Annotated in this window: 404 protein-coding genes and 7 pseudogenes (1 of these 411 only partly in view); 235 read left to right on the plus strand and 176 right to left on the minus strand. The window is 59.0% G+C overall.

The features are described 5' to 3' along the window. The 8 genes from SJQ66_RS02450 to sctU all read right to left on the minus strand — a co-directional run. Positions 1-438 carry the 5' portion of a hypothetical protein gene (locus SJQ66_RS02450; protein WP_320533565.1) on the minus strand. 813 nt of this gene lie to the left of the window's left edge, so 438 of the gene's 1251 nt are visible here — the first part of the coding sequence; the start codon lies at positions 436-438; its stop codon lies beyond the left edge, outside the window. A 140-nt stretch (positions 439-578) separates the two neighbouring features. Continuing rightward, a complete protein-coding gene (locus SJQ66_RS02455; RefSeq protein WP_046153314.1) occupies positions 579-1793 on the minus strand; it encodes a hypothetical protein in 1215 nt (404 codons plus the stop codon). After that, positions 1790-2053 (minus strand): type III secretion system export apparatus subunit SctS, encoded by a 264-nt coding sequence (sctS, locus tag SJQ66_RS02460; protein WP_024905060.1) that lies wholly within the window; start codon positions 2051-2053, stop codon positions 1790-1792. Before sctS ends, SJQ66_RS02455 begins: the two co-directional genes overlap by 4 nt. Positions 2054-2090: 37 nt before the next feature. Next, positions 2091-2744 (minus strand): type III secretion system export apparatus subunit SctR, encoded by a 654-nt coding sequence (sctR, locus tag SJQ66_RS02465; RefSeq protein ID WP_024905061.1) that lies wholly within the window; start codon positions 2742-2744, stop codon positions 2091-2093. Further along, the gene (gene sctQ, locus SJQ66_RS02470) at positions 2728-4443 is read right to left on the minus strand and encodes a type III secretion system cytoplasmic ring protein SctQ (RefSeq protein ID WP_320533566.1); all 1716 of its coding nucleotides are present in this window, start codon (positions 4441-4443) and stop codon (positions 2728-2730) included. Before sctQ ends, sctR begins: the two co-directional genes overlap by 17 nt. Positions 4444-4533: 90 nt before the next feature. Further along, the gene (sctP, locus tag SJQ66_RS02475) at positions 4534-5391 is read right to left on the minus strand and encodes a type III secretion system protein SctP (protein WP_253464835.1); all 858 of its coding nucleotides are present in this window, start codon (positions 5389-5391) and stop codon (positions 4534-4536) included. A 72-nt stretch (positions 5392-5463) separates the two neighbouring features. Further along, positions 5464-7515, minus strand: coding sequence for a type III secretion system export apparatus subunit SctV (sctV, locus tag SJQ66_RS02480; RefSeq protein ID WP_320533567.1), 2052 nt, complete (start codon positions 7513-7515; stop codon positions 5464-5466). A gap of 21 nt (positions 7516-7536) precedes the next feature. Continuing rightward, positions 7537-8646 carry a type III secretion system export apparatus subunit SctU gene (gene sctU, locus SJQ66_RS02485; protein WP_320533568.1) on the minus strand — a complete coding sequence of 370 codons (1110 nt, stop codon included), beginning with the start codon at positions 8644-8646 and terminating at the stop codon, positions 7537-7539. Between the two features lie 359 nt (positions 8647-9005). Between sctU and SJQ66_RS02490 the strand changes: the two genes are divergently transcribed. The 10 genes from SJQ66_RS02490 (at position 9006) to SJQ66_RS02535 (ending at position 18416) form a co-directional block, all read left to right on the plus strand. Continuing rightward, positions 9006-9641, plus strand: a complete 636-nt coding sequence (locus SJQ66_RS02490) for an HrpB1 family type III secretion system apparatus protein (protein ID WP_024905066.1) — start codon at positions 9006-9008, stop codon at positions 9639-9641. Positions 9642-9677: 36 nt separating this feature from the next. After that, positions 9678-10121 (plus strand): hypothetical protein, encoded by a 444-nt coding sequence (locus tag SJQ66_RS02495; RefSeq protein ID WP_024905067.1) that lies wholly within the window; start codon positions 9678-9680, stop codon positions 10119-10121. Positions 10122-10257: 136 nt separating this feature from the next. Beyond that, complete coding sequence (sctJ, locus tag SJQ66_RS02500; RefSeq protein ID WP_244141715.1) at positions 10258-11193, plus strand: type III secretion system inner membrane ring lipoprotein SctJ; 936 nt, start codon at positions 10258-10260, stop codon at positions 11191-11193. A 46-nt stretch (positions 11194-11239) separates the two neighbouring features. Beyond that, the gene (locus SJQ66_RS02505; protein WP_024905069.1) at positions 11240-12187 is read left to right on the plus strand and encodes a type III secretion protein HrpB4; all 948 of its coding nucleotides are present in this window, start codon (positions 11240-11242) and stop codon (positions 12185-12187) included. Further along, positions 12172-13017, plus strand: coding sequence for a type III secretion system stator protein SctL (sctL, locus tag SJQ66_RS02510; RefSeq protein WP_024905070.1), 846 nt, complete (start codon positions 12172-12174; stop codon positions 13015-13017). The genes SJQ66_RS02505 and sctL overlap by 16 nt, the downstream gene beginning before the upstream one ends. A 137-nt stretch (positions 13018-13154) precedes the next feature. Next, entirely contained in the window at positions 13155-14486 is a 1332-nt protein-coding gene (gene sctN, locus SJQ66_RS02515) for a type III secretion system ATPase SctN (RefSeq protein ID WP_024905071.1), read from the plus strand. A gap of 17 nt (positions 14487-14503) precedes the next feature. Next, positions 14504-15079, plus strand: a complete 576-nt coding sequence (locus tag SJQ66_RS02520; RefSeq protein ID WP_024905072.1) for a hypothetical protein — start codon at positions 14504-14506, stop codon at positions 15077-15079. Continuing rightward, positions 15076-15996 carry a type III secretion system export apparatus subunit SctT gene (gene sctT, locus SJQ66_RS02525; RefSeq protein WP_320533569.1) on the plus strand — a complete coding sequence of 307 codons (921 nt, stop codon included), beginning with the start codon at positions 15076-15078 and terminating at the stop codon, positions 15994-15996. The genes SJQ66_RS02520 and sctT overlap by 4 nt, the downstream gene beginning before the upstream one ends. Positions 15997-16015: 19 nt before the next feature. Further along, on the plus strand, positions 16016-17083 hold the full coding sequence (locus tag SJQ66_RS02530) for a TylF/MycF/NovP-related O-methyltransferase (RefSeq protein WP_320533570.1): 1068 nt from the start codon (positions 16016-16018) through the stop codon (positions 17081-17083). A 4-nt stretch (positions 17084-17087) separates the two neighbouring features. After that, entirely contained in the window at positions 17088-18416 is a 1329-nt protein-coding gene (locus tag SJQ66_RS02535) for a cupin-like domain-containing protein (RefSeq protein ID WP_051504645.1), read from the plus strand. 182 nt (positions 18417-18598) lie between these two features. Here the strand turns inward: SJQ66_RS02535 and SJQ66_RS02540 are convergent, their stop codons facing one another. From SJQ66_RS02540 to osmF, 6 genes are all read right to left on the minus strand, one after another. Beyond that, positions 18599-19276 carry a hypothetical protein gene (locus SJQ66_RS02540; RefSeq protein ID WP_051504646.1) on the minus strand — a complete coding sequence of 226 codons (678 nt, stop codon included), beginning with the start codon at positions 19274-19276 and terminating at the stop codon, positions 18599-18601. A 216-nt stretch (positions 19277-19492) separates the two neighbouring features. Next, positions 19493-19927 carry a hypothetical protein gene (locus tag SJQ66_RS02545; RefSeq protein WP_320533571.1) on the minus strand — a complete coding sequence of 145 codons (435 nt, stop codon included), beginning with the start codon at positions 19925-19927 and terminating at the stop codon, positions 19493-19495. A gap of 187 nt (positions 19928-20114) precedes the next feature. Then, complete coding sequence (locus SJQ66_RS02550; protein WP_320533572.1) at positions 20115-21914, minus strand: phospholipase D-like domain-containing protein; 1800 nt, start codon at positions 21912-21914, stop codon at positions 20115-20117. A 255-nt stretch (positions 21915-22169) separates the two neighbouring features. Continuing rightward, complete coding sequence (locus tag SJQ66_RS02555; RefSeq protein WP_236693549.1) at positions 22170-22871, minus strand: ABC transporter permease; 702 nt, start codon at positions 22869-22871, stop codon at positions 22170-22172. Positions 22872-23030: 159 nt separating this feature from the next. Then, positions 23031-24461 (minus strand): ABC transporter permease, encoded by a 1431-nt coding sequence (locus SJQ66_RS02560; protein WP_407691449.1) that lies wholly within the window; start codon positions 24459-24461, stop codon positions 23031-23033. Continuing rightward, positions 24458-25405 carry a glycine betaine ABC transporter substrate-binding protein OsmF gene (gene osmF / locus SJQ66_RS02565; protein WP_320533574.1) on the minus strand — a complete coding sequence of 316 codons (948 nt, stop codon included), beginning with the start codon at positions 25403-25405 and terminating at the stop codon, positions 24458-24460. Before osmF ends, SJQ66_RS02560 begins: the two co-directional genes overlap by 4 nt. A 194-nt stretch (positions 25406-25599) precedes the next feature. On the opposite strand from osmF, the gene SJQ66_RS02570 reads away from it, so the two are divergent. Beyond that, complete coding sequence (locus SJQ66_RS02570) at positions 25600-26556, plus strand: ketopantoate reductase family protein (protein ID WP_046153317.1); 957 nt, start codon at positions 25600-25602, stop codon at positions 26554-26556. Positions 26557-26595: 39 nt separating this feature from the next. Here SJQ66_RS02570 and SJQ66_RS02575 read toward each other — a convergent pair whose 3' ends face one another. Next, entirely contained in the window at positions 26596-28764 is a 2169-nt protein-coding gene (locus SJQ66_RS02575) for a TonB-dependent receptor (RefSeq protein WP_390174025.1), read from the minus strand. A 312-nt stretch (positions 28765-29076) separates the two neighbouring features. Next, positions 29077-31152 (minus strand): TonB-dependent receptor, encoded by a 2076-nt coding sequence (locus SJQ66_RS02580; protein ID WP_176026111.1) that lies wholly within the window; start codon positions 31150-31152, stop codon positions 29077-29079. 430 nt (positions 31153-31582) lie between these two features. On the opposite strand from SJQ66_RS02580, the gene zigA reads away from it, so the two are divergent. After that, positions 31583-32851 carry a zinc metallochaperone GTPase ZigA gene (zigA, locus tag SJQ66_RS02585; protein ID WP_036012233.1) on the plus strand — a complete coding sequence of 423 codons (1269 nt, stop codon included), beginning with the start codon at positions 31583-31585 and terminating at the stop codon, positions 32849-32851. A gap of 190 nt (positions 32852-33041) precedes the next feature. Continuing rightward, positions 33042-34301, plus strand: a complete 1260-nt coding sequence (locus SJQ66_RS02590; protein WP_320533575.1) for an MFS transporter — start codon at positions 33042-33044, stop codon at positions 34299-34301. A 29-nt stretch (positions 34302-34330) separates the two neighbouring features. On the opposite strand, the gene SJQ66_RS02595 is transcribed toward SJQ66_RS02590, so the two are convergent. Further along, positions 34331-35038: a lysozyme inhibitor LprI family protein gene (locus SJQ66_RS02595; RefSeq protein ID WP_320533576.1), complete on the minus strand. Its 708-nt coding sequence runs from the start codon at positions 35036-35038 to the stop codon at positions 34331-34333. A 413-nt stretch (positions 35039-35451) separates the two neighbouring features. On the opposite strand from SJQ66_RS02595, the gene SJQ66_RS02600 reads away from it, so the two are divergent. Both SJQ66_RS02600 and SJQ66_RS02605 read left to right on the plus strand, forming a co-directional pair. Continuing rightward, positions 35452-36426: a glycosyltransferase family 9 protein gene (locus SJQ66_RS02600; RefSeq protein WP_024905087.1), complete on the plus strand. Its 975-nt coding sequence runs from the start codon at positions 35452-35454 to the stop codon at positions 36424-36426. 192 nt (positions 36427-36618) lie between these two features. Continuing rightward, entirely contained in the window at positions 36619-37026 is a 408-nt protein-coding gene (locus SJQ66_RS02605; protein ID WP_051504651.1) for a YunG family protein, read from the plus strand. A gap of 339 nt (positions 37027-37365) precedes the next feature. Here the strand turns inward: SJQ66_RS02605 and norR are convergent, their stop codons facing one another. Further along, positions 37366-38970: a nitric oxide reductase transcriptional regulator NorR gene (gene norR, locus SJQ66_RS02610; RefSeq protein ID WP_320533577.1), complete on the minus strand. Its 1605-nt coding sequence runs from the start codon at positions 38968-38970 to the stop codon at positions 37366-37368. A gap of 169 nt (positions 38971-39139) precedes the next feature. Between norR and hmpA the strand changes: the two genes are divergently transcribed. After that, entirely contained in the window at positions 39140-40315 is a 1176-nt protein-coding gene (hmpA, locus tag SJQ66_RS02615; RefSeq protein WP_046153358.1) for an NO-inducible flavohemoprotein, read from the plus strand. 107 nt (positions 40316-40422) lie between these two features. On the opposite strand, the gene SJQ66_RS02620 is transcribed toward hmpA, so the two are convergent. The 6 genes and pseudogenes from SJQ66_RS02620 to SJQ66_RS02645 form a co-directional block, all read right to left on the minus strand. Then, the gene (locus SJQ66_RS02620) at positions 40423-41742 is read right to left on the minus strand and encodes an MFS transporter (RefSeq protein ID WP_046153319.1); all 1320 of its coding nucleotides are present in this window, start codon (positions 41740-41742) and stop codon (positions 40423-40425) included. A gap of 102 nt (positions 41743-41844) precedes the next feature. Then, the gene (locus tag SJQ66_RS02625; protein ID WP_024905092.1) at positions 41845-42576 is read right to left on the minus strand and encodes a ribonuclease activity regulator RraA; all 732 of its coding nucleotides are present in this window, start codon (positions 42574-42576) and stop codon (positions 41845-41847) included. Between the two features lie 45 nt (positions 42577-42621). Next, positions 42622-44394 (minus strand): annotated as a pseudogene (gene araD / locus SJQ66_RS02630) (L-arabinonate dehydratase). A gap of 235 nt (positions 44395-44629) precedes the next feature. Beyond that, positions 44630-45886, minus strand: a complete 1257-nt coding sequence (locus SJQ66_RS02635) for a lactonase family protein (RefSeq protein WP_081765123.1) — start codon at positions 45884-45886, stop codon at positions 44630-44632. 94 nt (positions 45887-45980) lie between these two features. After that, the gene (locus tag SJQ66_RS02640; protein WP_024905095.1) at positions 45981-46244 is read right to left on the minus strand and encodes a hypothetical protein; all 264 of its coding nucleotides are present in this window, start codon (positions 46242-46244) and stop codon (positions 45981-45983) included. A gap of 284 nt (positions 46245-46528) precedes the next feature. After that, positions 46529-47404: a GntR family transcriptional regulator gene (locus tag SJQ66_RS02645; RefSeq protein WP_157685157.1), complete on the minus strand. Its 876-nt coding sequence runs from the start codon at positions 47402-47404 to the stop codon at positions 46529-46531. 451 nt (positions 47405-47855) lie between these two features. On the opposite strand from SJQ66_RS02645, the gene SJQ66_RS02650 reads away from it, so the two are divergent. The 5 genes from SJQ66_RS02650 to SJQ66_RS02670 are packed head-to-tail and all read left to right on the plus strand — an operon-like array spanning position 47856 to position 52936. Further along, a complete protein-coding gene (locus tag SJQ66_RS02650; protein WP_024905097.1) occupies positions 47856-48758 on the plus strand; it encodes an ABC transporter permease in 903 nt (300 codons plus the stop codon). After that, a complete protein-coding gene (locus SJQ66_RS02655) occupies positions 48731-49528 on the plus strand; it encodes an ABC transporter permease (protein WP_036012238.1) in 798 nt (265 codons plus the stop codon). The genes SJQ66_RS02650 and SJQ66_RS02655 overlap by 28 nt, the downstream gene beginning before the upstream one ends. Before the next feature lie 44 nt (positions 49529-49572). Continuing rightward, positions 49573-50646: an ABC transporter substrate-binding protein gene (locus SJQ66_RS02660; protein WP_320533578.1), complete on the plus strand. Its 1074-nt coding sequence runs from the start codon at positions 49573-49575 to the stop codon at positions 50644-50646. 1 nt (position 50647) lies between these two features. Next, positions 50648-51448, plus strand: a complete 801-nt coding sequence (locus SJQ66_RS02665) for an ABC transporter ATP-binding protein (protein WP_024905100.1) — start codon at positions 50648-50650, stop codon at positions 51446-51448. 42 nt (positions 51449-51490) lie between these two features. Next, positions 51491-52936, plus strand: a complete 1446-nt coding sequence (locus SJQ66_RS02670; protein WP_081765124.1) for an MmgE/PrpD family protein — start codon at positions 51491-51493, stop codon at positions 52934-52936. Positions 52937-53136: 200 nt separating this feature from the next. On the opposite strand, the gene SJQ66_RS02675 is transcribed toward SJQ66_RS02670, so the two are convergent. Continuing rightward, positions 53137-54051 carry a LysR family transcriptional regulator gene (locus tag SJQ66_RS02675; RefSeq protein WP_024905102.1) on the minus strand — a complete coding sequence of 305 codons (915 nt, stop codon included), beginning with the start codon at positions 54049-54051 and terminating at the stop codon, positions 53137-53139. Between the two features lie 116 nt (positions 54052-54167). Between SJQ66_RS02675 and gltP the strand changes: the two genes are divergently transcribed. Both gltP and SJQ66_RS02685 read left to right on the plus strand, forming a co-directional pair. After that, on the plus strand, positions 54168-55493 hold the full coding sequence (gene gltP, locus SJQ66_RS02680) for a glutamate/aspartate:proton symporter GltP (RefSeq protein WP_320533579.1): 1326 nt from the start codon (positions 54168-54170) through the stop codon (positions 55491-55493). A gap of 55 nt (positions 55494-55548) precedes the next feature. Continuing rightward, complete coding sequence (locus SJQ66_RS02685) at positions 55549-56823, plus strand: aminotransferase class V-fold PLP-dependent enzyme (protein ID WP_024905104.1); 1275 nt, start codon at positions 55549-55551, stop codon at positions 56821-56823. A 112-nt stretch (positions 56824-56935) separates the two neighbouring features. On the opposite strand, the gene SJQ66_RS02690 is transcribed toward SJQ66_RS02685, so the two are convergent. Continuing rightward, positions 56936-57691, minus strand: a complete 756-nt coding sequence (locus SJQ66_RS02690) for a hypothetical protein (RefSeq protein ID WP_162199083.1) — start codon at positions 57689-57691, stop codon at positions 56936-56938. Between the two features lie 323 nt (positions 57692-58014). After that, positions 58015-58832, minus strand: a protein-coding gene (locus tag SJQ66_RS02695) for an IS5 family transposase (RefSeq protein WP_320533580.1) whose coding sequence is annotated in 2 segments (ribosomal slippage) — positions 58015-58484 and positions 58484-58832 — 819 coding nt in all. Because the reading frame shifts where the segments join, the coding sequence is not laid out codon by codon here. Positions 58833-59572: 740 nt separating this feature from the next. Between SJQ66_RS02695 and SJQ66_RS02700 the strand changes: the two genes are divergently transcribed. The 9 genes and pseudogenes from SJQ66_RS02700 to SJQ66_RS02740 all read left to right on the plus strand — a co-directional run bounded on the left by SJQ66_RS02700 (position 59573) and on the right by SJQ66_RS02740 (position 68876). After that, positions 59573-60601, plus strand: coding sequence for an F-box protein (locus SJQ66_RS02700; protein ID WP_157685820.1), 1029 nt, complete (start codon positions 59573-59575; stop codon positions 60599-60601). Between the two features lie 261 nt (positions 60602-60862). Beyond that, entirely contained in the window at positions 60863-61891 is a 1029-nt protein-coding gene (locus tag SJQ66_RS02705; RefSeq protein WP_176026104.1) for an F-box protein, read from the plus strand. A 235-nt stretch (positions 61892-62126) separates the two neighbouring features. Next, entirely contained in the window at positions 62127-63155 is a 1029-nt protein-coding gene (locus SJQ66_RS02710) for an F-box protein (protein ID WP_253464823.1), read from the plus strand. Positions 63156-63504: 349 nt separating this feature from the next. Continuing rightward, positions 63505-64452: pseudogene (locus SJQ66_RS02715) on the plus strand (ABC transporter substrate-binding protein); the annotation flags it as partial. Positions 64453-64586: 134 nt separating this feature from the next. Next, positions 64587-65384 (plus strand): ABC transporter ATP-binding protein, encoded by a 798-nt coding sequence (locus SJQ66_RS02720; protein WP_320533581.1) that lies wholly within the window; start codon positions 64587-64589, stop codon positions 65382-65384. A 74-nt stretch (positions 65385-65458) separates the two neighbouring features. Further along, complete coding sequence (locus SJQ66_RS02725; RefSeq protein WP_320533582.1) at positions 65459-66319, plus strand: ABC transporter permease; 861 nt, start codon at positions 65459-65461, stop codon at positions 66317-66319. Between the two features lie 43 nt (positions 66320-66362). Further along, positions 66363-66848, plus strand: a complete 486-nt coding sequence (locus SJQ66_RS02730) for a sensor histidine kinase N-terminal domain-containing protein (RefSeq protein ID WP_320533583.1) — start codon at positions 66363-66365, stop codon at positions 66846-66848. A gap of 46 nt (positions 66849-66894) precedes the next feature. Continuing rightward, a pseudogene (locus SJQ66_RS02735) lies at positions 66895-68199 on the plus strand (ATP-binding protein); the annotation flags it as partial. Further along, positions 68196-68876 carry a response regulator gene (locus SJQ66_RS02740; RefSeq protein ID WP_024905115.1) on the plus strand — a complete coding sequence of 227 codons (681 nt, stop codon included), beginning with the start codon at positions 68196-68198 and terminating at the stop codon, positions 68874-68876. The pseudogene SJQ66_RS02735 and the gene SJQ66_RS02740, both read left to right, overlap by 4 nt. A gap of 85 nt (positions 68877-68961) precedes the next feature. On the opposite strand, the gene SJQ66_RS02745 is transcribed toward SJQ66_RS02740, so the two are convergent. Beyond that, positions 68962-69711 (minus strand): SDR family NAD(P)-dependent oxidoreductase, encoded by a 750-nt coding sequence (locus SJQ66_RS02745; protein WP_024905116.1) that lies wholly within the window; start codon positions 69709-69711, stop codon positions 68962-68964. 275 nt (positions 69712-69986) lie between these two features. Between SJQ66_RS02745 and SJQ66_RS02750 the strand changes: the two genes are divergently transcribed. From SJQ66_RS02750 to SJQ66_RS02770, 5 genes are all read left to right on the plus strand, one after another. Next, positions 69987-72326 (plus strand): FdhF/YdeP family oxidoreductase, encoded by a 2340-nt coding sequence (locus SJQ66_RS02750; RefSeq protein WP_024905117.1) that lies wholly within the window; start codon positions 69987-69989, stop codon positions 72324-72326. Then, entirely contained in the window at positions 72326-72625 is a 300-nt protein-coding gene (locus tag SJQ66_RS02755) for a helix-turn-helix domain-containing protein (RefSeq protein ID WP_024905118.1), read from the plus strand. The genes SJQ66_RS02750 and SJQ66_RS02755 overlap by 1 nt, the downstream gene beginning before the upstream one ends. A gap of 483 nt (positions 72626-73108) precedes the next feature. Continuing rightward, positions 73109-73822, plus strand: a complete 714-nt coding sequence (locus tag SJQ66_RS02760; protein ID WP_024905119.1) for a gluconate 2-dehydrogenase subunit 3 family protein — start codon at positions 73109-73111, stop codon at positions 73820-73822. Between the two features lie 90 nt (positions 73823-73912). Next, positions 73913-75685, plus strand: a complete 1773-nt coding sequence (locus tag SJQ66_RS02765; protein ID WP_024905120.1) for a GMC family oxidoreductase — start codon at positions 73913-73915, stop codon at positions 75683-75685. Between the two features lie 3 nt (positions 75686-75688). Further along, on the plus strand, positions 75689-77056 hold the full coding sequence (locus SJQ66_RS02770; protein ID WP_046152487.1) for a cytochrome c: 1368 nt from the start codon (positions 75689-75691) through the stop codon (positions 77054-77056). Positions 77057-77340: 284 nt separating this feature from the next. Here SJQ66_RS02770 and SJQ66_RS02775 read toward each other — a convergent pair whose 3' ends face one another. Further along, a complete protein-coding gene (locus SJQ66_RS02775; protein WP_186303551.1) occupies positions 77341-77670 on the minus strand; it encodes a hypothetical protein in 330 nt (109 codons plus the stop codon). On the opposite strand from SJQ66_RS02775, the gene SJQ66_RS02780 reads away from it, so the two are divergent. The 3 genes from SJQ66_RS02780 (at position 77654) to SJQ66_RS02790 (ending at position 81201) form a co-directional block, all read left to right on the plus strand. After that, positions 77654-78742, plus strand: a complete 1089-nt coding sequence (locus SJQ66_RS02780) for an FUSC family protein (RefSeq protein WP_157685161.1) — start codon at positions 77654-77656, stop codon at positions 78740-78742. The two genes, SJQ66_RS02775 and SJQ66_RS02780, sit on opposite strands and share 17 nt — an antisense overlap. Before the next feature lie 331 nt (positions 78743-79073). Next, positions 79074-80543: an F-box protein gene (locus tag SJQ66_RS02785; protein WP_320533585.1), complete on the plus strand. Its 1470-nt coding sequence runs from the start codon at positions 79074-79076 to the stop codon at positions 80541-80543. Further along, positions 80524-81201, plus strand: a complete 678-nt coding sequence (locus SJQ66_RS02790) for a hypothetical protein (protein WP_320533586.1) — start codon at positions 80524-80526, stop codon at positions 81199-81201. The genes SJQ66_RS02785 and SJQ66_RS02790 overlap by 20 nt, the downstream gene beginning before the upstream one ends. 382 nt (positions 81202-81583) lie before the next feature. On the opposite strand, the gene SJQ66_RS02795 is transcribed toward SJQ66_RS02790, so the two are convergent. Beyond that, positions 81584-81922 (minus strand): hypothetical protein, encoded by a 339-nt coding sequence (locus tag SJQ66_RS02795; RefSeq protein WP_320533587.1) that lies wholly within the window; start codon positions 81920-81922, stop codon positions 81584-81586. 14 nt (positions 81923-81936) lie between these two features. On the opposite strand from SJQ66_RS02795, the gene SJQ66_RS02800 reads away from it, so the two are divergent. After that, a complete protein-coding gene (locus SJQ66_RS02800) occupies positions 81937-83043 on the plus strand; it encodes a serine hydrolase (RefSeq protein WP_157685075.1) in 1107 nt (368 codons plus the stop codon). Between the two features lie 191 nt (positions 83044-83234). Here the strand turns inward: SJQ66_RS02800 and SJQ66_RS02805 are convergent, their stop codons facing one another. The 12 genes from SJQ66_RS02805 to SJQ66_RS02860 all read right to left on the minus strand — a co-directional run bounded on the left by SJQ66_RS02805 (position 83235) and on the right by SJQ66_RS02860 (position 96897). Further along, positions 83235-83570, minus strand: a complete 336-nt coding sequence (locus SJQ66_RS02805) for a hypothetical protein (RefSeq protein ID WP_046152493.1) — start codon at positions 83568-83570, stop codon at positions 83235-83237. Next, a complete protein-coding gene (locus tag SJQ66_RS02810; protein WP_320533588.1) occupies positions 83567-84475 on the minus strand; it encodes a dihydrodipicolinate synthase family protein in 909 nt (302 codons plus the stop codon). Before SJQ66_RS02810 ends, SJQ66_RS02805 begins: the two co-directional genes overlap by 4 nt. An 11-nt stretch (positions 84476-84486) precedes the next feature. Next, entirely contained in the window at positions 84487-84813 is a 327-nt protein-coding gene (locus SJQ66_RS02815; protein WP_024903992.1) for a hypothetical protein, read from the minus strand. A gap of 541 nt (positions 84814-85354) precedes the next feature. Further along, positions 85355-86740 carry an MFS transporter gene (locus SJQ66_RS02820; RefSeq protein ID WP_157685739.1) on the minus strand — a complete coding sequence of 462 codons (1386 nt, stop codon included), beginning with the start codon at positions 86738-86740 and terminating at the stop codon, positions 85355-85357. A gap of 242 nt (positions 86741-86982) precedes the next feature. Next, a complete protein-coding gene (locus SJQ66_RS02825) occupies positions 86983-87792 on the minus strand; it encodes a TetR/AcrR family transcriptional regulator (protein ID WP_081764981.1) in 810 nt (269 codons plus the stop codon). A 103-nt stretch (positions 87793-87895) separates the two neighbouring features. Beyond that, entirely contained in the window at positions 87896-89398 is a 1503-nt protein-coding gene (locus SJQ66_RS02830; protein WP_046152496.1) for an MFS transporter, read from the minus strand. Positions 89399-89513: 115 nt separating this feature from the next. Next, entirely contained in the window at positions 89514-89858 is a 345-nt protein-coding gene (locus tag SJQ66_RS02835; protein ID WP_024903996.1) for a DUF3325 domain-containing protein, read from the minus strand. Next, positions 89855-91579, minus strand: a complete 1725-nt coding sequence (locus tag SJQ66_RS02840; protein WP_320533589.1) for a PepSY-associated TM helix domain-containing protein — start codon at positions 91577-91579, stop codon at positions 89855-89857. The genes SJQ66_RS02835 and SJQ66_RS02840 overlap by 4 nt, the downstream gene beginning before the upstream one ends. A gap of 29 nt (positions 91580-91608) precedes the next feature. Beyond that, entirely contained in the window at positions 91609-91935 is a 327-nt protein-coding gene (locus tag SJQ66_RS02845) for a DUF3649 domain-containing protein (RefSeq protein WP_024903998.1), read from the minus strand. Positions 91936-92142: 207 nt separating this feature from the next. Beyond that, positions 92143-93483, minus strand: a complete 1341-nt coding sequence (locus tag SJQ66_RS02850) for a sigma-54-dependent transcriptional regulator (RefSeq protein ID WP_046152548.1) — start codon at positions 93481-93483, stop codon at positions 92143-92145. A gap of 4 nt (positions 93484-93487) precedes the next feature. Next, on the minus strand, positions 93488-95698 hold the full coding sequence (locus tag SJQ66_RS02855; protein ID WP_236693416.1) for a sensor histidine kinase: 2211 nt from the start codon (positions 95696-95698) through the stop codon (positions 93488-93490). Beyond that, complete coding sequence (locus tag SJQ66_RS02860; RefSeq protein WP_024904001.1) at positions 95626-96897, minus strand: dicarboxylate/amino acid:cation symporter; 1272 nt, start codon at positions 96895-96897, stop codon at positions 95626-95628. Before SJQ66_RS02860 ends, SJQ66_RS02855 begins: the two co-directional genes overlap by 73 nt. Positions 96898-97351: 454 nt before the next feature. Between SJQ66_RS02860 and SJQ66_RS02865 the strand changes: the two genes are divergently transcribed. From SJQ66_RS02865 to SJQ66_RS02880, 4 genes are all read left to right on the plus strand, one after another. Further along, a complete protein-coding gene (locus SJQ66_RS02865) occupies positions 97352-101110 on the plus strand; it encodes a DNA translocase FtsK (protein ID WP_024904002.1) in 3759 nt (1252 codons plus the stop codon). Between the two features lie 100 nt (positions 101111-101210). Next, a complete protein-coding gene (locus tag SJQ66_RS02870) occupies positions 101211-101657 on the plus strand; it encodes an Lrp/AsnC family transcriptional regulator (RefSeq protein WP_024904003.1) in 447 nt (148 codons plus the stop codon). A gap of 49 nt (positions 101658-101706) precedes the next feature. After that, on the plus strand, positions 101707-101964 hold the full coding sequence (locus SJQ66_RS02875; protein WP_036010568.1) for a hypothetical protein: 258 nt from the start codon (positions 101707-101709) through the stop codon (positions 101962-101964). 392 nt (positions 101965-102356) lie between these two features. Beyond that, complete coding sequence (locus SJQ66_RS02880; protein ID WP_024904005.1) at positions 102357-103601, plus strand: saccharopine dehydrogenase family protein; 1245 nt, start codon at positions 102357-102359, stop codon at positions 103599-103601. A gap of 62 nt (positions 103602-103663) precedes the next feature. Here the strand turns inward: SJQ66_RS02880 and hutG are convergent, their stop codons facing one another. Further along, entirely contained in the window at positions 103664-104488 is an 825-nt protein-coding gene (gene hutG, locus SJQ66_RS02885) for an N-formylglutamate deformylase (RefSeq protein ID WP_024904006.1), read from the minus strand. A gap of 392 nt (positions 104489-104880) precedes the next feature. Here hutG and SJQ66_RS02890 point away from each other — a divergent pair, with 392 nt between their 5' ends. From SJQ66_RS02890 to SJQ66_RS02900, 3 genes are all read left to right on the plus strand, one after another. Continuing rightward, complete coding sequence (locus tag SJQ66_RS02890) at positions 104881-105945, plus strand: hydroxyacid dehydrogenase (RefSeq protein ID WP_024904007.1); 1065 nt, start codon at positions 104881-104883, stop codon at positions 105943-105945. Positions 105946-106077: 132 nt separating this feature from the next. After that, on the plus strand, positions 106078-108225 hold the full coding sequence (locus SJQ66_RS02895) for a hydantoinase/oxoprolinase family protein (RefSeq protein ID WP_024904008.1): 2148 nt from the start codon (positions 106078-106080) through the stop codon (positions 108223-108225). A 160-nt stretch (positions 108226-108385) separates the two neighbouring features. Then, positions 108386-110128 carry a hydantoinase B/oxoprolinase family protein gene (locus SJQ66_RS02900; protein ID WP_024904009.1) on the plus strand — a complete coding sequence of 581 codons (1743 nt, stop codon included), beginning with the start codon at positions 108386-108388 and terminating at the stop codon, positions 110126-110128. A 5-nt stretch (positions 110129-110133) separates the two neighbouring features. Here SJQ66_RS02900 and SJQ66_RS02905 read toward each other — a convergent pair whose 3' ends face one another. Both SJQ66_RS02905 and SJQ66_RS02910 read right to left on the minus strand, forming a co-directional pair. Then, entirely contained in the window at positions 110134-111072 is a 939-nt protein-coding gene (locus SJQ66_RS02905) for a LysR substrate-binding domain-containing protein (RefSeq protein ID WP_320533590.1), read from the minus strand. A 4-nt stretch (positions 111073-111076) separates the two neighbouring features. Next, entirely contained in the window at positions 111077-112117 is a 1041-nt protein-coding gene (locus tag SJQ66_RS02910) for a LysR family transcriptional regulator (RefSeq protein WP_024904011.1), read from the minus strand. A gap of 127 nt (positions 112118-112244) precedes the next feature. Here SJQ66_RS02910 and SJQ66_RS02915 point away from each other — a divergent pair, with 127 nt between their 5' ends. From SJQ66_RS02915 to SJQ66_RS02925, 3 genes are all read left to right on the plus strand, one after another. Continuing rightward, positions 112245-113258, plus strand: coding sequence for a zinc-binding alcohol dehydrogenase family protein (locus tag SJQ66_RS02915; RefSeq protein WP_253464039.1), 1014 nt, complete (start codon positions 112245-112247; stop codon positions 113256-113258). Positions 113259-113535: 277 nt separating this feature from the next. Then, the gene (locus SJQ66_RS02920; RefSeq protein ID WP_320533591.1) at positions 113536-115284 is read left to right on the plus strand and encodes a hypothetical protein; all 1749 of its coding nucleotides are present in this window, start codon (positions 113536-113538) and stop codon (positions 115282-115284) included. Between the two features lie 75 nt (positions 115285-115359). Further along, the gene (locus SJQ66_RS02925) at positions 115360-115632 is read left to right on the plus strand and encodes a hypothetical protein (RefSeq protein WP_320533592.1); all 273 of its coding nucleotides are present in this window, start codon (positions 115360-115362) and stop codon (positions 115630-115632) included. 105 nt (positions 115633-115737) lie between these two features. Here SJQ66_RS02925 and SJQ66_RS02930 read toward each other — a convergent pair whose 3' ends face one another. After that, a complete protein-coding gene (locus tag SJQ66_RS02930) occupies positions 115738-116160 on the minus strand; it encodes a hypothetical protein (RefSeq protein WP_036010572.1) in 423 nt (140 codons plus the stop codon). A gap of 61 nt (positions 116161-116221) precedes the next feature. Here SJQ66_RS02930 and SJQ66_RS02935 point away from each other — a divergent pair, with 61 nt between their 5' ends. Both SJQ66_RS02935 and SJQ66_RS02940 read left to right on the plus strand, forming a co-directional pair. Beyond that, entirely contained in the window at positions 116222-118153 is a 1932-nt protein-coding gene (locus SJQ66_RS02935) for a hypothetical protein (protein ID WP_157685079.1), read from the plus strand. 167 nt (positions 118154-118320) lie between these two features. Further along, positions 118321-118725, plus strand: a complete 405-nt coding sequence (locus SJQ66_RS02940) for a hypothetical protein (RefSeq protein WP_046152501.1) — start codon at positions 118321-118323, stop codon at positions 118723-118725. Positions 118726-118830: 105 nt separating this feature from the next. Here SJQ66_RS02940 and SJQ66_RS02945 read toward each other — a convergent pair whose 3' ends face one another. Genes SJQ66_RS02945 through SJQ66_RS02955 form a run of 3 tightly spaced genes read right to left on the minus strand, consistent with a single transcriptional unit; the run spans position 118831 to position 125269 of the window. Further along, entirely contained in the window at positions 118831-120576 is a 1746-nt protein-coding gene (locus tag SJQ66_RS02945; protein ID WP_320533593.1) for a TolC family protein, read from the minus strand. Next, complete coding sequence (locus SJQ66_RS02950) at positions 120573-123938, minus strand: efflux RND transporter permease subunit (RefSeq protein WP_320533594.1); 3366 nt, start codon at positions 123936-123938, stop codon at positions 120573-120575. Before SJQ66_RS02950 ends, SJQ66_RS02945 begins: the two co-directional genes overlap by 4 nt. Then, positions 123935-125269: an efflux RND transporter periplasmic adaptor subunit gene (locus SJQ66_RS02955; RefSeq protein ID WP_253464044.1), complete on the minus strand. Its 1335-nt coding sequence runs from the start codon at positions 125267-125269 to the stop codon at positions 123935-123937. Before SJQ66_RS02955 ends, SJQ66_RS02950 begins: the two co-directional genes overlap by 4 nt. 113 nt (positions 125270-125382) lie before the next feature. Here SJQ66_RS02955 and SJQ66_RS02960 point away from each other — a divergent pair, with 113 nt between their 5' ends. Beyond that, a complete protein-coding gene (locus SJQ66_RS02960; RefSeq protein WP_046152502.1) occupies positions 125383-126063 on the plus strand; it encodes a TetR/AcrR family transcriptional regulator in 681 nt (226 codons plus the stop codon). Here SJQ66_RS02960 and SJQ66_RS02965 read toward each other — a convergent pair. Beyond that, on the minus strand, positions 126022-126759 hold the full coding sequence (locus tag SJQ66_RS02965; protein ID WP_320533595.1) for an N-acetylmuramidase family protein: 738 nt from the start codon (positions 126757-126759) through the stop codon (positions 126022-126024). The two genes, SJQ66_RS02960 and SJQ66_RS02965, sit on opposite strands and share 42 nt — an antisense overlap. Before the next feature lie 141 nt (positions 126760-126900). On the opposite strand from SJQ66_RS02965, the gene SJQ66_RS02970 reads away from it, so the two are divergent. Next, positions 126901-128220, plus strand: a complete 1320-nt coding sequence (locus SJQ66_RS02970) for an Nramp family divalent metal transporter (protein WP_320533830.1) — start codon at positions 126901-126903, stop codon at positions 128218-128220. A 3-nt stretch (positions 128221-128223) separates the two neighbouring features. On the opposite strand, the gene SJQ66_RS02975 is transcribed toward SJQ66_RS02970, so the two are convergent. Beyond that, entirely contained in the window at positions 128224-128724 is a 501-nt protein-coding gene (locus tag SJQ66_RS02975; protein ID WP_024904023.1) for an Lrp/AsnC family transcriptional regulator, read from the minus strand. Between the two features lie 199 nt (positions 128725-128923). Between SJQ66_RS02975 and SJQ66_RS02980 the strand changes: the two genes are divergently transcribed. Then, positions 128924-129940 (plus strand): 1-aminocyclopropane-1-carboxylate deaminase, encoded by a 1017-nt coding sequence (locus tag SJQ66_RS02980; protein ID WP_024904024.1) that lies wholly within the window; start codon positions 128924-128926, stop codon positions 129938-129940. 69 nt (positions 129941-130009) lie between these two features. On the opposite strand, the gene SJQ66_RS02985 is transcribed toward SJQ66_RS02980, so the two are convergent. Next, positions 130010-131278, minus strand: a complete 1269-nt coding sequence (locus tag SJQ66_RS02985) for an EAL and HDOD domain-containing protein (protein WP_024904025.1) — start codon at positions 131276-131278, stop codon at positions 130010-130012. Positions 131279-131635: 357 nt separating this feature from the next. Here SJQ66_RS02985 and SJQ66_RS02990 point away from each other — a divergent pair, with 357 nt between their 5' ends. The 19 genes and pseudogenes from SJQ66_RS02990 to SJQ66_RS03080 all read left to right on the plus strand — a co-directional run bounded on the left by SJQ66_RS02990 (position 131636) and on the right by SJQ66_RS03080 (position 155101). Beyond that, positions 131636-132157 carry a hypothetical protein gene (locus SJQ66_RS02990; protein WP_157685082.1) on the plus strand — a complete coding sequence of 174 codons (522 nt, stop codon included), beginning with the start codon at positions 131636-131638 and terminating at the stop codon, positions 132155-132157. 150 nt (positions 132158-132307) lie between these two features. Continuing rightward, positions 132308-132628, plus strand: coding sequence for a flagellar transcriptional regulator FlhD (gene flhD, locus SJQ66_RS02995; RefSeq protein ID WP_024904026.1), 321 nt, complete (start codon positions 132308-132310; stop codon positions 132626-132628). 22 nt (positions 132629-132650) lie between these two features. Next, a pseudogene (flhC, locus tag SJQ66_RS03000) lies at positions 132651-133187 on the plus strand (flagellar transcriptional regulator FlhC); the annotation flags it as partial. 589 nt (positions 133188-133776) lie between these two features. After that, complete coding sequence (gene motA / locus SJQ66_RS03005) at positions 133777-134649, plus strand: flagellar motor stator protein MotA (protein ID WP_024904028.1); 873 nt, start codon at positions 133777-133779, stop codon at positions 134647-134649. Further along, a complete protein-coding gene (gene motB / locus SJQ66_RS03010; RefSeq protein WP_024904029.1) occupies positions 134649-135656 on the plus strand; it encodes a flagellar motor protein MotB in 1008 nt (335 codons plus the stop codon). Before motA ends, motB begins: the two co-directional genes overlap by 1 nt. 30 nt (positions 135657-135686) lie before the next feature. Next, positions 135687-136100 carry a response regulator gene (locus tag SJQ66_RS03015; RefSeq protein ID WP_024904030.1) on the plus strand — a complete coding sequence of 138 codons (414 nt, stop codon included), beginning with the start codon at positions 135687-135689 and terminating at the stop codon, positions 136098-136100. Between the two features lie 205 nt (positions 136101-136305). Continuing rightward, on the plus strand, positions 136306-138645 hold the full coding sequence (gene cheA / locus SJQ66_RS03020) for a chemotaxis protein CheA (RefSeq protein ID WP_176025997.1): 2340 nt from the start codon (positions 136306-136308) through the stop codon (positions 138643-138645). Between the two features lie 207 nt (positions 138646-138852). Then, positions 138853-139386 (plus strand): chemotaxis protein CheW, encoded by a 534-nt coding sequence (locus SJQ66_RS03025; protein ID WP_081764984.1) that lies wholly within the window; start codon positions 138853-138855, stop codon positions 139384-139386. Positions 139387-139551: 165 nt separating this feature from the next. Further along, the gene (locus tag SJQ66_RS03030; protein ID WP_024904034.1) at positions 139552-141180 is read left to right on the plus strand and encodes a methyl-accepting chemotaxis protein; all 1629 of its coding nucleotides are present in this window, start codon (positions 139552-139554) and stop codon (positions 141178-141180) included. A gap of 259 nt (positions 141181-141439) precedes the next feature. Next, complete coding sequence (locus SJQ66_RS03035) at positions 141440-142465, plus strand: CheR family methyltransferase (protein WP_024904035.1); 1026 nt, start codon at positions 141440-141442, stop codon at positions 142463-142465. After that, positions 142462-143340 (plus strand): chemoreceptor glutamine deamidase CheD, encoded by an 879-nt coding sequence (cheD, locus tag SJQ66_RS03040; protein ID WP_046152504.1) that lies wholly within the window; start codon positions 142462-142464, stop codon positions 143338-143340. Before SJQ66_RS03035 ends, cheD begins: the two co-directional genes overlap by 4 nt. Next, positions 143340-144443: a protein-glutamate methylesterase/protein-glutamine glutaminase gene (locus SJQ66_RS03045; protein WP_320533596.1), complete on the plus strand. Its 1104-nt coding sequence runs from the start codon at positions 143340-143342 to the stop codon at positions 144441-144443. The genes cheD and SJQ66_RS03045 overlap by 1 nt, the downstream gene beginning before the upstream one ends. A gap of 181 nt (positions 144444-144624) precedes the next feature. Further along, a complete protein-coding gene (gene cheY / locus SJQ66_RS03050) occupies positions 144625-145020 on the plus strand; it encodes a chemotaxis response regulator CheY (protein WP_024904038.1) in 396 nt (131 codons plus the stop codon). Positions 145021-145105: 85 nt separating this feature from the next. Beyond that, a complete protein-coding gene (cheZ, locus tag SJQ66_RS03055; protein WP_081764985.1) occupies positions 145106-145858 on the plus strand; it encodes a protein phosphatase CheZ in 753 nt (250 codons plus the stop codon). A gap of 347 nt (positions 145859-146205) precedes the next feature. Beyond that, positions 146206-147567: a flagellar biosynthesis protein FlhB gene (gene flhB / locus SJQ66_RS03060; RefSeq protein ID WP_320533597.1), complete on the plus strand. Its 1362-nt coding sequence runs from the start codon at positions 146206-146208 to the stop codon at positions 147565-147567. Between the two features lie 263 nt (positions 147568-147830). Further along, on the plus strand, positions 147831-149930 hold the full coding sequence (flhA, locus tag SJQ66_RS03065; protein WP_024904041.1) for a flagellar biosynthesis protein FlhA: 2100 nt from the start codon (positions 147831-147833) through the stop codon (positions 149928-149930). Next, positions 149927-153316 carry a flagellar biosynthesis GTPase FlhF gene (flhF, locus tag SJQ66_RS29570; protein ID WP_407691450.1) on the plus strand — a complete coding sequence of 1130 codons (3390 nt, stop codon included), beginning with the start codon at positions 149927-149929 and terminating at the stop codon, positions 153314-153316. The genes flhA and flhF overlap by 4 nt, the downstream gene beginning before the upstream one ends. After that, complete coding sequence (locus SJQ66_RS03075) at positions 153309-154346, plus strand: MinD/ParA family ATP-binding protein (protein WP_320533598.1); 1038 nt, start codon at positions 153309-153311, stop codon at positions 154344-154346. The genes flhF and SJQ66_RS03075 overlap by 8 nt, the downstream gene beginning before the upstream one ends. A gap of 14 nt (positions 154347-154360) precedes the next feature. Beyond that, a complete protein-coding gene (locus SJQ66_RS03080) occupies positions 154361-155101 on the plus strand; it encodes an RNA polymerase sigma factor FliA (protein WP_036010668.1) in 741 nt (246 codons plus the stop codon). Between the two features lie 48 nt (positions 155102-155149). On the opposite strand, the gene SJQ66_RS03085 is transcribed toward SJQ66_RS03080, so the two are convergent. The 5 genes from SJQ66_RS03085 to flgA all read right to left on the minus strand — a co-directional run bounded on the left by SJQ66_RS03085 (position 155150) and on the right by flgA (position 159089). Next, the gene (locus SJQ66_RS03085; protein WP_036010671.1) at positions 155150-156169 is read right to left on the minus strand and encodes a DUF2891 domain-containing protein; all 1020 of its coding nucleotides are present in this window, start codon (positions 156167-156169) and stop codon (positions 155150-155152) included. A gap of 154 nt (positions 156170-156323) precedes the next feature. Next, positions 156324-156647, minus strand: coding sequence for a flagellar biosynthesis anti-sigma factor FlgM (gene flgM, locus SJQ66_RS03090; RefSeq protein ID WP_253464046.1), 324 nt, complete (start codon positions 156645-156647; stop codon positions 156324-156326). Positions 156648-156861: 214 nt separating this feature from the next. Continuing rightward, the gene (locus SJQ66_RS03095; protein ID WP_024904045.1) at positions 156862-157329 is read right to left on the minus strand and encodes a flagella synthesis protein FlgN; all 468 of its coding nucleotides are present in this window, start codon (positions 157327-157329) and stop codon (positions 156862-156864) included. Positions 157330-157468: 139 nt separating this feature from the next. Next, complete coding sequence (gene flgM, locus SJQ66_RS03100) at positions 157469-157849, minus strand: flagellar biosynthesis anti-sigma factor FlgM (protein WP_253464049.1); 381 nt, start codon at positions 157847-157849, stop codon at positions 157469-157471. 319 nt (positions 157850-158168) lie between these two features. After that, complete coding sequence (flgA, locus tag SJQ66_RS03105) at positions 158169-159089, minus strand: flagellar basal body P-ring formation chaperone FlgA (RefSeq protein WP_024904047.1); 921 nt, start codon at positions 159087-159089, stop codon at positions 158169-158171. Between the two features lie 121 nt (positions 159090-159210). On the opposite strand from flgA, the gene SJQ66_RS03110 reads away from it, so the two are divergent. The 10 genes from SJQ66_RS03110 (at position 159211) to flgL (ending at position 170375) form a co-directional block, all read left to right on the plus strand. Further along, positions 159211-159780: a flagellar basal body protein gene (locus SJQ66_RS03110; RefSeq protein WP_046152505.1), complete on the plus strand. Its 570-nt coding sequence runs from the start codon at positions 159211-159213 to the stop codon at positions 159778-159780. An 89-nt stretch (positions 159781-159869) separates the two neighbouring features. Then, entirely contained in the window at positions 159870-160304 is a 435-nt protein-coding gene (gene flgC / locus SJQ66_RS03115) for a flagellar basal body rod protein FlgC (RefSeq protein WP_024904049.1), read from the plus strand. Between the two features lie 11 nt (positions 160305-160315). Beyond that, complete coding sequence (locus SJQ66_RS03120; protein WP_051504510.1) at positions 160316-161092, plus strand: flagellar hook assembly protein FlgD; 777 nt, start codon at positions 160316-160318, stop codon at positions 161090-161092. A gap of 154 nt (positions 161093-161246) precedes the next feature. After that, positions 161247-162485, plus strand: a complete 1239-nt coding sequence (gene flgE / locus SJQ66_RS03125; RefSeq protein ID WP_024904051.1) for a flagellar hook protein FlgE — start codon at positions 161247-161249, stop codon at positions 162483-162485. Between the two features lie 71 nt (positions 162486-162556). Then, the gene (gene flgF, locus SJQ66_RS03130) at positions 162557-163312 is read left to right on the plus strand and encodes a flagellar basal-body rod protein FlgF (RefSeq protein ID WP_024904052.1); all 756 of its coding nucleotides are present in this window, start codon (positions 162557-162559) and stop codon (positions 163310-163312) included. A 110-nt stretch (positions 163313-163422) separates the two neighbouring features. Continuing rightward, positions 163423-164211 (plus strand): flagellar basal-body rod protein FlgG, encoded by a 789-nt coding sequence (flgG, locus tag SJQ66_RS03135; protein ID WP_024904053.1) that lies wholly within the window; start codon positions 163423-163425, stop codon positions 164209-164211. Positions 164212-164226: 15 nt separating this feature from the next. Then, entirely contained in the window at positions 164227-165387 is a 1161-nt protein-coding gene (locus tag SJQ66_RS03140; RefSeq protein ID WP_024904054.1) for a flagellar basal body P-ring protein FlgI, read from the plus strand. After that, positions 165387-166898 (plus strand): flagellar assembly peptidoglycan hydrolase FlgJ, encoded by a 1512-nt coding sequence (flgJ, locus tag SJQ66_RS29575; RefSeq protein ID WP_407691451.1) that lies wholly within the window; start codon positions 165387-165389, stop codon positions 166896-166898. The genes SJQ66_RS03140 and flgJ overlap by 1 nt, the downstream gene beginning before the upstream one ends. 146 nt (positions 166899-167044) lie before the next feature. After that, on the plus strand, positions 167045-169033 hold the full coding sequence (gene flgK / locus SJQ66_RS03155) for a flagellar hook-associated protein FlgK (RefSeq protein WP_320533599.1): 1989 nt from the start codon (positions 167045-167047) through the stop codon (positions 169031-169033). 118 nt (positions 169034-169151) lie between these two features. After that, positions 169152-170375: a flagellar hook-associated protein FlgL gene (gene flgL, locus SJQ66_RS03160; RefSeq protein WP_320533600.1), complete on the plus strand. Its 1224-nt coding sequence runs from the start codon at positions 169152-169154 to the stop codon at positions 170373-170375. Between the two features lie 154 nt (positions 170376-170529). On the opposite strand, the gene fliR is transcribed toward flgL, so the two are convergent. From fliR to fliF, 13 genes are all read right to left on the minus strand, one after another. Continuing rightward, the gene (gene fliR, locus SJQ66_RS03165) at positions 170530-171327 is read right to left on the minus strand and encodes a flagellar biosynthetic protein FliR (RefSeq protein ID WP_320533601.1); all 798 of its coding nucleotides are present in this window, start codon (positions 171325-171327) and stop codon (positions 170530-170532) included. Beyond that, entirely contained in the window at positions 171327-171596 is a 270-nt protein-coding gene (gene fliQ, locus SJQ66_RS03170) for a flagellar biosynthesis protein FliQ (protein WP_024904058.1), read from the minus strand. The genes fliR and fliQ overlap by 1 nt, the downstream gene beginning before the upstream one ends. Positions 171597-171612: 16 nt before the next feature. Then, positions 171613-172566: a flagellar type III secretion system pore protein FliP gene (fliP, locus tag SJQ66_RS03175; RefSeq protein WP_024904059.1), complete on the minus strand. Its 954-nt coding sequence runs from the start codon at positions 172564-172566 to the stop codon at positions 171613-171615. Between the two features lie 2 nt (positions 172567-172568). Beyond that, the gene (gene fliO / locus SJQ66_RS03180) at positions 172569-173291 is read right to left on the minus strand and encodes a flagellar biosynthetic protein FliO (protein WP_320533602.1); all 723 of its coding nucleotides are present in this window, start codon (positions 173289-173291) and stop codon (positions 172569-172571) included. After that, on the minus strand, positions 173288-173698 hold the full coding sequence (fliN, locus tag SJQ66_RS03185) for a flagellar motor switch protein FliN (RefSeq protein WP_024904061.1): 411 nt from the start codon (positions 173696-173698) through the stop codon (positions 173288-173290). The genes fliO and fliN overlap by 4 nt, the downstream gene beginning before the upstream one ends. A gap of 1 nt (position 173699) precedes the next feature. Next, positions 173700-174713, minus strand: a complete 1014-nt coding sequence (gene fliM / locus SJQ66_RS03190; RefSeq protein WP_320533603.1) for a flagellar motor switch protein FliM — start codon at positions 174711-174713, stop codon at positions 173700-173702. A 10-nt stretch (positions 174714-174723) separates the two neighbouring features. Then, positions 174724-175212 (minus strand): flagellar basal body-associated protein FliL, encoded by a 489-nt coding sequence (fliL, locus tag SJQ66_RS03195; protein WP_036010690.1) that lies wholly within the window; start codon positions 175210-175212, stop codon positions 174724-174726. 308 nt (positions 175213-175520) lie between these two features. Next, positions 175521-177173, minus strand: a complete 1653-nt coding sequence (locus tag SJQ66_RS03200; RefSeq protein ID WP_320533604.1) for a flagellar hook-length control protein FliK — start codon at positions 177171-177173, stop codon at positions 175521-175523. A 133-nt stretch (positions 177174-177306) separates the two neighbouring features. Beyond that, on the minus strand, positions 177307-177756 hold the full coding sequence (gene fliJ, locus SJQ66_RS03205) for a flagellar export protein FliJ (RefSeq protein ID WP_024904065.1): 450 nt from the start codon (positions 177754-177756) through the stop codon (positions 177307-177309). After that, a complete protein-coding gene (gene fliI, locus SJQ66_RS03210) occupies positions 177753-179207 on the minus strand; it encodes a flagellar protein export ATPase FliI (RefSeq protein WP_279612247.1) in 1455 nt (484 codons plus the stop codon). The genes fliJ and fliI overlap by 4 nt, the downstream gene beginning before the upstream one ends. Then, complete coding sequence (fliH, locus tag SJQ66_RS03215) at positions 179204-179851, minus strand: flagellar assembly protein FliH (protein ID WP_024904068.1); 648 nt, start codon at positions 179849-179851, stop codon at positions 179204-179206. Before fliH ends, fliI begins: the two co-directional genes overlap by 4 nt. Further along, positions 179844-180839: a flagellar motor switch protein FliG gene (gene fliG, locus SJQ66_RS03220; protein ID WP_024904069.1), complete on the minus strand. Its 996-nt coding sequence runs from the start codon at positions 180837-180839 to the stop codon at positions 179844-179846. The genes fliH and fliG overlap by 8 nt, the downstream gene beginning before the upstream one ends. After that, entirely contained in the window at positions 180829-182613 is a 1785-nt protein-coding gene (fliF, locus tag SJQ66_RS03225) for a flagellar basal-body MS-ring/collar protein FliF (RefSeq protein ID WP_046152510.1), read from the minus strand. The genes fliG and fliF overlap by 11 nt, the downstream gene beginning before the upstream one ends. A gap of 518 nt (positions 182614-183131) precedes the next feature. Between fliF and fliE the strand changes: the two genes are divergently transcribed. Continuing rightward, positions 183132-183461, plus strand: coding sequence for a flagellar hook-basal body complex protein FliE (gene fliE / locus SJQ66_RS03230; RefSeq protein ID WP_036010727.1), 330 nt, complete (start codon positions 183132-183134; stop codon positions 183459-183461). A 4-nt stretch (positions 183462-183465) separates the two neighbouring features. Here fliE and SJQ66_RS03235 read toward each other — a convergent pair whose 3' ends face one another. The 5 genes from SJQ66_RS03235 to fliD all read right to left on the minus strand — a co-directional run bounded on the left by SJQ66_RS03235 (position 183466) and on the right by fliD (position 188635). Continuing rightward, positions 183466-183834, minus strand: a complete 369-nt coding sequence (locus SJQ66_RS03235) for an EscU/YscU/HrcU family type III secretion system export apparatus switch protein (RefSeq protein WP_046152565.1) — start codon at positions 183832-183834, stop codon at positions 183466-183468. Between the two features lie 176 nt (positions 183835-184010). Beyond that, on the minus strand, positions 184011-185402 hold the full coding sequence (fliK, locus tag SJQ66_RS03240) for a flagellar hook-length control protein FliK (RefSeq protein ID WP_162199045.1): 1392 nt from the start codon (positions 185400-185402) through the stop codon (positions 184011-184013). A 92-nt stretch (positions 185403-185494) separates the two neighbouring features. Continuing rightward, positions 185495-185830 carry a flagellar protein FliT gene (locus SJQ66_RS03245; RefSeq protein WP_024904076.1) on the minus strand — a complete coding sequence of 112 codons (336 nt, stop codon included), beginning with the start codon at positions 185828-185830 and terminating at the stop codon, positions 185495-185497. 1 nt (position 185831) lies between these two features. Further along, on the minus strand, positions 185832-186278 hold the full coding sequence (fliS, locus tag SJQ66_RS03250; RefSeq protein ID WP_024904077.1) for a flagellar export chaperone FliS: 447 nt from the start codon (positions 186276-186278) through the stop codon (positions 185832-185834). 299 nt (positions 186279-186577) lie between these two features. Further along, positions 186578-188635, minus strand: coding sequence for a flagellar filament capping protein FliD (fliD, locus tag SJQ66_RS03255; RefSeq protein ID WP_320533831.1), 2058 nt, complete (start codon positions 188633-188635; stop codon positions 186578-186580). Between fliD and SJQ66_RS03260 the strand changes: the two genes are divergently transcribed. Then, entirely contained in the window at positions 188634-189008 is a 375-nt protein-coding gene (locus SJQ66_RS03260) for a hypothetical protein (protein ID WP_052738207.1), read from the plus strand. The genes fliD and SJQ66_RS03260 overlap by 2 nt on opposite strands. On the opposite strand, the gene SJQ66_RS03265 is transcribed toward SJQ66_RS03260, so the two are convergent. The 3 genes from SJQ66_RS03265 to SJQ66_RS03275 form a co-directional block, all read right to left on the minus strand. After that, the gene (locus tag SJQ66_RS03265) at positions 188998-190461 is read right to left on the minus strand and encodes a flagellin N-terminal helical domain-containing protein (protein WP_024904079.1); all 1464 of its coding nucleotides are present in this window, start codon (positions 190459-190461) and stop codon (positions 188998-189000) included. The two genes, SJQ66_RS03260 and SJQ66_RS03265, sit on opposite strands and share 11 nt — an antisense overlap. Positions 190462-191030: 569 nt before the next feature. Next, positions 191031-191690 carry a response regulator gene (locus SJQ66_RS03270; protein WP_024904080.1) on the minus strand — a complete coding sequence of 220 codons (660 nt, stop codon included), beginning with the start codon at positions 191688-191690 and terminating at the stop codon, positions 191031-191033. Between the two features lie 280 nt (positions 191691-191970). Beyond that, entirely contained in the window at positions 191971-192861 is an 891-nt protein-coding gene (locus SJQ66_RS03275) for a sensor histidine kinase (RefSeq protein ID WP_157685083.1), read from the minus strand. A gap of 768 nt (positions 192862-193629) precedes the next feature. Between SJQ66_RS03275 and SJQ66_RS03280 the strand changes: the two genes are divergently transcribed. After that, positions 193630-195687, plus strand: coding sequence for a tetratricopeptide repeat-containing glycosyltransferase family protein (locus SJQ66_RS03280; RefSeq protein WP_024904082.1), 2058 nt, complete (start codon positions 193630-193632; stop codon positions 195685-195687). Positions 195688-195794: 107 nt separating this feature from the next. On the opposite strand, the gene SJQ66_RS03285 is transcribed toward SJQ66_RS03280, so the two are convergent. The 6 genes from SJQ66_RS03285 to SJQ66_RS03310 form a co-directional block, all read right to left on the minus strand. Further along, positions 195795-198470, minus strand: coding sequence for a hypothetical protein (locus SJQ66_RS03285; RefSeq protein ID WP_320533605.1), 2676 nt, complete (start codon positions 198468-198470; stop codon positions 195795-195797). 10 nt (positions 198471-198480) lie between these two features. Beyond that, on the minus strand, positions 198481-198909 hold the full coding sequence (locus SJQ66_RS03290) for a type III secretion system chaperone (RefSeq protein ID WP_024904084.1): 429 nt from the start codon (positions 198907-198909) through the stop codon (positions 198481-198483). Next, positions 198906-199367, minus strand: a complete 462-nt coding sequence (locus SJQ66_RS03295) for a type III secretion system chaperone (protein ID WP_024904085.1) — start codon at positions 199365-199367, stop codon at positions 198906-198908. The genes SJQ66_RS03290 and SJQ66_RS03295 overlap by 4 nt, the downstream gene beginning before the upstream one ends. A gap of 10 nt (positions 199368-199377) precedes the next feature. Then, a complete protein-coding gene (locus tag SJQ66_RS03300) occupies positions 199378-199818 on the minus strand; it encodes a type III secretion system chaperone (protein WP_046152515.1) in 441 nt (146 codons plus the stop codon). Positions 199819-199913: 95 nt separating this feature from the next. Next, positions 199914-202598 carry an MGH1-like glycoside hydrolase domain-containing protein gene (locus SJQ66_RS03305; RefSeq protein ID WP_024904087.1) on the minus strand — a complete coding sequence of 895 codons (2685 nt, stop codon included), beginning with the start codon at positions 202596-202598 and terminating at the stop codon, positions 199914-199916. A 33-nt stretch (positions 202599-202631) separates the two neighbouring features. Next, complete coding sequence (locus SJQ66_RS03310) at positions 202632-205196, minus strand: amylo-alpha-1,6-glucosidase (RefSeq protein WP_024904088.1); 2565 nt, start codon at positions 205194-205196, stop codon at positions 202632-202634. 502 nt (positions 205197-205698) lie between these two features. Here SJQ66_RS03310 and SJQ66_RS03315 point away from each other — a divergent pair. Next, entirely contained in the window at positions 205699-208179 is a 2481-nt protein-coding gene (locus SJQ66_RS03315) for a sensor domain-containing phosphodiesterase (RefSeq protein WP_024904089.1), read from the plus strand. A 16-nt stretch (positions 208180-208195) separates the two neighbouring features. Here the strand turns inward: SJQ66_RS03315 and SJQ66_RS03320 are convergent, their stop codons facing one another. From SJQ66_RS03320 to SJQ66_RS03330, 3 genes are read right to left on the minus strand one after another with little or no spacing between them, the layout of a single operon-like run. Continuing rightward, complete coding sequence (locus tag SJQ66_RS03320) at positions 208196-209608, minus strand: SAM-dependent methyltransferase (RefSeq protein WP_253464062.1); 1413 nt, start codon at positions 209606-209608, stop codon at positions 208196-208198. A gap of 16 nt (positions 209609-209624) precedes the next feature. After that, the gene (locus SJQ66_RS03325; RefSeq protein WP_024904091.1) at positions 209625-210473 is read right to left on the minus strand and encodes a DUF1365 domain-containing protein; all 849 of its coding nucleotides are present in this window, start codon (positions 210471-210473) and stop codon (positions 209625-209627) included. Then, positions 210470-211966, minus strand: coding sequence for an NAD(P)/FAD-dependent oxidoreductase (locus SJQ66_RS03330; RefSeq protein ID WP_320533606.1), 1497 nt, complete (start codon positions 211964-211966; stop codon positions 210470-210472). The genes SJQ66_RS03325 and SJQ66_RS03330 overlap by 4 nt, the downstream gene beginning before the upstream one ends. Before the next feature lie 364 nt (positions 211967-212330). On the opposite strand from SJQ66_RS03330, the gene SJQ66_RS03335 reads away from it, so the two are divergent. From SJQ66_RS03335 to SJQ66_RS03355, 5 genes are all read left to right on the plus strand, one after another. Then, a complete protein-coding gene (locus SJQ66_RS03335; RefSeq protein WP_046152516.1) occupies positions 212331-212519 on the plus strand; it encodes a hypothetical protein in 189 nt (62 codons plus the stop codon). Next, positions 212516-213124 (plus strand): sigma-70 family RNA polymerase sigma factor, encoded by a 609-nt coding sequence (locus SJQ66_RS03340; RefSeq protein WP_024904094.1) that lies wholly within the window; start codon positions 212516-212518, stop codon positions 213122-213124. The genes SJQ66_RS03335 and SJQ66_RS03340 overlap by 4 nt, the downstream gene beginning before the upstream one ends. Positions 213125-213260: 136 nt before the next feature. Next, a complete protein-coding gene (locus SJQ66_RS03345; protein WP_157685085.1) occupies positions 213261-214019 on the plus strand; it encodes a ChrR family anti-sigma-E factor in 759 nt (252 codons plus the stop codon). A gap of 62 nt (positions 214020-214081) precedes the next feature. Beyond that, entirely contained in the window at positions 214082-214915 is an 834-nt protein-coding gene (locus tag SJQ66_RS03350) for a DUF1295 domain-containing protein (protein ID WP_320533607.1), read from the plus strand. Between the two features lie 133 nt (positions 214916-215048). Further along, a complete protein-coding gene (locus SJQ66_RS03355; RefSeq protein WP_024904097.1) occupies positions 215049-216233 on the plus strand; it encodes a cyclopropane-fatty-acyl-phospholipid synthase family protein in 1185 nt (394 codons plus the stop codon). On the opposite strand, the gene SJQ66_RS03360 is transcribed toward SJQ66_RS03355, so the two are convergent. Further along, complete coding sequence (locus SJQ66_RS03360) at positions 216217-217116, minus strand: NAD-dependent protein deacetylase (RefSeq protein WP_082102484.1); 900 nt, start codon at positions 217114-217116, stop codon at positions 216217-216219. The two genes, SJQ66_RS03355 and SJQ66_RS03360, sit on opposite strands and share 17 nt — an antisense overlap. Then, positions 217109-218116, minus strand: a complete 1008-nt coding sequence (gene epsC, locus SJQ66_RS03365; RefSeq protein WP_320533608.1) for a serine O-acetyltransferase EpsC — start codon at positions 218114-218116, stop codon at positions 217109-217111. The genes SJQ66_RS03360 and epsC overlap by 8 nt, the downstream gene beginning before the upstream one ends. A gap of 653 nt (positions 218117-218769) precedes the next feature. Between epsC and SJQ66_RS03370 the strand changes: the two genes are divergently transcribed. From SJQ66_RS03370 to SJQ66_RS03380, 3 genes are all read left to right on the plus strand, one after another. Beyond that, the gene (locus SJQ66_RS03370) at positions 218770-220200 is read left to right on the plus strand and encodes a cytochrome ubiquinol oxidase subunit I (RefSeq protein WP_320533609.1); all 1431 of its coding nucleotides are present in this window, start codon (positions 218770-218772) and stop codon (positions 220198-220200) included. A gap of 30 nt (positions 220201-220230) precedes the next feature. Continuing rightward, positions 220231-221232 (plus strand): cytochrome d ubiquinol oxidase subunit II, encoded by a 1002-nt coding sequence (cydB, locus tag SJQ66_RS03375; protein ID WP_024904101.1) that lies wholly within the window; start codon positions 220231-220233, stop codon positions 221230-221232. Positions 221233-221336: 104 nt separating this feature from the next. Continuing rightward, the gene (locus tag SJQ66_RS03380) at positions 221337-221540 is read left to right on the plus strand and encodes a hypothetical protein (protein WP_024904102.1); all 204 of its coding nucleotides are present in this window, start codon (positions 221337-221339) and stop codon (positions 221538-221540) included. Between the two features lie 106 nt (positions 221541-221646). On the opposite strand, the gene SJQ66_RS03385 is transcribed toward SJQ66_RS03380, so the two are convergent. Further along, complete coding sequence (locus tag SJQ66_RS03385) at positions 221647-222324, minus strand: TetR/AcrR family transcriptional regulator (protein WP_024904103.1); 678 nt, start codon at positions 222322-222324, stop codon at positions 221647-221649. Positions 222325-222613: 289 nt separating this feature from the next. Between SJQ66_RS03385 and SJQ66_RS03390 the strand changes: the two genes are divergently transcribed. The 6 genes from SJQ66_RS03390 (at position 222614) to SJQ66_RS03415 (ending at position 227792) form a co-directional block, all read left to right on the plus strand. Beyond that, entirely contained in the window at positions 222614-223243 is a 630-nt protein-coding gene (locus SJQ66_RS03390; protein ID WP_320533610.1) for a paraquat-inducible protein A, read from the plus strand. Then, complete coding sequence (locus tag SJQ66_RS03395; protein ID WP_024904105.1) at positions 223243-223869, plus strand: paraquat-inducible protein A; 627 nt, start codon at positions 223243-223245, stop codon at positions 223867-223869. Before SJQ66_RS03390 ends, SJQ66_RS03395 begins: the two co-directional genes overlap by 1 nt. Then, on the plus strand, positions 223862-225514 hold the full coding sequence (locus SJQ66_RS03400) for a PqiB family protein (RefSeq protein WP_253464073.1): 1653 nt from the start codon (positions 223862-223864) through the stop codon (positions 225512-225514). The genes SJQ66_RS03395 and SJQ66_RS03400 overlap by 8 nt, the downstream gene beginning before the upstream one ends. Beyond that, positions 225511-226092, plus strand: coding sequence for a PqiC family protein (locus tag SJQ66_RS03405; RefSeq protein WP_036010747.1), 582 nt, complete (start codon positions 225511-225513; stop codon positions 226090-226092). Before SJQ66_RS03400 ends, SJQ66_RS03405 begins: the two co-directional genes overlap by 4 nt. A 246-nt stretch (positions 226093-226338) precedes the next feature. Beyond that, positions 226339-226554, plus strand: coding sequence for a hypothetical protein (locus SJQ66_RS03410; protein ID WP_024904107.1), 216 nt, complete (start codon positions 226339-226341; stop codon positions 226552-226554). Positions 226555-226937: 383 nt separating this feature from the next. After that, entirely contained in the window at positions 226938-227792 is an 855-nt protein-coding gene (locus SJQ66_RS03415; RefSeq protein ID WP_024904108.1) for a PA4780 family RIO1-like protein kinase, read from the plus strand. Positions 227793-227961: 169 nt separating this feature from the next. Here SJQ66_RS03415 and SJQ66_RS03420 read toward each other — a convergent pair whose 3' ends face one another. The 3 genes from SJQ66_RS03420 to SJQ66_RS03430 all read right to left on the minus strand — a co-directional run bounded on the left by SJQ66_RS03420 (position 227962) and on the right by SJQ66_RS03430 (position 230967). Then, positions 227962-228237 carry a hypothetical protein gene (locus SJQ66_RS03420; RefSeq protein WP_024904109.1) on the minus strand — a complete coding sequence of 92 codons (276 nt, stop codon included), beginning with the start codon at positions 228235-228237 and terminating at the stop codon, positions 227962-227964. Further along, complete coding sequence (locus tag SJQ66_RS03425; RefSeq protein ID WP_320533611.1) at positions 228234-229931, minus strand: sodium:solute symporter family protein; 1698 nt, start codon at positions 229929-229931, stop codon at positions 228234-228236. Before SJQ66_RS03425 ends, SJQ66_RS03420 begins: the two co-directional genes overlap by 4 nt. 163 nt (positions 229932-230094) lie before the next feature. Then, positions 230095-230967, minus strand: coding sequence for a sugar phosphate isomerase/epimerase family protein (locus tag SJQ66_RS03430; RefSeq protein ID WP_024904111.1), 873 nt, complete (start codon positions 230965-230967; stop codon positions 230095-230097). A gap of 133 nt (positions 230968-231100) precedes the next feature. Between SJQ66_RS03430 and SJQ66_RS03435 the strand changes: the two genes are divergently transcribed. From SJQ66_RS03435 to SJQ66_RS03455, 5 genes are all read left to right on the plus strand, one after another. After that, positions 231101-232336: an ROK family protein gene (locus SJQ66_RS03435; RefSeq protein ID WP_320533612.1), complete on the plus strand. Its 1236-nt coding sequence runs from the start codon at positions 231101-231103 to the stop codon at positions 232334-232336. 277 nt (positions 232337-232613) lie between these two features. After that, positions 232614-234236 (plus strand): methyl-accepting chemotaxis protein, encoded by a 1623-nt coding sequence (locus SJQ66_RS03440; protein WP_024904114.1) that lies wholly within the window; start codon positions 232614-232616, stop codon positions 234234-234236. Between the two features lie 257 nt (positions 234237-234493). Further along, positions 234494-235783 (plus strand): flavin-containing monooxygenase, encoded by a 1290-nt coding sequence (locus SJQ66_RS03445; protein ID WP_320533613.1) that lies wholly within the window; start codon positions 234494-234496, stop codon positions 235781-235783. Positions 235784-235894: 111 nt separating this feature from the next. Continuing rightward, entirely contained in the window at positions 235895-236332 is a 438-nt protein-coding gene (locus SJQ66_RS03450; protein ID WP_024904115.1) for a RidA family protein, read from the plus strand. A 9-nt stretch (positions 236333-236341) separates the two neighbouring features. After that, positions 236342-237019, plus strand: coding sequence for a DUF1028 domain-containing protein (locus tag SJQ66_RS03455; RefSeq protein ID WP_024904116.1), 678 nt, complete (start codon positions 236342-236344; stop codon positions 237017-237019). Between the two features lie 122 nt (positions 237020-237141). Here the strand turns inward: SJQ66_RS03455 and SJQ66_RS03460 are convergent, their stop codons facing one another. Continuing rightward, the gene (locus tag SJQ66_RS03460; protein WP_024904117.1) at positions 237142-238068 is read right to left on the minus strand and encodes a LysR family transcriptional regulator; all 927 of its coding nucleotides are present in this window, start codon (positions 238066-238068) and stop codon (positions 237142-237144) included. Between the two features lie 56 nt (positions 238069-238124). Then, positions 238125-238850, minus strand: a complete 726-nt coding sequence (locus tag SJQ66_RS03465; RefSeq protein ID WP_024904118.1) for a class II aldolase/adducin family protein — start codon at positions 238848-238850, stop codon at positions 238125-238127. A gap of 493 nt (positions 238851-239343) precedes the next feature. Here SJQ66_RS03465 and SJQ66_RS03470 point away from each other — a divergent pair, with 493 nt between their 5' ends. After that, on the plus strand, positions 239344-239793 hold the full coding sequence (locus SJQ66_RS03470) for a hypothetical protein (RefSeq protein ID WP_036010756.1): 450 nt from the start codon (positions 239344-239346) through the stop codon (positions 239791-239793). A 655-nt stretch (positions 239794-240448) separates the two neighbouring features. Beyond that, positions 240449-242944 (plus strand): polysaccharide biosynthesis/export family protein, encoded by a 2496-nt coding sequence (locus SJQ66_RS03475; RefSeq protein ID WP_253464077.1) that lies wholly within the window; start codon positions 240449-240451, stop codon positions 242942-242944. An 86-nt stretch (positions 242945-243030) separates the two neighbouring features. On the opposite strand, the gene SJQ66_RS03480 is transcribed toward SJQ66_RS03475, so the two are convergent. Continuing rightward, positions 243031-243210: a hypothetical protein gene (locus tag SJQ66_RS03480; protein WP_024904122.1), complete on the minus strand. Its 180-nt coding sequence runs from the start codon at positions 243208-243210 to the stop codon at positions 243031-243033. Here SJQ66_RS03480 and SJQ66_RS03485 point away from each other — a divergent pair. Beyond that, complete coding sequence (locus SJQ66_RS03485; protein WP_024904123.1) at positions 243209-244378, plus strand: GAF domain-containing protein; 1170 nt, start codon at positions 243209-243211, stop codon at positions 244376-244378. The genes SJQ66_RS03480 and SJQ66_RS03485 overlap by 2 nt on opposite strands. 45 nt (positions 244379-244423) lie before the next feature. Here the strand turns inward: SJQ66_RS03485 and SJQ66_RS03490 are convergent, their stop codons facing one another. Then, complete coding sequence (locus tag SJQ66_RS03490) at positions 244424-245632, minus strand: DUF2252 family protein (protein ID WP_024904124.1); 1209 nt, start codon at positions 245630-245632, stop codon at positions 244424-244426. Positions 245633-246263: 631 nt separating this feature from the next. On the opposite strand from SJQ66_RS03490, the gene SJQ66_RS03495 reads away from it, so the two are divergent. The 3 genes from SJQ66_RS03495 (at position 246264) to SJQ66_RS03505 (ending at position 249407) form a co-directional block, all read left to right on the plus strand. Continuing rightward, on the plus strand, positions 246264-247493 hold the full coding sequence (locus SJQ66_RS03495; RefSeq protein WP_024904125.1) for a GGDEF domain-containing protein: 1230 nt from the start codon (positions 246264-246266) through the stop codon (positions 247491-247493). 139 nt (positions 247494-247632) lie between these two features. Then, the gene (locus SJQ66_RS03500) at positions 247633-248199 is read left to right on the plus strand and encodes a DsbA family protein (RefSeq protein ID WP_320533614.1); all 567 of its coding nucleotides are present in this window, start codon (positions 247633-247635) and stop codon (positions 248197-248199) included. A gap of 140 nt (positions 248200-248339) precedes the next feature. After that, positions 248340-249407: an SDR family oxidoreductase gene (locus SJQ66_RS03505; RefSeq protein ID WP_024904127.1), complete on the plus strand. Its 1068-nt coding sequence runs from the start codon at positions 248340-248342 to the stop codon at positions 249405-249407. A gap of 5 nt (positions 249408-249412) precedes the next feature. Here SJQ66_RS03505 and SJQ66_RS03510 read toward each other — a convergent pair whose 3' ends face one another. The 4 genes from SJQ66_RS03510 to SJQ66_RS03525 are packed head-to-tail and all read right to left on the minus strand — an operon-like array spanning position 249413 to position 252781. Continuing rightward, positions 249413-250216 carry a PIG-L deacetylase family protein gene (locus SJQ66_RS03510; protein ID WP_024904128.1) on the minus strand — a complete coding sequence of 268 codons (804 nt, stop codon included), beginning with the start codon at positions 250214-250216 and terminating at the stop codon, positions 249413-249415. Beyond that, the gene (locus SJQ66_RS03515; protein WP_244141687.1) at positions 250216-251001 is read right to left on the minus strand and encodes a glycosyltransferase family 2 protein; all 786 of its coding nucleotides are present in this window, start codon (positions 250999-251001) and stop codon (positions 250216-250218) included. Before SJQ66_RS03515 ends, SJQ66_RS03510 begins: the two co-directional genes overlap by 1 nt. Beyond that, positions 250998-251639 carry a class I SAM-dependent DNA methyltransferase gene (locus tag SJQ66_RS03520; protein WP_024904130.1) on the minus strand — a complete coding sequence of 214 codons (642 nt, stop codon included), beginning with the start codon at positions 251637-251639 and terminating at the stop codon, positions 250998-251000. Before SJQ66_RS03520 ends, SJQ66_RS03515 begins: the two co-directional genes overlap by 4 nt. Beyond that, positions 251627-252781, minus strand: a complete 1155-nt coding sequence (locus tag SJQ66_RS03525) for an acyl-CoA dehydrogenase family protein (protein WP_024904131.1) — start codon at positions 252779-252781, stop codon at positions 251627-251629. Before SJQ66_RS03525 ends, SJQ66_RS03520 begins: the two co-directional genes overlap by 13 nt. A 198-nt stretch (positions 252782-252979) precedes the next feature. Here SJQ66_RS03525 and SJQ66_RS03530 point away from each other — a divergent pair, with 198 nt between their 5' ends. The 7 genes from SJQ66_RS03530 (at position 252980) to SJQ66_RS03560 (ending at position 261198) form a co-directional block, all read left to right on the plus strand. Further along, complete coding sequence (locus tag SJQ66_RS03530) at positions 252980-253699, plus strand: RBBP9/YdeN family alpha/beta hydrolase (protein WP_320533615.1); 720 nt, start codon at positions 252980-252982, stop codon at positions 253697-253699. Positions 253700-253967: 268 nt separating this feature from the next. Further along, on the plus strand, positions 253968-254807 hold the full coding sequence (locus SJQ66_RS03535; RefSeq protein WP_024904133.1) for an ABC transporter permease subunit: 840 nt from the start codon (positions 253968-253970) through the stop codon (positions 254805-254807). A 56-nt stretch (positions 254808-254863) separates the two neighbouring features. Further along, positions 254864-255631 carry an ABC transporter ATP-binding protein gene (locus tag SJQ66_RS03540; RefSeq protein ID WP_320533832.1) on the plus strand — a complete coding sequence of 256 codons (768 nt, stop codon included), beginning with the start codon at positions 254864-254866 and terminating at the stop codon, positions 255629-255631. A gap of 52 nt (positions 255632-255683) precedes the next feature. Further along, on the plus strand, positions 255684-256709 hold the full coding sequence (locus SJQ66_RS03545; RefSeq protein ID WP_024904135.1) for an NrtA/SsuA/CpmA family ABC transporter substrate-binding protein: 1026 nt from the start codon (positions 255684-255686) through the stop codon (positions 256707-256709). Positions 256710-256764: 55 nt separating this feature from the next. Beyond that, complete coding sequence (locus tag SJQ66_RS03550; RefSeq protein ID WP_320533616.1) at positions 256765-258144, plus strand: NtaA/DmoA family FMN-dependent monooxygenase; 1380 nt, start codon at positions 256765-256767, stop codon at positions 258142-258144. 51 nt (positions 258145-258195) lie between these two features. Continuing rightward, positions 258196-259440: an acyl-CoA dehydrogenase family protein gene (locus tag SJQ66_RS03555; protein WP_024904137.1), complete on the plus strand. Its 1245-nt coding sequence runs from the start codon at positions 258196-258198 to the stop codon at positions 259438-259440. Positions 259441-259530: 90 nt separating this feature from the next. Beyond that, complete coding sequence (locus SJQ66_RS03560; RefSeq protein ID WP_046152526.1) at positions 259531-261198, plus strand: rhodanese-related sulfurtransferase; 1668 nt, start codon at positions 259531-259533, stop codon at positions 261196-261198. Here SJQ66_RS03560 and SJQ66_RS03565 read toward each other — a convergent pair. Together SJQ66_RS03565 and SJQ66_RS03570 are read right to left on the minus strand one after the other, a co-directional pair. Continuing rightward, on the minus strand, positions 261195-262751 hold the full coding sequence (locus SJQ66_RS03565; RefSeq protein ID WP_320533617.1) for a UdgX family uracil-DNA binding protein: 1557 nt from the start codon (positions 262749-262751) through the stop codon (positions 261195-261197). The genes SJQ66_RS03560 and SJQ66_RS03565 overlap by 4 nt on opposite strands. A gap of 7 nt (positions 262752-262758) precedes the next feature. Then, positions 262759-264105: a putative DNA modification/repair radical SAM protein gene (locus tag SJQ66_RS03570; protein ID WP_046152528.1), complete on the minus strand. Its 1347-nt coding sequence runs from the start codon at positions 264103-264105 to the stop codon at positions 262759-262761. A gap of 240 nt (positions 264106-264345) precedes the next feature. On the opposite strand from SJQ66_RS03570, the gene SJQ66_RS03575 reads away from it, so the two are divergent. Next, positions 264346-264612: a catalase family protein gene (locus SJQ66_RS03575; protein WP_024904141.1), complete on the plus strand. Its 267-nt coding sequence runs from the start codon at positions 264346-264348 to the stop codon at positions 264610-264612. Between the two features lie 112 nt (positions 264613-264724). After that, positions 264725-267046 carry an FdhF/YdeP family oxidoreductase gene (locus SJQ66_RS03580; RefSeq protein WP_046152580.1) on the plus strand — a complete coding sequence of 774 codons (2322 nt, stop codon included), beginning with the start codon at positions 264725-264727 and terminating at the stop codon, positions 267044-267046. 29 nt (positions 267047-267075) lie between these two features. Here SJQ66_RS03580 and SJQ66_RS03585 read toward each other — a convergent pair whose 3' ends face one another. Then, positions 267076-267798 carry a GntR family transcriptional regulator gene (locus tag SJQ66_RS03585; RefSeq protein ID WP_253464090.1) on the minus strand — a complete coding sequence of 241 codons (723 nt, stop codon included), beginning with the start codon at positions 267796-267798 and terminating at the stop codon, positions 267076-267078. Between the two features lie 282 nt (positions 267799-268080). On the opposite strand from SJQ66_RS03585, the gene SJQ66_RS03590 reads away from it, so the two are divergent. The 6 genes from SJQ66_RS03590 to SJQ66_RS03615 all read left to right on the plus strand — a co-directional run bounded on the left by SJQ66_RS03590 (position 268081) and on the right by SJQ66_RS03615 (position 274287). Then, complete coding sequence (locus tag SJQ66_RS03590; protein WP_253464092.1) at positions 268081-269100, plus strand: ABC transporter substrate-binding protein; 1020 nt, start codon at positions 268081-268083, stop codon at positions 269098-269100. Positions 269101-269222: 122 nt separating this feature from the next. Further along, positions 269223-270023 (plus strand): ABC transporter permease, encoded by an 801-nt coding sequence (locus SJQ66_RS03595; protein WP_253464157.1) that lies wholly within the window; start codon positions 269223-269225, stop codon positions 270021-270023. A gap of 169 nt (positions 270024-270192) precedes the next feature. After that, the gene (locus SJQ66_RS03600; RefSeq protein WP_253464094.1) at positions 270193-271038 is read left to right on the plus strand and encodes an ABC transporter ATP-binding protein; all 846 of its coding nucleotides are present in this window, start codon (positions 270193-270195) and stop codon (positions 271036-271038) included. An 18-nt stretch (positions 271039-271056) separates the two neighbouring features. Beyond that, the gene (locus SJQ66_RS03605; RefSeq protein ID WP_253464096.1) at positions 271057-271785 is read left to right on the plus strand and encodes a maleate cis-trans isomerase family protein; all 729 of its coding nucleotides are present in this window, start codon (positions 271057-271059) and stop codon (positions 271783-271785) included. Further along, positions 271782-273284, plus strand: a complete 1503-nt coding sequence (gene hydA / locus SJQ66_RS03610; protein ID WP_024904148.1) for a dihydropyrimidinase — start codon at positions 271782-271784, stop codon at positions 273282-273284. The genes SJQ66_RS03605 and hydA overlap by 4 nt, the downstream gene beginning before the upstream one ends. A 172-nt stretch (positions 273285-273456) precedes the next feature. Further along, positions 273457-274287 (plus strand): SDR family oxidoreductase, encoded by an 831-nt coding sequence (locus SJQ66_RS03615; RefSeq protein WP_024904149.1) that lies wholly within the window; start codon positions 273457-273459, stop codon positions 274285-274287. 115 nt (positions 274288-274402) lie between these two features. Here SJQ66_RS03615 and yghU read toward each other — a convergent pair whose 3' ends face one another. The 3 genes from yghU to SJQ66_RS03630 all read right to left on the minus strand — a co-directional run bounded on the left by yghU (position 274403) and on the right by SJQ66_RS03630 (position 277734). After that, positions 274403-275242, minus strand: a complete 840-nt coding sequence (yghU, locus tag SJQ66_RS03620; RefSeq protein ID WP_024904150.1) for a glutathione-dependent disulfide-bond oxidoreductase — start codon at positions 275240-275242, stop codon at positions 274403-274405. Positions 275243-275521: 279 nt separating this feature from the next. After that, a complete protein-coding gene (locus tag SJQ66_RS03625) occupies positions 275522-276622 on the minus strand; it encodes a porin (protein WP_024904151.1) in 1101 nt (366 codons plus the stop codon). Positions 276623-277161: 539 nt separating this feature from the next. After that, entirely contained in the window at positions 277162-277734 is a 573-nt protein-coding gene (locus tag SJQ66_RS03630) for a phosphatase PAP2 family protein (protein WP_157685744.1), read from the minus strand. Between the two features lie 423 nt (positions 277735-278157). On the opposite strand from SJQ66_RS03630, the gene SJQ66_RS03635 reads away from it, so the two are divergent. After that, positions 278158-278640: a contractile injection system spike tip protein gene (locus SJQ66_RS03635; RefSeq protein ID WP_024904153.1), complete on the plus strand. Its 483-nt coding sequence runs from the start codon at positions 278158-278160 to the stop codon at positions 278638-278640. Between the two features lie 80 nt (positions 278641-278720). Here the strand turns inward: SJQ66_RS03635 and SJQ66_RS03640 are convergent, their stop codons facing one another. The 3 genes from SJQ66_RS03640 to imuA form a co-directional block, all read right to left on the minus strand. Beyond that, entirely contained in the window at positions 278721-281972 is a 3252-nt protein-coding gene (locus tag SJQ66_RS03640; protein ID WP_036010839.1) for an error-prone DNA polymerase, read from the minus strand. A 69-nt stretch (positions 281973-282041) separates the two neighbouring features. Further along, positions 282042-284045, minus strand: coding sequence for a Y-family DNA polymerase (locus SJQ66_RS03645; protein WP_320533618.1), 2004 nt, complete (start codon positions 284043-284045; stop codon positions 282042-282044). After that, complete coding sequence (gene imuA / locus SJQ66_RS03650) at positions 283975-284685, minus strand: translesion DNA synthesis-associated protein ImuA (RefSeq protein WP_024904156.1); 711 nt, start codon at positions 284683-284685, stop codon at positions 283975-283977. Before imuA ends, SJQ66_RS03645 begins: the two co-directional genes overlap by 71 nt. Before the next feature lie 259 nt (positions 284686-284944). Between imuA and ugpB the strand changes: the two genes are divergently transcribed. The 5 genes from ugpB (at position 284945) to ugpQ (ending at position 290193) form a co-directional block, all read left to right on the plus strand. After that, positions 284945-286285 (plus strand): sn-glycerol-3-phosphate ABC transporter substrate-binding protein UgpB, encoded by a 1341-nt coding sequence (gene ugpB / locus SJQ66_RS03655; RefSeq protein WP_024904157.1) that lies wholly within the window; start codon positions 284945-284947, stop codon positions 286283-286285. Positions 286286-286391: 106 nt separating this feature from the next. Further along, positions 286392-287279, plus strand: a complete 888-nt coding sequence (ugpA, locus tag SJQ66_RS03660; RefSeq protein WP_036010844.1) for a sn-glycerol-3-phosphate ABC transporter permease UgpA — start codon at positions 286392-286394, stop codon at positions 287277-287279. Next, a complete protein-coding gene (gene ugpE / locus SJQ66_RS03665) occupies positions 287276-288121 on the plus strand; it encodes a sn-glycerol-3-phosphate ABC transporter permease UgpE (protein ID WP_024904159.1) in 846 nt (281 codons plus the stop codon). Before ugpA ends, ugpE begins: the two co-directional genes overlap by 4 nt. A gap of 30 nt (positions 288122-288151) precedes the next feature. Further along, entirely contained in the window at positions 288152-289327 is a 1176-nt protein-coding gene (locus tag SJQ66_RS03670; RefSeq protein WP_024904160.1) for a sn-glycerol-3-phosphate import ATP-binding protein UgpC, read from the plus strand. A gap of 65 nt (positions 289328-289392) precedes the next feature. After that, on the plus strand, positions 289393-290193 hold the full coding sequence (gene ugpQ / locus SJQ66_RS03675; RefSeq protein ID WP_081764994.1) for a glycerophosphodiester phosphodiesterase: 801 nt from the start codon (positions 289393-289395) through the stop codon (positions 290191-290193). Between the two features lie 20 nt (positions 290194-290213). On the opposite strand, the gene SJQ66_RS03680 is transcribed toward ugpQ, so the two are convergent. The 22 genes from SJQ66_RS03680 to SJQ66_RS03785 form a co-directional block, all read right to left on the minus strand. Continuing rightward, on the minus strand, positions 290214-290780 hold the full coding sequence (locus tag SJQ66_RS03680) for a hypothetical protein (RefSeq protein WP_320533619.1): 567 nt from the start codon (positions 290778-290780) through the stop codon (positions 290214-290216). 356 nt (positions 290781-291136) lie between these two features. Further along, positions 291137-291772: a LuxR C-terminal-related transcriptional regulator gene (locus tag SJQ66_RS03685; RefSeq protein ID WP_320533620.1), complete on the minus strand. Its 636-nt coding sequence runs from the start codon at positions 291770-291772 to the stop codon at positions 291137-291139. Between the two features lie 41 nt (positions 291773-291813). Next, positions 291814-292923: a tyrosine-type recombinase/integrase gene (locus SJQ66_RS03690; protein ID WP_320533621.1), complete on the minus strand. Its 1110-nt coding sequence runs from the start codon at positions 292921-292923 to the stop codon at positions 291814-291816. Then, entirely contained in the window at positions 292913-293140 is a 228-nt protein-coding gene (locus tag SJQ66_RS03695; RefSeq protein ID WP_320533622.1) for an excisionase, read from the minus strand. The genes SJQ66_RS03690 and SJQ66_RS03695 overlap by 11 nt, the downstream gene beginning before the upstream one ends. A gap of 431 nt (positions 293141-293571) precedes the next feature. Further along, complete coding sequence (locus tag SJQ66_RS03700; protein ID WP_320533623.1) at positions 293572-293949, minus strand: hypothetical protein; 378 nt, start codon at positions 293947-293949, stop codon at positions 293572-293574. Between the two features lie 154 nt (positions 293950-294103). Next, a complete protein-coding gene (locus SJQ66_RS03705) occupies positions 294104-294355 on the minus strand; it encodes a hypothetical protein (protein WP_320533624.1) in 252 nt (83 codons plus the stop codon). Beyond that, positions 294352-294867, minus strand: a complete 516-nt coding sequence (locus SJQ66_RS03710; RefSeq protein ID WP_320533625.1) for a hypothetical protein — start codon at positions 294865-294867, stop codon at positions 294352-294354. Before SJQ66_RS03710 ends, SJQ66_RS03705 begins: the two co-directional genes overlap by 4 nt. A gap of 141 nt (positions 294868-295008) precedes the next feature. Continuing rightward, positions 295009-296055, minus strand: coding sequence for a hypothetical protein (locus SJQ66_RS03715; protein ID WP_320533626.1), 1047 nt, complete (start codon positions 296053-296055; stop codon positions 295009-295011). A 479-nt stretch (positions 296056-296534) separates the two neighbouring features. After that, positions 296535-297140 carry a hypothetical protein gene (locus SJQ66_RS03720; RefSeq protein ID WP_320533627.1) on the minus strand — a complete coding sequence of 202 codons (606 nt, stop codon included), beginning with the start codon at positions 297138-297140 and terminating at the stop codon, positions 296535-296537. 2 nt (positions 297141-297142) lie between these two features. After that, positions 297143-297655 (minus strand): HNH endonuclease, encoded by a 513-nt coding sequence (locus SJQ66_RS03725; protein ID WP_320533628.1) that lies wholly within the window; start codon positions 297653-297655, stop codon positions 297143-297145. Between the two features lie 183 nt (positions 297656-297838). Beyond that, on the minus strand, positions 297839-298420 hold the full coding sequence (locus tag SJQ66_RS03730) for a hypothetical protein (RefSeq protein ID WP_320533629.1): 582 nt from the start codon (positions 298418-298420) through the stop codon (positions 297839-297841). Between the two features lie 10 nt (positions 298421-298430). Continuing rightward, positions 298431-299198, minus strand: coding sequence for a lambda exonuclease family protein (locus tag SJQ66_RS03735; RefSeq protein ID WP_320533630.1), 768 nt, complete (start codon positions 299196-299198; stop codon positions 298431-298433). 2 nt (positions 299199-299200) lie between these two features. Further along, positions 299201-300301, minus strand: coding sequence for a RecT family recombinase (locus SJQ66_RS03740; protein ID WP_320533631.1), 1101 nt, complete (start codon positions 300299-300301; stop codon positions 299201-299203). A 15-nt stretch (positions 300302-300316) separates the two neighbouring features. Then, on the minus strand, positions 300317-301456 hold the full coding sequence (locus SJQ66_RS03745) for a hypothetical protein (RefSeq protein ID WP_320533632.1): 1140 nt from the start codon (positions 301454-301456) through the stop codon (positions 300317-300319). A 298-nt stretch (positions 301457-301754) separates the two neighbouring features. Continuing rightward, complete coding sequence (locus tag SJQ66_RS03750; protein WP_320533633.1) at positions 301755-302003, minus strand: hypothetical protein; 249 nt, start codon at positions 302001-302003, stop codon at positions 301755-301757. Positions 302004-302185: 182 nt separating this feature from the next. Continuing rightward, positions 302186-302362 carry a hypothetical protein gene (locus SJQ66_RS03755; RefSeq protein WP_320533634.1) on the minus strand — a complete coding sequence of 59 codons (177 nt, stop codon included), beginning with the start codon at positions 302360-302362 and terminating at the stop codon, positions 302186-302188. Beyond that, positions 302359-302580, minus strand: coding sequence for a hypothetical protein (locus tag SJQ66_RS03760; protein ID WP_320533635.1), 222 nt, complete (start codon positions 302578-302580; stop codon positions 302359-302361). Before SJQ66_RS03760 ends, SJQ66_RS03755 begins: the two co-directional genes overlap by 4 nt. An 825-nt stretch (positions 302581-303405) precedes the next feature. Beyond that, complete coding sequence (locus SJQ66_RS03765; protein ID WP_320533636.1) at positions 303406-303573, minus strand: hypothetical protein; 168 nt, start codon at positions 303571-303573, stop codon at positions 303406-303408. 5 nt (positions 303574-303578) lie between these two features. Beyond that, positions 303579-303737, minus strand: a complete 159-nt coding sequence (locus SJQ66_RS03770; RefSeq protein WP_320533637.1) for a hypothetical protein — start codon at positions 303735-303737, stop codon at positions 303579-303581. Positions 303738-304462: 725 nt separating this feature from the next. Continuing rightward, positions 304463-304870, minus strand: coding sequence for a hypothetical protein (locus SJQ66_RS03775; protein WP_320533638.1), 408 nt, complete (start codon positions 304868-304870; stop codon positions 304463-304465). Then, on the minus strand, positions 304867-305631 hold the full coding sequence (locus SJQ66_RS03780; RefSeq protein ID WP_320533639.1) for a hypothetical protein: 765 nt from the start codon (positions 305629-305631) through the stop codon (positions 304867-304869). The genes SJQ66_RS03775 and SJQ66_RS03780 overlap by 4 nt, the downstream gene beginning before the upstream one ends. A 435-nt stretch (positions 305632-306066) precedes the next feature. Continuing rightward, positions 306067-306804, minus strand: coding sequence for an XRE family transcriptional regulator (locus SJQ66_RS03785; RefSeq protein ID WP_320533640.1), 738 nt, complete (start codon positions 306802-306804; stop codon positions 306067-306069). 43 nt (positions 306805-306847) lie between these two features. Here SJQ66_RS03785 and SJQ66_RS03790 point away from each other — a divergent pair, with 43 nt between their 5' ends. The 44 genes from SJQ66_RS03790 to SJQ66_RS04005 all read left to right on the plus strand — a co-directional run bounded on the left by SJQ66_RS03790 (position 306848) and on the right by SJQ66_RS04005 (position 336300). Continuing rightward, positions 306848-307057, plus strand: a complete 210-nt coding sequence (locus SJQ66_RS03790; protein WP_320533641.1) for a helix-turn-helix domain-containing protein — start codon at positions 306848-306850, stop codon at positions 307055-307057. Next, positions 307054-307365 (plus strand): hypothetical protein, encoded by a 312-nt coding sequence (locus tag SJQ66_RS03795; RefSeq protein ID WP_320533642.1) that lies wholly within the window; start codon positions 307054-307056, stop codon positions 307363-307365. The genes SJQ66_RS03790 and SJQ66_RS03795 overlap by 4 nt, the downstream gene beginning before the upstream one ends. A 6-nt stretch (positions 307366-307371) precedes the next feature. After that, positions 307372-307908: a YdaU family protein gene (locus SJQ66_RS03800; RefSeq protein ID WP_320533643.1), complete on the plus strand. Its 537-nt coding sequence runs from the start codon at positions 307372-307374 to the stop codon at positions 307906-307908. After that, entirely contained in the window at positions 307905-308147 is a 243-nt protein-coding gene (locus tag SJQ66_RS03805) for a hypothetical protein (protein ID WP_320533644.1), read from the plus strand. Before SJQ66_RS03800 ends, SJQ66_RS03805 begins: the two co-directional genes overlap by 4 nt. Continuing rightward, the gene (locus tag SJQ66_RS03810) at positions 308134-308790 is read left to right on the plus strand and encodes a DUF6475 domain-containing protein (protein WP_320533645.1); all 657 of its coding nucleotides are present in this window, start codon (positions 308134-308136) and stop codon (positions 308788-308790) included. The genes SJQ66_RS03805 and SJQ66_RS03810 overlap by 14 nt, the downstream gene beginning before the upstream one ends. A 92-nt stretch (positions 308791-308882) precedes the next feature. Then, positions 308883-309158: a putative endonuclease domain-containing protein gene (locus SJQ66_RS03815; protein WP_320533646.1), complete on the plus strand. Its 276-nt coding sequence runs from the start codon at positions 308883-308885 to the stop codon at positions 309156-309158. Positions 309159-309268: 110 nt separating this feature from the next. Further along, entirely contained in the window at positions 309269-309634 is a 366-nt protein-coding gene (locus tag SJQ66_RS03820) for a hypothetical protein (RefSeq protein WP_320533647.1), read from the plus strand. Next, the gene (locus SJQ66_RS03825) at positions 309631-310044 is read left to right on the plus strand and encodes a recombination protein NinB (RefSeq protein ID WP_320533648.1); all 414 of its coding nucleotides are present in this window, start codon (positions 309631-309633) and stop codon (positions 310042-310044) included. The genes SJQ66_RS03820 and SJQ66_RS03825 overlap by 4 nt, the downstream gene beginning before the upstream one ends. Next, the gene (locus tag SJQ66_RS03830; RefSeq protein ID WP_320533649.1) at positions 310044-310397 is read left to right on the plus strand and encodes a Ref family recombination enhancement nuclease; all 354 of its coding nucleotides are present in this window, start codon (positions 310044-310046) and stop codon (positions 310395-310397) included. The genes SJQ66_RS03825 and SJQ66_RS03830 overlap by 1 nt, the downstream gene beginning before the upstream one ends. 161 nt (positions 310398-310558) lie before the next feature. Beyond that, entirely contained in the window at positions 310559-310984 is a 426-nt protein-coding gene (locus SJQ66_RS03835) for a hypothetical protein (protein WP_320533650.1), read from the plus strand. 553 nt (positions 310985-311537) lie between these two features. Next, positions 311538-311885: a hypothetical protein gene (locus tag SJQ66_RS03840; protein ID WP_320533651.1), complete on the plus strand. Its 348-nt coding sequence runs from the start codon at positions 311538-311540 to the stop codon at positions 311883-311885. 31 nt (positions 311886-311916) lie between these two features. Next, positions 311917-312249 carry a hypothetical protein gene (locus SJQ66_RS03845; protein ID WP_320533652.1) on the plus strand — a complete coding sequence of 111 codons (333 nt, stop codon included), beginning with the start codon at positions 311917-311919 and terminating at the stop codon, positions 312247-312249. Then, positions 312246-312431, plus strand: coding sequence for a hypothetical protein (locus SJQ66_RS03850; protein WP_320533653.1), 186 nt, complete (start codon positions 312246-312248; stop codon positions 312429-312431). The genes SJQ66_RS03845 and SJQ66_RS03850 overlap by 4 nt, the downstream gene beginning before the upstream one ends. A gap of 123 nt (positions 312432-312554) precedes the next feature. Next, positions 312555-313028: a helix-turn-helix domain-containing protein gene (locus SJQ66_RS03855; protein WP_320533654.1), complete on the plus strand. Its 474-nt coding sequence runs from the start codon at positions 312555-312557 to the stop codon at positions 313026-313028. A 100-nt stretch (positions 313029-313128) separates the two neighbouring features. Then, positions 313129-314286 (plus strand): hypothetical protein, encoded by a 1158-nt coding sequence (locus SJQ66_RS03860; protein WP_320533655.1) that lies wholly within the window; start codon positions 313129-313131, stop codon positions 314284-314286. Between the two features lie 177 nt (positions 314287-314463). After that, positions 314464-315747, plus strand: a complete 1284-nt coding sequence (locus tag SJQ66_RS03865) for an anti-CBASS protein Acb1 family protein (RefSeq protein WP_407691452.1) — start codon at positions 314464-314466, stop codon at positions 315745-315747. Further along, entirely contained in the window at positions 315744-316562 is an 819-nt protein-coding gene (locus SJQ66_RS03870) for a hypothetical protein (protein ID WP_320533656.1), read from the plus strand. Before SJQ66_RS03865 ends, SJQ66_RS03870 begins: the two co-directional genes overlap by 4 nt. Position 316563: 1 nt before the next feature. After that, positions 316564-317886, plus strand: coding sequence for an NUDIX hydrolase (locus tag SJQ66_RS03875; RefSeq protein ID WP_320533657.1), 1323 nt, complete (start codon positions 316564-316566; stop codon positions 317884-317886). Between the two features lie 3 nt (positions 317887-317889). After that, positions 317890-318489, plus strand: a complete 600-nt coding sequence (locus tag SJQ66_RS03880) for a hypothetical protein (protein WP_320533658.1) — start codon at positions 317890-317892, stop codon at positions 318487-318489. Between the two features lie 12 nt (positions 318490-318501). Further along, positions 318502-319533 (plus strand): DUF2184 domain-containing protein, encoded by a 1032-nt coding sequence (locus SJQ66_RS03885; RefSeq protein WP_320533659.1) that lies wholly within the window; start codon positions 318502-318504, stop codon positions 319531-319533. A gap of 45 nt (positions 319534-319578) precedes the next feature. Then, complete coding sequence (locus tag SJQ66_RS03890; RefSeq protein ID WP_320533660.1) at positions 319579-320085, plus strand: hypothetical protein; 507 nt, start codon at positions 319579-319581, stop codon at positions 320083-320085. A 1-nt stretch (position 320086) separates the two neighbouring features. Beyond that, on the plus strand, positions 320087-320545 hold the full coding sequence (locus SJQ66_RS03895) for a hypothetical protein (protein ID WP_320533661.1): 459 nt from the start codon (positions 320087-320089) through the stop codon (positions 320543-320545). Continuing rightward, positions 320546-320971 (plus strand): hypothetical protein, encoded by a 426-nt coding sequence (locus tag SJQ66_RS03900; protein WP_320533662.1) that lies wholly within the window; start codon positions 320546-320548, stop codon positions 320969-320971. It abuts the gene before it with no gap. After that, positions 320968-321927, plus strand: coding sequence for a hypothetical protein (locus SJQ66_RS03905; RefSeq protein ID WP_320533663.1), 960 nt, complete (start codon positions 320968-320970; stop codon positions 321925-321927). The genes SJQ66_RS03900 and SJQ66_RS03905 overlap by 4 nt, the downstream gene beginning before the upstream one ends. 3 nt (positions 321928-321930) lie before the next feature. Next, positions 321931-322224 carry a hypothetical protein gene (locus tag SJQ66_RS03910; RefSeq protein ID WP_320533664.1) on the plus strand — a complete coding sequence of 98 codons (294 nt, stop codon included), beginning with the start codon at positions 321931-321933 and terminating at the stop codon, positions 322222-322224. An 18-nt stretch (positions 322225-322242) separates the two neighbouring features. After that, entirely contained in the window at positions 322243-323571 is a 1329-nt protein-coding gene (locus SJQ66_RS03915) for a hypothetical protein (protein ID WP_320533665.1), read from the plus strand. A 10-nt stretch (positions 323572-323581) separates the two neighbouring features. Further along, the gene (locus tag SJQ66_RS03920; protein ID WP_320533666.1) at positions 323582-324025 is read left to right on the plus strand and encodes a hypothetical protein; all 444 of its coding nucleotides are present in this window, start codon (positions 323582-323584) and stop codon (positions 324023-324025) included. Next, positions 324025-324624, plus strand: a complete 600-nt coding sequence (locus tag SJQ66_RS03925; RefSeq protein WP_320533667.1) for a hypothetical protein — start codon at positions 324025-324027, stop codon at positions 324622-324624. The genes SJQ66_RS03920 and SJQ66_RS03925 overlap by 1 nt, the downstream gene beginning before the upstream one ends. Positions 324625-324735: 111 nt before the next feature. Next, positions 324736-326547 carry a lytic transglycosylase domain-containing protein gene (locus SJQ66_RS03930; RefSeq protein ID WP_320533668.1) on the plus strand — a complete coding sequence of 604 codons (1812 nt, stop codon included), beginning with the start codon at positions 324736-324738 and terminating at the stop codon, positions 326545-326547. Continuing rightward, positions 326544-327263, plus strand: a complete 720-nt coding sequence (locus SJQ66_RS03935; RefSeq protein WP_320533669.1) for a hypothetical protein — start codon at positions 326544-326546, stop codon at positions 327261-327263. The genes SJQ66_RS03930 and SJQ66_RS03935 overlap by 4 nt, the downstream gene beginning before the upstream one ends. Continuing rightward, the gene (locus SJQ66_RS03940) at positions 327260-327622 is read left to right on the plus strand and encodes a hypothetical protein (RefSeq protein WP_320533670.1); all 363 of its coding nucleotides are present in this window, start codon (positions 327260-327262) and stop codon (positions 327620-327622) included. The genes SJQ66_RS03935 and SJQ66_RS03940 overlap by 4 nt, the downstream gene beginning before the upstream one ends. After that, on the plus strand, positions 327622-328590 hold the full coding sequence (locus tag SJQ66_RS03945) for a hypothetical protein (protein ID WP_320533671.1): 969 nt from the start codon (positions 327622-327624) through the stop codon (positions 328588-328590). Before SJQ66_RS03940 ends, SJQ66_RS03945 begins: the two co-directional genes overlap by 1 nt. Then, on the plus strand, positions 328583-329290 hold the full coding sequence (locus SJQ66_RS03950) for a hypothetical protein (RefSeq protein ID WP_320533672.1): 708 nt from the start codon (positions 328583-328585) through the stop codon (positions 329288-329290). The genes SJQ66_RS03945 and SJQ66_RS03950 overlap by 8 nt, the downstream gene beginning before the upstream one ends. Before the next feature lie 411 nt (positions 329291-329701). Next, the gene (locus SJQ66_RS03955; protein ID WP_320533673.1) at positions 329702-330037 is read left to right on the plus strand and encodes a hypothetical protein; all 336 of its coding nucleotides are present in this window, start codon (positions 329702-329704) and stop codon (positions 330035-330037) included. Further along, on the plus strand, positions 330034-331230 hold the full coding sequence (locus SJQ66_RS03960) for a baseplate J/gp47 family protein (protein WP_320533674.1): 1197 nt from the start codon (positions 330034-330036) through the stop codon (positions 331228-331230). Before SJQ66_RS03955 ends, SJQ66_RS03960 begins: the two co-directional genes overlap by 4 nt. Positions 331231-331233: 3 nt before the next feature. Then, positions 331234-331950 carry a hypothetical protein gene (locus tag SJQ66_RS03965; protein ID WP_320533675.1) on the plus strand — a complete coding sequence of 239 codons (717 nt, stop codon included), beginning with the start codon at positions 331234-331236 and terminating at the stop codon, positions 331948-331950. After that, complete coding sequence (locus SJQ66_RS03970) at positions 331947-333413, plus strand: hypothetical protein (RefSeq protein WP_320533676.1); 1467 nt, start codon at positions 331947-331949, stop codon at positions 333411-333413. The genes SJQ66_RS03965 and SJQ66_RS03970 overlap by 4 nt, the downstream gene beginning before the upstream one ends. A gap of 3 nt (positions 333414-333416) precedes the next feature. Next, entirely contained in the window at positions 333417-333866 is a 450-nt protein-coding gene (locus tag SJQ66_RS03975) for a hypothetical protein (RefSeq protein WP_320533677.1), read from the plus strand. 78 nt (positions 333867-333944) lie between these two features. Then, a complete protein-coding gene (locus SJQ66_RS03980) occupies positions 333945-334328 on the plus strand; it encodes a hypothetical protein (protein WP_320533678.1) in 384 nt (127 codons plus the stop codon). Then, entirely contained in the window at positions 334321-334809 is a 489-nt protein-coding gene (locus SJQ66_RS03985; protein ID WP_320533679.1) for a hypothetical protein, read from the plus strand. Before SJQ66_RS03980 ends, SJQ66_RS03985 begins: the two co-directional genes overlap by 8 nt. 30 nt (positions 334810-334839) lie before the next feature. Continuing rightward, positions 334840-335103 carry a DUF7940 domain-containing protein gene (locus SJQ66_RS03990; protein ID WP_253465268.1) on the plus strand — a complete coding sequence of 88 codons (264 nt, stop codon included), beginning with the start codon at positions 334840-334842 and terminating at the stop codon, positions 335101-335103. After that, positions 335100-335750: a glycoside hydrolase family 19 protein gene (locus tag SJQ66_RS03995; protein WP_320533680.1), complete on the plus strand. Its 651-nt coding sequence runs from the start codon at positions 335100-335102 to the stop codon at positions 335748-335750. The genes SJQ66_RS03990 and SJQ66_RS03995 overlap by 4 nt, the downstream gene beginning before the upstream one ends. Then, complete coding sequence (locus SJQ66_RS04000; RefSeq protein ID WP_320533681.1) at positions 335747-336070, plus strand: hypothetical protein; 324 nt, start codon at positions 335747-335749, stop codon at positions 336068-336070. The genes SJQ66_RS03995 and SJQ66_RS04000 overlap by 4 nt, the downstream gene beginning before the upstream one ends. Next, a complete protein-coding gene (locus SJQ66_RS04005; protein ID WP_320533682.1) occupies positions 336067-336300 on the plus strand; it encodes a hypothetical protein in 234 nt (77 codons plus the stop codon). Before SJQ66_RS04000 ends, SJQ66_RS04005 begins: the two co-directional genes overlap by 4 nt. A 170-nt stretch (positions 336301-336470) precedes the next feature. On the opposite strand, the gene SJQ66_RS04010 is transcribed toward SJQ66_RS04005, so the two are convergent. Next, complete coding sequence (locus SJQ66_RS04010) at positions 336471-336752, minus strand: response regulator (protein WP_320533683.1); 282 nt, start codon at positions 336750-336752, stop codon at positions 336471-336473. Between the two features lie 458 nt (positions 336753-337210). Between SJQ66_RS04010 and SJQ66_RS04015 the strand changes: the two genes are divergently transcribed. The 3 genes and pseudogenes from SJQ66_RS04015 (at position 337211) to SJQ66_RS04025 (ending at position 339790) form a co-directional block, all read left to right on the plus strand. Further along, entirely contained in the window at positions 337211-337924 is a 714-nt protein-coding gene (locus tag SJQ66_RS04015; RefSeq protein ID WP_024904440.1) for a DUF1345 domain-containing protein, read from the plus strand. Between the two features lie 352 nt (positions 337925-338276). Continuing rightward, a pseudogene (locus tag SJQ66_RS04020) lies at positions 338277-338690 on the plus strand (PGDYG domain-containing protein); the annotation flags it as partial. An 89-nt stretch (positions 338691-338779) separates the two neighbouring features. Next, complete coding sequence (locus SJQ66_RS04025; RefSeq protein ID WP_024904438.1) at positions 338780-339790, plus strand: LysO family transporter; 1011 nt, start codon at positions 338780-338782, stop codon at positions 339788-339790. A 77-nt stretch (positions 339791-339867) separates the two neighbouring features. Here SJQ66_RS04025 and sugE read toward each other — a convergent pair whose 3' ends face one another. Beyond that, the gene (gene sugE / locus SJQ66_RS04030; RefSeq protein WP_320533684.1) at positions 339868-340182 is read right to left on the minus strand and encodes a quaternary ammonium compound efflux SMR transporter SugE; all 315 of its coding nucleotides are present in this window, start codon (positions 340180-340182) and stop codon (positions 339868-339870) included. A gap of 224 nt (positions 340183-340406) precedes the next feature. Between sugE and SJQ66_RS04035 the strand changes: the two genes are divergently transcribed. Together SJQ66_RS04035 and SJQ66_RS04040 are read left to right on the plus strand one after the other, a co-directional pair. Continuing rightward, positions 340407-342548, plus strand: coding sequence for a phosphocholine-specific phospholipase C (locus tag SJQ66_RS04035; protein WP_253464159.1), 2142 nt, complete (start codon positions 340407-340409; stop codon positions 342546-342548). 356 nt (positions 342549-342904) lie between these two features. Then, positions 342905-344476 (plus strand): hypothetical protein, encoded by a 1572-nt coding sequence (locus tag SJQ66_RS04040; protein WP_320533685.1) that lies wholly within the window; start codon positions 342905-342907, stop codon positions 344474-344476. Between the two features lie 35 nt (positions 344477-344511). Here the strand turns inward: SJQ66_RS04040 and SJQ66_RS04045 are convergent, their stop codons facing one another. The 5 genes from SJQ66_RS04045 to SJQ66_RS04065 all read right to left on the minus strand — a co-directional run bounded on the left by SJQ66_RS04045 (position 344512) and on the right by SJQ66_RS04065 (position 350260). Beyond that, positions 344512-346077: an efflux transporter outer membrane subunit gene (locus tag SJQ66_RS04045; RefSeq protein WP_253464161.1), complete on the minus strand. Its 1566-nt coding sequence runs from the start codon at positions 346075-346077 to the stop codon at positions 344512-344514. A gap of 83 nt (positions 346078-346160) precedes the next feature. Beyond that, positions 346161-347345, minus strand: a complete 1185-nt coding sequence (locus SJQ66_RS04050) for an efflux RND transporter periplasmic adaptor subunit (protein ID WP_407691453.1) — start codon at positions 347343-347345, stop codon at positions 346161-346163. Positions 347346-347349: 4 nt separating this feature from the next. Further along, positions 347350-347562, minus strand: coding sequence for a DUF1656 domain-containing protein (locus tag SJQ66_RS04055; protein WP_024904431.1), 213 nt, complete (start codon positions 347560-347562; stop codon positions 347350-347352). Continuing rightward, positions 347559-349778 carry an FUSC family protein gene (locus tag SJQ66_RS04060; protein ID WP_320533834.1) on the minus strand — a complete coding sequence of 740 codons (2220 nt, stop codon included), beginning with the start codon at positions 349776-349778 and terminating at the stop codon, positions 347559-347561. Before SJQ66_RS04060 ends, SJQ66_RS04055 begins: the two co-directional genes overlap by 4 nt. A 5-nt stretch (positions 349779-349783) precedes the next feature. After that, positions 349784-350260, minus strand: a complete 477-nt coding sequence (locus SJQ66_RS04065) for a MarR family winged helix-turn-helix transcriptional regulator (protein WP_046152535.1) — start codon at positions 350258-350260, stop codon at positions 349784-349786. A gap of 315 nt (positions 350261-350575) precedes the next feature. Between SJQ66_RS04065 and SJQ66_RS04070 the strand changes: the two genes are divergently transcribed. Next, positions 350576-351055, plus strand: a complete 480-nt coding sequence (locus SJQ66_RS04070; protein WP_051504585.1) for a hypothetical protein — start codon at positions 350576-350578, stop codon at positions 351053-351055. A gap of 222 nt (positions 351056-351277) precedes the next feature. Here SJQ66_RS04070 and gndA read toward each other — a convergent pair whose 3' ends face one another. Beyond that, a complete protein-coding gene (gene gndA / locus SJQ66_RS04075) occupies positions 351278-352687 on the minus strand; it encodes an NADP-dependent phosphogluconate dehydrogenase (RefSeq protein ID WP_024904427.1) in 1410 nt (469 codons plus the stop codon). Positions 352688-353121: 434 nt separating this feature from the next. On the opposite strand from gndA, the gene SJQ66_RS04080 reads away from it, so the two are divergent. The 3 genes from SJQ66_RS04080 to SJQ66_RS04090 are packed head-to-tail and all read left to right on the plus strand — an operon-like array spanning position 353122 to position 358097. After that, positions 353122-354306, plus strand: coding sequence for an efflux RND transporter periplasmic adaptor subunit (locus SJQ66_RS04080; RefSeq protein ID WP_052738217.1), 1185 nt, complete (start codon positions 353122-353124; stop codon positions 354304-354306). 26 nt (positions 354307-354332) lie between these two features. After that, positions 354333-356465 (plus strand): ABC transporter permease, encoded by a 2133-nt coding sequence (locus SJQ66_RS04085; RefSeq protein WP_320533686.1) that lies wholly within the window; start codon positions 354333-354335, stop codon positions 356463-356465. Positions 356466-356495: 30 nt separating this feature from the next. Next, positions 356496-358097, plus strand: a complete 1602-nt coding sequence (locus tag SJQ66_RS04090; protein WP_036011157.1) for a TolC family protein — start codon at positions 356496-356498, stop codon at positions 358095-358097. On the opposite strand, the gene SJQ66_RS04095 is transcribed toward SJQ66_RS04090, so the two are convergent. After that, the gene (locus SJQ66_RS04095; protein WP_157685101.1) at positions 358094-359644 is read right to left on the minus strand and encodes an MFS transporter; all 1551 of its coding nucleotides are present in this window, start codon (positions 359642-359644) and stop codon (positions 358094-358096) included. The two genes, SJQ66_RS04090 and SJQ66_RS04095, sit on opposite strands and share 4 nt — an antisense overlap. A gap of 194 nt (positions 359645-359838) precedes the next feature. Between SJQ66_RS04095 and nadB the strand changes: the two genes are divergently transcribed. Next, entirely contained in the window at positions 359839-361716 is a 1878-nt protein-coding gene (gene nadB / locus SJQ66_RS04100) for an L-aspartate oxidase (protein WP_320533687.1), read from the plus strand. A gap of 5 nt (positions 361717-361721) precedes the next feature. On the opposite strand, the gene nadA is transcribed toward nadB, so the two are convergent. The 8 genes and pseudogenes from nadA to SJQ66_RS04140 form a co-directional block, all read right to left on the minus strand. Further along, positions 361722-362927 (minus strand): quinolinate synthase NadA, encoded by a 1206-nt coding sequence (gene nadA, locus SJQ66_RS04105; RefSeq protein WP_081765036.1) that lies wholly within the window; start codon positions 362925-362927, stop codon positions 361722-361724. A 195-nt stretch (positions 362928-363122) separates the two neighbouring features. Then, the gene (locus SJQ66_RS04110; protein ID WP_024904420.1) at positions 363123-363788 is read right to left on the minus strand and encodes a PepSY-associated TM helix domain-containing protein; all 666 of its coding nucleotides are present in this window, start codon (positions 363786-363788) and stop codon (positions 363123-363125) included. Positions 363789-364041: 253 nt separating this feature from the next. Further along, positions 364042-365295, minus strand: a complete 1254-nt coding sequence (locus SJQ66_RS04115; RefSeq protein WP_024904419.1) for a DUF3443 family protein — start codon at positions 365293-365295, stop codon at positions 364042-364044. Between the two features lie 37 nt (positions 365296-365332). Further along, on the minus strand, positions 365333-365890 hold the full coding sequence (locus SJQ66_RS04120; protein WP_253464658.1) for a DUF2844 domain-containing protein: 558 nt from the start codon (positions 365888-365890) through the stop codon (positions 365333-365335). Between the two features lie 633 nt (positions 365891-366523). Further along, positions 366524-366730: pseudogene (locus SJQ66_RS04125) on the minus strand (DUF1289 domain-containing protein); the annotation flags it as partial. Then, positions 366694-368199 (minus strand): cobyrinic acid a,c-diamide synthase CobB, encoded by a 1506-nt coding sequence (locus SJQ66_RS04130; protein ID WP_253464655.1) that lies wholly within the window; start codon positions 368197-368199, stop codon positions 366694-366696. The pseudogene SJQ66_RS04125 and the gene SJQ66_RS04130, both read right to left, overlap by 37 nt. Continuing rightward, positions 368199-368903 carry a cob(I)yrinic acid a,c-diamide adenosyltransferase gene (gene cobO / locus SJQ66_RS04135; RefSeq protein ID WP_024904416.1) on the minus strand — a complete coding sequence of 235 codons (705 nt, stop codon included), beginning with the start codon at positions 368901-368903 and terminating at the stop codon, positions 368199-368201. Before cobO ends, SJQ66_RS04130 begins: the two co-directional genes overlap by 1 nt. A 177-nt stretch (positions 368904-369080) precedes the next feature. After that, a complete protein-coding gene (locus SJQ66_RS04140) occupies positions 369081-369635 on the minus strand; it encodes a cobalamin biosynthesis protein (RefSeq protein WP_096335591.1) in 555 nt (184 codons plus the stop codon). Between the two features lie 330 nt (positions 369636-369965). Here SJQ66_RS04140 and SJQ66_RS04145 point away from each other — a divergent pair, with 330 nt between their 5' ends. Next, on the plus strand, positions 369966-370316 hold the full coding sequence (locus tag SJQ66_RS04145; protein ID WP_024904414.1) for a hypothetical protein: 351 nt from the start codon (positions 369966-369968) through the stop codon (positions 370314-370316). A gap of 20 nt (positions 370317-370336) precedes the next feature. Here the strand turns inward: SJQ66_RS04145 and SJQ66_RS04150 are convergent, their stop codons facing one another. Beyond that, positions 370337-371005, minus strand: coding sequence for a winged helix-turn-helix domain-containing protein (locus SJQ66_RS04150; protein WP_024904413.1), 669 nt, complete (start codon positions 371003-371005; stop codon positions 370337-370339). A gap of 227 nt (positions 371006-371232) precedes the next feature. Between SJQ66_RS04150 and SJQ66_RS04155 the strand changes: the two genes are divergently transcribed. The 6 genes and pseudogenes from SJQ66_RS04155 (at position 371233) to SJQ66_RS04180 (ending at position 380544) form a co-directional block, all read left to right on the plus strand. After that, entirely contained in the window at positions 371233-372222 is a 990-nt protein-coding gene (locus SJQ66_RS04155; protein WP_024904412.1) for a TlpA disulfide reductase family protein, read from the plus strand. Positions 372223-372392: 170 nt separating this feature from the next. Beyond that, the gene (gene cobW / locus SJQ66_RS04160; RefSeq protein WP_024904411.1) at positions 372393-373547 is read left to right on the plus strand and encodes a cobalamin biosynthesis protein CobW; all 1155 of its coding nucleotides are present in this window, start codon (positions 372393-372395) and stop codon (positions 373545-373547) included. 33 nt (positions 373548-373580) lie between these two features. Continuing rightward, positions 373581-377678: pseudogene (cobN, locus tag SJQ66_RS04165) on the plus strand (cobaltochelatase subunit CobN); the annotation flags it as partial. A gap of 69 nt (positions 377679-377747) precedes the next feature. After that, on the plus strand, positions 377748-379016 hold the full coding sequence (locus SJQ66_RS04170; RefSeq protein ID WP_051504578.1) for an AAA family ATPase: 1269 nt from the start codon (positions 377748-377750) through the stop codon (positions 379014-379016). 44 nt (positions 379017-379060) lie between these two features. Next, complete coding sequence (locus SJQ66_RS04175; RefSeq protein WP_157685100.1) at positions 379061-379756, plus strand: vWA domain-containing protein; 696 nt, start codon at positions 379061-379063, stop codon at positions 379754-379756. A 38-nt stretch (positions 379757-379794) separates the two neighbouring features. Next, on the plus strand, positions 379795-380544 hold the full coding sequence (locus tag SJQ66_RS04180) for an SDR family oxidoreductase (RefSeq protein WP_320533688.1): 750 nt from the start codon (positions 379795-379797) through the stop codon (positions 380542-380544). A 96-nt stretch (positions 380545-380640) separates the two neighbouring features. Here SJQ66_RS04180 and SJQ66_RS04185 read toward each other — a convergent pair whose 3' ends face one another. Next, on the minus strand, positions 380641-381561 hold the full coding sequence (locus tag SJQ66_RS04185) for a LysR family transcriptional regulator (protein ID WP_024904406.1): 921 nt from the start codon (positions 381559-381561) through the stop codon (positions 380641-380643). 185 nt (positions 381562-381746) lie between these two features. Between SJQ66_RS04185 and SJQ66_RS04190 the strand changes: the two genes are divergently transcribed. The 3 genes from SJQ66_RS04190 to SJQ66_RS04200 all read left to right on the plus strand — a co-directional run bounded on the left by SJQ66_RS04190 (position 381747) and on the right by SJQ66_RS04200 (position 385649). Then, entirely contained in the window at positions 381747-382616 is an 870-nt protein-coding gene (locus tag SJQ66_RS04190) for an NAD(P)-dependent oxidoreductase (RefSeq protein WP_024904405.1), read from the plus strand. 159 nt (positions 382617-382775) lie between these two features. Next, entirely contained in the window at positions 382776-384287 is a 1512-nt protein-coding gene (locus SJQ66_RS04195) for an aldehyde dehydrogenase family protein (RefSeq protein ID WP_046152541.1), read from the plus strand. Between the two features lie 174 nt (positions 384288-384461). Then, positions 384462-385649, plus strand: coding sequence for a M20 aminoacylase family protein (locus SJQ66_RS04200; protein ID WP_024904403.1), 1188 nt, complete (start codon positions 384462-384464; stop codon positions 385647-385649). A 95-nt stretch (positions 385650-385744) separates the two neighbouring features. On the opposite strand, the gene SJQ66_RS04205 is transcribed toward SJQ66_RS04200, so the two are convergent. From SJQ66_RS04205 to SJQ66_RS04250, 10 genes are all read right to left on the minus strand, one after another. Next, the gene (locus tag SJQ66_RS04205; RefSeq protein WP_024904402.1) at positions 385745-387106 is read right to left on the minus strand and encodes a DUF3100 domain-containing protein; all 1362 of its coding nucleotides are present in this window, start codon (positions 387104-387106) and stop codon (positions 385745-385747) included. Positions 387107-387483: 377 nt separating this feature from the next. Further along, entirely contained in the window at positions 387484-388749 is a 1266-nt protein-coding gene (locus SJQ66_RS04210; protein WP_024904401.1) for a hypothetical protein, read from the minus strand. A gap of 91 nt (positions 388750-388840) precedes the next feature. After that, positions 388841-390460, minus strand: coding sequence for an ATP-binding cassette domain-containing protein (locus SJQ66_RS04215; protein ID WP_301291063.1), 1620 nt, complete (start codon positions 390458-390460; stop codon positions 388841-388843). Next, positions 390457-391341, minus strand: a complete 885-nt coding sequence (locus tag SJQ66_RS04220; RefSeq protein ID WP_320533689.1) for an ABC transporter permease — start codon at positions 391339-391341, stop codon at positions 390457-390459. The genes SJQ66_RS04215 and SJQ66_RS04220 overlap by 4 nt, the downstream gene beginning before the upstream one ends. Further along, positions 391338-392354, minus strand: coding sequence for an ABC transporter permease (locus SJQ66_RS04225; RefSeq protein ID WP_320533690.1), 1017 nt, complete (start codon positions 392352-392354; stop codon positions 391338-391340). Before SJQ66_RS04225 ends, SJQ66_RS04220 begins: the two co-directional genes overlap by 4 nt. After that, the gene (locus SJQ66_RS04230; protein ID WP_320533691.1) at positions 392354-394051 is read right to left on the minus strand and encodes an ABC transporter substrate-binding protein; all 1698 of its coding nucleotides are present in this window, start codon (positions 394049-394051) and stop codon (positions 392354-392356) included. Before SJQ66_RS04230 ends, SJQ66_RS04225 begins: the two co-directional genes overlap by 1 nt. Further along, positions 394048-395865: a precorrin-3B C(17)-methyltransferase gene (gene cobJ, locus SJQ66_RS04235; protein ID WP_320533692.1), complete on the minus strand. Its 1818-nt coding sequence runs from the start codon at positions 395863-395865 to the stop codon at positions 394048-394050. Before cobJ ends, SJQ66_RS04230 begins: the two co-directional genes overlap by 4 nt. Continuing rightward, positions 395862-396620 (minus strand): precorrin-2 C(20)-methyltransferase, encoded by a 759-nt coding sequence (locus SJQ66_RS04240; protein ID WP_024904395.1) that lies wholly within the window; start codon positions 396618-396620, stop codon positions 395862-395864. The genes cobJ and SJQ66_RS04240 overlap by 4 nt, the downstream gene beginning before the upstream one ends. Then, positions 396621-397247: a precorrin-8X methylmutase gene (locus SJQ66_RS04245; RefSeq protein WP_024904394.1), complete on the minus strand. Its 627-nt coding sequence runs from the start codon at positions 397245-397247 to the stop codon at positions 396621-396623. A gap of 2 nt (positions 397248-397249) precedes the next feature. Further along, entirely contained in the window at positions 397250-398959 is a 1710-nt protein-coding gene (locus SJQ66_RS04250) for a ferredoxin-like domain-containing protein (RefSeq protein WP_024904393.1), read from the minus strand. 236 nt (positions 398960-399195) lie between these two features. Here SJQ66_RS04250 and cbiE point away from each other — a divergent pair, with 236 nt between their 5' ends. The 5 genes from cbiE to alaC all read left to right on the plus strand — a co-directional run bounded on the left by cbiE (position 399196) and on the right by alaC (position 404974). Then, a complete protein-coding gene (cbiE, locus tag SJQ66_RS04255) occupies positions 399196-400647 on the plus strand; it encodes a precorrin-6y C5,15-methyltransferase (decarboxylating) subunit CbiE (RefSeq protein ID WP_320533693.1) in 1452 nt (483 codons plus the stop codon). Next, on the plus strand, positions 400637-401905 hold the full coding sequence (locus SJQ66_RS04260; RefSeq protein WP_024904390.1) for a cobalt-precorrin-5B (C(1))-methyltransferase: 1269 nt from the start codon (positions 400637-400639) through the stop codon (positions 401903-401905). The genes cbiE and SJQ66_RS04260 overlap by 11 nt, the downstream gene beginning before the upstream one ends. Beyond that, positions 401892-402806: a precorrin-6A/cobalt-precorrin-6A reductase gene (locus SJQ66_RS04265; protein WP_236693598.1), complete on the plus strand. Its 915-nt coding sequence runs from the start codon at positions 401892-401894 to the stop codon at positions 402804-402806. Before SJQ66_RS04260 ends, SJQ66_RS04265 begins: the two co-directional genes overlap by 14 nt. A gap of 10 nt (positions 402807-402816) precedes the next feature. Continuing rightward, positions 402817-403551 carry a precorrin-4 C(11)-methyltransferase gene (gene cobM / locus SJQ66_RS04270; RefSeq protein ID WP_253464635.1) on the plus strand — a complete coding sequence of 245 codons (735 nt, stop codon included), beginning with the start codon at positions 402817-402819 and terminating at the stop codon, positions 403549-403551. Between the two features lie 211 nt (positions 403552-403762). Next, entirely contained in the window at positions 403763-404974 is a 1212-nt protein-coding gene (alaC, locus tag SJQ66_RS04275; RefSeq protein ID WP_024904387.1) for an alanine transaminase, read from the plus strand. A gap of 258 nt (positions 404975-405232) precedes the next feature. On the opposite strand, the gene SJQ66_RS04280 is transcribed toward alaC, so the two are convergent. Further along, entirely contained in the window at positions 405233-405802 is a 570-nt protein-coding gene (locus SJQ66_RS04280; RefSeq protein ID WP_036011230.1) for a TetR/AcrR family transcriptional regulator, read from the minus strand. Between the two features lie 817 nt (positions 405803-406619). Between SJQ66_RS04280 and SJQ66_RS04285 the strand changes: the two genes are divergently transcribed. From SJQ66_RS04285 to SJQ66_RS04300, 4 genes are all read left to right on the plus strand, one after another. After that, positions 406620-408290 (plus strand): glycosyltransferase family 39 protein, encoded by a 1671-nt coding sequence (locus SJQ66_RS04285; protein ID WP_036011151.1) that lies wholly within the window; start codon positions 406620-406622, stop codon positions 408288-408290. Between the two features lie 291 nt (positions 408291-408581). Beyond that, the gene (locus SJQ66_RS04290) at positions 408582-409301 is read left to right on the plus strand and encodes an SH3 domain-containing protein (RefSeq protein ID WP_320533694.1); all 720 of its coding nucleotides are present in this window, start codon (positions 408582-408584) and stop codon (positions 409299-409301) included. A 424-nt stretch (positions 409302-409725) separates the two neighbouring features. Beyond that, positions 409726-410220, plus strand: a complete 495-nt coding sequence (locus SJQ66_RS04295) for a group III truncated hemoglobin (protein ID WP_024904383.1) — start codon at positions 409726-409728, stop codon at positions 410218-410220. After that, positions 410210-412657 (plus strand): sensor domain-containing protein, encoded by a 2448-nt coding sequence (locus SJQ66_RS04300; protein WP_024904382.1) that lies wholly within the window; start codon positions 410210-410212, stop codon positions 412655-412657. Before SJQ66_RS04295 ends, SJQ66_RS04300 begins: the two co-directional genes overlap by 11 nt. Positions 412658-412747: 90 nt before the next feature. Here SJQ66_RS04300 and SJQ66_RS04305 read toward each other — a convergent pair whose 3' ends face one another. Beyond that, positions 412748-414148: an MFS transporter gene (locus SJQ66_RS04305; RefSeq protein ID WP_024904381.1), complete on the minus strand. Its 1401-nt coding sequence runs from the start codon at positions 414146-414148 to the stop codon at positions 412748-412750. Positions 414149-414334: 186 nt separating this feature from the next. Then, positions 414335-414952 carry a TetR/AcrR family transcriptional regulator gene (locus tag SJQ66_RS04310; RefSeq protein ID WP_024904380.1) on the minus strand — a complete coding sequence of 206 codons (618 nt, stop codon included), beginning with the start codon at positions 414950-414952 and terminating at the stop codon, positions 414335-414337. A gap of 381 nt (positions 414953-415333) precedes the next feature. Here SJQ66_RS04310 and SJQ66_RS04315 point away from each other — a divergent pair, with 381 nt between their 5' ends. Both SJQ66_RS04315 and SJQ66_RS04320 read left to right on the plus strand, forming a co-directional pair. After that, positions 415334-416779 carry an NAD-dependent succinate-semialdehyde dehydrogenase gene (locus tag SJQ66_RS04315; protein WP_046153665.1) on the plus strand — a complete coding sequence of 482 codons (1446 nt, stop codon included), beginning with the start codon at positions 415334-415336 and terminating at the stop codon, positions 416777-416779. 352 nt (positions 416780-417131) lie between these two features. Beyond that, positions 417132-418466 (plus strand): methyl-accepting chemotaxis protein, encoded by a 1335-nt coding sequence (locus SJQ66_RS04320; RefSeq protein ID WP_046153664.1) that lies wholly within the window; start codon positions 417132-417134, stop codon positions 418464-418466. A gap of 5 nt (positions 418467-418471) precedes the next feature. On the opposite strand, the gene SJQ66_RS04325 is transcribed toward SJQ66_RS04320, so the two are convergent. After that, positions 418472-419713 carry a multidrug effflux MFS transporter gene (locus SJQ66_RS04325; RefSeq protein ID WP_320533695.1) on the minus strand — a complete coding sequence of 414 codons (1242 nt, stop codon included), beginning with the start codon at positions 419711-419713 and terminating at the stop codon, positions 418472-418474. 692 nt (positions 419714-420405) lie between these two features. Between SJQ66_RS04325 and SJQ66_RS04330 the strand changes: the two genes are divergently transcribed. The 5 genes from SJQ66_RS04330 (at position 420406) to SJQ66_RS04350 (ending at position 426801) form a co-directional block, all read left to right on the plus strand. Continuing rightward, the gene (locus SJQ66_RS04330; protein ID WP_024904376.1) at positions 420406-421152 is read left to right on the plus strand and encodes a gluconate 2-dehydrogenase subunit 3 family protein; all 747 of its coding nucleotides are present in this window, start codon (positions 420406-420408) and stop codon (positions 421150-421152) included. A 1-nt stretch (position 421153) separates the two neighbouring features. After that, positions 421154-422935, plus strand: coding sequence for a GMC family oxidoreductase (locus tag SJQ66_RS04335; RefSeq protein ID WP_320533696.1), 1782 nt, complete (start codon positions 421154-421156; stop codon positions 422933-422935). Positions 422936-422942: 7 nt separating this feature from the next. Next, on the plus strand, positions 422943-424340 hold the full coding sequence (locus SJQ66_RS04340; RefSeq protein ID WP_390174016.1) for a c-type cytochrome: 1398 nt from the start codon (positions 422943-422945) through the stop codon (positions 424338-424340). Positions 424341-424624: 284 nt separating this feature from the next. Further along, the gene (locus SJQ66_RS04345; RefSeq protein WP_024904373.1) at positions 424625-426088 is read left to right on the plus strand and encodes an RAD55 family ATPase; all 1464 of its coding nucleotides are present in this window, start codon (positions 424625-424627) and stop codon (positions 426086-426088) included. Continuing rightward, positions 426088-426801, plus strand: coding sequence for a response regulator (locus tag SJQ66_RS04350; protein ID WP_024904372.1), 714 nt, complete (start codon positions 426088-426090; stop codon positions 426799-426801). The genes SJQ66_RS04345 and SJQ66_RS04350 overlap by 1 nt, the downstream gene beginning before the upstream one ends. A 107-nt stretch (positions 426802-426908) precedes the next feature. On the opposite strand, the gene SJQ66_RS04355 is transcribed toward SJQ66_RS04350, so the two are convergent. Then, positions 426909-427919, minus strand: a complete 1011-nt coding sequence (locus tag SJQ66_RS04355) for a LysR family transcriptional regulator (RefSeq protein WP_320533697.1) — start codon at positions 427917-427919, stop codon at positions 426909-426911. A 107-nt stretch (positions 427920-428026) separates the two neighbouring features. Between SJQ66_RS04355 and SJQ66_RS04360 the strand changes: the two genes are divergently transcribed. Beyond that, positions 428027-429235, plus strand: a complete 1209-nt coding sequence (locus SJQ66_RS04360; RefSeq protein WP_036011147.1) for an MFS transporter — start codon at positions 428027-428029, stop codon at positions 429233-429235. Positions 429236-429336: 101 nt separating this feature from the next. On the opposite strand, the gene SJQ66_RS04365 is transcribed toward SJQ66_RS04360, so the two are convergent. The 3 genes from SJQ66_RS04365 to SJQ66_RS04375 form a co-directional block, all read right to left on the minus strand. Next, positions 429337-430074 (minus strand): DUF2848 family protein, encoded by a 738-nt coding sequence (locus tag SJQ66_RS04365; protein ID WP_320533698.1) that lies wholly within the window; start codon positions 430072-430074, stop codon positions 429337-429339. 9 nt (positions 430075-430083) lie between these two features. Then, positions 430084-431412: an MFS transporter gene (locus SJQ66_RS04370; protein WP_024904368.1), complete on the minus strand. Its 1329-nt coding sequence runs from the start codon at positions 431410-431412 to the stop codon at positions 430084-430086. A 156-nt stretch (positions 431413-431568) separates the two neighbouring features. Beyond that, entirely contained in the window at positions 431569-432453 is an 885-nt protein-coding gene (locus SJQ66_RS04375) for a LysR family transcriptional regulator (protein ID WP_320533699.1), read from the minus strand. Positions 432454-433047: 594 nt separating this feature from the next. Here SJQ66_RS04375 and dapA point away from each other — a divergent pair. The 8 genes from dapA (at position 433048) to SJQ66_RS04410 (ending at position 442396) form a co-directional block, all read left to right on the plus strand. Beyond that, positions 433048-433965, plus strand: coding sequence for a 4-hydroxy-tetrahydrodipicolinate synthase (dapA, locus tag SJQ66_RS04380; protein WP_051504592.1), 918 nt, complete (start codon positions 433048-433050; stop codon positions 433963-433965). Next, positions 433962-435176, plus strand: a complete 1215-nt coding sequence (locus SJQ66_RS04385) for an iron-containing alcohol dehydrogenase (protein WP_390174015.1) — start codon at positions 433962-433964, stop codon at positions 435174-435176. The genes dapA and SJQ66_RS04385 overlap by 4 nt, the downstream gene beginning before the upstream one ends. Next, on the plus strand, positions 435173-436648 hold the full coding sequence (locus tag SJQ66_RS29580; protein ID WP_407691454.1) for a four-carbon acid sugar kinase family protein: 1476 nt from the start codon (positions 435173-435175) through the stop codon (positions 436646-436648). Before SJQ66_RS04385 ends, SJQ66_RS29580 begins: the two co-directional genes overlap by 4 nt. A gap of 112 nt (positions 436649-436760) precedes the next feature. Beyond that, positions 436761-437810: a 4-hydroxythreonine-4-phosphate dehydrogenase PdxA gene (gene pdxA / locus SJQ66_RS29585; RefSeq protein WP_253464622.1), complete on the plus strand. Its 1050-nt coding sequence runs from the start codon at positions 436761-436763 to the stop codon at positions 437808-437810. Positions 437811-437925: 115 nt separating this feature from the next. Further along, on the plus strand, positions 437926-439371 hold the full coding sequence (locus tag SJQ66_RS04395; RefSeq protein ID WP_024904361.1) for a sodium:solute symporter family protein: 1446 nt from the start codon (positions 437926-437928) through the stop codon (positions 439369-439371). Beyond that, positions 439358-440629: a sialidase family protein gene (locus SJQ66_RS04400; RefSeq protein WP_236693596.1), complete on the plus strand. Its 1272-nt coding sequence runs from the start codon at positions 439358-439360 to the stop codon at positions 440627-440629. Before SJQ66_RS04395 ends, SJQ66_RS04400 begins: the two co-directional genes overlap by 14 nt. 110 nt (positions 440630-440739) lie before the next feature. Further along, entirely contained in the window at positions 440740-441540 is an 801-nt protein-coding gene (locus tag SJQ66_RS04405; protein WP_024904359.1) for a DeoR/GlpR family DNA-binding transcription regulator, read from the plus strand. 175 nt (positions 441541-441715) lie between these two features. Next, on the plus strand, positions 441716-442396 hold the full coding sequence (locus tag SJQ66_RS04410; protein WP_036011201.1) for an SDR family NAD(P)-dependent oxidoreductase: 681 nt from the start codon (positions 441716-441718) through the stop codon (positions 442394-442396). Here SJQ66_RS04410 and SJQ66_RS04415 read toward each other — a convergent pair. From SJQ66_RS04415 to SJQ66_RS04425, 3 genes are read right to left on the minus strand one after another with little or no spacing between them, the layout of a single operon-like run. Then, positions 442371-442991, minus strand: coding sequence for a flavin reductase family protein (locus tag SJQ66_RS04415; protein ID WP_320533700.1), 621 nt, complete (start codon positions 442989-442991; stop codon positions 442371-442373). The genes SJQ66_RS04410 and SJQ66_RS04415 overlap by 26 nt on opposite strands. 29 nt (positions 442992-443020) lie before the next feature. Then, the gene (locus tag SJQ66_RS04420) at positions 443021-443848 is read right to left on the minus strand and encodes a GntR family transcriptional regulator (protein ID WP_082102966.1); all 828 of its coding nucleotides are present in this window, start codon (positions 443846-443848) and stop codon (positions 443021-443023) included. Further along, on the minus strand, positions 443845-444876 hold the full coding sequence (locus SJQ66_RS04425; protein WP_081765017.1) for a polysaccharide deacetylase family protein: 1032 nt from the start codon (positions 444874-444876) through the stop codon (positions 443845-443847). The genes SJQ66_RS04420 and SJQ66_RS04425 overlap by 4 nt, the downstream gene beginning before the upstream one ends. 332 nt (positions 444877-445208) lie before the next feature. On the opposite strand from SJQ66_RS04425, the gene SJQ66_RS04430 reads away from it, so the two are divergent. From SJQ66_RS04430 to SJQ66_RS04450, 5 genes are all read left to right on the plus strand, one after another. Continuing rightward, on the plus strand, positions 445209-446276 hold the full coding sequence (locus SJQ66_RS04430) for an ABC transporter ATP-binding protein (protein ID WP_407691455.1): 1068 nt from the start codon (positions 445209-445211) through the stop codon (positions 446274-446276). A 91-nt stretch (positions 446277-446367) separates the two neighbouring features. Continuing rightward, the gene (locus tag SJQ66_RS04435; protein ID WP_024904354.1) at positions 446368-447732 is read left to right on the plus strand and encodes an ABC transporter substrate-binding protein; all 1365 of its coding nucleotides are present in this window, start codon (positions 446368-446370) and stop codon (positions 447730-447732) included. Positions 447733-447800: 68 nt separating this feature from the next. Then, positions 447801-448688 carry an ABC transporter permease gene (locus SJQ66_RS04440; protein WP_024904353.1) on the plus strand — a complete coding sequence of 296 codons (888 nt, stop codon included), beginning with the start codon at positions 447801-447803 and terminating at the stop codon, positions 448686-448688. A gap of 1 nt (position 448689) precedes the next feature. Continuing rightward, complete coding sequence (locus tag SJQ66_RS04445) at positions 448690-449589, plus strand: ABC transporter permease (protein WP_024904352.1); 900 nt, start codon at positions 448690-448692, stop codon at positions 449587-449589. A gap of 161 nt (positions 449590-449750) precedes the next feature. Continuing rightward, a complete protein-coding gene (locus SJQ66_RS04450; protein ID WP_024904351.1) occupies positions 449751-450731 on the plus strand; it encodes an AEC family transporter in 981 nt (326 codons plus the stop codon). A gap of 68 nt (positions 450732-450799) precedes the next feature. On the opposite strand, the gene SJQ66_RS04455 is transcribed toward SJQ66_RS04450, so the two are convergent. Then, positions 450800-451378 carry a DNA-3-methyladenine glycosylase I gene (locus SJQ66_RS04455; RefSeq protein WP_024904350.1) on the minus strand — a complete coding sequence of 193 codons (579 nt, stop codon included), beginning with the start codon at positions 451376-451378 and terminating at the stop codon, positions 450800-450802. Between the two features lie 286 nt (positions 451379-451664). Further along, a complete protein-coding gene (locus tag SJQ66_RS04460) occupies positions 451665-451856 on the minus strand; it encodes a YqaE/Pmp3 family membrane protein (protein WP_024904348.1) in 192 nt (63 codons plus the stop codon). 234 nt (positions 451857-452090) lie between these two features. Here SJQ66_RS04460 and SJQ66_RS04465 point away from each other — a divergent pair, with 234 nt between their 5' ends. After that, entirely contained in the window at positions 452091-452774 is a 684-nt protein-coding gene (locus SJQ66_RS04465; protein ID WP_046153655.1) for an HAD-IA family hydrolase, read from the plus strand. Between the two features lie 120 nt (positions 452775-452894). Here the strand turns inward: SJQ66_RS04465 and SJQ66_RS04470 are convergent, their stop codons facing one another. After that, a complete protein-coding gene (locus SJQ66_RS04470; RefSeq protein ID WP_320533701.1) occupies positions 452895-453833 on the minus strand; it encodes a LysR family transcriptional regulator in 939 nt (312 codons plus the stop codon). Positions 453834-454029: 196 nt separating this feature from the next. Between SJQ66_RS04470 and SJQ66_RS04475 the strand changes: the two genes are divergently transcribed. After that, the gene (locus SJQ66_RS04475) at positions 454030-454467 is read left to right on the plus strand and encodes a dihydrodipicolinate synthase family protein (RefSeq protein WP_320533702.1); all 438 of its coding nucleotides are present in this window, start codon (positions 454030-454032) and stop codon (positions 454465-454467) included. 58 nt (positions 454468-454525) lie between these two features. Here SJQ66_RS04475 and SJQ66_RS04480 read toward each other — a convergent pair whose 3' ends face one another. Further along, positions 454526-456205: a site-specific integrase gene (locus SJQ66_RS04480; RefSeq protein ID WP_320533703.1), complete on the minus strand. Its 1680-nt coding sequence runs from the start codon at positions 456203-456205 to the stop codon at positions 454526-454528. Between the two features lie 225 nt (positions 456206-456430). Here SJQ66_RS04480 and SJQ66_RS04485 point away from each other — a divergent pair, with 225 nt between their 5' ends. Genes SJQ66_RS04485 through SJQ66_RS04500 form a run of 4 tightly spaced genes read left to right on the plus strand, consistent with a single transcriptional unit; the run spans position 456431 to position 461300 of the window. Beyond that, positions 456431-456673 (plus strand): hypothetical protein, encoded by a 243-nt coding sequence (locus SJQ66_RS04485; RefSeq protein ID WP_320533704.1) that lies wholly within the window; start codon positions 456431-456433, stop codon positions 456671-456673. After that, the gene (locus SJQ66_RS04490) at positions 456645-457541 is read left to right on the plus strand and encodes a J domain-containing protein (protein WP_320533705.1); all 897 of its coding nucleotides are present in this window, start codon (positions 456645-456647) and stop codon (positions 457539-457541) included. The genes SJQ66_RS04485 and SJQ66_RS04490 overlap by 29 nt, the downstream gene beginning before the upstream one ends. A gap of 17 nt (positions 457542-457558) precedes the next feature. After that, positions 457559-458200, plus strand: coding sequence for a DUF6904 family protein (locus tag SJQ66_RS04495; protein WP_320533706.1), 642 nt, complete (start codon positions 457559-457561; stop codon positions 458198-458200). Between the two features lie 13 nt (positions 458201-458213). Continuing rightward, positions 458214-461300, plus strand: coding sequence for a Tn3 family transposase (locus SJQ66_RS04500; protein ID WP_320533707.1), 3087 nt, complete (start codon positions 458214-458216; stop codon positions 461298-461300). The last annotated feature ends 73 nt before the right edge of the window (positions 461301-461373 follow it).

Below are 461373 nucleotides of genomic sequence, written 5' to 3' on the forward strand. Positions count from 1 at the left end.
GGGTGGCCAGGGTTGATCTTCGTCACCGAAACACAAGGCGGTGTTTCCGAATGGGAAAGGGACAAAGTCCGGGATCAAAATGACGGACGGATCGAACGCATCGGCGTCATTGGCAACGGTGTCTTCATGAATTGCATTGTCGGAATATTCGTCTTCGCCATATCCCCTGCCGTGCCTGCGCGCGTTGGCCAACGCGCCGTACGTGTCATCGGCGTGCGGTGCCGCGGCTTCGTGATGTGCATCGAGCGCAGCAGGGCGGTTGTCAATCCGCTTGGCGCTGATGACACCATCGTCGCGCAACGAAATCAGCACTTCGTCGTCGTCCCAATCCGTGATGCAGATATCGGTATCGTCCGATCTGCCGACGCGATATGATCCTGGCGTCAGTCGCGCCTGGATGCCCGCGTGGGTGCCGGTCAGAATGCGAAGGATCTTCATGCCGATCTTCCAATTTGGTTAAGACTACGAATTTAAAATGACTGTGCTTTGACGAAGGCAGTGTACGGCGTCGATATCGTGTTCCAAGACCTTGATGCGAAGCAATTACATTGTTCACGAAGTAGCCTTTGACCGTCTCGTCATTCCCGCTGCTTTTCATCTCCATGCAAGCGAGCGGAGACCCGTTCGGGCGTTTGCCGCGATGCCACGCCGCTCATCGTGTTGCTGACCTGGCGCAACGACCGTTGCAGCAATGACGGTGGCAATGCGCGGCCGCCACTGAATAAAAGCAACGGTAACAGCGCATGGTATGTTGCACATCCGGGCGCCGCGGCAGCACTGGCCCCTTCAAGCGGAGAGGGCGCATTGACGGTGAATGTTGCAGCAGCCGGTCGCGTGTCGCCAGGCTGTCCGTGCCACGTCGATGGTGATACTGGCCTGGTGATTGGCTTGCTTGCCGATCTTTGTTGCAAGTCGCGATAGACATCGGCAATTCCGTTTTCGTAAAACGCACCCTGGCTGCCCAGCCGCAGCCGCGCTTGCAATGCGTCCCGGGTCAGCGCCAACGCCGGTAGGGTAGTCCGTGCGGCTGCATTGCCTCGTGCTTGCTCGCCGAGTAGGCGATGTTGATCGACCCACGCGGCGCGCATTCGGCCTTTCAGTTCGAGCGGACGATCGGACCATTGCGCGGCAACCGACTGCATGATTGAACTGGACGGCAATATGGGTGCGGCGGAGGAGCCCTGCCTGAATACGGCTGTCCCGCTATGCGGCAGCCGGTTATCGGCGGACGAAAGCGGGGAAGGCCTAGAAAACGGTAAAACGCGACTGTTGTCGTCCTGCTTGCGCCCGCCTTGACGATCATCTCCGGCGTTGGAGCCTTGGTGTGATCCCTTGCCCGACTGTTGTCCGCGACCTTGGCCTTGACGGTCGTCGTGCGCACCGTTTCTGGATTGTTTTCCACCTTGCCGATTGCCGTGAGATGGCGATCCGTTTCGCGACTGCCCGCCATAGCCGGAGATCGGACGGACACGACCGCGGCGGGGGCCCTGGCGGACGCCGTGGCCGTCGTCGTCGGGTCCGTTCCCGTGTCCACCGCCCTTGCCTTGCCCTTGATTGCCATTGACACGTCGGGGTACGACGCCGGCTGCCGCCATTCGTTGCATGATTTCACCATGCCGCGCGGCACGCGGCTCCGGGTCATGGTCGACATGGGAAAATACGACATGCCGGTAACTTCGGGCTTTCGTGCGATGTGCGCGTCGGCGACGTGCCTGGTGCGCTGATTCTTCGGTGAGCCCTGCCACCCGCTCCACAGGCTGATGGGTCGGGTGTCCGGTGCGATCGATACTCATGATGGGATGGCCACGGTAACCAGTTGCTGCGCGAAGCGCAAAATCGATGCACCGCCCCACGCCGCCGTCATGGCTACGGTGGCACATACTGCGATCAGCTTCACGCTATGCGAGATCGTCTGGTCCTGCAGCGATGTGATTGCTTGCAGGAATGACACCAGTAAGCCGGACACCGCCGATACGATGATGACGGGAAGCGTCACGTAGAGGCAGAGCAACATACCCTGCATCGTCAGGCTAATCAAAGCATCGGTATTCATCTCGTATTCCGGTAAGAGGCCGTGTCGGATAGCATTGCTATACGCGATACGTCATGATGAGTCCGTGTATCAACTCGGACCAGCCGCTCATTGCCACGAAGAGCAGTAATTTGAACGGGATCGCGACGTTGGTCGGCTGTATCTGGTTCAGGCCCATCGCCAGCAGAACGTTCGCGACGATCAGGTCGACGACGATGAAGGCGATGTACAAAAGAAAGCCAATCTTGAACGCATCGGTCATCTCTGTCAGCGTAAAGGCCGGGGCCAGCACGATCAAGTCGTCTTCGCGTAGCTGCGACGCCATGGCGGCAGGCCAGACCACTTTGGCTGAACGCAGAAAGAAGCGTTTCTCGCGTTCCTTGGCATGCTTTTGCAGAAATGTACGAAAGGGCTCGCGCGCGGCGCCGAACGCCTGGATCATCATCTGCGAAGGCTCGTTGGATACCTGCTCGTGCTGCAGCGTATCGAATGCGCTCATGCCGACGGGTGCCATGATGTAGATGGATACCAGAATGGCAATGCCGTTGAGCACCATGTTCGGGGGCACTTGCTGCACGCCCATCGCGTTGCGAAGCAGTCCGAGCACGACGACGATTTTGGCGTACGACGTGACGACCATGGCGATGAAGGGGATCATGCTGATCGCGAGAACCGCGATCAGCATCCCGGTAAAGTCACTGAACTGGATCATGGCCGTTTGCGATATCGAGAACGCGTACGCCGAGATGTTCGCCAATGGTCACCAGTTCGCCGGTGCCGATCACCTGGCCATATGACACCATTCGGACGCGGGCATCGGCCAAGGTCGTGGGTAACTCCAGCACGTAACCGCTGCGCAACGCCGACAGTTGGACCAGCGGCAACGTGACGGTCTCGATTTCGAAGCGGATTGGAAGATCGAGGTCGTCGAGAGACTTCGTGGCATGCTCTTGCCGGACCGCATCTTGCTCCTGTGCGCCGTCCTCGCATGTCGGCTCGTCTGTCATATCGCGGTCTTCTAATGGGTCTTTCCAGTCGCCGTCGCCCGCTTCGTCGAGATTGTTCAGACGAGCCAGGTCATCGGCGCGGCTGGCCTGGTAAGCATTGGAACCCTTGTGGCCAAGGGTTTCGTCACGTTCCGTTACGTCGCGGGAGGAAGGATGCGAAGGCATGAAGGGGTCCTGGTTGAGTGTGATACGGGTGCCGGACAGCAAGATGGGGGTTACCCACTGGCGCGCGCCAGGGACGCCCCATTCGATACGTGCGGCAATATCGCGATGCGGGGTTGCGTGTTTCGCGTCGACAGCGGTGTCGTCATTCCGCCATTGCGTCGATTGCGCGCGAAACCATGGTGTCAGCGATTGCTGTACCGCACGAAGAACAATGTCGCCGGGACGCAGGGCATTCAGCTGGCGCACGGATAGGGTGCGCGCACCCAGTACGAGATAGCCGGGAATGCGCAGCGCACTGATCACACCGCCAAACGGGATGCGCTGTTGCGAGAACCGGTGTTCGAGGCGTTCGAGCCAGCGCGACGGGATATGATCGATCACGCCTTTGTGATGATGATCGTCGAGCGTGAAATGAAGGTGTAGACGCGCAAGGTTTTGTCGGTCCACGGTGGTGGCGCTGGTGCCGTGCCGGATATCGTTGACAATGAGGTCCTCGAGTCCCAATTGTCCGAATGCATCAAGCAGCGGGGCCAGTATCATAGCCGTTACCGTATGGCGTAGCGCGTCCGGCATACCGATAAAGGACGCCGTGGACGTGCCTGTCTGCCAATGTTGCTCCGGTGTCACGTCATGCCTGGATGCAGGCGGCATGGTCGGCTGAGCGATGGTGGCTGCGCTGGCCAATGCTGGATAAAGATGCGGATCAACGCCGATGCGGGCCGTCCCGCGCTCGTGTTGCAGCGCTATCCACACCCACGATGGCGCTTGCGTCCCTGAGCGCGGTGATCCCGCTGTGCCGTTCGTGTCCGCTGCGTTGGCATTGCTGCCATTCAAGACGAGGCGCCATTGCGAGATGCCGAAGTCCTGTGCCAACGTAGCCGGAACACGCGCGTCACAAAGCAGGCGGCTTAGTCGCGCGCTGTTGGGCGTGAAGCGCGGTAATTGATGGGCGCTGTCACGTAACGGACGCCATGTGCAGACCGTACCGCTGGCGATATCGATCGTGCGACCTTGTCCGGGGCCTTCTGCATCGGGCCGATGCACGCCTGTCAGCCATTGGCCTTCGGTACACGATTCGGTCGCTGCGTTGCCACGATGCTTGGCGAGGGTATTCGTGGGACGGTTCGCGGTGCGGTTGGCCAGTCCGATTGAGCTTGTCAACGGTGCGGGGAGAGTCGCGCCGCCGGAGAGGGCGAGCGGCAAGCCCTTAGGCTTGACGTAGCGTGGCATCGAAGTCATCGCTTTGGTGTGTCCCAACGTTAATGTGGTTGGCTTTGGCGTGCTTGCCATGATTAGCAATTGCCGCGAGATCGCAAACTGGAAGACGCGTCAGGTGATATCGATCTGGACGTCACGTGGCGTGGCGAGTTGGTTCAGCAAAGCAACCAATCGGTTTCGCAGCAAGTGTTTGTGCAGCAAGAGTATCTTTTGGGTCATCTGATCCGATACCTTGAAGCGAAGCATCAAATCAAAATGCGAAAGCGTCAGACGCAAGGCGCAATCCGGCAGCAACGTGGCGGCAAGCTGGATATCGATGGTCCAGTTACCATTGGCGATGATCGCTTCGTCACAGCAGAAGTCGGCGAGCCGGTCTGCAAGGAAGTGCATCAGTCGCGCAACTTGCGCTTGCTGTCGCGCCAGTTGCGCGAGGAACGGCGCGGACAAGCCAGAAAGCCTCTGCTCACGCGCCAATGTAGCCAACCGCAGTGTTTCCGGGCCACCTGCGTGAACCAGGGTATCGAAGTCTCCGGCGTAAGCATAATCGGGATCGCTTGCAAGCTTATTTTCGAGATGACATACGCTATCTGGCACATGATCTTCCGCTGGATTCGCTGCTGTGTCTTGCTGCCTCGATGCGTCGTGCTGCATGTCTCGAGGATCGGCCTTTGTCCCCGACGCGTTGACGTCTGCCAGCCCGCCGGACGATGCATCGCATTTTCCCAGTAGGCGCGCGGCCCGTTCATTGCGTTCACGTGCGACACGAAGCAACCTTTCATAATCGATGCCTGCGCGGCGCAGTTGGGGCGATACGCTATTCGCGGGCGCGTCGCGCCGACCCCGCCCCAATGCGACGTCGACAGCACCGTCACGCGCAATGGACAATGCATCCGCGCCATAAACTGAAGGACCACTGTTGGTGGCCACGTCTGACGGCGGCACGATGCGTGGACGAATGGGTTGGCTCACGCCTGCCTTCCAAGGTGGAGATATGCGCTGCGTCGCATCACGAACGTATGCGACGGTCTAAAAAAAGGCGAATCAAAGGGTGACGCGCCCCAGTGGACGCAATTCAACATGTTCGCCCAGCTCTTGATAAGAGAAGACCGGTAGCCACGCGATCCGGCTTTCAATCATCCGGCGCACATACCGGCGTATATCCATCGATGTCACCAATGCGATGTCATCGCGCGGCATGCTGCCCGCATAGGCGGTGATGCGCTCACATAAGGACTGGATTTGATCCGGTTGCAAGGCGAGGAAGTTGCCCGTCGGCGTTTGCTTGATCGACTGCCGGATATGCTGTTCGACATCGTTTCCGAACAGGACCGCGTCGAGCGTCGCGTTACCCCGGGCCGCCCGGTAGGCGACGTAACGGGACAGGTCGCCTCGCACGTATTCCGCAAGCATCAGCATATCTTTTTCTTTCGGACCCCATATAACAAGGCTTTCCATGATGCTGCGCGCGTTGCGGATAGACATCGACTCTTCGAGCAAGCGGCGCAGCACATCGGCGATCCTCTGAAGCGGCAAGGCTTTCTGCACTTCAGCCACCAACCCGGGGTAATCCGCCCCGAGTTGATCCAGGACCCACTGCGTTTCCTGAATGCCGACAAACAGGTGTGCACGAGCACGCAGTTGTGCGATTGTCTCGTTGGCAATGATTTCTTCGGACCGCCATACGGTGATTGTTGATGGCAATTGCCGTTCTTCGGCCCAATAGCCTTGCGACAATCCGCCCGCAGCCGGTCCCGGTTCGCAGGCGGCGGCTAATTGCGGGTCTGTCGCGGCGCCGGGGACCAACACCTTGCCGGCCGGGAGGGTTACCCGTGATGCTGGTACGTCGTGAATCAGGATTTCGTACGTATCGGCGGGCAAGTCTGCACCGGGCCACATCAGGATGCCGGGAAAGGGCAAGCCCAATAATTCCTGTAACTGCTGGCGTTGCGCATCGAATGCGTCGTTCAACAAGCTGGGCGACAGTCTGCCGATCAGGTCAGGAGACAATCGCACACCTAGCGCACTCGTGAATTGCGGCGCCTGTTTGAGAATGGATGGCGTATCCGCTTTTGCACCTGCTCGTTGCAACGCCGTGACCGACTCGCCGCGGGCGGGCTGCTTCCCGCCCTCTTTGTTCTTTAACTTATAGCCGCTAAACGCCAATACACTAGCCAGCAACAGGAACAAGGGCCAGGGGAAGCCCGGGACTGCGGCAAAGCCGCATAGCATGACCGCGGAGAAATAGAGCGCACGGGCATTGCCGGCGACTTGCATCAAGATTTCGTTGCCGAGGGAGCTGCCGCCATCCTGGCTTTCATCGGAGACACGGGTGATCATCACGCCCGCCGCGACGGAAATAAGCAAGGACGGAATTTGCGACACCATCGCGTCACCGATGGACAGGATGGAGAAGCGGTTTGCCGCCTCCCCCGCCGTCATGGCGTGATAGGCGACCCCAACGGCGATCCCGGCGACCATGTTGACGAGTGTAATGATCAGGCCTGCGATTGCATCACCCTTGACGAACTTCATGGCGCCGTCCATGCCGCCATAGAGCTGGCTCTCCACGGCAAGGCGCGCGCGTTTGCGGCGTGCTTCGTCCGCGGTCAGGATATTCGCGCGTAGATCGGCATCGATGCTCATTTGCTTTCCTGGCAGCGCGTCCAATGTGAAGCGGGCGCCTACCTCGGCAACCCGTTCCGACCCCTTAGCGATGACGATGAACTGCACCGTGGTGATGATCAGGAATACCACCAGTCCCACTACCAGATTGCCGCCGACGACGAGTTCCCCAAAGCTTTCGATGATCGTGCCCGCATCGGCATGCAGCAGGATCGATTTCGTTGAGGCGATGTTTAGCGAAAGCCGATAAAGCGTGGTGAATAACAGTATCGAAGGAAACGACGACAGCAGGGTGATCTGCGGGATATACAGTGTCACCATTAATAGCGTGACGCTGACGCATATATTGATCGACAGCAAGACGTCGATGGCGTCAGGCGGCAGCGGCAGAATCATTAAACAGATGATCGCGATCAACAGAAGCGCTACGCCTATTTCACCGCCACCCGGCAGTTTCAATGTCTTGAACATGCAAAGACTCCAACGAAGACGTTATAAGGAGATGTTAGAAATCGGCGCGGTGGGGATGGTTTCACCGGCGGCGTGCCGTGCCGTGCAATGAGGCGCGACGCTGTCAACCCATCGCAGGATGGCCGCCACCACTTCGAACATCGGTTCCGGTATGGCCGTGTTGGTATCAACGGCATGCAGCGCTCGGGCGACCGGCGGATTGGCGACGATCGGGATGTCATGCCGAGTGGCCAGGCGTCGTAGAAATGCCGCCTCGGCGTCGATGCCTTTCGCGAGCACGACCGGTAGTGGATATTCTTCAGGTGCGTAGCGGATTGCCACGGCATAGTGCGTGGGATTCACCACCAGGACATTCGCGCGCGCCACTGCCGCGGGTCGGGGATCACCGCGCATCAACTCCTTCGCGAGCTTCTTTCGTTCGCCTTTTATTTTTGGGTCACCGTCCGTATTTTTCCGTTCACGCTTGACCTCGTCCTTCGTCATTTTCTGCGAGTGCATGAATATCAAATGCTGCAATTTCCAATCCGTGGCGCCGATCACCAGGTAAATTAGGAAGGCGACGCCGATCAATTTGAGAAAAGCACTCCACAGCATCGCGGATAGTTGCGGCAAAGGTTGGTATAACGCATGCGTGACAATCGGAAAAAGATCGGTAATCGTTTTCCACAGGACGATGCCGAGAATAATGGCCTTGATCGTCATCTTTGCGATGTCGAGCAGGGATTTCCATGAGAAAAGGCGCTTGATGCCGCTGGCCGGGTTGACCGAACTGAGTTTGGGCATCACCGGCTCCATTGAAAACCGGACACCCACCTGCGTCATCGTTCCCGACACGGCTGCCAGCATGCCGATGACGGCAATAACGATACTGATAACCGCACAGACACCCAGAATATGAAATAGCGCGGACATCATCGCCTGCGTGGATCGGTCTGTTGACATGAAACCCAGCGCAATGTCCAGTATCTGGCGCAGTACATCCAGTACATCGTTTCCCCCCAGTTGCAAGGCGACCAACGCCGCTAGCAGCAATGCGGCGGAGACCAGATCCGGACTCTTCGCGTTCGACCCCTTTTTGCGCGCGTCATCGAGTTTCTTCTGGGTGGGGGCTTCAGTTTTTTCGTCAGCCATCGTCGCTTTTCAATGCTGTCCTTGGGATAGTGGGCACGTTACCGAACTGCCTTGCCCATGCCGCTGCGTCGGGCGAAGCCGTGCGGGAATTCGCGAAGCCCGATCGGCGCGACGTCCTGCGTTTGCGTGACGCCGCGTTAGTGCAGGGCTCTGAGGGTATTGCGAATGGCCGATAGATTTCTGATCGCGTGGTATCGGTCGTGCGAAGCCGGGAAACGGCGCAAATGGATAATCGATGCCGGCTTCGCAAACGAGCGGGTCGCTTCGGATGCATGCATCTTGAAAAAACTCCCGCTTGCTACCTTTCGCTCGTCCGATCCACACCCCTCACGACCCTCGTCATTTTTAAGAGACTGGATATGAACGCGAAAACGGAATACAAGCAGTGCAGCCATGAACTGATCGGTGGCTTGATCGAAATTGTCCGAATGGCGGTGATTGATCAATTTCCGTCGCCACGACTAGACGTTGCCGATGTGTCGGCATTGCTGGACGCAATGCATGTGCTGCGGCCGACGCTGACGGAACTCAACCTGTTCGATGGGTTTGTACACGTGGTACGTGGCGAATGGCACGACGCTATCGCATTGTTCTCGACACTGGTGTCGCAGGACCGTTGCATGCCAGGCAGCCGTGCGATGCTTGTCTACTGCCTGAGTGCTAGCGGCAATTCGGATTGGAAGATCGAAGCCGAACAATTACTGCATCAAGATAAGCTGACCCCGGAAGCGCGTTCACTCGTCTATGCGGTCATCGCACGCAATGATATGGAGAAGGCCCGCGAAGATGCATACGCCACTGGCGAATTCAACGAGCCCGAATCGCTGAAGCGGTTACGTGACGACTACGCCAGTTATCCGATACACCAGCGCGAGTCGAGGACGAGGCACGATGTGCTTGGGCCACATAGCGCGAGTGGTGCGCCACAGGAGACCGGCATGCAACCGATGGAGACGATCACCAACAGCGACTACAGCCAATATCTGCGCCTGTGATCGGATGTATTCCATTTTATAGATAGGAGATTGATAATGGATGCCGCTCTTGGTGTGTCCCATTTGCACTCGGCACTGATGACGAAGGAGCCGGCCCTCGCCCCGGATGCCCATGGCACGCAATCGGTCCATGAGCAAATGCAGATCAAGGGCGAGCCGGAAATCGCGTCTCTCGCGCATCAGGGAAACAATTTCGCAGAGATGATGCGCACGTCGCGCGTAGGACCGTCCGCACCGACAGGTGACGCGGGAACGGTTATATCTAAACTCGTCGAGGGTGAGGATGAAGCCTTCACCTATGTGTCGAACGATATGCTGTACATGTTGAACAACGCGAACAGCATGTCGATGGGGGAACTGACCACCGCAATGACACAGGTGCAGGTAGAGGCCGCAAGCATGCAGGTCGATTTGCAGATGAAAATGAGCGTGGTCAACTCGTCCAAGGACGCGATCGAAACCTTGATGAAGAATCAATGATATGAGCGCTCCATTAAAGGCTTTCTCACATACGTTCGCCGATGACGTCGATGTGTCTTGCGACGTGGAGGCGATCGATTCTTTGGCATCCCGCCATGCTGCGCGCATGGTGATCAAGTCGCGTCGTGACGGCCCCATGGTTCGTGGCGTCGTTTTCGGCGCGGCGTTGGCGATGGCGTTGACGTTGAGCGGCTGCAAAAAGGAACTGTACGGCAACCTCGGCGAACGTGATTGCAACCAGATGGTTGCAGCGTTGCTCGAGGCAGGTATCGACGCGGAAAAGGTATCGCCGGACGGTGGCAAGACATGGAGCGCGAAGGTCGAGGAAGGTCAGATGGTCAAGGCGATGGATGTACTGCGCCAGGACGGTCTGCCGGCGAATCGCTACGACGATCTAGGCAAGCTTTTCAAGAAAGATGGCCTGGTCTCCACGCCCACCGAGGAACGGGTGCGCTTTATCTACGGCGTTTCCCAGGAGTTGTCGGACACATTGTCTAAGATCGATGGTGTGGTGGTGGCACGTGTTCACATCGTATTGCCGGATAACGATCCGCTTGCCAATGCCGTCAAGCCGTCGTCCGCCTCCGTATTCATCAAGTATCAGCCGGATGCCAATCTGGCGACGTTGACGCCTCAGATCAAGAATCTCGTGGTCCATAGTGTCGAGGGCCTGTCGTATGACCAAGTCAGTGTGACATCGGTGCCGGCCGACCCGATGGATGTCATTTCCGCCACGCACGCCGCCGATACGTGGTCACCGATGCGCATCGCCGTTGGCGTATTTCTGCTCGCCGGTATCGTTCTTTTGCTGACCATGCGCCGCAAGCCGAAGGACGGAACGACCCCCAGGGTGGGGAAAGGCCAGGGTAACGGCACGTCCTCGATGCCCGCGGGTCAACGGATGTCAGACGCGGCGGCGGGCGGTGAAACTGGCGGGGGGCAGGCGTCCCAACCGGGGGGCGCCGCGCCGCGTGGGGTGGCGGGACTGGTGCCGAAACTGGATGCGGGCAGGCTTGCGGCGGCCTTGCCCGGCAATCTTTTCAAACGGGACGACGCGGCCGATTCACGCTAGCCGCGCGCGATATGGACTAAACGGTTGCGAATGGTGGCGGTGAACAATGGCGACGACAGTAGAGGAGTGGCGGGAATCGCAGCCCGCCTGGGCGGATCGCGACGACGCGCCCTGTCGCGATGCCGATGGTGGCCATGACGAGTGGGCGCGAGACGCGGCGGGCCCGAATGACCAGCACGTCGCCGACAGATCGGATCGGGGCGATATGCCGCTTGACGACGCACACTTGTCAGGTGGCAACGCGGACACGACGGTATCGGCAAACGATCAACCGCCATGCCAGGCGAGACGATTGCTTTCCTGCATGCGTCACTACCATGCGAATCGTGAGGCGCTGTTCGATTGGATCGATCCGAGCTGGCTGATGCCGGAAGGCGCTGCGAATACGTCGATGCATTGGCTGCTGGCATGGCCCGAAGCATTGCAACGGTCACGCAGCGCGTTGCGGGAACGGGCTTGCGCGGTGGAGCAGTGGTTAGGCGCCAGTGGTTTCCCGCCGCCAGGGATCGATCGCTTCACCACGTCGGTGTCACGTATCGCGGCGCTACATCTGGACGATGCATTGCGCGCCCTGCGACTGAGGGCATTGCATTTTCGGCGTGCCGAGCTGCGCTACTGGGTTGACCGGGAGAGTCGCGTCACGCTGGGGCAATGGCTTGGCGGCGATACCTCGACGACCGTTCGCTGGTTGTTGCAACAGGCGCATGCGCCGGCAGTGGCGCCACTGATGCGGGAGCATGGCATGCCGCCTCTCGACGAGATAAACGATGTCGCGCTGGCGTGGGAAGGCTTCGCGCTCTTTGCCGCAGGTGGGTTTTGCGAGCGATTCGAACCGATGGCGTTGCTGCGGTTCATGTGGTCGCGAGATGTGCCGACGCTGCCGTGGGTGCATGCGTACGCGGTCGATAATCCGAACGCGCATCGGCATGACGGCTTCCGTGTCATCGATCAATTGCAGCCTTTCTTTGGGGAGCAGACATGGTTATTTGGCTAAGGCGTGCCGGCCTGGAAGGGTGCGGCGGCGACGTACCGCAGGGTATTGGCATCGACGACGATATCGTACCGCGCGACGCGGTATCGCGTGTTGTCGCATTGGACGAGGGCTATCTGGCCCTGGAGCGATCGTATCGGGTGGTGCTGGCCGACGCGCATGGAAAGGCTAATGCGGTGCGCGAAGCGGCGGCCAGGGATGCCTGCGACATGCATGCGGAGGCACAGCAAGCATTCGATGCGGCGCGCGAGCGCGGCTTCGAAGCCGGGCGGCATGAGGCATTAGCGCAATGGTATGAACATACCTCGAAGATGCTGGCCTCACGCCGTGAGGTCCAGATGGCGGTGCATCAACGCGTTGCGGATCTGGTCGTCGCGGCGGTGGAGCGGATCGTGGCGGACCAGCCGCCCGCCGTGCTTTTCGGACAGGCACGACAAGCCGTGGAACGCATCATAGACGACAACAGCACATTGCGTATTCGCGTGCATCCGGAGGAATACGACGCGGCTGCCAATGCTTTCAACGATGCTGCCGTTGCATGGCGCGCGCGTGGCCGTTCCGTCAGCGTCGACGTGACGGCAGACCGTTCGTTGATGCCGGGCAGTTGTATCTGCGACAGTGACCTTGGCTTCCTCGATGCGAGCCTGTCAGTACAACTAGAAGCGGTGCGGGCGGCGGTGACACGTGCGGTTGACCAGCACCCGCCCCATGATGACGACGGCGGCACGGATGAACCATGGCAAGTAGGAACATGGGGACACATGCCATCGCCGTCGACGCTATGTCCGGCGCCGCCTCTCTCCAAGGAGCAGATGCAAGGAGCCTTCGCATGACGATGCGGGACCGCGATGAAATCGATCGTGTCGACGATGCTGGCACGGAACCTGATACGACGCAACGCGCCAATCCGCGCGCCGGCATCCACGCGCAGCCGGGCGGCCGACGCCACGCGTCGTCGGGCGCCGGCGATATCAAGGTCCAAGCGCAACTCGCCCGCTTGACGGACGCGATTGCCTGGGAGTTGGACGCACGGCCTGGTTTGACCACCAAGGGCAAGGTGTTGGAGGTGATTGGCACGCTGATTCGAATCGTTGGCGTCGACGTCCGCATGGGTGAGTTGTGTGAACTTCGGGCGCCTGACGGGCAACTGCTGCAACAGGCGGAGGTGGTTGGTTTCTCGCGCGATACGGCGTTGTTGTCACCATTCGGTCGTGTCTCCGACGTCTCCCGTGATACGCAGGTCGTGCCGCTGCGCCGACCGTTGACTATTCCGGTGGGCAATCCTTTGTTCGGGCGTGTGGTGGACAGTTTGGGGCGGCCGATTGACGGCAAGGGCCCAATCGATGCCACGGAGACGCGGCCCATCCACGCGGACCCGCCAAATGCGATGAGTCGTCCTTTGTTGAAGTCCCCCTTGTTCACGGGCGTGCGCGCGGTGGATGCGATGTTGACACTCGGGAAAGGGCAACGGATGGGGATCTTTGCGCCGGCCGGGGTGGGCAAGAGCACGCTGATGGGCATGTTCGCACGCGGCACGAAGTGTGATTTGAACGTCATTGCACTGATTGGGGAACGGGGGCGGGAAGTGCGCGAATTCGTCGAGGACATCCTGGGGCCGGAGGGCATGGCGCGATCGATCGTTGTCTGCGCGACGTCTGATCGCTCCTCGATCGAACGCGTCAAGGCGGCGTATGCGGCGACCGCCATCGCGGAATACTTTCGTGATCAGGGAAAGAGTGTATTGCTGATGATGGATTCATTGACGCGGTTTGCCCGGGCACAACGCGAGATCGGCCTGGCCGCGGGTGAGCCTCCGGCACGGCGAGGATTCCCGCCATCGATCTTCGCGGAGCTGCCGCGATTATTGGAGCGCGCGGGGTTATCCGAACACGGTGCCATTACCGCGTTGTACACGGTCCTTGCGGAAGACGAGACCGGTGGTGATCCGATCGCGGAAGAAGTCCGGGGCATTCTCGATGGCCATATGATCCTATCCCGTGATATCGCCGCACGGAATCAGTATCCCGCGATCGATGTTGGCGCGAGTTTGTCACGTGTCATGCCGCAAGTGGCTGGTCGGCGGCAATGCGACGCCGCTGGTCATGTGCGGCGTCTGATGGCGAAACACCGCGATATCGAAACATTGATTCAGTTAGGTGAATATCGCGAGGGCGCGGACCCGGTGGCCGACGAAGCGGTCCGGAAGCAAGAGCCGATCCGTCAATTTCTCAGTCAGCGCACCGACGAATCGAGTGTGCCTGAACAGACGTTTGATTGGTTGGACAGGTTGCACCAGGTTTGACGAACAGGGAGCGTGCAATGGCAGTGCAGCAAGAAGAACGCCGCAGCCGACGGGTGCCACCGAAGGGTGACCGGGGCCGCGAAGTCAAGGGTTTTCACGTCGTGATGCAACGCCTGGAGAGGTTGGCACGGACACTGCGCGAGACACTGGCCACCGAGCGCGCCGCACTGGTTGATGCACGAACATGTGAAAGCGAGCAGCGTGCGCGTATAGAGGACGCGGAGGGCGAACTCGCGGGCGTGGACGCGCGCATCGACATGCTGCTGAGCGGCGCTCAGGCGGTGCGGATCGACGATGTATTGGCTTGGCAGGATCAACGCATGACCCAGGCGAAGAAGAAGGATGCGTTGGTCGCTGATCTGCCTCGCCTCGAAGCGGTAGTGCAGGCGTGCGAGGCCGATGTCGCGCGGACACAGCGTGCGATCTTGCAAAACGAGGCACGACTGGACGTGTGTCGCAAACGCATCGACGCCTTGCATCTGGCGGCCCAACGGGTCGAGGATGACGTCGCGGATGACGAGGCCGAAGAGGGGGCCGTGGTGCGCTATATCGCGCGGCAGCACGCCGCACGGATCGCGGAGGCGATGGGATGAACGCCTTGAACGCGGGCATTCCGCAATGGGGCGGGACGTTCATGCAGTTTTTCACAATGGTGGCACTGTGCGGCCTGCGCTTGATGTTGATCATGATCATCTTCCCGCCTACCGGCGACAAGGTCCTGCAGGGCACGATCCGCAACGGCTTGGTCGTGTTATGGAGCGCTTTCATCGCACTCGGTCAGCAAGCCATGCTGCCTGAGCTGCATGGCTGGCATCTTGTGTTTCTCTGCATCAAGGAGGCGGTGATCGGATTGTTGATGGCGTTCGTCGTGTCGCCGGTGTTCTGGGTGGCTGAGGCGGTAGGTACCTACGTCGATGACTTGACCGGTTATAACAACGTCCAGATGAGCAACCCCAGCCAAGGGCAGCAAACGACGATTACGTCCACCTTGATGAGTCAATGCGCAATTGTGGCGTTCTGGACATTGGGTGGCATGACGTTTTTGCTCGGCGCGTTGTACCAATCATACGGATGGTGGCCCCTGGAAAGCGCGACACCGGTGCCGTCCGCGGTTCTTGCGACGTTTGCAATACATGCCACCGATTCACTGATGGTTACCGTTGCGAAGCTCGCGGCGCCGTGCGTGATGCTGCTGCTGTTGGTCGACTTCGGCCTCGGGCTTGTCGGAAAGACTGCGCAGAAGCTTGAATTGAATGCATTGGCGCATCCGATCAAGGGTGCGTTGGCCGTGCTGATGCTGGCGCTGATGATCGGTATCTTCATTGCACAGGTCCGTGATCAAGTGTCGTTGGTCCATGTCGCGGCGCAGTTGCATGGCGCACCTGGGTTGAATGGCGCTGACGCCCATGACGCCCATGACGCCCATGACGGCGGTGATGGTGACGTGCAACCCATCGATCGCGGCGCGCGGCCCCGTTCCGGGATGGTGGGGAATGCAAATGGTTGGTAGCAGGCTAACGGAGAACGGGATGAATATCGAATCGCCCCAGGCTGTTCCGGCAAATGCGTCCTGGCCGTTGGCGGAGTCGCCTCTGACGGTATCCGCGCAAGGCGCATCGACGTCCTTGCGCGCGGTGGGGTCGGAGTGTGGCGTCCATTCGGTCGCGCATGCTTATCTGGATATCGTCAAACGCTATGTAAGCGGTGCATTAGACGCGCGGACATCGGGCATTTCGCCTTGTGCGGCATTGCCGTCTGGCGTGTGCTTCCACGGTCCGATCACCGAGAGCGATTGCATCGCACGACTCGCTGATGCTGATCGGGTCTTTGCACCGTGGCTGAGCGCCGCCGGCAAGACCGCGGCGGAAGTGGCGGGTTTTCCTCCGGCAAAGATCGCCGTGTCGTTGAATCATATGCATCACGAATCACGATGTCTGACGATGTCGGAAGGGGCGCTGCTCGACAATGTGATCGAACTCGCCGAGGACGTGATCGCGCGGCGAATCCCTGGCGATTTCATCGAGACGGGTGTCTGGCGCGGTGGCATGACGATCTTGATGCGCGCGGCGTTGGCGGCGTTTCGCGATCCTGCCCGGCGCGTCTGGGTGGCGGATTCCTTTGCTGGATTGCCGTCGCCAGACCCGGCCGTACATCTTCGTGATGCCGTCTGGAACCATGTGATGGGCCTGGCGAAATGTCTGGAATCCGACATTGATGCGGTCCGTGCGGCATTTGCTCGAGCAGGGCTGCTGGATGACCGTGTTTGCTTTCTGAAGGGCTGGTTCAACGAGACGTTGCCGAATGCACCCACCGGGCCTCTTGCGCTGATGCGTCTCGATGGTGATTGGCATGACTCGACACGCGATGCGCTGGAGGCATTGTATCCGCGCCTGTCGCCGGGTGGTGCCGTGATCATCGACGACTACGGCCTGCCCACTGGCTGTGCACAGGCTGTCGATCTATTCCGTCGCCAACATCGGATCACCGCGCCATTGATTCGTGTCAATCGTCAAGCCGTCTACTGGCGTAAGCCGTTGCCGATCGCGGACGCGTCATCGCAAACAGGCGCATGTCCATTGCGTCCGGAAAAGGGGTAAAAAGATGACAGCCTTGCTCGCCGGTCGTCCGTGGGGGCCTGACATGCGTACGTCACGTACAATGCGCTTTCCCGTTGGCGCGGAGCGGGCGATTACTTCGCAAGAAACGCCAACGCTGTCCGCTCGGCTTGACGACATGTGCGCGCGATTGAACGCCTGCTACGTGCCACCGGTGTCGCCGGCGATTGTTGAATTATGCATCCTGTCCGGCAGGGCGCGACAGACCGTTTGCTTTGTGTTCGGGGACCGGATTTCTATCAAGTGGAATATTGAAAACGCGTCCATCACGGACGAGGTGCCGTCCGGGGCAGCGCGATCGACGATTACGCTTGTAGAGCCCGTATTCGCGATCCTGCTCGATGCGCCGGATCGATTCGACCCCCGCCACCCGGACTGTGTCGCGCTGGGAGGCATCCGCATTGACCAGACGCCTTGGCCGGCAGCGTATTTCTTGCAATTGCTGAAGCGACCGAGCGTCACGCAGCGTGACGCCTTGCAACGCGCCGTGTCTCGCGCGCCGTTTTCACTTTCTGCCGTGGATCAAAGAGGGTGTGGGTCCGCGACTAGGACCGAGGTGGAATACGCGGTGCATGATGCAATCGCTGCTAGTCGCCCGCTCGTCCTGCGCAATCTGCTGCGCTGGCCGGAAACACGCTGGACAGTGAACGATTGGCGTGACCGTGAGGCGCAGACAGCGCTAGGAATCAGCGTTGGTGGTCACGTCTGTCGTACCGTGAAAGCGTTCATCGATGCCTGCTTTCCGGATAGTCGCGAAGGCTTGCGCGACAACGATATCGCCCGCGACCCTGCCGCCACGGCCGGATGGGCCGATAGTGCCTTGTCTCCGGGCGCCGCGGCGACGCGCGTTCGACAGCCGCTTTATACCGGAGGCTGCGCGCTTCCGCCGCAATGGGAGGAACGCTTCGCGATGCCGCTGTTTTCTCCCAAGGTGTTCGGGCCCGCGCAGTGGTGGTTCGGCGCATGGCACGGCGACGCGTTGGCAACACGCTTGCATTGTGATACCGAGAATTCGTTTCTTGCCCAGCTCATGGGCCGCAAACGCATCCGACTTTATGGTCCGGCACAGGCCGCGTTGCTCTATGCGATGGACGCTTTCAATGCGTTTCGCCCGTGCCGCGTCGATGTACAGCATCCTGATCTTGTGCGTTTTCCGGAATTCACCAAGGCGCGAGGGGTGGATGTCCTGATCGAACCCGGCGATCTTCTGGTCATACCAACCGGATGGTTTCATTGTGTATGGGCGATTGACGACACGATGTCGATCAGCCGATTCCTTTCGGATCTGAATGTTCCCGGGCGTGACACGGTTTAAGGCGTTGCCGTACCTGCTTCGTAGCATCGATCGGTGAAAGCAGAAGCAGGGGGGACGTGCGCTACCTATCGCGCGCCGTATTTTATTTCGGTACGCCACGTACACAACCTGTCTGTCAAAGGCTGAATAACGGCATGACGCGGACCCGCTTGTCTCCGCCCGACGTCGTCGGGCGATCAGCCTTAAAGACCGAACATCCCAAGAAGACCCCCTAATACATTGCCGACCTGATTCATGCCCCACTCGAAGTTATCTTGGTTTGTGCCGTCCTTGTTCACATGTGAATCATTGGTGGTCTGGAGCATATGTCCATCTTGCTGAAACTGCGAATAGCCGTTTTTCTCGAAATCTTGCAGTTCCCCCGCCTCGGTACCGTGACGCGCTTCATTATCGGATGTGAAGCCTTCGATGTCGTGGTCACCAGCGGCACTGCCACGGTCGGTACCATCATAGGCTTTGTCCGTATCGATAAAATCGACGACTTCCGAGGCCCGATATGCGGCGTCGGGATCGTGTTGCCAATCGCCAACCTGTTTGTCCAGGTTGTCACGCACCCCACTCTGATTGCCAAGATTCTTTAGCGTCGGGTCATCGTCGATGATCTGCTGCGCGGAGCGGGTGTCCCCGTCGGGACGCTTGTCATCGGCTTTTGGTACAGGCGTGCCGTCGCCACCGCCCAGGATGGAAGACCAGTCGACGCTTTGCATCTGGGTTGACGCATTGTTGTAAACCCCCTGGACCGACGAAATAATCGAATTGGTTATGTCGTCCGAGCCGCTCATGTCCGCCGCGAATACACTGCTGTAATCGAAGCCGGGGGTGCCAAAAGTTGAATAATCCGGTGTGACCATATCACCCATTCATACACCTCATGAGAGAAATGAAGAACGTTCCAACGCAAGATTGAAACGGCTAGCCGTCGTGCCGTCCGATCACGTTCTGTCAGCGGCCATGCAGGAACAGCACCAGGCTCATGAAAGGTAAAGAAAGGGGAAGTGAAGATGGTACGCGTGCACGAAGGGGCTGCGCGGCACGCGAAGATTGGACGGTGGTGCGGTGAAAAGATCGCTACGTCATCAGAGCGTGCATCGCGCCACTGCGAAGCGCACGTCAGGCTCGCTGCGTTCCGCCTGCCGTTTGGTATTGTCGCGATAGTCGCCGGCAACGAGCGTCGCGCCGTTGTCCTGTTGCTTGATCACGATGTCCCAGCCGTTCGATCGAATCAATTGCGCCGGGCCGCGTGGCGTGTCGACATTTTGCGCGCGCGCAAACAATCGTTGCCCCATGCATCGGGCCACGTCGTCGGCCTGACGCGAGGACTGCAGGTAGATCGGTGGTAATTCGGTCAGTGGCGCGCTGCTCATCACCGGGTTACCCGACGTCGCGGCGGGCGGCGTACTGCCACATGCCGAAAGCAGCGTGGCCATGATGACCAGGATGCCGGACGCAAACGAAGTGGTGGCGGCCCGGTGCGTGGCATGGCCGCGTACGGTTGGGAAATGACAGGTCATGGCGTGGTCTAGGCAATGGCAATACGGCTTGCGGGCCGCTGGACACGTTCTGAATGACGTGGTGCCAATATTCTACGTGACGATATGACGTTTGGGGCGGCGCTTTATGCCTCGACATTGCCTGTGCCCGCGGTAAGACCTTGCCGGCAGCGAATGCTGCGCCGCGATAATGTCTACGTTACCTGATTTATGAATGGTTATCGCCTGCCAATTCAATCCGCGATTTCTGTTCCGGACTGCCTTTGACATAGTATTTCCTGGCCCATGCGCCATCGGTTGCCAAGTACAGTCGTGATGATGTCGACGGCGTGCCATTGTTGCGCTCGGTCAGCGCGATGGCACGCGCGCGGTAATGCTCGTAGAGTCGCAGGAATTCAGCAAGGTAGATTGCCGCAACGCGCTTATCCCGAATTTCCAGCAGGTTCTCATCGTTGTAGCGCTCGGAATTCTTGCTCATATTTGCCGAACCAGTATAAACAACGGGGTCGTTGCCATCGGCGTCCACGATGACGAACTTGTGATGAATGATCACCGGCGTATAAGGCGGCGCCTTCGCGCCGGGGAAGCGTTGCCACTCGGGTAGAAAGCCGTCGGGGGCCGTGTCCTGGGTAAAGTGCGCCGCATCAATGACATCGCGCTGCCGCTGGCTGCGATGGTAGAGCGCCATGTTTGCAAGCGCCGAAGCGTTCAACGGTGCCGATTGCCCGCTGGCCTTGTCGTTTCCGCCCGCCTTCACCGGGCTAATGTGATTGACAAGGCCGAACATGGTCAGGCCTTTGTCACCGGCATCGAAACACGCCTGCCGCAGCGTGGCGTCGGTGGGCATGAACAGGCAGAACATGACAGAATGTTTCGCTTTGCCGATTGCCGTCACGATGGTGTCGATCTGATTGCGCGCATCGCCGGGCTCTGGCGAAAAGCAGGCGCGTATTCGGGCCGATCCCACGGTGACCGGATCTGACCAACCCGGTTCGGCATTGGCGGTTGCGGCAATGACGGGATTGCTCGCCAGCAATCGTGCTCGTTCGTTATAGAGCGCAGCGAGCGGTGGTGCCTCGAAGACATGCAGGACGTTTGCCTGCTCCGTAAGGCCTTCCGTCGTGAAGTTTGCCGAACCGGCAAGCAGGCGCATCGGTTTCCCTGCGGCGTGCGGACCATCGGAGACGATGAACTTGTCGTGCATGATATGGGTTTTGTCTCGCGGCAATAGCGTGACGTTGCCTTCTAGCGTATCAATCGCCATCTGATTTGGCGATGTTGTCGCGGTCTGGCCTTTTTGTTTTCCCTGGTGTGCGTCGTAGACGATGGCAACCGCGTCTTTTCCATGGGTCTTGCCAAATGTCGATAGCGCGGGCAGTGCCCAGAGCGGATCAGTCAAGTGATAGACCGCCCCGACGGCGCGGCTTGCGCCTGACAGAATGGTATCGAATACGTGTTCCATGCCATTCGCGAGCCAGCCGCGCAATGCCAGCGTATCCTGCGCGTTGGGGGCCGTGCCCGGAGGAAGATGTAATGCCGCGATTTTCCGGGAAAATGCTTGCGAACTGACCACGGCACGGTTGAACCAGGTGCCGATACCGTCCACCGTATGAGAGGGCAGTGTCACACTGCATGTCGCCCTGTCCGATGTGCGGACGGTCAATGTGTCGGGCGTGCCGGTTACCGGGTACACGTCATAGCGGAACGTATGTTCGCGATCGGCGTCGTCGAAGCGCGCATCCCACCAACTGAATTTCTGGATGGGGGCGATGTTGCTCGGGGTGTCCGTGTTGACGGATCGGGTCTGCGCCACGTGCGTCGCGGCACCGAACGACAGACGATTTGGTAACCAACTGCTGCCGGCTCGGAGGCCATTCCGATCGTCTCGAAATCCGGGAGTGCGCTTGATGGCAAAACCGAGAAAATCCGGGTGCTGTGGCGCGTCAGGCCAGTCCAACGCAAGTAGAACAAGGGTCGGCGATAGATAGCTGCGGATTTTCACGCTCATGCCGGTACTCCTTCATTGCAGATTCATCAGTCTCGCGATGGGATATGACAAAAGTGCGACAAGCTGCGTCATGGGACAAGGGCCGAGTGCGGTGCCTCGCACATGTTGCCTGCGAAAGTGCTGCAGGGAAGATCGCATGCGGCATGCTTCACGGAACGCAGGGCCGCCGGTACACCCGGAAAAAGGCGGCCATCCTGCGACAACAGCACGCTCCAGGCGACGGATCAGGGGAAAAACGACTGTCCGGACGACGGATCAGCGTACGGGCCAGCGCCAGCGTGCGAAAACACCGAGCACTTCATAGATAAGCACCGCCAGGGCCGCGATGACAATGGCACCTTGTACGATGAAGGCGGTATTGGATGTTTGCAATCCGGCAATGATCACATCCCCCAGACTGGAAGCCGCGACGGTCGAACCAATTGTCGCCGTGCCAAGGTTGATGACGACCGCCAGCCGGACGCCGTGAAAAATCACAGGCCCCGCCAGCGGTAGCTCCACCTGCCAGAGCCTTTGCCATGCATTCATACCCATGCCAAAGGCGGCTTCGCGCGTCGCCTCCGGAATGCGTTGCAGCCCGGCCAGCGTACTTTCGAAGACAGGCAGCAGCCCATACAACGTCAGCGAGAATAATACCGGCTTGGCGCCGAAACCAAGCGCCGGCACGGCCAACGCCAGCACGGCGACCGGCGGAAAGGTCTGCGCGATGTTGGCGATACTTCGCGCAATCGGCAGGAAGTCCGCGGCAGGGGCGCGCGTCACGATAATTGCCGCGGTGATCGCGGTGCATCCACCGATGGCACTGGCCTCCACGACCAGCAGCAGATGGGCCATCGTCAGGTTCCAAAGGCTGTCGCGGTTGTAAATCGAGGGGGCGCCGTAGTCGGTGAGGGGCGCGAACCATGCCGCGAACCACTGCGGTTTTGTCAGGAATATCGCCAGCGCTGCAGCCAGCATCCCCAAGGCAGTCACGCGCAGGACCAGGACGGCCGTCGGCCTCACGCTCACGCGGGACGAACGGGCATGGGCCACATCGTCGGTATCGGTCTGACCGGAAAGGGTACGGGGGCCAGGGGGAGGCGTGCGGCGCGCGGTCATGGGCGACGATGGACGAGGTCAGTAAGGCGTTGCGGCGGCATCGTCTTGCGATGAGGAAGCCGCCGCGGCACGGTCGATGCGGTTATCGCTACTGCGACGCGAACCAGTGGTTAGATCACCATCGATGCGACTCATGTCCGCAAAAGCACTGAATAGGATTGATGCAAGCAACGCCAAGGCCAACGTTGGCATGGCGCCGAGCAAGACGAGGTCCGTGGCGGATTGCCCCAAGCCCTGGAAGATAAACGTGCCAAACCCGCCGCCGCCGATCAGGGCGCCCACAGCCGCCAGTCCGATGTTTTGCACCAGCACGATGCGAATGCCGCTGAGCAGCACAGGCAGGGCAAACGGAAATTCGATCATGCGGAGCCGTTGCAGCCGGGTCATACCCATCCCATTGGCAGCTTCAATCAATGTCTCCGGCACTTCGCCGATGCCGGTGACCACGCTCGCGGTCAGCGGCAGCAAGGAGTACAGGAAAAGGGCCAGAATGGCTGGGGCCATGCCGATACCGCGAACGCCGAGCGCAGCCATCGCCGGGCTATGCAGTGCGAGCCATCCAAGCGGCGCCATCAATAATCCGAAAAGCGCCATGCTTGGTATTGTCTGAACGATGTTCAACAGCGGCAGCATGAGGATGCGTAGCGCGGTGATGCGTGTGCAGGCAATCCCGAGTGGCATACCCACCACCAGCGCGGCGCCAACGGCGCCACCCACGATGCTCAGGTGGTGACGCGCTTCATGCCAGAAGGTGGTTGCCCGCGCGGCATATTCCTGCATCACGGAAAGGCGAGCCCAGGTACCAGCATGGAAAAGGAACGCGAGGACGGTGAGCACGCCGGCCAAAACAGCGAGCCGTTGCCAGGGAAGCAAGCTGTGTTTGGCCAGTGCATCGGTCACGAGGATCGAAAACGCGAACACCAAGGTCCACGCACCGGATCCCGGCGACACACGCGCAAACGTCTGGGTCGGGCTTACGAGCAATGCCGGCGCTTCACCAAGGGCGACGAGCACAGCCAGCAGCAACAACCCACCAAAGGCGGCCCGTAGCCATGCCCCGCTGCGCAGGCATACGAATAGCAGGCACACGGCAAGGAGTACTGCTGTCAGGATCGTCGCGCCATGCCATGTGATGACGGGTAGGGGAGGCGGGGCCTGCGGCACCTGAAACAGGTTGCCGCCAGGGTCGGCCGAGATCGCGGCGGCTGCGTGATCGGAAAACGCTGGCGGCCAGGCGGAGGTCAAGGCCAGCAACGAGACCTCCTTGCCGGCGGTGATACGGTTTGCACGGAATAGCACGAAGGGCTGGCAAAATGCGGCGTAAGCGATAAGCAGTGTCAACAGCATGCCGACGCGGTCAAGCCGATCACGTGCGAATCTCGCCACCGCGGTTTGCGTGCGCGACCCGGACGCGTCGCGCCGCGTATTCCCAGGAACCGAAACGGTCACTTCAGCAGGCCCTTGGACTTCAGGTACGCGGCGGCGACGACTTCCGCCGGCTCGCCGTTGAGCTGTATGCGAGCGTTCAAGGCTTGTAGTGTCTTCAAATCAAGACCGGCAAATACCGGTTTCAGCCAGTCTGCGATCTGCGGATGTGCCTTGAGCACAGACTCCCGAATTACCGGCGCGGGTGCATACACCGGCTGCACGTGCTTGTTGTCGAGCAGGACGACGAGGCCGGCGGCAGCAATCCCACCATCGGTGCCATACACCATGGCCGCATTGACGCCATTGGTCTGTTCCGCAGCCGCTTTGATCGTGGCCGCGGTATCGCCCCCCGACAAAACAATCAATTGCGATGGCTTCAACGCGAACTGGTAGGCCTTCTCGAACGAAGGCAACGCAGAGGCACTATTGACGAATTCGGCTGACGCCGCCAACTTGGCATCGCTATCCTTGGCCCCGACCCACCGCGCAAAATCGTCGAGTGTCTTCAATTTGTGCGCACTGGCTGCCGCGCTGGTCACCGCAATACCCCAGGTATTATCAGCGGGAGCGGGCGTCAGCCAGATAAGATGCTGGGGTGCATCGAGTGCTTTGGCGGTGGCATAGGACTTCGCGGGATCCTTCCACGCTGGGTCTGATGCCTTGTTATAAAAGAACGCGGCGTTACCGGTGTATTCCGGATACACATCGATTTCACCGGAGACCAGCGCTTTGCGCACGATCGGCGTGGCACCCAGACCGATCTTGTCGTTGACGGGCACACCATGCGCCTGCAGTGTCAACTTGATCATGTTGCCTAGCAAGCTACCCTCGGTATCGATCTTTGACGCCACCGTTACCGGCGTGTCATCCGCCGCCACGGCCGACAGGGGAAATGCGCCAATGCCAGATGCGAGCGACAGGCTTAATAAGACAGCAGACAGGGTAAGACGTGGCCGTGAGGTCATACGCGCTCCTTCGATTTCGCCGATATATCCACCTATCTTATCCGACTTGGACGTCAAACCGCCGAGGGTACGCTCCTGTTCCCGCGGGCACGGCTTTGGCACCGCGGCGGGCGGGCAAGAAAAAATCATGCGATGATCGCGCAGGCATCGGGTTTCCGTCAGGGAAACCGCATTATCAGGATAATGGAGTCGACATGCGTTTCTTGATCATTGGGGCGGGCGGTCTGGGTGGATATTTTGGTGCGAGGCTGGTGCAAAACGGGGCGGATGTCACGTTCCTGTTGCGCGAGCGTCGCGCCGGTCAGATTGCCGCGAATGGGCTGTCGGTACGGAGTGCACTGGGTGACGTGACGCTGCGCGATGTGCGGACGGTCAGTCGGGCACAACTTGCCGAGCGCGGTGCGGATGCGTCGCCGTACGACGTAATATTGGTGGGCTGCAAGGCCTACGATCTCGACGACACGATGGCGTCGTTCGCGCCCGCGGTCGGCCCGGATACGATGATCCTGCCGATACTGAACGGGATGTCCCATGTCCAGGCATTGCAGCAGCGTTTCGGTCCGGTGAATGTGCTGGGTGGGTATTGCAAGATTTCCGTCGCGCTGGACGCCGATGGCACTGTTGTGCATTACAACACGGGCCATCAATTGGCGTTTGGCGAATGGAATGGTGACGTGACGCCGCGTGTACAGGCGTTGGCGGATGCCATGGCGGGCGCGAATTTTAACAGCACGCTGTCGTCGCGCATCCAGGGCGAGATGTGGGAGAAGTGGGTGCAGATCGCCACGCTGGCCGGCATGACCTGTCTGATGCGCGGCCCGGTAGGCACGATCATCGAGAGTGGCGGCGAGGCATTCGCATCGGCGCTATGCGACGAATGCCTGTCTATTGCCGTGGCAAATGGTCAGCAGCCGTCCGATGAGGTGGTCAGGCGTATCCGCCGTACCGCAACGGACCCTACATCGACCGTGACGGCGTCGATGTGCAAGGATCTGGAGCGAGGCGCGCAGGTGGAAGCGCAGCATCTGATAGGCGATTTGATCGCGCGTCGCCCGGCGCATGCGACCTCGCTGACTGTGGCGACGCCCACGCTGCTGGATGTGGTTTTCCTGCATTTGAAAACTTACGAACGACGGCGTTTGGCCGTCTGACGTCGCGTGGTGTGCCACCCACACTGGTCAAGGAGGCGGTCAGAACGTTGTGCGTAAGCCGACGGTTGCGCTGCGGCTCATTTGGGGCGCGATACTCCGTACGACCGAGCTGGCGTAGCGAACCGTCTGGTTTGTCAGGTTGTCGCCGCGTAAATAGGCCAACCATTGCGTGCCGCTAACCTGGAAGCGATAGGTCAACGACAGGCCCACCGTCGTATAACCGCCGGTAATCGTGTCGTTTTTCGGCACCCGTGATTGCCCCCGCGCATGTATCACCGTTGCACGCGCACCGAATCGACCGTAGCCATAGGCAGCGCTCATCGTGATTCTCAGTGGTGAAATGCGCGGCAGGGGCTCACCAGTGGCAGCATTGCGCGCGCGCGTGTAGTCTGCGCCAAAGTCGAGATCCACATGATGTGGCCCTCGCGTGAAAACCCGTTTGGTGACACCGGCTTCCACCCCGTAGAATTCCGCCCGGACGCCCCGATACACCGCTTCGGCGAGTGATTGCGTGGCGTGATCGCATTCATGGTGATGGTGATCATGCGCGGCGTGGACATGCGCATGACCGTGCCCATGTCCATCGGCTATCTGTCTGCCCGTGGTGTATTCGGCCAAGTAATTTGAAAAGCGGCTGTAGAACACGCCAATGCTGGCTTTGTCCTGGCCGCTCGCGAAACGGAGGGCAAGATCGGTGGAGACCGATTTTTCTTTTTTCAGGTTGGCATTCCCGCGCAGATACTGGCCGGTTGCGTCGTGGGGACCATTCGCGTATAGCTCATAGAATGTGGGTGCGCGCTCGGAATACGCAAGGGATGAGGCGATCGACCACGTCGGCGCCAGATGATATAACGCGCCGAGCGAAACGCTGCCGTTGGTAAATGCGCGCTTCGATGCCCGGGAAAAACGCCTGTCGGTGGATGCGGCTGGTGACAACGTCACCCGTTCTATTCGACCACCCACGCTGAGTTTTAGTCGATCCGTCGCCTGCCATTCCTCGATACCGAATAGCGCTACGTGCGCGGTGCGGGTGGTTGGCACCATTGCGTGCGCGCCTGTCGTTGCGAACGTATATTGTCCAAACTGCATTCCTACCGCGCCATTGACCGGCCCGATAGGACGATGTCGCGCTTCCAGGCGTGCCTCGTATCCTCGGTTTCTAAACACGCCGTGTTCACGGTTGTTATCAAGCTCCCGATGCAAGTAGTCGGTTGCGGCAATGTCGATTTTCAAGCGCGTGAAAGGGCCGGAGAGATTGCGGAACTCGGATGCCCACGCGACGCGATCCTGTCGCATTCTCAGGCGTACGGTTGGTGCGGCAACCGATCCGTAGTGCGACTGATAGCCGTTGTAAGCCAAGCCCGCATAGCCATCGGCCCAGGTAACCGAGCCGCCGACACTGCCGCCTGACCATTGACCGTCGCTGTTCGGCAGCGTGCCGTTGGGCTGTGGCAGCGTCCTGGCATCGTCGGCGCGCTGTGCCGCGCTACGCGCAAAGCCCGGAATGCGCTGATCAGCCGACTTGCGGGTAAAGACATCCGCATGGAAATTCAGGCGACCATTGCCCGCTTCGATTTGCGCGGCACCGGCACGGGCGCGGTTACCCGACGTATAGTTGACATCGGTGATGCCGGTCACGCCGTCGATGGGTGCGCGTGGAATGCGATTGTCGATCGTATTGACCACGCCCCCCATGGCATTGCCACCGTAAAGAAGCGCGGCCGGTCCACGGACGATCTCGATCCGTTCCACCGAAAGCGGGTCCTGTGGCACCGCGTGATCGAAGGAAAGTGACGATGCGTCGAGGGCGGCAACGCCATTTTGCAGGATACGGATACGGTCCCCATCCATTCCGCGGATGATAGGGCGCCCCACCATTGGACCATAGCTGGTCGTAGAAATGCCGGGCAGACCGTTCAAGGTTTCACCCAGGGAGTGCGTTGCGCGTACCAGCAGAGTATCGCCGACGATGGCGGTAGCCGGTGAAATCAGTGCATTGTCACCCAAAGGATTCGCCGTCACGAAAATGGGCGACATATCCGGTTGGAGGGCCGTGCCCGCTGCCATGGTCGTCGCGTATCCCGGCGTTTTCTCTTCGCGCTCCTCCTGACCCGCGGTCGTCTCGGTTGCAGCGACGGCCCCCATGGGTCCCGACAACAGCAGGGCAACGGCAACACCCATGGCGGGAGAGGCGGTGGTTGACGGCATGAGACGCATTCCTTTCTTCGATCGATTCGGATAAACAATACGCAACCGATGAAGGATATGCATCCTGGCCGAACGTTATAAGATAACGTTCGGACTGCATAGGAAAACATCCGATAGAAAATCGGAGGTCACATCTCACCTGTTGCCCGCGAGGGGCATCTTATAGCAAGGCGTGCGGTGAAGGTCCAACGTCAGGGCGATTCAGACTATCCTTCGTCTCTGTTGATTCGCACCAGGAAATAGCGTTTCGCATCTTCGACTTCTCGATATTCCGCGTTGGCCGGGCACGTGTGGTGCCCGGCCATTGGATGATCAGAATGTGGTGCGCAAACCCACGGTGACGCTGCGCCCCATCTGCGGCGCGATTTCGCGAACGACCGAGCTAGCGTAGCGCACATCCTGGTTCGTCAGGTTATCGCCGCGTAGATAAGCCAGCCACTGCGTGCTGCCAACATGGAAACGATAAGTCAGTGACACGCCAATGGTTGTGTATCCATCGGTAGGCGTGTCATTGGCAGGCACGCGCGCTTGACGCCAGGCATGGACCACGGTTGCCCGGGCACCGAATGGACCATAGCCATACGCGGTGCTGAACGTGACGCGCAATGGGGCGATACGTGGCAAAGGTTCACCATCATCCGCGTTTCGTGCGTGCGTGTAGTCGGCGTCGATGTCGATGTCCACATGGTGTGGGCCGTTTGCGAAGACGCGCTTGGTCATGCTCGCTTCCACCCCGTAGAACTCGGCACGCACGCCACGATACACCGCTTGGTTCAGGGCGTCGGCGGTACCGTTGGCCACGATCGCGCCGTCGTCGTCGACTTGATTGCCGGTGTTGTATTCGGTCAGGTAGTTCATGAAGCGGCTGTAAAACACACCGACGCTGCCTTTGTCCGGCCCGTTTGCGTAGCGCAGCGCCAGATCTGTCGACACCGATTTTTCTTTTTGCGCATTGCCGTTGCCGATCAGGTACTGGCCGGTGGCGTCGTGCGGCCCGTTGGCATACAGCTCATAGAACGTGGGCGCGCGTTCCGTGTAGGCGATATCGGCGGCAACCGCCCACGCCGGCGTCAATCGATACAGTCCCCCAAGCGAGACGCTGCCGGTCGTGAAGTTACGGTCCTCCGCGCTGGCAAACCGCTCATTTCCGGCCGCTGTGGGTGACAGCATGGTGCGCTCGACGCGACCGCCCAGGCTGACCTTCAAGCGTTGCGTGGCTTGCCATTCTTCGAGTCCGAACAGGGCGACGTTCGTCGTGCGCGTGGTGGGCACCAGTGCTTCGTCGCCGAGCGCCGAGAATGTGTTCTGGCTGAATTGCACCCCTATCGCGCCATCGAAGGGCCCGATCTTTTTATGTCGCGCCTCGATCCGGCCTTCATAACCGTGATTACGGAAAGTCGTGCCTGTAACGCCATCATCGATCTCTCGATGTTCGTAGTCGGTATAGCCGAAGTCGAATTTCACGCGCTCGATCGGGCCCTGCAGGTTCCTGACCTCGGACGCAAACGCAACGTGGTCCTGATGCATGCGCAAGCGCACCGTGTCCTCGGCCACGGAGCCGTAGTCTGATTGGAAGCCGTTATAGGAAAGACCGGCATAGCCATTCGCCCAGGTATAGGAGCCGCCTACCGCGCCGCCGGACCACCGTCCGTCACTATTGGGTAATTTGCCGTACGCTTGCGCTGTGTCAGGATCGTCCTGCGCACGTTGCGCGGCACTGTGGGCGTACCCCGGAATGCGTTCGTCGCTGGTCTTTCGCGCGAAGACATCGGCGTGGAAGTTAAACTGCCCGTTGCCACCTTCGATCTGTGCGGCACCGGCTCGCGCCTGGTTGCCGGATGTGTAGTTGACGTCGGTGGTGCCCGTGACGCCCTTGATCGGCTCGCGTGGAATACGATTGTCGATGGTATTGACGACGCCGCCAATGGCGTTGCCGCCGTACAGCAGCGCCGCGGGACCGCGAATGATTTCTACGCGCTCGACGGAGAGCGGGTCCTGCGGTACCGCGTGGTCGTAAGAGAGCGACGATGCATCGTATGCCGCCACGCCGTTTTGCAGCACGCGGATACGATCGCCGTCCATGCCGCGGATGATCGGTCGCCCCACCATCGGGCCATACGTCGTGGTCGATACACCTGGCAGACCATTCAACGTTTCACCCAGGGAACTGCTGTTGGCGCTGCGCAGCGTCAGTGCATCGCCGGAGACCGCGGTGGCCGGCGAGATCAATTCGCTGTCGCCGAGCGGATTGGCCGTCACGAAGACCTGCGATTGTGCTGTGTCGCCAACCGTGCCGGATGCGTCCCGTGCCGTGGCGGTGGTCGTGCCGGTCGTGCTTGTATCGGCCGCGTGAACGCTGGCGGCGTGTCCGGAAACCAACAGTGAAATAGCAATGCCGACGGCAGCGTGAAGGGGCGTGGGACGCGGAAAGAACGGGGTGGTCACGATGGGCTCAGTTTTCGATGGTTACAAAAATGCCGATGCGCCGACGACGCCGATGCAACAAATCCAGACCGAGTTGTGAATGTTATATCATTTCAATTCGTGGGCCAGTTTTTTGCCCGGGGGCACACGCATGTGGCGCCCACGAGAATCAAGGTTGCCTATGGCATCTTAAAAATTCGTAAGGCAGACCAGCGCGTGATTGTTTCTCGACGCACGTCAAGCGAATGTAATAATATAACATTTCATTACGCTGACAATTATTTTCTTGGCCACCACGCGCGCGCATGGTGGCGGTGCTGCCACAAACCGTTCTCTCCTTACTAAGACCATGTCTTCTACACAGCATCCCCGCCGGTCATCCGGTGCCGCGACAATGCCAACACCGCTTACGGCTGATATGGCGGCAGCAGACCTGCGTCTGCCGGTAACTGTTTTATCCGGATTCCTCGGTGCGGGGAAAACTACCTTGCTGAATCACATCCTGCATAACCGCGAAGGGCGTCGTGTCGCGGTTATCGTCAACGATATGTCCGAAGTCAATATAGATGCGGCTGTCGTGCGCGGCGATGTGGTGGCTGCCCGGTCGACCGAGGCAGCGGAAGCACTTGCAGACGGCACCATGCCTGCGGTGAGCCGGACGAGCGAAAAGCTGGTGGAAATGAGCAACGGGTGCATCTGTTGCACACTGCGCGAAGATTTGTTGGTCGAAGTGGGGCGCCTTGCGCGTGAGGGACGTTTCGATCAACTGGTAATCGAGTCAACCGGGATCTCCGAGCCGTTGCCGGTTGCGGAGACTTTCACATTCGCCGACGAGCAAGGTGTGAGCTTGTCCGACATCGCGCGGCTTGACACCATGGTCACGGTTGTCGATGCGTGCAATTTCCTGCGCGACTATGCGTCGATGGACAGCTTGCGTGCACGCGGGGAGTCGATGGGAGAGGATGACGAGCGGACCGTCGTGGATTTGATGATCGAACAGATCGAGTTCTGTGACGTACTGGTGGTCAACAAGCTGGATCTGGTGGATGACGCGCAGCAGTTGCAATTGATCGGCATCTTGAAAGCATTGAACCCGCGCGCCCGAATTGAGGCGGCCCAGTTCGGACGCGTGGCGCTGGAGAAGGTGCTGGACACGGGGTTATTCGATTTTGAGGAGGCGAGCCGCGCGCCGGGATGGTTGCAGCAGTTGCGCGGTGAACACGTGCCGGAAAGCGAGACGTACGGCATAGGCAGTTTTGTTTACCGCGCGCGGCGGCCGTTTCATCCAGAACGTTTCTACAACACACTACAACGCGAATGGCCGGGCGTGGTGCGTTCAAAAGGGTGGTTCTGGCTGGCCAGTCGGCCCACGCTGTGTATGTCGTGGTCCCAGGCCGGTGCGGTCTGCCGTCACGGCGAAGCGGGATTGTGGTGGGCAGCCGTGCCGCGCGAGCAGTGGCCCGACGATGCCGAATCACGCGCGTCGATCGATGCCGATTGGGAGGCCGACGTCGGTGATGCCCGACAAGAGATCGTTCTGATTGGCACCCATCTCGATCAGGCCGGACTGCGCGCGATGTTGGATCGCTGTCTGCTCGACGATCGCGAGATGGCGAGCGGCCCGCAAGCGTGGCTGACCTATCCCGACCGATTCACCGGATAGTCGGCGGGACTTTGCTGTAGTGGCCTGACGTTGCTGAACGTCACGGATATCACATCCGCATCGATCCTGGCTCGCATGAAAGTAGCCGCCGCCGTGACGCGGCGCCGCAGTACAATCATGGAAGGTTTTTTTGATATATACGCATCGCGTTTAGCGAGGGCGTGATCTTTCACTTCCAAACGGTTGTTTCATGCGAGAGCAGTTGGATGGCGGCACCCGTGCGATGGCATTGCTTCGTCACCCCGCATTCCGTCGATTCTGGTGCGCTCGTGCACTGACGTCGCTATCGTTTCAGATGCTGTCTGTCGCCATTGGTTGGCAGATGTATGCGTTGACGCATAGCGCGTTCGCATTAGGCATGGTCGGCTTCTGTCAATTTCTGCCGATGTTTCTACTGACCTTCGTCGTTGGGCATGTGGCGGATCGCTACGACCGGCGACGCATCGCTGCAATCTGCCAGGCGCTCCAAGGCGTTGGCGCGGGTGTGGTCGGCCTTGCGAGTGTTGCCGGGTGGCTCACGCCAATCGGTCTTTTCATGCTTGCCGGGTTCGTTGGCGGCGTTCGCGCTTTCGAGTCACCTTCGCTATCAGCGCTTCTGCCGCGTCTGATCGAACGGGCGCAACTCGCTAGTGCCACGGCGTTTTCCGCATCGGCGAATCAGGCGGCGCAAATTCTGGGACCGGCATTTGGCGGCTTGCTGTATCTGGCCGGTGCTCCCACCGTATACGCGGTCTGTTGCATGTGCTTTTTCGGGGGGGCAATCTGTGTCGGCGGCATTCGCACCTATCAGGGATCGGCGGTGGCGGCAAAGCCGAAGTTCACGCTGGCGTCGCTGTTCGGTGGGCTGTCGTTCATCCGCCGCGAGAAGGTGATTCTGGGGGCATTGTCATTGGACTTGTTTGCCGTCCTGTTCGGCGGTGCGACTGCGTTATTGCCCGTTTATGCGCATGATGTTCTGCACGCCGGCCCGATCGGTCTGGGCGCGTTGCGCTCGGCGCCCGCGGTAGGGGCGCTGCTGGGTACGATATGGCTTGCGCGGTCTCCCTTGCGCGACAGGCCCGGGAGGACGATGGTGATCGGCGTAGGCGTTTTTGGCGTGGCGACGGTCTTATTCGGCATATCGCATGACTTTGTGCTGTCGCTAGCGGCGCTATTCGTGTTGGGACTGGCCGATACGATCAGCGTCGTTGTGCGTACGGCGCTGGTGCAACTGCGGACACCCGATGACATGCTGGGTCGCGTCAGCGCAGTGAACTCACTGTTTATCGGCACATCGAATCAATTGGGCGAATTCGAATCAGGCGTTGCTGCCGCATGGCTGGGCACGAAGGCGGCGGTGATATCCGGCGGCATTGCCACCCTGGTCGTGGCGGTGCTGTGGCCGAAATTGTTTCCGGCATTGTATCGGACGGGATCGCTCTATGATCGACCGAAGAATGATGCTATCTGATTGATGCGATTCTGCAGGGTGTTACTGTATTAGAACCCGACGAAAATGCCTACCGTGCGTGCGGTAGTCCGTCCACCCTTGTTGATAAGACGAAGACCCGGCGAATCGTCGGTCGTCGATGTCGGAGACGGGAGCGCGGGTACCGAAGCCCAATTGGTTGGCGGCAAAGGCAAGATGTCATTGCCTGTCACGGTATCGATGAATCTTCCCGTCACGCCGATCGGCATCACGCCTTTAGGCCGGCCCTGGAAATTCGGGGGCAGAGGCCCCACTGGTGCCTGCGTAAGGTTCACCTTTTCTACCTTTATCTCGGATTCTCCCACTGCCGTCCCGGCCGAATGCGAAAGAGACGCTGCATTGCTCCCGGACACGCTAGTCGTCATTCCGAGCGTTCGTTTTGTCTTCACCATACCATTTTCGCTTTTTATGATCGGCGAGGACGCAACGGTGGCATTCGCTCCTGCGCTGCTGACGATGTCCGCTTCCAGTTCCGCGATTCGGCGCTGGTACCAGTCTTGAACACATCCATTATCTCGGCAATGCGTTTGTCGCCACCGCCACTCATGATCACGAACCGCCGCGATCGCACGTTTATCCACGGCTGTGGCATAGGCCGTCGCGTAGCGCGACGCCAAGGTATCGTCCAATGCAGATAGGTGCGAGTCGCGACAAACGGCCTTCTCGGAAAAGGACGCGGCGTTATTGCAGTTGAAACTGGCAGCGTGCACCGACGTCATGAGGAGCACGCCAAGGAGCGCGCCGATGCATCGTACTGGAACAGCAATTGGTGAGCCGTGTGTCATGGTGATCGACCTTGCCGGTTGCGCGTGGTGTGTATCTATGTGTCGCTGTAAAAGCGATTTTTTAGTGCGCCGTTCACTGGCCTCGCTTTTCGCGTTGTCTCGGGCGATTGCCAGTCGCCCGCCGAGTCAAGTTTTTAGTAGACGCTAGTGTCTATTATTTTATATTTAGACAATATTGTCTAGTCCGTGCGCGACGCATCGGACCCGGTCACTTGCTGCCGTGTGCCGTTGCTTGTTGCTAAGTTGCGACGACATTAAATGTCTGACCCGGAAAGGCGACAAATTGGTCTAATATATTTCTAGACAATTTTGTCGCATTGAAGCGTGCGGACGGGGGAAAAATGTCAATGACACGTGCTTTGGATCGATCGCTCGATAAACCGTTCGAGATGGGGGCGAAGTATGTGTTCGTGATGTCGCCGCGTCTCGGCGATTCGCTGATTTCGATGGTGATCGTAGAAAATTTTCTGCGACGCGGCCACTTCATAAAAGTCATCAGTGATCAAATTCATGCGTTGCGACAGTGGTTTCCAACGGTCGATGTAATGCCCGTCCCGGATGAAAAGGACATGCCTGACGCTTTTCGAGATTGCGATGTCATTCTCCATGCCTATGACGCGGACAGATTAGCTGGCACGCCGGAGGGGCCGGCACGGGTCGTGGTGATGGACGAGTGGCCCGTATATCGACAAGTAAAGAACATGGTCGATATCCAGATTGATATTTGCAGGGAACGCTTTGGTATTTCAGATGCGATTCGTTCGAACGGCATGAAAGTGCCTGATCAGCGACGATCGTATCGCGACTCGAATCTTGTATTGATCCACCCCGTTGCGAGCGATCAGCACAAGAGTTGGCGGCCGCAGCGTTTCGTCAATGTGGCGCTTCAACTGCAGCGCCGCGGTTTTTCCCCTGAGTTCCTTGTGCCGCTCTCAGCGTTGTCGGATTGGCAATGGGTGATCAGCTATGGCATTCCGCTGCGCGCTTATCCATCGTTGCATGAGGTAGCTGAACGCGTTGCGATGTCGGCATGGGTGATAGGTAACGATTCAGGCATCGGGCATCTGGCCTCCAGTCTGGGCATTCCAGCCGTTTCCCTGGCCATGCGTCGGAGTATTGCAAAACGATGGCAACCGGGCTGGGCGCCCTCGACGGTCATCGTGCCGCCGCAACTGATGCCTGGACGGTTTTTAAAAGAGAAAACGTGGAAATACCTTCTCATGCCGTCGCAGGTACTTACCGCTTTTGATCGACTTCGGGAGGAATGTGCGGCTAGGGCGTCGGCGATGCGGCTGAATTCCGCAGGCACGCTTGCAGAGTAGCGCCGTGCCGCGTGAACAGAGGGATGCGATAGGGCCGTGTCGTCATTGCATTCCGCCGGTGTTATATGATGACGTGCTTTGCATTATTGCTTGGCACCATGCATTTGCCGATGGAAAGTGGGATATGGGCATACGGTGATACGCCTGGTTTTTATTGGCAACGTTCTTACTACCTATCAGGAGCGCGCCGCGATGCAACACGACGGTACAAGAATAGACGCGGGATCGACGGCCGAAGCGTCTAAGCGGGTCTTTGCAACGCCGCTTGCGCTATATCGTGTTTTAAGGCGGCTATGGGCGGCTGATACGGCAAGCCCGTCAGGTGCGTGGGCGTTGGCAAATCCCGCTCGGAATCATTGCAGTGTCACCTCGCTGCTCGTACAGGATCATTTCGGTGGTGCGTTGCTGAAAACGCGGACTAGCGGTGGTACCCATTTCTACAACGTGATTGATGGAACCAAATGGGACCTGACTGTCTCGCAATTCGCTGAACCGATTCCCTATGAGGACTTGCCTGCCACGCGGGACGAGGCACTCGGCGATTGTTCCGTTGCCAAATACGAGTTGCTCGCCGGGCGCTTGACAGCGGCGATGGGATAAGCGTTGCGCGGAAAACTGGAAGCCAGCCTGCATATTATGAGATAAGTCCGTGCGCCGCACGGCGTTTTCGCGGCGTGATGTAAGCGTGGCACTTGAGCGATCTTGCTGTACATTCGGCGGCGAAGACGCTTTTTCTAAAATTGTCGGGGTGACGGCCTAGTGCGTCGATCAGTAAATCTCAGGTGACATTCGCTGCAGCAACTTTTCCACAGGTGCAGTGGATAACTCGGACGTTCAACAGTAAAAAATGCCGAAAAATCAATGGGCCTACCGGTCGCGTTAATTTTTAGTCATCGCTTCGTAACAGAACATTTCACAAAATGTCTTGCGTGGAAGAATTTATTTGAGCTGTAGCCGTTTTGCCAATCGATTCAAGTTTGCGCGGTCGATGCCAAGCGTGCGGGCCGCATCCGCCCACTGCTGATCGTGGCGAGCCAAAGCCGCGAGTACCGCGCGTTTTTGAAATGCGTCGGTCGCCTCGCGTAGTGACATGCCAGCCGCTATTTGATTGTTGGTAAAGGCGTCGACGCAATCGTCGGGAAGTGCTTGCTGAGGCGACCGGTTATCTTCACTGGCGACGTCACCTGCCCGCCCATCGATATCCAGTTCACTTACGTCAATGACAAGCATCGACGGACGCGCTACGGCATGGCGTGTTGCACGGGACAGCGACTTCAGTGCCGCCCGGCCAATCATATGCTCAAGTTCACGCACGTTGCCGGGCCAGTCATGGCGGAGAATGATTTGTTGCGCCGCCCGGCTCAGCCTGATGCTTCGTAGACCTAACCGACTGCGGTTATCTTCGAGGAAATAGCCGGCCAACAGCAACGCATCATGACCCCGCTCGCGCAGTGCCGGTACATGCAAAGCGTACACGGCAAGCCGATGAAACAAATCTGCACGAAATCGTCCCGCCCTTACTTCGATGGCCAAATTACGATTTGTCGCCGCAAGCACTCGGACGTCTACCCGATGCTCTCGATCGGAGCCAAGGCGTTGTAACTGACCTCCTTGCAATACCCGCAACAGTTTGCCTTGGATCGAGAGCGGCAGTTCACCCACTTCGTCGAGGAACAAGGTTCCCCCGTCCGCCAAGTCGAATTTTCCGCGACGGTCGTGTTGGGCACCAGAGAACGCGCCGCGGACATGTCCGAATAATTCACTTTCGACCAACGACTCCGGTAGCGCGGCGCAATTCAGGCTTACCAACGGTTTGCCTTGACGCAGCGACCGCCCATGTAGCATCTCGGCGACACGCTCCTTGCCCGTACCCGTCTCGCCGGTAATCAATACAGTCAAGTCACTCGGCGCAACGGTGTCAATCTCTTCCAAGAGAGCGTGAAACGCGCGGCTCTGACCAAGCATGCCAGGCCGACGTTGCGCGAGCGCGGCTTGACGATAAAGCTGTGCGGCCTGCTGCTCATCCACGACACGCTGTGCCAACGTGGCAATACGTTCGTTGACGAGGACCGTTGCAGCGGCCAATGCGGCGAATGCGGCCAATGTTTCCAGGTCCGCGGCATCGAATCGACCCGCGTTCAGTGCATCGAGCGTCAATACGCCCCACACCGTGCCGCCGCCATCGATCGACAGACGGCAGCCGACGCAGTCGTGTACAGCCAGTCCCACACCGCTATCGATCAATCCGTCATAAGGATCGGGTAACGCACTGTCAGGCGCAAACCGATAAGGGCCCTCAAAGTCGATCAATGTTCGGAGGCGGGGATGCTGGTCGAGCGGGAAATGGCGTCCCATCGTGTCCGGACTCAACCCGCGAGTTGCCACCGGTGTGAGCGTTTCGCCCTCGCGTCTTAACAGTGCAATCGCATCGCATGGAAGCAGTGCGTACAGTGCGTCGAGCAGACGCGAGAAACGATCGTGTTCGCTCAGTTCCTTCGTCAAATCTGTTATCAAGGGCAATAAAGTTTTGAATAGGAGCGTCATTGCGAGGTGTAGTCAAAAAGACTGCATAAATGCATTCTTGGTCATAAAGACCACGTTACATGGTTGGGTCAATATGACTATATTACATACAAGTTGCTGAAATATATGAATTTATATTGTGGCACGGTCTGTGTTTATGACATGCATACAACCATTCAGGAGAATGACAATGCTGACTCCAGACCAACGCGACATCGTCAAGGCGACTGTGCCTCTACTGGAAACCGGGGGCGAGACGCTTACGCGGCATTTTTACGAAATGTTGCTACGTGAACATCCGGACGTTCGTCCGTTCTTCAATCAGGCGAACCAAGTGGATGGTGCTCAGCAACGTGCACTGGCGCGGGGCGTTTTGATGTACGCCCGGCACATCGACAACCTTGAAGCGCTCGGGCCGCTGGTGTCGCAGGTCATCAACAAGCATGTATCGCTGCAGATACTGCCGGCACATTACCCTATCGTCGGTGCCTGCTTGCTACGCTCGATACGGGAGGTGTTGGGTGCGGAAGTCGCGACCGACGCGGTTTTGGATGCATGGCGCGTCGCGTACGGACAATTAGCGGATGTCCTGATACAGGCTGAGGAAGCGCGCTACCATGCGAATGACACGGCGCCTGGAGGATGGCGCGGCGCGCGCCGCTTCGTGATCTCGAAGAAAGTGCCGGAGAGTAGCGAAATTACATCGTTCCATCTCACGCCCGACGACGGGCTGCCGGTATTAGTGCACGCGCCTGGGCAGTACATTGGTTTGGTGCTTGATATAGAAGGTCAATCGCACCGTCGTAACTATTCGCTTTCCGCCGCGGCGGATGGACGGCAACTACGCATCAGTGTCAAGCGTCAAGCCGGGGGTATCGTATCGACGCATCTGCACGAGCACATGCAGGTAGGCGATGTGCTGAACGTGTTTCCGCCATCGGGCGAATTCGTTTTGCGAGATGCGGCTCGACCATTGGTGCTGTTGACCGCGGGAGTAGGGATCACCCCGGCTATTGCGATGCTTCAGGCGGCCCCAGCCGATCGTGAGGTTATCTTCATTCACTGCGCGAGGAATGGCGCGGTACAGGCATTTGATGCATGGATTCGGGAGCATGGCGCCGGGCGCAGCAACTTCCGCTATCATGTTTGTCTGAGCGACCCCGCCGACTGTGACAAAGCTGATGCGCGAGGCATGCTCGATCTCGATAAACTGGCTGGATGGTTGCCCGCGTCCCGCGATATCGACGTCTACTTTCTTGGTCCTGTCCCCTTCATGGCAATGGTGAAGCGCCATCTCACCGTTCTCGGTGTACCGGAATCACAGGCATTTTTTGAATTCTTCGGTCCTGCGGCACAGCTCGCATAAGGCCACGTGCGTTGCCAAGGGGCGCCTTGAAAAGCGAAGCGCGATGCGTCGCGACGAAACGTGCCGTGCCATTGGTTCCACAGTGCAAAGCGGCGGCGTCAATAGCGCTAACTGGTGGGCAGGACGCCGCGCCCGCGGCGGATCAGCAAGATCGCCGTGACGATCGCGAAAATCATCAGGCATGTGGCAGGCACTAGCATAGGCGCCTTCGCGCTGCCGCTGACTTGGCGCACCCACGGCACGATATTTTGCGCGATGAAGCCGCCGATATTGCCAAGCGAATTGATTGCTGCAATTCCCGCTGCCGCACGCGCACCCGTCAGAAACCGCGGCGGCATCGTCCAAAACAATGGCAACAGCAAATAGAGGCATGGTGCGCCAAGGCATAACGCGACGAAGCGTGAGGTATTGGTAGGAAGGAACACGCTACCCAGAAAGCAGATCATGCCGAGAATTGCCGAAATCAGCATGGCCGGCCCGATGCGATCTCGGCCATCGGTCTTCGCCCGCAGCCTTGAAGGAACGGTGGCCAGAATGATCGTCGCGAGCAACCAGGGAGCGACGTTCAACATGCCGTTGGTGGTATTGCTGACACCAAAGCCCTTGACGAGTGTCGGTAGCCAGTAGGCCACACCGTACACAGAGATGGATAGCATCATGTAATAAAAGGCCATGCCGATCACCCGTGCCTCGGTCAGCACTTGCCAGACATGCACGTCCGTTGTCTCGGCTTGCCGAACCTGCGCGCGCTCGGCTTCCAGAGTTGTTTCAAGCCAGCGTTTTTCTCCCTCACTGAGAAAGCGTGCCCTTGCCGGCGATTCAGGCAGGCAGTACAGCACCACGACGGTCAGCAGAACCGATGGCAGGCCGGTCACCACGAATACCAACTGCCAGCCCTCCAGGCCCAGGAAGCCGCCCTTATCCAGCAGCCAACCGCAGATTGGCGCGCCAATCATATTGCCCATGCTGCTACCCAGCGTGAAGTAGCCAAGCATGCGCGCACGGGATTGCGACGGGAACCACAGGGTCAGGTAATAAATAACGCCCGGATACAGTCCGGCTTCCGACGCGCCCAGCAGGAAGCGCAACACATAAAAGGTGGTGGCGCTTTTGGTGAAAGCGAGCAGGATCGTCACCACTCCCCATGTGAACATGATGCGCGCAATCCAGCGCGCCGCGCCGTATTTGTGCAGCATCACATTGCTGGGTACCTCGAACAGTAGATAGCCGATGAAGAACAGCGACGCGCCCAGTCCATAGGCGGTCTCGCTCAACCCCAGGCTGCCAAGCATTTGCAGTTTGGCAAAGCCGATATTCGACCGATCAAGGTAGGCCACCAAGTAAAGCAGCCCCAGCAGCGGCATTAGCCGCAATGCCAAGCGATTGATCAAACGTCGGGCGTCAATCTGCGGAGTGGCGGTGTTCACAAAATCTCCTGCACGATGAGGGGCGCGACTCCCTCGCTTATGGACCACGACGATTACCGTCAAAGCCGGGGCGTATCTGCGCCAGCGGTGCTGCCGCGTGGATCAGCGCTGGGTCTTCCAGACTTGGTAGGCTGCCAGTGTTTCGTCGTTAGGCGGATAGTTGCCCCGCAAGGGCCGACCTTCGGCGATCCGCGACGTAATGAACGCCTCCATTAGTTCCTGCTCGCCGGCATCTCGTGCGACCTCTTCCGCCATTTCACGCGGGACGATCACGACGCCGTCGACATCGCATACGACAATGTCGCCCGGATACACTGCCACGCCTCCGCACGCAATCGGCACGTTCTGGTCGACCGCGTGATGCCTGGCCAGATTCAATGGCGCACTGGCGCCGGCGCACCAGAGCGGTAGACCCAATTCAGCGATCGTGCCGCTATCGCGCACGGGGCCATCGGACACCATGCCTGCCACACCGCGTTTTGCCAGGCGCAATGCCAGAATGGACCCGACCGAGGCGACCGATGTTTCACCACGGCAATCCTGTACCAGAATGCTTCCTGGCGGTGCGCTTTCCACTGCTTTGCGTTGCGGATGATCCGGGTCCTGGAAAATACCGACGTGATCGATGTCTTCGCGCGCGGGGATATTGCGCAGCGTAAACGCGGGTCCGACGACATTGGGTGTGCCCGGCGATGGCGGCACCAAGGGGCGTACCCCTTGCAGGAAGACATTGCGCAAGCCACGCTTGAACAACTGCGTGGTCAGCGTTGCGGTGGAGACATGACGCAGCTGTTCTAGCGCGGCGTCGCTGACGGGGATATCGGATGAAGTCATGGTGTTGTTCGGTTGAATGAGCAGGTCGCCAATCGGGCGGTAGTCTTAATGGATTTCTGGCTCATCGCGTGCGCCGTGTTGCAGCATCTCGTCGGTCGGGATGGCCGTTACTTTCACGGGTTCCTCCAGGAAATCGAAGTCGCATCCCTTGTTCGCTTGGGTGACATGGATTTGATGCATCACGCCAAAGCCGCGCTCGAACGGGCGCTTTGGCGCGACCCAGGCTGCACGGCGAGTAGCCAATTCGGCGTCGCTGATGTCCAGATGCAGACGCCGCTTCTCTACATCCAATTCGATAATGTCGCCATCCCTGACGAGCGCCAGCGGACCACCGACGAATGATTCCGGTGCCACATGGAGCACGCAGGCACCATAGCTGGTGCCGCTCATCCGCGCGTCGGAGATCCGCACCATATCGCGCACGCCTTGCTTCAGCAGCTTTTGCGGGATGGGTAACTGGCCCCACTCCGGCATGCCTGGTGCGCCAACGGGTCCGGCATGCTGCAGCACGATGACCGAATGTGGGGATACGTCGAGGTCATCGTTGTCGATGCGTGCGGCCATGTCGTTGTAGTCCTTGAAGACCACGGCAGGTCCACGTGCCTTCAATAGATGCGGTTCAGCCGCCGCCGGTTTGATGACCGCACCGTCGGGCGCCAGGTTGCCGGTCAATACGGCAAGGCCATCGCGTTCGAGGACGGCATTGTCACGTTTGCGTATCACGTCGTCATCATGGATGTCGGCGCCGGCGATGTTGTCGGCAAGTGTCTTGCCATTGACGGTCATCTGCGTACCATCGATCAGATCGCCCAATTCCACCAGTAGTGCCCTCAGGCCGCCGGCGTAGTAAAAGTCCTCCATCAAATATTTGCCGGCTGGGCGCAGGTTAGCCAGCACTGGCGTGATGCGGGACAATTCATCGAATCGCGATAGCGTCAGTGGAATGCCGGCGCGCCGCGCGACGGCGACCAAATGGACGATCGCGTTCGTCGATCCGGACATCGCCAATACCGTGGTGATCGCGTTGTCAAATGACTTCGCCGTCAAGATGTCGGATGGCTTCTGATCAGTCCAGACCATTTCGACGATGCGCTGACCCGTCAACGACGCCATCTGTGCATGGCGCGAGTCCGGCGCCGGAATCGAGGAGTAGCCCGGCAGGATCATGCCTAATGCTTCGGTCGCGCTGGTCATGGTCGAAGCGGTACCCATCGTCATGCAATGACCGGGGGAACGCGCGATACCGCTTTCGATGCCTTTCCATTCATCCTCGGTGATATTACCGGCGCGCAGGTCAGCCCAGTATTTCCACGTATCGGAGCCGCTCCCCAATGTCCGGCCGTTCTAGTTGCCACGCAGCATCGGTCCCGCAGGCAGATAGATGGTCGGGAGATCCATGCTGATCGCGCCCATCAGCAGCCCCGGCGTGGTCTTGTCGCAGCCGCCCATCAACACACAGCCATCGAACTGATAAGAACGCAGTACTTCTTCCGCTTCCATTGCCAGGAAGTTGCGATACAGCATCGTCGTTGGTTTCTGGAATGGCTCGGCGAGCGTCATCACCGGCATTTCCACCGGGAAGCCGCCGGCCTGCCAGATGCCACGCTTGACTTCTTCAACGCGCTGTTTGAAGTGGGTGTGGCAGGAATTGACTTCGCTCCACGTGTTCAGGATCGCGATCACCGGCTTACCCATGTAATCGGTGGCGTGATAGCCCATCTGCGCCGTTCGCGACCGATGACCAAATGATCGCAGGTCATTGACGCCGTACCAGCGATAGCTGCGGAGGTCCTCAGGCTTCTTTCTATTGGTGGTCATAACATGTCTGTCTGGCGAGGAAGAGAAGCGATGGTAGCGTTACCATTCCATATTGATAAAGGTGGCATATGTCTTCACCGATGGTCGATGGTATCGCTACCATCTCGAAATGTCGTTGGGGGCTTTCCCTGATCGGGCGCGGTTCACGGAAGAATCGGCGTGGTCGTGAGGGCGTTCAAATTACGTCGTAGCGGGCGATCGGTGCCGGTGCCCGCATTGCCACACGCCCAGCCTGTTACCGCGGCGCGAGGATCTCGATCCAGTTTGCGCCGCGTCCGCCTGGCACTTGCGCCACGCGCTGCAATGCGCCGTCTTCCACGTTGATACGGTAAACACTCACCAATTGTGAGCGTTCTCCGCAGGCCACGAGGAAACGACCTTGCGGATCGATACGAAATCCACGGGGCTGCGTCTCGGTATGCGCGGAATGGAAGTAATCAATGGCCGGTTCGGCCGTATCGTTCCCCATCGCATGCGCATCGGCGCGGTGACGATAGCCAATCAATTGGCTTGTCGTGCGTTCCGATGTGTACACGAAGCGTCCATCCGGCGACACGTGGATATCGGCGGCCCATACGTCGCCTTCGCGGGAGGTATCGGGCACCGGTGCGAATGTATGCGCCCGCGTCTGTTCGACATGGTGATCCTCTGGCGGCAGGCACGTTGCCGGACGCGCCGGCCCCTTACTCGCATATTTGGCAGGTCCACGCGCCGCCCCAGGATGAAGGTGTGAAATCGCGTCGGGTATCGGCGCAACCTGAACGTCGCCGAGCGCACCGCTATCGGGGTTACGCGAAACAGTCGCCAGTGTGCCTTGCAGTTCGCTCAATACCAAGAGACGTGTTTCAGACGCACTTAATCGCAGATGCCGTGGGCCGAAGCCTGCCGGTAGGGTGACAGTAGGGCCCGCTTCCAGGGTTAGCGTGGGATAGGTCTGCAATGCGAATGCATGAATGGCGTCATCACCTAGCGCGGCGATATAGAGGTCTCGACCATTCGCGGAAAACACGGCCGAATGCGCGTGGCCGATGTCGCCGACGACCTGTACCGGATCACCATGACCATTGACGATATCGGTCACCCGATAAAGCACGATGGCATGTTGATGATAGGAGGCGCCGACCAGATAGTGTCCCGACGGGTCCACGGTAAGGTAGGCAAGCGGATGCGCGATGGGCGTATGGTGCAGCAATGAGAAGGGTTCGGCCGCGTCGACGCCCGCAAAGACTGCAATGCCCGCGCCACCGGCCTTTGGCCCCTTTGTGACCGCGAACACGTAGCGTCCGTCGGGACTGGGTGCCAATGCCGAGACGGCATCGCCCGTTTCCAGGCTGGCCCTCGCCGTCAACGCACCCGTCTCACGATCCATCCGATAGACTCCGATCGCACCATCGAGTGCGTTCGAGACCAGCACATAATAAGGCTGGCCGCCCATAGGAGACGCAATGTCGATGGCGGCTGTAGCGGGGGAATCAGGGGCGGAATGGATCATTGCGTAATGGGTCGTTGAGGCCAAAATAGACGCGGTATGACCCTAATCTACACCCAAACCTCGCCCCTGTCCCTCCCGCGCCTATGTGCGGCAATTACCAGCCGCGGTGGTAATCGCGCCATTCTTCGCGACGCCATTGCTCATGGCGCCAAGCGCGTTCTTCATGCCAGCGGCGTGCCCGCCAATCGTCATTGTAGTAGCCGTAGCGGACCGGTACGGGAGCGGCATACACAGGCGCCGGCGCTGCGTACACGGGAACGCCCACGCCAATCGCCACATCCACGTGTGCCGACGCGGCGGTGGATGCTGCCAGCACGCCGAGACCCAGCACCGTGCCGATGATTGCCTTCTTGTTCATGCTTTTTCTCCTGTGATTCCGTGCCGCGCTGTCGGCAGTATTCACACTGCTTTTTCGCGTGGCGATGATCGGAAGCCGTCCTGGCGTGTCGCATCGCGGAGAGATCGCTGCTTGACGTCACACCATCTGGTTTCGATGTGAAGCCAGTGTAGAGCGGCACTTCCGTCACAGGTGCTACGGCATTGCGAGATGAGTAACCTTACGTAACGTTCCTGAATGAGTGGCTGGTGCCAAGTCAGTGCGGATATGTCATACGGTTTGGCGCATGAAGTGATTCGGGTACTTCACCGATGCCGCGAACGGTCGTCACTTTGGATGACCTGGTAATCGATGTGGTACTCGGCGCGATAGCACGATTCACCACAGATGATCGGTTCACCGTCTTGATCGTGCAGCGTGTAGTCACGAATCAGAAGCGCGCTTCCCAATGCCACGTCAAGATGACTCGCGGTGATCGCATCGGCGACTTTAGCGCGAATTTTTCCAAGAACCTGACGGACCGGTCTGCCAAGTTCCTCGAGCATCTGATGGATCGAATGCGTGTGCAGCATGTCGACTGTCATCGATCGACCGATCGCCAACGGAATGACGCGTATTTCAAGGCTGGTCCGCTGTTCCTCGACTAAACGCAATCGACGTAATTCGAACACCTTTTCTACTGGTGACCGGCGAAGGGCCGCGCCATCCGCCTCTCCCATCGCGCGCATCGTGAATCCGAGCAACTCATAGTCGACCCGACCGTTTTCGCTTGCCAGCGTGTCTTCGAAGGAGGTGACCTGCGTCAAATGCAACGGGGCACTAATCGAGCGAATCGAAACGAAGCTGCCACTGCCTGGTCGCCGGATAATCAACCCTTCATAAGCGAGTTGCTGCACCGCTCTGGCCACGGTTGCGCGAGCCGCCTGAAACTGATCGCATAAATCCGACTCGGTGGGAATCTGATCCCCCTCGCGCAAGCGGCCGCTGGCGATTTCATTCCGGATGAACTGTTGGATGCGCGCATACAACGGCTGACGTCCGCCGGAGTTATCGGAAGACGGTGCAATCAGCCTGACGGGCGCAGGGCGATTGTCTGAGACATCCAATGCACCAGGCCCCAGCCCCGCGTCGCTGGCGGCATGGGGATCCGGAGGAAAAGGGTGCGAATCGGAGGTTGTCATTAAATGATCAATCAAACAGACAATATTTTCGGTCGCTGCCGCGCTTAGATCACCTTGCCGAAAGGCGATTGCCGCGGCATCCAAATAAGTCGACTATGCTATTTTTCAATCAGATAGGTCAATGCATTATCAATAATAATGCAGCACTATGCCGGACAGTAATAAGTTCCGTCAATCGCGCATTTTTTTCGAGATGATATGACGTAATATGCAACATCATCTATTCGACTAGCCAGTACCGAACATTGAATGATCGTGGCATCACGATGGATGCGCACGTTATTTTTGCGGCAATGTGGCGCGATTACCTGTTCCGCTAGCGTGTAATCGACGTGGAGCGATCGGGATTGCGGTATTGTTGACCGAGCTTGCGTAGGTGCATGTAGCATCGACGGGCGATGAATTGCTTACGTCCCAGCGGTGGGATTGCAAGAGAGGAAAGAATTCCGGAATGACCGAGCGCGCAACGAAGTCGCATCATCCCAAGGGACGACTCGTCCCATCTCGCACTGGTGGCGATCGCACCGTTGCCGACAACATGGCCCCCGAGGGGGAAACACGCGCTTGCGCAGTGCCGAGATCCCCACGCGGTCGCCCGTCGGCGTCGCGGATGCCCGCGGCACTTGGCGCTGCTTCCGTCGTATCGGGATTGTTCGTATGGGAAGCAGTTGCCCGGACGCAATCCGCCGTCTTGCTGGCATCCCCGATGGCGACGTTGCACAAACTAGCGGCCACGATTGGCGACGGTTCGCTTCCGGCCGCGCTGTGGGCCTCGATGGGGCATATGGCGCTAGGGTACTTGATCGCCGTGCTCATCGCGGTGCCTGTGGGATTGGCGATGGGCCGATCGCGCACCGTGCATGCGTTGTTGGATCCGGTCGTCACGCTGATCTATGCAGTGCCCAGCGTCGCGTGGGCACCGTTCATCATGATCTGGTACGGGCTGTTTTTTAAGGCACGTGTCGCATTGGTCGTCATCATGTGCGTTTTCGACATGATCATCGTCGTGGATGCCGGGGCGCGAGACGTCAGTCCTCGGCTGCTCGATGTGGGGCGCGCCTACGGTGCGCGACGGTGGCAATTGATCCAACTGGTGTTGTTGCCCGCATGCCTGCCTTTCTTGTTGACCGCGTTGCGGATTGGTGCGATTCGTGCGGTCAATGCGATGATCACCGCTGAGTTGTTTCTGGCGACGGTCAACCTCGGCGGTATTATGAAGCAGGCTTCTGCCCGCTTCGACAGCGCTGGCGTTCTCTCTGTATTGGTCGTGCTGGCGTTGCTTGGACTGGTGGTCCAGGAAGGATTGCTATTGATCGAGCGGCGTGCGTGCCGCTGGCTTTCGCGGAGTGCATGATGGGTGTGACGCGCATTCCGTCGTGGATATTGAATACGCTGGGCATTTTGTTGGTATGCCTGTTGTGGCAGGCTGCCGGTGCCGGACTTGGTGATGCCCTGCTGGCCACGCCAAGCCAGGTGCTTGGTACGTTGCTGCACGATACCCTGCGTGATGGCACGTTTTGGCGCGGTCTTGGCGAGATGGTCTGGCAGATGCTGATCGGCTATGTACTGTCCGTCGTCATCGGCATTCCATTGGGGATTGCAATGGGCCGGATCCACGTCGTTCGCGCCGTCGTCAAACCGTGGGCCGCCATGTTCGTGGTCACCTCCGCGGCCGCCCTGGTGCCGTTGTTCATCGTGATGCTGGGTCGCGGTCTGTTGATGACGACAGCGATCGTATTCGTGGTGACGGTCTGGTATGTCGTCCTGACGATGTCGGAGGCGGCCCGATCCGTATCCCCAAAATCCATTGATGTCGCCCGCGCCTACGGGGCGACCCGGTTGCAGGTGTTTCGCTACATCTTGTTGCCGGCACTCCATCCGCATACGATGATTGCTATGCGCATCGGCCTGACGCACGCACTGCGCGCGATGGTGACGGCGGAAATGTTTATCAGCACCGGTTTTGGCAAACTGCTGAACGATGCCGGGCTGGACTTGACCACGGCGCCGTTGTTCGCGCTGATTGTTGTTTTGATGGTGTGCAGTGCGGCCGCCACCCGTCTGCTGAAAGCGCTCGCTGATTGGAGCGCACCGTGGTACGCGGCGGCGCGGCGGAAGCGTTGAAGGGCGGCAGAAGTTCACAATTATGCTACGGGAGGAAGTGTGCGATGTTCGATTCGATAAGTCGTCGGCAGATATTGCGTTTGGGTGTGGGCGGTGTCGGGAGTGTGGTTGCCTCGGTGGCGGGGTTGTCCGCCGGCCTGGGGGTCAGTCCGCGTGCGTTCGCCGCGGATGGGCGCGTGCTGAAGATCAGCACGCTGGCGGCGTGCTCCGCGGTCAACGTTCCCATGCAGTGGGCCTTCCGTACGCTGCTTCCCGAGACGGCCGGCTATGCGGTGCCCGATGTCCAGTTCACCGCGAAGATTCCGCAGATCGTGCAGCAAGTGATCGCGGGTACTTCCGACCTGGGTGATGGTGATATCGCTTCGACCTTGGCGGCTGCTGAAGCGGGCGCCGATATCAAGATCATCGGCCTCTCGTACAATAACTGCTCTCAGGTGGTCGTGGTCAACCAGTCGAAGGTAAAGAGTCTGGAAGCCATCGCCGAGAACGGTGGCACGATCGCGGTCAGTGGTATCGGCGACTTCATGCAGGTCATGCTGCTGGGCGCGCTGGAGAGGCGCAAGATCGATGCGAAAAAAATCAACTTCATCGAGATGGGCAGTTCCGGCGATCGTGCGCGCGCGTTGCTCGCCGGGCGGGTTGATGCGGTGCCGATGCAATTGGAGCAGGCTGCTGAGCTGCAGAAAAAAGACGCAAACTTTGTCATTCTGGTAAAGCCATGGGAAGAGTTTGGTAATTGGTACAGCGCCGTGCTGATGGCAACGTCAGCGTGGCTGAAGAAACCGGAAAACCAACGCGCCGCTGTGGACGTCATCAAGGCTGGCCTGACCGCTTTCCGCAAAACCGATGCGGACTTCGCGTGGTATCAGGCCGAGACGGCGAAATATGCTTCATCGAAAGATCTGAAGACGGCTGACGAGGCGACGTTGAAGCCGGTATGGACGACGCTGACCACCACGATGAATGCATTTCCTAGAAACATGGAAACGCTCACCGCCGACCAGGTTGCGAAAGTGATTCCTTATTACAAGTCGGCCGGCGCACTGCGCGGCACGGTTGCTTTACACAAAGTGATCGATCGTACTTATCTCGACCGTGCGTTAAAGGAGCTGGGTTGATATGGCGCAGCTGACCGTCTCCAGCATCTCCAAGGCCTACAACGGTAACCCGGTACTGGTATCGCAGTCTTTGGAGGCGGCAAGCGGTGAGTTTGTCGCGTTGCTCGGGCCGTCCGGCTGTGGCAAGTCGACGATGCTTCAGATCATCAATGGTCTGGTGCGGTCGGACAGTGGCCGCGTGGTGCTGAACGGTGAAGACATCACAGGGAAGACGGGAACCGGGCGCGGCATGGTGTTCCAGGGCGCCGAGTTGCTGCCATGGCGCTCGGTCATCGACAACGTTGCTTTCGGCCTTGAAATAGCGGGCGTGGGGAAGGCCGAACGGCGCGAACGCGCGGCGGAGTATCTACGACTGGTCGGCTTGGCGGGATATGAAGAAGCCTGGCCGCATGAGTTGTCCGGTGGTCAGCAGCAACGTGTGGGCATCGCCCGCGCGTTCTGCATTCAGCCGACGTTGCTATTGATGGACGAGCCATTCGGCGCGCTGGATGTGCAGACCCGGGACGGGTTGCAGGAAGAATTGATGCGGATTTGGGAGGCGGAGCCCAAGACAGTCCTTTTCGTGACTCATGGCATTGAGGAGGCGCTCTATCTGGCGGATCGCATCCTGGTCTATAGCCAACGTCCGGCGCGCGTGCTGCGGGAAATCATTATGCCGTTTGCGCGCCCTCGGCGCGGCGATGTGAAGCTGGACCCGTCGTTCCTCGCGTTGCGCAAGGAAATTGCGGATCTCCTACGCGAGGATGCAAGCGCTGAACGGCGCGCCGCGCCGGATGCGGTCATCCATGACGGGACGCATTGATGGCGCTCGCCAATAAGAAACACCAGTTTGAAGGATAGTGCAATGCCGACAGATCAACAGGCCCCGGTGCCCTACCGGATGCCGGAAGCGCCGGGCCGAACCTTGGCGAAGACGCTCAGTGCATTGTGCTTCGAGGACTTGCCACCGGAGGTCGTCGAGACCGTCAAGGCGTTTACCCTCGATACGCTCGGGGTAATCGGCGGCGCCGCGAAGGCGCCCGGCATGCGGGCGCTGATCGGGGCGCTGACCGCGTGGGAAACCGATGGCATTGCAACACTTTTGTTGGATGGCCGCAAAGTGAATCCCGTCAGCGCGGCAATGGCGAACGGTGCAGCGGCGCATAGCCTCGATTTTGATGATCAGCACGATCCCGCGCGTATTCATGCATTTTGCGTCGTCTTGCCGGCCGTGTTGGCGGCGGTGGAGGCGGACGCCGTCGATACGTCTCGAACGACGTCGCCAATCGATGGGAAGCGTCTTCTGGCGGCGCTGGCCATTGGCGTCGAGCTGTTTTGCCGCCTGGGCCTGACGTGCTACAACTCGCTGGGCAAGGGTTGGCATCCCACTACCGCACTTGGCACGATCGCGTCCGCGGCAGCCTGCGCCTATCTGTTCGGCCTTGATGAGGTAAAGATGCTGGACGCACTTGGGTTGGGTTTTACGCAATTGAGCGGCACGACGCAATTCATCGCCGATGGCGCGCTGGCAAAGCGGATGGGGCCGGGTTTCGCCGCGCGCTCCGGGGTGCTGGCGGCGCATCTGGCACGGAATGGATTGACGGGTCCGGCACGCTTTCTGGAAGGCAACGCAGGGTTGTTCAAGCTGTACGAACGTGACGAGATACGCCCGGAGATTCTCTTCGAGGACTTGGGGCGGCAGTGGCATTTGCGCGATCTCAGCATGAAACCTTATCCTTGTTGCCGTTGCACGCATACGGTGATCCAGTTGGCGTTGGACTGTCGCGCCGACGGATTGACGCCAGACCAGATTGTCAGCGGCGAAATCGAATTGGGCCGTGTCAATCGACAGATTGTTGGTGCGCGTTTCGACAATACGCATCCGAATCCCGTTGTGCATGCACAGTTCAATGCCGCCTACACGTTCGCCGCCGCCTTGGTGGACGGGGTGGTATCGATCGAGACTTTCTTGCCGGAGCGCATCCGGGCGGCTGATCTTGCCTGGGGCGCGCGCTTTACCGCGGTGGAAAGCGCGACGATCGAGCCGACGGATATTGCGCCGGCGGCAGTACGCTTGACGTTGCACGATGGACGCATCATCGAGAAGCGTCGCGAGACAATCAAAGGCGCACCGAACGACCCAATGAGCGAAGCCGAGGTAGTGGATAAGTTTCGACGTTGCATGCGTTACGGGCTTGAGTCCAATGATGCGTCCTTGACGACATTGCAGCGCGTCATCGTGGATCTCGAAAAGGAGCCCGATGCCATGGCGTTACTCGATGCCTTTGCCGCGTGTCGTGTAAGTAGTTGAATGCGATCCGTTAAATCTTCGCCCGAAGACATCTAGCGGCGTGTTCAAACTGGCGAGGAGCGGCAATAAGGATGTATCGAGGCGGGGCGTACGCTTGCGGTCCCACCTCGGATATCCTCGCGCGTCATCGTGCTGGCGTTCTCTCGGGTTGATCACACTTAGGCCGACAGCAACAAAGGGTGAATGGCGGTTCCTTCAGTCTATCCGTGTCGGCCCGGATCGAGCAGGTTTAAGCTGAAATCGCAGCACTGCGCAGCGAGCCGGGCGATTTCAGCATTCAGTGAGTACGGCTGTTCCGCGCGATGCATCGCGACGTATGAAACAGGTGGCAGCGCCGGTCGTGTTTGAATAAGGCCGAGAGCGCCGCGTGTGACCATGTGGTTCAGGCACGCCTTCGGCAGGTAGCTGATGCCAAGGCCTGAGAGTGTCAGCCCGATCTGCGCGACCAGACTATTGCTTGCAAGAATGCGTTGCATGTTGACCCCGTGCTCTTGCAGGAAGCGACTATAAATAAAGCCCGTTCCCGATAGGCCACCCTGTAGTATCAGCGGATACTGCGCAATCTCGGCGAGCGGAAGAGCGTCCTGCTTCGGCGCCAGCGCCGGCGCACACATCCACGCGTTCTCCACTTCGCCGACCTGCGTCGTGACGAAGGACTCGTTGCTATGGATTTGTGGTACGACGATGATATCGATCGTGTCGGCCGCGAGCCGGTCGCGCAGCGTCGCGTTCAAATCCACCTCCGCTTCGACCACCACCTTCGGATAAGCCGCCTGGATCGCGCCGATCAGCCGGGGCAGCCAAGTCAATGCGGTCAGTTCCGTCACGCCCATGCGGACCTGGCGCACCAGCGCCTCCTTTGAGCTGATTCGCTCGACAATCTGGTCGCGCCGATCGAGCAGTTCCTTGGCGTACGCGAAGAACTCCTCGCCTTTCTGCGTCAACCTCGCGCTACGGTGCGCGCGATCGAATAGCGTCAGGTCGAAGGCGCGTTCGAGTTCCTGAATCCGCTTCGAAACAGCCGACTGCGTGGTGTGGAGTCGGCTCGATGCCGCTTCGAACGAACCGAGTTGAACGATCCAGTAAAGTGCTTCCATCTGCTTGAACGTCAGCATCGCACGATTCTTTTCATGAATTAAAGCGATAGTTTCTCATACAAAAAAATCGCTTTTATTACTTATTTCGGTTGCTTAAGGTTCCTCCATTGACCCGCCCCCAATCTGGAGAGAGCATGGATACCGTCATTGAAAGCCCGCCTGGCAACCCTATCGAGCGCACCCCCCGTGTCGGACTCGCATGGCAGATACTGATCGGTCTCGTCATCGGCGTCGCCACGGGACTGGTGTTGAATCACTTTCCGCAAGCACGGGACGCAACTATTTCTGGTCTGTTGCAGCCCGCCGGCGACGTCTTCATCAAGCTGATCAAGATGATCGTGGTGCCGATCGTATTCACGAGCATGGTGGTCGGGATCGCCGGTGTCGGAGACGGCAAATCGTTCGGGCGCATTGGCTTGAAGACACTTGTGTACTTTGAGGTGATCACGACGATCGCCATCCTGCTCGGGCTTATTCTCGGTAACGTGCTACACCCCGGTGTCGGCACCGACATGTCGCAGCTCGGTCACGCCGACATTTCGCGCTATCAGCAGGCAACGCAGCAGGTGCAGGGTCATCATGGCCTGATGACCCTCGTGCTTGGCGTGATTCCAGACAACATCTTCGCTTCGATGGCTAAAGGCGACCTGCTGCCGGTGATCTTCTTTTCGGTGCTATTCGGCCTTGGTTTGCAATCGGTCCCTGAAGAATTCCGCAAGCCGGTGATCGCCATGCTCAAGGGCATTGCGGACGCCATGTTCAAGGTGACGAATATGGTGGTGTATTACGCGCCGATAGGCGTGTGCGCGCTGATTGCGGTGACCGTTGCGAGTTTCGGCTTCGGTTCATTGTTGCCGTTGCTCAAGCTGGTGGCCGTCACGTATCTTGCGATCGCGCTGTTTGCGCTTGTCGTGCTCGGCATCACTGCACGGCTGTTCGGCTTTCGTATCTTTACGTTGCTGCGGATTATCAAGGACGAACTGATTATTGCGTTTTCAACCTGCAGTTCGGCCACCGTGCTGCCGCAGCTGATGAAAAAGGTGGAAGACTATGGTGTGCCGAAGAGCATCACGACCTTCGTCGTGCCAACCGGATACACGTTCAATCTTGACGGCGCATCGATCTATCTCGGCATCGGCACGCTGTTCGTCGCACAGCTGTATGGCATTCATCTTGGCTGGCAGGAACAGATGGTCCTCGTATTGACGATGGTCGTGACGTCCAAGGGCGCGGCAGGCGTGCCAGGCTTCATGTTTGTGATTCTTCTCGCGACGCTTGCAAGCGCGGGGCTGCCGCTCGAAGGGCTCGCGTTTATCGCTGGCGTGGACCGCGTGATGGACATGGGACGTACCGCGCTGAATGTGGTGGGAAACGCGCTGGCGCCGCTCGTCATCGCGAGATGGGAGCGCCAGTACGACGCGGAGAAGGGCAAAGCGTATCTCGCATCGCTTGACGCATGAGCGAGTACAGTTCGCGGCACGATAAACATTGCGCAGAAAGATCAGGAGCAATCAGATGAGCAGTAGCCAAGGTGAGTTCTTTTCCACGTTGTTGATGCGCGAGATAAAGATGCGTTTCCACCACGTCGACCACGACATCGACGGGCGCGAGCGACTTTTCTTCGACAACGCAGGTGGTTCGTTCCGCCTTAAGGCAGCCGTCGACGCGTTCGCGCGGATCGATGCGCTGCCCGATTGCCCGGAGCGCATTCATGCGCGCGCACGCCATCTTCAGGACGTTCAGGCGCGCGGCGAGGCTGACATCCGCACGATCCTCAACGCGAAGGACGGCAGCATCTACCCATCGTTGACCGCGTCGGGCGCGATGTTCGACATGGTCCGCGCGATCATGGAGAACGTGCCGGGCACCAACGCTGTTACCACGATTCTCGAACATCCGTCTTCTTTCGACGCGATGACCTACTACGCGCAACGCACGGGTAAGTCGTTGCGGGTCGCGCCCAGTAATCCGGAGACGGGCGGGGTGGACGTGGAGGCCATTCTGTCGTTGATCGATGCGGACACGGCGTTGCTCAGCGTCATGTACGCGTCGAATATTTCCGGCGCCAAGTTCGACATTGCGACGCTCGTCGAGCGGGCGCGTAAGAAGAAGCCTGGGCTCTTCATCATCGTGGATGCGGTCCAGCACGCACCACACGGTGTTATCGACCTGCAGAAGACGCCGGTCGACGGCATCAATTTCGCGCCCTACAAGTTCTTCGGATGTCGCGGCTCCGGTATCTCGTGGCTGTCACCGCGTGTGGCCGCGCTGCCGCATCACCGCCTTGATGCAAAGCAGGAAGGCGTGTGGGAACTCGGTAGTCCGGCGCCCGCGCAGTTCGCGGTCGTGACCGAAATCGTCGAGTACGTGACGTGGATTGGCCGTCAGTTCAGCAATGCCGATACGCACCGCGCGCTTTTCGTGGAAGGGATGACGCGCATCGAGCTGCATGAGCGCGCGCTCCTGGCAGCGTTGCTTGATGGTCACGATGGGCGGCGCGGTTTGAGGCGACTCGATGGCGTGGAGGTATTCTGGGATTACGCCGATCTTACGAAGCGTGACCTGATCCTGGGTATCGGTTTCGTGAATCTGAGTCCGACCGATGCGGTTCGAGAGTACGAGAAGCGCGGCGTGATCGTCTACGAGCGGATTGCCTCGAGTCTATACTCCGGCCGTATGCTGAAGTCCTTCAATCTGGCAGGCGCGGTGCGGATCTCACCACTGCACTGTCATTCGCCGGACGACGTCGAACGCTTTCTTGCGATTACGGAAGAACTAACGACACGCTGAAAATGCGGTTGGGCTCTCGCAACCGGGACCAGCAGGGATAAGCGCCATTCGAGATTCTGCTGACATTGATGTGGCTGAGCAACGCATCAAGCGACGTAAGCAATAAACGCCATCATTGCCCGTTCCAGAAATCGAGGGCTGCCTTGCACTTTGTCCAAATCGTGGGCGTCACCGTTGTCGCGGGCGTCACCATTGGCCTGTCCCCGAAGTCGACGCGAGAGCCATTGCGAGCAATCGATTGCTTTTCCGCCAGGATAACGAAAGCGGTATCACCCGGACGCCACCGCTCACATAGCTCGTCGAATGCCAGTCCAGGCTTGGGCCCGAGGTAGACATAAATCTCGCCTGCAATACGCAAATCGATAAGGTTCCACTGTGTTTCGTTCGTGACGCCGAAACGGCGACACATCGTTTCTCGCACCCACTCACCTGTAGGTTTCACATTGTCCGGATGATGGAAAAACAGCGCAACGGCCACGCGTGAAGCCAGCCCGGCGGAGATCGATTCCATCGTTCCTTGATAACGTTGCACGAATAATTGCGCGGCTGTATCCACCATTATGGGAGACTTGCTGGCCATCAACGACTCCAGCATTTCCGGCCAGAACGCCTCGTTTGTTTGTTTCAGTATCGCGTCGTGATGGTCCGTCTCAGATCCTAGTTTCGCTGTTGTTTGCCACCGTACTACCACAAGGTCCATCAAGGCAAGCGCGTCAAATAAGGATTCGGGGGGGAGTTTCATTTGCGCTATAGCCGTAGCAACGGCTTGCTTGAGGCCATTGAGGCTATGGTCGTAGTAGCACCATATCGCAATATTGGCAGTCGTCTCCGTTAAATCGCGAAACAGCCCCGGATGCAGTTTTGTCATGGGTACCGCCATGATGCTTTCGAATGCCTGCGCGAACAGGACATCCGGGGGGGACCCGAACCGAGTACGTTCGATCTTTATGAGCGACTCGAAGCATGATTTATGCGTTGGCTGCAAAAGGGTATGGAAATGTTTGCAGGTTAAGCCGAGGTTAACGATCGAACTGGCAGTAAGCGAGGTGACGGACTGGAGAACAAGCTCGCGCGGCAACGTCTGGATCGCGCTATCACTGTGGTTGGTCGCATCCTGTGCGTGGGGTGACGTGGCCTTGTCGTTGCTATCCGACGAATAGAAATAGGGTGATATGTTGCTTAGAGGCCGTTTCAAAAAGACTGCTCGGCACGTCTGAAGATGTTCCAGCAGACGAGCGCGCAACCAAGTTTAAGGAATGCCTCGTGAATGTCGGCTCGACGCTCGAAGCGAATGCGAAGACGACGAAAATTGTGCAGCCATGCATGCGTACGCTCGACTACCCAGCGGAATTTGCCGAGTCCGCTGCCGTGTTCCGTACGGCGCCTAGCGATCACCGGTTCGATATCGCGCGCACGAAGCCGCTCGCGATGCGGCTCAGAGTCGTATCCACGATCTGCGTAGATGACTTTGGGCTTGCGAAGCGGTCGACCGCGTACGCCGCGAATAGGCGGGATCGCGTCGATGAGCGGCAGCAACTGGGTAACGTCGTTGCGATTCGCGCCAGTCAGGATGGCACTGACGGGGACGCCAGTGGCATCGACGAGGATGTGATGCTTCGAGCCCGGTCGCGAGCGATCGGTGGGGTTCGGGCCAGTTTTTCGCCCGCCCCAACGGCTCGCACCGAAGATGAATCGGCCACCGCCCGTGAGAAATCGAGTTCGCCGACCTCGCGTAACTTCGCGAGCAGCAGTGCGTGCAACGCGCCCCACACGCCGACCCTTTGCCAGTCGCGCAAACGCCTCCAGCAGGTCGGCCCGGAGCCGAATCCGAGTTTGGTCGAGAGGTCACACCAGCGTATCCCGGTCTTGAATACGAACAAGATGCCGTTCAGTGCAGCCCGGTTGGAAACCGGGAGTCGTCCTGGGTATTTCTTGCGGCGTGGCTTTGGCGGAGGCAGCAAAGGTTCTATCAATGCCCACAGTTCGTCATCAATGATCGGTGCACCCATCACCTTGGTTCCAGTTGTTCAGATGACCAAGGTTAGCAGTTTGCCGAAAAGGTTAACAGCCCCCCTCGCGGTCTTTTTGAAACGGTCTCTTAGGGCATTGGTAAATACATACATCGCGGCGTCTCCCTGATATGTGTTATGAAGTTTTTTGTATTTTACTAATTTCAGTAAATAGTACTTAATATTTACCTAAATTAATAAAGTACATTGAATGAAATGGTGTCTACACCTCCTCGCTACGTTACTTCGCTGACATACGAGAAAATTGAGTAACCCGCCTGCTAATGGGGTTCTGATTGGTTGCGATGACGTGTAGTGCGAAACGAAGCAAATAGGTCTTGTTGATATTTCTTATCTTTGGAAAATAGATTCGTTATCTCCTACGGAATAGCAGGTGCCGATGATAGATTCATCGAATGGGCGCATTGACGCGTTTGCTGATCCGGAATGAACGATTGTTCACCTGTGAAGTACGGACGCAAAGGTGGTGATTACCTATCGTGGCGGTTCCTGACGATTACCTGATATCCCGACCATAGGTTGCGTCGTTGGCATTCGTTGGGATTTCCTCGGTGCATGGAATTAACAATGCATTGTGCGGCGGCTGCATGCGTCGTCGACAAAGTGTTTTCATGTGAATGTAGGCAGTAACCTTTCCACTGTTGCATGGCTGCGGCGGAACCTCGTTGGTCAAAAGGTTACCAAGGTAAATGCGAACACATTTATACGGAAAAATGCTCATGAACATTTCACCTGGTACAGCAGGGTATCCCACAGATATGTCGATTAGTGGCGACGCCGCATCTAGCGAGACGTTGCCGGTTTGCATGATGAATGACGATCAGAATGCGTTGCGGAAATTACCTGATGAGCTTATCCTCGCCGCCGCCAATGTTCTTCCCGCGCGTGCAATTTTCAATCTTGGACTAACAAACAAGTACTTGCACGCCTTGTTGCTCCCGGTGTTTCATACGAGTTTCCAGGCTATCGAAAATATTGACAAGATTCGCACCGATATCGTCTCTTTAAATACCTGGCGTCAGGCGATGAGCAGCCTTGACGCGGTCAGCATCGAGGCGCAAAAACCTGCCTTGCTTAGAGACGTTGCATTGGCATATTCGAACCTAACGGTAGATCGCGTAGATCCCGTAAATCGCGGTATCAGTCCCAACTCCGATTCCGATGAATCAGATACTCTCATTTTTGAGCGTGCGCTCGAGGCGCAAAAAGAACAGATACCGTTGCCTCCAAAATCAGTGTCCGATGCACTTGCCTTGGTTGACTTGCAAGTTGCCGGATATGTCATGCTGAAATCGCTCCAAGTCTCCAAAACGGGGCCCGTCGAATTGTTGCTGTTATCTAACAAGGCGTTTTGGCCGGCAATGCTGGAATCGTGGCTAGACGACGTTCCTGCACATGCACTCAAAAACGTCATCGCGTGCTTTGCCGAGGGGTATGATGGTCCAGTTGTCGAGATATCCAGCCGACTCGCGGGAGAAGTAGCGGTCGCGCAGTTTTTCGTCAGTGACGCGCTGGCCACGCAGCCGTTCATAGTGAAGCGGACTGGGCCAGAAGTTCTGGCATTGATGCATAAGCGCTTTAACGTAAGTACTGAGGCGCAGTGGGATGCGATTGATGAACGGATAGCGACAGAACTGCGAAACCGCTATCCACTCACCGAAAGTGCTGCTTTTCAGGAAGAATGTCGCCGGTGGCGTGAAGACGTGGGCTTTCTGACGTTGGCGAAAAATGGTGCTACCAGCGTTTGACGGCTAAAGCCGATAGCAGATCCGTGAGCAGCGTGATCACCTTATTTCCGGCCTGGCCTGTTTTGCCGTAAGCATATTGTTGCGCTGCACATTTCTTCCTGTTGCGTGTGTGCCGCGCGGGCCAATGTATGGCTGGCTAATACCCAATATTTGATATAAAAACGATTCGTATTTTAGTACTGCGATTCGTAATCTGAAAAACGTATGCATTATTAAAGTTACTCAGTTCGCTCATTGGTTAAACTTTGAGAGAAATCTGAGATGGAAATTCGAGGTAACGAAGCGGTTTGTCATCATGTTGCGTCATTTTGCGGTGGCGATGCAATTGTAGAATCCGAACATATCGTTCTTCCCGGCACGTATGCGGATAGTTTTTCAAGGCTGCCCATCGATCTTATTGTCGCGATTGTCAATGTACTCCCTGCTCATGCGCTTGTTAGCCTTGCATTAACAAGCAAGCGTTTCTCATCAGTGTTATTACTTACTTTTCCGGCGAGCTTTCAGGCAGTAGCGGCAGTAGAGAAAGTCAGGGTCGGCTCGATCACAGGTATGTCTTTTTTTGAAGCACTGGATGACATACAGGCTGTCTCGGTAAATGCGCAAAAACCGGTGTTGCTTCGGAAATTTGCCGTGAGCTGGGCGGCGCTCCCTCGGGATTTACTCATTGGAATGGGTTTATCCGATCTTCACGACGCCTTCAAGGAAAAATTATTCTTTAATACGCTCCGAACGGAAGAGTGTGCAATAACATATCCCCCGCAGTCAATGTCTGAAACGCTTTTATTTGTCGATTTGATTGTCGCCAATTATGTTGGTGTCAAAACTTTCGAACATTGTCGGATATGGCCTACAGAGTTATTAAGTATAACTAATATAGATCAGTGGCCAATGATACTTGACTCACTGCTGCTGGATGTGCCAGCGCAAGCGCTTAGCAGGGAAATCGAGAGATTTACTGAGAAAGATTATGCGCCGGGAACCGAGATATCTGATCGATTGGCCACCGAGGCAGTGGTTAAGCTGTTTTTCGTCAGTTCATTTCATACTTTTTTGCATACCATAGGAAAACCGGGAAGGCAGGATGTGCAGTTAAGGATGGAACGCCAATTCGGCCGGAGAACCGAAGCGCAGTGGAACGCGATCGAGGATCGCATGGTGTTGGAATTATCTGCGCGCTACGGGCATGTCGACCTTTGGTTTCTAAAGGAAGAGTGCAGCCGGTGGCGAGATGGCGAAGTATTTCTGACACGGGTGCAAAATGCGGGCATCGTCTCAAAATCTGATTCTTGATTTTGAAGCCCCGTCGATCAAGGGTCACTCTACATTTCGGTTACATCGTACTAACCAGCGTCAGGGGCGGCTGGTTGCTGGAACGTTGCCGTAACGTGTGCCATTGAGATATAGAGCATTGGCGGCGAAAAGCGCAGTTTCGTACTGTTCCACAACGACTCGTACACCGAAAATACAGAGGCAAGATATCGGTTACCTACTCTGTTCGCTATACAAACTTTGAGGAAAAGATAAAATGGAAATTCGCAATAATGCATTGAGATCTATTCTTCCAGAATCAATCTGTGGCGGCAATCCAGAGACAGCGTCTGGAGATGCTGGTCATTTTCCGGAATATTCGTATAATTTTCGAAGATTGCCAGACGACCTTATCTTGATGGTCGCGAATGTTCTTCCTGCCCGGGCAATACTCAATCTGGTATTTACAAACAAACATGTCTCGTCTTTGTTGCCATTGACGTTTCAACGGAGCTTTCAGGCCATCGCGGCAATCGAAAAAGTAAAAGCCGGTGCGGTCACGGTTACGTCGTTTTTAAATACATTGGCGAGCATTCAGGCCATCCAAATCGATGCGCAGAAGCCGGCCCTGCTTCGAGATTTTTCATTGAGCTGGGCGGCTCTCTCCCCGCATCAATTTGCATCAGCCGAGATACCGGACCATAGTGGCACTTTCGAGGAACGAGCGTTTTGCAAGGCATTGAGGGAGGTACAGCTCGCGATAACACTACCGCCTCAATCGTTATCTGACACGCTTGCGTCGATTGATATCAGTGTCGCTTGTTATGTCGGGTTGAGTTCTTTCGCGGTATGCAACTTATGGCCTATCAATCTCATGTATGCCACCGACAAAGCCGCATGGCCGGTCATGCTTGAGTCGTTGTTGATGAGCCTGCCCGCGCATTCGTTGGAAAGCGAAATCAGAGAACTGGCGGAAGAATACGATGGAATCGTGACGGAGATATCAGACAAATTAGCCGAGGAGCTTGCTATTGCCCTGTTTTTCGTCAACCCATTTCTTGCCTCGATGAATGAAAGAAATTTGCCATCGGGATCTGACGTCAGAAGGAAGCTCAGGCACCGGTTTGGTGTGAGAACCGAAGCACAATGGGTGGCGATCGATAATCGGATGGCATTGGAAGTGCAGAAACGCTGCTCTCGATATATGGGCTCTCTTCGGTTGGAAGAAAGCAACCGGTGGCGCGCCGGATCGGAATTTTACGCGCTGGTGCAACATTCTGACGTCGCTGAACTGTCCATATTGTAGGTTTAACAACACGACGTTCACGGATGGCTCGCCATCGTTGCTGGTCCGTGGTAACCCGCATCAGGAATACCCGTATCGATTTCCGCTTTTGTGTTGCCGCGATGAAAGCATGGGGAAGGATTCGTCCCCCTACAATGCATCTCGTCGATGTTGTCTCAGACTGCCGTGCCGGCGCTACCTGCCGATTGGGTAAGCAATACGGCGTAACGGCACGGAAGGGACCGCAGAACGGCATGATCCAAAATAAAAGCGGAGACATCACATGCGAGTTGGCAATCGCGGGATTCGTTCGGTCTTGGGCGCTGTCGGTGTCACAATGTGCTGCGTGCTTGGCATGACGGTGCCATCAGCGCAGGCGGCGGACAGTGGCAAAGTGACCATCATGGTCGGCGGTATTACCAAGCTCATTTACTTGCCTGCGCGATTGACGCAGGAATTGGGTTACTTCAAGGATGAAGGGCTTGACGTCGAATTGCTGTCACAGCCGGCCGGTGTTGATGCGGAAAACGAACTGCTTGCAGGCGCTGTCCATGCTGTTGTCGGCTTCTACGATCACGCTATCGATTTGCAATCCAAGGGCAAGGAAGTCACTGCGATCGTTGTTTTCGGTCAGGTGCCGGGCGAGGCTGAACTTGTATCGACCAAAGCGTCGGAGACCATCAAGTCCATGGCGGACGTCAAAGGCAAGACCCTGGGCGTGACCGGCCTGGGTTCCTCGACGAGTTTTCTGACGCAATATCTTGCTGGTCAACACGGGATCACCTCGTCTCAATACACGATGCTGCCAGTAGGTGCCGATGCCAGCTTTATCGCAGCGATCAAGCAAAAGCGCATTGATGCCGGCATGACGACCGAGCCAACCATTTCCGCGCTACTTGCAACCGGAGAAGCAAAGGTACTCGTGGACATGCGTACTGTCGAGAGCACGAAAGCGGCGCTTGGCGGCACCTATCCCGGATCAAGTCTCTATGTTCAGGCTTCCTGGTTGAAAGAACACAAGGAGCAGGCGACGAAACTGGCGCGCGCATTCGTGCGTACGTTGCAGTTTATCCAGACGCATAGCGCGGAAGAAATCGCGGCAAAGATGCCTGCCGATTATCAGAAGAACAAGGCTTTGTACGTGAGCGCCTTGAAGGGAACGCTGCCCATGTTTTCCCCCGACGGCAAGATGCCAGCCGATGGTCCCGCCACGGTGTTGAAGGTTCTGGCGGCTTTCAGTCCCTCCGTGAAAGGCAAGCATATCGACCTGTCGCGCACCTACACAAACGCTTATGTCGATGCGGTAAAAATCAAGTGATCTGATCGGCATGCACACCGTTGCTTGATCGGTTTTCAATACCTGCTCCTCGGTAAGGTCGACAATCCAATGCCGTTATCCAGCCTGCCGCACGCATCGTCCACGCATGGCAGGCATTGTCCTGGGCTTCGCAAATGAACCAACCTCTCGCTTCGCGCACGCCGGCCATCGAGTTCGAGTCCGTGTCGTGCCAATTCATCTCCCCCGATGGCAAGGCCACCGTTGCACTGCGCGATTTCAGTATGTCTGTCGCGCAGGGCGAGTTTGTGGCGATCGTCGGCCCGACAGGCTGCGGCAAGTCGACAACGCTTGGAATGATCACCGGCTTGCTGAACCCGACTTCTGGAAAGGTTCGTGTGATGGGTCAACCGGTCAATGGTATCGATCCGCGTATTGGTTTCGTTTTTCAGGCTGATGCGGTGTTCCCGTGGCGCAACGTGATCGATAACGTCGCGGCGGGCCCGATGTTTCGCGGCCGCTCCAAGGCGGCGGCATACGATGAAGCGCGAATCTGGTTGCATAAGGTCGGCCTCGACAAGTTCGAGAAACACTATCCCCACCAGTTGTCCGGCGGCATGCGCAAACGCGTGGCGCTCGCGCAAACCTTCATCAACAAGCCGGAAATCCTGTTGATGGATGAACCATTCTCGGCGCTCGACATGCAGACGCGGACGTTGATGCAGGATGAACTGCTGCAATTGTGGTCGGCAAGCGCGGGCTGCGTGGTATTTGTCACGCATGATTTGGAAGAGGCTATCGCGCTGGCCGATCGAGTTCTCGTGTTAACCGCGCGTCCGGCAACGCTGAAGCGGATTTACGAGATAGATCTGCCACGTCCGCGTGTTACATCGGAGATTCGATACGAGCAGCGGTTCATTGATATTTCACGCGATATCTGGCGTGATCTGAGGGAGGAAGTGCATATCGCCTGATGCGTTCGGGTGGGTCTGGTTCGCATCTTCACGCTATATCTGTATTGACGATTTTCCTATTCCGGAGCGCCAACATGGCCGCACACGAAGCCACTTTGTCACTTAACGAAACTACGCCGTCCGCGGATGATGCCGAACGCGATGCACGCCGGCGACGCCAGCAACGGCATGCATTGATCCTCTTCTTGCGCCTCCTCGTCCTCGTCGTCTGGCTTGGGGGTTGGGAGTTATGCGGACGGATGAATTGGATCGACCCGTTCTTTTTTTCGATGCCCTCGTTGATCTTTGAACAGATTGTCGATTGGTTCCAGAACGGTACCTCGCAGGGACCTTTGTTGGTGCAGGTCTGGGTTACCCTTGAGGAGACGGTGCTGGGCTTTTTGATAGGTGCCGTGGGCGGGGTGATCTGCGGCGTGGTGTTGGGGCGCAATAAATTATTGTCGGATGTCTTCAGTGTCTACATCAAGGTGGCAAACTCTATTCCGCGAGTAGTGCTAGGTTCCGTTTTCGTGATCGCGCTCGGTCTGGGGATGGCGTCGAAGGTGGCGCTGGCGGTGGTCATGGTGTTCTTTGTTGTTTTCGGCAACGCGTTCCAGGGCGTTCGGGAAGCAGATCGGTATATGATCGCGAATGCACAGATCCTAGGTGCATCGCGGCGGCAACTGACAACGGCGGTCGTGATTCCGTCGGCGTTGTCGTGGATCCTTGCGAGCTTGCACGTCAGTTTCGGTTTCGCGTTGGTCGGCGCCGTGGTCGGGGAGTTTTTGGGATCGAAACAGGGCATTGGGCTGTTGATCTCCACGGCGCAGGGCGCCTTTAACTCCAGCGGGGTGTTTGCCGCGATGATCGTGCTGGCCGTGGTGGCCTTGGCGACGGATTACCTGATCACCGCGCTCGAGCGGCGGTTGTTGAAGTGGCGGCCGGCGGCCGTGTGATACCGCGCCAACGGCGCCCGGGATGAGAAGGAGCGCTTAGGCGATGTTGTCCAGTTTGCGTGCGCGGTTGTTCGGATGGTTGCTGCTGCCGCTGTTAAGCTTCTTGCTGATATCCGCCACACTCTCATACAGTTCGGCACGCCGTACCGCCGGACTGCTTGAAGACGATACGTTGCTGGACGCTGCACGCGTTATCGTAGAGGCGGTGTATTGGCATGAAGGCGCGTTGTCCGCGCCCATCCCGCCAGCCGCGCTCGAACTCTTTGAATCCCCGTATCAAGACCACATTTATTACCGGGTGACGGCGCAGCCGATCGAAGGCTCGCCCGAGGTGGCCTTGACCGATACCGGTGCCCGGCAACGATTGCTGGCAGGCACACCGGATTTACCTATGCGTGCTGCGGGAGTAACCGCTCCCGCGGAATATCCCGAATTATTCATGCGGTCTTTACCACCCCTGGGTGCCGACCTTGCCTCAATCGGCGGATCGACTAATAAAAAAAAACGTCGCCGCGAACAGTCCGCGTGACGCGGGAGAATCGCCAGACCATGACGATGGTGGTGGTCCCCCCCGTTACTTCGACGCCATGTATAACGGACTTTCGCTACGGGCGGTCGCCTATGATCGCCTGGTGTACGACGCGGGACGTACTGATCGTGTCACGGTCGTTGTCGCAAAAACCCGGGCGTCCGAGGCGGGCATGGTGCAGGACTTATGGCATCCGCAATTGTGGCGCCAGGTATTGCTTGCCTGCCTGGCATTGCTGCTCGTTCCGGTTGGCCTCACCATCGAACTGAAGCCGCTGATCCGTCTGCGTGATGATGTTGCCAACCGCGATCCCACCGCATTGGTACCGCTTCGCACGGCACATTTGCCTGCCGAGCTGCGGCCTATCGTGGACACGATAAACCAGAGCATTGCCCGTTTGAAGCAACAGGCCAGCACGCAGAGGCAATTCATCGCCGATGCCGCGCACCAGATGCGTACGCCATTGACGGTACTCGACACGCAATTGCAATACCTGCAACAGGCGGGTGCGGGGTCGCCTGGATGGCAAGAAGCGCTTGCGGGAATACAGCGGACGAGTAAGCGGATGGCCTCGATGACAAACCAGTTATTGATGTTGGCGCAGGCGGAGGCTGCCACGCGCCATCCATTGACATCTCGAGTGGATCTCGCGGAAGTCATCGGTGACGTTCTTGCCGAGATGGTTGTCACCGCGGAGCGTCACGCAATCGATCTGGGCGCTGAGTGGGATACCAGCATCCCAGGGCGGCGGGATTCGGACGGTACCCCAGTGCCGATGCCGGTGGCGGGCAACGCCGGCCTGCTTAACGCCATGATCTTGAATCTCGTGGACAACGCGATTCGCTACACGGCGGCGCATTGGGCACGCAACAGGGCAAGATCGGGCGCCGCGTTGTGTCTGGCCGAGGACGGTACGCATGCCGAGGTCGGCACGCATGGCAGCGATGCAAAGCCGGGCCGTGTTGGTGGGCAAGTCACGGTGTCGTGCCGATATGCAGTGCATCCGGGTAATGGCGACGCGTTCGGCAACCCCGTTCGTGAAGTTGTTTTGTCGGTCACCGATAACGGTCCCGGCATTCCGGCGGAAGCGAGGGCGCACGTCTTCGAGCGATTCTATCGCGTGCATGGCGAAGTAGACAGTGACGGCTCGGGCCTGGGACTGTCAATCGTCCAACAGATCGTGCAGGCCCACCACGGTTCTGTGGCGCTTACCATGCCGCTTTATACCAGTGTGCCGGCGATGGCGCATGGTGCAGCGGTGGCACACTCGAATGGCGCCAATGCCACAGGCTTATGCGTGACCGTGCGTTTGCCTGCGTGGCCTGCGTCGGAAGAAAGGGGATCGATATGAAGCTGCTGCTGGTGGAAGACAATGTCGAGTTATCGCGTTGGCTCGTCAATTTATTGCACGAGGAGCAATTCGCCGTCGATTGCGCGGCCAACGGCGAGGGCGCGGAGACGTTGTTAAAAGCGCATGGCTATGACGTGGTGCTGCTCGACATGCGCTTGCCTGGCATCAGCGGAAAACATGTTTTAAGCCGCTTGAGGCGTCACGGCGATAACGTGCCGGTCATGATGCTGACGGCGCACGGGTCGATCGAGGATAAGGTGGATTGTTTCGGTTTAGGGGCTGACGACTATGTGGTCAAGCCCTTTGACGCTCGGGAACTGGTGGCCCGGATCAAAGCGTTGGTGCGTCGTCGCCTGGATGACCGATCAGGCCGGTTGCGCTGTGGCGATTTGCATTACCTTACCGAGGCGCGCGAGTTCCGTTGCGGTGACGCACCCCTTGTCTTGCGCCGACGTGAACATGCGATACTGGAGGCGTTGATGCTACGGCAGGGCAAGACGGTGTCGAAGACGGCCTTGATGCAAAGTGTCTATGGTGTCGACGATGACGCGAGCGCCGACGCCATTGATATCTATATCCATCGCTTGCGTAAACAAATCGCTGGCAGTGGTGCCGAGATATCGACCTTGCGGGGACTCGGCTATATCTTACGTACCCGGATTGAGGCGCCCGCTTAGCGCGCCGCGATCCATCGCCACTCCCATGGCCGTGCGATAGCGCAGCGGGCATTGCCCCCTTCGCGTTCCACGCCTTATACCCCGCTTATTGCGAGCGTTGCACCTTCAGGGGCCCCGGGCCCTGGCAGGTCGGCATCATTTCTATCGCATTGATGTTAACGTGTTCCGGCAGCGACAGCAGCCAGCTCACCGTGTTCGCGATGTCTTCCGCATTGAGCGGTACCGTATCTTGATAAACCGCAGCGGCCTTGCTGTCGTCGCCCTTGAACCGGGTGTTCGAGAACTCGGTGCCACCCACCAGACCAGGCTCGATTGATGACACCCGCACATTCTTACCAACCAGATCCGAGCGCAGGTTCAACGTGAACTGATGCACGAACGCCTTCGTCGCGCCGTAGACGTTTCCGCCCGGGTAAGGATAGATCCCGGCCGTGGAGCCGATATTGATGATCCAGCCGGCATTGCGTTCGACCATGGCCGGCAAGGCGGCGTGCGAGCAGTAGACCAGGCCTTTGATGTTCGTATCGATCATCGTCTCCCAGTCATCCAGATCTGCCTTGTCCGCCGTTTCCAAACCCAATGCCAGCCCGGCGTTATTGATCACGGCATCCAACGCACCGACTTTCTCGGCAATCCAGGCAAACGTGGCGTGCACGTCGTCGCGCTTCGTCACGTCGAGCGTGCGCGGAATCAACTGGCTGCCCAACTCGGCGGCCAGCGCGTCGAGACGCGCCTGACGGCGGCCGGTGGCAATGACGGTGTGACCTTCCTGGATCAGGCGGCGGGCAATCGCTTCACCAAATCCGGCGCTGGCGCCGGTTACGAGAATATTCATAGGGCGGATGGACGGTTCGCGGCGCGGTGGAAGTGACCGCGTGGTGGAAAACCCCTATCGTAACCCGTTCGTGCGCCGCATGTGAAAGCGCGCACGCGTATTCACCGTCCCGTGGGCCGATTACGCACCGCATTAACCGGATTGCAACCCCGGAGCGATTGATATGTCACTGTGCTCTGAAAACTGTATCCTTTTATTCTCGTTTGGCCTGTACATGCCGACAAAATGTCGCAGGCATATGCTTGGAAGGCACACATAAAGCAGCGGAGCGGCACATGGCAGACCCGAAGATCGAAACCTACAACAATCCGGCCGGCGGCTGGGGCGCACTGAAATACGTGGCAATCAACATATTCAAGGAAAAGATTGTCAGTAAGAGCATGCGTACCCTGCTAGCGCAGAATCAACCGGATGGTTTCGATTGTCCGGGCTGCGCCTGGCCGGATCGTAATCACGCGTCCACGTTCGAATTCTGCGAGAACGGGGTGAAGGCGGTGGCTGCCGAAGCGACGTCGAAACGCGTCACGCGGCAGTTTTTTGCCGATCACACCGTGACCAGCTTGCTGGCGCAAACCGATTACGAACTTGAGCAGCATGGGCGCCTGACCGAGCCGATGATCTACGACGCGACCAGCGATAAATACAAGCCGATTGCATGGGACGATGCTTTCGCGCTTGTTGGCGCGCATCTGCGTGCGCTGCCTCATCCCGACCAAGCATCGTTTTATACATCCGGCCGGGCCAGTAACGAGGCTGCTTTCCTGTTCCAGCTGTTTGTCCGGGAGTATGGCACGAACAATTTCCCGGACTGCTCGAACATGTGTCACGAACCTACCAGCAAAGGGTTGCCGCCCGCGGTGGGCATCGGCAAGGGCACCGTGACGCTGGACGACTTTGATGCGTGCGACACGCTTCTCATTTTCGGTCAGAACCCGGCGACGAACCACCCACGGATGATGGGGGAGTTGCGCGAATGCGCTAAGCGTGGTGCCACCATTGTGTCGATCAATCCGTTGCGTGAGCGGGGCTTGGAGCGTTTTGCCAGCCCGCAGCATGTTCATGACATGCTCTCGACGACGGGAACGCCGATCAGTTCGATGTTTATTCAACCCTCGCTGGGTGGCGACCTCGCGCTGATCAAGGGCCTGATCAAGCATGTCATCGAACGCGATGACGCCGCCATCGCCAGCGGTGCCGAGCGCATTGTCGACGTCGACTTCCTTACCGAGCATACGCTGGGGTTCGAGGCGCTGGCCGCCGATAGTCGGGCCGAACGCTGGGATCTGATCGTCGCTGAGTCCGGTGTGCCATACGACCAGATCGTGCGGTTGGCCGAGGTCTACATCAAGGGGCGCGCCGTGATCTCGACCTGGGGCATGGGCCTGACGCAGCACAAGTACGCCGTCGGTACAATTCAGATGCTGACGAACCTGATGTTGTTACGGGGCAATATCGGTCGCCTCGGCGCGGGGCTCTGTCCCGTGCGCGGACATTCGAACGTGCAGGGCGACCGTACCGTCGGCATTGACGAGCGCCCGCCGGCAGCAATGCTTGATCGGATGGAAAAAGTGTTCGGCTTCAAGGTTCCGCGCACGCACGGGCTGGACGTGGTGGGAACCATTCAGGCAATGCTGGATAAGCAGGTAAAGGTGTTTGTCGCCCTGGGTGGCAATTTCCTGATGGCCTCGCCAGACACACCGCGCGTGGCGCAAGCACTGGAAAACTGCGACCTGACCGTGCAGATCACGACCAAATTAAATCGGAGCCATTTGGTGCATGGTCGCGATGCGCTGATCTTGCCAACCCTCGGTCGCACCGAAATCGACATGCAGGCCGGTGTCGCGCAGGGCGTGACCGTCGAGGATTCGATGAGCATGGTTCATATCTCATACGGGATCAACAAGCCAGCCTCCCCGGATTTGCTGTCCGAGATCGCGATTGTCGGACGGATGGCGGCGGCAACGCTGCCGCAGAGTGCGATCCCGTATCTCTGGTACATCGACGATTACGCCAGGATTCGCGATGCGATCGAATCGGTGTTCGATGCATTCAAGGATTACAACGCACGTGTTGCAAAACCGGGCGGCTTCCATCTTGGGGTTGCCTCGCGTGACCGGGTCTGGAAGACGGCGTCCGGCAAAGCCGAGTTCAAGGTCCATGCGATACCGACGGATTCCCCTATTCATCGCGCCAAGGCCCGTTTCGGAGATCGACTGCTGACGCTGATGACCACGCGCTCGCATGACCAATACAACACGACGATCTACGGGATGGACGATCGCTACCGTGGCGTGTTTGGCCAGCGGCGCGTGATTTTTGCGTGCAAGGCGGATCTCGACCGTCTCGGCTTCAAGGACGGTGAACGCATCAATTTGGTCAGCGTCTGGGACGATGGCGTCACGCGTCGCGCGGACGATTTCCTGCTTGTCGAGTATGACATTCCGGCTGGCTGCATCGCCGGTTACTACCCCGAGACGAACCCGTTGGTGCCGTTGGACAGTTTTGCCGATGGCGCTCGCACGCCAACGTCGAAATCCATCCCGGTGCTGATGGAAAAAGTCACGGTATTACATGCGACGTCGCCTGGCTCGGTGCGAGATACCGTTGTCGTCTGATGCGCGCCGCTGACGACACCTCGCCGGAAGCACAGCTGGCACGCCTGCTGGCGACGCTTGCCGACCCCTCCGCCGACGGTGGTCTGTCACTTGCTCGGGTCAGCAAGCGCAGCGGGTTGCCGATGAGCACGTTGCGCCGTCTACTATCGGCGCTGGGCGACGCCGATCTTGTCGTTTGGTCTCTCCAAGATAACGGTCGCGGCACCGCGCGACTCACGCAGGCCGGTCGTTCGCTGATTGCCGACACGCTTTCTCCACTCGATACATCGTCCTCGTCTTCGCACTCGATGCCGGATTAAACGCATCAGATTCCACGCCTCGCCGTAGCGGGAAACTTCTCCGCGCGTTTTACCGATATTCATCGTATTTTGAAAACCCTTACGATGAGGTCGATGATATTTTGCTGCTGTGGCATATTGTCGCGCCCGCGATTCCTGATTTTGTTCTTCCTTTCATCGTAGAAAATTTGAAAGCGTAATGAAAAAAATCTTTATGCATAAAATGTACTAACTAGCTAGTTCATTATGAGTTTTTTCATAGGCCATCTATTATTGTGAATTTTGCAATTATTCATCGATAGCTGACGATATCTATTTCGTAATGAATATGTAATACAGCTTCTCATGCAATGACTGAGAGCTTTGTATGATGGGCCCCGGACCGTCAGCTGCTACATACCATCGTTCCATAAGGCATCACGCAACTGCCGCGTGACAGGACTAGTATCAAGATGAGCCGGGTATGGGCTGACAATGCAATTCACAAGCATCCAGAGGGTAGATATGCGCAGACGGGGATTTCTCGTATCGATCGCGCTGCTGATAGGCAGTGTGACCGTAGCAAAAGCGAAGGTGATCTGGGGCGGGATGCCTTGGACCGGGAAGGCGTCGGCGGCCCCTCAGCCGGTTGTGGCCGACGGCTGGAAGTTTTTCACCGCAGGAGAAGCGGAGCTGGTGGCGGCGCTGTCGGACCGAATCATTCCAGCGGATGAGCTGAGCATTGGCGGCAAGGAGGCAGGCTGCGCGGTGTTTATCGATGCGCAATTGGCGGGCGCTTACGGGAAAGGGAGCTATCTTTATCTGGATGGTCCGCTCAAGCAAGGTCTTCCGCAGGCCGGCCCCCAGTTCAAGGAAGGTCCTGCTGCACGGTGGCGCGCTGGTTTGGCCGCTTTCGATTCTGCGGTCAAAGCCAAGAGTGGCAAGCCTTTCGTTGCGCTGACCCCGGCCGAACAGGACATGATGATTGGTCAATGGGAGGCTGGCACGCTGCCCATGTCCGGTGTCGATGCAAAACAGTTCTTTAATCTGGTGCTCTGGAACGTGCGCGAAGGCTATTTTTCAGACCCGATCTACGGTGGCAACAAGAACATGGCTGGCTGGAAAATGCTGGGTTTTCCTGGCGCGCAATACGATTTTCGCGACTACATCGACAAGCCAGGGCAGAAACTGGACATCAAACCGGTCAGTTTTATTCGCAAGCCCACCCAGACGACTTAAAGACCAGGCATTTGTAGCTAAAAACGTTGTGAACGGCATCATCGATTCATAACGACAGGTCTTCACAATACAGAGCAAGGAGTATCCAATATGGCGCAAAAGCGGCCAAAAGTGGATGCCGTCATCGTTGGCCTAGGATGGGCCGGTTCGCTGATGGCGAACGAGTTGACGGAAGCAGGATTGAACGTCGTGGCCATCGAGCGCGGTTCGTGGCGTGACACCAGTACCGATTTTCCGACCAGCATCGACACCGATGAACTGCGTTTTGCGCGGCGTCGTGAATTGTTGCAGCCATTGAGCGTGGAGACGATGACGTTTCGTAACCGCCCGGATCAGGAAGCGCTCCCTTTGCGCGACTTGAACACTTATCAGTTTGGCTGGGGTGTGGGCGGTGCGGGCGCGCACTGGAATGGCATGACGTGGCGTTTCCTGCCGACCGACTTCGTGACGTACTCGCATACGGTTGAAAAGTACGGTAAGGGTAAATTCGTCGAGGGGTTGCAGGTGCAGGACTGGGGGGTGACGTACGATGACCTCGAGCCGTTTTACGACAAATTCGAACGCATTGCCGGAACGTCGGGGAAGGCGGGCAATATCCAGGGCCAGAAGATCGAGGGGGGCAATATCTTCGAAGGGCCGCGCAAGCGCGACTACCCGCTGCCACCGCTGGCGCGCACCCAGGCGGCCTTGCTGTTCGATAAGGCGACCAAGGATCTCGGCTATCATCCGTTCGCCGTACCTGCCGGGAATACCTCCGGCGCCTATACGAATACGCTTGGCGTGAAGATGGCGCCTTGCACATATTGCGGCTATTGTGAATTCTTCGGTTGTGGCAATTGGTCTAAAAGCAGCCCGCAAGCGTGCGTGTTACCGGCACTCATGGCACGGAAGAACTTCAGCTTGATTCCTGATTCCGAAGTGTTGCGCGTCGACCTGACTGGCGACAAGAAGATGGCTACTGGCGTGACCTTCATCGATAACGACGGACAGGAGTGGGAACAGCCCGCAGATATCGTCGTGCTATCGGCTTATCAATTCGATAATGTTCGACTGATGTTGCTTTCGGGCATCGGCAAACCCTATAACCGCGATACCGGTGAAGGGGTCGTGGGTCGCAATTATGCGTATCAGACCATCTCGGGTGCATCACTTTGGCTGAAGGATCAGCAACTGAACCCGTTTATCGGTGCGGGTGCACTGGCGCAATCGATCGACGATTTCAATGGCGATAACTTTGATCATTCGAATCTCGACTTCATTGGCGGCGGCACGGCGCTGATTCACTCGACGAATGGCCGGCCGATCGGTTTGTCGGGAGGGGTGCCCAAGGGCACGCCGGCGTGGGGCTCAAGCTGGAAGAAGGCTTACCAGAAGGCCTACCAGAACTACAATTCGATCTATGTAATGGGCAACAGCTATCCGCATCGAGACGTCTTCCTCGACCTTGATCCGGAATACAAGGATCGTCATGGCCAGCCGTTGCTGCGAGTGACGTTTGATTGGAACGAGAACGACAAGCGTTCGGGCAAGTTCATGGCGGATAAGTCCATGGAGATCGCCAAGGCGATGAACGCCGAGACAATCGAGCGTTCAGAGCCGACGGCCGCGCCGTACACGCCGATGACCAATCTGTCTTCGCATACCACGGGCGGGGCGTGCATGGGCGATGATCCGCGGACCAGCGCGGTCAACAAGTATTTGCAGAGCTGGGATGTACCGAACACCTTTGTCTGCGGCGCATCGGCGTTCGCGAACAATGCCGGCTACAACCCGACGGGTACGGTGGCCGCGCTGACGTTACATGCCGCGCAAGCCATTCGGGATCAGTATCTGAAGGCACCTGGCGCATTGGTGAAGGTCTAGACGATGGCGCAACAACCTACTCAACACTCGCCACGCCGGTCTGGCGCCGCCCGCATCGGGATCGTGATTTTTATCCTGATCATCCTTGCGGCCGTGATTCTTGGCGGCTTGATTGCCTGGCGTTCGCACCAGCGTGCCAATGCGCCGGTTGATACCGCGCTGCTGGATCAGATCACGCAATACGGCGCGAATGATGGCAGTAAGGAGGCCGATCCGATCAAGCGGGGCTTGTACCTGGCCCAAGCGGGGGACTGTATCGCTTGTCATACGGCGAAGGGCGGCAAGCCGTTTGCTGGCGGTTTGGGCTTGAATACCCCGTTCGGCGTCATTGTGTCCAGCAATATTACGCCGGACAAGCGGTACGGCATTGGCGATTGGACGGACGCGCAGTTTCTGCATGCTGTCAAGGATGGTGTCGCGCCGCATGGCAAGTTGCTGTACCCGGCGATGCCGTACAACTTGTATTCGCGCGTTACCGACAAGGACCTGCTTGACGTCTTTGCTTATTTGAAGACGGTTGCGCCAGTAGCCGAAGCACCGCCCGCAAACCAGTTGCCGTTCCCGTTCAATATTCGCCAATCACTTTTCTTCTGGAATCTGCTGTTCTTCAATCCGACGCCTTTCACGCCGGACCCGAAACAGTCGATCGAGTGGAACCGTGGCGCCTATCTGGTTGACGGTCTTGGTCACTGCACGGCTTGCCACAGCGGCAAGAACTTCCTCGGGGGCGATACGGATTATCTGCAAGGATATGACCTCGAGGGTTGGCATGCACCCGAGATCACCGGCAATACCTATACCGGTATTGGCAGTTGGAGCAACGCGGACGTCGTGGCTTACCTGCATACGGGGGGTAATCGCATCAGCGTCGCGGCAGGGTCGATGGGCGAGGCAGTGACGAATTCGACGCAGCATATGACCGAAGGTGACCTGAGCGCAATTGCCACTTACTTGAAGAGCTTGCCCGGGTCTGACAGAAAGCGGCCGACACCGCTGCAGCAAACGGACGCCATGATGGTGTTGGGACATGACATCTATCAAAGCAATTGCGCTGCCTGTCATAAGACGAGCGGCGAGGGTGTCGAGGCGATGGTGCCATCCCTGGCAAACAATCCGGGCGTGCAAGCGCCGGGTGCCAACAACGTGATCCGAACGATCTTGATGGGCGGGCGCGGTGCCGCTACAGCGAGCAATCCGACGAGCGCGGAAATGCCTGCGTTTGCCTGGAAACTGTCGGACCAAGAGGTGGCGGCCGTGGCGACGTATATTCGGAATAGTTGGGGTAACGCGGCCGATGCGATTACGGCCGCCGATGCAACGAAGCTGCGTACGCGTCTGAAAGCGCCACCGCAGTTAGGATCACAACCTTAAAATTTGAGACGCAAGCAGCCGCGACACACCACACCCCGATAGCGATATCGGGGTTTTTTTACCTGCGTTTTTATCGACGGTGCGAGCGTATTGCACGAGGGCTGTGATAGGCAGGCGTATATTCCTGCTGGCGTGGGTACGTATTACGGCCACGAGTGAAGAGGATGCCATGGTTACGGGTATCAGTATTGGGTCATGGACCCAAACGAGTCATATTGGCCGGAACCGCAACCTATTTCCTTTGCACGGGAACGATGGGGCGGTACTTTATCGTCGAGCGCCAGTCAGATACCGTTGCGGTAGTCTTTAAGTGCTTGGCGTGAGAAGCAGTACGATAATGATCCGGAAAACAAGACCTTCGTATTGATCAATGCCATCAGGCCGACGCTAGCGATGTAATCAATCTCTTGATTTAAAGACACAAGGCTTGTGTTGTCAAAATACATGTTACGGTGAACAACGAAGGCGGCATGCGCTGCTTTTGTCTTCTTTTCCGACATGCGCGAACATTCGAACAAGACTCCCGCACCGTCCCAGGCTCCGTGGGACAATCTTTTCTCGCCCGAATGGCAGCAGTGCCTGTGGCGGACGGGGTTGATGGCCTGGCCGACCATCGCTGTATGCCTGTGGATCGGTCAGATTACAAATCACATGGTACCGATGCTGGTCGTCGCCGGGGGCGCGTTCACTGTCGGCTTAGGGGCGCTGCAACGTTTTACGCGAATTTCGATCATGCCGATGCTACTTGCGTGCCTCGGCATGATGTTGTCCACGTGGATTGGTTCACGCATCGGTGCCTCATTGACGGCGATGCTGTTGGCAAGCGCGATTTGGGCGGCACTGGGCGGGTGGGCTGCGATACGCGGGCCGGGATTGACCTGGATTTGTCAGCAATCCGCGATCGCGCTATTCGTCGCAGGTAGTTTTGCCGGTAGCAATAGTGGGAATGCCAGTGTTGCTAACTCATCTTTTCCAATTGATTTTGGCCTAATGCTGCAGGCGATCTTGCCGCAATTCGGTGAACTCGTTCATGGTTCTGGAACGTTCGGCGTATCGACCGACTACGCGGCGCAACGGGCGCTAATGGTGGGTATCGGCGGGGCGGTTCAGATCGGATTTCTGGGGGCGGCTTTTTTGTTCTGGCCGCCTGCGATCCCGCCGATCTTACCGTCTCAATCTTTAAGAAGTGATACTCGTGGTGCGCTGGCCACGGCATTGCGCGCGGCGCTGGCTTGTACCGCCGCCAGTCTGGCCGTGCATATGTTGAAGCTACAACATAGCTATTGGGCACCTATGACCGCGTTGGTCGTGCTCAAACCATCTCTGAAGGAAGAGTTCCACAGTGTGCTGCAGCGCTGTATAGGGACTGTCACGGGGGCAACGCTAGTAACACTCGCGATTTTTTTTCTTCGCCCGAGTCCGGGATGGTTGATTATCGCGACGAGTCTGTGCGCCTTATCTGCCTACGCGTTGAATCGCGTCAGCTATCTCTTCTTCAGCGCGGCCCTGACTGCCTACATCGTTTGCATGCTTGGTTTGGTCGATCCCGGACAAATTGCTCCGGAGATCGCTTTGTACCAGGAGCGGATTGGCGCAACGCTGATCGGTTGCGGCATGGCACTCGTTATTGACTATCTTCTCAAGGCGATCGGACTTAATGCCAATCGTCGACCGGGAATGGACTAACCTTATTCGATTTTGAAAAGGCCTTGCGCAAGGCGCGGCATGTCGAGGTAACGCCGATTGGTCGAGGCCTCATGTTTGTCAAGACTACTATTTAGTGTTTTCCTCAAGATGTCGCCTTTGCGTTCGTAACTGTAGGCAGATTCGGCTTTTCACTTGATAAGGCGAAGACGTCACTATTCCAACGAAGCTTGATTCGTAAAAGCGGCATGTCAAACCTTGTACATGGTCTAATCCGCAAATGAGCAGTGAGACGAATGTCCCAAGTCATGCAACTATAGTTTTGCGATGTAAGCGCTTTCTTTATTTATCTATTTATTTTGGAATGCAGATCATGCGAGTGTTATTTGATGCCGTAGCACCTCTGTATTTAGGGAATGCGGATGACGATGAAGAATTAGAAGAAAAGGTTGTGGCTGTGAGACAGGGTAAGCTGGATGAGTTGCCCAGTGATGTCTTTTGCATGTCTGCTTCCTTGCTTTCCGCACGTTCACTATTCAGCCTTAGTCTAGTTAGCAACAAATACTATACATTGTTGCGGTCGCAGTTTCAGTCAAGCTTTATGGCTATGTCGAACATCGGAAGATTTCGGACTAGTGAGCCTCTAGAGGCTCTGTTCATGCAGACGCTGAACAGTATTCAGACTGTTCGCATTCGTGCCCAGCAGCCAGCGCTGCTAAGAGCGCTTGTGTTGACAATACCAGACGGTAACCGGAGTGGTTCAGATGACCGACACGGGCATAGGCATCTAGCTTTCTTTAAAGGAAAAGCTTTTAGCGCTGTTCTTTCCGAACAAGAAAGCGTGATAAAACTTCCACCCTGTTCTTTATCGCAAGCCCTTGATTTAGTTAATCTGATCGTTGCGCGTTATGCCATATCTAAGTCCTTTGAGCATTGCAAGATAACACCTTTTAATTTGCTGCAGCAAACTGAAAAATCATTTTGGGTGGCAGTGCTTAATTCCCTTACGGAGAACATTCCAGCATATGATCTGAAAGATGCGATAACGTTATTTTTTGAAAATTATGACGGTCTGCCAGAAAATATTTCTGATTCATTTGCAGGGGCCTTGGCATCAGCACTGTTTTTTAACAAAAAGCATCAAGGGGATATGGTTCAGGCGATAATGCGCAGGCGTTTTGGCGTGACGACGGACAAGCAGTGGTCTATTGTCGATCAGCGTATTGCCTCGGAACTTCATGAGCATTGTAAGGAAGCGCCAGGGCCGGACTTTGATCTGGAATGTTCGAGATGGCGTGCTTGCAACACGCGTTTTGTAATCCAGGCAGAACAGGCGACGCTCGCCATAAAACCTCATTATAACTTCGGTGAGAGAGCGCAAATCGATGTTTTACCAATACGGAAGTCTGAAAAATCTCCAGGCTGGTTTAATCGGGCATTTCACTTTCTGAATCCTTGGCATGCATATGCAAATCCCGTCAAAGGTCCGGAAGTGGTCGTTTCCGCACTTAGCATAGATCTTGAAAAATTCCCTGGTAGATTTATTTGCGCCCTAGCTAACTTGCTTCCTGCGCGTTCAATATTTACCCTTAGCTTGGTCAGCAAGCCTTTTTACGATCTTCTGCGCTCTCAATTCCAATCAACTTTTACGGCTATCTCGAAGATCGAAAGCTTCCGGACTGGAACGCCGGTGCGCTTGTTGTTTATCCAGGCAATCACCAGTATTGAGGCTGTTCGCATAGTTGCGCAGCAGCCGGGCTTGCTCCGAGCGCTGGTGTCGTGCATGTCTGTTCGCAATAAATCAATTTCCGACCATTGGAAACTTGGTAACTGCGATAACTGATGGAAAGAAGCTATACGAAGTTATTTCAGGAAATGAAGCTCGCATCGGGGCAACACCGCAAAAATTATCGGAAGCTATTGCTTTAATTGATTTGGTCGTTGCGCGTCATATCGCATCTGGATCGTTCGAAGATTGTGCGATATCGCCTCTGGACCTGTTAAAGAGAAACGACAAAGCTTTTTGGCCTGAAATGCTTTATTCATTAATAAATAGCATTCCTTATGATATGCTAAGAAAGGAAATTCAATTGTTTGCTGAAGAATTTGATGGAACCTTGAGCGACATACCTCAATTACTCGCGTGCGAGTTGGCATCGGCATTATTTTTTCGCTCAAAGCTTGACGGGGAAGCGATCAGAGCAAGGATGCAAACGCATTTTGGCCTAAATACATTAGAACAGAAATCCGAGATAGATATTCGCATCGCAAGGGAGCTTCATTTGAAGCTTCCATCTGCACCCGGTGCAGCCCTTGATGAACAGTGTTCGAGATGGCGTCCATACGATCCGGACTTTGTGATCCTTGCTGAATACGCGACAACCGAGATCGAGCCAGGCTTCGATTTTGGTGAAAGAGCAATGATCGGCGATGCATCCACAATTGAGGAAGTAATTTATCAATTTGGATATAATATTCGCGATATTGATGATAGGATATAATATATAAAATCTTATTTTTATTTAATAAAATGGTCGTGAATGTTAGAAGAATTAGGGGGGTTTAATCTTTCCCTATGGAGAAATACGAATTAGGTAAGCAACGATATAGCTGCAATTACAAGTTTTCGCATGTCAATCACGCGATTATTTGAGTATTTGTTGGATGGTGGGTCAGGGTGGACGTGATGGGTTCGTATTTTTGTGTATTCGTCAATCATGCAGTGGTCTCCGATTTTCGCATTCACTTTCTTTGTCGTGGAAGTTATTTTTTTACTTGAAAATAATTCCAGGGTAGGTGATCAATATAAAAATATCATTTTCACGATGAAGAAAAATGCTCCCGGTAGATTTTTTTTGAAAAAATTATTTTATATGAAGATTGTTAACAACGCGCAAACGTTTTGGAAATTTCGGATGTCATTTGGGATGGCATTGACTGCTCTGGTATTGAATGGGTGTTCTCCTGGTAGTCGCGATGCGGAACCGGCAGCCACGGCGGCAGCAACGGCATTAGCACCGACACCAACACCAGCAACGGCACGAGAAACGGCACCAGCAACGACACCAGTAACGACACCAGTAACGACACCGACACCGACACCGACACCGACACCGACACCGACACCGACACCGACACCGACACCGACACCGACACCGACACCGACACCGACACCGACACCCACACCCACACCCACACCCACACCCACACCCACACCCACACCCAAGGCGCAGCCTATGGATGCCTCAACATCGATTCCAGTATCGGGGCCATCAGAGGCAGTACCAAAGAAAGCTTTGGATGAGTCTGAAACCCTGGCACAAGATCAAAAAGAAGGTGATCCGGGTTTAGGGCAGTTTCTTTTTCATCGTCGCATTATTGGCGTCGGGAAAGCTCGGACATTTACCCGAAGCCCGAGCGCGGCTCATATATCGTCTATCGAGAATGAAATACGCGAGTTTATGAACATGCATAAAGTTGCAGGGCTGATGGTGCTGTTGAACGGAGAAGCATTAATTGAGAAATACGGCATGAACAGTAGCGTCAATATGAGGTTGCAAACTATCGACGTCACGCAATCTATCCTAGCCACGATGGTGGGGGCGGCGCTTCAGGATGGTTTGCTTGCTTTGGATACGCGGACGGGTGATGTAATAGGGCATAACGCGGGGCCGATTTACAGCATGGCAACGGTGTACCAATTGCTGAAAATGCAGTCGGGTGTGAAATGGCAGAGTGGCGGGAAGGATGCGGATGATTTACAACAACTTATTCGATCCGGCCAGCTCGGTGAGCGTGGTGCCACATTGTCCTTTCTTGCAACCTTTCCGGCTGACCCTTCATTGGCTGATGGAGAGACGTATAACTACAATCCCGGTGATTTTCAAGTTCTTGCTGAAGTGTTGGACGCTACTGTACGCCGGCACGGCTATGACGGGCTAAGTGATTACTTATCTGTGAAGGTCATGCAGCCATTCAAAATGGGGGGCGGCGCATGGGCGTCGGAAATGCAAAATAGTGGGGAATTGATTTTTCCGGGAATTGCGCTCTCACTTTCTGATACTGCGCGATTCGCACAAGGCATGGTCGAAGAAATGAAAAAAAAGCACAGCAGCATCTTACCTAATGCGTGGTACAAAAATGATTGTATCGACTTGACTGCCGACGTTTCGCTTCGAAACAGTTGTCAGGCAATAATCGTCATGCCAGACGAAGGACTGGTTTATGTTTTGCAAAGTGGGGTCGCAAACCGTGATATAGAACAAGCGCAAGAGCTACATGAAGCCTTTCAAGCTCTGCAAAAAAAGATCGCATGGACGATAACAAAGAGTTATTTACATTAGAATTCTAAATCCGTCTTTATAAACTCAATCGTCCAGTATATGTCGCCGGTCATCTGGACATTAGTTCTATGAGATCCGAAAAGACTTTCCAGGCCAAACGCTGATGTTATTAAGTTTGTTCCGAGTAATTCGATCCGGTGACAAATTGATGCGACGTCGCAGGTCGCATCAACTGTCGATGCATCGACATCCTATACGCTGCGTGAAAGCAGGCGCCCGATCATGGCATCTGGTAATGCGCTGATCAGCATGTGCAACGTAAAGTCCACGTCCGATGCGGCAATGTCGAATCGCACGATCAAGTCTTCTCCGGCAACGCTGATACTGGCAATGTAGACGCCGAGGGGGGAGTGCAGTAATTGGCTGAGGCTTTCGCGTGGTGTATGGACCTTACCGTGATAATCGTTCAGTAGCGTGACATCCAGGAATACGCGTCGCTGCAATGCGTTTGCAGGCAATGCATCGTCCGAGAGAATCGATTTTGCTTCTTCTTGATTGTGCGAGGCCAGGGTTGGGAAGTTCATCATTTATCCGAGAAAGCCAATGGTAACGGTTCGAGGTTGTTTAGCTGAGCGAGCGCGTGCGCTAACTGCCTCATGAGCTTTTCTGATGCGGTGGCCAGCGGTGCGCGCGTCTCCGCGCTCGCAAGTCCTTGCAATGCCAGGCATGCTTTTATTGCGGTAGGGTTGGTCGTCGAGAAAAGCAGGCGGATGATGTCCGAGAGCCCATCGAAGTCCAGGCATGCTTCGTTTCTTCGACGTTCAAGGCCGGAAGAGGTCGTGCCCGACAGCGACGCTCGGATATCTCGATCAATGGAAACGAGTTCTTCCGGGAAGACGTGGGCACTGGCGAGAATGGCGCCGCTGCCGCCTGCTTGCAGGCATTCGATAAGTGCATTATCCGTCCCGCACAGCATGCTGAGAGGGAGTTTCCCGAAGGCGCTGAAGCTGCTGGGCACACATGCTTTGATCGCCGTGATTTCGTGCCGATACAGCAGCTTCTCTACGGTTTCTGGTGCCAGTGCGACGCCTGCGCGCAGTGGAACGTCATACAGTATGATCGGCTTCCTTGCGACATCGGCGATTGTCGAGAAGTGCCAGATCAAGCCGTCTTGATCGGGCCGGATGTAGGCAGGAGCAGGGACCAGATACCCATCAGGCTGAAAGCGGTCATAAATTTGAATCAATTCACACATCTCCGATGTGCTCAATCCACTGACACCAATATAGACCGGCATACCGGACGGGACAGCGTCGAAGATCGTGTCCAATACCTCGCTACGCTCAATCCGTGACAAAAGGGTTGATTCACCTGTCGTGCCCAGCGCGACAAACCCGCTGATACCTGTACCGGCATAGTGCTGCACCAGATGTCGTAATGCAGCAACGTCCACTTTGCCATGCTTGAATGGCGTGACTAAGGGTAACCACATACCTGAGATCATTACTTTTTCCGTCGCGGACTGTACTCGAACTCCCGCGGGTAAATTTGGTTGATAGTGGCGTTGGGGATAAGCGTCATCAGCGCTTGAAGAGTTGATTTCATGCCTGCTGCGGGAATGTCGAACGTGAAGTGAATGTGTATTGGAAAGAGCGTTGCCTGGCGTACTCGCGCACCCATCGATGATCCAAACACTTTCTTGAGTTGGGCGCGTTTCTTATCTCCCTCGTGCTCCTCGACCACCACTTCAACGACGTATGCATCAAATGGCGTTATAGGAACCGTAGGAAGGAAATGCCTTTCTGAATTGGTTTTGCTCGACAAATGCATGATGCCGTTCCTCGCTTTGCCATTGGGATTGGTACGGCGACCCCAATATCACTTCAATTAATCTTTCTCTGCCGCAGTACGATGCGATAGTGAAATCGTAGCGCCAACGCACATCAAATTGGCGTAAAAATCGCGGGTCGATGTATCAAGAACCTGTAAAGATTTTCGTGCTTGAAAAATAGGACCGCTTAAGCGACGGTGCTTTTTTTGTATCTGCTCTGGATTTTGCTGGTGTAAGGATTCGCCGTCATACCACAGATGCACCTTGCAATGATGTACCTCGCAAATCACTCAATCGCCATTACCCGTCAAAACCTTAAGCCGCGCGAGCTTTCAAATTTTTTAAGCCTTGACTAATAAAAGTACCGTGCACGCGTTAGATCGTCTAACTCTGCAAAAAAAGAGAAATGGGTAGTGGCAAATTAAGTCAGTACACCTAATATATTAGAGGTGTAAGTATTATATGAACGTGGGAACAGGGATCCCATTTACCTGGTAGCGGTGAATGGCTATCTACACAGAAGCAAGGATGAATAGCGTTTTACGCGCCATGCCGCATCGTATTCTTTCCATGACAGAACGTCACGGTAAGCAAGGATATCAACGTCAGTCCGACGGCCAAGGCGGCCACGCCTGTCGCACCGGCCCCGCGCAACATGTAGATGGCCAGGATTGGCGTTAGCCCACCCACAACGGCGGTGGAGAGTTCGCGGCCCAGCGCCACGCCGCTGGCGCGTACCGCGGCGGGAAATTGCGCCGAGAACAACGCTCCCTGTACGGCGAGCAACCCGTTCACGCCGATGCCGATCGTCAAGACCATCGCCAGGCAGATCAACGTGGGCGAGCGGGTGGCGGTCAACGGGAAATACGCCACGCTGGCAGCGATCGAAAACAATAATGCAACCATAAAGAAACGTCGTACACCGATATGATCCGCCAGCGCGCCAAATAACGGCGCAGTGACCACGGCCACCGCGGCGGCAATCAACGTGGCGTGCAACGCGACTGCGCGCGGCATGCCGAGGGTGGCCGTGAGGTAGTACGAAGTGAAGGTCAAAAATAGAAAACCGAGACCGGCTTGCGCGAACTGCGCGCCTACCACAAACACGACCCCGCGCCATTCGTCTCGCAATAGTGCCCGCACTGCGGTGCTTTTCCGCGTTGCGTCTGGTTGCAGAACTTGTGCCGCATGAAATGCCTGACTTTCACTCAGGTTGCGTCGAATCCAGACGCCTGCGAGCAGCAGCAACCCGCTGAACAGGAACGGGATGCGCCAGCCCCAGTCCGCAAACGCCGGTCCGGTCAACCAGGAAAACACTCCGAGCGCTGCCGATGCCAACAACATGCCGGCATACACACCCGTTGCGGGCAGCGCGCCGCGCACACCACTGTTTCTTGCTGCGCCCGTTTCAACGGCATACACCGCCGCCACGGCGAATTCAGCGCCAGCGCCCACGCCTTGAATAATGCGCAAGAACAATAACAAGAGCGGCGCGGCCAGGCCGATCGATGCATAGGTGGGTAGCAGGCCGATCAGGCAACTGCTGCCACCGGTCAGCAACAGGATGACGACGAGGATGCGTTTCCGGCCAAAGCGGTCCGATAATGTCGCCAGCAGCAAGCCGCCAAAGGGGCGCGCCACAAAGCCGACGGCGAACGTGGCATAAGCGGCTACCGTGCCAGCAAACTGATCGGTAGCCGGAAAGAAACTTGCGGACATCACGCTGCCCACGAGCAATGTGTACAAGAAGAAGTCGTACCATTCCAGCGCGCTACCCACCACCACCGCCACGGCCGATTGGACACGTTCCTTGTGCGACGGCAATGCCGCCTTCATCGGTACGCCCACGGTTCCCGTCTCGCTGTCAGCGCTCGCTATCAAGCCATCGGTCGCGTTCGCGGGACTTTGGGTTGCTATGCTGCGCATCGACTTTTCCATCGGCTGGTATCTCGTCCCGCAATCTTTATTAGTCATAGCCGGGTTTTACGTCTTGAAGGCGGCCCCCGCAAAGCAAGACCTCGCGGCGATTATAAAGAACTGTGATGGCAAGGGAAATGCGCGTTGCGTACGAACGCCGCATTTTTTGCGAAAAATGCCAGATCCATAGCGTTATGATGCGGGTTTTCCGCAAAAATATCCCGATAAATGCGGGATGCGTCGATCTTCCATCATGATGCCGACTGGGACGGTATGATCGCATCGGGGCGGAGGTACGCCAGCACTGCTTCGATCAACATCTGTCGATGGGCGGGGCGCTGACTCGGCAGCAATGGGTCGCGGCCAAATAAGGTGCCGAACGTGTATCGGTTCAAGACCCGGTGAAAAGAAAAACTGCTCATTAGCATGTGCAGATCGATAGCATCAACATTCGCGCGAAAGCAGCCGGCACGCACCCCACGCTCGAGAATCTGCTCAAGCAGTTGAATCGCGGTGGCATTGCGTCCCCGACTCGTTTCCGACCGCTTCAGGAAAGTGGCCTGCTGGAAGTTTTCGATGCTGACCAGCCGCACGAAATCGGGATGCGCTTCATGATAGTCGAAGGTTAATCCGACCAAGGCGCGCATGGCGTCGATCGGCGGTTGTTCGATCAGGCGCATCTCCTCCTCGTTATGCCGGATACCCCCATAGGCTTGATCGAGAACCGCCTGATAAAGCTCATCCTTGCTACCAAAGTAGTAATAGATCATCCGCTTCGTCGTGCGGGTCTTTGCCGCAATGGCATCCACGCGCGCGCCGGCAAGGCCGTTCGTCGCGAACTCCTCGGTAGCGACTTCGAGGATATTCTGCTTCGTCAACTCCGGATCATTCTTTCGCTTGGGACGTCCTTTTGCCGTGGTCGGTGGCGGGACAACGGGGTCGGACGAATCCTGCGATGGGTTCGACGAGGCAGTCGCGGCACCGGATGGGGCGTCCGCACGCGTCACACTAGGCGGGGTGGCCTCAGAGTCAGAAAAGGAATTCAGTGGAGCGTCGGGCATACCGGTTGTGCGGTGCGGCAAATCGAGATATATGACACATTGTATGCGTATTTCTCGCGATCTGCCGCGCCGGATAGGCTGGAACCACCACGCTGTTGATTGCTTAGTGCGAGATTTTTTCCAGCGCAATGTCGCGGGTTCTGGGCCCCATCAGACCGATCACGAGCATCACGATCAGCATGGCAGCAGCGATAAAGGCAAAAACACCCACAACGCCGAAGCCGTGCAAGATGGCGGAGATGGCGAACGCCGTGAAGATTGCCGAGAACCGGCTCCACGAGTACACGAAACCCACTGCCTGGGCACGAATTGCGGTTGGGTACAATTCGGTTTGGTAGGCATGCAGATTGAACGACATCATATTGCACGCCAGCGTGATCAATACGCCGGTCACGATCAACGGCACGCTACCGGTGACCTGGCTGAACAGCAGTCCGCACACCATGATCGCACCCGCCATGAACACGATCATGCTCTTGCGTTCGAAGCGATCTCCCATCCATAGCCCGATCATCGGGCCGATGGGCGCGGCCACGGCGATAATGCTCGAATAGGCAAGACTACGCGTGACTGTCACGCCATGCGAGATCAGTAGCGTTGGCAGCCAATTGGCAAAACCAAAGTACCCCACGGTCTGGAATACATTGCATAGCACCAGCATCGTCGTACGTTTGCGATAGACGCCTTGCAGGATATCGCGGAAGCGTTTGCGTTCGCCCACCGGTTCCGGGGCCAATGGCGGCGGTAACGGCTTGCCATATTCGCTGGCTACCCGGGTCTCCAGATCGGCAACGATGCGCTCGGCTTCCGCCGTACGGCCTTTCAGGGCGAGCCAACGTGGACTTTCCGGCAGTTGACGTCGAATCCACCAGATGAACATCGCGCCATGGGCGCCGATGAGCACGACCCAGCGCCAGCCTTCCAGCCCGAGGAAGTGCACCTCGGACAGCAGGTAGGTCAAGATCGCCGCGCATGGCACCGCGACAAAGCCGATCGCCTGCTCGCAGGCGAATGCACGGCCACGGATCTGCTTGGGTACCAGTTCCGCGATATAGGTGCCGATGGTCACCAGCTCGACGCCAATGCCAATGCCGGCGATGAAGCGCCACAGGTTCAGGCCCAATGCCGTGTCCTGGAAGGCCATGACGACATTGGCCACGCTGTACCAGAGCAACGACCCGGTGAAGACGGCACGACGACCAAAACGGTCGGCGAGAAACCCGCACGCGATGGTGCCGATAAACAGTCCCGAAAACAACGCCGCGATAAAGCCTGCCACGCCGTTATTGCCGAACAAGCCGGGTGTGGTGGCGGAAAGTATGCCGCTCTTGACAATCCCTGGGGCGATATACCCGGTGAACAGCAGGTCGTACATCTCAAAAAAGAAACCGAGACTGAGCAGCACGACGAAACGCCATATGGTTCGCGTGGCCGGCAGGCGATCCAGGCGCGCGGATAGAAGGCTGGCCGCAACCGCCGCATGATGCTGGTCTTGCCCCGGCTGGGATGCCGATACGTGAACAGAAGGCGAAACTTCTGGCGTCTCGCGCGAATGCGCGGTGCCGGGTGCGTGTTCCGCACCGGATGTCTGGTTGGGCGAACCCATGATCGTTGATGTCTCCGGGATGCACGCCGTTTCTGTAAGGCTGGCATGCAGCGGGAGTATAGCAAAGCCTTATACGGATACCAGACCCGATTTCATCGGGACGACGAACGGTGGATCAACGGACGGCCAGCCATATGATGGCGCCTGAGATCGGCAATAGCCAGGCGAGATGAAGCGCTATGCGAGGCACGTAGCGCAGTACGAGGACAAGCGCTTGCGCGGCGGCGGTCAGGACCCCCAGCCATGCCACTACGCCGATCGGGCCGCCCCAATGCCGGATGCAGGCCGCCAGCGCGAGACAGAGCAGGATCGAGGCCACGGCTTGCAGGGTACGGTTGACCGGCCTGCGCAGCGTGGTGCCGGTCAAGGTTTCCTGGTGGCGGCTCATCGTCATGCTCAATACGGCAAACCCGCCAATGGCGGGTGTCAGGGCCAGGGCGAGCGCGATGGCGTCGTTCATCGTGATTCGGACGCGGAGCGCGCCGGTAAATGGGGGAGTGCCGAGCTTGCGGGCCGCCGGCCTTCGGTTGCGTTAGGGCCTGATAACGTCTCGTGGCGATCGGTTTGATTGGCACGTGCCATGCGGTCTAGGTCCGGTCCGGATGATTTTTTGACCAGGAACCATGCCATGGCACCAAGCACCGCCGCGGCAGCCAGCAGCGCGATATCGAAGCCTGGCATGACCCAGGCACCGACGGTCAAGCGATCAATGACCGGTAGCAACGTGAACGCCATGGCACCTGCAACGCTTTGCATGATCCATCCAGCGCGGCCGCGACATAGAAAGGCATGCATTGCGGCAACGGCCCAGACCGCAAAGAACGCCTGGATTTCCAGTGCGGCCCGATGCGCTTGCAGCGCCGGAATCAACCGATTGGCATAGAAGAAGCCGGCCATGGCCAGGGGCAACCCTCCGATCGTGGCAAGATTCAGCCGTTCCACGAACCACAGCCCGAGGTGAAAACGATTGCCGTGCGACAGGCGTTTCTGACGCTGCTTGTTGGTCCATATGATCAGCCCGCTGGCGACCATCAATGTACCGGCCAGACCCGACAGGAAGAACACCGCGCGTAGCCCCGGTGATGCGAACCGCGCTTCGTGGAGGCCATACATGACGCCCACCGTGTCGGCCACGGCGTTGTCAGCGTCATACGTGGTCACCGTCTTGCCGTGGACATCGAACGTGATGGATTGGGGAGCGGCCGACAGGCGAGCGTCACTGCCGCGACTGACTTTGATTTGTGCGGCGGCGTCACCGGGGTTGTCGATGACTATCGTCGCGGCCTCGTGCTCGCCGAAGCGCGTCATGGCGTGTTCCAACAGCGGCGCGATTGGCGGCAGCGGCGTGGCCTGTCCGGATGCCTTGCCGGCCAACCTGAAGTCGTAGGCCTCGCTATAGAACGGAAGCATGCCGTCTTGCGCCGCATAGCGCTCTTGCAGCCCCCACGGCATCAGCATCGTCATCAATGTTGCCAAGCCAGTATAGGTAATCATCAGGTGATAGGGCAGCGCCAGCACTCCCGTCACATTGTGTGCATCGAGCCAGGAGCGTTGTCCCTTACGCGGCCGAAACGTGAAGAAGTCGACGAAGATGCGTCGGTGCGTGACAATGCCGCTGATAATGGCAACCAGCATGAACATCGCGCAGATGCCGATGATCCAACGGGCAACACCGATGGGCAGGTAATGCAACTGGAAGTGGAAGTCATAGAAAAAATCCCCACCTTCCGTTTGGCGCGGCGTCAGCCCATTGACGCCCGGAAGGATGCGGGAATGATAGCCGTCAGGGCCTTCCCATGACACGGTGGCGTTGGTCACGCCGCTACCCGGCAGGGCAATCGTCCAGCGCGTCGCGGCGGCGGCGTGACGGGTGAGCCAGCGCGTTGCTTGCGTGGTCACCTGCAGTTGTGCCTGCTGGTTCATCGGTCGCGTGACATGACTATCGGCAGTCGACGTGACCGGGTCGCCATGCACCGGCGTGGTTGCCGGCAGCAGTCGCTCGGGTTGCATCCAGTTCGTGATGGTCGTGCGGTAATACGACGCCGTACCCAAGGCGAATACGGTGAACAATATCCACCCCACGAGCAACCCGGCCCAGGTATGTAGCCAGGCCATCGATTGCCGGAAGCCGCGTGGCTTTTCTCCGCCGGCGGCCGCTGCCGCTTTCGGTTTCTTGCTCATCGCGGGTCGCGCCGTTGATGCATCATGGGTCATCGGAGCAGGTGCAACAGCGCGAACAACAGGGCGCACGCGACCACCACGCCTACGCAGGCACGTGCGGCAGATCGGGCTGCAAATACGCAGACGACGACGCAGGCCATCACGGCGAAACTCGCGACCATCCCCAATGCAACGGCATCGCCGCGCGGCAACCCGCCCCAATGGGCAAGGCACGCGGCGCTCAGCGCGGCAATGGCGTATCCGCCACCGACCGCAGCGATCATGCGTGCCACCACGCCGATACGATAGTGCGGCGTGATGCCGGCCGGACGCGTGGACGGCGGGGGGCGGCCGGTGGACGGGCGAGATTGGGACAAGGCGATCCGACTCCTGGCGAGATGGCAGCACCGGCCGACCGCAGGCCAGGGTTGCTGTATAAGAAAATGAGAATTATTACCGTTTGACGTGGTGCGATCAAGTAAAAGGCGACGTGATGCGACCAGAGGCCGCGAAATCGTCGTCCTCGCCGTGCCCTGGCGAATGGTCCCGTGGGTGTTGCAAGCGGAATGCCGCCGCAGCACCATTCAGCCCGTATCCCCCTTGGCCTGAAGGCTGTAGCGCTTCAGCTTTTCGTACAGTGTGGCTTTCGGTAACTGCAGGGCGGCGGCAGTGGCGCTGACCGAGCCCTTGTTTTCACGCAACGCGTCGGCGATAACAGCACTTTCGAACATCTCGGTGCGCTCTTTCAAGGACAAGGCCGGATCTTGCGCGGCATCGGTGGTCGGTCCGTCCGGAATACCCAATACGAAACGTTCCGCCGCGTTGCGCAACTCGCGCACATTGCCAGGCCAGTCCCGCTGGATCAAGCCTGCGCGTCGTTGTTCGGCGGCCACCGGAACGGGCCTTTGGTAGCGCACCGCTGCCTCCAGCACGAAATAGTCGAACAGGGGGCCGATATCGTCGCGCCGCGCGTTCAGGGACGGCAAGGGAATCGTTACCACGTTCAATCGATACAGCAGATCGCTGCGGAATGTGCCCGTGGCCACAAGCGTTGCCATGTCGCCTTTGGCCGCGGCGATGATGCGGCAATCCACGCGTATCGGATCGTTCGCGCCCAGCCGTTCGATCAGGCCGTCTTCCAATACCCGCAGCAGCTTGACCTGCGATGCGGGAGACATGCTTTCGATTTCATCGAGAAAAAGCGTACCGCCGGAGGCGTGTTCGAGCTTGCCGATGCGCCGCCGCACCGCACCTTGAAACGCGCCAGGCTCATAGCCGAACATCTCGGTTTCAAATAGCGCTTCGGGCAACGCGCCGCAGTTCAGTGCGATAAACGGGCGTTCCGCCCGCGGCGATAGCGCGTGCAATCGCCGCGCGACCACCTCCTTGCCCGTGCCGGTGTCACCCTGTATGAGCACGGGGACATCGGTGTCCGCTACATTGGCGATCAATTCCCGCACGCGGGTCATGGCAATGCTTTGTCCCACCAGCCGAGCACCGACGGGATCGTTGACCATCAATTGACGGCGCAGGGCCTGATTTTCAAGCCATAGCTGTCGGTGCGCCAGTGCGCGCCGGACCGTTTCGACAAGCCGCTCGGCAGAGAACGGTTTTTCGATGAAATCGTAGGCTCCGTCACGCATCGCCTGTACGGCCATGGTGATATCGCCATGGCCGGTGACAAGGATCACCGGGACATCCGGTGCCCGTTCACGGCATGCCGCCAACAAGTCCAGCCCACTGAGTCCGGGAAGTTTGACGTCACAAACGACGATGCCGGCCAAGGTCGCGTCGATGCGCGCCAGCGCGCTTTCCGCATTGGCGAAACCGCTGACGTCGAAGCCGGCCAATTGCAGGCTCTGCATATTGGCTCGGCGAACGAACTCGTCGTCTTCCACAAATAGTACTGTCAGACCGTCTTGCATCATTTCACTTGGTATCGGGGGCATCGGCCACATCGACGACACGCCGCAGTGTCAGTACAAAAATCGCGCCGTGCATGTCGCCACCGTGTTGATTGGCCGGCCGATTCGAGGCATGCAATGTGCCGCCGTGCTCGGAGGCAATGGCGGCGCAGATGGCCAGCCCTAATCCCATGCCTTCACCGTTCTCCTTGGTGGTGTAGAACGGTTCGAACAAATGCGGCAAGTGTTCGTCATCGATGCCAGGTCCATTATCTTGAATAACGATCCGCACATGTGCCGGGGTGATTGTCGTGACGATATCGATCGATGGATCGGGGTGACCGCGTAGTGCATCCACCGCGTTGCCTATTACATTGATCAGCAGTTGTTCCAGCCGTAACTGGTCGCAACGTGCAACCCAGTCCGGGGCGCCCGATTGCGCTTCACCATGACGGGTGTCGAGCGGTAGCGGCATGAGGCCGTCATGAATGACCGGCGTGTGCGGAGCGTGATCGTCGAGCACGCACACCGGATCGTACCAGACGCTCACCCGCACGGTTTGCAGCCGTGCCTCTAGCAACATCAACGCATTGGCGATCGCGCGCGGTAGCGGCGCGCTCGTGTCGCGCGGTCGCGCTTTCGTGATGAACAGTTTCAGTTGATTGGTGATGCGCCCCATCCGTTCCGTCAGCGCGCCAATCGCGCGCAGATTCTCTTGCGCCGCTTCTTGCTGGCCTCGTTGCAACAAGATTTGCGTGTTGTCGGAGAATGTCCGCAACGCCGCCAGCGGCTGGTTAAGTTCGTGGGTAATGCCCGCCGCCATCTGCCCAAGGGCGGCGAGTTTGCTGGTCTGCATCAGCTCGCGATGCGCACTGCGCAGTTCCTGTTCGGCGCGCGTACGCTCGGAGACTTCCGTCTGCAATAGCGCGTTCGCGGCCGAAAGGTCGGCGGTACGTTCGGCTACACGTCGGTTCAACTCTGCATAGGCCGCACGCAGCAGGGTCCCGCTGCGTATCATGTCCCGCACGCGCGCCCGGCGGATGTGCAAATAGAAACCCAGCAAGTAAAGGCAGATGCCACTGAACGCGGTGATCACCGTCGCATCGTTCGCGTTCGCGATGACCGGGTCCAGCGACGTGAACGTGGTCAACTCCCAATGCGGCTCGGCCAGGCGGCTCCGGCTCGCCAGATAGCGGGCGTTCGGGCCGATATGGACCAACTCGGTGTCGTTGCTCAGGACGCGGTCGACGACAACTGGCAGCGCCGGTAAGGGTTGCGTTGCGTATTGTCGTGACATCCTGATGGACTCGCGGATCGGCGTGCTGAGGGGTTGCACGGTATGGTATTTCCAGTCCGGTTCCGATGACAGGAAAATCACGCCGTGTTCATCGGTTGCGATCAAGGGATCCTGTGTATCAGTCTGCTCGAACCACTGGAGATCCAGTTTCACCGCCGCCACGCCGAGGATCGGTCCGCTGTGCGCGTCGTCGGGGTCGACTGACGCGCTGGGCGCCCGGATAGGTTGCGACACGTAATAACCGGGTTCGCCATTGCTCGTGCCGATGGCGAAGAAGCGACCGGTGCGCCCCTTCAGTGCATCGGTGAAATAGGGGCGGAAAGTGTAGTGCAAGCCGATGAATCCGTTGGGCTGGTCCCAATTGCTCGCCGTGACGCACACGCCGCTGGCGTCGATCACATACGTCGCGTTGGCCTTCGCTTCGTGATTCACCCGCTTTAGGAAAGCATTGGCACGCGCGACCGCCGCCTGCCTGGCGGGACTGCCCGGCGGACTGGCAAGCAGTGTCTCAATATACGGGTGCGTGGAAACGAGATAAGGCAGTAGCGCGTACCGGTCCAGTGTCGCCTTCAGGTTGGCGTTGACGCGCTCCGCGCGGAACGTCGCGCGCTCGCGCAATGCATCGATGCCGCGGTGCCAACTGATCGACCACGTTGCCGTGCACGCTACCGCCAGCAGGAGCAGCAGCACCAGCAGGACAGTGATGTGGAAACGGCGCTGCGGTGCGCGAGACCGGATGAAGGGCACCGGCAAGCCGGCGCTTTCAGGAGAGGAGGACGGGCGCATGGCGATGGACGTCAAAGGAGGGCGCCCACCCGGCGCCGACGCCGTTCCGGCGTCATCGACCACGGAAGGGTCGGCAGGCGTCAGGCGCGCTGTGTCGCCGTTTCGTGCTTCAGTTCCCGATTCAATGTCTCGCGGTCCAGTTCCTTTTCCCATGCCGATACGACGATCGTTGCCACCCCGTTGCCGACGATGTTCGTCAACGCGCGGCACTCACTCATGAAGCGATCGATACCGAGGATCAGTACCATGCCGGACAGCGGGATGGTCGGCACCACGGCGAGCGTTGCGGCCAAGGTGATGAAGCCTGCGCCGGTGACTCCGCTGGCGCCCTTGGAGGTCAGCATCGTCACCGCGAGCAGCGTCAACTGCTGGCCCCAGCTCAGATCGGTGTTTGTCGCCTGTGCGATGAACAGCACGGCCATCGTCATGTAGATGTTGGTGCCATCCAGGTTGAACGAGTAGCCGGTGGGCACCACCAAGCCGACGACCGAGCGTGAACAGCCCAGGCGTTCGAGTTTCTGCATCAGTTGCGGCAACGCCGCTTCCGACGAGCTCGTGCCCAGCACGATCAGCATTTCTTCCTTGATATACGCAACGAAGCGTATCACGCTGAAACCGACGGCGCGCGCAATCGCACCCAGCACGACCAGTACGAACAGTATCGATGTCAGGTAGAACGTGCCCATCAGCTTCAGCATCGGGATCAGCGACGCCACGCCGTATTTGCCGATCGTGAACGCCATTGCGCCGAATGCACCGATCGGGGCGACTTTCGTAATGATACGGACGATGCCGAAGAAAACGGCCGAAAACTTCTCGACCAGTTCGGTCAAGGCATGTCCCTTTTCGCCTGCCGCCGCGAGTGCGCTGCCGAACAGGATGGCCACCAGCAGGATTTGCAGCACCTCACCTTGTGAGAACGCCGATACCAGGGTGTCGGGGATGATGTGCAGGAGGAAGTCCGTCGTGGTTTGGCCATGCGCCTTGGCCGCATAGGAAGCCACCGCCGCGCCATCGATCGTCTTCGGATCGACGTTGAAGCCAACGCCTGGGCGCAGGATGTGCGTTGCCGCCAGGCCGATCACCAAGGCGAAGGTAGAGACCACTTCGAAGTACAGCAAGGCCTTACCACCGACGCGACCGACTTTCTTCATGTCGCGCATGCCGGCAATACCGGTCACAACCGTACAGAAGATCACGGGACCAATGATCATCTTGATCAGTTTGATGAAACCGTCCCCGAGCGGCTTCATATCAACGGCCAGGTTGGGTGAATAATGGCCCAGCAGGATGCCGATCACGATGGCGACCAGTACCTGGACATACAGGACTTTGTAGAACGGTTGTTTCACGACAACTCCAATGAGGTCAATAGGCGCTGAGTCCACCGCGCGTCCGGATGGTTCCCCGGTTGCCGCTGCGTTTCGGGCGCTGCCACTGAATGGAACGGGCCATGGGGGCGTTGTCCCAAAAAACCGCATTACCCAATGGCGCGGCGCTATTTGAACAAACGTTATGGTATTTCACGAATCGGGCTAAACCCTTGTCACATCGAACATTTAATGCATAAATGCCACTTTTTTTACGGTTTTTCGGAAATCCATCGATGATTGGTTCTGGAAAGTCGGAAAATGTAACTGCTTCGGCAATCAGGTGCGTCCGACAATTTCTCCACGGGTCGGAAGTCAAACGAGAGCCAAACGGGTAAACTCGCTGTTCGTGTTGCTGCGCACCTTCGTGCTGCCTCGCGGTCCCGTCGCCCACCGTCACATGGTTGCCGCGTCTTCCGCTACGTCTCTCTGTCGCATGTTCAAAGTCGTTCTTGGTCTTTTTGGCCTATCCGCCGTGTTTTTCCTGCCGTTCCTATGGCATCTGGGTCGTTTTATCCTGGGTGCCATGCGCGGCGATGCGCGCTATGGCGCCGCTGCAGTGATACGCCTCGCGTCGACGCTGATCCTCACGGTACTCAGCGCCAGTATCGTCGATGGCTTGTTGCGCGGTCCCGGTGCCGGATCGGTCGGCCAGGGCGGTGCTGTCTGGCTCAGCATCGTATTAAGCCGCCCCGGGGCGCTTGCCGTCAGTCTCGGAGTCTGGATCACCATGCTGCCTTGGTCTCTCGGTTTGGGGTGGCGTCGTACAGCGACCGCGATCGTGCGTTTAGCTGGCTCGCTAGGCATCGGGGCGCCGGCGGGCGTGCAGGCATGGGCTGAGCGCGGTGGGGGGGATTCGGAGAGGGAGCACCCGTCCCCGCATGGTGCGCGCGCCGCGGGAAGGGGGGCTGCCGGCATTGGGATGGCAGCCGCCACAACTGCAAATATGCCTCCTATCGGCGTTGGATCAACGGCATTGTCCGGTTCGAAAAGTCTCGGGGTGTTTGGCGCTAGCACCAAGCATGGCGGCTTTGATAGCGGCACCGTGGGATCGACCGCGTCGTCGGGCGGGCGCACGGTTGCATCGCCGGTTCCGCCGGGCGTGTATGACTGGCGTCGCGCGGCACAGCAGTCGGCGCGGGGCAAGGATGCCGCGGGGCGTCGTACCGGTGCGAGCAAATTGCAACCGTGGGCACCAGGCGCCACGGCCGCGCGAGGTCAGGCGGTGAAGCATGGTGCACGTAATGGGTATGGTGCGGCGACACTCACATCGATGCAACCGATGCCGTTGCCATCGAACCCCGCCGTAAGCCGATACGGCGAACCGCAACGCGCGGCCGCGCCTGCGCATTTCACGCCACCGGGAAGCGGTATGCGGGCAGATGCCGGCAAGTCGTCCGAGTCCGGGACGTCGAAGGCGAAATCGCTGGTGGGCAAGCCGACGACGCTAGCGACTGTCGGGAACGCCAGTGTGGCAAACGGCAAGGCCGTGGGCGGGCCGGTCGACGCATCAGGCCGCGTGCTGCCCGGGCTTGGGGTGCCATCGCGTTCATCCATGGGGCCGACCACCGCCCAGTCGGCCGTGGCGGGTGTCCCATTATCCGCCGAAGTACGACGTGAGCCCACCTGGCGTCCACCGATCATGGTCCACCAGGACGGCGTCACGGCGTTCCGGAAAGGTACCGTGCCTGCTGTGAGTACAGGGTCCGAAGCAGGAGGGGTGCGGCCCGTGGATGCAACGATCCGTGAGAATGTGTCCGCGGTTGCGCCGCATGCCGCAGCCGGGGACACGGTTGCCGCACGGCCAGATCAGAAACGTGAGCCTGGTTTTGGCAGCATGACGGTCGGTGCGTCGGCGCCATTCTCTTCGGACGGGGACGAGGCCGATGCGCGCGTGCCATACGTCTGGATCAGTCCGCCGGATGATGAGCCGACGGTGTCATCGTCCGAGCGGGCTGGGAGCGCATCGGCTCCTGCCAGGGCGTCGCCTGTCAATGTATCGCCCTCGCCGCTCGCCGGATCTGTTCCAACGTCGACGCCGACCGGCTCGTCTTATTTGCGTTCGTCAGAGGTGCCGACGTCCGCGATAGCGCCGACAACAGCCGATGCGGCATCCGACGATGCGCACGGTGATTGGGAAAATCCACGCGAATCGGACGCTGTCAGTCGACCGCTGTCTATACCCGAGCCTGTGAGCCAGGTGTTCGCACCGCGCTCGTCCGACCCCGAGGTAACGATGTCGCGCGCGTCCACCGATACGCGCATCGACGTGCCACCGCGGGATGAGCCGGACGTTCCTGCCGCACCTGATGTTGACACTGCGTTGGATGTCACCGGGGTTGTCGATGCGGCAGCTTCCCTCGCGAGCGATCCCGGCGCGACCGATTGGCGAGGCCGTGTTGCCGCGGCGGCGCCTGGCATCGCGCGCGTGGTGCGTCCTGCCGGCGAAGCGCATGACGAAGAGCGTGGCGACGCCGACCTTGAAAATAGAGCGGCGTTGACGCCGGCCCTTGCCGCCCGAGGCGGACTGCCTGAGGCTGTCAATGCCGCCTCGTTCGATGCGGCGGCTATTCAGGCCGCCAATGCAGCGGCATTGGCGGCGCGTGGCGGGCTGTCCACGAATGGTGCGGCGGTCTTACCTGCCGCGCCTGCAGCAGATCCAGCGCCGCGCGCTGCGACGATCGATGCTTTTTCGAGCCTGTTGCCGGAAGCGCCACGGGTGGAATTGCCGGGACTGGACCTATTGGAAGCACCGGCCGAAGCGGTCGAACAGGCGTCCGATGAAACGTTGCATGAGACGGCGCAACTGATCGAACAGCGCTTGCGCGAATTCAAGGTGCCGGTGACCGTGGTCGGTGCCTCCGCCGGACCGGTCATCACGCGTTTCGAGGTCGAGCCGGCAACGGGCGTGCGCGGCAGCCAAATCGTCAATCTGATGAAGGATCTGTCACGCGGTCTGGGACTGACATCCATCCGCGTGGTGGAGACCATCCCTGGCAAGACCTGCATGGGTCTCGAATTACCGAATACACGGCGTCAGATGATTCGCTTGTCGGAAATCCTCGCCGCCGATGTTTACCAGCGGCATGATTCGCCGTTGGCAATTGCCATGGGAAAGGACATCACCGGGGCGCCGGTCGTCGTGGACCTGGCCCGGGCGCCGCATATGCTCGTGGCCGGTACGACCGGTTCGGGTAAATCGGTGGCCGTCAACGCGATGATTCTGTCGCTGCTGTACAGGGCGACGCCTGAAGCATTGCGGATGATCATGATCGATCCGAAGATGCTGGAACTCTCGGTGTACGAGGGTATTCCGCATTTGCTCGCGCCCGTGGTCACCGATATGAAGCTGGCCGCCAACGCGCTCAACTGGTGCGTGGGGGAAATGGAGAAGCGCTATCGTCTCATGTCAGCGGTCGGGGTGCGTAATCTGGCGGGGTACAACCAGAAGATCCGGGCCGGTATCGCCTCTGGGAATCGCGTGAAGAATCCTTTCTCGTTGACGCCTGATGCCCCCGAACCGTTGCCGCCGCTGCCGATGATCGTCGTCGTCATCGATGAGCTGGCGGATCTGATGATGGTCGCCGGCAAAAAGGTCGAGGAGTTGATCGCCCGTCTCGCGCAAAAGGCACGGGCATCCGGTATCCACCTCGTGCTGGCGACCCAGCGTCCTTCGGTCGACGTCATCACGGGGCTGATCAAGGCCAACATTCCTACCCGTGTGGCGTTCCAGGTCTCGTCGAAGATTGATTCGCGGACGATCCTCGATCAAATGGGGGCCGAGAGTCTGCTCGGGCAGGGCGATATGTTGTTCTTGCCGCCGGGAAGTGGTGACCCGCAGCGTGTGCATGGCGCGTTCGTCGCGGACGAGGAAGTGCATCGTGTCGTCGAATATCTGAAACAGTTCGGCGAGGCCAATTACGAGGACAGCATTCTCGAAGGGCCTGGCACGGAGGGCGCGTCCGGCGACGGGGAAAGCGGTACCGGCGATACCGAGGCGGACCCGCTGTACGATGAAGCGGTCGCCTTCGTCATCCGTTCGCGCAAGGCCTCGATCTCGGCAGTGCAGCGGCAACTGCGGATTGGCTATAACCGCGCCGCTCGGCTCGTCGAGCAGATGGAGAGCGCGGGGATCGTGTCGTCTATGGGTCATAACGGCAGCCGCGACGTGCTGGTGCCGGAGGGGTCGGCATGACGCCTGTCCCGCGCATCGCGTTGCGCGACGCACCTTACGGCATGCGGGATGCCGGCCCGCCTCGTACGGTCCCAGGTGTGATCTTGAAAGGTTGCGCGCGATGAGTTTGCGCTTCGACGAATTGGACGACATCGATCTCGGACTGCTGTCCCTGCTGCAGGCCAATGCACGGGAATCCGCTGCTGACCTGGGGCGCAAGCTGGGTGTCGCGCGCACCACGGTGTTGTCGCGTATCACCCGTCTGGAACGTCATGGCATCATTGCGGGGTATGGGGTGCGTTTGGGAAAGGATATCGACGTCCACGCACTGCAAGCGCATGTAGGCATCGTCGTACAGGCGAAGTCCGGCCGGAATGTGTTGAAACAGCTTGAGCGGATGCCGGAAATTACGCTGCTCTGCGCGGTGAGCGGTGAGTTCGACTATGTGGCTTGGGTGCGTGCCGGTTCACCGGAAAGGCTTGACACCCTGCTGGACAACATCGCGGAAATCGAAGGCGTGGCTCGCACGACGACCTCGATTATCCTGGCGCGAAAGATCGAGCGTTAATACGGGCTTCGCTGTGCTACGCTAGGAAGAAGATGCAGGAGGCCAGAGCATGACCCCATTCGATGTAATCAGGATGTTCGAGCGCCGCTTCGCAAACGATCAGGCGCCTTTGGTCGATGATGCAATCTCCGATCTTGCGACCTGGATCGCCGAGAATAAAGACAAGCTTTCCCTCGAAGACGTCCAGTGTCTGCTGAACGTCGGGGCGACCTTGTTTGAAAAAGGCATGGATGCGCGGATGGAGCGTCCGGGACCTGCGTCGCGTGTCACTGCCGAGTTGATGGAACAGCTTCGTACGCGCCGCTGAACGCCCCCGCTGTTTTTCCCGGCGACCGTCGCGTCGCACTGCTGGCGCAGCCGGCCCGGAAACACGCTTCACGATGTAAACCGGTCGCTCGTTCGAGCGTATTCCGTGCGCCTATTTTCTTTCCAATGACTACCCGTTTTGCCTCGCCGATCAATATCGTCTTGTTCTGTCGGCGGCACAGCAAGACATCGATCAATTGACGAATTTCGATCCGTTTCTGACAAAACGTCGATGTTAGTCGTCGAAATGGCGAGAAGTACTCGTCTATTCGTCAATTTCAGCATTTTTTCCGTCAATGTTTCTCCGTAGAATGAAGTCATCCAGTCGTGTCGGCCCGTAAGTCGGTCCTATACAGGCTTCATCACTCCTTGACCCGAAAAATGGAGAACGCCATGAAGATCGCATTGTTGGGCGCGGGCCACATCGGCATGACGATTGCGCGGTTGCTGCAGGACAGCGGTGACTATCAGGTGACGGTGGCGGACCGGGATGAGACGGCCTTGGGCGCGTTCGCGGACACCAACGTCGGCACGACGGTAATCGACGTTTCGGATGGAACCGCGGTGACGGGCTTTGCGCGAGAGCACGACGCCGTTATCAATGCGTTGCCGTTTTCCTTGGCGATCACCGCCGCGCACGCGGCGGCGGCAGCGGGTGCGCACTACTTCGATCTTACCGAGGACGTGCAGGCGACCCGCGCCATTCGTGCGCTTGCGCGTGATGCGACGACCGCCTTCATGCCGCAATGCGGACTGGCACCCGGCTTTATCGGCATCGCGGCGCACAGCTTGAGTCGTCGATTCGATGTGGTGCACGATATCAAGATGCGCGTCGGCGCGTTGCCGCAGTTTCCGACCAACGCGTTGAAATACAACCTCACGTGGAGCATAGACGGGCTGATCAACGAATATCGGCACCCGTGTGCAGCCATTCGCGATGGCATCCTGACCGACGCGGCACCGATGGAAGGGCTGGAGCATTTTTCGCTCGATGGCGTGGAATACGAAGCCTTCAACACGTCAGGCGGACTCGGAACGCTTTGCGAAACGCTTGCGGGCAAGGTCCGGACGCTCGACTATAAATCAGTTCGCTACCCTGGACATTGCGCATTGATGCGCTTCTTGTTGGACGATATGAAGCTGTCGCAAAAACCGGCGGCATTGAAGGCGCTATTGCAGGACGCGGTGCCGGCAACCGAGCAGGATATCGTGCTGGTCTTCGTGGCGGTCAATGGAATACGCAACGGGCGTTACATGGAGCAGATCTTTACGCGCAAGATCGTCGCGCGGCATTGCCAGGAGGGATGGTTTGGTTCGGGCGCGACGGCGGTGAGCACCGATGCGCCATCGGGTCATTCGATGAGCGCCATCCAGATCACGACCGCGGCGGGTGTCTGCGCGGCGGTGGATCTTTTCCGGCGAAAACTATTGCCACAATCGGGTTTCATTGCGCAAGAGCAGGTCGATCTGGACGTGTTCCTCGCGAATCGATTCGGTGCCGCCTACGATCTTGCGAGTATCGGCAACGATATGCGCGCGGCGAACAATGGCGTGAATATGGCGGCGAGTGACGGCAATCGGACGGCCACTGCAGCCATCACGGGAAGCCATGAAGGTATCACGTGCTTTGCCGCATAGACTTGGCGCGCGTCCACCGATGTCCTCTCTCCATCCCCTTTGCACAGCTGCCTTTTCCGGCATCAGTCCGGATAGGCCGGTGGCGGCACGTGCGTTGTCGGCAAGGCGTCGACGGCGGCCTGCAACATTTTGCGCAGCAGCGGTTGCAGGCGTGCCGCGATGGCGGGCGCGTAGTCATAGGGTGCGTCTTCGTGCATGTAGGTCGACCAGCATTTCTCCAACTGCACCGTGTGCACACCCTGGTCAGGCTTGCCGTAATGGCGTGTGATGTAGCCGCCCTTGAAGCGCCCGTTCAGTATCGACGTATAGGCACCGTCTGATCCCGCCGCGTGCATCACCGCATCGGATACCGATGTCGCCGCGCTACGACCATCGGCCGTACCCAGATTCAAATCCCATAGCTTGCCATCGAACAGGCGTGGTAGATGGCTTTTGATCGAGTGTCCTTCCCACACCACGATGTGTGGATGCCGTTCGCGCAGACGGGTAATTTGCTGCATCAAGGTATGGTGATACGGGTGCCAATATTCGTTCACCCGCGCTGCTTTTTGCGCGGCGTCGGGCGCCTGGCCTGGCAGGTAGATGTCCTCGCCAAGAAATGTTTCCGTCGGGCACAGGCCGGTGGTGACCTTTCCCGGGTAGAGGCTTTCGTCGTTGCGCGGGCGGTTCAGGTCGATGACATAGCGGGAGTATTCCCCACACAATATCGTGGCGCCCATCTCCCGGGCGAAATCGTACAACCTATCCAGATGCCAGTCGGTGTCTTGAACCGTCAGACCGGCAGCCGAATATACGGGCTTCAGCACTTCCGGGATCGTTGTACCCACGTGGGGAATGGAAATCAGCAAGGCGCTGTCGCCTTGGTGCAACGTATAGCCAGTCTTCATGAGCTTTCAAACGGTGTGGCACGAGCAAATCGCATAGCGCATCATAACCCGGTGACGACGGAGGACGGCATCCGACAATATCTGAATGGCAAAGCACGCATTTTGTTTTTAGTGCGCGGCAGCGGTCCTTCGACGTTATCATCCCTGCAACACGCCCTTACTCACTTACGTAAAAACAACGTAACGCAACTACGTCGCCTTATCGGAGCGCCCAACGAAACGATGTCCCTTTCTTCCTCTCCCGTGTCATCGCTGCCCCATTCATTCGCGGCGACGCCGTCGTCGCCTGCCAGCGAGGCATGCTGTTCCCGGATTTTGAGAAAGGCGCGCATTTGCTGGCGTGCCTGCTGTTGACTTGATGCATTTACTTGAAAACAAGGAAACGCCGAATCATGCGTGAGAGGTGGTCGTGCCTGATTACACAACCGGTCCATCCCATCGGGTGGGAATTACTGGCGGCGGCGGGCATTGCGGTACGACAGGCAAGCGCCACGACAATGCACGGTATCGCGGGGGAAATCGCCGACGCCGACGCCGTCATTACCCGCGATGCCGGGATGCCGGCATGGGTTCTGGATCACGCGCCGCGGTTGCGGGTCGTCGGCAACCATGGCGCGGGTACGAATAAAGTGGATGTCGCGCATGCCACGCATTGCGGCATTGCGGTGACGAACACGCCGGGCGCGAATGGGCGATCCGTTGCCGAACATGCGATGGCGCTGTTGCTCGCGGTGGCGCGCAAGGTGCCGCAAGCGCATCATGCCAGCCGTAGTGGTGACTGGCAGTTCCGTTTTTCGCACACCATGCATGAATTGTACGGCAAGGTTCTTGGGATAGCCGGATTTGGGGCGATTGGCAGCGCGTTTGCCAATATAGCGCGTCATGGCTTCGGCATGCGCGTTTGCGTCTGGTCTCCCAGTCTGGATGCCACGCGGCGTGCGCAGCTTGCCACCGACGGTATGGAATGGGTCGAGACGCTGCCGGAACTGCTGGAGCGTGCGGACGTCGTCAGCCTGCATCGCCCCGCACGTGCGGATACCGTGCATATGATCAATGCCGCCACGCTGGCGCTGATGAAGCCGTCGGCCATTCTGCTCAACACCTCGCGCGGGACGCTGATCGATGAAGCTGCTCTGGCGGAGGCGTTGCGGATGGGACGCCTGTTCGGCGCGGGTCTCGATGTCTTCGAACAGGAGCCGCCGCCTGCGGATTCACCGTTACTTGCATTGTCGCCCGAGACCAACCTTGTTTGCGCCCCTCACATCGGTGGCGCCACGCAGGAAGCATTGGTCGCGACGATTACCGTTGCCGTAGAACAGGTTGTCGCCGTATTGCGTGACGAACGGCCGCGACATCTGGTGAATCCGGAAGTGTGGGCGCATCGACGTGCCACGCGAAGCGCTGCCGGCTCACCTCGACAAGACGTGGGCAGTGCCGACACGTGCTGGGGAAAATGACAACTTCGACGCGTTGCAAGGCTATAGGGCAAATTTAATTTACCCCCGGGGAATTTTGTCGTTGATTGCCTGATTCCGTTCCTCGAAGCAAGATGGATTCGAATCAGACAAACTTATGCAGGGGAGCAACCGGTGACGACGACAGCAGGTTCCCATTCCGTATCCGCCGCCGCTAAGACAACCGCCTTTACATCGATTCGCGCCGGTGTCGACATCGGTGGGACATTTACCGATGTCGCGCTTGAGTGTGACGGCAGATTGTTTTCGGCTAAGGTCCTGACGGACTACGCGGGTCCCGAACGGGCCATCCTTGCGGGGCTGCTTCGCGCTGCGTCGCTCGCGGGCATTGCACCCGGCGCCATTCAGTCGATCATTCACGGCACCACCCTCGCGACGAATGCGCTGATCGAGCGCCGTGGCGCGCGTACCGCTTTCATCACCAGCGAAGGGTTCCGCGATGTCATCGAGATGCGCACGGAAAGCCGGTTCGAACAGTACGATCTCGGCATCATGCTCCCCGCGCCGCTGGTGCCGCGTTGTGACCGCTTCACGGTGGTTGGACGAATGGACGCGCAAGGGAACGAACTGGTGCCGCTCGATTTCGATGGCCTTGACAAGGTGATCGCCGGGATTGCAGAGCAGGGTTTCGACAGCGTGGCCGTTGGGCTGATACACAGCTATCGGCATCCCGGACACGAGCGGGCGGTGCGCGATCGCTTGCTGGCGGCGTTGCCGAACCTATCCGTGTCGTTGTCATCGGAGGTATCACCGCAGATTCGCGAATTCGAACGATTCAATACCGTGTGCGCCAACGCATACGTCAAGCCATTGATGGCGTCCTATCTGAACCGGCTCGCCGCCGCGTTGCAGAAGGAGGGCATTGGCTGCCCGCTGTACATGATCCATTCGGGCGGGGGACTGATGTCGCTACGCAGCGCGGCGATGTTCCCGGTTCGATTGCTTGAGTCCGGACCCGCGGGCGGCGCAATTTATGCCGCCGACGTAGCCGCGCGTTATGGCTTGGATCATGTGCTGTCATTCGACATGGGCGGCACCACGGCGAAGATCTGCCTCATCGAACACCAGCGTCCGAAGACCGCGCGGACGTTCGAGGTTGCGCGGACCTATCGCTTCAAAAAGGGCAGCGGCATGCCCATCTCGATTCCGGTCATCGAAATGGTCGAGATTGGCGCTGGCGGTGGTTCGATCGCCCATGTCGATGAAATGCGCCAGGTCCGGGTGGGGCCGGAAAGCGCTGGATCGGAGCCCGGTCCCGCCTGTTATGGTCGCGGGGGCGAGAAGCCGACGGTGACCGATGCCGATCTGGTACTGGGCAAACTCGATCCGGCGCGGTTTGCCGGCGGTACGATGGCCCTCGACGGGCTGGCCGCTGGTCGCGCATTGGAGCAGGCCATCGCCACGCAACTCGGCGGGGACGCGGTGCAATCGGCATGCGCCGTTGCCGAGATGGTCGACGAGAACATGGCCAATGCCGCTCGTGTTCATGCGGTCGAAAACGGCTGCGAGCTTGCCGGCTACACGATGATCGCCTACGGCGGTGCCGCGCCGCTGCATGCCGGCCGCCTTTGCGAGAAACTCGGCATCGACCGACTGTTGGTGCCCCCGGGAGCCGGCGTCGGTTCCGCGATCGGGTTTCTGCGTGCCCCTTTTGGCTATGAATCGCTGCGTAGCGCCGTCATGCGGCTCGGCGAGTTTGATGTGGCGATGGTCAATACGCTGATCGATGAGATGGAACGCGAGGTATCCGCCTTCGTCGCGGAGACAGGACATGGCGGCGCCACGGTACGTGAATTGCGCGCCTACATGCGCTATGCGGGGCAGGGATGGGAGATTCCCGTTCCGGTTGCGGTGGGGTATTTCCAAGGGGGTACCGACGTTGCAGCCCTGCGTGCGGCCTTTATCGCCGTGTATGTGCAGCTCTTCGGACATGAGGTTGAAGGGCTCGATGTCGAAGTGGTCAGCTGGGCATTGTCGCTTCGCACGGAAGTCCCCGTGCCCGCGCGCGTGACGGAGATCGCGGGTGTGGCATGTGACGGCGAAGAGGCGCCGCGGCCGCTCGAACGGCGGCCCGTATTCGACGCGAAACGCGGGGGTTTCCACGAGTGCGCCATCCATCATCGCGATAGTCTACGCGTGGGATGGCGCTTGGACGGGCCGGCAATTGTCCTGGAAAACGAGACGTCGACATTGGTGCCCCAGGGCTTCAGCGTGACGCTGCAACGGGATCGTTGCCTATTGATTCAACGCCATCAGGCCTGACGTGGCCCGGCAGGCCCGAGATGATTAGTTCGTCACGGCATGTAGTGTGGGACCTTGCCGCGATATGGCGGTAGGTGTCATCGGACACCCCTTGGGATCGTCGCCACATCGATGTGGCTGATAAAGACCGAAAAGACGGCTTTGGCCGGGGAGTAAAGCGATGGACAGCAACGGAACGGGGAGTACCGCCAGTGTGGGTGACGCGGCAGGCAAGACGGGCGGCCAAGGCGGTACGGCCATCAAGGTGCGTGAGCAGATCATGTGGAACCGGCTGATCTCGGTGGTCGAGGAGCAGGCTATCACGTTGATTCGTACCGCGTTCTGTACTAGCGTGCGCGAAGCTGGTGACTTGTCGGCAGGCGTGTTCGATGCCCAGGGCAGGATGGTCGCGCAAGCAGTGACCGGCACGCCTGGGCACGTCAATTCAATGGCGGATGCGGTGGGCCATTTCTGTGAACGCTTCCCTGTTGATACGTTGTCGCCAGGAGATGTATTGATGACCAACGATCCCTGGATGGGGACCGGGCATCTGCATGACATTACGGTCGTGACACCGGTATTCCGTACGCCGCGTGGTGGTGCCTCGGGAAGCGCGCCCACGCTGATCGGTTATTTCGCCTCCACCGCGCACGTCGTTGATATTGGTGGCCGTGGTTTCGGTCCGGATGCGCGGGAAGTGTATGAGGAAGGCATCTGCTTTCCGCCGATGAAGTTGTTCCGTGCCGGCGAGATCAACCGCGACCTGATCGACATCCTGCGGGCGAACGTGCGTGAACAGGATCAGGTCGTGGGCGATTTCCATTCCCTGGCCGCGTGCAATGACACCGGCCGTCGCCGATTGATGGACATGATGAACGAGTTCGACCTCGACGATATCGAGGGACTCGCCGCCTTCATATTCGAAAACAGCGAGCGGGCCACCCGCGAGCGCATTGCCGCACTGCCACGCGGCGCGCATACCTACAGCATGACCGTCGATGGCTACGACCAGCCGGTGGAACTGGTGGTCACTGTCAGCGCGGAAGGCGACACGATGCGCGCCGACTATACCGGCACTTCCGGGCCCAGCGCATATGGCATCAACGTTCCGCTGACCTATACCAAGGCCTATACCTGCTACGCGTTGAAATGTGCCATCGCGCCGGCGATTCCGAACAACTGGGCATCGCTGCGGCCGTTTCAGATTACCGCCCCGGAGGGCTGCATTCTCAATGCGCCGCGGCCGCATGCGGTGGCCGTGCGTCACGTCCTGGGCCATCTGCTGCCTGATGTGACCCTGGGTGCGTTGCAGGCGTTGGTGTCGGACCTGGTGCCGGCGGAAGGCGCGAGCGCCTTATGGAATCTGCAGATGAAGTTCGAAGGGGTGCGTCCTGAGACGCGTAACCTGCGACATGAGATGCTCGTTTTCAATAGCGGCGGGACCGGCGCCCGCCCGTCGAGCGACGGCCTGAGTGCAACGGCGTTTCCGAGCGGCGTGCAGACGATGTCCGTCGAAGTGACCGAAAGCATCGGGCCGATTGTCGTCTGGCGCAAGGAGTTGCGTCCCGATTCCGGTGGCGCGGGGCGGTGGCGTGGCGGACTGGGCCAGCGTATCGAGATCGGCGCAAAGGAGGGGTTCGTGTTCAGCCTCAATGCGATGTTCGAACGCGTCGTCTATCCCGCACGGGGACATCATGGTGGAGCGTCCGGCGCTCCGGGCACGGTAAGCCTGGACGATGGTACCCCGCTGCGCGCGAAAGGCACGCAGCGGATACCGGAAGGGCGTCGTCTCGTGCTGGCGTTGCCTGGCGGCGGCGGGTATGGCAATGCCGCCGCCCGACCGGCCTCTTTGGTACAGCGCGATATCGATCACGGCTACCTTTCTCGGGAAAAAGCCGTCCATGACTACCCCCATGTTTTTTGACCATGTCATGGGGTCTTGGTCACCGCATGGTCGCGCGCCGCGTCGCGTTGTACGATCTCCCGCAGCCAGGCCACAAACGCCTGCATGATCTCCGACGGTGGCGCATCCTGTAATTGCACGAGGGTGACGCGCGGCATTTCAGTGGCCGGCAGGCGTTTCAGATAGTCGAGTCCAAACGGCGCCAGCAACCTGCCTTGCTGGATCAGCGCGATGGCATCCGGATATGACAACAAGCCAACGCCAAGCCCACTCACCGTGGCGTCGAGCATCGCGCTGTGCGTGTGAATCTGCAGCAGATGCCTGGCCGGCGCATCCTGCAGTTGCATCAATGACAGCACATGGCGCCACAGGGAGGTATCGGCCAAAGGCGAAATCAGCGTGTGATCCAGCAGGTCCGTCGGTGTGTGGATGGGTTTTTTTTCGGCCAGGTCAGCGCTATAGGTGATGACCTTCAAATCGTCGACAAGCGTGGTTTCGAAAAACATGTCGCCTGCGCCGCCGTATCCCCATAGCACGACGCCATCGAGTTCCGCCCGTTTCATGTCGGGCATCTCGACTGCAATGGAAATGCGCAGGTCCAGGTCAGGATAGCGCTGCGTAAAAGCACTCAGGTCGGGCATCAGATAATGCGATGCAAAAAACGGACTTACCTGAATCGATAGCTTCTGCGTGCTGTCCATTCGCGTCAGCGCCGCCAGGCCGTCGTCGATGCATTTCATCGCGGCACTGACATGTTCCTGCAACAGGCGCGCGGCCGGGGTTGGTGTGACGCTGCTGACACGGCGTACGAACAACGCGCGTCCAAGCGTCTCTTCGAGGGTCTTGATGCGATGACTGACCGCCTGTGGGGTCAGGTCCAGTTCGAGCGCGGCCTGGCGGATCGAGCCATGGCGAGTGACTGCTTCAAAGACCTTCAACGATGTCAGCGACGGTGACGAGGGCATGGCATCAGGCTCGCGAAAGGTGTTCAAGGCAACGTGACCGCAGGAAGTCCCGTAATTGTTGCACGGAGGGCGACAGTGTTGACCGTTCCGCACTAAGCAGGTTCAAAGGCGCGGGTTCACACCAATCGCCGGGGACCAGTTCGACGAGGCGGCCCGCGCGTAAATCGTCCATCACGTCGATACGGGATTTGTAGACGATGCCGCGGCCGTCGATGGCCCAGCGGCGCGCCACATCGGCATCGTCGCAGATCCGGTCCCCCCGGACTTCCACCACGCAGTCCTGCGAGCTGGAACGCGTATCCGACGACGACATGCCCGCCTCGTCCGGCATGCCGGTGCTGACCGTCTTGAACACCTCGGACGATGGCGTGCGAGCGTCTTGCACGGCGTTCCCGGTCCGGGGAGGCGTCAGCGTGCGCGCCGACGGATGGAAACGCCAGCGTTCATGCACTTGATCACCCCATATGAACCGCAGGCAATTGTGGTATGCCAGATCCGTGATGTTGGCAAGCGGGCCATGACGTGCGATGTAGGAGGGTGAGGCGCAGAGTGCGCGTCGATTCTGCGGCGCCAGAGGCATCAGAACCAGGCCTGAATCGGACGGGGTGCCGTAGCGGATCGCCGCGTCCAACGGTTGTGCGAACAGGTCGACGGCCCGATCGCTCAGCCGCAATTGAATGGAGACTTCGGGATGAAGTGCTTGGAATGCGTCGAGCCATGGCGCAAGCAGGTTGCGACCGAAATCCGATGGTGCTGACAGCCGTAGCGGTCCGGCGACGCGTGCACCGTCCCGCCGAACCGCGTGCTGGCCCGACGCTTGCGCCGCCAGCATGGCACGCGCATGCGGCAGATAGCGTGCGCCGTCATCGGTGAGATGCATCGTTCGCGTGGAGCGCACGAACAGCCGGCAGCCAAGTGCTTTTTCCAGACGCTGAACGGCGCTGCTCGCCAGACCTGGCGAAATATGCATTTGTCGGGCGGCGAGTGAAAAACTTCCGGCGTCCGCGGTCTGGACAAAGATGGCAACATCATCAAGTCGGATCATTTTCTGCGATTCGCGGAAAGTGTTTGCGTGCCAGACGGCTGTTTTTCACCGTTGGCCTCGTTCATCATGGTGCCATCGCACATGCGCCCCGTGCCCGAGGCTGGGGCGCGCCTACCAGGAGTACACGATGAAAGCAGTGGGTTTTTATCAAGCCGGTCCCCTTGATCGCGCCGATGCGCTGGTCGATTTGGAACTGCCTGTGCCAACATTGCGCGATTATGACCTACTTGTAGAGGTCAAGGCGGTTTCGGTCAATCCGGTGGATACGAAGGTGCGTCGCGGGTCCACGCCCTCGGAAGGCACCGCACGTATTCCGGGATGGGACGCGGCGGGCGTCGTCAAGGAGGTGGGCCCGCTCGCCACCCGTTTCAAGGTTGGTGATCGCGTATGGTATGCGGGCGATATCACGCGCGCAGGCAGTAACGCGGCGCTGCAGGCGGTTGACGAGCGCATTGTCGGACCGATGCCGACCACACTTGATTTCGCCGATGCCGCCTCGTTGCCGCTGACGACGATTACGGCATGGGAATTGTTATTCGATCGCCTGGAAGTGCAAAGGGCCGACCCCACGGAAGATAACGTCTTGCTGGTAGTGGGCGCGGCGGGTGGCGTTGGATCGATTCTGACGCAATTGGCGCGGGCTTTGACCGGCCTGACCGTCATCGGCACGGCGTCACGGCCACGAAGCCGTGATTGGGTACTGGACCACGGCGCGCATCATACCATCGATCACCATCAGCCGTGGCAACCGCAGCTTGCGGCGCTTGGGTTTGCGCATGTCAGTCACGTCGCCGGTTTGAACGACAGCGCTCGCCACGTGCCGCAGATTGCCGAGGTCCTGTGTCCGGAAGGGCAGTTCGCCTTGATCGATGATCCGGAGAACCTCGATATCAGCCCGTTCAAGTCGAAGTCGATTGCGATCCATTGGGAATTGATGTACACCCGATCAATCTATACGACGAAGACGATCGCGCGGCAACACGCATTGTTGCGACGCGCGGCGCAACTGGTGGATCGCGGCGTGCTCCGGCATACGGCGACGCAACGCATCGATGGCATCGATGCCGCCAGCCTGAAGCAGGCGCATGCGCTGGTGGAACGTGGCGACATGATCGGCAAGGTTGTGCTGGTCGCGAAGTAATCACGCGTGCGCATCACGCCTGGCGGATTGAAACCGGGCGAACTGTAAGACCGGACTGGCGGTTCCGTCCGTCCGGGCCTCTTCGTCTCATTACGTTAGGCGCCGTATTGCAGCACCACGCGAATGCAAGTGGCCCACTGCATCGCCGTTGCGCTTTGCATCCGTTATTCTCCATACCACTAAACGTTCGCGTGCCCGTTCCGCCAGCGGTTCCTCTGTGCAACTCCGTTGTGACGCACGCGTCCCCCGGGCCATCGCGTCAATTGGGAGTGTGGAAATGGATAGTGGTTCGACGGACGTGCTCATCCGCCCTTCGTTCCGTGAACTCGACGAGTGGGCAAGCGTGATGCATTCGCCAACGACCGCGAAGAAACCGAATATCTACATCACCTCGCCTGAAGCAAGCCGCGTACGTACAGTGCCGCTCGCCGACCCAAGCGAGGAAGCGACGACATACGGGGCAGCGTCATGCCTGTCTGAGTTGCCAGCGGACCGTCTGATTGTGGTCACGGGAGGCTTGCCATGGGACTCCCTGGTTCAGTTGTCCATCTGCAGTAGGCGACTGTATCGATTAAGCCTGGGCTGTGCCATATATCGAATCCAGCGTGTCACGGATGTGGTTGGCATGATCGATGTGATGTGCGGCATCAAGCGTATGGCGGAAGCACGGCACCCTATATTGCTTCGCGAACTTTCAACGCGAATGATTGGCATCAAGGGAAGCGGCAGCGAGATGGTGCTCCAGATGTGGCGTGAATCCATCAGGCGATCTCAGCATTGGATTGTCCGTCAGCCTGATGAATTGCAAGGCGAAGCCATCGTCAATTTGATGATAGCCGCATACGGGGCGATTCTGCCGAGAGATCGGGTCAAGCCGCATGCCTTGGTGCAAGCGGTATTAATGGATATGAGCAAACTAATGCTGATCCGATGGCCCCCTATCCTGGAGGTACTCGTAGCCGCTGGCGGACATCACCAACTGGTAACACGATACATCGATCATTTTGCGAAGTATTTTCAAGGAACGTTGCCAAGCGTGTCGGATACGTTCGCCTTCGAGTTGGGAAGTACCTTGCTCTTGCGTTTGCATACCAGAAATGTATCGAAAGCGATGTCTTTGCATTTTGGCGTTAGCGACGCGCAACATGCGCGTATTGCCGACAACATTGCATATGCGATTGCCAAGCACGTCGTGGAATCGCCGCGCACGTTGTACATGTCAGGATCTCTGGATGAACGATGCCGACGGTGGGACAGGCGGGTGGGAAGTGACGTGAAACGTCTTGCCGAGCGCCATTTGGTGTCGATGCTCGGGTCGCGTATGCGCTCGGACGGCTCCTGGCGGGTGCTTTTGGAGAAAAGTGACGCAACTTCCGACCGTGTCATGATGGCCGCGCGGCGGCATATTCTGACCTTGGAGAGCGATACGCTTCAAGCGTTGCCGAATGAGACGCAGCACAATCTGTTTCTGGCGCTCCACCAATCGTTTGGCGAAGTGGAGGGCGCTGATGCATGGAAGAAAAGCTACAAGATGGTTGAGGGAATGCCATGGGAAGCGCAGCCGGCGCTGATGCACCGTCTGGCGTGCCGACTCGCTCCGGTCGAACACCGTGCCTGGTTTGATAACGAAGACCGGGTTTCCTTGTTGGACAGTGCCTCTGCCTGGGCGATCGAGATCGTACCGCGCTGCGCGCGAAACGGGCGTTCCGGATTGGGTGGGAGAGCGTTTGCTGCATTGCTGAGCTTGTGGGCGGCGCTTGGTGAAGTCGACCGGAAAGGAAAGGAAGACGTTTTCCACGAGGCATTTTCCAGCTTGCCCGTCGCGCTCCCGCCGCCCGATTGGGGACCGACGCTCGATAGTGTGGGCCTGTTCAATCATCGGCACGGTAGCGATTTATTCGGACTGGTAGACCAGGTAGCATTAAATGCGCTGCTGAAGCGTTTTCTTTGCGATAAGCATTCCTGCTTGATGTCACCGTCACCGTATTTCGCGAAATGGATCTGCAAAGAGGTTCCAGCATATTAGGACGCGCTACCCGATGGCGACAGACCGGTCGAGCGATGGCACGCGTTCTGCAGTCGATTCGACCTGCCACGGGAGATGAGAACGCAGCTACGTCGCGATGTGTTGCAGCACTATGCACGCAACCTCGCACAGGCACCTACTTCGTTCGACGAAGTGCTGTCCCGCGCCGGCTTCCATGATTCGCAGGGACGGCATGAGTTTGAAGAAGCATGCTGGGACGTCCAGAGCGCCTTGCCGGATGATACGACCCTGGCAAGGCGCCTTCATGTCTTCGGCTTGACGGATCGATTACGCGAAAGAATCACGGCGCGGTTCGGTGGCGAGGTGCTTCGGCGGCGGCGGCGATAGCGCACGGTGTCCGATCGCCTGATAGACGTGTGAAATCGGCCGCGGGCATTCACTCGGCGGTCGAGCGCTGTTCCGGCGCCGTATTGCGTTCGTCCGCCTGATCCTTTAGAAGACGCCGCCGTGGATACCTATTTGCAATTGGAGCTTAAGCATGAATTCAAGCTGGACAGTGGCATCTCCATTCTGGCCGGCCGGTGTCCTGGACGACCCGGCTAACGACACGCCACTTAAGGAGCCATCGCCAAGTCTTACGCCTCTCCCATCTTCAATTGAAACGCCGGCGCGAAGGCGCTCGTCGTCGTTTAGCCCTGAGCCAGCTTCTTCAGCAATACCGATATCGTCATCACCATCACCACCACCATCCCCTTCCTCCGCGTCTACAGTCATCAGATCACTTACCCAGTCTCCATCGCGTACGACGCCCGAAACGGTCAGTCCGTGGCGCAAGCGAAGGCGCGTGTTATTACCTTCGAATAGACGTCCGCCGCACCCGCCGTCACCGCAAGCGCCCGCCACGACGCCGGACATCCATATCTCTCAACATTGGAAGCATGGCGCGCCTGTGGTTTTACTGTCCTATGATGTTCCGTTGAGCGAGTTGTTTCCTGAAGACGCGACGCTCACCGGTCTGTCGGACGATGCATTGCTGGGACTGATGAAACGGTTGCCATGGGAGGCGAGAATGCTGCTGTCGTTGTGCGACAAGCGGCTGAATCGATTGCATATCTCGTGCGTCGTGCATCGAATCAAGGACGCAACCGAGGAGATCGACGCTGTTGGTGCATTGTGCAATATCCAGAAATTGCCTGATAGGTGCCATCCGGCGTTACTACGACAACTTGCCGCGAGGATGGTCGTTATCAAGGGAAGTAATAGTGAAGTGGTGTGGCGGATGTGGCAAGAGTCTATCAAGCAATCCTGGGAATGGCTCCGACGTCAGTCCCCCGACGTCATGAATGCGATGATGGTTGATTGGTTGCTTGCCGACTACCACGCGACCATGCCGCGAGACCATATCAGGTCGTATGCAACCGTGCATGCAGTCTTACGGCAACTGACGCCTTTGCCGCTTGCCCAATGGCCGCCGGTGCTTGAGGTGTTGCTGGAGGCGGGAGGCCATGATCAACTGATTTCCAAGTATGTGCTCGATTTCACCCGACGTTTTTGCGGCGAGCTACCGAAAGTGTCGGATCTGCTGGCTTCCGAGATTGGAAGCATGTTGCTGTTTCGGCTGCGGGGATGTCATATCGCGAAAAGGCTGACGGTGTGCTTTGGCGTCAGCCGTGCGCAGCACGCGAGAATTGCGGACCGAATAGCGTACAGGATCGCGAAGCGTGTTGTCGATGGCGTGTCCCAACGGGGCAGGGCGTTGTCATTGGAAGACCATTGCCGTCAATGGGATGAACGTGCGGAAAGTTCGGTCTGGCATGACGCCGAACTGCACCTGCTGGCAATGATCGGGCCTGATCTTCGGCTGGACGGTTCGTGGCGGGTTCTTTTAAAAAAGACCGGTGCGATGAGCGAGCGTGTTTCTCATGCTGCCCGGTCCTATATCTTGGCAATGGAAATGGACACGGTGCAGGCATTGCCGAGTCAGACAACGGTCGACCTTTTTCTGGTGCTGCATGATTTCGTCGCGGAGATACAAGATGGCCGGGAATGGTATAGATCTTTCGGCATGGTCAATGGCATGCAGTGGGAGGCGCAACCCGCACTGATGCACCGTTTGGCGTGCCGCCTCGAAGGCGCAAAACATCTTGCCTGGTTCGATGAACAAATACGTACTGTCATTTTGGAACAGGCGACATTCTGGGCAATTAATATCGTGCCGCGATGCGTGGAAACGGGAAGATCCGCGCTTGCGGGACGGGCATTCACGGCGCTGCTCCAAATGTGGGCGACGCTCGGCCACGCCGATGCCGTGGGCATGCGGGACGTGTTTTACGAGTCATTCGTCTGCATGCAGACCTTGCTTCCGCCGTCCGATTGGGGGGCGGCGCTGAATACTCTGGGTGCTTATGACCCACAGCGTAACCAAGCGCTCTACGGATTATTTGATCCGGACGCGCTGCGTTCCGTCCTGAAAACCTATCTTTGTGACGAGGGCTCCAGTTTCATCGCGCCCTCCATGCATTTTTCGAGATGGATTTGCAGAGAGGTGGCAGCGTATTGGGAGGAGCTTCCCGACGGCCGCACACCGTCCGAGCGGTGGGTCGCGTTTTGCAAACGTTTTGGCTTATCGCGAGAGATGCAGTCCGTGCTTCGGGATAATGTCTTGCAACATTATGCGGCAACGCTGTTGGCGTCGTCGATACCGATTGATGAATTGCTGTCGCGTATCGGGTTCAATGACCCGCGAGGACGGCATGATTTCGAGGCGGCGGTGTGGAAGATCCAGGAGACACTGTCGGCTGATGTCTTGCTGGAGCAGCGTCGTGATGTCTTTGGTGTGACGAACAGCTTGCGCAATCGGATGATGCAGTCATACGGCAGCAATCTCATCTCTCCGCGACATCGATAACGCGCGCAATCCAGGCAGTACTGGAACCTTATTCCCGCATCCGCGACACAGGGGAAGTGAGCCCTCGCGAAGCGTACCGACGATCGCATGCGGCGATGTTTGGAAAAGAGATATCCATAATGCCGTCGAATCGAATCAACCCCCGGCTCCGTCTAGTGCATGATGCAATGGCATTGGCAATCCCGAAAGGGGATATCGGGTCGCCCGATTGCCCGTCGTTAGACGTTGCCCTGTCGCTTGCAGACGAGTGGGAAGCCGTCCGCGAGCGGATGGTCGCGATGCCGGGCGTCGCGGGCCCCGCACTCGCTTACGGACCCATGCCACGTTTTGATGGTGCCTCGGCGCCTGCGCAGGTGTGGGCCGCGATCGACGAATTGAACCGTTGGTGCCGTCACGAAGTGGCGCGGCTCGCCGCATTGCGGCAACAGCAAACGGCGATGCAGGTGATCGCCACGGCGTTGGACGCCGTGACGGTGATGAACGCGGTTGCGCCTGACGTGGCCATCGAGGTTTGCGCCGGACTGTTCGACCTGGCCGAAAGCACCTGGATGAACGAACACGTAAGTGCTTAGTCGCTTACGCCAACATGTGCATTGCGTTCCGACGTTACGCGGCCTTGGATGCCAATTGCTTCATGCTTTCGCAGACGTGCCATGCTGCGTCTGATGGTGAAAATGTCACGCGGCCGGTACCGTGGCGCCGATCGCTTCGTACAGTTTGATCAAGTCTTGCCATTGCGTGGCACGTGCGTCGATCAAATCGCGCTCCGCGGACAAGGCCTGTTGTTCCGCGGCTCGCACGGTCGTCGTCGGCACCGCCCCGAGGCGTGCCTTTTCTCGTTGGCGGTCCGTACTGCGCTCCGCGGACGCCGTACGCTTCTCCAATGCATCGATACGCGTGCGATCCGCGTCCAACGCTGACAATGCATCGGCGACCTGCTGGAAGGCCTGCAAGACCGTTTGCCGATACTGCGCCTTGCTTGCCTCGAATGTCTGCTGCGCCCCGCGCACTTGTTCCCGCAAGGCGCCGCCGTGGAACAGAGGCGCGCTCAGTTGCGCTGCCGCCGACCAGATCCACGCGGGTCCGGACAACAAATCAGGTTGGAGAAAGCCGCCACGGCCCAGCCGTGCGGTCAGTTTCAACTGCGGCAACATCGCCGCGCGCGCAACCCCTACCGCCATCGCGCTACCTTGCAACGCTGCCGTGGCGGCGCGAATGTCCGGCCTTTGCGCCAATAGTTCCGATGGCACGACAGTCGGAATCGGGATGCCGGCACCGTTTGCCCCATGTGGCCCCGCGTTTGCCGCATTCGTGCCCGTGCTGTCCAGGGCGGTCCGATTCATGGGCGCGCCGCCCGGGGCGAGTGTGCCGTCTCCATTGCTTCCCGGATCGCGGTGTGTATTGAACGGCAGCGGCTGGGGCGCCGCGTCCGGTGTGCGTCCGAGCAGTGCTGCCAAGGCGTGGCGAGCGGTTGCGCGTTGTGTCTCCACCGCCGCCACCGCTGCATGTGCCGAGTCGGCCTGCATCCGTGCCGACAGCACCGCATCGTCATTGACAGCGCCGAGTGCCGCACGGCGCAGCGTGGTTTCCAAGTCGGCGTCGGACAGCGCGGCGGTGCGGACGGCGTTTTGCCATTGGGCTTGGAGCGCGGAGAGCGTGATCGTCGTCGTGGCGACGCGAGAGGCCAACGCCAGGCGTGCCGCGTCGCGCTGCGCGGCTTCCGTGTCGATCTGTTTACGTCGTGTTTCATTGTCCAGGCGTGTGGCGCCGAAGAGATCGACGTCATAGGATGCGCTGACGAATGTCGACCAATCGTCGTAGAACGCTGTCCCGGATTTCTGCAGGGTCCCGTCGGGCCCAATGGTCGGAATGCCAGGCCCACGCGTGCGCGATGCGTCGGCGCCGAGATCGACCGACGGCAACGTCGCATTACCGATGGCTGCCTGCAATACGTGACGGGCGGCCGCGAGCTGTTTCTCTGTCCCGTCCAAGCCGGGATTTCGCGCCAATGCTTCGTCGACGGTTGCTGCCAATGCAGGCTGCCCGAGACGATGCCACCAGGGTGCCGTCTTCGTTGCGGCAGTGCTATCGGCGGGCATCGACGCGGCGGGCGCGATAACGGGTACCGCGGGTACAACGACATCAGGTGCGCGGAAGACCCCCTGATCGTCACGCACGGTGACCTGGGGCGGCGTGGCATCGGGGACCAGATGTGTACAGCCGTCCAGCAGCGCGCACGCGAATAGCGCGCAAGCAAGGTACGTGGCGTGTGGCTGCCGTGGTGGCGTCGGCGCATCGTCGCGGTGAATGGGATGGCTTTGCCGCTGGCGTGCGAACAGGCCGGGGCGAGGCGCGCTTGTAGAATCCGTGCGGTGGTCGGCTGCATGGCGTGCACCGGGGCGTGGCAGTAGCGTGCGTTTCATGCGTCCGCTCCTTTTACGGGAAGTCCATCATCGGATGGATGCGATCTGGGCGCGGTCCCGGCCCGTGATGCGTTGCCTCCGTTTCCATCGTCATCAGGCAGATTACGCCTGGCCTCGTTCGTTTCGTCCGGTTTGACGCGGAACCATGCTGCATACAAGGCAGGAACAAAGCACACGGTCAGCAAGGTGGCGACCGTGATGCCGCCCATCAGGGCCGTGGCCATCGGGCTGAAAAAGCTATTACGCAATAACGGAATGAGGGCCAGCACAGCGGCGGCGGCGGTCAGTACGATGGGACGGAATCGGCGCACGGTGGCATCGACGATGGCATCCAGGCGCGGATGGCCTGCGCGAATATCCGTTTCGATCTGGTCCACCAGGATGACCGAATTGCGCATGATGATGCCGAACATGGCAATCACGCCGAGCATGGCGACGAAGCCGAAAGGCTGATGGAACAGTAGCAAGGCGGCGACCACGCCGATCAGGCCGAGCGGCGCGGTCAAGATAACGAGGAGGGTGCGGGAGAAACTTTGTAGCTGCATCATCAGCAACACCAGCACGACAAGGCCGAACAGCGGCAATTGGACAAAGATCGAGCCCTGCGCCTTCGCGTTCTCCTCGATCGGTCCCCCTGCCTTCACCATATATCCGACGGGAAGCGCCGCGCGAATCGGTGCCAATTCCTTGTCCAGTACGGCCATCACGTTCAGACCTGAAGCGCCATCGACCACATCGGCTTGCACGGTAATGACCGGTTGCCGGTCGCGCGTCCAGATCACGCTGTAGTCCAGGCCCGGCACGAAGCGCCCGAGCGCGTTGAGCGGTACCGGGCCCTGTGGCGTCGGCATCGACAATTGCATCAGGCGTGCCGGGTCACGTCGCTCATCGCGTGGACCGCGCAAGACGATCGGTACCAGACGGTCATCCTCGCGCCATTGCGTGACAGGATAGCCGTCCACGGTCATTGCAAGGAACTGCGCGATGTCCTGCGAGCTGACGCCTACGGCGCGTGCCTTTGCCTGGTCCACATCAAAGGTAAGGGCGCGTCTGCCGGGTTCGTCCCAGTCCAATTGAATGTCTCGCACCCGTGCATCGGTGCCGATGCGTGCGGCCACCTGGTCGGCGATCTGTCGGACCGTAGTGATGTTGTCGCCGCTGATACGGAACTGAACCGGATAACCGGTGGGCGGCCCGGTTTCCAGGCGCGTGAGGCGGGTACGCAAGAAGCCGAAGCTGTCGCGCAGGATGGGACGCAGCGCCTCGGCCAATGCCTCGCGGTCTTCCGCGGACTTTGCGGTAACCAGGAACTGCGCAAAATTGGGTTGCGCCAGTTGTTGGTCAAGCGAGAGGAAAAAGCGCGGCGCGCCGCTGCCGACAAAAGCCGTGCTGTTGGTGATGTGCTGGGCGAGCGCGGGCCGGTCGCGCAATATGGTTTCCAGGCGCTTCACCTGCGTCAGCGTGGCGTCGTATGACGCATTGTCGGGCAATCGCAGATCGATCAGCAATTCAGGGCGATTGGAGCTCGGGAAGAATTGCTGTGATACCAGGCTGAAACCTGCCAGCGCCAATACAAACGCAATGCCCGTGCCTAGCAGCACGCGCCCGCGCCGTGTGATGCACCAGCCGATCAAATGACGCAGGCGATGATAAAAGCGGGAGTCGTAAGCGCCGTCATGGTCCGCCGCGGACGGTGCCTGCGTGTCCGGGTTCGACGACACATCCCGCGGCGTATTCGCTTTCGCTTTCTTGCGGAGCAGGTGGTATCCGAGCAGGGGTACGACGATGACGGCGGATAACCAGGACAGCAACAACGCCAACGCCGACACCTCGAAGATGGATCGCGTGTATTCGCCGGTCCCCGAGCGCGCGAGTGCAATGGGCAGGAAGCCTGCAACCGTCACGAGCGTACCGGTCAGCATCGGAAAGGCGGTGCTGGTGTAGGCAAAGGCCGCAGCCTTGCCGCGCTCCCATCCTTGCGCCAATTTCACGGACATCATTTCGACGGCGATGATCGCATCGTCGACGAGCAAGCCCAATGCCAGGATCAGTGTGCCGAGTGACACTTTGTGCAGGCCGATGCCGAAAACCGACATACCGAGTGCCGTCGCGGCCAGCACCAGCGGAATCGAGATGACGACCACCATGCCGGTGCGCCATCCCAACGACACCAGGCTGACCAGGAGAACGATAATCACGGCTTCCGCGACCGAATGGATAAATTCGGAAACCGAGCTGGACACGGCGTGCGGCATGCTGGTAACGGGCAGCAGCGACAAGCCCGCGGGCAGGGTGGGTTGTAACGCGGCAACTTTCGCGTCGAGTGCCTGGCCGATTGCGATCACGTCTCCATCATGAACCATCGTGACGCCGATTCCCAGCACCGGTTTGCCGCCGAAGCGCATGGTTTCCGACGGCGGGTCGGCATACCCGCGCCGGATGGTGGCGATATCGCCTAGCCGGAATGTCGCGCCTGCGGCCGTCCCACTTGCGCCACCCTGTGTCGCGGTGGTGTTGGCCGCAGGCGCGCGCAGCAGCACGTTACCCAGCGCGGCGCGGGCGGTGGCATCGGGGTCGTACGGTTGTTGGCGAACGTCGCCCGAGGCGGTGGCGGGCGTCGCGGCCGGCGCATAGGGGCCGAACTGCCCTGATGGCCGTACCGTGATGCGATCCTCGGACGTATCGATGGTGCCCGCCGCACTGACCGCATTCTGTGCGCGGATCGCCGCGGCAATATCGTTTGGCGCGATACCGAGTTGGGCGAGTCGGGCGTTGTCGATTTCGATATCGATTTCCGGACGCTGGTCGCCAAAATAATCGACCTTTGCCACGCCTGGCACTTTCAATAACTGGAAGCGAAGCGCGTCCGCATAAGCACGTAATTCGTCTGGTGAGAAACCGTCTCCCTGCAACGCGTAGACGTTGGTGTAGACATCACCGAATTCGTCGTTGAAATACGGTCCTTGCACGCCTTGCGGTAGCGTATAGGACATATCCCCCACTTTTTTACGCACCTGATACCACGTGTCCTGCACGCTGCTGCTCGGGGCACTGTCGAGGATCGTAAAAAACAACGTGGATTCGCCGGGACGCGAATAAGCACGCAGGAAATCGACATCGGGCGTCTGCTGTAACGTCCGTGCGATCTTATCGGTTACCAACGATTGAACCTGCTCGGCGCTGGCGCCTGGCCACATCGTTCGTACGACCATGGTCTTGAAGGTGTAGGGTGGATCCTCGGACTGGGATAGCCGCGAATAGGACAACACCCCGAACACCGTGACGAGGACGAGCGCGAAAATGACAAACGACTGATGCCGTAATGTCCACGCGGAGAGGTTGCCACGATCAGACGTACTCATTGCGACGCGCCCTCGCTGGCCGACTTCGCCGTCACCGCCGGCTTTGACAGGATCGCGCGTCCGTCGTCCAGATGGGGCGTTACTTTCACGCCCGCCGACAGGACGTTGACGCCGCGCGCCACCACTTGTTCACCGGCACGAAGTCCCCCTCGCAACGTTACCTCGTTCGCCCCGTACCGCGCGACTTCCACGGGTCGCAATGCCACCGCGTGCGTATTGGGGTCCACGACCCAGACAGCCGGCGACTGCTGTACGTGGAACAGCGCCGTGGCGGGAACGATCACACCTGTCGCTTCGCCATGCGGGATTGTACCGGCCTGTGCACGCGCGTTTTCGTCCATGCTTGCCTTCGCGCGCGCGGCGCCGTCAAGCAGAACGGTGCCACTCATGCCCAGCAGGACCGCCGGGTCCTCGCGATCGAAAGCGAGCTTGACCGCGTATGTGCGACTACGTGGATTGGCCGCGGCAGCGACTTCACGGACGTGGACCGGAAATCGCCGCTCGGGCAGAGCATTCAATACGACACTCGCCGGCATGCCGACCTGCAACGATGCCACTGTCGTATCGGCAACCTGGGCGATGAAATCACGCGGACCGTCAATGGCCATGGTGTAGACGACCTGTCCGGCCGAAACGGTCTGCCCGGGCTCCGCGCGGACATCGGTGATGACACCGGCCCGTTCCGCGATGATCTGCTGATAGCGCAATTGATTTCGCGCTGCCGTCGCTTGTTGTTGCGCGCGTGCGTTGTCCGCCATGGCTGACAGATATTGCTGCTCACTCCGTTCGCGCTCGGCGGGGGCAATCAGCCCCGCATCCGCCTGTTTCTGGTCACGATTGCGCTGGATCGTGGCGATCCGCAGATTGTCGGCCGCGGTACGGGCCGCCGTGTCAGTGGCCTTCGCCTGGGCTTGCGCGTCCGCGGCATCGAGTCGCGCGAGCACCGCACCCTGTGCGACCCGGTCGCCGGCCTGGAAGGGGCGCGCGACCATCAGGCCACTCACCCGAAACGATAACGCGGTGTCGATCTGCGCCGCCACCTCGCCTGAAAATCTCCCGCCGGTGGCACCCTGCGTGCCGCTCGCCGTCGTCGCGGCGCTGCCAACGGCGATCGCCGTAATCACCGTGCGTGGGCTTGTCTCCCGCGGTGGGGTTTTGTCGCAAGCCGTCATGCCCGCTACTGCCAGGAAAGCCATGGTCCAAGGTAAGACGCTTCGGAGCCGCCGCCTCGCCGAAAGGTCGCCCCGATTGCTATCCGCCAACGCGACCCACCAGCGTGCGTCCCGGCGAACGTGCGGGTAATTCCGCGAGTTTTCATGGATAAGCGGCACGTCGGTCTCCAGGTCGGGTATCGGCAGTTTTCGATAGTAATACACATTATATTCAGATACAATATGAATCTGAATATAATGTATCTTTTATTTTTTCACGCTACTATCTCGCGATGAATAAAAAACCGAATCCGCGACTCAGTCGGGAAGCCAGCCGCGCCCTGACGCGTGAACGCCTTTTGGACGCCGCGGCTGTGCTGGTCGAGCGCCAGGGGTTGGCATCGGCATCGGTGGAAGACGTCGTCGCGGAGGCGGGGTTCAGTCGCGGGGCGTTTTATTCGAATTTCGACGACAAGGCGGCGCTGCTACTCGCGTTATTGAGGCGGGAACAGCAACGGCTGATAGACGAACTGGCGCAGGTCTTCAGTGGGGATTTGCCACCACTGGATCTGGAGCAGGCCGTTCTGGCGTATTACCAAAACCTGCGCTGCAATCGCATTTGCTTTTTGGGATGGATGGAGGCCAAACTAATGGCCATCCGGGATCCGTCTTTCCGCGAAACGTTGCGCGAATTGATGGCGGAAGGCTATGCGGTGATTGCCGACTTTGTCGAGGCGTATCGCGAGCGCGTAGGGGGCAGTGCGGTAAATAACGAAAAGGGGGGGGCGGAGATATCCTCTACGGCCCGAGCGCTGATCGTACTGCCGGCCGAGCAATTGGCCATTGGCCTGATCGCCATGTGCGATGGCATGAATCTGACCCATCTGGCCGACCCTGAGACCGTCACCGAGCCTATGATGGCCGCTGTGCTGTCACACTATTTTGAATCCCTGCTGGGGCGCGCCGCCGGATGAAAGAGACTCGGTTGTCGCCTTGAATTGCTGATAGGCATGTGCCAGCTTTTCATCGTAACGGTTTTTTCGATATGCCGGCCCGTTGTAGGCGAAGGCGAACGTCGACCAATTTTGCGCACGCAGTGCCGGCAGCAGGCGAGGGTCTAGACGGAGAAAGCGCGCCAACGCATCGAAATGCGCCGCCTCGTCGCGGTACATCGCATCGACGAATGTATCGATGCTGTCATAGCCCAACGCGCGCCAATGAAATCCCATGATCTGGAATGCCCCCCAACTCGCGGATTCACGCGCCGCGGCGCGATGAATGTTTTCTGCACGGGCGAGTCGCGCGTGCTGGCTCGCGGCGCTGCCGTATTCACCTGGTGCGCGCGACACCAGGCCGGGTTCTCGTGCGGCATGGATCTGTGGATCGGTGCCGTATGCCACCAGTCGTCGCCAAAAGATATGTCGCTCGAAAAGAATCGTGGGGCGCCCGTCCGCCTGGAATGACGCGCGGGCGGATTCCACGGACCAGACTGCGTGAAGCGCGGCCGCGTCCACTTGCAATGCCGCGCTGAGTAAGTCAATCGTCGTCTGGCCGACACCGTTGCGGGATTCAGATGTGGTTGAAGTTGTCATTGCGCAGAGGAGTAGAACGCCACGCCGTTGTGGCGCGATCGTCGGGTTGTCGTTGTCGAAGAGAGACCGTAACCCCACGCGTGATCGTGCAATATAAGACAATGCGAAATCGTCGATTGACTGGCTATTCGGTATAAGGTTGGTACCCGGCGGCAATGTCATTGACGCGACACCGCCATCTCATAAACGAACGTCTTTTTCCAATTGGCTATTTTCAAACTGCCCATCAAGTTTCCGACGACGGCAACGGCGCCGTTTTGTCCCTCGGAAGTACGCGGCAGCGTATCTATATCAGCGGATGCACCGTTCTGGTCACGCTTGGCGAAATTCGTCGGTCCAGGGTTACTCGTGTCTATCGGGTATATGGACCCGGGAAACTGGGCGACCGATATCGAGGCGGGGTCGAAATACGGATATCGCCTGCTGTTTGTCGTTGTCCTCTCCAGTGTGGCGGCGATGGTGCTGCAGTGTCTGGCGATGCGCCTCGGCGTGGCCACCGGCAGGGACCTCGCCCAATTGTCTCGTGACCGCTACAGCCCTGCGCTTGCGAAGGGGCAATGGTTGCTCGCGGAGATCGCGATCATCGCGTGCGACCTGGCAGAGGTGCTTGGCGGTGCTTTGGCGTTTCACTTGCTGCTTGGTGTGCCATTGGCGTGGGGCATCGCACTGACGGCACTCGATACGTTCATCGTCCTGGGGTTAAAGGGAAAGAACTTCCGGCAGTTGGAAGCGATCATGCTAGGACTGATCGCGACCATTAGCATTGGCTATGTGGTCGAATTGATCCTGGTCAAGCCGCATTGGCCGTCCGTCGCAGCGGGCCTCGTGCCGTCATGGCACACGTTGTCGTCGCGCGAGCCGGTCTATCTGGCAATCGGGATACTCGGGGCGACCGTGATGCCGCACAACCTTTACTTACATTCCTCGATCGTGCAAACGCGTGTTGCCGGGAACACGCTGCCTCGGAAGCGGGACGCGATCCGCTTGCTCCGCATGGACACCATCGGCTCCTTGATATTGGCGATGTTAATCAACGCCGCAATCCTGATCCTCGCAGGTGCGGCGTTCCACGCGACGGGACATCAGACCGTGACAGAGATCGAGGATGCTTACAAACTACTGGCACCCATCGTTGGAACGGGACTTGCCGCCACGTTGTTCGCGCTAACGTTGCTGGCGTCCGGGCAAAGCGCGACGTTCACGGGCACCGTAGCGGGGCAAGTCGTGATGGAAGGTTTCCTGCATCTGAAAATTCCGTGCTGGCAGCGTCGGCTGATCACACGGGGTCTGGCACTCATCCCCGCTTTCATCGGCGTTGCATGGGTGGGTGAGCATGCGGTGGGCATGTTGCTGGTTGCAAGTCAGGTCGTGCTGAGTTTGCAATTGCCTTTCGTGTTGTGGCCGCTAATCCGGATGACCAATGACCGGAGCGTGATGGGTCCGCTGGCCAACAGCTGGCTGACAAGGCACGTTGCGTGGGGCTTGTTCGCCGCCATTACGCTGGCGAACATCTGGCTCGTGGTGCAGACCTTCAGCTGACCATCAGATCGGAAACGCGGTGGTCGACAATATTTCGCGTAGCACCATGAACGAGCGTATTTGACGGACGCCTGGCAGATACAACAACTGGTCCGCATGGAGTTTGTTGAAGCTGTCGTTATCGCGTGTACGCACCAGCATGAAGTAGTCGAACTCCCCGGTTACCACATGGCATTCCATGCACCCCGGTACTTTACGGGCGGCTTTCTCAAACGCCATGAACGATTCGGGTGTTGATCGGTCGAGCAACACACCGATGAGCACCATCGTCCCGGCATCCACTTTCTTGGCATCCAGCAGCGCCACGGTGGCGCGAATCAAACCAGCCTCTTTCAATCTTTCCACGCGCCGCAAGCATGCGGGCGCACTGAGATTGACCCTGGCCGCGAGCGCGACATTCGATATCGAAGCATCCGTCTGTAATTGCTTCAGGATCTGGCGATCAACGCGATCCATGGATTCGGCAGAGAGGGGCGCATCAAGCTTGTCTGTGGATTTTTTCATTGCGTGAAAGCACGAAATAACAAAATTTAGAAAAAAAATATAGCGATATTATGCAGATAAATTAATGAAAGCTTCATTTCTTCGCAAGCAAATTTCTCGGCATTTTCGGTAGGATTTCCTCTGTGCCACACCGTGGCAACGCACCCGCTTTTGACGTATGCGCACCAGCACGATGCGATCATCCATAGAGGACTTTCCAATGAACCTGAAGCGCTTCCCAAAATATTCCCTGACGTTTGGTCCCACGCCCATCCATCCGCTGAAGCGACTGAGTGCGCACCTGGGAGGGAAAGTCGCGCTTTATGCGAAGCGGGAAGACTGCAACAGTGGACTTGCCTTCGGAGGGAACAAGACGCGCAAGCTCGAGTACTTGATTCCCGAGGCATTGGCGCAGGGATGCGACACATTGGTGTCCATCGGTGGCATTCAGTCCAACCAGACGCGTCAAGTCGCAGCGGTGGCGGCACACCTCGGGATGAAGTGCGTATTGGTGCAAGAGAACTGGGTGAATTACTCGGACGCGGTGTATGACCGTGTCGGCAATATCCAGATGTCACGCATCATGGGCGCTGATGTGAGGCTGGTCGCCGACGGCTTTGATATCGGGATACGAAAGAGTTGGGAAGACGCGATGCAAAGCGTACGTGAGGAGGGCGGCAAGCCGTTCCCCATCCCAGCGGGCTGTTCCGAACATCCCTTGGGTGGCCTTGGTTTTGTCGGATTTGCTGAAGAAGTTCGGCAGCAGGAAGCCGAGCTGGGCTTCAAATTCGACTATATCGTGGTGTGCGCGGTCACCGGCAGCACGCAGGCCGGGATGGTGGTGGGTTTCGCTGACGACGGCCGCGCCCGGCGTGTCATCGGCATCGATGCCTCGGCGAAGCCGGAAAGGACGCATGAACAGATTCTCCGGATCGCGAAAAACACCGCGGCGCTGGTGGATCTCGATCAAGACATCACGGCAGACGATGTCGTTCTGGATACGCGCTTCGGCGGACCGGAATACGGGCTTCCCAATGAAGGGACGTTGGAGGCCATCCGTCTCTGCGCAAAGCTGGAGGGCATGTTGACCGATCCTGTCTATGAGGGCAAGTCGATGGACGGCATGATCCAGATGGTGCGCAACGGCGAATTTCCAGAAGGATCGAAGGTGCTCTACGCCCATCTGGGTGGTGTGCCGGCGCTGAACGGATACAGTTTCCTGTTCCGCAACGGCTGAGTGCCATCGCGTTCCGATGGCCTGTTCAGGCAGGTTGGATGTCCGTCACCTACCCCGCCGCGCATCCGTTCACACGCTCAGCGAATACTGTGTGATCCATCGTAGCGCCGCCAGGCTGATACGGCCGGCATCTTCAGGCTCCATGCCTGGCATGCGCTCGCAGGCGGCTTCGATACCTTCGGCCTCGCTGCGTTCCACCGCTTCCGCGCAGGCGAGCAACGCGCCCAGCTTACCTTGCCGTTCCGGTCCGATCGCGGCGGCGATGACCGGCGGGATACGCAACTCACGCATCACATCGATATTCGCCGAACCGAACATCGATTCGGCCATCGAGAACACGCCCGTCATGAATGCCTGATCCGCAAAGTCGTCCTCGCCCGGGTACAGAAATTCGGTTGTCAATTCCATGAAGCGGGCGCGCATGCCGATCATCTGGATCAACGGATCGGTACGGATCGGGTTGTCGTCGCTATTTGCATACAGCAACAGCTGTGTCCAACGCGAGATCTGGCGAATGCCCACGGCAAGCGTGGCTTCGCGCAGCGACGTGACCGGCCGTGCAAGACTGTATGCACCGCTGTTGGCAAAGCGCAGCAATTGCACGATCAGTTTTGGAATGCGCTTGATCTCGGATTCGATCTGCTGCACGCCAGCATCGCGTCCCAGAAGCCCGAGCAGGTTCAACAGCGGTACACGGTCCGTCAACAGTCGGCGCGACGACAAGACTTCCGGGCGCGAGAAAAAATAGCCCTGGAAGAGGTCGAACCCCAGCGACCGCGCGAGGTTATACGCCTCCAATGTCTCGACTTTTTCCGCTAACGCGATGCAGCCGGCGCGCTTGACCATCGCAAGGACCTTGGGCAGGTCCGTCTTCGAGCACCGGAAAAAATCGATCTTTGCAACATCCACGTGCTGCAGATACGCCAGCGCCTCGACGCTGTTGATGGAAACGTCGTCGAACGCGAGACGGAATCCAAGAGACCGCAATTCCTTGCAGCGTGCCAGCAGCGCTTCGTCCAATTCGACGGATTCAAGGATTTCCAGCACGAACAATCGCGGTGGCAGTACCGACAGCAGATCGCTGAAAAGGATGTCGCGGTTGACGTTGATATAGCCAATGTCAGCGCCAAGAACGGTACCCATGCCAAATTCGCCGAGCATCGTCGCAATCACATGCGATGTTGCCTCAGTGTCGTCGGCAACCAATGCGGCATTGCGCGAGCTGCTGCGGTACAGCAGCTCATAGCCTACCAGCGACCCATTCCGGTCGATGATTGGCTGACGGCCAAGGTAGACGTTCGCCGCGTCTCCGGCACGGGCCGGATCGATGTTCGTCATTTTGGGTTCTCGCATGCGATTCTTTTCAATGCGGCCAGGAACGCTTGCGGTTCTTTCGCCCACTACTACTGTTTCTGCCAGGGTGCTGCCATGCAAGCGCGTTCGCATGGGTAGCGTGCGCTCAAGTACGGGCGTCACGAGCACTGCGCGGACTGCTGGCGGAAATGGTTATTCCGCGCGGCCCGTAATCGTGACACACATTACCCGATCAGCGCATCCACCTCCGCTTTTACGCGTGGCGGATGTCGCTTCGCGGCGTCAGGCGGTGGCCCGACACGCAGCGCTTTTCACGCTGTGTGAACATTGCCTGCCCAGACGTCGCGAGACGCGAAACTGGTAGATCGAAATATCTCCTCGATGCCCACCCCCGGTGCGGGGCGCCTTTCGGCGAAACGCAGTTTCCGCAACGTCCAGCCCCATACTGGCGCACGTTGCGAACTTCGCGGATGTGTTCTCCAAGCTGTGCTGTTTATCGGCCGCGACACGGCAATTCTGAAGGGCAGTCGCTCAGGTCTCGGCAAATTCTCGTTTTTCGGTAACTTTGACCTTTTGTGCGCGCCTGAGTATGCTGCGACCGTCTGTCGCACGATCATTCAAACGACCGTATTACGGGGCTTCCAGCGCGATGTCGTGAAAAAACAGCGACAAACGTGGCGAATTTGCTACTGCGTTAGAAAATATTTCAGCACGTTTTACCGTATTTTGCGTTATGTCGAAAAAATTTCTGAAATTGCCCCTAAAGTCTCGCGCAACCAGGCCGTTAGTCCGGACTGTCAGGAACCCGTAAATACAAGGGTTCGCGTGGTTTTACCGGGCAAGTCCAAGGGAAATGTAGGAAAAGTTCTTACAGCGTGTGAGAAAAACGCTGTACTCAGATAGGCATCTTCTTCCGATATGCGCCGCTCGTGCGGTTGGCCACAATGGCTTCACTGCAGCACGAGACGCAAACAAGGCGATGTCCGGAATCCGGCTGACCCGAGCGACAGTGCGCTGAAGACGGTCAACCTCTTCTCCATCTGGGGACAGAACATGAGTAACGGCAATTCCACACTAGATGAACTCAGGGAAGTCAATCTGTCGTACTTGATGCTCTGCCAGCGTTTGCTGCGCGACGACAAGGCGATGGGCATGTTCCGCCTGGGGGTTTCCGAGCAGATCGCCGATGTGCTGGTCAGCTTGACGCTGTCGCAGACGGTCCGTCTCGCTTCGTCCAGCCAACTGCTTTGCCGCTTCCGTTTCGACGATCACGCACTGCTGTCATCGCTGACGCACACGACCAAAAGCGTAGACTCCGCTTCGTCGCATACCGCTATTCTGCTTGCAGGACAGCCTGCTGAGCAGCTCGGCTAACAAACTTTTACATTTGACAGCCATGGCCAGCCGCAGTGTCGTCCTCGAAGCGCGCGAAATCACGTTGGCGATCGAACTGATCGAACTGGGTGCGCGACTGCAGGTGCTTGAAGCGGAAGTAGGTTTGAGCCGCGAGCGCCTGATCAAGCTCTACAAGGAAGTGCGCGGCGTGTCGCCGCCGAAGGGAATGCTGCCATTCTCGACCGACTGGTTCATGACGTGGCAGCCGAACATCCATTCGTCAATGTTCTACAACACGTATCGCTTCATGGTGGACGAAGCCGGTTGCGAGCCTATCCAGGCCACCATCCGTGCCTACCGCCTGTACCTGGAGCACGTCGCGCTGCATGGCGGTGAAGCGGTGCTGGGATTGACCCGGGCATGGACGCTGTTGCGTTTCTTCGATAGCGGGATGCTTCAATCGGCGCCGTGCTCGCGCTGCGGCGGGAAATTCGTCGTGCATGCACATGATCCTAAGCACGGCATGGTGTGTGGCCTCTGCCAGCCGCCATCACGTGCCGGAAAGACACGTGCTGGGCGGATTGCCGCCGATGAAGCGATGGCCGAGGACGCGATGGCGGAACACGTGTTGACGACCGATGCATTGGAAGCGCTTGCCGACAGCGACGCTACCACGCTTGAGGCGTTGGTCGAGCAAAATGCCGTGATCGCTGCGTTGTTGCCGCACGATGCGCTCGGCGATGCCCTGGCGACGCCGGACACGGCGAAGCCTACCGGCGTCGCCAGGCGTGACGGTTTGGAGCAGGTCGCGAAGGTGGCGAAGGCCACTCGTGCCCAATCGCGACGCGCGATGGATGCCAGCGTGGACGCCGCAATGCGTGCGGTGATCAACGCCGATGTCACGATGCCGGTGGATGCGGTGACCATGGCCGACCTCGCGGAGGATGCGGTAACACAAACCGCGCAAGTCCTGTCGCCGCTCTAGGCATGAAACACCCTTCAGAAATTCCCCTTAACAGCCGTAACACCCTGCTAGACTCGGGCGCTTGAGGGCAGACCCCGTGCGCGACGCTGATGGCCTCACGGAGCGTCACGAGCAGCGCGCGTGACGGATGGTGTTCAGGGGAATCCGACATGCGGTCCCCCTACCTTGAAATACGCGGGATTTGCACCATAAGGGGAACGGTGTGCTGGTTTTTGTCGGTTATCTGGTGACGTTGGTCTCGGTATTCGGCGGTTATGCGCTGGTCGGCGGGCATCTCGCCGCACTGCTGCAGCCCGCCGAATTTCTGATGATCGCGGGCGCGGGGTTGGGCGCCTTCATCGTGGGCAACAACGGCAAGTCGATACGTGCGACTTTCAAGGTGTTGCCAACGCTGCTGCGGCGCACCCATTACGATAAGCAACTATATATGGATTTGATGGCGATCCTGTATCGCCTGTTGGCAAAGGGGCGAAAGGAAGGGCTGATGAAGCTCGAATCCGATATCGAGGACCCTGACGCCAGCCCCATCTTCAAGGCCTATCCGCGTATCAGCGGCAATCCGGTCATTCGCGATTTCCTGGTGGACTACTTTCGGCTGATGGTGAGCGGCAGCATGAATGCGTTCGAGCTCGAAAACCTGATGGATGAGGAAATCGAGACGCATCATGCCGAGGGGGAAGTGCCCGCGCAGTGCCTGCACAAGACCGCCGACGGCTTGCCGGCGTTCGGTATCGTCGCCGCGGTCATGGGGGTGGTGCATACGATGGCATCGGCGAATCTGCCGCCTGCGGAACTCGGCGTCTTGTTGGCGCAGGCATTGGTCGGCACGTTCCTTGGCATCCTGCTGGCTTATGGGTTTGTTGCGCCGCTTGCTTCTTTGGTCGAGCAGCGGGTAGACGAGTCCACGAAGGTGCTGCAATGTATCAAGGTGGGCATTCTCGCCAACCTGAATGGTTATCAGCCGTCGGTAGCGGTGGAATTCAGTCGCAAGGTGTTGTTCAGCAGTGAGCGTCCAACGTTCGCCGAGCTGGAAGCCCATGTGAAGGAAGTCAAGGAAGAATTGAGGTCGCGCTGATGGACAACCGGCCCGAACGTCCCATCGTCATCCGTCGCGGTGGCCCGGTGCGGGCCAAGTCGCATGGCGGCGGCTGGAAGCTCGCCTACGCGGATTTCATGACCGCGTTGATGGCTTTTTTTCTATTGATGTGGCTTCTCGGTTCCGTCAACGGCGCCAAGCTCGACGGCATCGCCGATTATTTCAAGCAACCATTGAAGGTGTCACTGCTCGGCGGCGACCGCGCTGCCGATGGCCGCAGCGTCTTGAAGGGGGGCGGCACCGACATTACCCGTCGTGACGGTGAGCAGCGCAAGGTGGACGGCCCGCGGGCGATCAACGACCCGACATCGCATGATCCCACCGGCAAACCGATATCCGCGCCTGGCATGACGTCGGATGCGGTGCCTTCTCCGGACGCCGTGCTGCAGAAGGAAGCCGAGGACGATAACTTGCGTAGCCTGCAGTCGCGAATAGAGGATGCCCTGGACCATAACGCGGCGTTGAAGCCATTCCGGAACCAGATCGTCCTCGATGTCACGCGAGATGGTCTGCGCATCCAGATCGTGGACTCCAAAAACCGACCGATGTTCGCCAGTGCGAGTGCCGAGGTGGAGCCATATATGCGCGCGATCCTCCGGGAGCTGGGCCCTGTCTTGAACCAGGTGCCGAATCGGCTGATCCTGGAAGGTCATACCGATGCGACGCCGTATGCCGGTAAGGCAAACGGCTATACCAATTGGGAATTGTCGGCCGATCGCGCCAATGCGTCGCGTCGCGAACTGATCTCTGGTGGCATGTCGCAGGACCGTGTCTTGCGCGTGATCGGTCTGGCGGATACCAATCAATTCAATCCGGACGATGCCTACGATCCGCGCAATCGCCGTATCAGTATCCTGGTATTGAACCGGCGCGCGGAGCGCCAGTTGATCAATGACCGTGCCCGTCCGGCTGTATTGGACAATACCCGTAGTGCCGAGGCGCAGTCGGCGGCGATCGGCGCTTCTCGAACCCAAGTCGCGCCTTGAGGCGCCAAACAAGTAGATCGCGAGCAGATCATGAACCAAGACATCACGACAAAACCTACGGTGCTGGCCGTGGACGATTCTCCAGCGATGCGTCTGATCCTTGACGCCACGCTGGAGGCAGCCGGTTATCAGGTGACGCTGGCCGAGGATGGCCGCGAAGGACTCGCCAAGGCCGTGGCGGCCACCGCGGTGGGAGGGCGTGTGTTCGATCTGGTGTTGACCGATCACAATATGCCGGGCCTGACCGGCCTCGAACTGATCGCGGGCCTGCGTCACCTGGCGCCCTATGCCGAGACACCGATCTTGCTGTTGACCACCGAGGACGGCGAGGACTTCAAGGCGGCAGCGCGCGAGGCCGGCGCCACGGGCTGGCTGTTGAAGCCGCTGGACCCGCAGGTGCTGACCGAGGTGTTGGTCAGCGTCCGTGGCGCGATAGGTTCTTGATTCACGTCAAAATTCTTTTTTTTAAGCAAAGAATTTCACGAAGCGATTGAAGTTTCTGCCCGGTCGTGCCGTTACCCCTCGTAAGCGCCAGCGGTGTGGGGGTGTCCGTGCAGTACAGGATGCTCCCGCCGCGGATGGCACAGTCCGGTGCGGACACCCCGCGCAGGCGAAACAAACAGTTATATAGCCGGAAGATCCAACGGTCATGTCGCTCGATATTACCCAGTTTTACGAGACGTTCTTTGACGAAGCGGACGAGTTGCTTACCGAGATGGAGCGCTTGCTGCTCGGCATCGACGTACAGCATCCGGATCCGGAACAATTGAACGCGATTTTCCGCGCCGCCCACTCGATAAAGGGCGGTGCCGCCACTTTTGGTTTCAGTGTGCTTGCCGAAACCACGCACGTGCTCGAATCCGTGCTGGATCAGGCCCGCACAGGGGAATTAGCGCTGCGCACGGACATGGTCGATGTGTTCCTCGAATCGAAGGACGTGCTGGAAGTGCAACTTCGCGCATATCGCGAATCGGGTGGCACCGTCGAACCCGATCGCACGCTTGGCGTCGCGCTCGGCGAAAAGTTGAAGGCTGTCAGCCAGGCACCCGTGGCGGCGCCGGCACCCGTGGCACCGGCTGCGGCGCCGGTCGCCTCCGCGCCGGTGGCCGCGGCTGTCGCTGCGGGACCGGATCCTTACCAATCGGATGATCCAGCGGCCGCGCCGGCACATGTGATTCGCCAATTGCATGAAATTGCCGGCGTGGACGTGGCTGTTGCGCCGGCCGTGGCGGCAGGCGCGACGTCGGCTCCGGTTGCCGCCGCTGAGGCGCCTGCCGCCGCGCCCGCGGGGGCGGGTGGTGGCGAGCATGGCAATCTGAAAATCCGGCTGATCGATGTCAAGGACGGCGACCAGTCGCTGCTCGTCGATGAGCTGTCGAACTTGGGTACGGTCACTGCCCGGGTTCAAGCTGGCAATGTATTGAGTGTCTGGTTGAAAAGCGATTGCTCGCCTGACGACATCATTGCGGTCTGCTGCTTTGTGATCGATGAAGACCAGATCGAAGTGAGCTATGACCATGGCGGCGCGGCGGCGGCAGCGGCCGCGGCGAACGTCGCACCAGGTGGCGAGGCGCAAGCCGCCGCGGCCGCTGCGGTGGATGCCGCCGTGAGCGCGGAGTCCGCCGAGGTATTCGCTCAGACCGATGTTGCCAATACGGTCGCCGCGGCAACCGGGGCGGTCCCGGCCGTGGCAGCACAGACGGGGGCCGCATTGGCTGCCGCCCCGGCCGCCGCGCCGCCGCAGGCAGGGGCGACCGTGACGCGGAACGCACCAAGCGGTGGCGCGCAAGAGGGCAGTTCGATCCGCGTTGGTGTTGAGAAGGTCGATCACCTGATCAACTTGGTAGGTGAACTGGTAATCACGCAGGCGATGCTGGCGCAGACGGCGTCCAAGTTCGATCCCGTGGTGCATGACCGTCTTTTCAACGGCATGGCGTTATTGGAACGGAATGCCCGTGACCTGCAGGAAGCGGTCATGTCCATCCGGATGATGCCGATGGATTACGTTTTCAGCCGCTTCCCGCGTCTGGTTCGCGATCTCGCATCGAAGCTCGGCAAGAAGGTCGACCTCGTGACGTTTGGTCAGGCCACCGAGTTGGACAAGAGCCTGATCGAACGCATCATCGACCCGCTGACCCACTTGGTCCGTAACAGCCTGGATCATGGGATCGAGACACCGGACGTGCGTCTGGCCGCCGGTAAGGAAGCCGCGGGCGAATTGGTGCTTTCCGCTGAGCACGCGGGCGGCAATATTGTCATCGAGGTATCCGACGACGGCGCCGGACTGAATCGGCAGCGCATTCTCGCGAAAGCGCAGAAGCAGGGGTTGGCGGTCAGCGATGCGATGACCGATGACGAAGTGGCGCAGTTGATTTTCATGCCAGGCTTCTCTACTGCGGAGCAGGTGACGGATATCTCCGGTCGTGGCGTCGGCATGGATGTCGTGAAGCGTAACATCCAGTCGATGGGGGGGCATGTCGAGATTCAGACCCGCCCCGGTAACGGCACAACCACTCGCATCATCCTGCCGTTGACGCTGGCCATCCTGGATGGGATGTCTGTCAAGGTAGGTGGGGAAACGTTTATCGTGCCGCTGAATTCGGTCATGGAATCGATGCAGCCGACGAACGACGAGATCTTCACGATTGCCGGTCAAGGCGAGGATGGTCGTGTGCTGCGCGTGCGTGGCGAATATTTGCCGATCGTCGCGTTGCACAAGGTATTTGAAGTCGAAGATGCGCGGATGGATCCTACCAAGGCGATCGTCGTCATCGTTCAGGCCGAGGGCAAACGCTTCGCGATGATGGTTGACGAATTGCTGGGGCAGCACCAGGTCGTGGTCAAGAATCTCGAGACCAACTACCGCAAGGTCTTTGGTATTTCGGCGGCGACGATTCTGGGCGACGGCAGTGTCGCATTGATTCTGGATGTGCCGGCATTGAACCGTAATGGCCGCGATGAACTGATGAGCTTGCCTGTCAATCATTGAAGGCGGAACGCGACGGCGCTGTTTTTTTCGTCACTCATTCAAGTTTCATGCGGAAAATGCCGCTAACGCTTACGACGTGCCGTTCAGCACACGAGTAGGACAGCGGTCCGGCTGAAGGTCGGGCCGCCTTGTAGAAGTGAATTTTCAATCGGTATGACAGTGCGTCACGAGAAAAGCGTGGCGCAATCCAAGGGAAAGGAAAGGTATATGAGCACCGAACTCGTCCAGTCCAGCCAGCGCGGCGCTGCGCCGCTTGCGGTCATCGAACACCACTTGCAAGGCGACGGTGCCGCGCAAGAATTTCTCGCATTCACGTTGGGGGGGGAGGAATACGGGATCGATATCCTGAAAGTCCAGGAAATTCGCGGATATGAAGTGGTGACCCGTATCGCGAATACGCCAAATTTCATCAAGGGCGTGATCAATCTGCGCGGCGTCATCGTGCCGATCGTCGATATGCGGATCAAGTTTGATCTGGGTACCGTCGAATACGATCACCAGACCGTCGTGATTATCCTGAACGTCGCGCAGCGCGTGGTCGGCATGGTCGTCGACGGTGTGTCGGACGTGTTGACGCTGACGAAGGCTCAGATCAAGCCGGCGCCGGAATTTGGTTCGGTATTGAACACCGAGTATCTGACGGGCCTGGGCACGATCGACGATCGACTGTTGATTCTGATGGACATCGAACGTTTGATGACCAGTGATGAAATGGCGCTGATGGACCACGTCGCGGCGTGATCGAACGTCGGGTCGCCTGAAAGGCAACGGAAAAGCCTCTCTGTTCGAGGCTTTGTCCATCGGCCCCGGCGTTAAGCTGTGACCATGACATTGCATGCGATGCCTCGCGTTTTCGCGCAAGGCAGTGAGTGATTTGCAGGACCGGAACCGGAGCACGGGCCAGAAATGAACAAGTTGACGATCCGGGCCACCTTGCAGGCGGTGGTGGGTATTTTCGTGTTGATGCTGGTTTGCGGCAGCGCCGTGGGCTTTTTGGCATTACGCTCGGCAACGAGCGCGATCGAGGCGATGGCGCGGGATGCGTCGCAGGCTGCGCAGCAGATGGGTAGCGCGGGAAGCGCGTTGCAAGCATCCAGCGATGCGGCATTGCAGACGGCGCATGCCCGCCTTGTCATGCTGGATGTGGCGATTGTCGTTGCGTTGATCGCGGCGGTCGCTTTCGGCCTGATCACGCTGTGGCTGATGCGGCGTCAGGTGATCGCGCCCCTGGATACGGCCACCGGCTTGTTCCATCGGATTGCCGCGGGTGACCTGTCGCAACGCGTCGAGAACGCGTATGGTCAGGGATCGCAGAACGAGATGGGTCGCGTGTTCGAAGCGATCGACGCCATGCAACACGGTCTCTCGTCTACCCTGCGCACGGTGAAGTCGAGTGCAAACAGTATCGAAGTGGGCGCTCGGGAAATCGCCGCCGGTAATACCGACCTGTCGTCGCGTACCGAGCAACAGGCGGCGTCCCTGCAGCAGACCGCTTCAAGCATGGATCACCTGACCTCGACGGTGCGTCAGAACACCGACAATGCCCGCCAGGCAAGTCAGCTGGCGGCCAATGCTTCCGAGATTGCTTCGCGTGGTGGTGAGGTGGTCGGCGAGGTGGTCGTGACGATGCAAGGTATCACCGCCAGTTCCGACAAGGTGGTGGACATCATCGGCGTCATTGAAGGCATTGCGTTCCAGACAAATATCCTGGCGCTGAACGCGGCGGTGGAAGCGGCGCGCGCCGGGGAGCAAGGGCGTGGATTCGCCGTGGTGGCGGGCGAGGTGCGCAGCCTGGCGCAGCGCAGCGCGGCGGCCGCGAAGGAAATCAAGGCGCTCATTGGCGACTCCGCCGAAAAAGTACACAGCGGTTCGACGCTTGTGGCGCGCGCCGGCGAGACGATGAATGAAATCGTGCAGGCCGTGCGTCGCGTGACCGACATCATGGGCGAGATCAGTGCCGCGTCCGAGGAGCAGCGCGGTGGCATCGAGCAGGTGAATCAGGCGGTGACGCAGATGGACGGCGTCACGCAGCAAAATGCAGCGCTGGTGGAGCAGGCCGCAGCCGCGGCCGCCTCGCTGGAGGAGCAGACGCGGCAGTTGAATTCGGCGCTCGGCCATTATCGATTGGATAGTGCCGCGATGCATCCGGGCGTATCGCGACCGTTGCCCGCCGCGGCAACCTCCGCTCCGCGGAAATCTTCGGCGCCAAAGCCGCGTTCGACGGCAGCGGCGGGCGTCAAGTCCGCAATGTCGGCAAAACCAAAGATCAAGGCGCGCGTCGCCGGTCGTATCACACGGCAAGCGGGTAGCTCGGCGGGCAGTGCGGAAACCGCGGCACGGACTGCGGTCACGGCCGCCGCTACCTCGGTGACGGCGTCGACGCCAGTTTCGTCGACAAAGCCGGCGAGCGCCGCGAAAGCAACGCGCCCGCCGTTGCCAAGCAGCGATGTCCCGGCAAGCGAGCAGGCGCCAATTGGCACCGCCAGTCGTGCGTTCAAGCCGACGGCCGCTGAAGGTGAGTGGGAGTCGTTCTGATTTGAACGAGTAGTACTTGGCAACGGGGACCGGTTTAGAACATCGACGGGATCATCCACGCGGGCTGACCAGCGTGATCGGTCCCGCATCGGGCACCGGCGCATGCGCGAAGGGCGGGGGCTGAAGCGAGGCGCGTGATGCGATGAGCAGGCCGATGGCCGCTCAAAAATGTGTTCGGGTGGCGGTGAAGGTGCAAGCGCACCGTAGCGTGCCGCCAGTCCGAACCGATTTAACGGTTGTCTTGAAATGATGCGTTGACATGACTGCGTTCCGCACTCGGCCCAGCTTGAATTCCCTCTCGTCCCGCACGAATGCACAGCCGTCCGGTGCGACTGGCGGTGGCAACCAGAACGGCGCCTTCGCCGTGACCGGCATCTCCAGCAGCGACCTGGAAGCGGCGCGTGACTTTCCGTTCACCGCCGAGGACTTCAGTCGCATTCGTGCGCTGATCTATCGTGAAGCCGGTATCTCGTTATCCGACCAGAAGCGCGACATGGTGTACAACCGTCTCGCGCGTCGTCTCCGGGCGCTCGGTATCCGCTCGTTCTCGGACTATCTTGACGGACTCGAGCGCAGTCGTGACCCACAGGAGTGGGAAGCGTTTACGAACGCGCTGACGACGAATCTGACGGCCTTCTTCCGGGAAGGTCATCATTTCCCCATCCTCTCCGAATTCGCCGCCAAGCATACGTCGCCGTTGAACGTATGGTGTTGTGCCGCATCCACTGGCGAGGAGCCGTATTCGATCGCGATGACGCTGGCGGAGGCAGGAGGACGTCAGACCCAGGCAAAGGTACTGTCGACCGATATCGACACACAGGCACTGGCCACCGCCTCCGCCGGAATCTATACGGCGGATCAGGTCAAAGGCCTGCCGACAGGCCGCCTGCAACGATTCTTCTTGCGCGGCACCGGTTCGCGCGAAGGCCGCGTGCGCGTCAACGATGCCTTGCGTTCGATGATCACGTTCGAACAGTGCAACCTGATTGCGCCACCGTGGCAGCAGGTTCAGCGCCAAGCGCCGTTCGACGTCATCTTCTGCCGCAACGTGATGATCTACTTCGACAAGCCAACGCAAGCACGCATTCTCGAGACGTTTGCACCGCTGATCAAGCCGGGTGGTTTGTTGTTCGCGGGACACTCGGAAAACTTCTCGTATATGACATCGGCGTTCCGCTTGAAGGGGCAGACCGTCTACGAGCGCACGCAAGAACCGGCGTCGACCTCGAATTTGTTGGCGGCCGGCGAAAGCCGCGCCGCGGCGCTCGCCGGTAGTCGCAGATGAGTGCCCTGCCGCAGGCCAATCATTTTTACCAGGACATGGATTTCGGCAAGCCCGGCGTCAAGCTGTTGATGAACGAATATTTTGTCACCAGCGATGACATGGTGCTCACCACGGTGCTGGGTTCCTGCGTTTCCGCCTGTATCCGTGATCCGTATTCGGGCCTGGGCGGCATGAACCATTTCATGTTGCCGGACGGTGGAGGCGATCCGTCCCGTGCGTCGTCTGATGCCATGCGCTATGGCTCGTTCGCGATGGAAGTGTTGATCAACGAGCTCATCAAGCGCGGCGCACGACGTGCCTCTCTCGAAGCCAAGGTATTCGGGGGCGCGGCCGTGTTGAAGCGCATGCACACGCTGAACATCGGAGATGACAATTCGCGATTCGTCCGTCGCTATCTGGCGCTGGAAGGGATTCGTATCGTTGCCGAAGACTTGCAGGGGGAACACCCGCGCAAAGTAGCCTTCATGCCAAGCAGCGGCAAGGCGATGGTACGCAAGCTCCCGCTGGACGTCCGCGTCACCGATCCTGTTAGCCATACGGCCGAGATCGAGCTCGCCCAACGCGAGCGTGCGATGTCCGAGGAAATGGGGGCAATGCGGGATCGGCATGCACGCCGTTCACCGGATACGATCCAGGTCTTCGCGAGCGCGGCGCGCGCGGCTGCTCGTCCGGCAACGTCTCTCCCACCCACGGCGGCGGTGACCGGTGCCAGCAAGCCGGCGGCAGCAACTGGCGCCGCCGCACCCGCGTCCGGTGCCGCCGCGGCTGCATCGAAGTCGCGCGTCGAGCTTTTCATCCGTCGTCCGGCGACGGCGCCCGCGGGCGGTGCGACGCCGCCGCAGCCGTTAACAAAAACCATTATTGAGACGATGTGATGTCTACCCCGAAGATTCGTGTCCTTTGCATTGATGACTCCGCGTTGGTACGCAGCCTGATGACCGAGATCATCTCCAACCAGCCTGACATGATGGTCTGCGCGACAGCGCCGGATCCGTTGGTCGCACGGGAACTGATCAAACAGCACAATCCGGATGTATTGACGCTTGACGTGGAAATGCCCCGCATGGACGGGCTGGATTTTCTCGAGCGATTGATGCGCCTGCGTCCGACGCCGGTGGTCATGGTGTCTTCGCTGACCGAGCGTGGTTCTGAAATCACGATGCGCGCTCTGGAATTGGGTGCGGTGGACTTCGTTTCCAAGCCGAAAGTCGGCATTCGCGACGGATTGCTGGATTACAGCGACATGATCGCTGACAAGATCCGCGCCGCAGCACGCGCGAAGGTGCGTCCGTTGACGGCGCGACCGGCCGCGGCGACCAATGGCGCGGCCGCCGCCAGCAGTGCCGCGCCGACGATCTCGCCTTTGCGCAACATGCTGGTGTCGACGGAAAAATTGATTGCGATCGGCGCATCCACCGGCGGTACCGAAGCAATCAAGGAAGTATTGTTGACGCTGCCGTCGGATGCACCCGCCGTATTGATCACGCAGCACATGCCGGCGGGCTTCACGAAGTCGTTCGCGAAGCGGCTCGACTCGCTTTGCCGGATTTCCGTCAAGGAAGCCGAGCATGGAGAACGGCTGCTTCCCGGGCATGCGTATATCGCACCTGGCGACTTCCACTTGTCGCTGGCACGCAGCGGTGCGAACTATGTTGCGATGTTAAGCGATGCGGCACCGGTTAATCGCCATCGTCCATCGGTCGACGTGCTATTTAATTCGGTCGCGGAATTTGCCGGCAAGAACGCCATCGGCGTATTGCTGACAGGAATGGGCAAGGATGGCGCGGTTGGCATGGGGGCGATGCGTCGCGCCGGTGCCTATACTTTTGCGCAGGACGAAGCGAGTTGCGTCGTGTACGGTATGCCCCGTGAGGCGGTGTTGATCGGCGCGGCCTGTGAGTCAGTGTCATTGCAGCAGATGACGCATCACGTCATGCAGAAGTTGCTGTCGATGGGTGAGCGCGCACATCGCGTATAGTACGCGGTTGAGTGCAATTTGCTCTCAAGATCACGTGGATTACTGCCGATATCCAATGAAACGGCGCGAGACGGGTGAGTCCAGGCGGTTTGGATTACACATTCGACGTCGCACCCGCCGGCCGGCAGGATAGGGCGCACACTAATTTGAGATTAAGTACAGGTTTTTAGAGGCGCAAACGATGGATACTTCGATAAAAATTCTTGTGGTGGACGATTTTCCGACGATCCGTCGCATCGTGCGGAACCTCCTCAAGGAATTGGGCTACAGCAACGTCGATGAAGCGGAAGACGGTGCGATGGGCCTCGCCAAACTGAAGGCAGGCTCGTACGAATTCGTCATTTCCGACTGGAACATGCCGAATATGGACGGCCTGCAGATGTTGACGGCGATCCGCGCCGATCCGGCACTCGCACATTTGCCGGTGTTGATGGTCACCGCGGAAGCGAAAAAGGAAAATATCATTGCCGCGGCGCAGGCCGGGGCGAGTGGCTATGTGGTGAAGCCGTTCACCGCTGCGATTCTCGACGAAAAGATCTCGAAGATCCGCGAGAAGATGGCGAAGGCTGGGGCGTGAGATGACTAAGCGCGAGGATGCGGTCGTGGATATCGATGACGAACTGTTCGGGGCGCCGCCCGTAAAGGGCGATGTAAAAACCGAAATGCAAGCGGAGCCGCCAGCAAGCGTTGCCGCCCAGCCTGCGGCTACGGCCGCGCCCGCGGTCTCCGCGGCGGCGGGCCATGATGCGGGCACGGGCGTCGACTCGGCGGATCCCGCCGAACGGATGACGGCTCGTATCGGGCAACTGATGCGGATGCTGCGCGACAGCATGCGTGAACTGGGGCTGGACAAGCAAGTCGAACAGGCTGCGGAAGTCATTCCCGACGCGCGTGATCGCTTGACGTACATCGCGGCGATGACGGAGCAAGCCGCCGAGCGTGCGTTGAACGCGACGGATGTCGCCATGCCTCTGGCAGACAAGTTGAACAAGGAAGCCAACGCATTGGATGGTCGCTGGCAGAAATGGTACGACGCGCCGCAAGATATCGATGCCTCGCGCGCGCTGGTCACGGAAACCCGCACATTCCTGCAGACCACGTCCTCGCAGTCGGCGACGATCAATGCGCAATTGCTTGAAATCATGATGGCCCAGGATTTCCAGGATCTGACCGGCCAGGTGATCAAGAAAGTGATGGATGTGGTGCACCACATCGAACAGCAATTGCTGGGCGTGTTGTTGGAAAACATCTCGCCGGAACGTCGCGCCGAGTTGATCAAGATCGTGAGCGGCGTCAAGACCGAAGACAAGGAGCCGTCGTTGTTGAACGGTCCACAGATCAACACGGAAGGACGTACCGATATAGTTACCGACCAAGGCCAGGTAGACGATCTACTGACCGAACTCGGTTTCTGATCAATCGCGTGGAACCGGCTCTGCCGGTTCCACGTGGTTTTTTTGCTTTGCGATTCATCTCGTCTCAACGTCGATGCGCCATCGGTTCGGCCATCGCAAGAGGCGATTGAATGACAACACCGGTTCTCACTCCAACGGCGCACGGCCCGATCTCGGGAAATGCGCCGTCTTTTTTTGTCTGATCGTTGGATGGTGGTTGCGTCCCGCCCCTGATAATGCCAGCAGTCGGAAGCCTCGCCCATCAAGGCACATTGGGTTGCCGACATGTTTGAGTCGATCAGACGGCACAGGACGAGACGGAGACAGCGTGGCCATCGGGGCTGCCTTCCGTCCGCTACGGAGCGCGCGTGGCAGAAGACAGCGATCTCGAAAAAACCGAATCAGCCTCGCCCCGACGGCTGGAGCAGGCCAGGGAGGACGGACAGGTTGCGCGTTCGCGTGAGTTGTCGACGTTCGCGCTACTGGCCGTCGGGTTCGGCGGAGTCTACATGACGGGTGGCTCGATGCTTGGCCAGTTCCAGAGACTGTTCAAGCATGCGTTCATTTTCGATCGCGCTGCAAGCCAGGACCCCATGCAGATGTTGCATCGGATCAGTGACGCGGTATTGCTGGCCGCGCAGGCAATCGGGCCGATCTTGCTCGCCATGACGGTTGTTGCGCTGATGTCGCCGATGGCCTTGGGCGGATGGCTGCTGACGACAAAGCCGTTGGCGCCGAATTTTGGCCGCTTGAATCCTATTTCCGGCCTGGGCAAGATGTTCTCGACGCACGCGTTGGCGCAGCTCGGCATGGGCATTGCCAAATGCGTGTTGGTCGGCACGGTGGCCACGATGGTCGCCTTCCATTACAAAGCGGATGTCATCGGGCTGCTGGGTGAACCGGTTCGTGCGGCCTTACCGCACGCGGCGCAAATGGTGGGCGTGGTTTGCGCGGCCACGGTCGGCTCGATGCTGCTGCTGGTGCTTGCCGATGTTCCGTATCAGCTCTGGTCGCATGCGAAGAAGTTGCGAATGACGAAGGAGGAGGTCAAGCGCGAATTCAAGGAAAACGAGGGCGACCCCCACATCAAGGCGAAGATACGAGAGCAACAACGCGCGATGGCCCGCCGCCGCATGATGTCGCAGGTCCCCACGGCCGACGTGATCATCACGAACCCAACCCACTTCGCCGTGGCGTTGCGCTACAGCGACGCCGGCATGCGCGCGCCACGCGTCGTCGCCAAAGGGGCCGACCTCGTTGCCGAGCGTATCAAGGAAATTGCCAGGGAAAATGGCGTCCCGGTCCTCGAGGCGCCACCTTTGGCGCGTTCTCTGTACAAGCATGTGCAGTTGAATCGCGAGATTCCGGCGGCGCTGTATGGGGCCGTGGCGGAGGTGCTGGCCTGGGTGTTCCAGTTGCGGCGCTGGCATGCGGAAGGGGGGCAGTATCCCGATCAACCCGACGCGGTGGTGGTGCCTGAGGAAATGGCCGTCAGCGCGGAGTCGTTGTCTGGAAGCGACGGCAATCTCGACGATGCGAGCCTCGATGCCGCCACGCAAGCTGGCAACCGCACCGCCGCGGGTGCCGGGGTGGGCCGGACGGGACGGAATGCCGGAGGAATGGGTGACGCCGCCGCTGGCGTCAGTGATGTCGATCCGGCGAGTATTCGCGAAGCTGGCGCGGCAGGCGGTGGTTCTCGTGGCGCGTCTGCCCGTGATCCGCAGAAGTAAGGGCATTTCAGCCACCTTATCGTTCGATCGCTGCTAGCGCGCTGCCGTAATAATGCATTCCGTCGGAGTGCGTCTTTAACGCCGCGGTCGAACGCGGTACCCCGCGATTGTCGCGGAACGCGCCCTCCTGAGCGTCTCAGCGGAGAACCCCCAGTGCGCCATTCCAGCCTACGCGATGCCGAACAGACGCCACACGGCGCCCGGCGCCCGCGCGCGCACGCCCGCTGTGCTGAACAGATGCCGGTCGTGGCCCGGAGCGCCGCATGAATCGCCTCACTGCGATGCTGGGCATTCCCGCGGGTGGCGCCGGCAGCAATCTGCGGGCGCTGTCCGGCCCGATCCTGATCATCATGATCCTGGGGATGATGATCCTGCCGCTGCCGGCGTTCATCCTCGACCTGCTGTTCACGTTCAACATCGCGTTGGCCGTGATGGTGCTGCTGGTCAGTCTCTACACGCAGAAACCGCTCGATTTCGCGGCGTTCCCGAGCGTGCTGCTGTTCTCCACATTGTTGCGACTGTCGCTGAACGTCGCTTCCACGCGGATCGTGCTGATGGAAGGCCATACCGGCCCGGATGCCGCAGGCAAGGTGGTCGAGGCGTTTGGCCACTTCCTCGTGGGCGGCAATTACGCGGTGGGGATCATCGTGTTCGCTATCCTTGTCATCATCAACTTCATGGTGATCACGAAAGGCGCGGGCCGGATCGCCGAAGTGTCTGCGCGGTTCACGTTGGACGCGATGCCGGGTAAGCAGATGGCGATCGATGCCGATCTGAACGCGGGTTTGATCAACGAGACCGACGCGCGTAAGCGCCGTGTCGCCGTGGCGCAGGAAGCCGAGTTCTACGGTTCGATGGACGGTGCATCGAAATTCGTCCGCGGCGACGCGGTGGCCGGGCTCCTGATCATGGCGATCAATATCGTCGGTGGCTTGATCATCGGCGTGGCCCAGCACAATATGGCCATTGGCGACGCCGCAACGAACTACACGCTGTTGACGATCGGTGACGGCTTGGTCGGCCAGATCCCGGCGTTGGTGATTTCGACGGCGGCTGGCGTCATCGTCTCCCGCGTGGCGACCGAGGAAGATGTCGGCACGCAAATCACCGGTCAGTTGTTCACCAACCCGAAAGTGCTGTCGATCACTGGCGGTATTCTTGCCGGGATGGGCTTGATTCCAGGCATGCCGCACCTCGCTTTCGGCCTGCTAGGTGGTGGATTGTTTTTCATGGCGCGCAAGATGCGCCAACTTGCCGAGCGCCGCGCCGCGGAAGCTGCCGCACCGAAGCCGGTTATAGAAAATGCGGTCAATGCCGAAAATACGGAAGCCAGCTGGGACGATGTGCAACTGGTCGATCCGCTCGGTCTTGAAATCGGCTATCGGATGATCCCGCTGGTGGACGCTGCCCAGGAAGGTGAATTGCTGAAGCGGATCAAGGGCATTCGCAAAAAATTCGCCCAGGAAATAGGGTTTCTGGCACCGGTGGTGCATATCCGGGACAATCTGGAATTGCGGCCGAATGCCTACCGGATCACGTTGAACGGCGTCGAGGTGGGAACCGGCGACGCATTTCCCGGCCAGTGGCTGGCGATCAACCCGGGCCAGGTCAGCGGGCCGTTGCAGGGTGCGCCCACGCGCGATCCCGCGTTCGGCTTGCCGGCGGTGTGGATCGATATCGGCATGCGCGAGCAGGCCCAATTGCTGGGGTATACGGTGGTGGATGCCGGTACGGTCGTGGCAACGCATTTGAATCACCTGATTACGTCGCATGCATCGGAATTGCTGAGCCGTCAGGAAGTACAGCAATTGCTGGATCGGATTTCACGCGACGCGCCGAAGCTGGTCGAAGACCTGGTGCCAAAGGTGATCACGCTGACGACGTTGCAGAAGGTCTTGCAAGGGCTGCTGGACGAAGGCGTGCCGATTCGCGATATGCGTACTATTCTGGATGTATTGGCCGAGCACGCGCCGAAGGTCAGCGACCCGTACGAATTGACCGCGATGGTACGTTTGGCCCTGGGGCGCGCGATCACCCAGCAAGTTGCGCCGGGCAATGGCGAAATGTACGTGATCGGGCTCGAGCCGGGATTGGAGCGTATCCTGTCCCAGGCGTTGTCGAATGGCAACGGTGGCGGCCTGGAGCCGGGGCTGGCGAATACACTGCTGCAGCAAACGCAGGATGCGTTGTTGCAGCAGCAGAATCAAGGTTTCCCTCCGGTGATGCTGGTGCAGCACGGATTGCGATCCTTGCTTGCCCGTTTCCTGCGCCGTAGCATGCCGCAATTGAAGGTCCTGAGCTATGCGGAAGTACCGGATAGCCGTACGATCCGCGTGACGACCACGATCGGAGGTCAGGTTTGAAAGTCCGTAAATTCTTCGCTCCCTCGTCGCGTGAGGCCCTGAAATTGGTACGCGCCGAACTCGGCGCCGACGCGGTGGTGTTATCGAATCGCGTGGTGGACGGTGGCGTGGAACTGGTCGCCTTGACGGAAGACACCCTGAGCGGGATCGTCGAGGCGCCGACGGCGCCTTCCGCCGCGCCGGTGAGTCCGTCCGAGACGCCGGTGCGCATTGAACCCTCGCTGCGCGGCGCGTCAGGGCTGCCGATCGAGGCTGATCCGTTCGACGATGTCGAACCCTTCGAGGGCTATGGTCCGTCCGCATTCGGCACGGCGCCGCACGCACCGTTCCAAGGTAATGCGTTTGCTTCACGTGGCGGGGTGTCTGGTGCGTTGCCTTCCCCCGAATCAGGGCGTGGATCGGCCGGGCAACCCGGTATGGCGGCCGCCAGCCTGTTGCAGCAGGCCCGTCCGGCGGGGGCGAGTGAAGGTTTGCCAGGTGGTTTCGCGCGCCGTGCGTTCCCCACGCTCCAACCCACTTTCGAGGGCCCGTCGCATAGTCAGCAGGGGCGTCGTTTTACACCGCGCGACGAAGCGCCGATGGCCGAGCGCAGCGACCGCGATCGTCGACTGGCGCGTCCGGTCGAGACACGGGAAGACGCACGGCAAGTGTCGGTGCAGGAAGGGCCGCGCGCCCCCGCGCCATATCGTCCCGCCCCGGGGCTGCATAGCCCGTTGATGCATCCGGACAATACGAATGGCCGTGATCGCACGCGTGCATTGCCAGGCGTGCTGGCCGCGAAGGCGGTGGGTGATGATGGTGCATCGGCGCTGGCGTATGTGCACCGCGCGACCCAGACTGCGTATCTTCAGCAACGTCGCGCACGCGCGGAGGCGGAAGCCGCCGCGGGGTTGTCGAACGATGTTTCGGAAGGGCCGGGACAACCGGGGGCCGAACGGATGGCTGACGCCGGCTGGACCGGCGAAGCGAGGTCACCCAGGCAACCCGGGCACAATGTCACCACGGAAGCCGACGTTGGCCGGCCGGATCGCACGGCATCTGCTGGGGCCGATGCGTGGTCGTCCGATCCGTCGCCGGTGAACGGCGCGCTGTTGGATGGCCGTGAGGATGACATCAGGCGTGATGTCGCCTACGGCGATGCTAGCGATGGACAGGATGCCGCCGCGCACTACGGGCATGACGCCTACGCGAATTTTGAGACGAACGAGTACGGTGGTCGTGAACACTCCGCGCACGACGAGGCGGCTTATTATGACGGGCATGTCTCGCACGCAGACGCGGCGCAACCCGATGGGACGCACATGACGCAGGATGATCCGGCACCCGTCGTGCCGTTTGCCCGCGCAGCCGAACGCGGACGGCACTTGTCTGGTGTGGCTGGCTTGGCGCGACCGGAGCGGGATGGCGAGGAATCCATGCAGGCTAATGTGCTCGGCCTGTCACGTGCCGAACGGGATGACAGCAGTGTCGTCCTTCCGACGGCAATCCGGCCGGCACGCGATGCGGCTGGCCTGAGCCATGGCGACGCGGCGGCGACGCCGATGACGGCCAGCGAGGCCATGGCGCGAGGACTCGGTAACCCGGGGGAGGTGGTGGTGCGTCCGGCGAGCATGCCGCGGGAAGAGCAAGATCGCACGCCGCTGCCGGAATCCGCGTTGATGGAGCGTGATACACCACCGGGGGGCCTTCGCGTGGGTGCGTCGAACGACGACGTCGCCAGGCAAGTGGCAAGCGCGATGCGCGATGATGTCGATGTCGATACCGCACCTGCCGCGGACCGGGCGGGGACGACGATATCGGCCACGTCGACGCCGGTGACATCACAGGGAGCGTCGCCGATGATGGCGGCACGCGAATACGGCGCGACGCGTTACGCGGCGCACACACGTGTCAAGGCGTCTTTTGCCACGTTCCCCCATACGAACCCGGCGATCGGTAACCCGATAGGCGGCCTTCGTGCGACGCCGTCGTTGCCGGCATTGGCATCGCATTTGCCGGATAACGCCGATTTGCCGGCGTCCTTTGCAACGGCACCGCAATCGCGTGATATCAGCGATGCGGCGACCGCATCGGCTGCGGATGCCGTGCCTGCCGCGGCGCCGGCTTTGCAAGCGGGCGTTGCCACGGACGATACCGCACCTGCCACCGCGTCGGCGGCGACAGGAACATTTCTGAACGACGCATTCGGCGTAGACGTGGAGGAGGCGCGTGACAGCGCGGCCGATGCGTCATCGTCGATCCCTGCCGATACGACGCCAGCGTCGGCATCCGCGCCTGCGATCACGGCGTCCATGACGAATGACCCGAGTCCGCGCAGCGCAACTGCCGTGCTGGAGGAAATGCGTAATCTGTGTGGCGCATTGGGCTTGCAACTCGAGGCGATCGATCAAAGCGAGCGGATTCGCCGGGACCCGGTGCGCAACGGCGTCACGCAAATGATGCTGGCCTGCGGGTTCTCGGCACAGCTCGTGCGGCTGATGTTGGACAAACTGCCGGCCGTCCACACGCCGGAAGAAGGGCTGGCATGGGTCAAGGCGACATTCGAGCGTAACCTGCCGGTGCTGGACAACGAAGACGCGTTGATGGAGCGTGGTGGCGTGTTCGCGCTGATGGGCCCGACCGGTGTAGGCAAGACGACCACCACGGCGAAGTTGGCCGCGCGTGCGGTCATGCGCCATGGCGCGGACCGCGTGGCCTTGCTCACGACGGACTCCTATCGTATCGGTGCGCACGAACAGTTGCGGATCTACGGCCGCATCCTCGGTGTGGCGGTGCATGCGGTGAAGGATGCATCGGATCTGAGCCTGGTGCTGTCGGAACTGCGGAACAAGCATATGGTGCTGATCGATACGATCGGCATGAGTCAGCGTGACCGGGCCGTATCGGAACAGGTCGCGATGCTGCGGGGCGCGCAAATGCCGGTCAAGCGCCTGCTGCTCCTGAACGCGACGAGCCACGGCGACACGTTGAACGAGGTGGTTCGTGCTTACGGTTCCGCGATCAATGCGGCGGCAGGCGGTAATGCGGGGGAAGCGGACGGTGGCTTGAGTGGCTGCATCATCACGAAGGTGGACGAATCCAACGGGATCGGCGCGGCGCTGGACACGGTCATGCGTCACCGCTTGCCTGTGCATTACGTGTCCAACGGACAAAAGGTGCCGGAGGATCTACGAGTGGCACGCCGTGGCTATTTGATCGACAATGCTTTCAGCGATCCGCATCGTACATCACCATTCCAGCCGGATGCGGAGGCATTGGAAATGTTGTTTGCTGGTGAGAATGACCGTGCGGCACGGTCGACCTCGACTCAGGGAATCGTCGATGGTCCGCGTTCGCCCGGCCAGCCGTCGCCCGCCGAGGCACACTACGGAAGTTCGCATGGATAAGTTCGTTATCGACCAGGCCGAAGGGCTACGCCGTCTGGTGGCGGGCCGTCCGCTGCGCATCGTGACCGTTCTCGGCGCGGCGCAGGGCGCGGGCGCGACGACGGCCGCCCGCAATCTGGCTGCATCCTTGCGCTTTCATGGCAAGCGTGCATTGGTGATCGATGAACAGGCGCGCGTCGGTCAATATCCCGTCACGCTCGCTGATGTCGTCGAGCAGCGGTTCGAATTGGATGATGTATTGTCACCGTTCGATGACGAAACGCAACGTGGGGTGCCGACGCTTGGGTCCCCGGTTGACGCGGAGGGCCATTCCGTCGGATTGCGCCATTGGCGCGGCGATGAACAGGCCGCGGCGATGAATGGCGCGCTCGATATCGTGTTGGTGGATGCACGCGTTGATGAAACCGGTACGCTGACCCCTCTGGCGGCGCAGGCGCACGACGTTCTGATCGTTGTCGACGCTGATCCAGCGGCCATGCCGGGTACGTATGGATTAATCAAGCGGCTGCATTTCGCACAAGGTATCCAGCAATTCCGGCTGTTGTTCAATCGAGTGGCAAAACCACTCGACGCGCAAAACGCTTACCAGAACCTATCAGGTGTCGCCAGGCGGTATCTCGCGATCTCCCTGTCACCCGCGGGCGTCATCTCGCGTGATGCGGACCGATTGGGGCGTGCCGATGCATTGGGCGGTTGCGTTGTAACGGCGTATCCAACCGCGCCGGCGGCGATCGACTATCGCCGCGTGGGTGCGGAAATCGTTCATTGGCCGTGGCGGCCGCTGGCGTCGAGCGGTGCAGTTCCGGCTGACGGCGGCGCATCCTCCGTGGCGACTGATGAGCAGGGTAGCGGGAATGGGCGGCAGCAACAGGCCCAGGCAAGCGTGGGTGCGGTGGACGGCATGCATGCCCCCGCGCGCGGTGCGCAGCAAGATGACGGCATGACGGGTCGGCAGCAGGATTACGGGAATGGTCCGCAGGCAATGGCCGCGGCGACGCAACGGCACGCGGTGCCTGCGCATATTGCGTGACGAAGGAGTCGCGGATGTACACTGCCCAAGGCAAATTAACGCAAAACGAGCAGTCGATGCACGATACGGCGTTACGCTACGCGCCGCTGGTGCGAAGGATCGCACTGCATATCGTTGCCAAGCTGCCATCGAGCGTCGATCTGGACGATCTGATTCAGGCCGGCATGATCGGCTTGCTCGACGCCGCCAACCGCTACAAGGGCGAACTCGGGGCGCAATTCGAGACCTACGCGAGCCAACGTATTCGCGGCGCGATCCTGGATCAGTTGCGCGAGAACGATTGGTTGCCGCGTAGCCTGCGTCGCTCGTCGCGACAAGTGGAGCGTGCGGTGCATGAGGTCGAGCAGCGCGTGGGCCGGTCGGCGACCGAGTCCGAGGTGGCCGAGCATTTGCAGCTGCCGCTAGGCGAATACCAGTCCATGCTGCAGGACCTGCACGGTAGCCAGCTGTTTTATTACGAGGATTTCGAGCGCGAAGGCGGTGACGAATCTTTTCTCGATCGTCACTGCGTGGACAAGACCGATCCTCTGGCAAGCTTGATGGACGGCGCGTTCCGTGAATCCCTGATCGAGGCGATCGAACGCTTGCCCGAACGGGAAAGACTGTTACTCAGCTTGTACTATGAGCAAGGTTTGAATTTGCGTGAAATCGGCGCGGTGATGGAAGTCAGTGAATCGCGCGTCTGCCAGTTGCATAGCCAGGCCGTGGGCCGGCTGCGCGCGAAAATGCGGGATTTCGCGCCGGTGACGTCATAGGGCGAAAGTGAGCGTGCGCGCATGCGCGCACGTACGGCATGGCTGGTCTCAGTGCCGCTCCGCCAATAACGCCAGCAATGCGAACGTGGCCAGCCAGTGTTCGCCCATATAATCGCCTTCGACTTGCGCCAACGCCTGCGTCAGGTGCACGTTCGCCGTCTCGGCCAACAGCGCACGGCGCGTGTCCGAGCCGGGTAGCCCTTGCGCGATCTGCCGTAAGCACCATGCACGGCTGAGATTCAAGCCATCCAGATGCGCCAGCTTGCCATCGCTGCGATCGGTTACCGTTGCCGGCACGAACATCGCCGCCGGTTGGCGTTGCCGTACATTGGGCAGGAATGCGTCGAACCACGACACGAACGCGTCCGCGGGCAAGATGCGCCGCATCAATTCCGCTTCCATCCAGCCGGGTGACAGGAATTCGTCGCCGGCAGGCTCCCATCCCTGGTATCCACGGTCCTCACCGTACCAACGCACGGCAGTATCTTTCAATAGCGCCGCGAACGGCGCATTGGCGGTGTCCCGTGCATAGTCGAGCGCCAACGCGAGTGCAAACGCGGTGTTGAAGTGCGTGCCCACGCGTAATGGATAGGTGCATTTCGGCAGGAACGCGGTGAAGCGGGCCACCAGCAGATCGGCCAGCGGTTGCAATGCGTCGCGCCAACGGATCGCGTCGGCGTCAGCGGTTCCGCTCATCCGATGCAATTGGCCGTGCAAGGCCAGCAACCATGCCCAGCCATACGGTCGCTCATACCCTTGCGCCGTTGGCCGTTCGAAATAACGTACCTCGCCGGCTACGCGAGCCGGCGTCAGATGCGTGTCAAACGTCGCGAGGATTTCATGACGTTGCGGCAGCGTTGGGAACCGGTCGAGCAGCGTCGCCAACATCCAATAACCATGCACACACGAGTGCCAGTCGTAACTGCCATAAAACACCGGATGGAGCTGGCGCGGCGAGACGGCGTCGTCGTCATTGACCAGGACATGCAGCAGGCTATTGGGATATTCGCGTGTCACATGGCGCAGCGCGATGGAGGAGAATTGGGAGGCGACGTCGGCAGTTAGCATCTCGGCACGAGGGCGCACACGGCGCGGTGGTTCGTCAGAGGCCTACTATACCGCCGAGTGCCCCGGTCGATAAGCGGTCACACATCAGCCGTTGGAACCACGGCGCTGTGCGCGGGCAATCCCGACGCGTTCGGCAGCACCGCTGGCGCGCTGATCAGCTCGGCATCTGAATCAGTTCCTGGGTGGTGACGAGCAACCCGTCAGCGATTTTCTCGGCGTCGATGCGCAGCGTGCCATTAGCGATGGCGGACCGTAACTCGTCCACGCGTGGCATGTCGATATCATTGCTCGGGTCGCTGGCGGCGGCCAACAACGCTGCGGTCATTGGCGAGAAAGATACACTGCCGCTAGCCGCGGCGGTGCTTGCCAGTACGGTAGGGCTCGGCGGGGGCGCCGCCGCCAAGTTGGCCTGCCCGCCCACAGTCGGCTTTTGCAAGGCCGCGGGCGTTTGGCCCGCCGAGGATGGATTGAGTTTCACAGCAGTTCCCCAAGGGACGTTTCCTGCTGTAACGGCCTACCTGAGGCGAACTTTAGTAATTTCCGGGGGATTTAAGCAACACGCCGTTAATTGAGCAGACATTTTGTAATTTAACGGTTGACGAACGCCTGATTGATTACGCAGAAATACGGTGTGTGACATCTTGTCTCGGACGATAAAATCGTTTTCATGCATCAGTCCCGCGATGGGACCCTCATCCCATCCGTCCATCGGAACCATAAGTCGATGGTGCCATCGTGCCGCTGGCCATCCGGATGGCATCGAGTGCCGAGCGGTTGTACACCATCCGCGTCCTCACGAGGCGGCCATTGGTTTCGTTGCTGGCGCGGGCGGTACGCGCAAGTCCAAGCAGTGTTTCCCATTTTTCGGCGATTTCTGCGTGAACCGCCGGCTCGGCCTCTCGAATTCGATCCAGCAAGGCTTGCATGCCCGACAGCGAACCGGCGACAAACCATGAGGTGCGTTGGCGGCCAAGGTCGGTCAACTGGCGATACAGTTCGGTCTTGCGCGCCACGAGATCCGGTAATGTGGAGACATCGGTACTGCGCGCGAGTAACTGCTGTTCCTCTTGCAAGGTCGTGACGAAAAGGCGCAACGCGGAGATCTCGTGATCGAGAATGATGAGAAGCGTGGCGTAGTTTGGCGAGGGTGTCGGCGTCATCACAGGGAATCCGGCAGGAAACGGAAGGGCGGCAGCGTGACATGCGACGCACAGGCGGGCAAGAGCGGCAGCGGCGAAAACACAACGGCCTGCAGCGGCCCTATCGGCCGCTGGGGAATAACAACAAACGTCAGAGTAGTTAGATCGCGCCGCTTGGCGACATCAATTCGCGTGAACCGCGAAGCATGCCGTCCGCGATACGAGATGAATCGATTTGATATGTACCGTTCGCCAGCGCAGCCTTGATGGATTCGACGCGCTCCATGTCCACGTCGTTGCGCGGATCGTTCGCCGCTGCCATCAATTGGGTCGTGCGGCCCGATACCCGGGCATCGCCGCCCATGGTCCGTGTTGCACCGATGCCACCCGTGTTCAACGGTGCGGCATTCTGTTGTTGCGCCGACACATTGGCGGCACTGGCAGGCGCCTCCCCGGAAGGATTCGACCGCGTCCGGGCGTTTTGCCGTTGCAGCGTATCTTGTCGCAACGACGCGTCGTTTGGATTCGCGTTGAGTTTCACGGCATTTCCCATCAGCGTGGTTCGCACCGCCTGATATAGGCATTGCCACCGAGAAAAACGTCCGAAAAGCTATCGACGTCAACGCGGCAGGCAAACAGTGCTCTCCTGAATGAGCCTCCAGTGTATCAGGAAAGCCGCGACTGCCAAATAATTGTCGTGCGAAATCAAGGCCGCCCGCTGACCACACACCATGGTCACGCATGCATTGGGCGGGTATGACCGCCATGCGCGTGTCGATGGCGGCAGTGGTCGCAAGCGGGCTGATCGGCATCGACAACCGGTAAGGGGGAGGGCACATTGATGGCGGCCTGGTCGCGGTTTAGAGGGGAATATTGACCGAGGAATCGGGCTGCGCGATGCCGCTGACGATCGCGCCGTTTGCCGTACGCACCTTGACCTGCTGGCCGGCGGACGCATTGGCCATGGCGCTGCCTTCGGACGAAATCGCGAACCCGTTGCCTTGGGCGATCAGCTTGACGATCTGCCCGAAGTGGATGGCGACCGCCGCTCGTACAGAGTCAGTACGCAATGGCATGCCCGCCATCACGGCGTTCATCGTCGTGGTGCCCAGGATCTGCGTCGGATCGGTGACGATCGCCGTCGGCATCGTGGTCAGATCACCGTTCTGCACCATTAAATCGTTCGGTCCGATGACCGTATTCGGATTCAGGCCATGGGACGCCACGTAGTAATTGCCGATGATGCCGACCCGTGCCTGCACGTAAATCGTCCATGGACGGGCATCTGTACAACGTACCCCGACCATGACCTTGCCCCACATGCGCGTGCCTGACGGCAGGAATGCTTCGAGCGCCGGGCAGGCCGCCAAGCCTTGTGGCTGCGGCGGCGTGACGGCGATCGTCACGCGACCGGGCAATCCTTCGGTCTGCTGCACCAGGAACCGTTCCGCGGCCTGGACAATCAATGCGGGGTCCTGCGCGCTGGCGGCTTGCGCGTGTGCGTGCGGTGCAACACCCAGCAGCGCCGCGGCGACACCCATGATCGCTGCCGTTACCCACGCGTCGCCCGATGACAACGGTGAGCGTCCCGTTTGATGTACCGCGGCAACCGGCAATGCACGCGCCGTCCGTCCAGACCGCGCGCCGGTCAACCGTGCTGCGGCCATCGCGGCAGACCCGCTGTGCACACGGCGTGCCGTGCGTGTGAAACGTGCCGACCTCGCGCCGAACAAGGCGTGGAGGGTCTGGCCGATCAGGTGAACAGGGGTAGCGGCGCGCATTGGCTGCTCCGGTTTTTCAGTTAGAGCGGATTGTAGGGAGAGCGGGCAACGGGGTATCGGCCGAAATGAAGCGCCAAACCCCCCTTTATCCTCGAATTGCCCAGACCGCCTTCCCCGTACGATGCGTTCCATACCTGAAAAGGAAAAGGGGCGGTACGTGGACAAACTCGACGCGGAATTCAATTTCGGCCGACAAGCGCTGGATTTGCGCGCGTACCGCCAGCAATTATTGTCGGGCAACATCGCCAACGCCAATACGCCGAACTACAAGGCGCGGGACATCGACTTCGCGAAAACGTTGCAGGGTGCGTTGGGTACGGACGCGGCCGGCAAGTCCGGGCCGGTCTGGAACAGCGGTAGCGCGGCAACCACCGGTTATCTGGCCATGGCGCGCCCGGAAGGCAATGGTGGCATGGGCGGGGCGGCCGGCAACGGCGGTCTGAGAATGGATGCGACCCACCCTGGGCATCTTGCGGGGGTTGCCGGCGCGGCCGCCGCGGCAAGTGTCACGTACGGCACGCCGGCCTACCGCACGCCGTATCAATCGGCGATGGACGGCAATACGGTGGAACTGGATAGCGAGCGCGTCAACTTCGCGGACAACGCGTTGCATTACGAGACGGGCCTGACCGTCATCAATCAGCAATTGAAGACGATGTTGACGGCGGTGAGTGGCGGTAACGGCGGTTGACGGACGGCATGCGCGTGGCGGTAAGGCGCGATGGCGGCAAGCGATGGCGTGGTAGCGGTCTGGGTCGTAAAAACGGTGAGGGTGGTGCGATGTCTTCGATGATGAACATCTTCCGGGTGGCGGGTTCCGCGATGAATGCCGAATCCCAACGTCTGAATACGACGGCCAGTAACCTGGCCAACGTGGACAGCGTGGCCGGTCCGGACGGCAAGCCGTATGTGGCGAAGCAAGTGGTGTTTCAAGTGGACCCGCTGGCGCAAGGTCGCGGCGGCGCGGGGAACCCGGCGGCCGATATCGGCGGCGTGAAGGTCAGCAAGATTGTGAACGATCCGTCGCCGATGAAGGTCGTCTACGACCCATCGAATGCGGCGGCCGATGCGAACGGCTATGTGACGATGCCGAACGTCGACCCGGTACGCGAGATGGTTAACATGATTTCCGCCTCGCGCTCCTACCAGGCCAACGTCGAGACGATGAACACGGCCAAATCACTGATGTTGAAGACGTTGACCCTCGGTCAGTAAGGAAAGCACGAATGAACACGATTTCCAATGCGGCCTCGGCCGCCACGAATGGCGGTCTTTCGCCACAAGTACTGGACGCGGTCAACGGCGCCGGTCGCCGTGCACCGGGCGAAGGTGGGGCGGCACCGGTCGCCACCGGTGGTGCGACCGCAACCAGTGCGGAAGGCAAGGCCTTGGGCGCGGGCAAGACGGGGGAGGATCTGCAGAACACCTTCATGCGCTTGCTGGTGACGGAAATGAAGAACCAGGACCCGACCAACCCGATGGACAGCTCGCAGATGACCTCGCAGCTGGCGCAGATCAATACGGTATCGGGCATTGCCGGCTTGAACGCGACGATGACCTCGCTGGCCAAGCAGTTGAACGCGGGGCAACAGGTGCAGGCGAGCAACCTAATCGGCAAGAGCGTGATTGCAAACGGGCATGACATCGCGTTGGAAAAGGGCAAGGCCAGTGCCTTCGGCGTCAACCTGGACGCGGCGGCTAAGGACGTGCAGGTCAAGATCTCCGACGAGACCGGCAAGGTGGTGCGTTCGATGAAGGTGTCGGGCGAGCAGAGTGGCGTGAACACCCTGTCGTGGGATGGCAAGAACGACCAGGGTATCGCGTTGCCGGATGGCAAGTACTCGTTCAAGGTCAGCGCCACCAATGGCGACGATCCGGTTTCCGCCCAGGCATTGTCCCAGGCCAAGGTCGAAAGCGTGATCGCCCAGCCGAACGGGTCGGCGGGCCTGAAGTTGAATAACGGCGGCACCACCAGTTTGTCGAGCGTATCCCAGATTCTGTAGGGCGATTGTGTATTACCGGTAGCACCCGTCGTACCGCGGCACCTCAGATTTTCCGGTCGTATGCCAAGAACCGCGCGGATTGAAGACAGTCGCGCCGCCCGCATCGGTCCGGTTTTGTTCAACTTGCATTAACTACGTATCCAGGACGGCAGTCATGGCTTACTCCCAGGCGCTGAGCGGTTTGTCCGCGGCCTCGCAAGACCTCGATGTGATCGGCAACAACATCTCGAACGCGAATACCGTCGGCTATAAGCAAAGCCAGGCGCAATTCGCGGCGATGTATGCGAACGCGATGAACACCAGCACGAATGACCAAGCCGGTATTGGTACCAGCGTGTCGAAGATCGCGCAGAACTTCACGCAGGGTACGATCACGGAAACCGGCCAGACGCTGGATATGGCGATCAACGGGAACGGCTTCTTCACGTTGTCGAACAACGGTACGACGAACTATTCGCGTAACGGCCAATTCACGCTGAACAAGGACGGTAATATCGTCAATGCGCAAGGCCTGAAGCTGATGGGCTATGCGGCGGACAAGAAAGGTCTGCTCAATACGTCGACGGCCGTGCCGTTGTCGATCCCGAGTGGTTCGGTGGATCCGAAGATGAGCACGAAGGTGATGGCGGAAGCCAACCTGAATTCGGCTTCACGTGTCCCGAAAAACATGCATTTCGACCCGTCCGATACCACTTCCTACAACAACGCCACCACGGCGCAGGTGTTCGATTCACTGGGTAACGTTCATACGCTGAACATGTATTACCAGAAGACGTCGAACGAGGCGTCCACCTGGAATGTCTACGCGACGTTGGATGGCAAGCCGGTAGGTGGCACAAGCACGGCCGGCGGACAGAAGCCGGTCGATCATCTGGCCTTCGATACGAGCGGCGCATTGGTATCGGGCAAGGACGCAAACGTCAAGCTGCAACTGGACAATGGCGCCACCGCCACCCAGCCGTTGAAGCTCGACTTCTCGAAAATGACGCAGTTCGGCGCGGACTTCGTCGCGACGTCGGTCACGAGCGACGGTTATGCCGCCGGTTCGCTGTCGTCATTCGGTATCGACAACGCGGGCAAATTGACGGGGACTTATTCGAACGGCCAAAGCATGGTGCTGGGTCAGGTGGCGCTTACCGCCTTCGCGAACGCCGATGGCCTGCAGAACCTGGGCAACAACATGTTTGCGCAAAGCTCCACGTCGGGCCAGCCGCAGATGGGCGTTGCCGGTACCGGCCCGCTCGGCGCGTTGAAGTCCGGCGCGACCGAAGCCGCGAACGTCGATCTGACCTCGTCCTTGGTCGAGCTGATCACGGCGCAGCGCTACTACCAGGCCAATGCGCAGACGATCAAGACCCAACAGGCGGTGGACCAGACGCTGATGAACCTGTAACGATAAACAGCGTGCCTGACTGACGCCGTAAGCGCCGTACCCCAGCGTACTACCTACCCGGATTCGTAAAGATGGACAGACTGATCTACGTGACGATGAGTGGCGCCTCGCAAGCGCTCGACCAGCAGGCGACCATCGCGAATAACCTCGCGAATGTGTCGACCACCGGTTTTCGTGCGCAGTTGTCCGCTTACCGGTCCGTGCCGGTGGAGACGGCCACGTCGGGCGGTGCCGTTACCCGTACCTACGCGCTGACGACCAATCCCGGCACCGACTATACGCCGGGCCCGGTGCAGCGCACTGGCAACCCGATGGATGTCGCGATTTCAGGTAGCGGCTGGTTGGCGGTGCAGACGGCCGATGGCAGCGAGGCGTATACCCGCGCGGGTAACCTGCATGTGAACAATGCAGGCCAACTCGTGGACAGTTCGGGCCATTCGGTGATGGGGCGAACCGGTCCGATCGCAATCCCGCCCGGTTCGCGGCTCGAAATCTCCACCGATGGCACGCTGTCCGCGCTGCCGCCGGGTGGCGATCCAACGAATATTCAGGTGGTAGACAAGCTGAGACTGGTCAATCCGCAAGATCAGGAGTTGAAACGGGGCGACGATGGGCTATTCCGCACGGCCAACAACCAGGCGGTGAATCCGGACCCAACGGTTCGGGTGATACCGGAAGCGGTGGAAGGCAGTAACGTCAATCCGGTAACGGCGATGGTGCAGATGATCGATAACGCCCGCAGTTTCCAGATGCATATGAAGATGCTGGACATGGCGTCGACGAACGAACAGCAAGCCAATCAGTTGCTGAATTTCAGTAACGGCTGATCGATGCCATCGGTGATCGGCGATAACGCCGGCGCTTTGTGTTGCGCGGACCCTGTCCGCGTTCCGAACGAATTGAATAGTTACGCGGCCCGCCGCGAGGAAGTCCCAGCATGAACCGCTCTCTGTATATCGCCGCCACCGGGATGAACGCCCAGCAATCGCAGATGGATACCATCTCGAATAACCTGGCGAACGTCAGTACGACAGGTTTCAAAGGTTCGCGTGCGGTGTTCAGCGACTTGCTGTACCAGACCGTGCGTCAGCCCGGCGCGGCATCGAGCGCGGATTCCACCGTACCGTCCGGCCTGCAAATGGGTACGGGCGTCCACCAAATCGCCAGCGAGCGGCTGTACACGCAGGGCAATCTCCAGCAGACCGGCAACTCGCGAGATCTGGCGATTCAAGGCCAGGGTTTCTTTCAGGTGCAAATGCCTGATGGCACGACCGGCTATACACGGGACGGTTCCTTCCAGACGAATCAGAACGGTCAGTTGGTAACGGCGGATGGTTATCCGGTTGTCCCTGCCATCACCATTCCGCAGACGGCGATTTCGTTCACCGTGGCGAAGGACGGCAGCGTAACGGTGACCAACCAGGGTTCGGCCGCCACCGCGCAGGTCGGGCAGATGCAGTTGGCGACCTTCATCAATCCGGCCGGTCTCCAGGCAAACGGCGGCAATCTTTTCTCGGAGACCGCCTCGTCGGGCGCACCGCAGGTGGGTCAACCGGGTGCCAACGGAGTCGGTACGCTGCAGCAAGGCTATGTCGAGGCGTCCAATGTGAATGTCGTCGAGGAACTGGTCAATATGATCCAGACCCAACGCGCATATGAAATCAACAGCAAGGCGGTAACGACATCGGATCAGATGTTGCAGACGCTGAGCCAAATGCAAATCTGACGGCGGGCCTGGATCATGTCGCGTTTCGTACCATCCTCGTTTTCGATTTCCGGTCTTGCACGGTTCGCCGCGCGCGTGCTGGCGTCGGTCGCTGCATCGGTGGCACTGCTGTCGCTGTTCGTCGCGCCGGCGCACGCGGAACGTGTGCGCGATCTGGCGACGATCCAGGGCGTACGGGACAACCCGTTGATCGGCTATGGCCTCGTGGTCGGCCTCGATGGCACGGGCGATCAGACGATGCAGACACCGTTCACGACGCAAAGCTTGTCGAGCATGCTGACGCAGCTCGGCGTGACGGTGCCGGCCGGCACTAGCATGCAGCTGCGCAACGTGGCGGCGGTCATGGTGACGGCATCGCTGCCGTCGTTCGCGCGGCCGGGTCAGACGATCGACATCACGGTCTCGTCCCTTGGCACGGCGAAGAGCCTGCGGGGCGGTACGCTCATCATGACGCCGCTGAAGGGGGCCGACGGTCAGGTGTATGCCGTTGCCCAAGGCAATATGCTGGTGGGTGGTGCGGGAGGCGGTGCCAACGGCAGCAGCGTGCAGATCAATCAGTTGGCGGTAGGCAAGATCAGTGGCGGCGCGACCGTCGAGCGTGGCGTACCGACGATGTTGGCCGCCGACGGCACGATGCGTATGGAATTGAACGACACGAACTTCGAAAATGTGATGAAGGTCGTGAATGCGGTGAATGGCCGTTACGGTCCTAATACCGCTTATCCGTTGGACGGGCGCACGGTCGGTTTGCATTCGCCGATGGATTCCTCGCAGCAGGTGGCATTCATCGCGGGCGTCCAGGACCTCGATATCACGCCGAACGCCGGCATCGCGAAGATCGTTTTAAACGCACGGACCGGATCGATCGTGATGAATCGCCTGGTGACGTTGCAGACCTGCGCGGTGACACACGGCAACTTGTCGGTGGTCATCAATACAACGCCGGCAGTCAGCCAACCGAATGCGTTCGGACAGGGCAACACGGTCACGACGCAACAGTCCAATGTTCAGGTAAAGCAGGAAGGCGGCGCGTTGCGTATCGTCGGCGCCGGCGCGAACCTGGCGGATGTGGTGCGGGGTCTGAATGCGCTGGGCGCGACGCCGGCTGACCTGATGTCGATACTGCAGGCGATGAAGGCCGCGGGTGCGCTGAACGCTGATCTGGAGATCATCTGATGAACGATATGAAGTCGTCGGGCGTGCTCGGTGGGACGGGCGGGATGGGGGCGATGGGTGCCATGAGCCCGGCCGGCGGTGGCGATCTGTCCCAACGGTTTTCGCTCGATGTTCAGGGCTTCGATGCGCTGCGCCGGACCGCGCACAATGATCCGGCGGCTGCCGAAAAGGCGGTCGCCAAGCAAGTGGATGCGACGTTCCTGTCGATGATGCTGAAAAGCATGCGCGATGCGACGCCACAAAGCGGCGTGCTCGACAGCCAGGACGGCAAGACCTATACATCGATGCTCGACGGGCAGCTCGCGCAGGATCTGTCGGGCAAGGGCGTTGGCCTGGCCGACACGCTGCTCAAGCAGCTCAGCAAGCAAAACCATGGCGCGTCCGAACGCGTTGCCGGAGGGCTGAAGAGCGCGGACGCATTCGACGCCCGTGGCCTACGGGGCGCCGGTGCGGCTGCCGGTACCAGCGCGCTTGGCGCACCGGCTGCCGCGCAAACGGCGGAACAGGCGCGCGGGGCCAACCCGGCGCTGCGAGGCAACGCCGCGCACGCGGCGCAACGTCCCGATCAAGTGGGCGCGATGCCGTCGGCGAGCGGCACGGCCGGGGTGGCAGCGGCCGCGTCGCGCGCGATGCAGGCCGCCGCCATGGCGAACGCGGCCTACGAAGGCAGCAACGCGGGCGGCGAGCAGGGCATGGCGGCCATGGGCGGCATGGGTCTGAGCGCCGCCACCGCATTGCATATGCAGGGCGCCGGGCCCGGTGTGGCAATGATCAACCCGGCGGCGAATCCGGCGATCTCGGCGCGGTTTGCCGACATGAATATGTATGACCGCTCGAAGCTGTCGACGCATGAGCGCGTGGCGGCGGTGGAAGCCGCGGCCATTGCTGCCGGCTGGCGCCCGTCCCACACCGAAGGGAGTCCGCTGACCGCCGGTGCGCAGGCGTACGCCCCGGTATCGCGTGGTGCGTCGCTTGACAATGCGCAGGCGTTTGGCGCCGAGGCGCCCGCGGCATTGCACGCCGAGGAAGCCAAACCGATTCAGATCCGTAACGGTTCGGAGCGGATGAATGCCTTTTTGCAGCGGTTGACGCCGGCGGCGGAGGCGGCAAGCCGTGAAACGGGCATTCCGTCGCATTTCATCCTGTCGCAGATCGCGTTGGAATCCGGCTGGGGCAAGAGTGAGATCCGCGGCGCCGGTGGCGAGCGCACGCACAATGTGTTGGGCGTCAAGGCGGGTGACGACTGGAAGGGACCGACGGTGACGGCAACGACGACCGAATACATCAATGGTCGTCCGCACAAGATGAACGAAAAGTTCCGGGTCTATGGTTCGTACAAGGAGGCGCTGCAAGACTACGCGGATGTCTTGACCGGCAACGCGCGCTACGCGCAGGCGCTGCGCGGTTCGCAGACCGCAAGCGGTTTTGCGCATGGCATGCAGCGCGCCGGGTATGCGACGGACCCGAATTACGCACGTAAGCTGCTTGCGATCATCAAGCAAATGGTCTGACGGAAAAATTTTCCTAAAGTTCGGCGCACCACCGCCGATAACGGTGGTGAGCCCGTCGAGTCGTCATACATCGTCACGGGCATCGCGTATTTGGCGCGAATGGCAACCAGGGCGGCAAAAGGCGAACGACGGCGCGGGATGGATCGATGAGCAATTCACTCTCCAATATCGGACTGAGCGGTATAGATGCCGCACAGTACGGGCTGACCACGACGGGTCAGAACATTAGCAATGCCTCCACGCCGGGATACAGCCGGCAGCAGGTACTGCTGAAGCCGTCCTTTACCATTTATACCGGTGGCGGATTCGTCGGTACCGGCGTTGACGTCGAAACGGTGAAGCGGAACTACAGTGACGCGTTGTCTGCCCGATTGGATGCCGCGCAGTCCCAGAACAGCGCGTTGGAAACCTACAACACCGAAGCGAAATCGTTGAATGCCCTGGTGGGCGATCCGTCGAACGGCATTTCCAACACGATGAGTGGTTTTTTCTCGTCGGCGCAGGCCTTGTCCGGCAATCCGTCGGATACGGCATTGCGAAACGCGATGATGGGCAGCGCGCAGGCCGTGGTGAATGCCGTGCACCAGACCGCCGAGCAGATGGATGTGCAGCGATCGAGTATCAATACGCAGATCGAAGGCACGGTATCCGACATCAACCTGGCCGCCACGGCGATTGCGCGGCTGAATCGCCAGATTACCGCGGAGAGCGCCAAGGGCCAGCCGCCAAACACGCTGCTGGACGAACGTGACAAGGAGTTCGCCAACCTCGGCAAGCTGGTCAATGTCAACATGACCACGCAGGCCGACGGCTCTTACAGTGTCTTCACTGGCACCGGCCAGCCGCTGGTGCTGGGCTCGCAGACGTTCGCTTTATCGGCGGTGCGCTCGCCGACCGATGTCTCCGAATTGACGGTGGGTTACCGTGGCGCGGTGGGTTCGGACAGCACTGACGGCAAGCCCGGCTATCTGAATGAAAGCACGCTGACCGGTGGCAAGCTGGGCGGCCTGTTGACGTTCCGCTCGCAGATGCTGGACCCGTCGCAGAGCCAGCTTGGCCGGGTTGCAACGGCGTTTGCCGGCGGCGTCAACCAGCAGAACGCCCAGGGCGTGGACATGACCGGCCACCCGGGTCGCGCGTTGTTCAATCTGGACAAGCCGAGCGTTACCGCGAACGAACATAATCGCAGTGCCGCAACGCTGGATGCCAGATTTGGCGATACCACCAAGCTGACCGGCGATGATTACATCCTGTCGTATGATGGTCACGCCTACACATTGGCCAACCTTCGTACCGGTACGGAGACGCAGGTCAGCAACTGGCCCGCGACGGTCGATGGTGTCGAGTACACATTACATGGCCCGATGGCGGCCGGCGATTCGTTCAAGATCATGCCGACGCGGTCAGCCGGCACGCAATTGACGATGGCCACCATCGAGGGCAGCGCAATTGCCGCTGCGCAACCCGTTGTCACCTCCGCCGCCACCGGCAACCACGGTACTGGTTCGATCGCATTGAAAGGGCTGGAAGGTCTGAATGGCCGGGCCGTTCCGGATGTGAAGTTGACGGTTGAAGCCAGGACGGATCCAAAGACCGGGGCCAGCGTCGCATCGCTTTCCGGTTTTCCGAAGGACGCGGACGTGACGGTGACGGTACCGGGGGGTGCTGGCGGTGCGGAACAAAAGCGTACGTTCAAGGCGCCCGCGGATAACGTGCCATTCGTGGCGGGCGCGGTGCTGGATTTCGGCGGCATGCAGATGCAGGTCAACGGCACGCCGCGTAACGGTGATACGTTTAACGTGTCGCGGAATGCGGCGCTGAGCGGCGATGGCAGCAATATCGTCAAGATCGGCAATCTGCAGAATGCGAATCTGGTCAATGGGGACACGTTGACACGCGGGTACGCTGATTACGTCGGACAGGTTGGATCGCTGGCATCGCAGACATCAATCTCTCACGCGACGCAGGAGACGCTGGTGTCACAGTTGAAAGCGCAGCAGCAGGAAGTGTCAGGGGTCAATCTTGACGAGGAAGCAGCGAACTTGATGCAGTACCAGCAGATGTATCAGGCGAACAGCAAGGTGATCTCGACGTCGGAGACGTTGTTCCAGACCATTCTCGATCTGGCGCGTTAAGCGGCGGACGATAACAACAACGGGGTAGTCCCGCCGTGCCTCCCCGATCGGGGTCAGGACGGGCGGCAGCGAATGTGGCCGCAAGCAGGCCCGCGATGGCGGGCAGTGAGAAACAATCATGCGTATCGCGACGAACACGCTGTATTCGAACAGCCTCGACACGATCGACAGTCAACAGAAGTCGCTGGCGGATCTGCAGAAACAGATCGCCAGTGGCAAGCGCGTCGCAACGGCCGCGGACGATCCGCAGGCCGCGGCGTCCGCCGTGCGCATGACCGAGACGACGGCGAAACTGGGGCAATACGCCAGCAACCTGAATATCGCGAAGTCACAACTGCAGCTGGAGGACAACACGCTCAGCAATGTGACGACGTTGGTGCAGCAGGCCCAAACGCTGTTGGTCAATGCGGGCGATACGTCGTTGGACAAGACATCGCGTGCCGCGTTGGCGACGCAACTCGAATCAGTGCGCGACCAGTTGCTGGGCATGGCCAATACGACGGACAGCGAAGGCAACTATCTGTTCGGTGGCTACAACACCGGTACCGCACCGTTCTCCACCGATGCGAATGGCCGTGGTATTTACATGGGTAGCCCGGGGCAGCGCGCGGTACAGGTGACTGACACGCGCCAGATCACGATCGGCAACGTCGGTAGCAATATTTTCCAACGCGTCTCGGTAGGCGCGTCGCGTGTGGTGACGGCACCGGCGTCGAACACGGGAAACGCACTGGCGTCACCCATTTCATCGCGCGACATGAACGATCCCGCGTACAACGACGATTTCTCGATCTCGTTCGCAAAAAGCAAGGACGGCGGACTGCGCTACACAATCCACGACGAGACGACGAAAGCGGATATCGCGAAGGACCAACCGTTCGATACGGGTTCGGCAATCGTGTTCGCGGGGCAAAGCATCACGATCAACGGCACGCCCGAGCCTGGTGACACGGTGCGGATGCAAAGTCCGCAGAGCGCCGGCATGGATATCTTCGGCACCTTGACGCAAGCCGCGAAGATGATCCGCAACGCGACGTCGGGTTCGGAAGGCAACGCACGGTTGGCGAATGCACTGTCGACGGCGAACCAGCAAGTGGTAAACGCGTTGGACAACGTACTGACGGTGCAGGCCGGCGTAGGCGCGCGCGAGCAGGAAGTCGCCACGCTCAGCACGCAAAATACCGACAGCGGTACGCAGTATCAAACGCAGTTGAACGACCTGACCGGCTCCGACTTTGTCTCCACGTACAGCAAGTTTAGTGAACTGCAGAACTCGCTGACCGCCGCGGAGAAGACTTTCATGCAGGTCCAGAACCTGTCGTTGTTCGATTTGATCAAGTAAGGGTTGGAACCACGCGCATGCAAGGCCGGCAGCGGACCGGCCTTGGCCGAGCACATGCAGTACTTGGCGGCGAGGCACTGTGCGAGCGTCAGCGTCATCAACCGCCGTGGTTCCTCCGGCGTTGTAGTCGCCGTCCGGTTTCCACGACGAGGCGCTAGAGTCCTTCCGCGCCTGTCAGGCGACTGATCGTTCCCATGCCCATATTGAACAGCCGGAGTATGAAGGGTGCTGCGTTGGGTAGAATCAGCTGCAATACCAGAAAGCCGGTGATCAAGGTGATGGCGAAGCCCACTTGATAAATCCCGATCTGCGGCGCCGCGCGGTTCAGGATACCCAACGCAAGGTTTGCGATGAGCAACGCGACGACAATCGGCAGCGACAACATCAACCCTGCCCAGAAAACGACGCTTCCCCATTCCGCAAGGATGCGCCAATGCAATGCCGTTCCAAGCAAACCGACGACATTCGCACGTATCGGCATGGTTTGGAAGGTGGCTGCCAGTGTTGCGATGAGTTGGAGATGGCCATCGATCGCCAGGAATATCAACATGGCGAAGATGTCCAGCAGTCGGGACAAAGCCAGCGTCGAGCCATCGGATCCAGGGGCAATCAGTTGCGCAAACGACAGGCCCATCTGCAGCCCGGCATATTCGCCGGCGGCCTGGACCGCGCCGAATACGATCCGCATCGCCACGCCAATCGATCCACCGATGACGATCTGTTCACCCAATGCCCACAACCCCGGCCCGCTGCCGATGGGAACGTCTGGTAGCGGGCCGAGCGTGGGCGAGACGAGAATGGCCAGAAGTGCGGCGAGCGCGACCTTGACGCGAACCGGTATCGCATTATCGCTAAGAACCGGCGCGGTGGTGATGAGTGCCAGGAAGCGCGCGAAAGGCCAGATGAACGCACCCATCCACGCTTGCAACTGCGCATAGGTGACGGTGATCATCAGCCGATCACGCCCGGAATGCCGGTCAGGATGGCACGCATGTAGTCGAGCATCATATTCAACATCCACGGGCCCGCGATCACCAACGCGACAAACACCGCGATCAGCTTCGGGATGAAGGACAACGTCGCTTCATTGATCTGGGTCGCGGCCTGGAACAAGCTCACCACCAGTCCTACGACGAGCGCGACAAGCAGGAGTGGCGCGGCCAGCAACAAGGCCACCTGCATTGCCTGGTGGGCCATTGTCATGACGGATTCCGGCGTCATTTCGCATGCCTCCGTTTCACGTCAGAAAACTCTGTGCCAATGAGCCGATCAACAGATTCCAGCCGTCCACCAGCACGAATAACATCAGCTTGAACGGCAGTGAGATGGTGGCCGGCGAGACCATCATCATCCCCATCGACATCAGCACACTGGCGACAACCAGATCGATGATCAGGAATGGGATAAAGATCGTGAAACCAATCTGGAACCCGGTCTTGATTTCGCTGGTCGCGTAGGCGGGCAGCAACAGACGCATTGGCACATCGTCCGGACCGTTCATCGGCGGCGCTTTCGCGATCTTCGCGAAGAGCGCCAAGTCGGATTCACGGGTCTGACGCAGCATGAATTGCTTGAACGGGACACCGCCGCGTTGGATCGCCTGATCGAACGTGATCTGATTGGTCGAGAAGGGCTGGTAAGCATCCTGGTAGGCGCGGTCCAACACCGGTGACATGATGAAGAACGTCAGGAACAATGCCAGGCCGAGCAAGACTTGATTCGGCGGCGTGGTTGTCGTGCCGATGGCCTGACGCAGCAGCGACAGTACGATAATGATCCGCGTGAAACTGGTCATCATCAGCAACATCGCCGGCAGGAACGACAGCATCGTCAGGACGAGCAGCGTCTGTACCGACAGCGAATACGTGGTGTTGCCGTTGGCGCCGGGGGTGCTGTTCAATGCTGGCAGCGTGGCGGTCTGTGCGTCGGCATTGCCGGCTAGCGCTACACCCAGCAGCAACAACACTGCCGTTATGAGCAGCCATGACCATCCACCGTGTGGCAGCCAACGCGGCGCATGGGTCCGGGATGACCCCGTCCCGCGCGGTGTGGCGTGCAGGGTGTTCAAACGTTCGAATGCCCGTGGGACAGGGGAGTCGTCGCCGGGCGCCCGCGGATTGCTTGCCGTTGACGTCGCATCCAGAGTGGGCATGCGTTGCAGCACACCGCGAAAAAACGAAACTGCGGACATGTTCAATCCTTGCCGCCAGGGTTGCCAGAGCGGCCGAGGCCTTGCAGGCGGTCTTTCAGCTGGCGGGCGAGCGCCGTTTGAAAAGAGGGTAATGCATCATGCGGCTTGTCGTCGGTTGCATGGGTTCCCGCGCGGGATGCCTCGGTGTCATTGGCGGGCGTACTGCTTTCGTTTCCGGATCCTCGTGTTGTCGTACCATGATGCATGGCTGCGTCCTGCGCGGGCAGGGTATGCAGGCGGCGCACGCTGCCGGCGGCCACGCCCAACACCAGCCACGTGTCCCGCACTTCGACCACCACCACCCGCTCACGAGCGCCAAGCGCGGCCGCGCCGACAACTTTGACAATGCCGCTGCGTCGCATGGTCGGCTTCAGGCCGAGACGGCGAGCGATCCACCCGCAAGCAAAAACGAGCGCGATAACGACGGCCAAGCCGAATACGGCCTGGAACATCGCACCGGCACCCATCGACGGCACGGCGCTTCCGATGACGGCGGTAGACGCCGTGCCGTTACTGACCGGCAATGCGGGCGCGCTGTCCACGCGCGTATGCGACGCAACCACCGGCCCCATGACACCCGAGTTGGTGGTGGACGGATTACCCGACGCGCCGGTGCTGGCCGGTGTCGTGTCGCCTTCGACTGAAGACGACGCGCCGGTCGATGCGCCATCGGTTGGCGCATGAGTCGAGGCGGATGCGGCGCGCGATGCCGCATCGGTCGTCATCGATTCAGTTTCCGGATCCGTTCCGACGGCGTGATGACGTCCGTCAGACGGATACCGAACTTGTCGTTGACGACAACCACTTCCCCTTGGGCAATCAGGCAGCCGTTGACGAGCACATCCATTGGTTCACCCGCCATCCCGTCGAGTTCGACCACGGACCCCTGCGCCAATTGCAGCAGATTCTTGATTGCGATCTTGGTTCGGCCCAGCTCCACCGTCAACTGCACTGGAATATCGAGAATCATCTCGATATCGTTCGGCGCCGTTCCTTCGGTATTAGTGTTGATTAGCGGTTGAAACACCGCCCCGGCCGTCGCGGCGGTGGTGGCAGTGGCCTGCGCGGCGGTACTTTGCTGCTGTTCGGCGAGCGCGCTCGCCCAGTCGTCCATCTGATCGGTATCACTCATGTCAGCCCTCGTCTTGCCCATCGCCACCGCCTTCGCGGGACGAATCACTGGCTCGGATCATCTTCGACACGCGGAGTGCGTGTTGCCCGTTGAAGATCCCGTATGCGCATTCCATCACTGGCACGCCGTCGACCTTCGCTACGACCTGGTCCGGCATGTCGAGTGGGATCACATCATCCGCCCGCATTGCCAGGATGTTTCGGAACGTGCTGCGCATCTCGGCGAGATCCACGCGCAGTTCCACGTCCGCGGATTGCACCTGTTGCGACAGCAGCCGCACCCAGCGTTTGTCCACTTCGAGCGCTTCGCCTTGCAACGGGCTGCTCAGCAGGTCGCGCAGCGGCTCGATCATCGAGTACGGCGTGCACACGTGCAACTGGCCCCCCCCCGGTCCCAGTTCAATTGTAAACGTCGTGGTGACCACCACTTCATTCGGCGTTGCCACGTTGGCGAACTGCGTATGCACTTCCGCGCGCACGTATTGGAATTCCACCGGGAACACAGGCTTCCAGGAGGCGCCGTAGTGTTCCAGTACCAGGTCCAGCAGTTTCTGGATGATGCGTTGTTCCGTCGGCGTAAAATCCCGTCCTTCGATCCGCGTGTGAAACCGTCCGTCGCCGCCGAACAGATTGTCCACGATCAGGAAGATCAGCTGCGGGTCGCAGATGAAGAGCGCCGTACCACGCAGTGGCTTGATGTGAACCAGGTTCAGGTTGGTGGGAACGGGCAGATTACGGATGAATTCGCCGTATTTCTGTACCTTGACCTGACCGACCGAGATTTCGGCGCTGCGGCGCATGAAATTGAACAGACCGCCACGGAACAGCCGCGCGAATCGTTCATTGATGATTTCGAGCGTCGGCATCCGGCCGCGGACGATCCGTTCCTGCGTGCCGATGTCGTACGTGCGTATGCCTGCCGCATCGCCGCTATCGGGGGTTGCATCGGATTCGCCGTTGACGCCTTTGAGTAGCGCATCGACTTCTTCCTGTGACAGAAACTCTTCGGTCGACATGGCCGTGGGATTACTGGATCACAAAGTCGGTCAACAACACGCCGGATACCTTCGGCGCATGGCTGTCATGGTCAAACGTTTTTTCAATCGTGGTGCGCAGTTCATCGGACAGCTTTTGCTTGCCCGCCACGGTCGCCAGGTCCGACGGCTTCTTCGACGACAGCAGCAACAGGATATGGCTGCGGATTTCTGGCAGGTATTCGGTCAGCTTGTGCTCCTCATCGGCGCTTCCGATCTTCAGCGTCAGGCCCAGGTGCAAATAGTGATCGCTGCCATCGCTGTCCGGATCCGTTGCGAGGTTGACCGTGAACGGGTCCAACGCAAAGAAGACGGGCGGTGGCACGACCGGCACGGCCGGCTGACTCGATCGCTTGTACAGGAAATAACCGCCACCGCCGCCGCCTGCCAGCAACAGCACGATCAGGACGATCAGGATGGGTACCAGCTTGCTTTTGCCGGTTTTGACTTCCTTCCCACCTTGCGCCGCGGATGAACTCATAATCTTGACCTCGATGACTGTCCCGCAATCACGCCCATCGCGTGTCGCGCAATCTTCAAGTTGGCATGATGCCTGAGACTCAGCAAGATGCAACGTACAAACAGACGGGCAATGGTGCGTCAGTTTGGCGTTTTATGACAGCCTGCCGGTTGCGGCAGCCTCGCGGGGATACCGTGCCGCGACATCGTGTCATGGGCGGCGGCCGATTGGCGGCGTGGTGACAACGGTCCTGCAGCCCAGGGCAGTCACCCTGGCGCACCGCTAATCGCGATGCGCCCCAGGTTGGCTTGAGCCGCGCAGAGGGCTGATCAGGCAAACATGTCGACACCGGACAAGGCGCCGGTGCCGCGTGACGTGGCTGGCGTCGCAGCCGCTCCGGTATTGCCCCAGGCGGGGCGGCCCGCCGCCGCACCGATGCGCGCCGACTCGCGATAGGCGGAACGGTCAGCGCCGTTCTGGCCATTACCTTGCGCACCGCCAGATCCGGCGTTCGCAAGACTGTTGGCAAGCGCCTGCGTGTCACCATTGGTCTGTGCGACGTTCGTCTGCAGTTGCATGCCGCTTTCCGCAAAGCGTTCGCGCAGTGCCGGCATGGCGGCTTCAATCGCATCACGCACGTGCGCATGCTGCGACACGAAGGTTGCCTGTGCGTCTGAACCGACAACGTTCAATACCACCTGCACCGGTCCGAGATTCGGTGGGTTCAGCGTCAACTCCGCACGCTGTTCGTTGCCTGGACGCGACATCGTCATCACGTTCTGGTTGAAGGCATCGGCCCAGCGCGCGTCCACGAATGGCGTGTCCAGCTGTTGTGGCACAAAGGCGGGCGACTGTTGCGCCACCGCCTGCTGCGCGACGGATTGCATCGGCCCCTGCTGCGTCGGCGTTGCCATTGCCGCCGCCGCGACCGATGGATCCGGCTGCGCATTGGCTTGCGCGCCTAGCGCCGATGTATCGGCCGTCGCGGCGGCATTGGCTTGCGCGCTGATATCGGCCGTACCCGATGCGGTTCCGCCACCTGCCAAGGCTGCGAGCATCTTGTCGTCGCGCGACTTCATGCCATCGGTTCCGCCTGTCTTATCGGCGACAGTGTCGGTCGCGCCGGCTGCGCTTCCCGTCGGAGCATTTGCGGAGAATGCATTGCCTATGGTGAACTTACCGCCTTCGTTGCCTGCGGCCGCCCCCGCGCCAACGGTGCCCGACGTTGCCGTCAGCGAGGGGGCATTCGCCGCGCTCGTACCTGCATCACCGCTGTCGTCGGCGTCGGCATCCGCCTGGGTTTGTGCCGATGCGCCGGCGCTTGTCGACCCGATGCCCGTTGTGGTGGCATCCGCGCTGTTGTAGGTCGCGGTGGTCGCGTCGGCGCCGTCGCCTGCGGCCGTACCGCCCGCAGCGGCAACCGTGGCCGTACCGTCGGTATTTGCGGCGTTGTCATCGGCCTTTGCCGCCCCATCCGTGACTTGCGTGCCGTTTTGTTGCTGTGCTGCCGCGCCGGCTGCGGCGGCCGCTTGTGCCGTTGCGGCGCTCGTGTCGGCTTGCTGCGTCTGGGCGGCGGCCTTTTCGGTGTCGGATTGCACGTCGGCGCTGTATTGCGCGCGATCGGCCGCGGCGCGCGCTTCGGTGGCTTGCTGCGTTTGTTGCTGCGCGCCGCGCGCACGCGCTTCCTGCGCCTGCCACGCGGTCGTGTCGGCGATATGCTGCTGCAAGCGGGCGTTTTGCGAGGCGTTTTGTTGGGTAATGTCCTGTTGGCGCGATGCCTCGTCAGCATGTGCCTGTGCCTGACGCGCGTCGCGACGATCCTCATCGGCCGCGCGCTTTTGCGCGTCTAACGCATCACGGAAGCGTTCTCCGGAGCGAGAAATGGCACGATCGTCGGCATTCGTCAGGCTTGTGGGCACCGGTTGCGTGAGCAGCGGCGAAACCATCGGAGAGGACGGGGAAGCGGCGGTATCGGAGCGCATGGGACTCTTCCTTCACGGAACCAGCGATACAAGGCCGCTGGTAAAAACAGAATCAATCGGTTAAATGAAATAACGGTACAAGTTTGCTACTGCCACTCCCTGTCGAACGCCGCCTTGGCGGAACGTCCGACACTTAGAAGCCGCGCTGCATCTCGCGTGCGCGGCGGGCAGCGAATTCATCGGTCATACGTTGTTCGTAACGGGCGGTGCGTTGTTCTTGCGCCTGCCGCGCCCGGGTTTCCAGCGTTTCGAACGAGCTGAGCTTCTGTTTCTTTTGCTGCCATAGGAGACGGGCGACTTCGATCTTCCGATCAAGCATCTCCACCTGCGTTTGCTGCTGATCGATGGCCGTCCCCAATGTTCCAAGAAAGGCCTGGTAATTCCGGCGCTGCCCCATCGTCATGCCATCACGGGCGGCTTGCGCGAGTTGCTGCTCGTATTCGACGCGATAGCCGTCGAGGTTCTTACGCTTGCCAAACATGTCGTCTCGCTGCCTTTGCAATGCGCCCAGGGCCTGCGCGGCTGCGTCCACTTCCTGCTGCGCGAGGTCGATCAGCGTGGTGAAGGGCAGGGCTTGCTTCATGACAGCAGCATGTCCAGTTGGGCAACCGCTTCGGGATGATCGCAGCGTTCCCGCACACGTTGCTGCAAGAATGCTTCCATCCGCGGATACAGCGAAATCGCACGATCAAGCATTGGATCGCGCCCGCTTTGATAGGCACCCACATTGATCAGGTCACGGTTGCGCTGGTAGCGCGACAGCATCTGCTTGAACTTGCGTACCTTGTCGAATTCGTCTTCACCGACCAACGCATTCATCACGCGGCTGATCGATTGCTCGATATCGATTGCCGGATAATGCCCAGACTCGGCTAGCGTGCGCGACAACACGATATGGCCGTCCAGAATAGCCCGTGCCGAGTCGGCAATGGGGTCCTGCTGATCGTCGCCTTCCGTCAGGACGGTATAGAAGGCGGTGATCGACCCGCCACCCGGCGGCCCGTTGCCGGTGCGCTCGACCAGCGCTGGCAGCTTCGCGAAAACCGATGGCGGATAGCCTTTCGTCGCAGGGGCCTCGCCGATCGACAACGCAATCTCCCGCTGCGCCATGGCATAGCGCGTGAGCGAGTCCATGATCAGCAACACATCCAGCCCCTGGTCACGAAAGTACTCGGCAAGCGACGTGGCATAGGCGGCGCCCTGCAGGCGCAGCAGCGGCGATACATCGGCGGGGGCCGCCACGACTACCGCGCGCGCCAGACCGTCTTCACCCAGGATTTCCTCGATGAATTCCTTGACTTCACGGCCCCGTTCGCCAATCAAACCGACGACGATCACCTGTGCGCTGGTGAAGCGGGCCATCATGCCCAACAGCATCGACTTACCAACACCGGAGCCGGCGAACAGGCCCATCCGTTGTCCGCGACCCACGGTCAGGAGCGAATTGATCGCGCGCACGCCCACATCGAGCACTTCATGAATCGGCTCGCGTTGCAGCGGGTTGATCACGTCGCCGGTCAACGGCGCCGACGCCTCGTTGTTCAACGGCCCCTTGTCATCCAGCACATTGCCGGCGGCGTCCACCACGCGACCCAGCATCGCCATGCCTACCGGCAGACGTTTTGCATTCAATTGCGCTCCCACCACCGGTGCGGATTCCATTGCGAACACCCGCGCCCCCGGTGTCAAGCCGGAGAGGTCGCTGGTAGGCATCAGGAACAGTCGATCACCCTGGAAACCGACGACTTCCGCTTCCGCCCGGGCGCCGGCACGCATGCCCGGCAATTCGATATAGCAGTTCGCGCCAATCGGCAGCCTCAGTCCCGTGGCTTCCAGCACCAGTCCGGCGGAGCGCACCACCTTGCCGCATGCACGCAATGGCAACGCTTCCGCGCTACGCGATTGCGCGGCTTCGAGCGACATCCGCCAGCGTGTCAGATGGCCCTCGCGATGCGAGGCCAACAACGTGGCGGCCGACGCCGGAATAGCCGCCTTGGCCAGCGCTTGCGGGGTGGGCATCCGAGCCGGCTTCATCGACCGTTCTCCGACCATTGCTGTTCACGACCGAGCGATGCGGCCACGCGCGCCCAGCGGGTGGCCAGCGTCGCGTCGATCTCGCCGCTGACGGCCTTGGCACGGCAGCCACCGCGTTCGATGGCCGAATCCGCCCGCACCGACCATCCCGCCGCGGCCAGGTCGCCGGCCAGATAGGCATCGATCAATGGTTGATCGGCCGGATTGACCAATAACACCGGCGCACCTACCAGTGGTGGGTCGGCGCTCAATACTTCACGCACGGCACCGAGCATGGCGGTGGGGTCCAGGTCCACCGTTTGGCGCAGGACGCTCTTGGCCACGTCCAGCGCCAACGTCAGCAACGATTCCGACATCTGTTCGTCCAGCGTCTCAATCGCGCTGGAGAAAGCGGCGACCAAGCCGGCCAGTTGCGCGGCGTGGGCACGTGCATCGGACAAGCCTTGTTCGAAGCCTTCGCTGCGACCTGCCTCGAAGCCGGCGACATGGCCTTCTTCGTGACCGGCGGCATACCCTTCGAGCCGCGCGGCGGCACGGGGCGCCTCGAGGGGGTCCTCGATAGGCTCCGGCACCGGGTCGAACGATGCCATCTCCCAGCGCTGATACGCGCTTAGACGTTCCTTGGGAATAAGTCCGTCAGACATAGGCTTCGTCGGCCTTGCCGCCCAGCATGATCACGCCCGAATCGGCCAGGCGTTTCACGGTTTGCAGAACACGTTTCTGCTCGGCTTCCACGTCCGACACTCGGACCGGACCACGTGTCTCGAAATCTTCGCGGAACAGGTCTGCCGCCCGTTGCGACATGTTGCGCAGGAATTTCTCGCGCAACTCGGTGGGGGCACCTTTCAACGCGACGATCAACGCCTCGGACTCCACTTCCTTCAGGATCGATTGGATGCCGCGATCGTCCACTTCCAGCAGGTTTTCGAACAGGAACATCTGATCGACGATCTTCTGCGCCAGATCCGCGTCGTACTTCTTGACGTTCTCGATCACCGATTCCTCGTTGACGCCACCCATGAAGTTCAGGATTTCCGCAGCGGTTTTCGCCCCGCCCAACGGGCTGCGCTTGATGTTCTCGCTGCCCGACAGCAACTTCGTCAACACATCGTTCAGTTCGCGCAACGCCTGCGGCTGAATACCATCGAGCGTGGCGATCCGGAGCACCACGTCATTACGCAGGCGCTCGGTGAAGCATTCCAATACTTCCGATGCCTGGTCCCGGTCGAGGTGAACGAGGATCGTGGCGATGATTTGCGGGTGTTCATTACGAATCAATTCGGCGACCGCGGCCGAGTCCATCCATTTCAGGCCTTCGATGCCACTGGTGTCACCGCCCTCGAGTATCCGTTCGATCAGGCCCGCGGCCTTGTCGTTGCCCAGCGCCTTGGTCAGTACCGCACGGATATACGAGCCGGAGTCGAGACTCAGGGCGGTGTGCTGTTGCGCGGTTTCCACGAAGTCGCCCAACACCTTGCCGATATCCTCGCGCGACACCGCCTTGAGCGCGGCCATGGCGGCGCCCAGGCGCTGTACTTCGCGCGGGGCGAGGAAGCGGAAGACCTCGGCGGCCTCGTCCTCGCCCAACGACATCAGCAGTACGGCGCTACGTTGAAGTCCTTCAGCGTTCATCGCTTATCCAGCTCTTGACCACGGTTGCCACCACCTTCGGATCGGAGCGCGCGATCTGGCGGGCAAACTCCAGGTCACGTTCATATGCATGGACACTACTGTTCTGCTCGATCGCCACACGGGCGTCCGGATCGCCGGTGGTCACATCGGCGGTCAATGCCGCGGCGCCGTCGGCACCGCCGCCACCTTCGAGCGCGGCGGCAGCCGATGTCGGCGGCGGTTCCGGACGGAACAGCTTGCGCATCGACGGACGCAACACCCCGAAGAACAGATACATCGCGACCAGGCCGCCCAACACGTACTTGCCGATGTGCAGCCCCAGGTCGATCATGCCTGGCTGCTTCCAGAGCGGCAGTGCTGCCGCCAACGGTGCATCCGAACCGTCGAACGCCGCGTTCACGACGTTGACGCTGTCGCCCCGTTTGGCATCGAAGCCCATCGCGTCCTTGACTAACGCGGTGGTCTGCGTGATCTGGTCCGCGGTGGCCGGCTGCAACGTCTTCACACCCTTCGCGTCGACCTTCTGCATGTAGTTCACGACAACCGCGGCCGACATCCGAATAATACCGCCCATCGGCTGATCCGAATGGCGAACCGTCTTGTCCAGTTCGTAATTCGTGGTCGAATCGCGACGTACACTCGTTGGACCGGCGGCATTTGCCTGATTCGTGGCGGTGGTGACCGCACTGGCGCCTTGCGCACCGGCGCCGTTCGGGCCGGCATTCGTGATGGGCGTGGTCGGGTTTGCCGGTGGTTCATTCGACAACGCGCCGGGAACGCCACCGCTGTTCGCGCCATTGCTGCTGTCTGACGACATGGTCGTCTGCTGACTGCGGATGGACGCATCCGATGCCGGGTTTGGACGATATGTTTCAGACGTTTGTTCGCTTTGCGCGAAATCGATGTCGGCGCTGACCTGCGCGTGGACGTTGCCTGCACCGTATATCGGCGCCAGGATGGCTTCGATCCGTTGCCGGGCGTTGTCCTGGATCTGCTGTACATACTTTAGTTGGCGCGCATCCAGACCTTGTGCGGACTGCGAGCCGGTCAGCAGGTTGCCGTTCTGATCAACGACCGTGATGTTCGCCGTCGGCATGTCCGGTACCGCGGAGGACACCAGATGAACGATCGCGCTCGCTTGCGCATCGCTCAGCGCGCGACCGGGATACAAATTCAACAACACCGATGCGGATGGCTTTTGCTGGTCGCGAACGAACACGGACTGCTTCGGCATGGCTAAATGCACACGCGCGCTCTGGATCGCGGAAATGGCTCCGATCGTCCTTTCGAGTTCGCCTTCCAGCGAGCGTTGGTAATTGACCTGCTCGACGAATTGGCTGATCCCGAACTTCTCGTTGTCCATCAGCTCGAAGCCGACCGAGCCTCCCTTCGGCAGACCTTGTTGCGCGAGACGCAGTCGCACGTCATGCACCGAGTCCGACGGCACCAGAATGGCGCCGCCGCCTTCGGCAAATTTGTAGGGGACCTGCATTTGCTGCAGTGATTGGATGATCGCACCGCCGTCCCGATCCGACAGATTGCTGAACAACACGCGGTAGTCCGGGGTGCGCATCCACATATACAGCGCCGCCAGCATCGCGACCGCGAACGCTGCCGAGATGATCAACGGGATCTTCGGATTCGCGCGCAGGCGGTCGATCAGCGGTTGCTGCACCGGCTGAACGTCCACGGTCTGACCCGGACGTACCGGAGCAGTCACGGCCGTGGCTTGCGGCATGGCACCCGCTCCGGCGGCGACAGGCGGCGTGCTCATCGCGCGAACGCGCCGGCTTCAAACGCCGTGCTGCGGTAGTGGAGATCAAGTTGCAAGGCCATGGATGACGGTCGGGGCAAGCACTACGGGTTCATGGTCCGGGCCTATGACGTGTGCTGCACGCCGCTGTGCGGCATCATGCGTCCGGAGCCCATACTTTGCCGTGTCAGTCCGATTGCGAGGATGGCGGGAACGTCGCGCCACGCTTGTCGGACCGATTTCGACATGGAGCAGATTATGGCCGGGGGGTACAACGGCCCATCAGTCGATAAGCGGGGGTTTTGGGTCTTAATTGTCCGGTTCGCAGGCCCGATGCAACAGGTAAGATGCCGGTCATTGGTGGAAAAGGCGGTCCAGGACGTCGTGTGAATCTGGGCGGGACCACCTGACCGGGTCACATGGCACGGCGAACGAATGAGGGAGCGACGGCGATGGCGGCACCACTGACGGGACTGAACGGCGTGACGGGAGGCCTTTATGGTAGTGGCGGCGTGGGCGGCACGCGCGGTGGCGCGGCCATGGCCGACCAACTCGGGCAGTTACGCTCCATGGCGAACCAGGCGGCCGGCAAGGCCTCGCTGGACGGTGCGGCGGGCATCGGCGCGGGCGCGCCGTCGGTGGAGGGTGGCAGCTTTGCCACAGCCCTGCAATCGGCGTTGCAAAAGGTGAGCACCGACCAGACCAAGGCGGTGAATCAGGCGCATGCTTTCGAGACCGGTGCCAGCGACGCGAGCCTGAGCGATGTCATGATCGACATGCAAAAAGCCAATATCCAGTTCCAGGAAGCAGTGCAGGTCCGCAACAAACTGGTGGCCGCGTACAACGATGTCATGCAGATGCAGGTCTAGCCGATCACCGGGCCGCGGGGGTAAAGGTTTGCCCTCGGTGTCCCGGTGCGGCTTTGATGTCCCCACCGCTTGCCGACTCCAATCGGTATAACCAAGACAGCAGTTCGGCAATGGCTTGATAGAGCGCGGGCGGAATCTCCCGATCCAATGCCACATTCATCAACATCGATACCATTTCCGGCGCTTGGTGAACGTACAGTCCTTCCGCCCTGGCACGTGCGATGATCGTGTCTGCGATCAAGCCATATCCTTTCGCGACAACGCGTGGCGCACCGGTGCCGCCGCGATCATAGGACAACGCGACCGCGCTGCGCCGTGGGTCGGGGCCATCCGCCGCCGCGACGTAGGCCGGGGCGTCCGTGTCCGACGGCAAACCGGCGGGACCATATTCCGCCGGACCGGTGGGCGAGGATTGCAGTGGGGCCGGCCGCCCCAATCGTGTGGTTTCGCTGCGGACCTGATAATCGGTGTCGATCGCCTCCGTCGGGCGCTTTACCGCACGCGGCTCGCTACCACCGTCCGCCGTCCAGGGCGTGGCTTTGGGGTCGGTCATGATGCCTTGTCTCCAGCCTGGTCGGGTGTCTCGCTCGTGCCATGCGGCGCTTGCAGCTCGCGTATCGCAAAGCCTTTCAGTTCCAGGCCGGTGCCGGCGATTCTTTCTCGAAAATGATCGCTGTCGTGCAGCAACGCAGCCGCGCAGTCGGGCGCCGCCTTCAATCGCGTGATCAGGCGATCGCCCGTCAGTTGCAGCTCCGCGTCGACAGGGCCCAGATGTGGCAGGTCAAGCGTGATATGCATCCGCCACGACGGTTCGGTCTGTCCGTCATGGTTGGCCTGCGCGCCTGGTTCTTCACGACGTTCGATTTCCCACGCCATCTGCGTTCCAGGCCAGGCTTCGCCAGTCCATCGTAATGTTGGATTCTGCAGCAATTCCATTTGCTGCCGTACCGTCGGCAGCGCGTCCGGATGGATGGCATGGGCGAGCGCGTTTGGCATGCCGTTGACGTCAAGCGCATTCGGATCGAGTCCGGTAGCGCTGTGCGCTCCCGCGATGCCTGCGGGATGGGGATGACCGGCGGTGCCTGTCGCGGCCGGCGCGGACGGGTTCGAGAACGGCGACAGGTGCGACAGCGCTTCAAGCAGTGGCGATGCCATGCCGGCGAGGCCACCTTGTGTGTGTCCGCTTGCATTATTGGCCCCGGCCCCCCCGTTTGCGGGGTTATTGCCATGCGATGCGCCGCCATTGCCGCTGGTGTTCGCATTGCCGTTCAACGTGTTTTGCAATACATCGGCAACGCGGGAGAACCAATCGCCGGCCGGCGCAGGGTTGTTGCCGGCGAGTGCGCCGGGATTCGATTGAAAGGCCGTCAACGCATTGGCGATCAAGGTGTCGTGCGCGGGTAACGCCTCGTGCGCAACATCGGGTCCGGGTGGCGCCAACGAGGCGAGCCGCGCCTGGGGTTCGCGCTCGATCGCCGCAAGCGGCCGTTGCCCGCTTGCCCATTGCGCAAGGTGGGATTCGTAGAAAAGACCGCTGTTTTCCAGCGATTGCACTAGTGCCTTCGCCAGCAAGGATGTGAACTGACTGCCTACGACCGGCAGTTCGCCCGTCTGCGTGGTCATGCTGGCGGGCGGTACGGGGCAGAGTGGCTTGTCAGACAGGATCAGCGGTTCTTCGCTCGGCATCTTGGCCAGCGCATCCAGGACGCGCGCATCGCTGCTGACGGTGGCGTAGGTTGACGCCACCGGGGCTGGCGCCGGGGGGAGCCGCACGGCACCTTGCATCGATGGGCCACCGGTGGCGACGCCGGTCTGCTGCTGCGCGACGGAACCCGCGCCTGTCCCGGCGGTGCGGGTACTCAAACTGCCCGCCGCACCCGTTGTCATAGGGTCGACGCGAAGCGGGACCGGGTTTTGTCCGATACGATCGATCGCGTTCATCGTCTGGTTCACCAGCGCCATGACAGCGCATTTTGAAGGAGGCCCTGGCCCCTCGGGAATGTCCCGCCCAGCATTGAACGAGGGGGGTGCGGTTACTCGGCCACGCGACCGTATGCACCCTGCAGCGCACGTGCCTGGCGACCGCTGGCCAGCAACGCCGAGAGGCGCGCCAGCCGCGGTTCGAGGCGATCACGGATGCGGGCGTCGTCATCCAGGATACGACGAATCAAATCGAATTTGCGGGCCCGCTGCTGCGGATCCAGCGGTGCTTGCGCATCATTCGCTTCCAACATATCGACCAGCCGCGAGTACTCTTCCTGCATGGTCAGCAGGTCGTCCCAATTTTCCGAGGATGCCGCATCGCGCATTTCTCGCGTCACGCGTGCAATTTCCTCGTAATGCTCGATCAACTGGTCAAAACCGTGCATCTCAAACTCCTACGGCCTGTGCGACCGCCTGTCCATTCATCTGCGGCGACGGCATGGCATCCAACGGTGCCTTGCGCCATACGTCTTCAAGCGCCGCTAACATCTGATCCACTTCCGTCAGCAGCAATTCGTCATTCTGAAGATTCGCCTGGGTCAATCGAGACAGCATCGCGTCGTAATGACCTGCCAGCCGAACCGCCAGATCCCCGCCACGCTCCATGTCCAACCCGTCCTTCAACCCGCCGCCGATGATCTTGACGGCCTTGTTGATGGCCACGCCTTTCTCCGCCATCCGGCCCGCGCGAATATGCAGGCGGGCTTGGACGATGGCCGCGCGGCTGGCTTCAAACATCATCACCGCCAGGCGCTGCGGACTGGCGCCGAATACACCGGTCTGCGCACCCACGCGGGCATAAGCATTGGCACCGAACTGGCTCGTGGAAAACATGCTGCGTTTCTCCTTCAGAATCCTGGCTGTCTGAAACTGGCTTCGCGGCAGGGGATTTTCAGCGAGGAAGCGTGCATATTGCGCGCCGTTCTGCTTACTTTCCGTTGTTGCCGCCTACATTCAGGTAAACGGCCAACTGGGCCGCGACTTTACCCCTGTTTTGCAGCCGGTTTCTGTTTTGGGCACATTTTCTGCGCCCACCACGGATTCCGATGAGTCTTACAGGTGCCTCTACTGCATTACGGCAATGGTGTCCTCTTTCACCGTATGCGCCATTTTCACCGGAGCGCGACCCGCCATCAATGACTGCTGGTCCAATTGAACTGCGCATTCAACATGTTCGATGCAGTCTTCATCTTTACCGACAACTGATTCAGGCGGGTGAACTGCTGCTGGTAGTTCGACTGGACCTCGTCCAGATGTGATTGAAACTTCGTGATCTGCTTGTCGATATTGGACACTCGGCTATCGAGTGCCTTTGTCGCCGTCGACAGGGACCCCGTCATGCCGGTCACATCATTGACGAGGTTGTCCAGGCGCGCGGCAAAACCCACGGAATACGACACCGTGCCCCGTGCGCCTTTTGCCCCTCCCTGGACTTGCAGCGTCACGCCGTCTATCGGTGTGCCGGCCTGTCCGGTGAGCGTCTGACCATTGCCGGTTGCCTTGAAACCGCCCACCGTGCCGGCCACATCCATGCCGGGCGTGCCTTTGATCGTATCCTTGCCGAACAGTGCAACCGCGCCGTTCCCGCTAATGGCCACGCTCGAACTCTTGCCGTAATTCGTGGATGTCACCGTGAGCTTGCCTTCTTCGTCCGCATTGACGTTGACGCTCGCGCCGCTTGCCGTGAAACCACTATTTTCGTTGATTGCTTTCTGCAGCGCCGTGGCCAGATCCTTCGGCGTATCGTATGTCCCCTTGGCCAGGGAAATATTCTGCATGCTGCCGTTCAGCGTGACGGTGAGGTCCAGCGCGGCCTTCGCGGCGGCGCCGAGGTCGGCTTTCATTTCACCCTTGGCCTCGCCCTGGGTGGCCGCTTGCGTAATGATCACGTCGTACTTGCCGGCAGCGGCTTTCGGGCCCGCAGCCAGGAAATTCACGCCACTGTCCGACGTGGTGCCATTGCTGGCGAAAAGCGAGGCAAATGCCGGCAGGTTCCTGTTCAATGCCTCTTTCAGCTTTTGCGGGTCCAGCGCCAGCGTACCGTCTCCGTTGAACGTAATGCCGACATCGGCCATGGTGCTGTAGCCATTGCCGCCTTCCAACGAGCCGGAGACCATCCGTTGCAGCGTACCCTTGATATTCGATGCTGTGGAGTCGCCGAGCAGGGGGCCGTTTTTCGATGGGTCCGTCGAGTCGTAGTTCGTCAGCGACGACACCGAACCGATCAACTCGTTATAGTTGTCGACGAAGTTCGAAATGTTGCTCTCGATGGCGCTGGTGTCGTTGCTGACCGACAGCGTGGTCTTGCCGGGCTGCGACAAGCGGATCGTGAAGCCGTTCAACGCACCGCTGACCTTATTGGTCGGGCTCGTCAACGCGATACCGTTGACCGACACCTTGGCATCCTGCGCGGCTGTTGATTGCGACATCGCTTGCGCATCGGTCTTCGTCGGATCGAATGACAGCAGTTTGCCGACCGCATCGTCACCACTGGCGGTAATCTGCATCGCCTGCGTGGCGCCGCTTTTGTCGTTGCTCAGCACCAGGCGATACGGGTTATCGGCGCCGTCATTGACGATCGATGCGGTGACGCCCATCCGCGCGTTGTTGATCGCGTCGCGAATGCCGCCTAACGTATTGTTGCCGCTATTGATCGTGATCGTTTTTGTCGTGCCGGTCGATGGCGTGAACGTCGTGCCTTCACCGTAGTGACCTTCCGCGTCGGGCGTGCCACCAGTGGTCTGGGCCGTCGACTTGCCGTCGGCATCCTCGGTGGATTTATTCGTGCCGCCGATGGTACCGAAATTGAACGTCAACGTGGTTGGCGTACCCGATCCGATGGCGGAATTGACGCTGGCCTGTCCGGCGCTTACCATCGTCTGGGACTGGGCCAACTGCGTAACGTCGACGTTGTAGTTGCCGGGCTGTGCACCGGTGAACACATCCGCGTCCGCCACGGTCTTGTCCGTGGACGTTGCGTTCAATGTCTTGAAATTCGACGCGAGCGTCAGGTTGCTCAACGATGACTGGAATGTCGTCAGCGCGTTCTTTAATTGCGCGAAAGCCGACAATTCGGTCTTTACGCCGTCTTGCTGGCGCTGATACTGGGTCAGCGGAATGCTGGCGACCTGCATCAGGCCTGTCAGCAACGAGGAAAGCGACAGGGAGGTACCAATCCCGAGTGAAGAGATGACGGACGAAGCGTCACGCTTCTCGGCGCCTTTACTGCTTGCGCTATTGCCAGAAGACGCGTTGGTGCTGTTTCCGTTGTCGGCGTTGGACGCGGACGCACCATTACGCGAAGCGTTGCCGCTTGCGTTGTTGCCGCTGGCTCTCGCCGAAGTCGCCGCACTCGGTATGCTGCTCGGCACCGGGTTGTTGGCGTTGGAAATGGTTACCATTGCTCAGTCTGCCGCCTCCACCGTTTCGCGACAGGAGAGGGGGGGGCGAGATTCGCGGCCCATTCCTGTCGTCAAACGGCATGTGCGTTACCTGCTAGACGACGCGGCGCCCGATACCGGGCGCCGCGTCGTCGATTACCGCTTGAACCTGATTAGCCCGTGACGAGCTTCAGGATTTCTTGCGGGATTTGGTTGGCCTTGCTGACCATCGACACGCCCGCTTGTTGCAGCACGTCAGCGGTCGACAGCGCGGAGGCCACCGACGAGTAGTCCGCATCGGTGATCGTCGATTGCGCCGACGTCACGTTTTGCGTTACCGAGTTCAAGTTCGAGATGGTCGAATCGAACCGGTTCTGAATCGCACCCACGTTACCTTGCAGCGTCGACACCGTGGACAGTGCGGAGTCCAGCGATTGCAGTGCCTTCACCGCGCTGTCAGCCGTCGACAGGTCCAGCTTGGCCAGCGTGTTCGAGCCCAGTCCGATACGCGGCGCACCGCCGTCGATCGCTTGCGCGCCCGTGCCACCCAGTTGAATCTCGCTCGCAGCCGACAGCGAGATCGTGCCTTGCAGTGCTTCACCCAGGTGACGACCGCTACCGCTGTGCTCGTTGATGATGTCCTTGCCACCGGTTTGCGAGACCGTGATGTTACGGCCGTCGGTCGCCGTCATCTGCAGCGTGCCATCCTTGTTCAGCGAAGCCGACACACCGGTCTGGCCCGACACCGAGTTGATCTGGCTGACCAAATCACCTGCAGACAGACGGTTGTCGTTGGCGGTGCCGAACGTGTAGCCTTGGTCACCGAACACCTTCACGCCATTGACGGTCAGGTTGACGGAGTCACCCGCGCTGCCCTTCAGTGCGCCACCGGCTTCGCCGTTCAGCTTGAACATTTGCGTGTTCGTCGCCGTTGCAGTCAGCCCCGAGATGTTCGCGCTGTTGATCGCGGTCACGGCGGCGTACGCGCTGTTTGCGTCTTGGCCGGCGCTGTCGCCTGCGATCGCGGAACCCACTTCGTACGTCCGGCCGGCACCCACTTGGACCGTCAGGGTCTTGCCTGCCAGGCCCTGGCCCGTGATGTTGTTCGTCGCCGCGGCGGTTTGGCCGATTTGCGATGTCTTCACGCCCTGGCTCAGGTTGACCGTCGAGGTTTGGCCGGCATTCGCGCCGGTTTGGAACACAGCGGTGCCGAAGCTGCCATCCAGCAACGTCTGGCCGTTGTACTGCGTCTGCGTGGCCACCGTGTTGACCTGCGTCAGCAACTGTTGCGCTTGTTGATTCAGCGATGCACGGTCCGAAGCAGAGTACGTCGAGTTGGCGGACTGCACAGCCAGCGTACGCACTTGTTGCAGGTTCGACGTGATCTGAGACAGCGCCGAGTCGGCCGTTTGTGCCAGTGCGATACCGTCGTTCGAGTTAGCGATAGCCTGCGTGCTACCGTTGATTTGCGATTGCATCCGGCCGGAAATGGCCAGTGCAGCGGAGTTATCTGCGGCGCTGGCAACCTTCTTGCCCGAGGACAATTGGTTGATCGCATGCGAGTACGTCGACGATGCCTTGTTCAGGTTGTTTTGTGCAACCAACGAGGCCGAGTTGCTGCTGATGATCTGGGGCATGAGAGGCTCCTAATAATTCCGAAATTTGGACCGTTGGGCGGGTTTGCCACATCCGGGAGGCAGTACCGGTAACCGTTGTTTTGCCGATCAGCGCCGCCGTTGTCTTGGTTATCGGAACCCTGTTCAAAAGCTTGAGGGTTGTCGCACACATTTTTTCTTGACAACCTGAGTTCCGTCACCTTGTACCCTAGGAATACGGCTGTTTATGCCAAAACTTCAGTCTTTTTCGATAATCCTTTTTGCCCTGCCACATTGGCCTGCCAATCTCTCGCCGCCTCAAGGCACCTTTGCACTACCATATCGTGCGAGTCCGGCGCTTATAGACTAACGTTCATGCATCTGTACCGTCACTGCCGAATCATACCGAGGCGGCGCTTAGGCAATAGGGGGAATAACGGGGGAAGATCGGTCTATTTACATGACCACGCCACCCTGGCGCGGCGGCGAAATGATCAGCAGCCCATGGGGGCTCGTCGAGAGCGGAGCGGGCAACGCAGGACGCGAGTGCCGCGATGACGGATGCGGGGGCGGCGGCTGCGAATGGCTGTCCGCACCGACCGTCCGTGGTCTCAGGCGGCGTTCGTGCGGTTCGCGCCGAGATCGACCAACTGATTACGCATCACGTAATAAGTGAGTTCCGCATTGTTCGCCAGGCCTAGCTTTTCCAGCAAGCGCGCGCGATATACGCTGACCGTCTTGACCGATAACGAGAGTACGTCCGCGACGTCAGTCAAACGTTTGCCTGACCCGAGCATGCAGAGCGTCTGGTATTCCCGGTTCGACAGTTTTTCGTGTGGCATCTGCGCGGCGTCGGCCGACACATATTCGGCAAGCGCTTCAGCAAGCGACGCGCTCACGTACTTCCGGCCCGCGCAGATTTGCTGAAGCGCGGAGGTCAGTTCATGCGCGTTCGCGGTTTTCGACAGATAACCCGATGCACCGGCCTTGAGCGCCCGTACCGCGTACTGGTCTTCGCGATACATCGAAAATATCAGGACGGGCAGGGTAGGTGAATGGCGCTTGATGCGCCGGAGGACTTCAACGCCGCTCATGTCTGGCAGTGAAATATCCAGCAACACCATGGCCCAGGGGCCGCGTTCCGCCAGGGCGAGTGCTTCCGCGCCGGTGGAAGCCTCCACTGCTTCCGTAAAAAGATTGCGTGCCAACAGCAGTTGGGCAATCCCCTGTCTGATCGCGGAGTGATCGTCGATCAACAGAATCCGTGACATACCTGACTCCCCGTGGAGTGTGTGGTTTGATTCAGCTTATAGCCCGGACGGCTTCATGGATGGCCGTCCTGAAAACATGCCCATTTGCCAGCTCACTGTTTGCATGCGCGTCGCTTGCGCGACCACTGCGACATGAGTGGTTCGATTCCTGTTATACGTATCACGCCGTAAAAGAGTTCACCAATTTTGTCAGAAAAACGTACCAGGATACTGCCGTGCTCTTGTCGCGGGGCTCGATGGCGCGACATGCTCACGTTCCGCCTGGGTGTTCCTGCTGTTTTCAGCGTGGCGAGCGGCGTTCCTTCGGTTGCGGCCCGATCCACGGCAATGCTGCTTCCACGATCGTACCGGTCACGTCCGGTTTGCCGGCATGCAGTGCTTCAGGCTGGGGCGCGTCCGCCACAACCTGGTCGATCAACGAAAACCGGCCGCCCAACGCCTCGCAGCGTTGCCGCATGCTTTCCAGGCCGACGCCGTCTGTGTGATGTCGCACTATTTCCGTTTTGTCGCTGGGTGATGCACTTGCCGTTTTCTTTACGTCGACGTCATCGAACGCTTCCTGTGCCGCGCGCTCGGCACGGGCCCTGCGTGCCGCGGCGATGCCGCGACCATTGTCCGAGACCATCAGGCGTACGCCCGTTGCTAGCACGGACAGCGCGACCGTCGCAGATGTCGCCTGCGCGTGCTTGACCACGTTATGCAAGGCTTCCTGGCAGATTCGCCATACCGCAGTAGCTGACGCCTCGTCCATTGGTGCAAGTCGGGGGTCGGTCTTGCAGTCAAAAGTAATGTGTAGTCCGCTACGCTGACTGAAGCTCTCCACCCAATCCTGGAGACGGGCAACGAGGTCCGTGGCCGGGGGCAGCGTGTGTCGATCGTCTATCAGGCGCCGCATTGCCGCGAATGCCGCATCCAATGCCGTTTCCGCGTCGGTAAGTGCTCGGGCGGCCTGGGAATTGGGGACAAAACCATCCGATACCGCCACCCTGCTGAGTGAAATGCGCAACGCGGTAAGTTCGGCGCCGAGATCGTCATGGATATCGCGCGCCAGACGCACGCGTTCTTCGTCACGCAACACGACGCCCATCATGCCGGGGGCAACGGGAGCGCCGGAGGCGGCTTGTTCGGCAACATCCGATGCGGGCAACTTAGCGCGCAAAGAACCCGCCATGCGTTGATTTTTCGAGGACAACACGATCGATGCGTCTGCCACGTGATCCTTACGGTTCGTTCCAGCAGATATCGGTGAATCGGATACGACATGCCGGTGAGGCACCTGACATCCACCGTTTGCGCATCCTGCCACCGATGAATGCCGTTATTTATAAGATACCGCATTCAGGCAGTGAGGCGTGTAGGAAAAAACCTCGCTTTCTGTTCCTGAAATTCCGACGGCAGACCGGATCATAGCGTATTTTTGAGACTAATATGACTGCTCAAATTACGAAGCCGCGCGGTTGTGCGGTGTACGCAACATGCAAGGCGCAGGCCCGCCGGACAGGCCACTTCGACAGTGTTCCCTATATCCCATCATTTTAGAGCGCGCGAAGTGTGATTGACTGGACGCGGCAGTTATATTTTCAAAGGGTGTTCCCAGGATATGCGCCGCGTAAAATGCGTTCGATTAATACAAGCGTTTTGTCGGAATAATTCCTATTGAAAAAGTAAGATGCACAGCGATCGAAAATGAACGGTTTACGCGCACGCGCAACGATTAGTAGTCAGGGTGTCGTGAAAGGTGCGGATTCTGCCGGATATTGATGACATCCTGATGTAAACGGTGGCAATGCGCTTGGCTCGGCGTCAGGACGACAACAGGAACGAAACGTAAGCACGATGGGTCATTTCTTGCGATTCACGGGCGTGCGCATGGCGATCAATGCACTTAACGCCTTGATCCGGTATCGTCACGGCTTGAGTCTGTCATCGAGAGAATGTGATGCTTCCTGATCTTTCCGTGCTACCTCTGCCGCTGGCGGTGTCTGCCCCGCCGGCGTCACCGTCGTGGCGCACGGTGGTTACGGAAGCAAGTCGTCTTGCCGGTGCGAGACTGCGCTTGCTGTCTCCGGATGGTGGCGTCGACACGATCGCAAACGCACTGCTTGACCTGGCGTTGGCGTATGCCGCGGCTGCTCGCCATGCCGACGCCGTCGCACACTGCGCGCTTGCTGGTGAGCTAGCCGGCGATGGGATTGAAAAAGCGACGCAAGCGGGCGAGTCACGGGACGCGGCGCTGCATGTTACGCAACAGCGCGCCGCTTATTTGCGCGCATGCATGCTGGCGCAAGCGGAACGCTTCGACGAGGCGGCGGATGCGTTCCAGGCGGTTGAGGGGCGGGAAAGTGCCGTGGAAGATATCACGCGGTGGCAGATGGAGGCAGGCATCGGGGCAGCCTTGTGCCAGGCCACGCTCGGCCGCGGCCTGGAGGCGCGCCGAACGCTGGACAGTGTACTGCCGCGTTTGCAGACGTGGATCACCGCGGGACACGATGGTGCGCTCGAGCAGGACGCACGGATGCTGATGCTGCGTTTCGGCTTGGCGCAAGTGCGGATGCTGCTCGCCTTGCATCGGCCGCTCGAGGCATTACGCGTGCTGGAGCAAGTCGAGGTAATGATGCCGACACCGGATTTGCCAGGCGACGTGGCGTCTCATGGTGATCCGGGCAAGCCAGTCGATGCGATGGCAGGGCAGGTGGCGTTGTTACGCGCGGCGGCGTTCCTGTCACTGGACAAGCCAATGCAGGCGGTGGCGCCTTTGGAGACGATTTTCGTCACGCGGCCGGACGATCCGGCGGCGCTCGTTTTGTATGGGCAGGCCATGTCCGCGCTCGGCGAGTACGCCTTCGCGGTGGATCGCTTCGAGGCCGCGTTACGCGCGATGCCGCGTTTTGCGCCGGCGTATCGGTATATGGCAAGTGCGCTCGCCATGCAGAAAAGTGATGACGCGGCGCTTGTTTGCTTACGTGCCGCGCGGGACATTCGGCCTGATTTTCCCGAGGTGTGGCTCGATGAAGCTGGTATCCGCTTGCGTCTTGGCCAATTGCGGCGTGGGTTTGCCGCATATGAATGGCGCGATGGCGCGCGACTGGCTGCCCGCCGCAGCGATGCGTATTGGAATGGTGACGACGTCTTGACTGGACGGTCTTTGCTGGTCGCCGCCGAGCAAGGGCTGGGCGACGCTATTCAATTTCTGCGTTATATCCCGTTGGTTCGGCCTCTGGCGCGGGACGTGATCGTCGAGGTGCCGGTTCCGCTATGGCGCCTGGTTGCCGCCTGTGCGGACGCATGGGGCGTGCGCGTGATTCCGCGCGGCGAGCCGTTGCCCGATTGTGATCGATTCACCTTGCTGATGAGCCTGCCGTATGCAATGCAAACGACGCTGTCAACGATACCGTCCAGCGGGCGCTATTTTGCCGCCGCACCTGCTTTGAGTCTATCGCGGCCGAGGCAGCCTGACGGTTCGGGCCCTTTAGAAGACATGCCGTTCGAGGTCGTGCCGGATGGGGTGCGCCGGTTGCGCGTTGGACTGGTTGTGTCCGGCAATCCGGAGTATCGCAACGATGCATTTCGCTCGATGCCCCTATCGATGTGCGCGCCGCTGTTCGCGTTGGACGGGGTGGAATGGATCATGTTGCAGCCCGCGTTGCGCGACGCCGATCGGCAATGGATCGACGGACAACGAGAAGCCGGGCACGCCTTGCACTGGCGTCCCGGGCTACTGGAGAGGCAACAAGGGGATTTTGCCGATACCGCCGGGCTGATAGAAACGCTCGACCTGGTGATCAGCGTCGACACGGCGATCGCCCATTTGACTGGGGCGCTCGGTGTGCCGGTGTGGATTCTGTTGCCATTTGTCGCCGACTGGCGCTGGCTTAGCAACCGAAGCGATAGTCCCTGGTATCCGAGCGCGCGCTTGTTTCGGCAACCGGCATTGCAGGATTGGCCAGCCGTGATCGCCGAGGTCGCCGCTGCATTGATGCAGCGGCTGGATGGTTGAACGGGCCCTTAGTACCGTGCCCCGTACGTCGGAACGCGTGGCAACGGGCGTCCGAATCAAGCATGTCAGGCGATATCAGCGCCTATGAGTCAGGATAAACGCATCGATCAGACGCGACCTGAGAAGAAGGTCGGGTTTTGCCAATTTCCCAGTGCCGCTACCTGCGCCTGATCACCTTTATACAACGTTATTTCGCGTTGCAATTCGTTCACCAGCTCGGCTTGCCGCAGTCGCAGACGTTCCTCCGGCCACGTGGACCGGTCCTGTCCCTGTGTTACAGGTTGCGGTTCGGAGCTATGGATGGCGTTGTGCATCTGCATCAGCATGTCCGACTCGTCACCCAGCGCCGCGAATACCGGCGCGGCATGCTTCTCGATGAACGACATGTGCAATTGTTCCGTTCCGTCGGTGCCCAACCGGATTTCAAACCGCATGCCATGCATACCTTGCGGCATGCCTTGGCGATGGTCGTCGATCGTGAAGCCGACCGACTGCCGGCCTTCCGTGCTGTCCATGGCGCTGGTGTGTGCGGAGGGCACATTCATCAAGAAGCTGTAAAGCTTGCGATCAGGATCGTTGATGGTAAGGCTGCCGTCAGTATTGCGCGTCACTTGGGGCACGGTCCTCGTTGGATCGTTCGCGTGTCCGGTCGGTGCGATCGACTCCAGGTACCAGGCGAGGGCGCGCGCGGTCGTCAGCGTGGCGGCTGCCGCGTAGGCGTTGCCCTCTGTACCTATCTTTACCGCGCCAAACGCTTGCCCTTCCTGGTTGATCAACGCAAGCGCCAGGTTTTCGCCCATGTGAAATTGCTTGCGCACTTCCAATGTGTCGATTCTGGCACCGTGCGCTTCCGCACGTTCCCGGGCACGGACGTCGATACCCCCGCTCAACAGCGTGTGTGGAGGTGCTTTTTGCAGCGCTCTCAGCATATCCCGTGCGTTGTGCGCATAGGCTTGCTCCGCCTTGTCCGCGGCGCGGCGTTCGAAGACGTTCGAGAGGTCCTCGACAAAGCGGCCGATGTTTTCCAGACCACGTGCGATCGACGCAAAGGCGGACGAGAATGCGGCGCGAGCGCGATCCGCCAAGCCCAGCGTCTGCGTGCGTGCCGCGCCGTCACTGATCTTGACTTGGTGCAGTACAGGTGCAACCGGGCTGACTTCGCCGCTCTCGATTTTCTCGAGTGCTTCGGTGACGTTGGACAGCTCGGCCTGCAGTGCTTGCAAGCGCGGGGTGCGGGCATCCGACACGACCAGCGCACGCGCCTCGGCGGTGAACCGTGCGCGTTCCTGACCTACGAGATCATCGAACCGCGCCATGTCTTTCTGGACGTCGGTCAGCGTAGCCTTGATCAACGTGCGCGCGGCATGGTCGGTGGCGAGTTCCGGATAATCGGCCAACGCGCTCAAGCCCAAGTATCCACCGCCCAACAACGCCAGAGCCTTTAACGGTAATGATGCGGTGACCGTGCCCACGGCATCCCCGACGACCGCGACGCCCGCGCCTGCCGCGGCGATTCCCAAGGTCGGCATGACGGCCGATAAGGCACCGCGGGCCTGGTGGTACCAGCGCACGCCGGTATCGGTGTAGTTTAGTTGCGGTGCGTCCAGCAGTTCCTTGGGTTGCTTACCGGACTTCGTCGCGAGATCGTACCCTAACGCGGTAAGTTGCAGGTTCAGCTTGTGCATCTTGTCCCGGATACCCGAGGACACTTTTTCGGCTTCCTCGAGATTTCGGTTGGCCAGGGAAACGGGGGCGGCCGGGGTGGCATCGGTCGAGGATTGCACCGTTTCTTGACCGGTGAGCGCTGCCGGCAATGCGTCTACCAAGGCATCTTTTGCAACGGTGGCCACACTGCCGACTACACCGCCTGCCATACCGACGACCCCGCCCATGACACCGGCGGCACCACCCAGCATCCAGCCACCGAAACCAAGTGCCCGCGCCATCAGCCCGGCTTGCTGTTCCTGTATCTGGTTTTCGGAGGCATCACGCGCGCCCTTGTCACCCAGTGCCAGCGTTGGTGTTTCATCCGGCCTTATGAAGGTGCTTAACGACATCAACGGGATATCCAGTTCGTCGTCGAGTTGCAGCACGACCGGCCTGACGTTTTGTGCACCATCAGATGCCGGCAGCCCGCCAATGACGTTTTGCGGTACGCCATTCACACCGGGTTTGCCGCCATCGATGTTTTGGTACACCGGCGTAGCGGTTTCGTCATCGTCCGGGAAGTCCTCGAAAATCTCTTCATCATCATCCGGGAAGTCGTGAAACACGTCGCCGTCGCTGTCCGCTTCCGGCGCAATGGTGTCGGCTGCTTCTTGCTTGGTCAGTACCGCGGCGCCTTTGTTCTTGTCTTCTGTCGAGACGAGCGTCCACCCGTCGAGTTGCGAGTCGGCGCTCACGGCGGTATCGTTATCGTGGATGGCGGACGCCAGCAGCGTCCATCCGTCGACTTCGGCATGGGCTTTGGCGTTGGACGTCGGTGCCGGGTCCTGCGCCACGGCGTGCTTCGGCGTGCTTCCGAAACCCGTCAATGCACCTGCCGCGCCCCAGACGTTGCCCATGAGCCCCAATACGTTGCCAAACATGCCGCGCGCGTTGCTGCTATCGTTCAACAATGCCGTGCGGGTTCCGCCGTCGCCGACGCCCACCATCGTGCCCTGCATGGCGCCTGTTCCTGGCGAGGTTGAATGCGATGAGTAAGCCGGCGATGTCGTCGCGTCCGAGGACACAATCGACGTCGTACTGTCGGTGACGCCAGGTAATCCTGAAAAACTAGCCACAATACATTCCTTATACGTTAATAGCTGGCAAATTGACGGTGTGACGGCCTTGAACGATCTCTCGCCACAGCACTGCCACATCGATGAAAGCATCGATCGTGACGGCGAGCGAGCCCGCGTCACATCCGGCGAGTGGTACGCGGACGCACAGCAACACCGCCCCCGTGCCGGATTGCACGCCCAGCGTGCATCCACCCGTTCCGGCCCACAATGCGTTTGCTTCGAGCATCAGAAGCAGCAAGCGGTCTTTGGGCAGTTGCGGGTCGAGCTGGCCCAGGCTGGTGAAGAGCACCACATTGCCTTTGTCTTCATCGCCTTCGGCGCTCAAGCCGATCGACAGACCGAGCGCGCGTAGTTCCTGGTTGAGTACGAGGTCCGCTGCGGGCTCCAGGCCAACCAACAGCGCATAGTCTTTGAGGAGTTGCTGATAACGCGTCATGACTGTATTCCTGAAAGCATGTCGTAGAGGTTGGCAGCGCTGGATCGTGACACGCGTTGCGTGCCGTGTGTCAACGCGGGTGCCCAAGCCAGTGCGGCCTCGGCCTGGTTGCGGCAAGCGCGTGCCAGCATTGCCGGCGGCGTATCCACGGAATGCCGCTGTTCCAGCACGAGTTCATCGGCGCCGAGTTGAAGCGCGAATGTCGCTCCAGCGGTGGCAGGCCCTAATGTGTTTGCTTGCAAAAGCAGGCGCAGCAGGTCGATCGACGGTTCGGGCGGTAGTGGGCCGATCTTGCAAGCACATTGGATGGTGGTGGCCCCTGCGTCTTCGGTCGGCGAAAACGTCAATATGACGTTGCCAACAACCAAGGTCTGGCATGCGGTCAGCGCTTCGGCATCCGCACCAATTTCCAGTGCGAGCGCCTTTAGCGCGCCAACGTATTTCGGGTCTAATGACATGAAAGGGTCCTCAGGCGTGCGGTTCCAGTCGTTCGTTATGCTCGAACATTCCCGTCAGTTCCGCGGCCCAGGCTTGCGCTTGTTCGCGCAAGCCGGCCAACATCGCGACTACGCGATCGGGGTCCAGCGAGGCCAGGCGCGCGGTCTCGCTGGCGATGACGATACGATCGCCGCGCAAGCCGAGGGTGGCGCCCCGTGTACCTGCCCAGAGGTTATTGGCGTGCAGTAGCAGACGACATACGGCTTCCGATGCTGGTGCCGGCAAGCGAACCACTTCGCATCGCACGACCATGCGGTTTTCGGTGTCGTTTTGAGGATCGGCTTCAAGAGCAAAGTCGATGCGGCGCCCGTCGATCGTCAAGCTTTGCGCTTGAACAAGGGACGATGGATCGATGCCGGGTAAGTGGTGCGCCAATGCCTCTAAGAGGGCAAGATAGGGCGTGTGGACCAAGGGAGTCTCCTACGATGGGGCACGCCGACCTGACGCGCCTCCTTCGTAAGGAACGGGTTTTTACTTATGGTTCCCTTGTATCCTGACTGGCGGCTTTAGTCCTTCTTCGGCCGTTCCTCGAGCAGCAATGCCACGAGGCTTGTCCAGCCGCTTTGATGGGCCGCGCCAAGTCCGCGACCGTTGTCGCCATGGAAATACTCGTGAAACAGCACTAAATCCGCCGCTCGCGGATCGAGGCTGAGGCCCGGATAGGCCTGCATCACGGGCCTTGATCCGGTTTCGTCTTTTCGGAACAAACGACAGAGCCGGTCAGCCAGCGCGTTCGCGATTTCCCTTAGCGAGAGCATCTTGCCTGAGCCGGTTGGATATTCGACACGGAAATCGTCGCCGTAATAGCGGTGGAACTCATATAGCGACTCCACCAGAAGGTAGTTCACCGGCATCCAGATTGGCCCGCGCCAATTCGAATTGCCGCCAAACGTCCGCGTCACCGATTCCGCCGGTGTGTACTCGATGCCGAACGACTCACCATTATGATCGAGCGCGAACGGCGCATGCTCATGAAAGCGCGATAGTGAACGAATACCGTAGTCGGACAAGAATTCCGTCTCGTCAAGCATGCGCACCAGAAGGCGTTTCATGCGATGGCCACGCAGCAGCGATAGCAGTAACGTATTCCCGCGCCCCGGCTCATACCAGCGTGATACCAATTTGGCGAGATCGGGGCGGTGACGCAGAAACCATCGCAGCCGTTCTTCCAGACGCGGCAGTTTGTTGACAGTTGAAGCATCTAGAACATGTACCGCAAACAATGGGCTCAGTCCGACAATCGAGCGCACGCGCAACGGCAGAGAATTGCCATCCGGTAATTTCAACGCATCGTAGAAGAACTGATCACGATCGTCCCACAAACTGATATGGCCACTCGCGGCGCCGTTGATGGCTTCCGAGATATATAAAAAATGCTCAAAGAACTTGACCGAGATGTCAACATACGCCTCGTTGGTCGTTGCCAGTTCAAGGCCGATTCGCATCATATCCAGCGCATAGGCCGCCATCCAGGCCGTGCCGTCCGATTGATCGATCCGGCCGCCGGTAGGCAACGGCGCCGATCGATCGAAGATCTGGATATTATCGAGGCCAAGGAAGCCCCCCTGAAACAAGTTGTGACCTTCGGCGTCTTTTCGATTGACCCACCATCCAAAATTCAACAATAACTTGTGGAAGGTCCGCTCCAGGAACAGTCGATCCGGCCGCCCGGTGAGCTTCATATCCATTTCGTACACGCGCCAGGCCGCCCAGGCATGCACGGGTGGGTTCGCATCGCCGAATGCCCATTCGTACGCCGGCAACTGGCCGTTTGGATGCATGAAACGATCTTGCGTCAGCAAAATCAGTTGCTTCTTCGCGAAATCCGGATCGACGACGGCGAACGCGACTGCCTGGAACGCCAGATCCCACGAGGCATACCATGGATATTCCCAGGTATCCGGCATTGAAATGATGTCGGCGTTCGAGAGATGCCGCCAGTCGCTGTTGCGACCTTGCTGCCGCTCGGCGGGCGGGGTGGGTTGCGAGGCGTCGCCGTTCAACCACCGTTTGACGTCGAAATGATAAAACTGCTTCGACCAGATCAGCCCGGCCAGCGCCTGCCGATGGATCACCTTGCCATCGGCATCGGGCACATTCCTTTGCAACGCCGCATAGAATGCATCGGCTTCCGCGATGCGCTGCGTGAAAACCTCGTCGAAGGACTGGGCGGGAGCGAAGCTGTTCGTCTCTCGCTTCAGTCGCATGCCGATCGTGCGTTTTTCGTGTCCCGGCATGTCCAGGCGCCAGTGCGAGGCCACCTTGCTGCCAAACGCGTCGGCACCTCGCCGCACCGCCTCGGTCTTGCCGTCGATCACGAAATCGTTGATGCCGTCTTTGAACGGTCCCTCGCCAGCATCGCCGAACAGTCGCTCGATATTGGTTTCGTTTTCGCAGAACAACCATTGTGGCGGTGCACCGGATGCGTTCCCGGTCTGGGGTTGCACCGACCACCGGTAGCGGTGCGGCAATTCCGGATTGCGTGCGATAACGGAATCGCCATCGAGGCGGATTTCCGGCTTTGCACGAGCGGTGTCCCATGACCACGTATTGCGTGCCCAGAAATGGGGCAGGACATGCAGCACCGCTGGCCGCGGACTGCGGTTCTCCACCGTCACCCGCATCAGGATGTCTTCCGGCGTGGCTTTCGCGTATTCGATCGTGACATCGAAGTAGGCGTCGTCTTCGAAGACGCCGGTGTCCAATATCTCGTATTCAGGTTGCGTCGGACCTCGCCGGCGATTCTCGTCGACCAGATCCGCATAGGGAAACGTCGCATGCGGATACTTGTACAGCATCTTCATGTACGAGTGCGTGGGCGTGGCGTCGAGGAAGAAGTACAGTTCCTTGACGTCCTCGCCATGATTGCCTTGTTCGTTTGTCAGCCCGAACAGACGCTCTTTCAGGATGGGGTCTTGACCGTTCCACAGCGCGACGGACAGGCACCAATTCATCTGCTCGTCGGCAAACCCGCCAAGGCCGTCTTCGCCCCAGCGGTAGGCGCGGCTGCGCGCGTGGTCATGGGGAAAGCTATCCCAGGCCGTGCCGCCCGGGCTGTAGTCTTCTCGCACCGTACCCCACTGCCGCTCGCTGAGATAGGGGCCCCAGCGCCGCCATGTCGCCGGGGAGGCGGCGTGCAGGCGTTGTCCTTCGGTGGTATCCAGTATGGTCTGTGGTGGTGCGGCGGACATCTTCACTCCTCTGGCAAAAACGACAAGACAAGACTAGATAAACTGGACGGTACTCGCGGCCGAGGGGTGACGCAGCAATACTTCCAGCCGCAGGCGCTCCGCGAGCGACCAGGCCTGGAACGGCGCGCCGCGTGGCGTATGCGGCGCATCGCCATCGGCGATCTCGCTGATGTGCCCGATCCCGGCCGACGCCAAATGGGCGTCGAGCGGGGCGATGAAGCGCCGGCGCGCCTCGTCCGCCACGCGATCGAGGTCCAACTGCGCATGGCCATGCGCATGCACGCGTAGCCAGGCTTCGACAAAAGGACCGGTCAGCCAGGGCCAGACCGTGCCCTGATGGTAAGCGTTGTCACGCCGATCCGGCGGGCCCTCGTAGCGGCCGATGTAGCGCGGATCAGACGCGGCCAAGGTGCGTAATCCCATCGGGGTCCACAAATGCCGTTCGACATGCGCCACGATCGCGCGCGCCGTCGGTAAGTCGACAACCGGATAAGGTAGTCCACCCACCGCGAAGATTTGATTGGGTCGGAGACTGGCGTCGACCCGGCCGGCTTCGCCGTCCGCATCAACGCTATCGTATAGTCCCCGGTCTTGCACGTCGTCCAAAATTCCAGCGACCTGGGAGGTGGCCTCTGGCGCGTCCGGTGCCGGGATGAAACGTCGCGTGAAACTCGCCTGTGCTTGCGCGGCCAACGCGCGCCATTTTGGGACCCATACGCCGACGATGCGTAAGGCGTTGATCCATAACGCCTGGATTTCCACCGGTTTGCCGATCCGCGGGGTAACGGGGCGAACGCCTATGCGTGCGTCCATCCAGGTCAGTTGCGAGCCGGGTACGCCCGCGAACAACAGGCCATCGGTGTCGGCGTGGATGCCGAAGCGTGTGCCGGCGGCATAGCCTTCGACGATCTGCTCCATCGCCCGATGCAGGACCGGCTGTAGCGGATGCACCGACGGATGGGTTGTCCCGGTTGCCGCGGCGCTGGGACCGGGGGCCGCCTGTGACGAACGTGAACCCTTGTTGGTGAGCATTGCCCAAGCCTGCCCGTCTTGCGTACCGCCATCTGGATGGTGATTCAGGAAAGCATGTGCGGCAACGATGAACCAAAGCGACGCATCCACGGCATTGTATTCCGCGGGCGCATCAGGATTGGCGTCATCCGTGAAGCGATTCGGCAGCATCCCGTGATCGACCACGGCAGCCCATTCGCGCAATATTTCTCCCGCGAGCGTGACATTGCCGGTAGCCAACGCGATGCCGCGCAAGGCGATGAACGTGTCGCGCCCCCAGTCGGTGAACCACGGGTAGCCCGCGATAACCGTGGCGCCACCGCCACGCTCGACAATGTAGTGGTGGACCGCGCGCGATAGCGCGGCGAGCGGGTCGCCAAGGGGATAAGGACTCGCGGTGAATACATCGTTCTTGGCGACGGGAGGCGTTTGTCGCGGCGTTTGGGACAAAACATCGGTAATGCGGCTGGCTTGCTCTGCCCGCGCCGTTTGTTCGAGAAAGAGGGCTCGCTGTACATACTCTCGCACACGCACGTCACGGCTGTCCCCGGCGCGTAGCACCATCAAAGCTTGGTCGCCCGGATCGCCAAATGCAAACGTGAAAATACCCGGCGAAGCCAGATCCTCGGTATCGTCCAAGCCACGTAACGATTCGTCATGGTAACGGAACCGATCGAACCATTCCGGATCATGCTGGTAGGTGCCATTGCTGAGCACCGATACCGCCGGCCGGTCTTTGTATGGTCGCCAACTGATGCGGCCGGCCTGGCCGGACGGTGTGAAATCGAATGTGTCGTTGCGTTTATGCAGCGCGTGATAATCGCGTATGCTCAAGAGCGGGCGCACGCGCAACCGGGCACCGGCAAGCACGCCGGTTCGATCGTGCGCCGACCATCTTAAAATGACATCGCCGCTTTGCCCCGCGCTGCATACCTCGAAGATGACGCTGTCGCCGTCGTCTGGAAGGCGGCCCCCCTTTGCCCCCGGCTTGGCGGTAGCCGTCGACGCGACAGGGCCCAGCGCGTAGCGCCATGTTGGCCAGGGGGTTGCGGAAAATGCCCGGAGCCGGCGCCAACCGTCGGGGTGTAGCGTATCCGGCGCATAGGCCTGGGTCGTCAGGGCAATGACGTCGCCTTGCGCGGTCTCGATCCATGCCTCGACGCCGTTCATCAGCACCAGACGCCCGGACGGCGGGAGCGATGCGCACAACAACAGTGCGTGATAGCGCCTTGTACGCACACCGTAGCGGGTACCCGACGCAAAACCGCCGAGACCATCCGCTTCCAGCCATTCGTCACCCGATGCGCGGGGATCCCCCGCATCGGGCCGCAGGAGTTCCCATGCTTGCGTGCCGGTTTGCTCAGACTGTATCGGATCCGCTGCCACGTCTGGTGCCTTTACGACCTGCGCCGTGCTTGAGGCGGCGAGGGGCGTTTTACGCTTTCTGCTCGCACTTTTTGCACCCTTTGCGCCACTGCTGTCGTCCGCGGTCGGAACGGCGGCGGATGCGCCATCCGCTGCCGGCGCGGTATCACTGGCGCGTTTCCGCGACGTCTTGCGTTGCCGGGACTCCGTCTCTGTCTTCATTCGCCAATCCTGTCCTCGTCTCTTTGTAAAAGGATATCCGAGCTTGTACCCCGATGTCGCCAAACGAACGAACGGTCGATCAATGGCAGGATGGAGCAGGTTAATTTGCCGGACGCCATCGTTCCGCTTGACGCTCTGGTGGAGTCAGAGGCTTACCGTATCACGGCAAGACCATCGGAATACCCGCCGTGCGCGACGAATCAATCGTTTGTCTTAATTTCCTCTGGATAGCATCTTATAGGCATCGCTGATAAGCTGCCATGAAGCTGCGACACGTTTTACTGTATGCCTGCCCGTCGAATAAAAGATAAGATGCGTGGCAAGTTTTTAAGATGAAACGGGAGCTGTAAAGAAACGTCTACCGTGCGATCAATAAAAACACGTTTAAATAACGTTTCGCGAGAATGCTATGGCGGTTTACAATGTTTGTGCGTTCAGTATCTTCTAAAGTAGTACAGAATGTGTCTTCTCCTGAAAATCGATCCTGCTTGCACGACATCCGATGGTCCATCCGATACCTGATGACGAGAATGCACGATTAGCGGCGTTGCGGGAGTATGGCCTGCTGGATACGCCGCAAGAGGAGGCGTTCGATCGCATTACGCGGTTGACCGCCCGCATCTTCAACACATCGACGGCCCTGATCACACTGGTAGCTGAGAATCGGCAGTATCTAAAGGCCTGTACCGGGTTCACCGTGATGGAGACGCCCCGGGAGATGTCGTTTTGCGCCCACCTATTGCGCCAGCCCGACGTCCTGGTGATATCCGATACGTACGACGACCCGACTTTCCGTCATCATCCATTCGTCACGCAGAACGCGCCGTTCACGCACCCTGCACCGGTGCGTTTCTATGCCGGCGCGCCGTTGCGGGCGCCTGCTGGTCATACGTTGGGGACGCTCTGCGTGCTGGATGCGCAACCGCGAGGTCCGCTATCGGACCTTGAAAAGGGCGTGCTGCGTGATCTCGCCAGCTTGGTGATGGACGAGTTCGAATTGCGCCGCCTGCAACGCGCGGCATCGGATGGCGGTGCGGTCTTTACCGCGCGCGCGGCCCGTTCCAACCATGCGGTTTTGATACTCGACACCCACGGCAGGGTGATCGACGCCAATGCGCGCAGCGCGGCCACGTTTGGTTACGACACGGATGCGTTGCTGGGTAAGCGGATCGACGCGCTGATCAATCACGCCTGGCAGGCGGTGATGGTGTTGCGCATGGACACCACCTGCGTCGGTGAGATGGCGCCGGCCGTCTCACCGACGCAGACCCGCGATTTGCGTGCTACACGGAGTGACGGTACGTCGCTGGCGGTCGAGATGTTCGTCGCGTCTCTGCCGGTGCAGACCGTGCCGATACCGTTCAGTGCGATGGCCCCGGATCAGCCGTCGGAGCGGAATGGTCGGATGGGTTGGGTAGCTCATTCCGATACGGTCGACCCGCATCGCGATGCGGCCCTGGCGACAGCGGTAGACGTGCAGCGCTTCGATGGATATGGTTTGGTGATTCGCGATCCGGCGCGCCGTCGCAAGCTCGAATCGGACTTGTATCGTCTGGCGCGTCTCGATCGCCTGACCGAAATGGCAAACCGCGATGCGTTTCTCGATCGTTTAAACGACATCATCTCGGAACGACGCGCGCCAAGCGACCTGCTGCTGATCGATTTGCATGAGTTTCGCATGGTGGCTGACTCGTGGGGGCCGACGATAGGCGATCAATTGATGCAAGTGATCGCCAACCGTGTACGGGAAATCACGTGTAATCCCGAGGCGGTCGATCATGCGCAGTGCATGGCTGGACGGGTTGGTGAGAACGCGTTTGGCATCTTGTTATGGCCGGTCCCCGAGGGGGATAAGACCGTATCGGCGCAGCAACATCCCGGACGCTCGACAACCAACGTCGCGGAGAAGGCGACGATGATGGGACAGGATTTCCTGGCGCAAGTACGTATCGGCCCTTTGTGTGATCGCTTGATTGCCGCGATTGGACGGCCCGCAAGTGTCCAGGGGCACAGCGTATCCATCAGTGCGTGTATCGGTTCGGCCTCTTTTCCGGCCGATGCGAAAGATGCGAATGAGTGGTTGTCCAACGCGGACCTGGCTTTGTTTCAGGCGAAAGCGTCTGATCCAGCGACCTACCGGTTTTTCGTCCCGTCGTTACGCGAAACGGTGCTGCGACGTCGCATTCTGGAATACGAACTCGGCGAAGCGGTGGAAAACGGGCAGTTGGAATTGTTCTATCAGCCGCAGGTCGATCTTGCAACGGGGGAGGTGCTCGGCGCGGAAGCCTTGCTGCGCTGGCGGCATCCTTCACGGGGGCTGCTCGCGCCAATCGATTTTCTGGATGTCCTCGAATCCACCGCCCTGGCCGCAACGGTCGGGGAACGGATTATCGCCACGGCTTGCGAGCAAGCGGCGCGCTGGCGCAATCGCGGCTTTCCGCAGTTCCGGATGAGCGTCAATTTGTTCGGTCGGCAAGTGACCAGTGGCAATCTGGTGTCGCAGGTCATGACGCCGCTCGCACGCTTCAACTTGCCTCCGGATGCGATCGAGATCGAGTTGACCGAGTCGACCATTCTGCGGCGTGACAGCGTCACGCTCGAGCCGCTTCGTGAACTTCGCAATGCCGGCGTACGGATTGCATTCGATGATTATGGGACGGGCTATGCCTCATTGAGTCTCCTCAAGGATTTCCCGCTGACGCGTTTGAAGATCGACCGCGCTTTCGTGACAAACCTTGTGCATGATGCGGCGGACGCCGCCGTGGTGCAGGCGATCATCTTTCTTGCCAAGCATTTTGGCTTGCACGTCATTGCGGAAGGGGTCGAAACCGAAGAGCAAGCCGTGCGCCTGCGCCAGTTCGATTGCCCGCAGGCGCAAGGCTATCTGTACGGCAAGCCGGTTAGCGCTGAGGAGTTTGAATTGCGGCATCTGCGGATGCCACACGCATTCCCTAGCGAGCCGCAGCATATCCTGACTGTGTAGCGACGGGGCGCGGCGTTCAGCCGGCGGTCCCGATGATGTCGATTGCGCGGGTGGGCACGCTTTCTCCGTCGGGCATTGCGCCGCCACGTCGATATTGATACAACCCGACATTGATCGCACCCGCGGCGAATCCTCCCTCGCAATAGGCAAGATAATATTCCCAGAGTCGGCGAAAGCGCTCGTCGAAACCCATCGTTCGGATGACGGGCCATTTGTCCAGGAAACGCTTACGCCATTCGGCAAGCGTGGCTGCGTAGCTGAGGCCGAAACAGCGTTCTCGCAAGAGCGGCAAGGATACCGCGTCACCCAGCGAATGAAGATGCGATGGCGCCGGCAGCATGCCGCCTGGGAAGACGTAGCGTTGAATGAAGTCGACATCATCGCGGTAAGCATCAAAGCGCGATTCGGCGATCGTGATCACCTGGAGCACAGCGACGCCGCCTGGGCGGAGGCATCGCGACAGCGCGTGGTAGTACGTCGACCAATACGTTTCTCCAACGGCTTCGAACATTTCGATTGACACGACACGATCGAACGTACCCTGCACGTCGCGATAGTCCTGAAGTCGAACCGTCACTTGGTCCATCAATCCGGCGGCCATCACGCGCGCGGTGGTTTCATCGAACTGCGCTTGCGACAACGTCAATGCCACCACATGGCAGCCGCGTTGCGCGAGCCGAATCGCCAACGCTCCCCATCCGCAACCGATTTCGAGTACGCTCTCCCCGCCCTGCAACATCAGCAGACGTTCTATTTCGTCAAGTTTGCGCGCCTGCGCGGCCTCTAGTGTCTGCCGCATGTCTGCTGACTGCCCGGGTGGCACGTCGCATGGATAGATGCCGGACGAGTAGCACATCGATGCATCCAGCCACGCTTCGTAAAAGGCGTTTCCAAGATCATAGTGTTCAGCAATGTTGCGTCGGCTGCCGCACCGCGTGTTTTCACGTCGCTTGTGCTTGCGGTGGTCGGCGAGGCGCCGCCACCAGGTGCCGGAAAGCGTGCCGTCCAGCGCATCACGGTTACGCGCCGCCAAGGCGATCAAGGCAGCAATGTCGGGACTCGACCAGTCGCCGTCGATGTAACTTTCGGCAAACCCGATATCGCCGTCGCGTAGCAGGCGCAGCAGCATGCGCCACCGATGTAACACCAACGTGGCGTGCGCGCCGGGCGTCTGCGGGTCGGCATCGGCGTCTGCTTTTCGCTCCTCCCCATACCGCTCGGATGCGGGGCTATGCGCTACTACTACGCCTTCCGGAGTAATCACTCGCAAGTTTCCCCATTCCAGACGCGCCAACAGGCGTTGCAGGACGGCGGTACCCACGCGTTGCAATAGGCCGCCGCGCCGTGATCGCGGGGAAGGCCCCGCATCCTCTTCGCGGGAGAGCGTGACCTGCCGCGGTTCCAGTGATTTATATCGGGTTGCGCACATGGTGGATGGAATCCGGCTAGTGATGAATATCGGGCATGTCGCGCGTGGTGCCGTCCGCGGCCACGACACTCAATGGTGCAGGTATGCCTGGCAGCGGATGGAACGTTGCACCCTTGCGCCAGATGAACAGGGCTTCCCAGTGGATGCCGGCCACTACCTTCAACGTCAGCAAGGGGTGTGTGAAGAACGTCCGGAGCAACGTGGCGTCACTGAACGTCCGACGGTGCGCGACGTAGGCGGCGTCGAGCATCGGCTTGCCATCGGGGCGTTGGCCTTCACGCCCCTGCAGGCGGGTGTCGATTGCAATCGACAAGCGTGCCGCCGGTGGCGTCACCCGGAAGATATACCGCATTCCGAGCGGCAGAAACGGCGAGACATGGAAGCGTTTGTCACATGTCTGACGGATCAGTTGATCGGCGCCATGGCGATGCGTGGCATCAACGGGGATCACATAGGTGTGTCGTTGGCCAAATGTGTTGTTGACCTCGTAGATGATCGCAATGACGACGTCGGCGTCATCGTAGCAGTAATAGACGGATAGGGGATTGAACGCGTAACCGAGGACGCGCGGCATGCATAACAGTCCAATACGATGGATGCGGCTTGCTGTGTCTGGGTGCGCGAGCATGACCCGCGCGATGGCCTGATCACGCAACGGCAGGGCGCTGCCATCGCCATGATCCCGGTCATGAAATGCAAACACATTGAAGCGGTTACGGGAGAAAAAACGGCAACGGCGGGCCGTTTCGTCCAAGCGATCCAGATCGAGGAACACCGAATACACCCGATAGCGCAAGTTGTGTACCTTGGGCGCATGCCGATGATGTGTGACGATGCCTGTATAGAGCGCGGCATCCTGTCTCATGGCAGGGCCTTTTCGGAAGGCGCCGTAGCAGGGGCGGGGGCCCCAGGGGGCGATAGGACGCAGCTCGGCGCGCTGGGAACGGAAGCGGGCAAGGCGGCACTCGCCGGATCGATGATCGACGGCCCGATGGTGTTCGTGGTACCGGGTTTAGGGATTCCGGTGACAGCGCCTAGCGGGATGCGGCCGGATTCGTTCGCCACCGTCCAGGGGCGACGAACGCCTCCCAATTGTTCGGCCACGGCCAGGCCGGCTTGCAAGCCGTCCTCATGAAATCCAGCCCCGAAATACGCACCGCAATACCAGGTGCCGCGATGTCCCTGCAAGGACCATAACGCGGGTTGCGCCCGAGCGGTCGCCTGATTGAATATCGGATGACTGAAGCGGCGTTCCTGGTACCGCAACGCATCCGCCGGTGCGCGTTGCGGGTTCAACGTGACAAACAAGGGGCAGGCCGGGTCGAGGTGCTGAAGACGGTTCATCCAATAGGTCAGGCAAACGGTCTCGGGGCCATCGGCGTGCTTGCTGTTCTCGGACCGCCCCAGATAATTCCAGCTCGACCACACGGCACGCCGTCGCGGCATCAGCGTTGCGTCGCCGTGCAGCACGACAGTGTTATCGGCGTAGTGAAATGGGCCCAGAATACGTGTTTCCGCCGCATCGGGGTCGTCGAGCATGGCGAGCGTCTCATCGGCATGTGAAGCCATGACAACGGCATCATACGACGCACTATGCCCGTCCGTGCCTTGGATCCAGACCTGGCCGGTCCGCGTGAAGTCGTGCCTGGAGACGTGCGCGGCCGCGCCCCGTTGAGCGATGCGCGAGCCATAACCGGCGGTCAATCGTTTCACATATTCACGGCTGCCTCCCCGTACCGTGCGCCATTGCGGCCGATTCCGCAGCCGGAGCAAGCCATGGTTTTCACAAAAGGTGACGAACGCCTGAGCCGGATAGTCGAGCAATTGCGCCGCCGATGCCGACCAGATCGCGGCGGCCATCGGCAGCAGATGATGATTCAGAAAGGCGTCTCCGTAACCCTGGCTTTTCAGCCAATCGCCAATGCTCATGTCGTTAAAGCGGCCGAGATGACGGGGCGCTTCGTGATAAAAGCGCAGTAGGTCACGGAGCATGGACCAGAATTGGGGCGATACCAGGTTTCGGCGTTGCGCGAACAACGTGTTCAGATTATCGCCGCCATATTCCAGCGCACCATCATCGAATGACACCGATAGCGACATGTCGGTTGCCTGTGTCGGGACATCGAGGTGCGCGAACAGTGCCGTCAAATTGGGATAACAAGGCGTGTTGTAGACAATGAAACCCATGTCTACCGGCAACTGCGCTCTGTGCGCATCCGCGACCTCGACGGTATGGCTGTGTCCGCCGAGGGTAGCGCACTCGTAGACCGTCACCCGATGACGTTCCGACAGCAGCCATGCCGCGCTCATACCGCTGATGCCTGAGCCAATCACGGCGACCCGCAACGGGCGATGCATGGCCGACTGGCCGGGCATTTTTGCAACAGGATGGTTGGACGATATGGCGGTTGAATCGGCGTATGGCACGTGACGTTCTCGCTTGACCCTGTCACTATCTTACATAAACGGTAAGCTTCGCGTAGGGTCGGTAAAGTTGATCCGAAGGCCGGAAAAGTCGTTTTGCGCGACGTCCTGCAGTCGCGAAGTGCCGTCTCACTGCGGTTGGTGTAACAACGGCTTGGCTGAATTTGCAATCGACCGGGTCAGAAACTGCTACGCTTCTCTCTATGTATACGTTCGCATTGCGAGCGCGGATCACATCAAGGGAAAAACATCGTGCGGGTGATCCACTCGCGCGTCCATTACGTAATAGAAGAAGACTATGCAATTTCAGCGTGCGCAAATTCCGCTGCGGCTGGTCGACGGCATTCTGTGGGGACGCAGACGCATGACCGATGTCTGGGTGGCGTTCACCGGATCGCGGGTGCGCGGCCCGAGTTGTTCGGCTATCACGGGCTCTGCATTCAACGTTATCGTGACCACGGCCGGTGTGGGCGAGGTGATGTCTTGAACGACGCGCTAAACATTGCGCCGGGCAGGCCACCGGGCTCGCCTGAACGTCATGCGTGGTTGATCCTGCGGATTGCGGAAAGCGCCGATCGGGCGGCATTTGCGGAATTGTTTGACTATTTCGCGCCGCGCTTGAAAGGTTTCCTGATGCGTGGCGGCAGCCCGCCGGAGAATGCCGACGATTTGAGTCAGGAAGCCATGCTGATGGTCTGGCGCAAGGCGGCGCAGTTCGATCCGGCGCGCGCTGGGGCCGCAACGTGGATCTATACGATCGCACGAAATCTGCGGATTGACGCGGGTAGACGCGGGGTGCTCGAGACGATTAGCGACGACGCGCTCGAGCAGGCCGAAGGACAGGCGGCCGAACATGGCGCGGTGGACGACGTGAGCCGATGGGCGGAGGCGAGCCAGCGCGACGCACGGGTTCGTGAGGCCGTGCAGCGGCTGCCGGACGAGCAGTTGAAAGTGGTCATGATGGCGTTCTTCCACGGTCGGGCACATGCCGATGTGGCGCGCGAGTTGGCTTTGCCCTTGGGCACGGTCAAGTCGCGGTTGCGGCTGGCGACTCAGAAGTTGCGGGGTATGTTGGAAACGTGGGCGGAGTAACGCACCGCGTTGGTCGTACCTGTTGCCTGGATGGATGACGGACGATGTGTGCGATGTACGTTGTGCCGTGTCGCGGAAACGAAAAATGGTGTTTGGCGTGCATTTTTATAATCAGGCGGTTTCAGAGGACATTGTGATGATCGAGCATCATCCTAGCGACGAGACATTGACGCGATTATCGGCGGGCGACCTGGAGGCCGGTCCGGCGTTGGTCGTGGCGACGCATATCGCGCAGTGCCCACATTGCCGTAAGGTGATGCGCGTACTCGAAGGGGTGGGCGGCGCGGCGCTCGATGAGGGTGAACCGGTGCCGTTGACCTCGGATGTGTCGGCGTTGCTGGCCGATCCGGAGCACGCGGCCCGGCAGCGCTTGGTTGGCGCGGAAGGGGGGCGGCGCGGTCAACGTTCCGCGGGATCGGGGGCCGCGATCAAGGCAGGGGGGGCGCCATCCGCGTTGCGTTCAGTGGTTGCGAATGCCTGGCGCGGTAATGTTGCGACGCGTCGTCGAAGCGCGTGGGACGGCCTGACATTGCCTTCACCGCTTTCTGCTTACGAGGCATCGCCTTGGCGCATGGTCGGACCTGGTATTCATTGGGCGCGCGTATTGATTCCGGAGGACACATCGGCGAAAGTGCTGCTGCTGCGTGCGGAGCCCGGGACCGGCTTGCCGCAGCATACTCACACGGGCACGGAATATACCTGTATTCTCCAAGGCGCATTTCAGGATGGCGCGCGCCACATGCAGCTAGGGGATTTGTCCGAGTGCGATGAAACCGAACAACACCGACCAATGGTGAATTCGGGCATCCCTTGTGTTTGCGTGCTGGCGGTGGAAGGCTCTCTGGTGATGGATGGGTGGCTTGCGCGATTGGCGCAACATATCGTCGGACTTTAGACACGGTGGTGAGGCAAATTGAAGCGTGTCTTCAATAATCGAGTAATGATAAGGAGTGCGATATGCTGACGGGGGCGCAAATCGGATCGAATGCGCTCATGGCGTGGGCCGTGTTGGCCGGTGTCATGGGGGTGGCCTGGATCGCGGCGGTACGCACCGGAAATCATGGCTGGATCGACGTGTTCTGGTCATATGGTATTGGTATCGTTGGCGTCGGTGCATCCTTCGTGCCCGTTATGTACGCTATGGCAAGCCCTTCCACGACGGTGGATGCATGGCCGCGTGCCGCGCTCGCCGCGGCGATGGTCGCTGTATGGGCCATCCGGCTGGGCACGCACATCGCGCGCCGGTCCTTGCGTGGCAAGGATGATCCACGGTACGCGCAACTGCGGAAGGAATGGGGCGCTCGCTACCGCATGCATCTATTTGGTTTTTTGCAGATTCAGGCGCTTGCCGGTGTCCCGCTTGTCGTCGCGGTGATGTTGACCGCCGGACGGGCCGTGCCATTCGCCGATTGGCGTGACGGCGTGGGGGTTGTCGTATTTCTTATTGCATGGCGCGGCGAAGCCATCGCCGATTTTCAACTGCGGCAATTCAGCCGTGGTGCGCACGCGGCGGGATCTGTATGCGATGTCGGCCTGTGGCGTTGGTCCAGACATCCCAATTATTTCTTCGAATGCCTTTTGTGGTGTGTGTGGCCCCTGATTGCCTGCGCACCGCTGACCGCGCCGTGGTCGGTGTTGACCCTGCTGGCGCCGCTTCTGATGTACGTGTTGTTGGCCCATGTATCAGGCATTCCGCCGCTTGAGGCCCATATGGCACGGTCACGTGGTGCTGTCTGGAATGCCTACGCGGCGAGGACATCGGCATTTTGGCCGCGTCGTCCGGCATCTTGATGGGCCCTTCGGGTTGCTGCGGATGGGGGTGGTGCGCCACATCACGCTACCGTGTTTCCCACGCGCTTTGTCGCAAGCTTCCGTATCACATTCGTTCGAACGTTCACTGCACGACGGCCAGTCGAGGGCACCTATGAATCCGATAGCGTCACTTATCAATGTTGCGGAACGTTTTCCGCTGCCGGATGCGGTGACGCTTGCCGGTATCGCCTACCTTGTCGATAAAACCGCACGGAAGACCGCGGACCGGTTGGTAGACCCGGCTGAGCGCGATGCGGCGTTCGCGGCGGAGATGAAACGTTTCCCGATCGCGGTGCATACCGACGCATCGCGCGAGCAGCACTACGAGCTCCCTCCGGTTTTTTTCGCTCTTATGCTAGGGCCGCGCCGGAAATACTCTTGCGGCTATTACCCATTACAGCAGGCGACTCATGCACCGGTGCACGCGGATCGCATAGGCGGTTCATGGGCGACCACACCGGGCAACCATGCCGGCGCGCTTGATTCAGAAGCGCCGGCATCCGAGACTGCGCACGAACGGGCCCTGGAACGCGACGACACGGCGCTGCCGCAAGCGGAGGAGGAAGCGTTGGCGCGCAGTTGCGCGCATGCCGAATTGGCGAACGGCCAGCGCATTCTCGAACTGGGATGTGGCTGGGGTTCACTGACGATCTGGATGGCGCAGCACTATCCTGACGCGCGCATCACCGCAGTATCGCATTCGGCATCGCAGCGTGAGTATATCGAATCCGTATTGGCGACGCAGGGTTTGCTGAACGTGGAGGTCATCACCGCGGACATGAACGATTTTCAGGTAGACGAGCAGGTGCCGCGGTTCGATCGCGTGGTTTCGGTCGAGATGTTCGAGCATATGGCCAATTGGCGTGGGCTGCTCGAACAAGTGCGACAATGGCTCGTGCCAGGAGGCAAGTTGTTCCTTCATGTTTTCACGAATCAGGGCGCGCCGTACCGCTTCGATCACACGGACCAGAAGGATTGGATCGCGCAACATTTCTTCACCGGGGGAATCATGCCCAGTCACACGATGATCGCCCAGTTCGATGACTTGTTCGAGTTGGAAAAGCAGTGGCGCTGGGATGGTACGCATTACGAGCGCACGGCGCGTGACTGGTTGGCGAACTTTGATCGGAACAGTGATGCGATCGACGGCGTATTGCGTGATGTGTATGGCACCGATGCGGCGCTGTGGAAACGTCGCTGGCGCTTATTCCTGTTGTCGACGATGGGCTTGTTCGGGCATCGCAATGGTAGCCAGTGGGGCGTGTCGCACTATCGCCTGGTCAGACGGGAAGGGTGATCGCGAGATCGCGCAACACGGCGCCGGCCTGGCCCTCGATTTTCAGCGATAGCAACGCATCGGCGCGCGTGTGACCCACATTGAGCGCCGCGAGGGGGATACGGCGCTCGGCCGCGGCAACGGCGAACCGATAGCCCGAGTACACCATCAACGACGATCCGATGATGAGCAGTGCGTCGGACGCGTCCAGCGCCGTCCTGGCTTCACGGACACGTTCCGGGGGAACGCTTTCACCAAAGAACACCACGTCGGGTTTGAGCAGGCCACCGCATCCGGCATGATCTGGCACATCGAATTGCGCAAAAGTGGCAAGCTCGAGATCGGCATCGCCGTCCGGTGCGCCGGGCGCGTCCAGGGTCGCGAAATGCGGGTTGCGTCGCGCCAGCTCGTCCTGCACGTCGGCGCGGGGCAGTCGCTGCCCGCATTTCAGGCAGCGCACGCCGTCCAGGCGTCCATGCAAATCCACCACGTGCGTGCTTCCGGCAGCTTGATGCAGGCCATCCACATTCTGCGTGACCAGTAAGGATAACCTATCGTCCTGCTCCCAACGCGCCAGCGTGCGGTGGGTGTCATTGGGAACCGCCGCGGCCAAATGACGCCATCCGATCATGGCGCGTGCCCAGTATCGCCGCCGCGTGGCCGGTTCTGCCGTGAACGCCTGCAACGTAATGGGCATCGGCCGTTTCCACGCGCCATGGCGGTCACGATAATCGGCAATACCCGATTCGGTGCTGCATCCCGCGCCGGTAATGACGAAGACGCGGCGATGCGCCCGCATGAATACGCGCAATTGTTCGCGCATGGTTTCCAGCGCCGTCGCGGAGGGCGCATCGGGTGCAAGCGCTTCAATGGCGGGCGTGCCGATCGGAGGGGTATCAGTCATTGCGCATCCGTGCCTGCGCGATATTGCTGTTTTCCGGCACCGAGTGCGTAAGCCAGACATTCCCGCCGATGGTCGAATTCCGGCCGATCGTGATGCGCCCGAGAATGGTCGCACCGGCGTAGATCACGACGCCGTCCTCGACAATCGGGTGTCGCGGAATACCCTTGATCAAGGCGCCACTGTCATCCTCGGGGAATCGTTTCGCGCCGAGGGTCACATGCTGATAAAGACGGACGTGTTCCCCGATGATGGCAGTCTGACCGATGACGACGCCCGTGCCGTGGTCGATGAAAAAACTGCCGCCAATCCGCGCCCCCGGGTGAATATCGATGCCGGTCGTCGAATGCGAGATTCGTGAGATCAGGCGTGCGATGAAATGGGCCCCGAGGTTCCATAGTGCATGCGCGATCCGGTGGTAGATGATCGCAATCGTGCCGGGATAACACAGCAAAACTTCCGAAATACTGGCGGCGGCCGGGTCGCCGGCATAAGCGGCCCGTACATCGCTGACCAGCAACGCGCGGATGGTGGCCAACTGCTCCGCGAACGTCTCGGTGATCTCACCCGCGCGGATGCGACAGGTTTCCGGGTCTGGCTGCGCATCTTCGGTAAAGAGCAAGCCACGACGGATCTGCTCATTCAGCACGCGCAAAGCATTACTCAATGTCGCGCCAACAAAAAAATCGATATCGCGATCGGTGAGGTCGGTGCGTCCATAGTGCGTCGGGAACAATGCGGCGGCGAGGGCTTCCATCGTATCGCCAATGGCGGTCCGCGACGGCAATTCGCGTACGCTGCCGCGATGTCGGACGTTATGCGTCGACTCCCTCGAATTGCGCAGTGCGGCAACGATATGGTCGAGCGGCAAGCGATCGTCCCTTCGCTCGGAGATGTCTCGCGTCCCCGTGCCGATGAGCGGCTCCTCCGGCGTTGGCGAATCACCGTCACGGGCCAGCAATCCGCCGGGTAGGAGCGACGTGGTTTTGACACTTTCTTTCATACGTGTTGCATAAGGAAAGGTGGTAATGCGTTGTCATCGGCGCGGGCGGCACGGGACCTGTTGCGTACGTAGCCCCACTTATTCGGGTCCAACCCTTTACGCGAACGTGTCCAGCGGCCATGAGGAATGGGCCGCATCATCCGGTGCTTTCGATCATTTTACTGCCGGCCGACAAGTCGTGCCGGACCATTGCTCCACAGCCGCTTCGTCGTCGGTTGCACCAATATCAAGTTTCGTGAAGGCAGCGATCCGACCTCGCGTTACGCGGCGCGTATAACGTGCGTCGCATTGACGCACCAGGCGTGTATCTTGCGTTATCCTTGTGATGCAAAAGTATTTGTTTCTTTCAAAAGAATCATATTGTTATGGTGTTGTAACGGGGTTTAAGCGGGAATTTTGTGCTGGCAAAGGTAACGTGACGTGCGGCGGCCTGTCGCGTCGTCCTGGTGCGCGACATCTGGGATGATGTTGATAGCTTTCCCACGCCAGAAAAATAACAGACGTGCAAGTGGGGGCCTGCGTTCTAGCGCGGCAGTCCGGGCATGCATGACGCACGACTTGCCGGGCGATCGAACCCGGGTTTCCCCGTACAACAAACGGCTCTATCTTACAAGGGTTGCCCGATTGTCAGTGACAGGCCCTAAGGACGCATCATGTCGGTGAATTTCAGTGCGGTGGATCTCGCCCGCTTCCAGTTCGCATTCACGGTTTCGTTTCACATCATTTTCCCCGCGCTCAGTATTGGCCTGGCGAGCTTTCTCGCGGTGCTGGAGGGGGTCTGGCTGAAGACCCGCAACCCGATCTACAAGGACATGTTCATGTTCTGGTCGAAGGTATTTGCGGTGGGTTTCGGCATGGGTGTGGTTTCGGGAGTGGTGATGAGCTACCAGTTTGGAACGAACTGGGGCGGATTTTCAACATTCGCCGGGCCGGTTACCGGGCCGTTGCTGAGTTATGAAGTGCTGACGGCCTTCTTTCTCGAGGCGGGCTTCCTCGGCGTGATGTTGTTCGGCTGGCATAAGGTCGGCCCAAAGGCGCATTACGCCGCCACGCTGATGGTGGCCATCGGCACGCTGATCTCGACATTCTGGATTCTGGCGTCCAACAGCTGGATGCAGACGCCGCAGGGCTACGAGATCATCAACGGCCGTGTAGTCCCGACGGACTGGTTCAAGATCGTCTTCAATCCGTCGTTCCCATACCGCCTGTTCCACATGGCGATCGCGGCATTCATCGTGGCGGGCCTGGTCGTGGCAGCCAGTGCCGCCTGGCACATGCTGCGGGGCCGCCAGGACCCGGCAATCCGCAAGTCTTTCTCGATGGCGCTATGGCTGTTGTTGATCCTGACGCCGATTCAAGCGGTCGTTGGTGATGCGCACGGTTTGAACACGCGTCAGTACCAGCCGGCGAAGATCGCGGCAATCGAGGGGATATGGGATACGGAGCGGGGTGTCGCGCTGAACCTCTTTGGTATTCCGGACATGGAAAACGAAGAGACCCGGTACCGCATTGCGGTCCCGCACCTGGGCAGCCTGATTCTGACGCATGAGTGGAACGGCGAAATCCGCGGCCTGAAGAGCTTCCCGAAGGAAGACCGTCCGAACTCGACATTGATCTTCTGGACGTTCCGCGTCATGGCCGGTCTCGGGATGCTGATGATTCTGATGTCGATCGTTGGCCTGGCGATGCGCAAGGGCGGCAAGATTTATGCGGCGCGCTGGTTCCAGCGCTGGGTGCTGTGGATGGGCCCTACTGGCTTTCTGGCGTTGTTGGGCGGCTGGATCACGACCGAAGCCGGTCGCCAGCCCTGGGTCGTGTATGGCGTGATGCGTACCGTGAATGCGGCATCGCCAAACAATGTCCAGGCGATGGGCATATCGTTGATGATGTTCGTGATCGTCTACTTCCTCGTATTCGGTATGGGTATCTACTACATCCTGAAATTGATCCGCACCGGTCCGGCATTGCCGATGGCCAGTGACCGTGAGAAGTCGCACCAGTGGGGCGATGATGGCCGGGGAGATCATGCCCAGACTGCCCGCCGGCCACTGTCCGGCTCTAACGAGTCGATTGAAGCGCACTGATCGCAGCCCTCGCGAATAAAGAGCAAGCAAATGGATATCACTTTTATCTGGGCGGCGATCATCGCGCTTGGCGTATTCATGTATGTGGTGCTGGATGGCTTCGATCTGGGGATTGGCATTCTGTTCCCGTTCTTTCCGGAGCACCACGACCGCGACGTGCTGATGAATACCGTCGCGCCAGTGTGGGACGGCAACGAGACCTGGCTGGTGCTGGGGGGAGCGGGCCTGTTTGCCGCGTTTCCGGAAGCGTACTCGGGCATTCTGTCGGCGCTGTACCTGCCGCTGATCTTCATGTTGATCTGCCTGATCTTCCGCGGTGTCGCCTTCGAGCTGCGTGCCAAGTCGCGCCGTACGCGTAACCTCTGGGATCTGGCATTCATACTGGGCTCGGCGGGTGCGACGTTCTTTCAAGGTATTGCGCTGGGCGGCTATCTGTCCGGCATCAAGATGGAGAACGGCGCGTTTGCCGGTGGGGCGCTGGATTGGTTCACCCCGTTCAGCCTGTTCTGTGGTTTCGCTTTGCTGATCGCGTATGCGGTATTGGGCTGCGCTTGGCTTATCGCGAAGACCGATGGGGATTTGCAGCGCAAGATGTATCGCCTGATGTTGCCGCTGACGGTGCTGTTGTTGGGCGCGATCATCATTGTCAGTATCTGGACCCCGTTGGGCAACGATCTGATCGCCAACCGCTGGTTTGCGATGCCGACATTGCTGTACTTCTCTCCGGTGCCGATCTTGACGCTGCTGTGCGTGTGGGCAATGCGCATATCGGTCAAGAAGCGTCACGACCGCATGCCGTTTGTCTGGGGCCTGGCGTTGATCTTCCTGTGCTACACAGGGTTCATTCTGAGTCTGTGGCCGAATATCATTCCGCCGTCGGTCTCGATATGGGATGCCGCCTCGCCGCATTCGAGCCAGCTATTTGCGTTGATCGGCGTGGTCATCGTGTTGCCGATCATTCTTGTCTATACGACCATGGGATATTGGGTGTTCCGCGGCAAGGTGCGCCACGATGACCCCGGTTATCACTGATCCAGACGTGATGTCGGACGTGACGCCGTCCGTTACCCTGTGGTGTTCGACGCCTGGCGTGCTCTCTACAGATTCACTATTCTCTTTCGCTGACAGGTGATGCCATGAACCGTAACATGCCTTGGCTGGTGGCCATTCGTAGACCGTTCCAAGCGGATGTGGGTACGCGGGGTCCGCGGGCGGCGGATGGGAAGGCACCGCGTGCCAAGCATCCGATGCTGTGGTTCGTGATGCTGTATGGCGGTGGCGTTGGCGTGACCCTGGTGGTGGCGATGATTTTCCATGTCCTGGTTTTTTCCGCTGCTTGAGCACCAGGGCAAAGTCATCGATAAGAGGTGACGATAACCGTACAACGCGTGGCAAGTCGCCCGGGAGGGCGGCACACAGGCCCGCAGGCATTCTCCACCTTGTCGCTTATCGCGTCGTCCCTATCGCATAATTCGATTCGATGGCGTGCAGATACGCTGTCAGCGCGCGCTTAATCTCTCGTAGATACACGCTCGCTTTTTGCAGGTTGCCCTTTGCCGCGCCGAGTCGGATCTTGAGGCTGCCTACCGCGAGCGCATTGATCATCTCGGCATAGACTTGACGTTCGGCCGGTTTCGCATCCGGTACCCTGGCATCGATCACCGCCCGCAAATTGCGAATACCTTCTTCGTGATCCTTATCATCCTTTGGGCATTCCACGAAGATGACCAGACAGTCCGGATTTCTCTCGAAGTAGTCAATTACAGGGCTGACCAACGCGTTGATCACTTCGGCAGTGGAGAATGCCCGCCATTGCGCGGTTGTGATTTGCAACGTCGTGGCGTGGATTTCCTCCAAAGCCGCATCGTGACGATCGCGTAAGGCCAGCACCAGCGCTTCTCGATCCGGGAAAAAGTGGTACATCGATCCAGTGGGGGTTGCCGCGCGCTTTGCGACCTTGTGCATCGTCACACCCGATACGCCGGATTCGACGATCAACTCCGCCGCAGCATCCAATATTGTCTCGAATCGTGCCTTGCCGCGCGCGCGCTGCGGTATACGCGCCGCTGTGGCCGGCTTGACGTCTTCCGCTTGCGTACTGGGCACTGCTGCTTTTTCAACCATTTTCCCTTCCCGATGTCTTGATCGTGCCGATTGGACGACGTGCTCGAACGTCGATGCCAGCAACAATTATCCGCGATTTCGACTGCGTCGACGGATGTTTGGCCCAGACGTGGCGTGGATATGGACAAAGCGGTTACGGCGCCGTGGTCCGCCGGCGTTCTGTCGTTTTTTCGCCAGTCGCCCTCTTTATCGAATTGTATTAGACAAATTTATCTAGAAATAACATAATAGACAAAAATATCAACTAATGCGCCGCTGTCGACGCTACGACACGCATCGCGAGCATGCCTTGAAAACTTTTCCTGATCTGATCGTATGCGGGTGTAGTGACACGGTATATCGCCGCCCGGTGCTGCGGCATGGCGAGTCATACGTGTGTCAGTCGTGTAATGCGCCGTTGTTTCGGCGGCCGGGCATTTCGATGGATGCGTGGCTGGCGCTGTCTGTTGCAACCGCCGTCGCTTTTTTTATCGCCAACGTCTGTCCGGTAGTCCGCATCGGGTTCCAAGGCGCATTCAATGATGCCACGCTCGGGGCTGCCGTCTGGGCGCTCTGCCAGGACTATACGGGCGTGATCGCGATTCCGGCGGCGTTTGCCGCCATTGTCGCGCCTGCCACCCAGATCGCTCTTTTGACATGGGTGCTTTTTCACGCGCGGCAGGGCCGGCTCGCCCCTGGTTTTGCGCGTGCGATGCGCGTTATCGCGGCCATGCGTCATTGGAGCATGGTTGAAGTGGCCTTGCTCGGCGTGTTCGTGACGATGATCAAGCTTTCCGCCACGCTGCATGTCCAGCCGCTTTCTGGCGTCTGGGCACTGACCATGTCGATGATCGGTTTGACCGTTATTGCAAATCGGGACATGCACGCAGTGTGGTCGCTGGCGGAGCAACGCTCGCGGCCTCTTGATGACGGAGCGTGATGGTGTCTCTCGCACGCGCGCAAGCATTCGGCGTAGTGGCATGCCATGGCTGTGGCCTTGTGTGTGAGGACGTGTTGGATCACACGCCTTCGGCGGCCTGTCCACGGTGCGGTGCGACCTTGCACCGCCGCAAGCCGGCCAGTGTGGCGCGGGCAACGGCCTTTCTTTTGGCGGCGATGGTTTTCTACATTCCTGCAAACCTTTACCCGGTGGTGTACACGGAACTGCTGGGAGAAGGGACCGAAAATACCATCCTCGGTGGAATCATCGATTTCTGGACGTCCGGGTCGCACGCGCTGGCTTTATTGATTTTTATTGCCAGCGTTGCGGTGCCATGCGGAAAGTTCCTGGTGTTGGGCTTGTTGCTAGTGAGCACTCGCGGAGGCAGTTCGCATGCGCTGAAGGAGCGGACCACGCTGTATCGACTCCTCGAATTGATTGGTTATTGGTCGATGCTCGATGTTTTCGTCGTGGGCTGGGGCGCTGCCATTGGCAATTTCGGCGCATTGAGCGCGGCCGCGCCCAGAATCGGCATTCTCTTTTTTGGTCTGGTTGTGTTGCTGACGATTCTTTCCGCCATCAGTTTTGATCCTCGCTTAATTTGGGACCGTCAACGTAATGAATGACCCTTTGAACGGCACACCGGAACCTCCATTACCCGCGTCTCGACACCGCATTCCAGTATCGGTTGTCTGGCTCGTTCCGGCAATTGCCGTATTGATTGGCATATCGATGCTCGTTCACGGTTTGATGACGAAAGGCCCGGTTATCACCATCTCGTTTCGCACGGCGGCTGGATTAACGGAAGGGAAGACCGCCGTGAAGTACAAAGATGTGACGGTCGGCACGGTGTCATCGGTGGATCTCAGCGATGATGGAACCCATGTGATTGCGAAAGTCGCGCTCACCAATAGTGCGCGTAGCCTGGCAAATGCGGAGACGCGTTTCTGGGTTGTACGGCCGCGCATTGGTGCCGGCGGGGCATCGGGCATCGATACGCTGTTATCCGGTTCCTATATAGGCGTTGATAAAGGGACATCCAGTGAACATCAAACCGATTTTGTGGGTCTCGAAACGCCACCCTCGGTGATCAACGGCACCCCTGGGCGCTCGTTCTCGCTACGGACAGATGAATTGGGCTCCATTGACGTCAACTCGCCGGTTTACTATCGACATATTCAAGTCGGCCGCGTCGCGTCCTATCAGCTCGATGACGATGGGAAACACGTCAGCCTCCAGCTCTTCATCGATGCTCCGTACGACCGATTCGTTACGGAAAATACACGATTCTGGAACGCCAGCGGTGTCGATATCTCATTGAATGCGACCGGCCTGAAAGTCAATACGCAATCGCTTGCAACCGTCGTGACCGGCGGCATCGCTTTTGCAACACCCGACGACGGCGGTGGCAGTCCGAAGCCAATGTATTTCCTGGCCAAGGATCAGCAAGCCGCGATGGAGCCGCCCCACGGACCACCCGTACATTTCGATCTGCTTTTCGCGCAATCACTGCGGGGGCTTGTCGTTGGTGCGCCGGTCGTCTTTTCGGGTAGGGAACTCGGCGTTGTCACGTCGGTCGATCTCGACTACGACGCATCGAAAAAGCGGTTCCCGACATTGGTTGGTATCGACGTTTATCCTAAAAAACTGGGACGTGTACTGGCGAAACTGCCAAAATTCGACGGCGCTGCCGACCAGCAGGCGCTGCATTTCCTGAGCATCTGGGTGCAGCATGGGCTGAGGGCGCAGGCCAAGGCGGGTAATTTGCTGACGGGGCAACTCTATATCTCGCTGGATTTCGTGCAGAACGCCGCACCGGTAAGCTTCAATCCTCAGATGCAGCCGTTATATCTTCCGACGATTTCAACCGCCGGGGTGGACCAACTCGAAGAAAAACTGAATCACGTCGTGGATAAGATCGACAAGATTCCTTTCGACACCATCGGCTTGCAATTGAGTGCCAACTTGTCGAGCCTGGATGCCACATTGAAGCAAGTCAACGGGCAGTTGTTGCCGGAAACCACGCGCACGATGCAGCAAGCACAGGGGGCCTTGGGTAATGCGCAACAATTCCTCTCGCCGGATTCGCGATTGCAGCAAAACATCAATCAAGCATTGGAAGAGGTACAGCGCTCGGCGCAGTCTGTACGCAGCCTTGTCGATTACTTGAATCGTCATCCGGAATCCTTGCTTCGAGGCCGCCGCGGCGACACAGACGACGCATCCGCGAGCGACAGGATATCCGCCGCTGCAAAGGGAGCCGATAAATGAGATACCTCTCGCCAATCGCAGCGTCGTTGTGCATCGGGTTGGGTGCCTGCGCGTCAGCGCCGGTCCATTACCACACGTTGCTTGCACCAACGTCGACTGAAAACAGCGTGAACAAAAACGCCAATCTGCTATTGACGGTGTTGCCCGTCATCGTGCCGCGACAATTGGATCAAAGCAATTTTGTCGTACGCACGGGTGCCAGTGGCGTCCGGATTCTGGAAGATGAACAGTGGGCCGCGCCTTTCGCCGATGAACTACGGCAGGCGTTCGCGACGCTGCTAGGCGCCCGTCTTGGCTCGCCCGATGTGACGGGGTTGCGATACCCACAAGGTGTGCCGGTCATTTCGGTGACAGTACGTATTCAGCGCTTGGATGCCTGGGTGGGGCGTGAGGTGCAGCTCGACGCCAGCTGGAGCGTGACGTCATCTCAAAAAGGGCGCGATACACCGATTCTCGGGCATGCCTTGATCGAAAAATCCGCCCCCGGAAGTTATGACGGTCTGGTCCGTGCTGAGCAACAGGCGGTTCATGATGTGGCGTTGCGGATAGCAGACGATATTGTCGCGGCGCGTTGGTGAGCTTCGTTGCCGGGTGATCCCGCTTCATTCCGGCCGATGCGGTGGTCGTCGTGAACGCGGACCTCGCCGCAAAAAAGAGTGTGCGAGGCATTGCTTTACTGGACAAAATTGTCTAATATTTAATTAGACAATTTTGTCCAGTAAAGGCCTGCTTTCCCAGGCGACAAGCCGGACCCGAACGTGCGCATGCGGGATTGAAAAGACGCTGAGTTGCGCGCGAGGTTCTCCTCCTAAACGGTGGCGCAAATGAATACTGTCGAGTCAACTGGTGACAATGATGGCAAATCCTCGTTAGTAGACTGGTTGCTGAACTTCCCGCCGTCGCTGGCGAAGCGGTCGTCGCCAGCGACGGCGGGGTTTTTCGCCGTATCGAGATCAACAGCGGCGAAGGCGTATGCGTCGCTTGATCGGGTGGATCTGTCGCTGGATCGCCGTGGGCTGCTGGTAAATAAAAGCGTGTGACGCGCATCAGCGATTGGCATTTGCCTGGCCTATGACCCATGGCGCATACGCACTCGTATCGCTTTTTGCATGGTATGCCCGGCGCCCAATCGCTGCCTTGCAACGTTTGGCGCTGCAATCCAACGGTATGGTTGAAATGCCGTGAGGAAGAAGCCGCGTGCGTTCGTTCGTCGGCAAGATCGGGGACCGCGCGGAAACACGTCGAATATTGCCACACGAATCGTGTAAAACGTGTCCTTCCATCCCGCGTTTGGTAACAGGATCTGACGAATCGCGTAGAATTCGGGGATGACCCCATATTATTTCTGTTTTTCCCACTGCGCCAATATCGGCGGACAGTACACGCGCGCCGTCGCGCTGCCTTCGGTGAAGGTGGTCAGCGCATGAAACCCCCAAAACGTCTCGTTCCGCTGGTCGAGGAAGGCCTGATAGACGAAGTGCTCAGCCAATTGATGAGCGGCAAGGAAGCGATCGTATACGTGGTACGTAGCGGCGATTCGATCCGGTGCGCAAAAGTGTATAAAGACGCCAAGCAGCGTAGTTTCCGGCAGGCTTCGTCCTACCGCGACGGCCGGAAAGTACAAAATAGCCGCCAGGCCCGTGCGATGGAAAAAGGGTCCCGGTATGGTCGCCAAATGCAGGAAGAGGCTTGGCAAAGTGCCGAAGTCGACGCGCTGTTTCAACTCGCCAACGCAGGGGTACGTGTCCCACAACCCTATATCTGCAGCGATGGCGTATTGTTGATGGAGTTGGTTGTCGACGCCGATGGTAATGTCGCGCCCCGTCTTAACGATGTCGATATGACGGAAGCGCGTGCGATCGACTTGCACATGATGTTGCTCAGGCAGGTAATTCGCATGCTGTGTGCGGGCATCGTTCATGGCGATCTGTCTGAATACAATATTCTGCTGGCGGCAGACGGTCCGGTCATCATCGACTTGCCCCAGGCGGTCAATGCGGCGGGCAATAATGAGGCGGGGCCCATGCTGGAGCGTGATGTTGCGAACCTCGCCGACTATTTCGGCCGGTTTGCGCCGTCACTGCTTGCCACCGAATACGGTAAGGAAATCTGGGCATTGTTCGAGGCCGGCCAGTTGACGCCGGACGTACCGTTGACCGGCAAGGTCGAGGCGGATACGACGCCAGTGGATCTGGAAGGCTTGATGGAAGAGCTGGAAGAAACCCGATTGGAAGAGGAAGCCCGGATTCGACACGAGGATGCGCTGCGCGCCGGTTGACTGAGGGGCAGCGCAAGCCGGTTGTCCGACGACGCGCGTCATGGCATCAAGTGCTTTGCCAGTTGGCTCACCTAGCGGTGCCGTTCAAGCTTGCGACCTAGAAGACGCACGCCACACGATCATGTTTCAGTATGTTGGAGATCCATCCGTGCGACGTGCCGCCGGGAGGCTACTTCCGGCGGTCCAGCAACCGCCATGTGGCAAAACACGCGGACACGGCAAGCAGTGCGACGCCCTCCCAAAGATTGATGCGTACGCCGTCCGCCTTGGCGAGCGTCGACGCGGTATCGAACAGGCCAGCGCCTAACAGCAGCGCACCGTACACGAACAATAATCCCGCGACGAGTATTCGTAGATCGAACAGGCCACGGGAGCCGCTGCCGCCGTCAGCATCGTCGGCGCGGGGTTGTGCCACGTGAACCGGATTGCGTATTGGCTTGTTCATAATGTAGCTCTCCAGTAGATCAGTATCAGTGAGGCCGCGAGTGCCATCGCCAAGACAATTGCGCCGAGTACCGGCGGGGAGCGATACCACGTGGTCATGTGCATCGCCTCGGCTGCGTCAGGCGAATTCGGATCGGGGAGCCCCCATACCAGGCCCTTTAACTCCGAGAGCGGGCGCGGCCGTGTGAACAGACTCACCGCCACGGTGACAACCGACGTGCAGATGAATGCCGCGATGGCGCCATAGAAGTTGGCCATCTGCTCGCTGAAATGCGCCGCATCAATAACGCCGCCTTGATGGAAGTAGGCAATATGCGGTGCCGCGATGTGGGCCAGCGCGGCACCGGCAGTGCCGGCCAACATACCCCAGAACGCCCCCATCCCAGACGTTCTTCGCCAAAACAAACCGATGATAAACGCCGTGAAAAGTGGCGTATTGAAAAATGAAAACAGCATCTGCATGTAATTCTGGATGTTGTTGTAGCTCGCCGCGATAAAGGCGGTGCCCATCGTGACGATAATGCCGCCTGCGGTTGCCACACGCCCGACCTGCAAGTAGTAGTGATCGCTTCGCGCCTTGGCAATGTAAGGTTTCCAGAGATCGTAGGTGAATACCGTATTGAAGCCGCTGATATTGGCGGCCATGCCGGCCATGAAGCCGGCCAGCAGCGCCGTGACCGCCAGACCAAGGACGCCGTTGGGTAACAAGCGTTGCATCAGTTCTGGAATGGCCTGATTGAAAGACGGCCCGCTCGGCGTACCCAATCCTGGAATCATCGCCAACGCGACCATTCCAGGGACCACCGTGAATAGAGGCAAGATGAGCTTTGGAAATGCGCCAATGATCGGCGTGCGTCTTGCCGCGTTTAAGCTACTCGCGGAAAGGGCACGCTGCACCTCGGCGAAGTTTGTCGTCCAATAGCCAAAGGCGAGCAGAAAGCCTTCGCCCATCGCCAGACCTATCCAGTCACCCAGGGGGTTGCGCCAATGTCCGACCTGCGTGCCCTCCCAGGTCATCGTATGCTCGGGGCTCGGCATTGCCGCCGCCACGGCGTGCCAGCCGCCGACATGGTGCAGGCCCAATGCAACGATTGGGGCGAGGCCTGCCAGGATCACAAAGAACTGCAGGACCTCGCCGTACATTGCGGCGGACAAACCGCCGAGCAGGATATACAACAAAACGAACGCGGCACCCAGCGCAACCGATACGATCAGAGGCCATCCAAGTAGACGCTCGATAATCAACGCAAGCGCGTACAAGTTGATGCCGGCAATCAATATCTGGCCCACAGCGAATATCAGGGCATTCAGCAGGTGGGTGGACGCATTGAAGCGTCGTCGCAGATATTCCGGCACGCTATGCATACGTGACGAATAGTAGAAAGGCATCATCACCACGCCCAGGAACACCATCGCCGGGATGGCGCCGAGCCAGAAGAAATGAACGGCTGCTGCCCCATACTGCGCACCGTTGGCGGCGTTTCCAAGAATTTCGAGCGCGCCCATGTTTGCCGAAATGAAAGCGATACCTGTAATCCATGCGGGCATCGACCGCGCGGATAAAAAGAAGTCGCTCGACGTCTTGGTGGCGCGATTTGCCAGCAGGCCAATGACGACGATCACCACAAAATAGATGGCGAGAATCGTGTAGTCGAGAAAATTGAGATGCAAAATGCCGATATGACTTGAGGACATGAATGCCCCTCCTGTTATAAGCGATCGCGGCCGGTTGTGGATCGATGGTTCAGCCACGCCGTTACCTCGGCACGTATGATCATGTACGGCCGGTAACGATATTTCACTATGCCACGCGGATCAGGGGTCGTTTTGGACCGAACCAGATCGTGTGATGGTGTGATCAGGCCGCCTTGCCGAGGCCGGCGGCGCTTGCATGCAATGCCATGAAATCGCGCGCGTGCGTGGCGAGTGTCGCGCTGTCATCCCATAAGTTGCGCCAGATCGCGAGGTCGACCGATAGGCCCTTCGATACTACGGCCGACGAGAAGCTTTCGAAGGTGATCGGGCCGCGATAGCCGATTGTCGCCAGGGCATGAAAGAACGTCGCGAAATCAAGATGCCCCGAGCCGAGAAAGCCACGATGATTTTCGCCGATATGGACATACCCAAGCTTGTCACCGCAGGCGATGACCGGCGAGAAAAAATCGGCCTCTTCGATATTCATGTGATAGATATCGAGATGTACCTTGAGATTGTCGGCGCCGACCTGCGCAATCACTTCAAGTGCTTGCTCCGTCGTATTGACCACGTTGCTTTCGTAGCGATTCACCACCTCCAATCCAAGCGTGATGCCGAGGCCCGCCGCCTTGTCCGCCACGCGCTTCAGCGATGACACGACGTTGCGCCGACCTTGCGCGCTGACAGGTCGAGTGTATTTGCCGAATGCGCTGTACAAACCGCCGCAAAAATATTTCGAACCCAAGCTGTGGGCGATGTCGAGACTACTCTCGAGCAACGCCACCCCGCGCGCGACAACTTCGTGATCATCGCTGGACACATCGGCATCGAACGCGAGGCCGCGCGAGCATGCTACTTCGATGCATTCACGTTCCATCAAGGCTCGCGTTGCCGCAACGTCAAGAACCGACGTGTCGTGTAAGGAAAATTCGACGAGACCGTAGCCTGCCGCCTTGCTTCCCTTGACAATTTTCTCGACTGATGGGGCGGTCAAATCACCGGCCCACACCAATGCATGCACTCCCAAGGTATTCATTTTTGTCATTGCTCCTCCATGTTGTTGAATCGGGCCGGATCGGCACCCTCCACCAATGCGCGCACACCGTATTTTGTGCTTTTTGCGACAACTTTTGCTTTATTATTACGCAAAAGTCGGAGTCGCGTAGGAGGTGACATTGGAGCAACGGAGCAGTGAGGGTCATGCGTTGGCGTCCCCAGACGGACCAGGGACCGTTTTGGCATTGGTGCGCTCCGGGCGCGCCGTGACGCGCCAGGCACTTATCGCGCTTACGGGATTGTCACGTTCGACCATCGCACAACGTCTGGATGTGCTGCTGGCCGCTGGTTATCTGGCCACCGCGGCCCCGGTCGAGTCCAGCGGCGGCCGTCGCCCCGGTACATTTTGTCTGAATGCGAAATTGGGTGTGCTGTTGCTCGCGGCAACCAGCGCCAACGGTATGCACGTCGGCTTGGCCGATGCATCCGGGACTATTTTGCACAGTTATCACGAAGTGATCGACATCTCGGATGGACCAGAGAAGGTACTTGCCATCCTTTGTGCGAGCTTCGATCGGATATTGGCCCTTTTGGGCTACGGTATGGCGGATGTCCGTGGGATTGGGGTCGGGGTGCCGGGACCCGTGGCATTTCGTGAGGGGCGTATCGTCCGGCCGCCGATCATGCCGGGATGGGACAATTATCGCATCCCTGACTATTTCGCCGCGCGCTATGACGCAGTGGTGACGGTGGATAACGATGCCAATTTAATGGCGCTTGGCGAGCATCGTTTGCATTTCCCGAAAGTCGATCATCTGCTGTACCTGACGGTGGGTTCCGGCGTGGGATCGGGGCTGATCATGTCCGGTGCATTGCAACGGGGTGCCTTGGGCGCGGCCGGAGACCTCGGACACTGGTTCATGCCGCCGACAGGCGGAACGGCGCTGCCGCGCCGATGTCGATGCGGCAATGTGGGGTGTCTGGAGGCTTATACATCCGGTTGGGCGATACTGCGAGATCTTCAGCAGGGGGGCATGTCAACGCTGCGCGACGTGCGCGATGTCAGGACCCTGGCTGATCGGGGAGATCCGGTTGTATTGGAGAAACTGGCCGTCGCCGGCGAACGACTCGGCGATGCGTTGACGCTGGCGGTCAGCTTGTTGAATCCGGACGTGATCGTCGTGGGTGGTGAAATCGTCCAGGAGCATTTCCTTGCGTCCCTGCGGCAAGCGGTTTATCGCCGGGCGCCGCCTTTGGCTACTCGTCAATTGCAGATTGTCACGAGTTCGCTTGGCGACACGGCGGCGTTGCATGGTGTTGCGCAAATGATGGTGGACACCCTGTTTGATCCGTCGGTCGTGGATCGACGAATTGGAGAGAGTGGGCAGCATGGCGCCGTGCGTCCGTAAGCGGTATGACCTTTTGCAATCCGTGTGAGGACCGCGATCTGACCGTTGCCCGTATTGGCGGTGCCCGTTGGCGTGCTGCAAGGTGGTATGTTCTGTATCATTTTTGAGATCGATTTCTTCCTCATTGCAAACATTTGGTTCATTAAAACGACTGTTTTGCATAATTACTCTTTTATTTCGGTAAAGTCAGGTTCGTATCGCGCCGTTAGGTTAGGAAGCGCGCCTGGTCATTTCGCCATGGCGCACTCCGACATCGTCGTTTTACACGAGCGCCAAGATGAAGATCGCTTATAAATTCGCACTAGGCTTTGGGCTTGTCCTTGTTCTGTTGACCGCGATTGCCGTGACGAGTCTCGTCGGTATTCATTCGCTGCAGAAAAAAGTATTGGAGATCACCGAGGTCAATAACAAGGAAAAGGAAGCCGCAGTGGATCTTCGCGCCGCGGTTATCGACATGGTGATCGCCATTCGCAATGTCGTGCTGTTCGAATCAGAGAACGAGAAGCAAATCGAGATAGAGCGCATCAACAGCCAGATCGCGAAGTATAGAGAGACGTATGCAAAGCTGAACCAGATGTTCCAACAGTACGGCGCCGCCCCGGACGAACTGGCGGTCGTCAACGCTCTGCGTAAAAACGAGGCGGACACGTTGCCCATATTTGAAAAGATCATTTCATTGGTGAATGGCGGAGACACCAACGGTGCGGTGTTGATCATCGGTCACGACCTTCGTCAGCAGCAACGCGCATGGGTAGCGAATCTCGCCAGCTTGGTGGATATCGAAAGCAAGCAAAATGGCGAGGTCTCGGCCGACGCGAATCGAGCCGCATCGAATTTGACGGTCGCCATCGCCGTTGCGGGATCGATCGCGGTGCTGCTTGGTATCGCTGCGTCGTTGCTCACCTCGCGTAGTCTATTAGGGCAATTGGGCGGAGAGCCAGCTGCTGCGGTGCGTTTGGCACGATCGATCGCCGAAGGGGATTTGTCACACAAGGTCGACGTTGTCGCGACGGACGAGGGCAGTTTAATGGCCTCGCTTGAACGCATGCGATCGCGGTTAAACGACATCGTCAGGGATATTCAACGGTCGGGCGAGACAATCAACGCCGCATCAAGCGAGATCGCACAAGGCTCGACCGATTTGGCGCAACGTACCGAAGAACAAGCCGCCTCGCTCGAAGAGACCGCCGCCAGCATGAATCAGATCGCGATGACGGCGCGGCAGAATGCGGAAAATGCAGAACATGGAAACAGCGTCGCCTCGGCTGTCTCGGAAACCGCGCGGGAAAATGGCCTAATGGTAGCCGAAGTGGTCGAGACGATGAACGGCATCAGCGCCAGCTCGCAAAAGATGGTCCAGATCATCGGCGTGATCGAAGGCATTGCATTCCAGACAAATATATTGGCGCTGAACGCCGCAGTGGAAGCGGCGCGTGCGGGCGAGCAAGGTCGCGGCTTTGCCGTGGTGGCTTCTGAAGTCAGGGCGCTCGCACAGCGCAGCGCTTCGGCATCGAAGGAGATCAAGGCATTGATCGATGAATCGGCAGATCGGGTATCTTACGGAGCCGAACGCGTCGGCCAAGCCGGTCAGACAATGGATGCCTTGTTGTCTTCGGTGGACAAGCTCGTGATCATCATGCGTGACGTCGCAACGGGATCGACGGAGCAAAGCGCAGGCGCGGAGCAGGTCAATGTCGCGCTGAACCAGATGGACTCGGTGACGCAGCAAAACGCCGCGCTCGTCGAGCAAACGTCAGCCGCCGCGCAGGCACTTGCTGAAAGCAGTCATGCCATGCGCGATGCGGTCTCGGTGTTCGTGCTTGATGCGAAGCCGCAAAGTCGTCGGCAAGCGGATGCAACGCGGGCGCGCGGGGCGGCACCTCGCGCCGTGCTTGCATGACCGGAAGGCCTTAGCCGGAGACTGCCCGACGATGCGTTCAGGAAAGTATCCCTGGCGCTATCGCTCCGAAGGCGTGCCGTCCTTATCGGATAGACGCCTCTCGTCGAGATCACGTATTTTTCATCGACATACGATAATTGCGTGATGGTTGAATAGGAAAATGCAATGCAAGGCATTTTTTAAATATATTTTTCGGATTCTTGAAAGCGGCGTAGATTTTGCTGAAGTGTTCACCACGCCTCAAGGAAGAATTCGCGATGACAGAAGAGGCCAGGTCAATCGACACCCTGGTGGTAGGCGCCGGCCAGGCTGGCGTTGCCGTCAGCGAGCATTTGACGCGGCACGGCGTGCCGCATCTGGTATTGGAACGGGCGCGAATTGCTGAGCGATGGCGCACCGGCCGCTGGGACTCCCTGGTTGCAAACGGCCCCGCCTGGCATGATCGTTTTCCGAATATGCGCATCCCGGGCGTCGACCCGGACGGTTTTGCATCGAAGGAGCAAATAGCGGACTACTTTGCCGCTTATGCCAGAAAGTTCGATGCGCCCATCCGCACTGGCGTAGAAGTGACGAAGGTGGTTCGCAACGTTCGTCGTCCAGGCTTTACGGTAGAGACGTCGGATGGCGTCATCATGGCGCAACGCGTCGTGGTGGCAACCGGACCGTTTCATCGCCCGGTGATCCCTGCGATCGCGCCATCGGATACCAGGTTCACGCAGATTCATTCGGCGGATTATCGTAATCCATCGCAGTTGCCCGCCGGCGCTGTTTTGGTCGTGGGCGCGGGATCTTCCGGGGCGCAGATTGCCGACGAGTTACAGCGGGCCGGACGACAGGTCTACTTATCGGTGGGACCGCATGATCGCCCGCCGCGTGCCTATCGCACACGCGACTTTTGTTGGTGGCTCGGCGTGCTGGGTGAATGGGATTCCGAGATGCGGGTGCCTGGCCGCGAACATGTAACGATCGCCGTCAGTGGTGCCCGGGGCGGCCATACCGTGGATTTCAGACGCCTCGCGCACCAAGGCATCATCCTTACGGGTGTGACAAAGTCGTTCGAGGACGGTCTTGTGCGATTTGAGGCCGATCTGGCGGACAACATACGCCGTGGTGACGAAAACTATCTGTCCATGCTGGCGCGGGCCGATGCCTACGCCGAGTGCAATGGTCTCGATCTGCCCCTGGAACCGGAGGCACGTGACGTGCTCCCGGATCCAGATTGCATGACGCATCCGTTGGATACATTGCACCTCGTCAACGCTGGCGTGACCTCCATTATCTGGGCAACCGGCTATGCGACCGACTTCAAGTGGCTCCAAGTCAATGCCTTCGACGAAAACGGCAAACCGCGGCATCAGCGCGGCGTATCGACTGAAGCAGGCATTTATTTCGTGGGATTGCCCTGGCTTTCCAGGCGGGGATCGGCGTTTATCTGGGGAGCATGGCACGACGCCAGGCATATCGCCGATCACATCGTGACCCAGCGCAACTACCTCGCGTATTACGATACCAACGCTGTGTGTATGACAAAGTCCGGTCAGGCCTAGGACGGGCTTCCGATTGATACATCGTCTTCGCCTGAGGTCTGCGAAATCGATAATATTGATGTTTCCAGCGCGCGACGATGAACATTCCATTCGCATGTACAAGGTTATACGATGAGCCAACCTACCCATACCCGTATCCGAATGTTCAATACCAAGGATACCTATCCGAACCAGACCCTCGACAACGATTTGTGCCAGGCGGTACGCGCCGGCAATACCGTCTATGTACGCGGTCAGGTCGGTACGGATTTCGAGGGTCGCCTCGTAGGACTTGGTGATCCGCGCGCGCAAGCCGAGCAGGCGATGAAAAACGTCAAGCAATTGCTTGAGGAAGCAGGCAGCGACATAATGCATATCGTCAAGACGGTGACGTATTTGACCGATGTGCGTTACCGGGAGCCAGTTTATCGCGAAGTGGGCGCGTGGTTAAAAGGGGTGTTCCCAATTTCCACGGGGCTTGTCGTGGTGGCGCTCGGGCAGCCGGAATGGTTGATGGAAATCGATGTGGTCGCGGTAATACCGGATGGCTGGACGCCGCCGCGGCTTTAAGGGGTAGCAATGACTTTTTCGATTGTCGGCCGATGCGCCGAAACGGGACAGCTTGGCATCGCCATCAGCTCATCGAGCATTGCGGTGGGAGCACGATGTCCCTGGGTCCGTTCGAACGTCGGTGCGGTAGCAACGCAGAACGTCACGCTACCCGCGCTCGGACCGCGGATTCTCGATCAATTGGAGCACGCACGCATGCTGCCGGCGGACGCGCTTAGTTTCGCGCTCGCATCATCTGAATGGCATGAATATCGGCAGGTGATGTGCATTGATGCGCAAGGTCGTACCGCTTCTTTTAGTGGTGCGGAGACGCTGGGCATCCATCAAGTACGCGAAGGCGTCCAGTGTATCGCCGGGGGAAATATGCTGGCACGAACCGAAGTCATCGATGCCATGATCCCGGCGTTCGAGAATGCGAACGGCCTGTTGCCCGATCGCCTGCTCCGCGCACTGCACGCCGGGATGGAAAAGGGCGGCGAGGCGGGGCCGGTACATTCGGCGGCATTGACGGTTCAGGGAGCGTTATGTTGGCCCTTGGTCGACCTTCGCGTCGATTGGGCCGACGATGATCCCGTCGGCAGGTTGGCGAGTCTTTGGACCGTCTATAAGCCACAGATGCAGGATTACATGACACGGGCGTTGAACCCCACCGCGGCCCCCAGCTATGGCGTACCGGGCAACGAGTGATGGTGTCGACATAATGCGCACGGTCGGGTGTTCAGACAACACCATGTTCCGTACCAGCGTTGCGTTGTAATCGTTACGAGTTGGCCCTCCGTCCGTCACGCCGATGGCAGGGACGGGTTCGTTCAGGCCTCCAACTGCAAGCGGCGGATATAGTGCTCGCTGAATGCAATAAAGTGGTTCACCACGCGCCGCGTCCGCATCGTTCGTGATCGGGCAATGCCGAGGGTGGTTGCCGTGACGGTATCCTTGAAACGCTTGATGACAAAGTCTTCGCCGTCGACGGTCCGTGTAGATTTCAATGGGAAATTGAGGAGGCTGTAACCCAGGCCGTTTGCTACCATTCCTCTGACGACCTCTGGCTGTGCGGAGCGATACGCCGGCACTGGACGATTGCCCACCGCATCAAAGAGTGCCGCGAAATATTCCCTGCTGTGTGGCAAATCCAGCATGACATAGGGCTCTTCCAGCAAATCGGCGAGCGCGACCTGGCGTGCGCGTGCAAGCCGGTGGTTCTTCGGGAGTAAGGCGTACGGCGGTAGCGACAGGAGTGGCGTGAATTCAGTGTCTTCGGTGAGATCGAGACTATACGTGAGCGCGAGATCGAGCGAGCCATCTTGCAGGCCACGCAGCAGATCGTCCTGGTGGCCCTCGATGGTGCGAAACGATATGCCGGCATGCTCGGCGGCGAAGTGGGCGATCAGTCCGGGCAACAGGGGCGGTGCGATGGAAGACAGGCAGCCCAAGGCAATAACGCCGGTCATGCCGCCGTCCATCTCCGTGGCGGTGGCCTGCAACTCCTCCGCGATCTTGAGGAGATTACGCGCGTGTCCAAGCAAATCGCGCCCGGCCTGCGTAAGTGAAAGGCCACTTGCATGGTGGCGGATAAATAATTGAACGCCAAACGAGGTTTCAAGATCCGCCAGTGCTGTCGAGATGGAAGGTTGTGAGATGTGCAGCCGTCGCGCGGCGGCGGTGAAAGACAGCGTTTCGGCCGTGACCACGAAATAACGCAGTTGCCGCAGGGAATAACGTAGCGGCTGATTATCCATCGACGTGTCTCATGGCAGGCGTTTTCAGAGTTAACACCTGCATTGTGAATCGCCTTTCAATCCGCATAGGAGCGATCTTCCTTGTCGAGAACGCGTTTCATCTCGTCGAAGTGTGCTAAGGAGAAGTCGCGGATGCCTTCCCAGTCGCGTGCCGTCTTCTCCGCAACCTCGGCGGACAGAACCTTTAACGGTTGTCCCGTCGCGTAGGCGACGCTCAGGATCTGACAGGCGCGTTCCAGCGTGTACATATCGTCGAATGCTTCGCCGATCGTCGGCGCCGTCACCAGCACGCCATGATTGCCCATCATCAGCCGTGAATGCGCACCCAATGCCGCAAGCAGGCGCGCGCCTTCGTGCGCCGTGTCGGCCATGCCGCCAAAATCACTGTCAAGTGAGACGCGACGGAAATAACGCGCCGTGTTCTGCTCGATGGGCTTGATCTCGGGATCGGCCAGGCAGGCGATCGCTGTCGCATAAACTGGGTGCAGATGCATCGCCACGCGAATGTGCGGCGCGCGGCGATGGATTTGTCCGTGGATGGCCCATGCAGTCGGATCGATGTCTGTGCGACCAGCAAGATCCTCGCCATCGTCGGCGTCTAGCAGCAGGAGATCGCTCGCGCGGATACGCGAAAAGTGTATCCACTTCGGATTCATCAGGAATCGCCGACCGTCAGGAGAAACCGCCGCGCTGAAATGGTTGGCCACGGCCTCGTGCATGCCGAGCTTGGCAAAACACCGAAAAGCGGCCGCAAGATCCACGCGAAGCTGATGTTCATCCATTGTCGTAATCTCAAAATAAATAATGGCTATACGAAGCAGGAGGCGAAGGGTCGCGCGTCTTGATACAGCCAGGCGTAGGTCTCCCGTTGTCCGGCTGTCATCCTGGCACTGTAACAATTTTAATTAGAAGAAAAATATTGTTTTTGGATACACTGAATAGCTTTTTCCTATCAAAATCGGCCGCGTTCTGGGTCGGGTCGAGCACGCCGTCGGATTTTTCGACCGCTGATCGTGCGATGACAAATTGCATTTCCGGCGCGGTTACGGTAGTTTTTGTCGATCCGGTGCGAAATCGGGTAAACGTTCTATTGAAGTCAGATTTACCTATTGCGGATTTGCAACGACCACCGATGAAAGCAGTGAAAAAGCCGCTGCCACTTCAGACACTTCTTTCGCGTGCGGGCGACATCCGATACGATTTTGACTGCGGTGTTGCAAGGGTGGCGCTGTAGCCGATTTTGAATGTTCAGTAGATTTTGCGGGTTGAGCGATCATGCAGAGTGCAATAATCCTTGATATGTTGAGATCCGCCGCCAGTACGGGCAAGGCGCCGAGCGGTAGCGATGCGCTTGCGCACCTTGTGCACTGGCTTGCGGCGCATGCGGAGCGACTGGCGGAAGAAGATGTTCAGAGTTTACTGACCGTCGGCCTGTCGCTGTACAACACAGAGCTTGAAAAAAGCTGGAATATTGATTTCGAGAGCGTCGTGTACGCATCCAGCTTATCGACACTGGCTAAAACGACAGCACAGGACAAGCCCGCTGCGGCAGGTGCCGGGGGCGCGGAAACGTCGGACCCGGATCAAGCCCGTGCTCGCGCCGAAGCCGCGATTGCCGCGCTGGTCGAAATGCGACGACCTGGTTCGCCCGGCGCGTTGAGTGCCGCCAAGCACGGACGGCGGTGGACCGATTCGCCCCAATGGGCGCTGACGTACCGCGGCTAAGTTGTGAATGGAACTAGCCGAACGGTTCTCATGAGAACCGTTCGGCTTTTTTTTAAAAAAGCAAAATACGGCACTGCTGTCTCGACAAGCTCGCTTGATCTTCCGGAGAGCGCACAACGGCTTTGAGTGTTCGGCCAATCTGACGTAAAGGGCCACGGATTCCCGGGCAATCGATATTATTATCGTCGATGTAAGATCAGTATTCCATATTTTAATATTCATTTCTTGAATGAAATGATTTTCAATGCTGCGCGTCATAACTAAAAATATTTACGTTGCGTGAACAAATTAACGGGGATGTTTTTTTGAGCAATGTGAAATACGTCTATCTATTTGTCTCATATCGTCTTTGTCAGCGACTCGGGAGCATAAAATTTCCTGAAGAATGATGAGATTGGTCTTGGAGGCTGGCCGTCACAATCTGCGCTTTGTATTCCTAAAGTATTATTCTGCGGAATTATTCTATCTATCCAAACGCGAGATGCATCCTGATGCCGAATCGGACATTTCCGTTGTGTCTCATAATCAGTGCCGTTTGCATGGATAAGCGTTAATTTGACGGTGAATGTGGAAGACAGTGAAAAATAATGTCAATGCTGAGCAGCAAACGAAATTCGTTTCCCATTTCGGTATCTCGCTATATGGACGCGATTTGATGCATCGCGTCCATATACTGTTTTCACAGGCGGCTTGTGTGGCCGTGGGAGTCTCGGCGTTGTGCAATCCGATTCAAGTGTCGGCCCAGGGTGGCGTTGCCGAACATGCGGCGGCACAACGTTCAACATCCTCTTCTGCGTCGCCGGACGTGCCACCTATTCCGCAATGGGTACAGAACAAAAGCGAAGACAGCGCCACGCCGACGATGCCTGTTTTACGCACGCCGCCGCCTGGTGGCAATAGCCTCGGCAGTAACGCTGCCGACCAGGACAGACAAGGTCAACAGATCGACCGCTACGAACAAGGCGATAGACCGGCGAGATGGTCATCGCACTTCGACGCACGCGACGCCGCGAATGAGACGCTTCCTTGGGATCAGCAGCAGTATTTGCATCCCTCACAAGCGCGCCAGCCGTGGGTGTCGTCAAGGCCAGGCGCGCCATCGAGCGCATTTCAGCGTTTTGTTCTGGACACCACGGGCACCTATCTTCCCGTGTTCGGCCATAGCCTGTTCGATACGTCGCGCATGTCCCGCTTTTCCGCGAACCAGAGCGCCCCCGCACCAGCCGACTATGTCATCGGACCCGACGATGAGGTGACGTTGCGCGTTTGGGGTTCAGTGGAGGGGGACTTGAATCTTACTGTCGATCGCAATGGCCAGATCACGATTCCAAAGGTAGGTGTGGTGACAGTGGCCGGCGTACGGGCTTCGCAGTTGGAGGCCGTATTGCGCCGGGCAATCGGGCGTAATTTCTCCGGTTTCGATGCGTCTGCATCGTTGCGCAAGCTGCGATCCATTCAAGTCTATGTCGTCGGGCAGGCAGCCCGCCCTGGGGCATACACGGTGTCGAGCATGTCGACGATCGTAAACGCCCTGTTCGAAAGCGGTGGGGTAGGGCCAAATGGATCGATGCGTCGAGTGGAGCTGCGTCGCCGGGGCGCCTTGGTCGGCATTGTGGATTTGTACAAATTCATCACACAAGGCAAATCGGACGGTGATCGAAGCTTGTTGCCCGGCGACGTGATTGTGATTCCGCCATCAGGTCCACGCGTGGCCTTGCTGGGCGCGCTCGACTCGCCTGCAATCTATGAGTTGAAAGACAAAAAGGAGACCTTGCGTGACGTGCTCGGGTACGCAGGGGGCACAAGTGCGCTGACGAGCACGGATAAAGTGACGATCGAGCGTGTCGACTCGGCCACGTTGATGACGCCGGCGCGTAGCGTTGAAAGCCATGCGCTGGATGCGGCGGGGCTCGCGACGATTATCAAGGATGGAGATGTGATCTCGTTGCAAAAAATCAATCCATCCTTCAAGAATGCCGTGACGCTACGCGGCAACGTGGCGGCATCACTGCGCTATCCGTATAGGGAGGGGATGCACTTGTCGGATCTGCTCCCGGAGCCGGCCGCGCTGCTCACACCGGATTATTTCAAAAGAAAAAATGTACTCGTGCAGATAGACAAGCCCGATAGGCGTCGGTCGATATCGATCGCGGACCAGACGCGTCATGTCCAGGCGTTGATCGATGAGCCGAACTGGCGCTATGCGGTGATCGAGCGGATGGATGTGCTCAAGTTGACGACGCGGCTTCTGCCGTTCAATCTGGGGGCCGTGGTCAATAAGACGGATCCCACCCAGGATCTGGCGTTGGAGCCCGGCGATATCGTGACGATCTTCGGTAGCAAGGACATGCGTCTGCCGCGGGAGGATCATACCCGGCTGGTAAGGGTGGATGGCGAAGTCCGTGCCGCTGGCGTGTATGAGTTGTTACCAGGCGAGAGCATGCAAGCGTTGTTGGTACGTGCGGGGGGGGTGACGTCGGCAGCGTATTTATATGGTGCGGAATTTACTCGGGAGCAGACGCGCAAGCAGCAGGAGGCAAACCTGCTGGAAGCGCTCAATCGAATGGAGCAACAATCAAGCACGCGTATGGCAAGCTTGATGGCCAATACAAACCAATCCGGAAACAATGAGGCACTGATCTCGCAATTCGCAAAGCAACAGCAGGTGCAAATTGCGCGGCTCAGAAATCTTAAACCTAGCGGCCGCGTGTCTTTGGAGTTACGTATGGATGCGCAGACGATTGAAGATTTGCCAGACCTCCCACTCGATAATGGCGATACGCTTTATATACCGCCGTTACCTGCGTTTGTTACGGTAGTGGGAGCAGTAAATAACGAGAACGCGATCATCTGGCGGGAAGGGCGCACGGTTGACGAGGTTCTGAAAGTGGCAGGCGTGCAGAAGGACATTGCCGATACCAGTCGGAGCTTTGTTCTGCGCGCCGATGGCAGTGTGTTTTCGCGTGACTCAACGAGTTGGCACAATTCATTTGAATCCGTCAAGCTGATGCCGGGAGATACGGTCGTCGTTCCGGAAAAGATCGACCCGCGCACGACAATGACGAAGTTCATGGCCGGCCTGAAAGACTGGTCGCAAGTGATCTCGCAACTTGGATTGGGCGTGGCCGCCATCAGAGTACTGAATCGCTAGCCCATAGGGATGGCGTCACCGATCTAGGTAACACCTCTCGATGTCATATCGTTACCTTCGAGGGGGAAGCGCCACGCAACGCTTCTTCAGCGGGCGACGAGACTACCACTAGAGTCGTAATTTTGCCATTTGCCCGCAAAATACAGAGAATGCTTGTCGTGGGTCAGCCACATAGGGTCTTTCCATGCTTCGGCAATATCGCCATTTTTATCACTTATCCCCATAAAATGCGCAATATCGACAACATGACGGAAGAGGCCTTCCATGACGCTACCCGATCCCGCCGGCGACGATCCGTTCGTTACGACGCGCGAGGCTGCAGAACTGCTCGGCGTATCGTTGAAAACCGCGCAGGTATGGTTTGAACAAGGCGGCATCCCCTCCTGGAAAACACCAGGCGGGCATAGACGGGCACGGCGCAGTGCGGTGATGGCAATGCGTAAGCGGGACGCGAAGCGATCAGATCCGCGTTTGCATCAAGCCATCCTTGTGCATCGCGCCAGCGACGTGATGCAAGCCCGCGTCGAGCAACTGCGCCTGTCGCCCTTTCCCGTTCACCTTTGTACCGGCGATCTGCTCGACCTGCTTATCCAGGTAGGCACGGTTGCGCCGGAAGTGTTGATCATCGACTTGAATGATGTCGACTGGCAGAAATTCGAGATGCTGCGCCGTATCACATCGTCGTCACGCCTTTCCCACGTCAAAGTTATCGCGCTGAGTGCATTGAGCGAGCGGGACCTGCGAAGCGAGGTAGGGAAAGTGGATCGGGTGACATTGGTACCCCCCGACGTGGATGCCACACCCTTCCTGGCCGCCGTGCACGAGTGCCTGGGATGGTCACTCGGGGGAGAGGAGGGTGGTAAGACACCGTCCATGGCCGATGTTGCACCTGGCACGCCGATGCCTGGATTTGTAACGCTGCCCAACGAGCCAAGCCGATTGCTGGCGGTGAAACGCAGCGGCTTGGCCGGCGCCGCGCCAGAAACCACATTCGACGATCTCACAAGGCTGGCGAGCCAGACCCTCCGAACCCCTATTTGCCTGCTCAGCATCCTGACGTCGGACCAGCAATGGTTCAAGTCACATTGGGGGCTGGATGTATCACAAACGCCGCGCGCATGGTCCTTCTGCAACCATACGATTCAAGCGGATGAGATTTTCGTGGTCCAGGATGCCACGCTCGACGAACGGTTCAAGCAAAATCCATTGGTCATCGGATATCCCAATATTCGTTTTTATGCAGGTTTTCCCATCCGGGACGTCGACGGCTTTCCACTCGGAGCGCTCTGTGTCATCGATCGTCGGCCTCGGACGCTGGGAGCTGCGCAAGTGGAAGCGCTGCACACCATCGCCGCCGCGGTTGCCGATAAGATCAATCTGCGGCTGAGAGAGCGTCAGCTTCGAGCGGTTCCCAGTGGTACCATTGGCGATTGAGGGCATGACGTGTCAGGAAGGGCGTCAGCGAGCGGATTGTCCACGTTATCGACGGAAGCGTCGGCAGTGTTCAAGGTAGCCCGCTTCGTGACTACCGACAAGTTCGACGACACTTTGCCAGAGCCACAGTGGCGCGGCGATCGATTTGTTTTTTGAGCGGCCTAGTTCACTTAGCCAAGTTCGGCGCGTTGTCGCATCCATTTGCCTTGAATGCGCATGCCCCACGACCAAGGCAAGATAGCGGGCGACCTTCATTGCTTCATCCTCGCTGATTTGCTCGATTTCCAGTTTTAAATCCTGTGGCAGCAACTCCCGCAGGATCACGGAATGCCCCTGCAGCTCAGCGGCTCGCATTCGTTCACCAAGATAAGGCGATAAATGACGGGCGCCTTCGACAACGCGCCGCGCGTTGTCCGTCGGCATCGGCGCGCCCGCGTAGCGCGGTGCGGCCGCTTTAACGCCTTCCTTGATGTCGATGAGGCAAAGATCGTCTCCTTCTATGGCGCCTCCATCCACGTCGAGCAATACCGCATAACGAAGACGGCCGAGGGAACTGCATCCTTTCACCCAGTATGCCGCATCGAGTACCGTCGTCCTGCCGTTGTCGGCCCGGCCCCGCAGGCTGGTCGCTAATTGCGAGACGGTGCGTTTCTCGAAAAGACGAGCGATAGCGGTGTGCTCGGTTTTACTGACCGGCCAAAATCGTTTACCTAGTGGAATTGTCGGGGCGATATCGTCGAGACGTTCAAGCGCGAGACTTTTCCAGGAGCGCCTGACCGCCTCTCGCATGACCAAGCGCACCATTTCCGGCCGCTTCTCCAATCCCTCATGCGCGCGTTTTGCGTCGAATGCGGTGACATAGCCGTCGAATAGCGCTTCGATCATGCTCACGGTCGTGATACCCGGCAGATCGGAGCTACGTGCCGCCGTTGCAAGCGACAGACCCAGCCGGATCAGATCGTGCGCCGGATTGCCTATCACCGTTTGATCCAGGTCGCGTATCTGGATCTCGATACGCCCTTGTGTATCTGCAACAGGTCCGAGATTGCCGGTGTGGCAGTCGCCGCAAATCCAGATGGCCGGACCTTGAGGCAGGCGCCGGATATCCGCCTCATTCAGCCAGTCGTAGAACTTGCTGGTACTGCCGCGTACATAAGCATGGGTGGAGCGGGCCATCTTGGCATTGCGTTTTTGGGCGAGGATGGTCTGCCGGGCTGCGTGGTTGCGTATGCCCGGCTTTGTTTGTTTCGGCATTGATAGGTTCCTTGTAATCCTCGTATCGTCCCACCTTCCGTTGCACTGCTCCGCCTGCAACACCACGCGCGGCATTGTGTAGTGGATCAACCAATTGCAATTGTTGCTTCAATCGTCTGTGCGTTAGGTTGTGCAATTAGTGTGCCATCGCTGGTAAATGCGCGTTATCCGCCGTGCGCACGCGGGTCTCAAAAAGCAATCCGCCGCCTTCGTCTGCTCGCGCGGCGGATGGCCGATGATGGTTTTTCATTTATTTATTTGGAGGGTTAGTCGTGAAGGATGATGTATTTTAATAAAATGCCTGCTTGATCAATCAGGTATTTTCTTTCGATGACGAGCGCGATTTTTAGTAATATGACAGATGAAATACCACATAATCTTGCTGTTTATTTTTAAATATTACAATCACGAACAATACTGTGTGGTATAGGGGGTCCGCGAAAGCATTTTTCAGTGCGAGAGATATTAAATAGAATATGGCCACTGTCGAAATACGTTGTGCGGATGCATTGCCATGTCTCGGAATAAGATTGTGAACCTTGGCACTCAACACATTTTCATAGCGGCAAATTTTCAGCGTAGAATGCGTCTGCCGCCGCGCTGCCAGCGCGCTTTTGGTTCTACGACAACGATGCACGTCGATCTCCTCACTCTTTATTTGCTTGCGATCGGAACGCTTCTGGCCAGTGCTGGAATGACGTATTGGGAGCATCTTACGCATCCCAAACGCAGTAAGGAGTTGCGCGTTCTGGCAGGCGCTTATACGACGTTGGCGATCGGGTGTGCGGCCGCAGTCTTGCGTCGCGTATTATCAGGGGAAGCGGGTGTCGCCGGCGCTGCGATAAGCAATCTGCTTATTGTTGGTGGTTATTTGCTAATTCTTCATGGCGTTGCATTGATGCATGGACGCCAATATCGTGTTGTATCCCTGGGGATGCTGGCGCTGCTGGCGTTGACGTGGGCTGTCGCCGGCGTTCAAGGCCAGGCTGTAATGTGGGCATACGTCAGCGCGTTCCCTATTGCGGTGGCGTCGGGCCTGACGGCACGGGAATTCCTTCGAGACGATGGCACCAAATTGGCACCATCAAGATATATCGTTGTTGTGGTAACCGCTATTCACGCGCTTTTCTATATATTCAGGGCGTGTATTCTGCCGTGGCTTGCTGTGCCGTTTGGTGTGCATTTCTTATCGATCGCCGGAAAGGTGACGATGTATGAGGGTGTTCTATATTCCGTGGTGCTGCCGATGGCAATGCTCCGATTGGTGCGTGAAGAATCGCATAGCCAGTTATTGCAGGATTCGCAGACAGACTACCTGACCCGTCTTGGGAATCGCCGGTGGTTTTTCGAGGAAGGTGAACGGATCATTCGTGAACATACGGCCAAGGGACAAGCCGATCGACCTACTGCTTTGCTGGTTTTCGATCTCGACCATTTCAAAGGGATCAATGACCAGTTTGGTCATAAGACGGGCGATGAAGTCTTGCGAGCGTTTGCCGAGACGGTGCAGGAGGTTGCGCCTTCGCGTACCGTGCTTGCGCGAATCGGTGGCGAAGAATTCGCCATGTTGTTGCCTGGGTATGAAACGTTCCGGGCGAGAGAGGTAGGCGAATCTGTCGCACGGCGCTTTGCCGAGTCCGTTTCCGCTCAGATGCATGCACTAGGCCTTGCAGCAACGGTGAGTATTGGCCTGGCACAGTTTGGAGAGGACGTGCCGACGCTTTCGGATTTGCTGGCCGCTGCGGATCGCGCGTTGTACAGTGCAAAGTCACTCGGTCGAAATCGACTGGAGGTCGCGCAGTCTTTACAGGTACTACGTCATTCAGATGACGAACTGTCCATTTCTCGAGGCTTTTCGTAAGCGTTTTCTCGGTGTTTCATCCTGAGACACCTATGCATCCCTGGTTGATTTCGATATCCGGCCCTTGCCTGAGCTGATGCGGCAATTTCCTTATAATAGGTAATTGACTTCATCATGGTCTTGGACCTGGAGCGTATGCATGAGCCAGATTGCAAGCAGCACATGGCACGCCGACCCGTTGGTTTGGGGGAATGGCCCTACGGTGTTTGAGCTCTTTCTTGAGCCTACATGCGCATTCTCTGTAAAAGCCTTCAACAAAATCTGGCCGCTGATCGATCGTGTTGGTGAAGAGCAGTTGACGGTAAAGATACGTCTGCAGTCGCAACCTTGGCATCTTTATTCAGGCGTTGTCGTGCGTTGTGTTCTGGCAGCGTCGACGACACCGGGCGGTAAGGACGCTGCGAAAGCCGTGCTTGCCGCCGTTGCCGCGAATCGTGATGCCTATGAATTCGAGAAGCATGGGGGCGGTGCCAATATGGACGTGACGCCACACCAATTGATCGCGCGACTGGAGCAGGAAAGTGGTGTACCGCTGGCGGCGGCATTCGCGCTGCCCGATCTTGATAAAGTGGTCAAATGGCACTGCAAATACGCACGTCAGAATGGCATTCATGTGTCGCCGACGTTTATGGTGGACGGTCTCGTTGATCCGGCGTTCAGTAGCGGAGAAGACATGGAAGCCTGGGCTACCCGGTTGACGACATGATGTTTGCATCGAGCACGGTCGAGTACCGGACGTTGCCATTGAATCCGTCCGGCATCACCGCGTGTTTCGGTTGTATTCGAAAAAGCAATTTTATTCTGCGCGACCCGTATTGCGGGCGTGTGGAGAACGGAGCGTAATGAATGACGAGATCAGCATTGGTGGTAGGCGCAAGCGGTATTGTCGGTAGCGCTACGGCAGCATTGCTCGTAGCACAGGGTTGGTCGGTATATGGTTTGGCCCGTCGTGCGACGGCCCAGGACGGCGTAGTGCCGCTCTCGGCCGATTTGCAGGATCCGGCCGCCACCGAGCAGGCCCTGGCAGGCGTGAAATGCGATGCGGTATTTATCACGACGTGGCTTCGGCAGGACAGCGAGGCGGAGAACATTCGGGTCAACGCCGCGATGGTGCGCAATCTATTGGATAGCCTGCGGGCGAACAGCCGTCCGCGTCATGTTGCCTTGGTCACGGGGCTGAAGCATTATCTCGGGCCGTTTGAGGCGTATGGCAAGGGCATGCTGCCGCAAACGCCGTTTCGCGAAGACCAGGGACGGCTCGATGTCGAGAACTTTTATTATGCGCAAGAAGACGAAGTATTTGCCGCAGCGAAAAAAGATGGCTTTACCTGGAGCGTGCATCGTCCGCATACGGTGATTGGGAAGGCTGTGGGTAACGCGATGAACATGGGTACGACACTGGCCGTGTATGCCACGCTATGTCGGGAAATGGGCCGTCCTTTCGTTTTTCCAGGATCTGCCACGCAATGGAATAGTTTGACCGACATGACCGATGCAGGCCTGTTGGCGAAGCAATTACTGTGGGCGGCCACGACACCTGCCGCTGCCAATCAGGATTTCAACGTCGTGAACGGTGATGTGTTTCGCTGGAGTTGGATGTGGCGTCGGATTGGTGCATGGTTTGGCGTCGATGCCGTGCCGTTCGACGGTACCGTAAGACCGCTCGAACAGCAAATGGCGGGAGACGCGGACCAGTGGCGCGAGATTGCCGCTCGCTATGATCTCGTGGAGCCGGATTTGAGCCGTCTCGCTTCACCGTGGCATACTGACGCAGATCTCGGGCGACCCATTGAGGTCGTCACGGATATGTCAAAGAGTCGTCGCCTGGGTTTCAAGGAGTATCAGCCGACAGACGATGCGTTTATTGCGCTGTTCGAAAGGCTGTGCGCGGATAGACTGATTCCGCGTCCGTGACAGTATTAGCGCGTGCCGATCGCCCAAAATCGCTCTGGTTCGAATGCGTCCGCGAGGGCAGCCGCACCGAGCGCGGCGAGCTGGCTTTGGTACGCGTGCAGAGCGGTGTGCTTGCACTGAAATGCCGCAATATCCTGCACGCGTGGTCGTGGCAGACCATTTCCTCGAGAATGCGACGGGATTTTTTCCGGCAATGGCAAAGCGCCGGTTTTTGGAATAGTGTGCCATTGCGCGGGCGTGGCGCTGAAGCCGGCCTCATATAAGGCGTGCAGTGCCGATTGCAGCGAAGCATCGATGTTCCGATAGGGTACATCCTCATATGCAACCCAACGCGACGTTGCTGCCACGCCGGATCGGGAGCAACGTATCCATGCCCGCCTGGCACGGATGTGGTCGGAATGGAACAGGCCCATCGGCACGACCAAGACGTCTGGTGCCAATTCCGTCAGTGCGACGGATAAAGCCGATGCCAATTGTGCTTCGTCAGTGCCAACATCGATAGTTCCAAGATATTGGCCGTCGAGGCAATCAAGGTGACGTACTCGCGCGCCGAGCGCTGTCATGGCGAGGCGATCCTCGTCTCTTCGCGCGATGACTGCTTGTTCCGCACTATCGAATCCGCATTCCCGGTCCCACGCCGTACTGATATCGAGCGCGGTCGGCATACCCGTGAACAACGTGACGACCGTTGCGTTGCGGCAGGTCGAAATCAGCGCGCCGCAACTCAATACCCCGTCATCCAGATGCGGCGAGATGACGACAACGTGTTGATCGGTTTCCAGCAGTGTGGGCGCGATCTCGATACCCATCACGTGATACCCGATGTGTGTTCGATGGCGTTGAGGAATGCGGCGAATCCATCCGGCGCGCGCGCTTCTTCACGCGCGCTCGTGACCACGGACGGATTGCCCGGGCGGGCGATAGCCACGCCGATACCTTCCAGGGCGGCCAGGAGCGCGGCATCTTCGCCCGTGCGAAGTGGGGCGAAGCCGCCTACGGCGAGATAGGCAGCGGCCGAGAGCCCGAGGTTTGCGCCATGGACATGCCGGTGCCCGTCGATACGCTGATAGGCCGCTTCGTGCCGCGACATGCATGCACTGCTGCGTTGCGACCAGTCATCGACGACGATGGTGCCGCAGACCGCATCACTCCCCGCATTGGCCAATCGATACTGACTGGCAAGCCAATCAACCGGTACTGCGGAATCCGCATCGGTAAAGGAGAGCCATTGCGCGCCGCGCCCCAGCGCGAACGCGGCGCCCATGCTGCGGGCCAGACCGACGTTCCGATGTGCCGAGCGCAATGCGCGATAGCCATATGACGCTACGATCGACTCGGACGCGTCATTGCAGCAATCCAACACGACGATTACCTCCACGGTTGCGTGCGCGAGCGTGCCATGCTGCACGGCTTCGCGAATGCTGTCCAGGCAACGGGGCAATAGACGTGCTTCGTTATGTGCCGGTACGATGACCGCGAAGGCCGCAGGCCCAGTCGACAACCCTGAAAGCGATGTGGCCGTCCTCATGGCGGGAACGGTGATTTCCACGGCGCCGATCTTCCTGGGTTCTTTTTCCGGTCTTGCGGTCATCATCGTATTCCCTCGTGTTGTGCGACCGACTTGGCCTCTGTGGTCCAGATGGACAGACAGAAATCGGTGTCGAGATATTCACCTGAAATGGGTAGGCCAAGCAGTTTGCCGATATGCCGATGCAGATCGACGCCCACTGTCGGCGCGCCCTGGAACGGATGGCACCAGTGGCAACAGGCCACTGTTGCCTCGGGAAGCAAGGCGTCTTTCAGCATGCCGATCACTGAGGTCAGGGCGTCATTACTCAGGTAATAGGCCACCTCGCTTAACACGATCAGATCGAAACGTCCCTCTGGCCATTCTTGTCCCAGGGTCATCGATTGCCAGTCAACGTGCGGCGGGGCCTCCGGGTGCGTGCGTGCGATATCCAGGGCCGCTTGTGCACCATCGCTGGCAAGCAATCGGTCGCATCGGGCGGCGAGCGAGCGGGTCAGCACACCGGTACCGCAACCGGGTTCATACGCCCGGTGGTATCGCGGTTTCGGCAAGCTGGCCAACAATACGGCGCGCTTCCTTTCTTCATACCACCCTTTCTCAATTTTCCACGGGTCGGCACTGGCGGCGTAGCATGCCGCGAAATAGTGACTATCGAAGGGTGACTGATGTTCCGCCTCTTGCATATCGGTAATCAAAGTTGCCATGGCGATATTCCGTGTGAATCTGCCTCGGTTAGCCGGGTGCCCAAGGCGATCAAGTCTTTCTCCGCATGGCTTTGGCGCAGAAACACCGGTAGATCCGCCATGCGCCGTGCGAATGCCGGCTCCTGGCAGAACGGCGCGGCACCCAGTGCACGCCCCGCATGGTCGATGACGCGACGTGCCGCGTCATCGATGACCGTTCGTGTGCGCAAGGCCCAGAGATAAGAAGAGGCGAGTGGTGCCGCGTCGATTGCCGTTGCCGCTTCAACTAGCAGCGCACGAGATGCTGTAAGGTAACCATCGATGGCCCCGAGGTGCATCGACTTGTGGACATCGCCGGGCGACGCGGCGGCAACGCGTGCGCCAATGGCACACGCCGCGCCATACCAAACCGCGGCAATACCGATGCCTCCGTGCCAGAAACCAGGACGTGAAATATAACTGTCCGGATCGCCGATTGGCACTGCCTCGACATGATCGAACGACAGTACCGCGGTGCGGGTGTGTGTCATCCCGACGGCAGACCATGCACTGGTATCGTGGCTGATGCCGTTTAAGCGCATGTCGACCAATACCAGCAATCGTCTACCCGGCGCGTGATCGCTTTCATGCTCGGGCCACGCCGTGACAAGTGCCCATTGCGTGGCATGCGCGCCGGAACACCAGGGTTTGCGGCCCGATAAACGATGCCCATCGAAATGCAGGCGGTCGATACCGTTTTCGGCTGCCCAGACTGCCCCCATGCCGGAGGGGGCTACCCTGTCGGGCGCGAGTTCGGCGAGAATGGCTAATGCGTCGGTATGGCTTTCATAAAGTTTTGCGGCAGACAAGTCATAGGCGCCCGTCGCCGCTAGTGCGCGCCAGCGCGCCACCGTTTCGCCCTTTCCCGGAAAAGGGATCTGATCCAATCCATCCCGGATCCAGGTTGCCACGTCAACGTCTGGTGCAGTGGGCGGATTCTGCAAGGCTGCGCCGGTGTTATCAGTGTAGGCGTGTAAAGTCCCAGCCAGCTTGCCGGCACATTCTTTTCTTGCACCGGACGCAGGTCGCGTGTGGATTTCACGCCAGGACGGGATCGTGCCTGCGTCAACGGTGGCCGCGCCGGTATCAAGTCGGGCGTCTCCGAACGAGCTTCGCATTGTCATCAGTACCCCAAATTCGTGCACCGTGGTTGAATACAGCAGGGCATATGGTGCGCGCTCCAGCGGCGGATGGGCCCTACGCGCTCTGTCAGCAAGAAGCGGTCCCGATACGTGTTCATTAGCTAATCACAATTGATTCCTTCCACATCGACATAAAACGCGGCAGTCTCACGTATATCGAGCGAAACGCGGAGGCTAGCGATGTCAGGGTTATCGGTCGGGTCGAATCCATGCGGCGATAGTTCGCCCAGTTCGCAGGCCATCGCGGCGGAGCTGGCAACACGCGAGTGCCCGCGCCGCGATCCGGTAAGATCGTCGTCGCGCACAAGGGCAAGCAGCCGCGAAGCGGTCACGGTGCTGATCGTGCCTGGCCTCCACGGTAGCGGTGATGATCATTGGCAGACGTGGCTAGAGCGATCCCTGCCCTCGGCGCGGCGTGTGGTGCAGCGCGATTGGGCGCAACCATCGCTTCTGGAATGGAGCGCGTGTGTGCGCGATTCGATCGAGGCCAGCACAGTGCCAGTCGTATTGGTCGGGCATAGTTTCGGATGCCTGGCGATTGCGGAGGCACTGCGATCGGTTGCTGATCGCGTCGCTGGTGCCTTGTTGGTGGCCCCAGCCAACCCGGTTCGATTCGACATCGATCCGGCCCGCTTGCAGCATCGGTTGCCGTTGACATCCGTGACGGTGGGGAGCGAGAATGATCCGTGGATGGCTTTCAAGGCAGTGCAGGATCTCGCGCAGGTTTGGGGCAGCAGCCTGATCAATCTTGGTAATGCGGGACATATCAATGTTGCATCGGGATTTGGGCCTTGGCGTCTCGGCCGCGAATTGACGGAAATGCTCTGCTGGTCTGCACGTATGGATGTCGTGCCACGTGAGGTGCTTACGTTGACCGACGCATGGTCGCATGCGGCCTGACGCAATCGCATCCTGCAGTTGGGCCAGCTTATGACGCGTAACGCATTCCACTGCCGGTGGTATTCCAGTATTTCGGGATAGCAAATCGAAAACGACCATTTGCCATTGTCGGGCAAGCGCGTTGTAATCGAGTCTCAGCGCGATTTGCCGTTGGCATGCAAGGCGTACGACGCGCGCAGCTGACCAATCCCTTATCTCAAAAATATGGTTTGCCCTCCAACGGGCGAAGGACGTGTCGCGTCCTTTACGTTCTGCAAGCGGAAAACTCATGCCTGATCTCACCACCTCGCTGCGCGACTATGCCCCGGAAGCGGTCAGCCACAAGGGGCCTTCGCGTCACACGATGTATTGGCTGTTGTCCTGGGCCACGCCCATCGTCCTGGTTCTTTTATGGGAGGCCGCGTCGCGGACGGGCTGGTTATCTCCTCAGGCGTTGCCTGCACCCAGTCGTGTATTTGAAACTGCTTGGGGCCTGGCCAAGACGGGAGCATTGTTCGTTCACCTGGGCGTTTCACTGATACGGGCCGTTACCGGTTTTGCCATTGGTGGTGCCGCTGGTTTCATTCTCGGCGTGGCCGTGGGTTTTTCGCCTTTTGCCTTCGCGTTATTCGACCGCACGGTGCAGATGGTGCGATCCATTCCGTTTTTGGCGATGTTGCCGCTGGTTATCGTCTGGTTTGGGGTGGGTGAAGTTGCCAAGGTGTTTCTTGTGGCCCTTGCCGTTTTGTTCCCGATTTATATCAACACGGTTCTCGGTATACGTCAGATCGATCCGAAGTTGATGGAATTGGCAAAGGTCAGCAATTTGCACTGGTTTGCTGTCGTCAGACGAATCATCCTGCCGGGCGCCATGCCGTCGATCCTGACAGGCGTGCGTTACGCGCTGGCCCACGCCTGGCTCGCCCTCGTGATTGCCGAGACGCTTGCCACGCAACAGGGCATTGGCTTCCTTGCCATGGATGCGCGAGAGTTCCTGCAAACCGATGTGATCGTGTTGACGATCGTTATTTACGCCGTAATTGGCGTGGTGGCGGACGGGTTCGCGAGACTGCTGGAAACGCGGCTGCTGGGTTGGCATCCGAATTTCGCGAAGGGGGTGCGTCGATGAGCCAGTCTCCTTTGTTGTCAGATGGAACATCCGCGCAGTGCACGCACACCTTGCGCATGCAGTCGACCGATAGGCGGGGTGCAACTCACGCTGCGGATCGTGTGGATGATCGTTTCGTCGATACGCCATTGGCGGTCTCCGTCAGCGGGCTGCGGCGTGATTACGGCGATCGTGTTGTCATCCGCGGATTGAATTTGCAGATTCATCAAGGCGAGTTCGTTGCCTTGCTTGGTGAAAGCGGTTGTGGCAAGACCACGTTGTTGCGTGCCCTAGTGGGACTGGATCGTCCGGACGCCGGACAGATCCGGGCAACCGATCGACCATCGGTCGTGTTTCAGGAACACCGTTTGTTGCCTTGGGCACGGTTGTGGGAAAACGTGGCGCTCGGCAACGAACGAAAGGTCGGTCGTGCCGGAGCGGAGCAAGCACTTGCCGAAGTGGGCCTGGAAGGGCGAGCCGATGACTGGCCGCGTAACTTGTCTGGTGGTCAATTGCAGCGTGTCGCGTTGGCGCGGGCACTGGTCCGCCATCCTGCATTGCTATTACTTGATGAGCCGTTCGCCGCACTCGACGCGTTGACGCGCATCAAAATGCACGGTCTCGTCAAGGAACTCGTGGCGCGCCACCAGCCCGGTGCGCTGATCGTCACGCACGATGTGGACGAGGCTATCACGGTTGCCGATCGCATTCTCATCATGCGGGCAGGGCGCATTGCGGCGACCTACCATCCCGCCGCGTATCAGGGAGAAGGACATCGGCAAGCGTTGCGGCAGGCGTTGCTCGACGCGCTGGGCGTGCATGTCGACCTCCCACTGACGCACTAGCAATACCGCACGCACATCGTGTGCGTGCCAATAAGAAAAGGATGCAACGACAATGCAGGACTTTATTCTTGGTCGGCGCCGCATGTTGCGCACGGCCGGCGGACTGTTGGCCGGTGCGGCAGCAGCCGGAAGCGGTTTGATTGCGGGTGGCCTAATGCCTGCTGGCGCGGCGACGCGAGTCAAGCTCACACGCAATACCGATACGGTGCGTATTGGCTGGGGGCATGGCAGTTTGTCGATGCTGGCGATGCAAAGCGATTCATTCAAGAAGACGCTTGCGGACAAGGGCATCAAGGTTGAATGGGTAGGACCCTTCCCGAACCATGCACCGTCCATGCAGGCCGTGGTAGGCGGGAGCGCGGACTTCGGTTTCTGGGGATCGACAACACCGGCATTGGCCGCGATGTTGGCGGGCTCGCCACTTGTATTCAACGCGTTTAATATCTATTCACCCAGATCGACGGCCATCATTGTCAAGAAGTCGAGTGGCATCAACGGGGTGAAGGATCTGGTAGGGCGCAAGGTGGCGGTGAATCGTTCTGGTTTAGGCGAATTCCTGCTGGTGGCGGCGTTGGAACAGAATGGGATCGATCGTTCGAAGGTGGAGGTCCTGTATCTGAATCCTCCAGACGCCGCACCGGCATTCGCGCAAGGCAAGATCGACGCCTGGTCGATGTGGTCTCCGGCGGTCGATATCGCCCGGTACGGCAATGATGCGAAAGACATCTTTAATGAGGGGCGTGATCTGAAGTTCCTGATCGATTTTAATTCCCTGGTCACGTTGCGTAAGTTCAGCGAGGAGAATTCGGCCTTGGTCCGTGCTGTAATCGATGCGTATTACACCGTGGGGCAATGGCAGTCGACGCATCCGGCGGAAGCGGAGAAGATCGCGCAGCAGGAAGGCAAGTATCCCGATCCCGTGCGCGAATACCTGACGAGTCTTAAGCGTGTCAATAACTTCTATGAAGCGGACAGTGCGGATTTCAACAAGCAATTTCAGCGCGCTGCGGATTGGCTGTCGGATCGAAACATCATTCGCTCGCACGTGAAGGTTGCCGACTATTGCTACCAGGTCTAAGCACCATCTCATATTCACAAAGATAGATAAAAAGCGGACATAACGGAGAAGATCGATGTCGAAGCCCCCTATTCGTCTCGGCGTCAACGTGCTTGCATCGGGCAGGCATGATGCCGCGTGGAAGACCCTTGAGAAAAAGGATGGGTTGTCGACGGACGTCGACCACTTTGTCGCCATTGCGAAAGCTGCCGAGCGTGGGTTGCTCGACGCAATTTTTCTAGCAGACAATCCAGGCGGCCTCGTGTCGGAGTCGTACACCCGACCTTGGCGTGCACTCGATCCGGCTGTGCTTGTCGCGCACCTCGCCGCCCATACGCAAAACATTGGTCTCGTGTGTACGACCACGTCGCTATTCGGTCATCCCTACACCATCGCGCGACAGATTGCGTCCATCGATCATCTCAGCCGGGGGCGTGCGGCATGGAATATCATCACATCTCAAAATCCACCAGCGCTAAACGCTTATGGCGTGGACGCCGGTTGGGATCAGGCGGAGCGTTATGAACGTGCGGAGGAGTTCGTTCAGATCGTTACCCAATTTTGGGACAGCGTGCCGGACGGCACGGTTGTCGCCGACGCAGATCGAACGGTGTATCTTGATCCGTCGCGTGTTCGCCGCCTGGATTATGCAGGGCGCCATTTCCGTGCACGAGGCGCATCGTCGGTACCGGAAACGCCGCAAGGACGGCCAGTGATCTTTCAAGCCGGCCAGTCCGCGGATAGCCGCGCATTTGGCGCGCGCTATGCCGATGCGCTTTTCACGGGACAACGCGTCGTCGAAGGCGGGCGAAGCTTTTATTCTGAAGTCAAGGGCCTGGCGGCGCGCTACGGGCGGAACCCGGATCACTTGCTGGTGATGCCAGGCCTGTTCCCGATTCTCGCATCCACGGATGAGGAGGCGCGGCGTCATAAGCGTCAACTCGACGATCTTCTGGACGCCACGGCCTTGCGTGAGGAACTCGCGCGTCACCTGGCGGTGGATCCAGCGTTGCTGGCGGATCTCGACGCACCGATTCCCTACAAGGAAACCGAAGCGAACGAACATCTGGTCCCCACGGCATCGCGATGGCATCGCAAAGAGATGCTGAAAGAGGCGAAGGCAAATGGTTGGAACATTCGTGCATTGCTATTTTCGAACATCACGGGTGGACATCGGGTTTTCGTCGGCACGCCGGAAGGGTTTGCCGACGACATGCTGCACTGGATCGATACGAAAGGTGCCGACGTTTTCAATCTGAATATCGATGTGCAACCAACGGGCCTCGATCTGATCGCGGACGAACTGATCCCGATCCTCCAGCGGCGTGGCCGTTTCCGTACGGCATATGAAGGTCAAACGTTACGCGATAACCTGGGGCTTCCGCACTATGAGGCGCGTGATCGTCTCGGTATCGATCCAGTGTTTTTCGCGCGAGAACTCGCTGGTGCGGCTTGATCGATCGCGAAGGCACGGTCTGATGCATTGCCACCCACTTCTTCCAATGTCATGCTGAATACCCCATTATCTAGTAACGATGCCCGTCCAGGTCTTGTGTCGGCGTTGTCCGTATCGCTCGGCCTGTCCGGATTGCTCGAACGGATTGCTGCCGGTGCCGCCGAACGTGAGTACGCGAATCGCTTGCCGCATGAGGAAATCGCCGAGTTAAAGGCGGCTGGCTTTGGGGCTATTCGCCTTCCTTCGAATGCTGGCGGGAAGGGATGTTCTCTGGCTGACCTCTTCACGTTGGCGCGCGATATCGCCGCCGCCGACTCCAACATCGCACACGCGTTTCGCAATCATCTCTTTCAGGTAGAGGTGGCGTTGCGTCATCCTGATCACCCGTTCCACGCCAGGGTGCTGGCACTGGCCGGCGAGAAAAAAACGGTAGGTCTGAGCTATACGGTCACAGATTCGCCGGCCGCAGGCGCGCGCCCCACACGTGTTTTGTCTCGTCTTGAATGGAACGATGCGCGCGGCAGCTATGTTGGTACCGGTGTGAAAGTCTATGCAACCGGTAATCTCTATAATGATGCTTTTGTTGGTAGCGCGATTGAAGGACGTGCGGGCAAGACGGTCCAGTATGTGCTGGATCGCGGTCCGGGCGTGGGCACCGAGGACGACTGGCAGGGTTTCGGCCAGCGGGGCACCGGGTCCGGTACGGCACGTTTCGATGCCGTGACGGTGCCGGCGTCCCAAGTCTATCCGCCAGATCCCCCGGACCGCGAAGGCGCTGCACCATGGAAATTCACCTTTCATCAGGTCTATCTCACCAATTGCATTGCCGGTATCGTACGGCGGGTGGCGCTGGACGCGGAGCATGTCTTGCGTGGTCGTGGCCGGAACTACTATCATGGCGATGCGGATCATCCGATGGATGAGGCGGTATTGCAGGCGCAACTTGGACGGATTCGCGCCTATGCTGCAAGTATCGAAGCGACGATTGATCGCGCGGTCGCTGCACTGCAAGCGGGGTGGAATGCAATCGGTACCGATGCGGAATACGAGGCGGTGCTGGCGGCATCGCTGTCCGCCGCGGAAGCCAAAGTCGTGATCGACGATCTTGCGCCGCAGGTTGCCAGTTGGTTGATTGACCTTGGTTCCGGCTCAGCCGTATCGCGTCGCGCCGGGTTGGATCGCCATTGGCGTAATATCAAGGTCATCGCATCCCATAATCCGCGTCTATATAAGGAACGTTTCCTCGGACAAAACCGGCTTGACGGCCGGATGCCGCCGACGGGTGCTTTTTTCTGACCACATTGTGTCGCTTATTTCGTCTATCCAGTGCATCGGCGTTCCTCAAGCAGGGTTGTCGATGATCACGTTCCCGGTGCTCTCCTTGCCATGACCGATACGCTTCAATCGTCTACCGCCACGCACACCACCCCCGTGGCAACGTCGCCCTTCCCGACGTTGCATCCTGAAGCCGTGCGTGCACGCCTGCTCGCACGCGACGAGATGCTCTTCGCGGATTTGCGCGAAGAAGACCCTTATGCAAAAGGGCATCCACTTTGGGCCGCCAATTTTCCGTTTGGTCGCCTCGAGCTCGACGTGCTTCGCCGCGTGCCGCGTCGCGATGTATTGATCGTGCTGTATGGGGAGGACGACTATCGCGATCTCGCGCCGCTTGCCGCCGCCAAGTTGCGTACATGGGGTTATACGAATGTGCACCTGTTGGAAGGGGGGCTGCAGGCGTGGGAGCGACAGGGATACCAAATGTTTATCGACGTCAATGTGCCATCGAAGGCATTTGGCGAATGGGTCGAGTCGCTCCGGCATACGCCGCTTTTACCAGCTGAAGATGTGCATCGCCTGATTGATTCGGACAAGCCGCCGGTCATCCTGGATGTCCGCCGCTACGACGAATACCATACGATGAGCATTCCCACCGGGATTTCCGTTCCCGGTGCGGAGCTGGTCCTGCGTGTGCGTGAGTTGGCGCCGGATCCGGAAACGACGGTCGTCGTCAATTGTGCCGGCCGCACCCGCTCTATCATCGGCACGCAATCACTGATCAATGCCGGTATTCCGAATCCTGTGGTGGGGCTGCGTAACGGCACGATCGGGTGGCTATTGGCAGGGTTGAAGCTGGACAACGGAGCAACCCGCCGATTTCCTGAAGCGCGCCCCGATGCACGCCGCAAGGCGCAAGCGGACGCGCGCAGGGTGGCGGAACGGGCGGGCGTGCGTCGTGTGTCGCTCGACGAGGCGGCGTCCCTGGCCGCTCCGGGGGGCGCTTCCACGCGGACCGTGTACCGAGTGGATGTGCGTACCGCCGAGGAATACCGTGATGGCCATTTGCCGGGCTTTATCAACGTACCGGGCGGTCAATTGGTTCAGGAAACCGATCACACCGCGGCTGTACGTGGTGCGCTGATTTTTCTGGCCGACGATGACGGCGTGCGTGCCGATATGTCCGCGTCGTGGTTGGCGCAGATGGGCTGGGAGGTCTACGTTATCGATCCGCTCGACCCGGCGCAACGGACCGAAACGGGCGACGGCGCGTCGGAGACGATCCCGCCGTCGGATGTCAAGCTCATCAGCCCGCAAGCGCTGTCGGATCTGCTGGCGCGGAACGATGGCGGCACCATGGTGCTTGACGTGACCACCTCGGCGAATTATGTAAAGGGACATATCCCTGGTGCCTGGTTTGTCTTGCGGGCACAACTCGATGGGGCGTTGCGTACGTTGGCGCAGCGGGGGGCGGAGCCTGAGCGTTTTGTCGTCACATGCGGAACGAGCGCATTGGCGCGCCATGCCGCGCCGGATGTGCAGGCTATTTCCGGCAAGGAGGTATTCGTATTGGAAGGGGGCAACCAGGCATGGCGTGAGGCCAACTTTCCAGTGGAAACGGGGGAGGCATATCTTGTGTCGGCGCGGACGGATCGCTATCGTCGGCCCTACGAGGGTACGGAAGCACCCCGTGCGGCGATGGAAGCGTATCTTGAATGGGAGTATGGTCTCGTGGCGCAATTGGAGCAAGATGCCACGCACTTCTTCACGGTGATCTAATAACGCACGCCTTGCGCCAACTGATGCGCAATCGTGAGCGCGGCGGTCAGTTTTTGTTCCGCATCGTCGCGCGCGGCCGCGTCTATCGCGCGTAGCGCATAGGACGGATGATACGTTGGCACGATCCAGACACCTGCGTGCTCAAATGGTTTGTTCAACATAGACGTCAAGGTAAGACGCATACCGGTAAGTGACGATAAGGCCGTGGTGCCGAGCGTCACGATGACGCGTGGCTGGTGCGCGGCAATTTCTTGTTCGAGCCACACGTGGCACGCTTCCACCTCGCGTTGCGCTGGCGTCTTGTGCATTCGTCGCTTGCCACGCGGCGCCCATTTAAAGTGTTTGACGGCATTGGTTAGATAAAGGGTCTGGCGTTGAATGCCGGCGCTGGCCAGCGCGCGATCGAGCAGTTCGCCTGCAGGGCCAATAAACGGTACTCCGGCAAGGTCTTCATGATCTCCCGGTTGTTCGCCAAGCAACATGATCGCGGCACCTGCCGGCCCGGTACCCCTTACCGGTTGTGTTGCACGCTCCCACAACGGGCAACGTCGGCACGCGTCGATATCATGTGGGACGTCCCGTTGCGGCTGTGCGGCTTCGGCGGAAACCGTGATCACCTTGCCACCCGCACCGCGTAGCGCATCCGCTTGCCCATGACGGCGTTGGCCGGTCGCGGCGGCAATGGCCAGGCGTTGAATCAGATCACTTTCCGGTAGATGCTTCCAAAAGCGCGCCGGCATATGTTGCCTTGTCAAGTCCAGATTGACCCGTGCCGGATTGAAGATGCTTTGGTAATAAGTACGCCACAGCGCTTCGGTATCGTCGCCAGGGCGAGGTGGCTCCAGGCGTGCCCTCCTATCATAGACAACGTGCTCACCATTGTGATGCGCCAGCCCATCCGGCGACGCGATGACCCACCGCGACCGGCCCAGGCGTTTCTCGAAATATTCCGCGAGCGGTTCGAGAACATCGTGTTCCGGGGCGAACCACGCCATCAAGACCGGCGTGTTATCCGATTCGAATGTTTCCTGGAATCGCAAGAAGGCGCGCCAGTGATGATATTCGCGAGAAACATCGCGTGCGAGGCGCGATAACCTCGCACCGTCGATATCGCCAGGCAATACCGATGCATGATCGCCATGCGCATAACGCCAGACAACACGATATAAAAAAGCCCAGCGCTGCGGGTCGGACGCCCGCGCGGCCGTGCGCAGCCGTTTTAGTACGTCATGCGGTACCGCAAATCCAACGGATGGGCTAGCGCCCGCGTGAGGATTGCCGCTAGCATCGATTGCCGGGTTGGTGTCGGCGCCTATCGCGCGGTCGACGTCGCCTTCGGACGATGCGTTGGCGTCATTGCCCTCATCGAACGTGTCGGCATCCTCGAATAATGTTCGATTTATCGATGGGGCCATGCCTGATGTCATGGGTATGCCATCAACGCCATCTGTCGTTCTCCATTCGATCAACGATGGATCCCTACCGGCCACTATCAACTTCCGTGCCGCCGTACGCCAACTGCCAAAGTCGTTATCAATGGTGACGATATGCATCGTCGCATCACCACAAAGTTGCTTGAGCGGGGAGCGGTTTTGCCGCCACCGCTACCGCTTGCCGTAGCGCGGCGCTGCTTTGTTCGCTATTTCCAGGACGCCAGTCATCCACCACGATAAAGGCGCGCGCATTTTTTAGTCCGCAGCGTAATCGGACAAGGTCATCGTACCGTAGCCGTCTCTGTTTGCGTAGCGCAATGATACGTCCGGCATTGCGTAGACCGATACCGGGAACCCGCGCAATCATGCCAGGCTCAGCACGATTGAGGTCGACCGGGAATAAATCGCGATGCGCTAGCGCCCAGGCCATTTTGGGATCGATATCAAGTGCCAAATCCATTGCTTGCCCAAGAATCTCCCTCGATGAGAAGCCATATTGCCGAATCAGAAAATCTGCTTGATATAAGCGATGTTCTCGCTGTAGCGGCGGTGGTGCGAGCGGAACGGTACCCGGGCTGTTGGGGATGGGACTGAAAGCGGAATAATAGACACGGCGCAAACGATAGGATTGATACAACGTCTCTGCGGTTCCCAGGATCGTACGATCATTGGCATCATCAGCGCCGACGATCATCTGCGTGCTTTGTCCGCCCGGCGCAAAGCGTGGCGGCCGTGCTCGTTGCATGGTGCCAAACCCTGGACCTGAACGAGCGATGGAGGCATATGTCTCCGCCCGGCTCGTTGCACTCGTTGGTGCGCCACCGTCTGGCACGGCGGCGTGTGCATTGGCATACGTCCCTTCGTCTTCGCTCGCCAACTGCCGATGCCGAATGCGCGCCATGGCCTTGCGGATCGTACCGAGGTTTTTTTCGGGCGCCAGCCGGGCGATCGAAACCGCTGTCGGCAGTTCGATGTTGACACTCAGGCGGTCGGCGTAGTGTCCTGCCAGATCGATCAATTCCGGCGCCGCATCGGGAATGGTTTTTAAATGGATATAACCTCGGAATTGGTGGTCCTCGCGCAAGGCGCGAGCGACCTCCACCAGGAGTTCCATTGTGTAGTCGGATGAACGAATGACCCCGGAGCTGAGGAACAATCCTTCCACGTAATTGCGTCGATAGAAATCCAGCGTCAGCGCGACGACATCCTGGGGGGTAAAGCGCGCCCGCTGCACATCGCTGCTACGGCGGTTGACGCAGTACTGGCAGTCATAAAGGCAAAAATTTGTCAGCAGGATCTTTAGCAAGGATACGCATCGACCATCGGGTGTATAGCTGTGGCAAATGCCCTGACCGGTGGTAACGCCCATGCCTTCCTTGCCACGCGAATCACGGCCTGCCGCGCCGCTGCTAGCGCAAGAGGCATCATATTTCGCCGCATCTGCAAGGATTTCCAGCTTTTTCAGTCGATCCATTATCGTTTGATCCGATACTGTATATATGTACAGTATCGGATCAAAGCAAGCGGCACGCAAGTGTCTTTTCTTTTATCGGCCCGAAATCGCACGCTAAAAACGGCAATGTGTGCCTTGTAGGCGATCAGCGCCGTGTGCATAGGCAGCGTAATCAGCCTTGTTGCCGAGGAACGTTAATTGCTCAGGCATGGCATCTGTTTTGCCATTCGTTTTCTTACATAAAGACAAGCAGGTATTCCCATGGTGATAGCGCAGCCTCTCCGTTTTCAGCCGGACATGGACGTACGCGGCGCTGCTATTGGACTGGACGGTCAACGCAGACAGGGTTTTGTAATGCAGAACGCGCCGAAATTCACGGTCGCCACGCTAAAAGCGTTTCTCGGAAATTTTAAATGGCTGGCAAAGGCGACCGATAAGGTAGAAAGCGTGAAGATTGCGTTCTCGAAGGTACACCGTAGCACCGAGGCATTGATTGAAAAAGCCGGTGGCGTGACCGCCGTGAAATAGCGCGTTGTATTGAGAATCGATAGGAGAAGGCGCGATGCATGAGGACGGACAACCGCGAGGCGACGCGACATTGCCGAGCATAGGCGGGAACGGCGAGACCCCAGGGACGGTAATGACCATCGATCAACCAGATGTTTCGCGCGATGCCAGTGCAAACGGCGTTACCAAAGCGGGTGGTTGGGGATCGATGAAAGCTGTCGCACAGATTCTTCGCCAGGAGCGCGTTCTCGTGCGGGGGGCGCGGGTTCTGATGAAGCAGAATAAGCTGGACGGCTTTCAATGTGTCAGTTGTTCGTGGGCCAAGCCCTCCGACCCGCACGTTGCTGAATTTTGTGAGAACGGCGCGAAAGCCACCGCATGGGAGATCACAGATCGTCGCGCCACGCCTGCCTTGTTCGCCGAACATACCTGCGCCGACCTCGAGCAGTGGCGTGATATGGCATTGGAAGAAGCAGGGCGCTTGACGCAGCCCATGCGTTGGGACCCGGCCACCGACAAATACGTTGCCGTATCGTGGGAGAGTGCATTCGAGGAGATCGGGCGTGAACTCCGTGCGATTGCGCCGAACGAGGCGGTTTTCTACGCGTCAGGGCGCGCATCGCTTGAAACGTCCTATATGTATCAATTGTTCGCACGAATGTACGGCACGAATAATTTGCCTGACAGTTCAAACATGTGTCACGAGACGACGTCCGTGGCGTTGCCGCCTGTCATTGGCGTCCCGGTAGGTACGGTGGCACTCGATGATTTCGAGAAAACAGATTGCGTGCTTTATTTCGGACACAACGTCGGGACGAATGCACCGCGAATGCTGCATCCATTGCAAGACGCGCGTAAACGAGGTGTGCCGCTGATCGCGTTTAACCCGGTGCGTGAGCCCGGGCTGATGCGATTTGTCAATCCGCAGTCGCCAATGGAAATGCTGGTGCCAGGAATGGATACGCGCATCAGCTCCCAATACATCCAGTTGAAGATAGGTGGCGATGCAGCGGTGATACTCGGGATGTGCAAGGTCATTATCGAAGCAGATGACACGGCGATACGCGACGGCGGCGAGCGGCTCATCGATACCGACTTTATTCAATTGCACACCCACGGCTTCGAAGCGTTTTCAGCGCAGGCCCGCGCCGCCAACTGGGACGAGATCGTGCATCGGAGTGGCGTGACGCGCGCTGAAATCGAGAAAGCGGCTCACACCTATATGCATGCTCGCACTGCGATGGCGTTTTATGGGATGGGCCTGACGCAGCATCGGAAAGGCGTTGATACGATTCAATTGCTGGTTAATTTGCTGCTATTGCGTGGCAACATCGGAAAGCCAGGAGCCGGAATATGCCCCGTGCGAGGACATTCGAACGTGCAAGGTCAGCGGACGGTTGGCATCACGGAGAAGCCTGAACTGGCGCCATTGGATGTCCTCGCCAAGCAATATGATTTCGCGCCGCCGCGAGATAAAGGAATGGACACGGTGGCGACTTGCCAGGCGGCCCTGGATGGTCGCTTGAAAGCGTTCATCATGCTGGGTGGCAACTTCGTTCGCGCCATTCCTGACACCACGCGCATGGAGGCGGCATGGAAGAAATTGCGGTTGACGGTCAATATCGTGACAAAACTGAATCGCAGTTGCTTGATGCACGGCGAGGTGTCATACATCTTGCCTTGCCTCGGGCGGATCGAGATCGATCGCCAGGAAAGTGGGGAGCAGGCGGTATCGATCGAGGATTCCACGGGATGTTTTCACGGATCGCGCGGCATGGTCGAACCGGCAAGCGAATATTTGCTGTCCGAGCCAGCCATTGTCGCGGGGATGGCGAAAGCGACGCTTGGCAGACAGACCGTCGATTGGGATAAGTGGGTGGGGGATTACGGACTTGTTCGCGATGCCATTGCGAAAACCTTCCCTACTATTTTCGGCGACTTCAATAAGCGCCTTTGGCAACCTGGTGTCTTTCAAAGGCCGCTGCCCGCGCGTGAACGCGTCTGGAAGACCCCTAACGGTAAAGCCAATTTCACCGTGGTCTCGCAATTGGCGGCAGATCCTGATTTGCCGGCGCTGGCGGACCCATCGATTTTGCAGTTGATGACAACACGCGGCGATAGCCAATTCAACACAACGATTTACGGACTGGACGATCGTTTCCGAGGCGTGCATGGCACACGCGAGGTGCTATTGATGCATGAGGCCGATATCGCGGCGCGAGGACTGATACCGGGAGATCGTGTTGCGGTGGAAACAGTCGCGGGCGATAACGTGATACGACGCGTCACGGGGCTGTCGGTGCGTGCTTTTGACATCCCTCTCGGCTGTGCGGCGGGTTACTACCCGGAACTGAATGCATTGCTACCGCTTTGGCATCACGCGGAGCGCAGCCATGTACCTGCGGCAAAGTCTATTTCCGTGCGGGTCTTGAAAGACGAGGTAACGGCGGACTAGCAGTGTACGGCGCGGACGTGCCGCTCGTATCAATTGAAGATCGCTTCGATATCGGGTTGCATGGCTGGCGGGCTGGTGAGGCTAATAGTGGCCTCGATGTGCTGCAGGTGCGTCAGCATCGATTGCGCCGCACGGTCGGGGTCCCGCGCTTCCACGGCGTCGATGAAATGATCGTGCTCATGGTGTGGGCAAGCCGGCGCGTTCGGCTTGTCATAAAGCAGGATGATCAAGCACGTCAGCGGCGCCAGCTCGCGCATCATGCGCAGCAGGATTTCATTGCCCACCATCTCTGCAATCAGAATATGAAACTCGCCTGACAGGCGGATCACCGCATGCATGTCGTTGCGCTTGCGCGCATCGCTCTCCTGTTTCACATGCCGGCGCAACGCCTTGATTTGCGGCGAGGTAATGGCGCTGGTCAGGAGCCGCGCCATTTCCGGCTCGATCATTCGCCGGGTAACGAACACGTCTCGTGCTTGCTCCACGGTTGGACTGGCGATGCACGCGCCTTTGTTCGGCACCATTGTCACTAGCCCTTCGTGCGCGAGCTTATTCAATACTTCCCTAATCTTTGTTCGGCTGACGCCGGATACTTCCGCCAACCGTTCCTCCACCAATCGTGTCCCCGGTGGCAGGCGATGTTCCAGTACCGCATTTTGAATACGGCGATAAATTTCGTCGTTTGAAAACGGCGGCCGCTCTGCGGTGGAGGCCGCGTTGCGCGAAGGTTCGAGCGAGGCGTTTTGATCCATGACTGCGCGTAAGACATCGGGATGTGCTGCCGCGATGATATGACAAAAACGGTCGCGATTGTCGGCAGTTTTCCTGAAAACTGGCATCGAAAGTTTATTTTGAAACCGTCATTGATTGTTTTTTTGATTGCATACAATCTGACTCGTAAATGTTCGCATGACGACGTTCTGTACTGAATGTTCCGGGTGCCGGTGAAAGGGCTGGAGCGGTGGTCAGCTCGTTGTGCGTCGGTCCAAGGCAAGGACACGGATTTTCATTTCAATTTCACTGAGGAGCCAGGAGTGACGACGTTCAAGCAATATTTCGTGGCGGTGGTGACGTCGGCTTTCACCGGGCTTGGGACGATGTCGGCTGCGCACGCGCAGGCACCGGCTGGCGATATGGTGAAACTGGGATTTGCGAAATGCGCGCAATGCCTGTCGATGGCACTGGTGCCGCAGTACAGCAAGACGAAGATCGATGCGATCAACTTCACGTCCGGCAATGACGTGCTGACCGCATTGATATCGCACAGCGTGGATATTGCACAAGTCACCTATTTGCACTTCGTCACGGCGTTGGACCGTGGCTTCGATGTCGTAGCCGTGTCGGGGCAAGTCAATGGCGGTTCGGCCATCCTGACACGCAAGGGTTTTGGCTTGAAGGAAAACGATTGGGACGGCATGAAGCAGAAGGTGGCGGCGGCGAAAGCGGCCGGCAAGCCGCTCAAGGTGGCCGCATCCCGCGGCAACGCGCAGGATATTCATATGCGCGGCGAATTGCTGATGCATGGCATCAACCCCGACAAGGACGTGCAATTCATTAACATCCCGAATCCTGCCGATGACATCGGTGCATTGCAGCGTGGCGAGATCGACATCGTGTGCTCGGTGGAACCGTTTGCGTCACAGATACGTCTCTCCGGCGCCGGCGATCTGTTCAACCTGCCGTACGATCAGGCGGCCGGCAACTTGACGAATCTGATTGTTACGCGTCGCGACTACATCAATGCGCATCCAGAACAGGTACAGCAGACGGTGGATGCGGTGGTGAAGATGGTAGATGGTTTAAAACAAAGCAATGCCGGCTGGCTGGGTGCCATCGACAAATACACCGCGTTGGACAAGTCTGTTGCGGCCGAGTCACTGAAAAATGCGTTCCCTGATTACAAGATGTATCGCCTGAAGACCGATGCCATCGCCAAGATGATGCGCGACTTGCACTACGTATCTACCGACGTCACACCAAAGATTTCGGCGAATATGGATTACGACTTCCTAAGCAAGGCGACCGGTCAACCCAAGACCGCGCTCGGCTTTTGATTCCGTACTGAACGAGCATGCAAACAATGAATACGACGCAACGCGCGCAAGGGTCCCGACAACCCGTCGCCACGCCGGTAGAGGCGGCACGGCCGGCGCGACTGAAGACGGGGCGAGGCGCGATGCACGCTGGCGCGACGTGGTTGACGCGCCTTATCGTTCCGGCGGTGCTGATTGCCGGATGGGAGGCATTCTCGCGCTCGGGCGCTATTCCGCAGTCCCTGCTTCCGGCGCCGTCGCGGGTAATCGTGACGTTGATCGACTGGATTTTCGGGACGAATGGCACCTCGGGTAGCTATGGTGGTACCTGGGGACCGAATGCGGTTGCGAGCCTTGGGCGCGTGTTGGCGGGCTATGTCATCGCAGCCGTTTCCGGAGTCGTGCTGGGCGTTGCAATAGGGTGGTGGCGTTGGATCGAGCGAACCATGGAGCCGACATTGCAGTTGCTGCGGCCGGTGCCACCGGTGTCGTGGATACCATTGGCGATCATCTGGTTTGGTATCGCGAACAAACCGGCGATCTTCCTGGTGTTCCTCGGGGCGTTCTTCCCAATCCTGATGAATACGATTCACGGTGTGAAAAACACGGATCGCCAGTTGATTCGTGCTGCGTCTATGATGGGTGCGTCGCAATCGCAGATGTTGCGCTTCGTGGTGTTGCCGGCATCGCTTCCGAGTATCTTTGCCGGTTTGCGGATTGCCATCGGCTCGGCGTGGATGCTGACGGTAACGGCCGAAATGGTCGCCGTTAAAAGTGGTCTTGGCTATGCATTGTGGGATTCGTATTACTTTTTGCGTTATGACCTGGTCATCGGCGCGATGATCAGCATTGGTGTCCTTGGCTATCTGTCGGATGTGTTGATGCGAGAAGTGATGGCGCGCGTTCTGCATTGGCAACGTCGCGGCGCGGTGCGGCAACATTGACGTCGCCGTATGTCAGGCAGCTATCCCTGTGATGGCGACGGGCGGGAACATCTGGTGGGTGCTGGAAAATCGATAGCCTGTGTGGTGAATGACTACCGGACCATGATTGCAGAATTATTGCCCTTGCGTGTCGTACTCGGCACACGGGCTCGATGAATCGGAGTGTTTCATGCGGCAACATTGCGACAAAGGTGCCGCAGGCACCGTGCAGTCATCCGGTGTAGCGTATCTTGAAATAAAAAATGTCAGTAAGGTCTTTACAGACCAGAAGCGCGGTACCGCGCTTACAACACTGGACGGTATCAATCTTGATTTGGCGCAGCAGGAATTTCTCTGCCTGCTCGGCCCATCGGGATGCGGCAAGTCGACGTTGTTGAACATGATCGCCGGTTTCGAGACGGCCACGTCCGGTAGCGTGCGTGTGGGCGAAAAACAGGTGAGCAAACCCGGTGCGGAGCGCGGCATGGTGTTCCAGCAACCTACACTGATGCCGTGGTTACCCGTATGGGACAACATTGCTTTCCATTACAAACTCAAAGGGAAGTCTGCCGCGCAACGGCGTGAACTATCGCAAACGTTTATCGATATGGTCGGCTTGCGCGGTTTCGAAAATCATTACCTGACCGAATTGTCCGGCGGCATGAGCCAACGCGTGGGCATTGCCCGGGCTTTGTTGATGAATCCGGATGTCGTGTTGATGGACGAGCCTTTTGCCGCGCTTGACGCACAGACGAAGGAGGAGATCCAGGAAGCGTTAGTGACCATCTGGCAACAGTCACGCTCGACGATCGTGTTCGTCACCCACAGCATAGACGAAGCGTTGCTACTGGGGACAAAAGTAGCCGTCATGACGCATCGTCCCGGTCGCATTCGAGAATTGATTTCGGTCGATCTGCCGCGGCCGCGGGACATCACGTCGCCTGCATTCAACGATCTCAAGCGCCATGTGCATGCACTGATCCGGGAAGAAGCGTCGGCGGCAAGGCAACTGCTGCGTGAAGAACAAATGGCTTGATGTAAACTGGATGAAATCATGAAGCGACGCTATCTACTCGGCATGTTGACGCCGTCTTCCAACACCACGCTGGAGCCGGTCACGTCCGCGATGATCGACGGCCTTGAAGACACCAGTGCTCATTTCGGTCGCTTCAAGGTGACGGAGATCGCGCTATCCGATAACGCGCTCGCGCAATTCGACGATGAACCGATTCTTGCGGCTGCCGAGTTGTTATCGCATGCGAAGCTCGACGTCATTGGCTGGAACGGCACGTCGTCCGGCTGGCTTGGTTTTGATGCAGACGAACGTCTTTGCGCCCGTATCACTGAACGTACCGGTATTGCGGCATGTACATCGGTGTTGGCGCTCAATGAGATATTTACAAAGACGGGTGTCAGGCGCTTTGGCCTGGTGACACCTTACACGGATGACGTTCAGGCCAAGGTCATCGAAACGTATCGTGGTGCCGGGTGGGATTGTGTTGCAGAAAGGCATTTGAACAAGCGCGATAATTTCTCGTTTTCCGAAGTGAATGGGGACACGATTCGGCGTATGGTGCATGAAGTGGCCGAAGCGAAGCCGGATGCCATTTCGATTTTCTGCACGAATCTGCGGGGCGCACCACTGGTGGAGGCGTTGGAGCAGGAAACAGGCATTCCAATCTACGACACGATTTCCACGGTGGTCTGGAAATCCCTGTTACTGTCGGGAACAGATCCAAAGCGGGTGCGGGGCTGGGGCCGGCTTTTTCGGGAGGTGATATGAGCGAGCAGGCAATGACATCGAAAGCGGCATTTGACTTGGTCATCCGCCATGCACGCGTTGCGACGGCGGCAGATGTTTTCGATACCGATATCGGTATCGTGGACGGTACGATCACTGCGATGGGACGTGGGTTGGCGAATGGCACGCGGGAGATTAATGCCGCCGGTCGCTGGGTTCTTCCTGGCGGCGTGGATGCCCATGTGCATCTGGACCAGCCAAGCTCGGACGGTTCGATCAATGCCGACGATTTCGAAACGGGAAGCCGTTCTGCCGCCTGCGGTGGCACGACCACCATCATACCGTTTGCAGCGCAGCAAAAAGGCCGCTCGCTACGCGAGGCAATCGATGATTACCATCGGCGTGCGGAGGGCAAATCCATCATCGACTACGCGTTTCACTTGATCATCGCCGATGCGGAAGCCGGTAAGTTGCCTGAAACACTGCCGGGGCTCATCGAGGAAGGCTATACGTCATTCAAGCTCTACATGACGTATGATTCGCTGAAGCTGGAGGATCGTCATATTCTGGACGTGCTGGAAATCGCTCGTAAAGAAAAGGCGATGACGATGATCCACGCGGAAAACGCCGACTGCATCGCGTGGCTGACAGAACGGTTATTAGCACGCGGCAGTCGGGCGCCATCGTTTCATGGGGTGTCACGCGTACCGTTGGTCGAACGGGAAGCCACGCATCGTGCGATCTCGCTTGCCGAAATGCTGGATACGCCGGTATTGATCGTCCATGTCTCGGGAAAGCAAGCCATCGAACAGATTCGTCAGGCACAGCAGCGTGGCGCGCCAATTTTCGCGGAAACCTGCCCGCAGTATCTGTTTCTAACCGCGGACGATCTGGAAGGTTGCGAGGGCGACCTCTTCAACGGCGCAAAATGCATCTGCAGTCCACCGCCGCGCGATGCGGCGAATCAGGACGAAGTCTGGCAGGCGCTGGACAGCGGGATCTTTACCGTGTTCTCTTCGGATCACGCACCGTACAAATATGCAGGTGAGGGCGGCAAGCAGATGCATGGCGTTGATGCATCATTCGATCGCGTGCCGAATGGTATCCCAGGGGTGGAAACGCGTTTGCCATTGCTGTTTTCGGAAGGGGTCATGACCGGACGGATCGATATCCACCGTTTCGTGGACGTTACCGCTACCGGCCCTGCCAAGATGTACGGTCTTTATCCTCGCAAGGGAAGCGTTGCAATTGGTTGCGATGCCGATCTGGTTATCTGGGATACCTTCGATCCCATGCCGATCCGGAACAGTGCATTGCATCATGCCGTGGATTACACGCCCTATGAAGGGCGTGCGGTTCGCGCCTGGCCAGCGCTGACGCTGTCGCGCGGTGACGTGGTCTGGGATCGGGGTAGCGGTACCTTCAGTACTGCGCTCGGGCGCGGACAGTTTCTCAAGTGTGATCGGCCGGTTGCCTATCACCGGCAACAACGTCCGGGGCGAGATCGGTTGTTTCCTTGGCTTGCAGATATCGGCCTTTAGGCGTCATGGACCGGTCCTGGCCTTTTAATCGATGGTCGTGAGTATCGGGTTGCATCATCTGGTTTGGGCTGGCAGCTTCGCCGGATGGATGCACTATATCGGACGCCATCGTGTACCACTGATTGCGCTACCATGTAGATCATAATAAAACAGCGTCGAGGAGTGAGACAACATGGGTGACAACAGCAACAAGCACGGCATTCTAGTCGGAGTGACGCAAGCGGCCTCTGACGGTCCAGTTCGCCCGGACGGTGCGCGTCGTATTGCATTGGTTACCGGCGCGGGGAGTGGTATTGGACGCGCGACGGCCAGGCGATTATTACGAGATGGCTTTACGGTCGTCGTGGCCGGACGGAGAGCGGAGCTGCTGCACGGCTTTGTGGAAGAGGCGCGCATGCAAGGTGGCGACGCGTTGGCAGTGACCGCTGATGTTCGCGATGAGACCAGTGTCGACGCGTTATTCGGGACGATCGAGAACACATATGGGCGTGTGGATGTGGTTTTTAATAACGCGGGAATCAACGCTCCGGCAGTGCCGATGGATGAACTGAGCGTGGAGAAATGGCGCGATGTCATCGACACCAATGTGACCGGCGTGTTTCTGTGTGCTCGCGCGGCATTTGGTTTGATGCGCCGGCAGTCGCCGCAAGGGGGACGGATCATCAACAACGGATCGATTTCGGCGCACGCCCCGCGACCGTTTTCCTCACCATACACGGCGAGCAAGCATGCGGTATCTGGCCTGACGAAAAGCATCGCGTTGGATGGACGTGCTTTCAATATCGTCGCGAGTCAGATTGATATCGGTAATGCGCTTACGGAACTGTCGGCGCGAATGCGGAAAGGCGTGCTGCAGGCCAATGGCACGACAGCGGCCGAGCCTATGTGCGACGTGGGCGATGTGGCGGATGCGGTGAGTTATGTTGCCAACCTGCCGCTGACGACGAATGTCTTGAATATGACGGTGATGGCCAGCAATATGCCATTTGTCGGTCGCGGCTAGCGTTGCGCGTTACCGCGGCGGCGGTGGCGCGCGATGCTGTAGTTGCGTAGCACCAGCGCGGTGGACTGCTAGGCCGTCTCCGCTCGCCGGTGTTGCATGCACTTTGTGTGAAATGTCAGTCCAGGTCGGATGCGTGATGCCGCTCGTGAACCTGCTCCGACACGTCACCGCGTATGCTGTTCACTTTACGACCGCGTTTGACGGCGGGGCGCTCGGCGATCTCCTTGGCCCAGCGCAACACGTGGGTGTACTCATGAACCGCTAGAAACTCCGCGGCATTATATACGGCACCTAGCACGAGACCGCCATACCATGGCCAGATAGCAATATCGGCGATGGAGTATTCATTCCCCGCAATATAGCGATGCTGCGCCAATTGGCGGTCCAGCACATCCAGTTGGCGCTTTGCTTCCATCGCAAAGCGATTGATCGGGTACTCCAACTTTTCCGGCGCATACGCATAGAAATGGCCAAAGCCGCCACCGAGATAGGGTGCGGAACCCATCTGCCAGAATAACCAGTTCATTGTTTCCGCACGCGCTGGCTGCGTGGTGGGCAGCAACGCGCCGAATTTGTCCGCGAGGTAGGTCAGGATCGAGCCGGATTCGAAGACACGCACTGGGGTAGCGCCACTGTGGTCGACTAACGCGGGTATCTTGGAGTTCGGATTGATATTGACGAAGCCGCTGGAAAATTGCTCACCTTCTGAGATGCGGATGAGCCATGCATCATATTCGGCACCGTCGTGACCCAATGCGAGCAGCTCTTCGAGCATGATCGAGACTTTCACGCCATTGGGTGTGGCCAAGGAATAGAGTTGTAGTGGATGCTTTCCTACGGGCAGGGACTTTTCATGAGTCGGGCCGGCGACAGGTCGATTGATACTGGCGAAAGTGCCGCCGGAAGTGGCGGGGGTCCAGACTTTCGGCGGTTGATATGGATTCGAATCGCTCATTCTTGCGGCTCCGGTTGGTATGCACTGAATACGCACCGGTGAATTCTAGCGTTTAATCGATTTTCTCACCGGCGGTGCACTCCGGAACGCCATGGGGTGATATATGTCACGCCGCTCGGCGTCGAGCGGAGGTGGTCAACGGGCACGCAAAAGAAAAACGGCGTGGTCGACTCCGGATCTGGTATTGCTTGATCCAGGAGCGACCACGCCGTGATGCGGACGACATGCGCTACCGGGAGGGTAGCGCATGTCGTCCGATAAACCTTTTTTGAGATTTTTTTAGAACACGTTACGCAGGCCGATCGCAACGCCGGTCTGGTTGTTACGACCCGGGAAATCGGTTTTTGCCGCACCGGTACCGCGTTGGAAGTCAACGGTGGCGTACACTTCGGTGCGCTTGGACAGCGAGTATTCAGCCAACAGCACCGCCGAGTAGCGCACCGCGCGGCCCAGCGTCGCATTGGCGTACTGCGCGTTACGTGCGTGATCATAGTAGCCGGCCAGAGACAGCATCAACGGCGCGGTCACCTGGTACGTCGCGCCGACATAGAAGCCGTCGTCGATCCGGTTGGTGTTCGGGCGTACCGCTAGCGAGGCTGCGGCCGAGCCGGACGACGCCATGTAGATGTCGACCATGCCGGTATTGTCCTGCGAATGCAGCCAGCCGGCGTATGCCTTCACGTCCGTGGTGAATGCGTATGTGGCACCCACGTTGACGACGCGGTACTTGCGGTTTGCCGCGTCACTGTTTTGCTGGTAGCCGGCGAGCATCGAGAGAGAGGCCAGCGTGTAGGTGGCCGTGAAGCCATACATATTGTTTGCGCCGGTACTGCCCGCTGTGTTGCCGAAGGCGTACATGCCGTCCAGGTTCAAGCCACCGAATGTGCCGTTGTACTTGACCGAATTGTTCGCGCGCAGTCCATAGCCCAATGCGCCTGGCAACCAGCCGTCCTGGTCGTAGTTACCCACGGTCAGCGGATCATACGCACCGCCCAATTGGTCGAACAGCGGGGTGTTCTGGCGACCGAAGGTCAACGTGCCGTATTGCTTGCTTGCCAAACCAACGTAGGACATCCGATTGAATTCGGTGCCGGAGCTGGCATACGCGCCATTCCACAGGTTGAATCCGTTTTCGAGACGGAAGATCGCCGATAAGCCGCCACCCAGATCCTCGCTGCCCTTCAAGCCCCAGCGGCTGCCGGTGATCGGACCGACGCCCATCGATGTTTGGCTATCGTTGGCTGCATTGGCATTCGTCAAATAACGGATGCTGGTATCCACGATGCCATACAGCGTTACCGATGACTGTGCGAACGAATGTTGTGCGGCCAGTGCCAGAATTGCACCACCGAGTGCGCGTGCCAGGATCGATTTATTCACGATTTTCCTTTCATCATTTTTATGAGGAGCATTTGTCACGCCATTGCGCGGATTGCATAAATGTCTCCAACGGGACGCATCTTATTGTTTCAATAATCCGGATAATAATTGAGAAGCCAAAATGTGATGTTTTTCGTACACAAAAACCTATAAATTAATGATTCGTAAGGATAGTATGGTTCCTCTATAAAGCGGCCTGGATTTTCTATTGACAATGCATGCAAATCAACTAAGGGGACCGCATTGTGCCTGGAAAGACTGGTCGCGAGTAACGGATGAAGAGGAGGGATGGGAGGTTTGAGAGAATGCATAGCGAGGCATTCCCGTAATAGGTTTTTAATATGTTAGGCGAGCAATATGCGCACGCCCAGGGATAATCAAAATGCCCGGGGCTAATCGGCGCGCGGCCTTGTTTCCGGCGGCTATGTGACAGGATGGAGATTGGGTAGTCTGCTGCAGCGGAGAAGGTCTGGCTGGACTGTGCCAGGGTCGTATCGACACAACCTCGATACGCCTGTGCCAGCCCACGAGAACGTTGATCAGATGTGCATGCGGACCCAGTGACTAACTGTATCAATAATATCGTTCGACGGTGCTTGATAGCCGTAGCAGATCCAGCCGGTTACGCATAGCAGCGGGAGGAAGACGGCGGCATGGGGCAACGCGATTGGTGGAGAACGCCAGCGTCGCAACGTTGTGAAGGCGACGGCGCCTCCGAGAAGTGTTCCGACGACCACTTCCGAGAGCGTGTGGTAACCGAATAATCGGGAGTAGCCGATGAAGAGACATCCTATCGCGGCGAGCGCAGCGAGGAGATAGCCTAGGCGCTGGCTGATCGTGTTACCGACGACAAAAGCGAGGATCGGCCATACCGAGAACGAAAACACCATATGCCCGCTGATCATCCGGAAATGAATGGGTTCCAACGGCATGTTGGTCACGCCGTAATAGACCTTGGAGAGCGCGGTGAGCGCCATGGCGGCGAGCATCGTTCCGAACCAAGTCAAGGCGCGTCCAGGAAAGCGGGTGCTGATCCAGATGGCAAGTACCAGTGCGAGTGGCAATAGCAAGGCGGTGTCGCCGAGATTTGTGACATCCAGCAGGCTGTTCATCGAAGCCTTATGCAAACGGCGCGGATCGCGCAAATGAGTTGACGGGTGACATTGACCAAAACGTGAGCGCGTCGTCGAGGCGTGTCTATCTTGATGCGTGCAAATGGCTGGCAGTATAGCTGAATGAAAAGCATTGTTCCGTGATCCAGCAGCAGGTGGTCATATCGGTGTTCATGGGTGTTCCGAGAGGGGGCTAAGAATGTGGAGAGGTTGTTGACAACAATTTTTAACGCAACAATAAATGCAACTAACAGGCATTTTATAAAACTCATTCAGAAATGCTGATACGCATTCTGGCTTCCTCAGAGAGGCCGTTACGTTTGTTCGGGCAAGGTAGATTAGATCGATTGGCCAACTATTTTGCGGGTCGATCAAAAGGTACGCTGTCGCTATTGCGTGGTCAGGGTTTTGATAGGGAAGAATATGAATGACGTTGGAGAAGTGCTGGTAAATGGTGATCGCGTAGTGATGGCGATCAATGATCGCACGGTATCGCTTGTACCTAGCCGACCAGTGGGCAAGCTCACTGCCCATACAGCGGGCAGCGGCCAGGAGTTTGTCAAGATAGACGGCGCGCTAATTTGCGTGGATGGTGTGGAGACATCGGCAAGCGCGGAGGCTGTTTATCAAAGCGGGCAGTTTGGCGTTCCACCTGGTATTGCTGGGAAGTTAGTCTTGCATGTAAAACGAGGTGAGATTTCACGGTGCGATTTTTTCACGATCAATGGCAAGGCGGTTTTATGGCGTAGCGGGAAGGAGGTGGGAGTCGACGGCAAGGTAACGGCAAAAGCAACGGCACCTCCTAAAAGCCCGGCGGCAATACCGGAACCGGATCAAAGGTCGCATTATGAAGGCTCTGGCGATGTCGAACAGAGCCAACAAGCGTTTGTCACGGTGACCTTTTAACGCTTGATCAGTGTTCAAATGGATTGCGTGTACCAAAAAGGAAAGCGCCGCCACGTGTTATGTAGCCGCGCACGTTGCACTCAACAAAAATTCCGACTTACCGTTGGCAGCCCTCCCAATAAATTGGACAAGTCGACAAGCCGGTGCGCTACCAGATGCCGGACTTCACCTTCGCATTGCCAGGTGCCGTAGACGGCGATCAGCGAGGCATGCAACGCCTCGCGCCGCTGTTTTTCAAGCAGACCGGGCCATACGATGACATTGATCGATCCGGTCTCGTCCTCCAGCGTCATGAACATCACGCCCTTGGCGGTACCAGGGCGCTGCCTGACGGTAACAATGCCGCAACCGCGCGCGGCACGACCGTTTTTCAGCAGAAACAATTCATTGGCGGCGAGCAGCTTGCGCTTGCGCAATTGCGGTCGCAACAGCGCAAGGGGATGGCGACCCAGGGTCAGTCCTGTCGCGCGGTAATCCGCGACGATATGCTCCCCTTCACTGGGTGGGGAAAATGCCGGAGTGGCGTCATCGCTAAGTGCCTGACGCAGCAGGTCGCCTGTCCGGCCGCTGGAGCGCGGCATGTGGGCGGCGCAGGCTATATCGGTGTTTGGCATGCTTGATGCCCGAACGGCCTCGGGTTGGCTGTCTGCCCCCATCGCTTGCCATAGCGCCTGCCGTCGATTTCCTACCAGCGGCAACAAGGCGTTAGCGGAGGCCAGTAGGTGCAGTTCACGCCGATCGAGCGTCGCGCGATATGCCAGATCGGCGATATCGGTGAAAGGCCTTATCGCACGCGCCGTCTTGATGCGTCTCGCACTGGTTTGTCCAAGGCCACGAATCAGCGACAAACCGAGCCGCACCGCGGGCCGAGGGCCATGAACGTCTGCCCTGGAGCGGGGGACGGTATGGGCATCGATGGCTTCCAATGTACTGTCCCAGTCGCTGAGCATCACATCCGCGCCGCGGATTACCACGCCATGCCGATGCGCATCCTGGACCAGTTGCGACGGCGAGTAAAATCCCATCGGTTGGCTGTTCAGCATGGCGCAGAGAAAGGCCTCGGGCTCATGGCATTTGAGCCAGGAACTGGCGTAGACCAGCAATGCGAAACTGGCGGCATGGCTTTCCGGGAAGCCGTATTCGCCAAATCCCTTGATCTGTGCAAACAGCGCTTCGGCAAACGCGCGATCGTATTTGCGTTTGAGCATGCCGCTGACAATGCGTTCGTAATAATGCTCAAGGCCGCCCTTACGTTTCCATGCCGCCATTGCCCGCCGCAGACTGTCCGCTTCACCGGCGCTGAAGCCCGCCGCCAGCATGGCCACTTGCATCACCTGCTCTTGGAAAATGGGGACACCCAATGTGCGCGACAGTGCCGTTTCCATGTCGGTGCTGGGATAGGTGACCGGCTCCAGCTTCTGGCGTCGACGCAAGTAGGGATGCACCATCCCACCTTGTACCGGGCCAGGACGCACGATGGCGACCTCGATGACAAGGTCATAGAACACGCGCGGCTGAAGGCGGGGTAACATGCTCATCTGCGCCCGTGACTCGATCTGGAAGACACCGATCGTATCCGCCTTGCAAATCATGTCGTATGTTTCATCATCCCCGTCGGGAATATCCTGCAGCGTGAAAGGCTCACCGCGTCGGTCGGACACCAGTGCCAACGTACGTCGTATCGCGGATAGCATGCCGAGCGCCAGGATGTCGATCTTGAGCAGACCCAGCGACTCCAGATCGTCCTTGTCCCACTGAATCACACTGCGATCCGGCATGGCCGCGTTTTCGATCGGGACAAGTCGCGACAGCTTGCCGCGGCTGATCACGAAACCACCACTGTGCTGCGACAAATGCCTTGGAAACCCTAGCAACAGGGTGGTGAAATGTGCCCATTGCCGAATGATGGCGGCCTCCGGGTCCAACCCTGAATCCTTGAAGCGTTCCAGCAATTCCCGGCTGGAATCGAACCATTGGTGGTTTTTCGCCACGCGATCGACCAGCGCCGGATCGATACCCAGTGCCTTGCCGGCATCGCGTAATGCGCCGCGCGGCCGATAGGTCGAGATGGCGGCGGCAATCGCGGCACGGTCACGGCCATATTTGCGATAGACGTATTGGATCACCTCTTCGCGCCGCTGGTGTTCGAAGTCGACGTCGATGTCCGGTGGTTCGTTACGCTCCTTGCTGATAAAACGCTCGAACAACATGCTGCTGCGTTCGGGGTCGACTTCGGTGATGCCCAGGCAGTAGCAGACCGCGGAGTTCGCGGCGGAACCACGGCCTTGGCACAGAATGTTTTCACTCCGTGCGAACCGCACGAGATCGTAGACCGTCAGGAAATACGCTTCGTATTTCAGATCCGCGATCAAGGCCAGCTCGTGTTCGAGTTGTTCCTGAATTTTTAGCGGAATACCGTGCGGAAAACGTCGTTTCGCACCAACATACGTTTCCTGTCGCAAATAGGCAGTGGGCGTGACACCGGCTGGCACCAGTTCGTCCGGGTATTCATATTTCAGTTGTTTCAGACAAAAGGTGCAAGCCTGTGCAATGCGTATGGTTTCCGCCAGTGCCCGCGCCGGGTAGAGATTGGCCAGGCGTAGCCGGGAGCGCAGGTGCGATTCGGCATTCGAAGACAAGGCATAGCCGCATTCGGATAACGGCCGGCCGACATGGATCGCGCTCAATACATCGTGCAGCGGCTTGCGCGAACGTACATGCATCGTCACGCTGCCCAGGGCGACCATCGGAATGGCTGCGGCCGCCGCGGCGCGTTCCACCGTGCCGCGATGCAGATCGTCCATCGCCCGCGCGTGCAGTGTCAGGCCCAGCCAGGCACGCCCGGGAAAGGTGCGCGCAACCCAGTGGGCCTGCGTCAGCAGCACATCGTCGGCAGGTAAGGCCGGATAGGATGGCACGAGAATGGCAAGACAATCAGGCATGCCGCGCAGCGCGGCATGCTTGGGCGACGGTGTCGCGAGATCCTCAAGGGTCAGGCGGTAATGGCCTTTGCCGGTGCGGGTGCGGGCTAGCGTGATCAGTTCGGACAGGTTGCCATAGCCTTCGATATTGCATGCAAGCAGCACCAGTTCGAGCGATGGGCTCTGGACATCGTTACTGACCAAGGTGAAAGTTGCGCCGATGATGAGCGGCAGCCCGGCTTTCTCTGCCTCCACATGCGCGCGCACGATGCCAGCCAAAGAACACTCATCGGTGATCGCAAGCGCGCTGTAGCCCAGTTGCGCCGCGCGTTGCGCTAATTCTTCGGCATGGGAAGCCCCCCTTAAAAAGGAAAAATTCGAGAAGCATTGCAACTCCGCGTAAGCGGGCATTGGTGTCAAGCCGGATACGGGCAGGGAAGCATCGGGCGACGTCGGTGCGAGGCGATCGACCATACGCATTCACCCAAAAAAACCATGTAGAAACCAATGTGCGTCTTCCTCTGGTGGGTTTTTTTTCGGCGCACTGCCATTCTGTCCCGGTTGAGCAGGGGGCTTCTGCAACGCGGCATTGATATGGTCGTCCGCTTGTGGATCGGTTTTTATACCATCATATGTCTCAATATTTGCTTCGGTATGCTTATTTTCAAGCATCCCGGCTTTTTTCCCAAAGCGCTCTCGAAAGATCCAATAACAGGTGTGGTCCTCGGCTTGCGCGACAAAGTAGTCGCGTGTCACGACAGCATCGTCCCACCAGCCTGATTCGATACGCTCACCCGGCGACATTAGTCGTAATGAACCGCGATAGAATGGCCGATGCTGACGCGTCTGTAGTGGCAGCGGCGCATCCAGCAACCACACGGGACGCGGCGTGAGTCGGGCAATGCGTGCTCGTGCGGCATGAGAGAGACTGCCGGCCTTGACGATGGATGGAGCGCCTTCACTGAGGCTACGCGTGCCGTGGGAGTCGGGTGAATCAGGATGGTCGGCTCGGCCTTTGGTGCGATGTTTGGGCACGCCACGGGTCTCGTCTCGACCCCAATGATTCGCCAGCTCCGGCCGATGATCTTCCCGTATCAGGCATTGCAGGACATTATCGACGCCGAGCCGCGCCTGTAGCAATTCGATCAGTCGACGGTGATCGGCCGGACTGCCGCCGGGTTCCGGAAACAGATTGGTGCTCAGTGGCGTGGCCGGCTCGACCGCGGTGGCGTGCAATCGTACCGCGATCACGTGTGCATCCAGTGTGGTCTTGACCAGTCGTTCGCGGACCAGACGTAGTAGATGGCTGTCATGCCAGGCAGGGTCGGCTAAAGCGATATCGATCAGTGTGGGGGGCCGTGCTTCTCGACCTCGCTCGTGTTCGAGCAACAGCGTGAAACGCGTCACCGCCCATTGGCGAGCGGCCAGCCATCCAGTCAATCGACTAATCAGCATGGTTGCGCTCGCGAGAATCAGGGGGGTATCGTCGGCACGATCGGGCAAGGCTTGCTGCTGCTCGAACCGCTCCGGGGTTGTGAGCCATTCAAACCCTTCCTCTGCCATACCCAGCGCACGATCCAGCGCATCGACCAGAGCTTCGCCGCAACGTTGTTTGACGCCCGCGCGCGGGAGGCGGCGCAGATCGTCCAATGTCGGGCACCCCAGGCTGTTCAAGCTTTCCACATATGTCCGGGCTTCCGGCAAAAGGGGCAACGGCAGTGGGCCCAGTATCCGATCCAACGTACGCGGTGTACGGTGGCGGTGGCTACCAGCTGGTAAACGCGTCTTTTCCGACAGATCAGCCGGATGCAATACCGTGGCACCTCCGGCACGGGCCAGCAAGGCAGCGGCGGTACCAGTGGGTGCAAGACTGAGCCGGGCCGTCAGGCCGCTGCTGGCCAACGTCGCACGAATGCGTTTGCGCAAGGCACGGATGCCGCCGAACAGCCGCAAGCTGGCCGAGATATCGGCCACGATGATCGGTGCGTCGATTCGTGTGCCAGCCTGCCCCCATGTCTGGCCCTGCATCGGCGTCGACGTCTGGCGCTGCGGATCACCTGTCATGGTTTGCCGTGAGGCGCGTGCCCAGTCCAGCAGCGCGACCTGTGGCGTGTATTGCATCAAGGCCAAGGCGACGCCTTGCCATGCATCGGCTTCACGCAACAGGTCCCGGTCGTGCAGCACGGCCTGCTCCGCGACGGTCAACACCCCACCGCGCTTCATTCCCAGACGGACACCGGCCTCGCGTGCGGCCCGGCTCATCGCCACGACTCGGCCTTGTTCGAGAACGACCAATGGCATCGGTGTCCCTGGCGCGGCACGCGTGTTCGGTGAGTCAGGTGCCTTGGGCGCGTCCAGTACGGTCGATGCAAGGCTCGATGCACCAAAGGGTTGGGAGCAATATGCACGCGTCTCACTGGACCAAGTCGGCCGAAATACTTCTAGAGGCAGGTGCGGCAGAAAGACGCCGATCCAGAGACGCATGGCGATTTAATAAAATAGGAGATGGCGATAAAGACAAGACGAGGGACTGCTCTGTGGTCGGACCGCGCCGCTTGACAAAGGTCACCGACAATCCGTCCGGCGCCGGTTGCAACGCCAGCCGCAACGGGGCCGGGGATGTCCGGTGGGCGGCGTTCAACGGTCGAAACAGGAAGAACAGCGAAGACGAGGCTTGAGCGGCCAGATGCAGTCGACGCAAGGCTTCTGGCCGAATCGGGTCCTGCCAGAAAAGCAAGGCGCCACAGCCCCCCGTACGGAGGATCTGCTCTGCTGCCCACAACGCGTCCGCCGTACGATTCGCGCGCACCCACTGCCACTGCGCAATTGGCAGCCCCCAGTACTGAAAGGCTTGCTGATTGGGAATGTGCGGCGGGCACAGCATCATCAAGGGCCGTGCCGCCACGTTCTGTAGCGCCGGCCGCAGTAACCGGAATTCCCCGATGCCGGCTTGCGGTAACAACAATTCAGTCAGGCTGCCCACAGGCCAGCCGCCGCCTGGTAATTCGACCGCCAGACGGCTATCCCCTGGCGCTATGCAGGATAGCTTTGCCTGAGCGAGCTGGGAGGCACGCCACAAAGAGGGGTGAATGGTTTCCGGATGCTGGAGCGTGGCATGCTGCATGGCTCACCTGAAAACTGTATGAATGTACAGTAGTATAGCGTGCTCGCCAGAAAATGCCAGAAAGGGATGCAGGAGCGACAACGACGGCCAAGCCATCCGCCGATTACGTTCCTTACCCGGACTAACGCTTATCGCGGTAACGGCGAATGCACGGTATTGTCGCAGCAAGCAATCATGTCATTTCGATGACGTCACGTTGTTGCAACAAATGCGTCATACGATCGCGATTCCATTCATGTAGACGACAGGAGAACGCCCGATGCAACACGTGCCTCTGGCCCGAGCGGTTAAGACGATATGCACCGCAGCGGCAATGACGTGGGGGGCACTGGCAAGCGCTTCCGCCTATGCGGTGACCGACATCCCGTTCTGGCACGCGATGGACGCCGCATTGGGCGAGCGCGTCAACGATATAGCCAAGGATTTCAACGCGTCCCAGAGCGAGTACCACATCACGCCGGTATTCAAGGGTACCTATGACCAGACGCTGGCCGCCGGTATCGCGGCGTTCCGCAGCGGCAACGCTCCGGCGATCCTGCAGGTCTACGAAGTGGGAACGGCCACGATGATGCGTGCGAAGAGTGCGATCGTGCCGGTCTATGATGTCTTCAAGAATGCCGGCGTACCGTTGGACGAAAGTGCGTTTATTCCCACGATCTCCGGTTATTACAGCGATGCAAAGACCGGTCATCTGGTGTCCATGCCGTTCAACAGTTCGACACCGGTACTGTTTTATAACAAGGATGCGTTCCGCAAGGCCGGCCTGGACCCGAATCAGCCGCCGCGCACCTGGCCGGAAGTGGAACAGGACGCACTTGCACTGCGCAAGGCCGGTCTGTCCTGCGGTTACGCGTCCGGGTGGCAAAGCTGGATCCAATTGGAAAACTACAGCGCCTGGCATGCCGTGCCGTTTGCTTCGCGCAATAATGGTTTCGATGGCGATGACGCGGTGCTGGAATTCAACAAACCGCTGCAGGTCGCGCATATCGCTTTCCTGAAAAAGATGCAGAATGAAGGCGCTTTCAGCTATGTCGGTCGTCAGGACGAGCCAAACGCCAAGTTCTATAGTGGCGATTGCGGCATGACGACGAATTCGTCGGCAGCGTTGGCCAATATCAGGAAGTATGCAAAGTTCGACTTCGGCTCCGGTAGTCTGCCGTACGATCCGAGTGTCAAAGGCGCACCACAGAATGCGATCATCGGCGGCGCGAGCCTGTGGGTGATGGGGGGCAAGGACAAGCAAACCTACAAGGGCGTTGCCGAGTTCCTCGCTTACCTGACCAAACCAGAGGTTGCCGCCAAGTGGCACCAGGACACCGGATACCTGCCGGTGACAAAGGCTGCCTATGACCTGACGAAGGCGCAAGGCTTCTACAAGACGCACCCGGACAGCGAAACGGCGATCAAGCAGATGATGAACAAGCCGCCGTTGCCGTTCACGAAAGGCCTGCGTCTGGGGAATATGCCGCAGATTCGCGTAGTGATCGACGAGGAACTGGAGCAAGTCTGGGGCGGCACGAAGACGCCGCAAGGTGCATTGGATTCGGCGGTGGCGCGCGGCAACGACTTGCTGCGCCGCTTCCAGAAATCCGGTAGCTGACGTGACGCCGTTGAACGTGCCCCCAACGGGCGGTGCCGATGCGCCATCGGTACAGGCGGCGCCGGTCCCGCCAGGTAAAAGGGCGCTTGCAAGCGTACGCGCCCGGATCGGTGCCGGGCATGCGCCGTTCGGCACTTCCTGGTTGCCGTACCTGCTGATTCTGCCGCAATTGGCGATCACCGCCATCTTCTTTTTGTGGCCGGCGGGTGAGGCGCTCTGGCAATCCACGCAGACCCAGGACGCATTTGGCCTTTCCAGCAATTTCGTCGGCTTGCAGAATTTCACCGAGCTGTTCGCGGACCCGTTGTACCTGGCGTCTTTCAAGACAACGCTTTGGTTTTGTGCGATGGTCACCGTCGCGGGACTCGTCATCGGCTTGCTGCTGGCGGTGTGTGCGGACCGGGTCGTGCGCGGTGGCCGTTTCTATCGCGCATTGCTGATCTGGCCGTACGCGGTCGCACCGGCGCTGGCAGGTATCTTGTGGGTGTTCCTGTTCAATCCCAGCCTTGGCGTGATCGCCCATGCACTGCAAACGCACGGCATCATCTGGAACCATGCACTGAATGGCGGTCAAGCGATGTTCCTGGTGGTATTGGCATCCGTCTGGCAGCAGGTCAGCTATAACTTCCTGTTTTTCTACGCCGGATTGCAGGCGATCCCGCGTTCGTTGATCGAGGCGGCCGCCATTGACGGCGCCGGTCCCGTGCGCCGATTCTTCGGCATTGCCTTCCCCCTGATCGCACCAACAACCTTTTTCCTGCTTGTCGTGAACGTCGTGTACGCGTTCTTCGATACCTTTCCGGTCATCGATGCCACGACGGCAGGGGGGCCCGCGCAATCTACCCGTACCTTGATTTATAAAATCTATGCCGATGGTTTTCGGGGACTGGATATCGGCAGCGCCGGTGCGCAGTCGGTGGTCTTGATGGTCATCGTCATCGCGCTTACCGTCTTCCAGTTCCGTTTCATCGAGCGCAAGGTGCAATACGTATGATCGAGCATCGGCGTGGATTTGATTGCTTCTGTCATGCCGTGCTGATAGCCGGTCTCGTGGTGATTGCTTTTCCGTTGTATATCGCCTTCGCGGCGGCAACGATGAGCGAAAGCGAGGTGTTCACCGTGCCGATGTCGCTGATTCCCAGCACACATCTTTTCGAGAACATCGCGCATGTCTGGACGCATGGCACCGGTAACGCCGCGGCTCCGTTCGGGACGTTGCTGCTGAACAGCCTGGCAATGGCGTTGGGCATCACCTTCGGCAAGATCGTCGTATCGATCCTGTCCGCCTATGCCATCGTGTTTTTCCGCTTTCCGTTCCGGAATACCGCATTCTGGCTGATCTTCATCACGTTGATGTTGCCGGTGGAGGTACGCATCTTCCCGACGGTGCAGGTGGTCTCCACGCTGCACTTGACGAACAGTTATGCGGGCCTGACGTTGCCGTTGATTGCCTCGGCCACGGCGACTTTCCTGTTCCGGCAGTTCTTCATGACGCTGCCGGCGGAACTGCTGGAAGCGGCCCGCATCGATGGCGCGGGTCCGATGCGTTGCTTTATCGACATCGTCTTGCCTCTGACGAAGACGACGATTGCGGCGCTGTTCGTCATCACGTTTATTTATGGTTGGAACCAATATCTGTGGCCGATCCTGGTGATCAACCAGAGTGGATGGCAGACGGCCGTGGTGGGTATCAAGCAGATGATCGGCACGGGCGACACGGCCACCGAGTGGCATCTCGTGATGACCGCAACCCTGTTGGCGATGTTGCCGCCCTTGCTGGTCGTGATTACGATGCAGCGGTGGTTTGTACGCGGCCTGGTTGACACCGAGAAGTAACGGCACACCAGACAATTCAAGGAACGATAAATGGCCGCATTGACACTGAGTGGCGTACGCAAGACCTATGACGGCCAGCAGTATGTGCTGCATGGTATAGATGTCGAGGTCGCCGATGGCGAATTCGTGGTGCTCGTCGGGCCGTCTGGCTGTGGAAAATCGACATTGCTGCGGATGATCGCCGGTCTTGAAAGTGTCTCTGAAGGCGAGATCATGATTGGGGGGAAGGTCGTCAACCAACATGAGCCGAAGGATCGCGGTATCGCGATGGTGTTCCAGAACTACGCGTTGTATCCCCATATGACCGTGGCGCAGAATATGGGGTATGCGTTGAAGATTGGCGGCGTATCCCGTAGCGACATCGACCGGCGGGTGCAAACCGCGGCGCGCACGCTCGAACTGGAATCACTACTGGCGCGAAAGCCTAGGGAGTTGTCCGGTGGCCAGCGGCAACGGGTAGCCATGGGGCGCGCGATCGTGCGTGAGCCATCGGTATTTCTGTTTGACGAGCCGTTGTCGAACCTGGACGCAAGGCTTCGTGTGCAAATGCGCCTCGAGATGCAACGCTTGCACGCCCGGCTGAAAACCACCAGCGTGTATGTCACGCATGACCAGATCGAGGCCATGACGTTGGCGCAGCGTGTGATTGTGATGTACAAAGGGCGTGCCGAGCAGATCGGCACGCCCGCTGACGTGTATGATCGGCCGGCCAGTGTTTTCGTGGCGGGTTTCATCGGCTCGCCGGCGATGAATCTGATAGAGGGAAGGGTGACCGACGACGGACGCGCTTTTGAAGTACAGGATGGCGGCCCGGTTCTGTTCCTTGACGCATTTGACAGCATGCCATCCCGGGCATCGATGTCCTCGACAGGTCCGGTCCCGCTGTTGCCGAACCGTTTGGCCGGGCGTCATTGCATTTTAGGTATCAGACCGGAACATATGGCGCTTGCGCAAAGCGATGGTGATCATGGTATTGTCCGCGGACGGGATGCAACAACGACGGTCGGGCAGGCAGGTGCGACACTGCCCGTGGACGTATGCGAACGTACGGGGGCCGATAATTTGGCACGTGGCCGTTGGGGCAGTCATGATATCGCCGTACGTTTACCGCATGACGTCGTGCCGGCACCGGGTGCACTGCTGCCGGTGATGCTGCCGGTGCATCGATTGCATTTCTTCGACCCCGACAGTCGGCGTCGGCTGTAAGGCTAGGGGCGGTGCCTCGCTGACGGAACCCATAGTCGTATTCACTGTCGTACGATCTTATCGCCATGACTTCGTCACCCGTTTTCCACCCTGACTCGTCTGCCTCCTCATCTGTGGGGCGTTATCGCTGGCCTTACCCGACTGTTGCCGCGCATCGCGGTGGCGGCACGCTGGCGCCGGAGAATACGCTGGAGGCCATCGACACCGGTGCGCGTCTCGGGCATCAGATGATCGAGTTCGACGCACGGTGCGGTGCCGACGATATCGTATTCCTGTTGCATGACGATCATGTCGAGCGCACGACGAACGGCTCCGGCGACGCATCCACGATGCCGTGGCATCGCTTGCAGGCCTTGGACGCCGGTAGTTGGTTCGACACCCGCTTCTCGGGCGCGCGCATTCCCACGTTGGCTGATGTCGCCGAGCGCTGTCTGGCGCTGGGTTTGCATGCGAACGTCGAGATCAAGCCGGGTCCGGGCCTGGAGCGGCACACCGGGCAGGCGGTGGCGCGGGAGGTGTTAAGGCATTGGAAGGGAAGTCCGGCCGCGCCGTTACTGTCGTCTTTTTCGTACGAGGCACTTGCAGCGGCAGCCGAAGTGGCACCGCAACTGCCCCGTGGCATGCTTTGCGAGAACTGGTCTGATCCGTGGCGCGAGCAGACGCAGGCCCTGTCTTGCGTCTCGTTGCATATTCACCATACCGAGTTGACACAGGCGCGCATTGCCGAGATCAAGGAGGCGGGCTTGTTCGTACTCGCGTACACCGTTAACGAGCCATTACGTGCGGCAGAGCTGCTGGCGTGGGGTGTTGACACGATTTGTACCGATCGTATCGACCTTATCGGGCCGCATTTTCGCACGGTTTGAGATCAGGCAGTACAGCGCGATTACGCCATAACATACTCAAACTTCTCGAGCATCTGCTCCAGATGCGTGGAATCTATCTTTTCTTTCGGCGGAACGAGAAACAGACATTGCCTGCCACCCGTCTCAGATCGTGGTAAAAATTCTTCCGCGATATGATAATGCGGTCGATTTGTATAATCATCAAAAATAATCCTGGTACCTTCTTTTGCGTATTTCAAGGAAGTTAGAAAACAGTACACCCGAAATCTTCCGTCGATAAAAAAATTGTCGGGATGTATATCGCTGGACCGAGCGGCCAGCGCATAGTTTTTAAAATTATGTCTATTCTGAAAATTCAGAGGTGTTCGCCAGCTTTCGAGTGCTCCACAATCGATCCAGTGAAAACTGACTAATCTATCGCCAAGTTTCTTTTTAGTTGAAACGATCCACTCCTGGCTGGAGTTGATGCTTAATATGCTTGCTTTGGTATTTTTTTGCGACCCAGATGGTGCTGATGCCGCATCCACATTCGGTATAATTTTCTGTGGATGTAATAACATTTTTAAATAAATCGTCATTGCCATCAAAAAGTTTTTTGCTTTCCGCATTTTTTATAATTCTTGAAATGGGCATGGTAAATATTGATAATTTTATATAGATAAAGATCTTTTGCGATTATGAAGATTGGTAATTCTGATGCGCGTGTATTGTTGGCGCCGTGCCCAGATGAACTTGCCTATGCGTACCGACGCCGTTCGAAATTGGAAGGAACTGGCGTGCTATAGAATTGCTTTACGGGGTGCATGCTTCGGCGTGGCCATCATGAAGTATGAGCGAGTCATCGAATAATGCTCTTGATGTGAATAAAAAAGCATGCGTGCCATCCCGCACGCATTTCTCTAGATAGGGCCGGCATTGCCAGCACCACCATCGAGAAATACAAGACCGCGTTCAGCAACGCACCTTAACGCAATACGCTGGTGGGAGCGCCCCATACCGGAAGGCTGGGGCTGCTTTCCCGCAAGGCTGTCGCGGGGCTTGTCGCGACATTCTCCGTTGCCCCATGAGGGTCTCTTGATGCATCGCTTGCTTCTTCCGTGCTACTTGCATCCGGCGCGTCCGAAGACAAAGGCGCCACACCACCTTCCGTCCCCGCGCGATTTGGAGAGGAGAGCCATTCCGCCTGACCACGCATTTCTCGCAGATAGACAAAGAACTCGACATTGCTCGATACACCGAGCTTGTGAAACGCACTGACTTTCTGACGGCTGATGGTTTTCTTGCTGCGATGAAGTGTCGCCGCGATTTCATTGCCAGTCAGGCCCGACGAGAACAGCCGCAGCACTTCCGCTTCGCGCGGCGACAACCGGGTCTTCGTGGGCAGTCGGGACATCGCCTCGCAGCCGATGGTCTGGCGGATGGTGCGCGACAAATAGCAGCGTCCTTCCATGACGGTCTGGATCGCGTTGATCAGCTCTCCGGAGGCATCGGCTTTGCTGACCAATCCGGAGACCTCCATCCGTGCGATCGATCCCAGTACGCCGGCATTGTCGTGCATCGTCAGCACGATGAACGAATAGGCCTGGAACCCTTTAAACACGGGGGTCGTCCAAAATTTATCCAAAATTCGTCAAAAATTATTCAGGCGATTGCCTTGATAACCTGCCATTCGGCGCCGCGTGAATCGCGGTATCGATCCGTCATCGTCGCGGTCTTGTGACCCATCAATGCCTGGGCAAAGTCCTTGCCGTATAGCTCGTCGTAAAGGCGGGTGGAGAGCGAGCGAATCTCGTGAAATGCCGTCGGTGTTTTCCCGGTCCCCGGCGCGTACTTGAGCGCTGCGAGCATCTTGCGCAAGACGTGGGAGTAGGCATTGACGGCCGGCTGGTCGCCAATCTTTTTTTGCGGATACGAGCGCACGTAATGGAAGATGCTCCGGCTTAGGACGCGGTCATTGGCATTGCGCAGAACGTCTGCAACGGACATGTCTATGGCCGGCAGCCGGAGGTCGAGGGGGATCTTCAGCTTGATGCCTGTCTTTTGCTGCTCTATCCAGAGATAGCCGTCTTTCACATCCGTCTTGGTCAACCGACTGAGGTCTCCAACGCGCTGCCCTGTGATAAGCGCCATATTCATGCCGTTAACGAACCAGCAAAGATCCGGGTCTTTTTCTGCTTCGGCCCGCACCGACAGGAAAAGGTCCAGCGTCATCCGTTCGCGCGTGACTTTGGATTCCGGCCGGAAGGTGGATTCCACTGGGTTTTGCCCCGGCTTCACCAGCCCCTGATTGATTGCCTCTCGGAATAAAGACCGCGCCCGCGCACGTACCTTCGGAGGGATCGATTTTCCGCGCCCAGCAGTCTCTTTGACCATCGCTACAATGTCGCGTGGCTCTACGGCGGAAACCTGCATATCGCCGATTGCGGAAGCTATCGCGGCGACTTCATATTCGATGTTCACGAGCGTGCGCTTGCCAGCGTGTTTCTCTCGGATAGGAATCATGTATTCCTCGATCCAGTCCGAGACCGTCTTGCCACCGCCATCGATCCGATCCAGGAGTGCAGGCGTTGCCGCGCGCACGGCTAATTGGGCGTTGACGGCCTTGGCCTGTAGGGACGCGGCCTTGAAATCCGTGCCTAGCCCGTAAGTCTTCCCGGTCTCCGGATGGCGAAACCAGTAATAGCCCTTGGTGTTCTGGTAAAGATTCGCCGGCCAATTACGGCGAATCGCCTCTCGGCGTCTAGCGGCCACTGATCATCCTTTCCAGGCGTTCGGCCTGAACATCAACATAACGCGCATCCTCGCGCACATAGAAATTCTTCCCCACGCGCGTCGCGGGTGGGCTAATCTTTCCGTCGTTTGCCCAACGTCGTAGGGTATTCGGGTGAGGGGCGTTGCCGGTGTGGTTTGCGATAGTATTCGCGGCCCAAACACCGATTGGAACCAATTTGGCTCTCGACATACTCATACTCCAATCCGCCACGCCTTGGCGGTCACAGAGATAACAAATGAAACAGACAACGGTATTGCCCGGCGGTACGTCAGTGATGGTCGATGGGAACCGGTATGATTTCCCTGATGAATTGGCGGCCGACGCATTTGTCCACGCTGTTGCTGCTGGCTCAGATCCGCGCCAGGCGGCAGAACTCTTGAACGATTCACGATACTTTTCGCGACCACCAGAGCATTAATCTGGGTCTTTCTCAAAATTGATTCGAGCACTGCGGTTATTGCTTCATGCAGCCTCTGTGGGCTGAATAGCCTCATGCGCAAATTCATTTGTTGGCTCTACAGATAAAAGGCGACGCACCTCGTTCGCCAACAATTTCAACGCCCGCTGACTGTCTGTGCATGGAACGCACTTGTCGGCGTGTGCCAGAGCTTGTTCTAGAGTTTCGATCATCCCATCCCCCTCCCAATCTCAGCAATGTCGTCTTCCGTAAGACCGGCAGCCAGAGCTTTTTCAATCGCGAGATATCTTCTGTCAATCCTTTCTTGAGCAGCAATATCGTCTTTTGAAGGCGGTATTATTTTTCCTGGGACATACCATTGACCGGAAATGTTTAAAGCGATGTCTTTTGTCACATGGCAATCACTTCCCATGACACTGCCTTTGCGCCCAAGTCGCCGTGCTGACACTTCTTTCTCACAAATTGCGAGCGGCAATTGATGTCCTCTCCCTTCCGTTAGATCAGAATTTGTCCATGCTATCCATATAGTTTTTAGTTTGCTAATCTCGGGCATTGCTTCAGCGTCAAGCATTTCTCGGTCAGTCATTTTTGGTCCTTTGGCGCGCACGTATAGACTTCATCTCCGTAGTAGAAGCCCCCGATGTGTCGGCATGAGAGCGCATCAGACTGCACACCGGACGCCCACCCGAACAAGAAAGCAATTATCGCCATTGATGTAATAGCAGCAGTTCGCCAATCCATTATTTCCCCTCTCGTGCGGCGTCGATTGCTACGTCCAGTTGTTCGCCAGTCTTGGCTTCTGCTACGTCATCAGGCCAACTTTCATCGTCAGCTATGAAAGTCCTACGTAACCATTGATACCGATACGCATCAACCTTCAACGCCGCCAATTCATCCAGCAGTTCAAGGATTTCTTCCTTGTCCATTACATAGTTATATCCTGGCGGCACTTTTTCTGCCGCCTCACGCAGCGCTTCGTACTTGTCGGTCATGGCTGTTGCTCCTTGCGTGCTGCGTCTCGCGAACATTTTGCACACATCCCCGGGCCTCCGCATTTTGCCTTTAACCCATCTGGCCTTTTCCATACGTGACCATGACCTGTATTGCTGCCGATCGGGTTTTGCTCCTTGCGTGCGGTGTCGATAGCTTCGTCTAGCGCTTCCTCAGCAAGCTCTGTTACTGATGAGAGCATTACACCAGGCCCAAACTGGCAAACGTGAACGTCTTTTCTCCCATTCTTGCCGCAACCCCATGCCTCGTTGCGCAGGTAGTCATATCTTTCAGCCTTAAACTTCAACGCCTCCACCTGAGCGGCGAGTGCATTGCGTTCTGACTGCATGTCCTGACAACGTTTGATCCACTCTTGGCCCGCAGATTTTACAAGGTCGTAATTCTTGGCGAGTTCATCGCGTTCGGCTTCCATAGCGGCGTAGTCGTCATAACTTACAGACTTGCCTGACGGGCCGTGAATCCGGGCTATAACGTCGTCATATCGATCAGCCATCACGCCTCCTATCTTTTCTGACAAGTACTCCGTTTGTGTGGTCTTCTGCGAGCGGTACGCCGCCCCACATCACGACTTGGCATTTCGATCGAACAAGTCTCAAGTAGAGAAAGGCGGGTAGCAGTAGCGTCCATTTACGCATCACGCCCTCTTCGATTTCATGTTACGCACGAGCGCGCAGATTGCCGCTATGTCGCACATCAGTTCCTTACTGATAGTTTCGCCGCTTCGGTATTGCCATACTGCGTCCGCTGCCTCCTCAAGCACAGCATCACGCACATCGGCCGGCTCAACACTCTGCTTTAACTGCAAGCGAAGTACAGAATTCTCGTTTGTAAGGCGCGCTACTTCTTCGGCGATTGAATCTCGCTCGGCCTGTACACGCGCAAAGTTTTCCAGTATCACTTCCAATTGCTCGCTCGTCTCTTGCCTATCAATTTCCGGCATGTCTTTGATCGACACCGACGGCGAGTAGGACATCATAAAATCTTGTGCAGCCGATTCATCCTTGAATTGCAAAGTTACGAATCCGTCGTCTTCGTCAGTCATGCTTCCGAGTCCAGGAATGCGCGTACCCTCGGCGCTCTGTGCGTGGCACCCCCGTGCAATAAGCGCATCGATTGCGGAGACTGCAACGGCGTCTGCTAAGTCTGCCGGAACGCCTTCTTTTTTCACTGCTCGTACAACAGCTTCGATGTCGGCCTCATCAACCGGGCGTTCGCTCTGCGTGCTTTCACCCGAGTGATCCGCAGCACTAAAAAGGGCACCACAATCGACGCATATGTAACCCGACTTCACAACGGGATTGCGTGCGTCTGCAATGCGATGTTGACATTCAACGCTCTGCGCGCTTTCACGCAAAACGTTCGGCTTCAATCCCGCGCGCTCCAAATAGTCCAGTGCCTTTTGCGAAAGGTCGTTACTTGGCGAGGCTTTGCGGAGTTCTCGGACTAAGCGACGAACCAGAGTCGATAAGTCGTCTAGCGCAGCAGCGCGTTCGCTCTGCGCGCTTGCGTGCGCGGCCTGACGTTCGAGCGCCGCGATAGCCTTTTCAAGCAACCGGGCATCGCCTAGCAATCCTTCGCAGAGACCTTCTGCGTCATCAGGCTCGTATTCCCGCCCACTATCAAGTATCTCGCGCACACCTTCATGCGCGATACGCTTGCTTTGCGACGCAGACTTCAGCATTGCGAGCAGCAATTCCGGGTCGTATGTATCTGTGCGTTGATTCATGGTTTCTTGCTCTCAAGGCAGGTTGCGGAAGTAGCTGCGCCGTAGTTTGCTAGTTTCGACGCTTGCTCACGAGCAATACGATATGCAAGCTGACATGCTTCTCGTGACGAATAGTCGTGTTCTATGTGAGAAAACACACGAGGGTTATATGCCGAGCCACTCGAACTAAAAACGATTGTCATGATGAGTGTGTAGATCACGCTTCACCTCGCTTGCCGTATGTATCTGTGCGCATTATTCTTTCTCTCCGAGTGCTTTTGCCTTTTCTTCCGGATGGCGTTCTCCGTACTCTCGAATGGCGCGCATAAGGTACGCCCATTGATAGCTTGCGCACCACGCTCTGCCAGCAAATTCGATCGAACTAAATATCGCGGCCAGGACTAGCACAAAGCATCCCCAGAGCAGAACGATCTTCCCCGCCCACTCGTATAGACTCATAACGCCCCACCTCGCTTGGCGAGAAGGGCGGTACGGCATACCTGATCCAGGAAATCACCCTTAGCAAGTTCGTGCGCACCTTCGGAGCCGACATACAAGCCCTTTTCCCAACCAGATTCATCACGAAGCCAGCGATACCATTCTGCTTGCTCCGCATCCGATCCAGTAGTCGATTCACCTCGCTTGGCGAGAAGGGCGGCAAGCTGCGCAAGGATACGGCTCGAACTGAGTTCGTCGTCTGCATCTCGTGCCAGCGCAAAACAACCCTCGGGCGTGAAGACGGCCCAGTATGTTCCGTCTCCACACTTTTTAAACTTCCACCCTTCCAGCGCATCAGCCCCAACAGGCGCATCGGTAATGTCTGGCACAGACACCGGTTTCGCCTCGCTCTGCGCGGGTGCGGCGCGTTCAACCATGCTTGCCATTGCCCCGAATGCTGAAAACAAAATACCTACAGCCATGACGTCACGGCCATTTGTCGGATCAGGATAGCCAATTGCCTTACATAGGCTCCGGAAACGGGTCGTTATGTTTGCATCTAATAAAGCATCGCTCATGTGGTCGATCGCCTCGTTCTGCGAGGGCGCGGCTTTCTTGTCCATTTTTATGCCTCCATCATCGGTACGCCGAGATTTGCAAAATCTCCATGCAACTCTTTCGCTTTAATGCAATACGCCTCATAGGCACTCTGTGGTGACGTAAAATAGCCAACGTGGAAAAACTTTCCGTCGAACCACAAACTGGATCGCCATTTCTTTCTTGCGGAAACCCAGTAGACCCCCTTATAGCCCGAATTGTTTGTGCGCAATGCCCCACGGTTTCTAATGTTCTCGGCGTGGGAGCAGATTCTCAGATTGATTCGACGGTTGTCGAGTCGGTTGCCGTTTATATGGTCCACTTCTTTACCATCACCATTTTTCAAGCCGAGAATAAATCTATGCATCGATGTCTCGGTCTTTTTGCCGTCGCCATCCACAATCGAAGTTTTCGCGTATCCCCAGTTGCTGGCATACCATCGACGGGAAAAAACTAGTGCCGAATCTTCTTCGTCGATAAGCGCTATAACCCCGCGAGCCATGCTTACTTCAACGACTCCCCGCATAGCATCGTTACTCATGACCATCCCCCTTGCTCAGAATCTCCACGCCAATCAAATCGTGTACTTCAAACCCGTAAGTTCCATGACCGCCTCTCGACAGGGCCGCCTCTAACTCAGGCACATCACAATCGACGGTGTAGAAATCCTCCGTCTTTAGATCTATGTGTTGATCGAGCGAACGGCGCTTTATGATGAATCGGATCATTGACCATCCCCCTTGCTCGCAGCAGCGATAGCGGGGGCAGGCGCTCCCTCTGCTGGCGTACTCAAAAACACAGAGCCCTCGTCCGCATAGTCGGTACACCATGCGTAATAGCCTTTTCCGGTATGTCCGTCTCCGTATTGGATAGTCACTTCGCCATCCAATTGATCGGCATGCTCGGGTGTATCGCGGTCCGGCGCGATGAAATCAAGCGCTGCAAGCAGTTCATGGCCTGACAATGTGAAACGCGGGAATTCTTCCGCATCGCGCTTCTCATCCCCCGCAGCGGCGGCTCGGGCGGCACGGGCTTCGTTCAATGCGCCGCGTACAGCTTCGCAAGCACCCTCCATTTCAATTCGTGACATCTCCGCATATGGATGCTCAGCACCTGTGTCCCAATTTCGTTCAAACTCGGCCAGTGCGTTCAAGGCAACATCAAAACCATTGCGCTCATCCGTCACCGGCTGCGCTTCCCCAATCTCAAGCGCTTCCGCAGCATTCAAAACAGCAGCGCGATCTTTGATGGGCAAGGCGGCGATGCGGATCGCGCGCAGTGCTTGTGCTAGTTGTTTGTTGTTCATGTTTTCTCGGTTAGGCAGCTTGCTTGAGCAGCAGCGCGTGGTTATGCGACACTAGACGTTCAAACTCGATAAGGTCTTTCTCTAGGGCCTCGATGTAGTCGTCATCGCGCTTTACCTCGCGCCAGTACAGGTGCTTTCCTATCGACTCAAGGGCAGGGCAGTACAGTGCGAAGTGCCACCAAGTGCGCTCTGTGATCCACATGCAGCCCTGAATTTGATCCTCGAATTCGCTGATATCGTTGTGCAACAAGACGTTCCGCAATCCTTCTGGTGATACAAGGCACTTGTATTCGCTTCCGCCGTCTTTGCCGATGAATCCGTCAGCGCTGGCTCCGAACAGTCCGTCATCGGTCGTGACGAAACCAGCGCGATCAACGATCACGCCAGCTTCAATCTCGTGGGCTGCGCGCGCCATCGGCTCAAGTTCATGCCCACGGCGCATCTGCCACGTCTCGTAGCCTTCGTCGAGCGGCACGCCGCTGATACGTTCGACTGCTAGGCGAAATGCGTAATCCATCGCTTTTTCGGATGGCTTGCCAACCGGTTCGCCAGCGATCGCACGAAACACCGCGTCAGCGCGTGGCATCTGTCGATAGCCTGCCGCAGCCATCGCCTCGGATTCGGTCAAGCCGCTAAGCCTCGCATCGACGAATGCTTGTTGCTTCTCGTCGAGGCCATCGACACGCTGCCGCGCAACATTGAACATCGACGCGGTAATACAGCCAGCGCGCGCTTGGTGCCACTCCGGACTGCCTTGGTCGCAATGGATCAATCGCACGATTAGCCCTCCATCTTGCTGCGCAGGTCGTGGTACAGCTTGGTCAACACTTCCTGATGCGCTTCGCCGTTGACTTGGCGGATCATGTCGGCGGCAGTGTGTAGCTCATCGATATCGCCGCCTTCGAATGCAGCGTTCAGGCAGTCTTCGACGATCTTAGGGGTCACGTCCGGAGCGTCGCCAGCGGGCGCAGCCTCGTCGGGCTTGGGCGCGCGCTTCTTTTCGGCGTCCTCGGATGCTTGTTTTAGGTCATCCATGTGCGGGGCCAGTTTGTAGCGGTCGTCGCGCGGTACTGACTTGTAGTACTCTCGGAACGCTTCAACACCTTTTCCGGCTGCTGAATGTGCCTTCTTGAGGAGCGCTTCGCTTGCCGGTTCCGGTTCATTTCTGATGACTTCCGCGCGACCCGGTTGCGCGCGGCTCAGACTTGTCCCATCCTCTATTTCGTCCGGTGTGTAGACACCTAGGATGACGTCAGGGCAATAGAGGCGCGCCCAGCGCTTGACCGCGAGATAGGCCAGTTGCTGCTTCGGGTCCTGGCCCCATAGCGGCGAGTTACGGACGCCCGCTTGAGAAAGCAGCAAGCGCAATTCGCGCGGCGAATCCTCGCCTTTGAACGTTGCCCAAACTTTGACGCCCAAACCTTCTTCTTCCTTGACCGTCCAGTCGCGGACTATGCGTTTCTCGTCGGGGTTGTTCTTGGCCGGAATCTCTTTGAACTTGCCAGCGATCTTATCCCAGTCGCCAAACCAGTCGTAGTTGATGCGACCAGTCACTGGTGCGCGCGATGCGATGACCGCATTCACTAGCTGAGCCTCGTATCCCAGTATGCCGCCGACCAAATGTGTCTTCTGCGCTACCGCGAACGGGTTCATGCCCCACTGCATTGCCTGCATGGTTATGGCGAGGCAGTCGCCGCGATTTTTCTGTAGGTGCCTGGGAACGGTGGACATGCCGGACGCCATCACTTCTGCGAAAGCGAGCGCGTTCTGCATAGATTCACGCGACATGATCAGGTTTGCAGTGTTCGTGCTGATTTCAGGCAGTGAGTCGACGACTTCGGGTTCGCGCACGGCGATGGCTTGAGTGTTTTGCTCTGTCATGATGATGTGCTCTGCTTAGGCGGTGGCGGATTCGATGGCATCGAAGGCTTGTTGCAGCACTTCGGCATATGCGTCGTTCCAGTTCTGTTTGGTGGCTTTGTTGACCATCGCGCGAAGGGCGGCGAGCAGCGCCGGGGCAGCGTCGCGGAGCTTGATGTCAGCGGCGTGCGCTGCTTCCTCGGCGGCACGGCGTGCAGCGGCTTCTTCATCAAGGCGTTTCTGTTCGGCGGCGCGTGCGGCAGCGGCTTGCGCATCGGCGGCTTCCTGGGCAGCGCGGCGCTCGGCGCGCAGGCGCTCTTCCTGGGCGTCCAATTCCCGCTGACGTGCGACCATGGCCTCGCGCTGCTCACGGTCGGCAGCGTCCCGTGCCGCCTGGGCCTTGCGATCCTCTTCGGCGCGCGCGGCACGGGCACGTGCCTCGGCTTCGTCTAGTTCACGTTGACGCGCAGCCAGAAGCTCTGCCGCGGCGGCTTGCTCGGCGGCGATGCGTTCCTGTTCGATGCGTGCGGCTTCCGCGCGTTGCCGCTCGGCGGCAGCAGCTTCCTCGGCCTCGATCGCCCGGTCGTGCATTTTGGCCAAGGTGTCCATCGTTTCGAGGCGAACCGCAACTGCTTCCTCTAGACGCTTGCCAAACGTGGCTTCGTCTAGCGTCAGGAAATCCAGTTCGACGGAGGCGTGATCGATATCGGCAGCACTCTTGCCCGATACGCGCACCGCAAACTGGCGGATGTTGTCGATCGCCGCTTGCACTGCGGCCTGGCGCTGACGCTCGGCTTCTTCCTTGGCGCGCTTCTCAGCGGCCCGCGCTTCGTCCCATGCGTCGCGCAGCGAGAGCAACCTGGTTTCTTCTGGGGTGATCATGTCGACCAAGCGCGTTTGCTCGGCAATGACGGCCTTCGAAAACTTGGTAGCATCGTCGCGTGCAGACTTGCCGACCTTCTCTATGTCCACGCGAGTGCTCTTCAAGCGCATGGCCGCTGCGTGCGCCTGATCGCGGCCAGCAGTGTTACGCACCTCGGTGATGTTCGACGTGTTGCCGATCAACTCGCGAAGGTCGGCTTCGTATTTCGTCGAACCCAACGCCTGCACGGCGCGCTCGATCACAGTCAGAGCTTTCGTTTCCGCTGCCTTGTCGACTACTGCGGTGTCGTTCATGACTTTTTCCTCAGAATTAGGCTGGTGAGATTGCGTTCCAAATTGATAGGACGACGAGCATCGCCACCGCGCCCGCCGCGAACGAGCCCCAATGGATGCGGCGGCGTGGGGCAGTGCGCTCTATTTCATAGTTGGGCGTCATTCGTCGGCCTCATCTTCTTGTTCTTCATCCTCAAGCACTTCGCCGCGCTGACAATTCGTGCCTCCGCAGTGCGGGCACTCGGTGTGCGTGAGATTCGATATCGAGCCCATCCAACGAATTCCGGTCTGTCCGCAGCGATCGCAGATCATGGTCATGTCACTCACCCCGCGCCCGCTGCAACAGCGCAAAGAGTTCTGCGCGCTCGGCGCGTTGCGCGTCTGTCGGCTTGTCTAGGAAGTCCAGTTCGGCTAGGCGACGTGCGCATTGATCCGTCAATTCAGCGGCAATACGACCACGCTCCCACCATTCCGAAAGCCAGTGCGCGTCACTTGGTGGCTTGTTATTGCCCTGCCAACCGAACATGAAGGCTCCGGCTATCGCATGACGTACTTCGGTCTCACTCATCAAATCTCTCCACACAAGCGGTGCCGCACACGACGCACTCTGCGTCAACGATCGGCCCGCACACTGTTAAATGCTCGACACGCTCAACCCGACGTTCAGCGCGGCAGCACGGGCACCAAGCAAGCTCAGGGTCAACGTAGTACCGCGCGTGATCCTCGGGGGCATAGTCGAAACGGAACATGTCAGGCTCTCGTCTTTTGTTCAGCCATCAGCACGTAGCGCCCGTACAGATCGCCAAATACCGAAAGAAGTTTGATTCGGTTAATCGCGTCCGCAAGCCGGTATGCGTCAGCCATTACCTTGGCAAAATCCCCGCCAAGTTTCTCCATCAAAGCCAAGGATTCTTCTGTAGGCGTCATGAAACCACCTTCAAAACAGGAAATTGGCAGGGAACCGCATCGGATATCGCATTTACCCGGCGACGCAAGGCAGCGGCACGGCCAGCAGCAACGCACTCGCGTTGAAACTCGGCAATCTCTTGCTCGCCAAGCGTCACGACGTTTTCAGGCTTCGGCGCTGCGGGCTCGACGATGTAGACGTAGCGCTGCTGCGTTGGTTTGGGTGTGTGGCTGGTCATATATGGAACACTCCGCGAAACACGCATACCGGCCACAGCAGAACCACAGCGAACGTCCCGAGCTTCGAGAACTGCTTTTCAGGGTTCTGGTCTCTTGTTTTCGCCATGAGAAACGCTCCGGCCGCGCCATAAAGGAGGGCGATAATTAGGGCGTTCATCGTGTCCCCGTCGTACCGGTTGTGCCGGTGGTCGCGCTGCCTGTTGTGCCGGTTGTGCCTGTCGAGCCGCACAGGAACGTGCATGGCGGCAGCACTGAAGTCCCGTTAAATCCGGTTGCAGCGAACGGCGCAGGGTCAGCCGTTCCGCAGGCGGAAACGATGGGAATGGCAATAGCCATCGCTGCCAAAAAGACAGGGAAGTTTTCCATTTGGTGTTCCTGCTATTTTTATGGGCGACAACAAGCACCCAAGAGCCGACTCGCGACGCTTGGGTGCTTGTTGTTGAGTAGTGGGGATGCCCTTAGCGACGGGCCGTCGGCACGCTGTGGGTGCTGCATCCGGCTTTCGCCGGCAGTGATTTACAAGAACAACTTCATGGCATGCTCCACGGTGTTGATCGAGGTTTTCGGCTGACCTCGCTACGCCCTAGATATGCATAACTGCTCAGGTGTATTGGGGCGCGTGTAGCGCTGGTGCATCAGCGCTACACGCACTAGCTAACCGTATTCGGTCTGCCAGGGTCGAGCCTCACGCACGCCGTCTGGCGGCAAGAAGCGCAGGGGTTTTCGGTCAATGAAGTACGCTATGCACAGCGTCACCATGACCAGGGAGAGGATCAACATCCTGAGAAAGCCTTTGCGATGAGCCGCAGCGCGGGGAGGGTTGGTTATTCGATGCCGAAATGCTCTTTGCTTGGCTTGTTTAGCTTTTCAACCAAGCTGGAAAACTCTTCGTCGTCCAGGTCAGTCGCATCAGTCCAAGTTTCAAAGCCTTCCATCTCTAGAGGATGTCGCCACATGCAAACCGCCCCGTTAGGGGCGATCAGCAACCTCATCCCAGTCATTGCACTTTCGCGCGCAGCGCCTCGTAAAGATCGCCAATCATTGCGTCAACCTTGTCCGAACCGCAAACTTCTTTGAATGCAGCCATAACACCCATTCCACCGGCCATCAAGACAAAGATACGTGCGCTGATTTTTGCGCTGATTTCTGCGTTCATTTCCGTTCCCCTGCATATGCGTTGATCAATCTCGCGTCTTCCGACGCAAATCCATGTATGCAGCGCTGAGAATGACGAGGGCAATGCCCTCAGTGATCACAGCGCCTTCTAAAATCCAAATCAACATTTCCTATCTCGAAAAGTGTTGGCAGTACTTAGCGATAACGTGTCTCGCACGTCATTGATAAATGCTGCGCTGCCGCGTTCTGCGCTACTCCCGATCAGATCGGCTCGCAGTAACGCGACAGGGTGTATCAATTCCGCTCAGGTTCTATACACGACCCATCGTGCAGGCCCTGCGGAATAGCCTCTGGTCTTCTTTCTCGGGAGTAGAGGGTTGCGTCCCACGCGCACTTGCGCGTCCGGCTTCTCGCCGGTGATATCGCTTCTGACAGGTTTAATGAGCGGCCGGTGAGTCTGGCGGGCTGGCGCGTGGCTGGCTTGAATAGAAATATACGCAAACGAATATCTCCTGTCAATGCATAGATGCATAAATTATCTCGTCGACGCATAGCCAGCAGATTGGGCTAGAACTAGGTGTCGCGGCGAGGCAAATTCAGCCGAACGTTTCTAGTGAGGAGGCGCGGAATTGTGAAATGAGGGCCAGGATCGCCCTAGAGCGGCGCAGCAGGGGAGGGAAGAAAGCAAAACGCCCGCATGAGCGGGCGGGGCGTATTGAGGCAGAGATGGCCGGGACCGCAGGAGTTGCGGGCAGTACAAGATTACTAATCGGCGGTGATGCCGGTATATTTGGCGGCCTGCGCCACGATCTCAGATGCTTGGTTAACAATACTCAATGCTAGCTCTTTATTTATTGTCACGCCCAGTTTATAGTCGGCATCAACGCGAGCATCAACCAATGGTCTAAGCGATTTAGCCATCGCCTGCGACACAAAGAATTTCTTATTTTTCTTGCCAATTCCAGGGGTTGACAGTTGCGCGATGAGTTGAGTGTGGTACCCAGTCGCCACTCCAACAGACCCGGGTACCGGCAGCCGCGCATGAAATTCTAAAGCGGCATGATAGGCTGCATAATATGCGCGGCTGATCGTCGCACGATAAGTAGTTTCTACCTCTCCTATAGCGCAAATCTCCTTCGCGCAATCAAGCATTTGTTGTGGTGTTGCGCTCATTGAAGAACCCGAAATACCACATCGTACTCAACGTGGCGTTGGATGCCCGCCGATTCCTCCGCTTCAGCGAGTTCCATGTTTAGCTCAAAAGCCTCGCTAGTGGATGCCGGAATTTGCAAAGCATATGTCACGCCAGAGAAGAATTCCCCCGCAAGCGTGACATGCATCGCTACGTTTGATACATACCCATGTTTATGACAAATGTTGCCCGCTATATCTAAGTGCCGCGCGACTTCTCCCTCACTTATTCCACGTGATTTTAGTAACTCCGAAGCATTCTGGAGTTCGTCGTGCGCAGCCTCTTGTTTTATGAGACCCATAGCGATAGCCCTTCCGGCAAAGACAACTGATGTGTGAACACTGCCTGTTGCAAATCCATACCCAGCCATGGTCGTGTACTGCCCCTTCTCTGGCGAACAGTGCATTAGATACAGATCTTGGGCCTTGGAGAACATCCCAAGCCTAGCTCGGTTGTGAAGCCAGTTCAGTTGAGTAAAGAGGTCAAATCCCAGTTTGTCGCTCGCATGAAAGCTGCGCTCCATCTCGTCACGATTTCCCGACAATCCGTAAAGTGCTCCGCGAACTGCCCAAGCCTCCCGAGCAGCAACCTTGAACAGCGGCACTAAATCATCATGAATGCTGTGCCATTGAGTTGCTAGGATATCTCCGCCCTCAGGGTCTATGAAGCGCGTACCTCCGGAAAGACCATTGATTCGATCTATGAGACTGTTCGTCTTGAGTTGAGGGAGGGGAGTGAACATCTAGGGCTGCTTTTCGATCACGACACGGAAATCGCCGCCAACCGCGCGAACGTCGCCCCTGATTCTTTCCAAATCGGTGCCGGTCGTGCGCGTATAGCGGGGGGTCTCAAACAACTTTGCTGTAGCAGCCAATCCCGCCAAGACCCCGCCCACAAAACTGTCCTTTCGATTCGAGATCATCATATGCCCTCAAAAGTAAAGTGCGAACGAACCCATTGAATGGGATGAGTGCAACTATTTTACCGCACCCGCCCGGGCAGTCAAATACTCCCCTTGGATACTGAAACAATTTCAGCATACGCCCATTAATTGACCAGTCAAATTTGCTGATAGAAATCGCGCTTCATTCCTGTGCCGCGCATCAATGCAGTACTTTGATCGCCAACGGGATAGAAGGGAGCAGCCAGATCAAGATATGCTGACAACCCGCTCGAATTAGGCGCGGAACCCCCCGCCAGAGCGGTACACGACCTCTCCAATGACCTTGACGTTATCCATGTCCTCAGGCGGGACGGCTCGATCCGGGTAGGCGGGATTGTAGGAGTGGAGCGTCAAACCGCCGCTGGGGAGCTTGAATATCTGTTTGATATAGCAATCATCTGCGAAATGGAGCGCATAAATACGGCCATCGCGGACAGCACTCTTGCTTTCGTCCACCATAAATAGGTCTTTGTCGAACAAAAACGGCTCCATGCTGTTGCCACGAACAGACATGAGCTTGCAATTCCTTGGGTTGCTATCAATAGCCTTAAAAAACGAGGTAGTGAATGGAAGGGCGCCTTTCTCGCGCACCTCCCACTGCAAGCGGCCCTCTCCAGCCGAAAATGAGTAGTCGTAGCGGCTGATCCACACACGACTGTCGTCTTGAGGCAAATCCTCCGGACTATCCCATAACACGATCTGAGGCTCGGCCGGCGGCACGCCATTGCCCGTCAGCAGCCAATCCGCGTTTGTCCCAAGGGCGGCGGCGAGCTTTGCCACCGTATCGGAGTCAGGGTTTTTTGTTTTCCCGGACAAGATGCGGTGGACGGTGGGTTGGGGCACGTCTGCTCGGCGTGCCAAGTCACTTGCGCCACGAATGCGCATTGCATCCATGCGGGCCTGAAGGCGGTCTTGGATCATCATTAGCGAAATATACGTCCCCGTATATATGGTTTGCAAAAAATTATGCATTTAGGTATTGCTCCGATATATGCATCTGTGTATATTTCAATGCATGAACACACCACTCCACACCCAACAGCTTCGCCACATCAAAGCCATCACGGGCTGGGGTGAGGTCGAACTAGGCAAGCGGCTGAACATTTCTCAGCCCACGGTCAACCGCATCTTGCATGGGCAGATTGATTGCAAGGCCAGTACAGCGGCTGCAATCCAACTCCTGTTTCTCGCTGAGTGCAAAGAACAAGAACAGGCAACGTCATGAGCACATCTTCGCCTTCTACCGACGCAAGGGCACGAAAGAACGAGTCGATCTTTCGCAACGCGATTGCGCAGGTCGGCCAGAACCGCATCGCACAGGAAATCGGCGTTTCGCCGACGACGCTGTCGCGGTATTGCTCGGAAGAGGATGCGTTGGAGCGCGCCTGCAAGATCATGGCGGCGGCAGGCGTTAAGTGCGTCCCGATTGCCTACGAGTGCTATCCGCGACAGGACATTGAAGCAATCTTTACGCTGGCCCAGCGCTCACTGCGCGGAATGAGTTCCGTTGATCAGCTTCGCTGGGACGAGTGAGGTGGCATGCACTACTACGACCACAACATCGGTGACTACCGCAAAGACACCGGGCATCTAACGTTGCTTGAGCACGGCATATACCGGTCGCTTCTCGACACCTACTACCTTGATGAGAGGCCCCTTGCTTTAGATCATGCGAAATTAATGCGGTCGCATAGCGTTCGCACTGCTGACGAAGTGCAGTCGTTCGAAAACGTATTGCAGGACTTCTTTGAGCGCACGGAAGATGGGTATGTGCACAAGCGATGTGAGGTGGTAATTGCCAAGTACCGCGCCAAAGGCGAGAGTGCGCGCGCATCGGCAAAAGCTCGCTGGGACAAGGAGAAGGGTAATGCCGATGCGAATGAAATGCGAACGCATAGCGAAGGCAATGCTAACCAAGAACCAAGAACCAAGAACCAAAAGAAAAGACAAAAACAAAACGCGCTCCGCGCTTCGACGCGCAAGCGCGCCTGTCTTCCTCTGGCGTCGACCAACAAGTCATCGACGATTGGATTACTCATCGGAAATCCAAGCGGGCGTCGATCACCGAGACCGTGATCAACGAGCGGGCATCCGAGGCCGCAAAGGCCGGAATATCGCTTGGCGACGCGTTGAGGACCGAATGCTCGCGTGGTTGGATGGGGTTCGAGGCTGCCTGGCTGCGCAGTACCGCCAACGGCGCGCGCGCCTCGCCGCAGTATCCCAACCGACAAGAGGCCCTGGAGGCCAAGAATCGCGAAGTTGCGGAACGCGCCGCCGAACGGCTGACCTTGGAGTTTGATCATGCTCGCCACTGACATGCAAGCGTTCACGAAATTGCTGGCCGATGTTCACGCGTTTTATCGCCAGGATTTCTCGGACTTCGCGGCGAGTGTGTGGGCTCAGGCGATGCGCACGTACGACTTGTCGGCTATTGCAGATGCGTTCGGGCGGCACACGGTGAACCCGGACACAGGGCAGTTTATGCCGAAGCCCGCCGACATCGTGAAGATGCTTGGCGGAACGAGTCAGGATGCAGCGCTGGTCGCGTGGGCGAAGGTTGATAAGGCGCTGCGCCAGGTTGGTACGTACGCCAGCGTGGTGTTCGATGATCCGCTGATTCACCACGTATTGACGGACATGGGTGGTTGGGTGCCGCTAGGAGCGAAAACGGAGGACGAATGGCCGTTCGTGCGGAACGAGTTTGTAACCCGGTACCGAGGCTGCAAGGTCCGGAGCGAGACCCCCGCATATCTGCCAGTGCTTGTCGGCATCAGCGACGCGCAGAACCAGAGGAGTGGATATCGCACGCAGGAGCCTGTGTTGATTGGGGATGCGAGCAAGTGCCGTCAGGTTCTCATGAACGGAAACAAGGACGCTCAAATCGGTTTTACGAGGCTTTCAGTTGCAGCAAACGTGATTGAAAGGTTATCCGGCGGATTTGACCAAGAGGCCCTATGACCGCCCCTAATAAAACGCGCGCGCACGCGCGGGCGCATTTCCCCGTCAGCCATCTTGAGGAAGTATTCGCGCTGCATTGCCGGGCATCTTCGTTGCCGACTTTTGAGCGTGAGTTTGTTTTCGCTGCGCCGCGGCGCTTCCGCGCGGACTTCGCTTGGCCTAAGCGGATGGTGCTGGTCGAAATCGAGGGCGGCGTGTGGTCCGGCGGCAGGCATACGCGTGGAGTGGGATTCACTAGGGATTGCGAAAAGCAAAATCTGGCCGCTCTGCTCGGCTACAGAGTTTTTCGTTTCACGGGCGATCAGGTGCGCGACGGCACTGCGATCAAGACGATGTTGACTGTTTTCGCGGAGGTCGAAACAGCATGAGCATGGCAACTGGTAAGGAAGCAGCCGCGCCGAAGAAGAGGGTCCAGCGCTCATCAGCGGCGACGGTACGGGAAAGGGTTTTGACGATCCTCGAATCTTCGACACGCCCTATGTCTACAGAAGACCTTGCAAAGCAAGCCGGATGCAGTCGTGGCGCAATAGTTCGTGAGTTGCAGATGTACCGTCTTGAGCAGGAAATATTGGGAATGCCCCGCATTCGTCTGGTAGACGTGCTGCCGAATCGCGTGAACGGAAGCTATCGCGGATATGGCACGCCAGTCTACGAGATATCTGATGCGCCGGATAAGGTCGTCACAAGTGAAAAGAGCGGCGAGTGCCGATGGATAGACGCCGCTCAACGCGCCGAAATGCTCGATGAACAGAAGGTAATTCTAAGCGGCCTTGTGGCGCACTTGGTGCGCTTTCGAGGCAACCCGTTTGCGCTGCACTTCGTTTGGATGGGGGTGACGGCATGACCACCGCCCTCTATCGCGAATTCACACTTCGCAACGGCAGCATGTGGTCAAACGTCGTTGCTTTCGTCCGGGCCAATGCCAAGATCTTCGCGGACCGTGGCGAGCCGCTGCGGGTGATCGTTACTGCGGAGGAAAAGCAGCGCAACGCCCAGCAGAACCGTTTTTACTGGGGCGCAGTCCTCACGCAGATCAGCGGGCAAGCATGGGTTAATGGCCGTCAATTCGACAAGGACACCTGGCACGAATACTTCGCGCGCCAATACGGCGTCTGCGAGGAAATGACGCTGCCCGACGGCGAGATCATCACACGCCGAAAGAGCACGACACTGATGACAGTTGGAGAATTTAGCGACTACCTCAACCAGATACAAGCGTATGCGGCGGCTGAACTCGGCGTGGAGTTTTCCTAATGCTACGACGATCGGCACCACTCAACCGGGCACCTTTTAAGAAGAAGGCCGCCAAGAAGCGCGCGACAGCGGCCGAAAAGCGCCACATGGGGGCAGTCGCCAGGATTGGGTGCATCGTCTGCTGGAACCTGGGTTACGGGTTCTGTGAAGCAGAAGTTCATCATGTCCGCTTCTCGGCTGGCGCCGGGCAGCGTGCCGCGCACGTGGACACGATACCGCTTTGCCCGCCGCATCATCGTATCGGCGGCCACGGCATTGCCATTCACGCGGGGCAGGAAACCTGGGAAGCCAATTTCGGCACCGAGGCGGAATTACTTGATCAAGTGCGGCGAATGCTGCTGGAGGTCGCTTGATGCGGCGCCGCGACTATGCAGATCCCGCGCTGATTTACGAAAGGCGCGAGTCGGCAGGGTGCAAAGGGTGCCGACACGCATCAACGATTTTCGGGTTGCCCGCATGTGACGCGGGAAAGCGGCCGGGACGCCGGTGCAAGCAATATTCGGAGAGAAAAGCTATGACGTTGGAAGAGCGACTGGAAAATTGGGGCCGCGTCGTGCGCGATCCGCGATTCAAAGCGGGCACATGCGCACTTTGGGCGCAGTGGTACGTCGCGATCCGCGATCATGGCAACAGCGAGCCGCCGGCACACATCACGCGCGACGAGCGGGACGCGTGGGATGTCGAACGGGCGTGGAGCAAAATGACGAACGAGCCGAACAAGACGGCGCTTAAAGCCTGGTACGTCGAGAATATGGACCCAGGCGCCCTGCAAACGACCATGTGGCGCAAGCACGGAGCGCGCGTCCGGCGCGATTTGATTGGATTTGTATTGCAAAACGCACATCGCGACATAAGCACAGAGCTAATCCGATTGCTGCCCGTTGTTTCTAATAGAAATTTTTCGGAATCGTCTTGTAAACCAGAAGAACTTGCTCTATAGTCGCTATAGATGACTGATTGCCGCCCTGTTGCGTGCTTCTCCGCTGCCAAATGGCGGCGGGGTCGCGCCCAGAGATAAGTGCTTTTGGATAGACAGGAGCCCGCATTCCGCGGGCTTTTTGCGTTAACGGGGTTGGGCTTCGAGTTATGCGCTTCTTCGGAGGCCCGGCAGACGGGAAAGAAATTCGAGTGCCAGAAGGTGTGATCGTTTTCCGCATCGAGACGAACAACGAATTTGGCGATTCGCCGGAATATACGACATACCGCATTCACAGGCACGAACGCGCGGATGGATCGCCGGTAGATGTGATGATTGCTGGCGAAGTTTCCGATGCGCGCATTCGACGCACGATGGGGTAGGTCGATCCCTTGTTTTAAGATAACCCCTGTTAAACGCCCTGCGTGACTTCTGTCCGTGGGGCGTTTCTTTTTCTACGCGTTGCACCGTAGCGCCACGTCGTGAGACGCGCATCCACAACTGGAAATCCCCCGCCCGCCCGGTGAAAGCCGCGCGGGCTCTAATTTTTGGGGCCGCTGAGCGGCCAGGAAAGGCCATGAAATTCTTCAGTTGGCTCGAATCCATTTTCAGGAAAAAGACGATGAGTGACGCAACGACGGGCGCAGCGGCGTCCGATTCGGCTGTGAGCGCGGCTGCGCCTGCTGCCACGGCGAGCCCGGCCACGGCCACGGCAGCGACGACGGTAGACGCAGCGACAGCGGCAGCGAATCAGGCGGCGGCCGTATCGGCAGCGACGGCTGCTGCCACGAAGGCCGCAACGGCCGCGGCGACGGCATCGAGCGATGCTGTGCTGGCGAAGGTCAAGGCGCTGCTGGTTGCGTCTGGCCACGATGTCGAGATCGTATTTGACGATCTGGTCGCTGTTGCCAAGAAGCTCGTCTGACCCACAACCCTCTCAATCAAAGGAATCTGACATGACTTATGCCGTAACCCTAACCCGTACGACCGCAACTAAAGACCTCGCTTCGGGGACGACCGCTGGCGGCGTCCGGTTCCAGTTGCTAAGTGCAACCGACAGTTCGGTTGTCGCCACATACGACGACGCGTCTGCCGGCCTGTCGCACACGTTCACCGGCGTTGCTGACGCATCGCTGATCCCGAGCGTTCAGGATCTGGATTCTACCGGCGCCGCGCTGGGCTCGGCAGTAGCTGCTGATGCATTTACGCCGTCTGCACTCGTCAGCGCGACGACCACGGTAACCTACGCCGCCACGGCTTCGGTTGGCGTTTCGGTAGTTGCGGAATGAGTTCCTATGCCGCGACAGTAAGCGTCGCGGTAAAGGCGACGCCAGAGGTGCCGGTATGCATCGCGCTCTTGGATCACGAGAAGGCGAAGGGCCACATGCGGAAATTGCGTGGCCGGATTCTTCCCGCTTGGTTGCGCGATGAGATACGGGAAATCGAGCGTTTGATGAGGCTGGTCGAGTAGCTTCCCCGCCGCAATGGCAGCGCAAGCCGGCAAGTGCGCCATAACACCGGCAGTCCGCGATGTGGCGGTCCGGCCTACCTCTGGCGAGAGATACCGGCAGGCGCGGACAACTGAGATTCAGATATGGGCAGACCCGCCAAAGACCGGGAGAAGGCGTCCGGCCAGGTGGGGCGGCCTAGCCAATACAAGCCAGAGTTCGCCGCTCAAGCCGAGAAGCTATGCAAGCTCGGGGCGACCGATAAGGAAATGGCGGATTTCTTCGGGGTGACCGAGCAGACCGTCAATAACTGGAAGAACGATTTCCCCGAATTTTTTGAGTCCATAAAAAAGGGGAAGATTTTGGCTGATGCAGAGGTCGCTGACCGCCTGTATCAGAGGGCAATTGGATATAACCATCCAGCGTCCAAGTTTTTTATGTTTCAGGGGACTGTAATTGAGCGGGAATATGTCGAGCATTACCCGCCCGATACCGCTGCTGCCTTTATCTGGCTGAAGAATCGACAGCGCGACAAATGGCGCGAGAAACAGCCTGATGAGCTAAAGGATGACCGAACCATCATCGTTTTGAACGGCGGCGTACCCGATGCCAAGGATTGAAATAACCCTCCCGACCTTGCACGCAGGACAGCAGGTCGCGTGGGATGGGCGCGATCGCTTCAACGTGCTGCGCTGCGGGCGCCGGTATGGCAAGACGCAGATGGCGATATCCATTGCCGGGAGTTGCGCTGCTCGCGGGCAGTACATGGGCTTCTTCGCTCCCGACTACAAAATCATGTCGGAGACGTACCGAGAGCTTGAGGATGCTCTTGCGCCGATCACTGCGCACTCCAATAAGACAGACGGGCTGATCCGCCTCATGGGCGGCGGCCGCATCGACTTTTGGACGTTGAACAACCCGAAAGCGGGCCGGTCACGGAAGTATCACGGCGTTCTGGTGGACGAAGCTGCCTTCGCCGGCGACGACATGCCCGATATATGGGCGAAGGCGATAGCGCCCACGCTCTTTGACTTTCGTGGCTGGGCCTGGGCGATGTCGACGCCAAACGGCGTCGATCCTGGCAACTGGTTTTGGCAGATCTGCAACAACAAGGAATTGGGTTGGAAGGAGTATCACGCGCCGTCCAATACAAATCCCTTTCTCCCTGTTGACGAGTTCGAGCGAATCCGGCTTGCGAATGCGCCGCTCGTGTTTCAGCAGGAGTATCTGGCTGAGTTCGTTGACTGGAACGGCTCGGCGTTCTTCGCTGAATCGTCGATGCTGGTTGACGGCAAGCCGGTTGACCTCCCGGCGCGGTGCGATCAAGTATTCGCTGTCATCGACACGGCCCTAAAAGATGGCCTTGAGCATGACGGCACGGCGGTTATGTATTTCGCTCGGAACAAGTACCACGGGCATAAGTTGATTCTGCTCGATTGGGACGTGATTCAGATTCAGGGCGCGCTGCTCGATGACTGGCTGCCGAGCGTCAATATGCGTGTCAACGACCTCGCGGCACAGACCAACGCCCGCCAAGGCAACGTTGGCATGTGGATTGAAGACAAGGCATCGGGAATCGTTCTATTGCAGCAGGCGCAGCGAAAGGGCTTGCCCGCCTACGCAATTGACGGGGCTCTTACTTCCATGGGCAAGGAGGGCCGCGCGCTGTCTGTAAGCGGATATGTGCATCGCGGGGACGTGAAGATCAGCCAACACGCTTACGACAAGACGACGAACTATCAGGGCCAAGTTAGAAATCACATGCTGTTCCAAGTGTGCGGATTCCGAATGGGGCAAAAGACACCTCACAACATGGATCTGCTCGACACATTTACGTATGGCGTGGCGATCAGCCTGGGAGACTCAACCGGGTATTAGGAAAGGCAAATGAGCGGATTTAGCATTAACGACGGCGGCGCGGCAACCATCGGAGTGGGAAGCAACGTATCGACGGCGCTCATGAGCCTTTTGACAGCCGACGATATCGAGCCCGGCACGGCACCTTCCTACGAATTGTGCAAGACGATCCTAAGCTATCACCCGCTTGGCTTGAAGATGGCGGCCGGACCGGTGAAGATGGCGATGTCCAAGCCGCGAGTCATTACGGTCAGCGCCGGCCCGGAGGAATTGCTACAGAAGGCGTTCAATGATGAGTGGAAGCGCATCGGCGCGGATAAAGCGATCCTCAATCTGATGACGCTTGCTCGGGCATATGGCATCGCATCGATAGTCAATGGCGTGCCGGATGCGGAAACGCGCGCGCCGCTGACGGACGAACAAAAGCTATCGCCTGATCTGTACTTTAACGTTCTGGACCCCCTCAACACCGCGGGGAGCATGGTGCTTAACCAGAATCCGAATTCTCCGGATTTCCAGAAGCCTACGCACGTAGAGTCGAGCGGTAAGGCGTATCACCCGTCGCGCGGGGTAACCATTCTCAACGAACAGCCGATCTACATTGAGTTCACAAACTCGGCCTTTGGGTTCGTTGGGCGTTCTGTCTATCAGCGCGCGCTGTACCCACTCAAGACCTATATCCAGACGATGATCACCGACGACGCTATTGCCGAAAAGGCAATGCTCTTGGTGATGAAAATCAAAGCGCCTGGGTCGGTCATCGATCAGCAGTCGCGGTCGTGGTTTGGGTTCAAGCGCAAGTCTCTTCAAGGCGCGAAAACCGGGAATGTAATCAGCATCGGTATCGACGAGGCAATTGAGTCGCTGGACCTGAAGAACGTCCGGGATGCCGCGGAGTTCGCGCGCAACAATTGCATGAAGAACATCGCAACATCGGCAGATATCCCGGCGATCCTGATTAATCAGGAGACGCTTGCCGAGGGTTTTGGTGAAGGGTCGGAGGATGCAAAGATGGTCGCGGAAGCCATTGATCGCATCCGGGCCGATATGGACCCGGCATACGAGTACTTCGACTCCATCGTGATGGCTCGCGCGTGGAGCGAAGAATTCTATAAAACGATGCAGGCGCAATTCCCGGACCTGTTCAAGGGCGTGCCGTACAAGACTGCATTTTACGAGTGGAAGAATTCATTTGTGGCGACTTGGCCTAACCTTCTCACGGAGCCGGATAGCGAGAAAGTGAAGGTCGACGGGGAGGTGCTTAAGTCAGGCATAGCGCTGTACGAGGTTTTGGTCCCGAACCTTGATCCTGAGAATCGAGCAACCGCGTCTCTGTGGCTGGCGGACCTAATGAACGCTAGAAAGATGCTGGTATCCGCCCCATTGGAGCTTGATGAAGACGCGCTCATGAATTATGAGCCACCCATTCAGCCGCAAGGTAGCGACGAGCATAAGCCAATACCGGAATCGGGGGAAGAATGAGCAAAAGCCGTTTTCAGGGAATCCTCGACGAGGCGGTTGGGGATATCCGGGAAAATGGCTTCTCGGATATTGCTCGATATCAATCTTGGATCAAGCGGCTTCGTCTGGCGGCGCTTATGGATGCGTCTAGTGCGGGCGCGGATTCGGATATCGCCGCCGCGCTTGAAGCGGCGCTACGTCGGGCTACGACCAAGACGGCAATAATGCGCTCTCATCCGGGCGTCCCGCTCTACACAGTGCAGCGCATTGAGCCTCGCTTCCGCGCTGAACTTAATCGCCGGATCATGGCAAGCGCCGATCTGATAAAGGCGAACAAAGAGCAGGGCATAGAAAAGACGATTCAGCGCTTCGCCGGCTGGGCATCTTCTGTTCCCGATGGCGGCTCGCGTGTTATCGATGTGCGCGAGGTCAAATCGCACATATCCAAGCCTTTGCGACAGCAGTCTTTTGAGGCGCGTCGCCTCTCTATCGACCAGGGCCACAAGCTGATATCGGCGGTGAATTCGGTCATTGCAGATCAGACAGGCGCGATAGCCGGGAAATGGCATTCGCGCTTCCGTCAAGCGGGGTATGACTATCGGGAAGATCACAGGGAGCGGGACGGCAAGATCTACCTGATAAGGGGGTCTTGGGCGCATCAGCAAGGTTTGGTTAAGACTGGCGCTGCCGGTTATACCGACCAGATAACGCAGGCTGCCGAAGAGCCGTTTTGCCGGTGCAGCTATGAATACATGCGCAACCTGCGCGATCTTCCGCCCGAAATGCTGACCGAAAAAGGCAAGGCCGCCCTTGAGGCGGCGCGGGTCAGGAAATGACATGACGACAGAACTTGATGTTGCGAAGGCAATACGCTCGGGAGAGCTATCCAGTCCACAGCAGTACGAAAACTTATCCCTGTTTGATGTTCGTGTGACCGGAACGGGGATGAGCTACCGGGAAGGATTGGATGAATATGTTTGGCGCCCCCCGGAACGCTTCCTGACCGATGAATTTTTGGAGCGCTGCAACGGGTTGCCCGTCATTTTCGAGCATCCCGGCGAAAAGACGCTCATTCTCAATACCGAGGAATATCGCGATCGCGCCATAGGAACCCTGATCTTGCCTTATATCAAAGGCGATGAGGTGTGGGGCATCGCAAAGGTGTACGACGCGGACGCGGCTGCTTTGATGCAGTCGTCGCACGCATCGACAAGCCCGGCCGTTGTTTTCCGTGACGCCGGCTCGACCGAAACCATCTTGGTCGATGGGAAAACGGTTTTGGTGGAGGGTGATCCGTCGCTGCTCGACCATCTTGCAATTTGCGAAGTGGGCGTGTGGGACAAGGGCGGCGAGCCAAATGGTGTCAACAATGGAGAATCAAACGTGGACGAAAACGAAGTTCCGGCATGGGCCGATTCGCTGATCAAGCGCGTAGATGCGGCTTGCTCGCGCCTCGATTCGATCGAGAACAAGGGCGGCGACAAGATAGGCGAGGAAGTTAAGGCCGACTCCGAGAAGGAAGAGGTCAAGGAAGCTGAAAAGGACGGCGAGAAAGAGCACGCCGCCGAAAAGGAAGCCGTGAAAGAGGGCGAAAAGGAAAAGGCTGCCGAGGAAGCTGCCAAGGCCGATTCGGCCGAGAAGGAAGGTGCGGCCAAGGCGGATGCTCGTGCTGACGCCCAGGCCAAGGAAAACGCAGCGCTGAAAGCTCAGATTGCTGCGATGGAGGCCCGCATGAATGTGTTGAGCGCGCCGCTTTCGACCTCCGACCGCGATGCACTGTCTGCCGCGCAGGCGCGTGCAGATGGCGTTGCACAGATGTTCGGAGATAGTGCCTCGGCACCACTGGCGGGAGAAAGCCCGGTCTCATACCGCAAGCGCCTTGCCGCTAAGTTCCAGAAGCATAGCGAAAGCATGAAGGGCGTGAAGCTTGATTCAGTGGACGGAGCGGCCTTCGATTTGATCGAGGATCGCATCTATGCCGACGCACAGTCGGCAGCACTGAAGCCCGAGGCGCTTCCTGCTGGCCGACTGATCGCGATCAACCGCCAAGAGGGCGGCCGGACGATCACCGAATTCAAGGGCGACATGGACGCGTGGCTTGGAGGCTTCAAGGCATCCGGGGCAGTCGTGAAATTTAACCGCGCGCAAAAAGGGGCGTAAAGCATGGCAACCGTATCTTTTGACCCGATGCAGACGAGCGCTCCGCAAAACTCGTTTTTGCTGTCGCAACAGGGCTATGTGGCCGGCGCGTTTTTGGACGATCCGTCCTCGCGCATGTGGCTACTCAGTGGGCGCATTGCATCGAGCGTGACGGGCGCGGTGTATGGTGGCCTTCCGATCACGGAAGGCATCAACGCACCCGGCGAGAATGCCTTTGGCAATACGTTGACCCTGGCCGCATCGAACTCGGCTATCACCGCGTTCACCGTGTTCAATCAAGCGCACAACATGATGATCGTGCCGGGCAATAGCGCGCAGATGGCGACGGCCGGCATGACGATCAGCTACTTCCGCCTTGGCTCGAATGCTCGCATTGTTGTCCCGGTCGACACGTCGCTGATTGCCACGCTGGACTCCGGCGCAACCAACCAACAGGTGTCGTGGGATTTCACGAACAACAAGCTTATCGCCTATTCCTCGACGGTAGGCGCGCTTGCTTGCAAGGTGCTGGCGGTCGATACGAATAGCGCTCTTGTGGAGGTGGATTCGACCACTGGCGCGCTTTCGTGGACCACTGGCGCTGTTGCAATCATCCAGATCTAAGGGGCTTTCACAATGCCAAACTTTTTCCCGACCCAGACGAAGGTCTCCCCGAGCTTCACCGAGCCTGAGCTGATCGTTACCTATGCCCAGGCATCCGGCGCATTCAGTGCCCTACAGGGCGGAAAGCCCCGCGTGAAGATCGGCAGCGATGACCTGTACGTCTACATCAATGCGCTGGATATGCGCACCGATGCGCAGGCGTCGCAAGCATCTTCGCAATTCCTGCCGTCCGCAACGCTGATCGGCAATTACCATCAAACGGCGACGTACTTAATCCGCACTCGTGCGATTTGGGATCGCCACGACATGGCTGCTGCTGCGCGGTACTCGATCGGCCTGCCAGCCGCCCAGGACTTGGCGCAGCGCGCGGGCATTTACCAGCAAATGCGTACCGGCCTGCTGTACGGATTCAGCCCGTCTAAAGGCGAAGGTTTGCTGAACACCGTGGGCGCCACAAGCGTGACGCTTCCGGCTGATAGCTACGGCAACACGACCGTCACCGCATATGACAATGGCGAGATGGCCATGTTCATTTTGCAGCAGGTTGTTGCGATGAAGACGCGGATGTTCCAGTCCGGCGCCAACATCAAGAATAAGGTCGTGATCATCAGCCCGCAGCGGGTGTTCATGTCGATGACGTACTCGAACATCGTGCAGGTCGTTCAATATCAGCGCCCCGGCGCTGGAACGGCGACCACGGGCCAGGTCATCCAAAACGTCGTCGAGGAAATGGGCGATGAGATCGAGTGGTACTACGACGATACGCTCATTGGTAAGGGCGCGAATGGTGCGGATGCGGTGCTCATGACGATTCCCGAGGTCGAGCAACCTGATATCGCCGGGATCAACACGAACGTCTTTGCTGATGTCTCGCAAAGCATGAAGGCTGTGAATCTGATGTATGCCGACATGGCCGCGCCCATCAAGATCCCGACGCCGACGCCCGACGGCGCAATCACTGAAATTCAGGAGTTGCGCGTTTCATCGGGATGGTGTGTTCGGCCGCAAGGGATAACGATTCTGAATATGCCTTACGAGTCGTGATGTAGAAGGGGCTTCGGCCCCATTTTTTAACCAACAGAGGAAACCATGTCGATTTTCATAGCCAATTGCACAAAGCAGAATCTCATCCACTTCTACCGCCTTCCCGAGACTGGCCGGCACCAGCACGTTGAAATTGCGTCCGGGCAGCAAAAAGAGGTCGGAAAGGGGTGGACCGAAGCCCAAAAGCGCGCGGTTATTGATCACATGGAATCCGTTGGATTCAGGGCGGCCCCCGATGCTGGCGGCGCGCTATCAAGTTTCTCGGGTTGGATATACCGCATCGGCCGACCTGTGACGGAGGCGCAAATCGTCGATGCTCATGATGATCTGGTCGAATCTCAGGAGATGCGGTCGGCCGCGGAGGCATCGCGCGCCGCACTAGCGTTTGATCGATCGACGCGAGACAAGAAAACGGGAAAGCGCTCGGCAAAGACCACGGAAGTGGAGGTGTTGCAGGACATCCCGCGCAACGAGCGCCCGACCGGGCAAGAGGTCAATTTTAGCCTGTCCGTAGCAGAGGACGGGCGCAGCGACGTAAAACTGCCGGGGTAACATGGCTTTCACCGATCCCACGACGCCGAACTTGGCGGATTTCACGACGTTCGTTTATTCGCAGGGCGTGCCGCAGGCGGACCTCCCTGCCGACTCGGACTATCTCGTGTGGTCGTTCGATATCGCCAAGGCTCGGACACTCGTCGCGCCTTTCAGTCTCCCGCCAATCTTGTATGTGATGGCGGTCTACAACCTGGGCATGCATACGCTCGTCGGGCTGGGTCAAGATTTGGAAGGTCAGACCTTCTTCACGACGGCGAGAGAGAAATTCAAGTTTGGCTCATTCGCCGCCGGCCCTGTCGTTTCTACAGGCGATAACGGTTCGCAGACAACGCTGTTGGCACCAGAGTTCTTGAAGAACTTGACTCTACAGGATCTGGAACTGCTCAAAACGCCGTGGGGAAGATATTACTTGGCCTATGCGCAGCAGGCAGGGTCCACGGCTTTCGGAGTGAGCTAAATGCCAACCTTGAATCTCGGCGTTATTGATGTCGCTTATACGGACGGCGAGACAAAGGGGGCAAACACAACCGGCGAAGTAGCGCAGATCCTTGAGGCCGAATATCACATCATGCGCGTTTTCTTGGAAGAGAACGAAGACATGATCACGGACGCGATCTTGAACGGCTACGAAGGCGCGATCGAATCGCTGGCAATGGGTGCGCCACCGCAGGCCGTGAGTGCAAGCTTGAACCTCGATAAAGTGGAAGCCAGATTCCGGGATTTCCTTTCGAACGAGGAAATGAAGCTGATTTCAGGGAAAAACACGCAGGCGGCAGTCGATCGGGAGACGTTGCGCAGGAAGACTAAAAAGGGGCCGCAACGGCCGGCGTTTGTCGATACGGGCCTATATCAGGCCAGCTTTAAGGCGTGGGTCGATCCATGAGTCTATTCGACGAATATTCCAGCAGCCCAAGTCAGATGGCTGCCGTTTTGCAGGCGGGCTTAGAGCAAATCTCGGGAAACGAGCAAATTTCGTTTCAGCAATATACGAAATCAACGCTTGAGGCGGATGGGTACGTTTTTTGGGTGGCGTCGAGCGCGACCCAAAGTTTCCCTGGCTCTCTGCATGTTTTATCTGATCGAAAGCAAGACGAGGACCAGACGGTAGCGGCAAACCGGTTTGTGTTCACGTCTGAGCAGGAGATAAGCGAGTTCAACAGCATCGCCCCTGGGACCATGTGGATAGGAACATGGACGCTGGATGGTGTTGCGCGCCAATTCGCTTTTGCGGAGAGCGGACTTAACTACAGCAGCGCAGGGATATGGCATTACCGCGGATTCGCCGTGTACCCGGCGATGGCATCGCAACTCGTGTCGAGCGCGGACGACCTTCCTTCGGGACAGATCGTATCGAACAGCTTGCCGATATGGCTGGCGCAAAACAGCATCGCGCCGGTGTATCCGTCGTATCTCGTGCCGGATAATGTAGAGCCCCCCTATGTAGCGGTACACATCGAGCCCTCGCAGACCGTCGCATTGCAGCCTTTCATGGCGATCACTTGGCCTGGCACGACGGAAAGCGGAACCGATGCTGCGCCCTTGCACGATCTGCCTAGCTGGCAACTCATGCGGGACGATGTTCGCCTGATTTTGTACGGATTCACAAACCAACAGGCAATACAGTATCTCGCCTCGCTGATGGATTATTCCATCGAGACCGATAATTTCGGGTTTTGCAACTCGCCTGCGATTCGGGATGAAAAGCGAGCCCAGGTCGAAATATCGGCCATTGCTATGAAGAAAACGATTTTGATTCAGGCGTCCTATTACCAGGCGACGGCTGATGCGATTGCGCGCCGCCTAATCTTGTCGGCGTATGTCACAACCACGAAGGAGTAACAAATGCCTCAAAACCCAATTGTGCCGCGCGCAGGCGGCGGACTGTCTGTGCTGAATATCACGGCGGCCACGGTTGTCAAAAGCTCGCCGGGCACGATCTTCCGGGCAAATGTCGTAGTCGCCGGAACTGCCGCGGGCGGCGTCTATGATGCCTCTGCAACGTCCGGCAACACTGCCGCGAACTTGGTTGCAACGCTCCCCGACACATTGGGTCCGATCGAATTGGAGTTCCCATGCGCGAACGGCATTCTGATCGTTCCGGGGACGGGCCAGACCATCGCAGTTTCGTACTCGTAATTCCAGGAGGCCGCCCAAATGGCGACGACTTATACCCCGACGATCGTAACTGTAAACACGACCGTCACCGATGCGCCTACCGCCTCGCAGTTGCAGCAAAGCGGGGCGCTGATCTCGCTGGGCGGCACCACCCTGACAGAGGGAACCTATCAGTATTGCGGAGATATGGACACGCTGACAGAGATTATCGGCACTGGCGGAAACGAGGCCGAAGTGACCAAAATGGCGACGTCGTTTTTCGCTCAAGGATCGTCTGTTGGTTTGTATGTTCTGGAACTTGGCGCGCAGTCCAGCATTGAGGCGGAAATCTCGGCTCTCGAAACGTGGATCACGGAGAATTCTGGCGTCTTTTATGCGTATCTCGTCCCCGCTGATTGGGATTATGGCTCCGACGAGGTTGGCAGCGTCACGATCACGAGCGGCGGATCTGGTTACACCGCCGCGCCGACTGTGACGTTCTCCGCTCCGTCTTCTGGCACCGCGGCGACGGGCACGGCGATCATCCAGAATGGCGCCGTCACGGGCGTCACGATCACCAGCCCTGGTACAGGCTACACGGCAGCCCCCACAGTCACGTTCTCGGCGCCATCAAGCGGCACGACGGCAACCGGCACAGCCAGCATGGTGTCGGCGCTTGAGGTAATGGCCGCGAACTACGAGAGCCCGAACGGCAAGACATACTTTTTCGTGACGGCCACGACGGCCAATCTGTCTCTCTACAGCGGCAACAAGGCCATTTTCGCTTTGGTGAATAGCCCCACCGCTGCTTCAACCGAGTATCAGGCCGCCGCAGCGTTCTATCAGTGGCTGGTGAATAGTCCAAGCGCATCGAACATGCTGGCACCGATGGCGTTTCGCTATCTGTACAGCGTGACGCCGTGGACGTTGACGGGAAACAAGACGACGATCACCACGATTCTCTCGGATTATGGAAATGTGATCTTGACCGGCGCTGAAGGCGGCATTTCAAAATCCTGCCTGTTTAAAGGCATGCTGGCGGACGGCAGTCAGGCTTCGTGGTGGTATGGTATTGACTGGTTCCAGATCCAGGTTAAGCAAGCGCTGGCCGCAGCCGTCATCAACGGATCGAACAGCAATCCGCCGTTGTTGTACAACCAAGCAGGGATTAACACGCTGCTCTCGGTGATTCAGGGTATTGCAAATAGCGCCGTTTCCTTCGGCTGCGCCGAGAGCATCACTGTGTCTGCGACGTCGTTCACGGACTACACCACGGCAAACCCATCGAATTACAAGGCGGGTATTTACGGCGGATTCTCGGCAACAGTCGTTGGGCAGAACGGATTCCTCTCGATCACGTTCAACATCGACGCCACGCAAATCGCATAAGGAGCCCTAGATGGCAACCAATCCCATGGTGACACAGGGCACCTTGAATCGAGTACGCACGCATGTTGTGTGTTCGGATTACACGAGCTTGAACGTCACCTCGTCGTATATGGGCCGGTCATTCGCACGGCTTGCGTTTGAAGGCGACTTCAATCAACTCATCGGCACGGGCACGAGCGCCGTTACATCGCCAGAGCCGTATGTGTTCGCTACGTTGACACTGAATCTGCTTCGAACGCAAGCGCTATCCCAAAGCTGGATGACGCAGGCGCAATCCAGCACTTCCATAGGAGATGTGACTGCGTACAGCGATGCATCGACTTTCGACGCGGTAACGCTGTCAAATTGCGTCATTCGATCGATTGATCCCGGCGCATATGACGGAACCGATCCGGTGGTGCGCGTCGAGTTGCGTGGGCTGTTTTATGTGAATGACGATATGTGGAGCTATTGATGTCGCTCAATGAGGCAATGAATCTCGTGCTCCCTATCAAGGAGGTGGCGGGCGGGGAAGTCGTCGCTTACCACACGCCGATCAGCCGGGAAGTGTTCGAGGCAAACTTTAAGGTGCTGGCGGCAACAAAGTCCGCCATCGCCAGTAAGGGGCCGTACTACCAGATGGACTCGGGGCCGGTGGTCGCAGCCCTTACCCTCAAGGATGAGGCGGCGCAAGAGGCCGCTTTGCTAGGGGATGTCGACTCTGATGGGCACCCGAATATCGGCGCGGCACGGGCGCTTCTAGAGGACATTAAGCGGCAGACGCTAATCCTATGCCCGACCCCGCAAGGGTGGAAGGAATTGCCCGTGGATATGGCGATCGGCGGCGGCTTTATCGACGCCAGCGACTGGTCGGAGGCGGAATCGGCCATCGTTTTTTTTACTTGCCATTTTGCGCTGGCGAGAAAGGCGCAAAAGGAACGGGTGGCCGCGGCGACGGCTGGCATCCTGAAAGCGTCGATTACGCCCTTATCCAGTTCGGCGTGGATCGCTTCCTTGCAAGAGTCGACTCCGGAGAAGGTTTCGCCGGCGCAGGAATCGTTTGTTCCATCTTAAGGTTCGCGGCGAATGAAGGGTTCGCACAGACATTCGAGCGTCACGAGTCGCGCTATCACTCTGCCAGGGAATTCCGCGAACGGCATATTCTCGGGGCGATAAGGGAATTACTTGGCTAACGAAAAAGTCATCAGCGTCAATATTGACGATCAGCAGTTCAAGGCGTTTTACCAACTGTTCCAGGAGTATGAGGCGGCCGTCGAGGCGATGCCAGAAGACTGGAAGCGCCAGAACGAAGAAATGCGTAAGGCTGCTGCGTCTGCTGGTGCTTTGGATGCGGCAGCCGTTCGCGCCTTGAATAGCTCGGCCGGTGGCGCAGGGAAAGTTGCAGAAGGGGTGAAAAAGGCCACCGATGCCCAAAAGGAGTTTCGCTTAGCGACGGAATCAAGTGGCGCAAGCATGGGGAAGATGGTCAGTCAGGCCAAGTCTCTTGGGCACGAGCTTTTTGGGATTGGAAAGTTCCTGATGAAGATTGGGGCGATTGGCGTCGGCATATCTGGCATCTCTGGAATATTGGGTACGCTTAGCCTGCGCGAGCTTGCTATGTCTGCCGTGCGCGATCGGAAAGAAGCGCGCGGAATGGGCGTTTCCACGGGCCAATTGCGCGCATTTCAAAACGATTTTCAGGGGATCATTGACCCCAGCATTTTGCAGCAGACGGCAGACGCGCAGAATAGCTTTGCTAGCCGGCCAGCGCTGATGCGGGCGTCCGGCCTGAGCTACAACCAAGTCGCAACCATGGCGCCAGATCAATTGGCGCAGGCTACGATGATGCGGCTGCATGACTGGTGGTCGAGCACGCCGGCTCAGATGCGAACGCAAGAGAACTTCGGGGCGATGGGGTTTTCGGCCGCCGGTTACAGCCTTGCCGACGCGCGCAACATTGGAGACATGTCGAGAGAGAAGCTACAGGGGCATTGGGGCGACTACCAGCGCGATTCCAAGTCATTCGACGTCAACAACCGCACAACCGATGCGTGGCTTGAGTTCGCAAATCAGATATCTCGCGCCGGAACGACGATTGAGACATCGCTAACGAACAAGCTTGTCAGCCTGTCGCCATCAATGTCCGGGCTGGTAAAAACCATCACCGAAGACGCTGAGATTCTGCTTAATTCGGCCCTCACGCCGGATAACGTCAAAAAGGTAAGCGACGGGATCAACAGCTTCACGTCATACCTATCTTCGGGGCAAGCGAAGAGCGATATCGAGGCCATAGGAGCGAACATCGGAAAGCTTGCTGATGCACTCAAATGGGCGGCGGATCATTTAAGTTGGATCACTGATACCCTCGGGCCTAAGCCTGGGCAAACGCACGAGTCGATCAAGGGACTGCTTACTGATCCGAAAGCCACGATTGATAATTCTGTCCACAAAAAGACTTGGGATGAAATCGTCAAGCAAGGACCGTCGTCTCTCATGGATCGCGTGAAAGCCAGAACATTTTTGGTGGAAGGGGCGCGAGTTCGATTTAAGGCGGAGGAACAAAACGGCCTGCCCTTGGGATTGCTCGCCGCGCAGCAGCAGGTTGAATCTGGCGGGAATCCCTTCGCCGTGTCAAAGCGCGGGGCTGTAGGTATTGCTCAGTTCATGAGGGATACTTTTCAGGGGATGGGAGGCGCAAACCCTTATGACCCTTACGAATCCACGGACTTGCAGGCGAAGATGGACGCTCGCCTGAAAAAGAAATACGGTGGGGATATAAGGAAAGCTCTGGCAGCTTATAACTGGGGCGAAGGAAATCTCGATAGGGACATTGCCAAGAATGGCGCCAATTGGGAGCGCGGGCTGCCCGATGAAACTACGAAGTATCTGGCGAAGATCCTGGCGGAGTTGCAGAAGCCGCAAACCACAAGCCCCCTGGTGATCCAAAATCAAACGGCGGCACGGATATCTCAACAAATGAACGCGGCAGCTAAATGACAACCGTTTCCACCACTGTAGCGACGGCAACGCGGGCGCTGTACGACCTGGCGTTCCAGGTCACCCCGATTATCCTGGTTGGCGGCATCGCGGCGAATGTGCCGGGCAACATGATGCCGATAATTGGGCTGGTCGGGCAGCTTGCATCGCTCGCTCAGGGGGCGGCAAGCGACAGCGACTTTTATGCCAGATTCATCCCGCAGCCGGGGTCGATGGTCATTAACAATGCCATCGCGAACTACCCTTTTGCAAACACTCAGGTCGCAGCGAACGCGATCGTGCAGCAGCCTTTGCCGGTTTCGCTATTGATGGTGGCGCCAGTCAAAGATGCAGGCGGGTATTTGACCAAGCTATCCCTGTTCACGTCGCTGAGGACTTCGCTTGCGTCGCACAATGCCTCTGGCGGCACGTACCACATCATTACCCCATCTTTTCTATACACCAACTGCCTGATGAAGGGCATGACGGATGTCACGAGCGGCGAGGGAAAGCAGCAACAAATCATGTGGCAGATCGACTTTGAAAAGCCCTTGATCACGCTAGAGGATGCCGATTCGGCAACGAATTCGCTCATGAGTTCGCTAACCAGTGGCAGCCAGCAAACGACGTCGTCTTGGTCTAGCTCGCTGACATCAGTGGGAACGGCGGCGCAAGGGGCGCTTTCGACATCCGGTATATCCGGCATGGTAAGTACGTTCCTTTCATCGGCAATATGACGACCACGACGACTACAAGCACATCGACGGATGCGGCCGGCAACACAGTGACCACGACGGTCACGACCGTGACCACGGCGTTCTCGCCGTCTACCACGGCGAGCCCGCCATTCTCTACGACGTTCACGCTAGACGGTTCGGCTTATACCGGCGCTGCAACGTGGAACATCGCGGCGCAGCGATGGTATCTCACGCTCACTGACTCCAGCGGCAATGTTGCGTGGGCAGGCGCTCTCGTGGGTTCCTCGCTCGACACGGATATTGATCTCGCACCCGGTATTTTTTCGTCATCGACGATCTTGTTCCGCGAAGACTCCGGCAATTTCGAAGTTACGACCACTACGACGAGCACTTCGTAATGCGGTATTACGACATCACCATTCAGGATGGTACGGACGGCAGAACCTACAACTGGTCATCGCAGACCAACGGCGCGGTGAATCCGGCTGCGCTACAGGTTGAGTTCGATCTATTGGTGAATCCCTATGGTTCTTCTTCTGAAATGTCCATGGTTACGATACATGGCATATCAATGGATGAGCTTCGTGCTTCGCAGACGTTCGCCGGAATGAATCTGACGCTGAAAGGCGGGATGCAAAAAGGATTGCCTCTGGCAAAGCCGTCTCAGGCCGGTGTTCTGCTCAAGGGGTACATCATCCAGAGTTTCGGTAATTGGGAGGGAACCGAGCTTTCGATAACGTTCGTCGTCAGCCCAACGGGTTACACGTTTGACAGCCCCGGAAACTTTGTGATGGATTGGCCGGCTGGCACGACTCTAGGCACCGCGCTGAAGAACATGTTTCAGGTTGCGCTTCCCTCGATGACGGTTACCGACAACACCAGCGCGAAGGTTGTGCTTTCGCACCACGAGCAGCATTACGCCTCCACGCTTGATGGGATAGCTGATGTCGTATATGAAATGACGAAAGGGAATTTCGTTGGGTCTTCTTACCCCGGAGTGAAAATAGCAATCCAGGGAGGGGAAATCCAACTGTACGATCAAACCACGCAGGAAACCTACACGCAGATCGAATACACCGATTTGGTGGGTCAGCCCGCATGGTTTGACACCAGTCACATGATGATGAAGCTGGTGATGCGTGCAGATATAAAGGTTGGCTCCTACATAAAGATGCCTCAAGGCATGCAAAGTAGCGCCGGTCAGGTCGTGACCACGGCAAGCTCGCAGCCTGGTCAGGTCAAATATAGCCTCGCCTTCACCGGTACATTTTTGGTTGATTCAGTGCGACATATTGGTGATTTCAGGGGCGCAAACGGAGCCTCGTGGATTACTGTCGTAACATGCCGGCCCACAGTAAATGACTGACTTCTACGAAAAGCTTTCCGTACAGGGAAACGCGAATCTTGCAGCGATCAAGCGCGCAAGGCAGCAGATCGAAGCAGAGGGGCGCGCGCTTCCATGTACGGTGACGGCGGTTTCTGGCGCAGTAATAACCGTATCGTTTGACCTCGATACGTCGCCTTGGACATTGCAACCCATCACGATTCCGAAGGCGGAAAGCCCATGGATGCGAATGCCAACGCAAGTGGGCGACACTGGCGTCGCGATGCCAACCGGATCGTATTTGGGCGGGATATCCGGGCTTGGTGGCGGTACTGGCAAGTATGGCCGCCGCGGCAACCTTTCGACGCTTGTGTTCGTCCCAGTGAGTAGCGCGAATTCCGCGCCCGATGACGAAAACGCGGCGCAGGTGTGCGGCCCGAATGGCGCGATCATCCGCACCACATCGGGGACGACATCAAGCATTGTCACGGACACCAGCGGCACGACGATCACGTTTGGTTCCGTGTCGATCGTCCTGACTGCGAGCGGAATTGTGTTTAACGGAAATGTGACGTTCAACGGCAACGTCGGCCAGCAGGGCGCTGGCGGCACAGAGGGCACCGTGACTTTCACTGCACCAGTGACAGCGCCTGACGTGGTGCTGCCAAACGGCAGCGTCAATGCTCACGTACATGGCGGCGTTGAGTCCGGCAGCAGTGAGACGGCAGTTATGTCAGGGTAGGTCCATCACTTCAATCCATAGCTATCAAGACACGACCGAATTGCCAGGTCGTGTATTTGTGCAGGGCTAGCACGTCGTAATTCTTTGCTGTACACAGCGGAGATCCAGTACTTTGAGAATCCAGAGTCGCCGTATCGAGATAGCTCTTCGTCCAAGCTGACTTTGTCATCTCTATCGTTCGCGATTGATTTGGCTAGGCCGCCGATCCCGCCGCACGACTCTCTCGCAAACGAGATCGTGTCTTTTATCTGTTCGGTTGAATACTCCTGTTCTGATGCATTGACCGAGAATGCGGCGAGAAGGCCCGCAAGCAGAGAGGCAGCCTGTCGAATGTTCATTTAATTATTGTCGCAGAGTGATGAATCAAACCCGCTTCGGCGGGTTTTTTATTGCCCGAAGCAGGAGAGGCCCATGCGGACATGGGGGCGAGACAGCAGTGGCAACTGGGTGAAGGTGGAAACTGACGCCAACGGGTACAACGACAACGTTTATCTGACCGCGCTGGCCCAAGTTTTAAAGCTGAACACCGGGGAATCGCCATTTTATGCGAACTACGGCATACCGGCGCACCAAACCTTGGTGACACAGGTTTTCCCGGATTTTTACGTCATGCAGACGCAGCAGCAGTTTGCACAGTACTTCGCTTCATTGACGATTACTCGGGTCGCTACCGATTCAAGCCCGACCTACAAGATTTCAGCGATTTCGCACAGCGGCGCTATTCTGAATAAGACGATTGCAACATGACGATTCCATTAGTGATGAGTACGAGCGGCCCGCAGACGACCACGCCGGCCACGTTGCGATCGAATCTGCTGGCCGCTGTGTCGGCGTCCAATTCAGACTACACGGCGAATCTACCGGGGTCGCTGATAGAAGACATCGCATCGACCCAGGTGGGTGCTTTGTCGATGATTGATCAGGCCCGAGTTGATGCCGTGAATAGCGTTACGCCATATGGCGCCAATGCATTCGTCCTAGCCCAACAAGGCACGATGCTCGGCATACCTCAGGGTGGCGCATCAAATACAAGCGTTTATGTGGTGATCTCCGGCCCTGCCGGGTACATCATCCCAGCAGGTTTTATCGTCTCCGATGGGTCCTACCAATATCAGATTCAGGATGGCGGCGTCATTCTGACATCAGGTTCGACCAATCAGCTTTATGCTGTCGCGACCACGAGTGGTTCGTGGGCTGTTGCGCAGGGCGCGGTTAATACCATCATCACCTCGGTTCAGTCGGGATACACGCTCACCGTAACGAACCCACAAGCTGGCACGGCAGGCGACACGGACGGCGAATCAGTCCAAGACTATCGGTCGCGGATATTGGAGGCTGCCACGATTGCGGGTCAAGGTACGCCTGCATACCTGTACACACTCCTTAAAAAGGTTTCGGGCGTCACGCCGCGCCTGGTAGCCATTCTGCAAGCTGCGACCGGCTGGGAGGTGATTTGCGGAGGCGGTGATTCGTACGACGTTGCCGCGGCTATTTACGCAGGCACATTGGATCTTTCGACGATCGTAGGCTCGAATACGGTATCCAGGAATATCAGCGTCACGCTGACCGACTCACCCAATCAGTACACGATCCCGTATGTGAATCCGCCGCAGCAAACTGTAACGGTGACGACCACCTGGAACACGAACCTGAGTAATTTTTCGGCGGGCGCTCAAGTGAATCAGCTGGGGGCGCCATCGATCGTGTCATATATCAACGGGATAACGGTTGGGCAGCCGATCAACCTACTGGAGATGCAAAACGCGTTTCAGTCCGCTGTGTCTAGCGTTTTGCCGACCAACAATCTGACGACCTTGACGTTCACGGTGTATGTCAACGGGTCCGTAGTGAGTCCGGCAACCGGCACATCAATGATCACGTCGGACACCGAAAGCTACTTTTACTGTTCGTCCTCGGGGGCGACTGTGAGCCAAGGATGACGTATGCAGATTGAATCGTTCTCCACGACGCCATTAGCAGATGTCATCAAGAGCTATTTGTATCTACAGTATTCCGATGACGATGATCTTCAGGCGTTCGTTTCAAGCTTCAACTCCTTGTCTCAGTCATACCTTGATTGGTTTAGGAATTCGCCGCTTTCGGTGTACACGTCGGACCAAATAGCAGGCTTACTGCTGGATTGGATCGCCCAGGGGATTTATGGGATAGAGCGACCCGTCCTGACTTCAAGCAGCACTATGAAGTGGGGCGAGATCAATAACGTAGCCTTCAATACACGATCGTTTAACTCCCAGGCGAGAATCACTTCGGGGACTGCTGCGCAAGTAACGGACGACATCTACAAGCGTGTACTCACTTGGCACACGTATCTAGGAGATGGTCGACAAGCATCCGTGTCATGGCTGCGTCGCCGGGTCGCAAGATTTCTATTCGGGACGAACGGGACGGACATAGCCGCGGATTATTTCAGGCAGGTAAGCATTTCACGTGCGGCAACAGGTTATGCCGGTGCATTTAATACGGCCGCATTCAACACGGTTCCGTTCAATCAATTGGCATCGCAAACAACGCTTGCTGCGCGCTCGCTGACGATCAGTGTTCCGGCGAGCGCGGCGGCGACAGCATTCAAGACGTTGGTGGCAGAGGGCTATCTCGCGCTTCCGTTCCAAGTAACATTTAACGTGATCATCCATTCATGAGCACTTTCGTATTTGCCAACAACGTAAGCACTCAGCTTGCAGCCGCCGCGACATCAACACAGACCTCGCTGACGCTCGCATCTAGCTCAAATTTCCCGACGCTGTCGTCGGGGCAGATAATGCCGTTGACGCTGAAAGATGCGGCCACAGGGGCTATATACGAAACCGTTTATGTGACAGCCATAAGCGGCGTCACGTTGACTGTCACGCGAGCGCAGGAGGGCACGGGCGCGCAAACGTGGAGCATCGGAGATTACGCATTCTGCGCCCCGACTGCGGGAACTGTTCTTCCTGTTGGGGGCAGCACCGGCAATCCCCTCAACGCCGGAACGGCCGTAACGAGTACGGAAGTTCCCACGCTGGCGCAAGCGCAGTCTGGCGCCATAGAAGCCGCAGTAGCAAGCGGCACCGCGAATGCGATCGTGCTGACGCGCACGGTGCCTGTCACGGCGCTGACGGACCAGATGAAGGTCCGCTTCAAGGCAGTTGCGACGAACACGGGTGCGGTTACGCTGAACGATTCAGGACTTGGCGCGAAGAACCTATACGGGCAGAGCAATGTGGCGCTTGTGGGCGGCGAGATCGTTTCGGGCGGCGAGTACGAGGCCATCTATAACTCGACAGCCGGCGCGTATCAGCTTGTTGCGCAGTCGGGTGGCGCGATGCAGGTTTCGCCAGCGACTGCCCCATCCCATGCGGCCCAATCGGCGCAAATCCCGGAAATGATTGGCGGCACGCCGCGGATGTCAGCGAGCGCAGCTCTCGGCGCAACGACAGCGACATTCACCGATGATTTTGTGAATGTGACGTCATCACTCGGTTTGCCGGGGCACAAGATTGCGAATTTCTCGGCTACGCTGGACTTGACCAAGCTGAATGTCATAAATGGCATGATCGGCAGCGCACCGACGGCGGGGCAATTCGTCGGGGTGTATGCGGTATTCAACCCTTTGACCGGTGCATATGGCGTTGTTGGATTCCCGTACGCCGCAACGGCAGCGATACCGTCGATTGCAACTCTGGTCGCATCGTATCTTGCCGGTTTCACGGAAACCTCGTTGATCGGGACTGTTCCGGCGCATCAATCAAACGCGGGGCAGTTTGATCACTTCAACGCACGCGGCAAGTACGTCCGGCGCACAGCGGTGACAATGGTGAACGTGTCGGCTTCTGTCGCATCTCTGACGTCGCAATCGACGGGTATCGCAATCCCAGCGAGTGCGATCAAGATGAAAGGAAACATGTTCGCGACGAGCACGTCAACAAGTTCGTCTTCGAATGTTCTGCAGTTGGCATCAGACGGGACCGGTCTTGACGCCAATATCGCGGCGAACGGCACGACGACGATTCAAGAGCCGTATGAACTTCTCATGCAGACCGCAAACACGTTCTTTTACTCTAACAGCGCCAGCGTTGGTACTCCGCAATCGCAAGTTACCTGCACTGGCTATGAGTGGGCCTAAAACATGTACGTGATATTCAGCGACAGCACGAAAACGGTGATTACGGGGATTGTCTCCGCGCCGGCAGACTCGACGCTTTTTCCGAGTCAAGGCGAAGTGACGGCGTCGGACGCTCGTTATGAGACGTTTTACGATTCGCTTCCCGCGATGATGCAATCTGCGTTGCCACCGAAACTGACCGCCGAGGAAGACACGGCAGCGCAAGCCGCGCAGGCGGCGGCACTCACGGCAGTGAACAGTGCTGCGGCCGAAGCAGCCGCTGCGCTTGCAGAACAGCAGGCAGCGCAGAAAGCGGCGGATGAAGAGGCGGCGAAAGCGGCAGAGGATGCGGCTGCGGGCGCGGCAACGAACGGAACCGCGACGTCTAGCGCCGAAGCCCCGACCGCCGCGGCAGACGTCGGCACTGAGCCCGCGTCTGTCACAAGCGATGCGACGGACGCGACCAAGACGTGACGCTTCGCCGACCCAGCACCAACCGCCTCAGGGCGGTTTTTTTACGCCCGCAGAAAACGCAATTTGGAGCGCCGGCCGATGGATTGGTCCGATGTAGGGAAGATGGTCGGCGGCGTGTTGTTTGGCGGCGTCTCGTGGGGTGCCGCCGCGCGGGTTTGGCGGCAGATCGATCGTGTGCGGCAAGCGAAGTCGGAGGGCGACACGGAGGTCGTCAGAGCATCGTTGGCAGCCGAGGTGGACACGATTGCTCGCTACGAGAAGCTTGCCGAGCTTGCGGAAAAGCGAGCGGAGCGTGCGGAGCTACGGGAGTTGGCTGCCGTCGAGCGCGCTGACCGTGCCGAAGTCAGGGAGCGTGATGCAGATGAGCGCGCGCGCAGGGCCGAAAGCAAAGTTGAAGAATTGGAGAGACGAATTGCACGCCTCGAATCGACTATCGGAAAGCGTCGCCAGGGCGATGCGTAATTTGAAGGTTCTCTATGCCTTTCTGGCGGTTTTTGCGCTGACTGGCTTGGTGTGTGTGAGCTTGGTGGGCGTCTATATCGGGGCAAGCATCTCCGAATCTCGATGGCAGAAAGAGAAGCTGGATTACGAGCAGCGACTTGGCACAGAGACCGCGCGAAGCCTACAGCAAGCCAATGACTACAGCGCGCACTTCAATGTGCTGGCTGCTGGGATCAAGCAGACCCAGCAAGACGTAGCTGAATTGCGGACGAAGTTTGACCGCGAAGCGATCCGGCGAGACAGAGCAAGCGCTGCCGCTATCGCCGCCGCAGAGGAAGCGTCGCAAAAAGCCGCCTCACTTGGCAAGCAACTGAGTGCGCAGCAACAAGTGATCGTCGCAAAGACGACCGAGGCAGTCAACGCCGCGAAAGCCACAGAAAAGAAGCTTGATACAGCGACGTTGCCCGCCGCTGTCGTGCCGGCCCATCCGTGGGGCAAATAACCAACAACGCCCAAGGGGGCCAAGTGAGCAATGAGCAAAATCAAAATAGTCCTCGTGGAGGACTGGCAGCATTTTTGGAAGTGGTCGTCAGTGCGATTCTCGGCCGCTTTCGCCGCGCTGATGCTTCTGTCCCCGCAGTTGATGCAGATGTTAGCGGATCATTGGCCGGATCTAGCGCCGTTCATAGCGCACCTGTTCCCGAAACAAGACCAGAGCCTGTGGCCGGCGATCGGAGCAGTGTTGACGATCCTGGCCCGGATCACGTCGATCGAGCGGCGGGGGCCTCCACAATGACGCCGGCCGCATTCCAGCGCGCAACCGGCGTCAATTCTGTCCTGGCCGCGCGCTGGTGCGACGTAGTGTCGGTCGCGATGTTCGAGTTCGGCATCAACACGCCAGCGTACCAAGCGGCGTTCCTCGCGCAAATTGGACACGAGTCGATCGGCTTCACAACGCTTGTCGAGAGCTTCAATTATTCGGTCGCCTCGCTAACTGCGACGTTCGGCCCGACCGGATCAAAGCGTTTGACGCTTGAGCAGTGCGAGCAGCTAGGTCGCGCGCCGAGCGAGAAAGCAGTACCGATCGAGCGGCAGCAGCAGATCGCGAACATCGTGTACGGCGGGCGCGGTGGCAACCGCCTGCCCGGCGACGGCTGGACGTTTCGGGGCCGCGGCCTGATCCAAAACACGTTCCGCGAGAACTACGAAAAAGTCGGGACTGGCATCGATGTTGATTTGATCGTCAATCCCGATCTTCTGATGCTGCCGGAGCATGCCGCGCGCGGTGCCGCGTATTACTGGCGCTCAATCAACGGCAACGGGTATGTCGATCGGAATGACTTCACTGGTCTGACGAAAGCCATCAACGGCGGCACAAACGGGCTCGCGGATCGGACTTTGCGCTGGGAAGTGGCAAAGAACGCAATGGGGGTAATCGTATGAGCGCAATTTTGTCGATGTTCTCGGGCGCGTGGCCGGTGATTCTCGGCGTGCTCACTGCCGTCGCGGGCGTTGTGTTCGGGCTGTTCAAGCGGCAAGAAGCGAAGACAGCGACGGCGCAAGCCGAAACGCAAGCGGCCAAGGCTGATGCGGCGACAACACAAGCTCAGGCGGCGCGCGCCGACGCGGATGCGGCGCAGGCCGCGCTGACCAAAGTGCAATCTGCTGCGACGGACCGGCAAGCGATCGAAAAGAGCGTGGCCGACACGGCGGCGGCCGGAGGGCTGGACAAGGCGCTCAAAGATGAGGGGTTCGTCGGATGAAAGCGATTCTTACCATGCTACCGCTCATCGCATTGACGGCGTGTGCCGATGCGCCGACGAAGCCCGCAGCGATCGAATACAAGACGCAGGTAATCGATTCGTCCTGCACCCGGTTCGACATCATCAAAGTGCCGCCCGAAGACCTCGCGGTCATCTCGTCAACGCTGAAGGCGCGGATTTTGGCCCATGATCGCGCGTGGGTTCAAGAGTGCGGCGCGCAGAAGCCTTAACGGAAGTCGAAGTGGCGCGCGCAGGGGCTGGCGTCGGCCCCAGCGTTATCCAAAACGCATCTGTAAGTCATTGTTTTATATGGTTGCATTGAGGTGCTTTTGATGTTTGTAGCATCCCCTAAAATAATGGTGTAAGTATCTGATAAATAAAAATAAAATGCCATTTTATACTACATCGTCAGCACGATGATCCGCATGCTCGGATGCTGCCGTCGTAATGTCGAGAGGAGTCGCAGGCCATCCTGTTGCCGACTTCCCGGCATCGAGAAGTCCGTAACCAGAACGTCGCACGGCGATTGGCTATTCTCTTCCTGCGTTTTCAGGCAGGCCATCAATTCATCGCAGCTGGTGGCTGTCCCTATGATATCGATGTTCGGCATCGTGGCGCAGACGTGCTCCACGCCACTAAGGAAAAACGGGTGGTCGTCAGCTACTATCACTCGACAAGTCATGACTGCTCCATCATGGAAAAGGCGCTCGAAGAGCGCGGAAAACCCGCGTAAAAACAGGACCTGCGTCGTTGATGATCACAACGGCGACAGGGCAACAAGTGAAAGGCACCGTCGGCAAAATAGATCATCCCGATTTTCGTCATGCAACACGGGCTTTGGGGAATGTCTCAATTACGGCATGGTGCCCATTTTGCGAAGATGCCGAAACGTGACTGGTCTCAATACCTGTGCGGATGCTTGCCGTTGCGGGACCAACCCTGTTGCTTTACATCGCGAGTACCACCGGTCCCGCAATCGACCCAAGGAACAATCGCTTACGCCGAGTTTCCTTATGCGGCCACACATGCGTTGCACCAGCCTGTGATAGGGTATGAAACGTCAGGTCATCAAAAAGCGAGACCCTCCCTTATTGGCCGGGAACCCTAACGCCTTGCCGCTTCCTACTAGGCATATTTTTCATGCAGACCTACATTCGTAGCCTGATACGCTTTCATCACCGCCTTTACGGGGCGCTTGTCATAGGTGTCATTGCCGCTGCGCTGGCACCTTCGAAATGGCACGTATTCGAGAGGTTTTTATTCGGCTGGAATGTCGGTCTATGGCTTTATCTGATCCTGTTATGGACGATGATGTATCGTGCGGAGTCCGCCCGTTGGCGCGTCGCGCTCGACAGTGAAGACGAAAGCGCCTCTACCATTCTGATCACCACCTGTGTGGCTGCATTGGCCAGTATCGCCGCCATTGTTTTTGAACTGGGTACCGCACATGCCGCGGGAAGCAGTAGTCAGAAGGCATTGCATCTGCTCCTCTCGGGTTTTGCATTGATCGGCGCATGGACTCTGCTGCCAACGGTTTTCACCGTGTACTACGCCCGCTTGTTCTACATGCATCATAGTTGGACTGATGCACCAATGCCAAGATCAGACGATCGTGTCGCTTCGCTTGCGAAATCGTCACTGCCGCTGCGTTTTCCAGATGACAAACTGCATCCCGATTATGTTGATTTTGCCTACTTTGCTTTCACGATCGCTGTAGCGGCACAAACTTCCGACGTCGCGGTCGCGGACTCCGCCACACGGCGCTTTACGCTGATTCAGTCGGTTTTAGCGTTCTTTTTTAACCTTGCGATTCTTGGACTTTCCGTCAATATCGCCGCGAGTTTATTCAATTGAACCGCTCGATGCCATGCCCATACAAAGACTGAAAAAAAGCCTCTGGCGCGTGATAATAGGATCAATTCTTGCGACTGGATGCGCCAGTCGGCATCATCAAGGCCGCGTGTTGCTTCGCCAAGGGCAGGCCATCTTCGTCATGTTCGTGGTCCACGCACGGCATGCTGCGCGACGTCATGGCAACGCGTGATCGCGCAGGCAGTTAGAATGCGAACTGCTCTCCAATTTTCCGCTGATCGCAATGGCCTCTGCTGACTTGCCTCGTTCCAAAATCGACGTTGTATCCCCGACGCCTGCGGATGCTCGCCGCGACAACGCGGCAGTATCGTCGAGTCATGTGTCACACGTTCACCTGACGGATGTCGATCTGCGCATCGATCCGCAAGCCGCCGTGTATGTGAAGGACGAGGTAGTCAGCGTCGTTTTCGCCACTCATTCCGGCGCATTGCTCAGCTTGGAAGGTCCGAATGCCTACCAGGTCAACGATGCCTTGATAGAGGCGGCCACCGGTGAGCGTTGGGTCGTCTCGCGCGCGCGTTTCGATCCCAAATACGTGCCAGCAGATCCAGTGCTCATACATGGCGCCGATGGTGCGTATCGCAACCTGCCCACGCCGGTGTTGGCCAGACGCATGGACGCGCCTTTTACCATTGCACGCAGTGCCGGCGGCGATTGTCTGCAAGGCGGCGCCGGAGATTGGCTTCTCCAATACGCACCGTCCGACTATGGCGTGGTGCAACAGGCGCGATTTGCGAGAGTTTATCGGCCGGTGTCCGTTTCGCTGTCACCCGACCCGTCAGGCATAGTAGTTAATGATGCGCAGCCGCCCCGCGAAGGCGATTGTGGCAGCGCCACATGAGCGGTGTCGTGGCGATCGCGCCCATTCTGCTGGTCCTGATCTTAGGCTACGGCGCAGGGCGCTTGATGCCCTCCGCCTGGCGGCGACGAGTAGGCGCATTGCTCGGGCCGTTGGTCTTGGCGCTGCTTTTTTCCATCGGACTGACCTTCGGGGCCGTGCTGCGCTCCGGCAGTCACGCACGTGCGGTGTTGGGTACCGCGATATGGCTTGCGATATGGACCACCATGGCATCATGGGCGCTCATCACGCTCTCGATCATGATCGCCCGGCGCATACGTCCCGCCATTCCACCGCTTGCGCCCGAGCCGCTCTTGCGCCCGACACCTTCTTCATTCACATCCTTTCCCCAACCGTTTCTTGCACCAACGACATCGTCCGCACATCTTGCCGCGACGTCTGGCGGCTCAGGGTGGTGGGGGCCAGCGAAGGAATGCTTGATCGCATTGGTGATGGTGGTCTTGGGTACGCTGGGGAATGGACTGTGTAGCCGATATGGCATTCCGATACCCACTGGCTTGACCGGTGCGTTGCTGCTTGTACTTGTAAGCATTGTCGGCATGGAGTTGGCGGGCCTAGCGATAGATGCACGATGGTGGTCGAGGCGCGTTTTGGCCATACCTTTATTGGTCATCATCGGTTCATTGATCGGCGGAACGATTGCCGGTGCACTTGCCCGGATGCCGCTGCCGATCGCGTGGGCACTATCTAGCGGCTTTGGCTGGTTTACGTTGTCCGGCGTGACGATCGGTCGACATCTGGGGGCGCAGTGGGGCGCGATCGCTTTGTTGACCGACCTGTTTCGCGAATTGATGTCCGTCGTGTTGCTTTATCTGTTCGGTCGCCGTTTCGCGCGCGCGTGCATTGGCGCGAGCGCAGCCACTGCGTTGGACTCGACATTGCCGATCATTAAACAAAACTGCGCTCCGGCGCATTGGCCAACGGCGCTGGTCAGCGGGTTTGTCCTCAGCCTAGCGGCGCCGTTGTTAATGACGGTATTTTTGTGGTGACCTTTTCGGTGTGCGGTCTTCCGCTGCCTATCGACGCCGCGGGTACACCTTATTGGGGGCAATCGCAGGACCGACTTTTACGATGCGAGCTTGAGCCCAATGATGCCAGCGACAAGCAGGGCAAGGCTGAGAATCCGGCCTGCTGTCACTGCCTCATTGAATAGCAGGATACCAAGCACGGCCGTTCCCACCGCGCCAATGCCCACCCATATCGCATAGGCCGTCCCAACCGGTAGCGTTTTCGGTGCCACGCTCAGTAGATAGAAACTTCCGATCGCAGCGATGCCCGTACCGACGCTTGGCCATAAGCGACTGAAGCCTTCCGTGTATTTCAGTCCGATGGCCCAGGCCATCTCGAGCACGCCCGCGCAAAGTAGGATCAACCAATTCATGACCGCGTCTTCACTACCGATTTGGACCGTTTTCACGGCGAAAACGCATTATATCGTAATGAAAACGAAAGACAAAACGCGGCAAATGTGAAGCCGTCGAGACAAGTAGCATGCCTTTCATCGAAATGCCTTTTTACAGCGGCACACTCAGCCGCGCCAGATCTTTCATCCCCTTTCTGGCCTCCTTCAAAAAAATGGCAGACATTACGATGACGACCTCCCCGATGTCAGGTAACAGCCGTCGCCGCTTTCTACAATCGCTTGCGGGTTCCGCGAGCGCCGCTGCGGCCCTTTCCGTATTTCCCGAATCAATCCGTAATGCATTGGCGATTCCTGCGGCCTCGCATACCGGGACGATCAAAGACGTCGAACATATCGTCGTCTTCATGCAGGAGAACAGATCGTTTGACCATTACTTCGGCCATCTGCGCGGCGTCCGGGGTTACAACGATCGCTTTCCCATTCCCTTGCCGAATGGCAAGCCGGTCTGGTACCAGCCGTCGCAATCGGATTCGACGCAGCCGGTATTGCCGTTTCACCTGAATACGCATACCACCAGCGCGCAGTGCGTTGGCGATCTCGATCACAGCTGGTACAAGACCCATTATGCGATCGATGGCGGAAAGTATGACCAGTGGCCGGCCAACAAGACCGACATGACCATGGGCTATCACTTGCGTTCGGACATACCGTTCCATTACGCCCTTGCCGATGCCTTTACTGTCTGCGATGCGTATTTTTGCTCGCTGCCCGGGCCGACCCATCCCAATCGTGCCTATCTGATGAGTGGGACCGTCGATCCGACAGGGAAGTACGGCGGCCCGCTGTTGAACAACAACGACTACGTCGATGGCGACGTTCCACCGCAGTATCAATTGCTGTCGTGGACGACGTATCCGGAGCGACTTGAGGCAGCGGGAATCAACTGGCAAATCTACCAGCAAGGGCTGACCGGTAACGATCCGTTAAACGGTAATTACGGCACCAACATTCTGCAAAACTTCGCCAACGTCATCAATGCGCCGCAAGGCTCGTCATTACAGCAGCGTGCGAACAGCGTGCGGACCTTGGACGATCTGAAAGCCGACGTGCAGGCAGGCAAGCTGCCACAAGTGTCCTGGCTGCTGCCGCCGGCCGCCTACTCCGAGCACCCGAAATACACGCCAGCATACGGCGCCGAATATACATCGAAGGTGCTGGATGCGCTCACGTCGAATCCAGACGTCTGGAGCAAGACGGTTCTGTTCATCATGTATGACGAGAACGACGGTTTCTTCGATCATATCGTGCCGCCACAGCCACCGACGTCGCGCGCGCAAGGGTTGTCGACGGTGAGCACTGACGGAGAATTGCATACGGTCGTCAATCCAGGACGCGGCAGTGGTTTCACCGCCGATGGTCTGCCTTACGGGCTGGGGCCGCGCGTGCCGATGACGATCGTTTCACCTTGGACCAAGGGCGGTTTCGTCTGTTCCGAGGTGTTCGATCACACCTCCGTAATCCGTTTTATTGAACAACGCTTTGGCGTACGCGAACCGAATATCACGCCGTGGCGTCGTGCGGTCTGCGGCGACCTGACGTCGGCGTTCGACTTCCGTACACCGGATGCGTCAATCCCGTCATTGCCCGATACCAGCCAATACATGACGATGGCCGATCAGCAGTGCGCTTCGCAACCGGCGCCGACGGTACCGACGACGGCGGGCGCGATCGACCCGCAAGAACCGGGCGTGCGTTACGCCCGTGCGCTGCCGTACGAACTACACGTGCATGGCGACGTGTCGGCACGGGACAATCACCTGACATTACAGTTCGTCAACACTGGCAAAGTGGGCGCGCATTTCTATGTCTATGCGCCGAATCGTAGCGACGGTCCGTGGCGTTACACGGTGGAAGCAGGGAAATCGCTTAGCGAGACATTTGACTTGAGCGTGACTGGCGGCGCCTATGACTTCATGGTGTATGGTCCCAATGGCTTCGTACGGCAATTCAACGGGCTGGCATTGGGGTCGGCGACATCGGCCGCCCGAGGTCATGGTTGGGGGCTCGGCCACATCGCACTACAGGTAGAATATGACAATCGTGACGGCAGCGTGATTCTGCGGCTGTGCAATACAGGGGGAGGCGTGGCACGACTCTTTGTCACGGACAACGCCTACGGCGCACGGTCGCGTAGCCTCGAGTTGCCGCCTGGCGCGATGACGGCCGTCCCATGGGATCTGTCGGACAGTCACCACTGGTACGACCTGAGCGTTACTGATCGCGACGAATCCAGTTTCCTGCGCCGCGTGGCCGGGCACGTCGAGACGGGTCATCATACCGTAACGGACCCCGCTGCCACGATGCCGATACGCTCAATAAGCTAAGCGGCCATGCATGAAGGCGTGGCCCGAGGTGCCATGTCGCGCCATCGTCGACGGCGGTGGCGAAATGTTCCTGCAAGATGCGTCCAATTGCAAGTCATCGTATTGCTCCATAAAGTCTTCGACATTGCATCCCATTAACGATGGCGATAATGCACCGCATGCATTATGCCGTTGTAAAGGGACGAGTGAACTTCTACCAATCGGCCAAGACGTGTTGTTTCCACTTTTTAGGCGTTTGGTTGTCGATTTGTCGTATGTCGCCGGTCACTAAGCGATGCAATGCTAAGACGGTGCTTGATGGTCTATTCGCTCATTTCCTGATGTCGGCGTGATTTTATGCATGCCTGAGGATAAGGATGACCATTGGCACTGGCGACTATCTCGTTTTGGAGCATTCAATGCAGACGCATCAACATAGTAGTGCCATCGTGGTTATGACGCGCGATGCCGTAGATCATTCGGTCGCTGCGTCGTATTCCGGTGCTGACGTAAATACCCTGAATGAAGAGGGTAATGAAAACATAAGTGATACGAATCATGTTTATGCTGCCTTGGAGGCATTGAGAGTAACGTCTTCTGGTCTGCAGCCGACGGCCAGTTACTTTGATCGAACGGCGTGGTACCGGAGGGGGGAGCGCAGGGGCCCAGGTAATAAGCTGCACCCGGCGGTGGATAACGGCAACGCTTTCGAGGCAATGGAGGCCATGTACGAAGATCCCCCTATCGCCGCTATGGCATCACCGAGCACACCGGCGAAGCCGGCGTATGGAGATGCGACGGTGATTGCACTGGACAACCGTACTGACTGGGAAAAGATGGGCGAGTGGGAAAAATATAGCGCATTTATGAAGCAGAATGCGATTTATCATTCCGTAACCACACTCTTCGGTACGGCCGTGGGCTCCGTGAATACGGCGTACAGATCGTTGTGGAACCATCCGGCGGCTAGGACGGCCGATGGCGTCCTAGCCGCCCTGGAAGCGGGCTGGGCACTGCACGACGCCTGTCGCAGACTTGGTGGTCTCAAGGCCGATGATTCGCTAGGATACAAAGCGAAAGCGTTTATCATCATCGGTGCTTTGGCTGTCGGCGTGGTGGCGGGGTTTGACCCGGCACCAGGGCTTCCGAAACGGATCTATGCACTAGTGAAAAGCACTTTCGAGGCAACGTTTCCCGCGTTGACGACGAAGTTCTCCGTGAAGGAGTCGGATTGGACGACATTGCTCACCGATTTTTCCATTTCGTCGAGCGAATCATTCAGTAAAGCCGAGCTGAAGCATTTTCTAAAAAAAGGTGTATTACTATCGTGGATTCAGTCAAAGCCCGATTATCTAAAAGGCATGATCGAAACTATAGTGGATTCAATCGTCGATTCCGGCGCGGCGTTGTTGACAACCCCGGCGGCGAAGGCAATCTCGCGGTATTTGTGGGGGGCCGAATATGCTTTTTCAGAGCAACACGCGGAGCAACCCAGTTGGGAAACGCTGACTCTTGGGTATCACGCCTTTCCCCCTAGCTTTTACAACGCCATGACAAAGCAGGGATATGGCGCGATTGCACTGTGGATTACGAACGTCATGAATGTTTCCGCTTCGGGCATACTGGCGCCTTCGAGACCAGTCGATCCATCCAGCGTCGTCGTGCCCGCACCAACGCTGGTACCCATTCCGGTTTCCATAAGGATACCCGGCAGTATCATTTCCAGCGTGGCGGAAGGAGGCGTCGATATGCTGAAAGCGAAAACAGCCATCGACTCGCCTGAGTTGAATTTCGATGCGTTCGATCATCCGAGCCCCCTCACTAGGGCGCTTTCTTCCGCTAAACCGCATGCGCTATTTAGACGCATCAAAAACAGGCTCTGGGTTGCCGAAAACATCCCGGAATCCGGCGTGAAAGATTTCGGCTTCGAAGTGTCGGTTCAAGCTTGAAAACGGGGTGTGACGCTCGTCAGCTGCACACGATGTCACGGCGCGGTCGCGATGGCCGACGATATCGCGGAGACCGGCGTGGCTGTCACGCCCGCGGTAGCGGCCCCCTTCGTTGGCGCTGTCTGCGACGTCGGTGGCGTTTGAACCTCTTGGCCTGCCAACGGCATGCCTTGATTTGCTTGCCAGCCTCCACCGAGTGCCAGGAATACCGCCACCTGGTCTTGTGCGACCTTGCCTCGCGCGGCCGCTACTTGCGATTCGACGGATGTCAGCGTCCGCGTGGCGTCCAGGTCAGACAGGAACGATCCCCGGCCGGCGAGATAGAAGCGGTGCGTCTGGTCTCGCGACTGGCGTGCCGATGCCAGTGCGTCCTCCAGCGCTTGCAGACGGCCGAGGTCGCCCGCATAGGTTGCAAGTCTGGTTTGCGTTTCGCGCAATGCGTTCAGCACGACTTTATCGAATTCGGCCAAGGCGACATCCGCACCGGCACGGGCTTCCCGGATACGTGCGCGCGCGCCATTCGCTGGTAATTCCCAACTTATCAATGGTCCGAAGCCCCACCGCTGCGTCGGTGAGCGGAACGAGTCCTCGAGGATGCCTGTAACACCTGCGCTCGCACCAAAGGAAATGTTTGGATACAGACCGCCGATCGCCACCCCTATCTTTGCGGTTGCGGCAGCCAGTTCACGTTCGGCACGACGCACATCGGGGCGACGGCGCAGCAGCGCGGCACCGTCGCCCACCGGTAACGGCGTCAGGATACGGGGCGTTTCATGACACGCATCGATCGCCTTCGGCAAAGCGTCGGGGGACTCCCCCAGGAGGGCGGCCAAGGTATAGTGCGCAATCCGCCGTTGCGCCGCTAATTGCGGCAACTGTGCCCGCAGTGTTTCCTGTTGCGTGACCGACTGCGTCACATTGGGTTGTGCACCGCGTCCCGCATCGCGTAGCCGACGGGCGAGCTGGGTAGACTGATCCTGGAGATCCAGCGATTTCAGCGCGATGTCTTCTTGTTCGGCCGCATCGCATGATGCCAGATAGGCTTGCACGACTTGCGAGACCACGGTGATCCGCGCGGTATCGCCAGCGGCGCGTACCGCATCAAAGTTTGCGCTCGCCGCTTCCACGCCGCGTTTCAATACACCGAACAAGTCGAACTGATAGGAGACCGAAAGCCCGAAATTGCTTTCGTTCGTGACGGGAAGTTTGTCCGTCAACAAGAACTGTTGGGCGGATTCCTGTGCGCGTTTCGCTGAGAGTTCGAGATTGCCGCCAAAACCGCCCTGCGCTTGCGCCACGTCGAGCACCGCGCCGGCTCTTGCCAGATTGGCGGTAGCCACGCGCAAATCGACATTACGCCGCAATGCTTCTTCGATCAATCCGTTCAATACGGGATCGTCGTACAGTTTCCACCACTGGTCTGGGACCGGGTCCGCATTGGCCGCGCGCGCGACGCTGCCCGACGCATGGATATCGTGCTCCGTTTCCACCAGGGTCCGATTCGCCACCGGCTGCTTGATCAACGCCGTGTCGGGCACGCGGTAATTCGGGCCGACCGTACAGGCCCCGAGTACCGCCATGGTCAAGGCTGCGGACCCCATGCGCCGCGCCCAACGTCCTACCTCCCGCTCCGAAGCACTCGCATTGGTGCGTCCCACCTGGTGCGTATGGTGCGCTTGCGATCTCATCGGGCACCTGTCCGTGCCGCATTGCCTGTGCTGCCCGCCCCCGTTTCCTCATTGCCGGCAAGCGCGTTGGCATCCGTGCCGGCGCGCGTCGGCGTGGGCAGCACCGACATGTCGGAACGCAGCGACCCTGGCGGCAGAACCACATCATCGGAGGCGGCTGCCGTTGTTTGCGCGCGGGCCACGCCGGTTTCGGGGGCGACAGTCCACTGGCCGGAAGGCGATGCCCCAACGGATGAAGCCGCCGACGGGGGCTGCGGTGAATTATGGCCGATATCGGCTGCATCAATTGAAACCGTGGCGGTGCGTCCTGCAATCAGCCGGACGTTCGCCGGCACGTCATCGATCTGTATCCGGACCGGAATCCGCTGCGCCAGTCGAACCCAACTGAACGACGGGTTGACGTTCGGCAGCAGATTCGCCCCTACCGAGCGGTCCCGGTCCGCTATGGCGGCGGCGATACTGGTCACGTGACCGTGCAGGCGTGTGCTCTGGCCCATCAGGTGAATGGTCACCGGCTGGCCGATGGCAATGCTCGGCATCTTGGTTTCTTCGAAATATCCGTCTACATGATACGAATGGGCATCGACGAGAGATAGAACCGCATGCCCGGCCGTGACAAATTCGCCGGCACGTGGTGCGCGATCATTCATAAAACCGTCGACCGGACTGACGATGACGGTGCGTTCCAGGTTCAATCGCGCCGTTCGAACGGCGACTTCTGCCGCGGAGAGGGCCGCTTGCGCCGCTTGCAACGCGGCATCCGCGGCCTGGACCTTCGATTGGCTTTCTTCGTACACTTCCCGGGACACCAAATCACCCAGCGCGCGGTTTCGACTCGACTCCCTGCGAAGCTGCGTCAATGTCGCGTTCCGCTCAGCCACCGCGGCGCGTTGCTGCGCGACGGCCGATTCTGCTTGCGCCAATGCCAGCTTGAAGCGGGCCTGGTCGATGACGAACAAGACTTGACCCTTACGAACCGTCTGGTTGTCGGTCACCGTGACCTTGTCGATCAGGCCCGTGACGTCCGGTGCGACTTGAACGATGTCGGCTTGCACGTGGCCGTCCCGCGTCCACGGCGCGAACATGTAATAGCGGACCAGACGCCAGATCACCAAGGCGGCGATGACGACAACCATGATGGTCAGGACCCCCCGACCGACGGTAGCGAGTTTGAGTTTCAATTGATCAACCGGTTCGAAACAGATACGAAACAAAGACGACGAGCCCGAGCAGAATCACGTAGATTCCCAAATCGAACATCGAGCGATGCCATACATGGCGATAGAAGCGCCATCGCGCGAATCCCATCGTGACAAGGCGCAACAGGCCATAGGCGAGCAGCATCCACACCAGCAATTCCGGGATGAACACCCCGTAGATATCGAATTCGCCGATCATGCGGATTTCTCGATGGTATTCGCCGCCCGCGGTGCCAGGGCGGCCGGAAACAGTGACAAGCGCAGCCCCACCAGCGCGTGCAATGCACCGAGCGTTTGCTCCGCATCGCTCAAATGGGCAGTGTCCAAGGCGTTCGCGCGTGTCGACACGTTCGGGTTGGCCGCCAATGCCGCGTCGATCCGCGCGGCCAGTTCGGGAGGCGGCGGGAGACGCCGACGCTGTTGGATACATTCCTGAAAATACTGACGAACACCGGACAGCACGCCATCGATCGGCTGCCGCCATTCGTCGCGCAAAGTCCGGCGAATCTGTTGCAGGTCCAGCGTATTCAAACCCACACGCAGGTCACGGAAACTCTCGATCGACGGATGGTGATCATCGTCGGTCGCGCTCAACCGCGGCAGCAATTGCATCAAACGATCCAGCATCCGGGATGCCATGTTGTTCTGCGCCACGATCGCATGGGGAGAGGCGGCAATGACCACGTCCGCCCATCCGGAGCGCGTAAGTCGTGCGGCCGCCAACTCGGCGCCGAATGGACGCGTGATGCGAATGAAGAGGAAAGCAAATAACAAACCGGCACATCCGGCGCTGTTGCTGTTGATGAAGGTCAGGAAATTAGCATCGTAGGCGCTCTGGATACTCATGAACGTGGCGGTGTTCACGGCAGTCAGCATGGTCGCCAGCATGAAACGGGGCTGCGGAATCAACGTACCGACGCAAATGAACGGCCCGGCAAACATGATCACCAGCATGGGGAAATCATGGACGTTGGGCAGAACGAGGAATAGATAGACGCCGGCAAGTACCGTGGCGACGCAAGTCCAGATAAAGAATCCCATGACCTGCGGCGCCGGAGAATCCATCGCCGCGAAAAAGCTGCATGACACCGCGGCCAGCGTTACCGCGCCCGCGCCATCGGCCCAACCCATGAAAATCCAGATCATGCAGGCGGCAATCGTCGCGCCTACCGCGGGAAAAATTGACAGGAAGGCCATCGGCAGGTCGACGTGGCGTTCAGACCCACCAAGACGCCAGTGTCGAAGCTTCGGCACCCATCCGCAGTGGGGTTCGGTTTCGATCAACTCGCGCAAGGTACGACAATCCTGCCAAAGATCGATCAGCAACCGAAGGCGCCACAATAGCGACGACATCAATGCACGGTCCCAATGGGGACTGTGATGGGGATCCTCGTTGATTCGCTCGGCGTTTTCCGCGGCTTTGGCCATTGGCTCGGGGCTTGCCGCATCCCTGGCGAGGCCCTCGGATACGCTCCTCATGCTTCCGTCGACCTGGCTGTCCGCCATGCCCGGCACGGCAATATATTCCGGTTCCAACGCCGTCAGTCGCGCGCGAAGCGCATCGGCTTGTGCCTCGCGGGCAGCGCTGTCATTGCTATCGAGCCAATTGACGAGATCGATGAGCAACGCTTCCAGTTCAGGCGGCGCCGCGCCGTGCGCCCGCAGCGCCGCCAATGGATCGCCGAGGGCGGATGCGATTGGCAGCAGAAGCGACATGCGCCCGCGCAGCGATTTCGCACGCGTCATCAGGCCGGGATCGGTGTTGTCGTAGCTTAACTGGCTCAACAGCAATTCTAGGCCGTTGACGGACCCGGCCAGACGCTGGCGCAGTGCGGAGAGGTCTTTGCCTGAGACACGACCTTTGAGCGTTTCCCGCATGTAGTGTATGGCGTCGTTAAACCAGGCACCGGTTCGCTCGCCGAGGCTCGGGCCAAGCCGGCTAGGGAAAATAGTCGTATTGATGACGGTGGCGCATACGATACCGAGCAGAATCTCCTCGAAACGCGCAACGGCAACGTCGAACACCGTATTGGGATTCTCGACGGTAGGGAACGCGATCAACGGCAGCGTGTAGCCGGCCAACATGAAGACATAGTTGCGCGCGGTGCGGTCTTGCAGCGCCAAAAAGAGGAACAACCCAGTCCAACAGGCAACGGCCACGCTCAAGACAATCGGCATCTCCACCAACGGGGGCACCAGCAGGACTGCACCCGCTGCGCCCAGCAAGGTGCCTAGGCCGCGGTACAGCCCTTTGGATCGGGTCGCACCGACAAATGGATTCGACACGATATAGACCGATGCCATCGCCCAATATGGCCGGGGTAATTCAAAAACCAACGCCAAGTACAGCGCGAGCATTGCTGCGGCAAATGTCTTGATAGAAAACAACCAGTCTTTCCAGGTCGGCGCCATGATGTGGGTCAAGAAACAGAGGAGGCACCAACGGCGCTGGAGAAACTGCGTATGACGCGCAAGGCGATCTGTAGTTCGTCGTCGGAGAATGCTTCGAGCAGGGAGGCACGCAACTGCGCAAGGTGTGCCTCGAGCTTGCCGGCGAGCCGCACCCCATTTTCCGTCAGCGACACGATTTTCGCACGTCCATCGGCCGGGTCGTCGTCACGTCGCGCCAACTGCTGCATGCAGAGCTGATCCAACAAACGTACCAGGGAGGGGCCTTCGATACCGAGTTCATGCGCCAGTGTCACCTGCCGCACGCCATCATTGCCGCGCCGCCCGATCAGTAATAACGGTAGTGCCGCCGCACTCGACAGACCAAACCCTGTCAATGCGCTGTCCGCGGTCTTGCGCCAGGCGCGCGCCGACAGCACCAGTTCACTGCTCAAGGCAAGGTGAACCTGTTGCTGCGGGGTAAGCGGCAGGGTGGTTTTTTTGGGCATGCCGGGAGTATAGCAATCGTTCGTTAGCAAACTAATGATATTTTCAACACAATATTGTTGTCGAATATAGGTTAATCGATAGCAAGCATTCGTCGGCTGGGTACGAGATGGCGAAGGAACGAGAGGGATGTCCTCAAAACGATTTAAGCGTTTGCCAAATTCAAACGGGAAACGCGAAATCTTTCGGCAGAACGGCTAATTCGACGGCAAAAAACGGTAATTCGCCCTGAAACGCGCCATGCAATACGAGGGCAATGTTACGCTGACGGTGATACGTAATGAACGACGACGGCTGACATTGCGAAGGGGGAGGACGTGCGGAATCAAGCAAGGAACATCCTGAAGCAGCACAGAATAGCCGATAAGAGCGATGGGAATGCAGAAGCGCTCGGGTCCGGCAATCCCTCTTCAGTCCAATTAATGCAAGTCATCCGCGATTTCAGTTTTTCCATCGGTACACGACTATCAGGGATGCAGAGGGATATTGAATGCCTTGTTGCAGGCCAGGAGCATTTATCCAAAAAACTGGATGAAAGCAATATACGACTGGAAAATCAGATCAATACGGTCGAGTCAAGGTTAAGCGGACGAATTGATTCGGTCGAGTCAAGGTTAAGCGAACACATTGATACGGTCGAATCAAAGGTAGGCAAGCGCATTGATACGGTCGAGACGAAATTAGGCGCTCGAATGGATGGTGTCGAGACCCGGTTAGGTACGCGAATCGACGATCTGGACGAGGACATAAAGTGTCATAAACGGCTGGTCCTTATCGCAACGGGGGGCTGGGTATGATCGTGGCGCTCATGGCGAGCGCATAACCCATTTTTGACGTATTACTTCGGTTGGGTGTCTTGCGCGTGGCTACCTGGCCGCGATGGTTACTTGAACTGAGATATGGCGTGGATGACGATGGGTGTTCAAATTGTCATTGAGAAGGGTATGTGAACGAAACGGCCGGGACAAGCCGGCCGCCGACACTGCTTTCAAGCCAACAGCATATCCTTAAGCAGATACTTATGCCCACTCGGCGTGGAAGCTGCCTGGCTTATCGGTTCGTTCAAACGTATGCGCCCCGAAGAAATCCCGCTGCGCCTGCACGAGGTTCGCCGGGACGGTCTCAGAGCGATAACCGTCGTAGTAAGCAATGGCCGATGCGAAGGCTGGAACCGGCACGCCTGCCTGCACGGCGGTGGACACGACGTCTCGCAGCGCTTGCTGATACTGGTCGGCGATGTCTTTGAAATACGGGTCCAATAGCAAATTCGCCAGCTTGCCATCGTGCGTATAGGCGTCCGTGATTTTTTGTAGGAAGCGTGCGCGAATAATGCAACCCGCGCGGAAGATCTTGGCGATGGTGCCGTAATCCAGATCCCACTTGTATTCATCGGAGGCAGCACGCAATTGCGCGAAACCTTGCGCATAGGAGACGATCTTGCTCAGGTACAGCGCGCGGCGCACGGATTCGATAAAAGCCGTCTTGTCGCTCGATAGCGGTTTCTTGGCAGGGCCAGTCAATGTCTTTGCCGCCGCGACGCGCTCGGTCTTCAGAGACGACAACACGCGCGCGAAGACCGCTTCGGTGATAAGCGGGAGCGGTGCGCCCAGGTCAAGCGCATTTTGGCTTGTCCATTTTCCGGTGCCTTTTTGCGCGGCACGGTCCAGAATCATGTCCACAAGATAGTTGCCGGTTTCGTCGTCTTTCTTCTGGAAGATCTTTGTTGTGATGTCGATCAGGTAGCTGTCCAACTCGCCCTGATTCCACTCGACATACACCTTGCCCAATTCCTCGTTCGACAGGCCGACCACTTGTTTGAGTACCCAGTAGCTTTCGGCGATCAACTGCATGTCGCCATATTCGATGCCGTTATGGACCATTTTGACGAAATGGCCGGCACCGTTCGGACCCATATAGGCAACGCACGGGTCGCCATTTGGCGCCTTTGCGGAGATTTCGGTCAAAATCGGGGCAACCAGATCATATGCCTCGCGTTGTCCCCCCGGCATGATCGACGGACCTTTCAAAGCGCCTTCTTCGCCACCCGATACGCCGGTGCCGATGAAGTGCAGCCCCGATTTCGCCAACGTTTCGTTGCGACGAATGGTGTCGGTGAAGTGGGTGTTACCGCCGTCGATAAGGATATCGCCTGGTTCCAGCAAGGGGCGAAGCGAGTCGATCGTGGCATCGGTACCCGCGCCGGCTTTGACCATCAGCAAGATACGGCGCGGCTTTTCCAGGGACTCGACGAATTCTTCCAGGGAGTAGGCAGGTACCAGCTTGCGATCCGGATATTCCTTGATCAGTTCATCGGTCTTTTCCCGGCTGCGGTTGTACACCGAGACCGCGTGTCCACGGCTTTCGATGTTCAGCGCCAGATTGCGGCCCATTACCGCTAGACCGACTACACCGATGGATTGTTTGCTCATCTTCCTCTCCCAGGGAGCGATATTGCCAAAAATGGGTTATACCGGGTCGCCTATTACAGCACCAAGTATCTCTAAAATCTAAAAACGCCGAATGTGATGCGGCGTGCACTGCATTCCCGATAGTGTGCCGAGCGCCGTTGCATGCGCCCCACCAGCGGCGTATGTCGCGCCAAGACCGCCGGTGGCGTGAATCGACGACGAACACACACAAGCAGCGGAAATGATTCGCCAAGTCTTAACAGTAGTTTACTTCAGATACGCACTTCCAGCCGAGCGGTGCTCTGAAACCGGATTGGGTTCATGGTGACCAGTCAGATTCGGATGCGTCTGATGGCGTTCTCGCGCACGCGTTCCTATAGTACCGCTCAGCGAGCCGTGAGCCCGTGCCACGATCCGTGGTACACGGTCGATCGCGGCGGCAGTCGAGACGATCGGTGGAACCTGACCGCGACCTTGGAGAATATGTGCGACCAGACGGCGAAAAGGGTCCGGCGAAATCCGGTGCGGCAGAGACAGGTGATGGTCAGTCCGGGGACGGCGATAGCCGCGGTGCAAACGATGACGTCACCGTGGTGCCTTTCGCCAACCGACGGAGGGCAATCCGAATCGCCGCCTGGCTGATACCGGCATTCGCGCTGATGGGAGCATTGATAATCGGATGGTTGTGGTCGTCCGGAAAGGCATTGGAATACGGTGGTAACTCATCGACCGGACCGGGAGGCGGCATTGGAACGTTATCCACCGCACAGGCCGAGCACGCGGCGGGCAGCGTCGACGTGGGGCCGATTCGCGCCACCGGGATCATCCTGCCCAGCAAGTCGGTGGAAGTCGGCACGCAGCAGACCGGGCAGTTGCGTTCGCTGTTCGTCGAACCTGGTGACGCGGTAACGAAAGGGCAGCTTCTCGCCGAAATCGATCCGGATCTCACCCAAAACGATGTCGAAGGCAAGGCTGCCGCGGTCGAGCAGGTGCAAGCTGAACTGCACGCGGCGCAGGCGGACCTGACGCTGGCACAACGACAAAAGTCACGCGCCAAGATGCTGATACTGAATGATGCGATGGCGCGCCGAGAGTATGAAAGGGCGGAAGCCGATCTGGCCCGAGCCCTTGCGCGCGTGGATGGTGGCCGGGCAGCCGTCCGGGTTGCGCAGATGGCGCACCGGGTTGCGCTGAAAAATCTCGAACAGACGCGCTTGCGGGCCCCGATCGACGGCACTGTCGTCAGAATACTGATCAAGGAAGGCCAAATGGTGGTTGGCGCGCAAACGGCACAGGTTGTGCTCGAAGTCGCGAATCTTCGAACCATGACGGTTGAGGCGCGGGTGGCGGAGGCGGATGTACCGCATATCCATGCAGGGCAAAAAGTGTCATTTTCCATTCTGGCGGATGCCGATCAACAATGGCATAGCACGCTGCGGCGCATTGATCCGGACGCAATACAGAAAGCGGACACGGCAAAAGCAATTTATTACCGCGCTTTGTTCGACGTTGATAACGCTGATGGCCGACTGCGGCCGATGATGACGGCTGAAGTCATCATCGGCGCGCAGGATCGGCAAGCAGTCGGAAACGGTAGCGCGGCGCTTTCCACACAATCTGCAAATGGAGTAACGCGTTGATGCTGCCCGGTCGTCCGTTGCTTAGGATGTCCGACGTCTCCAAGCACTATCCTAAAAGCGACAGTGCGCCCGCGGCGACAGTGCTGCGGGACATCACATTGACGGTGCATGCGGGTGAGTGGCTTGCGATCGTCGGGCCGTCGGGCTCAGGCAAGTCTACGTTGATGCATTTGCTCGGGTGCCTGGACCGGCCGACCGGCGGCGTGTATCGCGTCGATGCCCGTCTCGTCGAGGGGCGATCGGCGGCACGTGACCCGTCTCCATCTCGTACGCCGGAGCAAGGAGCGGACTGTCTGAAGCGCAAGCGGTTCCGCGATATCGATACGGATGCGCCATTCACGAACGGCACGCCCTCGCGCGACGATCGCACATACGACGTCGCCGAAATGACGCCTCGGCAAATGGGCGGATTGCGGCGCGACACGTTCGGCTTCATTTTTCAGCGTTATCATCTGCTCGACTACCTTGACGCTGCGGACAATGTGGCCTTGCCCGCAAGTTATCAGGGCGACGGACGCGCCCACCGCACCGCGCGCCGCAAGCAGGCGGCAACGTTGCTAACGGCGGTCGGATTGGGGGAACACGCGGCACACCTCCCGGCCGCATTGTCCGGTGGCCAGCAACAGCGGGTCAGTCTGGCGCGTGCCTTGATGAACGGCGCTGATGTCATCCTGGCCGATGAACCAACAGGTGCCTTGGACAGCGCGAGCGGCCGTGACGTATTGGCCCTCTTGCGCCGCCTCCATGCACAGGGGCGTACGGTGATCGTCGTTACCCACTCCCAGGAAGTCGCCGAGGCAGCACAGCGGATTATCACGATGCGCGACGGCCGGATTGTCTCGGATTGCGTGAATCCGCACTATCATGCCGTGATCGAACGTCCGGAGACGGCCCTGCCGGAGCGCGGCGTCGCCTGCCCCTGGCGGTCGAAAGCCCGTCACGCACCACGGCATCGAACGCGTCGTCTCGATCGGGCGGGAGAACATCTCGCCGCCGCATGGCGGATTTTGTGGCGTCATCGTATGCGCACATTGCTGATGATCATCAGCGTGATGATGGGGATCGCCGCCGTCGTGCTGATGTTGGCCGTGGGTGCCGGCGCCCGCAACAAGCAATTGGAGGAAATTCGCAGCTACGGTGTCGATGCGACCTACGTGATGCCAGGTGCCAGCGCCTCGGATAGCCGTAGGACCGCCATCGAAACGCTGACGAAAAACGATGCGGACGCACTTCGCCTGCTGCCGGACGTGGTTGGCGTGTCGGCGATGTCCACATTTTCGGGGGAGGTCGTACGCGGAGCGACCAAGATTGACGCAACCGTGTATGGGGTCGACGCGGATTATTTCGATGCCAGTGTACGGCGCTTCCGCGACGGGCGAATGTTTGGCAGTGGTGCCATCTCGAAGCAATCCGCCGTCGCCGTCATCGACGCGCAGGGTTACCAGACCTTGTTTCCGCAGGGGGGGCCGGCCATCGGCCAGCGTATCCTCGTGGCAAAAGTACCCGTCACAATCATCGGCATACTCGAGGACGAGGACAATGGCATCCCCGGCAATGGCCTGGAACTTTACATGCCGATAACGGCAGTGCAAGGGCGCTTGAACGGGCGCTGGCATGCGGATTTCCTGCGGCTCAGTCTACGGCCCGGCGTGTCTGTGGATGCGGCGGAAGCGGCGATTTCGGCGACGTTGCTTGCCCGCCATCGGCGCAAGGACTTCCATCTGATGTCATTCACCAAATACATCGAAATCCAAAAGCGCACGGCGCGCACGATGGGCATCGTGATGCTGGTATCGGCCGCCATCGCCTTGAGCATTGGTGGCATCGGCGTGATGAACATGATGCTGGTTGCCGTACGTGAACGGGTGGCGGAAATCGGCATTCGACTTGCTGTCGGCGCCGCGCGCGCGGACATTGCCCGTCAATTCTTATTGGAAGCGCTGCTGATTTGCCTGATCGGCGGAGTGGCCGGCGTCGGGTTGTCGCTGGCGGTCGCATCGATCATGCCATGGGCAGCACCCAGTTTGCCACTGCAGCCTACTGCGACGTCTTTGATCGGTGCTTGTTTGGGATCGATCGTCATCGGCATTACCTTTGGTTTGCTGCCCGCGCGCCAAGCCGCGAGGATGGACCCTATTGCAGCACTGACACACGGCTGAGATCTCGCCGATGCGTGCGAAGGAAATAAGATGAAGCATTTGCAGAGGCCGGGCAGTGGCCAGACGTATCGAGGTCATTGGCGAGGCGCCTTGCTGCAAGGAGGGATGTCGCTTCTGTTGATCAGCGGCGGTAGTGCGACGGCAGCGTCGGATCGAAGGGGGGGCGCCGTAGCGGTCGCCGACCTGCCGTCCGTCGCCGCAGCGGTTTCCGTTGATGCGATTTTCGCTTCGGTGCCTTCCGCCGTGCCGACCCTGACGCTTGCCGTGCCCGATGAATTGGCTTCACCCGACGCCGTTGCGTGCGGAACGCTTCCTGCCCAGCTCGCGTGGCGCGACATCATTGGCGACCCGGGACTGGATGCGGCAATCGACAGGGCATTGCAAGGTAACCTCGAAATAAGGGAAAAAACGGCGTTGTTGCAGGAGGCGCAAGCGCGGAGCCGCGTTGCCGGTACGATGCGCGGGCCACAAGGCCACGCCGCGGTCGAGGCGGACCATCGGAGGATGACGGGCGCCGACGAGCGATTGGGTGAACGGCGCGCTTCGGGTTTTTACGGTCGGTTGTCTTTTTCTCAGGACCTCGATGTATGGGGGCGATTACGCGATAGGCAACGCGCGGCCGAATTACAGCAAGCGGCAGCGCAATTTCACGTCGCAGACGCGCGCCGACGTGTCATTGCATCGGTCACGACGGCATATTGGACCGTCGCGTATCTTACGGAAAAGCGCTTGGCGTTCCAAGTGGTGCAGAATAGTGTCGATACCCGCGTGGACATCATGCGTGCGCGCTATCGTTACGGCGATGCCCGTCTCGATGACTATCGCGAGGCCAGTGCGGAACGGGACGCCGTGCGTCTCGAAAGCGTGGCCATCGACGCTCACTTGGCCGCGACGGCGCTGGAATTGGCGCGTCTGACCGGAGAGGCACCAGGTTCCGACGCTGCGGTCGATCCGATCACGCAACGTCCTAGGGGATTGCCGACGGATTATCGATTTGCGCACGACACACATCTCCCCGCCACCGCAGGATCTTTCGTTGCCGGACTGCCTCACCGGCTGCCGGACGTTCCGGGCAAGCTGGATGCGGCCCAATTGCAATGTCGTGCCGATATTCGCGCCGAAGCCTCGGTGCTGTCCGCCTTTGCCGCCGAAGCCGCCGCGGTTCGGAAAGATTGGTATCCGCGTCTCGAATTGACCGCGGGACTGAATGCGGCAAGCCCGAGCTTGCTGTCCTTGGTTAACGCACCGATGGCGATGCTGGCTGCTGCGATCCGCTTGCCGTTCTTGAACCCCGGGCAGCGGCACCGGACGGCGGAAGCCGAGGCACAGTACGCGGTGGCGGAAACGCGTTACCTGAAGCAATGGCAGACCGCGCTTGGCGACGTTGCCGATGCGTTGGTGGGACGACAACGGGCCCTTGCACAAGTGGACTTGCAGCGGGATCGTCTGGCGGACATGGTCCGCGCCGAACAGCTTGCCGAGCAACGATATCGGGCAGGCGAGATCGCAGCCGCGGAGTGGTTGTCCAAACGCGAGCAGCAGGCTCGTGTCGCCATCGACTTACTCGCTGCACGCCGAGACCATGCTATCAGCGTCATGCACGTGTTTCAGGCGCTCGGTACGGACGCTTAACGTCGATCCGGTTTTGATACCATGCGCAAGCCACTGGCAATACCCCCCACCAACGCGAACACGGCGCCCCAGACGATGGACAACAGCGGGCCATGGTGTCCGGACAGACCGAAGCTTAGCGCTACAAGGGCGGAGCCCGAGGATTGCCCGAGCAAGCGCGATGTGCCCACCACGCCGCTTGCGCTGCTGGCCCGTTCCGGCGGCGCGCTCGACATGAATGCCTTCAGGTTTGGCGACTGAAAAAAACCGAAGCCGATACCACAGCAGGCCATCCGGATGCCGATGCCGATCGACGAGACATCCGTTGGCATCCATACCAGCGACATCATCGACACACTCATCACGATCAAGCCGATGCCGCCAAGAATGGCGGGTGGCAAACGATCGGATAGCCGGCCGGCGAAAGGGGCGATGGCGGCTACGCAGACGGACCAAGGCGTCATGAGAAAGCCCGTCTGGATTTGATCGCGGCCCAGGGTCGTCTCAAAATAGAACGGCAAGGAAACGAACGCGAGTCCTTGTACGGAGAAAGCGCATAGCGCCGTGGCGGCCGACAGGGAGAAGACCGGGCGGCGGAAAAGGTCGGTCGGGAACATCGGTGCTGGATGGTCTGCTTCACGCTTGATCAGTAACATCATTGACGTAATACCAATCGCCGCGGATGCCAGCACGACCAGCAACGATGCTTGCTGAGAAAATTCGATAAAAGCGAAAACGATCGCGCCGAAACCGACTCCGTTCATGACCGCCGCGACAGGATCGAAATGAACGCTGCGAGGCGGGGGTTTCGGCAAATACGGCACGGCAAGCGCGACGGCGGCCAGGCCAATCGGTACATTCAGTGCAAATAACCAAGGCCAGTTGCTGACCGACAGGACCAGCGAGGCGACCGTCGGTCCGATCGCCATCGACGAGCCGGCGACCAGCGCGTTCAGTCCAACCCCGCGTCCGAGACGATGCGGTGGGTAAATGAAGCGGATCAATGCGATGTTCACCGTCATCATCGCGCCACCGCCTAGTCCTTGAACGATGCGCGATAGAGTAAGTGCGCCGAGCGATGGGGAAATCGCGCAGCACAGCGAGGCAACCGTGAAGATCACCAATCCAGACAGAAAAACGCGCTTCAGTCCAAGTTTGTCCGCAAGGGCCGCAAGTGGCAGCATCGTCGAGACCATTGCCAATTGATAGGCATTGATGATCCAGACCGATTCCGCCGGCATCACGTGCAGGTCGCGTGCCATCGATGGCAATGCGGTATTGGCGATGGCCGTGTCCAGGCAAGCCAACCCCAGTCCGGTCATCAAGGCACCCATGGCCTTCCGTTTTTCGGGTGTCAAGGTGGACTGCTGTCTGGCAACGTCGGCGTCAGGTGGTATGTTTTCGCTTTTCCAGCCCGCCTTGGGCTTAGGAGCGCCCGTGGCGGCCCGTACCGTGGCGGGCCCCGCTACGTCGGGCGCGACAGGGCAGGAGGAAATACCGTTGGCCTGCGAAGGCGTGCCCGACGAAGCGTGAGCAGCCGATGCGCCTGATATGCGGTCGTCGGACATGAACCTACGGCAAACGTACAAATTTGTCAGACATCTATTTTGCCACGTCACCTGTCCGACGTCAGGGTTTCCCGCGAAAGTTGCCTTGTCGCGTGGTCTGCCCGTTGCGTTCGACACGAAGGGCAATGAATGGCGGCATAATGCGACGCTGAATCGGGGCAAGCAGGTCGCGTGTGGCCGCGGGAGGATGACGGATGAAAAACAGCGGGAAGGGGGCGGCGCAAGTCGCGTTGCAGGCAGGCGGGAGCGGGCGATCGGCCAGGGAAGGCGCGCCGATAGTGATTGTGGGCGCGGGGCTGGCCGGGTTGACCGTCGCGTTGAGCGTGGTTGAGCAAGATCCACATTGCCGGGTCACGATACTGGCGAAGCGACATGCCATGGAATGTGCGAGCGATCGCGCCCAGGGCGGAATCGCCGCGGTCCTCGATACAACGGACAGTATTGACGATCACGTTCGCGATACCTTGGTCGCCGGTGCGGGCGTCTGCGATGAACCGGCGGTTCGCGCCATCGTCGCCGCGGGCCGGGGGGCGATCGACTGGCTGATCGCGCAAGACGTCGCATTCACGCCGGATCAGGATGCGCAGCTGGGTTATCACCTGACGCGTGAGGGAGGGCACTCGCACCGGCGCATTATCCATGCGGCGGATGCTACTGGTCATGCCGTGCTCAGTGCGGTTCACGCTCGGGCACGCGCGCATGCCCGCATCGATTTTCTAGAGGAGCATCAGGCCATCGACCTGATCGTCAGCGCGACGGCAACGCGCCGATGTACCGGCGTCGCGGTGCTCGATCTACGCAGTGGCCATTGTCATATGCTGCAGGCGCAAGCGGTGGTGATTGCAACCGGTGGGGCTGGGCAGGTCTATCCGCACACGTCGAATCCCGTGACCGCGACCGGCGACGGTATCGCGATGGCCGCGCGTGCCGGCTGTCGAATCGCCAATCTCGAATTCGTTCAGTTCCATCCTACGTGCCTCTACGAGCCGCCTGGGGAGAAAGGCTCGACAAGCACTGAAGGCGGTCTCCACAAGGTCGCAGCGCAGCGCGAATGGACGTTCCTTATTTCGGAAGCGGTGCGCGGAGAAGGGGGCATTCTCACACGGCCACACGATGGTTATCGCTTCATGCCGGCGCTGGATGCACGCGCCGAACTGGCACCGCGCGATATCGTGGCGCGAGCGATCACCAGAGAAATGCTGCAGCATGGCCTGGATTACGTGCATCTGGATATCAGCCACCGGCCTGCCGATTTTCTGGAAGCGCACTTTCCGACGATTCTCGCGCATTGCCTGACACGTGGCATCGATATTCGACGAGCGCCGATTCCGGTTGTCCCGGCAGCGCACTATACGTGTGGCGGCGTGGTGACGGACATCGCCGGACGAACGGATCTCGCCGGGTTGTTTGTTGTTGGCGAAGCCGGTTGCACCGGTTTGCATGGTGCAAACCGGCTTGCAAGTAACTCGCTGCTGGAATGCGTTGTAATTGGTCGTAACGCGGCGGCGGCGTTGCAAGCCGATGGGTTAATGGAGAAGACCGTCCGAGGAACGGATGCGGCCGCGACCATGTCATCGTCGTTTCCGGCGCCATCGCCCGACCCAGGTGATATTGAAAGTTTGCCGGATGCCATCGCGACGCACCCGGCGATCCAGGCTAGTGGTAGGTTTGCCGGTGCCGTCGTGGGTGCCCCATCGGCCGCGTGTGACCCGGCTGTCGTGCGCACCGCCTTGCGTGCGCTCATGTGGCAAGCTGCCGGCATTCAGCGCGATGGAGACAGCTTGATGGCCGCGCAAAGGCAAATCGCGGCATGGCGAGCGGCCATTGGTAATGCGGGCACGGTAACGGATATCCAGCGGCGGCAGGTACGAGCGAGGGGCGAATGCGCGGAACGTGTACCCTTGGCGCTTACGGCGGCCTGGATCGACCTCCGTAACTTGCTGCACATTGCGGGATTGATCGTCGACGGCGCGTTGCAACGCGCCGAAAGCCGCGGTGCGCATTATCGTTTCGACGCCCCGCACACCTGGCCGAAGGGTTTACCGACGGTCTTGACGAGCCCATGTGCCTGAATTGATCAGGCAGCACCGATTTTGTCGAACAGCGGTTGATCTTTCTCAAGATCGCCGCTGGCCTGTACGCGCTGCTTGCGGGCTGCCGCGAAATCGAGCATCCGATTGATGGGCCGTTGCGCCTTCTCGGCGATCAGGCTGTCCACATGCACCTCGCCATGGCCGTGTTCCAAGGCGTCCGCAAGGTTTGACAGACCGTTCATCGCCATCCAGGGACAATGCGCGCAGCTCTTGCAAGTGGCGCTGTTCCCCGCGGTAGGGGCATCGATAAAGGTCTTGTTGGGTGCTGCCTGCCGCATCTTGTGCAGGATGCCGAGGTCGGTCGCCACGATGAATGTCGATGCATCCAGCTTCACGGCCGCGTCGATCAGCTGCGAGGTCGATCCCACCACGTCGGCCTGCGCGACGACGCTTGCAGGCGATTCTGGATGGACGAGCACCTTTGCTTCCGGATGCCGTGCGCGCAGGTCGATCAGTTCCGCGCCCTTGAATTCGTCATGCACCAAACAAGCGCCCTGCCACAACAACATATCGGCGCCGGTTTGCTGCTGAATATACCCTCCGAGGTGTCGATCCGGCGCCCAAAGGATCTTTTCCCCACGGGCATGTAATTCACGGACGATATCGAGCCCGATCGATGACGTCACCATCCAGTCGGCACGGGCTTTCACGGCAGCACTGGTATTGGCATACACGACGACGGTCCGATCCGGATGCGCATCGCAGAAGGCCGTGAATGCATCGCTGGGGCAGCCAAGATCCAGGGAACACGTGGCATCGAGGTCAGGCATCAGGATACGTTTGCCTGGACTCAGAATCTTGCTGGTTTCACCCATGAAACGAACGCCGGCGACCACCAGTGTCTGCGCCGGGTGATCACGCCCGAAGCGCGCCATTTCAAGTGAATCGGCGACGCAACCACCGGTTTCCTCGGCGAGGGCCTGCAACTCGGGGTCGACATAATAGTGCGACACGAGCACCGCATTCTCCCGCGCCAGCAATGCCTTGATCCGGGCTTTCAGCGCGATCTTTTCTTCCGGCGACGACTCGGGCAATACCTTGGCCCAGGCTTGGCCGATGCTGCAACTGACATTGCGGGCATCGGGGCGGTCGAATGTAATCGGGCGACTTTCCGGTGTTGCCGGCGCGTAAGCACCAATCAAACCTGACTGGGATGGATTTTGCGTATCCGCGATGACCGAGGTCGTCATGCCGTCTCCTTGGCGCATCCGACACGGATTGTCGGACCGAAAGCGCGTTGCAAGTCTTGGGGCTTGCAATCAAAGGAGCGATTCTAGCGGAAAACCGGGTCGATGCGAGGGAGCCGGAGCGAGGGGCGCCCGTGAAGTAAGGCAGCGCCACGCGCCCGAGTGGGACGAGCAGCTTCCATGGAAAGGATCGTTTGCCTAGAACGAGGACGCTGCCGCGGAAAGGATGGCAATCGTGGAAGCAGAGAAGATCGTAAAACCGATCAGGCGGCGCTTGTTCAATTCGGACCAGAGGATTACACCGGTAATCGAGAGCATGATCATTGCACCACCGAACGTATCGGCGAGCAGTATCCATGCAGGCGACATGCCGTTGCTTCGATGCAGATTCTCGATGACACCAATGATGTTGTGTTCCACCCGCGTGACCTTGACCTCGGATGAACCGGCCCAATAGTCTGCGTCGATCAGGTGATCAGGACCGGCGAAACGGATCTGCCAATGTTCGGGTTGCTGTACGGTCCGGTCGCCCCATGCCACGGCCTGGGCCTTTTCCTTTACAGTCCGCACGGGCGCATGGTTGAGTTGCAGCGACTGACGCAGCCACGCCGCCAGCGCCTGCGGCGTACCCCGCGCCTCGGACGGCACCGGGAGTTGAACGCTGGAGCGCGTGGGGGGCGGCATTGGGATACGCATCACCGCCCGATGATTTTGCAAGATGCCAGTCATGCCGAACAGTAGCCCCGCAATCGCGCCCCAGAGGCCAATCCAACCATGAATACGCCGCAACCATTTCAAGAAGCGGTTGCGGGCGAATCCCTTCGAGACGGTGCGTGCCGGCGGTGCGGCGGTGACGGTTTGCATCTGATGAAAATCAGGGATGTCAGGTGCGCGTAATGTACTAGCAATTTCTTTAATTAGCAATGATTCTCAAGTGCATTTGAGACGTCGCGACAGTACCGATTTTTTCAGCGTAATACGCCTCGGTCATTGGCTGAGTCAGGGATATGCGGCGCATCGCGATATCGATTTGAACGCACACATCGATTCCCCAAGGCAGTGCGCGTCAATATCCGGGAATGGCGACACACGGTAGCGCGTTCGGTGCCGCAGGTGATCAGAACGCCACGAACGGGCCGGCGCCCCCTGGTGTAGACACGCCCGAGATTGCCGTGAACACGCTGCGGCCATAAAAAAACGGCAGGCCCAGGTCGAGATCGCTCATGCCGCTAGGATAACCGGCCAGACCGGGCAGGGCATTGTTGCCGCCGTTGTTGGCCTGAAAGGTTGTCACGGTGTTGTCGACGACAAAGGAAATGGCTGCGGACGTCGCATTATCCGATCCGGTCAGCGTGGCGGACTGGGTCATCGATGCGCTCGGGCAGTAGAACGTGCTGAAGCCGCTCTGCGAGCATTGCGTAATGTTACTCGGGAAATAGATACCGTTCGAACCGCTGTCTAGAAACGACGTGATCGCGCTGCCGTTATATTGGCCGTTGAATGTCAGCCCGTTTGTTTTCAGGATCGTGGCTGATCCCAAGGTGTTATTGCTTGCGGTGCCGATGCCGAAGATCAACAGGCCCGTCGCGCTGCTTTGGCCTCCGCTCGCAATGGCGGGTAGTTGCAGCACGGTGCCATTGTTATCGGCCGCAAACTGGGTCACCGGATGCGGTAGTTGTTGCGCAACGGGCAAGGTGATGTCGGAACACACACCTAACGCACAACCGTAATAGACGTGATTCGACGTGCTCGAGGCGCAACCTGTCCCACAATCTTGCGGCAATTGGCCGATGCCGAGTACACCGTTCGCGCCGAAACGGGCGACCGTGTCCACTTCATAGCCCGTCAGCGCATTGACGCAACTGCTCGGCGCGGACGGAATGCTGCTGTCGTGCATCAAGTGGAGGCGCATTGCCGATGCGCTTTTGCCACCAATCGTCACATCGGCAGTGCGCACGGTGCCCCAGCCATAGCCCGAGGCAAAATTCACGCACTCGGCCAGCGTCGCACCAGAGGGCGCCGCGGTGGTCGGCAATGTAACACTGACAGCGGACGAGATCAGACGCAGCCCGACCGAACCGGTATCGACCAGAATGTTGTCGATGGTCTGACAATTCGCGGTGCCGGTTGCGCACACCGTCACGCTGATCGTGGGAATATTGCGGAATGTATTACCGGCGAGCGAAGGGCCGACCGTCACTGCTACCGCGTTTGCGGCCAGCGCTGTCGTGGACGTTGTCGCGTTATTTGCGCCGACCGTATTTGCGCTGCTGCCTGTGGTACTACCACCGCCACCGCCACCGCAGGCGCTGAGCAAACACGCGGACAAAGCAGCGGCCAGGGCCCAGCGGGTCCGAGAAAAAAACGTCATGATCTGTTCCGAGATTGCGTCGAGCGGATATCGCCGGTCAGCGCAGATTTGCGGTAGTGAAGCCCGGCGGCAACGCGCTCTTCAGGTAGGCCAGGCCACGATATGCCTGCATCATTCCGCCAGAAAATACGACCAGGTCGCCGTTATCCATGGCCATTGGACCGTGGGTGTTGCCCGCTGCTGCGTTGGCGGCAGCGCCGTTACGCATATTGGCCGCATGCGTGCCCAGCAACTGACCGAGGTTCGGCACGGCAGGTCCGGACCATGTAACGGCAAACACGACACCGTTCGTCGATTGATATTCGTTGATGGTCGTGCCCAGTTCCGTCGTGATCGTCGTCACCGTGTATTGCGTCTGCGTAGTCGACACGGTCGTACCGCTGCCCGTGCTGACGGCGTGGACAACAGCGGCGGCACGAGGCTGCGCCGCCGTCATGTTCCCACCTAAAGCGATGTGGTCCAGCGTAACCGATGAAGCGTTGCCGCCCAATGTTGCATGTGCCGGCATTGCAGACCACATCAGAAGCATGGCAACCATCAATGCGGCCAGCGAGGAGAGAACCGCGGACGGACCGCGCGTTGCATCACCCTGCACAATGAACTCCGCTTTCGTTGCGCGACATCCGGCGAGTGGCGGGCGTTGGTAAGAATTACTATATTGACGAGGCATTTTTCTTTAAAAACAAGCGTGGAACCAAGCTGTTCCGATTAATTTAAAAATCCGCCCGCTTTTGCATACATCTTACGTATTAATGCGACGAATTTCCGTGAATTCCCCACCCGCACCAGATGCCTCTCGGTTAGTTACTACCGTTTGTTTTTCATCCGTGCATGGATTGAAATCTTACACGATCGTTTGAACGGTATAGTCAATTCAGGCTAATCTCTCGATTAAAACAACAGTTTGACGTTGTTTTTATGTCTGATAACTATGATTTTTATAATATACAAACGTACGCATTTTAAAATACATACGTCCGTAGTAATCCGAAATAATTGATTGGGTATTTTGCTGGGATGTCAGGCGAAAGATATGGAAAATACCGATGAAAGACGATTGTTGCGCTAGAAAGCATGCATCATCAGGTATTCGTCATATCTTAATGTTCCGTGAGCCTTCGTCGATATAATGAAAATATCGAAAAATGCATGCTCAAATTGGCATTTCCCGTGCGATGCGACGCAGTATTTGATATTTTTCGCTGTCATCGAGGGTTTTCCATGCTTTTATTTCTGCCCGTGAACGGCGACATCCCGTGCAATACGTACGTGTGACTTCATCAAGTTTGCAAATATTGATACATGGTGAACCTGCTGGCGTGGTTGATAAGGCCATCTGAATTTTTTTCAAAAGATATGGATGATTTTCCGAGCATAGATCGCTGGTATTTTCTAAAGTCATAACGTCGGATCGGTAAGCGTTGCCACCAGCCATTTGGGGTTCGATGGCCAGTAAGCATGAAAGTAAGTGGCGGTAATGGCTTGGTGGCGATAAACCGCCTCGCCCGGCGTGTGCCGTGTGGCGTGGCGGGTGACGCTGCTTGGTGCGAGCGAGGTGGTCGAACGGGAGTAATGGAAGGTGTGCCCCCGTACTTCCCCCTGCGGGGTTTCGAGTAGATGCATGCCGAGTGCCGCCAGTTTGGGCTGCATTATCGACTCGCCGGGCAAGGCGCCGAGCATCGGCCAACGCTGTCCTTCGATATCGGTCAAGCCGTCCATCAGGTAGAGCATGCCACCACACTCCGCGAGGGTCGGAAGGCGGGCGGCAACATGGGCTCGAATGGACGCCGCCGTGCGTCGTGCACGGGCAAGCGCCGCAGCATGCAATTCAGGATAACCGCCCGGAAGCACCAAGGCATCCGCATCGGCCGGCACGGGCTCGTCAGCGATGGGCGAAAACGTCGCGATGCGTGCGCCCAACGCCAGCAGCAGTGCGAGATTGGCCGGGTAGAGGAAGGAAAACGCGGGATCACGGGCAATGGCGATGCACTTGCCCGCAAGGGGATGGTGTGAAGCATCATTGTGCAGCGTCCGCCCGACATGATCGCTGGCCGCGCGTGAGGCCACCGTGCCGCCGGAATCGGTCACGGGATCGCGGAAGATGGCCGCTGTCGGCAAAATCGCGCACATCGCCCGATCCCGGGCGGCGTGGTCGTCTCCGGGAGTAGCGCTATTCACGACGGGCGGCGTATTCGCACCGCCATCGGCCTGCTGGCCTGCGTGTGCCACACCCAGTTGCGTCAAGGCCTGGGCCAATCCGTCGGCCGCGGCATCGAGGCGACTATCGAGATCCGCGATCTCCTGAGCCTGGGTGAGCCCAAGGTGCCGATCCGGCAACGTTATCGCGGCATCGGGCGGTAGATGCCCACACCAGTGAATATCGTCTGAGAGACTCGCTTTCAGGCTGGCGGCGTGAGTAAGGGTGGCCACGCGGTTCGCCAGTACCCCATGAAACGGGAGCGTCGGCCTGTAGCGTGCAAGGCCAAACGCCAGCGCCCCGAACGTGTGCGCCATGGCTTGCGCGTCGATTACCGCGAGCACCGGCACGCCGAAGCGCTCTGCGAGGTCCGCGCCGCTTGGCTGTCCATCGAACAGTCCCATGACCCCTTCGATCAGAATGAGGTCGGCTTCCCGCGCCGCATCGGCAAGGATTGTGCGGCAAGCCTCTTCGCCGACCATCCATAGATGAAGCGACCAGACCGGCGCGCCCGAGGCCCGTGCCAGAATCATCGGGTCAAGAAAATCCGGACCGGTCTTGAACACGCGTACGCGCCTGCCTTGGCGCGTATGCCAGCGGGCAAGCGCCGCGGTAACGGTGGTCTTACCCTGGTTTGACGCCGGGGCGCCGATGAACAATGCCGGGCACGAAGCCGCACCAGGCTGGCGTGGTGAGGACGTTCCCATCAGAATTCCACGCCGCGTTGCGCCTTCACACCTTGTTCGCGGTAAGGATGTTTGACAATCCGCATCTCGGTGACCAGATCGGCAGCCTCGATCAAGGCGTCGGCGGCATGCCGCCCCGTGACGACGACGTGCAGCATCTCCGGCCGGGACTGCAGGACGGACAGGACGTCGTTCAATGGCAAGTAGTCGTACTTCAAAACCGTATTCAGCTCATCGAGAATCACCATCTGGAACGCGCCACTCTCGATCATCCGACGCGCGACGTCCCAGCCTGCGCGCGCGGTGGCAATGTCTTCGTCGCGATTCTGCGTATCCCACGTATAGCCGTGCCCTACGGTAACAAATTCACATTCCGCATAGGCCTGCAAAAGATCCCGCTCCGCGGTATGCAATGCGCCTTTAATAAACTGAACGACGCCCAGGCGCATGCCATGACCGATGATCCGCAATCCCATGCCAAATGCGGCCGTGCTTTTACCTTTGCCGTTGCCGGTGTTGACGATCAAAAGTCCTTTCTCGCGCGTGGCGGCGGCCTGTTTCTTGTCGAAACCGGCCTTGCGGCGTTGTGCCATGCGCAGATGCGCGTCCTCGTTTTCGGTTCCATTGACCGTCGGGGCGGTTGACAGGCCCGCCGCGCCTTCTACAGGCACGACGTCATTCGATTCGGATGACGGGGACGGTTGGGGGAGGGTGGGCTCGGACATCGTTAGGTATGGTCGAAAGACAGGCGACAAGTGGGCGCGTCGGATCCAGGATAAAGGTGTGTGCGATATCGCGGTACCGCGACGGCCGCCGCGCCGTGGCGCGGCGACTGGGCTCCGACGATACCACAGACCATCCAGATTGCTGCCGGCGCAAATTGGTGTTTCTCGCATGGCACGTCAGCGAGGGTGCGATGCACCAGTGACGCCGCAGTCAACGACCGCGACCGTGACGCTGCCGAACACCGACTTTCGTAGTGCCAGAATCCCCTCGGGGCAGGCTGCGCGGGCCGCGCGCTCACAGATGTTGTCGAGGCCGACATGCCGGTGCGCGACGGAGGTCGGAATCGGCGGAGGCAGCCCCTCGTCCCTGACAGACAAGGCGCTGTCGCGTGCAAGCAGAGATGCCACTGAAAAGAACCGCAGTGGCAGTGCATGCCTTGCGGCGAATGCAAGCAAGCCGGCTTCATTGCACTTTGCGTCGATTGATGCGAGACAGCGCACGGTCAAATCCGTCTGCGCCAGCGATGGCTGGAGGCGTGCCATGGCTTCCCGCACGGCACCTTCAATGGCATCGGCCGAAACACCACGACGACAGCCGATGCCCACGACCCATCGCCCACCACCCTCACTTGCGTCCACGCCGCGTCGACTTTGTTCGGGCGACGACATGGAAAGCGGCGATTGGTCTGAATGCGGATTCGGTAAAACCATCTTCTGGAGAGGGGCAGTCATGGCCCTTAATCAATCAGCAACACCGGGAGGCTATATGGATAGGGCGTTTCGTCGACCGGGCGTTACACGTGCAACTGCCCGAATGCCTGATGGTCTCATATTCGATGACCTGTTCGTCATCTCCCGGTCACGTTTACGCGCCGTGTTGTAGGCAAACTGCAAGCAAGCCTGGCCCATGGGCAGGCGATAACACCGTAGGATCAGGGAGAGCAACCGGGCGAATGCCCATACCGACTGCCGATCGATTTCGACTCGCGCGTTGACCTGCCGCTTGAGGGCAGGCCGCTCTTCCCGCATCTCACGGCTTGCAACCGCGTTCGGGAGAATGATATGACAGCGAAGCAATTATCGATGGTTGTGTTTGTCGGCTTGGCATTGAGCAGCCTTGGCAGTCTACCGGCAGCGCGCGCGGCAACGCACGAAACGGCCACCGCGATACGCTCGGCGAAACACATCAGCGCACACACGGGCCAGCATCAGAAAAGCGCGATGACGCTCGATGATCGGCGCAGCAATCTGATCCGGGATTGGTGCAACGGCACGCTGCAGAATGACGCTGGCGATGCAAACTACCCGCCAACGCGAGAAAGTATCCAATCCACCCGCAGTCGGCGTGCGGGACGCCCCATCCCCGGTAACTACGGCGCGCCGGTACCGGGTTACGAGAACGGCTGTCCGTAAGCGTGTGCGACGCCGGGGCGTTACCGCGGTTCCAGGACGTAGCCCATGCCCCGCACCGTATGAATCAGGCATGGAATGCCAGGGAGATCGATCTTGGCGCGTAAGCGGCGAATTGCCGCATCGACGACATTGGCATCGCTATCGAACTCGGTGTCCCATACGTGTGCGAGAATCGTCGTGCGCGTAAGCACCTGGGAGGCGCGGCGCATCAGCAACCACAGCAACGAAAACTCTTTCGCTGTCAGCAATATCTGGTGCGCACGCCGCTGCGCCTTGCGTTGCGTCAAATCCAACTGCAGGTCCGCAACCTGCAACCGCGTGGGTGCTCGTATCGGACCACGACGCAGGATGGCATTCACCCGCGCTACGGCTTCGGCAAGCGCAAACGGCTTGTGAATGATATCGTCCGCGCCTTCGTGCAAGGCATCCAGTCGCTCGGAAAGGTTGTCGCGATCGCTCAGCATCAGCGTCGGCGTGGGCCGGCGCTGCTGTATCTCGCGCATCAGCGCGAGACCGCTAATATCCGGCAGCGCGGTGGCGATCACCAGAAGATCATGTTGCGTTTCGACGGCGTCATGCCGGCCTGTCCTGCCATCAACACATGTATCGACTGTATGACCTGCCTGCGTCAGTGCATCACGCAGGCCCCATGCCGTCGTTCGATCCGCATCGATGATAAGGATTTTCATGTGCCTGATCCTATCGACTTTGCATTAAACGCGCATTGGGACCGGTCGCAAGTGGACGATTGCGCCTGCATGTGATGGTGTTTGCCCGTGCCGCCTGCTTGCTCGCCGCAGCGCTATAATCGGCAGCCGTGCAAAATATCGTAACGCCGACCGGCGCATGCGGCAACCGCTTTGTCAGGTCCGCCGATTTACCTTTATGTTGTCAGTCTGGGAAACCATGTCGTGCCATGTCTGACCCCATACTCTCAGGCGCCGCTTCAGGCGCTGGATCGTTGCATGCCGAAGGCATCGTGTCCGAATTTGTCTCAATGTTAATCCGGCAGGTCTCATCGATCTTTGCCCCTGAAGCGTCCTTTGTCGTTCTTGGCATTCCCGTGACGGCGACCCTTCTGCAATGGATCGCGGCGGCTTGCCTCTGCATGGTCCTTGCAACCCTGTTCGCGCGGCGCAAGCATACACATGTCGAGCCGCCCTTATGGTGGGCGCTGATTCTGGGGGGCGTTGCCGCACGGGTAGTCTATGTTGCTCGGCACTGGGCGGCGTATATTCCTGACGGTAGCGGCGACGTGGGAGACGTCGCGCGTTCGTTCGCGGCGGCCGACGTATGGCACGCGATCGGGGCGATGCTCGATGTGCGTGACGGCGGCATGTCCGTGGTCACGGGATTGCTTTGCGGCTCGCTCGTTCTGGTTGCGGCCGGATGGCGTCGGGCGAGCTTGCGGGCACCATTGGCCGCGACGGTGTGTGCGGCGATCATTGCCTGGTGTGGTGCCGGCGCGGCGCTGCACGCCGGTGCCGCCAGCCGGCCAGCATTGCCGAATTGGACCTTCGCGGACGCGCAGGACGCAGCATTGATGGCCGTGCCGCTCCATGGCGCGCCACGACAACCAACGGTGGTCAATTTATGGGCCACGTGGTGCGGGCCATGTCGTCGCGAAATGCCGGCGCTGGCCCGTGTGCAGGCCGCGTATCCCGGCATCCACATCGTTTTCGCCAATCAGGGCGAGACGGTGGAACGGGTGCGCGCGTATCTGGCGTCCACCCATCTGGTCCTGGACAACGTCCTGATGGACCATGATGCCCGTCTCGGGGAGCATTATCGTAGTAGTGTCGTGCCCACCACACTGTTCTTTCACGCAAATGGCCGTTTTGCGGCGGTGCATTTTGGTGAGTTGTCCGAGCCCGCTTTGCGCGCGACCCTGGATCAGTTGCAATAGTCCCGCGAGGACGACCGGGCCCAGGCACCGGGCGTGCGGTCTTGACGGGGCAATGGGTCGGGCCTAGACTGCACGCGTGGCCGGCGCGAGGATACTCGGCGCCGGCGTTTTCTTTTTGGCGTGCCGGCAGCCGGTGCGCATTTCGCGGTCCGCCGCCCAGGAGCGCCAGCATGCAGTTGCGCAAGATTCCCGTTACCGTCGTTACCGGTTTCCTCGGCAGCGGCAAGACCACGTTGCTGCGTCATATCTTGCAGCATGCCCAAGGCAAGCGGATTGCGGTGATCGTCAATGAATTTGGCGAAATGGGCATTGATGGCGACATCCTGAAGGGCTGCGGTATCGGTTGCGACATCGATGCCGATGGTAACGTGGGGGCGGAGCGTGCCGGAGAACTCTATGAACTCGCCAATGGCTGCCTGTGCTGCACGGTCCAGGAGGCCTTTTTCCCGGTCATGGAGGCATTGGTGGAGCGCCGCGACCAGATCGACCATGTGCTGATTGAAACGAGCGGCCTGGCTTTGCCGAAGCCGCTGGTGCAGGCGTTCAATTGGCCATCGATCAAAAATAGTTTCACCGTTGACGCGGTCATTACGGTTGTCGACGGCCCCGCGGCCGCGAGCGGCCAGTTCGCGGCCAATCCGGCGGCAGTGGATGCGCAGCGTCGCGCGGACCCGAATCTGGATCATGAATCGCCGCTGCATGAACTGTTCGAAGACCAGCTCTCGGCAGCTGACCTCGTCATCCTGAACAAGATCGATATCCTCGATCCCGCCGATCGTGACAAGGTGGAAGCGCTGATTCGGGGCGAGATTCCGCCGCATGTCAAGATCGTCCCCGCGTCGATGGGTAAACTGGATCTGCACGCGCTCCTGGGGCTCGAAGCGGCATCGGAGGAAAGTATCCATCTGCGGCATGACCACCATGGCGCGGACGACCCGGATCACCACGATCACGATCATGACGCATTCGATTCCGTTGTCGTCGAGGCGTCAGTGGCCGGCCGCGCGGAACTGATGCAGGCACTCGATGCAATGGTGTCCGCGCATACGATCTACCGCGTTAAGGGTTTTGCCGCGCTGCCTGGGGCGGCGATGCGTCTGGTCGTGCAGGGCGTCGGACGCCGTTTCGACGGATATTTTGACCGGCGGTGGACGGCCGCCGAGCGCGAGTCATTGATGATGGCGGACGGCGCCATGCGGAGTCGCTTCGTGTTGATCGGTGAAGATCTGGACGGGCCTGCGTTGCAGCGGACTTTTGATGCGGCTCTGCGAACGTTCAGCGGTTCTGGGGAGGCAACGGCACCGGCTGCCGGCGCGCTCGCCTGAGCGCGCCGAGTCCGCGACGCCTTGTGCTGACGCATGCACTTACTCCGCACCACGCCAGGGGGATTCGTCGACGACAGCGCCGGCGTGATCCGTATCGAGCAGACACCGGCCGACATCGTCGTACTGAGTTCGGCCGATACGACGCTGGCTTTGCTAGCGCAGACCTATCAGCGTCTGCAGCCCGAGGGTTTGCCGACATTGCGTCTGGCCAATCTTGCCTTCCTGCGGCAACCGGCGGCCATCGACTTCTATGAAGCGGATGTGCTGCGCCACGCCAAGGTGATGGTTGTCGACCATTTGGGCGGCGATAGTTATTGGCCGTACGGTATCGAACGGGTCACCGCGATCGCGCGAGAGCAGGGCAGCACCTTGGTGATGTTCTCCGGTGACTTGACCGAGGATGCCAGCCTTACCGCGCGCAGCACGGAATCACCGCAGACATGCCGGCAACTCTGGCGCTATTTGCGCGAAGGGGGGGCGGTCAACGCGGCATCGTTCCTGCGCTACCTGGCGTATCTGATGGATCGCCTCGCCTTGCCGCCGCCGCCGGCGCCGTTACCCGCTGTGGCGCTCTATCATCCCGATGTCACCGTCGCGACCCTTGCCGATTGGCAGGCGCGTTGGCATCGATGCGACGGTAATGGCGGCTTTGCGCCGGTGGCGGCAATCGTTTTTTATAAAGCGCACTTGCAGGCGGGCAATACCGCTGTATTCGATGCGTTGGCCGACGCCTTGCTGGCGCGCGGGGTGAATCCCCTGCCGATCGCCATCACGTCACTGAAAGACACACTGAGCGTGGACGGCGTGCGCCAGGTTTGCAAGCAGGCAAACGTCGGCGTCGTGTTGAACACCACGGCGTTCGCGGCCGCGTCGATAGATCGCGACGACATCGATGACGCCGACGCCGGCACTGCTTTTACCGACATGTCGGCGACACCGGCTTCGGTCGAGGTCTTCGGTGATGTGCCCGTGCTGCAATTGATTCTCAGCGGCGCGAACCGCGACGACTGGCTGGGCGACGAGCAGGGACTGCGTGCCCGGGATGTGGCGATGCATGTTGCGTTGCCGGAGGTCGACGGCCGTATTATCACGCGCGCGATCAGTTTCAAGGGGCTCGATTACCATTGCCCGCTGACCCAGGTGGATGTGGTTCGGTACCAACCGGACCTGGAGCGCGTGGCGTTCGTCGCGGCGTTGGCGCAGCGCTGGTGCCGTCTGCGGACACTGCCCGCGGCGCAAAAGCGCGTTGCCTTGATACTGGCGAATTATCCGCAATCGGAAGGCCGGATCGGCAATGGCGTGGGGCTCGACACGCCTGCGTCGGTGACGAGGATACTGACGGCCCTGGCGGAACAGGGTTATTCATGCAGCGCGCCCCTGCCATCCGACGGCGCCATGCTGATGGCCGCGCTGCGCGAGGGTGTGACGAACGACCCATCTAGCCGTCCATTGCGCGCCGCCTGGCAAAGCCTGCCGATGCGCGAGTATCGACGGATGTTCGATGCCTTGCCTGAGGCATTGCGGACGGCGGTGCGCGCGCAATGGGGGGAGCCGGAAGACGACCCGACGGTCCGACAAGGTTGTTTCATGATCGCCGGCAAGCGATATGGCAACGTGTTCGTCGGTATTCAACCGCCGCGTATCGTTAGCGGGCGGCACGTGGGCGGCAGTAAGCGTATCGCGGATGCCAACGGCGACATCGACGTCTATGCCAGTTACCACGATGGCACGATCGCCCCGCCACATGGGTATCTCGCGTTTTACTGGTGGCTGCGTGAAAGCTATGTGATCGATGCAGTCGTCCATGTGGGAAAGCACGGTAACCTGGAGTGGCTGCCGGGCAAGAGTGTTGCCTTGTCCGCGCACTGTTGGCCGGATGTAATTTTGGGTCCGTTGCCCCACCTGTACCCGTTCATCGTCAATGATCCGGGCGAGGGCAGCCAGGCCAAGCGCCGCGCGCAGGCCGTCATCATCGATCACTTGATGCCGCCCCTGACGCGTGCGGAGAACTACGGGCCTTTGCAGGATCTCGAACGGCAGGTAGACGAATACTATGAGGCGCTCATGGTCGATCCGCGGCGCGCGGTACTGCTGCGTCGATCGATTTTGCGGACGATTGTCCAGAACGGTCTGCACGAAGAGTTGGGCGTGCCGCTGCCTTCGGACGATGGCGGCGCATTGAATGGTGCGGACCGCGAAAATGAGGACGCCTTGCTGACCCGCGCGGACGCTTACCTGTGTGAGTTGAAGGAAGCGCAAATCCGCGATGGTTTGCACACATTCGGTCTTTCTCCGACGGGCCGCCAGCGACGGGATACCCTGCTGGCCCTGGCGCGTTTTCCGACAGGGGACGGCCAGGGGGCGCGAGCGGGGTTGATCCAGGCGTTAGCCCGTGACCTCGGCTTGTGCGGCCGGCATGACGCAAACGGCGACGCCGCCGTAAGCCTTTCGGCACACGCTACCCCGCATGCCGGTGGCGATGCGACGCCTCAGTCGCGGGCAATGGGCATGCGCCCGATGCCCGATGGGGAAGGAGGGGTTGTCGCGCAGGATTACGATCCATTGCGTGCGGACCCCGCCGCGCCCTGGACGGGACCCCGGCCGGTCTGGCTGGCACAGCAGGGTGACGATGCATGGCGCCATCACGGCGATACGCGGGAGCGGCTTGAGCGGCTCGCCTTGGCTTTGCTCGAACATCGCGATGCGGCTCCCCCCTCGGCTGGCGACGATGGCGCAATGTCGCGCTATCCGCTACGCGAATGGCCGACGGTGCGTGCCGTGATGTCGCGTATCCACAAGCAGATCGCGCCGCGGCTCGATGCCTGTGGCACGCAGGAAATGCGGCAGTTGCTCCGCGGATTGGCGGGGCGTTTCGTGCCGCCCGGCCCGAGTGGCGCGCCATCGCGTGGGCGGCCTGACGTGTTGCCTACCGGGCGCAATTTCTACTCGGTTGACACGCGTGCGCTACCCACGCAGTCTGCCTGGGCGCTTGGATTGAAAGCCGCCAACCAACTGATCGAGCGCCACCTGCAAGATCATGGTGATTTTCCACGCGCCGTTGGTTTGTCGGTGTGGGGAACGGCGACGATGCGTACCGGGGGGGACGACATGGCGCAGGCATTTGCGTTACTCGGGGTCCGTCCGAAGTGGGCCGCCGGATCACACCGCGTCACCGATTTCGAAATACTGCCGATCAGCATTTTCAATCGACCCCGTATCGACGTCACGTTGCGCGTCTCCGGGTTTTTCCGCGATGCTTTCGCCAATCTGATCGATCTGTTCGATGCGGCGGTACAGGCCGTGGCGGAACTCGACGAGGATGCGGAGACAAACCCGATCCGGGCGCGTATCCGCCTCGAGCGAGATCAGCTCGTCGCGCAGGGCGCGTCGGATGATGAGGCCCGTCGGCGCGCAGGGTGGCGCGTTTTTGGTGCGCGGCCAGGGGCCTACGGCGCAGGCATTCAGCAGGCACTCGACAGCGGTGATTGGCAAACGGACAGCGATCTCAGCAACGCCTATCTGCGTTGGGGGGGGCATGCGTATGGCAAGGGTGATGCGGGCGTACCCGCCGAGGCCATGCTCGCCACGCGTCTGAAAGCGGTGGATGTGGTCGTGCAAAATCGGGACAACCGCGAACACGACGTGCTCGATTCCAGCGATTACCACCTTTTTCAGGGGGGCATGACGGCTACCGTGCGACATCTCTCGGGACACCAGCCGGCGGTTTATGTCGGCGATCATAGTCAGATCGATGTACCGCGCATCAAGACCCTGCAGGACGAAATCGCGTTTGTCATTCGTTCGCGGGTCGTCAATCCGAAATGGATCGATGGTGTGAAACGCCATGGCTACAAAGGAGCTGCGGAACTGGCGGATACCGTGGACTGCGTCTACGGCTATGACGCCACCGCGCGGGTCGTGTCGGATCGGCAGTATGCGATGATCACCGATGCCTATCTGCACGATCCCGGCACGCGCGCTTTTCTGTCGGAGCATAATCCGCAGGCCCTGCAGGCGATATGTGCGCGGATGCTGGAGGCGATCGGGCGAGGGCTTTGGCAGGAACCCGGTGATCACCAGGACCGCATCGAGCAATATCTGCTGGAAGCCGATGCGATGACCGAAGGCGGGGTTCCGTCGTCGGACATCGCGCCATTGCAATCGGCCGATGTGTTCGCGGCACCTCATGTAAGATAGAAAATGACTTCGCTTTCCGCACCCATCGTCTCCGATTGTCCCTCTTCCTCCGCGATGTCACCTTCGTTTCCATTCGTGGCATTGGTGGGGCAAGCGCTGTTGCAACAAGCGCTGCTGTTGGTCGCGGTTGACGCGGGTATCGGCGGCGTCTTGATCACCGGGCCCCGTGGTACCGCGAAATCCACAAGCGCCCGCGCGTTGGCGGCGTTGCTCGCACCGGCTCCGTTTGTCACATTGCCGCTGGGTGCCAGTGAAGCGCAACTGATCGGCTCATTGGATCTGGATGCCGTGCTGCGAGAGGGCGCCGCGCGATTTGCCCCAGGCTTGCTGGCCAAGGCCGATGGCGGCGTGTTGTATGTGGATGAGGTCAATCTACTGCCGGATGCGTTGGCCGATGCGCTGCTCGATGCGGCGGCGAGTGGCGTCAATGTTGTCGAACGGGATGGCGTGTCGCATCGGCACGCGGCGCGATTTGTACTGATCGGTACGATGAACGAGGAGGAGGGCGAACTGCGTCCGCAATTGAGCGACCGGTTCGGTTTATCCGTCCTGCTCGAGAATTATGCGGACGTATCGGTGCGAGAGTCCATCGTTCGATCCCGGCTCGCGTTCGACCTTGATCCTGCCGCGTTCGTGGCGGCACATGCCGCGGCAAGCACCGCGTTGGGCCAGCGGCTACATGCGGCGCGGCAGCGCATAGGCGGGTTGGCGTTCAGCGATGCGGTGCATCGACGCGTATCCGACTGGTGCCTCGCCGCAGCCGTGGACGGTGTCCGTGCCGATCTAGTGATGCTGAAAGCCGCGCGTGCCCAAGCGGCGCTCGATGGGGATGCCGCGATATCGGTTGGGCATGTCGATCGGGTTGCGCCGCTGGTCCTGCTGCATCGCCGTCAAGCCGAAGGGCGTCCAGCCACATCGCATGCGTCGGCGTCCGCGTTGCCGCCCGTTGATACGCCCGCGTCGGCTGCCCCGTCCCATTCCGGTACACCGTCGCGCGATGCCGACCGTGCTTCCGGTGTCGAGGACGGCGCGCGCGAGGCAGCCCCATCCGGTAGGCTATCCGGATCACCTGGCAACGCGTTGCATGCATCTCAAGATTCCGGGCCGTCATCGATGCAGCAGGCTCACCGGCGCGACGAGACACGCCCCGGAAGAGACACGGGCACGTCGCCAGATGGTGATCCAGACAGAGATTGGGGATATCTGGCGCCCGAGCCGGTACCCGTGGCACAGGTGAAACCCGTTCGTGCCTACGACCCAAAAAAAGTCTGACCCGTCGTGACAACGCCGGTCCCGATGGTGCAAAAGATCCCGGGATGTCGCGACAATGGGCTGAGGCGAATGCGTTATCACGGTCCCCCATCGATGGACGGATGCGGCGGCGACACATCGAAGGGCAGGATGTTGTGCGGCATCACGCTACCGTGGCGTGGCCGGACACGCTATTGGCGGCACGGGGTCAACCTTTGGCCGTGGGTCACTTGCGCGCTGTGCAACGCGGCACGGCACGCCCCACACGTACCGTATTTCTGCTGGACTGCTCGGCATCGATGGTCGCGTCGGGTGCGCTCGCACATGCGAAAGGACTTTTGATGTCGTGGTTGAGACGTGTGCGAAAACGCGATGCCCACGCTGTCGTAATCGGTTTTGATGGGAGGGGCGCGGCCGTGCATTTTGGGCCTGGTGTTCCGCGCGGATGGCATGCGCGATGGCTGGCGCCTCTCCCGGGGGGCGGTGGCACGCCATTGCAGCGCGGCGTTGACGCCGCGTGCACGTTCGGCCGTCGCGGCAAGAACGGGGGGCCACTGAACGGTCGCGTTGCGCTGGTCCTTCTGACGGACGGGCTCACCAATGCATTGCCGGCGCGACCTGAAGGATTCGATACCATCGATATCGTATTGCCGTCGGGTGGCGCGAACGGGCCAGCGCACGACGCGATGCGGCGACACGTAGGGGAGCGCCAGGCGGCGCGGCTTGCACGGATCTGGGGCGGCGTTTGCGTTGTGCGTTGAGGCAAATGGGATAGCAGTGCAACGAGGAGCGTAACGCAATGTCGGCAACACCCGAAAGCACGAGAGAAAACGACAAGGCCGCCGGCGGCACGACCCAGGTCGCGCTTGTCGTCGGCGGCGGAAGCGGGATGGGAGCGGCCGCCGCGCAACGGCTGGCAGCGGACGGCTTCAAGGTTGGTATCCTGTCTTCCTCAGGTAAAGGGGAGGCATTGGCTGAACGTTTGGGCGGTCTGGGCCTGACCGGGTCGAACCAGTCAAACGACGACCTGAAGCGATTCGTGGATCTGGCCGTGGTACGGTGGGGGCGGATCGATGTATTGGTGAACAGCGCGGGCCATGGCCCACGGGCACCCATTCTCGATATCACGGACGACGAGTGGCACAAGGGCATGGACACCTACCTGCTGAATGTCGTCCGTCCTACCCGACTGGTCGCGCCGGTCATGCAGCAACAAAAAGGCGGCGTGATCATTAATATCTCGACGGCATGGGCGTTTGAACCCAGTGAGATGTTTCCGACGTCCGCGGTGTTCAGGGCGGGCCTGGCGGCATTCACGAAGTTGTTCGCGGACAAGTACGCGGCCGACAACGTGCGCATGAACAACGTGCTGCCTGGTTGGATCGACAGTCTGCCCGAACGCGATGAACGTCGCGCCATGGTGCCGATGCGCCGATACGGCACAGCCGAGGAAATTGCCGCCACGGTAGCGTTCCTGGCCTCGCCTGGCGCTGGGTATATCACTGCGCAGAACATTCGTGTAGATGGCGGGTTGATGCGATCGGTGTGACACCTGTCACGCTATGTCTTGTAGCGGGGCGCAAGGGATATGCGGCGATCTTGGCGTGTGGGGCATTCGATGAACAATAACAATGGCGCCTGAGAGTCAACGCGCGTCGCGAAACGCACGTAGATGGGTGTTCATGGTCTGTAGCATGCGGTTCGATGCAACGGACAGCTTGCGTCCGACTCGCGTGATCAAATGCGCCTGCCCGTTCATCAGCAACGGATGATCGAGCGGGATGGCGCGCAATTCACCTGCGTCCATTTCACTGCTGACCGCAAAGGGTGGCAACACGGTCAGGCCGAGACCGGATTTGACGAACTGCTTCAGGATATCGATCGAGTTCGTCGTCACGCCGAGACGGAAGGTGATTTTTTCCGCATATTCCACCGCTTGCAGCATTTGCCGCGTGCCATACGACGGATGCGTGACGGCCAATGGATAGGTCGCCAGTGTCTGGATCGTCATCGGCTTTGCCGGGTCCGGCCAGCGAAATGCAGGACCGACGATGGCCATCATCGGTTGCGTGCATACCGCCCGCGACACAATTTTGGGATCGGTCGGCGGGTTGTAGACAAGACCAATTTCGCCCTCGTCCTCTGAAATCCTCCGCACGACTTCGTTCGTGCCCGCCATATCGAGATTCACGGCGATATTCGGGAATTGCTTGCAGAACACCGGCATGGGTCCGAAAAGCACGTCTGAAACAAAGCCTTCCCCCAGCACGACGTTGACATGACCCGTACGCAGGCCGCTGAGGGCTTGCAGTTGTGACAGCAGGTCGTCGCGATGCGCCAGTTGCTCGCGAAAGTATCCCACCACCAATTCGCCGGCCTCGGTCGGCTTGACGCCGCGGGCATGTCGCTCGATCAACGACGTACCCAGTTCCGCTTCCAACAGACTGATTTGGCGGCTAATGGCCGATGGCGCGACATTGAGCCAGTCCGCCGCAGCCCGGATCGTGCCACACCGGACCGCTTCGAATAAATAGATGATCCGGCTTTCGGTCAATTGTTCAGGCATGGCGTCGAGTGTGCGAATTATTCGAACAAATTCATTATTGGCGTCGATGGATTATACGGCCGGGAACCGCGAGGATGGCGCTATCAACCCGTCCTTGGGGCGTCGCGGGGAAAGCGGCTGCGTACCGCCGACATGCTTGCCGCTTCATTGACCGAGGGTGCACATCGCTTAAAAGGAGAAAGGACGTGGAGAAAATCGGGGTCATCGGCCTGGGGAACATGGGGCGCGGCATGGCGCTGTCACTGGTGAAGGGCGGTTATATCGTCCTGGGCTTCGATGTTGCCGGTGTCTCGCCCGGTCTGCGCGAGCAGGGCGTGCAGGAATGCGCGACGATCGCCGAGATCGCGGGCCAAGCCGATGTGCTTATCCTGTCGTTGCCGACATCGGACATCGTCGAAAAGGTGGTGCTGGGAGAGGACGGCGTGGCCGCGTCCGGCAAACGCGGCGCAATCGTCGTCGATACGACCACGGCCGATCCGAACAGCACGAAACGGGTGGCTGCCGTGTTGGCGGCGGCCGGTATCGGGTTTGTCGACGCTCCGGTCAGTGGCGGCCCGAAAGGCGCGGCAATGGCGACCATGATCATGGTACTCGGCGGGAGCCCTGAGCACGTAGCGGCGGTGGAGCCGGTCCTTGCGACGATCAGTGCGAAGCGAACCCATGTGGGGCCGGTGGGCGCGGGACACGTGACCAAACTGTTGAACAATCTGTTGACCGGCGCGCATCTGCTGGTTGCAAGCGAAGCGGTACGTGCCGCCGCGGCGCTCGATATCGACCCGACGAAGCTCATCGATGCGCTGAATGGTGGATCGGGCAGGAACAGTGCGACGCTGACGAATTATCCGACATGGATTTTTCCTGAAACGTTCGATTCCGGCTTTACGATGAAGCTGATGCGCAAGGACATGCGGCTGGCGATGGCGCTGCTCCAGAGTATCGACGCAACCGCGCCGATAGCGCGTGAGGCGGGGCGTCTTTGGGAGGCCAGCGAAGCGTCGATCGGCGATGGCGAGGATTTCAATCGCATCGTTCAATACATCGATCCGCAGTCGTAATCAACGTCGCGATGCATTTTCTAGACGGGCCGCTTCCGGCCTCATGTCTGATTTCGGAAGGGGGCGGGTGAGTGACGCGCAACCTTGCACGTCGATGCACTTTCCCCGCCTCGCGTTTTACTGGACCGATTTTCTTTATCTGAACAGCAGGAAACCATCATGGCAGACACCGCCGCAACGCAATTGCTTGCCGCCTTCACGCAGTTTTTCCCGAACGCCAGGACCATTGGTTCCTATGTCGATGGTGCGTTGATTGAAGGCGCGGGCGACGTAGTGCAACTTCATGACGCCGCTACCGGCGCACAGAGTCTCGGTTACCGCGACGGTGGGGCGGCCATCGTCGCGCAGGCAGCCGACGCCGCGGCGCGTGCGCAGACGCAGTGGTGGTCATTGACGCACGCCGCGCGCGGACGCGTGATGTTCGACATTGCCCGTGAGCTACGCCTACATGTCGAGGCGATGGCGCGTCTGGAATCACTGGGCTCGGGCAAGCCGATTCGCGATTGTCGGGGCGAGGTGGCCAAGGTCGCCGAAATGTTCGAATACTACGGCGGCTGGACAGACAAGTTCTATGGCGAAGTGATTCCCGTTCCCACATCGCATCTTAACTACACACGCCGAGAGCCGGCCGGTGTCGTGCTGCAGATCACGCCATGGAATGCGCCGGTCTTTACCTGCGGCTGGCAGGTCGCACCCGCTATTGCAATGGGCAATGCGGTCTTGTTGAAGCCGTCGGAGCTCACGCCGTTCACGTCACTGGTGCTTGCCATGCTCGCGGAAAAGGCGGGCGCGCCAAAAGGCTTGATCAACGTGCTTGCCGGTTTTGGTCACACCGTGGCGCAAGCGGCTATTGCGCACAAGACGGTCAAGAAGGTCGTTTTTGTCGGGTCTCCGACCACGGGTATCCAGATCGCAAAAGCCGCGGCTGAACGCGTTTTGCCGTGCGTGCTGGAATTGGGCGGCAAATCCGCGAACATCATTTTCGCCGATGCCGATTTGAAACGCGCCGCTTTGACCGCGCAGGCCGCGATCTTCGCGGGCGCCGGACAGAGTTGCGTCGCGGGCTCGCGGCTATTGGTGCAACGCAATGTCTACGATCAGTTTGTCGATCTGGTGGCGGGTGGGGCGCGGAAGATCAAAGTGGGGGCACCTTTGGACGATGCCACGGAAGTCGGCCCGATCAACAACCGGAAACAATACGACCACGTCATGAATATGATTGCGTCGGGGGTAGCCGACGGCGCAACGTTGGTCACCGGCTCCGCCGAACGGCGTGACGGCGGCTATTTTGTCTTGCCAACGGTCCTGGCGAATGTCACGAATGATATGGCGATTGCCCGCACGGAAGTGTTCGGGCCGGTCGTGGCAGCCATTCCATTCGATACCGAGGAAGAGGCGATCACGATGGCAAACGATACCGCATTCGGACTGGCTGGCGCGGTGTGGACCAATGATATCGGACGTGGTCATCGCGTCGCTGCACAAGTCAATGCTGGCACATTTTGGATCAACGGTTATAAGACGATCAACGTGGCCTCACCGTTTGGCGGCTATGGTTTGAGTGGTTACGGTCGGTCCAGTGGCGTGGAGGCGTTGTACGAGTACACCCAGACAAAGAGCGTCTGGGTTGAGACCGCCGCGGCACCGGCGACTGGTTTTGGTTATTTGTAAATCCAGATACCGCTTCCCCTACGACGCTCGGCCCTTCGGATTGTCCCGACGGCCGGGCGTTGCCGTTTATTATGACGCGAAGCCTCGCCGTGGCTAGCGTCGGATAGAATGGTGCGGTAAAGGGAGCGCGTTGCGCTGCCGCACCATCCATTTGCATCAGATAGAGCGAACGTAATGAAGCTTTTGGCTGAAATTCTTGCCCAGGCGGACGCTTTGCAGCGTATTCGCCATGACATTCACGCGCATCCGGAAGTGGGCTATGAGGTGCATCGCACCGCCGATCTGGTTGCCGCGCAATTGCAGTCGTATGGTATTGACGTCACCCGGGGCGTTGGTCGTACCGGGGTGGTGGGTACATTGAAACGCGGGACCGGGACCAAGTCGATCGGATTGCGTGCCGATATGGATGCGTTGCCGATGCAGGAAGTCAACACGTTTGCGCATCGATCAACGCAGGCCAATGCCATGCATGCCTGCGGCCACGATGGTCATACGACGATGTTGCTTGGTGCCGCGCAATATCTGGCTGCGCATGGTGATTTCGACGGGACCGTGCATTTCTTTTTCCAGCCAGCGGAAGAGGCCGGGGCGGGTGCCCAGGCGATGATCGATGACGGCCTGTTCGCCCGGTTTCCCGTGGAAGCCGTGTTTGGCGTGCATAACTGGCCCGGTATTCCCGCCGGGCATTTTGGCGTGCGTCCGGGACCGATCATGGCGTCCACCAGTTCTTTTCATATCGCATTGAAAGGAGCAGGATGCCATGCGGCCATGCCGCATATGGGACGCGACCCGGTCTTCGCGACGGCGCAATTGGTCAGCGCGTTGCAAGGTGTCGTGTCGCGAAACAAGAACCCGATTGAGTCGGCGGCACTGTCGGTGACGCAAATGCACACTGGGGAGGTCAATAACGTCGTTCCGACCGATGCCTGGGTAGGCGGCACCGTGCGTACCTTTTCCGATGCCATGCTGGATATGATCGAACGCCGCGTGCGCTTGATCGCGCAAAACGTGGCGGCAGCATTCGAATGCGAGGTCGATATCCGCTTCGACCGCGAGTATCCGCCTACGATCAACGATGCGGCGCAGACGGCTTTCGCCGTGGAGGCGATGCGGGCGGTGGTAGGGGCGGATGCGGTGAACGCGGACATCGCTCCGACGATGGCGGCCGAGGATTTTTCGTTCATGCTGCGGGCAAAGCCCGGCTGCTACGCTTTCCTCGGCAACGGCTCGGGCGACCATCGCGATGCGGGTCACGGCGGCGGTCCCTGCCTGCTGCATAACGCCAGTTATGACTTCAATGACGCACTATTGCCGGTAGGGGCGAGCTACTTCGTGACGTTGGTGGAGCGTTATCTGAAATGATCGTAAGGCGGTGGCGGTTTGAGACGATAAAAGCCATCGCACCCACCGCCGGCTCGGCTCATGCGGTGCCGCGCAGGTGGCGGCATGCAAGCGCATTACCCGTGATGGAAGAACTGCGCAATGGCTGTCGCACCAAGGAAAGTGCCGCCGTTCGCAACCAGTGACACCAGCACGATGCGCCACCCCAGGCGACGGAAAGCCGGTACGTCTTTTGCCACTGACAATCCTGCGAAGGTCAACATCGCCGGTACCGCGGCCAGGAAGTTGATCTTGCCGGTGAGTGCCGCCACCGTCGCGGAGTATGGACACCACGGGGACGTGAGATACATGGCGATGATCGACACCACGCAGACGGCCGGAATCTTATGGCGCGTGGCGACCGTGAGGTAATGCCCGACTGCCACGCTAAGCAAAATAATCAAGGCGCCAGGCAAGGCATCGACGATTGGCGTCTTGTACAGGATCTGGTTACCGATCAGTGTCAGCATGGATATCGCAAGCCACGACACCCATCGCGAGGATGCGCTGAGTGTTCCGCTCTCGTCGTTCGCTTGGGTCTCCGTGTCAACATGGGTTTCCTGCGCATCAGCGCGCGCCGCCGCGGCTGCGCCGGCACGTGTACGCCGGCCTAATACAGGTTCAAAGACACGATAGGCCCATACGGCGAGAGGCAGTGAAATAAACAGCGTGAAGTAGGTCCCGATCGTCGTGGTGATCAGGTTGCTGGCCGCCGCGAACGTCGCCACTTGCTTGGCGACCTCCGGTGTCTGCAATGCGGCAATCGCGCCGGCTGCTGCTGCCATCAAGCTCCCCGAGCCGACACCCGCGCCCATTGCCAGGGCGATTGGATTGAAAATATGCAGGCTGGCAATGAAACCGGCGAAGATCGCGATAAAGACGGCGCCGAAGATTGTGCCGGTAAGGTATTCCGCCAGGACACCTCGTCCTTCGGGGGAATCCATGCCGTAGCGTTCGCCGATAATCGCCAGGCTGGGCTCACGCCCGACTGAAAACGTTGCGCCAATGGCTTCCCGCTTGATGCCTAGCAGAAGCGCAAGCGGCATGCCGAGCAGGATGGTACCCACGAAGTGCCCGAATTCCTGAAACGCCAGCGACCAGCCTGCTTTGGCGATGGCTGGCAAGGACCCGCCCACCAGCAGGCCGAGCTTGGCGATGAAGATCAGCAGCCCCGCCTGGAGAATGGCCGATGCCTTGAATTGCATCGCGCGCTCGAGACGAAAGACAGGTGGCAAATGCCGTGCCGCGAGACCCAGGGCGGCACCCATCAGGATGGCCCAGACCATTGGCAGCAATACTACTTGGCCAGGTCCGACGTTAAAGGTGACGGCTCCGATCAGACATGCCACGACAACAATGGCGAGTGCGAACAAATACAGCTTCGCATAGCCTCCTAGATCGACACGATCGGGAAAACTGGAAAAGGCTTTTGTACTCATGGTCTCCACGTGCGGGCTGACATTGGCTATGGGTTGTTTTCTGCCAAGGCATGCAGAACAGGCGTGCTAAGGTCGGCAGGCGCGGATACCGTGTGACGCATCGGAAAACGAGGCACCACGCAATGCGCGACATCGCAGTGTCGGATGGTCAAAAAATGCCGGACCCCGCAACGAATTTAATTCGTGTTCGAGAAATTAGAACACTGTATATGAAACGGCGGTAAGCGTGACATCGCTTCGCCGTAGCCCCCGCCGCAAAACCATCGCCCGTGTGCGAAAGCGCGTGACGATTGGTTGAATGACGTGCCTGATATCGCGCCGCTCCGCGCCGGCGAGCGGGGGCGTAATGGCAACGGACGCTTGGTGTGAAGACCCGGTTACTCCGCCAGATGGTTTGTTTTCACGCACTGCATGGACGTATAGTCCAGATCGGAACCCGTGGGGGTGAAAGCCGCCGTCTGTTGCAGGATCGCGGCGTAGTGTCCGGGACCCATCTCGGAAAATTCCTGTGCCATTGACTCATCGGCGAGTGTCTTTCCGATCATGCGCTGCATGCCGATCTGAACGCCCGTAAAGTATCGCTGGTAGATCTTCGGGTATTTCTTCTCGAACAGGACGCGATGATGCGCATTGATGAAGAAGCGCTGATGATTCGACGCGATGTCCTCATGCACTTCCCGGCGTGCTCGCCCCGTGATAAAGCGCGCCGTCATGTTGGTATGGCCGGTTTTAATGCCCCCCACTTTCGCGCCTTGCATGAGCTTGTCGTATTCCCACAGTTGCGCATGCACATTCAACTTCGTTAGTGCACGGATTGTTTCACTGATCTTTGTACCGTGCTGGGTGAGAAACTGGTAGCACAAGTGAAAAGTAAGTTTGCCGCTGGCCGTTTGGAATTTTGCCGTGTCTGAATGCAATCCCGGCAAGGGGAGAATGGCATAGCGTGTATCCTCGCTGATAATCAATGACGTCTCCGTATTTCTGGTCAATGTCATCGGCGTAAAGCCTTTGCGATTCTCGTGAACGGACAAGGTCGCAACGTAGTTCTTAACATTCGCCCCGATATGTCTGGCTTCCGGTTCCCTGTCATGCCCCTCTCCTGCAACCGGATCGACAGCAAAGATATTGATGGGTATGTGTTTTAGCCTTGGATCGAGGTTCATGAAATAGGCAATGCGGATGCACGTTACACCACCGCGACTCCAACCCATGAGATTGATTGCTTCCGGAAGGGTATTGCGGGCCGACATGACCTTCAGGAGGCTCAGGATGGATGCCACATTCTCGTCGGCCCCAATGCCGCTGATCTGCAATGATTGGTTGCGGGGCATCAGCTTTCTGGCGAGCCAGGGCGTACCCGCCGATTTTAGATAGTCATCGACGCGTGCCTTCCCCGCGGCGACCTTGTGCTGCATGAGGTTCAAACGTGATTCGCCCGTGGCGTTGTCGACCGTGATCTGCGATGTCCACAACTGCCTGTCGGGACTACCGACCGCGCCGACCCCCTCGGTGACAACCCAGTCGACGAATTCGCTGCCCATACTGCGCGCGGCGTTGCCGAAGATGTTGACGATTTCGCCCGCTTGAGCGTCTTTGGACGAGGCACCCCCGGTGCCATGATTGTAAATGGTCAGGATGGTCATGCTCTGGTTCCGTCGTTTGGACTTTTGCAGGTCCGACGTGCCAGTCTATCGCCGTAAATCTAGAATGATTGACAGTACATTTCAATTTTTCTCAAAATGAGGCGGCCATTACGAGGCGACCTTGTTGCAAGACCATGATGCGATCGCATAACGCACGCAGCGCCGCGACATCGTGCGAAATGCACAACACCGTCAGGCCGTACGACCGCACGAGCCGATGCATCAGTTTCAGGATGCGCGCGCGCGTGAGAGCATCCAGCGCGGCTGTGGGTTCGTCGAGTACCAGAAGTTCAGGCCGACGAGCCAATGTCCGCGCCAACGCCACGCGGGCAGCTTCTCCTCCTGATAGCTGGTGAGGACGTCGGTGACGGAGGGTCGGCGACAGGCCGACCTCGCGTAGCGCTGTGTCGATGTCGAAGGCAGGGGCGATATGCCGTATGCCGGACGATAGGTGCGCCGCTGTAGAAAGGATATCTCCGACGCTGCGCAATGGATCGAGGCTGGCGCATGCGTCCTGATGGACGTATTGCACCGCATGCCGCCACGGCGCCCTGGCAGCGCCCGAGGGTCGGCCGGCGCACAGATCAATGTCGTTCCAGAGCACATGGCCGCTGTCTTGCGTCAACAGGCGAGCCACGATACGTCCCAACGTTGTCTTGCCGCTGCCGGATGGTCCGGTGAGGCCGACAATTTCGCCCCGATGCATCGTCAGATCGACGGCGTCGAGTACTTGCGCGCGTGGTTGAAACCATCTTCCGGCATAGCCTTTCCTGATTGCTCGCAGTTGAAGCGATGGCGTGCTCTGATCCGTCTTGCCATGTAGCGAGGCTGGCACGACGTCGCCGTTGCATGTCTCGTCGTCGACGTTCACTGGTCGCCGCGTAAATGCCGCCAATCGATGCGCGGCCCATAAAGCTCGCGTGTAGCGGTGACGCGTCGGCGTACCGATGTCGGCGGCACGGAGGATGTCGACGCCGCGTCCCGCGCGCATGACCACAATGCGGTCGCACTGGTCGACGGCCAACGACAGGTCATGCGTGATCAGCAAGACGGCGGCATGACGTGCGCGCGCGACGTCATTGATCAAGGACATCACGCGTTGTTGATTGGCGGCGTCAAGGCCGGTGGTCGGTTCATCGGCAAGTAGCAGATGGGGCTGCCGCGCAAGCGCCAAGGCGATCAATACACGCTGGCACATGCCGCCCGACAGTTGCGCGGGATAGGCTCGCAGTACCCGATCGGCGTCATGCAGCCCGACCTCGTTCAATAAGGCAACAGCGGTTGCTCGACGTTGCGACGGGGTCGACCAACATTTGGCGGAAACACCCTCCGACGTACACGGAGCGTAGCGCAGTACGTCGTCTAATTGCTTCCCTATCCGACGAATGGGCTGCAAGGCGCCACGCGTATCTTGAAAAATCATTGCCGTACGCAATCGGCTGCGCGGCGCGGCTGTCATGATACTGCCGCCGCGCTGAACCACGCCGCGTGGCAGCAAGCCCGCGATGGCAAGTGCAGTCATCGTTTTTCCGGAGCCGCTGGCCCCTACCAACGCGACGCGTTCACCGCGTCGAATGGAAAGCGACAACGCGTCGACGATGCGTGTCGGACGATCCGATCTTCCCGATGGGGCCAGCGCGGTTTCCAGCGTCAACCGGTCAAGGCGAAGCAAGGTGTCCTGGCTCGGGTGATCGTCCGCGTGCGCACTCAAGGCTGCGCCCCCGGCACGAAACGCGCGCGCAACGCATGGCCTGCCTGATTGACGATCAGGACGGTCAGGAACAGCGCGAGCGCGGGAAAGGTCACGAGCCACCACTGCCCACCAATGAACGCACTGGCTCCATCCGCGATCAACGTGCCCCATTCTGCCGCCGGTGGACGCACGCCCATGCCGACGAACGACAAGCTGGCGCCGTTCAGCATGGCCCAGCCAATATTGGTGGTCGCATGGGCAATAAGGGATGGCAGGCTGTTCGGCAGCAGAATGCAAAAGAGGATGCGCACGGACGACCAGCCATCCAGGCGCGCCGCATCCACATACGGTAACGCGCGGCGCTGCGCGATCTCGGTACGGGTGAGACGTGCGAAGAACGGTATGTTGATGAGCGCAGTTGCCAGGACGACGCTGCTGGCACCATTGCCAAGGACTGCGGCCAACGTCAACGCCACCACAAACAACGGAAATGCCATGGCGACATCCACCACCCGTTGGAACAGCCGGTCGACCTTGCCGCCGCACCACGCCGACGCCGCGCCTAGCATGCCGCCGCACAGCGCCGACAATAGCACTGCGCTCAATGCCATCATCAGGTCGAGTCGTGTTGCCGCAACGACGCGGATAAGCAAGTCGCGCCCGATCTCGTCCGTGCCGAACCAGTGGTGCCGGGACGGCGGCTGCAGCGACGCCATGACATCCGCTTGATCCGCGTGCAGACCGGCAAAGCCCAAGACGGAGGGTCCCAGGCAGCCAATCATGGCAATGCATATCAGCCCGGCAAATGGCCTGCATGCGACAAAAAAATGTTGCCCGAGGGCCAGCCGCATGCTGCCCAAGGCGGTGGTGGTGCGCGTTGGTCTATTGGCCAGACTCATCGCTCGATCTCCGCGACGCGCGGATCGAGCACTGCCGTGAGGCAATCGATCAGCATATTCCACACGGCGAAGAGGATCGCGACCATCAATATGAAACCTTGCAATGCCGGATAATCGGATGCGGCAAGTGCATCCAGTGCATAGGTGCCGATACCCGGCCAGGTGAAAACCCGTTCCACCGCGATGTTTGCGGCAAGCAAATAGGAGGCAACCATGCCGAACGCGGTCACAATGGGTGCCGCCGCCTGTGCCAGTGTGTAGTCTCGCAACACCCGCCACGGGGGCAAATCAAGGCTGCGTGCCGTTCTCACCGGAGCACTGTCCAGCGCTTGTTGCATGGCCGAACAGGTCATGCGTGCCAGCGGCGCCATGCCGAACAGCGCCATGGTCGCGGCCGGCAGCAAAAGATGGCGGAATGCATCTCGCCATAGCACGCCATCGTGCGCTATCCAGGCGTCGATAAGGAAAAAGCCCGTATGGTAAGGTGGGGCGATTGCAAACGCGTCGATACGCCCGGATGGCTCGGGCGCCCATCCCAGGCGAAAGTAGAAGATATGGATCAGTAGAAGACCGATCACGAAACTCGGCAAGCCGATGCCGGCACTGGTGAGCCAACGGTAGAAAACGGCTACCGGGCCGGAACGACGGGACGCGGCGGCGATGCCGAGCGGAATGCCGATGATAGTGCTCAACAGGAGACCCACAAGGGTCAATTCGAGCGACGCCGGCAAGCGGTCACGCAGTTCTTGCAATACCGGCTCGCCGGTAGCATATGATCGCCCCCAGTCGCCCCGGCATAGCCCCAGCAGATAGCGGCCCAATTGCCTTGACACCGGCACATCCAGGCCTAACCGATGACGCAACGCCGCGAGCCCCTCCGCGTTGGCGGCGATGCCGCTCGCCAGATGTGCGACCGGGTCGCCGGGTAACAGTCGGGCCAGCAGGAACGTGCCAATAGCCGCCACCACGATGACGATGCCGGCGGACACCAGGCGCTTCAGGCCCCACCCCATTACGGAACGACACCGGCTGTCGCGCGCGAAAGCGCTCGGAGGTCGACTTGGGCATGGACGTAATACGTGAAACCGGTCAGGTCACGCCGTAACGCCACATCGAATGATGGCGTCCAGAGCGGGATCAATGGCACGTTACGCATCACCCGCGCCGCCGCCTTGCGCATCAATTGCTCGTATCGCGACTGTTCGGCGGGCGACGAAAGCCAACGTGCGGCATCGGTCAGCTGTTTCAAGCCGGCATCATCATACGACGAGAAATTCCAACGCCAATCGCCTTCGAAAAAGATGCGATAAAAGTAATCAGGCTCGTTGAACCACGCCGAAGACCAGTCAAGGAACAAGGGCAGTGTCTTGCGTGTCTCGCGCTCGGCCCACTGCGTACCGGGGACCTTCTCCAATTGCACCTGGATGCCGACGGCGCGCAACGATTGCTGGATCAGCAGGGCCGCAGGCTCGGCGACGCTGACGTCGGCGCTGCTGTAACACAGGGTGGTATCGAAGCCGCTGGGCAGTCCGGCATCACGCAGCAGCATTCGCGCACGTGCGATCCGGGTATCGTACGGATAGGGCTGTGGAAAGGTCGCGAGCGGCGCTTCCGAATTATCGCTACCGATATCGAATGGCTTGGCGCCATACAGGCGCGCACCGTGACCTCGTGCAACGCCATCGAACATTGCCTGATAAGGCAGTGCATAGGCGATTGCCTGACGCACACGAACGTCGTCGAACGGTTTCGTGCGGGTATTGAACGACAGGAAACGAAACGCGTTGGTCACCGGGATCGACAGCGGGCGTACGCCGGGCAAGGTCGCTGCTGCATCGAAGTCGGTCGGACGTAATTGCAGCACGATGTCGGCGTCGCCCCGGGACAGCGCCGCCACACGATTGGATGCATCCGGAACGGCTTGCACGAGCGCCTGGCGCATGAAGGGCAGCGGCCCGTTGCGCCATGCGTCGAAGCGCGTGTAGGCAATGCGCTGGCCGGGCGTCCAGGAGGATACCTTGAATGCGCCACCACCTGCCCCTTGCGCGCGTAGCCAGTCACGGCCCCAGGGGTCGTCCTGTGTCGCGTGCGTCTGGATCGTGCCCGCATCCAGGATGGCGCCATAGGTCAGCGCCAGGTTCGGCAGCAGATAACGGTCTGCCCGTGGCAAATCGATGCGCAAGGTCATCGCATCTTCGACAACACACTGCGCCGGGTCCGTCATCGAACCGGTGGAAAGTTGCTGCTTCGATCCTGGCAACGCCAGCGCGCGATCCAATGACCACTTGACCGCGTGCGCATCTACCGGACGGCCGCTATGGAACGTCGCGCCATCGCGTAGACGGAAACGCCAGGACTTGCTGCCCTCCAGGGGGGTGAACGACTGCGCTGCGGCGCCCGCGAAATGCGTGTAGTCGTAACGATAGAACCCAGGTGTGCCGCTGACCGCCTTACGGTCGAATTGCACCAACGTGTCGTAGAGGTTCGAGAACGCGCCGATGGCTTCGTGATTGACGCCATCACCGTGCGGATCGAGACTATTGGGCGCGCCTTCACCAAGCACCCGGACGCTTTGCGCGCGCGTGACGCTATCGATATCCGCGGCATGCGCGGTTGAGAAGGGCGGTATGAACAGCAGCGGTAAGGCGCCCGCGCCGGCCGCGATGCCGGTGGCGGACGTGCTGTCGATCAGGAAACGGCGTCGATTCACCTTTCTCTCCTGGGAGTTGCATCCTGTCCCGCGGCGGGGTACCAGCGGGGGGTATATACCCATTGCCGGGTGCCGGGTGATCCGTTCGTAATGTATCGCGTGGTGGACGCGCCGATGATCACCATCGTACGCATGTCCACATCGTCGGCTCGCAGGCTTTCCAGCGTGTGATGCCGAATGCGCCCCCCGGGCCGCCCGATGTCGCGGCCGAGCACCACGGGTGTTTCCGGAGCGCGGATCGTACGCAGCAATGCCAGCGCGCGATCGAGTTGCCATGGCCGCGCGCGGGAGATCGGATTGTAAAGGGCGATGGCCATATCGGCCTCCGCGGCCATGCGAAGCCGGGTTTCGATGATTTCCCAAGGCTTCAAGTTATCTGAAAGGGACATCAGGCAGCAATCGTGTCCGAGTGGCGCGCCGGCCGCCGCGGCGGTCGCGAAGGCGGCCGTGATGCCCGGCACGATTTGCACACGCACGCGGCGCAGCGCGCTGTCTTCGGCGGCGGTGTCGAGGGCTTCCATGACCGCCGCTGCCATTGCGAAGACGCCCGGATCACCCGATGACACGATTGCCACGCGGTTTCCCGACGCGGCGAGTTGTAATGCATGTCGCGCACGTGCCATCTCCTCGCGGTTGTCGGTACCCTGGGGACGTTGCCACGGGGCGAAGGGGCCCGCCATATCGACGTATGTCGTGTAGCCGAGGATATCGTCGGCGTGTCTTAGTGCCTCGGATGCCATTGGCGCCAGCATTGCCTTATCTCCGGGGCCAAGACCGATGACAGACAAGATGCCCCGCGCGATGCCCAGGGTGTCAGGCGTCACCGGTACCGTGCGAATATCGAGTCCGATGCCGTCGGAGCCTGTGTCGAGGGATGCGTCGGTGTAGCGCACCGGTACCCCCATCGCGTCGGCAGTGTCGTCGATTCGATCGTCGCCCATCAATGCGCGTGGACACCGCAAGGCTCCCACCGCGGCGCGAGCAATATCGGCCTGTTGCAAGATGACCTCGATGCGATCGGCCAGTGCGTCATCGACCACGCACACATTGACGACAACACCTCGCGGGTGAATCAGCAACCTGCCTGCGGGCGCACTACGCTCGATGCCGATGCGGATCGTCCTGACGTGACCGGCGCCGTCTTCTTGCGCTACGCCTTCGGTGCGTGATGCAAGAAGCGGCGATGTGACATGCGTCGATAACGCTTCTGACGCGGTGACATGCGGTAAGCCCAGGTCGTCGAGCCAAGGCGCGATGCCGTCGATACACGCGGGGGCGCCAGCGAGCAGATCCGATACAAAGCGCTTGCCGGCGTCGATATCCGCGAGCGCATAGCCTGGGGGCGGGCTGAGCAGGCAGCGGCCGAAACGCAGTTCGCCGCTCGTCGTGATCGCCGGCGTGCAGGCAAAGGTCGCGGCGACGCGCCTGGCCAAGTCGTTTGCGCCGCTTAGCCCACCCAATAACGGGACGACAGCGCCGCCGTCTTCCGCTACCGCCAACACGGCCGGCTCGTCCGTTTTAGCGCTGGTGCCGATGACCGGCGCCAGGCAGCGGATGACAATGCCGGCCGCGCACAATGCAATCAGGGGCGTGCCGTTGGTGTAGCAGTGCCTCAAATGCGCGCCGAGATTATCGATGGGAATCGCCCGGGCACCGATTTCCCCGATGTCTTGCAGATCAAAACGCTTGCGCAGCACATGTAATGTGGCGCCCGGCAAGGTATCCAGAATGCGGCGCGCGGCGGGCAAGGCGCTGGTGCCGAGTACGATAATCGCCGGCGTTACGTTTTCGGGGGCGGATGAGGAGGGATTCATGCCTGCCATTTCTTGCCCGGAACCACGAGTAACGAGAAATAGGGAGATGCCATCGGGTCGACGTCGTCGATCGGTACGATGCGCTGCTGCGCCATCGTCGCGCGCTCGATGTAGTGTGCGCGCTTGTCCAGACCGAGCGTTCTGAGCACGCCCCGCACCTTGTCGAAGTTGCGGCCCAGTTTCATGATTACGGCGGCGTCGGCGGTGGTCAGGCGTGCGGACAGTTCCTCGGCCGGCAACACACCGGACAGGACGGTCAGCGTCTGGTTGCGATAGACCAGCGGGAGGCCGAGCATGGCCGCGCCCCCGAGCATGGAACAGACACCGGGCACCACATCGGTCGCGTAGTCTCCACAGAGACGGTCATGCAAATACATATAGGAGCCGTAGAAAAAAGGGTCCCCCTCGCAAATGACGGCAACATCCTGCCCGGCATCCAGATAGGTTCTCAGCAGCATGGCCGATTCGTCATAGAACGCGGTGATGACGTCTTCATAACGTAGTGGCGGTGGCAGCGCTTCCGTTGTCACCGGATAGACGAGCGGCAACCGGATCTGTCCTGCCTCCAGGTGCGATGCGATGATGCCGAAGGCATTTCCGGTTTTACCCTTTGCAATAAAATACGCCACTACTGGCGCTGCGCGCAGCAAGCGTAACGCCTTGACGGTGATCAACTCCGGATCGCCCGGTCCGACGCCGAGACCAATCAGCGTGCCGCGACGGCCAGTGGCGGACGAGATAGCGGGGATGGTCATTCACTCGTGCTCCGTCGCCAATGCATTGACCGCGGCGGCCACCATAGCACTGCCGCCGCGCCGGCCTTGCAGCGCGACGAACGGGATGCCCCGGCTGTCGGCGGCCAACATCGCCTTCGACTCCGCCGCGCCGATGAAACCTACCGGAAATCCCAGAATCAGTGCTGGACGAGGCGCGCCTGCGTCCAGCATGTCCAGAAGGTGAAACAACGCCGTGGGCGCGTTGCCGATGGCCACGACGCTGCCGGCGAGATGGTCACGCCACAATTCCAGCGCGGCGGCCGAACGGGTATTGCACATTTCGCGGGCCAATTCGGGCACGCGCGGATCGTTCAGCGTACAGATGACGGCGTTGTCCGCCGGCAGGCGGGAGCGCGTGACCCCATGCGCCACCATCTGGGCGTCGCAGAGGATGGGTGCGCCGTTTGCCAATGCCTGTCGTCCCGCGTTGCCCGCTCCCGCGGAAAATAGCAGATCCGCTGCGATGTCAATCATGCCGCATGCATGAATCACGCGCACCGCGAGTTTTTGCAGATCAGCGGGAATCGCGCTCAGGTCGGTCTCGGCGCGTATCGTCGCGAACGATTGACGATAAATCTCGTCCCCGTTGCGCTGGTAATCGGTCATGGTCAGGCAGTCTCTTTCAAAATACGGTCGGCGGCACCGTCGATGTCGACGTCCGCGCACTGTAATACTTCGCCGCGCTCCCTGCCACTGCTTGCATGCAACGCATAGCGGCCCGGGGCCGTCGCAACCAATGTAAATCGCCGTGTGACCGCAGAGGCGCATCGCCGCTCGCAGCCGCTGACATGGATGCTCACCTGTGGCACGCGTCCGGATAGCCGCATTGCCAGTTGCACTGCGTCGCGCTTTGTATCGGCATGACCTTTCGCGCAGCCGGTGCTGCCGGCACACGCGTGCAGCCGTGTGATCGATGCGGCGTGATCGACGATCACCTCTACGTCGTGCAAGGTTTCCAGGGTCGACGCAAGCTCGTGTTCGCTAGCGCGCACGTTGGGTAGCAAGATCCCTTGCCAGGGAGTCACGCGCAACGTTCCGTCACCGATGTGGTCGCTCAGCGCGGCCAGGGTGTCCAGTTGGTGTGGCGTCAAGCGACCGAGTGCGGCGTGGACACCGAGCGCCGGTAAGCCAAGCATGGAAGTTACCGCGTGATCGATTGGTATGTCGGTGCGTTGCGGAAGCAGCCCGATGCGGCGCGCCGCATCGGGCGCCGGTCGAGGGCGGCGCCATTGCGACAGCCAGACCGGGCGCACGGTCTTGAGCGTGGTGGTAGACAATGCCGCATCGACGAAAACACGTCTCGCGCCGATCTCGTGTCGCGGCAGCAGGTCCCTCAGGCGACCGGCCATGCGGCCCTCGGCGTCCCGGGCTTTTCCCGACGCCCGCTGCCGGAGGAAGTATACGACCAACGCTTCAATCAACGCAGGCACATCATGCGCCGCGACCAACCCAAGCGGACAGTCGCCAGCGTCTGTCGTCACGGGTGTCAATGGCGTCGCGGTGTCATGCCCGGATGGTGGCGTGACGGGCGCGGTCGAGACGTCCGTACCGACGGCGGCATTTATAGTGTTACTGTCATCGAATACGCAAGGAATCGCCGAGGCGAGGCCGAAAGCGAACCAATGACCGGTCCGTGCAGTCTCGGTGTCCGTATCGCCGGGCCATTCCATTGATCGCTGCAACGCGTAACGGGGGTCCAGCGCGCAGAGCCAGATATCGTGGTGATGGCCGAGCACCGACAACGCCTCACCCCCATCGATCTGAATCGCGAATTTCGCTGATAGCGGTGCGCGTGCGACGTCATCCGTGATCGGGTGCGGCGTTTCATCGCACGCCGCTACCAAAGGTTTCCGGGGATCATCTCTGTCCTGACCGGCGTGGTGGTGCGCCGAGGCGATCGCGCGCGCCAAGTGGTCTAGCGACGCCTTGAGCAGTGGTCGCGTATCAATCACGCTCTGCGGGTCGGTTCCGGCCGTGGGACTGATCAGGATGTTCCTGACCGCATCCAGGTCCGCTATGCGAGTCGCGGCCAATGTGAGATCTTCCGGCGTGCCGGATGGGGTGACGCTTGGCCTTGGGCCTAGGCCACTATCCGTCAGCATCGTCACTAATGCCGCTGGCGCGTCCTGCAAGTCGGGCAAGCCGGGGGTGCCACCGATGCCGCGCAATTGTACGTTCGCCCGATTCGTCAATTCGATGATGCCGTTGCCGAAAATGCGGCTGGCGGCCGCGAGCACGCGCGCTTGCGCGGCGGACAGCACACCGCCGGGCAAACGGACCCGGCAAATACCTCCATCGCGCGCGGGCGCGATGCGCATGAGGCCCGGGCACGCATCCGCCCGCGGCGGCAGCGGCGCGAGCGATGAGGGTACAGGCGGCGAAGGGGCTGGGATAGGGCGCAAGACGGGTGGCATCGCAGGAAAAAACGGGCAGGCAGGCCGCTTGTCCGGCGAGGCTGCAACAGCTTCTATTATACGCAGTGCGTTGCGCACAGCCGCGACATCCTGTCAGTCCGCATGCCCGCACCGCCGCGCGGGGGACAACGCGCATTACAATGTCATCGATGAAGATGCGTGATGACAAGCCAGCAGAAGGGGCGCCCGTGACGGCAATGTGGTTGACAGTAGTGGGAATCGGGGAGAGCGGCTATGCCGGGCTGGACCGGGCACCACGACGCGCGCTATGGGCGGCCCGGCATATCGTTGGCGCGGGGCGCCACCTGGCGCTGCTGCCAGCGCGCCTGCAAGCCCGCGGCGTCGCGTGGCCAAGCCCTTTTTCGCTGACACCGCTTCACGCTTTACAAGGGCAGCCGGTTGTTGCGCTGGCATCGGGCGACCCGATGTGGTTTGGTGTGGGTGCCGCCATTTCCCGCGAATTCCCTGCCGAGAGTTATACGATCTGGCCTGGCGTTTCGTCGATCGCACTGGCCGCGGCACGGTTGCGCTGGCCCCTTGATGTGGTGGCGACGTTGTCGTTGGTCGGTCGGCCGCTGGCGTCCCTGAACGCGGCGCTGTATGCCGGTGAACGTCTGATCGTGCTCAGTGCCGACGCCACCACGCCGCAGGCGGTGGCAGGATTACTGACCGCACGGGGCTTCGGCGCGAGCGTCATGACGGTCTGCAATCGCCTTGGTGGCCCGGGTGAATACCTGTTTTCAGTGCGGGCTGATACATGGGGGGCATCGGACAGCGCGCGGGTCGATGCGTTGAACGTCATCGGCATACACTGCATCGGTATCAGCAGTATGCCCGGGGACATCGACGCATCGATGTCCTCTGTACCGATCACCTGGGGGCTGACCCCTGGCCTGCCTGACGACCTGTTCACGCATGATGGCCAGTTGACAAAGCGCGAGCAGCGCGCGGTGACGTTGGCGCATCTGGCTCCGCGCCCAGGCGAAGTGCTGTGGGACGTGGGAGCCGGGAGCGGTTCAATCGGCATCGAATGGATGCGCGCGCATCGGCGCTGCCAGGCGATCGCGATCGAAGCGAACGCTTCGCGCCAGGCCTTGATCGTCCGCAACCGCGATCGCTTCGGCGTGCCCGGGCTGCGCGTCATTCCAGGAAGTGCTCCCGAGGCGCTCGAAGGGCTGCCGCAACCGGATGCAATCTTTATAGGCGGTGGCGTGACGGCCCCCGGCGTATTGCCACGGTGCTGGCGGGCGTTACGCCCTGGCGGCCGTCTCGTGGCGAACGCGGTGACATTGCAAAGCGAATCCCTTCTAGTGGATTGGCATGCGCGCCATGGCGGTGAATTGATCCGATTGACGGTATCGCATGCGGCACCGCTAGGGGGCTTCGACGTTTGGCGTGGTGCCTTGCCGTTGACGATCTGGGCCTATACGAAAGGGCACGCCGATGCAGGCATCGATACGTCCACCGCATCCGATGGCATCGCAGACAACGAGGTATCGTCGACCACGTCTCCGTGCGACAGGATCGAATCGTGCAAGGGGGGCGATACGCTGAACGACTGTCCGGGGGAGGCCGCGAATCATGCGTCTTGAACCCGACGAGGAATCGGCTGACGGTGGCAAGCAGCCGTTACGTACAGGCCTGACCACTGGTAGTTGCGCGACGGCCGCGGCCTGCGCGGCCGCATGCGCGTTATTTTCCGGCAAGGACATGCATGACGGCCCCGACGGCGTGGAGATCACGTTGCCAAAAGGGCAGACCGTCACGATACCTATTGCATATTGCCGATTCGTGGACGATGCCACGACAACGGTACGGAGAACAGCCATCGCGGGCGTCGTCAAGGACGCCGGCGACGACCCGGACGTCACGCACGGCGCGGTGGTGTTCGTATCGCTCAGCCTGTGCGCCACTGAAGGCGTACGCTTCGAGGCGGGCCCTGGCGTCGGTACGGTAACGCGGGCGGGACTGGCTTTGCCGATCGGGGAACCGGCTATCAATCCCGTACCTCGCATGATGATTCGCACGCATCTTGATCGCGTTGCCGCGCAGCATGGCTATCCGGGTGGTTTCGTGGTCCAGGTGGGTGTGGAGGGGGGAGCCGACATTGCCCTGAAGACGATGAATCCGCGGCTTGGCATCCTGGGTGGCTTGTCGATTCTCGGCACGACGGGCATTGTTCGGCCGTTTTCGTGCGCAGCGTACATCGCCTCAATTCATCAGGGAATCGATGTCGCACGGGCGAACGGGCAAATCCACCTGGCGGCGTGCACCGGCAACACCAGCGAGTGGGTTGCCCGCGAACGTTACGGTTTGCCCGATATGGCGTTGATAGAAATGGGCGACTTTGCTGGGGCGGTCCTGAAGCATATCCGGCGTACAGGGCAAGCCGATGCGGTGGTCCTGCCGCTGCCTGACAGGCCAGGAATCCAGTCAATCGGTGCCGCGCCGTTGCATCGTTTGAGCCTGGTTGGCGGTTTCGGCAAGTTCAGCAAACTCGCCGCCGGGCATCTGGATTTACATAGCAAGCAATCCTCGGTTGATTTAGGGCGTCTCGCGCAATGGAGCGGGGCCGCACTTGGTATGTGCGAGGGAGAGGACGCGTCGATTGCAGCGCCGTCCCGCGTCGCCGCGGTACAGGCTGCCATTCTCAACGCCAACACCAGCTTGGAAGCCCATGCAATCGCGCACGCCGCCGGTATCGCGCTTGGCGACATTGTCTGCCGCAAGGCGCTGGCGTACGTGCGCGAGGTGATTGGCGCACAGCGCGTCGCGCTCGACGTGATTGCCATCGATCGACGGGGCGAGGTGATTGGCCAAGCCAGCGAGGATATGCATGCCGACCGTTGACGCCATGCCGCCGCCGCGGGCCTCGGCTTTCTCTCACCTGCCTCGAATCCTGCTGCTCGGCGGCACGGGCGACGCACTGGCCATAGCACGACACTTGCGTGAAGCGGATGTATATAGCGTCGCCGGCCTGGGTGCGTCGCCTCCTGACTTGCCTTGCCTAGTGCGGGAAGGGGGCTTCGGAGGGGCTGAAGGATTGGCGCGAACACTGGGCGATGGCGAATTTGGTCTCGTGGTGGATGCGACCCATCCCTATGCCGCGCGAATCAGTACGAATGCCGTGGCTGCTTCTGGCACATGCCGTATACCCTATTGGCGGCTCGAACGTCCTCCGTGGGCACCGACGGAGGGCGATCGATGGATCGACGTGGCGGATTGGGCACAGACGCTGACCGCACTGCGCCCTTTTCGCCGCCCTTTATGGACGGTCGGCCGCGAACCCTTGGCACATATCAGGAGCGCCGCCCCTGGCCAGCATTGGTACGTGCGATGTCTCCCGCAGACCGCGGCGCGTCATGCCGACGCGGTGCCGCCATTTCCTCCGGGCGCAGCGATGTCGCTGTTGGCCGCAAGAGGCCCTTTTACATTGGCATCGGAGCGGACCCTGATCCACACGCTGGGCGTGGATGTCATCGTCAGTAAAAACAGCGGTGGCGATGCGACTGACGCAAAATTACAGGTGGCGCGGGAATTCGGCTTGCCCGTTATCATGCGACGCCGTCCGGCACCCGCTTGGGCAGCGCGTGCATGCGAGAGCAGCGAAGCCCACGAGGGGATCCTGGATATAGCGTATTCATCGGCGCAACATCGCGAGGTGTATCACACGGTATCGCTTGCATCATGTCCGATACGTTTGTTCCATGATGCTGAAGCGGTGCTGCAAGCACTGTCCACGTTAACATAAGCTGCCATTCATGACGATTTATTTTATTGGAGCCGGTCCTGGCGACCCCGAACTGGTGACGGTCAAGGGGCAGCGCCTGATTCGCATGTGCCCCGTTATCCTCTATGCAGGCTCTCTCGTGCCGGCCGCGGTGCTAGATGGGCACCAGGCCCATACGGTCGTTGACAGTGCGCCGCTGTCGCTAGACGAGATCATCGCGGTGCTGCAATCCGCACACGCCCGCGGAGAAAACGTCGCCCGCGTGCATTCCGGCGATCCATCTCTGTACGGTGCGATTGGTGAACAAATCCGGCGCCTGGATCGATTGGGCATCGATTGGGAGATTATTCCCGGCGTGACCGCGACAGCGGCGAGTGCTGCCGCGCTCGGTACCGAGTTGACCCTGCCGGGCATCTCTCAAACCGTGATCCTGACCCGTTACGCGCGCAAGACGGCGATGCCGGAAGGCGAGACGCTCGATGCTTTGGCGCGGCACCGCGCCACCCTTGCCATTCACCTGGGGGTCCGACATCTCGCGGAAATCGTCGAAATCCTGATGCCCCATTACGGTGCGGGCTGTCCGATTGCGATCGTCTACCGTGCCAGTTGGCCAGATCAACAGATCGTGCGAGGAACTTTGATCGACATTGTCGCGCAGACACCCACTGAGGCAATGCAGCGCACCGCACTCATCGTGGTAGGAAAAGTACTCGATTCAGTAGATTTTACCGATTCAACGCTCTATAGCGCTGACTCGCGATCGTGACTGATAATAAAAAGTACTTTCAATAACTTACTATTTTTTATTTATGTGTAATCTTGCTTTTTTCCTAGGCAGGCTAAAGAATTTCTTGCTTATCTGATCGACTATTCAGTACTATTTACCCTGGCGTGTCGCGGGGTACCGTGCATGCGTGGCATCGTGGCTCGCCGCGTCGCTCGGACGGTTCCGGGCGCTTACGTAAAGGAACCAAACAATGTCGACAGTCGGCAAGCGTCGCTTTGCACGCATCGATCGCCTTCCCCCGTACGTATTCAACATCACGGCGGAGCTAAAACTCGCGGCCCGACGGCGTGGGGAAGACATCATCGATTTAAGCATGGGCAATCCGGACGGCCCCACGCCGCCGCATATCGTCGAAAAACTGGCGGAGGTGGCGCGTCGACCGGACACGCATGGTTATTCTTCATCGAAGGGTATTCCGCGACTGCGCAGGGCGATCGCGCATTGGTATCGGGATCGATACGATGTCGACATCGATCCGGATAGTGAAGCTATTGTCACCATTGGCTCTAAAGAAGGGCTTGCTCACCTGATGCTGGCGACGTTGGATCGCGGTGACACGGTATTGGTGCCTGATCCGAGTTATCCGATTCATATCTACGGTGCCGTGATCGCGGGCGCGGACATCCGATCGGTCCCGATGGCACCGGGGATCGATTTTTTCGAGGAATTGGAAAAGGCGATTCGTGGCAGTTACCCGAAGCCGAAGATGATGATCCTGGGCTTCCCGTCCAATCCGACCGCGCAGTGTGTTGAAAGGGATTTTTTTGAGCGTGTGGTGGCGCTGGCCCGTAAGCATGACATTTTTGTCGTGCATGATCTGGCTTACGCCGACATCGTGTTTGATGGTTGGAAGGCGCCATCGATCATGCAGGTGCCTGGCGCGAAGGATATCGCGGTCGAGTTCTTCACATTATCGAAGAGCTACAACATGGCGGGCTGGCGGATAGGTTTCATGGTGGGGAATCCCGAGTTGGTTGCGGCGCTGGCGCGGATCAAGAGCTATCACGACTACGGTACCTTCACGCCATTGCAGGTTGCCGCCATCGCGGCATTGGAGGGCGACCAGCAGTGCGTCAAAGAGATTGCGGCGCAATATCAACGACGGCGTGATGTGCTGGTGAAGGGATTGATCGAAGCGGGATGGCCTGTCGAAAAGCCGAAAGCGTCCATGTATGTCTGGGCACCGATTCCCGAGACTTATCGCGCGATGGGTTCGCTGGCATTCGCGACATTATTGCTTGAAAAGGCGAAGGTTTGCGTGTCGCCTGGTGTTGGTTTCGGTGATTATGGCGATGACTATGTCCGATTCGCTCTTATTGAAAATGAGTCACGTATTCGTCAGGCGATCCGCGGCATTCGCGGCATGCTGAAATCGGAAATTGCGGAAAACCCGTATTCTTGAAAAAGATACAGTTTGCATCCGCATCATTCGTGTCAATCAGGTCAATTTCGTCGCGACAAATTTCAGTCAATGCACTGTGCTTAATCTGATAAAAAGATCGTTTGGCAATAGACGAGATCGATTTTTGGTATTGTCTTGAGACGGTTCTGTGTGGCGACAGGCATTCAGTAATTAAGCAACCGGAAAAAAGAAACGGCACTCGCCCAATTGGGCAAGTGCCGTTTCTTTTTCCTATCCGGTGTGACGCGGGGAGAATAATCAGGCCGCCATAGCCATTGCGTCCGCGCTTACGAGCGATTTTGTCGCTTTCCATGCATCACTGGCCGCATTCAGTCGGCCTGTCAATTGCGCTTGCAGCGTTGCGCCGTCGAGCATCATCACAATAATCGGTGCGAGGGCGCTTGCCCGTGATTCGCCGGTGATGTCGGTAAGGATCTTCTCTATGGTGGCTGTCAGTTCATGCTTTTGCGCTACCGTAACCGTATGAATCTGCGTGCCCTTGTCGGCAAATTCGGACGCCGCATGCGCAAACAGGCTACCAGAAAAGCATTCGCTGCCGAACCATCGGGTGTGCCAGTCAAATACCCGTTCCAACGCTTCCATCGGGCTGCCCGCATCACTGATATCGGCATTCAGCTGGTCAGCCAATACTCTTTGCTGAAAGCGAAGTACTTCCACGACGAGATCGCCCTTGGACGGGAAATATCGGTACATTGTCATTTTCGATACGTTCGATTTGGCGATGATCCAATCGACGCCCACCGCGTGGAAGCCGTGGCGGCCAAAAAGCATTGTGGCGGTATCGAGTATTTGTTGGCGCTTATCCATGATCTCAGAACCCAACTGTCTGTTTGGTTCCATTATACGATTCAAATGTGATTTGTGAATCATCAACGACTGTTATTTCGCATACGATGTGCGGGGTTCTCGCCACATTTTCTGAATGGACCAGGCCATATTTGTCGTCGCACCAAAATAAATCCATCGCGCTATCTTTTTTCGGTCGATGTTACCGAGCGATGTACTTCGTAATAATCGCTTACGTATGACGAAACCTATATAGGATTGAACGTAATAAACCCGATCTTTCCATTTCGACATGTGGGACGATCGTCCGTTTACAGATAAGGCTATTCTTATTCAGTATCTGAATAGTTAGCAAATGCATGGCGTTTTCTGGATAAATATCGAAATGGATATCAAAAAGCGTGCAACGCCCGGTTTCCGGGGCAAGCAAAGGAACACTACCGTTTTGCGTTGCCATGGATGTTTCTTGCCCAAGTCCGCATAGACCATGTGCAAGCGTCGCATGTGAGACGATCGTGACATTCATGAGGAAAGGGTAGATGCGTCGGTACTGAATGGGGATGGGGTATGATGCGCGCCGGGGGCATCGACGCAGGCGAGGTATGACGGCGCGTTCCGACAGTGTATCGGTCGTGCGCTGGACGTGGTGCATTGCCGCGATCAGGGGGGCGCGTCTGATATCGTAGTGATGGTGTGCAAACCAGGGCAACACGAGGTTGCGCCTGCTTTCGCCGCGATCGATTGTATTGCGTAAGTCCGTAGCGTCCCACGCCTGGTACGGCCCTCGATCCGCAGACACACGCCACCCATTCACGCGATCCGTTACTCTCCTGGTGATATGCAAGCGAATTTGTCTCTCCGTCCGCCACTCTCTCGCGGTGCCGTGCTGATGCTGCTGATCGCACTCGTACTGATCTGGTTCGTCCCATTAGGGATGCGCCATTTGATTCCAACGGACGAAGGCCGGTACGCCGAGATGGCGAGAGAGATGTTTGTTACGGGCGACTGGATCACGCCGCGTTACAACGGCTACAAGTATTTTGAGAAGCCACCGCTGCAGACGTGGGCAAACGCATTGACGTTCGCGTTGTTCGGTATCGGTGAATGGCAGGCGCGGTTCTACACCGCGCTGACCGGTTTCGCCGGCATCGTGGTCGTCGGGTACACCGGGGCACGGTTGTTCGGTGCGCTTGCAGGCTGGAGTGCCGCCGTAGTGATGGTGGCCACGCCATATTGGTATTTGATGGGTCATTTCAACGCGCTGGACATGGGGCTGTCTTTCTGGATGACGGTCACCTTGTGTGCGTTACTGTTGGCCCAGCGGGACACCCTGACGAGGGCGGGGCGACGCGGCTGGATGTGGTTGTCGTGGGGCGGAATGGCCATGGCGATGTTATCGAAAGGCCTGATCGGCATCATGATCCCAGGCGCGGTCCTGATCGTATACATGGTAGTGGCGCGCGATTGGCGGATTTTCCTGCGGATACACCTGCCGTCAGGCTTGCTGGTCTTCGTGATCATCTGCGCACCGTGGTTCTATCTTGTACAACGCGACAATCCCGAGTTCTTTCATTTTTTCTTCGTTGTCCAGCAATTCCAGCGCTATCTGACGCCGGAACAAAACCGGCCTGGCCCGCTTTACTACTTCGTGCCTGTGCTGATGGTCGGGATGCTGCCGTGGTTGACGTTGTTGCCGGCGTCAGTCCGGGATGTATTCCGTGCGCCGCGTGAGGCAAATCGGTTTTCGCCCACGTTGATGTTGCTGGTGTGGGCGGTATTCATTTTCGCTTTCTTCAGTGCATCGCATTCGAAGCTGCCGTCTTACGTGCTTCCAGTGGCGCCGGCTCTGGCTTTGTTGTTAGGGCGGGTTTTGCCAACGCTGTCACCACGTGGTTGGCGTCGGCATATGATCTTCTATGTGGTGGTCCTGGTCATCGGGCTGGTTGCCGCTGGCGTGTACCTCCGAACGATGGGGTCCGACGACACGCCGAATGCCTTGTATGTGGCCTATACGAATTGGGTCTGGGTAGCAATCGGTTGTGGGCTTGTCGGGACGATAGGCGCGTGGCTGCTGTCTCGACGTTCAATGACGGCATCGGTGTTGTCGTTTGTTGCCGGGTGGTGTGTGTTGGTCACGGTGGCCGGTACCGGGCATGAGGTATTCGGGCGCCTGCGGTCCGGTGTTTTGCTGGCCCCTGCCGTCAAGGCCGCGTTGGCTTCGTTGCCGGCTGATACGCCCTTTTATTCGGTCCATAAGCTGGATCACACGTTCCCGTTCTACATCGGTCACACGATGATCATGGTCCGGGACGCTGATGAGCTGGCCTTCGGCGTGGCGCAGGAACCATCGAAGTGGGTGCCTACCGACGCTGCGTTCACCGCCCGGTGGTATCACGACGCGCACGCACTGGCTTTGATGCCACCCGATGTCTATGCCTCCTTCAAGGCCGCGCATCTGCCGATGAAAGTGATTGCGCAAGATCCGTGGCGCGTGATCGTGGAAAAATAGATCGTCGAAAAAAGTCCACCATCGAAATGACCCGCATGACGCTGCCCGCGTATTCTCATTTGCGTGCCGATGCGTTCTCTCCGGGCGCTCGCGCAACTGTTTGCCCCCCTATATCCCGTTGCAGGTAACGCGAGGCACTTATATTGCGGATGTAACGTGCCGACACAAATCCGCACAGATGCAAACGGTCGCTTCGGATGTAATGATATCCAAGGATTCCACCTTCAGCGTGTGTGATCCGGATGCCAGGAAGGTCCTGGCAGGAAAGTGCTGGCGACAGCAGGAGAGATCATGACTAAAAGAACGGACATCAGCGTCCCCCCCTCGCTCGACGCGAAGCAAGCGCCGCGTCGTGTATTGGCCAGGTTTGGCGGTATCGCATTGCTCGCTTGCGTGACCCCTTTCGCGCATGCGCAGTCCGCGCCGGCTTATACGAATGCGCCGGCGATCGTCCGCGCGGGGCCATCGCAGGAATATCCTGCTGTCGCGCAATTGCAAGGCGGTACACCGATGACCGTGCTGGGTTGCGTGGCAGGGTATTCCTGGTGCGATGTTTCCTTGCCGGGATTGCGTGGATGGGTGTATGGCGGGAATATCAACTATGCCTACCAAGGTACTCCGGTACCACTGCTGACGTATGGGCCTCGCATCGGCTTGCCGATCATCGGCTTCTCGTTCGGAACGTACTGGGGCGAGCACTATCGCGCGCAACCTTGGTATGGCGAGCGGGGCCGATGGGAGCACATCGGTCCTCCGCCCCCACCGCCTGGATGGCACGGTGGTCCTCCGCCCGGCCCCCGTCCTGAATGGCATGGCGGCCCTGCGCCGCGCCCTGAATGGCACGGCGGTCCGCCGCAACCGCAACGGGATGGGTTCCATGGCGGGCCTGGGCAAGGCCCCCGCTCGGATCCACGCGGCGGACCTCCCCAAGGCGGCCATCCGCCTGAGCGGCCACATGGTGATGGTGATGGTGATGACCATCGTGGTCCCCCTGGTCCCCCGCATGGTTGAGGCAGGTCGGGAAGTTTTTTTCTTGCCACAAATATCTAAAAGACGTCGGAAGGATTTGCAGTTTGAACCCTTACGGGTTTATACTTAAATTGTCTCCTCCATGTCTCAACCGATATGGATTCAGCCCGCTCTTCGTGAGCGGGTTTTTTTTTGCTTGAATTTTCTACAATTTCGAACGTACTCGATGACGCAACGGTGGAATCTCTGGCAAGATAGCGTCGCGTTGGGGCACAATTCACACCAATCAGGGTGAGAGAAGGCATCCCCCTGTTTGACGTAGGCCTTGAGACTAGCCCGTCCTGACAACGTTGCCGCGTGTATCGTCGGCAGCCTATCTACGATGACACGAGACACCGCAATGCGGCCTGATTCGAATCCGACAGATGATTCGCCTCAGTCCTCAATGACCGAGCACGCTGCTCCCATGGCGGCAGAAGACGAACAGGTCACGCAAATTGACGCGGCAATGATTGATCGACTCGTCGGTGTCTTCTACGCGCGTGCTCGCGAAGATGCCGTGCTCGGCCCCGTGTTCAATAGACATGTTGAAGACTGGCCTGCTCACTTGGTGCGTATTGGTCAGTTCTGGGCATCCGTGATGCTCTCGACGGGTGCGTATTCGGGCAGTCCGATGCAACGTCACGCGCCGCTACCCATTGGTCCCGAGCATTTCCACCGCTGGTTGGCGTTGTTCGAGTGCACCGCGCGCGAGGTGTGTCCGCCCGCGTCGGCTGACCGTTTCGTCGATGCGGCACAACGAATGGCGCGTAGTCTCCAACTCGCCCGCGCGCCGCTACCGCAGGTCAGATCAGGTACAGGCACCGATGTCGGATCGACATCGACGAGCAAGGTTTCGGCCAGTGCCCGCATCACGGCGTTACGCGCGTTTTTGCCGGAGCCGGGCGACGATGCAAAATAATCCGCAAGAGCAAAACCCGTTGCATGACAAGGCCGTGCACGAGGTGCTGCGTGGCCAGGAACATCATTTTCGCCTGTTAGTACGTAGCGTATCCGACTGCGCGATCTACATGGTCGACATTAATGGTGTTGTCAGTAATTGGAATACGGGGGCGCAACGTACGAAGGGATACCTTGAGCAGGAAGCGGTTGGCCGTCATTTCTCGTGCTTTTATATTGACGAAGATCGTGTCGCGGGATTGCCGGAGCATGAACTGGAAATAGCTCGCGATACCGGGAAGTTCGAGTCGGAAGGATGGCGGCTGCGCAAGGATGGCAGTCGATTCTGGGCGCATGTGGTCATTGACGCAATCCGTGATGACGATGGCACGCTGTGTGGGTTTGCAAAGGTGACGCGCGATCGCACCGAGCAACGCGCGGCCGCGCAATCCATCGAACTTGCTCGCCGGAATCTCGATCTCGCCCTGTCGCATATTCCGCAAGGGGTTTGCCTGATTGGCCCATCTGGGCGGGTAGTGCTCTGCAACGCGCGGTTTCCGGCGCTGCTTATGCTTTCTGAACAAGATATCCGACCAGGCGTGCGTGCATTAAGGGTATTACGCCAACTTTGCGAGGTCAGGGACGGCGTCATGCCGTTGTCATCGGACAGCGATGTCGGCGAATTTTCGAGATATTTGCGCTCGCTTACCGTCGACAACGGCGCTGCCTTGCCATTGCGCCGCAGGCTGCGCTTGATTGCCCAACAACTGCTGTCCGTGGCACGAGCCGGGTTTGACGATGTCACGGGAGAGTCGCAGAGCACGGGGACGGCCGCATGGGACAGGGCGTTGCGTGCGGTGGCGCCGATGAATCCATTCGAATGGCGGTATCGGGAGCGGCAGTTGTTGATTTCCCTGCGAACCATGCCGGGTACCTCCGACGGCGCATCGCAACAGGGAGGCTGGCTCTGTACGATCGAAGATGTCACGGCGCAGCGCGCCGCGCAACGGCACATCGCTTTCCTCGCGCACCATGACGCGTTGACCGGGCTACCGAACCGGACCCGTTTTTATGCGCATATTCAGGACTTGGCCAGCCCATCCGCACTTACGCTTGCGGCCGATCTCGATGCCGCCGTTCCCCGATTCTCCTTGTTGTACCTCGATCTTGACAATTTCAAACCGGTCAACGATTCCTATGGACATCATGTTGGCGATTGCTTGCTGAAAGCGGTCGCCGAACGCCTACGTGCACTGCTTGACGAAAACGACGTCCTGACGCGCCTCGGCGGTGATGAATTCGCCATCATCCAGGCACCGCGATTTGGCGCAAGCCGTGCGGCAAACGAAGCGCATACGATCGCGCTCGCGCAACGCTGCCTGGATGCACTGACGCAGCCTTTTCAGATTGCGGGCGATAGATTGCAAGTGGGTGTCAGTATCGGCATTGTGATCAGTGAGCATCTGCACGTCGAACACGATACGACCCGTTTTTCCGTGGACGGTAACGCGAATTTGCCGCTCGACGATCCTGATGCCTTGCTACGATGCGCCGACATAGCCCTTTATCAAGCGAAACGTAACGGCCGGAACGGCTTCCGGGTATACCAGGCAGGGATGCAGGACCCGTTGGAAATTCGTCGGCAACTGGAACGGCATCTGCATCATGCTGTCAGCGAAGGGCATTTCAAACTGTTCTATCAGCCGTTGGTGGATGCGGTGTCCGGTCAAGTGAACGCGTGTGAAGCACTTTTGAGATGGGATGCCTATCCGTATGGCGCCATTACTCCGTCCGAGTTCATTCCCGTAGCCGAAGAGATCGGCTTGATGCATGCACTCGGCAGTTGGGTCCTCGAACGAGCGTGTAGCGACGCGATGCAATGGCCCGCCGACATTCGCGTCTGCGTCAATGTCTCCGCCGTGCAATTACAAGATAGCCATTTCGCTGACTTTGTCTCTGACGTGCTGAAGCGTACCGGATTGCGGCCTGAGCGTCTGGAGATCGAGTTGACGGAAACCGCACTGATTGCGCATACCGGGCATGCAAGCGCCATTCTGAACGCATTGCGTGCTTTGGGAGTGGGTGTGGTAATGGACGACTTCGGCACGGGCTATTCAGCGTTGAGCCTGCTGCAATCCCTGCCGTTCTCGCGGATCAAGATCGATCAGCTATTTGTTCAAAAGTTAGGTCAGGATGTGAAATCAAACGCCATCGTCCGGGCCGTGACACGACTTTGTTCGGAACTGGGAATCCTGGCGGTCGGCGAAGGCGTTGAGACCGATGCGCAGCGTCGTCTACTTGCGATCGAGGGCTGTACCGAGTTGCAGGGCTTTTTGTTCAGTGAGCCTGTTGCACTTCCAGTTATCAGTGAGATGCTCGGCCTTGGGGTACGTGGCACACGTAGAGCGTGGCCCGGTGCGGACCCGCGGCTTTCGCGGAACGCCTTTCCGACGCACTGAGGGAGAGGCGGCGTCTTGCCACGGTCATATGCCGTCGACGTGGTAAAACCGGGTGCGATCGTTCCCGATCACCCGATGGAGGGGCATCGCTTAATGCGATGTGCCACGGCCGGCGATCTCCGCGCCGGCTTCGGGCGGCATGCGTCGAGTGATGGGAATCGACCCGAGCGACAAACATCCGATTGTGACGAAGGCAGGCCAGAAGTCCGTCCATGTCAGGGTTTCGTGACCTTGCACGTAGCGCGTGAGATGTAATACCACTGCGGCGAGCGCCACGCCGAGACCCAATGACATCTGTTGCACGAAGCTGGCGAGGCTTGTTGCACGTCCGATATCACGGGTAGGGATATCCGAATAGGCCAATGAATTCAGGCTGGTGAACTGAAGCGACGGAAAAAAGCCGCAAAATAACACGATCAGCCAGATTGCCCATACGGGTATGCCAGGAATGAATGCGCCGCAGATCGCAATCGCGCCAGCGGAGAACGCGGCGTTGTACATCAATACCGTGCGAAAACCCCAACGGCGTAACGTGGCTGGTGCCAGCCATTTCACCACAAAGGAGCCGAACGCGGAGGCGCAGGTGATCGAGCCTGACGCAAATGCGGACATCCCGAGCCCCGTTTGCAATGACAGCGGCAAAAGGATGGGAAGGGCGCCCAAGCCCATGCGAAACAAGGAGCCTCCGGCAACGCTCGCCTGGAAAGTCGGAATCGACAGAAAGCGCAAGTGTAGTAGCGGTTTTTCGACATTGAAGGCATACAAAACATACAAACCCGCCAGCGCCGCGCCGATGGCGATCAGCAGCCAGGCGGTGCCGAAAGAGACCAGCCCGCCACCCAGCACCGAGATGCCAAGCAGGAAGGTTGCGCCACCCCCGGCGGATAAAGCAAAACCGATCCAGTCCAATGGACCCGGATGCGGTTCCCGGGAGTTCTTTATGAAGCGCTGTGCCAGCCAGATGCCGGCAATGCCGACGGGGACGTTGATCCCGAAAATCAGGCGCCAATGCAAGTAGGTGGTGATGAATCCTCCCAACACGGGGCCGGCCGCGGGTCCCAGCAAAGCAGGAATGCTGAGGTAGTTCATTGCCCGAACGAAGTCAGCGCGAGGCACCGCCCGAAAAATGATGATACGCCCCACCGGAACCATCATGGCGCCGCCGATGCCCTGGACAAAGCGCGCGACGACGAAATAAGGCAGTGACATCGATGCCGCGCAGAGCAGCGATCCCGCGACAAAGACCCCAATGGCGGCCTGGAAGACGCGCAGCGCGCCGAAGCGGTCAGCCACCCATCCGCATATCGGAATGAAGATGCCAAGGCCGACCACATAGGCAATGACCCCGATTTGCAGGACGACCGGATCGCGGTGGAAGTCGCGTGCCATCGCCGGCAACGACGTGGCGATGACATTGGCATCCATGGATTCCATGAACATCGCGCAAGCGACAATCAGTGGAGCGAGAAATTCCCGGGGTATGGCACGCATGAGCATCGAAGCGGCGCGGCTGCGGGCGGCGCCACGGGACTTACGACCGAAGGCCGCGCAAGTGGTGCGGCTTTGCGAACGACGATGGCGCCAACGAGCGAGTCGCGGCATGAAGGGACACGGAGCGCCATTATCCCGGAATTTTGTCTGCAAAACGACTGGCAGTGCGTTTTTTTAGGAAAACATCTACCGCAGCGCAGTCGCGAACAACAAGTCGCGCGCGAGGGCGACCGGTTCTGGATCGCGCATGGTCTTGGCGATCAGCACGGCGCCTTGCAAGGTGGCCTGGACGTATCGCGCCAAGGCGGCAGGCACCGCAAATGACGAAGACGAACGCTGCAGCGGTTCCGTCGTGGGAGGATGGATGGCACCCGCGTCGATTGCGGCGGCGATGCATGCGGACAGCCTTTGTTCCACATGGTCGAGGATGTGGGCGATCTGCATGCGCAGCGCTTCGCTGTGCTCCGCGGTTTCCAAGGCGAGATTGCCGAGCAGACTACCGTGCTCGACACCGTGTTCGGTCAGGTCTGTCAACACCGCATCGAAATAGGCGTGCAAGCGACCGATCGCATCCAATTGCGCATTGTCGAGCGTGCGTTCGATCAGCGCGCGAGCTTGTTCGAAGTGCAAATCGACGACTTCCATCGCAAACGCTTCCTTCGATGGAAAGTGATTCGTGAACGACCCCTGAGGTACACCGGCGGCTTGTACGATGTCGCGTACGCTCGCGCCGTTGAAGCCGCGCTCATGCATCACGCGCAGCCCTTCGTTCAAAAGTTTGGTGCGGTGGGATGGTTTCGGCATAGTGCGCCAACTATACGGGCGTACACATTCCTTGGTCAACATGTTGCAAAATGACAGCATTTTGCATGGCGTACGACGATTTTAAACGCACGTTTGATTTATCTCGATGCTTCAGACTATTTTTGACGATTTATCCGCAGCTTTTACCTGTGCACTGCTTTTCCCGTAGCATTGTTCTCTCGCATGACGCGACGTGTTGGAAAATTCAGACAGCGATGCGTGATTGATTATCCGAAGCCGACAGTGGCGTGGGAACCGCACGCCGCATAGCGGAGCATCGTGTGGATCCACGTACCTGCGGCCAATGGCGATGAACTGTGTGCATGCTAGGAGGCCGGCGGCAGCCGAATCTGGACCCATGGCACGTATGGAGAAACGACAATGAGCGACATTCAATATCCGGCTTATCCCGAAGTGAAGCTGTTCATCAATGGTGAATGGCAGGAGGGCGCGCGCGATGCCACCGTGATCAATCCGGCAACGGAAGCGGAGATTGGCCGGATTTCGCTGGTATCGGAAAAGGAGCTGGCGGCCGCCGTGGATGCCGCGGATCAAGGATTCAAGCTATGGCGCACCGTGCCGGCGCTCGAGCGAAGCAAGATCATGCGCCGGGCCGCGGCGATATTGAGAGAGCGGGCGGATACGATCGCGGCCATCATGACGATGGAGCAAGGTAAACCGATCGGCGAAGCCAAAACAGAGGCGCTGGGCGCGGCGGACACGATCGAATGGTTTGCAGAGGAAGCACGGCGGACCTACGGCCGTATCATTCCGTCGCGCAGCCCGCAGGTGCGAAACGTCGTGCTGCGCGAGCCGGTTGGCCCGGTGGCGGCCTTCACGCCGTGGAACTTCCCGATCAATCAAGCGGTACGCAAAGTGTCGGCGGCGCTGGCCGCGGGTTGCTCGATCGTCTTGAAAGGCCCTGAAGAAACGCCAGCCAGTTGCGCCGAATTGGTGCGGGCATACGCGGATGCGGGCGTTCCGCCAGGCGTAGTGAACCTGGTGTTCGGCACACCGTCGGAGGTGTCGTCCTATCTGATCGCCCATCCGGTGATTCGCAAGATTTCGTTTACCGGCTCGACACCGGTCGGCAAGCAATTGGCCGCGCTTGCCGGGCAGCATATGAAGCGAGTGACAATGGAACTCGGCGGGCATGCCCCGGTATTGGTATTCGCGGATGCGGATATCGATCGCGCGGTGAGCCTGCTGGCGGGGGCGAAATACCGTAACGCCGGTCAGGTATGTATTGCGCCCACACGCTTCCTTGTCGAGCGTGGCGTTGTCGACGCATTTACGGAGGCAATGGTCAGCGCCGCTCGCGCGATCAAGGTCGGGAACGGTCTGGACGAGTCAACGAGGATGGGCGCGTTGGCAAACGATCGTCGTCTCGGCGCGATGGAACGGCTGGTGGCCGATGCGCGCGCGAAGGGCGCGCGGGTCGTGACAGGCGGCGAACGCATCGGTGACAAGGGCTACTTCTATGCGCCGACGGTGCTGACCGATGTCCCGGCCAATGCCGCATTGATGCATGAAGAGCCATTCGGTCCATTGGCACCGATCATTGCGTTCGATTCGTACCAGGACGCCATCATGGAGGCGAACCGTCTGCCATATGGATTGGCGGCTTACGCCTATTCGACATCGGCAGCCACCGTCGCCCGGGTCGGGAATGACGTGGAGAGCGGCATGATCTCGATTAACCAGCATAGCCTGGGTATGCCAGAAGTGCCTTTTGGAGGCATAAAGGATTCCGGATATGGTTCCGAAGGCGGGCAGGAAGCGATGGAGGCCTACTTGACCACCAAACACATCGCCGAGGGCACGTGAGTAGCGCACGGCAGACGTGCATCGGCGTTGATTGAAAACCCCTGCCTTGATGCCGCCGTCCAGCCAAAGGAGGGGGGCTGTCGCGCGACAGGCCCCCTCTGTTGCTTTCTGGGTCGCGAAAATTTAACAACCGGTTAATTTTGCGCGTAATTGGTTTCCGCAATAGCACACTCGCTGCAATTTGTCTTAGAATCAGCATCAAATTGATACATTCGTTTGAATGCGTTTGGCGAAAATTAAGCAGCGCCCCCCAGCGGAAAATAGGCACGCATCCGACCGGATTAGCGGGCCGATGGTCCATTTTGTAGGTCAGGCGCTGTCGAGATGTCACGCCGTATTATTAGGTGAAGAAATGAAGAAGCTGATGAACCGCTTGAGTCGGCTGAACCACTTCGGCGGACATCATTCGTCCGTGAACGGGCGATTGGAGGCGTTGGATCGTACTAACGCAGTCATCGAATTCAAGGCGGATGGGACAATTCTCTCCGCGAATGCGAATTTCCTGTCCCTGATGGGATATGGTCTCGACGAAGTCGTCGGGCAGCATCATTGTATGTTCGTCGACGCAGCGACATGTGGTTCCAGCGAATACACCCTATTCTGGAACAATTTGTCTTCCGGCGAGTTTCACCGGGGCGTTTTCAAGCGGTTGCGCAAGGACGGCCGTGAGGTATGGATCCAGGCGACGTATAACCCGATTGTCGATACCGACGGCAAAGTTCGGCGGGTCATCAAGTACGCGACCGATGTCACCGTGGATGAATTGCGCCACGCCGACCATCGCGGGCAGGTGGATGCGATCGGCCGCGCGCAGGCGGTCATCGAATTCACGCTGGACGGGACAGTACTTGCGGCCAACCAGAACTTCCTCACGGCATTCGGTTTTCGCGCGAATGAGGTCCTGGGACGTCACCACAGCATGTTTGTGGACCCGACCTATCGCAAATCGGCCGAGTACGCGATGTTCTGGAAAAAACTGGGCGAAGGTAATTACAACAGCGGTATATACCAACGCTTCGGCAAGCAGGGGCGTGCCATCTGGATTCAGGCAAGCTACAACCCGATCCGCGATATGAACGGCGACCTGGTCAAGGTCGTCAAGTACGCAACTGATATCACCTCTCGAATGGACGCGACGCAAACATTGCGCAATGCCGTGGGCGGCTTGTCGACCGCGTTGCAAGACAACGCTTCGTTTGCGCGTACGGCCAATGACCTCGCGCAGCGTACCGCCACGATGGCGCAGCATGGAGGAAGCGCCGTAAATGAGATGGTCGAGACGATGCGCGCCATTCACGATGGCGCGAAAGCAATGGGCGATATCATCAAGGTGATCGACGGTCTGGCGTTTCAAACCAACCTGTTGGCGTTGAATGCAGCCGTCGAAGCGGCACGCGCAGGCGAATCCGGGAAAGGGTTTGCGGTCGTGGCGGGAGAAGTGCGCAATCTCGCGCAACGCAGCGCGGATTCGGCACGCGAGATCCGCGCGCTGATCGATCGTTCATCGCGACAGGTCGACCACGGCGTCGAACTCGTTGAAGATGCTGGAAAGACGATCGTGGATGTGGTCTCGGCGGTCAAAGAGATGGCCACGTCCATGGATGCCATCGTGACGGCGGCGGAAAAGCAGGGCAACCAAATTGCCGGTTTGCGCCAAGCGACGGAAGCGCTGAAAATCGACGGGTAGCCTCTTCACGCAGCATTGCGTCGTTCGTACCGCAGCGCGCAGATAAAACCGCCCTGCGCAATCAGCGCCGCGCCCGTCAATACAACGGCCGCCGCGAGCGCCGGATGTCCGCCCAGGCTGGTGAGCGTCGTGCAGAGCGATCCCACCGCCATCTGCGTGAAACCATAGAGTCCGGCGGCCGAACCAGTCAGGCGATTGTCGACGGCCAATGCCTTGCTTAATGCCGCGGGACTCGACAAGCCCGCGCCCAAAGCGAACAGGAACGTACATCCCACCGCCGAGCTTACGGTGAGCGTGTCGGCAAGCACGATCAACAAGAGCGCGACAGCCGAAGCGAGGCTGACGATATTCCCGGCAATCAACAAACGTGTCAGAGAGACACCTCGAATCAAGCGCCGCGTGGTCGCGTTGCCGATCGACATGCCCACGATCAGCAGACCAAGATAGATTCCGACCTCCCCCAACGGGCGATGCAGTACCTGCGTCACGATGAACGGCGCTGCCGCGATATAGCCATAGATCGACGTTGTCGCGCATCCTCCGCCGATGGCGTATCCCAGAAAAGCCGGCACGCGCAGCAAGGTGCCGTAATCGCGCAGCAGTTTCGCGGCGCTGACGTTCCCGCTCGGTGATCCGGTCTCGGGGATCATCCGCCATGTCAGGAACAGGGTTGCCGTGCCGAGTACCGTCAAGACAACAAAGACCAGGCGCCAACCGCCGATGCTCACCAGACCCCATCCGGCGAGCGGGGCGAAGCCGGGTCCGACCATCATCATGAGGTTCATGAGCGCCAGCGCGGGTACGGCTTCGTCGCTGGCTGATGTATCACGCACAATAGCGCGGCCTAGCGCCAGACCCGCGCAGCCGCCCAGCGCCTGAAATAGACGCGCGACGATCAAGACGTGAACGCTGGTCGCGCACATCGCGATCGCACTTGCGACGCCATAAAGCGCCAGCCCAAATAGCAGCATCGGCCGGCGTCCCAACCCGTCCGAGAGCGGGCCATAAACGAGTTGTCCAAATGCCAGACCAATGATGTAGACGCTTATCGTCGCTTGCATCGCCGCCGGCCCGACACCAAACGCATGCGCGGCGTCCGGCAAGGCAGGTACAAAGATATGCATCGCCAGCGTGCCGCTGATGGTGATCATCACCAGCAGCCACAATGGCGCTTTCGGTACGGTCGATCGAAGGGGGGCTGCAATGTCTGTCGAGCGTGTTCCGGGCTTCCCATCCGACACGTTCATCTAATTTATTCTCACGTGAGCTTCATCGTCTTTCGCAAATCACACACGCCGATCCCGAGCAAGCGGGACGACGCCCGAGTGATGTGCATGTCCGCTGGCATGCACATCAGGGAATCGCGCAAGCGCTTACGGCGTACGACGGATGCGCATGTCAGCGCCAGCGTTAGCAACTGCCACAATTATACGATATATGATTGGCTAGGCAACTAATTGCCGATCATGGAAGCCTGCTTGTGTATCGATTGTTCGCTATGCCGTATGGGTATGGCATACCACCAGGATTTGCCATCCCTGTAACTACACGGGCTAACAAGTCGATCGAAAGTCAACCCGGGGGAATTCCCCGGACGTCATGACATCTGTCGTGATGAGCGAAGAATCCATTGCGGTTATAACTGGCCAAGCATGTGGTGTCCTAGCAATGCGTATTGAATAAATCTTCGTTATCTCAAAATGTTATCTAGATCAGTGATATTGGGAGCAGCATATGCGCGAATGTGATCAACGATCGACCGTCCCGTTTCGCACGTGTTCATGGATTACGAAAAAGATATTTGTGGAATATTAAAGCAACAATTCCGTCTCAAAAGCGTCAATAAATAAATTGCTGCGACAATTAGTCGCTATCTGTCTCTATAATTCCGCTCGTTGAAAGGTTCCCTTACGACCTTCGCGAAACCCGGAGAGGCAGCATGTCTGAACAAAAGGAGCCGCGCAGACGGTTCTTGCGCCAGGTCTTGGCGATCGTCCCCGCATCAAGTCTGGCTACCGGTGCGGCCATCTCGCAAACCGGGTGTTCAATGCCTAACGACACCAAGTCCGTCGATAGTGGCAAGGAGCAGCACCCGCTGGCGAACACGTCGTACAAGCCGGCCTATTTCACCGCGGGTGAATACGCCTTTCTCAAAGCCGCGGTGGATCATCTGATTCCCTCCGATGAATACGGGGCAGGTGCGATCGAAGCGGATGTCCCGGTGTTTATCGACAAGCAAATGGAAACGCCTTACGGTCATGGTCAGCTTTGGTATATGCAAGGCCCGTTTCATCCGGATCAGCCGCCGGAGATGGGCTATCAATTGAATTTGACACCCCGTCAGATTTTTCGTTTAGGCATCGCGGAAGCGGATGCATACGCGAACAGCGTCGAAGGTCATGCATTCGCGCATCTGACAAAGGACCAGCAACTGCGGGTATTGAAAGATATCGAGGCAGGCAAGCCCCAATTCGACAAGGTACCTGCCAAGACATTCTTTGGGTTCCTATTGAAAACCACGAAAGAGGGCTATTTCGCCGATCCCATTTATGGTGGCAATAAAGATATGGGCGGCTGGAAGATGGTGGGATTCCCTGGAGCACGCGCCGACTTTCTGGACTGGATCGACAAGCCGAACGTGAGGTATCCGTATGGGCCGGTGTCAATTTCAGGAAGGAAGGGTTGAGATGGCGATTAAAAAAGACAAAGTAGATGTTGTGCTGATCGGCTTCGGGTGGACCGGCGCGATCATGGGTATGGAATTGACGGATACCGGCATGAATGTTCTGGCGCTGGAGCGCGGCGAATTTCGCGATACGCCCACCGACGCCGCTTACCCGAAGGTCATCGACGAACTGGCGTATTCCACTCGTGGCAAGCTGTTCCAACAACTGTCCGGCGAAACCTGTACGATTCGTCACAACATGCAGTTGACCGCAGTGCCTTACCGGCAACATGGTTCTTTCCTGCTGGGTAACGGCGTGGGGGGCGCGGGTTTCCACTGGAACGGCATGATGTATCGCAATCTGCCCGAAGAACTGGAGATGAAGACGCGTTACACCGAGCGTTATGGCAAGAAGTTTGTCCCAGATGACATGTTGTTACAGGATCACGGCGTTACTTATGCCGACCTGGAGCCGTATTACGACTTCTCTGAAAAACTGATGGCGGTGTCTGGCAAGGCCGGCAACATCGACGGCAAGAAGACGGGGGCTGATGGGGGCAATCCGCTGGAAGCCCCGCGCACCGACGAATTCCCGACCGCACCGCTGCAGAAGCAATATAGCGGCATGCTGTTCGAAAAAGCCGCTCGGGAAACAGGCTTCCACCCTTACATGGCACCTGCGGCCAATGCATCAGAGCCTTATACAAACCCATATGGGGTACGGATCGGACCGTGTAACTACTGCGGTTTTTGTGAGAACTACGGGTGCTATATGTACTCGAAGGCATCTCCCCAAACAACGATCATGCCGGTGCTGCTGAAGCGCAAGAATTTCGAATTACGCACCGAATCCCACGTCCTGAAAGTGAATCTCGATAATACGGGCAAGAAAGCCACTGGCGTGACGTATATCGATTCGCAAGGGCGCGAAGTCGAGCAGCCTGCCGATCTGGTGATCCTTACCGCATTCCAGACGCATAACGTGCGACTGATGTTGTTGTCCGGTATCGGCAAGCAATACGACCCGTTGACAGGAGACGGCACGGTCGGCCGCAATTTCGCCTATCAGATGAACGGCGGTATCAATGTCATGCTGCCGAAGGGTACAGCGCTGAACCGCTTCGCCGGGACGGGCGCGGGTGCCGTCGGCATGGACGACTTGAATGGCGACCAATTCGACCATGGGCCGTTGGGTTTCGTTGGTGGTGCCAGCATCCGTACCTTGAGCACCGGTGGCCGACCAATCGGTCAGGCACCAACAGTCCCGGGCACGCCGTCGTGGGGAAGCGATTGGAAAAAGGGTGTCCAAGATGCCTACCAGCGCTATATGACCATCGGTATCTCCGGCTCCGTGATGGCTTATAAGGACCGCTATTTGGATCTCGACCCTACCTACAAGGACAAGTACGGACTTCCGCTATTGCGTATGACGTTCGACTGGCATGACAACGAGTTCGCGATGCTTGGCCATATGGGCGACGAGATGGAAAAGGTTGCAAGGGCCATTCCGAACGATGGCGTCTATCGTGCGATTCGCAAGAAGGGCGCGCATTGGGATACCCGGGTCTACCAGAGCACACACTTGACCGGTGGTGCCATCATGGGCACGAACCCGATGGAAAGCGCTGTCAATCGCTACTGTCAGAGCTGGGACGTCTCGAACGTGTTCGTCACGGGTGCGTGCCTGTTCCCGCAAAACATGGGCTATAACCCTACCGGTCTGGTCACGGCGCTGGCGTATTGGTCGGCGAAGGCTATCCGAGAACAGTACCTGAAGAGCCCGGGTCCGCTGGTGCAAGCATAAGGGGTCGATGATGAAAAAAAATACCAAACGCGCCGCGGCACCGGTCCGTAGGATGCGCGCATCGGTCGTTCTGTCGTCATTGGTGCTCACGGCGATGATGGGATTGACCGGTGCCCCTGCCACAGTCCATGCCCAAACGGCGCAATCATCCCCGGACGGTGATCAGGCGCAACAGATCAAGCAGGGGGCGTATCTGGCGAGGGTCGGTGATTGTATTGCATGCCATACGGCCAAGGGCGGTAAGTCGTTTGCGGGAGGCCTGCCGATGGCGACACCCATCGGTACGATCTACTCGTCGAACATAACGCCGGACAAGATCAACGGCATCGGCACCTATACGCTCGAGGATTTCGATCGCGCCGTGCGACATGGCGTGGCGAAAAATGGTAATACGTTGTACCCGGCGATGCCTTATCCGTCGTACGCGAAGGTCAAGCCGGCCGATATCAAGGCGCTGTATGCCTACTTCATGAATGGTGTCGCACCGGTGGCGCAAGCCAACAAGGCACCGGATATTCCCTGGCCCATGTCAATGCGCTGGCCTTTGGCCGCCTGGCGCAAACTGTACGCGCCCGATGTCGTGACCGAGGACACGCCGATCCAAGACGCCGACCCGGTGGCACGTGGCCGTTACCTGGTCGAAGGGTTGGCACACTGCTCGGCGTGCCATACGCCACGCAAGGTAACCATGCAGGAATCCGCCTTGACTGATGACGGATCGATGTTCCTGTCAGGTGCGGTGATCGACGGCTACCTCGCGAAGAACCTGCGTGGTGATGTCAATGATGGCCTGGGGAAGTGGACCGAGGCCGATATCGTGTCATTCCTCAAGGGGGGGCGTAACGCCCATTCCGCGGCATTCGGCGGCATGGCTGAAGTGGTCGAGAACAGCACACAGTTCATGACCGACGATGATCTTGGTGCTATCGCAACGTATCTGAAGACGCTGAAGGCCGTGCATCCAGATCAGGTTCCCCTGGTCTATAACAACGCCACCGAGCAAATGTTCCATAACGGCCAGGCGAGCAGCAACGGCGCCATCCAGTTCTTGAACAACTGCGCGGCATGCCATCGAACGAATGGGCTGGGTTGGAAAGAAACGTTCCCGGCCTTGGCGCTTAGCACGACGGTCAACACCCAGGACCCGACGTCATTGATCCACATCGTGCTCGCCGGCGCTGAAATGCCGTGGACAACGTCCGCTCCGACGCATTACGCCATGCCGGCATTTGCGTCGCGTCTTGACGACCGCGATATCGCCGAGCTGCTGACCTTTGTTCGTTCCGGTTGGGGCAACGATGCGCCTGCTGTCACACCGGACATGGTCGCGAAGGTCCGCCAGACCCTGCCGGCGACGCCAACGGAAGCGGCGCAAAAACGGGTTTCTCCGGTGGCGAAACATTGATCAGCAAAACCAGAACGGCGACTTTCGGCGCCGTTCATGATCGATGTCGGAAAGGTTAATTCGTCTTACAAAAAACTTTCATGCAACAGCCAGTGCGACGCATCCTGTCCAGGGTGTGCCGTGCCAATCTTTAGCCACGCCGGGCACCGAGGGAGAAAGGATTGCTCCCCGATGCGAACTCGCAGGTCCATCATGTATCATAATGTCGACGGTCATGCGCGGGCCGTGCGCGCCCGCGCTATCGGCCAATGCAAGTTCATCAGGCGGCTCATATAAAGATTGAAATGGGAAAACAACTGCAGCGCGTGCAGAGCGGCGTGCCCGGCCTGGATACCATCCTGTGCGGGGGGGTGATCGCCGGATCGTCATACATTATTCAGGGCATGCCCGGGGCAGGTAAGACGATCCTGGCCAATCAAGTGGCGTTCGGTCAGGCGCGTGCAGGAAGTAAGATCCTCTACGTTACGCTGCTGGCGGAGTCGCACGACCGGTTGTTCCAGTCCTTGTCGACGCTCGATTTCTTCGATGCTTCGGTCATCGGCACGGAACTCGTCTACATCAGCTTGTTCCAGACACTGCGCGATGAAGGATTGTCAGCGTTGGTGGCCGTGCTGCGCAAGGAACTGTCTCGCCAGCAATGCTCGATGTTGGTCATGGATGGGCTGCTGAACGCACGCGATCGGGGCGACACCGATTTGGATGTCAAATCTTTCGTAGCCGAACTGCAAGGCCACGCGGCATTTACGCATTGCACGGTGCTGTTTTTGACTAGCGCACGAATCGATGACGCCAGCCCGGAACACACAATGGTTGATGGTGTGATCCAATTGCAGAGCGAGGAAGTAGGGTCGCGTACGATTCGTCAATTGAAGGTGACGAAATCGCGCGGCAGCGATGCGATCAACGGCATGCACCAATACAACATTGCCTCGAATGGGATATCCGTCTATCCCAGGCTCGAGGCGGTGCTGGCGCGACCGAGCAATCTGGAGTCTCCCGAGTCCTTGCGTGTTCCAAGCGGTATTACCGGTCTGGACCCGTTGATTGGTGGCGGTCTGCCAGCTTCCTCGGTCACATTGTTGCTGGGGCCGTCGGGAAGTGGCAAGACGACATGCTGCCTCAATTTCCTGACAGCGGCAACGCCCGAACATCCAGCGCTGTATTTCGGCTTCTATGAGACGCGTGCGCGTCTGACGCTCAAAGCCGCGGCGTTCGGAATTGATCTGGAGGCACTGATCGCATCGGGTGCGGTTTATATCATGTGGAATCCGCTGACTGAAAACCTTCTCGATGCGCTTGGCCATCAATTGCTTGAGGCGGTGCGGCAGTTTCGGGTTCATCGTGTGGCAATCGATGGTTTTGGTGGGTTTGAGCGGGCCGCCGGAAATGGGGGGCGTCTGCCGGAGTTCCTGTCAGCGCTCAGCAACGAATTGCGCGCTCTGCGTGTGACAACGGTGGCCACACTTGAATCACGCGTGGTATCCGGGGCGGGCTATGGTGCGGCCGCACCGGCCTTGTCGTCGGTGATGGACAATCTGTTACTGATTCGACAACGTGAAACGCCGCAAGGTATCGCGCGCGCCATGATTCCTGTAAAAGTGCGCGATAGCGTATTTGACTCATCTGCCCGTAAGCTTTTCTTCAATGATCGTGGCCTGTTCGTTGATGGCCTGCTCGATTTGCCTTTCCTCGAGGGGGAGCGGAACCACGAGACGCCATCCGGCGGCCTTGACAACGCTGGAACGTGATGGCCGACTCTCTCGCGTACCGTCCGCCCAAGGCCAAGCTCGTCATCGTCGACGATGAATCGTTGATTGTCGAGTCCCTGGCGTTCGTACTGGAGGACGAAGGTTATGAGGTGTACGCCGCATCGAACGGCAGGGCCGCGCTCGACCTGATCAAGGCCGTGTTGCCTGCGCTGGTGATTACCGATTTCATGATGCCGGTGATGTCGGGTCAGGAGCTTGCGGAAGCGCTGAAATCCGATCCCTTGTTCGCTACGATTCCCGTGATCCTCGCCAGCGCGGTGCAGAGCGATCAGGCGCGCAAAAGGCAGGATCTGTTTGACGCGGTGTTCGACAAGCCCTATCGCTTGCCGTTGCTGATCGATACCGTCGCGTCCTTGTTGCAACGGCAATCCTCACACGCCACGATAGACGGCCACGTGGTAAGCGCTATCAACGATGAGGCGGCAGGGTTGTTCCCCATAGGCCAACAGGCCATCCCGGCTTTTCAGTTTTCGTTTCTGTTTCAGGGACGGCATTACCGTGTATTAGTGACGGACGATTTTCTGAATCGTCATGCGGACGCACTGAGCGTGCTAGGTGGTCGCGATCATATACTGAGCAAATACCGAAAGACATTCGAGGCCATCGCGATCGGCAAGATTTTGCGCGGCGACGAAGAGCCGGTACGTGTTGTTGGCGATGATCTAGCACCGAAAAACGGTTCCGCGCGCTAGCCGCATGCCGGTTGAACTTGCGCTGCGTGATCGGAATCCGTGGGCATTGATCCACTGCGGAGTCATCCAGAATCGGTTGCGCAGCATGATCAGGCATGCCATGCATTTCATGTCCTATCCGGCTTACGAATGACCCGTGTCGGCGGCGTGAGCGGCGAATACAGGCCGGTGCGATCCGGATCGTCGATCTGGTGCGTGATGGATTCCCGCATCATCTCGGTAAATCGCCGGAGTTTCGCGGGGTAAAAACGCGCATAAGGATAAACCAGGTAGACCGGCAGCGGGGCCGCCTGCCATTGCGGCGCCAATTGCACCAGCGCGCCCACGGCAATGTCTTCCCCCACGACCCATGACGACGCGACACAGACACCCAGACCTTCCAGTGCCGCCGAGCGCACCGCATAAAGACTATCGGTTGTCATTCGCGGGCGAAACGTAATGTGCCTTGTCGCACCCGTCAGTGCATGCGTCAACGTCAGGTCTTTGCGATAGAATTGTAGCAACGACAGCCAGGGCAGGGCAGTCAACGCCTCCGGATCCTGCGGAATCGGGTGACCCGCCAGCACAGCTGGCGCGGCCACGATGATGCGTGGCACATGCGCCACCAGAATCGCCACCAGAGACGGGTCATGCAACTCGCCGATATGGATCGCGCAATCCACGCCTTCCGCGATGAAATCCGCGGCGCGGTCGTGCAGTAGCCATTCGATCTGCACGTGGGGATAGCGCTGCATGAAACGCGCGAGTCCTGGAATGAAGCGCTGCTGTCCGAATGCGTGCGGCGCGATGACACGCAGCAACCCGGCAGGTTCCGCATCCGCACCACGTACATCGGCTTCGAAGGTGGCCCAGTCCGCCAGCAATTGCTTTGCGCGGTCATAGCAGCGTTCGCCGTCATCGGTCAGCTTCATCGCATGGGTCGTACGCTGCAAAAGTCGCACGCCAAACGTTTTTTCCAGCCACTGCAGGCGTCGGCTCACCGTCGGTTGTGTCGTACCCAACTGCGCCGCGGCAGCCGACAGACTACCCGCCTCGACGATCCTGACGAAGGTCTGCATGATCTCGATTCGGTCGGTTGCGAGTATCGGCCGTGAGGTATGAATGTCGCGTTTGGTCATACGTCTAGCGTATAACAATTCTGCTTGCGAGGCCACTACGCAAATCACGAGAAGATTGCGACACTGCTTCCACTTCGTCGCAATCGACTTTTCGGTTTTTTTTAATCATGTCCCCCATTTCTGCTCGTTCCCATCCGACACCTTCGTCGATGTTGATCCTTTTTCTCGCGACAGGCGCCGGTCTTGCGGTCGCCGCGCTGTATTACAACCAGCCGATGCTCGGCATCCTCGGCGCCGATCTGCACGCCGACTCCCGCACGGTGGGACTCGTGCCGATGCTGACGCAGTTGGGTTATGCGCTGGGCCTTCTGCTGTTGGCGCCGTTGGGAGATCGCTATGATCGTCGCACGATCATTCTCTCGAAGGCGGTGGTATTGGCGCTGGCGCTGGCTGGGGCTGCGATCGCCCCAGGCGTCCATGCCTTGTTATTCGCCAGTCTCGTCGTAGGCTTGTCCGCCACGCTGGCGCAGGACATCGTGCCGGCGTCCGCGGCACTAGCGCCGGAGGCACGGCGAGGGCGGGTCGTCGGCACGGTGATGACCGGCTTGTTGCTGGGTATCCTGTTGTCGCGCGTCGTCAGCGGCATCATGGCCGCGAATGTCGGCTGGCGCGCGATGTTCGTGGTGGCGGCGGTCAGCATCGCGTTATTCACCGTCATCGCCTGGCGGCAACTGCCGCGCCTCGCACCAACGACGCAGTTGGGGTACCTGAAACTGCTCGCATCGTTGGTCAGCCTCTGGCACCGTCATCCGGCGCTGCGTCGAGCAGCGTTGGCGCAGGGGGCATTGCAGGTCGCATTCAGCGCATTCTGGTCGACGATGGCGATCATGTTGCATGCCGCGCCGTTTGATATCGGCAGTGCCGGCGCGGGGGCATTCGGACTGGCGGGGGCTGCCGGCGCATTGGCCGCGCCCATCGCGGGCCGGATCGCGGATAGCCGAGGCGCACATTTTGGTACCCGCCTGGGAACGTTGATCGCGACGGTGTCATTTGCCGCGATGTTCTGTATGCCGTTGTTATCCGTGCACGGACAGTTGATCCTGCTTGCGCTCAGTGCGATTGGTTTCGATCTAGGCGTGCAGGCCACGCTGGTATCGCACCAAAGTATCGTCTACGGTCTCGAACCGGCCGCGCGGAGCCGGCTAAACGCGGTGTTGTTCGTGACGATGTTCCTGGGCATGGCGCTGGGAGCCGTGCTTGGCAGTAGTCTGCTGGCAGTGGGGGGCTGGCCGGCAGTCGTGGCGCTGTCTACCTTGGGCGCGGCACTCGCTTTCGTTATCCGGATGTGGCCGGCAACGGTTGAAGCAGTCTGCTAGGAAAGGCGCACGGCGCGACAAAATGCCTGCCACACGCTGAGATGAATCGACGACAGACCCGTTCCTGGAGCCGCGATCGTTACTGCGTGCGCCGCACCGTCTCAGGAAACGATGGGCAACATCGCCAGGGTATATCGATGCGTCAGACGGCGGTCCAGTACCGGATCGGTCAGTTCCAGCACGAAACTGTCTCCATCGGTCATCGCCGCCAATTCACCATGCACGGCAAGCGTGCCGCTATACATCGCCGTATGCGCCGGCAACGCGGGAGGGGGCGTTGCCATGCGTGCGCCTGCCGCCTGACCATACATCGACCACAACGACGGTGGCGGCAAGAGGCCCGCGACAGTGCCGGATTGATAATGCCGCCGCGTGCCGTCGGCCTTGATCAGCCACGACTGCATCTGCAGTTGATCCCAATGTGCGGCAACGTCCGCGTAGCGCCATGCGGTGCGCGATATCGGCTTGGCGCATACCTGCTTGGATACCGCCACGCCATACGCCTCGATCTCGCGATCGGTATGGTCGGAGCCAATGGCGACCAGGATGCCGGCCGGGGAATCCATCAAGACACATTCGATCTCCCCGCCGGAACGCGCCCCCAACATCTGTACAACAGGCGACTGCGTCAGCAGCGTGTCGGCAACGCGATAGAAGCAGGGCGTGGACGACGGCGGCGCCACGCCGATGGCGGTGAGTTCATCGATATGCGCCTGGATCGCGACGGGGTCTCGACCAGCCCATCCGGCGATCACGAGATGATCGACTTGAACCGGTATCGGCGTGCCCCCCGTGCTCGCCGTGCCGGCGGCATGCACTTCGAACGTTAACGTGCTCATTGCAATTCCTTACTGTTCCAGGGGCTTACGGGCGGTCTCACGGGCACAGAGGAGTGCGATGATCGTGATGGCCAAGGCCGCGGTGACATAGAGGGACACCGCCACGGTCGACTGGTAATGCTTGTACAGACTGATGATGATCAGCGGCGCAAATCCGCCCCCGACGATACCGGACAAGGTATAGGTCAAGGATGAGCCGGCGTACCGGACGCGGGTGGGAAACTGCTCGGTCACGAACGATGCCTGCGGACCATACATCACCGCATGCAGTGTCAGCCCGCCGACGACAGCGAGTGCGATCAGCGCCGGGTGCGCGCTATCCAGTAGCACGAAGAAGCCATACGCCCAGATCACCGCACCAATCGCCCCGCACAGATACACCGGCTTGCGGCCGAATCGATCCGACAACGCACCAAAGAAGGGGACGACGGCGGCGTTGACGGCGGTACCGAGTAAAACAGCCGTCAAGGCAACGCTACGGGGCAGCTTCAGAACCGTGGTGACATATGTCAGGGTGAAGACAACCATCAACGCGTACAGGACATCCGAACCGACGCGCGCCGCACCGGCCACCAGCAGGCGTCGCCAGTAATGGGAGAGCACCTCGGCGACCGGGACCTTCACGACTTCATGGGCCTGTGTCAGCTTTTCGAATGCAGGTGTCTCGGACACCCCGCGACGAATCCAGAAGCCGAATCCAACCAGCAGCAGGCTGGTCAGAAAGGGCACACGCCAGCCCCAGGCGAGGAAATCATCCGATGATACGGACAGATTCAACAGCGCGATCAGTCCGGTGCCGAGCAGCGTCCCGAACGACGGGCCCATCTGTGTCCACGATGCGTTCAAGCCACGTTTCTTTTGGTCCCCATGCTCTACCGCAAGGAGTACCGCGCCTGCCCACTCTCCACCGAGGGCAATGCCTTGAACGAACCGCAATGCGACAAGCAGGATCGGGCTGGCAATGCCGATGGACGCATACGTCGGCAGCGCGCCCATCAATGCCGTGCACACGCCCATCAAGATCAATGTCAGCATCAGCACCGCGCGTCGGCCAATCTTGTCACCCAGATTACCGAAGAAAAAACCGCCCAGCGGACGCGAGACATAGCCCACGGCGTAGGTTGAAAACGCCAGAATCGTGCCGGCGAGCGGATCGACGGACGGGAAAAAGAGCTTGTTGAACACCAATGCCGACAAGGTGTTGTAAATGGTGAAGTCGTACCATTCAAGCGAGGTGCCGATCATGCTGGCGCCTGCAAGGCGGCCACGCCCAACGCGCGGCGCGGCGTGCGCCGGGCGGGCCGCGGCAGTAGTATCGGGCGGCAGGGCTGTATTCATCGGGTTCTCCAGTTTCCGCAGGATGCAAATGGGTGCAAACGCCAGTGTTACGGCGGACCCGGATACGGTCCAACTAGAAAAAAAATTCGGAACAAAAAGATTTGCTTATTGCCAAACCATGGAAGCGCGATTCCTTACCAACACGGGCGGCGTCGGTCAATGCGCATAGTGGCTGGCGATTTCACGACTCAGCTCGGCGATGCGCTCGGCAATTGGATGGCTTCGGGTGCGATAGGCCGCAAGTAACGGTAGCGGTGGAAACGGGGCATCGACGTCGAGCACCACCAACATGCCGTCACGCAACTCACGCTGGATGATCGCTGGCGGCAGCGCGGCGACGCCGAAACCATCGGCCACGAGCCGGATCATCGCCGCAACGGAGGTAATGCAATTGATTCGCGCCGGACGTTCGACCGCGCTTGCGAATAACTGCTCGATGGCGGCGTGCGGCCCGGAATGACGCGAGAAACTGACGATAGGATAGGCGGCGAGGTCGGCCAGCGTCAATGTCCGGGAGGGAAAGGCAAGCGCCGGGCTGGCAACCCATCGAACCGGAAATTCCAGTAAGGGCAAGCTGGTGAATTCCGGCGGCGGCAGGCGATCGGTCTGGAGGATCAGGTCGACCGCATCGGCATGCAGCAAGCGTGCGAGATGGATGGTCGTGTCGCTAGTGACTTCTATTTCAAGGCGTGGATAGCGGCTCCGAATCGCGGACATCAGCGCCGGGAAAAAACTGTGGACGATCGATTCGATCACGCCGATGCGCAGTAGCCCCGCGCCTTCGTCTGCGTTGTCCGCTTCGCGACGCATCTCATCGTGGAGTCGGACGATCCGCTCCGCATACGCCAGCATGCGCCGGCCTGCGGGCGTCAGGTTCGCCGCCCGGGAGTTTCGATCGAACAGGCGCACATCGAAATTCTCTTCGAGTGCGGCAATACGGCTTGATATCGCGGCCTGGGTGGTGTGCAACTTCTCCGCGGTCGCGCGGAAATTCTGCAGCTTTGCGAGCCAGACGAAGGTTTCCAGGAAACGAATATTCATGCGGGATGGGTAAGGTCGGCCAGGCAGTTGGCGTAGGTGCCACAACGTGAACAAGCAGTGTGATTGGCGTGGGCCGGTACCGGTGGAGGGTGGTCAGGACGACATCATAGTGCGCCTTAATAAGGCGCACCCGATTTCGAGGCCGGTCATGCTGTCGCACGGCGATGGCCGTCCAAAGATAGCGGATCGATCTGTGGACGACTGGATTGCCGCTGAGCCGCGATGGATCGGTCACTACGCGAATCACGCACTGCCCCCGACCGTAAAGAGTCAAAAATCATATTTGATTGATTCAATCAAAATGAGGTCGGTCGGCATGTTGGTTGGGACTAAATTTGATTGATTTATGCGTATCCAGGGTTTTTACTGATCCTTTCGTTCTTGCTAACTGTTTAGAATGATTGAACCGAGCAAATTGATGCTCTATTTTGATCGATCCACACAGTGACTGCCACCTCGCCACGGCCACGCAGGCAGGCCACCCGGTGCTGACAGGAGAACAATATGCAGCGCTTTTCCCCCGCATCGCCGCTTCATACCGCAGCATCCGACCTTGGTGGCGGCGGCGCGGCTATCTCGGCCAAGCAGCCCTTCATGCCTCGCGGTATCGTGCCCGCGCTGATTACACCGATGACGGCGACGGAAGACGTCGATGAAGAGGCCCTGCGGCTGCTCGTGGAGCGCTTGATCGAGAAAGGGGTGCACGCCATCTTCGTGCTGGGCACCAATGGGGAATTCATATCGCTGAACGAGCGCGAGAAGTTGCGCATTGCCACAATTGCCGTAGAGCAAGCGCGTGGGCGTGTTCCGGTGATCGCGGGCACCGGTGCCTACGCCACCCGCGAGGTCATTGCGTTGACGCAGCAGATGCAGGACGTCGGCGTGGATGCGGCGTCGGTCATAACGCCGTATTTCAACGGCGCATCCCAGTCAGAATTGGTTGCTCATTATACGAAGATCGCGCGATCCACTTCGTTGCCGTTGATGCTTTATACGATCCCGGCCAAGACGGGCGTGCAGTTATCGATCGATTCTGTGCGCCGCCTGTCGGAGTTGCCGACGATCCGCGGGATCAAGGATAGTGGCGGCGATTTCGATCGCTTGCTGCAATTAATCGGTTTGCGCCGCGACGACTTCGCCGTGCTGACCGGCACCGATTCGATGATTCTATGGACGTTGATCGCCGGTGGCGATGGGGCAGTGGCCGCGACGACGAACGCCGTGCCGGATGTGGTCATGGCGATCTGGCAGCAATTCCAGGCCGGCAATATTCCGGCGGCGCGGCGCGCGCAAGAAGCGCTACGGCCGCTGCGCGACGCGTTTGGCTGGGCAACGATGCCGGTCGTGTTGAAGACCGCCGCGGGTCTGCTCGGCATGCCATCCGGTCCTGCCCGTGCTCCCGCATTGCCGCTCGATCCACAGACGCGTGAAAAGCTCGCCATTGCCCTGGAGGTCTACCGCGACTGGAGGGTCGAGGCAACTGCGCCATTGCACAAGGGAGGCGTCGCATGAGCCAGACCATGCCATCGCAAGCCGCAAACGCCGTCATCCGTCACGTCGTCACCGCACCGCATCTGGTGCATGGTTGCGGCAGTCTTGACAAGTTGCTCGATTATCTGCCGTTGCTGAATCGCCCAATCCGTTGCATCACGGTGATTACGCAGCCCTCGATGGATCGCCTAGGTGTGACGGAGCGTGTCGTATCGATGCTGCAAGGCGCCGATATCCAGACGACTGTCGTTCGCGGCGTGATGCCGGAGCCGACGATCGACAATATCGAAGCCGTGTTCCAGGAGGACATCGCACCGGCGCGACCGGACGCGATTCTGGCCGTGGGCGGCGGCAGCGTGCTCGACGCGGCCAAGCTATTTGCCGTGCGCCTGACGAATGGGCAGGTTGGCGAGACCACGCCATTGCGGGACTGGCTGGGTATCGACAAGATTGCCGTTCCGGGCGTGCCGCTGATTGCGGTACCGACGACCGCGGGCACTGGCTCCGAAGTCACGCCGAATGCGATCGTGACGTTGCCCGATGAAGCACTGAAAGTCGGCATCGTTAGCCGGCACCTGATGCCGTACCTGGTCCTGCTGGACGCAACGCTGACCGTCAGCGTCCCGAAAGCGATCACGGCCGCTACCGGCATGGATGCGTTCGTGCATGCACTGGAATCGTTTATCTCGACAAAGGCGAACCCGGTCAGCGATATGTACGCGATGGCGTCAATGCGATTGATTGGCGCGAACCTGGTACAAGCCTACGAGGACGGCTGCAACCTCGCCGCGCGCGAAGCAATGCTGCTTGGCTCGACGTACGGTGGCATGGCACTGACGGCTGCCGGTACAGCAGCGGTACACGCATTGGCCTATCCGCTGGGTGGCATGTTCGACGTGACGCATGGCGTGGCGAACGCGATGCTGCTGCCGCATGTGATGGCGTTCAACCTGGATGCGATCGAACCGCGTCTCGCGGAGGTCGCACGTGCGCTGACGTTGTCCGCGACATCGGACAGCGATACAGACGCGGCACGAAAGTTGATGGAGCAGATCGTGTCGTGGACCGCCGCGTTACAGATTCCCCAGGACCTTACCGCCTATGGCGTACGCGACGAGCATGTTGACGCGCTGGCGGTGGCCGCTTCGAAAGTGACGCGGCTGCTTGGTAACAATCCGAAGACATTGACGCTCGATGATATGCGGGCGATCTATCGCCGCCTGCTGCCATGATTGCCTTGTTCGATGCGGTGCAACCCGCCGATCCAGACCGTGCGCATCGCATGCCGAAAGAAATCGGATTGGTGCAATCCACATCGTTACTGATCCTCGCCGACGACCTCTCCGGCGCTGCTGACTGTGCCGCCACGGCGGTGCGATATGGCGCTCACGCGCAGGTGGTATTGGCGTCGCCTGCCGCGCCACCGGCATTGTCACGGCCATCTGGCGATACCGGGGCAGCGCCGCGTACCGTGCCCCACGTGCTGGCGATCGATCTGGATTCGCGTCGGATGACCCCATCCGAGGCCGCACGGATACATCGCGACGCAGTCATGCGAGGCAATAGCGGCGTCGGCGCGTGCGCATCCGACAATGCAGGTGCACCGGGAATTTTCAAGAAAGTTGACTCGACATTGCGAGGACATCTCGCCGCCGAGGTTGCCGCACTCGCGCCGCTACTCGGTCTGGCAATTGTCGCGCCGGCGCTGCCGGAAGCCGGTCGCACCACGGAAGGCGGCCGTCAACTGCTGCACGGCATCCCGGTCGAGGACACCGAGGTATGGCGTAACGAGCGTTTGTCGGGTACCGGCGATCTGGTTGTGATGCTGAGCGCCACGGGCTTGCGCGTGCGGCATCAGCCGGTTTCCTCGTCTCGAGCGAATGCGCGCGATGCATGGCGGCATGCGGTTCACGCAGCACGTGTCGACGGCATGCACGCCCTGGTGTGCGACGCGGTCTCTTTGGATGATCTCGATGCCATCGCAGACGCCACGGCTTCGATGCGCGATGTCTTCTGGGTGGGCTCCGCAGGTCTGGCGCGATCCCTGACGCGGGCTTTTGGCGGGGCAGGGGTGTTCAGCAGGGTAGTCGGAAAGGCAGCAGACGCGGATGCATCGATCAGCGCTGATACCGCCCGCGCGACGGCACGTACGAGGCAGGGCGCATTGTTCGTCGTCGGCAGCATGTCTAGCGTGTCACATGGACAAATCGCCGCCTTGCAGGAAACGGCCGGTGCCGGATTGGTTCATGTCGCAATCGAGGTGTCCGCGTTGTTGGATACCGCGCAAACGGACGATGCGGCGTCATTGCGTCGTTCCGTCCTGGCGCGCGTGTCGGATACGCTATGCGCCGGCCACGACGTGGTGGTGTCGCTCGCACAGCAAGACCGGTCACGCGTTGGCGACGGATATCGGCTGGCGCAGGCGTTTGGCGCATGGCTGGCGCCAATCGTGACCGACGCGTCCGCGATATTCGCGACCGGGGGGGAAACTGCTCGCGCGTTGCTGTGGGCGGCAGGCATCACCGCATTTACATTGGAGCAGGAAATTGCGCCTGGCGTGCCGGTTTCCTGGACCACCACCACGACCCGTGATCCGTGCACGTCGCGGCGTTTGCCCATTGTCACGAAGGCCGGCGCCTTTGGTGATCAAGGAACGCTGGTGCGGGTCTGGCGTCATCTGAAAAAGAACAGGCAGGATTCTTGAAGCAAAAAACGCATCGCGTCGGGAATGACCATCGACTGGCATTTTCATCCCGCACGGCATCGTGCCCTGCGGTGAACAACAAGCAATAAACGCGCATAGAGGAGTGACCGTCATGACCTACCGTCCGGTGATTGGTATCACGATGGGGGATGCGGCAGGCGTCGGCCCCGAGATCATCATGAAAAGCCTCGCGCACGCGAGCGTCTACGAACAATGCCGCCCGTTAGTGATCGGCGATGCGGGACGTCTGCGTGACGCCGCCCGCCTTACTGGCGTCACGCTGGACGTGCGCACCATTTCACGTCCAGCCGAGGCGCGGTTCACGCAAGGGGTGGTCGATTGCATCGACCTCGGCCTGATTCCGGCGGACCTGCCATACGGCACGTTGTCGTCCGTCGCGGGCGACGCGGCTTATCAATTCATCGCGAAAACCGTCGAGCTCACCTCGGCCGGTGAACTCGATGCGATCTGTACCGCGCCCTTGAACAAGGAAGCACTGCATGCGGGCGGCCACATTTTCCCAGGCCACACGGAAATGCTCGCGCATCTGACCGGTATCGACGAAGTGTCGATGATGCTGGTTGCACCAAAGCTCCGCGTCATTCACGTAACCACGCATATCGGCCTGCTCGACGCGATTCGCAAGATCGAACCGGGCCTCGTGCAACGCACCATCGAACGCGGACATCAGACGCTGGTCCGTGCCGGGATCGCCAACCCGCGCATTGGTGTCTGCGGCATCAATCCCCATGCGGGTGAGAACGGATTGTTCGGCTATGGCGAGGAAGAAGAGAAGATCATCCCGGCAGTTCAGGTGGTGCGCTCGCGTGGATGGCACGTGGAAGGTCCGTTGCCCGCTGACACCCTGTTTTTTCGCGCCGGTCGCGGGGACTTCGACCTGGTTGTCGCCATGTATCACGATCAAGGCCATGGCCCGGTCAAGGTGATGGGTCTCGAAGCAGGCGTCAATGTGACCGTCGGCTTGCCGGTGATTAGAACGTCGGTGGACCATGGTACGGCTTTCGACATCGCCGGTTCCGGCGTGGCTGACGAAGGCAGCATGCTGGAGGCGTTAAGGCAGGCGCAGGAACTCGCCACGCGACGCTCGGCGGAGAAAATGACGGAGCAGGGACAGCCGCGGTTGAACGCGTTGTCCTCATAAGCCGGCAATAAAAAAATAAACGTGATCCGGTAACGCCGATCTCGGCCCGCCGGGCGATCTGAATCCGTGAGCCACCACCACGAGGCGTGCCACGGTATCGCACAAGGAGACAGGAATGGACACGTCGAACCTGGGTACCACCACGCTGATCATCGGCATGGTGGCCGTTTATATCGTTATCACGAGTATCGTCAGCGTGCGATTGCGTAGCCGCAATGCGTCACAATTCATGGTGGCGGGCCGCTCGATGCCGGTGCTGCTGGTGGCCTTCCTGATGATGTCCGAGTTTATCGGCGCCAAATCAACGGTGGGTACCTCGCAGGAAGCGTTTAACGTGGGCATTGCCGCATCGTGGTCGACGATTGCCGCATCCATCGGATTCCTGCTCTTCGGGCTGTTCATGGCCCGCCGGTTCTACAACTCCGGCGAATTCACGATCTCCGGGTTCATCGCCAATAAATACGGCCGCACGGCCAAGACGATCGTCTCGGCAATCATGATCTATGCGCTATTCCTTGTGAACGTCGGAAACTATGTCAGCGGCGCGGCGGCGATATCCACCGTACTGAAGACAAATCTGGCCACCGCCGCAATCATCACGGCCATCGTGAGTACGATTTACTTCGCATGGGGCGGCCTAAAAAGCGTCGCTTACATGACCGTTGTTCATAGCGCGTTCAAGCTGCTGGGTATTTCGATCCTCGTGGTCGTGGCATGGAGGATGACCGGCGGCATCGCACCGATGCGCGCGGCCATGCCCGAGCACTACTTCACCTGGCAAGGTTCACTGAAGGTCGGTACGATCGGTGCCTGGGTCATTGGTACCGCCGGTGCCATTTTCTCGACACAGTTCATCCTCCAAGCAATTTCTGCGACACGCACTGCCTCCGCCGCACGGGCGTCGGCATTGTGGTGCGCGTTGCTGTGTATTCCGATCGCGCTGTCGCTCGGTTTTCTCGGCGTTGCTGCAAAGTTCTTGTTCCCAGGGATCAAGAGCCTGTACGCACTGCCGACTTTCCTCGAGCATATGTCGCCGATCATGGCGGCCGTCGTCACCACGTCGCTGGTGGCATCGAACTTCGTGAGTGTCAGCACTGTCGCGCTGTCGATCTCGTCGTTGGTCGTCAAGGATTTCTACGTACCGCGCTACAACCCAACGCCGGAACGGGAATTTCAGATGTCGCGCTGGATCTCGGTGGTCGTCGGCATTATCCCGCTGGTGTTCGTGCTGTTCGTCCCGCAAATCCTGGCACTGTCATTCTTCACGCGCGCATTGCGCTTGACGGTTTCGGTCGTGGCATTGATCGGTATTTATTTGCCGTTTTATAACAGCGCGCGCGGTGCCTGCCTCGGCATGATCACGGCGACCATCGCCACCACGGTCTGGTACCTGCTGGGCAATCCATTCGGCATCGATAACATGTATATCGCCCTGGCCGTCCCGGCAGTCGTGATCGTCGTCGAACGCTTGCTGTTCCCGTCGAGCAGCAAGTCCGCCAACGCGAACATGTCCGACAATACCGCGGGAGCCTCGCGGTTGGCACGCCATGACGCGCACTGAACAACTGAAGGAGCCGCAAATGGGAGTTGCATTGTCCAATACCGACGCACGCGCGATCGACGCCACGGATGCCGATGTCCGACCACTGACTGGTGCGCCGCGTTGGGACGGCACCGAACTGGCGACGCATTTCGCAGACTCGGGTCGTATCGAAGCATTCCTACCTAGCGCCTGCGTCCAGAATCACGCCGCAAATCTCCACCGGCTGGCGAATGGTGATCTGCTCTGTGTGTGGTTTGGCGGAACCCAGGAGGGTATTCCCGACGTGTCGATCTACGCATCGCGACTGGCGGCAGGTACGACACGATGGAGCGAGGCCGTCAAGCTATCGGACGATCCGACCCGATCAGAGCAGAACCCGGTGCTGTTCACGGCCCCGGGCGGTGCGTTATGGCTGTTGTACACCGCGCAGAAGTCCGGTAACCAGAACACCTCGATTGTTCGGCGACGTATCTCCCGTGATCATGGCACGACGTGGGGCCCGATCGAGACCCTGTTCGAGCGGGCAGGCACCTTCGTGCGGCAGCCGCTGTTGGTGTTGGCCGATGGCAGTTGGCTTTGCCCCGTTTTCTTCTGCCGCAGCGCACCGGGTGAGCGTTGGAGCGGCAATGACGATATCAGCGCGGTCATGGTGTCGCGTGATGGCGGTGTGAGTTGGAGCACCCATGAGGTACCAGATAGTACCGGTTGCGTACATATGAACGTGCAACAATTAGCCGACGGTACGCTACTGGCCCTGTATCGCAGCCGCTGGGCGGACACGATCTACGCAAGCCGCTCGACGAATGGTCGCGACTGGAGCGCCCCGGAACCGACGACTTTGCCCAACAACAACGCGTCCGTGCAGTTCGTCGTGTTACGCAACGGTCATCTGGCGCTTGTCTACAATCACAGTGACGCATCAAATGCGACCGGCCGGCGAAAGTCACTGTATGACGACATCGAGGACACCGAAGAGGACCCGAACGCGCCATTGCGCGATCAATCCGCTTCCACCCGCGGCACGGCATTTTGGGGCGCACCCCGCGCGCCGATGTCGCTCGCGATTTCGACGGATAATGGCAAGACGTGGCGGACCCGCCATCTCGAACTCGGTGACGGATTCTGCTTGACCAACGACTCGAAAGGCCAGCGCAACCGCGAATACTCATACCCCTCCATCATCGAGGCGCCGGATGGTTCCCTCGATATCGCTTATACGTTCTTCCGCCAACGGATCAAGTACGTCAATGTTTCAGAGGCGTGGATCGGTGGCTGACGGTGATGTCGCGGTACCATGGCGCTGGAGGGCGCGGACGTGTGCAATAAGCATGCAGAGACAGCGGGGAAGCTTGCCGATGGTATGAGAGGGGAGGCGTAGACAGGCAGATGAAAGTGGCAAAGCGCCGTGAGGCGATGTTGGAAGCGGTCCTTGGCGGGATGACCGATGTCGGCACCTTATGTGCTCATTTCGGGATGTCGGAGGCCACGGTACGCCGCGATCTTCGCGCGTTGGCCGATGATCGGCTGATACTGCGCACCTATGGCGGCGCTGCAGTCGTGGAAACACACGAGCCGGAAGCGACGCTGGCCGAGCGCGTGGACAGCGGGCGCGACCAGAAGGATTGGATCGGTCGCGCCGCCGCACGACATGTCAGCGCCGGGGACACGGTTTTTCTCGATGGCGGCACGACAACGGCAGCGCTCGCGCGACATCTCGCCGGGCATGCCGACTTGCACGTTGTCACCAACAATTTGCTGGTGGTATCGGCGCTTGCGGCGACGGATTGCAGGTTGACGCTGATTGGCGGCGATATTCGTCCATCGAGCATGAGTACCCTCGGGCCGTTGGCGCAACTGGCGCTCAGCAGGATCACTGTCGACAAGGCGTTCCTGGGTGCCGATGGCGTGGTTGCGCAACGCGGTCTTTGCGAAGCCAGTGCGGAACAGGCCTATTTAAAGGAGTGTGTCACTCGGCAGGCGGCACACGTTTTTGTGCTCGTGACCGCCGACAAGCTCGGCCGGGCCAGCCAGCAACACTGGACGCCGATGGAGCGTCAATGGACACTGCTGACTGATGCCGGAGCAACGACAACGGCGCTGTCGATGTTTAACCGCGTACCCGGCGTGGCCATCGAGGTGGCCGCCCGGGAGAGTCGTATCGCAACACCGCCCCAGATCGTGCAGTGATCAGCATGCTTTCCCCTTTTCTTTTGGAACGCACCCCGTGACTTCCAATATTCGACATGCGGCAACGACCGTCGCCAGCGCGGTACCGGGTGCATTGTCCCAGGTTACTGGCGCTCCGGACGCGGGTGATGCACACGCACCGGAAGACCGCGGAACCTCCGATAGGCAGCATGCGGTGGTGAGTGGCGTATCGTCCGGAATCGGCCTGGCAATCGCGCAGCGGTTGCTGAACGACGGTTGGCGTGTCACTGGTCTGTGCCGCTCCAAACACATCGCGGCATTAGCCGACCATGAGGCAGCGGGCCGTCTTTCCATCGTGCCGGTCGATCTGGGCAATCCACTACAGCGCCGTGAAGTGGCGGCAACGCTGGCGCCTGCCGACGCTTTAGTGCATGCGGCCGGCCTGATGCGCACCGCACCGGCTGGCGAACTCGATCCCGCCGCGTTGGCCTCGATGTGGGAAGTGCATGTCGCCGCTGCCGCGGATCTGGCCGATGCGCTGCTGCCACGGATGATACCCGGCGGTCGCGTGGTATTGATCGGCAGCCGAACCGCGAATGGCGCGGCCGGACGCAGCCAATATGCGGCGACCAAGGCAGCGTTGGTGGGAATGGCTCGGTCCTGGGCTGGCGAGGCGATAACGCGTGGTATCACCGTCAACGTGGTTGCGCCTGGTGCAACCGATACGCCCTTTCTGAATGGCGCAGGGCGCTCCGGGACCCCACCCAGGATGCCGCCACTCGGCCGCTTTGTGCATCCCGACGAAGTGGCCGCGCTCACCGCGTTCCTGCTGGGTGATGCAGCTGCGGCGATTACAGGACAACAAATCGTCATGTGCGGTGGCGCATCCTTGTAAAACCCACGCGTGTCAGCCCAATGTGAACCACATACAGCGAAGCGCCAAAACGACCAACAGGCTGGTAGTCTTCCAGCCGGACTCGCCATTGGTCTTCGTCGACGAGCCCCTCCCTTGCATGCAGGCATTGCACCTCGCCGATGAAAATAAGGCGGCTGGCGGTTTCGAGTGTTTGCCATAGTTTGCATTCGAATGCCACCGGTGCCTCGATAATGCGTGGCGTGCGAATGGTCGTGGACGGCGCAGACGTCAACCCGGCGTGCTCCAGTTCGCTTTGCTCCGCGGGAAGTCGATCTTCGCAACGATGCATCTTTTCCGCGATGGCCTCGTCGCTGATATGCACGACAAACTCTTTCTCCCGTGTGATATTGACGGCGGTGTCCTTGAGCGCGCCCGTGTCATGGGCATTGACGCTGATCATCAATATCGGCGGATCTTCACCGAGCATATTGAACATGGAGAACGGTGCCGCGTTGATCACGCCGTGTTCGCCAAGTGTGGTGACCAATGCGATTGGCCTTGGAACGATCAGGCTTGCCATCAGTTTATAGCGTTGATGGCTGGTCAATGCATCGAACGGAATCAGCGTTGTCATGAAGGAAAGCATCCAAGAAAAGAATGAGGTCAGACGATGCCAAGCATCTGCGCCAGCGTTTTTTCGCCCTGGCGACGACGCATGTCAATACGTTGCTCGATGTCCGTCAAATGCGCTGCCATCAAGGTGATTGCGCCTGCGCTATCCTTGTCGGCCAGGCACGCCACGATTGCGGCGTGCTCGTCGTGTTCGCAAGGTGCATTGCCGGGGGCTTCGTAGAGACCCACGATCAACGAGCAACGGGAAACGAGTTCCTTCAGGTAACGTAACAGAATGGGGTTGCCTGCCAACGCTGCGACCTGCAGGTGGAAGTCGCTGGCCAACCGTGCCCAGGCCGGTTGATCGAATCGGTGAACGGCTTCATGCTCACGGGCCAGTTGACGGCGCAGCAGCGTTACATCCTTCGGCGTGGCGCGCGCGACGGCGAGTTCCACCAGCACGCCCTCGATCGCCCGACGTGCTTCAAAAATTTGCCGTGTTTCCGCCGGAGTGGGTTCGCTGATGGAGGCGCCCTTATTCGGTCGGATCGTTACGATGCCTTCATGGGCAAGCCGTTCGAGAACCCGACGCACCACCGCCCGCCCTACGCCGAACAGATCGCAGAGTTCCGGCTCCGGCAGCTTCGTTCCAGGGAGTAGACGATGATGCATGACACCATCGTAGATCGCCTGATAGATGACGCGATCGGTACCCGCCTCGACATTATCGATTGATTCCGTCCCGGTGGCGGCGATTTTCGAGTCGACGTTCGATGCGTCGTTGTCATCGAGCCCCCGCTTGACCGATTTTTTGGTCGGCACCGCCCGAGAAACCGCGGCGGCCGTGATGCGACGTTGCGCGCTTACGCGTTCCTTCATTTCCCGTCCATATGCTGTGCGATGGCGCCCGGCGTCGTAAGCCAGACATCGCCGTCGTCCCGTGCCGCGGCGATGTGCCGTAATGCCCGCCGTAAATGTCTCAACCGATAAGGCTGTCCAACAAGATAGGGATGCAACGCGATGCCCATCACGAGGGCTTGCGGCTGCACCGCACCCGCGCTCGCCTGAGCGGTCGACTCGTCGACGATCGTCGCGCCGCCATGCGCTTGGCGTCGTCGCGGGCGAGCCAACTGCTCCCGCATTTCATTGAACTGATCGATAATCATGTCAGCGAAATCCCGGCCATCCATCTTGCGACCAACGATCATCGGAATATCGTTCAATTCCTGCGGATACGGAATCGACCATAGCGGACCATGCGTCGTACGCATCTGCGTGGGACGATCGTCGTGGCACCAATTCAACGTGTACGTATAGCCCGTTTCGCGAAGCAGATCAGGCGTGTCGTGGGTTTCCGATATCCATGGGGACAGCCATCCCGTTGGCGTGGTGCCGCTCTCGGCCGTGATACGCGCACGACAATGTGCAAGCAACGCGCGTTCTCCGGCGCGATCCAAGTCGCTTTGGCGTGTCGCATTCGTATGCCCGTGGCCGATCAATTCATCCCCACGAGCGGCAAAAGCGGCAATCAATTCGGGGCAGTGATCATACAGCGCCGTGTTCAGCAACACGCCTGCTGGAAAAGACACATCATCAAACAAATCCAGGCAACGCCACGCGCCGACCCGGTTGCCATATTCGCGCCAGCTGTAATTCAATACATCGGGTTCCGGCGAAACGGGGCCGAGTGCGGCCCCCATGCCGCCGCCAAACGCAAAGTGTTCGATATTGAAACCGAGATACACCGCCAGTGAACGCCCCTCGGGCCATTGAAGGGGCGGGCCGTCGTCTATGCCACGGTAGGCAAATCGATTGTGCGATGCCAGTGGTGTGGTCCATCCGGCGATCAATGCATCATCGCTGGTTGCAGGCGCACCGTCGGCAAAGGAGGGCGAAACGGAAGTCATGATGTAAGGAAATCCAGAAAAAGAAGGATACGGTCGGACCGGTGCCTGTGCACGACGCCCCATCCATGCGCATCACTGCACCACGATCGTGCCGATATCTCATAAAACGCCCGCATACATCGCATCATTTCAATCGTCAGCAATTTACATGCGAGATCGTCGACGATTGAAAATGCAGTCGCACAATCCTCGTGAATACAAGGCTTTACCGCAAGTATTTGCGGTAAAAGAGGGAGCAACGGCAACGGTGGCATATGTCTTGCGTTTGCTGGCCGACATTCCATGATGCCTGCACCGGCACCTCCATGCCGACGCTTTTTGGGGAGCGATCGATGCAACACGCCGCACCGGCCGATATCGAATTGGTCAGCGTCACGAAGCAATATGGCGACGCCGTTGCCGTCAAGGCCATCGACCTGCGTATCCCCGGCGGCCAGTACTGCTGTCTGCTGGGGCCTTCGGGCTGCGGAAAAACATCGACGTTACGCATGATCGCCGGACACGAGGCAGTCAGCGATGGCGACATCCTGATCGGTAATCGCAACGTCACCGACGCCCCGCCTACCGCCCGCGGCACCGCGATGGTGTTCCAGAGCTACGCGCTGTTTCCCCATCTTGATGCATTGGACAACGTGGCGTTCAGCCTTCGCATGCGCGGTGTGGAGAAAGCCGCACGCCGTAAGCGCGCGGCCGAGCTGCTGGATCTGGTCTCGATGAGCCCGTATGCGCACCGGCTGCCGGCGCAGTTATCGGGCGGCCAGCAGCAGCGGGTCGCACTGGCGCGGGCCCTGCTCAACCAGCCACGCGTACTTTTGTTGGACGAACCGCTATCCGCGCTGGATCCATTCCTGCGCGTGCAGATGCGAGCCGAACTGAAGCGTTGGCAGAAAGAATTGGGGATCACGTTCGTACACGTAACGCACTCCCAGGAAGAGGCACTGGCGCTTGCCGACCTCGTGGTTGTGATGAATCACGGCGTGATTGAACAATTCGGCACCGCGCAGGCCGTTTTCAATCGACCGCGCACCGCGTTCGTCGCGCGATTTTTGGGGGGCCACAATGTGGTGGCACGCGAGGGCCGTCACTGGACGGTGCGTGCGGACCATATACGCGTGACGCCGTCGGCTCCGGACGGTACCGGTGAAAGTGTATCCGCACCCGGCCTGAACTGCGCCATTCGTGATATTGAATACCAAGGCACCCATCTGCGCATGACGCTTTCCCCAACGGCGTCATTGGCAGACGCCTCGTCGCCGATGGTGGACCGTGACTCGGATTCAGAGCTGATCGCACTGCTTCCGGACGATGCGTTCGACGCCAGCGCTTTCACGATCGGTGCGCCGGTCACGGCGTGGTGGCATCCGCAACATGCGCATCCGTTGGAATCGGCAAGCGCTTAGGGCGTGCCAATGCGATGTCGCGGTGATGATGCATTCGGATTGTATTGATTTTTGTTGATTTCTTCGCTGATCCCCTCGTTTGGAGAACGTAATGACGCAACGCCATACGCCGTCCCTCGAATCGCCCGCCGTATCGGGCGCGATCTCGGACAGTCCCGCTGCCGGGACGGCACGTGAACAAGGTGCGGCGCATCCGGGGCAGGCCGGTGCCGGCGGCCTGTCGCGCCGTACGTTCCTGAAGGGCGCCGCTGCCGGCGCAGGCATCATCGGCTTCCCCTACGTGCATGCACAGGAAAAAGTGACGCTGCGCTACGTTGGCACTGCCGTCAATCAAAGCGCCGACATCGCCAAGAAGTTCCAGCAGGATACGGGTATCACCATCCAATATATTTCGCTGACTTCCGATGACGTGACGAAACGCATCATCACGCAACCGAACTCCTTTGACATTTGCGATACCGAATACTTTTCGCTGCCCAAGCTGATTCCGGCGGGTGTCCTGCAAGGAATGGATGTCAAGAAAATCAAGAGCGCCGATCAAATCGCGACGGTGCTGACGCGTGGTGAAGTCGCCGGCAAGGCAGTGGGTGAGCAGGGTACGGCACCCAAGAAAGTGATGTTCCTGGAAGGACAACGCAGTACCACGTTATCCAAGTCGCCCACCGAATGGATGACATTGATTCCGACCACCTATAATGCCGATACGCTTGGCATCCGGCCAGACCTGATAAAGCGGCCGATTAACAGTTGGGCGGAATTGCTGAATCCCGAGTTCAAAGGCCGGGCGGCACTGCTGAATATCCCGTCGATCGGCATCATGGATGCGGCAATGGCGATCGAGGCGCAGGGTCATTTCAAGTATGCCGACAAAGGCAATATGACGAAGGCCGAGATCGATCAAACCATCAAGATTCTGGTCGAGGCGAAGCGTGCCGGTCAATTCCGGGCGTTCTGGAAGGACTTCAACGAAAGCGTCAACCTGATGGCCTCGGGCGAGGTGGTAATCCAGTCGATGTGGTCGCCCGCGGTGACGAAGGTCAGAACAATGGGCGTCGCCTGCGTCTTCCAACCCTTGAAGGAGGGCTATCGCGGCTGGGCGTCGGGTTTTGGTCTGCCGAAGACGTTGCAAGGCCGCAAGCTCGACGCTGCCTATGAGTTCATCAATTGGTTCCAGGATGGCTGGGCAGGCGCCTACCTGATGCGGCAGGGTTATTATCCCGGCGTCACGAACACCGCCCGCAAGTTCATGCAGCCCTATGAATGGGATTACTGGATGGAAGGCAAGCCGGCAACGCAGGACATTCATGCGCCCGACGGTCAATTGCTTGAAAAAGCCGGTACGGTACGCGACGGTGGCAGCTATGACAAGCGTCTGGGAGCAGTAGCGTGCTGGAATGCCGTAATGGACCAGAACATTTATCTGGTGCAGAAATGGAATGAGTTCATCTCCGCATGAGTGAAGCCGCATCCACTGGGACGCAGGGGTCAGGTGCCGGAGCGCCTGACCCGGTCCACACCGCAAAGATGGCCGACAGGTACGGGGTTACGGGCCGTAGAGCGGCAGCCTGGTTGCAAGTGACACCCCTCACGCTGGTATTCGTCGTGTTTTTCCTGGTGCCGCTGGTGATCACATTGGTTGTCAGTTTCTGGGACTACAATGAATACCAGATCATCCCGGCGTTCACCCTCAAGAATTACGCAACCGTTTTCGACAACTGCTTTTCGGGAAATGTGTGCGTCACACTCCGCACCTACTGGTCCACCTTAAGCCTGACCGCCATTACGTGGTTCATTACGCTGGTATTAGGTTTTACAATCGCCTACTTTCTGGCGTTTCACGTCCGCACCGTTGCCATGCAGACGGTCCTGTTCCTGCTTTGCACGATTCCATTCTGGACGTCGAACGTGATTCGGATGATCTCCTGGATTCCGTTACTAGGCCGGAACGGCTTGGTGAATGACGCGCTGATCGGATTGCACATCGTCAATCAACCAGTGGAATGGCTGTTGTACTCACGGTTTTCCGTTGTTCTTGCGTTCGTGCACCTTTACACGTTCTTCATGATCGTGCCGATCTTCAACGCGATGATGCGTATCGATCGCGGTTTGCTCGAAGCCGCACGCGATGGAGGGGCATCCCCCTGGCAGGTAGTGCGGCATGTGGTGGTGCCTTTGTCACGTACCGGCATCGTCATCGGATCGATCTTCGTGATCACGATCGCGATGGGCGACTTCCTGACGGTCGGCGTGATGGGAGGGCAGCAAGTGGCATCTGTCGGCAAGATGATTCAGGTACAGACCGGCGATTTGCAATTCCCACTAGCGGCAGCGAACGCCATCGTGTTGCTGATTGTCGTGCTGATGATGGTATGGGGGTTGACCCGCGCCGTCGATATCCGAAAGGAGTTGTGAGATGAAATCCCGCGTCGCGCCGGTCCGTGAACGCCGGCCCGCCAGTTTCTATGGGCTCGCCGCCATTTTCGCGCTGTTCGTGCTGTTCCTGTATGGGCCGGTCATCACGATCTTCATCTTGTCGTTCCAGGGGCCGGAAGGGGGGCTGACATTCCCGATGCGGGGGATGTCACTGCATTGGTTCAGTTCCTTGGCAAATGGTCTCGGCGGCGTGGATATCTGGGGTGCCTTCGGCCGATCGATGCGCTTGGCACTCGTAGTGACCGCGCTGACCGTGTTGTGCTCGGTCTGTGCGGGGCTGGCCTTCCGCAAAGTTTTCCGCGGCGCGGGGGCAGTGTTCTATCTGTCGATATCAAGCCTCATCATGCCGTCGATCATCGTTTCACTCGGTATCGGCCTGATGTTTCGCCTGATCGATCTTGGTGTGAAATCGACGGCCACCGCGTTGGGCTTTCAAAACTTCGCCGATAACTACACCACGGCCATGGGCCTATACACCTCGGCCCTGGGCGCGCATCTAACCTGGACCTTACCTTTCGGGTTGTTGGTCATGTTCGCTGTTTTCAATCGATTCAACCCGGCCTTCGAAGAGGCAGCGCGCGACCTCGGCGCCACACCGTGGCAAAGCTTCCGCCATGTGGTGCTGCCGATCATCGGACCCGCCGTCATCGGCGTCGGCATGTTCGGCTTCACACTGTCCTGGGATGAGATCGCGCGGACGTCACAAGCCATCGGCGACTTGAACACCTTACCGCTCGAATTACAAGGGCTGACGACGTCCGTCACGACACCAGCCATTTATGCATTGGGAACGATGACCACAGTCCTTTCGCTGACAGTAATGATAGGAGGACTGTTTGTGGTGCGCGCGTTGGGAGTACGTCGACAAAAAACGGCTTAATGATGTGTTGCGCGCGCGTGCCGCTTTTGCATGCGATAGCGTGCCCGCGATTGGTCACCGCGAGGTTTTTAAGATACTCTTTGCCATTGATCGCGTCCCTGACGTCCTGATTCCCCGCATCGCTTCGGCACGGGAGCTTTTCGCGCCTCGCGCCTGTCACCATGCTTGCCGTATTTCACGCACTGTCTCCCATCGTTTTGTTGATTGCCGTCGGCTATTTGGCCGGACGGGTAGGGTGGGTCAAGTCCACCTCGCTTGGGGATTTCTCGAATATCGTCTTTTGCGTCCTCGCGCCGGCGCTTCTTTTCCGGACAATGAGCAAGGTGCATGTGGCGGAACTGGATTTCCGTCCGGTGGCAATGTATTTTTTTGCCATGTGGGTTGTTTTCTTTGCCGTGTTTCTGCAGCAAGGCCGCAATCGTCGTGGCGCCGTGATGGGGCTAGCAAGTACGTTTTCGAATACCTTGATGATCGGCGTGCCGTTGGTCAATATCGCGTTCGGCGACGCAGGCCTGGTTACGTTGTTCGCCCTCATCTCGGTACACGCTTTCATCATGCTGACGATGGTCACGGTCGTGCTGGAGTTCGTCGTCGTCAACGAACGATCCGCGCTTGCGATCGCGGCAGGCGCTACCGTACCTATTGGAGTCGCGCGCTGGCGGCATTTGATGCGTACGGTTGCCAAGGCGATGAAGGGTTCGATCCTTCACCCGATTCCGCTGCCCATTTTGTGCGGAATTGCGTATGGCCTTACCGGATTACCGGTGCCCACGCTGGTCGACGAGCCACTTAAGATTCTCGGTAACGCATTTTCCCCAATGGCATTGGTTTTGGTAGGGGTTACCCTGGCGTCCAGTCCCGTCACATCCGGGCTGAAAGCCGCATTCACGCTTGCCGTGATGAAAAATCTCGTGCATCCCGCCGTATTCATTGTCACCGGCTTGCTGCTCGGACTGACCGGTCTACCCTTCAAGGTCATGGCCGTTGTTGCTTCATTACCCATAGGGGCGAATGTCTACCTCTTCGCGGTTCGCTACCGTACCGCAGAAACCGAGGTGACCGCCAGCGTGGCCCTGTCGACAATTCTAGGCGTCGCAACCACGGCCTTGTCGATGGGTATCGCGCAGTGGTTACCGAATTGACGACATGATGGTCGTGTCGATCGACACGTATGCGCCAGCGTGAGTGCGACTGCCGTGTTGCAACCTGGTTATCGACAAAAACAATCTATTTCGTGATCGTCGACGATACCGCAGGCTTGCATGAAGGCGTAAACGATTGTCGGACCGACAAATTTGAAGCCACGCTTCTTCAGAGACTTGGAAATGGTCTCGGAAAGAGGGGTGGTAACGTATCGGGTGACGCCATTTCCGCGCAGAATCTTGCCGTCGGTAAAAGACCAGATGAAATCGGCGAACTCCTCACCGTTTTTCTGCATTTCGCAATAAATGCGTGCGCCGTGGATGGTCGCCTCTATCTTTGCCCGTGAGCGGATGATACTGGCGTTGCCGAGCATGCGCACGATATCGGCTTCACCGAAGCGCGCAACTTTCTTCGGATCAAAACCGGCGAATGCCGCGCGAAATGCCTCACGTTTGTGCAATACCGTGACCCATGCAAGTCCCGCCTGAAACCCCTCCAACATCAGCAACTCCCAGAGCGCGCGACTGTCACGCAGTGGCTTGCCCCATTCGGTATCGTGATAGGCCTGCATCTGCGGGTCCGTTCCGGCCCAAACACATCGCGTTCGCGCAGGCGTGGCTTTCTTTGCAGCGGTTTTGGCTATCATGAGGATGCGATGTCAAACGACTGAAGAAACCGTAGTGCCAGGATGGTGCCACCACGTGGCGAGCATTTTTAGTAAAAGCGGCAAGACCGAAATCGTCACCATATTGCGAACGATGTTGTCGCTCAACGATGCATCGGCGGACGGAGTCACAAGGGGGCCGGCGGTGACTATTTACCGTGACGCCGCCGTTCGGTATCGAATCGATCAGGCAGTCCGCGGTGAAAGAGGCGAGCGTGCGCTCTCTGCCTGACGTTGCCGCCTGAATTGCAGAATCGTGTGCCCGAAATCAACGACCGCTTGTTGCAGCACGAATTTTCTCGTCTGTTTTGTATTGGCTCAACGCATAAACAGACCAGATTGCGGCAGGTATCCAACCAATCACGGTAATTTGCAGTAGGAGGCAAATCAGGCCTGCGAAAGGGCGTCCGATCGTGAAGAACTGCAACCACGGGAGAATCAAGGCAAGCAGCAAGCGCATGGCGAACAGGCACGAGGCCGAAGTAGTATAGTCAGCTGGTAGCATAGCAAATCGTAAGCGACATCAGGCAGATTTCCGACCAGATCCGCTATACGGGACGGTCGAGGATGGGTGTGTTCGGGCATGTTCGAGCAAACCTGAGCGGTATCCGACATCACTACCTGCCGCAGATCGGAGAAGCGGATGTTAATACACGGTAAAATTCCGGTTGACCTTCCACTTTTACGGTATCGCATGCCTGACATCGCTCCGCAGCATCCAACGCTCGACCGCGCCTACGACGCGTTTCTTTTCGATATGGACGGGACGCTGATCAACAGCATTCCCGCCACGCTACGGATCTGGACGGCCTGGTGCCAGAAAATGGGCTTGGACGCTGAATCAGTGATACCGCATATTCATGGCGTGCGGGCAATCGACACAGTCAAGCGTTTCGCCCCCACCTGTGCTGATCCCGAAAAAGAGGCGGCATGGCTGAACGCGGCGGAAATCGCCGATCTCGACGGCGTCACCGCGTTGCCAGGCGTCTTGCGCTTCCTTAATAGCCTGCCGCCTACTAGGTGGGCCATCGTTACCTCAGCAAGCGAGGCGCTGGCGCTGGCGCGCCTGGATGCAGCCGGGATCGCCGTCCCACCCGTACTGGTGACTGCCGAGCAGATTCAGCACGGAAAGCCAGCCCCCGATCCCTACTTACATGGCGCAAGACGCCTGGGTTTCACTGCGCCGAACTGCCTGGTCTGGGAAGATGCGCCTGCCGGCGTCCGCTCCGGCGAGGCTGCTGGTAGCAACGTCGTGGTCATCACGGCAACGCACGACCATCCGGTCAATACGCCCCACCTGGCTGTGCCGGATTATGCAAACCTCGCGATTCAGTCTGAACCAGGCGGCATGTTGCGGCTACGCGTCGTTGCTGGCTGACCCGTCTCACTAGCCGGACGACTTGCCGGCACGCTTTTGCTAAAGCGCAAGTGGCTTTTGGATCGGTTCATTGATAGATGAAAAAGCGTTGAATGACGTTCCGGCGCCAAGGGACGGGCGCTACCAGGTGCTATCGCCGGCGCGCGCGTCAATATTGTTACGCATGACCTTGGCTTCCGCTTCAATGTACTCGATGAAAGTCTGAGTAAGCGGTGATAGTTTTCCTGTTTTACGAATGAGGCAAGCAATCTTGCGCGACCATCGCAGATCAGGCGCCGGTATGACCGCGAGGCCCAATTGCTCCGCGATAGGCCGATGCTGGGCGCTGCAGACCCCGATCATGTCGCTATTCGCGATCAGCGTGAACACGCCGACCGGTGATCCATAGGTACTTTCTACTTGCACATTGGGTCCGTCCAATGCGTGTTTCCTAAAATAGCCATCGATTCGTTGACGCGCCGAGACGTGCGTCGAGGGCAGGATCCATGTCCAAGCCGCTATTTCCACCGGGGTTACCGCATCCCTTGCCGCACACAGAGGATGCCCTTTTCTGCAGACAATGGATGTTGGTTCATCAAATAGTATTCGAGCACGTATCTCGTCTGGCAGTTGACTAGGAAGGGGAGAAACGGCAATGTCGATATCCCCATCGATCAAGGAGCGCAGCAATCCATCGGACAATTGCACCTTGATTTCCATGCGCATTGCAGCACGTTTTCTCAAGAGTGCCAAAAAAGCCCGACCCACTAACGGCTCGGCGGCAGGGGCCGCCCCCACGCGTACTTTTGCAAGTTGTCCCGCGTGTAATTCTTCGATTTGATTCAGGGACTGCTGAAAGCCCGCCACCAGACCGCGCGCGTGTTCTTGAAAAGCCGTACCGAATTGCGTCAAACGCATTCCTTTGGGAGTACGGTCAAACAGCGGAACATGCAACTGTGCCTCAAGCCGGCGTATCGCCTTGGTAAGCGCCGGCTGACTCATACCCACTTCCGACGCCGCCCTGTGTAGCAAGCCCGTTTCGGCGACAGCGATGAAATAGCGAAGGTCGGCGAGGTTCATGTGATTACCAAAAGTAATTGAGTTTCAATAAAGCATGCTTGCTCGGATAATTTTCGCTGTCAATACTTGATTCATCACCGACATATAGGTAAATGGTTCTCGCGATTCTCTTGAAACGCGTGTGGACATTTTCGGCAAGTACATCAAGATGAGCGCGAGGCTCATCACCTGGTAAATCGAAAAAAAGGAACGGAAAATGGCAAAGATGAAAATCGAAGGATCATTCGTTGCACTAATTACCCCTTTCAATCGAGATGGATCGATTGACTTCGAAGCGTTTCGAACGCTACTAAAATTTCAAGAAGATAACGGTACAAAAGCCATCCTTTTCATGGGTTCGACAGGCGAAGCATCCATGCTGACGCCGGATGAGCGTAAGCAACTGATTGCCGAAACGGCAAAGATGAAGACCGGGAAAATGGCCTTCTTCTATGGGTGTACGGGCGGCAACACCGATATGACAATCGCCAATATCAAATTCGCGAAAGATGCCGGGGCAGATGGCGCGATCCTCGCCGCGCCGGCTTATATTTGTGCCCCAGAAACAGACGGTGAGTCGTTTTTCCTGGAAGTGGCCGATGCGACCGATCTGCCGCTAGGTATCTATAAGGCTAAAAGTGCCCAACGCCCATAAATGGAAAATCCATCCGTAACCCTTGTCAGATGAGGCTTTGGGGAGGGCGGGCGAGTCGTTACGCGGGCGAGCGTCGCGTGAAGACATGCTCGATCTGTTGCGTGCGCCGCACCTCGTCGTCGTCGAGATAGACCGAGGTCGTGGAAATCGATGCGTGCCGCAGGTTATCGCGCACGGTCGTGAGCGTTGCCCCACCGGCCAGTGCGTGTGTCGCGTGCGAGTGTCTCATCCAGTGCGGCGTGGCCTGTCGCAGTTTGTCTGCGAGAGGTGGATGGTCGGCTTCGATGGCATCGGCCGCGTCGCTAAAGAACCGGCGCAGCATCTGCCTCAGGCGCGGCGTGGTGATGCCGCACGGCTCGCCGAGGTGACCCAGTATCGGCGTATCAGGTGCCCATCGGGACGGCGTGACGGGCAAACCGCGTTGTGCCAGATACTGGTCCAGCGCGAAGCTTGCGAGTGACGGCAGGACCACCTTGCCGGGTTTCGCTCCCTTACCCGTGAGGTGAAGCCAGCGCTCACCGCGTGCGCCATGCTCGATGCCGCCGAGTGTCACACCAACCAGTTCGGCGGCCCGCAGGCCGGTCGCGTAACCGAAGTCGAGCAGAAATCGCAGGCGCTGTGCAGCCGGCACTGCCCAGCCATACGACCACTCGAGCCCGTCGGCGATCGTGCGTACCAGCTCCCATTCGCCAGTCGTAAAGGCCCGGGATCTGTCCAGTTTGCCCTTGCGGCGCGCACCACGCACCTTGAGACCCGCGAACGGATTGGCCAGCACATAACGTTGCTCGATCAGCCAGCGGAACATGGCGCCGAGCACCGACAGCGCATAGGCGATGGAATCCGACGACAGTGCCCCCGTAAACGGCCGCCATTCGGGCGACGATCGTGGCCGCGCGGGTGCAACCCAGCGAGCGCGGGGCGCGGGGTGGCGCAGGAAGGCACGCCAGGCCGCCGCATCCTCGCTGGTCAGTGACGATAACGCCTTGCCGCGTTCGACAATGCCCCACAACAGCAGCCGTTCTGCCTCGCGGCGGTAGGCGCGCTGCGTGTCACGGGCTTCGTGCCGTTCGAGCCACGCGTTGATGGCCTGCCAGTCGTTATCGGCCTCGAGCGCGCACATGGATTTCGGCGCACGAAAAAGGCCGCGCGAACCATCGACTTCGCGTGGTACGAGGATGTTTTCCCACGGCACCACACCCTCGGGGGATGTAACGGCAACCAGTGCGCGCGCCCGCTCGGTGAGCGCGGGATGAGCCGCAAAGAATGCTTCGATACAGCGTGCGCTGCGCTCGCCGAGTCCGGCCACCGGAAGCCACCAGCGCCGCCGGCGGGGGATGCGTACGGTCAGATCGGCGAGCGTATGGATACCGTGCCGATGCAGGACTGCTACAACCCGTGCCGGTAGCCAGACGTCGACCTGGTCAGAGACCTGAGGTTGTGGGATCTGCAGCGATGGCAGTATATCAAGCGCCCGGCTGGCCGCCTTGCGATAAGACTCACGTTCATCCGCGGGACACTGGAAGAGTCTGGCCACATCCTCGCGATGCCGACTGAGGGCAAATTCGACGATCTGCCGGCGAATGCGGCCGATTACGCCGCGTGCTGACGTACCGTCCCCGAGCGCTTCAGGTTGATAGCGCTCGACAGCCTCACGCGAACCCATGCCAGCGTACCACGCGCGCAGCACGGATAACGACGGGGTATCGGGAAATGTGAAGGATGGGTCTATGTTCGGCATCTTTCGATTATAGATACGACAGCGCGATGGTGTGCCAGCCAGGTGAGACGCGTTTTGCAAAACGGAAGTTTTAGTATAAAACAGAAGTCTATCGCTAATAAGCCTTAGCGATAGACATTCGAGAGCGCTCACCTCCATGTGACCGACGGACCGATTCAGACGCTGTGCCGTCGGGTAAAATGTGCGCAGCGATTGCCTTCCATTGTCTTCAGCGAAAATCTCCTCATGACCAGCACATCGCGGTCCATCAGCATTGCGCACGACCACACTCCGTCAGCACTGTCAAAAGCCCGGAAGACATTCAACTCACTGATCGGGCAGATAGGCAAACGACGCAAGCGCCTGCGCGACTGGGAAACGGTGACGCCAGTCTTCCAGAAGCAATATGTCGATGAAATTCTGCCCCTCGATAAAACGTCGGCACAGTTGCAGGCACCGGATGGCGCGCCGTCTCGACCAGGCCCATGACCAGTTGACCCAGGCTGAACGCCGCAAGGTGGCGCTCGTGATTGTCGATCTGGCGGGCGAGCTGATAGGCGGCGAAGACGACGAAGGGCAGATGAAGATCATCCACGACAGATACAGTCCAGAGAGCTACGACAGTCAGGTGGCCGCTGAGGTCGACGGGATGAAGAGCATGATCGAGACGATGTTCGGCGTTGACCTGGGAGACGATGAAGACCTGAATTCCCCGGAAGATCTGCTGCAGCGTGCGCAGGTCCATCTCCAGCAGGCCCAGGCGCAATGGGAAAGCGAGAATGTGCAACGCGATACCCGGCGTGCGAAACGGAAAAAATCATCCAGACAGCAGGCCGCCGAGGCGCGGGCACAGGAGCAGCAGGCGCAGGTCAACCTGTCCCTGCGCGAGGTTTACCGCAAACTGGCCAGCGCGTTGCATCCTGATCGTGAAACCGACCCTCAGGAGCGGGAGCGCAAGACCTGTCTGATGCAGCGTGTGAACGAGGTCTACCAGAAAAACAATCTGCTGCAGTTACTGGAACTGCAGCTTGAACTCGAGCACATTGACCAGCACGCGCTCAACGGCCTGAGTGAGGAGCGGCTGAAGCACTACAACACGATCCTGCGGGGTCAGGTGCGCGAACTCGATCAGGAAATCCTTCACGTCGAATCGGCCTTCCGGGATGCGTATGGGATGGATCCGTTCGGCCCGATATCACCCGATACGGTCCTGCGTGATCTTGCCAGCGAGATCGGGGAATTCCAGAACAACATCTGGACTCTCGAGCAGGACCTTGCAGCGTTCGAAGATGTCAGGAACCTGAAACGCTGCAAGCTCGTACGCGCCAGGCCAGAGTTCGAATTTGCACCGTTTTGATGTGGAAGGAGACGCCTGTGCTTGACTATCAGTTGCTGAAAAATCATGCCGGCATTTTGCTCGTCGGCGACTACCATTCGCTCATCGAGCTGCACGAGGTCGTCCATGACGTCAATGAACGCTCTCCCTTGATCCCGCAGGAAGAAGGGCCATTTCTAGGCCTCGCGTATGATGTGCGCAAGGTTTATGAGCAGCAGCGGGAAATCCTGCAACCGCCCGAAGGCTACGAGGAAATGGGCGTGCGCTACGGTGTGGAGATTCTCTGGCCCGTTCTCCTCGTGCAGCATCGGATGCTTCGGGTCTCACTCGGATACCTTGACCATTCCAGGCGGCATCAGGCCATCACCTACTCGCTGGAAGCGGTCATCGAGGCGGCATTGCGGGAAGACTTTGGTGCGCAGGGGCAAGCGATGGTCGATCACTGGCTACGAATCGATCCCACTGCGGACATCTTCGAAAAACTCGACAGCCGGGGCGCCATGTTCTGTTCCTGGTCGAAGGCCGAGCGGGCGGGTCGCCTGGCTTCGCTGCTGCTGAGCTTCGACTTTATGTACGACCGTTATTCCACGCCTGCGAACGGACGGCACACCCCGGAATCGATATCACCTCGCGAACTAAAGCGATGGGAAGGCGTTGAATGGCCTGACCCGAACTGGTAACCAGAAACCGCCCATGCATGCACCGGAGCGCTCGCACCGTCTGTCGATCCTCACCCGGCAGGAGATCGACGATCTCTATGGCGTGCCGCGCTTTACCGGCGAGGAGCGTCAGACGTATTTTGAACTCGACGAACCGGAGTCGCGTGCGGTCCACTCCCGCACGACACCTGTTGCCGTTCACCTGACGCTGCAGCTTGGGTACTTCCGGGCGAAGCGGCAGTTCTTCGATTACAGCCTGGAGGCGGTGCGGGAGGATCTGGACTATGTCGTGCGGCGGCACTTTCCCGAGGTAGATCCGGCTACTATCAGTCTGCCGTCCCGTCCCACACGGCGAGCCCTGAGGGACACCATTCTCGATCTGTCCGGATATCGCCTGTGCGACAGCGTAGCGCGCGAGGACCTTGAACGTCGCGCACAGCGTATCGCCATGCGCTCGACGCAACCTGTCTACCTCCTGCGCGAGATGTTGCAGTACCTGAGCCAGCAACACATCGTCGCCCCGGCCTACGCCATCCTGCAGGACATGACCGGTCGGGTCGTGACCAGCGAGCGCCAGCGCATCACTGCACTGCTGGATGAGGCGCTCACGCCAGACATCGCACACCAGATTGACGCGCTGCTGCAGGCCGACGAATCCGCCTACCGGATCACGCTTCTGAAGCGCGAACCGCGGGATTTCAGCTGGCGTGAACTGCGCGAGGAAGTGGCCCGCCGACAGTCCTTCGCCTGCCTGCACGAATTTGCCCGAAGCTTTCTCGAGCTCGCCGGCATCTCAACCGAGAGTGGCCGGTATTACGCGTCGCTCGTCCGGTACTACACCGTCTACAAGCTCGGACGCATGCCGGCGCGGGTCGCGAGACTTTATCTGCTGTGCTTTGCGTTTCACCGGTTCCGGCAGATCAACGACAACCTGATCGATGCATTCATCCATCTTGTTCGCCAGTACGAGAAGTGGGCTCGCGCTGCAGCCCAGGAGGCCATGCTCAAGGCGCAGTCTGATGCGGGTTCGCGCCTTCAGGCCGCGGGCAAGGTGCTGGGCCTGTTCGTCGACGAGACGATTGCGGATAGCACGCCGTTCTCGAAAGTTCGAAAGCAGGCCTTTGCGCTACTCGAGCGCGAGCAGTTCGAGCCGGTGTCGGGCTATCTGCGCAACGTCGCCTTTGATCGCGCCGGCTTCGAGTGGGCGCACTACGCAACGCTGTCAGCGAAAATCAAGCGCAACCTGCGGCACCTGTTCTGTGAACTTGAGTTCTCCGGTCGCATCGAGGATGCGCCGCTCCTAGAGGCCATCGCATTCCTGCATGATCTGCTGCGCAATGGCCGCTCGCTGCGGCAGGTGAAACCGGCCACGTTTCCCGTGGCGCTGATCCCGAAGAACCTGCAGCGTTATCTTTATACATCGGAGCCGGGCCGGAAGAAACAGCTCGATGTCGACCGTTATGAATTCCTCGTCTATCGGCTCCTGCGCAATGCGCTTGAAGCGGGTGACGTGTACGGCGAGGACAGCACGGAGTATCGCCGGTTCGAGGACGATCTGATCAGCGATGTCCGTTGGGAACAGAAGGACGCGCTGCTCAGGGACATCGGCGCGCCGGTTCTGCTCGCGCCCATCGAACAGACCCTGACGATGTTCCACGATGCAATCGACGCCAGCTTCAAACGCGTCAACGAGCGTATCGACAGCGGCGAGAACACGCACATCAACATCGGCCAGCGCAAGGGCGTGCGCCGGTGGACGCTGCTCTACCCTGAAATCGACGAAACGGTCAACGGATCGTTTTACGGCCAGTTGCCAGGCGTGAGCATCGCCAATCTGTTGTGGTTCGTCGCGGGCCGTACGGATTTCCTGAAGGCATTCACTCATGTGCTCGAACGTAACGCACGCCAGGATGCCGATCCACGTGAAATACTCGCCTGCGTGGTCGCCATGGGCACGAACATGGGGCTGCGCCGGATGGCCGAAGTCTCGGGCCTGAGCTACGCGAGCCTGCTCACCGCCGCCAGGAACTACCTGCGCCCGGAAACCCTGCATGGGGCCAACGATGCGATCAGCAACGCCACGGCCAGCCTGCCGGCGTTCCGGCTGTTCGACATCCGCGACGAGATTCATTCGAGCAGCGATGGACAGCGTTTCGAAACGCAGATCGACACGTTCAACGCCCGATACTCGCCAAAGTACTTCGGTCTGGACAAGGGCGTGAGCGCCAGCACGCTGGTCGCCAATCATGTACCGGCCAATGCGACCATCATCGGCACACACGAGCACGAATCCCATTACGTATTCGACCTGCTCTACAACAACACGTCCGACATCCAGCCCGATCGCCACTCGACCGACACGCATGGCACGAATCAGGTCAATTTCTTCACGCTGTTCACGTTCGGCTACCAGTTCGCGCCGCGCTATCGCAATCTGCACAAAAAGATCGATCGCCTGGTCGCCCGTCACCCGCCGGGTCATTACAATGAAGACTGGCTGATCCGGCCGTCGCGCAGGTCCGACGACGAACTGATTATCCGCGAGTGGCCCAACATCCAGCGCATCATGGCCTCGCTCGCGCAGAAGAATGTGACGCAGGCAACCATCGTACGCAAGCTCAGCAATTATGCCCGCCAGAACCAGACAAAGAAGGCGCTGTGGGAACTCGACAATCTGTGCCGCACGCTCTACATTCTGGAATTCATCGATGATGTCGGGTTGCGCCAGAGTGTGCAGAAAGCCCTGAACCGCGGCGAAGCCTATCACCGCCTGCGCCGTGCGATTGCCTTCGTCAACGCTGGCAGGTTTCGCGTGCAGACAGAGGCTGAACAGCAGATCTGGAATGAATGCTCGCGGTTGATTGCCAATGCGATCATTCACTACAACACGGCATTGCTTTCGCGGGTGTACGAGCAGAAGCGCGCCGCGAGCGACGATGCCGCAATGGCGCTGATCGCCAGCATGTCGCCCGTCGCCTGGCAGCACATCAACCTGTTCGGGGCATTCGAGTTCACGCCGGGCGGTGCCAACGTCGACATCGATGCGCTGGCCGCGTTCTATGCCGATCCAGCGTGGTGGAGCAGGATTGCCCGGCCGGGGCAGACACGGCCGGACGTATAGCTGCCATGCGCAGCATTCGCCCCACGGGAAGTCCGGCGGACCGATCACGGAGAATCGCATGGGTGAGGCAAAA

The organism is Robbsia andropogonis (genome assembly GCF_034047095.1).
Classification (GTDB): Bacteria; Pseudomonadota; Gammaproteobacteria; order Burkholderiales; family Burkholderiaceae; genus Robbsia; species Robbsia andropogonis.

Coding starts and splice junctions, on each gene's coding strand:
- SJQ66_RS02455 (WP_046153314.1), bottom strand. CDS start 1,793: ATGAGTATCGATCGCACCGGACACCCGACCCATCAGCCTGTGGAGCGG.
- sctS (WP_024905060.1), bottom strand. CDS start 2,053: ATGAATACCGATGCTTTGATTAGCCTGACGATGCAGGGTATGTTGCTC.
- sctR (WP_024905061.1), bottom strand. CDS start 2,744: ATGATCCAGTTCAGTGACTTTACCGGGATGCTGATCGCGGTTCTCGCG.
- sctQ (WP_320533566.1), bottom strand. CDS start 4,443: ATGACTTCGATGCCACGCTACGTCAAGCCTAAGGGCTTGCCGCTCGCC.
- sctV (WP_320533567.1), bottom strand. CDS start 7,515: ATGTTCAAGACATTGAAACTGCCGGGTGGCGGTGAAATAGGCGTAGCG.
- sctU (WP_320533568.1), bottom strand. CDS start 8,646: ATGGCTGACGAAAAAACTGAAGCCCCCACCCAGAAGAAACTCGATGAC.
- SJQ66_RS02490 (WP_024905066.1), top strand. CDS start 9,006: ATGAACGCGAAAACGGAATACAAGCAGTGCAGCCATGAACTGATCGGT.
- SJQ66_RS02495 (WP_024905067.1), top strand. CDS start 9,678: ATGGATGCCGCTCTTGGTGTGTCCCATTTGCACTCGGCACTGATGACG.
- sctJ (WP_244141715.1), top strand. CDS start 10,258: ATGGTTCGTGGCGTCGTTTTCGGCGCGGCGTTGGCGATGGCGTTGACG.
- SJQ66_RS02505 (WP_024905069.1), top strand. CDS start 11,240: ATGGCGACGACAGTAGAGGAGTGGCGGGAATCGCAGCCCGCCTGGGCG.
- sctL (WP_024905070.1), top strand. CDS start 12,172: ATGGTTATTTGGCTAAGGCGTGCCGGCCTGGAAGGGTGCGGCGGCGAC.
- SJQ66_RS02520 (WP_024905072.1), top strand. CDS start 14,504: ATGGCAGTGCAGCAAGAAGAACGCCGCAGCCGACGGGTGCCACCGAAG.
- sctT (WP_320533569.1), top strand. CDS start 15,076: ATGAACGCCTTGAACGCGGGCATTCCGCAATGGGGCGGGACGTTCATG.
- SJQ66_RS02530 (WP_320533570.1), top strand. CDS start 16,016: ATGAATATCGAATCGCCCCAGGCTGTTCCGGCAAATGCGTCCTGGCCG.
- SJQ66_RS02535 (WP_051504645.1), top strand. CDS start 17,088: ATGACAGCCTTGCTCGCCGGTCGTCCGTGGGGGCCTGACATGCGTACG.
- SJQ66_RS02540 (WP_051504646.1), bottom strand. CDS start 19,276: ATGGGTGATATGGTCACACCGGATTATTCAACTTTTGGCACCCCCGGC.
- SJQ66_RS02545 (WP_320533571.1), bottom strand. CDS start 19,927: ATGACCTGTCATTTCCCAACCGTACGCGGCCATGCCACGCACCGGGCC.
- SJQ66_RS02550 (WP_320533572.1), bottom strand. CDS start 21,914: ATGAGCGTGAAAATCCGCAGCTATCTATCGCCGACCCTTGTTCTACTT.
- SJQ66_RS02555 (WP_236693549.1), bottom strand. CDS start 22,871: ATGCTGGCTGCAGCGCTGGCGATATTCCTGACAAAACCGCAGTGGTTC.
- osmF (WP_320533574.1), bottom strand. CDS start 25,405: ATGACCTCACGGCCACGTCTTACCCTGTCTGCTGTCTTATTAAGCCTG.
- SJQ66_RS02570 (WP_046153317.1), top strand. CDS start 25,600: ATGCGTTTCTTGATCATTGGGGCGGGCGGTCTGGGTGGATATTTTGGT.
- SJQ66_RS02575 (WP_390174025.1), bottom strand. CDS start 28,764: ATGCCGTCAACCACCGCCTCTCCCGCCATGGGTGTTGCCGTTGCCCTG.
- zigA (WP_036012233.1), top strand. CDS start 31,583: ATGCCAACACCGCTTACGGCTGATATGGCGGCAGCAGACCTGCGTCTG.
- SJQ66_RS02590 (WP_320533575.1), top strand. CDS start 33,042: ATGCGAGAGCAGTTGGATGGCGGCACCCGTGCGATGGCATTGCTTCGT.
- SJQ66_RS02595 (WP_320533576.1), bottom strand. CDS start 35,038: ATGACGTCGGTGCACGCTGCCAGTTTCAACTGCAATAACGCCGCGTCC.
- SJQ66_RS02600 (WP_024905087.1), top strand. CDS start 35,452: ATGACACGTGCTTTGGATCGATCGCTCGATAAACCGTTCGAGATGGGG.
- SJQ66_RS02605 (WP_051504651.1), top strand. CDS start 36,619: ATGCAACACGACGGTACAAGAATAGACGCGGGATCGACGGCCGAAGCG.
- norR (WP_320533577.1), bottom strand. CDS start 38,970: ATGACGCTCCTATTCAAAACTTTATTGCCCTTGATAACAGATTTGACG.
- hmpA (WP_046153358.1), top strand. CDS start 39,140: ATGCTGACTCCAGACCAACGCGACATCGTCAAGGCGACTGTGCCTCTA.
- SJQ66_RS02625 (WP_024905092.1), bottom strand. CDS start 42,576: ATGACTTCATCCGATATCCCCGTCAGCGACGCCGCGCTAGAACAGCTG.
- SJQ66_RS02635 (WP_081765123.1), bottom strand. CDS start 45,886: ATGATCCATTCCGCCCCTGATTCCCCCGCTACAGCCGCCATCGACATT.
- SJQ66_RS02640 (WP_024905095.1), bottom strand. CDS start 46,244: ATGAACAAGAAGGCAATCATCGGCACGGTGCTGGGTCTCGGCGTGCTG.
- SJQ66_RS02645 (WP_157685157.1), bottom strand. CDS start 47,404: ATGACAACCTCCGATTCGCACCCTTTTCCTCCGGATCCCCATGCCGCC.
- SJQ66_RS02650 (WP_024905097.1), top strand. CDS start 47,856: ATGACCGAGCGCGCAACGAAGTCGCATCATCCCAAGGGACGACTCGTC.
- SJQ66_RS02660 (WP_320533578.1), top strand. CDS start 49,573: ATGTTCGATTCGATAAGTCGTCGGCAGATATTGCGTTTGGGTGTGGGC.
- SJQ66_RS02665 (WP_024905100.1), top strand. CDS start 50,648: ATGGCGCAGCTGACCGTCTCCAGCATCTCCAAGGCCTACAACGGTAAC.
- SJQ66_RS02670 (WP_081765124.1), top strand. CDS start 51,491: ATGCCGACAGATCAACAGGCCCCGGTGCCCTACCGGATGCCGGAAGCG.
- SJQ66_RS02675 (WP_024905102.1), bottom strand. CDS start 54,051: ATGCTGACGTTCAAGCAGATGGAAGCACTTTACTGGATCGTTCAACTC.
- gltP (WP_320533579.1), top strand. CDS start 54,168: ATGGATACCGTCATTGAAAGCCCGCCTGGCAACCCTATCGAGCGCACC.
- SJQ66_RS02685 (WP_024905104.1), top strand. CDS start 55,549: ATGAGCAGTAGCCAAGGTGAGTTCTTTTCCACGTTGTTGATGCGCGAG.
- SJQ66_RS02690 (WP_162199083.1), bottom strand. CDS start 57,691: ATGACAAAACTGCATCCGGGGCTGTTTCGCGATTTAACGGAGACGACT.
- SJQ66_RS02700 (WP_157685820.1), top strand. CDS start 59,573: ATGAACATTTCACCTGGTACAGCAGGGTATCCCACAGATATGTCGATT.
- SJQ66_RS02705 (WP_176026104.1), top strand. CDS start 60,863: ATGGAAATTCGAGGTAACGAAGCGGTTTGTCATCATGTTGCGTCATTT.
- SJQ66_RS02710 (WP_253464823.1), top strand. CDS start 62,127: ATGGAAATTCGCAATAATGCATTGAGATCTATTCTTCCAGAATCAATC.
- SJQ66_RS02720 (WP_320533581.1), top strand. CDS start 64,587: ATGAACCAACCTCTCGCTTCGCGCACGCCGGCCATCGAGTTCGAGTCC.
- SJQ66_RS02725 (WP_320533582.1), top strand. CDS start 65,459: ATGGCCGCACACGAAGCCACTTTGTCACTTAACGAAACTACGCCGTCC.
- SJQ66_RS02730 (WP_320533583.1), top strand. CDS start 66,363: ATGTTGTCCAGTTTGCGTGCGCGGTTGTTCGGATGGTTGCTGCTGCCG.
- SJQ66_RS02740 (WP_024905115.1), top strand. CDS start 68,196: ATGAAGCTGCTGCTGGTGGAAGACAATGTCGAGTTATCGCGTTGGCTC.
- SJQ66_RS02745 (WP_024905116.1), bottom strand. CDS start 69,711: ATGAATATTCTCGTAACCGGCGCCAGCGCCGGATTTGGTGAAGCGATT.
- SJQ66_RS02750 (WP_024905117.1), top strand. CDS start 69,987: ATGGCAGACCCGAAGATCGAAACCTACAACAATCCGGCCGGCGGCTGG.
- SJQ66_RS02755 (WP_024905118.1), top strand. CDS start 72,326: ATGCGCGCCGCTGACGACACCTCGCCGGAAGCACAGCTGGCACGCCTG.
- SJQ66_RS02760 (WP_024905119.1), top strand. CDS start 73,109: ATGCGCAGACGGGGATTTCTCGTATCGATCGCGCTGCTGATAGGCAGT.
- SJQ66_RS02765 (WP_024905120.1), top strand. CDS start 73,913: ATGGCGCAAAAGCGGCCAAAAGTGGATGCCGTCATCGTTGGCCTAGGA.
- SJQ66_RS02770 (WP_046152487.1), top strand. CDS start 75,689: ATGGCGCAACAACCTACTCAACACTCGCCACGCCGGTCTGGCGCCGCC.
- SJQ66_RS02780 (WP_157685161.1), top strand. CDS start 77,654: ATGGCCTGGCCGACCATCGCTGTATGCCTGTGGATCGGTCAGATTACA.
- SJQ66_RS02775 (WP_186303551.1), bottom strand. CDS start 77,670: ATGGTCGGCCAGGCCATCAACCCCGTCCGCCACAGGCACTGCTGCCAT.
- SJQ66_RS02785 (WP_320533585.1), top strand. CDS start 79,074: ATGCGAGTGTTATTTGATGCCGTAGCACCTCTGTATTTAGGGAATGCG.
- SJQ66_RS02800 (WP_157685075.1), top strand. CDS start 81,937: ATGGATGCCTCAACATCGATTCCAGTATCGGGGCCATCAGAGGCAGTA.
- SJQ66_RS02805 (WP_046152493.1), bottom strand. CDS start 83,570: ATGATGAACTTCCCAACCCTGGCCTCGCACAATCAAGAAGAAGCAAAA.
- SJQ66_RS02810 (WP_320533588.1), bottom strand. CDS start 84,475: ATGTGGTTACCCTTAGTCACGCCATTCAAGCATGGCAAAGTGGACGTT.
- SJQ66_RS02815 (WP_024903992.1), bottom strand. CDS start 84,813: ATGCATTTGTCGAGCAAAACCAATTCAGAAAGGCATTTCCTTCCTACG.
- SJQ66_RS02820 (WP_157685739.1), bottom strand. CDS start 86,740: ATGCGCAGCATAGCAACCCAAAGTCCCGCGAACGCGACCGATGGCTTG.
- SJQ66_RS02825 (WP_081764981.1), bottom strand. CDS start 87,792: ATGCCCGACGCTCCACTGAATTCCTTTTCTGACTCTGAGGCCACCCCG.
- SJQ66_RS02830 (WP_046152496.1), bottom strand. CDS start 89,398: ATGGGTTCGCCCAACCAGACATCCGGTGCGGAACACGCACCCGGCACC.
- SJQ66_RS02835 (WP_024903996.1), bottom strand. CDS start 89,858: ATGAACGACGCCATCGCGCTCGCCCTGGCCCTGACACCCGCCATTGGC.
- SJQ66_RS02840 (WP_320533589.1), bottom strand. CDS start 91,579: ATGAGCAAGAAACCGAAAGCGGCAGCGGCCGCCGGCGGAGAAAAGCCA.
- SJQ66_RS02850 (WP_046152548.1), bottom strand. CDS start 93,483: ATGCAAGACGGTCTGACAGTACTATTTGTGGAAGACGACGAGTTCGTT.
- SJQ66_RS02855 (WP_236693416.1), bottom strand. CDS start 95,698: ATGGGAAAAGGAACTGGACCGCGAGACATTGAATCGGGAACTGAAGCA.
- SJQ66_RS02865 (WP_024904002.1), top strand. CDS start 97,352: ATGTTCAAAGTCGTTCTTGGTCTTTTTGGCCTATCCGCCGTGTTTTTC.
- SJQ66_RS02870 (WP_024904003.1), top strand. CDS start 101,211: ATGAGTTTGCGCTTCGACGAATTGGACGACATCGATCTCGGACTGCTG.
- SJQ66_RS02875 (WP_036010568.1), top strand. CDS start 101,707: ATGACCCCATTCGATGTAATCAGGATGTTCGAGCGCCGCTTCGCAAAC.
- SJQ66_RS02880 (WP_024904005.1), top strand. CDS start 102,357: ATGAAGATCGCATTGTTGGGCGCGGGCCACATCGGCATGACGATTGCG.
- hutG (WP_024904006.1), bottom strand. CDS start 104,488: ATGAAGACTGGCTATACGTTGCACCAAGGCGACAGCGCCTTGCTGATT.
- SJQ66_RS02890 (WP_024904007.1), top strand. CDS start 104,881: ATGCGTGAGAGGTGGTCGTGCCTGATTACACAACCGGTCCATCCCATC.
- SJQ66_RS02900 (WP_024904009.1), top strand. CDS start 108,386: ATGGACAGCAACGGAACGGGGAGTACCGCCAGTGTGGGTGACGCGGCA.
- SJQ66_RS02905 (WP_320533590.1), bottom strand. CDS start 111,072: ATGCCCTCGTCACCGTCGCTGACATCGTTGAAGGTCTTTGAAGCAGTC.
- SJQ66_RS02910 (WP_024904011.1), bottom strand. CDS start 112,117: ATGATCCGACTTGATGATGTTGCCATCTTTGTCCAGACCGCGGACGCC.
- SJQ66_RS02915 (WP_253464039.1), top strand. CDS start 112,245: ATGAAAGCAGTGGGTTTTTATCAAGCCGGTCCCCTTGATCGCGCCGAT.
- SJQ66_RS02920 (WP_320533591.1), top strand. CDS start 113,536: ATGGATAGTGGTTCGACGGACGTGCTCATCCGCCCTTCGTTCCGTGAA.
- SJQ66_RS02925 (WP_320533592.1), top strand. CDS start 115,360: ATGAGAACGCAGCTACGTCGCGATGTGTTGCAGCACTATGCACGCAAC.
- SJQ66_RS02930 (WP_036010572.1), bottom strand. CDS start 116,160: ATGTCCGGCGTCGTGGCGGGCGCTTGCGGTGACGGCGGGTGCGGCGGA.
- SJQ66_RS02940 (WP_046152501.1), top strand. CDS start 118,321: ATGGCATTGGCAATCCCGAAAGGGGATATCGGGTCGCCCGATTGCCCG.
- SJQ66_RS02945 (WP_320533593.1), bottom strand. CDS start 120,576: ATGAAACGCACGCTACTGCCACGCCCCGGTGCACGCCATGCAGCCGAC.
- SJQ66_RS02950 (WP_320533594.1), bottom strand. CDS start 123,938: ATGAGTACGTCTGATCGTGGCAACCTCTCCGCGTGGACATTACGGCAT.
- SJQ66_RS02960 (WP_046152502.1), top strand. CDS start 125,383: ATGAATAAAAAACCGAATCCGCGACTCAGTCGGGAAGCCAGCCGCGCC.
- SJQ66_RS02975 (WP_024904023.1), bottom strand. CDS start 128,724: ATGAAAAAATCCACAGACAAGCTTGATGCGCCCCTCTCTGCCGAATCC.
- SJQ66_RS02980 (WP_024904024.1), top strand. CDS start 128,924: ATGAACCTGAAGCGCTTCCCAAAATATTCCCTGACGTTTGGTCCCACG.
- SJQ66_RS02985 (WP_024904025.1), bottom strand. CDS start 131,278: ATGACGAACATCGATCCGGCCCGTGCCGGAGACGCGGCGAACGTCTAC.
- SJQ66_RS02990 (WP_157685082.1), top strand. CDS start 131,636: ATGCCCACCCCCGGTGCGGGGCGCCTTTCGGCGAAACGCAGTTTCCGC.
- flhD (WP_024904026.1), top strand. CDS start 132,308: ATGAGTAACGGCAATTCCACACTAGATGAACTCAGGGAAGTCAATCTG.
- motB (WP_024904029.1), top strand. CDS start 134,649: ATGGACAACCGGCCCGAACGTCCCATCGTCATCCGTCGCGGTGGCCCG.
- SJQ66_RS03015 (WP_024904030.1), top strand. CDS start 135,687: ATGAACCAAGACATCACGACAAAACCTACGGTGCTGGCCGTGGACGAT.
- cheA (WP_176025997.1), top strand. CDS start 136,306: ATGTCGCTCGATATTACCCAGTTTTACGAGACGTTCTTTGACGAAGCG.
- SJQ66_RS03025 (WP_081764984.1), top strand. CDS start 138,853: ATGAGCACCGAACTCGTCCAGTCCAGCCAGCGCGGCGCTGCGCCGCTT.
- SJQ66_RS03030 (WP_024904034.1), top strand. CDS start 139,552: ATGAACAAGTTGACGATCCGGGCCACCTTGCAGGCGGTGGTGGGTATT.
- SJQ66_RS03035 (WP_024904035.1), top strand. CDS start 141,440: ATGACTGCGTTCCGCACTCGGCCCAGCTTGAATTCCCTCTCGTCCCGC.
- cheD (WP_046152504.1), top strand. CDS start 142,462: ATGAGTGCCCTGCCGCAGGCCAATCATTTTTACCAGGACATGGATTTC.
- SJQ66_RS03045 (WP_320533596.1), top strand. CDS start 143,340: ATGTCTACCCCGAAGATTCGTGTCCTTTGCATTGATGACTCCGCGTTG.
- cheY (WP_024904038.1), top strand. CDS start 144,625: ATGGATACTTCGATAAAAATTCTTGTGGTGGACGATTTTCCGACGATC.
- cheZ (WP_081764985.1), top strand. CDS start 145,106: ATGCAAGCGGAGCCGCCAGCAAGCGTTGCCGCCCAGCCTGCGGCTACG.
- flhA (WP_024904041.1), top strand. CDS start 147,831: ATGAATCGCCTCACTGCGATGCTGGGCATTCCCGCGGGTGGCGCCGGC.
- SJQ66_RS03075 (WP_320533598.1), top strand. CDS start 153,309: ATGGATAAGTTCGTTATCGACCAGGCCGAAGGGCTACGCCGTCTGGTG.
- SJQ66_RS03080 (WP_036010668.1), top strand. CDS start 154,361: ATGTACACTGCCCAAGGCAAATTAACGCAAAACGAGCAGTCGATGCAC.
- SJQ66_RS03085 (WP_036010671.1), bottom strand. CDS start 156,169: ATGCTAACTGCCGACGTCGCCTCCCAATTCTCCTCCATCGCGCTGCGC.
- SJQ66_RS03095 (WP_024904045.1), bottom strand. CDS start 157,329: ATGACGCCGACACCCTCGCCAAACTACGCCACGCTTCTCATCATTCTC.
- flgA (WP_024904047.1), bottom strand. CDS start 159,089: ATGCGCGCCGCTACCCCTGTTCACCTGATCGGCCAGACCCTCCACGCC.
- SJQ66_RS03110 (WP_046152505.1), top strand. CDS start 159,211: ATGCGTTCCATACCTGAAAAGGAAAAGGGGCGGTACGTGGACAAACTC.
- flgC (WP_024904049.1), top strand. CDS start 159,870: ATGTCTTCGATGATGAACATCTTCCGGGTGGCGGGTTCCGCGATGAAT.
- SJQ66_RS03120 (WP_051504510.1), top strand. CDS start 160,316: ATGAACACGATTTCCAATGCGGCCTCGGCCGCCACGAATGGCGGTCTT.
- flgE (WP_024904051.1), top strand. CDS start 161,247: ATGGCTTACTCCCAGGCGCTGAGCGGTTTGTCCGCGGCCTCGCAAGAC.
- flgF (WP_024904052.1), top strand. CDS start 162,557: ATGGACAGACTGATCTACGTGACGATGAGTGGCGCCTCGCAAGCGCTC.
- flgG (WP_024904053.1), top strand. CDS start 163,423: ATGAACCGCTCTCTGTATATCGCCGCCACCGGGATGAACGCCCAGCAA.
- SJQ66_RS03140 (WP_024904054.1), top strand. CDS start 164,227: ATGTCGCGTTTCGTACCATCCTCGTTTTCGATTTCCGGTCTTGCACGG.
- flgJ (WP_407691451.1), top strand. CDS start 165,387: ATGAACGATATGAAGTCGTCGGGCGTGCTCGGTGGGACGGGCGGGATG.
- flgK (WP_320533599.1), top strand. CDS start 167,045: ATGAGCAATTCACTCTCCAATATCGGACTGAGCGGTATAGATGCCGCA.
- flgL (WP_320533600.1), top strand. CDS start 169,152: ATGCGTATCGCGACGAACACGCTGTATTCGAACAGCCTCGACACGATC.
- fliR (WP_320533601.1), bottom strand. CDS start 171,327: ATGATCACCGTCACCTATGCGCAGTTGCAAGCGTGGATGGGTGCGTTC.
- fliQ (WP_024904058.1), bottom strand. CDS start 171,596: ATGACGCCGGAATCCGTCATGACAATGGCCCACCAGGCAATGCAGGTG.
- fliP (WP_024904059.1), bottom strand. CDS start 172,566: ATGTCCGCAGTTTCGTTTTTTCGCGGTGTGCTGCAACGCATGCCCACT.
- fliO (WP_320533602.1), bottom strand. CDS start 173,291: ATGACGACCGATGCGGCATCGCGCGCCGCATCCGCCTCGACTCATGCG.
- fliN (WP_024904061.1), bottom strand. CDS start 173,698: ATGAGTGATACCGATCAGATGGACGACTGGGCGAGCGCGCTCGCCGAA.
- fliM (WP_320533603.1), bottom strand. CDS start 174,713: ATGTCGACCGAAGAGTTTCTGTCACAGGAAGAAGTCGATGCGCTACTC.
- fliL (WP_036010690.1), bottom strand. CDS start 175,212: ATGAGTTCATCCGCGGCGCAAGGTGGGAAGGAAGTCAAAACCGGCAAA.
- SJQ66_RS03200 (WP_320533604.1), bottom strand. CDS start 177,173: ATGCGCTCCGATACCGCCGCTTCCCCGTCCTCTCCGATGGTTTCGCCG.
- fliJ (WP_024904065.1), bottom strand. CDS start 177,756: ATGAAGCAAGCCCTGCCCTTCACCACGCTGATCGACCTCGCGCAGCAG.
- fliI (WP_279612247.1), bottom strand. CDS start 179,207: ATGAAGCCGGCTCGGATGCCCACCCCGCAAGCGCTGGCCAAGGCGGCT.
- fliH (WP_024904068.1), bottom strand. CDS start 179,851: ATGTCTGACGGACTTATTCCCAAGGAACGTCTAAGCGCGTATCAGCGC.
- fliG (WP_024904069.1), bottom strand. CDS start 180,839: ATGAACGCTGAAGGACTTCAACGTAGCGCCGTACTGCTGATGTCGTTG.
- fliF (WP_046152510.1), bottom strand. CDS start 182,613: ATGAGCACGCCGCCTGTCGCCGCCGGAGCGGGTGCCATGCCGCAAGCC.
- fliE (WP_036010727.1), top strand. CDS start 183,132: ATGGCCGACCAACTCGGGCAGTTACGCTCCATGGCGAACCAGGCGGCC.
- fliK (WP_162199045.1), bottom strand. CDS start 185,402: ATGAACGCGATCGATCGTATCGGACAAAACCCGGTCCCGCTTCGCGTC.
- SJQ66_RS03245 (WP_024904076.1), bottom strand. CDS start 185,830: ATGCACGGTTTTGACCAGTTGATCGAGCATTACGAGGAAATTGCACGC.
- fliS (WP_024904077.1), bottom strand. CDS start 186,278: ATGTTTTCCACGAGCCAGTTCGGTGCCAATGCTTATGCCCGCGTGGGT.
- SJQ66_RS03260 (WP_052738207.1), top strand. CDS start 188,634: ATGACGGACGAAGCGTCACGCTTCTCGGCGCCTTTACTGCTTGCGCTA.
- SJQ66_RS03265 (WP_024904079.1), bottom strand. CDS start 190,461: ATGCCCCAGATCATCAGCAGCAACTCGGCCTCGTTGGTTGCACAAAAC.
- SJQ66_RS03270 (WP_024904080.1), bottom strand. CDS start 191,690: ATGTCACGGATTCTGTTGATCGACGATCACTCCGCGATCAGACAGGGG.
- SJQ66_RS03275 (WP_157685083.1), bottom strand. CDS start 192,861: ATGGCGGGTTCTTTGCGCGCTAAGTTGCCCGCATCGGATGTTGCCGAA.
- SJQ66_RS03280 (WP_024904082.1), top strand. CDS start 193,630: ATGCTTCCTGATCTTTCCGTGCTACCTCTGCCGCTGGCGGTGTCTGCC.
- SJQ66_RS03290 (WP_024904084.1), bottom strand. CDS start 198,909: ATGACGCGTTATCAGCAACTCCTCAAAGACTATGCGCTGTTGGTTGGC.
- SJQ66_RS03295 (WP_024904085.1), bottom strand. CDS start 199,367: ATGTCATTAGACCCGAAATACGTTGGCGCGCTAAAGGCGCTCGCACTG.
- SJQ66_RS03305 (WP_024904087.1), bottom strand. CDS start 202,598: ATGTCCGCCGCACCACCACAGACCATACTGGATACCACCGAAGGACAA.
- SJQ66_RS03310 (WP_024904088.1), bottom strand. CDS start 205,196: ATGAAGACAGAGACGGAGTCCCGGCAACGCAAGACGTCGCGGAAACGC.
- SJQ66_RS03315 (WP_024904089.1), top strand. CDS start 205,699: ATGGTCCATCCGATACCTGATGACGAGAATGCACGATTAGCGGCGTTG.
- SJQ66_RS03320 (WP_253464062.1), bottom strand. CDS start 209,608: ATGTGCGCAACCCGATATAAATCACTGGAACCGCGGCAGGTCACGCTC.
- SJQ66_RS03325 (WP_024904091.1), bottom strand. CDS start 210,473: ATGAGACAGGATGCCGCGCTCTATACAGGCATCGTCACACATCATCGG.
- SJQ66_RS03330 (WP_320533606.1), bottom strand. CDS start 211,966: ATGCATCGCCCGTTGCGGGTCGCCGTGATTGGCTCAGGCATCAGCGGT.
- SJQ66_RS03335 (WP_046152516.1), top strand. CDS start 212,331: ATGCAATTTCAGCGTGCGCAAATTCCGCTGCGGCTGGTCGACGGCATT.
- SJQ66_RS03345 (WP_157685085.1), top strand. CDS start 213,261: ATGATCGAGCATCATCCTAGCGACGAGACATTGACGCGATTATCGGCG.
- SJQ66_RS03350 (WP_320533607.1), top strand. CDS start 214,082: ATGCTGACGGGGGCGCAAATCGGATCGAATGCGCTCATGGCGTGGGCC.
- SJQ66_RS03355 (WP_024904097.1), top strand. CDS start 215,049: ATGAATCCGATAGCGTCACTTATCAATGTTGCGGAACGTTTTCCGCTG.
- SJQ66_RS03360 (WP_082102484.1), bottom strand. CDS start 217,116: ATGACTGATACCCCTCCGATCGGCACGCCCGCCATTGAAGCGCTTGCA.
- epsC (WP_320533608.1), bottom strand. CDS start 218,116: ATGAAAGAAAGTGTCAAAACCACGTCGCTCCTACCCGGCGGATTGCTG.
- SJQ66_RS03370 (WP_320533609.1), top strand. CDS start 218,770: ATGTCGGTGAATTTCAGTGCGGTGGATCTCGCCCGCTTCCAGTTCGCA.
- cydB (WP_024904101.1), top strand. CDS start 220,231: ATGGATATCACTTTTATCTGGGCGGCGATCATCGCGCTTGGCGTATTC.
- SJQ66_RS03380 (WP_024904102.1), top strand. CDS start 221,337: ATGAACCGTAACATGCCTTGGCTGGTGGCCATTCGTAGACCGTTCCAA.
- SJQ66_RS03385 (WP_024904103.1), bottom strand. CDS start 222,324: ATGGTTGAAAAAGCAGCAGTGCCCAGTACGCAAGCGGAAGACGTCAAG.
- SJQ66_RS03395 (WP_024904105.1), top strand. CDS start 223,243: ATGGTGTCTCTCGCACGCGCGCAAGCATTCGGCGTAGTGGCATGCCAT.
- SJQ66_RS03400 (WP_253464073.1), top strand. CDS start 223,862: ATGAATGACCCTTTGAACGGCACACCGGAACCTCCATTACCCGCGTCT.
- SJQ66_RS03405 (WP_036010747.1), top strand. CDS start 225,511: ATGAGATACCTCTCGCCAATCGCAGCGTCGTTGTGCATCGGGTTGGGT.
- SJQ66_RS03410 (WP_024904107.1), top strand. CDS start 226,339: ATGAATACTGTCGAGTCAACTGGTGACAATGATGGCAAATCCTCGTTA.
- SJQ66_RS03415 (WP_024904108.1), top strand. CDS start 226,938: ATGAAACCCCCAAAACGTCTCGTTCCGCTGGTCGAGGAAGGCCTGATA.
- SJQ66_RS03420 (WP_024904109.1), bottom strand. CDS start 228,237: ATGAACAAGCCAATACGCAATCCGGTTCACGTGGCACAACCCCGCGCC.
- SJQ66_RS03425 (WP_320533611.1), bottom strand. CDS start 229,931: ATGTCCTCAAGTCATATCGGCATTTTGCATCTCAATTTTCTCGACTAC.
- SJQ66_RS03430 (WP_024904111.1), bottom strand. CDS start 230,967: ATGAATACCTTGGGAGTGCATGCATTGGTGTGGGCCGGTGATTTGACC.
- SJQ66_RS03440 (WP_024904114.1), top strand. CDS start 232,614: ATGAAGATCGCTTATAAATTCGCACTAGGCTTTGGGCTTGTCCTTGTT.
- SJQ66_RS03445 (WP_320533613.1), top strand. CDS start 234,494: ATGACAGAAGAGGCCAGGTCAATCGACACCCTGGTGGTAGGCGCCGGC.
- SJQ66_RS03450 (WP_024904115.1), top strand. CDS start 235,895: ATGAGCCAACCTACCCATACCCGTATCCGAATGTTCAATACCAAGGAT.
- SJQ66_RS03455 (WP_024904116.1), top strand. CDS start 236,342: ATGACTTTTTCGATTGTCGGCCGATGCGCCGAAACGGGACAGCTTGGC.
- SJQ66_RS03460 (WP_024904117.1), bottom strand. CDS start 238,068: ATGGATAATCAGCCGCTACGTTATTCCCTGCGGCAACTGCGTTATTTC.
- SJQ66_RS03465 (WP_024904118.1), bottom strand. CDS start 238,850: ATGGATGAACATCAGCTTCGCGTGGATCTTGCGGCCGCTTTTCGGTGT.
- SJQ66_RS03470 (WP_036010756.1), top strand. CDS start 239,344: ATGCAGAGTGCAATAATCCTTGATATGTTGAGATCCGCCGCCAGTACG.
- SJQ66_RS03475 (WP_253464077.1), top strand. CDS start 240,449: ATGCATCGCGTCCATATACTGTTTTCACAGGCGGCTTGTGTGGCCGTG.
- SJQ66_RS03485 (WP_024904123.1), top strand. CDS start 243,209: ATGACGCTACCCGATCCCGCCGGCGACGATCCGTTCGTTACGACGCGC.
- SJQ66_RS03480 (WP_024904122.1), bottom strand. CDS start 243,210: ATGGAAGGCCTCTTCCGTCATGTTGTCGATATTGCGCATTTTATGGGG.
- SJQ66_RS03490 (WP_024904124.1), bottom strand. CDS start 245,632: ATGCCGAAACAAACAAAGCCGGGCATACGCAACCACGCAGCCCGGCAG.
- SJQ66_RS03495 (WP_024904125.1), top strand. CDS start 246,264: ATGCACGTCGATCTCCTCACTCTTTATTTGCTTGCGATCGGAACGCTT.
- SJQ66_RS03500 (WP_320533614.1), top strand. CDS start 247,633: ATGAGCCAGATTGCAAGCAGCACATGGCACGCCGACCCGTTGGTTTGG.
- SJQ66_RS03505 (WP_024904127.1), top strand. CDS start 248,340: ATGACGAGATCAGCATTGGTGGTAGGCGCAAGCGGTATTGTCGGTAGC.
- SJQ66_RS03510 (WP_024904128.1), bottom strand. CDS start 250,216: ATGGGTATCGAGATCGCGCCCACACTGCTGGAAACCGATCAACACGTT.
- SJQ66_RS03515 (WP_244141687.1), bottom strand. CDS start 251,001: ATGATGACCGCAAGACCGGAAAAAGAACCCAGGAAGATCGGCGCCGTG.
- SJQ66_RS03520 (WP_024904130.1), bottom strand. CDS start 251,639: ATGGCAACTTTGATTACCGATATGCAAGAGGCGGAACATCAGTCACCC.
- SJQ66_RS03525 (WP_024904131.1), bottom strand. CDS start 252,781: ATGACAATGCGAAGCTCGTTCGGAGACGCCCGACTTGATACCGGCGCG.
- SJQ66_RS03530 (WP_320533615.1), top strand. CDS start 252,980: ATGTCAGGGTTATCGGTCGGGTCGAATCCATGCGGCGATAGTTCGCCC.
- SJQ66_RS03535 (WP_024904133.1), top strand. CDS start 253,968: ATGCCTGATCTCACCACCTCGCTGCGCGACTATGCCCCGGAAGCGGTC.
- SJQ66_RS03540 (WP_320533832.1), top strand. CDS start 254,864: ATGCAGTCGACCGATAGGCGGGGTGCAACTCACGCTGCGGATCGTGTG.
- SJQ66_RS03545 (WP_024904135.1), top strand. CDS start 255,684: ATGCAGGACTTTATTCTTGGTCGGCGCCGCATGTTGCGCACGGCCGGC.
- SJQ66_RS03550 (WP_320533616.1), top strand. CDS start 256,765: ATGTCGAAGCCCCCTATTCGTCTCGGCGTCAACGTGCTTGCATCGGGC.
- SJQ66_RS03555 (WP_024904137.1), top strand. CDS start 258,196: ATGCTGAATACCCCATTATCTAGTAACGATGCCCGTCCAGGTCTTGTG.
- SJQ66_RS03560 (WP_046152526.1), top strand. CDS start 259,531: ATGACCGATACGCTTCAATCGTCTACCGCCACGCACACCACCCCCGTG.
- SJQ66_RS03565 (WP_320533617.1), bottom strand. CDS start 262,751: ATGCATATCGTCACCATTGATAACGACTTTGGCAGTTGGCGTACGGCG.
- SJQ66_RS03570 (WP_046152528.1), bottom strand. CDS start 264,105: ATGGATCGACTGAAAAAGCTGGAAATCCTTGCAGATGCGGCGAAATAT.
- SJQ66_RS03575 (WP_024904141.1), top strand. CDS start 264,346: ATGGTGATAGCGCAGCCTCTCCGTTTTCAGCCGGACATGGACGTACGC.
- SJQ66_RS03580 (WP_046152580.1), top strand. CDS start 264,725: ATGACCATCGATCAACCAGATGTTTCGCGCGATGCCAGTGCAAACGGC.
- SJQ66_RS03585 (WP_253464090.1), bottom strand. CDS start 267,798: ATGGATCAAAACGCCTCGCTCGAACCTTCGCGCAACGCGGCCTCCACC.
- SJQ66_RS03595 (WP_253464157.1), top strand. CDS start 269,223: ATGCACGCTGGCGCGACGTGGTTGACGCGCCTTATCGTTCCGGCGGTG.
- SJQ66_RS03600 (WP_253464094.1), top strand. CDS start 270,193: ATGCGGCAACATTGCGACAAAGGTGCCGCAGGCACCGTGCAGTCATCC.
- SJQ66_RS03605 (WP_253464096.1), top strand. CDS start 271,057: ATGAAGCGACGCTATCTACTCGGCATGTTGACGCCGTCTTCCAACACC.
- hydA (WP_024904148.1), top strand. CDS start 271,782: ATGAGCGAGCAGGCAATGACATCGAAAGCGGCATTTGACTTGGTCATC.
- SJQ66_RS03615 (WP_024904149.1), top strand. CDS start 273,457: ATGGGTGACAACAGCAACAAGCACGGCATTCTAGTCGGAGTGACGCAA.
- yghU (WP_024904150.1), bottom strand. CDS start 275,242: ATGAGCGATTCGAATCCATATCAACCGCCGAAAGTCTGGACCCCCGCC.
- SJQ66_RS03630 (WP_157685744.1), bottom strand. CDS start 277,734: ATGAACAGCCTGCTGGATGTCACAAATCTCGGCGACACCGCCTTGCTA.
- SJQ66_RS03635 (WP_024904153.1), top strand. CDS start 278,158: ATGAATGACGTTGGAGAAGTGCTGGTAAATGGTGATCGCGTAGTGATG.
- SJQ66_RS03640 (WP_036010839.1), bottom strand. CDS start 281,972: ATGCCCGCTTACGCGGAGTTGCAATGCTTCTCGAATTTTTCCTTTTTA.
- SJQ66_RS03645 (WP_320533618.1), bottom strand. CDS start 284,045: ATGCGTCTCTGGATCGGCGTCTTTCTGCCGCACCTGCCTCTAGAAGTA.
- imuA (WP_024904156.1), bottom strand. CDS start 284,685: ATGCAGCATGCCACGCTCCAGCATCCGGAAACCATTCACCCCTCTTTG.
- ugpB (WP_024904157.1), top strand. CDS start 284,945: ATGCAACACGTGCCTCTGGCCCGAGCGGTTAAGACGATATGCACCGCA.
- ugpE (WP_024904159.1), top strand. CDS start 287,276: ATGATCGAGCATCGGCGTGGATTTGATTGCTTCTGTCATGCCGTGCTG.
- SJQ66_RS03670 (WP_024904160.1), top strand. CDS start 288,152: ATGGCCGCATTGACACTGAGTGGCGTACGCAAGACCTATGACGGCCAG.
- ugpQ (WP_081764994.1), top strand. CDS start 289,393: ATGACTTCGTCACCCGTTTTCCACCCTGACTCGTCTGCCTCCTCATCT.
- SJQ66_RS03680 (WP_320533619.1), bottom strand. CDS start 290,780: ATGCGGAAAGCAAAAAACTTTTTGATGGCAATGACGATTTATTTAAAA.
- SJQ66_RS03695 (WP_320533622.1), bottom strand. CDS start 293,140: ATGAGTATGTCGAGAGCCAAATTGGTTCCAATCGGTGTTTGGGCCGCG.
- SJQ66_RS03700 (WP_320533623.1), bottom strand. CDS start 293,949: ATGACTGACCGAGAAATGCTTGACGCTGAAGCAATGCCCGAGATTAGC.
- SJQ66_RS03705 (WP_320533624.1), bottom strand. CDS start 294,355: ATGACCGACAAGTACGAAGCGCTGCGTGAGGCGGCAGAAAAAGTGCCG.
- SJQ66_RS03710 (WP_320533625.1), bottom strand. CDS start 294,867: ATGGCTGATCGATATGACGACGTTATAGCCCGGATTCACGGCCCGTCA.
- SJQ66_RS03715 (WP_320533626.1), bottom strand. CDS start 296,055: ATGCTGAAGTCTGCGTCGCAAAGCAAGCGTATCGCGCATGAAGGTGTG.
- SJQ66_RS03720 (WP_320533627.1), bottom strand. CDS start 297,140: ATGGACAAGAAAGCCGCGCCCTCGCAGAACGAGGCGATCGACCACATG.
- SJQ66_RS03725 (WP_320533628.1), bottom strand. CDS start 297,655: ATGAGTAACGATGCTATGCGGGGAGTCGTTGAAGTAAGCATGGCTCGC.
- SJQ66_RS03730 (WP_320533629.1), bottom strand. CDS start 298,420: ATGAACAACAAACAACTAGCACAAGCACTGCGCGCGATCCGCATCGCC.
- SJQ66_RS03740 (WP_320533631.1), bottom strand. CDS start 300,301: ATGACAGAGCAAAACACTCAAGCCATCGCCGTGCGCGAACCCGAAGTC.
- SJQ66_RS03745 (WP_320533632.1), bottom strand. CDS start 301,456: ATGAACGACACCGCAGTAGTCGACAAGGCAGCGGAAACGAAAGCTCTG.
- SJQ66_RS03750 (WP_320533633.1), bottom strand. CDS start 302,003: ATGAGTGAGACCGAAGTACGTCATGCGATAGCCGGAGCCTTCATGTTC.
- SJQ66_RS03755 (WP_320533634.1), bottom strand. CDS start 302,362: ATGACGCCTACAGAAGAATCCTTGGCTTTGATGGAGAAACTTGGCGGG.
- SJQ66_RS03760 (WP_320533635.1), bottom strand. CDS start 302,580: ATGACCAGCCACACACCCAAACCAACGCAGCAGCGCTACGTCTACATC.
- SJQ66_RS03765 (WP_320533636.1), bottom strand. CDS start 303,573: ATGAGGTTGCTGATCGCCCCTAACGGGGCGGTTTGCATGTGGCGACAT.
- SJQ66_RS03770 (WP_320533637.1), bottom strand. CDS start 303,737: ATGAACGCAGAAATCAGCGCAAAAATCAGCGCACGTATCTTTGTCTTG.
- SJQ66_RS03775 (WP_320533638.1), bottom strand. CDS start 304,870: ATGAGCGCAACACCACAACAAATGCTTGATTGCGCGAAGGAGATTTGC.
- SJQ66_RS03780 (WP_320533639.1), bottom strand. CDS start 305,631: ATGTTCACTCCCCTCCCTCAACTCAAGACGAACAGTCTCATAGATCGA.
- SJQ66_RS03785 (WP_320533640.1), bottom strand. CDS start 306,804: ATGCATAATTTTTTGCAAACCATATATACGGGGACGTATATTTCGCTA.
- SJQ66_RS03790 (WP_320533641.1), top strand. CDS start 306,848: ATGAACACACCACTCCACACCCAACAGCTTCGCCACATCAAAGCCATC.
- SJQ66_RS03795 (WP_320533642.1), top strand. CDS start 307,054: ATGAGCACATCTTCGCCTTCTACCGACGCAAGGGCACGAAAGAACGAG.
- SJQ66_RS03800 (WP_320533643.1), top strand. CDS start 307,372: ATGCACTACTACGACCACAACATCGGTGACTACCGCAAAGACACCGGG.
- SJQ66_RS03810 (WP_320533645.1), top strand. CDS start 308,134: ATGCTCGCCACTGACATGCAAGCGTTCACGAAATTGCTGGCCGATGTT.
- SJQ66_RS03820 (WP_320533647.1), top strand. CDS start 309,269: ATGTCTACAGAAGACCTTGCAAAGCAAGCCGGATGCAGTCGTGGCGCA.
- SJQ66_RS03825 (WP_320533648.1), top strand. CDS start 309,631: ATGACCACCGCCCTCTATCGCGAATTCACACTTCGCAACGGCAGCATG.
- SJQ66_RS03830 (WP_320533649.1), top strand. CDS start 310,044: ATGCTACGACGATCGGCACCACTCAACCGGGCACCTTTTAAGAAGAAG.
- SJQ66_RS03835 (WP_320533650.1), top strand. CDS start 310,559: ATGACGTTGGAAGAGCGACTGGAAAATTGGGGCCGCGTCGTGCGCGAT.
- SJQ66_RS03840 (WP_320533651.1), top strand. CDS start 311,538: ATGAAATTCTTCAGTTGGCTCGAATCCATTTTCAGGAAAAAGACGATG.
- SJQ66_RS03845 (WP_320533652.1), top strand. CDS start 311,917: ATGACTTATGCCGTAACCCTAACCCGTACGACCGCAACTAAAGACCTC.
- SJQ66_RS03850 (WP_320533653.1), top strand. CDS start 312,246: ATGAGTTCCTATGCCGCGACAGTAAGCGTCGCGGTAAAGGCGACGCCA.
- SJQ66_RS03855 (WP_320533654.1), top strand. CDS start 312,555: ATGGGCAGACCCGCCAAAGACCGGGAGAAGGCGTCCGGCCAGGTGGGG.
- SJQ66_RS03860 (WP_320533655.1), top strand. CDS start 313,129: ATGGCGATATCCATTGCCGGGAGTTGCGCTGCTCGCGGGCAGTACATG.
- SJQ66_RS03865 (WP_407691452.1), top strand. CDS start 314,464: ATGGCGGCCGGACCGGTGAAGATGGCGATGTCCAAGCCGCGAGTCATT.
- SJQ66_RS03870 (WP_320533656.1), top strand. CDS start 315,744: ATGAGCAAAAGCCGTTTTCAGGGAATCCTCGACGAGGCGGTTGGGGAT.
- SJQ66_RS03875 (WP_320533657.1), top strand. CDS start 316,564: ATGACGACAGAACTTGATGTTGCGAAGGCAATACGCTCGGGAGAGCTA.
- SJQ66_RS03880 (WP_320533658.1), top strand. CDS start 317,890: ATGGCAACCGTATCTTTTGACCCGATGCAGACGAGCGCTCCGCAAAAC.
- SJQ66_RS03885 (WP_320533659.1), top strand. CDS start 318,502: ATGCCAAACTTTTTCCCGACCCAGACGAAGGTCTCCCCGAGCTTCACC.
- SJQ66_RS03890 (WP_320533660.1), top strand. CDS start 319,579: ATGTCGATTTTCATAGCCAATTGCACAAAGCAGAATCTCATCCACTTC.
- SJQ66_RS03895 (WP_320533661.1), top strand. CDS start 320,087: ATGGCTTTCACCGATCCCACGACGCCGAACTTGGCGGATTTCACGACG.
- SJQ66_RS03900 (WP_320533662.1), top strand. CDS start 320,546: ATGCCAACCTTGAATCTCGGCGTTATTGATGTCGCTTATACGGACGGC.
- SJQ66_RS03905 (WP_320533663.1), top strand. CDS start 320,968: ATGAGTCTATTCGACGAATATTCCAGCAGCCCAAGTCAGATGGCTGCC.
- SJQ66_RS03910 (WP_320533664.1), top strand. CDS start 321,931: ATGCCTCAAAACCCAATTGTGCCGCGCGCAGGCGGCGGACTGTCTGTG.
- SJQ66_RS03915 (WP_320533665.1), top strand. CDS start 322,243: ATGGCGACGACTTATACCCCGACGATCGTAACTGTAAACACGACCGTC.
- SJQ66_RS03920 (WP_320533666.1), top strand. CDS start 323,582: ATGGCAACCAATCCCATGGTGACACAGGGCACCTTGAATCGAGTACGC.
- SJQ66_RS03925 (WP_320533667.1), top strand. CDS start 324,025: ATGTCGCTCAATGAGGCAATGAATCTCGTGCTCCCTATCAAGGAGGTG.
- SJQ66_RS03935 (WP_320533669.1), top strand. CDS start 326,544: ATGACAACCGTTTCCACCACTGTAGCGACGGCAACGCGGGCGCTGTAC.
- SJQ66_RS03940 (WP_320533670.1), top strand. CDS start 327,260: ATGACGACCACGACGACTACAAGCACATCGACGGATGCGGCCGGCAAC.
- SJQ66_RS03945 (WP_320533671.1), top strand. CDS start 327,622: ATGCGGTATTACGACATCACCATTCAGGATGGTACGGACGGCAGAACC.
- SJQ66_RS03950 (WP_320533672.1), top strand. CDS start 328,583: ATGACTGACTTCTACGAAAAGCTTTCCGTACAGGGAAACGCGAATCTT.
- SJQ66_RS03955 (WP_320533673.1), top strand. CDS start 329,702: ATGCGGACATGGGGGCGAGACAGCAGTGGCAACTGGGTGAAGGTGGAA.
- SJQ66_RS03960 (WP_320533674.1), top strand. CDS start 330,034: ATGACGATTCCATTAGTGATGAGTACGAGCGGCCCGCAGACGACCACG.
- SJQ66_RS03965 (WP_320533675.1), top strand. CDS start 331,234: ATGCAGATTGAATCGTTCTCCACGACGCCATTAGCAGATGTCATCAAG.
- SJQ66_RS03970 (WP_320533676.1), top strand. CDS start 331,947: ATGAGCACTTTCGTATTTGCCAACAACGTAAGCACTCAGCTTGCAGCC.
- SJQ66_RS03975 (WP_320533677.1), top strand. CDS start 333,417: ATGTACGTGATATTCAGCGACAGCACGAAAACGGTGATTACGGGGATT.
- SJQ66_RS03980 (WP_320533678.1), top strand. CDS start 333,945: ATGGATTGGTCCGATGTAGGGAAGATGGTCGGCGGCGTGTTGTTTGGC.
- SJQ66_RS03985 (WP_320533679.1), top strand. CDS start 334,321: ATGCGTAATTTGAAGGTTCTCTATGCCTTTCTGGCGGTTTTTGCGCTG.
- SJQ66_RS03990 (WP_253465268.1), top strand. CDS start 334,840: ATGAGCAAAATCAAAATAGTCCTCGTGGAGGACTGGCAGCATTTTTGG.
- SJQ66_RS03995 (WP_320533680.1), top strand. CDS start 335,100: ATGACGCCGGCCGCATTCCAGCGCGCAACCGGCGTCAATTCTGTCCTG.
- SJQ66_RS04000 (WP_320533681.1), top strand. CDS start 335,747: ATGAGCGCAATTTTGTCGATGTTCTCGGGCGCGTGGCCGGTGATTCTC.
- SJQ66_RS04005 (WP_320533682.1), top strand. CDS start 336,067: ATGAAAGCGATTCTTACCATGCTACCGCTCATCGCATTGACGGCGTGT.
- SJQ66_RS04010 (WP_320533683.1), bottom strand. CDS start 336,752: ATGACTTGTCGAGTGATAGTAGCTGACGACCACCCGTTTTTCCTTAGT.
- SJQ66_RS04015 (WP_024904440.1), top strand. CDS start 337,211: ATGCAGACCTACATTCGTAGCCTGATACGCTTTCATCACCGCCTTTAC.
- SJQ66_RS04025 (WP_024904438.1), top strand. CDS start 338,780: ATGAGCGGTGTCGTGGCGATCGCGCCCATTCTGCTGGTCCTGATCTTA.
- sugE (WP_320533684.1), bottom strand. CDS start 340,182: ATGAATTGGTTGATCCTACTTTGCGCGGGCGTGCTCGAGATGGCCTGG.
- SJQ66_RS04035 (WP_253464159.1), top strand. CDS start 340,407: ATGTCAGGTAACAGCCGTCGCCGCTTTCTACAATCGCTTGCGGGTTCC.
- SJQ66_RS04040 (WP_320533685.1), top strand. CDS start 342,905: ATGACCATTGGCACTGGCGACTATCTCGTTTTGGAGCATTCAATGCAG.
- SJQ66_RS04045 (WP_253464161.1), bottom strand. CDS start 346,077: ATGGGGTCCGCAGCCTTGACCATGGCGGTACTCGGGGCCTGTACGGTC.
- SJQ66_RS04055 (WP_024904431.1), bottom strand. CDS start 347,562: ATGATCGGCGAATTCGATATCTACGGGGTGTTCATCCCGGAATTGCTG.
- SJQ66_RS04065 (WP_046152535.1), bottom strand. CDS start 350,260: ATGCCCAAAAAAACCACCCTGCCGCTTACCCCGCAGCAACAGGTTCAC.
- gndA (WP_024904427.1), bottom strand. CDS start 352,687: ATGAGCAAACAATCCATCGGTGTAGTCGGTCTAGCGGTAATGGGCCGC.
- SJQ66_RS04085 (WP_320533686.1), top strand. CDS start 354,333: ATGTCCGACGTCTCCAAGCACTATCCTAAAAGCGACAGTGCGCCCGCG.
- SJQ66_RS04090 (WP_036011157.1), top strand. CDS start 356,496: ATGAAGCATTTGCAGAGGCCGGGCAGTGGCCAGACGTATCGAGGTCAT.
- SJQ66_RS04095 (WP_157685101.1), bottom strand. CDS start 359,644: ATGTCCGACGACCGCATATCAGGCGCATCGGCTGCTCACGCTTCGTCG.
- nadB (WP_320533687.1), top strand. CDS start 359,839: ATGAAAAACAGCGGGAAGGGGGCGGCGCAAGTCGCGTTGCAGGCAGGC.
- nadA (WP_081765036.1), bottom strand. CDS start 362,927: ATGACGACCTCGGTCATCGCGGATACGCAAAATCCATCCCAGTCAGGT.
- SJQ66_RS04110 (WP_024904420.1), bottom strand. CDS start 363,788: ATGCAAACCGTCACCGCCGCACCGCCGGCACGCACCGTCTCGAAGGGA.
- SJQ66_RS04115 (WP_024904419.1), bottom strand. CDS start 365,295: ATGACGTTTTTTTCTCGGACCCGCTGGGCCCTGGCCGCTGCTTTGTCC.
- SJQ66_RS04130 (WP_253464655.1), bottom strand. CDS start 368,199: ATGGGAACGTCCTCACCACGCCAGCCTGGTGCGGCTTCGTGCCCGGCA.
- cobO (WP_024904416.1), bottom strand. CDS start 368,903: ATGTCCGAGCCCACCCTCCCCCAACCGTCCCCGTCATCCGAATCGAAT.
- SJQ66_RS04140 (WP_096335591.1), bottom strand. CDS start 369,635: ATGACTGCCCCTCTCCAGAAGATGGTTTTACCGAATCCGCATTCAGAC.
- SJQ66_RS04145 (WP_024904414.1), top strand. CDS start 369,966: ATGACAGCGAAGCAATTATCGATGGTTGTGTTTGTCGGCTTGGCATTG.
- SJQ66_RS04150 (WP_024904413.1), bottom strand. CDS start 371,005: ATGAAAATCCTTATCATCGATGCGGATCGAACGACGGCATGGGGCCTG.
- SJQ66_RS04155 (WP_024904412.1), top strand. CDS start 371,233: ATGTCTGACCCCATACTCTCAGGCGCCGCTTCAGGCGCTGGATCGTTG.
- cobW (WP_024904411.1), top strand. CDS start 372,393: ATGCAGTTGCGCAAGATTCCCGTTACCGTCGTTACCGGTTTCCTCGGC.
- SJQ66_RS04170 (WP_051504578.1), top strand. CDS start 377,748: ATGACTTCGCTTTCCGCACCCATCGTCTCCGATTGTCCCTCTTCCTCC.
- SJQ66_RS04175 (WP_157685100.1), top strand. CDS start 379,061: ATGTCGCGACAATGGGCTGAGGCGAATGCGTTATCACGGTCCCCCATC.
- SJQ66_RS04180 (WP_320533688.1), top strand. CDS start 379,795: ATGTCGGCAACACCCGAAAGCACGAGAGAAAACGACAAGGCCGCCGGC.
- SJQ66_RS04185 (WP_024904406.1), bottom strand. CDS start 381,561: ATGCCTGAACAATTGACCGAAAGCCGGATCATCTATTTATTCGAAGCG.
- SJQ66_RS04195 (WP_046152541.1), top strand. CDS start 382,776: ATGGCAGACACCGCCGCAACGCAATTGCTTGCCGCCTTCACGCAGTTT.
- SJQ66_RS04200 (WP_024904403.1), top strand. CDS start 384,462: ATGAAGCTTTTGGCTGAAATTCTTGCCCAGGCGGACGCTTTGCAGCGT.
- SJQ66_RS04205 (WP_024904402.1), bottom strand. CDS start 387,106: ATGAGTACAAAAGCCTTTTCCAGTTTTCCCGATCGTGTCGATCTAGGA.
- SJQ66_RS04210 (WP_024904401.1), bottom strand. CDS start 388,749: ATGACCATCCTGACCATTTACAATCATGGCACCGGGGGTGCCTCGTCC.
- SJQ66_RS04220 (WP_320533689.1), bottom strand. CDS start 391,341: ATGAGTCTGGCCAATAGACCAACGCGCACCACCACCGCCTTGGGCAGC.
- SJQ66_RS04225 (WP_320533690.1), bottom strand. CDS start 392,354: ATGGGGTGGGGCCTGAAGCGCCTGGTGTCCGCCGGCATCGTCATCGTG.
- cobJ (WP_320533692.1), bottom strand. CDS start 395,865: ATGAATCCCTCCTCATCCGCCCCCGAAAACGTAACGCCGGCGATTATC.
- SJQ66_RS04240 (WP_024904395.1), bottom strand. CDS start 396,620: ATGACCATCCCCGCTATCTCGTCCGCCACTGGCCGTCGCGGCACGCTG.
- SJQ66_RS04245 (WP_024904394.1), bottom strand. CDS start 397,247: ATGACCGATTACCAGCGCAACGGGGACGAGATTTATCGTCAATCGTTC.
- SJQ66_RS04250 (WP_024904393.1), bottom strand. CDS start 398,959: ATGCGCATCGCGCCCGCGCGCGATGGAGGTATTTGCCGGGTCCGTTTG.
- cbiE (WP_320533693.1), top strand. CDS start 399,196: ATGTCATCGATGAAGATGCGTGATGACAAGCCAGCAGAAGGGGCGCCC.
- SJQ66_RS04260 (WP_024904390.1), top strand. CDS start 400,637: ATGCGTCTTGAACCCGACGAGGAATCGGCTGACGGTGGCAAGCAGCCG.
- SJQ66_RS04265 (WP_236693598.1), top strand. CDS start 401,892: ATGCCGACCGTTGACGCCATGCCGCCGCCGCGGGCCTCGGCTTTCTCT.
- cobM (WP_253464635.1), top strand. CDS start 402,817: ATGACGATTTATTTTATTGGAGCCGGTCCTGGCGACCCCGAACTGGTG.
- alaC (WP_024904387.1), top strand. CDS start 403,763: ATGTCGACAGTCGGCAAGCGTCGCTTTGCACGCATCGATCGCCTTCCC.
- SJQ66_RS04280 (WP_036011230.1), bottom strand. CDS start 405,802: ATGGATAAGCGCCAACAAATACTCGATACCGCCACAATGCTTTTTGGC.
- SJQ66_RS04285 (WP_036011151.1), top strand. CDS start 406,620: ATGCAAGCGAATTTGTCTCTCCGTCCGCCACTCTCTCGCGGTGCCGTG.
- SJQ66_RS04290 (WP_320533694.1), top strand. CDS start 408,582: ATGACTAAAAGAACGGACATCAGCGTCCCCCCCTCGCTCGACGCGAAG.
- SJQ66_RS04295 (WP_024904383.1), top strand. CDS start 409,726: ATGGCGGCAGAAGACGAACAGGTCACGCAAATTGACGCGGCAATGATT.
- SJQ66_RS04300 (WP_024904382.1), top strand. CDS start 410,210: ATGCAAAATAATCCGCAAGAGCAAAACCCGTTGCATGACAAGGCCGTG.
- SJQ66_RS04305 (WP_024904381.1), bottom strand. CDS start 414,148: ATGCGTGCCATACCCCGGGAATTTCTCGCTCCACTGATTGTCGCTTGC.
- SJQ66_RS04310 (WP_024904380.1), bottom strand. CDS start 414,952: ATGCCGAAACCATCCCACCGCACCAAACTTTTGAACGAAGGGCTGCGC.
- SJQ66_RS04315 (WP_046153665.1), top strand. CDS start 415,334: ATGAGCGACATTCAATATCCGGCTTATCCCGAAGTGAAGCTGTTCATC.
- SJQ66_RS04320 (WP_046153664.1), top strand. CDS start 417,132: ATGAAGAAGCTGATGAACCGCTTGAGTCGGCTGAACCACTTCGGCGGA.
- SJQ66_RS04325 (WP_320533695.1), bottom strand. CDS start 419,713: ATGAACGTGTCGGATGGGAAGCCCGGAACACGCTCGACAGACATTGCA.
- SJQ66_RS04330 (WP_024904376.1), top strand. CDS start 420,406: ATGTCTGAACAAAAGGAGCCGCGCAGACGGTTCTTGCGCCAGGTCTTG.
- SJQ66_RS04335 (WP_320533696.1), top strand. CDS start 421,154: ATGGCGATTAAAAAAGACAAAGTAGATGTTGTGCTGATCGGCTTCGGG.
- SJQ66_RS04340 (WP_390174016.1), top strand. CDS start 422,943: ATGATGAAAAAAAATACCAAACGCGCCGCGGCACCGGTCCGTAGGATG.
- SJQ66_RS04345 (WP_024904373.1), top strand. CDS start 424,625: ATGGGAAAACAACTGCAGCGCGTGCAGAGCGGCGTGCCCGGCCTGGAT.
- SJQ66_RS04350 (WP_024904372.1), top strand. CDS start 426,088: ATGGCCGACTCTCTCGCGTACCGTCCGCCCAAGGCCAAGCTCGTCATC.
- SJQ66_RS04355 (WP_320533697.1), bottom strand. CDS start 427,919: ATGACCAAACGCGACATTCATACCTCACGGCCGATACTCGCAACCGAC.
- SJQ66_RS04360 (WP_036011147.1), top strand. CDS start 428,027: ATGTCCCCCATTTCTGCTCGTTCCCATCCGACACCTTCGTCGATGTTG.
- SJQ66_RS04365 (WP_320533698.1), bottom strand. CDS start 430,074: ATGAGCACGTTAACGTTCGAAGTGCATGCCGCCGGCACGGCGAGCACG.
- SJQ66_RS04370 (WP_024904368.1), bottom strand. CDS start 431,412: ATGAATACAGCCCTGCCGCCCGATACTACTGCCGCGGCCCGCCCGGCG.
- SJQ66_RS04375 (WP_320533699.1), bottom strand. CDS start 432,453: ATGAATATTCGTTTCCTGGAAACCTTCGTCTGGCTCGCAAAGCTGCAG.
- dapA (WP_051504592.1), top strand. CDS start 433,048: ATGCCTCGCGGTATCGTGCCCGCGCTGATTACACCGATGACGGCGACG.
- SJQ66_RS04385 (WP_390174015.1), top strand. CDS start 433,962: ATGAGCCAGACCATGCCATCGCAAGCCGCAAACGCCGTCATCCGTCAC.
- SJQ66_RS29580 (WP_407691454.1), top strand. CDS start 435,173: ATGATTGCCTTGTTCGATGCGGTGCAACCCGCCGATCCAGACCGTGCG.
- pdxA (WP_253464622.1), top strand. CDS start 436,761: ATGACCTACCGTCCGGTGATTGGTATCACGATGGGGGATGCGGCAGGC.
- SJQ66_RS04395 (WP_024904361.1), top strand. CDS start 437,926: ATGGACACGTCGAACCTGGGTACCACCACGCTGATCATCGGCATGGTG.
- SJQ66_RS04400 (WP_236693596.1), top strand. CDS start 439,358: ATGACGCGCACTGAACAACTGAAGGAGCCGCAAATGGGAGTTGCATTG.
- SJQ66_RS04405 (WP_024904359.1), top strand. CDS start 440,740: ATGAAAGTGGCAAAGCGCCGTGAGGCGATGTTGGAAGCGGTCCTTGGC.
- SJQ66_RS04415 (WP_320533700.1), bottom strand. CDS start 442,991: ATGACAACGCTGATTCCGTTCGATGCATTGACCAGCCATCAACGCTAT.
- SJQ66_RS04420 (WP_082102966.1), bottom strand. CDS start 443,848: ATGAAGGAACGCGTAAGCGCGCAACGTCGCATCACGGCCGCCGCGGTT.
- SJQ66_RS04425 (WP_081765017.1), bottom strand. CDS start 444,876: ATGACTTCCGTTTCGCCCTCCTTTGCCGACGGTGCGCCTGCAACCAGC.
- SJQ66_RS04430 (WP_407691455.1), top strand. CDS start 445,209: ATGCAACACGCCGCACCGGCCGATATCGAATTGGTCAGCGTCACGAAG.
- SJQ66_RS04435 (WP_024904354.1), top strand. CDS start 446,368: ATGACGCAACGCCATACGCCGTCCCTCGAATCGCCCGCCGTATCGGGC.
- SJQ66_RS04440 (WP_024904353.1), top strand. CDS start 447,801: ATGGCCGACAGGTACGGGGTTACGGGCCGTAGAGCGGCAGCCTGGTTG.
- SJQ66_RS04445 (WP_024904352.1), top strand. CDS start 448,690: ATGAAATCCCGCGTCGCGCCGGTCCGTGAACGCCGGCCCGCCAGTTTC.
- SJQ66_RS04450 (WP_024904351.1), top strand. CDS start 449,751: ATGCTTGCCGTATTTCACGCACTGTCTCCCATCGTTTTGTTGATTGCC.
- SJQ66_RS04455 (WP_024904350.1), bottom strand. CDS start 451,378: ATGATAGCCAAAACCGCTGCAAAGAAAGCCACGCCTGCGCGAACGCGA.
- SJQ66_RS04460 (WP_024904348.1), bottom strand. CDS start 451,856: ATGCGCTTGCTGCTTGCCTTGATTCTCCCGTGGTTGCAGTTCTTCACG.
- SJQ66_RS04465 (WP_046153655.1), top strand. CDS start 452,091: ATGCCTGACATCGCTCCGCAGCATCCAACGCTCGACCGCGCCTACGAC.
- SJQ66_RS04470 (WP_320533701.1), bottom strand. CDS start 453,833: ATGAACCTCGCCGACCTTCGCTATTTCATCGCTGTCGCCGAAACGGGC.
- SJQ66_RS04475 (WP_320533702.1), top strand. CDS start 454,030: ATGGCAAAGATGAAAATCGAAGGATCATTCGTTGCACTAATTACCCCT.
- SJQ66_RS04480 (WP_320533703.1), bottom strand. CDS start 456,205: ATGCCGAACATAGACCCATCCTTCACATTTCCCGATACCCCGTCGTTA.
- SJQ66_RS04485 (WP_320533704.1), top strand. CDS start 456,431: ATGACCAGCACATCGCGGTCCATCAGCATTGCGCACGACCACACTCCG.
- SJQ66_RS04490 (WP_320533705.1), top strand. CDS start 456,645: ATGGCGCGCCGTCTCGACCAGGCCCATGACCAGTTGACCCAGGCTGAA.
- SJQ66_RS04500 (WP_320533707.1), top strand. CDS start 458,214: ATGCATGCACCGGAGCGCTCGCACCGTCTGTCGATCCTCACCCGGCAG.